341 protein-coding genes, 3 tRNA genes, 9 pseudogenes and 1 riboswitch (2 of these 354 cut by a window edge) are annotated in these 461,373 nt (G+C 67.8%); of the genes and pseudogenes, 138 read left to right on the top strand and 215 right to left on the bottom strand.

The genetic code is table 11. The features are described from left to right. The 3 genes from ACZ50Z_RS07425 to ACZ50Z_RS07415 all read left to right on the top strand — a co-directional run. Positions 1–239, top strand: the 3' portion of a protein-coding gene (locus ACZ50Z_RS07425) for a nuclear transport factor 2 family protein (RefSeq protein ID WP_464482959.1). 196 nt of this gene lie to the left of the window's left edge; only the last 239 of its 435 coding nucleotides appear in the window; its start codon lies beyond the left edge, outside the window; it ends in the stop codon at positions 237–239. 265 nt (positions 240–504) lie between these two features. After that, the gene (locus ACZ50Z_RS07420; RefSeq protein ID WP_464482958.1) at positions 505–1,899 is read left to right on the top strand and encodes a WS/DGAT/MGAT family O-acyltransferase; all 1,395 of its coding nucleotides are present in this window, start codon (positions 505–507) and stop codon (positions 1,897–1,899) included. Between the two features lie 73 nt (positions 1,900–1,972). Continuing rightward, positions 1,973–2,860 carry an alpha/beta fold hydrolase gene (locus ACZ50Z_RS07415; RefSeq protein ID WP_464482957.1) on the top strand — a complete coding sequence of 296 codons (888 nt, stop codon included), beginning with the start codon at positions 1,973–1,975 and terminating at the stop codon, positions 2,858–2,860. Between the two features lie 56 nt (positions 2,861–2,916). Here ACZ50Z_RS07415 and ACZ50Z_RS07410 read toward each other — a convergent pair whose 3' ends face one another. The 13 genes from ACZ50Z_RS07410 to ACZ50Z_RS07350 all read right to left on the bottom strand — a co-directional run bounded on the left by ACZ50Z_RS07410 (position 2,917) and on the right by ACZ50Z_RS07350 (position 15,188). Beyond that, complete coding sequence (locus ACZ50Z_RS07410) at positions 2,917–3,555, bottom strand: twin-arginine translocation pathway signal (protein WP_464482956.1); 639 nt, start codon at positions 3,553–3,555, stop codon at positions 2,917–2,919. Beyond that, positions 3,552–4,367, bottom strand: coding sequence for a hypothetical protein (locus ACZ50Z_RS07405; RefSeq protein WP_464482955.1), 816 nt, complete (start codon positions 4,365–4,367; stop codon positions 3,552–3,554). The genes ACZ50Z_RS07410 and ACZ50Z_RS07405 overlap by 4 nt, the downstream gene beginning before the upstream one ends. Before the next feature lie 152 nt (positions 4,368–4,519). Beyond that, positions 4,520–4,942: a hypothetical protein gene (locus ACZ50Z_RS07400; protein ID WP_464482954.1), complete on the bottom strand. Its 423-nt coding sequence runs from the start codon at positions 4,940–4,942 to the stop codon at positions 4,520–4,522. Positions 4,943–4,960: 18 nt separating this feature from the next. Next, complete coding sequence (locus ACZ50Z_RS07395; protein WP_464486128.1) at positions 4,961–5,326, bottom strand: hypothetical protein; 366 nt, start codon at positions 5,324–5,326, stop codon at positions 4,961–4,963. 83 nt (positions 5,327–5,409) lie between these two features. Then, positions 5,410–5,925 (bottom strand): Rv2253/PknI dimerization domain-containing protein, encoded by a 516-nt coding sequence (locus ACZ50Z_RS07390; RefSeq protein ID WP_464482953.1) that lies wholly within the window; start codon positions 5,923–5,925, stop codon positions 5,410–5,412. Between the two features lie 53 nt (positions 5,926–5,978). Continuing rightward, positions 5,979–7,508 (bottom strand): MCE family protein, encoded by a 1,530-nt coding sequence (locus ACZ50Z_RS07385; RefSeq protein WP_464482952.1) that lies wholly within the window; start codon positions 7,506–7,508, stop codon positions 5,979–5,981. After that, the gene (locus ACZ50Z_RS07380) at positions 7,508–8,734 is read right to left on the bottom strand and encodes an MCE family protein (protein WP_464486127.1); all 1,227 of its coding nucleotides are present in this window, start codon (positions 8,732–8,734) and stop codon (positions 7,508–7,510) included. The genes ACZ50Z_RS07385 and ACZ50Z_RS07380 overlap by 1 nt, the downstream gene beginning before the upstream one ends. A gap of 14 nt (positions 8,735–8,748) precedes the next feature. Next, complete coding sequence (locus ACZ50Z_RS07375) at positions 8,749–10,191, bottom strand: MCE family protein (protein ID WP_464482951.1); 1,443 nt, start codon at positions 10,189–10,191, stop codon at positions 8,749–8,751. A 35-nt stretch (positions 10,192–10,226) separates the two neighbouring features. Beyond that, positions 10,227–11,306: an MCE family protein gene (locus tag ACZ50Z_RS07370; RefSeq protein ID WP_464482950.1), complete on the bottom strand. Its 1,080-nt coding sequence runs from the start codon at positions 11,304–11,306 to the stop codon at positions 10,227–10,229. After that, a complete protein-coding gene (locus ACZ50Z_RS07365) occupies positions 11,306–12,331 on the bottom strand; it encodes an MCE family protein (RefSeq protein WP_464482949.1) in 1,026 nt (341 codons plus the stop codon). Before ACZ50Z_RS07365 ends, ACZ50Z_RS07370 begins: the two co-directional genes overlap by 1 nt. After that, the gene (locus tag ACZ50Z_RS07360; protein ID WP_464482948.1) at positions 12,328–13,515 is read right to left on the bottom strand and encodes an MCE family protein; all 1,188 of its coding nucleotides are present in this window, start codon (positions 13,513–13,515) and stop codon (positions 12,328–12,330) included. Before ACZ50Z_RS07360 ends, ACZ50Z_RS07365 begins: the two co-directional genes overlap by 4 nt. 11 nt (positions 13,516–13,526) lie before the next feature. Beyond that, entirely contained in the window at positions 13,527–14,372 is an 846-nt protein-coding gene (locus tag ACZ50Z_RS07355; protein ID WP_464482947.1) for an ABC transporter permease, read from the bottom strand. A 6-nt stretch (positions 14,373–14,378) separates the two neighbouring features. Beyond that, positions 14,379–15,188: an MlaE family ABC transporter permease gene (locus ACZ50Z_RS07350; RefSeq protein WP_464482946.1), complete on the bottom strand. Its 810-nt coding sequence runs from the start codon at positions 15,186–15,188 to the stop codon at positions 14,379–14,381. A 272-nt stretch (positions 15,189–15,460) separates the two neighbouring features. Between ACZ50Z_RS07350 and ACZ50Z_RS07345 the strand changes: the two genes are divergently transcribed. The 5 genes from ACZ50Z_RS07345 to dmpG all read left to right on the top strand — a co-directional run bounded on the left by ACZ50Z_RS07345 (position 15,461) and on the right by dmpG (position 19,760). Then, a complete protein-coding gene (locus tag ACZ50Z_RS07345; protein ID WP_464482945.1) occupies positions 15,461–15,913 on the top strand; it encodes a hypothetical protein in 453 nt (150 codons plus the stop codon). A gap of 148 nt (positions 15,914–16,061) precedes the next feature. Further along, positions 16,062–16,934 carry an enoyl-CoA hydratase gene (locus tag ACZ50Z_RS07340; RefSeq protein ID WP_464482944.1) on the top strand — a complete coding sequence of 291 codons (873 nt, stop codon included), beginning with the start codon at positions 16,062–16,064 and terminating at the stop codon, positions 16,932–16,934. After that, on the top strand, positions 16,927–17,712 hold the full coding sequence (locus tag ACZ50Z_RS07335) for a 2-keto-4-pentenoate hydratase (protein WP_464482943.1): 786 nt from the start codon (positions 16,927–16,929) through the stop codon (positions 17,710–17,712). The genes ACZ50Z_RS07340 and ACZ50Z_RS07335 overlap by 8 nt, the downstream gene beginning before the upstream one ends. A gap of 11 nt (positions 17,713–17,723) precedes the next feature. After that, a complete protein-coding gene (locus ACZ50Z_RS07330) occupies positions 17,724–18,656 on the top strand; it encodes an acetaldehyde dehydrogenase (acetylating) (RefSeq protein ID WP_464482942.1) in 933 nt (310 codons plus the stop codon). Between the two features lie 48 nt (positions 18,657–18,704). Then, entirely contained in the window at positions 18,705–19,760 is a 1,056-nt protein-coding gene (dmpG, locus tag ACZ50Z_RS07325) for a 4-hydroxy-2-oxovalerate aldolase (protein WP_464482941.1), read from the top strand. 21 nt (positions 19,761–19,781) lie between these two features. On the opposite strand, the gene ACZ50Z_RS07320 is transcribed toward dmpG, so the two are convergent. From ACZ50Z_RS07320 to ACZ50Z_RS07295, 6 genes and pseudogenes are all read right to left on the bottom strand, one after another. After that, positions 19,782–20,420: a PaaI family thioesterase gene (locus ACZ50Z_RS07320; protein ID WP_464482940.1), complete on the bottom strand. Its 639-nt coding sequence runs from the start codon at positions 20,418–20,420 to the stop codon at positions 19,782–19,784. Between the two features lie 45 nt (positions 20,421–20,465). Further along, a complete protein-coding gene (locus tag ACZ50Z_RS07315) occupies positions 20,466–21,245 on the bottom strand; it encodes a hypothetical protein (RefSeq protein ID WP_464482939.1) in 780 nt (259 codons plus the stop codon). Continuing rightward, positions 21,242–21,745: a nuclear transport factor 2 family protein gene (locus ACZ50Z_RS07310; RefSeq protein ID WP_464482938.1), complete on the bottom strand. Its 504-nt coding sequence runs from the start codon at positions 21,743–21,745 to the stop codon at positions 21,242–21,244. Before ACZ50Z_RS07310 ends, ACZ50Z_RS07315 begins: the two co-directional genes overlap by 4 nt. Positions 21,746–21,793: 48 nt before the next feature. Then, a pseudogene (locus tag ACZ50Z_RS07305) lies at positions 21,794–21,972 on the bottom strand (SDR family NAD(P)-dependent oxidoreductase); the annotation flags it as partial. Next, entirely contained in the window at positions 21,973–22,812 is an 840-nt protein-coding gene (locus ACZ50Z_RS07300) for a mycofactocin-coupled SDR family oxidoreductase (protein ID WP_464482937.1), read from the bottom strand. A gap of 6 nt (positions 22,813–22,818) precedes the next feature. Then, positions 22,819–23,121 carry a 2Fe-2S iron-sulfur cluster-binding protein gene (locus ACZ50Z_RS07295; protein WP_464482936.1) on the bottom strand — a complete coding sequence of 101 codons (303 nt, stop codon included), beginning with the start codon at positions 23,119–23,121 and terminating at the stop codon, positions 22,819–22,821. A gap of 130 nt (positions 23,122–23,251) precedes the next feature. Here ACZ50Z_RS07295 and ACZ50Z_RS07290 point away from each other — a divergent pair, with 130 nt between their 5' ends. From ACZ50Z_RS07290 to ACZ50Z_RS07260, 7 genes are all read left to right on the top strand, one after another. Further along, a complete protein-coding gene (locus ACZ50Z_RS07290; protein ID WP_464482935.1) occupies positions 23,252–24,877 on the top strand; it encodes a flavin-containing monooxygenase in 1,626 nt (541 codons plus the stop codon). A gap of 11 nt (positions 24,878–24,888) precedes the next feature. Continuing rightward, positions 24,889–25,701 carry a mycofactocin-coupled SDR family oxidoreductase gene (locus ACZ50Z_RS07285; protein ID WP_464486126.1) on the top strand — a complete coding sequence of 271 codons (813 nt, stop codon included), beginning with the start codon at positions 24,889–24,891 and terminating at the stop codon, positions 25,699–25,701. A gap of 134 nt (positions 25,702–25,835) precedes the next feature. Then, on the top strand, positions 25,836–27,020 hold the full coding sequence (locus ACZ50Z_RS07280; RefSeq protein WP_464482934.1) for an acyl-CoA dehydrogenase family protein: 1,185 nt from the start codon (positions 25,836–25,838) through the stop codon (positions 27,018–27,020). Positions 27,021–27,030: 10 nt separating this feature from the next. Beyond that, on the top strand, positions 27,031–27,939 hold the full coding sequence (bphC, locus tag ACZ50Z_RS07275; RefSeq protein WP_464482933.1) for a biphenyl-2,3-diol 1,2-dioxygenase: 909 nt from the start codon (positions 27,031–27,033) through the stop codon (positions 27,937–27,939). After that, the gene (locus ACZ50Z_RS07270) at positions 27,939–29,402 is read left to right on the top strand and encodes an FAD-dependent oxidoreductase (protein ID WP_464482932.1); all 1,464 of its coding nucleotides are present in this window, start codon (positions 27,939–27,941) and stop codon (positions 29,400–29,402) included. The genes bphC and ACZ50Z_RS07270 overlap by 1 nt, the downstream gene beginning before the upstream one ends. A 164-nt stretch (positions 29,403–29,566) precedes the next feature. Next, complete coding sequence (locus ACZ50Z_RS07265; RefSeq protein WP_464482931.1) at positions 29,567–30,412, top strand: IclR family transcriptional regulator; 846 nt, start codon at positions 29,567–29,569, stop codon at positions 30,410–30,412. Next, positions 30,409–31,332, top strand: a complete 924-nt coding sequence (locus ACZ50Z_RS07260) for an alpha/beta hydrolase (protein ID WP_464482930.1) — start codon at positions 30,409–30,411, stop codon at positions 31,330–31,332. Before ACZ50Z_RS07265 ends, ACZ50Z_RS07260 begins: the two co-directional genes overlap by 4 nt. On the opposite strand, the gene ACZ50Z_RS07255 is transcribed toward ACZ50Z_RS07260, so the two are convergent. Beyond that, complete coding sequence (locus ACZ50Z_RS07255) at positions 31,318–32,547, bottom strand: NADH:flavin oxidoreductase (RefSeq protein ID WP_464482929.1); 1,230 nt, start codon at positions 32,545–32,547, stop codon at positions 31,318–31,320. The genes ACZ50Z_RS07260 and ACZ50Z_RS07255 overlap by 15 nt on opposite strands. Positions 32,548–32,646: 99 nt before the next feature. Here ACZ50Z_RS07255 and ACZ50Z_RS07250 point away from each other — a divergent pair, with 99 nt between their 5' ends. Beyond that, positions 32,647–32,994 carry a hypothetical protein gene (locus ACZ50Z_RS07250; RefSeq protein WP_464482928.1) on the top strand — a complete coding sequence of 116 codons (348 nt, stop codon included), beginning with the start codon at positions 32,647–32,649 and terminating at the stop codon, positions 32,992–32,994. Beyond that, the gene (locus ACZ50Z_RS07245; protein ID WP_464482927.1) at positions 32,987–33,613 is read left to right on the top strand and encodes a Dabb family protein; all 627 of its coding nucleotides are present in this window, start codon (positions 32,987–32,989) and stop codon (positions 33,611–33,613) included. Before ACZ50Z_RS07250 ends, ACZ50Z_RS07245 begins: the two co-directional genes overlap by 8 nt. Here the strand turns inward: ACZ50Z_RS07245 and ACZ50Z_RS07240 are convergent. Next, complete coding sequence (locus ACZ50Z_RS07240; protein WP_464482926.1) at positions 33,610–34,500, bottom strand: SDR family NAD(P)-dependent oxidoreductase; 891 nt, start codon at positions 34,498–34,500, stop codon at positions 33,610–33,612. The genes ACZ50Z_RS07245 and ACZ50Z_RS07240 overlap by 4 nt on opposite strands. Further along, positions 34,497–36,434, bottom strand: coding sequence for a flavin-containing monooxygenase (locus ACZ50Z_RS07235; RefSeq protein WP_464482925.1), 1,938 nt, complete (start codon positions 36,432–36,434; stop codon positions 34,497–34,499). The genes ACZ50Z_RS07240 and ACZ50Z_RS07235 overlap by 4 nt, the downstream gene beginning before the upstream one ends. A 93-nt stretch (positions 36,435–36,527) precedes the next feature. On the opposite strand from ACZ50Z_RS07235, the gene ACZ50Z_RS07230 reads away from it, so the two are divergent. From ACZ50Z_RS07230 to ACZ50Z_RS07175, 12 genes are all read left to right on the top strand, one after another. Further along, positions 36,528–38,126: an acyl-CoA synthetase gene (locus tag ACZ50Z_RS07230; RefSeq protein ID WP_464482924.1), complete on the top strand. Its 1,599-nt coding sequence runs from the start codon at positions 36,528–36,530 to the stop codon at positions 38,124–38,126. 38 nt (positions 38,127–38,164) lie between these two features. Further along, positions 38,165–39,271 (top strand): zinc-binding dehydrogenase, encoded by a 1,107-nt coding sequence (locus ACZ50Z_RS07225; protein WP_464482923.1) that lies wholly within the window; start codon positions 38,165–38,167, stop codon positions 39,269–39,271. A 13-nt stretch (positions 39,272–39,284) separates the two neighbouring features. Beyond that, on the top strand, positions 39,285–40,703 hold the full coding sequence (locus ACZ50Z_RS07220; protein ID WP_464482922.1) for an aldehyde dehydrogenase family protein: 1,419 nt from the start codon (positions 39,285–39,287) through the stop codon (positions 40,701–40,703). Further along, positions 40,700–41,476: a crotonase/enoyl-CoA hydratase family protein gene (locus tag ACZ50Z_RS07215; RefSeq protein WP_464482921.1), complete on the top strand. Its 777-nt coding sequence runs from the start codon at positions 40,700–40,702 to the stop codon at positions 41,474–41,476. The genes ACZ50Z_RS07220 and ACZ50Z_RS07215 overlap by 4 nt, the downstream gene beginning before the upstream one ends. Further along, positions 41,476–42,615 (top strand): acyl-CoA dehydrogenase family protein, encoded by a 1,140-nt coding sequence (locus ACZ50Z_RS07210; RefSeq protein WP_464482920.1) that lies wholly within the window; start codon positions 41,476–41,478, stop codon positions 42,613–42,615. The genes ACZ50Z_RS07215 and ACZ50Z_RS07210 overlap by 1 nt, the downstream gene beginning before the upstream one ends. Beyond that, positions 42,612–43,637 (top strand): acyl-CoA dehydrogenase family protein, encoded by a 1,026-nt coding sequence (locus ACZ50Z_RS07205; RefSeq protein ID WP_464482919.1) that lies wholly within the window; start codon positions 42,612–42,614, stop codon positions 43,635–43,637. Before ACZ50Z_RS07210 ends, ACZ50Z_RS07205 begins: the two co-directional genes overlap by 4 nt. Positions 43,638–43,707: 70 nt before the next feature. Continuing rightward, on the top strand, positions 43,708–44,196 hold the full coding sequence (locus ACZ50Z_RS07200; RefSeq protein WP_464482918.1) for a nuclear transport factor 2 family protein: 489 nt from the start codon (positions 43,708–43,710) through the stop codon (positions 44,194–44,196). 2 nt (positions 44,197–44,198) lie between these two features. Next, positions 44,199–45,071: an SDR family NAD(P)-dependent oxidoreductase gene (locus ACZ50Z_RS07195; protein WP_464482917.1), complete on the top strand. Its 873-nt coding sequence runs from the start codon at positions 44,199–44,201 to the stop codon at positions 45,069–45,071. A gap of 12 nt (positions 45,072–45,083) precedes the next feature. Continuing rightward, positions 45,084–46,067: an alpha/beta hydrolase gene (locus tag ACZ50Z_RS07190; RefSeq protein ID WP_464482916.1), complete on the top strand. Its 984-nt coding sequence runs from the start codon at positions 45,084–45,086 to the stop codon at positions 46,065–46,067. Positions 46,068–46,113: 46 nt separating this feature from the next. Further along, positions 46,114–47,190, top strand: a complete 1,077-nt coding sequence (locus ACZ50Z_RS07185; protein ID WP_464482915.1) for a hypothetical protein — start codon at positions 46,114–46,116, stop codon at positions 47,188–47,190. Positions 47,191–47,207: 17 nt separating this feature from the next. Beyond that, entirely contained in the window at positions 47,208–47,990 is a 783-nt protein-coding gene (locus tag ACZ50Z_RS07180; RefSeq protein WP_464482914.1) for an SDR family NAD(P)-dependent oxidoreductase, read from the top strand. 16 nt (positions 47,991–48,006) lie between these two features. Then, positions 48,007–48,435, top strand: a complete 429-nt coding sequence (locus tag ACZ50Z_RS07175; RefSeq protein WP_464486125.1) for a nuclear transport factor 2 family protein — start codon at positions 48,007–48,009, stop codon at positions 48,433–48,435. Positions 48,436–48,441: 6 nt separating this feature from the next. On the opposite strand, the gene ACZ50Z_RS07170 is transcribed toward ACZ50Z_RS07175, so the two are convergent. From ACZ50Z_RS07170 to ACZ50Z_RS07160, 3 genes are read right to left on the bottom strand one after another with little or no spacing between them, the layout of a single operon-like run. After that, the gene (locus tag ACZ50Z_RS07170; RefSeq protein WP_464482913.1) at positions 48,442–49,254 is read right to left on the bottom strand and encodes an SDR family NAD(P)-dependent oxidoreductase; all 813 of its coding nucleotides are present in this window, start codon (positions 49,252–49,254) and stop codon (positions 48,442–48,444) included. After that, the gene (locus ACZ50Z_RS07165) at positions 49,254–49,541 is read right to left on the bottom strand and encodes a ferredoxin (protein WP_464482912.1); all 288 of its coding nucleotides are present in this window, start codon (positions 49,539–49,541) and stop codon (positions 49,254–49,256) included. Before ACZ50Z_RS07165 ends, ACZ50Z_RS07170 begins: the two co-directional genes overlap by 1 nt. After that, positions 49,541–50,680 (bottom strand): Rieske 2Fe-2S domain-containing protein, encoded by a 1,140-nt coding sequence (locus ACZ50Z_RS07160; protein ID WP_464482911.1) that lies wholly within the window; start codon positions 50,678–50,680, stop codon positions 49,541–49,543. The genes ACZ50Z_RS07165 and ACZ50Z_RS07160 overlap by 1 nt, the downstream gene beginning before the upstream one ends. A gap of 101 nt (positions 50,681–50,781) precedes the next feature. Between ACZ50Z_RS07160 and ACZ50Z_RS07155 the strand changes: the two genes are divergently transcribed. Beyond that, on the top strand, positions 50,782–52,491 hold the full coding sequence (locus ACZ50Z_RS07155; RefSeq protein WP_464482910.1) for a 3-ketosteroid-delta-1-dehydrogenase: 1,710 nt from the start codon (positions 50,782–50,784) through the stop codon (positions 52,489–52,491). A gap of 129 nt (positions 52,492–52,620) precedes the next feature. Here the strand turns inward: ACZ50Z_RS07155 and ACZ50Z_RS07150 are convergent, their stop codons facing one another. Both ACZ50Z_RS07150 and ACZ50Z_RS07145 read right to left on the bottom strand, forming a co-directional pair. Continuing rightward, positions 52,621–54,012, bottom strand: a complete 1,392-nt coding sequence (locus ACZ50Z_RS07150; protein ID WP_464482909.1) for an HNH endonuclease signature motif containing protein — start codon at positions 54,010–54,012, stop codon at positions 52,621–52,623. Positions 54,013–54,178: 166 nt separating this feature from the next. After that, positions 54,179–54,790 carry a PadR family transcriptional regulator gene (locus tag ACZ50Z_RS07145; RefSeq protein WP_464486124.1) on the bottom strand — a complete coding sequence of 204 codons (612 nt, stop codon included), beginning with the start codon at positions 54,788–54,790 and terminating at the stop codon, positions 54,179–54,181. A 189-nt stretch (positions 54,791–54,979) separates the two neighbouring features. On the opposite strand from ACZ50Z_RS07145, the gene ACZ50Z_RS07140 reads away from it, so the two are divergent. Further along, complete coding sequence (locus tag ACZ50Z_RS07140; RefSeq protein WP_464482908.1) at positions 54,980–55,900, top strand: TIGR03619 family F420-dependent LLM class oxidoreductase; 921 nt, start codon at positions 54,980–54,982, stop codon at positions 55,898–55,900. On the opposite strand, the gene ACZ50Z_RS07135 is transcribed toward ACZ50Z_RS07140, so the two are convergent. Next, entirely contained in the window at positions 55,893–56,690 is a 798-nt protein-coding gene (locus ACZ50Z_RS07135) for a hypothetical protein (RefSeq protein ID WP_464486123.1), read from the bottom strand. The genes ACZ50Z_RS07140 and ACZ50Z_RS07135 overlap by 8 nt on opposite strands. A gap of 137 nt (positions 56,691–56,827) precedes the next feature. On the opposite strand from ACZ50Z_RS07135, the gene ACZ50Z_RS07130 reads away from it, so the two are divergent. From ACZ50Z_RS07130 to ACZ50Z_RS07110, 5 genes are all read left to right on the top strand, one after another. Continuing rightward, positions 56,828–57,952: an FAD-dependent oxidoreductase gene (locus ACZ50Z_RS07130; protein ID WP_464482907.1), complete on the top strand. Its 1,125-nt coding sequence runs from the start codon at positions 56,828–56,830 to the stop codon at positions 57,950–57,952. Continuing rightward, complete coding sequence (locus ACZ50Z_RS07125) at positions 57,949–59,229, top strand: APC family permease (RefSeq protein WP_464482906.1); 1,281 nt, start codon at positions 57,949–57,951, stop codon at positions 59,227–59,229. The genes ACZ50Z_RS07130 and ACZ50Z_RS07125 overlap by 4 nt, the downstream gene beginning before the upstream one ends. 94 nt (positions 59,230–59,323) lie before the next feature. Beyond that, complete coding sequence (locus ACZ50Z_RS07120) at positions 59,324–59,821, top strand: flavin reductase family protein (RefSeq protein WP_464482905.1); 498 nt, start codon at positions 59,324–59,326, stop codon at positions 59,819–59,821. Positions 59,822–59,823: 2 nt separating this feature from the next. Beyond that, positions 59,824–60,537, top strand: coding sequence for a pyrimidine reductase family protein (locus tag ACZ50Z_RS07115; RefSeq protein WP_464482904.1), 714 nt, complete (start codon positions 59,824–59,826; stop codon positions 60,535–60,537). Between the two features lie 115 nt (positions 60,538–60,652). After that, complete coding sequence (locus tag ACZ50Z_RS07110; protein ID WP_464482903.1) at positions 60,653–60,970, top strand: hypothetical protein; 318 nt, start codon at positions 60,653–60,655, stop codon at positions 60,968–60,970. Positions 60,971–61,068: 98 nt separating this feature from the next. Here the strand turns inward: ACZ50Z_RS07110 and ACZ50Z_RS07105 are convergent, their stop codons facing one another. From ACZ50Z_RS07105 to ACZ50Z_RS07085, 5 genes are all read right to left on the bottom strand, one after another. Continuing rightward, positions 61,069–62,604, bottom strand: coding sequence for an MFS transporter (locus tag ACZ50Z_RS07105; protein WP_464482902.1), 1,536 nt, complete (start codon positions 62,602–62,604; stop codon positions 61,069–61,071). Between the two features lie 28 nt (positions 62,605–62,632). Next, complete coding sequence (gene ngg, locus ACZ50Z_RS07100; RefSeq protein ID WP_464482901.1) at positions 62,633–64,423, bottom strand: N-acetylglutaminylglutamine synthetase; 1,791 nt, start codon at positions 64,421–64,423, stop codon at positions 62,633–62,635. Next, on the bottom strand, positions 64,420–66,225 hold the full coding sequence (locus ACZ50Z_RS07095; RefSeq protein ID WP_464482900.1) for an N-acetylglutaminylglutamine amidotransferase: 1,806 nt from the start codon (positions 66,223–66,225) through the stop codon (positions 64,420–64,422). Before ACZ50Z_RS07095 ends, ngg begins: the two co-directional genes overlap by 4 nt. 95 nt (positions 66,226–66,320) lie before the next feature. Beyond that, a complete protein-coding gene (locus tag ACZ50Z_RS07090; RefSeq protein ID WP_464482899.1) occupies positions 66,321–97,526 on the bottom strand; it encodes a non-ribosomal peptide synthase/polyketide synthase in 31,206 nt (10,401 codons plus the stop codon). 50 nt (positions 97,527–97,576) lie between these two features. After that, a complete protein-coding gene (locus ACZ50Z_RS07085; protein ID WP_464482898.1) occupies positions 97,577–97,798 on the bottom strand; it encodes an MbtH family protein in 222 nt (73 codons plus the stop codon). 1,046 nt (positions 97,799–98,844) lie between these two features. Here ACZ50Z_RS07085 and ACZ50Z_RS07080 point away from each other — a divergent pair. Then, on the top strand, positions 98,845–99,636 hold the full coding sequence (locus ACZ50Z_RS07080; RefSeq protein ID WP_464482897.1) for a GAP family protein: 792 nt from the start codon (positions 98,845–98,847) through the stop codon (positions 99,634–99,636). Positions 99,637–99,662: 26 nt separating this feature from the next. Here ACZ50Z_RS07080 and ACZ50Z_RS07075 read toward each other — a convergent pair whose 3' ends face one another. After that, complete coding sequence (locus ACZ50Z_RS07075; protein ID WP_464482896.1) at positions 99,663–100,409, bottom strand: ANTAR domain-containing protein; 747 nt, start codon at positions 100,407–100,409, stop codon at positions 99,663–99,665. 122 nt (positions 100,410–100,531) lie between these two features. Between ACZ50Z_RS07075 and ACZ50Z_RS07070 the strand changes: the two genes are divergently transcribed. From ACZ50Z_RS07070 to ACZ50Z_RS07060, 3 genes are all read left to right on the top strand, one after another. Beyond that, positions 100,532–102,088, top strand: a complete 1,557-nt coding sequence (locus tag ACZ50Z_RS07070) for a succinic semialdehyde dehydrogenase (protein ID WP_464482895.1) — start codon at positions 100,532–100,534, stop codon at positions 102,086–102,088. Between the two features lie 83 nt (positions 102,089–102,171). Further along, complete coding sequence (locus ACZ50Z_RS07065) at positions 102,172–102,606, top strand: DUF4383 domain-containing protein (protein ID WP_464482894.1); 435 nt, start codon at positions 102,172–102,174, stop codon at positions 102,604–102,606. A gap of 55 nt (positions 102,607–102,661) precedes the next feature. After that, positions 102,662–102,796 (top strand): hypothetical protein, encoded by a 135-nt coding sequence (locus ACZ50Z_RS07060; protein ID WP_464482893.1) that lies wholly within the window; start codon positions 102,662–102,664, stop codon positions 102,794–102,796. A gap of 24 nt (positions 102,797–102,820) precedes the next feature. Here the strand turns inward: ACZ50Z_RS07060 and ACZ50Z_RS07055 are convergent, their stop codons facing one another. Further along, positions 102,821–103,216, bottom strand: coding sequence for a hypothetical protein (locus ACZ50Z_RS07055; protein ID WP_464482892.1), 396 nt, complete (start codon positions 103,214–103,216; stop codon positions 102,821–102,823). Between the two features lie 557 nt (positions 103,217–103,773). Between ACZ50Z_RS07055 and ACZ50Z_RS07050 the strand changes: the two genes are divergently transcribed. Beyond that, complete coding sequence (locus ACZ50Z_RS07050) at positions 103,774–105,753, top strand: putative alpha/beta hydrolase (RefSeq protein ID WP_464482891.1); 1,980 nt, start codon at positions 103,774–103,776, stop codon at positions 105,751–105,753. Further along, a complete protein-coding gene (locus ACZ50Z_RS07045) occupies positions 105,719–106,318 on the top strand; it encodes a hypothetical protein (protein ID WP_464482890.1) in 600 nt (199 codons plus the stop codon). The genes ACZ50Z_RS07050 and ACZ50Z_RS07045 overlap by 35 nt, the downstream gene beginning before the upstream one ends. Positions 106,319–106,440: 122 nt before the next feature. On the opposite strand, the gene ACZ50Z_RS07040 is transcribed toward ACZ50Z_RS07045, so the two are convergent. Continuing rightward, a tRNA-OTHER gene (locus ACZ50Z_RS07040) sits at positions 106,441–106,555 on the bottom strand. A 357-nt stretch (positions 106,556–106,912) separates the two neighbouring features. Continuing rightward, positions 106,913–107,812, bottom strand: a complete 900-nt coding sequence (locus ACZ50Z_RS07035) for a hypothetical protein (RefSeq protein ID WP_464482889.1) — start codon at positions 107,810–107,812, stop codon at positions 106,913–106,915. 65 nt (positions 107,813–107,877) lie between these two features. On the opposite strand from ACZ50Z_RS07035, the gene ACZ50Z_RS07030 reads away from it, so the two are divergent. Next, positions 107,878–108,303, top strand: a complete 426-nt coding sequence (locus ACZ50Z_RS07030) for a tyrosine-type recombinase/integrase (protein WP_464482888.1) — start codon at positions 107,878–107,880, stop codon at positions 108,301–108,303. On the opposite strand, the gene ACZ50Z_RS07025 is transcribed toward ACZ50Z_RS07030, so the two are convergent. From ACZ50Z_RS07025 to ACZ50Z_RS06975, 11 genes are all read right to left on the bottom strand, one after another. Further along, the gene (locus ACZ50Z_RS07025; protein ID WP_464482887.1) at positions 108,284–108,811 is read right to left on the bottom strand and encodes a hypothetical protein; all 528 of its coding nucleotides are present in this window, start codon (positions 108,809–108,811) and stop codon (positions 108,284–108,286) included. The two genes, ACZ50Z_RS07030 and ACZ50Z_RS07025, sit on opposite strands and share 20 nt — an antisense overlap. A 123-nt stretch (positions 108,812–108,934) precedes the next feature. Then, positions 108,935–109,008: transfer RNA gene (locus ACZ50Z_RS07020), tRNA-Pro, on the bottom strand. Positions 109,009–109,068: 60 nt separating this feature from the next. Beyond that, on the bottom strand, positions 109,069–109,839 hold the full coding sequence (locus ACZ50Z_RS07015) for an IclR family transcriptional regulator (protein WP_464482886.1): 771 nt from the start codon (positions 109,837–109,839) through the stop codon (positions 109,069–109,071). Further along, on the bottom strand, positions 109,836–110,666 hold the full coding sequence (locus ACZ50Z_RS07010) for a cyclase family protein (protein WP_083020001.1): 831 nt from the start codon (positions 110,664–110,666) through the stop codon (positions 109,836–109,838). Before ACZ50Z_RS07010 ends, ACZ50Z_RS07015 begins: the two co-directional genes overlap by 4 nt. A gap of 28 nt (positions 110,667–110,694) precedes the next feature. After that, a complete protein-coding gene (locus tag ACZ50Z_RS07005; protein ID WP_464482885.1) occupies positions 110,695–111,474 on the bottom strand; it encodes an SDR family NAD(P)-dependent oxidoreductase in 780 nt (259 codons plus the stop codon). 189 nt (positions 111,475–111,663) lie between these two features. Further along, positions 111,664–113,064: a ribosome biogenesis GTPase Der gene (gene der / locus ACZ50Z_RS07000; protein WP_464482884.1), complete on the bottom strand. Its 1,401-nt coding sequence runs from the start codon at positions 113,062–113,064 to the stop codon at positions 111,664–111,666. Continuing rightward, entirely contained in the window at positions 113,061–113,744 is a 684-nt protein-coding gene (cmk, locus tag ACZ50Z_RS06995; RefSeq protein ID WP_464482883.1) for a (d)CMP kinase, read from the bottom strand. Before cmk ends, der begins: the two co-directional genes overlap by 4 nt. Beyond that, entirely contained in the window at positions 113,741–114,484 is a 744-nt protein-coding gene (locus ACZ50Z_RS06990) for a pseudouridine synthase (protein ID WP_464482882.1), read from the bottom strand. Before ACZ50Z_RS06990 ends, cmk begins: the two co-directional genes overlap by 4 nt. Then, positions 114,484–115,371, bottom strand: a complete 888-nt coding sequence (gene scpB, locus ACZ50Z_RS06985) for an SMC-Scp complex subunit ScpB (RefSeq protein WP_464482881.1) — start codon at positions 115,369–115,371, stop codon at positions 114,484–114,486. The genes ACZ50Z_RS06990 and scpB overlap by 1 nt, the downstream gene beginning before the upstream one ends. Beyond that, positions 115,371–116,189: a segregation/condensation protein A gene (locus ACZ50Z_RS06980; protein ID WP_464482880.1), complete on the bottom strand. Its 819-nt coding sequence runs from the start codon at positions 116,187–116,189 to the stop codon at positions 115,371–115,373. Before ACZ50Z_RS06980 ends, scpB begins: the two co-directional genes overlap by 1 nt. Continuing rightward, positions 116,186–117,049, bottom strand: a complete 864-nt coding sequence (locus ACZ50Z_RS06975) for a ParA family protein (RefSeq protein ID WP_464482879.1) — start codon at positions 117,047–117,049, stop codon at positions 116,186–116,188. Before ACZ50Z_RS06975 ends, ACZ50Z_RS06980 begins: the two co-directional genes overlap by 4 nt. Before the next feature lie 235 nt (positions 117,050–117,284). Here ACZ50Z_RS06975 and ACZ50Z_RS06970 point away from each other — a divergent pair, with 235 nt between their 5' ends. Beyond that, on the top strand, positions 117,285–118,037 hold the full coding sequence (locus ACZ50Z_RS06970) for an O-methyltransferase (RefSeq protein ID WP_464482878.1): 753 nt from the start codon (positions 117,285–117,287) through the stop codon (positions 118,035–118,037). Between the two features lie 101 nt (positions 118,038–118,138). On the opposite strand, the gene xerD is transcribed toward ACZ50Z_RS06970, so the two are convergent. From xerD to ACZ50Z_RS06900, 14 genes are all read right to left on the bottom strand, one after another. After that, complete coding sequence (gene xerD, locus ACZ50Z_RS06965; RefSeq protein ID WP_464482877.1) at positions 118,139–119,080, bottom strand: site-specific tyrosine recombinase XerD; 942 nt, start codon at positions 119,078–119,080, stop codon at positions 118,139–118,141. Continuing rightward, the gene (locus ACZ50Z_RS06960) at positions 119,077–119,700 is read right to left on the bottom strand and encodes an NUDIX domain-containing protein (protein WP_464482876.1); all 624 of its coding nucleotides are present in this window, start codon (positions 119,698–119,700) and stop codon (positions 119,077–119,079) included. The genes xerD and ACZ50Z_RS06960 overlap by 4 nt, the downstream gene beginning before the upstream one ends. Continuing rightward, entirely contained in the window at positions 119,693–121,444 is a 1,752-nt protein-coding gene (locus ACZ50Z_RS06955; protein WP_464482875.1) for a CTP synthase, read from the bottom strand. The genes ACZ50Z_RS06960 and ACZ50Z_RS06955 overlap by 8 nt, the downstream gene beginning before the upstream one ends. Positions 121,445–121,568: 124 nt before the next feature. Next, positions 121,569–122,513 (bottom strand): copper transporter, encoded by a 945-nt coding sequence (locus ACZ50Z_RS06950; RefSeq protein ID WP_464482874.1) that lies wholly within the window; start codon positions 122,511–122,513, stop codon positions 121,569–121,571. Beyond that, complete coding sequence (gene steA / locus ACZ50Z_RS06945) at positions 122,514–123,695, bottom strand: putative cytokinetic ring protein SteA (RefSeq protein ID WP_464482873.1); 1,182 nt, start codon at positions 123,693–123,695, stop codon at positions 122,514–122,516. It lies immediately after the preceding gene. Between the two features lie 171 nt (positions 123,696–123,866). Next, the gene (gene recN, locus ACZ50Z_RS06940) at positions 123,867–125,639 is read right to left on the bottom strand and encodes a DNA repair protein RecN (protein ID WP_464482872.1); all 1,773 of its coding nucleotides are present in this window, start codon (positions 125,637–125,639) and stop codon (positions 123,867–123,869) included. A gap of 25 nt (positions 125,640–125,664) precedes the next feature. Continuing rightward, complete coding sequence (locus ACZ50Z_RS06935; protein ID WP_464482871.1) at positions 125,665–126,591, bottom strand: NAD kinase; 927 nt, start codon at positions 126,589–126,591, stop codon at positions 125,665–125,667. Then, positions 126,588–127,397, bottom strand: a complete 810-nt coding sequence (locus ACZ50Z_RS06930; RefSeq protein ID WP_464482870.1) for a TlyA family RNA methyltransferase — start codon at positions 127,395–127,397, stop codon at positions 126,588–126,590. Before ACZ50Z_RS06930 ends, ACZ50Z_RS06935 begins: the two co-directional genes overlap by 4 nt. A gap of 8 nt (positions 127,398–127,405) precedes the next feature. Further along, entirely contained in the window at positions 127,406–127,591 is a 186-nt protein-coding gene (locus ACZ50Z_RS06925) for a hypothetical protein (RefSeq protein ID WP_008257585.1), read from the bottom strand. A 23-nt stretch (positions 127,592–127,614) separates the two neighbouring features. Next, the gene (locus ACZ50Z_RS06920; RefSeq protein WP_464482869.1) at positions 127,615–128,646 is read right to left on the bottom strand and encodes an HAD-IIA family hydrolase; all 1,032 of its coding nucleotides are present in this window, start codon (positions 128,644–128,646) and stop codon (positions 127,615–127,617) included. A gap of 18 nt (positions 128,647–128,664) precedes the next feature. After that, positions 128,665–129,465 carry a tetratricopeptide repeat protein gene (locus tag ACZ50Z_RS06915; protein WP_464482868.1) on the bottom strand — a complete coding sequence of 267 codons (801 nt, stop codon included), beginning with the start codon at positions 129,463–129,465 and terminating at the stop codon, positions 128,665–128,667. Between the two features lie 28 nt (positions 129,466–129,493). Beyond that, a complete protein-coding gene (locus ACZ50Z_RS06910) occupies positions 129,494–129,868 on the bottom strand; it encodes a DUF732 domain-containing protein (RefSeq protein WP_464482867.1) in 375 nt (124 codons plus the stop codon). A 98-nt stretch (positions 129,869–129,966) separates the two neighbouring features. After that, a complete protein-coding gene (tyrS, locus tag ACZ50Z_RS06905) occupies positions 129,967–131,229 on the bottom strand; it encodes a tyrosine--tRNA ligase (RefSeq protein ID WP_464482866.1) in 1,263 nt (420 codons plus the stop codon). Between the two features lie 92 nt (positions 131,230–131,321). Further along, positions 131,322–131,966, bottom strand: a complete 645-nt coding sequence (locus ACZ50Z_RS06900) for a DNA-3-methyladenine glycosylase (protein ID WP_464482865.1) — start codon at positions 131,964–131,966, stop codon at positions 131,322–131,324. A 95-nt stretch (positions 131,967–132,061) separates the two neighbouring features. Here ACZ50Z_RS06900 and ACZ50Z_RS06895 point away from each other — a divergent pair, with 95 nt between their 5' ends. The 4 genes from ACZ50Z_RS06895 (at position 132,062) to ACZ50Z_RS06880 (ending at position 135,626) form a co-directional block, all read left to right on the top strand. Further along, entirely contained in the window at positions 132,062–133,342 is a 1,281-nt protein-coding gene (locus tag ACZ50Z_RS06895) for an ammonium transporter (protein ID WP_464482864.1), read from the top strand. Positions 133,343–133,483: 141 nt separating this feature from the next. After that, positions 133,484–134,248 carry an ABC transporter ATP-binding protein gene (locus tag ACZ50Z_RS06890; protein ID WP_464482863.1) on the top strand — a complete coding sequence of 255 codons (765 nt, stop codon included), beginning with the start codon at positions 133,484–133,486 and terminating at the stop codon, positions 134,246–134,248. After that, the gene (locus ACZ50Z_RS06885; RefSeq protein WP_464482862.1) at positions 134,182–135,000 is read left to right on the top strand and encodes an ABC transporter permease; all 819 of its coding nucleotides are present in this window, start codon (positions 134,182–134,184) and stop codon (positions 134,998–135,000) included. The genes ACZ50Z_RS06890 and ACZ50Z_RS06885 overlap by 67 nt, the downstream gene beginning before the upstream one ends. 5 nt (positions 135,001–135,005) lie before the next feature. Continuing rightward, the gene (locus ACZ50Z_RS06880; protein ID WP_464486122.1) at positions 135,006–135,626 is read left to right on the top strand and encodes a TetR/AcrR family transcriptional regulator; all 621 of its coding nucleotides are present in this window, start codon (positions 135,006–135,008) and stop codon (positions 135,624–135,626) included. Here the strand turns inward: ACZ50Z_RS06880 and ACZ50Z_RS06875 are convergent. From ACZ50Z_RS06875 to ACZ50Z_RS06855, 5 genes and pseudogenes are all read right to left on the bottom strand, one after another. Beyond that, positions 135,592–135,807 (bottom strand): Trm112 family protein, encoded by a 216-nt coding sequence (locus ACZ50Z_RS06875; RefSeq protein WP_464482861.1) that lies wholly within the window; start codon positions 135,805–135,807, stop codon positions 135,592–135,594. The two genes, ACZ50Z_RS06880 and ACZ50Z_RS06875, sit on opposite strands and share 35 nt — an antisense overlap. Continuing rightward, positions 135,804–138,851 (bottom strand): acyl-CoA synthetase, encoded by a 3,048-nt coding sequence (locus ACZ50Z_RS06870; RefSeq protein ID WP_464482860.1) that lies wholly within the window; start codon positions 138,849–138,851, stop codon positions 135,804–135,806. Before ACZ50Z_RS06870 ends, ACZ50Z_RS06875 begins: the two co-directional genes overlap by 4 nt. Positions 138,852–138,925: 74 nt before the next feature. Then, positions 138,926–139,357: pseudogene (locus ACZ50Z_RS06865) on the bottom strand (HNH endonuclease signature motif containing protein); the annotation flags it as partial. 57 nt (positions 139,358–139,414) lie between these two features. Further along, positions 139,415–140,647, bottom strand: a complete 1,233-nt coding sequence (locus ACZ50Z_RS06860) for an IS256 family transposase (protein WP_464486090.1) — start codon at positions 140,645–140,647, stop codon at positions 139,415–139,417. Between the two features lie 123 nt (positions 140,648–140,770). Further along, positions 140,771–141,844, bottom strand: a pseudogene (locus ACZ50Z_RS06855) (13E12 repeat family protein); the annotation flags it as partial. 372 nt (positions 141,845–142,216) lie between these two features. Between ACZ50Z_RS06855 and ACZ50Z_RS06850 the strand changes: the two are divergent. The 8 genes from ACZ50Z_RS06850 to ACZ50Z_RS06815 all read left to right on the top strand — a co-directional run bounded on the left by ACZ50Z_RS06850 (position 142,217) and on the right by ACZ50Z_RS06815 (position 151,835). After that, a complete protein-coding gene (locus tag ACZ50Z_RS06850) occupies positions 142,217–142,723 on the top strand; it encodes a hypothetical protein (protein ID WP_464482859.1) in 507 nt (168 codons plus the stop codon). A gap of 18 nt (positions 142,724–142,741) precedes the next feature. Continuing rightward, on the top strand, positions 142,742–143,488 hold the full coding sequence (locus ACZ50Z_RS06845; protein ID WP_464482858.1) for a gluconate 2-dehydrogenase subunit 3 family protein: 747 nt from the start codon (positions 142,742–142,744) through the stop codon (positions 143,486–143,488). Further along, a complete protein-coding gene (locus tag ACZ50Z_RS06840) occupies positions 143,488–145,185 on the top strand; it encodes a GMC family oxidoreductase (protein ID WP_464482857.1) in 1,698 nt (565 codons plus the stop codon). The genes ACZ50Z_RS06845 and ACZ50Z_RS06840 overlap by 1 nt, the downstream gene beginning before the upstream one ends. Next, on the top strand, positions 145,178–146,968 hold the full coding sequence (locus tag ACZ50Z_RS06835) for a glycoside hydrolase family 15 protein (protein ID WP_464482856.1): 1,791 nt from the start codon (positions 145,178–145,180) through the stop codon (positions 146,966–146,968). Before ACZ50Z_RS06840 ends, ACZ50Z_RS06835 begins: the two co-directional genes overlap by 8 nt. 42 nt (positions 146,969–147,010) lie before the next feature. Next, complete coding sequence (locus tag ACZ50Z_RS06830) at positions 147,011–148,027, top strand: SDR family oxidoreductase (RefSeq protein WP_464482855.1); 1,017 nt, start codon at positions 147,011–147,013, stop codon at positions 148,025–148,027. Next, on the top strand, positions 147,988–149,142 hold the full coding sequence (locus ACZ50Z_RS06825) for an enolase C-terminal domain-like protein (protein ID WP_464482854.1): 1,155 nt from the start codon (positions 147,988–147,990) through the stop codon (positions 149,140–149,142). The genes ACZ50Z_RS06830 and ACZ50Z_RS06825 overlap by 40 nt, the downstream gene beginning before the upstream one ends. A 68-nt stretch (positions 149,143–149,210) precedes the next feature. Then, positions 149,211–149,897, top strand: coding sequence for an ANTAR domain-containing protein (locus tag ACZ50Z_RS06820; protein WP_464482853.1), 687 nt, complete (start codon positions 149,211–149,213; stop codon positions 149,895–149,897). Positions 149,898–150,035: 138 nt separating this feature from the next. After that, entirely contained in the window at positions 150,036–151,835 is a 1,800-nt protein-coding gene (locus tag ACZ50Z_RS06815) for an ABC-F family ATP-binding cassette domain-containing protein (protein WP_464482852.1), read from the top strand. Between the two features lie 25 nt (positions 151,836–151,860). On the opposite strand, the gene ACZ50Z_RS06810 is transcribed toward ACZ50Z_RS06815, so the two are convergent. From ACZ50Z_RS06810 to ACZ50Z_RS06730, 17 genes and pseudogenes are all read right to left on the bottom strand, one after another. Then, entirely contained in the window at positions 151,861–152,922 is a 1,062-nt protein-coding gene (locus ACZ50Z_RS06810; protein ID WP_464482851.1) for a type III polyketide synthase, read from the bottom strand. Between the two features lie 160 nt (positions 152,923–153,082). Further along, positions 153,083–156,187 (bottom strand): type I polyketide synthase, encoded by a 3,105-nt coding sequence (locus ACZ50Z_RS06805; RefSeq protein ID WP_464482850.1) that lies wholly within the window; start codon positions 156,185–156,187, stop codon positions 153,083–153,085. A gap of 2 nt (positions 156,188–156,189) precedes the next feature. Continuing rightward, positions 156,190–162,594: an SDR family NAD(P)-dependent oxidoreductase gene (locus tag ACZ50Z_RS06800; protein ID WP_464482849.1), complete on the bottom strand. Its 6,405-nt coding sequence runs from the start codon at positions 162,592–162,594 to the stop codon at positions 156,190–156,192. Continuing rightward, on the bottom strand, positions 162,575–168,961 hold the full coding sequence (locus ACZ50Z_RS06795) for an SDR family NAD(P)-dependent oxidoreductase (protein WP_464482848.1): 6,387 nt from the start codon (positions 168,959–168,961) through the stop codon (positions 162,575–162,577). Before ACZ50Z_RS06795 ends, ACZ50Z_RS06800 begins: the two co-directional genes overlap by 20 nt. A gap of 138 nt (positions 168,962–169,099) precedes the next feature. Continuing rightward, positions 169,100–170,161, bottom strand: a complete 1,062-nt coding sequence (locus tag ACZ50Z_RS06790; RefSeq protein WP_464482847.1) for a type III polyketide synthase — start codon at positions 170,159–170,161, stop codon at positions 169,100–169,102. A gap of 111 nt (positions 170,162–170,272) precedes the next feature. Beyond that, entirely contained in the window at positions 170,273–171,703 is a 1,431-nt protein-coding gene (gene argH / locus ACZ50Z_RS06785; RefSeq protein ID WP_464482846.1) for an argininosuccinate lyase, read from the bottom strand. 82 nt (positions 171,704–171,785) lie between these two features. Continuing rightward, the gene (locus ACZ50Z_RS06780) at positions 171,786–172,982 is read right to left on the bottom strand and encodes an argininosuccinate synthase (protein ID WP_464482845.1); all 1,197 of its coding nucleotides are present in this window, start codon (positions 172,980–172,982) and stop codon (positions 171,786–171,788) included. A 27-nt stretch (positions 172,983–173,009) separates the two neighbouring features. After that, positions 173,010–173,504: an arginine repressor gene (locus ACZ50Z_RS06775; protein WP_083016028.1), complete on the bottom strand. Its 495-nt coding sequence runs from the start codon at positions 173,502–173,504 to the stop codon at positions 173,010–173,012. Then, positions 173,501–174,427 (bottom strand): ornithine carbamoyltransferase, encoded by a 927-nt coding sequence (gene argF, locus ACZ50Z_RS06770; protein ID WP_464482844.1) that lies wholly within the window; start codon positions 174,425–174,427, stop codon positions 173,501–173,503. The genes ACZ50Z_RS06775 and argF overlap by 4 nt, the downstream gene beginning before the upstream one ends. Positions 174,428–174,581: 154 nt before the next feature. After that, a pseudogene (locus ACZ50Z_RS06765) lies at positions 174,582–175,730 on the bottom strand (acetylornithine transaminase); the annotation flags it as partial. Positions 175,731–175,768: 38 nt separating this feature from the next. Further along, positions 175,769–176,656 (bottom strand): acetylglutamate kinase, encoded by an 888-nt coding sequence (gene argB / locus ACZ50Z_RS06760; protein ID WP_464482843.1) that lies wholly within the window; start codon positions 176,654–176,656, stop codon positions 175,769–175,771. Then, positions 176,653–177,867: a bifunctional glutamate N-acetyltransferase/amino-acid acetyltransferase ArgJ gene (gene argJ / locus ACZ50Z_RS06755; RefSeq protein ID WP_464482842.1), complete on the bottom strand. Its 1,215-nt coding sequence runs from the start codon at positions 177,865–177,867 to the stop codon at positions 176,653–176,655. The genes argB and argJ overlap by 4 nt, the downstream gene beginning before the upstream one ends. Continuing rightward, positions 177,864–178,923 (bottom strand): annotated as a pseudogene (gene argC / locus ACZ50Z_RS06750) (N-acetyl-gamma-glutamyl-phosphate reductase). Before argC ends, argJ begins: the two are co-directional and overlap by 4 nt. Before the next feature lie 30 nt (positions 178,924–178,953). Next, positions 178,954–181,440: a phenylalanine--tRNA ligase subunit beta gene (gene pheT / locus ACZ50Z_RS06745; RefSeq protein ID WP_464482841.1), complete on the bottom strand. Its 2,487-nt coding sequence runs from the start codon at positions 181,438–181,440 to the stop codon at positions 178,954–178,956. Further along, positions 181,440–182,483 (bottom strand): phenylalanine--tRNA ligase subunit alpha, encoded by a 1,044-nt coding sequence (gene pheS, locus ACZ50Z_RS06740; RefSeq protein ID WP_464482840.1) that lies wholly within the window; start codon positions 182,481–182,483, stop codon positions 181,440–181,442. The genes pheT and pheS overlap by 1 nt, the downstream gene beginning before the upstream one ends. A 139-nt stretch (positions 182,484–182,622) precedes the next feature. Next, positions 182,623–183,441, bottom strand: a complete 819-nt coding sequence (locus ACZ50Z_RS06735) for a rhomboid-like protein (RefSeq protein WP_464482839.1) — start codon at positions 183,439–183,441, stop codon at positions 182,623–182,625. A gap of 9 nt (positions 183,442–183,450) precedes the next feature. Continuing rightward, positions 183,451–184,371, bottom strand: a complete 921-nt coding sequence (locus ACZ50Z_RS06730; protein WP_464482838.1) for an adenylate/guanylate cyclase domain-containing protein — start codon at positions 184,369–184,371, stop codon at positions 183,451–183,453. 200 nt (positions 184,372–184,571) lie between these two features. Here ACZ50Z_RS06730 and ACZ50Z_RS06725 point away from each other — a divergent pair, with 200 nt between their 5' ends. After that, positions 184,572–185,639: an oxygenase MpaB family protein gene (locus ACZ50Z_RS06725; protein WP_464482837.1), complete on the top strand. Its 1,068-nt coding sequence runs from the start codon at positions 184,572–184,574 to the stop codon at positions 185,637–185,639. Here the strand turns inward: ACZ50Z_RS06725 and ACZ50Z_RS06720 are convergent. The 4 genes from ACZ50Z_RS06720 to infC all read right to left on the bottom strand — a co-directional run bounded on the left by ACZ50Z_RS06720 (position 185,626) and on the right by infC (position 187,761). After that, complete coding sequence (locus tag ACZ50Z_RS06720) at positions 185,626–186,417, bottom strand: TrmH family RNA methyltransferase (protein WP_464486121.1); 792 nt, start codon at positions 186,415–186,417, stop codon at positions 185,626–185,628. The two genes, ACZ50Z_RS06725 and ACZ50Z_RS06720, sit on opposite strands and share 14 nt — an antisense overlap. A 30-nt stretch (positions 186,418–186,447) precedes the next feature. Then, the gene (gene rplT / locus ACZ50Z_RS06715) at positions 186,448–186,843 is read right to left on the bottom strand and encodes a 50S ribosomal protein L20 (protein ID WP_464482836.1); all 396 of its coding nucleotides are present in this window, start codon (positions 186,841–186,843) and stop codon (positions 186,448–186,450) included. An 87-nt stretch (positions 186,844–186,930) separates the two neighbouring features. Further along, the gene (rpmI, locus tag ACZ50Z_RS06710; protein ID WP_014942304.1) at positions 186,931–187,125 is read right to left on the bottom strand and encodes a 50S ribosomal protein L35; all 195 of its coding nucleotides are present in this window, start codon (positions 187,123–187,125) and stop codon (positions 186,931–186,933) included. Positions 187,126–187,161: 36 nt separating this feature from the next. Further along, a complete protein-coding gene (gene infC, locus ACZ50Z_RS06705) occupies positions 187,162–187,761 on the bottom strand; it encodes a translation initiation factor IF-3 (RefSeq protein WP_464486120.1) in 600 nt (199 codons plus the stop codon). 545 nt (positions 187,762–188,306) lie between these two features. On the opposite strand from infC, the gene lysX reads away from it, so the two are divergent. The 6 genes from lysX to ACZ50Z_RS06675 all read left to right on the top strand — a co-directional run bounded on the left by lysX (position 188,307) and on the right by ACZ50Z_RS06675 (position 198,524). Next, positions 188,307–191,570 (top strand): bifunctional lysylphosphatidylglycerol synthetase/lysine--tRNA ligase LysX, encoded by a 3,264-nt coding sequence (lysX, locus tag ACZ50Z_RS06700; protein ID WP_464486119.1) that lies wholly within the window; start codon positions 188,307–188,309, stop codon positions 191,568–191,570. 77 nt (positions 191,571–191,647) lie between these two features. Beyond that, positions 191,648–193,132 carry an alpha/beta hydrolase gene (locus ACZ50Z_RS06695; RefSeq protein WP_464482835.1) on the top strand — a complete coding sequence of 495 codons (1,485 nt, stop codon included), beginning with the start codon at positions 191,648–191,650 and terminating at the stop codon, positions 193,130–193,132. 5 nt (positions 193,133–193,137) lie between these two features. Continuing rightward, positions 193,138–193,557, top strand: a complete 420-nt coding sequence (locus tag ACZ50Z_RS06690; RefSeq protein ID WP_464482834.1) for a DUF6653 family protein — start codon at positions 193,138–193,140, stop codon at positions 193,555–193,557. 111 nt (positions 193,558–193,668) lie between these two features. Next, a complete protein-coding gene (locus ACZ50Z_RS06685) occupies positions 193,669–194,334 on the top strand; it encodes a TetR/AcrR family transcriptional regulator (protein ID WP_464482833.1) in 666 nt (221 codons plus the stop codon). A gap of 85 nt (positions 194,335–194,419) precedes the next feature. Continuing rightward, positions 194,420–196,546, top strand: coding sequence for an Rv1355c family protein (locus ACZ50Z_RS06680; RefSeq protein ID WP_464482832.1), 2,127 nt, complete (start codon positions 194,420–194,422; stop codon positions 196,544–196,546). 109 nt (positions 196,547–196,655) lie between these two features. Then, the gene (locus tag ACZ50Z_RS06675; protein ID WP_464482831.1) at positions 196,656–198,524 is read left to right on the top strand and encodes a putative bifunctional diguanylate cyclase/phosphodiesterase; all 1,869 of its coding nucleotides are present in this window, start codon (positions 196,656–196,658) and stop codon (positions 198,522–198,524) included. Positions 198,525–198,561: 37 nt separating this feature from the next. Here ACZ50Z_RS06675 and ACZ50Z_RS06670 read toward each other — a convergent pair whose 3' ends face one another. The 3 genes from ACZ50Z_RS06670 to ACZ50Z_RS06660 all read right to left on the bottom strand — a co-directional run bounded on the left by ACZ50Z_RS06670 (position 198,562) and on the right by ACZ50Z_RS06660 (position 201,410). After that, positions 198,562–199,161 carry a class I SAM-dependent methyltransferase gene (locus tag ACZ50Z_RS06670; RefSeq protein WP_464482830.1) on the bottom strand — a complete coding sequence of 200 codons (600 nt, stop codon included), beginning with the start codon at positions 199,159–199,161 and terminating at the stop codon, positions 198,562–198,564. Positions 199,162–199,261: 100 nt separating this feature from the next. Further along, positions 199,262–200,632 carry a cytochrome P450 gene (locus ACZ50Z_RS06665; protein ID WP_464482829.1) on the bottom strand — a complete coding sequence of 457 codons (1,371 nt, stop codon included), beginning with the start codon at positions 200,630–200,632 and terminating at the stop codon, positions 199,262–199,264. A 43-nt stretch (positions 200,633–200,675) separates the two neighbouring features. Beyond that, positions 200,676–201,410, bottom strand: a complete 735-nt coding sequence (locus tag ACZ50Z_RS06660; protein ID WP_464482828.1) for a hypothetical protein — start codon at positions 201,408–201,410, stop codon at positions 200,676–200,678. A gap of 371 nt (positions 201,411–201,781) precedes the next feature. Here ACZ50Z_RS06660 and ACZ50Z_RS06655 point away from each other — a divergent pair, with 371 nt between their 5' ends. Beyond that, positions 201,782–202,012 (top strand): hypothetical protein, encoded by a 231-nt coding sequence (locus ACZ50Z_RS06655; RefSeq protein ID WP_464482827.1) that lies wholly within the window; start codon positions 201,782–201,784, stop codon positions 202,010–202,012. A 1-nt stretch (position 202,013) separates the two neighbouring features. On the opposite strand, the gene uvrA is transcribed toward ACZ50Z_RS06655, so the two are convergent. After that, positions 202,014–204,932, bottom strand: coding sequence for an excinuclease ABC subunit UvrA (uvrA, locus tag ACZ50Z_RS06650; RefSeq protein WP_464482826.1), 2,919 nt, complete (start codon positions 204,930–204,932; stop codon positions 202,014–202,016). A gap of 133 nt (positions 204,933–205,065) precedes the next feature. On the opposite strand from uvrA, the gene ACZ50Z_RS06645 reads away from it, so the two are divergent. Beyond that, positions 205,066–205,764 (top strand): MBL fold metallo-hydrolase, encoded by a 699-nt coding sequence (locus ACZ50Z_RS06645; RefSeq protein WP_464482825.1) that lies wholly within the window; start codon positions 205,066–205,068, stop codon positions 205,762–205,764. 7 nt (positions 205,765–205,771) lie between these two features. Here the strand turns inward: ACZ50Z_RS06645 and ACZ50Z_RS06640 are convergent, their stop codons facing one another. Next, positions 205,772–206,215 (bottom strand): universal stress protein, encoded by a 444-nt coding sequence (locus ACZ50Z_RS06640; protein WP_009954226.1) that lies wholly within the window; start codon positions 206,213–206,215, stop codon positions 205,772–205,774. 284 nt (positions 206,216–206,499) lie between these two features. On the opposite strand from ACZ50Z_RS06640, the gene ACZ50Z_RS06635 reads away from it, so the two are divergent. Further along, on the top strand, positions 206,500–208,095 hold the full coding sequence (locus tag ACZ50Z_RS06635) for a mannosyltransferase (RefSeq protein WP_464482824.1): 1,596 nt from the start codon (positions 206,500–206,502) through the stop codon (positions 208,093–208,095). A gap of 11 nt (positions 208,096–208,106) precedes the next feature. Here ACZ50Z_RS06635 and ACZ50Z_RS06630 read toward each other — a convergent pair whose 3' ends face one another. From ACZ50Z_RS06630 to ACZ50Z_RS06620, 3 genes are all read right to left on the bottom strand, one after another. Further along, complete coding sequence (locus ACZ50Z_RS06630) at positions 208,107–209,525, bottom strand: MFS transporter (protein ID WP_464482823.1); 1,419 nt, start codon at positions 209,523–209,525, stop codon at positions 208,107–208,109. 57 nt (positions 209,526–209,582) lie between these two features. Further along, a complete protein-coding gene (gene uvrB, locus ACZ50Z_RS06625) occupies positions 209,583–211,754 on the bottom strand; it encodes an excinuclease ABC subunit UvrB (protein WP_464482822.1) in 2,172 nt (723 codons plus the stop codon). Between the two features lie 198 nt (positions 211,755–211,952). Continuing rightward, complete coding sequence (locus ACZ50Z_RS06620) at positions 211,953–214,001, bottom strand: serine/threonine-protein kinase (RefSeq protein ID WP_464482821.1); 2,049 nt, start codon at positions 213,999–214,001, stop codon at positions 211,953–211,955. Positions 214,002–214,154: 153 nt separating this feature from the next. Here ACZ50Z_RS06620 and ACZ50Z_RS06615 point away from each other — a divergent pair. The 8 genes and pseudogenes from ACZ50Z_RS06615 to ACZ50Z_RS06580 all read left to right on the top strand — a co-directional run. Next, positions 214,155–215,027: pseudogene (locus ACZ50Z_RS06615) on the top strand (FHA domain-containing protein); the annotation flags it as partial. 42 nt (positions 215,028–215,069) lie between these two features. After that, positions 215,070–215,564, top strand: a pseudogene (locus ACZ50Z_RS06610) (ATP-binding cassette domain-containing protein); the annotation flags it as partial. 42 nt (positions 215,565–215,606) lie between these two features. Beyond that, a complete protein-coding gene (locus ACZ50Z_RS06605; protein ID WP_464486118.1) occupies positions 215,607–216,752 on the top strand; it encodes an ABC transporter permease in 1,146 nt (381 codons plus the stop codon). Between the two features lie 94 nt (positions 216,753–216,846). After that, complete coding sequence (locus tag ACZ50Z_RS06600) at positions 216,847–217,287, top strand: ribonuclease FAU-1 family protein (RefSeq protein ID WP_464486117.1); 441 nt, start codon at positions 216,847–216,849, stop codon at positions 217,285–217,287. After that, entirely contained in the window at positions 217,242–217,490 is a 249-nt protein-coding gene (locus ACZ50Z_RS06595; protein WP_464482820.1) for a chemotaxis protein CheB, read from the top strand. The genes ACZ50Z_RS06600 and ACZ50Z_RS06595 overlap by 46 nt, the downstream gene beginning before the upstream one ends. 5 nt (positions 217,491–217,495) lie before the next feature. After that, positions 217,496–218,494: a non-homologous end-joining DNA ligase gene (gene ligD / locus ACZ50Z_RS06590; RefSeq protein ID WP_464482819.1), complete on the top strand. Its 999-nt coding sequence runs from the start codon at positions 217,496–217,498 to the stop codon at positions 218,492–218,494. Positions 218,495–218,526: 32 nt separating this feature from the next. Next, positions 218,527–219,312: an Fpg/Nei family DNA glycosylase gene (locus ACZ50Z_RS06585; RefSeq protein WP_464482818.1), complete on the top strand. Its 786-nt coding sequence runs from the start codon at positions 218,527–218,529 to the stop codon at positions 219,310–219,312. Positions 219,313–219,370: 58 nt separating this feature from the next. Next, positions 219,371–219,787, top strand: a complete 417-nt coding sequence (locus tag ACZ50Z_RS06580) for a hypothetical protein (RefSeq protein WP_464482817.1) — start codon at positions 219,371–219,373, stop codon at positions 219,785–219,787. Here ACZ50Z_RS06580 and coaE read toward each other — a convergent pair. The 3 genes from coaE to polA all read right to left on the bottom strand — a co-directional run bounded on the left by coaE (position 219,784) and on the right by polA (position 225,363). Beyond that, positions 219,784–220,998 (bottom strand): dephospho-CoA kinase, encoded by a 1,215-nt coding sequence (gene coaE / locus ACZ50Z_RS06575; RefSeq protein WP_464482816.1) that lies wholly within the window; start codon positions 220,996–220,998, stop codon positions 219,784–219,786. The genes ACZ50Z_RS06580 and coaE overlap by 4 nt on opposite strands. Before the next feature lie 18 nt (positions 220,999–221,016). Beyond that, positions 221,017–222,459, bottom strand: coding sequence for a 30S ribosomal protein S1 (gene rpsA / locus ACZ50Z_RS06570; RefSeq protein ID WP_464482815.1), 1,443 nt, complete (start codon positions 222,457–222,459; stop codon positions 221,017–221,019). 243 nt (positions 222,460–222,702) lie between these two features. Next, a complete protein-coding gene (gene polA, locus ACZ50Z_RS06565) occupies positions 222,703–225,363 on the bottom strand; it encodes a DNA polymerase I (RefSeq protein ID WP_464486116.1) in 2,661 nt (886 codons plus the stop codon). A gap of 164 nt (positions 225,364–225,527) precedes the next feature. On the opposite strand from polA, the gene ACZ50Z_RS06560 reads away from it, so the two are divergent. Continuing rightward, positions 225,528–225,971, top strand: coding sequence for a Zn-ribbon domain-containing OB-fold protein (locus tag ACZ50Z_RS06560; protein WP_464482814.1), 444 nt, complete (start codon positions 225,528–225,530; stop codon positions 225,969–225,971). After that, complete coding sequence (locus ACZ50Z_RS06555; RefSeq protein WP_464482813.1) at positions 225,968–227,170, top strand: lipid-transfer protein; 1,203 nt, start codon at positions 225,968–225,970, stop codon at positions 227,168–227,170. The genes ACZ50Z_RS06560 and ACZ50Z_RS06555 overlap by 4 nt, the downstream gene beginning before the upstream one ends. A gap of 221 nt (positions 227,171–227,391) precedes the next feature. On the opposite strand, the gene ACZ50Z_RS06550 is transcribed toward ACZ50Z_RS06555, so the two are convergent. Further along, complete coding sequence (locus ACZ50Z_RS06550; RefSeq protein WP_464482812.1) at positions 227,392–228,006, bottom strand: ANTAR domain-containing response regulator; 615 nt, start codon at positions 228,004–228,006, stop codon at positions 227,392–227,394. Positions 228,007–228,118: 112 nt separating this feature from the next. On the opposite strand from ACZ50Z_RS06550, the gene ACZ50Z_RS06545 reads away from it, so the two are divergent. After that, a tRNA-Leu gene (locus ACZ50Z_RS06545) sits at positions 228,119–228,195 on the top strand. 288 nt (positions 228,196–228,483) lie between these two features. Here ACZ50Z_RS06545 and ACZ50Z_RS06540 read toward each other — a convergent pair. Further along, positions 228,484–228,678, bottom strand: a complete 195-nt coding sequence (locus ACZ50Z_RS06540) for a hypothetical protein (protein ID WP_464482811.1) — start codon at positions 228,676–228,678, stop codon at positions 228,484–228,486. A gap of 198 nt (positions 228,679–228,876) precedes the next feature. On the opposite strand from ACZ50Z_RS06540, the gene ACZ50Z_RS06535 reads away from it, so the two are divergent. The 6 genes from ACZ50Z_RS06535 (at position 228,877) to cydC (ending at position 236,833) form a co-directional block, all read left to right on the top strand. Further along, positions 228,877–230,208: an adenylate/guanylate cyclase domain-containing protein gene (locus ACZ50Z_RS06535; protein WP_464482810.1), complete on the top strand. Its 1,332-nt coding sequence runs from the start codon at positions 228,877–228,879 to the stop codon at positions 230,206–230,208. A gap of 45 nt (positions 230,209–230,253) precedes the next feature. Next, on the top strand, positions 230,254–230,841 hold the full coding sequence (locus tag ACZ50Z_RS06530) for an HdeD family acid-resistance protein (protein ID WP_464482809.1): 588 nt from the start codon (positions 230,254–230,256) through the stop codon (positions 230,839–230,841). An 86-nt stretch (positions 230,842–230,927) separates the two neighbouring features. After that, the gene (locus tag ACZ50Z_RS06525) at positions 230,928–232,400 is read left to right on the top strand and encodes a cytochrome ubiquinol oxidase subunit I (protein WP_464482808.1); all 1,473 of its coding nucleotides are present in this window, start codon (positions 230,928–230,930) and stop codon (positions 232,398–232,400) included. A gap of 41 nt (positions 232,401–232,441) precedes the next feature. Further along, positions 232,442–233,482 (top strand): cytochrome d ubiquinol oxidase subunit II, encoded by a 1,041-nt coding sequence (gene cydB, locus ACZ50Z_RS06520; RefSeq protein ID WP_464482807.1) that lies wholly within the window; start codon positions 232,442–232,444, stop codon positions 233,480–233,482. Positions 233,483–233,544: 62 nt separating this feature from the next. Then, positions 233,545–235,158, top strand: coding sequence for a thiol reductant ABC exporter subunit CydD (cydD, locus tag ACZ50Z_RS06515; RefSeq protein WP_464486115.1), 1,614 nt, complete (start codon positions 233,545–233,547; stop codon positions 235,156–235,158). Further along, positions 235,145–236,833 (top strand): thiol reductant ABC exporter subunit CydC, encoded by a 1,689-nt coding sequence (gene cydC / locus ACZ50Z_RS06510; protein ID WP_464482806.1) that lies wholly within the window; start codon positions 235,145–235,147, stop codon positions 236,831–236,833. The genes cydD and cydC overlap by 14 nt, the downstream gene beginning before the upstream one ends. Before the next feature lie 17 nt (positions 236,834–236,850). Here cydC and usfY read toward each other — a convergent pair whose 3' ends face one another. The 11 genes from usfY to ACZ50Z_RS06455 all read right to left on the bottom strand — a co-directional run bounded on the left by usfY (position 236,851) and on the right by ACZ50Z_RS06455 (position 248,627). Continuing rightward, positions 236,851–237,162: a protein UsfY gene (gene usfY, locus ACZ50Z_RS06505; RefSeq protein ID WP_464482805.1), complete on the bottom strand. Its 312-nt coding sequence runs from the start codon at positions 237,160–237,162 to the stop codon at positions 236,851–236,853. A 196-nt stretch (positions 237,163–237,358) separates the two neighbouring features. Continuing rightward, a complete protein-coding gene (locus ACZ50Z_RS06500) occupies positions 237,359–238,756 on the bottom strand; it encodes a bifunctional lysylphosphatidylglycerol flippase/synthetase MprF (RefSeq protein ID WP_464482804.1) in 1,398 nt (465 codons plus the stop codon). Positions 238,757–238,899: 143 nt separating this feature from the next. Beyond that, complete coding sequence (locus ACZ50Z_RS06495) at positions 238,900–239,796, bottom strand: acyl-CoA thioesterase domain-containing protein (RefSeq protein WP_464482803.1); 897 nt, start codon at positions 239,794–239,796, stop codon at positions 238,900–238,902. 73 nt (positions 239,797–239,869) lie between these two features. Further along, a complete protein-coding gene (pyk, locus tag ACZ50Z_RS06490; protein ID WP_464482802.1) occupies positions 239,870–241,288 on the bottom strand; it encodes a pyruvate kinase in 1,419 nt (472 codons plus the stop codon). A 65-nt stretch (positions 241,289–241,353) separates the two neighbouring features. Continuing rightward, the gene (locus ACZ50Z_RS06485) at positions 241,354–241,773 is read right to left on the bottom strand and encodes a DUF2752 domain-containing protein (protein ID WP_464482801.1); all 420 of its coding nucleotides are present in this window, start codon (positions 241,771–241,773) and stop codon (positions 241,354–241,356) included. Between the two features lie 62 nt (positions 241,774–241,835). Beyond that, positions 241,836–243,326 (bottom strand): prolipoprotein diacylglyceryl transferase, encoded by a 1,491-nt coding sequence (locus ACZ50Z_RS06480; protein ID WP_464482800.1) that lies wholly within the window; start codon positions 243,324–243,326, stop codon positions 241,836–241,838. After that, positions 243,323–244,138 (bottom strand): tryptophan synthase subunit alpha, encoded by an 816-nt coding sequence (gene trpA / locus ACZ50Z_RS06475; RefSeq protein ID WP_464482799.1) that lies wholly within the window; start codon positions 244,136–244,138, stop codon positions 243,323–243,325. Before trpA ends, ACZ50Z_RS06480 begins: the two co-directional genes overlap by 4 nt. Beyond that, positions 244,135–245,406, bottom strand: a complete 1,272-nt coding sequence (trpB, locus tag ACZ50Z_RS06470; protein WP_464482798.1) for a tryptophan synthase subunit beta — start codon at positions 245,404–245,406, stop codon at positions 244,135–244,137. Before trpB ends, trpA begins: the two co-directional genes overlap by 4 nt. 71 nt (positions 245,407–245,477) lie before the next feature. Continuing rightward, positions 245,478–246,296: an indole-3-glycerol phosphate synthase TrpC gene (trpC, locus tag ACZ50Z_RS06465; protein WP_464482797.1), complete on the bottom strand. Its 819-nt coding sequence runs from the start codon at positions 246,294–246,296 to the stop codon at positions 245,478–245,480. Positions 246,297–246,409: 113 nt separating this feature from the next. Then, positions 246,410–247,096 (bottom strand): TIGR02234 family membrane protein, encoded by a 687-nt coding sequence (locus tag ACZ50Z_RS06460; protein ID WP_464482796.1) that lies wholly within the window; start codon positions 247,094–247,096, stop codon positions 246,410–246,412. Next, positions 247,089–248,627, bottom strand: coding sequence for an anthranilate synthase component I (locus ACZ50Z_RS06455; protein WP_464482795.1), 1,539 nt, complete (start codon positions 248,625–248,627; stop codon positions 247,089–247,091). The genes ACZ50Z_RS06460 and ACZ50Z_RS06455 overlap by 8 nt, the downstream gene beginning before the upstream one ends. Before the next feature lie 94 nt (positions 248,628–248,721). Between ACZ50Z_RS06455 and ACZ50Z_RS06450 the strand changes: the two genes are divergently transcribed. Further along, positions 248,722–249,180, top strand: coding sequence for a peroxiredoxin (locus tag ACZ50Z_RS06450; protein ID WP_464482794.1), 459 nt, complete (start codon positions 248,722–248,724; stop codon positions 249,178–249,180). Between the two features lie 8 nt (positions 249,181–249,188). On the opposite strand, the gene ACZ50Z_RS06445 is transcribed toward ACZ50Z_RS06450, so the two are convergent. From ACZ50Z_RS06445 to hisD, 9 genes are all read right to left on the bottom strand, one after another. After that, positions 249,189–250,295: a calcium:cation antiporter gene (locus ACZ50Z_RS06445; RefSeq protein ID WP_464482793.1), complete on the bottom strand. Its 1,107-nt coding sequence runs from the start codon at positions 250,293–250,295 to the stop codon at positions 249,189–249,191. Between the two features lie 71 nt (positions 250,296–250,366). Further along, complete coding sequence (gene hisI, locus ACZ50Z_RS06440; protein ID WP_464482792.1) at positions 250,367–250,714, bottom strand: phosphoribosyl-AMP cyclohydrolase; 348 nt, start codon at positions 250,712–250,714, stop codon at positions 250,367–250,369. Next, entirely contained in the window at positions 250,711–251,508 is a 798-nt protein-coding gene (gene hisF, locus ACZ50Z_RS06435; protein WP_464482791.1) for an imidazole glycerol phosphate synthase subunit HisF, read from the bottom strand. The genes hisI and hisF overlap by 4 nt, the downstream gene beginning before the upstream one ends. Position 251,509: 1 nt before the next feature. After that, complete coding sequence (locus ACZ50Z_RS06430; protein ID WP_464482790.1) at positions 251,510–252,310, bottom strand: inositol monophosphatase family protein; 801 nt, start codon at positions 252,308–252,310, stop codon at positions 251,510–251,512. A gap of 7 nt (positions 252,311–252,317) precedes the next feature. After that, positions 252,318–253,049 carry a bifunctional 1-(5-phosphoribosyl)-5-((5-phosphoribosylamino)methylideneamino)imidazole-4-carboxamide isomerase/phosphoribosylanthranilate isomerase PriA gene (gene priA, locus ACZ50Z_RS06425; RefSeq protein ID WP_464482789.1) on the bottom strand — a complete coding sequence of 244 codons (732 nt, stop codon included), beginning with the start codon at positions 253,047–253,049 and terminating at the stop codon, positions 252,318–252,320. A gap of 82 nt (positions 253,050–253,131) precedes the next feature. Further along, on the bottom strand, positions 253,132–253,752 hold the full coding sequence (gene hisH / locus ACZ50Z_RS06420) for an imidazole glycerol phosphate synthase subunit HisH (RefSeq protein ID WP_464482788.1): 621 nt from the start codon (positions 253,750–253,752) through the stop codon (positions 253,132–253,134). Beyond that, positions 253,749–254,369 carry an imidazoleglycerol-phosphate dehydratase HisB gene (gene hisB / locus ACZ50Z_RS06415; protein WP_464482787.1) on the bottom strand — a complete coding sequence of 207 codons (621 nt, stop codon included), beginning with the start codon at positions 254,367–254,369 and terminating at the stop codon, positions 253,749–253,751. Before hisB ends, hisH begins: the two co-directional genes overlap by 4 nt. Continuing rightward, positions 254,366–255,553, bottom strand: coding sequence for a histidinol-phosphate transaminase (locus ACZ50Z_RS06410; protein WP_464482786.1), 1,188 nt, complete (start codon positions 255,551–255,553; stop codon positions 254,366–254,368). The genes hisB and ACZ50Z_RS06410 overlap by 4 nt, the downstream gene beginning before the upstream one ends. Next, complete coding sequence (gene hisD / locus ACZ50Z_RS06405) at positions 255,550–256,896, bottom strand: histidinol dehydrogenase (RefSeq protein WP_464482785.1); 1,347 nt, start codon at positions 256,894–256,896, stop codon at positions 255,550–255,552. The genes ACZ50Z_RS06410 and hisD overlap by 4 nt, the downstream gene beginning before the upstream one ends. Before the next feature lie 73 nt (positions 256,897–256,969). On the opposite strand from hisD, the gene ACZ50Z_RS06400 reads away from it, so the two are divergent. Further along, the gene (locus tag ACZ50Z_RS06400) at positions 256,970–257,392 is read left to right on the top strand and encodes a nitroreductase family deazaflavin-dependent oxidoreductase (protein WP_464482784.1); all 423 of its coding nucleotides are present in this window, start codon (positions 256,970–256,972) and stop codon (positions 257,390–257,392) included. A gap of 154 nt (positions 257,393–257,546) precedes the next feature. On the opposite strand, the gene nadC is transcribed toward ACZ50Z_RS06400, so the two are convergent. The 3 genes from nadC to nadA are packed head-to-tail and all read right to left on the bottom strand — an operon-like array spanning position 257,547 to position 261,030. Beyond that, a complete protein-coding gene (gene nadC, locus ACZ50Z_RS06395) occupies positions 257,547–258,401 on the bottom strand; it encodes a carboxylating nicotinate-nucleotide diphosphorylase (RefSeq protein ID WP_464482783.1) in 855 nt (284 codons plus the stop codon). Between the two features lie 2 nt (positions 258,402–258,403). Next, on the bottom strand, positions 258,404–259,984 hold the full coding sequence (locus tag ACZ50Z_RS06390; RefSeq protein WP_464482782.1) for an L-aspartate oxidase: 1,581 nt from the start codon (positions 259,982–259,984) through the stop codon (positions 258,404–258,406). Continuing rightward, entirely contained in the window at positions 259,981–261,030 is a 1,050-nt protein-coding gene (gene nadA, locus ACZ50Z_RS06385) for a quinolinate synthase NadA (RefSeq protein ID WP_464482781.1), read from the bottom strand. Before nadA ends, ACZ50Z_RS06390 begins: the two co-directional genes overlap by 4 nt. A 45-nt stretch (positions 261,031–261,075) precedes the next feature. Here nadA and ACZ50Z_RS06380 point away from each other — a divergent pair, with 45 nt between their 5' ends. Together ACZ50Z_RS06380 and ACZ50Z_RS06375 are read left to right on the top strand one after the other, a co-directional pair. Next, positions 261,076–261,801: an NUDIX hydrolase gene (locus tag ACZ50Z_RS06380; protein ID WP_464482780.1), complete on the top strand. Its 726-nt coding sequence runs from the start codon at positions 261,076–261,078 to the stop codon at positions 261,799–261,801. 163 nt (positions 261,802–261,964) lie between these two features. Further along, positions 261,965–263,305 carry a lipase family protein gene (locus tag ACZ50Z_RS06375; protein ID WP_464482779.1) on the top strand — a complete coding sequence of 447 codons (1,341 nt, stop codon included), beginning with the start codon at positions 261,965–261,967 and terminating at the stop codon, positions 263,303–263,305. Here ACZ50Z_RS06375 and ACZ50Z_RS06370 read toward each other — a convergent pair. The 3 genes from ACZ50Z_RS06370 to bioB are packed head-to-tail and all read right to left on the bottom strand — an operon-like array spanning position 263,300 to position 265,256. After that, positions 263,300–263,965: a DUF2567 domain-containing protein gene (locus ACZ50Z_RS06370; protein ID WP_464482778.1), complete on the bottom strand. Its 666-nt coding sequence runs from the start codon at positions 263,963–263,965 to the stop codon at positions 263,300–263,302. The genes ACZ50Z_RS06375 and ACZ50Z_RS06370 overlap by 6 nt on opposite strands. Further along, on the bottom strand, positions 263,962–264,189 hold the full coding sequence (gene bsaP / locus ACZ50Z_RS06365) for a biotin synthase auxiliary protein BsaP (protein ID WP_464482777.1): 228 nt from the start codon (positions 264,187–264,189) through the stop codon (positions 263,962–263,964). The genes ACZ50Z_RS06370 and bsaP overlap by 4 nt, the downstream gene beginning before the upstream one ends. Positions 264,190–264,218: 29 nt before the next feature. Beyond that, positions 264,219–265,256 (bottom strand): biotin synthase BioB, encoded by a 1,038-nt coding sequence (gene bioB, locus ACZ50Z_RS06360; RefSeq protein WP_464482776.1) that lies wholly within the window; start codon positions 265,254–265,256, stop codon positions 264,219–264,221. Between the two features lie 131 nt (positions 265,257–265,387). Between bioB and ACZ50Z_RS06355 the strand changes: the two genes are divergently transcribed. The 6 genes from ACZ50Z_RS06355 (at position 265,388) to ACZ50Z_RS06330 (ending at position 272,910) form a co-directional block, all read left to right on the top strand. Next, a complete protein-coding gene (locus tag ACZ50Z_RS06355; RefSeq protein WP_464482775.1) occupies positions 265,388–265,579 on the top strand; it encodes a hypothetical protein in 192 nt (63 codons plus the stop codon). 114 nt (positions 265,580–265,693) lie between these two features. Further along, the gene (locus ACZ50Z_RS06350; protein WP_464482774.1) at positions 265,694–267,526 is read left to right on the top strand and encodes a hypothetical protein; all 1,833 of its coding nucleotides are present in this window, start codon (positions 265,694–265,696) and stop codon (positions 267,524–267,526) included. A gap of 2 nt (positions 267,527–267,528) precedes the next feature. Then, positions 267,529–267,891, top strand: a complete 363-nt coding sequence (locus tag ACZ50Z_RS06345; protein WP_464482773.1) for a hypothetical protein — start codon at positions 267,529–267,531, stop codon at positions 267,889–267,891. Then, complete coding sequence (locus ACZ50Z_RS06340; RefSeq protein ID WP_464482772.1) at positions 267,888–269,252, top strand: hypothetical protein; 1,365 nt, start codon at positions 267,888–267,890, stop codon at positions 269,250–269,252. Before ACZ50Z_RS06345 ends, ACZ50Z_RS06340 begins: the two co-directional genes overlap by 4 nt. A 51-nt stretch (positions 269,253–269,303) precedes the next feature. Next, positions 269,304–271,487, top strand: coding sequence for an adenylate/guanylate cyclase domain-containing protein (locus ACZ50Z_RS06335; RefSeq protein ID WP_464482771.1), 2,184 nt, complete (start codon positions 269,304–269,306; stop codon positions 271,485–271,487). 10 nt (positions 271,488–271,497) lie between these two features. Beyond that, positions 271,498–272,910, top strand: a complete 1,413-nt coding sequence (locus tag ACZ50Z_RS06330; RefSeq protein ID WP_464482770.1) for a mechanosensitive ion channel domain-containing protein — start codon at positions 271,498–271,500, stop codon at positions 272,908–272,910. Between the two features lie 55 nt (positions 272,911–272,965). Here ACZ50Z_RS06330 and ACZ50Z_RS06325 read toward each other — a convergent pair whose 3' ends face one another. Genes ACZ50Z_RS06325 through ACZ50Z_RS06310 form a run of 4 tightly spaced genes read right to left on the bottom strand, consistent with a single transcriptional unit; the run spans position 272,966 to position 276,655 of the window. Continuing rightward, positions 272,966–273,472: a 2'-5' RNA ligase family protein gene (locus ACZ50Z_RS06325; RefSeq protein ID WP_464482769.1), complete on the bottom strand. Its 507-nt coding sequence runs from the start codon at positions 273,470–273,472 to the stop codon at positions 272,966–272,968. Then, a complete protein-coding gene (bioD, locus tag ACZ50Z_RS06320; RefSeq protein ID WP_464482768.1) occupies positions 273,472–274,152 on the bottom strand; it encodes a dethiobiotin synthase in 681 nt (226 codons plus the stop codon). The genes ACZ50Z_RS06325 and bioD overlap by 1 nt, the downstream gene beginning before the upstream one ends. 9 nt (positions 274,153–274,161) lie before the next feature. Further along, positions 274,162–275,319 carry an 8-amino-7-oxononanoate synthase gene (locus ACZ50Z_RS06315; RefSeq protein ID WP_464482767.1) on the bottom strand — a complete coding sequence of 386 codons (1,158 nt, stop codon included), beginning with the start codon at positions 275,317–275,319 and terminating at the stop codon, positions 274,162–274,164. A gap of 25 nt (positions 275,320–275,344) precedes the next feature. Further along, entirely contained in the window at positions 275,345–276,655 is a 1,311-nt protein-coding gene (locus ACZ50Z_RS06310) for an adenosylmethionine--8-amino-7-oxononanoate transaminase (RefSeq protein ID WP_464482766.1), read from the bottom strand. A gap of 62 nt (positions 276,656–276,717) precedes the next feature. Between ACZ50Z_RS06310 and ACZ50Z_RS06305 the strand changes: the two genes are divergently transcribed. From ACZ50Z_RS06305 to ACZ50Z_RS06275, 7 genes and pseudogenes are all read left to right on the top strand, one after another. Beyond that, positions 276,718–277,182, top strand: a complete 465-nt coding sequence (locus tag ACZ50Z_RS06305; protein WP_464482765.1) for a hypothetical protein — start codon at positions 276,718–276,720, stop codon at positions 277,180–277,182. Positions 277,183–277,536: 354 nt separating this feature from the next. Further along, positions 277,537–278,220, top strand: a pseudogene (gene ripD, locus ACZ50Z_RS06300) (NlpC/P60 family peptidoglycan-binding protein RipD); the annotation flags it as partial. 313 nt (positions 278,221–278,533) lie between these two features. Next, positions 278,534–280,720: an acyltransferase family protein gene (locus ACZ50Z_RS06295; protein WP_464482764.1), complete on the top strand. Its 2,187-nt coding sequence runs from the start codon at positions 278,534–278,536 to the stop codon at positions 280,718–280,720. Between the two features lie 59 nt (positions 280,721–280,779). After that, a complete protein-coding gene (gene glgX, locus ACZ50Z_RS06290; protein ID WP_464482763.1) occupies positions 280,780–282,990 on the top strand; it encodes a glycogen debranching protein GlgX in 2,211 nt (736 codons plus the stop codon). A 3-nt stretch (positions 282,991–282,993) separates the two neighbouring features. Continuing rightward, on the top strand, positions 282,994–285,303 hold the full coding sequence (gene treY, locus ACZ50Z_RS06285) for a malto-oligosyltrehalose synthase (protein WP_464482762.1): 2,310 nt from the start codon (positions 282,994–282,996) through the stop codon (positions 285,301–285,303). Beyond that, positions 285,296–287,047 carry a malto-oligosyltrehalose trehalohydrolase gene (gene treZ / locus ACZ50Z_RS06280; protein WP_464482761.1) on the top strand — a complete coding sequence of 584 codons (1,752 nt, stop codon included), beginning with the start codon at positions 285,296–285,298 and terminating at the stop codon, positions 287,045–287,047. The genes treY and treZ overlap by 8 nt, the downstream gene beginning before the upstream one ends. 37 nt (positions 287,048–287,084) lie before the next feature. Next, positions 287,085–287,249: a hypothetical protein gene (locus tag ACZ50Z_RS06275; RefSeq protein WP_464482760.1), complete on the top strand. Its 165-nt coding sequence runs from the start codon at positions 287,085–287,087 to the stop codon at positions 287,247–287,249. Positions 287,250–287,256: 7 nt separating this feature from the next. Here ACZ50Z_RS06275 and ACZ50Z_RS06270 read toward each other — a convergent pair whose 3' ends face one another. Beyond that, positions 287,257–288,585, bottom strand: coding sequence for an aminotransferase class I/II-fold pyridoxal phosphate-dependent enzyme (locus tag ACZ50Z_RS06270; protein ID WP_464482759.1), 1,329 nt, complete (start codon positions 288,583–288,585; stop codon positions 287,257–287,259). A 40-nt stretch (positions 288,586–288,625) separates the two neighbouring features. Between ACZ50Z_RS06270 and ACZ50Z_RS06265 the strand changes: the two genes are divergently transcribed. Then, positions 288,626–289,297 carry a pyridoxamine 5'-phosphate oxidase family protein gene (locus tag ACZ50Z_RS06265; RefSeq protein ID WP_464482758.1) on the top strand — a complete coding sequence of 224 codons (672 nt, stop codon included), beginning with the start codon at positions 288,626–288,628 and terminating at the stop codon, positions 289,295–289,297. Between the two features lie 2 nt (positions 289,298–289,299). On the opposite strand, the gene ACZ50Z_RS06260 is transcribed toward ACZ50Z_RS06265, so the two are convergent. From ACZ50Z_RS06260 to ACZ50Z_RS06225, 8 genes are all read right to left on the bottom strand, one after another. Beyond that, positions 289,300–290,205: a phosphatase PAP2 family protein gene (locus tag ACZ50Z_RS06260; protein ID WP_464482757.1), complete on the bottom strand. Its 906-nt coding sequence runs from the start codon at positions 290,203–290,205 to the stop codon at positions 289,300–289,302. Positions 290,206–290,221: 16 nt separating this feature from the next. Beyond that, positions 290,222–291,514: a threonine ammonia-lyase gene (gene ilvA / locus ACZ50Z_RS06255; protein ID WP_464482756.1), complete on the bottom strand. Its 1,293-nt coding sequence runs from the start codon at positions 291,512–291,514 to the stop codon at positions 290,222–290,224. A gap of 38 nt (positions 291,515–291,552) precedes the next feature. Continuing rightward, positions 291,553–291,990 carry a nitroreductase family deazaflavin-dependent oxidoreductase gene (locus tag ACZ50Z_RS06250; protein WP_464482755.1) on the bottom strand — a complete coding sequence of 146 codons (438 nt, stop codon included), beginning with the start codon at positions 291,988–291,990 and terminating at the stop codon, positions 291,553–291,555. Between the two features lie 150 nt (positions 291,991–292,140). Then, positions 292,141–292,917 carry a DUF6065 family protein gene (locus ACZ50Z_RS06245; protein WP_464482754.1) on the bottom strand — a complete coding sequence of 259 codons (777 nt, stop codon included), beginning with the start codon at positions 292,915–292,917 and terminating at the stop codon, positions 292,141–292,143. 76 nt (positions 292,918–292,993) lie between these two features. Further along, on the bottom strand, positions 292,994–294,898 hold the full coding sequence (locus ACZ50Z_RS06240; protein WP_464482753.1) for a lysophospholipid acyltransferase: 1,905 nt from the start codon (positions 294,896–294,898) through the stop codon (positions 292,994–292,996). Next, positions 294,895–296,721 (bottom strand): fatty acid--CoA ligase FadD11, encoded by a 1,827-nt coding sequence (gene fadD11, locus ACZ50Z_RS06235; protein ID WP_464482752.1) that lies wholly within the window; start codon positions 296,719–296,721, stop codon positions 294,895–294,897. Before fadD11 ends, ACZ50Z_RS06240 begins: the two co-directional genes overlap by 4 nt. A 40-nt stretch (positions 296,722–296,761) precedes the next feature. Then, positions 296,762–297,238, bottom strand: coding sequence for a VOC family protein (locus tag ACZ50Z_RS06230; RefSeq protein WP_464482751.1), 477 nt, complete (start codon positions 297,236–297,238; stop codon positions 296,762–296,764). Beyond that, positions 297,235–297,636 (bottom strand): MerR family transcriptional regulator, encoded by a 402-nt coding sequence (locus ACZ50Z_RS06225; RefSeq protein ID WP_464482750.1) that lies wholly within the window; start codon positions 297,634–297,636, stop codon positions 297,235–297,237. Before ACZ50Z_RS06225 ends, ACZ50Z_RS06230 begins: the two co-directional genes overlap by 4 nt. Positions 297,637–297,694: 58 nt before the next feature. On the opposite strand from ACZ50Z_RS06225, the gene ACZ50Z_RS06220 reads away from it, so the two are divergent. Both ACZ50Z_RS06220 and ACZ50Z_RS06215 read left to right on the top strand, forming a co-directional pair. Further along, entirely contained in the window at positions 297,695–298,159 is a 465-nt protein-coding gene (locus ACZ50Z_RS06220; RefSeq protein WP_464482749.1) for a PPOX class F420-dependent oxidoreductase, read from the top strand. Continuing rightward, positions 298,156–299,130 carry an MBL fold metallo-hydrolase gene (locus tag ACZ50Z_RS06215; protein ID WP_464482748.1) on the top strand — a complete coding sequence of 325 codons (975 nt, stop codon included), beginning with the start codon at positions 298,156–298,158 and terminating at the stop codon, positions 299,128–299,130. Before ACZ50Z_RS06220 ends, ACZ50Z_RS06215 begins: the two co-directional genes overlap by 4 nt. On the opposite strand, the gene dnaE is transcribed toward ACZ50Z_RS06215, so the two are convergent. The 4 genes from dnaE to ACZ50Z_RS06195 form a co-directional block, all read right to left on the bottom strand. Next, on the bottom strand, positions 299,093–302,659 hold the full coding sequence (dnaE, locus tag ACZ50Z_RS06210; protein WP_464482747.1) for a DNA polymerase III subunit alpha: 3,567 nt from the start codon (positions 302,657–302,659) through the stop codon (positions 299,093–299,095). The two genes, ACZ50Z_RS06215 and dnaE, sit on opposite strands and share 38 nt — an antisense overlap. Before the next feature lie 62 nt (positions 302,660–302,721). Continuing rightward, on the bottom strand, positions 302,722–303,144 hold the full coding sequence (locus tag ACZ50Z_RS06205; RefSeq protein ID WP_464486114.1) for a type II toxin-antitoxin system Rv0910 family toxin: 423 nt from the start codon (positions 303,142–303,144) through the stop codon (positions 302,722–302,724). Positions 303,145–303,367: 223 nt separating this feature from the next. Continuing rightward, entirely contained in the window at positions 303,368–304,171 is an 804-nt protein-coding gene (locus ACZ50Z_RS06200) for an SDR family NAD(P)-dependent oxidoreductase (RefSeq protein WP_464482746.1), read from the bottom strand. Positions 304,172–304,174: 3 nt separating this feature from the next. Further along, complete coding sequence (locus tag ACZ50Z_RS06195) at positions 304,175–305,215, bottom strand: SDR family NAD(P)-dependent oxidoreductase (RefSeq protein WP_464482745.1); 1,041 nt, start codon at positions 305,213–305,215, stop codon at positions 304,175–304,177. Positions 305,216–305,441: 226 nt separating this feature from the next. On the opposite strand from ACZ50Z_RS06195, the pseudogene ACZ50Z_RS06190 reads away from it, so the two are divergent. Continuing rightward, positions 305,442–305,855, top strand: a pseudogene (locus ACZ50Z_RS06190) (group I truncated hemoglobin). A 46-nt stretch (positions 305,856–305,901) separates the two neighbouring features. After that, positions 305,902–306,660: a class I SAM-dependent methyltransferase gene (locus ACZ50Z_RS06185; protein WP_464482744.1), complete on the top strand. Its 759-nt coding sequence runs from the start codon at positions 305,902–305,904 to the stop codon at positions 306,658–306,660. A gap of 162 nt (positions 306,661–306,822) precedes the next feature. On the opposite strand, the gene ACZ50Z_RS06180 is transcribed toward ACZ50Z_RS06185, so the two are convergent. Both ACZ50Z_RS06180 and lspA read right to left on the bottom strand, forming a co-directional pair. Next, entirely contained in the window at positions 306,823–307,749 is a 927-nt protein-coding gene (locus tag ACZ50Z_RS06180; protein ID WP_464482743.1) for an RluA family pseudouridine synthase, read from the bottom strand. Then, entirely contained in the window at positions 307,742–308,350 is a 609-nt protein-coding gene (gene lspA, locus ACZ50Z_RS06175) for a signal peptidase II (RefSeq protein ID WP_464482742.1), read from the bottom strand. Before lspA ends, ACZ50Z_RS06180 begins: the two co-directional genes overlap by 8 nt. 52 nt (positions 308,351–308,402) lie before the next feature. Here lspA and ACZ50Z_RS06170 point away from each other — a divergent pair, with 52 nt between their 5' ends. Continuing rightward, positions 308,403–309,359, top strand: coding sequence for an asparaginase (locus ACZ50Z_RS06170; protein WP_464482741.1), 957 nt, complete (start codon positions 308,403–308,405; stop codon positions 309,357–309,359). Here ACZ50Z_RS06170 and ACZ50Z_RS06165 read toward each other — a convergent pair. The 10 genes from ACZ50Z_RS06165 to ACZ50Z_RS06120 all read right to left on the bottom strand — a co-directional run bounded on the left by ACZ50Z_RS06165 (position 309,324) and on the right by ACZ50Z_RS06120 (position 361,431). Then, positions 309,324–310,724 carry a DNA polymerase IV gene (locus tag ACZ50Z_RS06165; RefSeq protein WP_464482740.1) on the bottom strand — a complete coding sequence of 467 codons (1,401 nt, stop codon included), beginning with the start codon at positions 310,722–310,724 and terminating at the stop codon, positions 309,324–309,326. The genes ACZ50Z_RS06170 and ACZ50Z_RS06165 overlap by 36 nt on opposite strands. 102 nt (positions 310,725–310,826) lie before the next feature. After that, on the bottom strand, positions 310,827–311,705 hold the full coding sequence (locus tag ACZ50Z_RS06160) for an endonuclease domain-containing protein (protein WP_464482739.1): 879 nt from the start codon (positions 311,703–311,705) through the stop codon (positions 310,827–310,829). 129 nt (positions 311,706–311,834) lie between these two features. Next, positions 311,835–314,948, bottom strand: coding sequence for an isoleucine--tRNA ligase (gene ileS, locus ACZ50Z_RS06155; protein WP_464482738.1), 3,114 nt, complete (start codon positions 314,946–314,948; stop codon positions 311,835–311,837). Between the two features lie 274 nt (positions 314,949–315,222). Next, positions 315,223–315,468, bottom strand: a complete 246-nt coding sequence (locus tag ACZ50Z_RS06150) for an Rv1535 family protein (RefSeq protein ID WP_464482737.1) — start codon at positions 315,466–315,468, stop codon at positions 315,223–315,225. Positions 315,469–315,755: 287 nt separating this feature from the next. Continuing rightward, positions 315,756–315,941: riboswitch (M-box (ykoK) riboswitch) on the bottom strand. An 82-nt stretch (positions 315,942–316,023) separates the two neighbouring features. Further along, the gene (locus ACZ50Z_RS06145; RefSeq protein ID WP_464482736.1) at positions 316,024–317,148 is read right to left on the bottom strand and encodes an NAD(P)H-dependent flavin oxidoreductase; all 1,125 of its coding nucleotides are present in this window, start codon (positions 317,146–317,148) and stop codon (positions 316,024–316,026) included. A gap of 75 nt (positions 317,149–317,223) precedes the next feature. Beyond that, a complete protein-coding gene (locus ACZ50Z_RS06140) occupies positions 317,224–317,793 on the bottom strand; it encodes a carboxymuconolactone decarboxylase family protein (RefSeq protein ID WP_464482735.1) in 570 nt (189 codons plus the stop codon). An 80-nt stretch (positions 317,794–317,873) separates the two neighbouring features. Further along, positions 317,874–342,644 carry a non-ribosomal peptide synthetase gene (locus ACZ50Z_RS06135; protein WP_464482734.1) on the bottom strand — a complete coding sequence of 8,257 codons (24,771 nt, stop codon included), beginning with the start codon at positions 342,642–342,644 and terminating at the stop codon, positions 317,874–317,876. Positions 342,645–343,250: 606 nt separating this feature from the next. Beyond that, a complete protein-coding gene (locus ACZ50Z_RS06130) occupies positions 343,251–350,900 on the bottom strand; it encodes a non-ribosomal peptide synthetase (protein WP_464482733.1) in 7,650 nt (2,549 codons plus the stop codon). Then, a complete protein-coding gene (locus ACZ50Z_RS06125) occupies positions 350,897–361,156 on the bottom strand; it encodes an amino acid adenylation domain-containing protein (RefSeq protein WP_464482732.1) in 10,260 nt (3,419 codons plus the stop codon). Before ACZ50Z_RS06125 ends, ACZ50Z_RS06130 begins: the two co-directional genes overlap by 4 nt. A 44-nt stretch (positions 361,157–361,200) precedes the next feature. After that, the gene (locus ACZ50Z_RS06120; protein ID WP_003877688.1) at positions 361,201–361,431 is read right to left on the bottom strand and encodes an MbtH family protein; all 231 of its coding nucleotides are present in this window, start codon (positions 361,429–361,431) and stop codon (positions 361,201–361,203) included. Between the two features lie 870 nt (positions 361,432–362,301). Here ACZ50Z_RS06120 and ACZ50Z_RS06115 point away from each other — a divergent pair. The 13 genes from ACZ50Z_RS06115 (at position 362,302) to ACZ50Z_RS06055 (ending at position 378,011) form a co-directional block, all read left to right on the top strand. Next, positions 362,302–362,721: an MmpS family transport accessory protein gene (locus ACZ50Z_RS06115; RefSeq protein ID WP_464486113.1), complete on the top strand. Its 420-nt coding sequence runs from the start codon at positions 362,302–362,304 to the stop codon at positions 362,719–362,721. After that, complete coding sequence (locus ACZ50Z_RS06110) at positions 362,718–365,612, top strand: MMPL/RND family transporter (protein ID WP_464482731.1); 2,895 nt, start codon at positions 362,718–362,720, stop codon at positions 365,610–365,612. Before ACZ50Z_RS06115 ends, ACZ50Z_RS06110 begins: the two co-directional genes overlap by 4 nt. 88 nt (positions 365,613–365,700) lie before the next feature. Beyond that, positions 365,701–368,616: an MMPL/RND family transporter gene (locus ACZ50Z_RS06105; RefSeq protein WP_464482730.1), complete on the top strand. Its 2,916-nt coding sequence runs from the start codon at positions 365,701–365,703 to the stop codon at positions 368,614–368,616. A gap of 223 nt (positions 368,617–368,839) precedes the next feature. Beyond that, a complete protein-coding gene (locus ACZ50Z_RS06100; RefSeq protein WP_464482729.1) occupies positions 368,840–369,787 on the top strand; it encodes an ATP-binding cassette domain-containing protein in 948 nt (315 codons plus the stop codon). After that, complete coding sequence (locus tag ACZ50Z_RS06095) at positions 369,784–370,524, top strand: ABC transporter permease (RefSeq protein ID WP_464482728.1); 741 nt, start codon at positions 369,784–369,786, stop codon at positions 370,522–370,524. Before ACZ50Z_RS06100 ends, ACZ50Z_RS06095 begins: the two co-directional genes overlap by 4 nt. Positions 370,525–370,526: 2 nt before the next feature. Then, complete coding sequence (locus ACZ50Z_RS06090) at positions 370,527–371,315, top strand: ABC transporter permease (RefSeq protein WP_464482727.1); 789 nt, start codon at positions 370,527–370,529, stop codon at positions 371,313–371,315. After that, complete coding sequence (locus ACZ50Z_RS06085) at positions 371,312–372,280, top strand: glycosyltransferase (protein ID WP_464482726.1); 969 nt, start codon at positions 371,312–371,314, stop codon at positions 372,278–372,280. The genes ACZ50Z_RS06090 and ACZ50Z_RS06085 overlap by 4 nt, the downstream gene beginning before the upstream one ends. 3 nt (positions 372,281–372,283) lie before the next feature. Next, the gene (locus ACZ50Z_RS06080; protein ID WP_464482725.1) at positions 372,284–373,264 is read left to right on the top strand and encodes a glycosyltransferase family 2 protein; all 981 of its coding nucleotides are present in this window, start codon (positions 372,284–372,286) and stop codon (positions 373,262–373,264) included. A gap of 161 nt (positions 373,265–373,425) precedes the next feature. Further along, positions 373,426–375,126 (top strand): HAD-IIIC family phosphatase, encoded by a 1,701-nt coding sequence (locus ACZ50Z_RS06075; protein WP_464482724.1) that lies wholly within the window; start codon positions 373,426–373,428, stop codon positions 375,124–375,126. A 10-nt stretch (positions 375,127–375,136) separates the two neighbouring features. Continuing rightward, positions 375,137–375,382: an acyl carrier protein gene (locus ACZ50Z_RS06070; protein WP_464482723.1), complete on the top strand. Its 246-nt coding sequence runs from the start codon at positions 375,137–375,139 to the stop codon at positions 375,380–375,382. Then, entirely contained in the window at positions 375,372–375,932 is a 561-nt protein-coding gene (locus tag ACZ50Z_RS06065; RefSeq protein WP_464482722.1) for a GNAT family N-acetyltransferase, read from the top strand. Before ACZ50Z_RS06070 ends, ACZ50Z_RS06065 begins: the two co-directional genes overlap by 11 nt. Then, complete coding sequence (locus tag ACZ50Z_RS06060) at positions 375,929–376,336, top strand: VOC family protein (RefSeq protein WP_464482721.1); 408 nt, start codon at positions 375,929–375,931, stop codon at positions 376,334–376,336. The genes ACZ50Z_RS06065 and ACZ50Z_RS06060 overlap by 4 nt, the downstream gene beginning before the upstream one ends. A gap of 157 nt (positions 376,337–376,493) precedes the next feature. After that, positions 376,494–378,011, top strand: coding sequence for an SDR family NAD(P)-dependent oxidoreductase (locus ACZ50Z_RS06055; RefSeq protein WP_464482720.1), 1,518 nt, complete (start codon positions 376,494–376,496; stop codon positions 378,009–378,011). Between the two features lie 295 nt (positions 378,012–378,306). On the opposite strand, the gene ACZ50Z_RS06050 is transcribed toward ACZ50Z_RS06055, so the two are convergent. The 5 genes from ACZ50Z_RS06050 to ACZ50Z_RS06030 form a co-directional block, all read right to left on the bottom strand. Next, positions 378,307–379,335, bottom strand: coding sequence for a sulfotransferase family protein (locus ACZ50Z_RS06050; RefSeq protein WP_464482719.1), 1,029 nt, complete (start codon positions 379,333–379,335; stop codon positions 378,307–378,309). Between the two features lie 832 nt (positions 379,336–380,167). After that, a complete protein-coding gene (locus tag ACZ50Z_RS06045; protein ID WP_464482718.1) occupies positions 380,168–381,301 on the bottom strand; it encodes a DegT/DnrJ/EryC1/StrS family aminotransferase in 1,134 nt (377 codons plus the stop codon). Positions 381,302–381,346: 45 nt separating this feature from the next. Beyond that, positions 381,347–381,781 carry a sugar 3,4-ketoisomerase gene (locus ACZ50Z_RS06040; RefSeq protein WP_464482717.1) on the bottom strand — a complete coding sequence of 145 codons (435 nt, stop codon included), beginning with the start codon at positions 381,779–381,781 and terminating at the stop codon, positions 381,347–381,349. Beyond that, positions 381,778–382,218, bottom strand: a complete 441-nt coding sequence (locus ACZ50Z_RS06035; RefSeq protein ID WP_464482716.1) for a sugar 3,4-ketoisomerase — start codon at positions 382,216–382,218, stop codon at positions 381,778–381,780. Before ACZ50Z_RS06035 ends, ACZ50Z_RS06040 begins: the two co-directional genes overlap by 4 nt. A gap of 242 nt (positions 382,219–382,460) precedes the next feature. Next, the gene (locus tag ACZ50Z_RS06030; protein WP_464482715.1) at positions 382,461–383,141 is read right to left on the bottom strand and encodes a hypothetical protein; all 681 of its coding nucleotides are present in this window, start codon (positions 383,139–383,141) and stop codon (positions 382,461–382,463) included. 519 nt (positions 383,142–383,660) lie between these two features. On the opposite strand from ACZ50Z_RS06030, the gene ACZ50Z_RS06025 reads away from it, so the two are divergent. From ACZ50Z_RS06025 to ACZ50Z_RS06015, 3 genes are all read left to right on the top strand, one after another. Continuing rightward, complete coding sequence (locus tag ACZ50Z_RS06025) at positions 383,661–385,886, top strand: acyltransferase family protein (RefSeq protein WP_464482714.1); 2,226 nt, start codon at positions 383,661–383,663, stop codon at positions 385,884–385,886. 113 nt (positions 385,887–385,999) lie between these two features. Continuing rightward, on the top strand, positions 386,000–387,250 hold the full coding sequence (locus ACZ50Z_RS06020) for a glycosyltransferase (RefSeq protein ID WP_464482713.1): 1,251 nt from the start codon (positions 386,000–386,002) through the stop codon (positions 387,248–387,250). Between the two features lie 88 nt (positions 387,251–387,338). Beyond that, positions 387,339–388,595 carry a glycosyltransferase gene (locus ACZ50Z_RS06015; protein ID WP_464482712.1) on the top strand — a complete coding sequence of 419 codons (1,257 nt, stop codon included), beginning with the start codon at positions 387,339–387,341 and terminating at the stop codon, positions 388,593–388,595. A 7-nt stretch (positions 388,596–388,602) separates the two neighbouring features. Here the strand turns inward: ACZ50Z_RS06015 and ACZ50Z_RS06010 are convergent, their stop codons facing one another. The 14 genes from ACZ50Z_RS06010 to mutA all read right to left on the bottom strand — a co-directional run bounded on the left by ACZ50Z_RS06010 (position 388,603) and on the right by mutA (position 407,313). Next, positions 388,603–389,382, bottom strand: a complete 780-nt coding sequence (locus ACZ50Z_RS06010) for an SDR family NAD(P)-dependent oxidoreductase (RefSeq protein ID WP_464482711.1) — start codon at positions 389,380–389,382, stop codon at positions 388,603–388,605. 148 nt (positions 389,383–389,530) lie between these two features. Next, positions 389,531–390,334: a class I SAM-dependent methyltransferase gene (locus tag ACZ50Z_RS06005; protein ID WP_464482710.1), complete on the bottom strand. Its 804-nt coding sequence runs from the start codon at positions 390,332–390,334 to the stop codon at positions 389,531–389,533. A 114-nt stretch (positions 390,335–390,448) separates the two neighbouring features. Continuing rightward, positions 390,449–391,255: a TylF/MycF/NovP-related O-methyltransferase gene (locus ACZ50Z_RS06000; protein WP_464482709.1), complete on the bottom strand. Its 807-nt coding sequence runs from the start codon at positions 391,253–391,255 to the stop codon at positions 390,449–390,451. Between the two features lie 97 nt (positions 391,256–391,352). Then, on the bottom strand, positions 391,353–392,639 hold the full coding sequence (locus tag ACZ50Z_RS05995) for a glycosyltransferase (RefSeq protein ID WP_464482708.1): 1,287 nt from the start codon (positions 392,637–392,639) through the stop codon (positions 391,353–391,355). Between the two features lie 414 nt (positions 392,640–393,053). Then, positions 393,054–394,322 carry a glycosyltransferase gene (locus ACZ50Z_RS05990; RefSeq protein ID WP_464482707.1) on the bottom strand — a complete coding sequence of 423 codons (1,269 nt, stop codon included), beginning with the start codon at positions 394,320–394,322 and terminating at the stop codon, positions 393,054–393,056. A 121-nt stretch (positions 394,323–394,443) separates the two neighbouring features. Continuing rightward, entirely contained in the window at positions 394,444–395,250 is an 807-nt protein-coding gene (locus ACZ50Z_RS05985) for a TylF/MycF/NovP-related O-methyltransferase (RefSeq protein WP_464486112.1), read from the bottom strand. A 152-nt stretch (positions 395,251–395,402) separates the two neighbouring features. Then, positions 395,403–396,512, bottom strand: coding sequence for an NAD-dependent epimerase/dehydratase family protein (locus ACZ50Z_RS05980; protein WP_464486111.1), 1,110 nt, complete (start codon positions 396,510–396,512; stop codon positions 395,403–395,405). Positions 396,513–396,680: 168 nt separating this feature from the next. Then, positions 396,681–397,691 carry a sulfotransferase family protein gene (locus tag ACZ50Z_RS05975; RefSeq protein ID WP_464482706.1) on the bottom strand — a complete coding sequence of 337 codons (1,011 nt, stop codon included), beginning with the start codon at positions 397,689–397,691 and terminating at the stop codon, positions 396,681–396,683. 366 nt (positions 397,692–398,057) lie between these two features. Then, positions 398,058–398,972 (bottom strand): sulfotransferase family protein, encoded by a 915-nt coding sequence (locus tag ACZ50Z_RS05970; RefSeq protein WP_464486110.1) that lies wholly within the window; start codon positions 398,970–398,972, stop codon positions 398,058–398,060. 335 nt (positions 398,973–399,307) lie between these two features. Then, the gene (locus tag ACZ50Z_RS05965; protein ID WP_464482705.1) at positions 399,308–400,417 is read right to left on the bottom strand and encodes an acyltransferase family protein; all 1,110 of its coding nucleotides are present in this window, start codon (positions 400,415–400,417) and stop codon (positions 399,308–399,310) included. Positions 400,418–400,779: 362 nt separating this feature from the next. After that, entirely contained in the window at positions 400,780–402,066 is a 1,287-nt protein-coding gene (lipL, locus tag ACZ50Z_RS05960; protein WP_464482704.1) for an esterase/beta-lactamase LipL, read from the bottom strand. A 63-nt stretch (positions 402,067–402,129) separates the two neighbouring features. Then, positions 402,130–403,101, bottom strand: a complete 972-nt coding sequence (gene meaB, locus ACZ50Z_RS05955) for a methylmalonyl Co-A mutase-associated GTPase MeaB (protein ID WP_036456008.1) — start codon at positions 403,099–403,101, stop codon at positions 402,130–402,132. 76 nt (positions 403,102–403,177) lie between these two features. Next, positions 403,178–405,430, bottom strand: coding sequence for a methylmalonyl-CoA mutase (gene scpA, locus ACZ50Z_RS05950; protein ID WP_464482703.1), 2,253 nt, complete (start codon positions 405,428–405,430; stop codon positions 403,178–403,180). Positions 405,431–405,435: 5 nt separating this feature from the next. Continuing rightward, positions 405,436–407,313, bottom strand: coding sequence for a methylmalonyl-CoA mutase small subunit (gene mutA, locus ACZ50Z_RS05945; RefSeq protein WP_464482702.1), 1,878 nt, complete (start codon positions 407,311–407,313; stop codon positions 405,436–405,438). Between the two features lie 180 nt (positions 407,314–407,493). On the opposite strand from mutA, the gene ACZ50Z_RS05940 reads away from it, so the two are divergent. Together ACZ50Z_RS05940 and ACZ50Z_RS05935 are read left to right on the top strand one after the other, a co-directional pair. Then, positions 407,494–408,261, top strand: a complete 768-nt coding sequence (locus ACZ50Z_RS05940; protein WP_464482701.1) for a TVP38/TMEM64 family protein — start codon at positions 407,494–407,496, stop codon at positions 408,259–408,261. A 49-nt stretch (positions 408,262–408,310) separates the two neighbouring features. Continuing rightward, entirely contained in the window at positions 408,311–409,300 is a 990-nt protein-coding gene (locus ACZ50Z_RS05935; protein ID WP_464482700.1) for a S1 family peptidase, read from the top strand. A gap of 150 nt (positions 409,301–409,450) precedes the next feature. Here ACZ50Z_RS05935 and ACZ50Z_RS05930 read toward each other — a convergent pair whose 3' ends face one another. The 3 genes from ACZ50Z_RS05930 to ACZ50Z_RS05920 are packed head-to-tail and all read right to left on the bottom strand — an operon-like array spanning position 409,451 to position 411,929. Then, positions 409,451–409,690, bottom strand: coding sequence for a hypothetical protein (locus tag ACZ50Z_RS05930; RefSeq protein WP_464482699.1), 240 nt, complete (start codon positions 409,688–409,690; stop codon positions 409,451–409,453). A gap of 47 nt (positions 409,691–409,737) precedes the next feature. Further along, positions 409,738–411,201, bottom strand: coding sequence for a sensor histidine kinase (locus ACZ50Z_RS05925; protein ID WP_464482698.1), 1,464 nt, complete (start codon positions 411,199–411,201; stop codon positions 409,738–409,740). Continuing rightward, positions 411,198–411,929 carry a response regulator transcription factor gene (locus ACZ50Z_RS05920; protein WP_464482697.1) on the bottom strand — a complete coding sequence of 244 codons (732 nt, stop codon included), beginning with the start codon at positions 411,927–411,929 and terminating at the stop codon, positions 411,198–411,200. The genes ACZ50Z_RS05925 and ACZ50Z_RS05920 overlap by 4 nt, the downstream gene beginning before the upstream one ends. A gap of 127 nt (positions 411,930–412,056) precedes the next feature. Here ACZ50Z_RS05920 and ACZ50Z_RS05915 point away from each other — a divergent pair, with 127 nt between their 5' ends. The 5 genes from ACZ50Z_RS05915 (at position 412,057) to ACZ50Z_RS05895 (ending at position 415,145) form a co-directional block, all read left to right on the top strand. Beyond that, entirely contained in the window at positions 412,057–412,422 is a 366-nt protein-coding gene (locus ACZ50Z_RS05915) for a hypothetical protein (RefSeq protein WP_464482696.1), read from the top strand. Positions 412,423–412,531: 109 nt separating this feature from the next. After that, complete coding sequence (locus ACZ50Z_RS05910) at positions 412,532–412,804, top strand: hypothetical protein (RefSeq protein WP_464482695.1); 273 nt, start codon at positions 412,532–412,534, stop codon at positions 412,802–412,804. A 7-nt stretch (positions 412,805–412,811) separates the two neighbouring features. Then, a complete protein-coding gene (locus tag ACZ50Z_RS05905; RefSeq protein ID WP_464482694.1) occupies positions 412,812–413,306 on the top strand; it encodes a nitroreductase family deazaflavin-dependent oxidoreductase in 495 nt (164 codons plus the stop codon). 364 nt (positions 413,307–413,670) lie between these two features. Next, a complete protein-coding gene (locus ACZ50Z_RS05900; protein ID WP_464482693.1) occupies positions 413,671–414,453 on the top strand; it encodes a hypothetical protein in 783 nt (260 codons plus the stop codon). A gap of 53 nt (positions 414,454–414,506) precedes the next feature. Continuing rightward, positions 414,507–415,145, top strand: a complete 639-nt coding sequence (locus ACZ50Z_RS05895) for a sensor domain-containing protein (protein WP_464482692.1) — start codon at positions 414,507–414,509, stop codon at positions 415,143–415,145. A gap of 21 nt (positions 415,146–415,166) precedes the next feature. Here the strand turns inward: ACZ50Z_RS05895 and ACZ50Z_RS05890 are convergent, their stop codons facing one another. Genes ACZ50Z_RS05890 through ACZ50Z_RS05880 form a run of 3 tightly spaced genes read right to left on the bottom strand, consistent with a single transcriptional unit; the run spans position 415,167 to position 417,136 of the window. Next, a complete protein-coding gene (locus ACZ50Z_RS05890) occupies positions 415,167–415,523 on the bottom strand; it encodes a DoxX family protein (protein ID WP_464482691.1) in 357 nt (118 codons plus the stop codon). Positions 415,524–415,532: 9 nt separating this feature from the next. Next, entirely contained in the window at positions 415,533–416,663 is a 1,131-nt protein-coding gene (locus ACZ50Z_RS05885; RefSeq protein WP_464482690.1) for an SPFH domain-containing protein, read from the bottom strand. A gap of 35 nt (positions 416,664–416,698) precedes the next feature. After that, positions 416,699–417,136 (bottom strand): NfeD family protein, encoded by a 438-nt coding sequence (locus ACZ50Z_RS05880; RefSeq protein ID WP_464482689.1) that lies wholly within the window; start codon positions 417,134–417,136, stop codon positions 416,699–416,701. Positions 417,137–417,192: 56 nt separating this feature from the next. Between ACZ50Z_RS05880 and ACZ50Z_RS05875 the strand changes: the two genes are divergently transcribed. After that, positions 417,193–418,137, top strand: a complete 945-nt coding sequence (locus tag ACZ50Z_RS05875) for a hypothetical protein (RefSeq protein WP_464482688.1) — start codon at positions 417,193–417,195, stop codon at positions 418,135–418,137. On the opposite strand, the gene ACZ50Z_RS05870 is transcribed toward ACZ50Z_RS05875, so the two are convergent. Genes ACZ50Z_RS05870 through fabG1 form a run of 3 tightly spaced genes read right to left on the bottom strand, consistent with a single transcriptional unit; the run spans position 418,134 to position 420,774 of the window. After that, positions 418,134–419,156 carry a ferrochelatase gene (locus tag ACZ50Z_RS05870; RefSeq protein WP_464482687.1) on the bottom strand — a complete coding sequence of 341 codons (1,023 nt, stop codon included), beginning with the start codon at positions 419,154–419,156 and terminating at the stop codon, positions 418,134–418,136. The genes ACZ50Z_RS05875 and ACZ50Z_RS05870 overlap by 4 nt on opposite strands. Positions 419,157–419,162: 6 nt before the next feature. Next, a complete protein-coding gene (gene inhA, locus ACZ50Z_RS05865) occupies positions 419,163–419,972 on the bottom strand; it encodes an NADH-dependent enoyl-ACP reductase InhA (RefSeq protein WP_464482686.1) in 810 nt (269 codons plus the stop codon). Between the two features lie 34 nt (positions 419,973–420,006). Continuing rightward, the gene (gene fabG1 / locus ACZ50Z_RS05860) at positions 420,007–420,774 is read right to left on the bottom strand and encodes a 3-oxoacyl-ACP reductase FabG1 (RefSeq protein WP_464482685.1); all 768 of its coding nucleotides are present in this window, start codon (positions 420,772–420,774) and stop codon (positions 420,007–420,009) included. Positions 420,775–420,938: 164 nt separating this feature from the next. On the opposite strand from fabG1, the gene ACZ50Z_RS05855 reads away from it, so the two are divergent. Then, complete coding sequence (locus ACZ50Z_RS05855) at positions 420,939–421,781, top strand: hypothetical protein (RefSeq protein WP_464482684.1); 843 nt, start codon at positions 420,939–420,941, stop codon at positions 421,779–421,781. A gap of 83 nt (positions 421,782–421,864) precedes the next feature. Here the strand turns inward: ACZ50Z_RS05855 and ACZ50Z_RS05850 are convergent, their stop codons facing one another. The 6 genes from ACZ50Z_RS05850 to ACZ50Z_RS05825 form a co-directional block, all read right to left on the bottom strand. Further along, the gene (locus ACZ50Z_RS05850; RefSeq protein ID WP_464482683.1) at positions 421,865–422,872 is read right to left on the bottom strand and encodes a VWA domain-containing protein; all 1,008 of its coding nucleotides are present in this window, start codon (positions 422,870–422,872) and stop codon (positions 421,865–421,867) included. Positions 422,873–422,879: 7 nt separating this feature from the next. Then, positions 422,880–423,833, bottom strand: a complete 954-nt coding sequence (locus ACZ50Z_RS05845) for a DUF58 domain-containing protein (RefSeq protein WP_464482682.1) — start codon at positions 423,831–423,833, stop codon at positions 422,880–422,882. Beyond that, entirely contained in the window at positions 423,830–424,963 is a 1,134-nt protein-coding gene (gene moxR1 / locus ACZ50Z_RS05840) for a chaperone MoxR1 (RefSeq protein ID WP_464482681.1), read from the bottom strand. Before moxR1 ends, ACZ50Z_RS05845 begins: the two co-directional genes overlap by 4 nt. Positions 424,964–425,085: 122 nt before the next feature. Further along, the gene (gene ripB / locus ACZ50Z_RS05835; RefSeq protein ID WP_464482680.1) at positions 425,086–425,820 is read right to left on the bottom strand and encodes an NlpC/P60 family peptidoglycan endopeptidase RipB; all 735 of its coding nucleotides are present in this window, start codon (positions 425,818–425,820) and stop codon (positions 425,086–425,088) included. Between the two features lie 10 nt (positions 425,821–425,830). Further along, a complete protein-coding gene (gene ripA, locus ACZ50Z_RS05830) occupies positions 425,831–427,270 on the bottom strand; it encodes an NlpC/P60 family peptidoglycan endopeptidase RipA (protein ID WP_464482679.1) in 1,440 nt (479 codons plus the stop codon). Between the two features lie 239 nt (positions 427,271–427,509). Beyond that, positions 427,510–428,085, bottom strand: a complete 576-nt coding sequence (locus tag ACZ50Z_RS05825; protein ID WP_464482678.1) for an Rv1476 family membrane protein — start codon at positions 428,083–428,085, stop codon at positions 427,510–427,512. A 231-nt stretch (positions 428,086–428,316) separates the two neighbouring features. Here ACZ50Z_RS05825 and ACZ50Z_RS05820 point away from each other — a divergent pair, with 231 nt between their 5' ends. Together ACZ50Z_RS05820 and ACZ50Z_RS05815 are read left to right on the top strand one after the other, a co-directional pair. After that, the gene (locus ACZ50Z_RS05820; RefSeq protein WP_464482677.1) at positions 428,317–431,142 is read left to right on the top strand and encodes an aconitate hydratase; all 2,826 of its coding nucleotides are present in this window, start codon (positions 428,317–428,319) and stop codon (positions 431,140–431,142) included. A gap of 22 nt (positions 431,143–431,164) precedes the next feature. Next, positions 431,165–431,779, top strand: coding sequence for a TetR/AcrR family transcriptional regulator (locus ACZ50Z_RS05815; protein WP_464482676.1), 615 nt, complete (start codon positions 431,165–431,167; stop codon positions 431,777–431,779). Positions 431,780–431,792: 13 nt separating this feature from the next. On the opposite strand, the gene ACZ50Z_RS05810 is transcribed toward ACZ50Z_RS05815, so the two are convergent. From ACZ50Z_RS05810 to trxA, 4 genes are all read right to left on the bottom strand, one after another. Further along, positions 431,793–432,002, bottom strand: coding sequence for a helix-turn-helix domain-containing protein (locus ACZ50Z_RS05810; RefSeq protein ID WP_464482675.1), 210 nt, complete (start codon positions 432,000–432,002; stop codon positions 431,793–431,795). Between the two features lie 103 nt (positions 432,003–432,105). Next, positions 432,106–433,743, bottom strand: a complete 1,638-nt coding sequence (locus tag ACZ50Z_RS05805) for an ABC-F family ATP-binding cassette domain-containing protein (protein ID WP_464482674.1) — start codon at positions 433,741–433,743, stop codon at positions 432,106–432,108. Positions 433,744–433,770: 27 nt separating this feature from the next. Beyond that, the gene (locus tag ACZ50Z_RS05800) at positions 433,771–434,580 is read right to left on the bottom strand and encodes an enoyl-CoA hydratase (protein WP_464482673.1); all 810 of its coding nucleotides are present in this window, start codon (positions 434,578–434,580) and stop codon (positions 433,771–433,773) included. A gap of 43 nt (positions 434,581–434,623) precedes the next feature. Beyond that, positions 434,624–434,977, bottom strand: a complete 354-nt coding sequence (trxA, locus tag ACZ50Z_RS05795) for a thioredoxin (protein ID WP_104150706.1) — start codon at positions 434,975–434,977, stop codon at positions 434,624–434,626. Between the two features lie 142 nt (positions 434,978–435,119). Between trxA and ACZ50Z_RS05790 the strand changes: the two genes are divergently transcribed. The 3 genes from ACZ50Z_RS05790 (at position 435,120) to ACZ50Z_RS05780 (ending at position 438,673) form a co-directional block, all read left to right on the top strand. Further along, entirely contained in the window at positions 435,120–436,949 is a 1,830-nt protein-coding gene (locus ACZ50Z_RS05790; RefSeq protein WP_464482672.1) for an acyl-CoA dehydrogenase, read from the top strand. Between the two features lie 74 nt (positions 436,950–437,023). Next, a complete protein-coding gene (locus ACZ50Z_RS05785) occupies positions 437,024–437,812 on the top strand; it encodes a DUF5666 domain-containing protein (RefSeq protein ID WP_464482671.1) in 789 nt (262 codons plus the stop codon). 126 nt (positions 437,813–437,938) lie between these two features. Next, positions 437,939–438,673: a DUF5666 domain-containing protein gene (locus ACZ50Z_RS05780; protein WP_464486109.1), complete on the top strand. Its 735-nt coding sequence runs from the start codon at positions 437,939–437,941 to the stop codon at positions 438,671–438,673. Between the two features lie 12 nt (positions 438,674–438,685). Here the strand turns inward: ACZ50Z_RS05780 and ACZ50Z_RS05775 are convergent, their stop codons facing one another. Genes ACZ50Z_RS05775 through ACZ50Z_RS05760 form a run of 4 tightly spaced genes read right to left on the bottom strand, consistent with a single transcriptional unit; the run spans position 438,686 to position 440,882 of the window. Beyond that, positions 438,686–439,096 carry a cupin domain-containing protein gene (locus tag ACZ50Z_RS05775; protein ID WP_464482670.1) on the bottom strand — a complete coding sequence of 137 codons (411 nt, stop codon included), beginning with the start codon at positions 439,094–439,096 and terminating at the stop codon, positions 438,686–438,688. 20 nt (positions 439,097–439,116) lie between these two features. After that, on the bottom strand, positions 439,117–439,869 hold the full coding sequence (locus tag ACZ50Z_RS05770) for an SDR family oxidoreductase (RefSeq protein WP_464482669.1): 753 nt from the start codon (positions 439,867–439,869) through the stop codon (positions 439,117–439,119). A gap of 36 nt (positions 439,870–439,905) precedes the next feature. Then, positions 439,906–440,334 (bottom strand): Rid family hydrolase, encoded by a 429-nt coding sequence (locus ACZ50Z_RS05765; RefSeq protein ID WP_464482668.1) that lies wholly within the window; start codon positions 440,332–440,334, stop codon positions 439,906–439,908. Between the two features lie 17 nt (positions 440,335–440,351). After that, the gene (locus tag ACZ50Z_RS05760; protein ID WP_464482667.1) at positions 440,352–440,882 is read right to left on the bottom strand and encodes a cupin domain-containing protein; all 531 of its coding nucleotides are present in this window, start codon (positions 440,880–440,882) and stop codon (positions 440,352–440,354) included. Positions 440,883–441,464: 582 nt separating this feature from the next. On the opposite strand from ACZ50Z_RS05760, the gene ACZ50Z_RS05755 reads away from it, so the two are divergent. Further along, the gene (locus ACZ50Z_RS05755; protein ID WP_464486108.1) at positions 441,465–442,775 is read left to right on the top strand and encodes an NAD(P)/FAD-dependent oxidoreductase; all 1,311 of its coding nucleotides are present in this window, start codon (positions 441,465–441,467) and stop codon (positions 442,773–442,775) included. A 43-nt stretch (positions 442,776–442,818) separates the two neighbouring features. Here ACZ50Z_RS05755 and ACZ50Z_RS05750 read toward each other — a convergent pair whose 3' ends face one another. The 3 genes from ACZ50Z_RS05750 to ACZ50Z_RS05740 all read right to left on the bottom strand — a co-directional run bounded on the left by ACZ50Z_RS05750 (position 442,819) and on the right by ACZ50Z_RS05740 (position 445,422). Next, on the bottom strand, positions 442,819–443,205 hold the full coding sequence (locus ACZ50Z_RS05750; protein ID WP_464482666.1) for a GNAT family N-acetyltransferase: 387 nt from the start codon (positions 443,203–443,205) through the stop codon (positions 442,819–442,821). Positions 443,206–443,272: 67 nt separating this feature from the next. Then, positions 443,273–444,511, bottom strand: a complete 1,239-nt coding sequence (locus ACZ50Z_RS05745; protein ID WP_464482665.1) for a thiolase family protein — start codon at positions 444,509–444,511, stop codon at positions 443,273–443,275. A gap of 140 nt (positions 444,512–444,651) precedes the next feature. Beyond that, positions 444,652–445,422: an SDR family NAD(P)-dependent oxidoreductase gene (locus tag ACZ50Z_RS05740; RefSeq protein ID WP_464482664.1), complete on the bottom strand. Its 771-nt coding sequence runs from the start codon at positions 445,420–445,422 to the stop codon at positions 444,652–444,654. Between the two features lie 404 nt (positions 445,423–445,826). Between ACZ50Z_RS05740 and ACZ50Z_RS05735 the strand changes: the two genes are divergently transcribed. Next, positions 445,827–446,045 carry a ferric uptake regulation protein gene (locus ACZ50Z_RS05735; protein WP_464482663.1) on the top strand — a complete coding sequence of 73 codons (219 nt, stop codon included), beginning with the start codon at positions 445,827–445,829 and terminating at the stop codon, positions 446,043–446,045. Between the two features lie 20 nt (positions 446,046–446,065). Here the strand turns inward: ACZ50Z_RS05735 and ACZ50Z_RS05730 are convergent, their stop codons facing one another. The 14 genes from ACZ50Z_RS05730 to ACZ50Z_RS05665 form a co-directional block, all read right to left on the bottom strand. After that, a complete protein-coding gene (locus ACZ50Z_RS05730; RefSeq protein WP_464482662.1) occupies positions 446,066–449,011 on the bottom strand; it encodes an MMPL/RND family transporter in 2,946 nt (981 codons plus the stop codon). After that, positions 449,008–449,430: an MmpS family transport accessory protein gene (locus ACZ50Z_RS05725; protein ID WP_464486107.1), complete on the bottom strand. Its 423-nt coding sequence runs from the start codon at positions 449,428–449,430 to the stop codon at positions 449,008–449,010. The genes ACZ50Z_RS05730 and ACZ50Z_RS05725 overlap by 4 nt, the downstream gene beginning before the upstream one ends. 210 nt (positions 449,431–449,640) lie before the next feature. Further along, on the bottom strand, positions 449,641–449,850 hold the full coding sequence (locus ACZ50Z_RS05720) for a hypothetical protein (RefSeq protein ID WP_464482661.1): 210 nt from the start codon (positions 449,848–449,850) through the stop codon (positions 449,641–449,643). Between the two features lie 142 nt (positions 449,851–449,992). After that, positions 449,993–451,462 carry an MFS transporter gene (locus ACZ50Z_RS05715; RefSeq protein WP_464482660.1) on the bottom strand — a complete coding sequence of 490 codons (1,470 nt, stop codon included), beginning with the start codon at positions 451,460–451,462 and terminating at the stop codon, positions 449,993–449,995. A gap of 52 nt (positions 451,463–451,514) precedes the next feature. After that, positions 451,515–452,180, bottom strand: coding sequence for a nitroreductase family protein (locus ACZ50Z_RS05710; RefSeq protein ID WP_464482659.1), 666 nt, complete (start codon positions 452,178–452,180; stop codon positions 451,515–451,517). Further along, positions 452,177–452,566: a RidA family protein gene (locus ACZ50Z_RS05705; protein WP_464482658.1), complete on the bottom strand. Its 390-nt coding sequence runs from the start codon at positions 452,564–452,566 to the stop codon at positions 452,177–452,179. Before ACZ50Z_RS05705 ends, ACZ50Z_RS05710 begins: the two co-directional genes overlap by 4 nt. Before the next feature lie 30 nt (positions 452,567–452,596). Further along, on the bottom strand, positions 452,597–453,559 hold the full coding sequence (locus tag ACZ50Z_RS05700; RefSeq protein ID WP_464482657.1) for an NADP-dependent oxidoreductase: 963 nt from the start codon (positions 453,557–453,559) through the stop codon (positions 452,597–452,599). 65 nt (positions 453,560–453,624) lie between these two features. Further along, a complete protein-coding gene (locus tag ACZ50Z_RS05695) occupies positions 453,625–455,103 on the bottom strand; it encodes a dihydrolipoyl dehydrogenase family protein (RefSeq protein ID WP_464482656.1) in 1,479 nt (492 codons plus the stop codon). 290 nt (positions 455,104–455,393) lie between these two features. Further along, a complete protein-coding gene (locus ACZ50Z_RS05690; protein WP_464482655.1) occupies positions 455,394–455,828 on the bottom strand; it encodes a cupin domain-containing protein in 435 nt (144 codons plus the stop codon). A gap of 61 nt (positions 455,829–455,889) precedes the next feature. Beyond that, complete coding sequence (locus ACZ50Z_RS05685) at positions 455,890–456,810, bottom strand: NADP-dependent oxidoreductase (protein ID WP_464482654.1); 921 nt, start codon at positions 456,808–456,810, stop codon at positions 455,890–455,892. After that, entirely contained in the window at positions 456,810–457,055 is a 246-nt protein-coding gene (locus tag ACZ50Z_RS05680; RefSeq protein ID WP_464482653.1) for a hypothetical protein, read from the bottom strand. Before ACZ50Z_RS05680 ends, ACZ50Z_RS05685 begins: the two co-directional genes overlap by 1 nt. Before the next feature lie 163 nt (positions 457,056–457,218). Next, the gene (locus ACZ50Z_RS05675; protein ID WP_464482652.1) at positions 457,219–458,445 is read right to left on the bottom strand and encodes a PPE family protein; all 1,227 of its coding nucleotides are present in this window, start codon (positions 458,443–458,445) and stop codon (positions 457,219–457,221) included. A 25-nt stretch (positions 458,446–458,470) separates the two neighbouring features. Next, positions 458,471–459,523 carry an alpha/beta hydrolase gene (locus ACZ50Z_RS05670; protein ID WP_464482651.1) on the bottom strand — a complete coding sequence of 351 codons (1,053 nt, stop codon included), beginning with the start codon at positions 459,521–459,523 and terminating at the stop codon, positions 458,471–458,473. A 1,309-nt stretch (positions 459,524–460,832) separates the two neighbouring features. Further along, positions 460,833–461,373, bottom strand: partial view of a sigma-54-dependent Fis family transcriptional regulator gene (locus ACZ50Z_RS05665; RefSeq protein ID WP_464482650.1) — the final stretch only. Its footprint extends 1,244 nt past the window's final position; only the last 541 of its 1,785 coding nucleotides appear in the window; its start codon lies beyond the right edge, outside the window; its stop codon occupies positions 460,833–460,835.

Raw genomic sequence — 461,373 nt, 5'->3', positions numbered from 1 at the left:
TCGCCGTCGACGTCGGCGTCAAACCGATTGTGCGCCATAACGTCGCGAACGTGTTGTTCACCGAACTCGAGCCCGGCCGGGCGCGCGTCAAGTCTTACTTCACCGTGGTCACTCATATCGGGCTCGACCATTGCGGCCGCTACCGCGACACCCTGGTGCCCGACGGTGACACCTGGCTGATCAAGCACCGCCAGGTGTCGACAGACTGGGCCGCGCCCGACTCGGCGATGGCCCGGTAGCGCACCCGGACGTCGTCGCAACCCATCCAATACCGTTGGCCGCGTATGGTTTTCGTGCCGCGCCGGGGCCGCGGCGAGCCGTCCACGCGGCGGCGACTTCGATCCGCGCACCGGCGTGATGTTTGCCGGAAGCCCCTCACCGGCTACAGACAAGTGTCACACCAACAACTTGCGGTCGCCCCGATGGTGCGTTCCCTCGCGAGGCCCGGGATGACCGATGGTCAGGTGACCAGCGGTCAGAGCCGCACACAAGAGACGAGCGGGTATGCAACGACTCAGTGGGCTAGATGCGTTCTTTCTGTACCTCGAATCCCCGACGCAGCCGCTGAACGTTTGCTGCGTGCTGGAGCTCGACCCCACGACCATGCCCGGCGGCTACAGCTTCGCGCGCTTTCGTGAGGCGCTGGCGGCGCGGGTGGACGCCGTGCCCGAATTCCGCCTCAAGCTGGCCGACAACCAACTGAACTTCGACCATCCGGTCTGGGTGGACGACGACCGCTTCGATCTGGCTCGCCACCTTCACCACGTCGCCCTGCCCTCGCCCGGCGGACCCGAAGAATTAGCGGACATCTGCGGCCACGTCGCCGGTCTGGCGCTCGATCGCGATCGCCCGCTGTGGGAAATGTGGGTGATCGAAGGCCTGCGCGGCGGCGACGCGCTGTCCGTCGTGCTCAAGGCCCACCACGCGGTGATCGACGGCGTGGGCGGAGCCAACCTGCTCGCGCAGTTGTGCAGCCCCGCGCCCGACGGCCCGCCGCCGGAGCCTGCCGCCCGCACCGGCGCGGCGAACCCCCTGCAGATCGCGGCCAGCGGGCTGATCGGGGCGGCGCTGCGGCCGTGGCGGCTGGCCCGGGTGGTGCCGGCCACGGCGCTCACGCTGGCGCAAACGGTGCTGCGCGCCCGCGGTGGCGGTCGCACGATGGCCGCGCCGTTCGCGGCGCCGCCCACGGCGTTCAACGGCCGGTTCACCCGGCGCCGCAACGTCGCCCTGGCCAGCGTCGACCTCGACGATGTCAAAACCGTCAAACAACGGTTCGGCGTGACCGTCAACGACGTGGTGACGGCGATGTGCGCGGGGGCGCTCCGCCAGTTCTTCTCCGACCGCGATGCCCTGCCGGACATCCCGGTGGTCGCCAGCGTGCCGGTGTCCGTGCACGGCAAGTCGACTCGACCGGGCCGCAACCAGACGACCTGGATGCTGTGCCGGCTCGAAACCCACATCGCCGACCCCGTCGAACGCCTTACCCGCATTGCCGGCGGAAACGCCGCGGCCAAGGACCACTCCGCCGCGATGGGCCCTACCCTGCTGCATGACTGGACGCAAGTGGCTGGGCAGACCATGTTCGGCGCCGCGATGAAACTGCTCCCCCGCATCCGGTTGCCCGAGAAGCCGCCGCACAACCTGGTGATGTCGAACGTGGCCGGACCGCGAGACCAGCTCTACTTTTTGGGCTGCCGGCTCGACGCGATGTACCCGCTGGGACCGATCATCGCCGGCGCCGGGCTCAACATCACCGTCATGTCGCTGGGCGGCCGGCTCGGCGTCGGCATCATTTCCTGCCCCGACCTCGTGCCCGACCTGTGGGACCTGGCCGACGCGTTCCCCGTCGCCCTCGACGAGCTGATGAATTCGAACGCGCCGGTCCGCGGCCGAACCTGACCCGAACCCTTTGCTGGCCCGTTCAGCGGAACCCCGTCCCCCCTCGGGGCCGTGGCATGGCAGGGTGACATCCGTGGCAGACACTTCTGGACAGACTCTCGCGGAGCAGGACCTGCGTGAAATCAGCACGGAAAAAGGCGCTTTGCGCTACTACGACACTGGGGACAGCGGCGGTGGTGATTCCGCCCCGGTGCTGCTGTTCCTGCACGGGTCCGGGCCCGGCGTCACCGGGTGGCGCAACTTCCGCGGGGTACTGCCGGCCTTCGCCGAGCGGTTCCGCTGCCTGATCCTGGAATTCCCCGGCTTCGGAGTCAGCGACGACTTCGGCGGCCACCCGATGGTCAGCGCGTTCGCCACCGTCTCGCCCTTCTTGGATGCGCTCGGCGTCGCCAAGGTGCACATCGTCGGCAACTCGATGGGCGGCGGCGTGGGCATCAACTTCGCCACCCACAATCCCGAGCGCGTCGAACGGCTGGTGACCATCGGCGGGATCGGCACCAACATCTTCAGCCCCAGCCCCAGCGAGGGCATCCGGCTGCTGCAGGAATTCGTCGAGGATCCGACGCGCCAGCGTCTGGTCGACTGGCTCAAATCGATGGTCTACGACCAGGGGCTGGTCACCGAGCAGCTGATCGAGGAGCGCTGGCAGCTGGCCACCGACCCCGACACCCTGGCCGCGGCGCGCCGCATGTACGGCAAAGCGGCGTTCGCCGGTATGAACGCCGCGCTGGCCGCGTCCGACCGGCCGCTGCCGTGGGCGGTCATGCACAAGCTCACCGCGCCGACCTTGCTGACCTGGGGCCGAGACGACAGAGTGAGCCCACCGGACATGGCGCTGATCCCGATGCGCACCATTCCCAATGCGGAGCTACACATCTTCCCCAACTCCGGGCACTGGGCGATGATCGAGGCCAAGGAGGCCTTCGAAAGCACGGTGCTTGCGTTTCTTTCGCGCGGCTGATTGCAGGGTGGGTCGCCGTGGACGGCCCCCGCGGACAGCCCATTGTTGCGGGCGACCTATACCGGATCGAACGACGAGATGAGCCACGCGCCATGGACTCTGGCCAGGCTGACCATGACACTACTGGCGGTCTGAACGGGCTCGGGCGCGTCCTTGCTGGTCGTCGTCTGATCTAGAAACACCAACACCCTGGCGGTGTCTGCATGCAGTTCGGTGATCGCCGCACGCTGTACCTCGGCCTTGGTGTTGACCGCCTTCTCTTTGGCCGCCGGCGCCAGAATCTGATCGGTGAATTTGCTGTAGTAGGTCAAAAACTCACCCGTCAGATGTGATTTCGCGGCCACCAGGTCGCCCTCCAACTTGTCAGGAGAATACGAGAGAAGCGCGACGGTCCCGTCGGAGGCGGCACGAATTGCCGACCTCGCGGCGGCTTCGTTGATCTGCTCGCCATCCCGATACTGCCCGAAGTACAACGTGGCCGTGGCCGCGGCGGTACCCACCAACAGCAGCCCGACGAGGACCAACGGCCAGCGCGAGATCGCGCGGCGTATCCAGCCGCGACGCGCGGGTACTGACTTCGCCGCGGTGAGCCGGTCGCCGCCGGCAATATCACCGCCGCGACCCACGTTGTCGCCGTTCGCTATTGCGTTGTCAACTGGCGCGGCGTCCAGAACCTCCAGGTGCCCGATGGTCATGGGACGAACTCCATGCTCGACATCTTGATCTGCCCGCCTTCCCTGGCCAGCTTGAGGCTCAGGCGCCAGGACCGTGGCTGTTCCGCGGCGCCAGCCGTATTGGTGAGGGTGGATCTGGCGGCGACGAGCACAACCGCCGTGTCGTCGGTCATCGACTCGACGGCCGTGCCTTGGACGCTGGTCTTGGTGGAGACTTTCGCGTTCTGTGCAACTTTGGCGAAATCGTCTGCTGCGCGCTGGAATTCGTCCCTGAATTGACCCGTCGTGCTGTCGATGATTCGGTGCACGTCATCCTTGGCGCTGGCGCCGTCAATGGACATCAATGTGACGACGACTTGTCGTGCCGCAGCGGTGAACTCCGCGGTGCGTTGTTGCTTGTGCTCAAGGTCTTGCTGGTGTCGCAGCATCATGGTGCTTGCGGCCAGAAGCGCTGCCGTGCTGAGGACGGCGAGGCAGACGGCGACGGTTGTTCGCCTGGGGCGCCGGAGCCTGCGCCACGTTCTTTGAGGCACCACGCTTCCCGCATCGGTCGCGGCGCCATCCGGCGTTGTTGCGGCAGCGGCGTCCACAATTGCCGAAGAGACCGGTTCAACTTTCGGCTCTGCGGCGCTTGAGGCCCCCTCGACGAGGGCGGATTCCGAGGTTTTCGATGGCACATCGTCGCTCGCCTCGACGTGCCGGCGTGACCGCATGGCTCGTACGCGTGCCCTGGCCGCGGCCGCGAGCGCTTCGGCTCGCGCGGCTTCAGCCTCCGCTTCGGCGAGGGTGGCAGGGTCGGCGTCGAGTTCGGAAGGCGAATTCGGGCCAGACATTGCCGTCCTCTCTCGGTATCCGCCGGCTGCCGGAACCGGGCTGGGGTGGGAATGAACGCGGATTGAAGAAGACAATGTAGCCCGGAAAGCGGTTGACTCCGGCCCGGATTCCCGCTCAGTGAGCACTCGGCTCGCCAGGCCGGATCTCCGCCTCACCAATGCCGGACCGAACACAGCGCCCCCTTGGCGCCGCTCTCGGTCATGACGACGGCCCCGTCCACCGCCAGTTCGCAACGTAAGCGCGGGGCCACCGACGCCGATCCACTGGTGACGCTCACCATCGCCCACTGATCGGGGGACGCCAACATGACGTCGCGCGTCCATCGCCCCCCGGGGCCCAGATCGGCCTCGACTTTGGGGCTGAATAGGTATGGGTTGTGGCTGTATTCGGCCCAGTTGGGTGGGTCGGTGTCCCGGAAATAGATGTCGACGCTCACGGGCCGGTCCGCGGTGACGGTGTAGGTGACGTGGTGCAAGACCGGCTCGTCGGCGTCCGCGGCCGCGGTCCCTCCCACAGCGGTCAGGATGAGTTGCGGCATGACCAGCCCGGCCACGCACCGGCGCACCCGGTTCATTTCCGCACGCCGCGCGATTTAGGTGTCACCACGAACCCAGCGCGGTGCCCCGTCGACCGACAGGCAGGTGAGGAACAGACCGTCGGGCGCCTGCGCGACCGAATTCTCGAATCCCGCACAGCTGGAGTTCTCATCCTTGATTCCGCGCATCGACGGCGAGCGAAAGTACCTGGGTTCGTATCGCCGCGGAGATCCGCAATAGACCAACCGCCCCCAGGAGGTCGTGCCGAACACGAAGTGGGTGGTATCCGGGCACGGCGCGCCCAGCACCACAGCGCCGGCGACCCCCGGGGCGCACGACGGGTCATCGCACGATGACGGATTGGCAGTAGCAAGTGGCACGACGGCCGCGGACGCGGTCATCAGCGTCAGCGCTGCCAGCATCGGTCCCACCGCCCTCCTCCAACCGCGTGGGGCGATTCCGGAGACGCAATGTTCTACTGTGCAAGCGGTTTCATCCATACCGGTCACCTCGCCTTGACCAGTTTGAAGGGCATGGAGATGAACAGTGTCTTGCTGACGCCGCAGGTGCCGCTGACGCCGGTCGTCTCGTCGGCACCGGTCAGAATCGGTGATGCGGGATCAACGGAATCACCGTCGGGACTGGTGGGGGCGAACCGGAAGACCTGAAGGCCGGGCCCTGCCGGCCCGTCCGGGCACGGCTGCCAGTTGTCGATGACACGCTTGACGAACCAGACGCCCCCGGTCTGATAGATCGGAGCACGCCAGCCCCAATCGCTGACCACCGTGCCCGTGCACTCGCTGGGATAGCTACAGGTCGTGCTCACGGTCCACGTGCTTCTGATGCTGGCCTCGTTGCGGAAGATTTCGTTGGTCTTCGCCCATTCCCCGTTGGACGTCGCGATATAAGCGCCGTTGAGCCCCCAGTCGTCGGCGGCGCCGGCCGGTGGCGACGCACCGCCCAGGGCGATCGCCGCGGCTGCGACGGTGGAGGTGACCCCCAACGCGGCAAAGGCTCGCATCGTCTGTATCCCACCATGTTTCGCCGTCCGAATCATCCGGATGAGCCGCGTGATCATGTGGGGAAGAGGTCCTTCCACGATCGTGTCCCGGCATGAGCGACCAGATCCGACTGGCGATACACCGAGCCGTCCGGGGTGGCGTAGCGGCCGGTGCGTGGGTCGTAGGTCGCGATGGCAACCGACGGGCCGGGCCCGTGCGGCACATATGCACTCGGGGCGGTGTGGGGAGCGATTCCGCCCGGATCGGGAGGCGGCGGCCCGGGCTCAACGGGCGGCAGCGGCGTCCCCTCCACAGGTCCGAAGATCTGGTCCCCGAAAGTGACGCGATCGTCGGGCGGGATGCCCTGCGCGAGGAGGCTCGGATCGATGGGGTAGGGACCGAGGACGTGCTGCCGGATCGCCAGCGGCTCGAAGGGTTTATCGCTGTTGCAGATTTCGACGGTCGGCGCGCGCTTGCCGGGATGCCCCATACAGGGGTAGTTGCGAGCCCCGCGAACCCCGATGGGTGAATCCTGCGGCAGTTTGCAATACAAGCCATCAGGTGTGTCGATCACCGAAGTGTCCTCGGGTGATCGCCATGACGACGGAGGCAGAAAGCCAACGGTACACGCAGGCGGATCGCCGATTGTCAGTGTGAAATCGCCGAGAGAGAAGCCGGTGGGATTGTTCTTGGGGGCGCCGTAGGACTGGGTGCTGGCGATCGTGGGTGGCAGCAGGACCAACAGTTGCTCGAGCGATGGGTGATATGTGACGCCGACTTGACCGAGGGTAGTGAGGTTCGCCAAGAGCATTGGCAGCGTTGGCTTTACCTGGTCGAACAAGCGCGACGCCTCGTCGGCGGCCCCCGGCGCCGTATGCAACAGTGCACGTGTCTGCGCATCGTCGACGACCAGCTGTCGGCTGATTCCTGCGAGGCCGCGCGCCCAGGTCCGGATGGCGTCGGTGGAGCGCGCCTGGCCGTCCAACAGAGGGCCGCCGTCATCGATGAGCGTGCGCGACCGCTCGGCGTTCGCGTTCACGTCGCCGATCACTCGCGACGACGAGTCCAGCAGCGACCCGAAGTCGAACCCGGATCCGTTGAATGCCCGGAAGGTTTCGTCGAGCAGACCGCCGACCTTCTCCGTTGGGACGCTGTCGATGAGAGAGCTGACCTGATCCAGCATCGGTCCGACAGCCTGTGGAATCGAGCTGTTCGCCGCGGCGATTATCGAGCCATCGTGCAGATAGGGCGCCGCAGCGGTCAGAGGCTGCAAATCCACATATTGTTCGCCGACGGCGGACACACTGAGCACGGCCGCGTGCAGATCCGCGGGAATTTTCGGGGCGGTCTTCAATGACAATGTCGCCTCCGCACCGGTGCGCGTGGGCCGTACATCGGTGACCTTCCCGACCTCCACTCCTCGGTAAGTCACGTTCGAAAACCGGTAGAGCCCACCGGTTCCCGGCAATTCAAGGGTGACCGTGATGCGCCCGACTCCCAGCAGGGTCGGCACTTGCAGATATTCGACGATCATCACGGTCATGCCGATGACAGCCGCGATCGTGAAGATGATCAGCTGGGTTCGGACAAAGCGTGTCAACATCAGCGGTCCCCCACATCCTGCGGCACGAAATCGGTCGGCGCCGGGATTGGTGGCTTCGTCATCGGTGGAGCGGCCACGGGCGCGGGGCCCGGATTCGGCCCGGCGAGCGGAGGCATCGCCACCGCATTCGGTGGTGCGACGAGCGGAGCATTGAGTGGATCTTTGGTGAAGGTGCTGTACCAGGGGTCCCCGGGCGCGGGCACCAACTGGGCGCCTTCCTGCCCCCACCGGGTGCCGAGTAACAGTCCCCTCTTCAGCCGCGGGATCGTGAAATCGAACGTGATGAACTCGTTCAAATAGTCGCCTCTAATCGCGCGATCGATGAAGTTTTGTGGGTAGGGATAGGCCGGCGCGAAGGCGAGCACCGTGTCCAGGCTGGGACCGACGTCGGCAAGCGCGCGCACGGTCGGCTCCAGATTTTTGAGGTTGGCGACCAGATCGGCTTGAGTGGACTTGACCAATCCGGTGGCGGTGTTGCTGAACACCCGGAACTTCTCGAGCGCGGTCGTGATCCGCGGACGTTCTTTGATCAGCACATCCAGTGCGGGCGGGATCCGTTGCAGCGCAGCGGTGACCACCCCCTTTTGCCCCGCCACGGTGCCTGCCAGCGAGTTGAGCGCTGTGATGGATGCGTTGATGTTGTCACGCTGGGTGTCGAGAACGCCGACGAAGTCGTTCAGGTGGGTGAGCAGGTCGCGGATTTTGTCTTCGCGCCCGCCCAGCGCCGCGTTGAATTCATTGACGAGGACGCCGACCTTACCCAAGCCTCCCCCGTTGACGACGACCGACAGTGAGGACAGCGTCTTTTCGGTGGACGGATATGTTGACGAGCGCTGCAGGCCGATGGTCGCACCGGGCTCGAGTCTTCCGGTCGCCGGTTGGCCGGCCGGCGGTTTCAGTGCCAGGTGCATCGAGCCCAACAGGCTGGTTTGGCCGACGCTGGCCACCGCGTTGGCCGGAACCACTGTGTCGGGGCGCACCGAGATCTCGACGTCGGCATGCCAGTTCCGCAGCGTCATCTTCCCGACGCTGCCCACCACGACATCGTTGATCAGCACCGGTGAATTCGACTCGAGCGTACCGACGTTGGCGATTTCGACGTGGTAGGTCGTCGCTCCCGGCCCGCGCCCTGCGGTGCCGGGAAGGGGCAGCGAATTCAGACCGCCGAACGCGCACCCGGTCGCGGTCACCGCCACCCCTAACGCGATCGTCGCGATGCGGCACATCATTCGAGCGCTCGTCATGGCGTCCCCCCGGCTGGCGGCGGTGTTGCGGTCATCGGCGGCCCTTGGGCCGGCAGCAACATGTCCTGCAGATTGGCCGGCGCGGGCGCCGGCTGCTCCGGCCTGGGCACGCCAGGCGGAATGGGAGCACCCCGGAACAACGCCGGCGAGGGATCCGCGGGTAATCCGTTGGGCGCGTACGCCCCCGGCGGACCCGGTGGCGCTCCCCACCCCGCCGGCGGCGGCATGTCATCGGCACCCGTGTAGGCCGACACGGCCGGCGGCTCCGGCGGGAGCGGAGGGACGCCCCCCGGGCCCCCGGGCGCCAGATTCGGGTCGGAGTACACCAGATTCTCCGGGCTCGGCGACTTGGACAGGTAGGCATTGAACGGCATCGGCAAGTAGTTGAAGTTGATCAGCCGCAACGCCGGGCCGAGGTACTGTGCGCACAGCTTGCCGGTTTCGGTGGCGGTGGCGTTCTTGACGGCCCCGAGCGCCGAGCAGATCAAGGTCACCGGGTTGGCGAAGTTCGACATCGCGAAGGCACCGCGGGCGGTTCCGCTGTCGGGGCTGTAAATGTTGTAGCCGTTGGCGATTGCGTTGGGCGCCACGTGCAAAAGGTTCTCCACGCCCATCCGGTTGTCAGTCAGGTTCTTCGTCACGTTCGCCAGTCGCGCGATCTGCTCCGCAGTCTGGTCTCTGCTTCCGGCGATGAATCGCTTCACCTCGCCGACCGCCGACGACAGATTGGTGAGCGCGGCGTCCAGGTCCGACCGGTTGTCATCGACGATGCTGGTCACGGTGGCGAGTCGGTCTTGGAACTGGACTATCTGAACGTTGCTGTCTCGCAATGCGGTAACGAAGATCTGCAGGTTCTTGATGATGTCCGCGATGTTGCCGCTGCCAGCGGCAAGGATGCGGCCCACATCGGACAGTTGGCTGATAGCCTGCCGAAGCTTGTCCCCGTTCCCGGCCATCGCGTTGGCGGCGCTGTCGATGAAGCGGCCGAGGGACGTGGTCGAGACGCCGTTGGCCGGACCGAGGTCCGTCGCCAACCGCATCAGTTGCGTCTTGACTTGATCCCACTCAACGGGCACCGCGGTGCGATCCGCGCCGATCACCGCACCGTCCGCCATGACGGGTCCACCGGACCCGCTGGCCTCGTACGCCGGGGTCAATTGAACGTAGCGTGCGGCGACAAGGTTCTGCGCCACGATCACCGCTTTCGCGTCGGCCGGGACCGGCACGTCGCGGTCGACCGCGAGTGTCATCTTGGCCTGCGTACCCATCGGTTCGATGGACTTGATGGTGCCCACTTTGACACCGACCACTCGGACCTCGTCCCCGGGATAGATCGCCGTTGCCGAGCTGAAATATGCGGTGATCACCTTCGGCCCGAAGAACTCCCGGTGCACCAGAAAGAACGTGCTGGCGACGAGAAGCCCCACCAGGACTGCCATCAGCCCCTTGGTGAGGTGCGGTCTTTTCGCCCCCATCATCGCCCTCCGGGGATAGCGTTGTGCGGCCACGGGAATTCGGCCCGCGGACCGGCGTTATCGGGTGGCTGCCCCGCATTGGCGCCCCGCCGGAACCCGAACGCATAGTCCAGAAACGGCTGCAGGGCTTGCGCCGGCAACAAGTTTCCGACGAATGCGTTGTAGTAGAAGCCGTTGTTAACCGATTCACCCTGTGTTACTTGGTATTTCGCCAGCCCGACAATGGCCTTGGCGATGTTGTCACGATTCTTCTCCAGCATCGCCGTGACCGAGTTGAGTTTCTCCAGCGTCGGCGCGAGGTCTTTTTCGTTGTCTGCCACCATGCCGGACAGCTGCTGAGCGAGCGCCGACGTGTTGGCGAGCAGATTGACCATTGCGTAGCGGCGCTGATTCAACACCCCCATCAGGTCGTTGGCGTTGAGCAACAGGGCGTTGACCTGTTGGCTACGTGCCGACAGGATCGCCGTGACGTCGGTGGCGCTCTTGAGCAAGCCGGCCAACGATTCGTCCCTGCTGTGCAACGAGCGCGACAGCCGGCTCAGGCCGTCAAAAGTCGAGCCCAGGTTCGGTGCGATCCGGTCGATGGTCTCTGCCAGTGTGTCCAGCGACCGATTGAGCGAGGCGGTGTCCGTCTGCGCGGTGTTACCCGCGAAGTCGCTCACGGCGTCGGTCAACGAGTAGGGCGACGACGTCCGCGACACCGGGATGACGTCGGACCCACGCATGACGCCACTACCGGCCGGCTCCACCGCCAGCATCCGCGCACCCAGCATCGTTCCGGTCCTGATGTGCGCTGAGGTGCTCGTCCCGAGGCGCACCTTGGCATCCAGGGTGAAGGTCACCAACGCCTTTCCGCGGCTGAGTGCGACGTCGGAAACCGTACCCAGTTTGACGCCGGACACTCGGACGTCATTGCCGGCCGTGAGGCCACCGGCCTCGGCGAACAGCGCTTGGTATCGGATGGAGGTTGTCATCGACACCAACTGCTGGGGGTGCAGGCCGACGGCGACAATCAGCACGACCAGCACGAAGCCGATGAAGCCGGACCGGATGAGGTGGGGACCACGGTATTTCAGCATCAGGGCTCCGCGCACCTTCCAGTGTTTTGGGTGATCCAGGGGTACACGGCAGTGCGGCCCTCGAGGTCGCTGACCCGGATGGAAATTCCGCAGAGGTATTGGTTGATAAAGCTGCCGTACGCGCCGAGCCGGACAAGTTTGCGGTAATTCTCGGGGGCCCGCTGCAACGAAAGATCCAGCCGCGCTTTGTCGCTGTCGAGCAGCGGGGCCAACCGGTTCAGTTCGTCAACGGTTCCCGCCAACGGCCGACGCGCCTGGGTGAGCAGATCGGCCAACGATGCGGTCCCGTCATCCAGCGCCTTGATGGCGTCACCGATGGGGTCACGTTCTTGGGACAAACCCGTGATGAGTTGTTCCAGACGGTCCACGGTCCCGGAGAACTTGTTGCCGTCCTTGGACACCGTGGTGACCACCTGGTTGAGATTGTCGATCAACTGCGCTACCACCTGGCCGTTGTCCGCCAGCGCAGTCGAGAACGCGGAGGTCCTGGCGAACAGCGACTCCACGTCACCGCTGCTGCCCTGCAGAATCTGCAACAGTGAGTGGGTCAATGCATTGACTGCTTGCGGGTTGAGCCCCTGGATCACCGGTTTCAAGCCCCCCAGCAGCAGGTCCAGGTCCAGCGCCGGCTCGGTGCGGCTTTCGGGGATCTGTGATCCGGGCGGTTGGATCTTGGCGGAGCCGGGCGCGTCGAGCAGATCGAGGTAGCGGTCACCAACCAGGTTGAGATATCGCACCGCGATCCGGGTGCTGGTGGTGAGCATGACTTCGCGGTTGGCGTCGAAGGTCACCAGGACCGAGTTGTCGGGCCGCAGTGACACGCCGTTGACCGTCCCGACGCGAATCCCTGCCGCGCGCACCGAATCACCGCGTTTTAGGCTGGAGGCGTCACTGAACACCGCCGAATAGCCATTCGTCGCACCCGTGCGGTACTGGCCGAGGATCGCGAACAGGGCCGCGGTCAACAGCAGCGTCACCACGGCAAACGCTCCGAACTTGGCGGCGGTCCCCCACGCGCTTCTCATCCGGGCTGCCCAATCTGCGGGGTATTGCGCGGTGGGCCGTCAATCGGGCCGAACAGCATCTGCTTCAGACGGTCAGAGTTCAACAGAATTCCCTGGTTTCCGTACTGCGCCTGATTGGCATCGATGTCGGTGACCAGGTACGGCGGGCGCTGGCCGAAGCCGACCTCGGGCAGGCCCATGCATTGTGGACCGCCTGTCGCTGCGACCTTGGGCAGGTTTTGCGGATAGCGGTAACGCTCGGTGCCCAACAGGAACGAATCCAGCAATAGGACACCGGGCACGGGCAGCGGGGGTCCGGTGGCCAATGGCTTGAGACCGGCCAGAGCGCAGGTGATGGCCTGGTTGTACTTGTTGGTCAGGTCGGTCGTAGGGACCAGCAGATGCATGACGGTCTCGAGCGGCCGCGCGTTTGTTGACACCACGTCATTTCCGATGTCCGCCAACGCGATTGTGCTGACCAAAAGCGCGTCCAGATCACGCTGCCGATCGACGACAGTGTCGCTGATGCGTGTCCCATTCTCTATGGTGCTGACCAGATCGGGTCCCGCATCGGCATACGCGTCGAGCACCCGGGGAGCCACCGCCAATTCGTGGCTCAGGGTACGCAGGCTGGGGTCTATCTTGGTCAGCAGCGCGTCGAGATCGGCGAGTGTGTGGCCGACTTTTTCGCCGCGGCCGCCGAAAGCCTGCGCCAGCGCCCCGAGGGCTTCGTTCAGCTTCTCCGGTTCGATTCTGGACAGCACCGAAACCAGTTGTTGGAACACGGTGTTGATTTCGACGGTGACATGCTCGGAGTCCAGAATCTGGCCGGCTCTCAACGACTGCGGAGACGGCTCGCGCGGCGGGATCAGCTGAACGAACTTCGACCCGAACACCGTCGTCGATTCGATGTCGACCCGCGAATTGGCCGGAATCAAGTGCAGCCACGATGGGTCCATCGCCAAGTGGATGGCGGCCCGCCCGTCGGGCAGGTTCTCGACCGAGGAAACCCTGCCCACTTGCGCGCCGTGCAGCTTCACCTTGGCACCCGGATTCATCACCAGACCCGTGCGCGGCGACAACACCGTTACCGCAACCGATTCCGTGGCACCGCCTCGAAAGAGAAAAATGGTTCCCGCCACGATTGCGCCGATTGCGCCGACGGCGGCCAGACCCAGCAACGGGCGGACAACGGAGTTCGACACCGGATTCTCCCCTAGCCCGAGAGGTTGAAGTTTCCGTTGGCCCCGTAGATGGCCAACGAGACCAGCAGGGTCACCGAGACGACGACGATCAGTGAGGTCCGTACCGCGTTACCCACCGCGACGCCGACACCCGACGGACCTCCGCTTGCGAAATAGCCGTAGTACGTGTGGATCAGGAGGATGGCCAGAGCCATCAGGATCGCTTGCAGAAACGACCAGACCAGGTCCGCAGGATTCAGGAAGGTCGAAAAATAGTGACTGTAGAGTCCGCTCGATTGTCCCAGCACTACTACCGTCGTGAACTTGCTGGCGACGAACGACAAAATCACCGCGATCGAATACAGCGGTGTGATCGCCAGCATCCCCGCGATCAGCCGGGTGCTGACCAAGTACGAAACGGGCCGAATCCCCATGCTTTCGAGCGCGTCGATCTCTTCGTTGATCCGCATGGCGCCAAGCTGCGCAGTTACACCCGCGCCGAACGTGGCCGCCAAGCCGATCCCGGCGACGATCGGCGCCGAGATCCGAACGTTGATGAAGGCCGACAAAAAGCCGGTCAACGCCTCGATACCGATGTTGCCCAACGAGCTGTACCCCTGGATGGCCAACGTGCCGCCCGTGGCCAAGGTGAGAAATCCGACGATCGCGACCGTCCCACCGATCATCGCCAATGTCCCTGCCCCCATACTGATTTCGGCGGACAGGCGGATGATCTCTCGTCGGTAGCGGGTAAGCGCAAACGGTGTCCCGGCGATCGACCTTCCATAAAACTGGACGTGGTCACCGATGGCACCCAGCGCGGTGATGGGTTTGTTGATGTCACGGGCCAGATTCGGGTAGGCCGCTCGCAACGCCATCGTCGCTTACTTCGCTGTCATCTGAATACCGATGGCCGTCACCACGACGTTGATGACGAACAACGAAATGAACGCGTAGACCACCGTCTCGTTCACGGCATTGCCCACCGCCTTCGCGCCGCCGCCACTGATCGTCAGTCCGCGATAGCATGCGACCAACCCGGCGATCAGACCGAAGAGCAGTGCCTTCACCGACGAGATGATGAGTTCTGGGACCCCCGTGAGCAAGGTGATCCCGGCAGCGAATGCCCCAGGGTTGACATCCTGGACGAACACCGAGAAGAAGTAGCCGCCCAGGATGCCGATGATGCAGACGACGCTGTTGAGCAGTAACGCCACCACTCCGGACGCCAGCATGCGTGGCGCCACCAACCGCTGAACCGGATTGATACCCAACACTTCTAGTGCATCGATCTCTTCGCGGATGGTTCGAGAACCCAGGTCCGCACACATTGCCGTGGCGCCCGCGCCGGCCACGATGAGCACAGTGACCAATGGGCCCACCTGCGTGACCGCACCGAAAGCCGCACCTGCCCCGGACAAATCGGCCGCACCCAACTCGCGCAGCAGGATGTTCAGCGTGAAGCTGACCAGCACCGTGAACGGGATGGCTACCAGCAGCGTAGGCATCAGTGATACCCGCGCGACGAACCAGGACTGGTCCAAAAACTCCCGGCCTTGAAAGGGCCTGCGGAACAGGAATTTTGCCGCGTCGGCGGCCATTTTGACCAGACCCCCGACGGCCTGGAAGGGTACAGCCACGTGCCCGCCGAACGCCGGGCGCCCCACGGTCCAGCGGAGCGACGCATTGGCCACCACTCGAACTGACCCCTTCTATCTCACTGCCGCTTCCATAGCACTGCCGCCGCGGTGAGAAAGCTCCAACGCGCCAAGTGGCGCGGGCGGCGAACTGTCCGGCGGAAACCTTCCCCGAAAAGTGAGGCTTGGAACACAGTGCGTCCCGCCTACCGGGAGGACTGAAGGACAGTGTCGGCCAGACGGAACACTATCGCTGAGTGACCTCTGCCCAGCGCCTCATCACATGCTCCGGTGATGGACGAGTCCGCCCTGCAAAGATTGGGCCCCGCATGATTCGGCGCAGTCGGCTGGCTGCCGTGGCGCTCAGCATCTGGTCAGCTCTGTCGGCGATGCTTCTCGCACCGGTCGCGCACGCCGAAATGCGCACCGGCAATTACGAGCTGGCGATCACCGGCAGATACGACTTTCACACCTGGGTTTGGACGATTTCGTCGTGTCCCGGCCAGTGCGTAACCGTGCAGGCGATACCACGGCCTGTCGCAAAGGCTTTCGAGTACCGCGGTTCGGCGCAACTCGTCGACGGTCGCTATACCTTGACCGTTGACGTGCCGGACGGTCTGCGATGTGGCGATGTCTACTACGGCCCCGTCATCCCCACGCGTGACGTCTACTCATGGGATGCCGTGACGTTGGCCGGTTCCCTCGATTCATCGTTCGCCGCGGGATGCAACGGAGGCCCCGGTGGTACCTATACGTATCCCTTTGCCCTGGTGCGGATGTAGCTGGTCGCGTAGCCGCCGAGTGTCCAACGTGCACCGCTCGCCCGGTGTGTGACCGAAATGGCTCCCGATGTGCGGACATCGACCTCCAACTTCTCACCTGGCCGCCTTGATGATGGTCGCGGCAAAGCGTCAGCGGAAGGGGCAACGGATGGACGCAACAGACGAAGAGGAAGTAGTCACTTACGAAGTGGCCGGCGAGGTCGCAGTCGTCACGATGAACCGTCCCCGCTTTCGCAATGCGCAGAATTCGGTGATGACCTATGCCCTCGATGCCGCGTTCCAACGCGCGGTCGATGACGACGAGGTCAAGGTAATCGTCCTGGCGGGTGCCGGCGAGCACTTCAGCGCCGGCCACGACCTTGGGACCCCCGCCCACGACCACCACGTCAGGTACGACAATCGCGCCGTGCTGTGGTGGGACCACATCGGCAAGCCGGGTGGCGATCAGCGCTTCGCCCGCGAAATGGAGGTCTATCTGGGAATGTGCCGACGCTGGCGCGAGATCCCGAAGCCGAGTATCGCCATGGTGCAGGGTGCTTGTATTGCCGGCGGCCTGATGCTGGCCTGGGTATGCGACCTGATCGTGGCAGCCGACGATGCCTTCTTCAGCGACCCCGTTGTGCGGATGGGCATTCCCGGCGTCGAGTACTTCGCCCATCCCTGGGTGCTGGGGCCGCGCTTCGCCAAAGAGATCCTCTTCACCGGCGACAGGTTTGGCGCGCAGCGCGCCTACGAGGTCGGCATGGTCAACCGGGTAGTGCCGCGCCGCGAGCTGCAGCGCGAAACGCTCAGCCTCGCAGCGCGTATCGCCGCAATGCCCCGCTTCGGTCTGGCGTTGACGAAGCGGTCGATCAACCAATGCGAGGACCACATGGGGCTGCGCAGCGGCATCGACGCCGTCTTCGGTCTGCACCACTTCGCCCACGCGCACAACGCGGAACTCGGCGTGGGCTCACTCGGCGGCATGGACATCAAGGCGATGGCCTCGACCGCTGAATTGGAGCCCGAGCGCCATGCTTAGTCATCACGTGCGCGACGAGCTGGCTGCCGAGTTGGCGCAGGCGGAGCGGAGTGGTGAGCCGATCGCCCCGTTGACCGCCGCCTATCCGGAGATCGATGTGGTCGATGCGTATGAGATTCAGCTGATCAATATCCGGCAGCGGGTTGCCGAGGGGGCCCGGGTGTTGGGTCACAAGGTGGGGCTGTCGTCGTTGGCGATCCAGCAGATGATGGGTGTCGACGAGCCGGACTACGGGCATTTGCTCGATGAGATGCAGTTGTTCGAAGACACCCCGGTCAAGGCGAATCGCTACCTGTATCCGCGGGTGGAGGTCGAGGTCGGTTTCGTGTTGAACGCGGACCTGCCGGGCGCGGGGTGCACCGAAGACGATGTGTTGGCCGCGACCGAGGCGCTGGTGCCCTCGATCGAGTTGATCGACACCCGCATCACCGATTGGAAGATCGAGTTGTGCGACACCATCGCCGATAACGCCTCGTCGGCCGGTTTCGTGCTGGGGCGGGCCCGGGTTTGCCCCCGCGAGATCGACGTCAAGGGGATCGATGCGGTGTTGCGCTGCAACGGTGAGGTCGTCGCGCAGGGCCGCACCGACGCGGTTTTGGGCAATCCCGTCACCGCGGTGGCGTGGCTGGCGCGCAAGGTCGACGGGTTCGGGGTGCGGTTGCGCAAGGGTGATGTGGTGCTGCCCGGCTCGTGCACGAAAGCCATCGACGCGCACCCCGGCGACGACTTCATCGCCGACTTCGCGGGCCTGGGCTCGGTCCGGCTGTCTTTCGAGTAGGAGGAATTCACATGCCGTCGAAGGCGAGTGTGGCCATTGTCGGGTCGGGCAATATCAGCACTGACCTGTTGTATAAGTTGTTGCGCTCGGAGTGGCTCGAGCCGCGCTGGATGGTGGGCATCGACCCCGACAGTGAGGGTTTGACGCGGGCCCGCAAGCTGGGTTTGGAGACCACCCATGAGGGGGTGGACTGGTTGTTGGCCCAGTCGGACAAGCCCGATCTGGTGTTCGAGGCGACCAGTGCTTACGTGCACCGCGACGCCGCCCCTAAGTATGAGGCTGCTGGTATTCGGGCTATCGATTTGACGCCGGCGGCGGTGGGTCCGGCGGTGATCCCCCCGGCCAACCTGCGCCAGCATTTGGATGCACCCAATGTCAACATGATCACCTGTGGTGGGCAGGCCACCATCCCGATCGTGTATGCGGTCTCGCGCGCGGTGGCCGACCTTGGTGGGGTGCCGTATGCCGAGATCGTGGCCTCGGTGGCCTCGCTGTCGGCGGGCCCGGGTACGCGGGCCAACATCGATGAGTTCACCAAGACCACCAGCCGCGGTGTGGAGAGCATCGGTGGGGCCGCCCGCGGTAAGGCGATCATCATCTTGAACCCGGCTGATCCGCCGATGATCATGCGCGACACCATCTTTTGCGCGATCCCCGAAGACGCCGACCGCGACGCGATCGCCGCCTCGATCCACGACGTGGTCACCGAGGTGCAGACCTATGTGCCCGGTTACCGGTTGCTCAACGACCCCCAGTTCGACGACCCGTCGATCAACTCCGGCGGCCAGGCCCTGGTCACCACGTTCGTCGAAGTCGAGGGCGCCGGCGACTATCTGCCCCCCTATGCGGGCAACCTGGACATCATGACCGCCGCGGCGACCAAGGTCGGCGAACAGATCGCCAAGGAGTCCTTGAGCGCGACGGCCGGAGGAGCGCAATCATGAGCCGCGCCAACGACGATGCAGAGCGCAGCGATGAGGAGGAGTGGCGCGATGAGTGAAGTTTTTTTCAACCCGGTCTGGGACGTGCGGATGACCGACACCTCGCTGCGCGATGGTTCTCACCACAAGCGCCACCAGTTCAGCGCCGCCGAGGTCGGCGCGATCGTGGCGGCCCTGGATGCCGCGGGGGTGCCCGTCATCGAGGTCACCCACGGCGACGGGCTGGGCGGGTCGAGCTTTAACTACGGGTTTTCCAAGACCCCCGAACAAGAGCTGATCAAGCTGGCCGCCGCGACGGCCAAGGAGGCCAAGATCGCCTTTTTGATGCTGCCCGGGGTGGGCACCAAAGAAGACATCAAAGAGGCCCAAAACAACGGCGGGCAGATCTGCCGCATCGCCACCCACTGCACCGAGGCCGACGTCTCGATCCAGCACTTCGGCCTGGCCCGCGAACTCGGCCTAGAAACCGTCGGCTTTTTGATGATGAGCCACACCATCTCCCCGGAAAAGCTGGCCGCCCAGGCCCGCATCATGGCCGACGCGGGCTGCCAATGCGTCTACGTCGTCGACTCCGCGGGCGCCCTGGTCCTCGAGGACGTGCGCGACCGGGTCGCCGCCCTGGTCGCCGAACTCGGCGAGGACGCCCAGGTGGGCTTTCACGGCCACGAAAACCTCGGCCTGGGGGTGGCCAACAGCGTCGAGGCCGTCCGCGCGGGCGCCAAACAGATCGACGGATCCTGTCGGCGCTTTGGTGCCGGGGCCGGCAACGCCCCCGTCGAGGCCCTGATCGGGGTATTCGACAAAATCGGCGTCAAAACCGGCATCGACTTCTTCGACATCGCCGATGCCGCCGAAGACGTCGTCGCCCCCGCCATGCCCACCGAATGCCTACTCGACCGCAACGCCCTGATCATGGGCTACTCCGGGGTTTACTCCAGCTTCCTCAAACACGCCATCCGCCAAGGCGAACGCTACGGCGTCCCCCCACACGAACTGCTGCACCGCGCCGGCCAACGCAAACTCATCGGCGGCCAAGAAGACCAACTCATCGACATCGCCCTAGAAATCAAACGCGAGCAAGAAAGCGGCGCCATGCCGACAAAGTGACCGCTACCGGATCGGGGGGCGTCACAGGTGATCCCGGACATCCCCACCGCGCACCGGGTCGTCAGCGGCAAGCTTTTTGGGGATGATGAACACGCCCTCGGCCGTGACCGTGGTTCCTTCGCCGTCGGCAATGTGGCCTACCGCGAACGTCTTTGCGCCTTCGACGCGATCGACATGCGCGCTCGCCCGTATCAGCCCCAGCGGCGTTCCCCTCAGGTAGCGCATAGTGAGCGTGCCTGTATAGGCGGGACGCCCCGGCTGATGCGCGGTCGCGCCGAGCACGTGGTCGAGAATCAACGCGCACACCCCGCCGTGCACATGGCCCGGCGGTCCCTCGTAGGCGGCGCCGAGCATGACCTCGGTCCACACCGTGCCGTCGGCATCGTGGTGAATCACCAGCGGCGGCGCGATGGGATTGCGCACGCCGATTGCCACGTTTCCCGATGTCAGCGGTTGACCGTCGACGACCTCACGAAGCCCGAACGAGCCCGGCATGAGAGCCTCACTCAGTTGCTCGACCGCGCGATCCACGTGCGTCTTGGCCCCCGCGGCCGCAGCGTCGTCAACCTCGGTGCGGATGGTGACATCGATGAGCCTGCGTACCGATCCTGCCAGCGGCTCATACGCCGCCGGTGACCGGTCTCCATTGCCATCACTCACCGTTGAACCCCGTTTCACCTCGTCCGGCCCGTCATCGCGGGCGAATCACCAATCTTGCCAAGGGATTATCGTGCGCAGCGGTGTGCTGATCACGACGCCACCGGCGGCCGCCGAGTCCGGTAACCGCAAATCCGTAGCGCTCATGCGATCACGTATGCGGTTCGTGGTGGCCACCGGTTCGTCGTCAAGGTAGAGCAAGCGGATGCGCAGGCCCGCGCCGGCGGCAACCGGGTCACCGGCCCTAAGGCCCAGCCGATTGTCCTGGTGGTGGTCGAGCGAAAACGTCCACGCCCCAGCCACTCCCGCAACGTCCAGCAATCCTGGGATCAACGCGCGGTCCTCCCACCGGTGATGCTCGTGTGTATCAGGCCCCAGCGGATCGGCGAACCTCGTCATGGTCAAGTGCAACCCACGGTTGGGGCGATACGGAATGACCTCCGGCGACACCAGAGACGAAGCCGCGGCATAACCCTTGAGGGGCCGGAAGAACGCCAAGAGCGTTCGCCTCACGCCCGGCATCATGGGTCCGCGCCCCCATTCGAACGAGTCGCGTCCCAGTTGCTCCCACTCACGCACCGATCGGTCGAGCGGCTCCCGGAACCAGTACATGGCGACGTAGTCGGTTGCCGCGTGATCGGAGCTGACAACCGACACGGTGCGGCATTCGGCAGTGCGCGCCCAGCGGTCTCCCCATGCGACGCCGGGCAGCGCCAGGTTCTCCGGACGGTGGTCGAGTTGATGCCACTCGTTGTAAACGCGGTGTGCTTCCGGCGTCGAATCATTCAGCGCGACAAAAGAAAAGAACGCCAGCGGGCAGTCCCTCACGCCTCCCCCGAACCCAACGCCGGCGCCGCCGCCCCATCAAGGCCCGCCGTCAATAAGGCGCGCGGACCGGGATCACCGTTGAGGAGACGGCTCGTACGCTTGGTGATCCGCCAATCACCCTCGATGCGGCGAAGCTCGAAATGATTGGCCGTGCAGCGCCATACGCGATAACTCTCGCCGTCATGGACGAGAACCAGTGATTCGGTGACCGCCACCGCCGAATCTCCCGTAACCGTCACCACTGCCGGCCCGATGAAGTGGCAACAACCATCACCCACCAGCTTCTGGTGGGACGCCGAACTCACCATGGCGTGCACGTCCGCCTGGCTGCGCATGTGCCACCCCTCGACGTCATAACTGCCGTCGGCGGTCCAGAGTCGGGCCGCGGCATCGGCATCCCCGGCGTCCACCGCCGGACCGTAGGACGCAATCAACCGGGCGATGTCGCGTTCGTCCTCAAGGCGGCCCAATCGAGCCACCAGTTCGTCGACGTCGATCATGGTTGCTCCCCTTTCCAATCCGTCAGCCAGATCCCGTCGGTCCCCCCATTAGCTTTGGCCCAGGAGTTTCTGCACCGTCCTGTGCGCGCCGAAAACGATGGCGGCACGGTCCGGTCCGCTGCCCTGGTGCACGGCGCCGCGTTGCCGCCGGCGATGAACACGGGGCCGTTGGCCAGGTTGTCCAGCCCTTCGCGGGCCACATCGCGCGGTTCGGATACCGATCCCCCTTATCTCTGCGTGGCACCCGCGTCGACGGGCAGGGACACGGCGGTGATGTAGCGCGCCTCGTCGGAGGCCAGGAAAAGCGCGGCGTTGGCGACGTCCACAGGGTCGATCCAGGGCACGGGAAGCATATTCATCTCGCGCGCCGCATCGGCAAACTCGGCGCGGGTCGGGGGGCGATCGAGATCCGGCCGAAAAGCGCTGCGCACGTTGTCGTTCTGGATCAGCGGTGTATCAACGTTGGTCGGGTGCACGCAGTTGACCCGCACATTGTGCGGCGCGAGTTCGTGCGCGAGGCTCTGCATCAGACCGACCACGCCGTGTTTGGCGGCGGTGTAGTGCGCGACACCGACCAGACCGCGAAGCCCGGCAATGGAATTCGTCAGAATTACGGCGCCGGAGCCGCGCGCGATCAGATGCGGTGCGCCGGCGCGGCACGTGTGCCACACGCCGGTGAGGTTCACATCGATCATGGTGCGCCAGACGTTTTCGTCCATGTCGACCGTCATCGCGCGCGACGTGACGCCGGCAGTCGCGCAGACCACGTCCAGCCCGCCGAACCGCCGCACACCGCGGTCGGTGGCGGCGCGAACGCCATCGAGGTCACGAACATCGACGAGTTCGGTGTGCACCCGTCCGCCGACCTCGGTCACCAGCGAGGCCGTGTGGTCGAGGTCGCTCGGTGTGCTGTGCGGGACCATCACGGTGTCGACCGGTCCGCATAGGTCGAGCGCCACGATGTCAGCGCCCTCCTGAGCGAACCGCACGGCCTGGGCGCGCCCGATTCCCCGTGCCGCGCCGGTGATCAACGCGACCTTGCCCATCAGCCTTCCGGCGTCACTCATGAGGCGTCAGAAGACGATATGGGCATCGTCGCTCACCGGACGCGCCTGACAGCCCAGGATCAGTCCGTCGGCGCGATCGTCGGGCCCCAGGACGTCGCAACTATCCATGTCCACCTCACCCGAAACCAGCGTCGCCACGCATGAACCGCAGTGGCCCTCACGGCACGAGTGTGGCACGTTGATGCCCGCGTCGAGCATGGTGTCAACCAGGGACTTGTCTCGCGGCCACCGCAGACGATGCACTTCACCGTCCAAATCCACCTTCACGGTGACGGTCTGCACGTCGGTGTGTCCTCCGACTTCTGGCATGCGGCGATTCTGACTGGGCGGGCGAGGGCGCCGACCGCATGTTTCCGATGGCTGGGAGACGACCGTGGCGGCGTCCGTTCACCGGGATACTGCGCCTGAATGCAACCGGTGAGACCTACCGTAGGCAATTGTGAGGATTGGCAGCGATGAGCGCGGAGCCGCGGAAGTAGATGTTGTGGTCGTCGGCGCGGGCTTCGCCGGCCTGTACGCGCTGCACAAACTGCGATCGAACGGACTGACCGTAAAGGTCTTTGAGGCCGGCCCAGATGTCGGCGGCACCTGGTACTTCAACCGGTACCCCGGAGCCCGATGCGACGTCGAGAGCGTGGACTACTGCTACTCGTTCTCCGACGAGCTGCAGCAAGAGTGGGATTGGTCGGAGAAATACGCCACCCAAGCCGAGATCCTGGCCTATATCAACTGGGTCGCGGACCGCCTCGAGCTGCGCCCCCACATCACCCTGAACGCCCGCGTGACATCCACCGTGCTCGACGAACACAACCTGCGCTGGACGGTGACCACCGAGGCAGGCGAGTGCGTCACCGCCCGGTTCTGTTTGATGGCCACCGGCCCGCTGTCGGCGGCGATGACTCCGCCGTTCCCCGGCCTGGACAGCTTCGCCGGGCAGGTCTACCACACTGCGGCCTGGCCGCACGAAGCCGTGGACTTCACCGGCAAGCGGGTCGCCGTCATCGGCACTGGCTCCTCGGGGATCCAATCGATTCCGATCATCGCCCAGGACGCGTCACAGTTGTACGTATTCCAGCGCACACCGAATTACAGTGTCCCGGCCGGCAATCGACCGCTAACCGACGAAGACCGCGCCGAGGTAAAAGCCCATTACGCAGAACGACGACGTACCTCGTGGCGTAGCGGAGGCGGCTCACCGCACGTCGCCCACCCGAAGCTGACGATGGAGGCCACCCCGGAGGAACGGCGCGAAGCGTTCGAAAAGCGCTGGGAACTAGGCGGAGTGTTGTTCTCCAAGACGTTCAGCGACCAGATGATCGACCCGGTCGCCAACGAGCAAGCCCGCAAGTTCTACGAGGAGAAGGTGCGCGCCGTCATCGACGACCCGGGGCTGGCCGACCTGCTCATCCCCAACGACCACCCGATCGGTACGAAGCGAATCTGCACCGACAGCAACTATTTCCAGACATTCAACCGGCCGAACGTGAAGCTGGTCAGCGTGCGTCAAACCCCGATCGAGTCGATCGATGCCGCCGGGATCAACACGACCGACGCCCATTACGACCTCGACGCGATCGTGCTGGCAACCGGATTCGATGCGATGACGGGCGCGTTGGCCAAGATCGATATCGTCGGCCGCGAAGGCAGGCGGTTGAGCGACGACTGGTCCGGCGGCCCGCGCACCTACCTCGGAATCGCGGTCGACGGCTTCCCCAATCTGTTCCTGATCTCGGGTCCCGGAGCCCCCGCGGTACTGGCCAACATGGTGTTGCATGCCGAGGCGAACGTGAACTGGATCGCCGACTGCATCAATTACCTCGACGCTCATGACTACACCGCTGTCGAGGCGACTTCCGACGCGGTCGACGACTGGGGCGCCGAGTGTGCACGCCGGGCCGATGCCACGCTGTTCACCAAGGCCAATTCGTGGTACCTGGGAGCCAACGTGCCCGGAAAGCCCCGCGTATTCATGCTTTTCATCGGCGGCTTCGGTGTCTACCTCGACATCTGCAACGAAGTCGCCGACGCCGGGTACAAGGGATTCTCGCTGATCAAGACGCGATGATGGACCACATGATGTCGGGTCTGCGCGGTCACGTGGTGCTGGTTACCGGCGCCGGGCGCGGCAGCGGCCGCAGCCACTGTGAACGGTTCGCCGACGAAGGCGCCGACGTCATCGCGCTGGATGGGCCCGGAGCGGCGCCCGACCTCGAGGAGACCACCGCCGCGGTGAGACAGCGCGGCGTGCGTGCTGCGACCGGTCTGGCCGACGTCAGCGACCTCGCTTCCTTGACAGCCGCGGTCGACGATGCCCTCGCACAGCTCGGTCGCCTCGACGTGATCGTCGCCAACGCCGGAATCCATCCGTCCGGCGCGCCAGCATGGGAGATCACCCCCGAGAACTGGCAACAGACGCTGGACATCAACCTCACCGGAGTGTGGAACACCGTCAAGGCGGGAGTGCCCCACATGGGCCGGGCGGGGGGCCAGCAAGGCGGCTCCATCGTGATCATCAGCTCCACCAGCGGTATTCGCGGCACGGCCAATAGCGCGCCTTACTCCGCGAGCAAGCACGCGGTGGTGGGCCTGGCGCGCACACTGGCCAACGAACTCGGGCCGCGACGTATTCGCGTCAACACCGTCCACCCCGGCGCGGTCGGAACCGCGATGGTGCTCAACGAGGCGACCTTCCGGCGCCTGCGACCGGATCTGGACAACCCGACAGCCGAGGACGCCGCAAAGGTGCTCACCTCCCGACACCTGCTCCCGATCCCCTGGGTAGAACCGGTCGACATCAGCAATGCCGTCGTGTTCCTGGCTTCGGACCAGGCGCGTTACATCACCGGCACCCAAATCGTGGTCGATGCCGGCTTGCTGGCCAAGGCATAGCGGCGACGACGCATGGGCGTGCGCGGGCGGCCCCGAGTCGGCCGGATTTCGTCCGCTGATTGGGATCATCGGCGAGTCGGAGTACGGATTGCGGTAAACCATTCACTAGGCCCACAAACGTAAGGACGAACAAAATGAGCGAGCGGGTGCTTGACCGGGTAGTGGCGATGGCCGATCAGTTGCGCGACCAGGCCGCGGAAGCCGAGCAACTCGGCCGCCTCACCGACGACACCGTCAAGTTGATGAAAGGCGCCGGGCTGATCCGGCTGCTGCAGACCAAGCAGTACCAGGGCTTCGAGGTCCACCCCCGCGAGTTCGCCGAGACGACGATGGCCACCGCGGCGCTGGACCCGGCGGCCGGCTGGATCGTCGGCGTGGTGGGCGTGCACCCATATCAGTTGGCCTACGCCGACCCGAAGGTCGCCGCCGAGATCTGGGCCGATGACGTCGACACCTGGATGGCCTCGCCGTACGCGCCCCAGGGTGTGGCCAAACCCGTCGACGGCGGCTACCTCTTCAACGGGCGCTGGCAATTCAGTTCGGGCACCGACCATTGCGACTGGATCATCCTGGGCGCCATGCTCGGCGACGACAAAGGTGTCCCGTTGATGCCGCCGCAGATGCTGCACATGATCCTGCCGCGCAAGGACTACGAGATCGTCGAAGATTCGTGGAATGTGGTGGGGCTGCGCGGAACCGGCTCCAAGGACGTCATCGTCAAGGATGCGTTCGTCCCGGCCTACCGGACGATGGATGCGGCCAAGGTGATGGACGGCACCGCCCAGCGCGAGGCCGGCATGACCGAACCGCTGTATTTGATGCCCTGGTCGACGATGTTCCCGCTCGGGATTTCGGCGGCGACCATCGGCATCGCCGAGGGCGCGCTGGCCGCACACCTGGATTACCAGCGGGGCCGGGTGGGGGCCACCGGGACGGCGATCAAGGACGACCCGTATGTCATGCACGCGATCGGCGAGGCCGCGGCCGATATCAACGCCGCGCGTCAGGAACTGCTGGCCAACGCCGACCGCATCTACGACATGGTCGCGGCCGGCAAGGAGGTGTCGTTCGCCGACCGCGCGGCCGGGCGGCGCACGCAGGTTCGCGCGGTGTGGCGCGCGGTCTCGGCCGTCGACGAGATCTTCGCCCGCTCCGGCGGCAACGCGGCGCGCATGGACAAACCGCTGCAACGGTATTGGCGTGACGTGCACGTCGGCCAGATGCACGCCATCCATGTGCCCGGAACCATCTATCACGCGGCGGCGCTGAGTTCGATCGGCATCGACCCACCCGAAGGCCCTCTGCGGGCCCTGATCTGAGGAACGTTCGATGTCTGACCTGAAAAGCCTTGGCTACATCACGGTTTCAACCACCGATATCGAGCGTTGGCGCCATTTCGCGTTTGGTGTGCTGGGATTCGCCGAAGGAAAAGGACCCGACGAATCCGCGCTGTACTTGCGGATGGACGAACGCGCGGCCCGGATCATCGTCGTGCCCGGCGACGTCGACCGGGTGGTCACGGTCGGCTGGGAGGTACGTGACCACCAGGCGCTGCAACGGGTCAAGGCCGCGCTGGATGCCGCCGGTGTCGGTTTCAAGGAATTATCCGTCCAGGAGGCCGACGCCCGCCGCGTCGAAGAGGTGATCACCTTCGAGGATCCGGCCGGCACGACGCTGGAGGTGTTCCACAGCGCGGTGCTCGACCACAGCCCGGTGATCACCCCGTTCGGCGCGAAGTTCGTGACGGGCGATCAGGGTCTGGGCCACGTCGTCGTGCCGGCGACCGATTTCAACGGCGTCGTCGACTTCTACACCGAGGTACTCGGTTTCAGGTCTCGTGGCGCGTTCCGGGTGCCGCTGCCCGCGGAGTTCGGCCCGATCCGGGTGCGGTTCCTCGGCATCAACGCGCGCCATCACAGCCTGGCGATCTGCCCCGCCGCCCAGCAGCGCGACCCCGGGCTGGTCCACGTCATGGTGGAGGTGGACACCCTCGACGCCGTCGGCCAGGCGCTGGACCGCGTCAACGCCGACGGCTTTACCGTCGCGTCCACCCTGGGCCGGCACACCAACGACAAGATGGTGTCCTTCTACGTCCGCGCGCCCGGCGACTGGGACATCGAATTCGGCACCGATGGGATGCGGGTCGACGAAACGTACTACACCGCTGAGGAAATCACCGCCGACAGCTATTGGGGCCACGAGTGGATTCCGGAACCACCCGCGGCCATGCGCATGTGATGAGCGAATCTGACGTGACGCCCGTCGCGGCGTCGTCGATCACGTCCTGGGACGCCGAGGCCGACGTCGTCATCGCCGGCTATGGGATCGCCGGCGCCGCCGCGGCGGTGGAAGCGGCGCGTTGCGGCGCCGATGTTCTGGTGCTGGAGCGCACCGGCTCCTGGGGCGGCGCGGCGTCGATGGCCGGCGGATTCATCTATCTCGGGGGCGGGACGCCCCTGCAAAAGGCTTGTGGCTTCGACGATTCCGTCGACAACATGGCCGCGTTCCTCAACGTGGCGATGGGACCCGGCGCCGATGAGGAGCGGATCGCCGACTACTGCTCGGGCAGCGTCGCCCACTTCGACTGGCTGGTGGGCTGCGACGTGCCGTTCAAGGCGGAGTTCTTCGGTGAACCCGGCTGGGAGCCCATGGGCGATCAGGGCCTGATGTACAGCGGCGGCGAAAACTCCTACCCGTTCAACACGATCGCCTCCCCCGCGCCGCGCGGGCACGTACCGCAGATGCAGAACAAGAAGCAGGGCGAGGCCAGCGCCGGCTACATGCTGATGAAGCCGCTCGTCGACACGGCCACCGCCGCCGGCGCGCGGGCGCTCTACGACGTGCGGGTGCAGCGGCTGATCGTGGAATCCGACGGCCGAGTGGTGGGCATCTGCGCCCGGCAGTACGGGAACGACATGACCATCCGGGCGCGCCGCGGGGTCGTGCTCGCCACCGGCAGTTTCGCCTACAACGACGCGATGGTCGCGCGCTACGCGCCGCGCATCGCGGGACGCCCGGCCGCGTCGATCGAGCAGCATGATGGGCAGGCGATCCGGATGGCGCAGGCGCTGGGCGCCGACCTCGCGCACATGGACGCCACCGAGGTCGCGATCTTCGTCGACCCGCAGCAGCTGGTGCGCGGCATCCTGGTCAACGGGCGCGGCCAGCGCTACGTCGCCGAGGACACCTACCCGGGCCGGATCGGCCAGCTCACGCTCTACCACCAGGACAACGTCGCCTACCTGATCATCGACGGCGACGCGCAGGAGGCGGCGGAGGCCTCGTGGTCGCCAAAGCTGATGCTGCGCCCGGCGACCTGGGTGGCGGACACGGTGGCCGACCTGGAACGCGACATGGGCCTGCCGACCGGTTCGCTACAGGCCACCGTGGCCGCCTACAACGAGGGCGCCGCCCGTGGCGAGGATCCGCTGTTGCACAAGAAGCCGCAGTGGATCAAGCCGATCGGTTCCCCGGTGGGCGCGATCGATTTGCGGGAAAGCACCGGCGGCTTCACCCTCGGCGGGCTCGCCACCACGCTGGACGCCGAGGTGCTGCATGTCAGCGGCGCGCCCATCCCGGGGCTCTTCGCCGCCGGCCGTTGCACCGCCGGCCTGGCCGCGTGGGGTTATGCCAGCGGCGTTTCGCTCGGAGACGGCAGCTTCTATGGCCGCCGCGCAGGCCGCTCGGCCGCCAAAGGCTGATTTCCTTCACGAGCAGACACAAAAGGCCCCGGCACGCACGGCGTGCGGGGGCTTTTGCGTCTGTTCGGCGAGATTGTCGACACGTGCTCGTGAGCGTGTGACAGCGACCACAAGGGTGTGGTAGAACTATATTCCTAATAGGAATATGCCAGCCAGGAGGACTTATGCCGGCGCCCGTCGAAACTCCCACCGCGGTCATCGACCGCATCTCGCTGGTCCTGGACGCGTTCGACGGACCGGGACGGCTGACGCTGGCCCAGGTCGTTCGGCGCACCGGCCTGCCGCGCTCCTCGGCGCACCGGATGCTGGAGCGGCTGGTTCAGCTGCGCTGGCTGCGCCGCAGCGGCCGCGACTACGAGCTCGGGATGCGGCTCGTCGAGCTGGGTTCGCTGGCCGTGCACCAGGATCGGCTGGTGCGCGCGGCCACCCCCCTGTTGGCGGAATTGCATCGCGCCACCGGACTTGTCGTGCATCTCGCGGTCCTGGACGGCTCCGACGTCGTCTACCTCGACAAGGTCGGCGACCGCATGATCGGCGCGATCCCCACCCGGGTCGGAGGCCGCCAGCCGGCACACTGTACCGCCGTCGGCAAGGCGATCTTGGCGTACCGCGACCAGGAGGCCGACATCGATCTGGGAACCCGCCTGACCAAATACTCGATCTCCAGCGCTCCGCAACTGGCGACGGAACTGGCCAAGGTCAGGGCGCACGGCGTCGCGTTCGAGCGCGAAGAATCGCTGCTCGGGTTCGGCTGCGTCGCAGCTCCTATCGGTGGTCCCGGTGAAGCCCAGGAAGCCATAGCCGCCGTATCGGTGTGCGGCCCGTTGAATCGCATGGCGCTTGACCAGCGCCTCGCCGCCCCGGTACGGATGACCGCGATGGGCGTGTGGCGCAACATGGAAGGTGGCCCGCAGCGAGTCGCCCCGACCCTGCAGCCCCTGCGGCCATTGCTCCCCATGCGGCCACAGCACCCTGCCCCGGCGCAGCAACCCGCCCTGCAATACGCGTGAGCCTCGACCCGCAGATCGCTGCGCTCATCGAGCAATTGGATGGCGGGTTTCCACCGGTCCACGAGATGAGCGGCGCCGAGGCCCGGGCGCTCATCCGGTCCAGGCTGGTGCCCCCGGCCCAGCCCGAGCCCGTCGCCGAGGTCGCCGATCGCTCGGTCGAAGGTCAAGGTGGTTCGATTCCGGTCCGCGTATACCGGCCCGAGGCGGACCGTCCGCTCCCCCTCGTCGTGTATGCCCACGGCGGCGGGTTCGTGTTCTGCGACTTGGACAGCCACGACGGGCTCTGCCGTAACGTCGCCAACCTCGTTCCCGCCGTTGTTGTTTCGGTCGACTACCGGTTGGCTCCGGAGAACCCCTGGCCGGCGGCGGCCGAGGACGTGTACGCCGTGACGTGCTGGGCCTACGAGAACGCCGCCACGCTCGGCGCCGACCCCGAGCGTCTGGTCGTGGGCGGCGACAGTGCCGGCGGCAATCTGGCCGCGGTGACCGCGGTCATGGCTCGCGACCGCGGCGGCCCGGAGCCGGCAGCGCAGCTGCTGCTCTACCCGGTGATCGCGGCCGACTTCGGCACCGAGTCCTACCGGCTGTTCGGCCAGGGCTACTACAACCCCACGCCGGCGCTGCAGTGGTACTGGGATTGCTACGTGCCCTCGCGCGACGACCGCGCGCACCCCTACGCCACACCGCGCAACGCCGACCTGCACGAGCTCCCGCCCGCCGTGATGGTGGTCGCCGGCCACGATCCGCTGCGCGACGAGGGCTTGGCGTACGGCGCCGCGCTCGAAGCGGCCGGCGTGCCCACCGTGCAATTGCGTTACGAGGGCGGGATCCACGGGTTCATGACGATGCCGACTCTCGACATCGCGCACCGGGCGCGCAAAGAAGCGACCGCGGCCCTCGCCGATCTATTGCAGCGGTAGTTCGTTGGCGGCCAACGCTTCCGCCGCCCCGTAGCGTTGCCCCGGATCGAGCACGCAATGGGTCCGCCCGAAGACGGTGACCATGCACTTGTTGTTGTGGGTGCAGCGACTTCGGGTGGCCGGATCGGCGATCATCCTGGAGATCAGCTCCGGTTCGCGCAGCAGAGCCCGTCCCATCGCAACGAAATCGAAGCCTTCGCGCATGCCGGTCTCGACGTGCTCGCGATCGGTGATCCCCCCCAACAGGATCAGCTTGGTGTTGCGCATGAGGGGGACGAACTGGCGGGCATTCTCCAGCATGTACAGGTCGTGGTAGGGGTAGTCGCCCATCGCCCACTTTCCGATGAAGCGGATGCCGGTCCGCATCGGCTGGGGCATGACTTGAGCGAACTCCTTGACCGGGACGTCACCACGAAACAAATACATGGGCTTGAAAACCGAAGAGCCCTGCGTCAATTCGATCGCATCCAGCACAGCGTCGGCATCGAGCAGCGCGGCGGTTCGCAACGCCTCGTCGACCCAGATGCTGCCGGGCACGCCGTCGTCCATATCGAGCTTGGCGGTTACCGCGATGCGGTCACCGATCTCGTCGCGCACGCGCCGGGCGATCTGACGGCACAACCGCGACCGGTTGTCGATGTCACCGCCATATTCATCCCTGCGCCGGTTGATCAACGGACTCAAAAACGAGCTTGGCAGGTACAGGTGGCCGAAATGCAGTTCCACGGCATCGAAGCCCGCATCGGCGGCCACCCGGGCAGCGGCGCCGAATTGGTCGATCACCCGGGCGATCTCGGCGCGGGTGATCTCGCGGCAGTAACCCATCGATGCCGGGTTGATGAATCTGCTCGGCGCCATGGGGGTGACGCCGGTCAGTTTCTTCTGCGCGACGACACCCGCGTGCCCGAGTTGGGCCGCGATCGCCGCACCGCCCTGGTGCACCGCGTCGGTCAGCTTCCGCAAACCCGGAAGGGCCGCCTCGCTCATCACGATCTGTCCCGGTGCGCTGGCACCCTCGGGCGCCACACAGCAGTACGCGACGGTCGTCATCCCGACACCGCCCCGGGCGAAGGCGCGGTGGAACTCGATCAGATCATCGGTGACCAAGCCCTGCGGCGATCGGCCTTCCGACGTAGCCGCCTTGATCACCCTGTTACGCAATGTCACCGGCCCCAGCACGGCGGGGGCGAAGGGGTCCGGCGGCACTGCAGTCATACGGCGACACTGACCCCGCATCCGCAGATGGTCAACGGTAGGTTCCCGGTGGCTGGGAGCCGACGACGCCGCGTACCCGGCGTGTCATACGGTCTGCTCATGGCCGACGGCGAAGTCTTCGTGATCGACCGGGTGGTGACCCGGCCCGGGTGTGCTCGCCGATTCGTCGACGCCTACCTCGCCGAATACGCCCCCGGAGCGCGCGAACGGGGCATGACGTTGCGCGACATCCTGGTGAGCCCACCGATCTGGTTTGAGGACGACAGCAACGTGGTCACGGCGACCTGGAGACTGCCCAGCGCCCGGGCCTGGTGGGAGATGACCTGGAAAGGCCGACCGGATCCGACGGTAGGCGAATGGTGGTCGCGGATCGAGGGATTGGTGGCCGAGCGGTCCCGATCCTTCGCCGCGACCGCCGAAGACGTGGACGGACTGTGCGATGTATAGCCTCACGCGGCTGATCGACGTCGGCGAAGCCGATCGCGACCGGATTCTCGGCGAGCTGCGCGGGGCCGTGGGTGCGGCGGCGCCGTTGCGCTCGGTGGTGCAGCCGACGCTGCCCGGCTCTCGCAACGGGGGCGACATCCTGGTGCATCTGCGGTTCGCCACCGAGGACCAATGCGACCGCGCGACAGATGATCTCGCTGCCGTGCTGGCCGATCCCTCGGTGGGTCGGGTCAACGGCGTCGGTTACGGGGGCACGCCCATTCGCTGCGGCGAGAAGCCCGGCACGGTCTACCGAGCGCTCCTGCTGCGCGTGCAGCCTGACACACCCGAGGCCACCCTCGCCCGGTTCGAGCGCGAGCTGTCTTCGATGCCGCGGTATCTACCGACGATCCGTGCCTGGCAACTGAGCCGGGTGTCCGCGGCGGTCGGAACTTCCTCGTGGACACACGTATTCGAGCAGGAATTCGCCGACGTCGAGGCGCTGATGGGTCCCTACCTGATGCACCCTGTCCACTGGGCGGTGGTGGACCGCTGGTTCGACCCGGAGACCACCGACGTGATCATCCGCGACCGGGTGTGCCACAGCTTCTGCGCCATCCCCGACCCGGTGCTGACCTAGACGCCCGCGGGCAGAATGTTGGGATTGGCGGCCGCCGGCGGCTCTAACGGGGGCAGCACTTCGGTGCCGTCGAGGCTGTGCACCGTCAGTTGCTGCGACCACGGATAATGCAGGCTGAAGGCGACCAATCCGGTGCGCTCCGCGGCGGGCACATGACACATTGCCAACACAGTCTCGGCCAAATACTCCACCGGTTCGGTCGGGAGGGTGTCCGGGATCAGTTGCGCGGCACCGGGAGTGCGGACCGCCGTCGACGGGCCGACGCAATTTACCGCGATATTCGCGTCCAGCAACTCGGCGGCCACGCCCTGGGTGAACCGGTGCAAGCCGGCTTTCAGCGACGCGTAGATCACGTCGCCGGAAATCTTGTTGTATTCCCGGTACGGCCGGACCGGGGCCAGGCCCGTGACGGACCCGATGTTGACGATCCAACCGGCTCCCTGGTTACGCATGTGCGGCACAGCTGATTTCGTCAGCACGAACGGGACACGCAGGTAGTGTTCCACGGTTCGGTCGAACGTTTCCACGCTCATGTCCTCGATCAACGAGTAGTCGGCGAAGCCGGCGTTGTTGACCAGGATGTCGATGCGGCCCGCGCGGTCAAGGACCGCCTCGACCAAAGCGTCGCGCTGCTCGGCGTCCTCGAGGTCGGCCGCAATGCCGAACGCCGAACCACCGGCGGCCTGGATCAACTCCACCGTTTCGGCGATGGTGCCGGGCAGCGCGGTCGTCGTCCCCGCCCGCGTCGACAACGACGACGTGTGCGAACGTGCCGTGACCGCCACCGTGGCGCCCTCGGCCGCCAGCCGCTGCGCGACGGCACGCCCGATGCCTCGGCTGCTACCGGTAACCAAAGCCGTTTTGCCGCGGAGCAACCCGCCGCTCATCGAAGCTCGAGATCCTCTTCGACGGGGGCGCGGTGGTCGTGCCAAAAGTCGACGAGGCGGTACGGGAAGGAGATCACGATCCGGCCCCCCGAGCGATAGTAGGTGTGGGCCGACGGCGTGTGGCGCCACACGGTGCCGGCCATGGTCGCATCGATGCGGTCGACGTAGTCTTCGTAGGCGCGCTGCGTCACCTCCAGGGTGGTGGCCTCGCGCAGCGCCATCAGCTGCAGGCATTCCATCACGTAGTGCACCATCACTTCGACGCCGAAGTTGTGCCCCGCGCCGTGACCCGGGCTGTAGTTGGGGGCCGAGGAGATGAACATGTTCGGGAATCCCGGCACCATCCCGCCACGGTAGGCCCGGGGCGCGTCGCCCCATTCGTCGGTCAATTTCTTGCCGTCGCGACCTCGAATATCCACCTTGGAAAGGAAATCCAGGTAATAGCCGGTAGCGTAGACGATGACGTCGAGGTCGATTTGCCTACCGTCATCCGTCACGATTCCGGCCTCGTTGACCCTCGCCGGCTCGCTGGCCTCGACGTCGACGTGCTCGCGGGCCAGCGCCGCGTAGTAGCCGCCGGGATCGCGGATGATCCGCTTGCCGTAGGGGGCGAAGTCGGGCGTGACCTTGCGGGCGAGCTCGCTGCCCGCACCGAACACGCGATCGATGTAGTCGAGGCACATCCGCAGCAACACGTCGTTGGCCGGCGAAATCGACAGGTGCTCGGCCGCCCACTCCTCGTCATGCAGGATAACCGGATAGTTGTTGTCCGATGTCCCCCAATACGACTTGAGTCGAATCCAATTGGCGTAGTACGGCAACCGGGTGCCTAGCCACCGTCGGTAGGCCGGAACATCGTCGGATGCCCGCCGACGCGGCGCGACCCAGTGCGGCTGGCGTTGAAACACCGTCATGTGCGCGACCTGGTCCACGCACGCGTCGACGATCTGGACCGCGGTGCAGCCGGCTCCGATGATCGCAACCCTTTTACCCCTGAGATCCAGCGTCGGATCCCATTGCGCGGAATGGATGGAAGTTCCCGAGAATGTCTCGCGGCCAGCAAGATCCGGCCAACGCGGTCGGTTGAGATACCCGGCGGCCGGGATCACCACATTCGCATAACTGACGTCGCGGGTTCCGTCCGGGCCGACCGAGTGGATCTGCCACTGCCGGCGCCTCTCCTCCCACCACAGCGCTTCGACCGTCGTACCGAACCGCGTGCGCGTGCGGAGGTCGTTCTTGTTGGCCACCGACACCAGGTAGGCCTGATACTCGGCACCCTGCGGATAGTAGCTGGACCAGTCGCCGTTGACGTCGCGCGACAGCGAGTAGTACGCCGAGGGCGTGTCCACCCCGATGCCGGGATAGGTGGTGGTGTACCAGGTGCCGCCGACCTCGTCGTTGCGCTCGATGATCTGATAGTCGATACCGGCGTCCGCGCACGCGAGCGCGGCGGTGATGCCGGCAATGCCCGCGCCGATGATGACAACCCGGAAGCCCGCGGGAAGTTTTGCGGTGCGCGGCAGTACCGGTTGTGAAGGCTGGAAGCCACCCTGTTCGAGGAGCAGTCCGAGGTATTCGGGGGCAATCTCAGCCCCGAGCGCAATCGGGGCGATGCGGGCGAAGAGGTCGAGGTCGTCGGCGGGCATCGCGTCCGCCCGGCGCGGCTCCCGCAGTGCCGTGACGATCTCCTCGATGAGCTGCGCGGCTGTCTCCGGGTCGGTGACGCCCGCCTGCTCCGGCGGGTCGGGCACATAGGTGATTTTCGATGCGAACCGCGCGGCGACGGCCGGATCCCCGGTCAGCTGCGCCAGTACGGCGACGAGGACCCCGGGATCCGCCTGAGCCAGATTGGCTCGCAGTTCGTCGACGTCTTGGGGATTCGCACCCGCCCATCCGGCGGTTGGGGTCGTGACGGGAACGCCAGTGCTCATATCAACGAGTATCGAGGCGATCCGCGCCCATGGGCAGGGTCCTGTCTACTCAGCGGGACGCTTACGTCCCCCGGGCGGGCGTCGGCGCTTACCGTGACGGGCATGCAGCCCGATGAACTCGAAGCCGCGATCGCGCGGGCGCGTCGCCACGGACTCGGCGATATCCCCCGCCGGTCCGCCCGGCGACACCCGGACAAGATCGCAGTCATCGACGGGGCCGTTGCGCTGACCTTCGCCGAGTTCGACCGTCTGGTGGACCGCGCGGCGGCCGCGTTGCACGACAACGGTTTTCGACCTGGTGACCGGCTCGGCCTGCTGTCACGCAACTGCTGGCAGTACGCCGTGCTGGCCTTCGCGACGGCGCGGGCCGGAGTGGTCTTGGTCCCGATCAACTTCATGCTGACCGCCGAGGAGATCGCCTACATCCTCGGCCACAGTCAGGTCAGCGGCGTCGTCGTCGAAGCGGACCTCACTGAAACCGCCGAAGAGGCGATCCGGCAGGGGGGCGTGGTCAAAACCAAAGCCGCCCTGGTGCCGAGGGGACACCAGGGCGCGCGCGGGTGGGCCGATTTCGCCGAGTGGCTGACCACCGAGACACCGGCGCCGAGCCCGCACATCGACGACGACCAACCGGTGCGACTGATGTACACCAGCGGAACCGAATCCCGCCCCAAGGCCGCGATCCACACCAGCCGCAGCCTGATGTGGCAGTACGTCAGCACGATCGCCGCAGGCGAGATGTCGCACGACGACGTCGAGATCCACTCGCTACCGCTGTATCACTGCGCGCAGCTGGACAACTTCCTGGCCACCGACATCTACCTCGGCGCCACGAGCATCATCCTGCCGCGGCCCGAACCCGAAGCGGTGCTGCGCGCCATCGAGAGCCACCGTGTCACCAACTATTTCGCTCCCCCGACGGTGTGGATCTCGCTGCTGCGCTCACCGGTGTTCGACGAAGTAGACCTGTCCAGCCTACGCAAGGGCTATTACGGCGCCTCGGCAATGCCGGTGGAAATCTTGCACGAGATCCGCGAACGGCTGCCCGACCTCCGATTGTGGAACTTCTACGGCCAGACCGAAATGGCACCGCTGGCCTCGGCTCTGGGCCCGGACGAGCAGGACGCGCACGCTGGTTCGGCCGGCAGGCCGGTGGTCAACGTCGAAACCGCCATCCTCGACGACGACGACAACCCCGTCGCCGCCGGCGTGGTCGGCGAGATCGCGCACCGCAGTCCGCATTTGACGCCGGGCTACCTCGACGATCCGGAACGCACCGCGGCCGCCTTCCGAGGCGGTTGGTTCCACTCCGGCGACCTGGGCTACTACGACGAACACGGACTGCTGCACGTCGTCGACCGCAAGAAGGACATGATCAAGACCGGTGGAGAAAACGTGGCCAGCCGGGAGGTCGAGGAAATCCTCTACCGGCACAACGGTGTTCAAGAAGTCGCGGTGTTCGGCCTGCCCCACCCGGTGTGGGTGGAGGCGGTGGTGGCCGCCGTCGTCGCACGCGACGGCACCGTTTTGACCGAGGAAGACCTGTTCGCTCACTGCCGGGCGCACCTGGCCGGATTCAAGACACCCAAACGCGTCTTCTTCGTGGACGCGCTGCCGAAGAACCCCAGCGGAAAAGTGCTCAAACGTTCACTGCGGGAGCGTTTCGGTCTCGATCAGCACGCGTTCAATTGATCGCGAAAACCACTCTGCTTGAAAGGAATTCGTTGCCCATGTACAAAGGCCGCATCGCTCGATTCGACGGGCCGGGCAAACCCTTCGAAATCGAAACGGTCGCTCTGCCCGACGTTGGCCCCGGCGAGATCCTGGTCAAGGTCACTCGGGCCAACATCTGCGGCTCGGACGTACACGCCTGGCATGGCACCTTCGCCACCCGCGGGCTGGGTGGTCAGCTGCCCACCGTTCTGGGTCACGAAATGGTCGGCGCGGTCGAGGCGCTCGGCGACGGTGTCGGCACGGATTCCAGCGGCAAACCGTTGCGGGCCGGCGCCCGGGTGGTGTTCCCCTACTTCTTCTGCTGCCACCGGTGCCGGAATTGCCTGGCCGGCCGGCGCAACGCGTGTGTGAAGCTGAAGATGGCGATGCTCGGCCGCGCCGACGAGCCACCCTACTTCGTCGGTGGATACGCCGACTACTACCTGCTGCCGGCAGGGGCGGTCGTCTACACCGTGCCCGACGGGGTTTCCGACGAGATCGCCGCGGGCGCCAATTGCGCTCTGTCACAGGTGATGTACGGGCTCGAGCGAGCGGGCCAACAACTCGGCGAGACGGTGCTGGTGCAGGGCGCGGGCGCCCTCGGCCTCTATGCGGTCGCGGTCGCCAAGGCGCGCGGGGCGGCACGCGTGATCGCCCTCGATGGCGTGCCCGAGCGCCTGGAACTGGCGCTCGCGTTCGGCGCCGACGACGTCATCGACATCACCGAGGTGCCCGACACGAAGGACCGGGCCAAGCTGATACGCAGACTCACCGAAGGGTACGGCGCCGACGTCGCGGTGGAGGTGGTGGGCCATCCGTCGGCGATCGACGAGGGTCTCAAACTGCTCGGGCAGTTCGGGCGCTACGTCGAGATCGGCAACATCAACATCGGCAAGACCTTCGAGTTCGACCCCTCTCGGTTCGTGTTCGGGAACAAGACGATGATCGGTGTTTCGCTCTACGACCCGGAGGTGTTGTCGCGTGCGCTGACCTTCCTGGAACACAACCAAGACCGGCTGCCACTCGACCGCCTCGCCGCGGCAAGCTATTCGCTCGACGACATCAACGCGGCATTCGCGGCGGCCGAAGGCAAACGCGACATCCGCGCCAGCATCGTCCCCTGATCGAAAGAAGACCATGCACAACTACGAACGCACCACGCTGTTCATCGATGGGAAATGGGTCGAGTCCTACGGGAACGACGCCATCGAGGTCATCGATCCCTCCACCGAGAAGCCGATCGGTTCGGTGCCCGCCGGCACCACGGCCGACGTCGACGCCGCGGTGTCGGCCGCCAAGCGCGCGTTCGACCCGCTGATCAGCGTTTCCGAGCGCCGGGCGCGGATCGCCGCGGTGATCGCGGCGATGGAAAAGCGACTGCCCGACATCGCCGAGACCATCAGCCGCGAGATGGGGGCGCCGCTGCGCATCGCCCAGACCGTGCAGACGCAGGTGCCGCTGGCCGTGGCCCGCGGTTTCGCCGATGTGCTGGATACCTTCGAATTCGAAGAGCCCGTGGGCAATTCGCTGGTCCTGCGGGAGCCCTACGGCGTGGTCGGGGCGATCACGCCGTGGAACTATCCGCTTTACCAGGTCGTCGCCAAGGTCCTGCCGGCCATCGCCGCCGGTTGCACGGTGGTGCTCAAGCCCAGCAACGAGGCACCGCTGTCGGTGTTCGAATTCGTCGAGGCCATCGAGGAGGCGGGGCTGCCCGCCGGGGTGGTGAACCTGGTGTCCGGCGGCGGCGCGGTGATCGGCGAACGGATCGCCGAACATCCCGACGTCGACTTCGTCTCGTTCACGGGCTCCACCGCCGTCGGGGCCCGAGTCGGCGAACTGGCCGGGCGCACGGTGAAGAAGGTGGCCTTGGAACTCGGCGGCAAGTCGGCCAACGTGATCCTCGAAGACGCCGACCTGTCCACCGCGGTCAAGGTCGGCGTCGGTAACGCCTTTCTCAACGGGGGCCAGACCTGCATGGCCTGGACCAGGATGCTGGTGCCGCGGTCCCGCTACGGCGAGGCGCTGGACATCGCACGGTCCGCGGCGTCGAAATTCACCGTCGGGGACCCGTTCGACCCGGACACGCGGATCGGCCCGTCGGCGTCGGCCAAGCAGTTCGACACCGTGCTGGGCTACATCGAGCGCGCCGTACGTGACGGCGCGCGACTGCTCACCGGCGGCGCCGAGAGGGTCCGCGACGTCGGCTACTACGTTGCCCCGACCGTCTTCGCCGACGTCGACCCGCACAGTGAACTGGGCCAGGAAGAAGTGTTCGGGCCGGTCCTCGCGATCATTCCGTTCGACGATGACGCCGACGCGCTGCGGATCGCCAATTGCACCCCGTACGGGCTGTCCGGCGCGGTCTGGGCCGGGGACACCGACCGCGCCGTCGCCTTCGCGCGCGGTGTGCAGACCGGTCAGCTCGACATCAACGGTGGAAAGTACAACCCGATCGCCCCGTTCGGCGGATACAAGAAATCCGGTCTCGGCCGTGAGCTCGGACGCGCGGGCTTCGAGGAGTACTTGCAGACCAAGTCCCTACAGTTACCCGCATGAGCACGCCTCTCGATATCGCCACCTTCGGGCCGACGCAGGTCTGGACGATCAATCAGCCTGAGGTCGGCAACGCGATCACCGGCGAGGATTTCATCGCCGCGTTCGAGCGGGCGGTCGACGCCGCCAACGCCGACGTCTCGATCCGGGCCGTCATCCTGACCGGGGCCGGCAAGATCTTCTCCGCAGGCGGCAACGTCAAGGAGATGGCCGACCGCACCGGCATGTTCGGGCTCGACGCCCTGGACCAGCGGCACGCCTACATCGCCGGAATCCAGCGGATACCGCGGGCATTGCAGCGCTTCGAGGTGCCGCTGATCGCCGCCGTCAACGGCGCCGCCGTCGGCGCCGGTTGCGACCTGGCGCTGATGTGCGACATCCGGATCGCCTCGGAGCGCGCCTCGTTCGCCGAGAGCTTCGTACAGCTCGGCCTGATCCCCGGCGACGGCGGTTCGTGGTTCCTGCCACGCGCGGTGGGCTATGAACGCGCCGCCGAGATGACGTTCACCGGCGATCGCGTGGACGCGACGACCGCCCTGGACTGGGGCATGGTCAGCAGGGTGGTGCCGCACGACGAGCTGTTGCCGCAGTCCCGCGCGCTGGCCGAGCGGATCTCCAAGAACCCCGGCCACGCGCTGCGAATGGCCAAGCGGCTGCTGCGCGAGTCGCGCACGGGCTCACTCGACACGACATTGGGCATGGCCGCGGCCATGCAACCGCTGGCCCACGGCTCCGCCGAGCACGAGCAGCGCATCGAGAAGTGGAAGACGCGCTGATGGCAGTGCCCCGTTTGGTGCCGCCCGCCAGTGTCGACGCCGCGGCCACCGAGGAGTTGCGCAACGAGGTGCGTGATTTTCTCGCCGACCAACTGGCCGCAGGCGCGTTCACTCCTTCGGTCGATGCCTGGCTGACGGGCTGGGACGAGAAATTTACTGCCGCACTCGCGGCCCGCGGTTGGCTGGGCATGACGGTGCCGCCCGAATACGGCGGGCACGGGCGCTCTTTCATCGAGCGATTCGTCGTGACCGAGGAACTGCTCGCCGCGGGGGCGCCGGTCGCCGCGCACTGGATCGCCGACCGCCAGATCGTGCCCTCGCTGCTCAAATACGGCACCGAAGAACAGAAGCGGGAGTTCCTGCCCCGCATCGTGCGCGGAGAATGCTACTTCGGCATCGGGATGAGCGAGCCGGACTCCGGCTCCGATCTGGCCAGCGTGCACACCCGCGCCACCCGCGTCGACGGCGGCTGGTCGCTGACCGGCACCAAAGTCTGGACGTCGGGCGCCCACCTTGCGCACGCGTTCATCGCGCTCGCGCGCACCGCAGCGGTGGACCCGGCGAACCGGCACGGCGGACTGAGCCAGTTCATCGTCGACCTGCGCGGGTCCGGCATCGAGATCCGACCGATCGTGTCGATGAACGGCGCCCACCACTTCAACGAGGTGATCCTGGAGTCGGCGTTCGTCCCCGACGCCATGGTCTTCGGTGAAATCGGCAACGGCTGGCAGCAGGTGACCTCCGAGCTCGCCTTCGAACGCAGCGGACCCGAGCGGTTCCTGTCCACGTTCGTGCTGCTGGCGGCCTGCGCCGATCGCATGGCATCCAACGCCATCCCTCGCGATCCGAATCTGGGCCGCCTGGTCGCGCGCATCGCCGGCCTGCATCAGATGTCCACCGCGGTGGCCGGTGCGCTGGAACGCCACGAACCCGCGGACCTCGCGGCCGCCGTCGTCAAGGTGCTGGGCACCACCACCGAAGGCGACATCGCTGAATTCGCCGACCAGCAGGACTCCCCCGACTCGGCCTTCTCCGACCTGGTGGGTGCGGCCGTGGATCAGCGGCCGGGCTTCACGCTGCGCGGCGGCACCAACGAGGTCCTGCGTGGCGTGCTCGCGCGCGGGCTGGGCATGCGATGAGCACCGGGGGCACCGTTGACGACGCGCTCGTCGAGATGATGGGCGCGGTTTTCTCCGATTACCGCGACAAGCACCCGCCCGCGGCGACGATCGAGCGAGACACCGCCCTCTGGCGGCAACTCGACGAACTCGGCCTGGTGCGCTTGACCGGTGCGGAACAACACGGCGGTAGCGGGGCGACCTGGTACGACGCCGCCGAACTCCTCACCGCAGCCGTCGGCCACGGGGTGCGAATCCCGTTGGCCGAACACGACTTATTGGCCTGCTGGCTGCTGGAGAGCAGCGGACTCACCGCGGACGACGCGGTGCGGACCGTGTGCGTGCTCGACAAGCAGGCGACCGCAACCGAGGTCCCCTGGGCCGCGTCGGCCGACCGGATCGTGGTCGTATGGCGAGGCGAGGGCGGGCGCCAAGTCGCCGATGTCGCCGCCGACCAGCTCACCATCACCCCGGGTAGGAACCTGATCGGCGAGCCACGCGACACGGTGGCCGCCGACCCGGCGAGCCTGCGAGGCGTCCCGGTCACCGCAGCCTCGCTCACCCAGCTGCGGCTGAAGGGCGCCCTGGTCCGCTCCATCCAAGTCAGCGCCGCCCTGGACCGCATCGTGCACATGTGCGTCGAGCACGTGACCGCACGGGTCCAGTTCGGCCGCCCCCTGTCCAAGTTCCAGGCCGTACAGAACCTCGTCTCCGATATCGCCGCGGACGCCGCACTCGCCCGAGCGGCGACGGAGGCCGCGCTGCACGCCGCGGTCGTTGGCGAATGGTCGACGCCCGAGTTGGATTTCCTTGTGGCCGTGGCGCGTTCGTGCGCCGGCCACGCGACGTCGGTGGTGGTGCGCAACGCCCACCAGGTGCACGGTGCGATCGGCACCACCCGCGAGCACCGGTTGCACGAGTTCACCCGCGCGGCGCTCGCGTGGCGCTCGGAGTTCGGCTCGGTGCGGTATTGGGACGAGCGGGTCACCGACGCGGCCATGCACGCGAGCGCTGGAGGCGTGTGGGAGCTGATCACCGGCTGAGTTCCACACCGTGTTCCACTGACCGGGCATCGGCGGTGTTAGCGAGGCCACACCGGAGTTGACTGGCGCCATGAGCAACGACATCACGCTGCCGGAATTGCAGGAGTTCATCGCGTCCTTCTGGTACCACTACGACGAGGCCCACTACGACGAGCTGGCCAACAGTTACGCCGAGGACGTGCACTACCTAACCCGAAGCGATTCCGGCGCAAGCCCTTTCGAAGAACTGATGTCACCGGAGCTCCAAGGTCGCGATGCGGTGATGGAATGGCTGTCCGACCATCGCAAGCAAAGCCCGTACCCGTTGCGCCACCACGCCACCAACGTGCACCGCACCGGCACCGACGGCGAGGTCACCCGCGTCCGCTTCTACATCTTCGTCAACCAGATCGCCAACTTCGTGCCGTTCGCGGTGTCCAGCGGGGTGGTCAACGTCGGCGTTCGACGCGGCGGCGCGGGCACACTAGGCCTGGAGTTCACCGAGATGGACGTCGTCCTCGACGCCACCAATTCAGTGCTGCTCTCGGAACTGCACGCCGAAAGCGGCGCCGGCTCATAGTCATGGACGCTCGGGAAACCTTCGGGGGCGGCGTCGCGGTCATCACCGGCGCCGGGTCGGGTATCGGCGCCGGGCTGGCCCGCCACGCCAGCCGGTTGGGCATGACGGTCGTGCTGGCCGACGTGGACGGGGGCGCCGTCGCGGCGCTGCGCGACGAGTTGTCCACGGCGGGCGGCGCGGCGCACGACGTCGTCTGCGACGTGCGCGATCCCGGCGCCGTGCAGGACCTCGCCGACCGCGCCTACCGCGACGTCGGGCCGGTGCGCCTGCTGGTGAACAACGCGGGCATCGAACAGTTCGGGTACCTGTGGGACACCCCGGTGGCCAACTGGCAACGCATCATGGACATCAACGTCAGCGGTGTGTTCTACGGCGTGCGGGCCTTTCTGCCCAAGATGATCGCCACCGACGAGCAGGCGTGGGTGTGGAACATCGCATCGGTTGGGGCGGTGGTGGCGATGCCGTTGCAGGCGCCCTACATCGTGAGCAAGCACGCGGTGTTGTCGCTGACCGAATGTCTGCACCTCGAGGTGCAGACCGCGGGGCACGCCGATCACATTCATGTCCAGGCCGTGCTGCCCGGGCCGGTGCGCTCCAACATCTTCGAGTCTGCGGGCGGCGTCGACTCCAGCGCGGCCACCGATGCCGTCGCCGCCGAAACTCACCGCTCGACCATGCTCGGCATCAAGGCGGCGTCCATGGATCCGCTGGAAGCCGCCGAACAGATCTTCGGGCAGTCCGCCGAGGGCGGTTTCTACCTGCACACCCACCCGGACAGCGTCGGCGCCGCGATGACCGAGCGTGCCAATGTGCTTGCCACACAACAGCCCCCACACATGCGGACCGAGACGCGGTTCGAATCCGCACCACACTGACGCGATGACGAAATGACTCCTTACGCACTGGATCCCGATGCGGCCGCCCGGATCGCCTCGTTCGGCGAGATCGCTCCGATGCGGCAACGGGGTTTGGCCGCGGTGCGCGCCGGACTGGAATCCGCGCCGCTGCCGGATGACATGCCCGAGATGGCCGGCGTCACCGAGACTTTCATCCCTGGCGCCGACGGCAGCGTCCCCGTCAGGATTTACCGTCCGATTACGGATGCCGACGGGCCGGTGCTGGTCTATTTCCACGGCGGCGGGCTGGTGATGGGATCCAATCGCTCGTTCGAGCCGCTGGCGCGCGAGCTCGCCGCGGCGTCGGCGGCGACCGTCGTGGCCGTGGACTACCGGCTGGCCCCGGAATCGGCGCCGCCCGCGCAGTTCGACGACGCCTATGCGGCCACCGAATGGGTGTCGCGGAACGCCAGCCAATTGGGCGTCGATGCCGAGCGGCTCGCGGTCATCGGCGACAGCGCCGGGGGCGCGCTGGCGGCCGCGGTGGCGCTGGCCGCCCGCGATCGCCAGGGACCGGCCATCTACGCCCAGGTGCTGCTCTACCCCGGCCTGGACCGCGACATGTCCATTGCCTCGATCGCCGCGATGCCCGACGCGCCGCTGCTCACCCGCGACGACATCGACTACATGCACGCGCTGGCCGACGGCGAAGCCGGACCGTCCACGGACCCGTATCTGATCCCGGCGTACGCGGCCGATCTGTCGGGCCTGCCACCGGCGATCGTGGTCACCGGCGGCTGCGACCCGATCCGGGACTGGGGTGAGCGCTACGCCGACCGGCTGCGCGACGCGGACGTGCAGACCACCTTCACCCGCTATCCCGGCGTGTACCACGGCTTTCTGATGCGCTCCGACGCCACCGCGCGGGGCCGATTGGCGATCGCGGAGGTCGGGGCGCTGCTGCGCGCCAAGTTCGCCCACCCGCTTCGATTCGACGTCCCGATCACCGGACAGCCGTCGACCGCGTCGCGTTGATTCTGCGCACAATCAACCAACCTTGAACTAACAAAGGAGACAGCTGATGCTCACCGACGAGCGCCGGATGGAGCTTTCTGACGTGCTGCGGCCGGCCGCCCCGCCCCGCGAAATCGACAACGTCTACTCCGACGACCAGCGCGAGCGCCTGCTCGACGTGGTGCGCACCGAGGGTCCCTGGAAGCTGATCATCGCTCAGCACTTCGCGTCCGCCGACGAGTTGATGGCGACGATGAGCGGCATGTTCCCCGAGGGGTTCAGCCCCTCGCTCGATCTTTTCCTGACCCCGACCTTCCGCGGCTACCTCGCCAACTACGGCGCGGTGCTCTACCCGCAATTGCACGACTGCTTCTACAACGAGCGCTTCCTGCAGATGGCCAAGGACTACTGGAACGCCGAATACGCCAAGCCCGAGTTGATGCTGTTCAACATCAACGGCCCGTGCGCCAACCGCGATCCCGGCCACCTGGATTCGCCGAGCTTCCGCGGTGTGCGGCACGAAAACGCCCCGACCTGGTTGACCAGCGTCATGGGCAAATCCGGCCTGTTCCGCGACTATCTGATCAAGATGGCGCAGGTCATCACCTGGTTCTCACTGGACGCCGGCAGCGGCTTCACCTACTGGCCGCACGGCCCGCTCCAGGCGCCCCAACGCATCCTGCCCCCGATCAACAACCGCGGTGTGGTGGTGCAAAACGAAATGATGGTGCATCGCGGTGAGGCGAATGGCCCACTGGAACAACAAGTTCCGGCGGGGCTGGCGTTTGACACCGTGTTCACGGGAGATCCCACCAGCCGCGAGCATTGGCTGCTGAAAAACGGCGAGGACGTGATTGCCCGCCACCACACCGACGAGCTCCGATTTCTGGTGCACTGGTCAGCCGAGGTGTTCTCCGACTTCGACGAGCTGAAAAAGAACATGGACGGCTCCGATGATCTGACCGTCGACAAAGCCATCGACATCATGGTCGACGACCTCAATGCCAAGGGCATCAACCTCGATATCCCCAGCGAGCCGCTGCACGATCCGGAGTTCATCAGCGCGCTCAACGCGGCCTATGACCTGGGTGGTCCAGCCGCCTACCCGGAGGAGGCACCGCTGAGCGCCTTCCAGCTGGCATGACGGAAAGGTCTGCGCTGATGGATCGTTTTGCCGATCGGCGGGTCATCGTCACCGGAGCCGGCTCCGGAATCGGACAGGCCACCGTGGCCCGGGTGCTCGGCGAGGGCGCCACCGTCGTGGCCTACGACGTGTCTGCGGACGGGTTGGCGCGTACGGCGGCCGCCGCTGACGACGCGGGCACGGGCAAACGCCTGACCACTGCTGTGCTGGATATCTCGGTCGAAGAGGATGTGGTTGCCGCCGTCGATGCGGCGGTAGCCGCCTTGGGCGGCCTCGACGTACTCGTCAATGTCGCTGCCGTGCAGACCTGTTCGCACACCCACGAGACCACCCTGGCCGACTGGAACCGAACGCTGGCGGTCAATCTGACTGGCACTTTCCTCATGACCCGCCAGGCGCTACCGGCGCTGCTGCAATCCGGGCGCGGCGTGGTGGTGAACTTCACCTCCACCGCCGCATCTTTCGCCCACCCCTATATGGCCGCGTATGCCGCCAGCAAGGGCGGCATTTTGAGTTTCACCCATTCGCTCGCGCTGGAGTACTCCAAGCAGGGCCTGCGCGCGGTCAATATCCAACCGGGCGGGATCTCGACGGCATTGGCCAACAGCACGCTGGAGAAGATGCCCGACGGGTACGACCTTGGCTTGTGGGCCAAGCAAACCCCGCTGTTGCATGGCGATGACAGCGAAATACTCGGCGACACAAGCGCGGTCGCCTCGGTGATCGCCATGGTGGCTTCCGACGACGGTGCGTTCATCACCGGAACGGAGATTCGCGTCGACGGTGGGGCACACGCCTGACATGGTTACTGATCGATTGCAGGCGCTGTGCGACGAGCGCGACGTGCAACGCGCGCTGAACCTGTTCGCCCGCGCCATGGACGACCGCGACTGGGCGGCGATGTCCGACATCCTTGCCGAGGACGCACAAGGGGATTTGGGGACCGGGCGGCTGGAGGGCGCAGCGGCAATCATCGACGTGATTCGCGAGTTCCTCGACAAATGCGGTCCCACCCAACACTTCTTGGGCAACGTCGTCGTCGACGTCACCGGAGACACCGCGGTGAGCCGCGCCTACATCCGCGATGTGCACCTGAACTCGACGGCCGACCCGTCGACGCGGTTCTACACCATCGGCGACTATCACGACACGTGGCGGCGCCGCCCCGACGGATCGTGGTGCTTGACGGAGCGGGTCAAAGCCAACCGCGCTTATGTCGGCGCACTCGACGTATTTGGTGGGTGACCGTCGCTAGCGCACCACGACGCTGCTCGGCATCCGGGGCGAGCCGAGCATGTCCCGGTGCGAGGGTGGCCGGCGGCCGCCCTCGTCGGTGATGCCGTAGCGCTGCGCAAGTTCCGCCCCGATGAGCGATTGCCCGCTCAGCTCCGCCAGTCGCGGATCGCCGCACAACGCATCGATCACATACCCGGTGAATTCCGGGGTTTCGGCATGCTCGGCCATCGCGGCCAGCCCGGCCGGGTCCGCACTGAACGCGGCGCGCAGCTTCTCGGTCAGCAGGATGCCCATCCAGATCGACACCGTCGCAACCCCGGTGCCTTGGAAATCCACCGCCATGTCCGCGACCATCTTGTCGACCCCGGCCTTCTGCGCGCCGTAGGCGGGGCCGTGCATGTAACACACCGACCCCGGCGACGACGTGAAGGCGACCAGGCCGCGCTCCCCCGCGATGAGCAACGACGCCGCATACCACGTCGCGACGTAGGACGACCGCAGACCGACATCGAGCACATCGGCGAGCTCGAGTGGCTTCTCCCAGAAGGGCTTTGGGCTGACCAGCGCATCCGAGACGGTCGCGGCGTTGTTGACCAGGAGGTCGAGGCGCCCGCACTCCTCTTGTACGCGGTCGAACAAGCCCTTCACGGCGTCGTCGTCCCCATGGTCGACGCGGACAGCCACGACGCCGGACGGAGTGTCGCTGATGGTGCGGCTTGTCGCATACACCCGCCAGTCGCGGGCTGCCAGCGCGGCCGCGATACCGCGTCCGGCGCCGCGGCTCGCTCCGGTCACGACGGCGACCCGTGCTGCACCATTCACGGTCATCAGATTACGGGGTCGACGACCGCCAATTCCCCTGCGGCCACAGCGGCCTGGATCGAGTCGCGCAGTGCGGCACACGCCAGGAACGGTCCCCGGTGATGGCCGGCGAGACGCTCGGCCTCGCGGCGCTCGATACAGCGCGCCGAGGCTCGCTCATTCCACTGCACACTTGTCTGGTTCCAGCTGCTTTTGCGGACCGACACCCGCGCACCGCACTCGCGGCACGTGATCGGGGCCATGGGCATGTCGACCAGTCGGTTGTCGGTCCTCGCGGACCAGTCGAGTGTCATCACACCGAACCGGCCGAGGCGGGTTGTGCCGCCATGTTCGCCTGGACCTCTTTCATCCATGCTTCGTAGGGCCGGGTCGTGTCGAGCTCGAACTCGAAGCGGTCCACCATGTCCGGTTGCACGTCGGTGGCGTCGACGTAGAACTGCTGATACCAGCGGCGCAGCTGATAGACCGGCCCGTCCTCCTCGACCAGCAAGGGGTTGTCGATCCGCGCCTTGTTACGCCAGATCTGCACGTCCTGCTCGAAACCCATCTTGACGAAATCGCCGAGGGCGATCGCCGTCTGCATGGCCGCATCCTCGGGCAGGGCGTCGGATTTCTTGACGATGATGCCGTATTGCAGCACAAAAGAATTCGCGTCGATCGGGTAGTGGCAATTGATCAGCACAGTTTCGTGGTCGGCATCCTCGTAGTGATACGTCAGGTCGTCGATCATGAATGACGGACCCCAATAGGACGCGACCGAGGTGGTTCCGAGCATCTTGGGGCCCTCGCCGCCGATATCGGGGCGTCCCGCGCTGTTCATGTACTGCGTCGCCACGTGGCCTTCGAAGATGTTCTTGAACTGCGTGGGCAGAGACCCGTGGATGTAGAAGAAGTGCGCCATGTCCACGACGTTGTCGATGATTTCTCGGCAGTTGGTGTTCACGACCGTGGTGTACCAGTGCCAGTCGGTCCACGCATCGCTGGTGGCGCCCTCGATGCGCGGGATCGTCACCTCCTCCGGAGGTGGGTTGCGCTCGGGGTCATTCCAGACGAACAGCATCCCGTCCTGTTGCAGGGTGGTCCATGCCTGGGTGCGGGCCAGCCTCGGAGTGCGCTTGCTATACGGCACCAGCTTGCAGCGTCCGTCGCCGCCCCAGCGCCAGTCGTGAAACGGGCACGCGATCTCGTCGCCCTTGACCTCCCCCTGGGACAGGTCGCCACCCATGTGGCGGCAGTAGCCGTCGAGCACGTTGATTTTGCCGTCGCCGCCGCGGAAGACCACAAGCTTCTGCCCGAAGGCGTTGACCGCGTGGGGTTTTCCGTCACCGAAATCCCGGAGCAGGCCAAGGCAATGCCAGCCGCGGGCAAACCGCGTTGGCGTGGCTCCGGCTTCGATGAGCCGAACAGCGTCGGAGTCTGGTTGCGAGCTCATGGACACATTGAACCCCGCGACCGTTCGATCGGAGGCGACATGTTCCGCTGATCAGGACGACTCTTCCTGGGGCGAGGCCCACACGCCTACTGTTCTGCGGTGTGACCGTGCACAGTACGACGATTCCTGCCGGATTACCGGTGGCAGACATGAGTGTTGACCTGCTGGTGGTCGGCTCCGGAACGGGCATGGCGGCGGCCCTGGCCGCCCATGAGCTCGGTCTGTCGGTGCTGATCATTGAGAAATCGTCGTATGTGGGCGGCTCGACTGCCCGGTCCGGCGGCGCGCTGTGGCTGCCCGCCGGCCCGGTGCTGGCCGAAGGCGGCGCGGGCGACACCGCCGAGCGCGCCGCCGCCTACCTGGACTCGGTGGTCGCCGGGACGGCGCCCGCGCAGCGGTCCGCCGGGTTCCTGGCGCATGTGTCGGCGACGGTCGAGATGCTGCGCCGCACGACACCGCTGCGGCTGTTCTGGGCGCGTGACTATTCCGACTACCACCCCGAGGAGCCCGGTGGCAGCGCGGCCGGCCGCACCTGCGAGTGCCGTCCGCTCAACACTTCCCAGCTGGGCGAATACCGCAGCCGGTTGCGGCCCGGCGTCATGGAGGCCAATGTCCCGGTCCCCACGACTGGCGCCGATTACCGCTGGATGAACCTGATGGCACGGGTGCCGCGCAAAGGCATCCCGACGATCGTCAAGCGGGTGGCCCAGGGCGTTGGCGGGCTGATGGTGGGTCGCCACTACGCGGCCGGCGGCCAGGGCCTGACGGCTGGTCTGTTCGCGGGAGTGCTGCGCGCGGGCATTCCCGTATGGACCGACACCACGCTGCTGCATCTCGCCGGCCACGACGGCCGGGTGAGTGGCGCAGTCCTTGATCACGATGGGCGCGAGGTGACGATCACCGCCCGGCGCGGTGTGGTGCTGGCCACGGGCGGATTCGACCACAGCATGGACCTGCGGTGGAAGTTCCAGTCCGAATCGCTGGGCGCGAACCTGAGTCTGGGCGCCGAGACGAATACCGGTGACGGGATTCGCGCCGCGCAGGAGCTGGGGGCCGACACCGATTTGATGGACCAGGCATGGTGGTTCCCGGCCGTCGCGCCCCTGCCCGGCAAGGCGCCCGTGGTGATGCTGGCTGAACGCTCGCTGCCGGGCTCTCTGATCGTCGACCAGGACGGACGCAGGTTCGCCAACGAGGCGACCGATTACATGACCTTTGGGCAGCGGCTGCTCGAGCTTGAGCGATCCGGCAGCCCGGTCGAGGCGATGTGGATCATTTTCGATCAGCAGTACCGCAACAGTTATGTCTTTGGTGCCGAACTCTTTCCGCGCATGCGCATCCCGCAGGCCTGGTATGACGCCGGCATCGCGGCCCGCGCCGATAACCTCACCGACCTGGGCGCGAGGATCGGCGTGCCGGTCTCGGCATTCTTCGAGACGATGACGCGCTTCAACCACAACGCCGCCGTCGGCGAGGATCCCGACTTCGGCCGCGGCCGCAGCGCTTACGACCGCTATTACGGCGATCCGACGATCACCCCGAACCCGAACCTGCGTCCGTTGGTCAAGGGCCCGTTTTACGCCGTGAAAATGGTGCTGTCCGACCTGGGCACCTGCGGCGGGCTCAAGACCGACGAGCGGGCGCGGGTTCTGCGCGAGGACGGCGGGGCGATCGCCGGGTTGTATGCGATCGGCAATACCGCCGCGAACGCGTTCGGCACGACGTATCCGGGTGCGGGCGCGACGATCGCGCAGGGGTTGGTGTACGGATACATCGCGGCCCAAGACGCGGCGGCCCGCCGCCTGAACTAGCGGCGATCGCGAGCGCGGCGCAGCCGGGCGAAGCGGGTCACCGCCATCAGGACTAGCGGCGATCGCGAGCGCGGCGCAGCCGGGCGACGCGGGTCGCCCCCATCAGGACTAGCGGCGACCTACGAAGTGTCATGCCGCGTCCGGGCTGTGGTCTTCGTCGTCGTCTTCACCGTGGAGAAGTTTTTCGGGGTGGTGGAAGCTGTTGGTGCGCGGTCGACCGCGTTCGAGGTGGGGTGGTGGTTTCCATTCGGTGTCGCCGTGGGCGTTTTTGCGGGTGCTCCAGCCGCCGGGTTGCAGCATGCGGTGATGCGGGCCGCAGGCGAAGGTGAGGTCATTGACGTCGGTGGTGTGGCACTTGCTGTAGTCGGTGACGTGGTGCACCTCGCAGAAGTAGCCCGGCAGGGTGCAACCCGGCGCGGTGCAGCCGCGGTCTTTGGCGTACAAGACAATTCGCTGTCCGGGCGAAGCCAACCGCTTCGTGTGGTAGAGCGCCAGGGCCTTGCCTTTGTCGAAAATCGCCAGGTAGTGATTCGCGTGGCGGCCCAGGCGGATCACGTCGCTCATCGGCACAATGGTGCCGCCGCCGGTCAGCCCGCGCCCGGCGGCGGCTTCCAGCTCGCGCAGCGTCGTGGTAACGATGATGGAGGCCGGTAGGCCGTTGTGCTGACCCAACTCTCCGGAGCCCAGCAGCGCGCGCAGCGCAGCCAGCAGGGCGTCGTGGTTGCGCTGGGCGCTCGAGCGCGGATCGCGGTCGATGGCCTCTTGACTGGGCGTGCCATCCACGCAGGGGACCTCATCGAAGGGGTTGCACATGCCCGGCGCGCCGAGTTTGGCCTCCACGGCTTCCATGGTGGCGCGCAGCTCCGGGGTGATCAGCCCGTGCAGCGCCGACATGCCGTCGGGTTGTTGACGGCCCAGGGTAACGGCGCGTTGGCGGGCCCGGTCTTCGTCGGTGAACGTGCCGTCGGGGTTGAGGCAATCTTCCAGGGTGTGGGCCAAGCCGTCGAGTTCCTCGGGCCGGTGATAGGCGGCATGGCCGGCGAGGTCGGCTTCGACGCGTTCGCGGGTGGCCTGGTCGATCCAACCGGGCAGCCGATGGTAGAACTTGCGGATCACGGCCACCTGGCCGGCTCCCACCGTGCCCCGGCGCTGGGCGGCGGCGGTGGCCGCCAACACCGGGGGCAACGGTTCGCCGGTCAGCCCGTGCCGTGGTCCTAGATCCCGCGCCTCCTTGATGCGCCGGGACGCTTCGCTGCGGCTGATCAATGTGCGGTCGGCCAGCGCGTCCGGCAATGTGCCGCCGAGTTCTTCGACGCTGGCTTGGCGTGCAAGGTGATTGATCAATTGATGCTCGGGGACCGGCAGCCGTCGGCGCACACTTTCGCAGCGCTCCAACAGCGCCAGCCATTCTCGGGGACTCAACGCATCAAAACACAACGCGCCCACGCCCTCGATTGCGTCATCAAGCGCGTCGAAGGCCGCGACGATCGCGTCCCGATCGATGATGCCGCCCGAACTCATAGGAGCGAAACTATCGGTGCCCACCGACAAAAACCCCCGCTTTGTGGCCACTGAAACCACAGTTACACAAGGGATTTCGATATCCGTTTCCGATATCCGAAAACACGACCGCGGGAAGGCCAGGGGGCCGGCCGCTACCGAAAGAACTAGGTCGCAACCGCCAGAACTAGTCGGCGTCGCGCTTCGCCTGGACCTGCTGCTCGATCTCGCGCCAATATCCCGGCGTGGGGCGCGGCTTCCCGAAGCCGCCCTTCGCTGCCTGCTTCAGGACAGCGTCGGCCTCGTCGATGTCCTTCATCAGCTCCAAGGCGAACTCACGCTCGGCGGCGTAGTACTTGGCCGCCCAGCGCAACGCGATAACCGAATACGCCCAAGCGGGTTCGACTTCCGCTCCCTCGGCGTCCTCGACCGCTTTGCGATGTCGAGCTTCGGCATACGCGACGTGCTCCCGTAGCAATTCCTTCAGCCGAGCCGGGTTACTGAGATGGCCGAACGTCACTCGCAGCAGCACACTGTGCTTGAGGACCGGCGGATCCACGGACGCGTTGTTCGTCCAGTCAGTGACAGCGGCCATTCCGGCCGAAGTGATTTTGTAGAGCCGGCGGCTACGGGTGCCCGCGTCGTGCTCCACACGCGATGTGACCAGCGCCAGGCCCTCGAGCTTTTTGAGCTCCGTGTAAATCTGGCTGTACGACGGGCTCCAATAGTAGAGATCGACGCTCCAGTCGATCCACTTTTTGAGGTCGTAGCCGGAGACTTCCTCTTCGTAGGACATCATTCCCAGCAGAGCCCAGCTTGTAGCGGCAAGTGCCGCCTTCGTTGGCTTGTCGCCAGACCCGTCCACGTCGCCAGACTAACAACCCAGCTACGAAGTTCGCGTGCCATGGACCGCTGGCCGGGACGCCGTGCGATGGTTGCAGGGCGGCCGATCGAGATGGCCGCCAGAGAACTCGACAGGAGTCGCCGCGTGAAGTTCGCCTTCCCCGTTCCGCACATGCTGCGCCTCAAGGCGATTTCGCAGCCCTGGGAAGCGACCGTCACAGGCCCCGAACAGCGGCGCATGATGAGATGCGCCGACCAGTGGGGCTACGACATGATCGCGGTGCCCGAACATCTCGTCATCCCCACCGACCATGTGGAGTTGTCCGGGCCGCACTACCTGCATTCGACGGCGGCCCAGGCCTTCATCGCCGGTGCCACCGAACGGATCGCCGTGAATTCCTGCGTCACCATTCTGCCGCTGCAGCATCCGATCGTGCTGGCCAAAGCGCTGGCCACCGCGGACTGGATGAGCGGCGGCCGGATGATGGTCACCTTCGGAGTGGGTTGGCTGGCACGGGAGTTCGAGCTCGTCGGCGTGCCGTTCGGGGAACGCGGGCGCATCGCCGACGAATACCTGGCGGCGATCGTCGAACTGTGGACCAGTGACGCGCCTCGGTTCGAGGGCCGCTACGTGTCGTTCGCCGACATCGCCTTCGAGCCGAAACCCGTTCGCAAACCCCATCTTCCGATCTGGATCGGTGGTGACGCCGACGCCGCGTTGCGCAGGGCCGCCACCTACGCGTCGGGGTGGTGGCCGTTCCTGACACGACCGGAGCAGATCGCCGAAAAGCTCGCCTACATCAAGTCCCAACCTTCCTATGACGGCCGGCCCTTCGAGGTGATGCATGGGCTGGGCACAAACCGGGTGGGCGAAGGACACGTCACCCGTCGCGACGCCAGCGACAGGCCGGGCATGAGCGCGGCGCAGATCGTCGACCGGCTGGGCTGGCTCGCCGAGCAGGGCGTGACGATGACCGCGGTTCCCGTTCCGGCCGTCAGCGGCGTGGACGAGTACCTCGATTACGCGCAGTGGGTGATCGAAGAGATCAAGCCACAGGTCACCTGATCTGCAGGCCGCGCCGGCGCACCCATCCGACGGCGACGACGCTGCACGCGATCCACACACAGATCGCGATGGCAACGTGGACAAGGCTCTTGGTGTCGCGCCCGAACACGGGCCAGATCAGGGCGGGCAGCTGCTGCCACAGCACGCGGTGCTCCACGCCGTTCATCGGGTCGGCCACGTAATACAGCGCGTACGGCAGCGCCAGCGCCAGTAGCCAGCTGCGTGTGCGGCGCAGATCGCCGCGCTGACGCCACCGTCTTACCAGCGGCTCGACGCTGACCGGGTACAGCACCGAGATCAGGTTTCCCACGCCCAGCCACGACACGATGGGCACCGCGACGGTCGGGATCGTAATACCCAGGCGCGCCGGCGTTTCCAGCCACAGCGTCAGCACCGTCGCGGCGGCCAGCGTGGGCGGCCCGACGATCACGAGCAGGGCGAGGTTCTTGATCAACAGGATCCGCCCGAACGGCACACCCGCGGACAGCCCCCGAAGGATGCGGTAATGATCGGCGCCCAGGAAATTGGTGGTGGTGACGTCGGCCAGAACCCACGAGGAGAAGTAGGTGCCCACCAGGATCACCCAATCGTGGTGGCGGCCCACCGGTGTCAGCGGCTGCACGACCAGCCAGGCGGCGGCGATGACCACGTTGGCCACCACGCCCATCAGCCAGGTGCGCGGCGGGGTGAACGCCCACCGGATCTCGGCGACCACCGCCGGGACGAGGCGCTTTTCGAAATCCGTGGCGGCGCGCTGTGCCGCGCCGGGACGGGGGGCCGAGAGCCGCACCAAGGCGCGCAGAAGAGCGCCGACTCGGGGGTGCGCAGAGCCCCCCGGGCCCACCGGGCGACGATGTCCGCCTAAGACGATCAACCGACGTGGCCTCCCCCGCTATCGGATCACCGTACGCAGGGCAGGATAGCGGCATGAATCGAAAGCGCGTCGTCGTCGCGGGACTCGGCGACGCCGGCGTCCTCGCGGCGATCCGGCTGTCCCGGCATGCCGACGTCGTCGGGATCTCGGCCAAACCCGGGCTGGTGAGCGGCCAGGAACTCGGCGTGCGGCTCTCCCGCCCGCACGATTGGGCCCGTGACTACTGGATCCCGTTCGACCGCTTCCGCCGCCTGGACCGCGTCCGCACGGTGCAGGCGACGCTGACCGGAGTGGACCTGTGCGCCCGCGTCGTCTTCGGTCGGGCCGAGGACGGCTCGCCGATCACCGAGGGCTACGACGCGCTGGTCATCTCCACCGGGGTCAGCAACGGGTTTTGGCGCCAGCCGACGTTGCAGTCCGCCACCGAGATCGGCGCCGGGCTGCGCGCCGCGCACGACCGGCTGGTCGCCGCCGAGTCCGTGATCGTGGTGGGCGGCGGCGCGGCGGCGGTCAGCAGCGCCCTGAACATGGCGACCACCTGGCCGGACAAACGGATCGACCTGTACTTCCCCGGCGAGTCCGCCCTGGAGGGCCATCACCCGCGGATCTGGCAGCGGATTCGCACCCGCTTGAGCGCGCTGGGCGTCGGCGTGCACCCAGGCCACCGCGCGGTGATCGAAGAGGGCTTCGCCGGCGACGAACTCACCGGCGAACCGGTGCGCTGGAGCACCGGGCAGCCACCAGCGGACGCCGACGCGGTGCTGTGGGCGATCGGGCGGGTGCGGCCCAACACCGCTTGGCTGCCACCGGAATTGCTCGACGAGCGCGGGTTTGTGCGCGTCACACCGGAGCTGCAGGTGCCCGGACAACGGGGCGTCTTCGCGCTCGGCGACGTCGCGGCCACCGACCCCCTGCGTAGCTCCGCGCGTAACCGCGGCGATGCCTTGGTGGCGCGAAACCTGCTCGCCGAGTTCACGGGCCGCCCGCTGCGCACCTACCGCGCGCCGACGCGGCGGTGGGGTTCGTTGGTCGGCATCCAGCCCAACGGCCTGGAGGTCTTCCTGCCCACCGGTCACGCCTTCCGCTTCCCGTCCTGGTCGGTCGAGCGCGTGGTGATGCCGTGGTTCGTCCGCTGGGGCATGTATCGCGGTGTGCGCCAGAACAATCCACTCGGGTGAGCGCTCGATCCGGGGGCGACGAGCTCCGCCGAAGTTTGGGAGTCTTCGACGCGGTGGTGATCGGGCTCGGGTCCATGATCGGCGCCGGGATTTTCGCCGCACTTGGGCCCGCGGCGCGCGCCGCCGGTTCAGGGCTGCTGCTGGGCCTGGCGCTGGCGGCGGTGGTGGCCTACTGCAATGCCACGTCCTCCGCGCGGCTGGCGGCGCGCTATCCCGCCTCGGGCGGCACCTACGTCTACGGCCAAAAGCGGCTGGGCGATTTCTGGGGATACCTGGCCGGGTGGGGCTTCGTCGTCGGCAAGACCGCCTCATGCGCGGCGATGGCCCTGACCGTCGGCGCTTACGTCTGGCCGGCGCAGGCCCATGCGGTGGCCGTGGCGGCGGTCGTCGCGCTGACCGCGGTGAACTACGCCGGGGTGCAGAAGTCGGCCTGGCTGACCCGCATCATCGTCGCGCTGGTGCTGGCGGTGCTGGCCGCGGTGATCGTCGCCGCGTTCGGCTCGGGACGGGCCGACGCCGATCCGTTCCGCCTGGCGGGCGCGACCGCGGGCGGCGTGGTGCAGGCCGCTGGGCTGTTGTTTTTCGCCTTCGCCGGGTATGCGCGCATCGCGACGCTGGGCGAGGAGGTGCGCGACCCGGCCCGGACCATTCCGCGAGCGATACCGCTGGCGCTGACCATCGCCCTGGCCGTCTATGCCCTGGTGGCCGTCGCGGCGCTGTCGGTGCTGGGGCCGGCCCGCCTGGCCCGCAGCGCCGCGCCGCTGGTCGAAACCGCCCGCGCGGCGGGCGCGCACTGGTTGGTTCCGCTGGTCCAGGCGGGTGCGGCGGTCGCGGCGGTGGGCTCGCTGCTCGCGTTGATTCTCGGCGTCTCGCGCACCACCTTGGCCATGGCCCGCGACCGCCACCTCCCCCACCCGCTGGCCGCGGTGCACCCGCGAACTCAGGTGCCCCACCGCGCCGAACTGGCGATCGGCGTCGTCGTCGCGGTTTTGGCCGCCACCACCGACCTTCGCGACGCGATCGGCTTTTCCTCGTTCGCCGTCTTGATCTACTACGCGGTCGCCAACGCCTCCGCGCTGAGCCTCGGGCGCGACGAGGGCCCCCCGCCCCGGGCCGTCCCGGTGATCGGGCTGCTCGGATGCGTGGTGCTGGCTTTCGCGATGCCAAAGTGGTCGGTGCTGTCCGGGGTCGCGGTGTTGGGGATCGGTATTGCCGCCTACATGGCACGGCGGGTCACTGACCGAATTGCGTTGCGGCGCAACAGGGATCCCTCGTGAGCGAGCCTATCGGCGCGATGGCCGCGCGAGGCCGCTCGTCGTCCGAATCGCGGGAACACGATTCCGCAACGCTCTGACGGGGAAGACTGACCGGATGGCCGACCCCAAAACCGAAGCATTCGACAAGCTGGTGGCGGTGCTGAACTATCCGATGTTCGTCGTTACCACGCAGGCCAACGGCACCCCCGCCGGCTGCCTGGTGGGTTTCGCCAGCCAAGCCAGCATCCATCCGCCCCGATTCCTGGTCGGCCTGTCGCAGCGCAACCACACGTTCCGCACGGCCCGCGACGCCACCCACCTCGCGGTGCACGTGTTCGATCACGACCACCTGGACGTCGCGGAGCTCTTCGGCAGCCAGACCAGCGACAAGATCGACAAATTCGGCCGCTGTTCCTGGCATCCGGGCCCCGACGGGATGCCCATCCTCGACGACGCGGCCGCATGGTTCGTCGGCGAGATCCTCGAACGCTTCCCGCTGGGCGACCACGTCGGGCACCTGCTGGCACCCGTCGGCGGCAGCCCGCCGCGCGAGCTGGAAAGCTGGGTGTCCTTCGGCGACGTCCGCCAACTCGAGCCCGGCCACGAGGCGTGAGGGTGGACCAGTCTCCCCGGGTCAGCACCGTTCCCAGCATCGTCGAACTCGCGCCCTTTTATGCCGATCCCCCGGATGGCCTGCGCGCCAACATGATCTTCAGCGCGGACGGCGCCGCCGCGTTCGGCGGCCGCGCCGGACCCCTGTCATGTCCCACTGATCAACGGCTGCTGAGGATCCTGCGTGGGCTTGCCGACGTCGTCCTGGTCGGGGCGGGCACCGCCCGGGCCGAGAACTACGGCCCGGTGAAGCTCGGCGACGCGGCGCGGGCCAGACGGCACCACGAAGGGCGGTTCGCACCCCCGCCGATCGCCGTCGTCAGCCGCAGCGGCGAACTGCCCGCCCGGCTGTTCAGCAATCCCGAGCAACCACCGATCCTGGTGACGTGCGCGCGGGGTGCGGCCCGCCTCGGCGACGACAACCGGCTACGCCTCCTGATCGCCGGTGAGGACACGGTGGATGTGGCCCTCGCCGTCGCGATGCTGCGCGAACAGGGCATGCATCGCATCCTGTGCGAGGGTGGGCCGACCCTGCTCGACGAACTGGTGGAAGCCGACGCCGTGACCGAACTGTGCGTCACGCTCGCACCCCGACTCGCCGCGAGCCAGCCGGTGGGTTACCGCGTACACCCGGCGCGGCTGACCGCGCCGGTCACCATGCGACTGGCGCACGCGTTGGTCTGCGAGGACTACCTGTTTTTGAAATACAGCCGCTGAGACGCGGTCGTTCGCAAAAGCGCTCGACATGCAGGGGACGGCTCCCCTTCCTATGATGAAAAATGCCCGGCTCATCGCCGCTTTCCGCTGCACACAGAAAAGGATCACCGGCCAGGTGAGCAGTTCAGACCACGACCGTGATTATCGAAACCTGGCGGTGAACCGACTGCGCCCCAGCGAAATTCAATGGGCGCTGAACCACGATGCCGTGCACGGGATCGCGTATGCCTTCAAGAATCCCGTCGCGATCGCCGAGTCCCTCGAAGACCCGGACGACGACCGCAGGACGTATCTGGTCCGGGTCAAGCGCGACGACCTGGCCAACGCGCTGGAGAAGATCAACGAATGGATTTTCGACAATCCCGGCCCGGCCGGCATGCAGGCCTACGGATTCGTCCGGGCGCTGTCTCGCGAGGGGCTCACCGACCGCTGACGTCACCGGCGACCCGGCCACCGTCGAAGACCTGCACACGTGGTGGGACGCGTACGGCTGATCCGCCCGGGTGGGTCACGGCTCTTCAGTCCGGATCTTCAGTCCGGTAGGGGCGCCGAATCCCCTTGGCGTTCGGCGTCTTCGGTGTCGGTGTCTGCGGTGTATGCGGTGTCTTCGGCGTCTGCGGCGTCGTCCACGGTCAACGGCAACGCCAGCTCCTCCAGCGGGCGCCGCTCGGCGGCGACCCCGAGCCACAGTTCGACAAGCCCGGCCGCCGCCATCACCAGCGCCCCGATCAAGAACGACCAGACCACCTCGCTGCGGTGGCCCGAGTTGATGAGCTGACCGAACAACAGCGGGCCGGTGATGCCGCCGATCGCCGTCCCCATCGCGTAGAAGAACGCGATCGCCAGCGCACGCGTCTCCATCGGGAAGATCTCGCTGACGGTCAGGTACGCCGCGCTGGCGCCCGCCGAGGCCAGGAAGAACGCCACGATCAGCACGCCGATGAAGGCCCACACACCGCCGGCCTGGGTGACGAACACCAATGCCAGCACCACCACCGCGACACCGGAACCGATGTAGGTCAGCGTGATCATCGGTTTGCGGCCGACAGTGTCGAACAGATGCCCGAGGATTAGCGGGCCGGCGAAGTTGCTCAGGGCCCACAGCACGAAGAACAGCGGCACCATGCCGGACGGCACGGCGTAGAACTGGCTGAGCAGCGTGCCGAGGTTGAAGGTGACTCCGTTATAGAGGAACGCCTGCCCGATGAACAACGCCAGCCCGAGCACCGCGCGGCGCGGGTAGAGCTTGAACGCCACCGCGGCGATCTCCCGGAACGAAATCGCCGTGCGCTGGCGGATGCGCAGCGGCTTGCCCTGCGGTTCGGGCAGCGGCTCGCCCGTCTCCTGCTCGACGGCCTTTTCGATCTCGCCGACGATGTGCTCGGCCTCGTCCTCGCGGCCGTGAATGAACAGCCAGCGCGGGCTTTCCGGGACGTTGCGCCGCACGAGCAGCACGAAGATGCCGAGGATCGCGCCGATACCGAACGCGAGCCGCCACCCGATGTCGGGCGGGAAGTTAGACGTGTCCAACAGGATCAGCGCGCCGCCGGCGCCGGCCGCCGAACCCAGCCAATAGGTTCCGTTGATCACCAGGTCGACGCGGCCGCGCACCCGCGCCGGGATCAGCTCGTCGATGGCCGAATTGATGGCGGCGTATTCGCCGCCGATGCCGGAGCCGGTGAAGAAGCGGGTCAAAAAGAAATACCAGGGGGCGAACGCGAACGCGGTCGCCACGGTGGCGACCAGATAGATCGCGAGGGTGAGGATGAACAGGTTTCGCCGCCCGAACCGGTCCGTGAGGTGACCGAAGAACAGCGCCCCCGAACACGCCCCGGCGATGTAGATCGCGGCCGCCATGCCGATCTGCGCGGGGTTCAGTGCGATGCCGCTGTTGTGTTCCATGAGCCGGGCCGAGACGTTGCCGACCATGGTGACCTCGAGCCCGTCGAGCACCCACACCCCGCCCAGGCCGACCACGACGCGCCAGTGAAACCGTGACCACGGCAGCCGGTCGAGCCGGGCGGGCACCCGCGTCGCGATGGACTTGGTGCGCGCGCTGGCACTCATGGGCGTCTCCGTTCTGGTTCGAGCGGCGTCAGCCACGATCGGAGCGGGACTCCTCGGGCGTCCAGGCCTGCGGCTGCCCAGGGTGGCCGGGGAAGAGGAAATCGATGAAAGCCGCTGCCGTGGGCTGAGGTTCGTGGTTTGCCAGGCCCGGTCGCTCGTTGGCTTCGATGAACGCGTAGTCGGCGCCGGTGACGTCGGGCACCAGTAGGTCGATACCGGTCACCGGGATGCCGATCGCCTCGGCCGCGGTCACCGCGACCCGGCACAGTTCGGAGTTCACCTGGGCGGTGACGTCGTGGATGGTGCCGCCCTGGTGCAGGTTCGCGGTGCGCCGCACCCGCAACCGGGTGCCCTGGGGCAGCACATCGTCAAGCTCCCAACCGGCTTCGGCGACGGTCGATTCCGTGAGGTCGTCGAGCGGGATGCGGGACTCGCCGCCGGTGGCCGCCGCGCGCCGCCGGCTTTCTGCCGCGATCAGGTCCCGCACGCTGTGCTCCCCCGTGCCGATGATCTCCGGGGGCATCCGCAACGCGGCGGCGACGACACGGCCGTCGATCACCACCAGGCGAAGGTCGTCGCCGGTCACCCGCTGCTCGATGAGCACGTCGGGGTACTGCTTGCGGGCGCGCGCCAGCGCGGCGGACAGATCGTCGGGCCCGTTGTCGGGAAGGACCCCGACCGTGATGCCCTTGCCCTGCTCGCCCCGCGTCGGTTTGACGACGACCTCGCCGACCTCCTTGAGAAAGGCGAAGTCGCTCTCGTCGAAGGTGGCCAGGCGGGCGCGCGGCACGGTGATGCCGGCCTCGGAGACGAGGCGCCGGGTCAACCGCTTGTCGTCGCAGCGGCACATGGCCACCGCCGAGGTGTATTCGGACAGCGACTCACGGGTGATGACGCTGCGGCCGCCGTGGGTGAGCCGCATCTCGCCGGTCTCGGCGTCGAGCACCTCGACCCAGATCCCGCGGCGCAGCGCCTCGTCGGCGATGATCCGGGCATACGGGTTGAGGTCGTCGACGGTCTCCGGCGGCGGGCTGAACAGCGGCTCGTTGATCGCGTTCTTGCGCTTGATCGCCAGCACCGGGACGCGGCGGAAACCCAGTTTCTCGTAGAGGCCGATGGCGGCGGCGTTGTCGTGCGCCACCGACAGGTCCATGTAGGCGCGGCCCGCGTCGCGGAAGTGCTCGGCCAGCGCCCGGGTCAGGGCCGCGCCGACCCCCGGCAGCCCGGCGGCCGGGTCGACGGCCAGGGTCCACAGGCTCGACCCTTCCTCCGGGTCGTTGAACAGCAACTCGTGGTCGACGCCGGTGACGGTGCCGACGACGGCGCCGTCCTCGTCGCGCACGGCGAGCAGATATTTCACCGCCGGCACGTGCTGATGGTTGTCCCAGATGACGTCGACCCCGGCCGGGACCATCCCGCAGCGCACGTACACGCGGTTCATGGCGTCGGCGTCGATCGGATCGTTGAGCGTGCGCACCGTCACGCCCAGCGGAGACGGCGGCGAGTTCTTCTTCTTGCCGGTGAAGCGCAGCCGGTAGGTGTGGCTGGGGTCGATGAAAAGCTCCGTCGGCGCCTCGGCGACCACGACGTGGGATTCGCGGGCGTAGATGCAGATGTCGCGCCGGCCGGGCCCCTCGCGCCGCAGCGCCTCGACCAGCTGCTGGGAGTCGGCGAAGGTCTGCCCGAAAATCAGTCGGCCCCAACCCAGTTCGAGCTCAACATCTTTGGCCATCGCGTCGACCAGCTCCGGCGGCGAAGCGTCGTGCAGGCCGAGCGTGATCGCCTCGGTGTGGTCGCCGGATGGATCGACCACGGTCATGCAACCGGCCCCGTGACGCCGTGCCGCTGCAACCACAGCTCGAGCAGGGCGATCTGCCAGAGCTCGTTGCCGCGCAGCGGGGTCAGTTTGCCGTTGGGATTGGCCAGCAGGCCCTCGACCGCTTCCGCGCGAAACAGGCCGCGCTCCTTGGCAACCGGCGCGTAGAGCGCGTCGCGGACCATATCCAGGTAGGGCCCTTCGAGATGGGTCAGCGCCGGAACCGGGAAGTAGCCCTTGGGCCGGTCGATGACCTCCGACGGAATCACCCGTCGCGCAGCCTGTTTGAGGACGCCCTTGCCTTCGTAGGCGATCTTGAGCTCCGGCGGGCAGGTCGCGGCCAGTTCCACGAGCTCGTGGTCGAGGAACGGAACGCGGCCCTCGAGCCCCCACGCCATCGTCATGTTGTCGACCCGCTTCACCGGGTCGTCGATCAGCATCACCGTCGTGTCGAGCCGCAGCGCGCGGTCGACGCCGGTTTCGGCGCCGGCCTGCGCGAAGTGCTCGGTGACAAAGCGGCCGCTGGGGTCGCCGGGCGCCATGATGCCCCGCCCCAGCAAGCCGGCCATCTCGGCCGAATCGCGGTCGAAGAAGGCACCGCGGTACTCGGCGACCGCACCGTCGAGCGACGCGGCGGCCGGTGAGCCCATCGGCGGGTACCAGTGGTAGCCGGCGAACACCTCGTCGGCGCCCTGGCCGGACTGCACGACCTTCACGTGGCGCGCCACTTCCTGGCTGAGCAGATAGAAGGCGACGCAGTCATGGCTGACCATCGGCTCGCTCATCGCACCGATCGCCCCGTCGAGGGCGGGCAGCATGCGGTCGGTCTCGATCCGAATCTGGTGGTGGTCGGTCTCGAAGCGCTGGGCCACGATGTCGGAGTACTGGAATTCGTCGCCCTTGACCCCACCCGCCGACTCGAATCCGATGGAGAACGTCGACAACCCGTGCTGCCCCGCCTCGGCGAGCAGGCCCACGATCAGGCTGGAGTCCACGCCGCCGGACAGCAGGCAACCGACCGGCACGTCGGCGACCAGGCGGCGCTTGACCGCCAAGCGCAGGGTTGACAGCACGGCGTCTTCCCAGTCGCGCTCCGACCAGTCCGCGCGGTCGGCGTGCCGGGTGAAGTCGGGCGCCCAGTAGGTGGTGACGGTGCGCCTGCCGTCGGGCTCGATCGCGACCAGCGACGCGGGCGGCACCTTGCGGACCCCGCGCAGGATGGTGTTCGGCGCGGGCACCACCGAATGGAAACTCATGTAGTGGTGCAGGGCGACCGGGTCGATGCGGGTGTCGACGCCGCCGCCGGCCAGCAGGGCAGGCAGGGACGAAGCGAACCGGACCCGGTGGCTGTCCTCGGTCAGGTAGAGCGGTTTGATGCCGAGCCGGTCGCGCCCGAGCAACACCCTCCCGCTGTCACGCTCGACAATGGCGAAGGCGTACATGCCGAACAGGTGGCTGACGAAGTCGTCGCCCCACCGGTGGTAGGCCTTGATCAGAACTTCGGTGTCGCTGTGCGAGAAGAAGCGGTAGCCGTACCCGCTGAGTTCGCTGCGCAGTTCCTTGTAGTTGTAGATGCAGCCGTTCCAGGCGATCGATAGGCCCAGTTCGGAGTCGACCATCGGCTGCGAGCCGGCCTCGGTCAGGTCGATGATCTTGAGGCGACGATGACCGAGCGCGACCCGGCCCTGCGACCAGGCGCCGCCACTATCCGGGCCCCTCGGCGTCAGCACGGCGGCCATCGCTGAGACCGCCGCTACATCGGGCGCCCGCCCGTCGAGTCGTACCTCCCCGGTGACTCCGCACACCTCTTTGACCCTACCGGTGCCCGATTCGGCGCGCGCGTGACGTCCGCCAAATGCGCTGCAACGGCCCATCAACGCCCGCGATCAACGTGTGGTGATCACCGTGATCGACGGGATTGTGAGGTGGCTCGCAGCGTCGCGCGCAGAAGGTCGCGGAGCGCTTCGCCGTACATCTCGACCGACGCCGCCGTGAGCATTTCGTGGTGGGTGGAGTCGATCGCGTGCACCCGGATCTCGCCGGACGCGTAGGGCGCCCAGGATCGGGACAGTCGCGCGCCGCGATCGTTGTTTTGTCGCTCCGCGGAAAACACGGTGATGTCACCCTCGAAGCGTCCGGGCTGGTGGTCGCGATAGAGCTCGAGGTTGTCGTTGAGATTTCCCAGCAGCAGCGCGAAAAGCGGTTTGCTGTGCGGGCCACCGTTGTCGCCGTTCCCGTCGGGGCCGATGTCGTTGGCCCGCAACACCTCTTCGAGTACCCGCCGCTCGCCCAGGGCGTGCTCGGGCAGGGCGGTGCCGCCATCGAGGCCCGCATCGATGCCGGGCTGCGCGTCGAGGAGGATAAGGCGGCCGATCACGCATCCGCGCCGCTGGAGCTCGATGGCGATCTCGTGGGCCACCACCCCGCCGAACGACCAGCCCAGGAGGTTGTAGGGGCCGCCGGGATAGGCGTCCTGGATCCGGTCGGCATAGGTTTCAGCCATGGCCCGGATGGACCCGGGGCCGGCGTCGCCGTTGCGCGGGATCTGCTGGATCCCGACGATCGGGCAGTCGAGGTGGCTTCCGAGGACTTGATACGGCCAGCTCACCCCGCCGGCGGGGTGCACGCAGAACAGCGGGACACCGTCGGCGCCCTGCTTCAGGGTCTGCACCGGGACCACCTCGTCGGCGTCCGTGGTGGGTGTGCGCAGCCGCTGACCCAACGCCGTGACCGTGGGCGCGTCGAACAACGTACGCACCGGGAGGTCGGCACCCAGACCGGCGTTGACGGCCGCGATGAGGCGCATCGCGGAAATGCTGTCGCCGCCCAGGTCGAAGAACGAGTCGTCGACGCCGACCCGCTCCACGCCCAGCACGTGGGCGAAGGTCGCGGCCAGCGCCTCCTCGACGGCGTTCGACGGGGCCCGGTACCGGCTGCCGGTGTACTCCGCCGCGGGCAGGGCGCGGGTGTCGAGTTTGCCGTTGGGTGTCAGCGGCAGGGCGTCGAGCGCGACCACGGCCGCCGGCACCATGTAGCCCGGGAGACGCTGGGCCAGCGCGGTGCGCGCCTCGGCCGGGTCGGCGGTTCCGGTGATGTAGCCGACCAGGCGTTTGTCGCCCGGGCGGTCCTCGCGGGCGATCACCACCGCCTGGACGACGTCGTCCAGTGCGGCCAGCGCGGTCTGGACTTCGCCGAGTTCGATGCGGTAGCCGCGGATCTTGACCTGCTCGTCGGCGCGGCCGAAGTACTGCAGCTGCCCGTCAGGGCGCCAGCACACCAGGTCCCCGGTGCGGTACATGCGCTCGCCCGCCTCGCCGAACGGGCACGCCACGAAGCGCGACGCGGTCAGCCCGGACCGGCCGACGTACCCCGCCGCCACCCCGGATCCGGCGACGTACAGCTCCCCCACGACGCCCGCGGGCACGGGACGCAGCCACGCGTCGAGCACGAACAAGGCCGCGCCGTCCACCGGCGAGCCGATCGGCGGGGTCCCCGATCCCGCCATCAGGGGCGCGCTGATCGCCACGCACATGGTCGTCTCGGTCGGGCCGTAGGCGTTGACCATCACCCGTCCCGGCGCCCAGCGGTCTACCACCTCGGGCGGGCAGGCCTCCCCGGCCATCACCAGCGACACCGAGTCCAGCGCCTCGTGCGACAGCATCGCCACCGCCGACGGGGTCTGGGTCAACACGCTGACTTCTTCGGCGGCCAGTAGGGCGTGGAAGTCCTGCGGGGAGCGCGCCACCGACTCGGGCACGACGACCAGCCGCCCGCCGCGCAGCAGCGCGCCGAAGATCTCCCAGACCGAGACGTCGAAGGCATACGAGTGGCTTTGCGTCCACACCCCCGCGCGCGGCAGCCCCGCATCCAGCGGCTCCAGCAGCTGCGTCACGTTGCGATGGGTGATAGCAACGCCCTTGGGGACGCCGGTGGTGCCCGAGGTGTAGATGATGTAGGCGACGCCGTCGGCCGGAGGCGCCGGCAGCGGCGCGCCCGCGCCGGTGTCGATCGGTGCGTCCTCGATGTCGATGACCGTCAGGTCGCATCCGTCGAGCCGCGAGCGCAGGCCCGTGGTGGTGACGGCCGCGACCGGCGCGGAATCCTTGAGCATGAAGCGGATCCGGGTGGCCGGCGCCGCCGCGTCGATCGGCAGGTAGGCCGCCCCGGTCTTGAGCACCGCCAGGATCGCCACGATTGCCTGCGCCGATCGCGAAAACAGCAGCGCCACGGACTGTCCCGGGCCCGCGCCGTGGCCGGCCAGCAGGTGCGCCAGCCGGGTGGCGGCGTCGTCGAGTTCGCGGTATGTCATCGACAGGTCGCCCCAGCGGACCGCGACCGCGTCCGGGGTCTGGGCCGTGTGCGTGTCGAACAACGCCGTGATCGACGGCGGCTCGGGCGCCGGCCGGGCCAACACCGCCCGGTTGCCGACCTCGTCCAGGCGCACGCGTTCGGACGCGTCGAGCAGGTCCACCGACGAGAGCGGCCGGGCCGGGTCGGCGGTCATTGCGGCCAGTACCCGCTCGAGCCGCTCGCCCAGCGCGCCGACGGTCTGCGCGTCGAAGACGCCGGCGTCGTATTCGACCCGGAATCCGATCTCCTCGCCGGACAGCGCGGCTTGCATCGTCAACGGGTAGTGGTTGCGCTCGAACATGTGGACGTCGGTGATGCCCAGCTCGTGGTCGACGGCCATCGCCGAGGTGTCCAGCGGGTAGTTCTCGTAGGCGAACAGGGTGTCGAACAGCTTGTCCTGACCGGTGATTCGGTGGATCTCGTTCAGCGCCAGGTGCTGGTGATCGAGCGTGTCGGTGTGCGCGCTCTGCAGCTGGGTGAGCAGGTCGGCCGTGGTGGTCGCCGCCGTGATGCGCGCGCGCACGGGGACGGTGTTGATCATCAGGCCCACCATGGAGTCGGCGCCGGGCACCTCGGCGGGCCTGCCCGAGACGGTGGTGCCGAAGGCGACGTCGTGCTGGCCGGTCAGCCAGGCCAGCAGTTGCGCCCACGCGGCCTGCAGCACGGTGCTGACCGTCGTGTGGCTCGAGCGGGCCAGGTCGCTGAGCGCGGCCGTGATTTCCGCGGAGACCGCGAACGATTCGACGCCCCGGGCGCCCGGTTCCAGCTGTTGGGGCGGGCCGACGAGCGTCGGGGTGTCGAAACCGGCGAGCACCTCGGCCCAGGCCGCGCGCGCGGCGTCGAGGTCGCGCTCGGCCAGCCAGGCGACGAACCTGCGGTAGGGCGGGGCCGCGGGGAGGCGCTGCGCGGTGTAGCAGGCGAACGTCTCGTTCAGCAGGATCGGGACCGACCAGCCGTCGAGCACGATGTGATGAATGGTGAGCACCAGCCGGTGCCGGTCGGGTGCGGTGCGGATCAGCACCGCCCGGGCGGCGGGTTGCTCGGCCAGGTCGTAGACCGCGGTGCGTTCGGCCGCGCACAGGCGCCGGATCTGCTCCTCGGGCTCGGAGCCGTTCGCGGCGACCTCGAGGTAACGCCAGGCCATCGCCGGGTCGGCCGGGATGATCTGTACCGGCTCGTCGAACTGGTCGCAGAACCGTGCGACGAGGTGCGGGTGCCGGGTGATCACGGTGTGCATCGCCTCGCGCAGCCGGTCACCATCGATCGGACCGGCCAGGCTGAGGTCCAGCTGCACCACGTAGAGGTGATCGCCGGAGCCGCGCGTGGTGTTGGCGTGGAACAGCAGCCCCTCCTGCAGCGGGGTCAGCGGCAGGATGTCGGCGATCCGGTGGTCCCGCTCGAGCTGGTCGATCTGCGGCTGGTGCAACCGGGCCGGCAGCACATCGGTCGGGGTCAATCCGCCGCCGCCGGCGCGCACATGCGCACAGATGCCGGCCAGCGCCTCGAACCACAGGGTGCTGAGCCGGGCCACCTGCTCGCGGTCGAGCGCCGAGGGCGCCCACGTCCAGGCGGCGTGCAGCTGGGGGCCGTCCTCGGTGTCCATGGTGCCGGCGTTGAGGTCCACGGTGTGCATCAGCGGCATGGGGACCGCGGTGCTGGCGGCGGTGGCCGGCGAACCGTCTCGGCTGATCCGCCACAGCTCGTCGGAGAGCTCGGCGGCTCCTCCAGCTTTCAAGCCGCCCAGCCGGCCGAGGTAGTTGAACCCGATCGTCGGGTCGGAGCCGTCCAGGTCGACGCCGTCGTTCAGGTAGCGCAGCAACCCGTAGGTCAGCGGGTCGGGCAGGGCGCGCAGCTGCTCCTTGGCGTCCTTGATCAGCGCGCCCAGGATCGGCGCGCCGGAAACGACGTCGGCCCACGACAGGCCGCCGACGTTGAGGGCCACCGGGTATTTGGTGGTGAACCAGCCCACGGCGCGCGACAGGTCGACCCCGGCGGCCAGGTCCTCGTCGCGGCCATGGCCCTCGACGTCGATGCCGAGCGGCGTGCCGGCAGAAACCTTGGAACCCAAAAACTCAGCCCAGGCCAGCGCGAACCCGACCAGCAGGATGTCGTTGACCCCGGCGTGGAAGGCCGCCGGCGCCGCGCCAAGCAGCGTGCGGGTGGTCTCGACGTCCAGCGTCGCCGACAGGTTCTCCGCGGTCTCGTAGGTGTCCAGCGTGGGGCGCACCGCCGGCAGCGCGGGCGGGGTAGCCGCCACCCGCCGCCAGGCGTCGGCCTGCTCGAGCACCGCCGGCGCGCGTGCGTGGTCGGCCAGCAGCGCGGCCCAACGCGCGAACGAGGTGCCGCCCGCGGGCAGCGCCACCGGCTGGCCGTGGTGGTGCTGGCCCCAGGCGATGTTGAGGTCCTCGAGCAGGACCCGCCAGGACACGCCGTCGACGGCCAGGTGGTGAATGATCAGCACCAGCTGGCCGGTGGGGGCGACCCAGAGCGCGCTGAGCATCACCCCCGCGGCCGGGTTCAACCGCGACCGCGCCTCGATGACCGCCGCGTCGGACAGTTCGTCCACCGAGAGCACCCGGTGGGCGGCGTCCACCGAACCCGGCTCGGGCACCTGAAGCGACCACTCACCCGCGTCGTCGTCGACGCGCAGCCGCAGCATGGCGTGCCGATCCAGCAAGGCCTGCAACACGGTCACGACATCGGTCTCGGTGACCCCGGCGGGCGCCTGCAGCACCATCGTCTGGTTGAACTGATCGATCGGACCGTCCACACTGCGCAGCCAGCGGATGATCGGGGTGGCGGTGATCGCGCCGGTGCCCTCGTCGACCACGCCGTCCTCGCCGTCGGCCACGCCGGCCACCCGCGCCAGCCGGGCGACGGTCTGCTCGGTGAAGATGTCGCGCGTCCGCAGCACCAGGCCGGCGGCCCGCGCCCGGGTCACCACCTGCATCGAGGAGATGCTGTCCCCGCCCAGGTCGAAGAAGGAGTCGTCGGCGCCCACCCGCTCGACGCCCAGAATCTGGGCGTAGATGCCGGCCAGGGTCTCTTCGACCGGCGTCTCCGGGGCGCGATACCGATCGGCGTCGGTGTAGTCGGGTGACGGCAGCGCCCGCGCGTCGAGCTTGCCGTTGGGGGTCAGCGGCAGCGCGTCGAGCGCCACGACGGCCGCCGGGACCATGTAGGCCGGAAGGTGATCGGTGAGCCGGGCGCGCAGCTCGACGGGGTCCGCTCCCCCGGTCACGTAGCCGACCAGACGCAAAGCGCCGGGACGGTCCTCGCGCGCGACGACGGCGGCCTGGTCCACCCCGTCGAGGGCGGCCAGGGCCGAGCGCACCTCGCCGAGCTCGATGCGGTAGCCGCGGACCTTGACCTGGTCGTCGGCGCGGCCCAGGTACTGCAGCTGCCCGTCCGCACCCCAACGCACCAGGTCGCCGGTGCGGTACATCCGCGATCCTGGCGCCCCGAACGGGCAGGCCACGAACCGCGACGCGGTCAGTTCCGCCCGCTTCCAGTAGCCGCAGGCCACGCCGGCGCCGGCCACGTACAGCTCGCCGACGACGCCGTGCGGCACGGGCCGCAGGGATTCGTCGAGCACGAACAGTCCCGCGCCGGGCACCGGGGATCCGATGGGCACGACACCGGTCCCGGCCTCGAGCGGCGCGCTGACGGCCGCGTACACCGTCGCCTCGGTGGGGCCGTAGGCGTTGATCATCGCCCGGCCCGGCGCCCACCGGTCCACCAGCTCCGTCGGGCAGGCCTCGCCGGCGACCACCAAGGTGGCCGACTCCAGGCCCTCGGGCGACAAAACATCCGCCGCCGACGGGGTCTGGCTGATGACGGTCACCTGTTCGTCGACCAGCAGCGCGTGGAAGTCGCCCGGCGACCGGACCACGGAGTCGGGCACGACCACGAGCCGACCGCCCCGCAGCAGGGCGCCGAAGATCTCCCAGACCGAGACGTCGAAGGCCAGCGAATGCCACTGCGACCACACCCCGGCGCGCGGCAGCCCCGAGTCCCCCGACGCCAGCAGCTGGGCGACGTTACGGTGGCTCACCGCAACGCCTTTGGGCACGCCGGTGGTGCCCGAGGTGTAGATCAGGTAGGCGATGTCGTCCGCGCTCGGCGCCGGCAAGGCGGTGCAGGGCTGGGCGTCAACCGCCGGGTCGTTCACGTCGATGACGACGACGTGATGGCCGTGCAGCCGGGTGGCGAGATCGCCGGTGCTGATCGCGGCCATGGGCGCGGCGTCGGAGAGCATGAAGCCGATCCGCTCGGCGGGCAGAGCGGGGTCGATCGGCAGGTACGCCGCGCCAGCCTTGAGCACCGCCAGGATCGCGACGATCGCGTCGGCCGACCGTCCGAACAGCAGGGCCACCCGCTCGCCGGGGCCCACGCCGAAGCCGGCCAGCCGGTGCGCCAGGCGGTTGGCGGCCTCGTCGAGTTCGCGGTAGGTCCACGAGCGGCCTTCGTAGCTCAGCGCCGCCGCATCGGGGGTGCGGGCCGCCTGCGCGGCGAACAGCGCGGGGATCGACGCGTGCGTGGTCGCGGGTGCGGTCAGCACCGCGCGGTTGCCGAGGGCGTCGAGGCGGGCGTGCTCGGCCGCGTCGAGCAGATCCACCGACGACACCGGGCGGGTCGGATCGGCGGTCATCGCCGTCAGGACGCGCTCCAGCCGCCCGATCAGCGCCCGGATGGTGTCCGCGTCGAACACGTCGGTGCGGAACTCCACGCGCCCGCCGATGCCGGCGGGCTCGTCGCCCTCGGTCCAGCGTTCGGCCAGCGAGAACACCAGGTCCATGCGGGCCACCTGGGTGTCCAGCGGGATCGAGGTGACCCGCACGTCGCCCAGGGCCAGCCCGGCGCCGGGGTCGCCGTCCTGGCCGGCGAAGTTCTGCCATGCCAGCATCACCTGCACCAACGGGTGATGCGTCAGGCTACGCGCCGGGTTGACGCGCTCGACCAGCACCTCGAAGGGCACGTCCTGGTGCTCGAACGCCTCGAGGCTGCGGGCCCGCACCCGGGCGAGCAGGTCGGTGAAGCTGGGATCGCCGGCCAGGTCGACCCGCAGCACCAGGGTGTTGACGAAGAAGCCGACCAGCTCGTCGAGCGCGGGGTCGCGGCGTCCGGCGATCGGGAACCCGACGGCCACGTCGGTGCTGGCGCTGATCTTCGACAGCAGCACCGCCAGGGCGGCCTGCACCACCATGAAGCTGGTGGAGTTGTACTCGCGGGCCAGCCCGGCGACCTGCTGCTGCAGGTCGGCCGGCCAGTCCACCTCGACGGCCGCCCCGCGCTGATCGGCGATCTGCGGGTAGGGCCGGTCGGTGGGCAGCTGCAGCCGCTCGGGCATGCCGGCCAGCGCATCCTGCCAGTAGGCGAGCTGCCCGGCTATGCGGCTGCCGGTGTCGGCGAGTTCGCCGAACTGGTCGCGCTGCCACAGGGTGTAGTCGACGTATTGCACCGGCAGCGGCTCCCAGTCGGGGGCCTGCCCGGCGCAACGACTGGCGTAGGCCATGCCCAGGTCGCGCACCAGCGGCCGCAGCGACCAGCCGTCCGCGGCGATGTGGTGCACCACGGCCACCAGCACGTGTTCGTGCTCGGCGACGCGGAAAAGCGAAGCGCGCAACGGGATTTGGGTCGCCAGGTCGAAGGTTTCGGCGGCGGCGATGTCGATGGCCTCGCGTAGCCGGGCGGCCGACCACCGGCGGGCGTCGACCGTGCGCCAGCTGAAGTCGGCCCGCTCGGCCGGGAGCACCACCTGCTGGGGTGAGCCCTCTGGCGCGGCGAACACCGTCCGCAGGCTCTCGTGCCGTGCCACGACGTCGGCCAGCGCCGCGCCGAGCGCCGGCGCGTCGAGCCGCCCGTGCATCCGCAGTGCCGCGGCCATGTTGTAGACCGGGGACGGTCCCTGCAGCTGGTCGAGGAACCACAGCCGGCTCTGGGCGAACGACAGCGGGATCACCGCCGGGCGCGCGCCCGCCACCAGCGGCTCGAGCCGGCCCGTGTCCTCCCCGATGCGCGGCGCCAGCTGGGCGACGGTGGGCGCCTCGAAGATGACGCGCACGGGAACGCCGGTGTCCATGGCGCTGTTGATCGCCGCGATGACGCGCATCGCCGAGATGCTGTCGCCGCCCAGATCGAAGAAGGAGTCGTCGACGCCGACCCGCTCGACGCCGAGCACGTGGGCGTAGATGCCGGCCAGGATCTCTTCGGTGGGGGTGGTCGGCGAGCGATACCCGGCGGCGGAGTATTCCGGCGCGGGCAGGGCCCGGGTGTCGAGCTTGCCGTTGACGGTCATGGGCAGCGCGTCGAGCGCCACCACCGCCACCGGGACCATGTAGGCCGGCAGCTTCTCGGCCAGCTGGGCGCGGGCGTCGGCCGGGTCGGCGGCGCCGGTGAGGTAGCCGACGAGGCGCTTGTCGCCGGGACGGTCCTCGCGGGCGATGACGACGGCCTGGTCCACCCCGTCGAGGGCGGCCAGCGCCGAGCGCACCTCGCCGACCTCGATGCGGTAGCCGCGGATCTTGACCTGCTCGTCAGCGCGGCCCAGGTACTGCAGCTGCCCGTCCGCGCTCCAGCACACCAGGTCGCCGGTGCGATACATCCGCGATCCCGGCTCGCCGAACGGGCAGGCCACGAACCGCGACGCGGTCAAACCGGCGCGGCGCACATACCCGTAGCCCACGCCGCGGCCGGCCACGTACAGCTCGCCGACCACGCCCGCCGGCACCGGGCGCAGCCACCCGTCGAGCACGAACAGCGCGGCCCCGGGGACCGGCGAGCCGATCGGGGGCGCGCCCGAACCCGCGGCCAGCGGCGTGCTCGTCGACGAGAAGATCGTGGCTTCGGTCGGGCCGTAGACGTTGACCATCACCCGCCCGGGCGCCCAGCGGTCCACCAGTTCCGGCGGGCAGGGCTCCGCGCCGATCACCAGCGCCGCGGAATCCAAGCCCTGCGGTGACAGCATCCGCACCGCCGACGGCGTTTGGCTCAAGACGGTGACCTTCTCGGCGACCAGCAGGGCGTGGAAGTCCATCGGCGAGCGGGCCACCGAATCGGGGACCACCACGAGGCGCCCGCCGTGCAGCAGCGCACCCCAGATCTCCCACACCGAGAAGTCGAAGGCATACGAGTGGAACTGGGTCCACACCTGGTCGGCCGACAGCTGGACGCCGACGGTCTGCGCGTCGAACAGCCGGGTCACGTTGTGGTGGCTCACCGCAACGCCTTTGGGCATGCCGGTGGTTCCGGAGGTGTAGATGATGTGCGCGACGTGTTCGGGTGCCGGCGCCGCCAGCGCGGTGGCGGGCTGTCGGGCCACGGCGCGGTCGTGGATGTCGATGACCGCCAGGTCGGGGTGGCCGAGCTTGTCCGCGAGCGTGGCGACGGTGAGCGCGGCCATGGGCGCGGTGTCGCCGAGCATGAATTCGATGCGGGCCGCCGGCAGGGCGGGGTCGATCGGCAGGTAGGCCGCGCCGGTCTTCAGCACCGCCAGGATGGCCACGATCGCGTCGGCCGACTTTCCGAACAGCAGCGCCACGGACTCGCCGGGGCCCGCGCCGCGGTCAATTAACAAGTGCGCCAACCGGTTCGAGCGCTCGTCGAGCTCGCGGTAGGTGATGGACCGCCCCTCGAAGGTCACCGCCGGCGCGTGCGGCGCGCGCGCCGCCTGGGCGGTGAACAACTCCGGGATGGACGCCGGCGTGCTGGGCCGGGTCATGACCGCGCGGTCGCCCCACACGTCCAGGCGGTCGTGTTCGGCGGGCTCGAGCACGTCGATCGATGACAGCGGCCGCGCGGGGTCGGCGGTCATCACGGTCAGCACCCGCTGCAGTCGTTCGATCAGCGTCGCGATCCGTGCCGCGTCGAAGACGTCGGTGTCGTATTCGACTTGCAGCCGCATCTCCTGCCCCGGCTGGGCCTGCACCGTCAGCGGGTAATGGGTGGATTCGCGGCTGGTGATGTCGGTGACGGCGAGTTCGTGGTTGCCCGACAGGGCGCTGGCGTCGATCGGGTAGTTCTCGTAGGCGAACAGCGTGTCGAACAGCGTGTCCTGCCCGGTGATGCGGTGGATCTCGTTGAGCGCCAGGTGCTGGTGGTCGAGCGTGTGGTTGTAGGCGCCCTGCAGCTGGTCCAGCAGATCGGCGGTGGTGGTGGCTGCGGTGATGTTCGCCCGCACCGGCACGGTGTTGATCAGCAGACCCACCATGGTGTCCGCGCCGGCGATTTCGGCGGGCCGGCCCGACACCGTGGTGCCGAAGACGACGTCGCGTTGGCCGGTCAACCCGCACAGCAGTTGCGCGAAGGCGGCCTGCAGCACCGTGTTGACGGTGGTGTGGCAGGAGCGCGCCAGGTCGGCGACGGCCCGGGTGAGATCGGCGGGCAGCGCGAACGTCTCGACGCTTTGCCGCCCGAGCTCCGTGCGGTCCTGGGGCCCGACGAGGGTGGGGGTGTCGAAGCCGGCGAACACCTCGCCCCAGGCCGCGCGGGCGGCGTCGGGGTCGCGTTCGGCCAGCCAGCCGACGAAGCTGCGGTAGGGCGCCGCCGCCGGTAGCCGCTGGCCGTAGTAGGCGGCGAAGATCTCGCCCAGCAGGATCGGCATCGACCAGCCGTCGAGCACGATGTGGTGGTTGGTCAGGACCAGCCGGTAGCGCTCGGATGCGGTGCGCACCAACGCCACTCGGAACGCGGGCTGCTCGGCGAGGTCGCCGCAGACGGCGGCACGCTCGGCGGCGCACAGCCGCTGGATCGCCTCGTCGTTATCGGTGTGGCCGTCGAGTTCGATGTACTGCCAGGCCGGCGCGGGGTCGGCCGGGATGATCTGGACCGGCTCGTCGTAGCGGTCGCAGAAGCGGGCCACCAGGTTCGGATGCCGGGCGATCATGGTGTGCACCGCGTCGCGCAGGCGGTCCGGGTCGAGCGGGCCGGCGATGCTGATGTTCAGCTGTCCCGCATACAGGTCGTCGGTCGCCGGTGCGGTGTTGGCGTGGAACAACAGTCCCTGCTGGACCGGGGTCAACGCCAGCACGTCGGCGATATGGTGTTGCCGCGCAAGCTGATCGAGCTGCTGTTGGCTCAGGCGCGCGGGCGCGATGTCCGACGGTGTCAATCCGCCGCCGCCGGAACTCACGTGGGCGCAGATGCCGACCAGCGCCTCGAACCACAGCCGGCCCAGCCGGGTGACCTGCTCGTCGTCGAGCGCCGACGGTGCCCAGGTCCAGTTGGCGTGCAGCCGTGGGCCGTCCGCGGAGTCGACGGTGACCGCGTTGAGTTCGAGGGTGTGCATCAGCGGCATGGGTATCGAGGTGGCGGCGCGCGTGATCGACCAGCCGTCCGGCTCGGGCCGCCACATGTCCGCGGTGAGCTCGCTCGTGCCGCCCTGGCGCCCCAGGTAGTTGAACCCGATCGGCGGTTCGGCGCCGTCCAGGTCGATCTCGGGGTTGAGGTAGCGCAGCAGCCCGTAGGTCAGCGGGTCCGGCAGCGCCCGGAGTTGTTCTTTGGCGGCTTTGAGCGCGGCGCCGAGCGCGGCGCCGCCGGTGAGGACCTGCCCCCACGAGATTCCGTCCGCATGCAGCGCCGTCGGGTACTTGGTGGTGAACCACCCGACGGTCTGGGAAAGGTCGATGTCGCGGCCCAGTTCCTCGTGCCGGCCGTGGCCTTCGACGTCGATGCCGATGGCCGTGCGGCTGCCGAAGGATTCCGCGCACGCCAGCGCGAACGCGATCAGCAGGATGTCTTGGACGCCGGCATGGAACGCCGCCGGCACCTCGCCGAGCAACATCGCGGTGGTTTCGGCGTCCAGGTCCATCGAGAGGTGTCCGGCCGTGGCGAAGGTGTCCACGTCGGGGCACACCGCGGGCAGGGCCGGCGGGGTCGCCGCGGCCTTGGCCCAGCGCTCCGCCTGATCGACGACGTCGGGGTGGTGTGCACGCTGGGCCAGCTGCGATGACCATCGGGCAAACGAGGTGCCCGCGGCGGGCAACTCGACCGGCCGCCCGCTGTGATGCTGGGCCCAGGCGATGTTCAAGTCCTGCAACAGGATTCGCCACGAAACGCCGTCGACGGCGAGGTGGTGGACGATCACCACGAGCTGGCCGGTGGCGCCGGCCCACAGCGCGCTCAGCATCACCCCGGCGGCCGGGTTCAACCGCGACCGCGCCTCGATGACCGCCGCGTCGGACAATTCGTCCACGACGTGCAGGCACTCGGCGGCATCGATCGAGCCCGCCTCGGGCACCGTCAGCGACCATTCGCCGGAGCCCTCGACGCCGTGGTCATCGACGCGCAGTCGCAGCATGGCGTGGCGATCCAGCAGGGCCTGCAGCACCGTCACCACGTCGGCCTCGGAGACGCCGGCCGGCGCCTGGACCAGCATGGCCTGGTTGAACTGATCGACTTGTCCGCCAACGCTTTGCACACCGTGCAGCCAGCGGATGATCGGGGTGGCGGCCACCGGTCCGACGCCCTCGTCGATCACGGCGGCGTCGGCGTCGATCACCTCGGCCACGCGGGCCAGCCGGGCCACGGTCTGCTCGACGAAGATGTCGCGGGTCTTGCACACCAGGCCGGCGGCACGGGCCCGCGTCACCACCTGCATCGACGAAATGCTGTCGCCGCCAAGGTCGAAGAAGGAGTCGTCGACACCGACCCGCTCGAGCCCGAGCACCTGGGCGTAGATGCCGGCCAGGATTTCTTCCACGGCGGTGTCGGGGGCGCGGTATTGGTCGGCGTCGGAGTATTCCGGCGCGGGCAGCGCGCGGGTGTCGAGCTTGCCGTTGGGGGTCAGCGGCAGCGCCTGCATGACGACCACGGCGGCCGGAATCATGTAGCCGGGCAGCCTTTCTGCCAGCGCGGCGCGGACCGCGGCCGGGTCGGCAGTGCCGGTGACGTAACCGACGAGGCGCTTGTCCCCCGGCCGGTCCTCGCGGGCGACGACGACGGCCTGCTCGACGCCGTCCACCCAGGCCAGCGCGGCCCGCACGTCGCCGAGTTCGATGCGGTAGCCGCGGATCTTGACCTGCTCGTCGATGCGGCCGAGGTAGTCCAGTTGCCCGTCCGCGCGCCAGCGCACCAGGTCGCCGGTGCGGTACATGCGCGATCCGGGCGCCCCGAAGGGGCAGGCCACAAACCGCGACGCGGTCAGGCCGGCCCGCTTCCAGTAACCGCAGGCCACACCGGCGCCCGCGACGTACAGCTCGCCGACGACGCCGGGCGGCACCGGACGCAGCCATTCGTCGAGGACGAACGACGCGCCACCGGGCACCGGGGAGCCGATCGGCACCACCCCGGGTGAGCCTGCTTGTAGCGGCGCACTGATGGCGGCGTAGACCGTGGCCTCGGTGGGGCCGTAGGCGTTGATCATCACCCGGCCGGGCGCCCAGCGGTCCACGAGTTCGGCCGGGCAAGCCTCGCCGGCGACCACCAAGGTGGCCGATTCCAGGCCCGCAGGCGAGAGCGCGCCGGCCGCCGAGGGGGTTTGGCTGAGCACGCTGACCTGTTCGGAAATCAGCAATGCGTGCAGGTCTTCCGGTGACCGCGCCACGGATTCGGGAACCACGACCAGGCGCCCGCCCTGCAACAGGGCGCCGAAGATCTCCCAGACCGAGACGTCGAAGGCCAGCGAATGCCACTGCGACCACACGCCGGTGCGCGGCAGCCCCGAGCCCCCGGACGCCAGCAGCTGGGTCACGTTGCGATGGGTGACGGCAACGCCTTTGGGGACTCCGGTGGTGCCCGAGGTGTAGATCAGGTAGGCGAGCTGGCCCGGTTTTGGGGTCGGCAAGGCGGTTGCGGGCTGGGTGTCGAGGGCCGGGTCGTCGACCTCGATGACCGTGACGTCATGGTCGTCGAGCCGGTCCGCGAGACCGGCGGTGGTGAGCGCGGCGAGCGGTGCGGCGTCGGAGAGCATGAACCCGATCCGCTCGGCCGGCAGCGCCGGATCGATCGGCAGGTAGGCCGCCCCGGACTTGAGCACGGCCAGGATCGCGACGATGGCCTCGGTCGAGCGCGAAAACACAAGCGCCACAGTGTGTCCCGGGCCCGCACCGCGACCGGCCAGCAGGTGCGCCAGCCGGTTCGACGCCTCGTCGAGCTCGCGGTAGGTCATCGAGTGGCCGTCGCACACCAGCGCCACGGCGTCCGGGGTGCGGGCCACCTGCGCGGCGAACAGGGCCGGGATCGAGTCGGTCTCGGTCGCCGGGCCGGTGAGCGCCGCGCGGTTGCCGAGGGCGTCCAGCCGGGCGTGCTCGGTGTCGTCGAGCAGGTCCACCGACGACAACTCCCGCGTGGGGTCGGCGGTCATCGCCAGGAGCGCCCGCTGTAACCGGTCGATGAGCGCCGCGATGCTGTCCGGGTCGAAGACGTCGGTGCGGAATTCCACGGTGCCGCCGATTCCGGCGGGTTCACCTGTGTCGCTCCAGCGTTCGCCCATCGAGAACGTCAAATCCATTCGGGCGGTGTGGGTGTCCACCGGAATGGGGGTGACGTCGACATCGCCGAGGGACAGCCCGGCGGCGGGGCCGCTTTCCTGGCCGGCGAAGTTCTGCCAGGCCAGCATCACCTGAACAAGGGGGTGATGGGTCAGGCTGCGGGCGGGGTTGAGCCGCTCCACCAGCACCTCGAAGGGCACGTCCTGGTGCTCGTAGGCGGCCAGGCTGCGGTGGCGCACCTGGGACAGCAGCTCGGCGAAGGTGGGATCGCCGGCCGCATCGACCCGCAGCACCAGGGTGTTGACGAAGAACCCGACCAGCTCGTCGAGCGCGGGGTCGCGCCGCCCGGCGATCGGGAAGCCCACCGCCACATCCGAACTCGCGCTGACCTTCGACAGCAGCACCATCAGGGCCGTCTGGACCACCATGAAGCTGGTGGCGTGGTGTTGGCGGGCCACGTCGGCGATCCGCTGTTGCAGCTCGGCGGGCCAGTCGATCTCGACCGTGGCGCCGCGCTGGTCGGCGACCATCGGGTAGGGCCGGTCGGTGGGCAGCGGCAACCGCTCCGGCATGCCGGCCAGCGCGTCTTCCCAGTACGCCAATTGGGCTGCGATGCGGCTGTTGGGATCGTCGAGACCGCCGAACTGCGCACGCTGCCAGAGCGTGTAGTCGACGTATTGCACCGACAGCGGCGCCCAGTCGGGGGCGCGCCCGTCGCGCCTTCCGGCATAGGCCAACCCCAGATCACGGACCAGCGGCGCCAGCGACATTCCGTCGGCGGCGATGTGGTGAACCACGGCCACCAGCACGTGTCGGTCGTCGCGGATGTGGAAAAGCTCTGCCCGCAAGGGGATTTGGGCCGAAAGATCGAATGTGTAGCGTGCGGTGGCGCCGATCGCCTCCTCCAGTTGGTCTGTCGACCAGGCGCCGGCGTCGACGACCTCCCACCCGAAGTCTGCCTTGTCGGCGGGGACCACCACCTGCTGCGGCAGTCCCTCGGGGGCGACGAACACCGTCCGCAAACTCTCGTGGCGGGCCACCACGTCGCCCAGGGCGGCGCCCAGCGCGTCGGCGTCGAGCGGCCCGTCCAACCGCAGCGCGGCCGCCATGTTGTAAACCGGTGAGGGACCTTGCAATTGGTCCAGGAACCACAACCGGTTCTGCGCGAACGACAACGGCACCACCGCGGGCCGCTCGGCGGCCGTCAACGGGTCCAGCCCGCTGCCGCCCTCGCCGACTCGGGGCGCCAACTGGGCGATGGTGGGGGCCTCGAACACGACGCGCACGGCAAGGCCGGTGTCCAGGCTGGCGTTGATCGCGGCGACCAGGCGCATCGCGGAGATGCTGTCGCCGCCCAGATCGAAGAAGGAGTCGTCGATCCCGACCCGCTCGACGCCGAGCACCCCGGCGTAGACGCCGGCCAGGATTTCCTCGGTGGGCGTTTCCGGGGCGCGGTACTGACCGGCCGTGTATTCCGGTGTGGGCAGGGCGCGGGTGTCGAGTTTGCCGTTGGGCGTCAACGGAATGGCGTCGAGCCGGACCACCGCGGCGGGCACCATGAAGGCGGGCAGCCGTTCGGTCAGCGCGGCGCGCAGCTGGCCGGGGTCGGCGCTGCCGGTGACGTAGCCGACGAGTCGCTTGTCTGAAGGGCGGTCTTCGCGCGCGACGACGACCGCCTGCGCGACACCGTCGAATCCGGCCAGGGCGGACTGGATTTCGCCGAGTTCGATGCGGTAGCCACGGATCTTGACCTGTTCGTCGGCGCGGCCGAGGCATTGCAGTTGGCCGCTGGTGTCCCAGCGGACCAGGTCGCCGGTGCGATACATGCGGGTTCCGGCGCCGCCGAAGGGGCAGGCGACGAACCGTGACGCGGTCAGGCCGGGCCGGCCGACATATCCTGCGGCCACCCCGGATCCGGCGACGTACAGCTCACCGACGACCCCGGGCGGCACCGGTCGCAACGAGTCGTCGAGCACGAACAGCCCCGCCCCGGGGACCGGGGAGCCGATGGGGACCGGCCCGGTCCCGGCCTCCAGCGGTGCGCTGATGGTCACGCACATCGTGGTCTCGGTGGGTCCGTAGGCGTTGACCATCACCCGTCCGGGCGCCCACTGGTCGACGACCTCGGCGGGGCAGGCCTCACCCGCCATCACCAGTGACACGGAGTCCAGCCCCTCTGGCGAGAGCATGGCCACCGCCGATGGGGTCTGGGTCAACACGCTGACGTCCTTGGCGACCAGGACGTCGTGCAGGTCTTGTGGGGACGCCGTCACGGGCTCGGGGACGACGACGAGCCGCCCGCCGCGCAGCAAGGCACCGAAGATCTCCCACACGGAGACGTCGAACGCCAGCGAGTGGCAGTGCGACCAGACGCCCGCGGCAGGCAGTCCGGCGTCCAGCGATCCCAGCAGCTGGGTGACGTTGCGGTGGGTGATCGCAACACCTTTGGGGACGCCGGTGGTGCCCGAGGTGTAGATCAGGTAGGCGACGCCGTCAGTGCCCGGCGCGGGAAGGCCAGTTTCGGGCAGGGTATCGATGCGGGGGTCGTCGACGTCGATGACCGTCACGCCGCGGCCGTCGAACCGCTCGGCCAGCGCTGCGGTGGTGACCGCGGCGACCGGGGTGGCGTCGCCGAGCATGAATTCGATGCGCGAGTCCGGTGAGGACGGGTCGATCGGCAGGTAGGCCGCGCCGGTTTTGAGCACGGCCAGGATCGACGCGACGGCCTCGGCGGATCGCGAAAACAGTAGTGCCACAGTCTGTCCCGGGCCCGCGCCCGCGGAGGCGAGGCAATGCGCCAACCGGTTGGAGGCCTCGTCCAGTTCCCGGTAGGTCACCGACAGGCTGTCGCACACCAGCGCCACGGACTCCGGTGCCCGGGCCACCTGTGTGGCGAACAATTCCGGCACCGACACCGTCGCTGGTGCCGGCCGGGTCAAAACCGCGTTGTTGCCAAGCTCTTGCAAGCGGGCATGCTCGACGTCGTCGAGCAGGTCCACCGATGACAAGGGGTGGGCGGGGTCGGCGGTCATCGCGGTCAGGACCCGCTGCAAGCGTCCGATCAGCGTCTCGATGGTCGCCGCGTCGAACACGTCGGTGCGGAATTCCACGCGCCCGCCGATGCCGGCGGCCTGGCCGTCCTCGGTCCACCGCTCGGCGAGGGAGAACACCAGGTCCATGCGCGCCGACTGGTCCTCCACGGGTACGGAAGTCACGTCGAGGTCGCCCAGCGCCAGACCGGCGGCGGGGTCATCGTGGCCGGCGAAGTTCTGCCAGGCCAGCATCACCTGCACCAGCGGGTGATGTGTCAGGCTCCGGGTCGGGTTGACGCGCTCGACCAGCACCTCGAAGGGCACGTCCTGATGTTCGAAGGCCGCCAGGCTCTGCGCCTGGACGCGTTCCAGCAGTTCGGTGAAGCTGGGGTCGCCGGCCAGGTCGACGCGGAGCACCAGGGTGTTGACGAAGAAGCCCACCAGTTGATCGAGCGCGGGGTCGCGCCGGCCGGCGATCGGGAAGCCCACCGCGACATCGGAACTCGCGCTGACCTTCGACAGCAGCACCGCCAGCGCGGCCTGCACCACCATGAAGCTGGTCGCATTGTTTTCGCGAGCCACCCGGCGCACCTGCTGCTGCAGCTCGGCCGGCCAGTCGACGACGACGCTGTCGCCGCGCTGATCGGCCACCGGCGGGTAGGGGCGATCGGTGGGCAGCTCGAGCCGCTCGGGCATGCCGGCCAAGGCGCGCTCCCAGTACGCCAGCTGAGCGCCGATGCGGCTGTCGCCGTCCTCGAGGTCACCCAACTGGGTGCGTTGCCAGAGCGTGTAATCGATGTACTGCACCGGCAAGTCGGCCCAGCCGGGGGGACGTCCGGCGCACCGGCTGTTATAGGCCAGGCTCAGGTCGGCGCCCAGCGGCGTCAGCGACATGCCGTCCGCGGCGATGTGGTGTACCACAATCACCAGCAGGTGCTCGTCCTCGGCGACCGTGAAAAGCCGTGCACGAATCGGGATTTCGGCCGCCAAGTCAAAGGTGTGGCGTGTCGCCGCCTTGACGGCGTAATCCAGCTCGCTCGCCGGCCATCCGGTGGCATCGACGACGTCCCAGCCGAATTCGGCGTGCTCGACGGGCACGACGTCCTGCCGGGGCGTGCCTTCGTGCGACGGGAACAAAGTGCGCAGGCTCTCGTGGCGGCTCACCACGTCGGCCAGCGCCGCGCCCAGAGCCTCGGTGTCGAGCTGCCCGCGCAGCCGCAGGGCCGCCGCCATGTTGTACAGCGGTGAGGGACCCTGGAATTGGTCGATGAACCACAATCGGTTCTGCGCGAACGACAACGGGACCGCCGCCGGCCGCTCCCCCGCCACCAGCGGTTCCAGCCGGCCCGAACTCTCCGCGATGCGGGGGGCCAGCTGGGCGACCGTGGGCGCCTCGAAGACGACGCGCACCGCAAGGTCGGTTTCCAGCGCGGTGTTGACCGCGGTGATCAGGCGCATGGTGGACAGCGAGTCGCCGCCGAGGTCGAAGAACGAGTCGTCGACGCCGACCCGCTCGATGCCGAGGACCTGGGCGTAGATGCCGGCCAGGATTTCTTCGACGGCGCTGCTCGGGGCGCGGTAGTGATCGGCGTTGCGGTATTCGGGGGCGGGCAGGGCGCGGGTGTCGAGTTTGCCGTTGACGGTCATCGGCAGCGCGTCGAGCACCACCACCGCCGCGGGGACCATGTAGCCCGGGAGGCGCTCCGCCAAAGCGGCGCGCGCGCGGGCGGGCTCGGCGGTGCCGGTGACATAACCCACCAGGCGCTTGTCGCCGGGACGGTCCTCGCGCGCGACGACGACGGCCTGCTCGACCCCATCGAGCGCGGACAGCGCGGCCTGGATCTCGCCGAGTTCGATGCGGTAGCCGCGGACCTTGACCTGTTCGTCGGCGCGGCCGAGGTAGCGCAGTTGGCCGTCGGCACCCCAGCAGACGAGGTCGCCGGTGCGGTACATGCGGGTGCCGGGTTGCCCGAAGGGGCAGGCCATGAACCGCGACGCCGTGAGTCCGGGGCGCCGCCAATAGCCGACGCCCACGCCTTCGCCGGCCAGGTAGAGCTCGCCGACCACGCCGGCGGGCACCGGGCGCAGCCACTCGTCGAGCACAAAGAACGCCGCCCTGCTCACCGGCGAACCGATGGGCGGGAACCCCGACCCCGCCCGCAGCGGTGCGCTCTTGCACGCCCACATCGTCGTCTCGGTCGGTCCGTAGACGTTGACCATCACCCGACCCGGCGCCCAGCGATCCACCAGCTCGGGCGGGCACGGCTCGGCCCCGATCACCAACGCCGTCGCGTCCAGCCCCTCGGTGGCAAGCAGCCCCACCGCCGACGGGGTCTGGGTCAGCACGCTGACACGTTCGCGCACCAATAGGTCGTGGAACTCCTCGGGCGAGCGAGCCACCGAATCGGGCACCACCACCAGGCGCCCACCGTGCAGCAACGCCCCCCAGATCTCCCACACCGAAAAATCGAACGCATACGAATGGAACTGCGTCCACACCTGCTCATCCGACAACGCGACACCGATGCGCAGGTCATCGAAGAGCTGCGCGACGTTATGCTGAGTCACCGCAACACCTTTGGGCACACCAGTGGTACCCGAGGTGTAGATCAGGTGAGCCAAATCGGTCGGGGCCGGCGCCGGGGGCGGCGTGCAGGGCTGGATGGCCACCGCGGGATCGGCGACGTCAATGACCGTCAGGTCGAACCCGCCCAGCCTGTCGGCCAGCTCCGCGGTGGTGACCGCGGCCACCGGCGCGGCGTCGGCCAGCATGAACTGCACCCGCGCCCCCGGCAGCGCGGGATCAATCGGCAAATACGCCGCCCCCGACTTCAGCACCCCCAGAATCGCCACGATCGCCTCAGCCGAGCGCGAAAACAGCAGCGCCACAAACACACCCGCACCCACACCGTGATCGGCCAACACATGGGCCAACCGATTGGCCGCCTCGTCGAGCTCGCGATACGTCATCGACCCATCCCCAAAGGTCAACGCCACCGCATCCGGAGTGCGCACCACCTGCGCCGCGAACAACTCGACCACCGTCACCGGCTCCATGCGCTCGGTCAGCACCGCCTCGTTGGCCCACCGCGCCAGTCGGGTGTGCTCGGCGGTGTCAAGCAGATCCACCGACGACAGGCGCCGCTCCGGCTCGGCGGTGACCGTGGCCAGCAGCCGCTGCAGTCGGTCGATCATCGCCTCGACGGTGTCCGCGTTGAAGACGTCGGTGCGGTATTCCGCCGTCACCGCGATCCCGGCGCGCTGACCGGATTCGGTGAAGCGTTCGGCCAGCGAGAAGGTCAGATCCATTCGAGCAGTGTTGGTGTGCAACGGCATTGGGGTGACCCGCAGATCTCCCAGCGCCAGTCCGGCGGCGGGGGCGGTGACCTCCCCGGGGAAGTTCTCCCAGCCCAGCAGCACCTGGACGAGCGGATGATGGGCCATGCTCCGGGTCGGGTTGAGCCGCTCCACCAGCAGTTCGAACGGCACGTCTTGGTGCTCGAAGGCGGCCAGGCTGCGCCGGCGCACCTGGGCCAGCAGATCGGCGAAGGTCGGGTCCCCCGCCGTGTCGACCCGCAGCACCAAGGTGTTGACGAAGAAGCCGATCAGCTCGTCGAGGGCGGGTTCGGGACGCCCGGCGATCGGGAAGCCCACGGCCACATCGGTACTGGCGCTGAGCTTGGCCAGCAGCGCGGTGAACGCGGCCTGGATCACCATGAAGCTGGTGGCGTTGTGCTCGCGCGCCACCCGGCGGACCTGTTGCTGTAGCTCGGCCGGCCAATCCACCGCCAACCGGGCGCCGCGGTGGTCGGCGACCTGCGGGTAGGGCCGATCGGTGGGCAGCTGTAGGCGCTCGGGCAGACCGGCCAGGGTGTCCGCCCAGTAGTCCAGCTGGGCGGCGATGCGGCTGTCGCGGTCGTCCACGTCGCCGAGATGGGCACGCTGCCACAGCGTGTAGTCGACGTACTGCACCGCCAGCGGCGCCCAGTCGGGTTCCTGTCCCGCGCAGCGGCTCGCGTAGGCGATGCCGAGGTCACGCGCGAACGGGGTGATCGACCAACCGTCGGCGGCGATGTGGTGCACGGCCACCACCAGCATGTGCTCGTCGTCGCTGACGCTGAAAAGCTCGGTGTGCAGGGGGCTTTCGTTTGACAGGTCGAAGGTGTACCGGGCGGCGACAGCCATGGCCTCCCGCAGCCGGTCCTCCGGCCACCCGCGCGCGTCGATGACGTCGCAGGCGAACCCGATCCGCTCGGCGGGAACCACCACCTGCTGCGGAATTCCGTCGGTCGACGCGAACACCGTGCGCAGGCTTTCGTGGCGGCCCACGACGTCGGCGAGCGCCGCGGCCAGCGCGTCGGCGTCGAGCTGCCCGCGCAGCCGCAGCGCCACGGTGATGTTGTACATCGGCGAGGCGCCCTGGAACTGGTCGATGAACCACAGCCGGGTCTGGGCGAAGGACAGCGGGATCACCGCGGGGCGTTCGCCCGCCACCAGCGGGTCCGGGCGGTCGGCGTCTCCGCTGCTGAGAAGGGCCAACTCGGCCACGGTGGGCGCCTCGAACACGGCGCGCACCCCGAGATCGGAGTTCAGGCTGGTGTTGACCGCGGCGATCAGGCGCATCGCGGACAGCGAATCGCCACCCAGGTCGAAGAACGAGTCGTCGACACCAACCCGTTCCAGGCCGAGCACCTGGGCGAAGATGCCGACCAGGATCTCCTCGACGGCGGTGGCCGGGGCGCGGTACCGATCGGCGTCCTGGTAGTCGGGCGCGGGCAGGGCCTTGCGGTCGAGCTTGCCCGAGGTAGTCATCGGGAATTCTTCAAGCGCCACAATGTGTGTCGGCACCATGTACTCGGGCAGCCAGGCACTCAACCGTTCACGCACCTCACCGACCTTGGTGTTGGTGCGGGGGTCGTTGGCGTAGCTGGTGCGCCGCCGGGCCCCGTCGGGCGCCAGGTAGAGATCGGTCAGCGCCGAGACGGACTGGTCGTCGGGATCGCTGCGGGCGATGAAAACCGCACTGAGAGTTCCGGGTTGGGCGCCCCAGGTGACGGCGACGTAATATCCGGCGCTCTCACCGAGGCGATGCAATTCCTCGGCGACGGTGGCATCGGGGCCGGCGTCGGCCTGGGCCAGCGCGTCGGCCAGGGGCAGCCCCTCGGCCAGCGCGGCCTCGACGCCGACATCGGTGATCAGCCCGGCGCGCGGGATGTCGGTGATGCGGACGCCGGCGGGACGCTGCGAGGTCAGGGTGTCGTGCAGCCCGCGCAGGCCGTCACACTGCGTCCAGGTCAGGGCGGGCTCGTCGGCCACCGAACGCACCGCCGCGGGGGTCTTGTGGATGGCGACGTCGTAGCGGTGCTGGTTCAGTTCGTTGTCGGCCATTCCGCGTTTGACGCGGATGTCGAGCCCGACGGCCTCCGGGCGCGAGCCCGCCCAGGAGGTGAAAAACTCGGGCGCCAGGAGCAATTCGGTCTCGCCCAGCATGGCGTGGCGGACGCGCTGGCGAATCGCGGCCGCGTCGGCGGCGTCTCCACGCGCCAGCGCGATCGCGGTCTGGAATGCGCCCTGCAGGGTGTGGTTACGGATGTCACCGATGAAGACCGCACCCCCGGGGGCCAACAGCTCCATGGCCTTGTCGATGACCTGGGCCAGGTATCCCGCGTTGGGGAAGTACTGGACGACGGAGTTGAGGACGACGGTGTCGAAGTGCCCCCGCGGCAGCCCGTCGGTGACGTGGGCGGGTTGGGTCAGCAGCTCGACGCGGTCGCGCCACGGCAACCGCAGCTGCTCCATCGAGCGGGCCAGGTTGTCGATCGCGACGGCCGAGAAGTCGGTGGCGACATACTGTTCGCACTGTGGGGCGATCTGCGAGAGCAGCAAGCCCGAGCCCGCGCCGATCTCCAGCACCCGCCGCGGCCGCAGGGACATGATGCGATCGACTGTGGCGGAACGCCATTCGACCATCTCCTCGAGCGGGATCGGATCACCGGTGTAGCTGCTGTTCCAGCCGCGGAAGTCCTCGCCGAAGGTGGCCGCGAGGTCGGCGCCATACAGGTCGTCGTAGAGGTGCTGCCATTCCTGGACGTCATCGGCGTCCTGCGCGACGTCCCGGTCGGTGGTGGCGGCGTGATCGAGCGTCACGTAGGCGACCAGGTGTGAGCCGGTCGCGCTGTCTTGCACGGTGACGGCGGCCTGGGTCACCTGCGGGCAGGCCAGCAGGGTGTTCTCGATCTCGCCCAACTCGATGCGCTGCCCGCGCAGTTTGATCTGGTTGTCGGCGCGGCCCAGATAGTCCAAAGTTCCGTCGGGCATCCAGCGCACCACGTCGCCGGTGCGATACATGCGCTCGCCCGCGGCGCCAAAGGGGTTGGCGACGAAGCGTTCTGCGGTCAACTCCATCCGGCCCAGGTAGCCCTGCCCCAGGGCCGGCCCGCTCAGGTACAGCTCGCCCACCACGCCGACCGGGACGGGGTTCAGCCAGGCGTCGAGCACGCGCGCGCACACGCCGGAAATGGGGGCGCCGATGCGCACCGGCTCACCCGCCGACAGCCGCGCACAGGTGACCCAGATGGTGGTCTCGCTCGGGCCGTAGCCGTTGAACATCTGGCGGCCCGGAGCCCAGGCGTCCACCAGCTCGGGCAGGCAGGCCTCCCCGACGGCGACCAGCGTGTCCAGCCGGTCCAGGCGGGCGCGGTCCAGCGTCGAGATCACGGTGGGCGTCAGGATGGCCGCGCTGACCCGCTGGTTGTGCAGCAGCGCGGTCAGTGCCTCCCCCGCGTACACCTGCGGCGGCGCCACGATCAGCGCCGCGCCAGATCCGGCGGCCAGCAACAGTTCTCCGACCGAGGCGTCGAAGGTCGGCGAGGCGACCATCAGCACCCGTGCGTCCGCGCCCAGACCGAAGAGCTCGCGTTGGGCGGCGGCCCAGCCCAGCATGCCGCTGTGGCCGACCGCGACGCCCTTGGGGACGCCGGTCGAGCCTGACGTGAAGATCAGGTATGCGGTGTTGCCGGCGCGCAGCGGCGAGAGCCGGTCGGCGTCGGTGATCTCCTGCGCCGAGTGCCCGGACAAATCGAGATCGTCGATTCGCACGATCGGCCGCGTCCCGGCGCCGGCGACCTCGTCGGTGCCGCACGTCAATACGCACACCGCGTCGACGGCGTCGAGCACCGAGGCGACGCGTTCGACGGGATGGTCGAGATCCACCGGTGCATAGATACCGCCGGCCTTGACGACGGCCCACCAGGCGACCACCAGCTCGGCGCAGCGGTCGATCGCGACGCCGACGGCACGCTCCGGGCCCACGCCGGTATCGATCAGCTTGCGCGCCAACCGCGTTGACCATTCGTCGAGTTCGCGGTACGACAACTCCCGCGCGCCGTCGACCACCGCGGGCGCGTCCGGGTTCTTCGCGACCGCCGCGGCCAGCAGTTGCGGCGCCACGCCGACCGGCGCGCGCACACCGGCGCCGGCCATGGTCGACAGCACCAGTTCGCGCTCGTCGCGGTCCAGCAGGTCGATCGTCGACAGCCGCTGGGCGGGGTCGGCGGTCATCGCCACCAGTACGCGTTGCAGGCGCTCGATGAGCGACGCGATGCCGGCGGGGTCGAACACGTCGGCGTCGAATTCGATGTGCAGGCCGAGTTCGCGGCCGGGCAGCGCTTCCACCGTCAGCGGGTAGTGGTTGTACTCGCGGTTGGTGAACTCGGCGATCGCCAGCCCGTCGTCGCCCAACGTCATGCCGCTGTCGATCGGGTAGTTCTCGTAGACGAAGAGCGTGTCGAAAAGCTGGTCGTGGCCGGTGACACGATGGATCTCGCTGAGCGCCAGGTGCTGGTGCTCGAGCGCGTCGTTGTGACTGCCCTGCAGCTGCGCGAGCAGCTCCGCGGTGGTGGTCGTCGCGGTGATGTTCGCGCGCACCGGCACGGTGTTGATCAGCAGCCCGACCATCGATTCCGCGTCGTCGACCTCCAGCTGGCCGACCCGCGATCGCGGGGTGCCGAAGACGACGTCGTGCTGACCGGTCAGCGAGGTCAGCACCAACGCCCACGCGGCCTGCAGCACGGTGCTCAGCGTGGTGTGGTGCGAGCGTGCCAGCTCGCCGAGCGCGCGGGTGGTCGGCGCGGGCACGCGGGACTTTTCAAATCCCCGGCGCCCCTGCCCCAACCGGTCCTCGGGCGCGACCAGGGTGGGAGTTTCGAAGCCGGACAACAGCTCTCCCCACGCCTCGCGGGAGGCGTCGAGGTCGCGTTCGGCCAACCAGGTGAGGAAGGCCCGGTAGGAGCCGGCGGCGGGCAGCCGCTGCCCGTAATAGCCGGCGAAGATCTCGCGCAACAGGATGGGAAGCGACCAGCCGTCGAGCAGGATGTGGTGGTTGGTCAGCACGAACCGGAAGCGACGGTCCGCGGTGCGGATCAGCGCGGCCCGGAACGCCGGCTGCCCGGCGAGGTCGCACACCGCGGCGCGTTCGGAAGCGCACAGGTGCTCGATCCGCTCGTCGGTGTCACCGGCGCCGTCGACCTCGAGGTACCGCCACTGGACCACGGGATCGGCCGGGATGATCTGCACGGGCTCGTCGAACTGTTCGCAGAACAGGGCCGCCAGGTGGGGGTGCCGGTTGACGACGGTGTGCACCGCGTCGCGCAGACGATCGGGATCGAGCGGTCCGGTGAGGGTGAAATCCAGCTGGACCGCGTACATGTCGTCGCCGCCCTGCGCGGTACTGGAGTGGAACAGCAGACCCTGCTGCAGCGGGGTCAGGGGCAAGATGTCGGCGATGTGGTGTTGCCGCGCCAGCTCGTCGATCTGCTGCTGGCTCAGGCGGGCCGGAGCGATGTCCGACGGGGTCAGACCCCCGCCGCCGGAGCGGACGTGCGCGCAGACTCCGGTCAGGGCCTCGAACCACAGCCGGCTCAACCGGGTGATCTGTGTGGCATCGAGAACCGATGGCGCCCAAGTCCATTCGGCGTGCAGGTGCGGGCCGGCGCCGGTGTCGATGGTGCCGGCGTTGAGTTCGACGGTGTGCATCAGCGGCATGGGCACCGCCGCGGCCGCGCCGATCAACGACAGCCCGTCCTGGCTGATGCTCCAGCCCTCGTTCGCCGAATCAGGCGCTGCGCCTTGACGTCCCAGGTAGTTGAACGCGATCGACGGGTCGGGCCCGGCGAGGTCGACGTCGGTGTTGAGGTAACGCAGCAGCCCGAAGGTCAGCGGCTCCGGCAGCGCGCGCAGCTGCTCCTTGGCGTGTTTGATCACGGGGCCCAGCGCGGTGTCGCCGGAAACCACTTGCGCCCAACGCAGTCCGGCTACCGCCAGGGACACCGGGTACTTGGTGGTGAACCAGCCGACGGTGCGGGACAGGTCGATGTCGGTGCCGAGTTCCTCGTGACGCCCGTGCGCCTCGACGTCGACGCCGATGGGGGCGCCGGTGTCACCCAGGAATTCCGCCCATGCCAGCCCGAAGGCGATCAACAGGATGTCTTGGATCCCGGCGTGGAAAGCGGTCGGTACCTCGCCGAGCAGCATCCCGGTCGTCTCGGCGTCCAGCTCGACCGACAAGCGCCCGGCGCTGGCGTACGTGTCCACGTCGGGGCGCGCCGCGGGCAACGCGGCCGGGGTCGCCGTCACCTTCTTCCAGGCGTTCAGCTGGCTGACCACGTCGGGGTGGCGCGCGTGCTCGTTCAACAGTGTCGCCCAGCGGGCAAACGACGTCCCCGCCGGCGGCAGCTCGACCGGGTGTCCGGCGCTGTGCAGCGCCCACGCAATGTTGAGGTCTTCCAACAGGATCCACCAGGACACCGCGTCAACGGCCAGGTGGTGGATGATCACCGTCAACTGCCCTGTGGACTCGACCCACAACGCGCTGAGCATGGCACCGGTGGACGGATTCAACCGCGCGCGGGCGCCGAGCAGCGCCTCGTCGGACAGCGCATCCACCGACAGCAGGCAGTCGTCGGCCCGTACCGAGCCCGGTTCGGGGATGTGGAACGACCAGCCGTCGGCGTCGTCGCGATCGACGCGCAGCCGAAGCATGGCGTGGCGATCCACCAAGGCCTGCAACATGATTGAGACGTCGGCGGCGGTCACGCCCGCGGGGGCCTGCACCATCACAGTCTGGTTGAACTGATCGACCGGGCCGTCCTTCTCCGCGCCCTGCAGCCACCGCATGATCGGGGTGGAAAGCACCGGCCCGACGCCCTCGTCGGCCACCTCCGCCGCCCCGTCGCTCACTCCGGCCACCCGGGCCAGCCGCGCCACGGTCTGCTCGACGAACACGTCGCGGGGCCGGCAGGTCAGGCCCGCCGCGCGCGCCCGCGCGACCACCTGAAGCGACAGGATGCTGTCGCCGCCCAGCTCGAAGAAGGACTCGTCGACGCCGACGCGCTGCATCCCGAGCACCTCGGCGTAGATGCCGGCCAGGATCTCCTCGACCGCGTTGCCCGGGGCACGGTATTCGCCCGTGCTGTATTCGGGCATCGGAAGCGCGCGGGAGTCGAGTTTGCCGTTGGGTGTCAGCGGCAGCGCGTCGAGCCCGACCACCGCCGCCGGCACCATGTAGCCCGGGAGCCGTTCGGCCAGCGCGGTGCGTGCCTCGGCCGGGTCGGCGATCCCGGTGACGTAACCGACCAGGCGTTTGTCGCCCGGGCGGTCCTCGCGGGCGATCACCACGGCCTGGTCCACGCCGTCCAGCGCGGCCAGCGCCGCCTGGATTTCGCCGAGTTCGATGCGATACCCGCGGATCTTGACCTGCTCGTCGGCGCGGCCGAAGTACTGCAGCTGCCCGTCGTCGCCCCAGCACGCCAAATCGCCGGTGCGGTACATACGCTCGCCCGCCTCGCCGAACGGGCACGCCACGAAGCGCGACGCGGTCACCCCGGTCCGGCCGATGTATCCGTTGGTCACGCCGTCGCCGGCGACATACAACTCGCCGACGACGCCGGGCGGCACCGGACGAAGCCAGCCGTCGAGCACGAACAACGCCGCGCCGTCCACCGGGGAACCGATCGGCGGGGTCCCGGAATCCTTCGTCAGGGGCGCGCTGATCGCCACGCACATGGTCGTCTCGGTCGGGCCGTAGGCGTTGACCATCACCCGTCCCGGCGCCCAGCGGTCCACCACCTCGGGCGGGCAGGCCTCCCCGGCCATCACCAGCGACACCGAGTCCAGCGCCTCGTGCGACAGCATCGCCACCGCCGACGGGGTCTGGGTCAACACGCTGACGTCTTCGGCGGCCAGCAGGGCGTGGAAGTCCTGCGGGGAGCGCGCCACCGACTCGGGCACGACGACCAGCCGCCCGCCGCGCAGCAGCGCGCCGAAGATCTCCCAGACCGAGACGTCGAACGCATACGAGTGGCACTGCGACCACACCCCCGACGGCGGCAGGCCGGCATCCAGAGTTCCCAACAGCTGCGTCACGTTGCGATGAGTGACCGCAACGCCTTTGGGGACGCCGGTGGTGCCCGAGGTGTAGATCAGGTAGGCGACATGGTCCGGACCGGGCGCTGGCAGGGCATCGACGGGCTGGGCGTCGATGCGGGAGTCGTTGACATCGACGACGGTCACGTCGTGGCCGTCGAAGCGGTCGGCCAGGTCGACGGTGCTCAGCGCGGCGACGGGTTTGGCGTCGTCGAGCATGAACCCGATCCGCGACTCGGGCGACGACGCGTCGATCGGCAGGTAGGCCGCGCCGGTTTTGAGCACCGCCAGGATGGACGCGACGGCCTCGGGCGAGCGCGAAAACATCAGCGCCACAGTCTCGCCCGGTCCCGCGCCCAGGCGCGTCAACAAATGCGCCAGCCGGTTCGACGCCTCATCGAGCTCGCGGTACGTCACCGATCGTCCATCGCAGACCAGCGCCACGGCCTCGGGTGTCCGCGTCACCTGGGTGGCGAACATCTCCGGCACCGACACCGGCGTGCTCGGCGGCAGGCGCAAAACCTCTTGGTTACCAAGCTCTTCGAGGCGGGCGCGCTCCGCGGTGCGGAGCACATCCAACGACGACAGGCGCCGGCCCGGGTCGGCGACCATGGTCGCCAGCACGCGCTGCAGCCGTTCGGCCAAATCCGCGACGTCGAAATTCGAGAACGGTTGCCCGGTACCGACCGTGCTCAGGAACTGCTGGTCACCGAATCCGAGGAAGAACAGTCCGAAGTGACCTACCGGGCCGAAGCTCGTGTAGGTCGCGGTCGCCGGGACACCGTCGAGGCTGAGGGTGAGGCGGGCCGGGACGAAGTTGACGACCACCCGATTAGGCGCCTGCCTCGGGCCGTTGAATTCGCCCTCGCCGTCCAGCGTGCGCGTCGGGAATTGCTGATGCCGCAACGCCTCTCGAGAGCGTCGGTCGACATGCCGGCAAAAGTCGGCGAACGTGGTGTCCGGCGAGGCCTCCAGCACCAGGGGCACCACCCCGGCGAGCATGCCCGGGTGTGTCTTGGACTCAGGGTCAACGCGCCGGCTGACCGGAAAGTCGAGCACGACTTCGTTTGAACCGTCGGAACACCAGCCCCGCACCAGCAGCGCGCAGGCCGCGGTGAGTACCGATGATCGACGGATGCCCAGCGTTTTGGACACCTCTTTGACTCTGCCGACCACGGACTGATCCAATTGCACCGGCGCAGAGGGCGAATACGGGTCTCGCCCGTCATCGAGCGCCGGCGCCGGATAGTCCGCCCCGCTGCCCGCGGGACGGTGTCCGGCCCAATACTCTTGATCTTCACGGAATTTGGCGGACGCTTCGTATTCCAGCTCGCCGCTGACGAGGTCCTGCAGGGAGCCGAAGAAGGCGGGGGGAACCGGCTTGCCGGCGGCCAGCGCGGAGTAGACGGCGGCGATCCGTCGACCCGTCAGCGCAATGCCCATGCCGTCGATGGCGATGTGATGGCAGACGGTGAACCAGTAGTACTCGTCGGGACCCGTACGGAACAAAGCGAATTTGATCATCGGGCCGGTGAGCGCCATCGGCGTTCGCTGGATCGATGCCGCGGTCTCCCGGACTTCCCGCTCCGGATCCTGCGATTCGGTCAGGTCGTAGAAGACCAAGTCGACATCGTCGTAGTCGACCGCCTTCTGGAAAACCTGGCCATCGGCCTCGAAGAACGAAGCCCGCAGGCTCTCGGCCTCGTTGACCACGTGTCGCATAGCCTGATGCAACAGACCGGGGTCGATCGCCCCGTCGATGCGGACCAGCACACCAAGCTGCCACGCCACGTCGAAGTGGCCGGTCTGTTGTGCCAGCCAGATATCGAGCTGGCCTCGCGTCACCGGGAGTGCCCGGTCACCACCACGCCCCACTAAACCCCCCAAGCTCTACCGAAGTCCTTCATATGACATCGGTCTAAACATCACAAACCGGCGCGGGTCGGCGTGTCGCGGAGGCTTTTCGCCCGAATGTCGGGCCAGTGTTCTTCGATGTAATGCAGGCATGCGGCGCGGTCGGCTTCTCCAAAAACTACTCTCCAACCGGCGGGAACGGTAGTAAAAGTTGGCCAAAGGCTGTGTTGTTCTTCGTTATTGACTATGACGAAAAAACTTCCACTGTCGTCGTCGAACGGATTGAGCTGCATGATGGACCCCCTAACACCGAAGCGAAAACTCCAAAGCGCGCCGCGCACCGCACGAACTTCCGTGCGGCACTTGATGATTGAGCCGTCAGACTCGGTCGGTATCTCGACCAGCAGATGTGGTCGAAAGCGGCGCCCGTGAGCTTGGACGCGGTGGCGACTGAGCCATGACGGTCATGGCAGGCCCCCTACTGGGTTGGCCCTACGACCGTCAATGTCGCCATTCACGCTCGCGGTGTACCCCGGGCTCCCGTTTCGAAACATCTGAATTACGTTCCTACGTAAGACATTAACAGCGGCCCTTGTTGCACTTGTGTCTCGCTGCCCAGCAAAACAACTTTGAGCACCGCCATCGGCGATATCGCCCCGACACGTGCGCCATGGCACCCTTTTCCACAAGCCACCGTGGTGGATATTGGATTTGCCGGCGGGAGCGATGCGTGCGTCGCTTATGCCTTCGAAAAATATTTGCCTCTCACCGTGTCCGACCGATCGGCCCGAGGCGCCATGGCCGCGGTGTAACCGATTATCCTGCCGCAAGTGCGTTCTAAATCACGCCTCTAACAGCATATTCGCGGCGCAATCGATCCGAGCTTGACGTCGACGCCCGGCAGCCGAGATCGCTTGCCACACCGTGCAAAAACGTACGGACGCTTGCTAAGCCGAGCTTGTCTCCCAGGCGACCGCGATGCCCGGGCCGAGCTCAGCCGTAGCTGTCGTGAGTCGGTTTGCCGCAGCGGCGATTCAGCGACGAGGCGCCGCTACGCTCGGATGTGACGGAGCGCACCTACGACTGGCTACATCCGTCGCGCGATTGCCGCGCCATTTCGGCCGGCGGGGCCGGGCAGCCCGCGCGCGGAAGCCTTGTGATTGATCTCACGGGTGCCCTTACGCGCCGCTCGTCGGTGTCGTCCGAATCCGTTGACCAAGATCAACATTGGTGCACAGCGGGCTCATAGCTTTTGCCCGGCGGCGTTTCACGGCAGCGCCGGGCGCGGACCTGATCCGGCGGCGTTTAGGCGTCGACCGGCGCGGGTAGAGCTGCGGCCATGTGGGGGTCAGTGCTGGGCTTGGGAATTCTGGCTGCGCTCAACCCGGTTCGTCTCGGGCTTGCCCTCCTGATGATTTCGCGGCCACGGCCGGGACCGAGTCTGCTCGCCTACTGGATCGGCGGGCTGACGGTATGCGTGCCCGAACTCTTGCTCCCCGTGATGCTGCTGAACTTCACCCCCGTGTTCGGACATATCGCGCACGGTTCGTCTTCCCCTAGCACGAGTGCGGCCCTCGGGAAGGTTCAAATCGGCCTCGGCGTGATCGGGCTGACGATCGCGGCGGCGATGACGGTGCGCTTCGTGACTCGTCAGCGGGTGGCGCAACCCTCCCCCGACGACCGGTCGGCGGCGCTGTCATCGGCCTCGGGGGCGCCCATCCCCATGCCGCGGCTGCTGACCCGGGTCCAGGATGTCTCGAGCGACGGCGGCTCCCCCTTCCGGCGCGTGCTCGGCCGCGTCCACGACGCGTGGGAAAGCGGGTCGTCGTGGGTCGCGTGGGTGATCGGTCTGATCTCGGTGCCGGTCGACGGTGTCCTGTTCATCGTCGCGATCATCGCGGCGTCGGGCGCGTCGCTCACCGCACAGGTCAGCGCTTCCATCGCGTTCATCGTCCTGATGTATGCCGTCGTCGAGGTGATCCTCGTCGGCTATGTGGCCACGCCGGCAAAGACCGAATCCCTACTGCGAGTGCTGCACGACTGGGTGCGCACCTACCACCGGCAGATCCTGGTCATCCTCTTCACGGTGGTGGGAGTGTCGCAGCTGGCGCAGGGTCTGCACCTCGTCTGAGGTCCTGGCCGCATCGGTCCGCGGATTCAGGCCGAGCGCGGTGGGCGGCTCGTCTCGGCAAGCTTGCGGGCGATCTGCTCGACCCGGGTGTTGGTCTCCTGCGAGAGCCGAGTCAACAGTCCGAACGCGCGATCGGCGTCGATGTTGAAACGTTCCATCAGCACGCCCTTCGCCTGCCCGATCACGTCTCGGGTCGCGACGGCGCGCATCAGTTGTTTGTTCTCGCGAGCCAGCGCCTGCTGGCGTTTCAGGTGAAGGTCGGTTTCCACGGCACTGACGGCCTCGAAGGTGTGCAGCAGGTCAGCCGGCGCCCACGAGTCACCGTGTTCGACGTCGCGCGCCACCTCGGCAAGCAGCTGCTTGCTTCCGGACACTTCCTTCACGCAGTGCACCACACCCACCAGCTCGCCGTGGTCGAGCAGGGGCGAGTTGGTGGGGCTCCACACCTTGGGCAGGAATTCGTCGGGCGCGGCGAGATCGGGGATGTCGTAGCGCTGCAGGCGCATCTTGTGGGAGTGGCCGCTGCTCATCGCGATCTCCAGTGACGATGCGAGCTTCGATGTTCCGTCGGATTGCGGGTCCTTGGGATTGTCCGGGAAGGCATCGAAGAGATATTGCCCCGGTAGCTCGTCGTGTTCTCGGAGCGTGGCCTGCTCGTAGGCCCGGCTTACCGCCCGGATCCGCAGCTCACGGTCAAGGAGCACGCAGCAGACGCCCGAGACTCCGTGGACCATTTCCCGGGCGATCGCTTCGAACTGATCTTGATTGCGCACCGTCGACTGCTCTACCCGTTTACCGTGGTTTCCAACCGGTCGAGCCCAGCGCCCCCGGCCTGACATCGCAAAACCAATAGTCTGGTGTTTTGGACGCCTGCGCTTTTCCGAGAGGTAACGACATGCCCGCACCGTCAGCCGAGGTCTTCGACCGCCTGCGCCAGCTGGCCGCGATCAAAGACGCCGCCGCACGCCAGACCAAAACGATCGACGAGGTCTTCACCGGCAAGCCGCTGACCTCAATCCCCGTGGGTACGGCCGAAGACGTCGAGGCCGCATTCGCCGAGGCGCGCGCGGCCCAGGCCGAGTGGGCGAAGCGTCCGGTCGGCGAGCGCGTCGATGTCGTCAGCCGGTATCGCGACCTGGTCGTCGAGAACCGCGAGTTCCTGATGGATCTGTTGCAGGCCGAGGCGGGCAAGGCCCGGTGGGCCGCGCAGGAGGAGCTCATCGACCTGGTCGCGAACGCGAACTACTACGCCAGCGTTGCCGCGGACCTGCTGAAGCCGCGCACGGTGCAGGCGCTGCTGCCCGGGATCGGCAAGACCACGGTCGGCTATCAGCCCAAGGGCGTGGTCGGGGTGATCTCGCCCTGGAACTATCCGATGACCCTGACGGCATCGGACTCGGTGCCCGCGCTGCTGGCCGGTAACGCGGTGGTGCTCAAGCCGGACAGCCAGACCCCGTACTGCGCGCTCGCGTGCGCCGAGCTTTTGTACAAGGCCGGCCTGCCGCGAGCGCTCTATGCCGTCGTGCCCGGGCCGGGGTCGGTGGTTGGTACCGCGATCATCGACAACTGCGATTACTTGATGTTCACCGGCTCGACCGCCACCGGCCGGCAGCTCGCGGAGCACGCGGGCCGCCGGCTGATCGGTTTTTCCGCCGAGCTCGGGGGCAAGAACGCGATGATCGTCACGCGGGGCGCCAACCTCGACAAGGCCGCCAAGGCGGCCACCCGGGCCTGCTTCTCGAACGCGGGCCAGTTGTGCATCTCCATCGAGCGGATCTACGTCGAGAAAGACATTGCCGACGACTTCATCGGCAAGTTCGGTGCGGCCGTGCGGAAGATGAAGCTGGGCGCCGCGTATGACTTCTCGATCGACATGGGCAGCCTGATCTCGGCCGGTCAGCTCGAAACCGTGACGGATCATGTGGACGACGCGAAAGCCAAGGGCGCCAACGTGCTTGCCGGCGGCAAGCCTCGACCGGACGTCGGCCCGCTGTTCTACGAGCCCACGGTACTGACGGACGTCACGCCGGAGATGGAGTGCGCGGCCAACGAGACGTTCGGGCCGGTCGTCTCGATCTACCCGGTGGCCGACGTCGACGAGGCCGTCGAGAAGGCCAACGCCACCGAGTACGGGCTCAACGCCAGCGTGTTCGCCGGCTCCTCGGCCGAGGGTCAGCAGATCGCCGCCCGGCTGCGATCGGGGACCGTGAACGTCAACGAGGGTTACGCGTTCGCATGGGGCAGCCTGGGCGCACCCATGGGCGGGATGGGCCAGTCCGGCGTCGGGCGCCGCCACGGTCCCGAGGGCCTCTTGAAATACACCGAATCGCAGACCATCGCGACCGCGCGCGTGTTCAATCTCGATCCGCCGCTTGGCATTCCGTCAACCCTCTGGCAGAAGTCGCTGTTGCCCATCGTGCGGACGGTGATGAAGATCCCCGGCCGGAACTGAGGTCGCCATCTTCCGCCCCCATTGCGGGAAGCTACTACAGGACGTAGTATTCGGGCATCTTGCCGCGCACAAGGGGGTGCCATGTGAGGTGGAGTTTCGCCCAGGTCGGGCTGCTGATCATCTGCGTTTTCCACGTGATTCAGGCGGTGGTCGGGTTCATCCTCAATCCCAGCTTCGCGACCGGACCCACCGCGCCGACCGTCCAGCTGCTCGGAATGGACTACAACGGCTGGCACGCGGTCGCCGGTCTCGCCCTGTTCGCTCCGGGCCTGGCGTTCGCGATGCGCAAGTCGTGGTCCGTGTTGTATCTGCTGCTCGCCGCGATAGCCGGTGCGCTGCCGGGCATTTGGGCGTTCTTCTCGCATCAGGTCGCCTATGTCTTCAACTTCCCCAACAACGTCACCGACGCGGTGGTGCACCTGGTGACCGCCGCGATCATGGTGGCGGTGGCGGCCGTGCAGATCCGGCTGGACGGCGGGCTTCGAAACTCACTGGCCGATCTCCGCAAGGCGTCGTAAGGGTCTTCGGATTGCGCCGTTGCGGGTAGTCCTTCGGTCGACGAAGGAGGTTGCGATGGGCAAGCACTCGGAAAAAGATGACGACGAGCCCAAGGGCGGCCGTCCCGGCCCCGCGGATCACGGCCACGAAGGTGGGATGGCGACCCGGGAGAACGCGCCGGAACTGGCCGAGCCCGACCGCGAGGATTGAACCGATCCCCGCCGTCCTGCCCGGCTACTTCGATTCGGTGCGGGCTTCCTCGTAGCGGACGGACGCCACCAAAGCCACGGTGAGCAAGAACAGCAACGGCACGAACAACCATGGGTACGCGGCGACCGCGGCCATGGCGATGAGCGAGGCCGGCACCAACAACGTCAGCGCGGCCGTCGGATGCTTTTCGCTCAGGCTGAGGATCCTCGCGGGCGCCGCGAAGGCTATAGCGGCCTGCTGATACCGATCCGGCCGATCTCCGCGGTACGAGCACCGGGTCTCCAGGCCGCAGCCCACGCAGTTACGCCCATAGGAGTAGCGGGTTTTGAGGCCGCAGCCCATGCAGGTGTGGATGGTCATCGGGGCCATGCTCTCATCGCGTCGAATGGTCGCCGCGGGTGAGGTGTTCTGTGTTCCCATTCGTAGCCTGTGTCGGGCTGACAGGATTTGAACCTGCTACCACTTGACCCCCAGACTTCATTTTGGCGTGTCGGGCGTGTAACGAAATGCATCGATGCACTTCAAACGTCTGGGTGTACACCGGTACACCTACCTGCCGGGACGCCCGGGGCGGGCAATCAGCTCCGTCGCAGGCTGGCGTTCGCTACGGATTTACAGTTCGTCTTTCTCTGCGTTTGGCGCGAGGAGCTGCGTTGGTGACGACGAGATCGAGGCGCTGGACGGGCTGACCCCAGGGGTGAAGGGTTAGCAGCGGGTTCTAGGCATAGGCTCGCACCAGTGCGCGATCTCGATCTAATCGACGGGGAGCTACGACTGGTGACAGGCGCGTGGCGGGCAGCTCGCGAATTGATTCAGCGCACCCCGAGCACCGAGCTGATCGACCAATTATTGGATGAGCGGATGGCGGTCCGGGGGCACCAACGCAATCTCACCCGACACCCTCCGTGCAGCCAGTCGGCGGTAGTAACCTTCACCGACATGGATGACCGCAAGGCCGCAAGGCATCGGGCGTCGCGGTGCAGCTCCTATACCTGAGCCAAGCAGAGCTGATCGCTGCAGCCGGTGGTGACCCGTGGGCGGTCAACCAGAGCTTGCAAGCGGGCAGCCCATTTCAGATCTCTCGGCTGGCGGAGGCCTTTCACGCCGCAGGCCGGTGCACTGCGGAGGCCAACGAGACGTTCGAGCAAGCCCGCAACCGCTTCGACGCTGCCTGGAACCACCAGAATGGCGATCACCCGATCAACGACTCCGCCGAAGTGCAGCGCACCGTCAAATCGCTTGGCGCGCAGTCCTTACAGTTGCCCAAGATCGGCACTGACTTGGAGAACATCGCCGCCGCCCTAGCTGAGGCGCAAAAAGCCGGAGCCCAAGCGATCTCAACGCTGGAACGTCAGTTACAGCTGCTCGACAAAATCATCGGCGCGGCAACGCAGGACCTGCAAGATCCCACGCTCGACGCGAAATCCAGGAGCGGACTGCAATCGTTGATCAACGACGCCAAAGCCGACGCCGCCGACGACACCCGGGATGCTCTCTATCAGTTCAACGCCATCCGTAACGGCTACTCGGCCACCTTGCAGAAGTCGCTGGGCAGTTTGCATGCCGAAGGATTTGACCCCAAGCCTCTGGCGCCGGTGGACGCGCAGGACAAACCCGACCAGCTTCAGATCCCCCCGCCGAACACCAATCCCGAAGATGTCAAGAGGTGGTGGAACTCGCTTAGCCAGGAACAAAGAGAGCAGCTGATCGCGCAACACCCGAAAGAACTTGGCAACCTCAACGGAATCGACGCTATCCCGCGCGATGCGGTCAACCAAGCAGTCATGAACGATGACATCAGCCGGGTCGAGGCCGCCGCCCGGCAACACGGCTTGTCACCGGACAGCCTCAGCAGGGACGCGCGCGGCAACGTCGACAATGACTTGTTCACGAATCCCACGAAGTATGGGCTCACGGCCACCGACGTGACTCGGTATCGGAACGCGGTGAAGACACGCGACGGTCTTGAATACGACCGAGCGCACAATACTGACGGCTCTCGACCGGTGATGTTGTGGGCCTATGACCCGGAGGCCTTCAACGGCTGGGGCAAGGCCGCGATTGCTATTGGCAACCCCGATTACGCCCGCAATACCGCAGTCATCGTGCCGGGCACCGGCAGCAGTGTCTACCAGGGATGGATGTCGGGTCACGATGACGCCATCAACCTGTACGACCAGGCGCTGGCAGCGGATCCTGAACACCACTACACCTCGGTGATCGCCTGGATGGGGTACGAAGCACCGCACGGCTTCCAAGATGTCCAGGGAGTCAGCACACCCGGACTCGCCCGGTCCGGCGGAGACCTCCTCGCCGCCGACGTCAACGGCCTTTCGGTCACCCACAACAGTCTGACTCCCGAGCACATCACCGTCATCGGGCACTCCTACGGCTCGACCACGGTCGCGGACGCCTTCGCTCACAGCCACATGCAGGCCAACGACGCAGTGCTCCTTGGTTGCCCCGGAACAGATCTGGCGCGCAGCGCCGAGGATTTCCATCTCAACGGAGGACACGTCTATGTCGGAGCAGCATCCACCGACCCCGTCAGTTGGCTCGGTGAAGGTACCGGCATGCCCGAAGAATGGCTCAAACAAAAGCTCAACCAACACGGCATACCCGTACCCTTGGATGCCGGCCTGGGGCGAGATCCCGCGGGGGACGGTTACGGCTCAATCCGCTTCCACGCCGAAGTTATGGGCTCTCAAGACATCGACCGGCACGACCATTCCCACTACTACGACATGGGCAGCGAGTCGATGCGCAGCCTCACCGACATCGCCAGCGGCCATTCCGGCCAGCTCCAACAAGACGGATTAGTCGCCGATGGTCGACGCCAGCCCCACGTCGGGCCATTCCGGGTACCCGGTGTCCCTGCTTTCATCGATCCAGAACATGACCGTCCACGCAATACGATTCAAAATGATCACCAATACCTCGGCTATCAACCGCGTTAACCACCGCCACCGACCCTCGTCGGCGCTCCGGGTCCTGGCGACGGTATTGGCCCTGTTCGCCTTGGGAGGATGTTCGAAAATGAGTCCGCGTGGCCACGATGTCGACCATCCCGTTAATCCATTGTCGGATCAACAAACACGTGATCAAGTCATCGAGCCGGCGAAGCAAATCGTTAACTACGCGCAGTTGCAAGATCCCGGTGGACGTTTCGACTACTCGTCCTGCAACGACCAAGGCGATCCCCCATATAGAGGTGTCGTATCAATAAGTTTCACCATGCCGACCGGCCAGTCCGACGGCCAAACCACCGCCGGCCCAAACGCAGTCTTTCAGCGAATCGCTACAACGATGGCCGCACACGGTTGGAACGACGGACCTCCGCCCGATTGGCACTCATACGGCCACGTCCTCAACAAAAACGGCGTCGTCGCCGTCATGACACAGGACCCAGTTAGCGGCAGAGGAAAACTCCAGCTCTATGGCGAGTGCCGCAACATGACGAACCATCGCCTCGACGGCCCGAACACGGGCTTCAGAATCGACGAGCAGCTGAAAGGCGGATAACCCCGGTTGCACGGCAGGACCGGTTGATACGGCCAGTAGCCGACCCTGAGACGACTGGCGGCAAGTCCCCGCCGGAGGGATACGACACGGGGGGAAGTTTTTCCGCTTGCGGCTGACCTGTGTCGGGCTGACAGGATTTGAACCTGCGACCACTTGACCCCCAGGCTAAATCAAGCGTGTTCGCTGGTATTCGTGGAATGCACGTTGCCGCAGCTAGATGCCGGTTCGTACAGCCAGCGAACTTTGCCGGACAGGGGCGGATTCGAGGCTGGTTTGGGTACTGGTTTGGGTACGTAGGAGTGTTGCTGCCTACCTCGACGCAGAAAATATCCCGCTACTGGACGACTCATTTTCGCCTGGCAATCTCAGTCAGTCGGCGCCTCGCGCCACTCCCCGATCTCGACTTCACGCTCAACGACGACGGCGTGTCTCGTCGCAGGGGCACGATTGAACGTGCCCCTTGCACCGATGGCGCTCTCACGACTTGGATAGGTTTGAATCGAACCGTCCGGAAGCCGCAGACCGTACTTCGTAATCTTCATCCTGTGTCCCTTCGCCGCCGATATTGTCGCCTATATCGTCTCGACTGGATGCCTACGACATGTCGCGCATCGGGATACCTCGCTCAGCAAGCGTCGCGCGGAATCTGCGGTCCATATCACCAACCCGGTCAGCGATCGGCGACAGAGGGTTGGTGCTGAAGTACCACACGATGCTCTGCCACTTGATTGGCGACAGCTCGGGTAAGGCGGCCAGACTTGGGAGCCATCTGGCGTTGGTAGCGACCTCTGCAACCAAGATGCCCTCTGACCGGTTCGAAGTCTTGAACATCTTGAAATAGCCGTCGCCTGTCTCACTTTCGCCCACAACGCGAATCGCGACGACGACGGTACGACCAAGCGACCACGACACTTGGGTCAGACCAAGTGCCCGGCCACCGCTTGGCCATATGGGCCCGAGGCCGGCGAAGGTGTGACTATGCTCCGGGACCATCGTGCGCCCGATAAAAATGTGCCAATCGGCTATGTCGCGACCTTCGTATAGCGCGGCGAAGTCTTCGGGTTGTGGCGTCGCAGGGTGTTCGTAGTACGACCGCAGCACGGCTACCTTCGTCGCCCACCTGCGGAAATCCGCCGGGCCGCATGGCGAGCCATCTGCATATGGGTCGAGCAACCAAGGCTCCACCGCAGAATCGAGGTCATTCATCCACCCGTTGTTGCAGAAGTCGCACACCGGCTTGACCACCAGCTCAAACAAAGGCTCGGGCCGAGAGGACTTCGGTTCGAAATCCGTTCCGTACCTTGTAAATTCCCTTTTTCCAATCGGGGCGTTATCGGGAAGGATGCTGACTACCAACTTGTCCTTCCACGACGACCGGAACAGGTGTTCACGAGTTAAGATAACTTTCTGCGACGTTGAGTCCATTGGGTCGACAAGGTCACCTTTCGCCCGACCGCAGAAGATGCACTTGCGTTCGGAGCCCTCACCTCCCATGAATGGGAGGTTAGTCCATGAATGCGCCCGGTCCCGCCAGCCGGAGACCGCTTGCCTCGAAGCGAATGACTGGCGGAACCGGGCCGCGTGCCGGCAGCCCGACCGCGGCGAAGCCGGGCCGCCGTTCTGGGTGTATTGGACCCAGTGACAACGCGCGCCGTGCGGCTGGCGACCAGTGGACGGCCAACGGCCTGGTGTTCACCACCGAATTCGGCGGCCCAGTCGATCCCCGAAACCTATTGCGGGCCATCGAGATCGCTGCTGCGAAGGCAGGCGTCGAGGGTGTCGGTGTGCACACGCTGCGGCACTCGGCCGCCGTGGCATGGCTGGAATCGGGCGTGCATATTAAGGCGGTCGCGGACCTGCTCGGGCATAGCTCGATCAGCATCACCGGAGACATCTACGGGCACACCAGCGACGACACCGCCAGAACGGCGATTGACGGGCTGAGCGGTGCGCTTGGGGCTCTAATCAGAGACTCGGCAGCGTGAGACCGTTCGCCGGCAGCCATGCATCCCAAGCGTCAACTGCATCTTTCGCGACGTCGAGCGCGTTGTACTCATTGCCGCTCGCGCGAGCACGGATCTTCCAATGGTTCGCAGAGAAATGGAATGGAAACGTCATCGGGAACGTGGCGCCTTGCGTGTGCTCGACCACTTCGGCGGGTCCGCCGGGCGTGTAGAACGTAGGGCTGGTCAGGTTCAAGTGCTTGAAGCCGTTGGCAATGTCGGCGCACATCGCCACAGCCAGTGAGGGTGGGTTCGGGTTGCCCTTCGGCAGAAACGCCGACACGGCATTTTTGATCGCCGCGGTCTGACCGTCCGCGTAGAAGATCCAGTCCTTTAGATGGAACACGTCGCAACAGAAGTGATAGACGATGTCGCGGGCACGATTCATCTCGTGAATCTCTTCAAATTGGTTCTGGTCAGCGGTTCGTCTCAGCAGCTCGTACTGCCGGTGCATACGCCGGTACTGGTCTTCCCACGTCTCGCTGAGCATTCGCCGTCACCCCGCCGCATATTTGCTGGTCGATGGCGGCCGAAAGCTGGTTTGGGTACTGCGTTTGGGTATTGCCCATACCGTTGACATCTCAGTAACTCCAAAAACACCCTATGACCTGTGTCGGGCTGACAGGATTTGAACCTGCGACCACTTGACCCCCAGTCAAGTGCGCTACCAAACTGCGCCACAGCCCGCGCGCCAGTGGTTCCACCGGCAGCAGGTCGAAAGCCTACCGTAAGCGCCCCGCCACCCCGCTAATCGACCTTCCCCAACGCGGCGTCCACCCTGTGCACCCAGGCCAGCAGCGCCCGGGCGAGTTCGGCTTCGCGACCGTAGAACCGCTGCGCCGGGACCGGCATGCTGACCGCCACCATCTCCTCGGTCAGCCCACTGACCACGGCGCCCACCGCGCAGATGCCCTCGGTCTGCTCCTCGCGGTCATAGGCGACCCCGTCGCTCTGGACCTGTTCGAGTTCGTCGCGCAGCGCGACCGCGGTGGTGATCGTGTTCGCGGTGAGCGCGGTCAGGCGGCTGGGCAGCGCGCGGTCCCGCTCGGCCGGCGGCAGTGCGGCCAGCATGGCTTTCCCGTTGGCGCAGCAGTGCAACGGGAAAGACTCGCCCACCGCACTGATCGCGCGCAGCCGATGCGGCGAGACCACCTGGTCGACGAACGTCGCGCGGTCTCCGTCCAGGATGGACAGGTCCACGGTCTCCCCCAGCTCGCGCGACAGGTCCTCCAGATACGGGTGCACATCCATCACCAGGCTGACGCGCACGCTGCCGGCCATCCGCGCGATCTCCGGGCCCAGGCGATACCGTCCGCGGGCGCCCCGCGAGGCCACCAGACCCTCGTCGTCCAGCGCGTTGAGGATGCGGCTCACGGTGGAGCGCGCCATGCCCAGCCCGTCGCCGATCTCGGCTTGGCTGAGCCCCCTGGGGTGGGCCTGCAGCAGCCGCAGCATCTCCGCCGCGCGGGCGATGACCTGGATTCCGCCGGCGCGGGCGTCGGGTTCGGTGGTTGTCACGCCGCCCGTCCCGTCTCGATGCGGTAGTCACCGGTCGGGTCGACGATCGCCACCAGCCGCACAATGCACCCGTCGCCGCCGACCCAGCGCCATGGGAAGGCAGCGAACGTGACGCGCTTGCCGGTGACCTTGTCCAGGTCGCCGCCCACGTTCTCGAAGCCGTAGATGCCCTTCGACAGGATCGCCCGGTGGCATGGTTCCCATTCGGGGAAGTCGTCGAGGACGTGGCGGCCGGTCTCCTGCTCGTATTCCTTGACAGCCCAAGGCAATAGGCCGCCGGTGTGCTCGGCCGGACCGTGCGGCCCGATCGAGGTGGCCAGCGGGTGATCCAGCGCCTGGGTGTCGGTCCCGACGGCTTTGACGCCCTTGGCCGCGAACCACTCGCCGGCTTCCTTATAGAAGCCCGGGGAGTAGGCGTAGTACGCGGCGCTGTCGGCGTACTTGTGGTGCCATCCGGTGTTAACGATGACGATGTCACCGGGCCGGATCCGCGGCGTGGCGTTTTCCAGGTCGTCGGCGGTCACGACACCCCACTTGCCCTTGGGGATCGACACGACGACACCGGTGCCGAAGAAGGCGCTCAGCGGGATCTCGTGCAGGAAGGGGGTGCCTTCGATCACGTGCGCGGGCGCGTCGATGTGGGTGCCGGAATGCATGACGGTGGTGATCTTTTGGGTCAGCACCCGGCTTCTGGCCATGTTGTGCAGCCGCTCGATCTTGACGTCCTCGAAGTAGGGCCAGGCCGGCACGCCATGGCCCCACGGGTGCGACAAATCGTAGAACTCCAACCTCGATTCGGCCTCGCCCAGTGGCCAATTCGCGCTCATGCGTGTCAGTTCCTTCCGTCGGGTGTGGTCAGCACGCCGTGTAGCCGCCGTCCAGGTACATCACCTGACCGGTGAAGAAGGCTGATGCGTCGCTGAGCAGATAGATCAGGGCGCCGACGAAGTCGTCGGGTTCGGCGAAGCGGCGCAACGGGATTCGGGCGAACATCGCCTCGCGGGTGGCGCGCCCCTTCTCATCGTCGGCGTACATCCATTCGGTCAGTTCGGACCGGAAAACCGTTGGTGCGAGGGCGTTTACCCGGATGCCGGCCCGACCCCATTCGGCCGCCAGGCTCTTGGCCAGCAGGTCGGTGGCAGCCTTGGACGGACAGTAGGCGGTATAGCCGGCGGGGTGGCCCAGCGCCCCGCGCACCGAGGACACCAGCACGATGCTGCCTCCCGTGCGTTGCTCGAGTAGTACACGCCCGGCGGCCTGGCACACGAGCCAGGCGCCGCGGGGGTTGGCGTTCATCACCCGATCGAAGTCCTCGACGGCCATCTCGGTGATGGGCGCGACGTGATTCATACCTGAGGCGACCAGGACTCCGTCGAGCCGGCCGTGCCGAGTCAGGGCCGCCTGCACGATGGCCTCGGCGTCGGCGGGGGTCTCGGGGCGGCGATTGACCACGGCCGCGGCGTCGATGCCGGCGTCGTCGACGAGCCGCGCGAGTCCGTCAGCGTCGCCGCCGGACAACGTCAGGCGGGCACCGGCTTCGGCCAGCGCCCGCGTCGCGACACCGCCGAGCGCACCCGTCGCACCGGTGACCACGATCGACTTGCCTCGCACGCTGAACCGCGTCGCGGTCTCCACTACTGCCTCCGCTGCTCCCGCAATACGGGTATATCAACCCGTTATGTGGGAGACGCTAGGGCCGTCGACCGTCTAATGTCAACGTCTAATCCCGCAATGCGAATGTGGACTGCCGTATCGCGGGAACGTAGCCGCCATTTCCCACTTGGCCCTGGAGAGATCGGAAGCCGTTCCCTGAACGCCAAGCGCTCAGCGCCGCCGGGCGCCCCGCTTTTCGCGCACCCGCACGTTGATCCGGATCGGCGACCCCTCGAAACCGAAGGCCTCGCGCAGCCGGCGTTCCAGGAAACGCCGGTACCCCGCCTCGAGAAAGCCGGTGGTGAACAGCACGAACGTCGGGGGCCGAGCGGTCGCCTGGGTGGCGAACAGGATGCGTGGCTGCTTGCCGCCGCGCACCGGCGGCGGGGTGGCCGCCACCACCTCCTTGAGCCAGGAATTCAGCGGGCCGGTGGCGATCCGCGCATCCCACGACGCCAGCGACGTCTCCATGGCGGGCACCAGCTTCTGCACGGCGCGGCCGGTCTTGGCGGAGATGTTGACGCGCGGCGCCCACCGCAACTGCACCAGTTCGCGGTCGATCTCGCGCTCGAGTAGCTCGCGGCGGTCCTCGTCGACCAGGTCCCACTTGTTGAAGGCCAGCACCAGGGCCCGGCCGGCTTCGATGACCATCGACAGCACCCGCTGGTCCTGTTCGGTCAGCGGGTCCGACGCGTCGATCAGCACGATCACCACCTCGGCCGCGTCGATGGCCGAGTGCGTGCGTACCGACGCGTAGAACTCATGGCCGCTGGCCTGGCCGACCTTGCGCCGCAGCCCAGCGGTGTCGACGAACCGCCACACCCTGTCGCCCAGCTCGATGAGCGAGTCCACCGGGTCCACCGTCGTCCCCGCGACATCGTGCACCACCGAGCGCTGATCGCCGGCCAACTTGTTCAGCAGCGAGCTCTTACCCACGTTGGGCTTGCCGACCAGTGCCACGCGCCGCGGGCCGCCGGGCTTGGGGCCCACCTCGGACACCGCGGGCAGCGCGGCCAGCACCTCGTCGAGCAGATCGGCCACCCCGCGACCGTGCATCGCGCTGATCGCGTGCGGCTCGCCGAGCCCCAGCGACCACAACATCGCCGCGTCCGCCTCGGCCTTGTCGCTGTCAACCTTGTTGGCGGCCAAGAACACTGGCTTGCCCGACCGCAGCAGAATCCGGGCGGCGGCCTCATCGGCCGTGGTGGCGCCAACGACGGCGTCCACCACCAGGATCACCGCGTCCGCGGTGCGCATGGCCACCGAGGCCTGCTCGGCCACCAGCTGCTGCAGCCCCTTGGCGTCGGGCTCCCATCCGCCGGTGTCCTGCACGACGAACCGGCGGCCGGTCCACAACGCGTCGTAGGACACCCGGTCGCGGGTGACGCCCGGGATGTCCTGCACCACCGCTTCGCGCCGGCCCAGAATCCGGTTCACCAATGTCGACTTGCCGACGTTGGGCCGGCCCACCACCGCCACCACGGGCGCGGGCCCGGCTTCCTCCTGTTCGTCGAGGCCGAATTCGATGGATTCCCAGTCGCTTTCGTCGCTCCACGTGCCGTCCTGAGTCACCGCACCGCCCCGCTTCGCTGCTTGACCAGATCCCGCAGGCGGGAAATCACCTGCGCCTCGGTCATCTCGCTGGTGTCGACGACCACCGCATCGGGGGCCGCCCGCAGCGGCGACACCGCCCGGGTGGAATCCAGATGGTCGCGACGGCGGACGTCGGCGAGCACGGCCTCGTAGTCGTCGGCCAGCCCGGCGGCCACGTTCTGATCGTTGCGCCGGCGCGCCCGCGTTTCGGCCGACGCGGTCAAAAAGATCTTCACCGGGGCGTCGGGCAGGACGACCGTGCCGATGTCGCGGCCCTCGACCACGACACTGCCCATGCCGTCGGCCATTTCGCGCTGCAGGCCGACGAGCCGGGTGCGCACGGCCGGAACCGCCGACACCGCCGACACCGCGGCGGTGACCCGGTCACCGCGGATCTCGGTCGAGACATCCTCTCCGTCAAGGAAATAGCGGTCCCCGTCGGGGTGGTAGTCGACCGACATCGTCACGGCTTCCGCCGTGCGCGCGACGGCCGGGGCGTCGGCGGGGTCGATATCTGCGCGCAGGACCGCCAGCGTCACCATCCGATACATTCCCCCGGTGTCCAGGTAGCGCGCCCCCAGCGCTTTCGCCAATCCCTTTGACACCGAGGATTTTCCGGTCCCGGCCGGGCCGTCGATGGCCACCGCGACGCCACTCACAGGCCCACCGCCTTATAGAGCTGCCCGATCTCGTCGCGGCCCAGCGCCCGGAAGCTGCCCGGGCGCTGCTTGCCCAGCGACACCGGACCGATGTCGGTGCGCACCAACGCTTCCACCGGGAAGCCGGCGGCGGCCAGCAGTCGGCGCACGATACGATTGCGGCCCTCGTGCAACGTCACCCGCACCAGAGTCTTGCCCGGGATGGCGTCCACCACGGCGAAGTCGTCGACCCGCGCGGGCCCGTCGTCCAGCTCGATGCCGGCGCGCAGCGTTTTGCCGACCCCGCGCGGCACCGACCCGGTCACCGTGGCCAGGTACGTCTTGGGCACCTCGTGGGACGGATGCATCAGCCGGTGCGCGAGTTCGCCGTCATTGGTCAGCAGGATCAGCCCTTCGGTGTCGGCGTCCAACCGCCCGACGTGAAACAGGTTCTTGTTGCCGCGAACTCGGCGTTCGATCAAGTCGCCGATGCACGGCCGGCCGCGGTCGTCCGACATGGTCGAGTGCACGCCGCGCGGCTTGTTCAGCGCCAGATACACCTGCGAATCATCGAGGACGATCCGGGCCCCGTCGACGCGGATCACCGAGGCGTCCGGGTCGACGCGGGTGCCCAATTCGGTCACCACCTGCCCGTCCACCTCGACGCGGCCCTCGATGATCAACTTCTCGGCGGCCCGCCTCGACGCAATTCCGGCTTGGGACAACACCTTTTGCAGCCGGATCCCCTCAGCTTCGACCATCAATCCTGGTCCACGTCGAACGTCAGCGCCGGGTCGGCCGCCTGACCACCGGAAAGTTTGATGAAACGTGGCTCGCTGTCCAAGGATTCGCTGAGGTCCTCGATCGTGTCCACGTCGGGCAGCAGCGGCGCGATGTCCGGCAGGTCGGTCAGCGACGTCAGCCCCAGGCGCTCCAAGAACAGTTCGGTGGTCGCGAACGTCGTCGCGCCGCTGTCGTCGTCCATCCCGGCCTCGGTGATCAGGCCGCGCGCCAGCAGCGTGCGCATCACGGCGTCGACGTTGACGCCGCGGACCGCGCTCACCCGCGCGCGGGTCACGGGCTGGCGGTAGGCGACCACGGCCAGCGTCTCGAGCGCGGCCCGGGTGAGCTTGGACCGCGCGCCGTCCAGCAGCAGCTTCTCCACATACGGCGCGAACCGGGCGCGGGTGTACATCCGCCAGCCTTCGCTGTTCTTGCGCAGGTCGATACCGCTGTCTCGGGCGGCCAACTCCTCGGCCATTTCCTGCAGCCTGGTCGCGATCCGGTACACCGGCTGTTGCGTGGCCGACGCCAGCGCCTCCGCGGTGACGGGGGTGTCCACCACCAGCAGCAGCGCCTCCAGCACCGAGCCGAGTTCCTCGGACTCCATGGGCGCGGCCTCGGCGATGTCCGGGATGCCGACGTCGAGGTCGGAATCCAGGTCGACGTCGGGCGCCGCCACGTCGCTGGGTTCGGGATCGGCACCGTTCAAGCGCCGTTCCTCCGAATCGCTGCGCTCTGCGTCGTCACCGGCCGTGCCGTTCAAGCGCCGTTCCTCCGCATCGCTGCGCTCTGCGTCGTCACCGGCCGTGCCGTTCAAGCGCCGTTCCTCGGCATCGCTGCGCTCTGCGTCGTCACCGGCGCCCATCATGATTCGTCCCGCACTTCTACCAAGGCTTCACTGACCGGACGTTCCCCGGTCCACGAAATTTGGAGCACGCCAAGCGGCTCTGACTGGTCGAATGCTACCGCCCGCGACCGATACAGTTCGAGCAGCGCCAGGAACCGCCCGACCACCTCCATCGACGCCTCGCAATCGGACACCAGCTCGGAGAACGTCGCCCACGCCCCGGTCCCCCGCGCCTCCAGGATCGCCAGCAATTTTTTGGCCTGCTCGGGCACCGACACCTGAACCTCGTGCAGGTGCGCCACCGACACCGTCGGGACGGGTCGCGGGCTGAACGCGATCGCCGCGATCTGGGCGAAGCGGTCGGCATCGACGCCGATCATCACCTCGGGCAGCAGCTCGGTGAACCGGTCCTCGAGCGACACCGCGCGCGGATAGCTGCGCAGCGCGGTGGCCTCCAGCTCGGCGAACATCTCGGCGACGTGCTTGAACGCGCGGTACTGCAACAGCCGGGCGAACAGCAGGTCGCGCACCTCCAGCAGCGCCAGGTCTTCGTCGTCGTCGACCTGCCCGGCCGGCAGCAGCCGGGCCGCCTTGAGGTCGAGCAGGGTGGCGGCCACCACCAGGAACGCGGTGGTCTCCTCGAGCTCGAGCTGGGGACCGATCTCGCGGGTGTAGGCGATGAAGTCGTCGGTGACCTGGTGCAGCGCCACCTCGGTCACGTCGAGGCGATGGGCGAAGATCAGCTGCAGCAGCAGATCGAACGGCCCCTCGAAATTGGTCAGGCGGACCTGAAAGCCGTTCTGCTGGGGCGCCTCACCGTTTACGGTCGCGTTCACGCGCCGAATCGGTCGATGAACTCGCGGGCCAGCGCGCGATAGGCGATGGCCCCGGTGGATCGCGGGGCCCACGTCGTGATGGGTTCGCCCGCCACGCTGGTCTCCGGGAATCGGACGGTACGGGTGATGACAGTGTCGAACACCAGGTCGCCGAACCGCTCGACGACCCGGGCCATCACCTCGCGCGCGTTGACCGTGCGGGGGTCGTACCGGGTCAGCAGGATTCCGCTGATTTCGAGCTTCGGGTTGAGCCGATCGCGCACCTTGTCGACGGTGTCGGTCAGCAGCGCCAGGCCGCGCAGCGAAAAGTATTCGCACTCGGTGGGAATCACCACACCGTCCGCGCAGGCCAGGCCGTTGACGGTGAGCAGGCCCAGCGACGGCTGACAGTCGATCAGCACGTAGTCGTAGCGGTCCAGCACCGGGTGCAGCGCGCGGCCGAGCGTCTGCTCGCGTCCGACCTCGTTGACCAACTGGATCTCGGCGGCCGACAGGTCGATGTTGCTGGGCACCAGATCCATGTGCTTGACCCGGGTTTGCAGCAGCACATCGTCGACCGACACCCGCGGCTCCACCAGCACGTTGTGAATGGTCTTGTCCAGCTCGTAGTGGGGCACGCCCAGTCCCGCGGACAGCGCACCCTGCGGATCCATGTCCACCAGCAGCACGCGGCGCCCGTACTCGGCGAGCGCGGCGCCCAAGTTGATGGTCGACGTGGTTTTCCCGACGCCACCCTTCTGGTTGCACATGGCGACGACTTTGGCCGGGCCGTGCGAGGTGCGCGGCTGTGGGTCCGGGATTGCCCGCGGCGGCCGCCCGGTCAGACCGAGCTCGACGCCGTTGTCCGGCTGCTCGGTCATGGCGGGGGTGTTCGGGAGGTGAACATCGACCGAAAGTCTAACGGGTCCGCGCGCCGAAACCCGGCGACCCGCAGGCAATTAACCAGCCAATATGAGAGGAAATCGGTGGTGAAACGCACATCCCGACAGCCTATTCACTCCAGTCACAGCAGCACCAGTTTGGGGGGCGATGTGCCCGTCGAAATCTGCTGCCGCCGGCGCTTGCACTGCCGGCGATCGGCCTATCGTGGCCGCTATGAATCTCAAGCGACGGATACCCCTGCTGCGGTGGTCGGTCTGGCGGATGGCCGTCGGGAATCGCAACATCACCACCACGGGCCAGATCGGCGACGGGCGCGAAGCCGCCGCCGTCGAGTACGTGCTGCGGAACGCCCGGGCCGGCGACATCGACGACGTGCTGGCGACCATCGACAAGTTCGCCTACGAGGAGTCGATGCTGATCAACGTCGGCGACGAGAAGGGGCTGCTGCTCGACGCCGCGGTGCGGCGCGCCGATCCGGCATTGGCGCTCGAGTTGGGTACCTACTGCGGATACGGCGCGCTGCGTATCGCCCGGGCGGCGCCGAACGCCAAGGTGTTCTCGGTCGAACTCGCCGAGGCCAACGCGGCCAACGCCCGTCAGATCTGGGCGCATGCCGGCGTCGCCGACCGTGTGACGTGTGTGGTCGGCACCATCGGCGACGGCGGCCGCACCCTCGATGCGCTGGCCGATCAGCACGGGTTTGCCTCCGGCGCACTCGATTTCGTGTTCCTCGATCACGACAAGGACGCTTACCTGGACGACCTGAAGAGCATCCTGGATCGCGGCTGGCTGCATCCGGGCTCGATCGTGGTCGCCGACAACGTCCGCGTCCCGGGCGCACCGAAGTATCGCGCGTACATGCACCAGCAGCAGGGCAAGACGTGGAACACGGTCGAGCACAAGACGCACCTCGAGTACCAGTCGCTGATGTCCGACCTGGTGCTCGAGTCCGAATACCTGGGGTGAAAACGCGGCGTCGAGCGTCGACTTGTTGTCGGGATTTCGCGGTGATCGGCGCAACGAGTCGACGTTCGGCGGGAAATTACCGGCCGAGAGGCGGGAAAAAGTTACCGCGCCCGCGGGTGGGCTTCGGCCCACACCTCGCGAAGCGCGTGCACCGTCACCATGGTGTAGATCTGCGTCGTCGTCACCGAGGCGTGCCCCAGCAACTCCTGCACGACGCGCACGTCGGCACCGCCCTCGAGCAGGTGGGTGGCGAACGAATGCCGCAGCATGTGCGGCGACACACCCGAGGTGATCCCGGCGCGCTCGGCCGCGTCCTGCAGCACCTGCCACGCGCTCTGGCGCGACAGCCGTCCGCCGCGCACATTGAGGAAGATGGCCGGCGTCCCGCGTCCGCGGCGCGCCAGATCGGAACGTCCGCGCACCAGATAGGCGTCCAGCGCGGCCACGGCGGGCCGTCCGATCGGGACCAGCCGCTGCTTACCGCCCTTGCCGCGCAACAACACTGACCGCGCCTGGGTGTCGACGTCGTCCACGTCGAGGCCGACGGCTTCGGAGATGCGCGCGCCGGTGGAGTACAGGAGTTCCAGCAGCGCACGGTTGCGCAGGGTCAGCGGGCCGTCGGCCGGGCTGTCGCCCCCCGCACCCTCCAGCAGCGCCAGCACCTGGTCGATGGTCAGGCTCTTGGGCAGCCGGCGGCCGGGCGTGGGCGGGCGCACCGCGCGCGCCACGTCGAGTTCGGCCAGCCCCTCGGCGGCGGCGAAGCGGTGCAGGCCGCGCACCGCGATCAACGCGCGCGCCGCCGAGACCGCCGACAGCGCCGCCGCCCCGGTCTCGGGGTCGCCGCGGCGCAGCGCCACCAGGAACTCGCTGACGTCGTCCTCGGCCACCTTGGCCAGATCGTGAATTCCGCGATCCGACAGGTGTTTTGAGTAGCGGCGCAGGTCGCGGCGATACGAGCTCAAAGTGTTCGCCGCGACGCCGCGCTCGATCGTGAGGTGGTCAAGGTAGCCCTGGAGTTGGGTGTCCAACGCCACCGTCGTCACGGCTCGGCCTTCCGCGCCGCGAACGCCGTTGGCCTGTCGATCCAGGGGCTGTCCACCGGCCGGGGCTGCGCGAACCCTTCCGTGACGGCGTGGGCCGCCAAAATCCCGGCGATGGCAATGGAATTCACGACGTCGCCGCTGAAAACCCGGCGGGCGGCCTCCGCGATGGGAACCCAGCTCATCGTCATGTCGGCTTCCTCGTGGTGCGCCTCGGGCCTGCCCACCTCGGTCAGCCCGGTGGCCAGATAGATCCGCACCGATTCGTCGCTGAAGCCCGGCGCGGAGTTGAGGTCGACCAGCACCTGCCACGTGTCCGCCCGCAAGCCGACCTCCTCGTGGAGTTCGCGGGCGGCCGTGTGCTGCGGCGGTTCGCCCGCGACGTCGAGCAGTCCGGCGGGCAGCTCCCAGAGCCGCCGCCCGAACGCGTGCCGGTACTGGTAGACCATCGGGATGTTGTTGTCGGCGTCCAGCGCCGCGATGGCCACCGCCCCGTAGTGCTCGACGACCTCGCGTACCGCGGTGGTATCCCCCGGCATCCGTACCCGGTCGCTGCGCAGCGCGAAAATCTTTCCGGTGTACAGCGTTTCGGAGGACTCCGTGGAGAAGTTGTGTTCAGCCACGGGACGCGGGCTCAGGTATGGGCCGCGCGGCGCTGTCCCGATGCTGGATGCCGTTGGACGACTGCTCGGGGATTTCCACCGGCAACCGTTCGCCGGCCTTGTATTCGAGGGCCGCCCCGACGAACGCGACGAACAACGGGTGCGGCCGGGTGGGCCGGCTCTTGAGCTCCGGATGAGCCTGGGTGCCGACGATGAACGGATGAACGTCCGGTGGGTACTCGACGAACTCCACCAGGTGACCGTCGGGCGAGGTGCCGGAAAACCTGAGGCCGCTTTCGGCGATCTTGTCGCGGTAGGCGTTGTTGACCTCGTAGCGGTGCCGGTGCCGCTCGGACACCTCCGTGGCGCCATACGCTTGGGCCACAATCGAATCCGCTTCTAGCACGGCGGGATAGGCGCCCAGGCGCATGGTGCCGCCGAGGTCGGCCTCGCCGGCGACGATGTCCACCTGGTCGGCCATCGTGGAGATGACGGGATCCGGTGTGTCCGGCTCGAATTCGGCCGAGTTGGCCTCGGTCAGCCCGGCCGAGCGGGCGGCCTCGATCACGATGCATTGCAGCCCGAGGCACAGGCCCAGCACGGGCAGCCCCCGGGTGCGTGCGTGGTGGATGGCGCCGAGCTTGCCCTCGATGCCGCGGATGCCGAACCCGCCGGGGATCAGCACACCCTGCACGTCGCCCAGCGCCGCCGCGGCACCGGCCGCGCTCTCGCAGCCGTCGGACGCCACCCAGACCATCTCCACCTTGGCGTGGTGCTTGAAGCCGCCGGCACGCAGCGCCTCGGTGACCGACAGGTAGGCATCGGAGAGTTCAACGTACTTGCCCACCAAAGCGATTCGCACCGTCTCGTGCGGCTCGTGCACGCGGCGAAGCAGGTCGTCCCATTCGGTCCAGTCGACGTCGCGGAACGGCAGGTTGAGCCGGCGCACCACATAGGCGTCGAGTTCTTCGCGGTGCAGCACCTTCGGGATGTCATAGATCGACGGCGCGTCCGGCGTGGAGATGACACCGTCGATGTCGACGTCACACATCAGCGCGATCTTGTTCTTCAGCGCCTCGGGGACGTCGCGGTCGCAGCGCAGGATCAGCGCGTCCGGGGTGATACCGATGCTGCGCAGTGCGGCCACCGAGTGCTGGGTGGGCTTGGTCTTGAGCTCGCCCGACGGGGCCAGATAGGGCACCAGCGACACGTGCAGGAAGAAAACGTTCTCGCGACCCAAATCGTGACGCACCTGGCGGGCCGCCTCGAGGAAGGGCTGCGATTCGATGTCGCCGACGGTGCCGCCGATTTCGGTGATGACCACGTCGGGGCGATTGCCCTGGGCGTCGGGCTCGGCCATCGCCATGATGCGCCCTTTGATCTCGTCGGTGATGTGCGGAATCACCTGGACGGTGTCGCCGAGATATTCCCCGCGGCGTTCCTTAGCGATGACGGTCGAATACACCTGCCCCGTAGTGACATTCGCCGAGCCGGACAGATCGCGATCCAGAAACCGCTCATAGTGGCCGACGTCGAGGTCGGTCTCGGCGCCGTCCTCGGTGACGAAGACCTCGCCGTGCTGGAACGGGTTCATGGTGCCGGGGTCGACGTTGAGGTACGGATCGAGCTTTTGCATCGTCACGTACAACCCGCGCGCCGTCAGTAACTGACCGAGGCTGCTGGCGGTCAATCCCTTGCCCAACGAGGATGCGACGCCCCCGCTGACGAAGAGGTGCTTGGTAGCGGTTTGCGGGTGCTTTCGCAACAGGCGACCTCCGTGAAGACGGGCAGGGCTTGAAAAATGTTCCTAGCGAACAACTAGATGGGCCTGCCGACCCACGGAAACCCACCCTAACATCCGCGGCGCCGAGCCGCGGCGAACACGCCCGCTACTGAGGAACCGTGATCGACGTCGCCCCGTGACCGGTGCCGTATTGGCCCGCGTGACCGCCGCCCAGCAGGTCGTGCAGGCCGAGCACCGCGGTGATGCGTCCCGGCGCGGCGTCCACGTCGTCGACCGTGCTGATCGCGGAGTTCAGGCCGGCGTCGGCGCGGGCCACCGCGACGGCGGCGCCCCCGGTCGCCGAACCGTCACGCCCGGCGAGCAGCGTGCCCGAGCCGTGCGGGGCCAGCGCGGCGGAGAACCGGGCCACGCTCGCGCCCTGGTTTCCGGCGTCTTGGGGCAGCGCGCCGCCGGTGATGACCAGCGCGCCGTTGGCCGCGCCCATGTGATCGCTCGCCTGGTAGGTGATGAAGCCGGTGTCGCGCAGCGCGGCCAGCACGGTGTTGCGCTGGGTGTCGTCCACGGCGGGGACCGCGGGATCGGGGTTGGCCAGCAGGGCGATGCCCATCAGGTCACCGGCCTGCGAACCCTGGTCGACGAGCTTGGTGCTCAGCTGCTGACCGGCGGGCAGCACCGACGAGTTCACCACCGTCTGCAGCTTCTCCGCCGAGTTGGCCTCGACGAATTCCTGCGTCAACGACACCGTCCCGGTCACCGTCCCGCCGGCCTGCCCGATGAACTTCGACACCGCGGCCACGTCGTCGTCTTTGGCGTCCGGGGTGCGGAACACCACCACCGATTTGCCGGCCAGCGCGTCGTGCACGATCCGGCCGACCAGTTGGGTGTCGAAATTGTTTGCCGCGCTGAGCTTTTCGTTCAACACGTTCTTCTGGTCGTTGAGCCCGCTGATCTGGGTGTTCAGGTCCTTCTTCTCGTCACGCAGGCTGGACAGCAACGTGTCCGACAAAAAGCCGGAGCCGAGCACGACCCCGACGGCCAGCGCCAGGAACACGGCGGCCAGCGACAGGGCATGTTGGCGTAGCGAGATCATTTAGGTGATCCACTTCTGCACCATCACGCAGAAGTGGTTCCAGTAGTCGGTGACCCAGTGCAGCACCACACCGTCGGTGCGGGAGACCCACAGCGCGACGATGACGGCGATCAGCATCGTCAGCGCCAGCAGCGCGATGGCCCCCGCCGAGATGTGGTTGCGGTACAGGGTGGCCACGGCCTTGGCGTCCACCACCTTCTCCCCGACCCGCAGCCGGGTCAGGAAGGTGGACGGGTTGCTGTGCGCGCGGGTGCGGTCGAAGAACGTCTCGATGTTGGCGGTGTGGCCGGCGGTCACGAGCAGCGCGGCGCCATGGTGGTCGGCCAGCAGCAGGGCCAGGTCGATGGCCGAGCCAGCGGCCGGGAAGGTCATCGCGCCGACGCCGAGGTCCTGGATGCGTTCGAGCCCGGGCGCGTGGCCGTCGGCGTCGGCGGGCAGCACGACCTGGGCCCCGCACTTGAGCGCGTCGGTGCTGATCTGGTCGGGGTCACCGACGATCACCTGCGGGCGGTAGCCGGCCTTGCGCAAAACGTCCGCGCCGCTGCCGACACCGATCAGCGCCGGCTGATACTCCTTGATGAACGGCTTGAGCGACTTGAGGTCGTCCTCTGCGCTCGGCTCGTCGGCGACGATCACCACGTGCCGGCGACGCAGGTCGACGTCCACGTCGGGAATGCCGATGCCGTCGATCAGCAGCGGGCTCTCGCTCTTGATGAACTCGATGGTGTTGCCGGCGAACGCCTCCAAATGGGCGGACAGGCCGCTCTTGGCCTCGCGCATCAGGTCGGCGATGTCGTGGTCGGTGCGCTCGGTGCCGCGGACCAGCCGGCGGTCGCCGGCGTAGACACCGCCCTCGTGCAGGCGGATCTTGGCGCCGTCTTTGACCTTCTTGAAGATGTCGGGTCCGGCCTCGTCGATCAGGGTGACCCCGTTGTTGACCAGGACCTCGGGTCCCAGATTGGGGTAGCGGCCCGACACCGACGGCGAGGCGTTGACCACCGCGGCGATGTCCGCCTCCACCAAAGCGTCCGCCGTGATGCGATCCAGATCCAGGATGTCGAGCACGACGATGTCACCGGGGCAGACCCTGCGCAGCAATCGGTCGATGTTCCGGTCAACGCGGGCAGTGCCGACGAGGCCCGGCCGGGCGGGATTACGGGAAAGCAGGCCTGACATCTTCATGGGGGCGATTCTGTCGGTGATGCGCGGACGAGGCGTGGAGGCGCGCCGTAACACCAGCCTCAGAAGTTATCTAGAGTCCCATTAGTAACAGCTCGGTGCCGAACCGGTCACGAACGTCGACCTGATGCGCGAAATCGGGAAAATGGCGACCACAAGTCGACGCTCGCGGCCTTAGATCTCGTCCTTCTGCGCCGCCTCGAGCAGCTCACGGGCGTGCGCGCGGCCGCTGTCGGATTCGCCCAGCCCGGCCAGCATGCGTGCCAGCTCGGCGACCCGCTCGTCGCCACCGAGGCGCCGCACCACGCTGGTTCCCTTGGGTCCGGCCGCATGCACCACCAGGTGCACGTCGGCGTACGCCGCGACCTGCGGCAGATGCGTGACGACGATGACCTGATGGGTGCGGGCCAACCGCGCCAGCCGCCGCCCGATCTGCACCGCCGCCCGGCCACCCACTCCGGCGTCGACCTCGTCGAACACCATGGTGGTGCCCGCGGCCTCTTTGCGGGACGTGGCCAGCACCACCTCCAGGGCGAGCATCACCCGGGACAGCTCGCCGCCGGAGGCGCTCTTGGCCAGCGGCAGCTGATCCATGCCGCGGTGCGCCGCGAAACCGAACTCGACCTGGTCGACGCCGTCGGCGCCGGCACGGACCAGCTCGCCCGACGGAAGCCGCAGCGCGGCCGCGTCGTCGGAGGCCGACGCCGCGTCCGGCGCCGCGTCCAAGGTCACGTCGATGCTGAATTGCGCGTCGGCCATCGCCAGCCCGGACAGCTCGGCGGTGACGTCCTTGGCGAGCCGCTTGGCGGCCTTGCGCCGGGTGCTGCTGAGTTCGACCGCGGCCCGGGCCAATTCGCGGCCGAGCTCGTCGGCCCGGGCGGCCAGCGCCGCCAGACCTTCCTCGGAGACGTCGAGCTGGGCCAGGCGTTGCCGCGACTCCCGGGCCCACCCGATCACCCCGTCGATGTCCGCGGCGTACTTGCGGGTCAGGGTGCGCAGCTCGGCTTGCCGGGCCAGCCTGGACTCCAGCGCGCTGGCATCGACCGGCAGCTCCTCGAGGTAGCCGCCCAGTTCACCGGCCGCGTCGACGAGCACGGTCAGCACCTCGCCGATCTGGCCTGCCAACGCCACCAGCCTCGCGTCGTCGGTGGATTCCAGTGCGGCCCTTGCCTTTCCCAGGCTGTCGGTGGCGCTGAGGCCGGACCCGTCCGTCTCCTCGGAGGACAGCGCCGCGCGGGCGGTGGCCGCGGCCTCGCGCAAGCTGTCCAGTTCGGAGAGCCGCACGATCTCGGCGACCAGTGCGTCGTCCTCGCCGGGTTGTGGTTCCACGGCGTCGATCTCGTTGAGGGCGAACGTCAGCCGGTCGGCCTCGAGCGCCAGTTCGCGCATGCGGTTGCGGCGGTCGAGCAGGTCGCGCCGCGCTGACAGCCAGGCGTCGCGCAGTTTGCCGTACCGCTCGAGGGCGGGCCCGGCCTTGGCGAACCGGTCCAGCGCCGCGCACTGCTCCTCGGGCCGGATGAGGCGCAGCTGGTCGTTCTGCCCGTGCAAGGTCAGCAGCCCGGCGGTGAAGTCGCCCAACGACTTTGCGGGCACGCTGCGACCGCCGAGGTAGGCCCGCGACGGCCCGTCACGGCTGACCGAGCGCAGCGCGATCACACTGCCGTCCTCGTCGCGTTCCGCACCCGACGCATCCAGCATCTCGTCGAGCTTGACGACCATGGCCTCGTCGAGATCGGTTGTGCTGAAACGTCCTTCGACGACCGCGCGCTCGGCCCCCGACCGGACCCGGGTGGCGTCGGCGCGAGCGCCGCCGAGCAGGTGCAACCCGGTGACCACCATGGTCTTCCCGGTTCCGGTCTCCCCCGTCAGTACGGTCAGGCCGCGGTCGAACTCGCCGACCGCCGAGCTGATCGCCCCGAGCGACTCGATACGGATTTCAGTCAGCATTCGGTCAGGATCCTGTGCAGCGCCGTCAGTTTCCGCGCCACCCGGTCACCGGCAGCCGGAACTTGCGCACCAACCGGTCGGTGAACGGGGCGCTGTCCAGCCGGGCCCATTTCACCGCCGTGTCACAACGTTTCACCTCGATGCGGCTGCCGGCGGGGATCAGGATCTCCCGGCGGCCGTCGCAGAACACCAGGGCGTCGTGGCCGTCCGCCTCCACCTCGATCGCGATGGTGGCGTTCGGGCTGGTGACCATGGGGCGGCCGAACAGCGCGTGAGCGTTGTTGGGTACCACCAGGATTGCCTCGAGGTCGGGCCACAGCACCGGACCGCCCGCGGAGAACGCATAGGCGGTGGATCCCGTCGGAGTCGCTACCAGGACGCCGTCGCAGCCGAAGGCGGACACCGGCCGCCCGTCGATCTCGACCACCACCCCGAGCACGCCGAGCCGGGGCCCCTTTTCCAGGCTGACCTCGTTGAGCGCCCAGCCGTGCGCGGAGACCCGGCCGCCCTGGCGCACCACCACATCGAGGGTCAGGCGGTTCTCCACCCGGTAGTCCTGTGCGACAACGTGGTCCAGCACCCGGTCGATGGCCTCGGCCTCGGCCTCGGCCAAAAAGCCGATCCGCCCGAGGTTCACACCCAGCACCGGGATGTCGGCGTTGCGCGCCAACTCGGCGGCGCGCAGGAACGTCCCGTCGCCGCCGAGCACCAGCACCAGTTCGCAGCCCGCCGCCGCCTGCGGGTCGGCATCGACCACGTCGATCTCGACGCCCATCGCCCGCATGTCGTCGGGGGCCAGATGCAGCGGTCCCCGGTCGACCGCCTCGGCCGACAGCACCCGAAGTCCGATTCCGTTGTCGCCCAGCGTTTTCTGCACGCGGCGGGCCGTCTCGGTGGCTTCTTCGCGGCCGGTGTGCACGACCATCAAGACGGTGCGTTCGGCTGGAGTCACTGCGGCCCGCTTTCCACCGCGCGCCGCACCGCCGTCACCAGGGCGTCACCGGCGAGCGGACGATCGGTCCGGGCGCGCAGCCAGAGGAAGTATTCGACGTTGCCCGACGGCCCCGGTAACGGGCTCGCGGTGACGTCGACGGTCTGCCAACCCAGCCCGGCGGCGCGACCCGCGACCGCCGACACGGCGTCGGCGCGCAGGCCGGGGTCGTGCACCACACCGCCCGCACCGACCTGGCCCTTCCCCACCTCAAACTGTGGCTTCACCATGGGAACGATATCCGCGTTGGGTGCGGCGCATCCAGCCAGCGCCGGCAACACGGTGGCCAGCGAGATGAACGACAGGTCGGCCACAACGAGGTCGGCCGCGCCGCCGATCGCCTCGGGCGTCAAATCACGAACGTTGGTCCGCTCGACGACCACGACCCGCGAATCGCTGCGCAGCGACCACGCCAGCTGGCCGTATCCGACATCCACGGCAACCACTTCGGCGGCCCCGCGATCGAGCAGGACTTCGGTGAAGCCGCCCGTCGACGCGCCGGCATCCAGGCAGCGGCGCCCGGCGACGGGAATCCCGAAGGCGTCCAGGGCGCCGATGAGTTTGTGCGCCCCGCGCGAGACCCAGCCGCGTTCGCCGTCCTGCGCCACCGTCAGGGCGGCGGTGACGGCGACGGCGGTGCCGGGCTTGCGCGCGGGCATCCCGTCGATGCTCACCTTGCCGGCGCCGATCAACTCTGCGGCCTGCTGGCGCGACCGGGCCAGGCCGCGCCGCACCAGCTCGGCGTCAACGCGGGCACGTCGAGACATGCGCGCACTCAGCCCTTCTCCGCCGACTCCAGCGCGGCCAGCAGGACGTCGTGGGCCTCGGAGAGTCGGCGCGCGATCTCTTCGAGCTCGTCGAGCGAGGGCGCCTTCTCGGGATCCTCCTGGTCGCCGGGCTGGGGCAGCCGCGCCAGCAGGGCGTCGATCTCGGCGCGAATCTGATCGGGGTCGATACTCATCGCGTCCCTACGCTAGTCACCCGTCAGTCGGTATGCACCAAAGACCAGCGTTGCAGCGCGGCGCGCGCCCGGTCGTCGGCAGCCTCGATCCGCACGGCGTCGGGGTCCGATGCGTCCCACACCGCGCTGGCGACGGCGCGGACGATCGACAGGCCATCGCCATCGCCATCGCCATCGCCATGGTCTGGGCCCGTGCCCTTGCCGCTGACGGTGATCGTGGTGTCCGCGACGTCGATCCGCCAGCCCGGCTGCGGGCCCACCGCGAGCCGCTCGCCGTCGGCGTGCAGCGAGCGCAGATCGGGGCCGATATAGGTGGGGCGCCGGGAGGGCTTGGCGTACACCGCGTCCCGCGCCGAGTTGACCCCGGTGAGCACCATCAGGCTGGGCAGCTCGGCGGCGTTGGCGCCCTCGATGTCGGTGTCGAGGCGGTCGCCGATCACCAGCGGCGCGCGGAAGTCGCCCCGGGCCGCCGCGTCACGCAGCAGCGCGGGCGCCGGCTTGCCCGCGACCTGGGGCTCGGCGTCAGTGGCCGCCCGCAGCGCGGCCACGAACGATCCGTTGCCGGGCAGCAGCCCGCGCTCGGTGGGCAGGGTCAGGTCGACGTTGGACGCCACCCAGAGCGCGCCGGCCCGGATGGCCAGCGCCGCCTCGGCCAGCTCCGGCCATCCGATGGTCTGCGACAGACCCTGCACGACGGCGGCGGGTTGGTCGTCGTAGCTGCGCACCGCACGTAGACCGACGGCGGTGACCTCGTTGGCCAGCGCCTCGGTGCCCACGATCAGCACCGGCGAGTCCGGCGGCAGCTGGTCGGCCAACAGCCGGGCCGCGCTTTGCGCGCTGGTGGCGACGTCGTCGGCGACGGCGGTGAAACCCAGGTCGGTCAGGTGCGCGGCGACCTCGTCGGCGCTGCGCGAGGCATTGTTGGTGACGAAGTACGCGCGACTGCGCACCTCGGCCAGCGCCTGCACCGCGCCGTCGGTCGGCCGGCGACCGCGGAACATCGTGCCGTCCAGGTCGATCAGCAGGCAGTCATATTGCTGCGCAAGACTTCTCACGTCACCGAGTCCGTCGCGTCAGCCGAGTTCATTGACGCGGTCTTCGGCGTCGGTGACACCGTCGACGTCGGCGGCGGCCGAACGCAGAAACCATTGCAGCGCCTCGTCGGAGCGGTCGAGCGCGAGCAGCGTGTCCGCGTAGGCGTAAAAGAGCCGCGCCGCCGTGGAGCCGGTGCGGCTGGGATCCAGTTGCGGCGTGGACAATACGGTCAGCGCTTGCTCCAGCTGGCCGAGGTCGGCGCGCGCCCCGGCGGCGACGATGCGCAGCTCGTCGGCGTCGTCACCAGACAGCTCGGCGGCCTCGGGTCCGCGCGCGAGTTCGATCGCCCGCTCTGGCCGGCCAAGTCCGCGTTCGCAATCGGCGATCAACGCGAGCAACGCGGACTTGCTGCCCATGCGGCGGGCGGCGCGAAACTCCGCCAGCGCCTGCGACCAGTCGCCGCAGTGGTAGGCGGCGATCCCGACCGCCTCCCGGATGGTGGCGATCCGGCTGGAGCGGGCCCGCGCCGCGCGGGCGTGGCGCAAGGCCGCCTCCGGGTCCTCGTCGAGCAGCTCGCCCGCGGCGACGAGGTGGCGCGCCACCGCGTCGGCGGTGGCGCGATCCAGGGTGCTCAGCTCGCGGCGAACGTCGGGTGCCAGCTGCTTGGCTTCCACGCCGGGCGGGATCGGCGGCCCGTCCTGCGGGGCGCGATCGGCCGCGGCGTCCCGTCGCGCGGCGCTCTGCGGCTGAGCCGGCCGTGCACGGCCCGGACCGGACCAGCTGCCGGATGCCGGCCGCGCCCGCCGCTCGCCGCGGTGCCTCTGCCTGTCGTCGACCACGCTGCCGAGAATACGGGCAGCACTACACCTAACTTGGCAGCCGGTTGCCCAGCAGCGGTGCGATCAACGCCGGGCAGTAGGTCGCGATCGCGACGATGGTGAACCTGCCGGCCGTCTCGTACGACATGCCGTTGCCCTCGGCCATCTTGGACGTCACCGCGTCGAAGGACCCGCCGGGCTCGAACAGCATCGGGCACACCGACTGTCCCATCGCCGTGGTGCCGGTCGGTTGGGAGTACGAGATCCCGGCGTTCGTCAGCGCCGACAGGAAAGCGTTGCTGAGCATGTCCGCGCGGATCGGCGCCGACAGCGCCCCCGACAATGCCGCCGCCAGCGCCACCAGGCTCGTGATCACCCCCAGGCTCCGCAGGACGGTCAACCGCACACGCGTCGCGAAAATCACCGTGACAACAGTGGTCCCCGCGGATCACGCCGAGGACACGGTGAGGTAAAGATCTGCGCACGCGCGTGTTTTGCGGGGGCCGATCGGGGCCCGCCCGGCTAGACCTTTTCGACCCCGGCGACGGTGCGCTTGCCGCGGCGCAGCACCAGCCATCGGCCGTGCAGGAAGTCCGACGGTTGCGGAGTCCACTCCTCGCTCTCGATGCGGACGTTGTTGACCGAGACGCCGCCTTCGCCGATGGTGCGCCGCGCGGCCTTCTTGCTCTCGGACAGCCCGCTGGCCACCAGCAGGTCCACGATCCCGTTGGGGCCACCGGGTTTGAGCTCGGCGACCGACGCCTCGCGCAGCGCCGCGGCCAGCGTGGCCTCGTCGAGCCGGTCCAGCTCGCCCTGTCCGAACAACGCCCGGCTGGCGTGCTCGACGGCCTCGGTGGCCGCCTCGCCGTGCACCAGGATGGTGAGTTCGCGCGCCAGGCGCCGCTGGGCGGCGCGTTGTTGGGGGCGCTCGGTCGTGGCCTGTTCCAGCTCGCCCAGCTCGTCGGGCGACAGGAAGGTGAACCACCGCAGGTAGCGGATCACGTCGGCGTCGGCGGTGTTGAAGAAGTACTGGTACCAGGCGTACGGGGTGGTCAGCGCGGGGTCCAGCCACAGGCTGCCGCCGCCGGTGGACTTGCCGAACTTGGTGCCGTCGGCGGCGGTCACCAGCGGCACGGTCAGCGCGTGGACCGAGGCGCCGAGCTGCTGGCGGACCAGCCGGACCCCGGCGATGATGTTGCCCCACTGGTCGGAGCCGCCGATCTGCAGGCGGCAGCCGTAGCGGCGGTGCAGTTCGACGTAGTCGTTGGCCTGCAGCAGCATGTAGCTGAATTCGGTGTAGGAGATGCCGTCGCCGTCCAGGCGGCGCCGGACGGTGTCGCGGTCGAGCATGACGTTGACCGAGAAGTGCTTGCCGATGTCGCGCAGGAACTCGATGGCCGACAGCGGGCGCGTCCAGTCCAGGTTGTTGACGACGACGGCGCCGGTGGGTGAGTCGTCAAAGTCGACGAAGCGTTGCAGCTGTCCGCCGATCCGTTCGGTCCACTCGGCGACGGTGTCGGCCTCGTTGAGCGTGCGCTCGCCGACGTCGCGCGGGTCGCCGATCATGCCGGTGGCGCCGCCGGCCAGCACGATCGGGCGGTGCCCGGCCCGCTGAAACCGGCGCAACGCCAGCAGGGGCACCAGGTGGCCGGCGTGCAGGCTCGGCGCGGTGGGATCGAAGCCGGCGTACACCGTCATCGGCCCGCGCTGGGCTTCGGCCGCCAACGCATCGAGGTCGGTGGACTGCGCGATCAGGCCGCGCCAGCCCAGCTCGTCGAGGATCATGGTGTACGAGTCTTCCAGAGCGCCGCCGCCGAGCGTCGACTTGTGGTGCGGTTTCGGGCGTTCTCGCCCAACGACTCGACGTTGGCCGTCGGCTAGTCGCTGGCGCCCGGCGCCGGCGCGCGGGGGCTGCGGCGATAGGCCGAGACCTCCGGGCGCCCCGGGAGCCACAATCGCCACGGCCGGTCGGCGGCCTGGCTGACACCGACCCGCGGGCCGCACACCGAGCTCAGCGGCTCGTGCAGTTCGAGCGTCACCGGACTGTCGGCATCGAACAGGTTAATTCCGTTGTCGTCCATCGTGATTCCCATGGCCGAGCACAGGTTTCCCGGCCCGCGCGCCAGCGCCGCGGTGTGCACCAGCTCGCCGCGGCGGGCCCGGGCGGCGTCGGTGCCGTCCTCGATGGCGGCGGCCCGCAGCAAGACGGCGGCGGCGGTGCCGTCGGGTCCGCACGAAACGTTGGCGCAGACGTGGATGCCGTGGCTGCGGTAGGTGTAGAGCCGCCCTGGCGGCCCGAACATCACGAAATTGCGGGCGCGCAGGCCCTTGTAGGAATGTGCGGCGGCGTCCGGCCACGGACCGTCGGGCACTCCCCCGTACGCCTCGACCTCGACGACGACGGCCGTCACGCCCCGCGCGGTGAGGGTCGCGCCCAGCAGCCGGCGGGCGGCCTCGACGGGGTCGACCAACAGCGGAGCCGCAGCCGTGCGTGCGCGAGATCGTCGTCCAGCCTCGACCAATTGAAGATCCTGAATCCTCTTTTCAGTAACCCAACGAACCTACCGGCGGCCCGAACGTGGCAGTATCCCGGTGTCCGGGACCCAAAGGAGCCCACATGCACGCGATAGACCCTGCCGCCACGGCGTGGCTGCTGGCCAGCACCGCGCTGGTCCTGCTGATGACCCCCGGCCTGGCGATCTTCTACGGCGGCATGGTCCGCACCACCGGGGTGCTCAACATGATGATGATGAGCTTCATCTCCATCCCGCTGGTGACCGTGGCGTGGCTGCTGGTCGGCTACACCCTCGCGTTCTCTGAGGACGGGATGAGCGGGCTCGTCGGCAACCTCAGGCATTTCGGGATGCTCGGCATCACCCCCGACACCGTGCACGGCACCGCGGTGCCCGAGTTGCTGTTCGCCACCTTCCAGTTGACGTTCGCGATCATCACCGCCGCGCTGGTCAGCGGCGCGATCGCCGACCGCGCCAAGTTCGCCGCCTGGATGGTCTTCGTCCCGGTGTGGACGATCGCCGTGTATTCGGTTGTCGCGCACTGGGTCTGGGGGCCCCGAGGCTGGCTGGCCAGGTTGGGCGTCCTCGACTATGCGGGCGGCCTGGTCGTCGAGATCGTCTCGGGTTCCTCCGCGCTGGCGCTCGCGCTGGTCCTCGGGCCGCGCATCGGCTTCAAGAAGGACGCCATGCGGCCGCACAACCTGCCGTTGCTGTTCGTCGGTGTCGGGCTGCTGTGGTTCGGCTGGTTCGGGTTCAACGCCGGTTCCGCCCTGGCCGCCAACGGAACCGCCGCGGCCATCTTCCTCAACACCCTGGTCGCCGGGTGCCTGGGCATGCTGGGTTGGCTTGCCGTCGAACAGATTCGCGACGGCCGGCCCACGACCTTCGGTGCGGCATCCGGTGTGGTCGCCGGCCTGGTGGCCATCACCCCGTCCTGCGGGACCGTCAACACGCTGGGTGCGACGATCGTCGGCCTGGCGGCGGGCGTCGTGTGCTCGTTCGCGGTGGGCGCGAAATTGCGCTTCAACTATGACGATTCGCTCGACGTGGTGGGCGTGCACTTCGTCGGTGGCGTCGTCGGCGTGTCCTTGATCGGGCTGCTGGCCACGGCGGTCATGACCGCGGGTCCCCGCGGCCTGTTCTACGGGGGCGGCGTCGGGCAGCTGGGCAAGCAGACGCTGGCGATCGTGGTCGTCGCGTCCTACGCGTTCGCCGTGTCATTCGTGCTGGGCAAGGTGATCGACCGGGTGATGGGTTTCCGGCTCAGCACGGAAGACGAGACCACCGGCGCCGACCTCACGCAGCACGCCGAAACCGCCTACGCCGAAGGCGTGCACGGACATCTCCCGCAGCGCCGCCCCGCCATCGGCGAGCGCTTCAACTAAAGGGCGGGCCGCGACGGCCCGGATGCCGCGAGACTGCAACCACCGACGCAGTCCGCGAGTGCGCCCGTCGGCGGTTACCGCCTCGCGGTGTCGACCATGTAGCCCTTGACAGGCCCGCCGCGCACGAGGAATATTCATCACATGATGAGTTCATCCAGTGATGAATTAATCTCGAACCGGAGCGGGGCGGCGGTCAAGATCGATCACCTGCGCGTGATCCGGGGCAAACGCCCGGCGCTACACGACTTCTCCGTGCAGATCGCCACGGGCAGCATCACCGGCCTGCTCGGTCCGTCCGGCTGCGGCAAGACCACGCTGATCCGATGCATCGTCGGCACCCAGATCGTGACCTCGGGCGACGTCCGGGTGCTCGGCAAGCCCGCCGGCAGCGCCGAACTGCGCCGCCGCATTGGCTACCTGCCGCAAGACCCGACCATCTACAACGACCTGCGCATCGTCGACAACGTTCGCTACTTCGCCACGCTGTACGGATTCGACGGCCAAGCCGCCGATGCCGCCATCGAGCGTGTCGGGCTCAGCGATCACCGAACCGCCTTGTGTGGCAACCTCTCCGGCGGTCAACGTACCCGGGTGTCGCTGGCCTGCGCGTTGGTGTGCCAGCCCGATCTGCTGGTGCTCGACGAGCCGACGGTGGGCCTCGATCCCGTACTGCGCGCCGACCTCTGGGACCAGTTCGCCGAACTGGCCCGCGCCGGGACCACACTGCTGGTCTCCAGCCACGTCATGGACGAGGCCGACCACTGCGGCGATCTGCTGCTGATGCGCGAAGGCCGACTGGTCGCCCACACCACCGGAACCCAACTGCGAGAGGACACCGGATGCACGTCACTCGAGGACGCGTTTCTGTCCATCATCAAGCGCAGCGCCATGCGCGAAGCCGGTTAGGGCTCAAGGGATATACGGCGACCACCACGCGGATACTGCGCCAGTTGGCCGCCGATCACCGCAGCGTCGCGATGATTCTGCTGGTGCCGGTCCTGGTGATCACCCTGATGTATTTCATGTTCGAAAACGCCCCGCACCGCCCGGGCGGCCCGACCCCGTTCAACAACGCCTGTCTGATCCTGCTGGGCCTGTTCCCGCTCTTCGTGATGTTCATCATCACGGCGATCACCATGCAGCGCGAGCGGGCGTCGGGAACGCTGGAGCGCATCTTGACCACCCCGTTGCGCCGGCTCGATCTGCTGATCGCCTACGGCACCGCCTTCTCAGCGGCCGCTGCGGCGCAGGCCGTGCTGGCGTGCGCCGTGTCGTTCTGGCTGCTCGGCTTCGACACGGCGGGCAGCCCGTTATGGGTCTTCGTGATCGCGATCGTCAACGCCGTGCTTGGGGTTGGCCTGGGCCTGTTGTGTAGTGCGTTCGCCCGCACCGAGTTTCAGGCCGTGCAATTCATCCCGCTGGTCATGGTGCCGCAGCTGCTGCTGGCCGGCATCATCGTGCCGCGAGCGGTGATGCCACACTGGCTGCAATGGATCAGCAATGTGTTGCCGGCCAGCTACGCGCTCGAGGCCCTGCAACAGGTGGGCACGCACCCGGAACTGACCTTCATCGCGGTGCGCGACATCATCGTGGTGTTGGGCTTCGCCCTGGCGGCGCTGTGCCTGGCGGCGGCGACGCTGCGGCGACGGACGGCCTAGTGGCGATCGCAAGCGCCGGAAGCCGCAGGCGGCGGGGGCGGCCGGCCGGCAACTCCGACACCCGCGATCGGATCCTGAACAGCGCCCGGGAACTGTTTGCGCGCAACGGTATTCGTAACACTTCGATACGCGCGGTGGCCGCCGCGGCGGGGGTGGATTCGGCGCTGGTGCATCACTACTTCGGCACCAAGGAGCAACTGTTCGCCGCGGCCGTGCACATCCCGGTCGACCCGATGGAGGTCATCGGCTCGTTGCGTGAGGTGCCCGTCGAGGAGCTCGGCTACCAGATTCCGTCGACACTGTTGCCGCTGTGGGACTCCGAGATCGGCGCGGCGTTCATCGCGACGCTGCGCTCGATTCTGGCCGGGTCGGAGATCAACCTGTTCCGCACGTTCATTCAGGACGTGATCGCCGTCGAAGTCGGTACCCGCGTGGACAATCCGGAGGGCAGCGGAACGATTCGCATCCAGTTCGTGGCCTCACAACTAGTGGGTGTGGTGATGGCGCGCTACATCCTGCAACTGGAGCCGTTCGCGTCGCTGCCGCCCGAGCAGATCGCTCGGACCATCGCGCCCAACCTGCAGCGCTACCTCACTGGGGATCTGCCGGACGGCCTCGTGCCATGAGCCGGGTGTGCTCGTCGTCGTCGACATCGCGGGCCTCGTCGATGAGCAGCACCGGGATGTCGTCCTCGATGCGGTAGGCACGCCGCAGCCGGGGGTTGTAGAGCAATTCCTGCCCCACCAAGACCAGCGGGCCGCGATCGGCCGGGCACACCAGGATGTTCAACAGCGCGTCGTCGATCATGACTGCGCGCCGCTCAGCTCGGAACGCACCCCGGGCGTCAACCGTCGGTAGTGTTCGGTCTCCGCATCGAAATACCAGACGTGGCGTCCCGCCTTCGGAATCCCCGCGGCCCGCAGCGCGCTGACGGTCGGGCGGTATGTCGCGCTCAACGTCATCTCCGGGACCACACAGACGATGTCGGGCCCCAAACCGATCGGGATCTTGGCGAAGGCCTCGGTCAGGTCAGCCGCGGTGATGGAGGCGCCCGGCAGCAGCGTCACCGCCGACACCGCCACCTCGTGGCCACCCACCGGCACGTTGTAGGTGACCGCGAGGTCGACCCCGTTGACGCAGCCCAGCGCGTCGGTGACCGGCTCGGCGTAGACCAACCCGCGCTGGGTCCGCACCACCGAGCCGCGCCGGCCCGCCAACCAATAGTCGCCGTCGTCGTCGCGGTAGAACAGGTACTCGGTCGAGATCCAGGTGTCGCCGGCGGCGAACACGCCGCGCTTGACCGAGGCGCTCGGGTCGATCGGGCCGTTGGAGGCGGCGAGCAGGACCCCGACCTGTTTGGGTTCGGCGATCTGCACGAAGCCGCGCTCGTTCTCCAGGATCAGGTCGTGTTCGGTGTCGTAGGCGCCCAACTCGATGCGACCGGCACCCGGCAGAGGACGGCCCTTGCTGCCGACCTTGGCGCCCGACACGTTGGCCAGCACCGCCTGCCCGTCGGTGGTGGCGAAGAACTCGACGACGTGGGCGGGCGCGAACGCCTCGACGACCCGCCCCCACAGCCCGGTCGGCATGCCGGATCCGATGAACAGGCGCACGGGGTGGTTGCCGTGCAGGACGAAGGGCGGATCGGCCGGGTTGTCCAGGATCTCGCCGAGCATCGCCCAGGTGTAGGACACCACGGTGACGCCGTACTGGCGCACCTCCTGGATGAACCGGTCCCGGTCCAGGCCGCGCGACAGCGCGATGCGGGTACCGCCGACGACCGCGCCGCCGAGGCTGACCAGCAGTGCCGACTCGTGGTGCAGCGGCGTCAGGCAGTAGACGGTGTCGCGACGGTCGAGGGCGGCCGTCGAGGCCGTGCCGAACGCCGAGACCGCCCAGCGGTAGTTGGTGATCTGCTTGGCCACCAGCTCGCCGCCCGCCGCGCTGAACGCGATGAACGCCAGATCCCGCGCCAGTCCCGGGTTGGGCCGATACCAGCCGGGCAGCTCGACGGCATCCGGATCGATCTGTTCCATGTCGATGACTTGGGGCTGCTCGATGGAGTCCTCGGGTAGGTGCAGATCGCGCGACTCCCCGCCGCCGAGCACCAGCACCTGTCGCAGCAGTTGACCGTCCGACTCCAGCACGGCGTCGAGGTTGGTCGGGTCGGTCAGGATCTCGGTCACTCCCCCGAGCCGCACCGACGCGGCCAGGTCGGCGTCGGGCCGCATCACCACCGCGATGGCGCCCAGGCGAGACAGTGCGGCGATGGCCACCAGCGCGCTGGGCCGCGTCTCCATCAGCACGCCGACGCGGTCACCCTGTCGCACCCCGACCTCGATGAGGCCGCGGACCACGTTGTTGATGCGGCGGTTCACCGCCTCGTAGGTGTGCACGCGCCCGTCGAACAACAGGAATTCGCCCTGCGGGGCGTTGCGGGCCTGCTCCTCGATGATGCGGCCCAGCGAGATCCGGGTGTGGTCGTTGATCTGTCCCAGCCGGACCAGCCGCGGGAGCGTGCGGGCCGTTTCGACGGCCAGGGTGCGCACGGATTTGTTGGCCGCGACGACGGTGTTGGCCGCGCCGCGCGCTATTCCCAGGGCTGCCTCGGAGGCCTCCCCGAGGCCGTGCGCGATCCGGGAGCTGAGTGCCACCCCGCTGTCGGTGTGCTCCGCAGGCTGGTCGGCCATCAGCTCGATGCTGGTGGGTTTTTCGCCACCTGCGGACAGCCACTTCACCCACTCGGCGACGGTCGGCCAACTCTGTTGTGCCGCTTTGGTTCCGACGACCAAACCGAAATGTCCTGTGCGAATGGTGTATTCGTAGACCTCGGCGTACGGCGCCGCCCGCCGGATGCCTCGCACCGACGCGGGCTGCCCGATGTCGTCCACCTCGCCGACGAACGCCAGCACGGGACAGGTGATGTCGGTCAGCGTCACCATCTGGCCGTTGACGGCGAAGCCGCCCGTCATCATCCGGTTGTGGGCAATGAACTGCTTGAGCAGTTCGGAGATCGCCGGGCCCGACCAGGCGATCCAGCCTTCGCGTTCGAGGAAGCGGCGCTGCTGCTCGCGCGGCAGCAGCGCCTCGCGGTCGTGTAGCTGGCGCACGAAGTCGACACGCGCCTTGGCGGTCTTGAGCGGATCGAGCATCTGGAAGCCGGTCCGCGCCATCCAGCTCGGGATGGCCAGCCGGCTGAACACGTGGTCGGCCATGAAGTTGGCGGCGGGCGCCGCGAAGTTTGCCGGGATGCCCATGGGCAGGGCGGCCAGTGTGTCCACCGGCGACCCGAAGGTGACGATGCTGGCCAGGCTCTTCGAGCGCCGGTAGGCGGCGACCTGGTAGCACCACATGCCACCCTGCGAATAGCCCACCAGGTGCACGTCGCTGCCGGTCACATCCTTGACCGTGTCGATCGCCTCGCCCAGCGCGACGATGTGGTCGGCCAGCGTGCGGCGCATGCCGCCCTCGACCTTGTCCGGTTCGCCGAAGTCGATGACCCACGGGTCGAGGCCGTGGGCGTGCAGGATCCCCACGGCGCCCTCGTCGCGCGTGACGTCCCACATGTCGGCCGACATCATCATCGGATGCACCATCAGCACCGGCGGGCCGACGGGCGACTGGCCGGGCCGGCTGTCCGGCGGGAAGTACCGCCGGAGCTTGTACATCGGTACGCTCTCGACGATCTGGGACGGGGACGGCACCGTGCCGGTTTCCAAGCCCCCCAATCGCAAGACTTCCAGCCCGTTCTGCGCGGTGGCGATCAGCCGCTCGACCGGTCGTGTGACCATCGACAAATTGAGATCCACTGCTGCTCCCTGAGTCTTGACAGCTTGGACATCATGGCACATCTGGGCAGCTAGAAGGGCGGTGGTTACACCGATACGGCGCGCAGCGGCCGCCGTGAGAACAGACCCGGGCTCAGTTAGAAAGGTGGCGGATCGTCGTCGGGGCCGTAGGTGGCGGGCCAGGATTTGCTGACCGATGGTGCGCGCCGGGCCAGCCGGGCGTCGCGGTTGTGTTTGCGTTCGGTGGCGATGCGGGTGGCGCGGTCGTGGGCGCGGGTGCGGCGGCGTTGGGGCATCATCGCGGTGCGCTCGCCACACCGCTCAGCGGCCGCGGGCGCAACAACCTCGCCGGTGGGTGCGCACAAGCTGGGGAACAACAACGCGCTGCCCGGGAAGGTCACGTAGGTGCGCGCGGCCGGGGAGGTCCAGATCAGGATGCCATCGGGTAGCTGCTGGTCGCGCCAGCCCCAAAACGTTTTCACCAAATGATGCGTGCGGCATAAACATTTGAGGTTCGAGGCCTGGGTGGGCCCACCGGCGGCATACGGGATCGTATGGTCCACATCGCAGTGGGCTTGTCAAGATAACTGTGTAAGTAGTTGTGGCCGTTGGTGTTTAGTGGGTTGTCATAGTGGGAGTCGGTCGGGGAATTGGATCGCGAAAGCATTGAGCGCTTCGGTCCAGCGGTAGGTTCCTTGTCCTTGGGCTGATCCTCGTTTCTGGTTGATGTTGCGGATGGCCAGATACAGCAGTTTCATCGCCGCGGCGTCAGACGGGAATGAGCCGCGGGCCTTGGTGACTTTGCGCAGCTGGTAGTTCAGCGATTCGATGGCGTTGGTGGTGTAGATGATCTTGCGGATCTCGACGGGGAAGGCCAAAAACGGCACGAACTCCGCCCAGGCCCGGTCCCAGACCGCGACCGCCCCCGGGGATTTGGTCTTCCATTCAGACCGAAACTGCTCCAGGGCGACCGCAGCGGCCTGTTCGGTGGCTGCGGTGTAGATCGGGCGCAGCGCGGCGGCCATCTTCTTGCGGTCGGTATAGGAGGCGTAGCGCATGCTGGCCCGCAACAAGTGCACGACACAGGTTTGGATGACCGCCTGGGGCCAGACGGCGGCGATCGATTCCGGCAGCCCGGTCAGCCCGTCACAGCAGACGAACAACGCATCCCGGCACCCCCGATTGCGCAGCTCGGTGAGCACGCCGTGCCAGAACTTCGCCCCTTCGGTCTGCTGAATCCACACCCCCAAGACCTGCTTGATGCCCTCGACATCGACCCCGATCACCACGTGGGCGGCCTTGTTGGCCACCACGCCGCCATCGCGGATCTTGAGCCGGATCGCGTCGATGTAGAGGATCGGATAGACCGGATCGACCGGCCGGGACTGCCAGGCGGCGATCTCGTCGGCCACCACCTCGGTGACCCGCGAGACCGTGGCCGCTGAGACACTGGCGCCATAGACCTCGGCCAGGTGCTCGGTGATGTCACGGGTGCTCATGCCGCGCGCGTAGAGCGACAAGATCATGTCCTCGACCTGGCCGAGCCGGCGTTTGCGCTTAGGCACAATGACCGGATCGAAGGTGCCATTGCGGTCGCGAGGCACTTCCAGATCCACCGGGCCGGCGGTGGTCAGCACGGTCTTGCGTCCGTGGCCATTGCGCGAATTGCCCGAGCCATTGCCGGCCGGATCGCCGTGCTCATAGCCAAGGTGATCGGCGATCTCGACATCGAGGGCGCGTTCGAGAACACTCTTGGTGATCTGGGACAACAGCCCATCAGGGCCGTCGATAGGCATGCCGGAGGCCTCGGCGTCGGCAAGCAAGGCATCAAGTGCCGCCGGGGGCAGCACCTGCGCCAACTGCTTGGCAGCCTCATCGCGCGATGGATCCGATCGAGACAAAGCGATTCACTCCTGTCCGGTGGCCAGCATGCCTGACCACCATTCAGGCCCAACCACTTACACAGTCAATGAGACACGCCCATCGCAGTCGGTGGCCGGTCGATCACACCCGGGCCAGCGACACGTCAGATCCCGACACCGCACGAAATCAGCCAGCGCCCTCGAGGGCACATACCGGTGCTCGGCAGGGGCATCACCGGGATGGGTCAGCGCCACCAGGCGCGCCGAGGCCGCCAACTCGGCGATGAGTTCGGGTGGGATCAACCCCTCAGCGCCAAACTCGTAGCCGTGGGTCGAACCGGTGCCATCGAGGCCGGTTTGACCGGCGATCACATGGATCACCACCGGGCCCGCCGCCCTACCCCCGGCCGCACAATCCGCGCGCCCACACCGACACCCGAGGCGGTCAGCGCCGGCGGCCAACACCCCCAACGCATCGGCGCGGCGCTGCTCACGGGTACGCGGGTCGTGCGCACACACCGTGGCCGCCAACGCATCCAAGCGCCGGTCCAGCGCGTGGGCATCCGGGCCGGCCAGCGTGCCCTCCAAATGGGCCAGGCCCTCGCCCATGTCGGCGAACCACACCTCCCGACCGGCGATGCGCTCGGTGCGACGGCGCACCGCATCGGCGTCCGCGCGCGCCACCACCTTGTCGACCTGGGCGGCCAGCCGGGTCTGACTCAACGACGGCCACCGGCCCACCGAGGCCGCCAACGCGGCATCCACCGCCGCCAACACCTGCAGGTCATCGATCAAATCCGTGCGGAACACGATCGTCTGAAACACCCGCAAGTCGATATCCCCGGCGCCAAACACCGCCCCCACCTCGGGTAGCCGCTCCCGCAAAGCCCGGGCATAACGCACCCGACTCGCGGCCAACCCCGGGCCGATCCGCAACTGGGCGGCCACCTCCGCAGCCACCGCCGCCTCGGTATCGACCGCCCACGCCTCGGTCTCCGAACACCGCGACAACCGATAGGCAAACAACTCCCCGATCGCCACCAACTGCGCCGCCGCCGCCCGATTCTCCACCCGCCCCACCACACCGATGCAGTCCAGCAGCGCCGCCGACTCCGGCGTCACCGACGGATGACAGCGCTCGATGAGCTCATCAAGGGCCGCGATCCCCGCAAGCCGCCCCGCTTCATCGAACATACATTCGACAATGCCACAGGGGTACGACAAGGCGCGCCCTGGTCCGGCTCACTCCCCCTGGTGACTCGCTGTGAATCGGCTGGGCGCCAGTTTGTGCAGTAGGACACCGGGTACACAGCCGACGCGCTTCGGTCACGACCGTGGTCGAGACCGTTTCGGTTGAAACCCACGGCTGGGCGCTATGAACACCGCCGGACCGTGTTCCTTCCAGCCCGAAGGAGAGGTCACTTCATGACGCGATGGACGTACTCGGCCGGCGCGGTCACGGCATACCCCAGCGCAGTGCCGATGCGCACCCCACGACCCACCCAGGAAACCCGCCCGGGCCGGTAATCGCCGGCCCGGCAATCGCGAGCGAAAGAAAGGACTCACATGTTGTTGCTGGGCAGCGGCGGACGGCGAAAAGGCCACACCGCCGGCAGCGACGGACTGGGCGAGGTCTCGAACCTGGCCGAGCGAGCACTGTACGACGTCGCACACGGTCGTTTCGAACGCTCGCTGTCCGGGTTGACCGCCATTGCGGCACTCGTCACGACCGCCGAAATCTACTTCGAGCACTACAAGGCGAGCTTCGGCAACAAGTGGATGTGGAGCCCGATCGTGGTGACCCCGCCGGTGGTCGTCGCCGGCATCGGCGGCGTGTTCTCGCGGCGCTGGGCCAAGCTCTGGCTGCCGATCACCGCCGGCATTTACACGGCCAACGGGCTGATGGGCGAATACCTGCACGCGCGCGGCGTCGCCCGCAAGCCGGGCGGGTGGAAACACGCGTCGTACAACGTTCCCATGGGACCGCCGATCGCGGCGCCGGGATTGATGTGCATGGTCGGAGGGATGGGGCTGCTGGCGTCGATCCTGCGCCGCGAACGGTTCCGGGATTAGCAGGAGGGGATCACTGAGATGGCCGACACCTCACGCCCCGACCACCTGCCCAACCTGCGCCCCGACGGCAAGCCGCCGCACCCTTCCTGGCTACCCAAGCAGCGCCGCGGCACCACACCGCAGATGATCGGGCGCTACCCCGATTTCGACGTGCTGGCAACCGCCGACACCTGGGACGAAGCCACCAGGAAAGTGGTGCTGGCCCGGCTCGAACCTCCCGGCCCGCTGCGGTTTTTCACCGCCGAGGAAGAGCCGTGCCTGCGCGCGTTCTGTGACACGGTGCTGGCCCAGGACGAGGAGCCGCGCGTGCCGGCGGCGGAATCCATCGACTCCAAACTCGCCGACGGGCGCCTCGATGGCTATCAGTACGCGGATATGCCCGACGACCGCGACACATGGCGCCTGGTGCTGCGCGGGCTCAATGAGATCGCCGCGGCCAAACACGGCGCCTCCTCCTTCGCCGCCGCCGGGCTGAAAACCCGCGAAGAGATCATCGGCCAGTTCTCGCAGGGCGAGTTGGAGGGTGGCGCCTGGGAGAGCCTGAACGTCAAGCGCGCCTGGTCGGTGTGCATGCGAATGACGTTGTCCGGCTTCTACTCCCACCCCTGGGCGTGGAACGAGATCGGTTTCGGCGGCCCCGCCTACCCGCGCGGGTTCATGCGCCTCGGCGGCGCCACCGGCCCCGCGGCCGCGCGCGAACCGTTCGAAACCCCCGGCGCCACCGACGAAGACCCCGTGCAGGTCGTGCAGAACGGTGAGGTGTGATGGGCGACTTCTGGCGAGGCCTGCTCAAAGGAGCCGTCGGACCCAAGGACAACGACTCGCGGTTCCTGCTCGACGTGCACTCGCGCGACCTGCCCGGCGAGAAGACCATGCGCCGCTACCGCGACGACGACGAGGTCGACCTGGTGGTCGTCGGGGCCGGCGCCGGCGGCTCGGTGCTGGCGCAGCGGCTGGCGCGCGCCGGCTGGCGGGTCGTGATCCTCGAGGCCGGCCCGTTCTGGCACCCCGACGAGGACTGGGTGTCCGACGAAGCCGGCTCCCACGCACTGTATTGGACACAGAAGCGCATCATCGGCGGTGACGACCCAATCGAGTTGGGCAAGAACAACTCCGGGCGCGGAGTGGGCGGCTCCATGGTGCACTACGCCGGCTACACCCCCCGGTTCCACCCTAGCGACTTCCAGACGTATACCCTGGACGGGGTCGGCGCCGACTGGCCCCTGCGCTATGAGGACATTCGCCGCCATTACGAACAGATCGAGCTCGAGCTTCCGGTAGCCGGGCAGAACTGGCCCTGGGGCGATCCACATCGTTACCCCTTTGCCCCGCATCCCATTTCGGGAGCGGCCGCCAAAATCTGGGAGGGCGCACTCAAGCTCGGCATCGAGATGCGGGTCGGGCCCGTCGGCATCGTCAACGGCACCTTCGGCAACCGCCCACACTGCATCTACCGCGGCTACTGTCTGCAGGGCTGCAAGGTCAACGCCAAGGCCAGCCCCTACGTCACGCACCTTCCCGATGCGCTGGCCCACGACGTTGAGATCCGCGCCAACTGCATGGCCTCGCGCATCGAACTCGACGAGACCGGCACAGCCCGGGGCGTGGTCTACTACGACGAGGTGGGCGGCAAAGAACGGCTGCAACGCGCCAAAGTTGTTGCTGTGGCCGGATATTCGATCGAAACGCCACGCCTGCTGTTGAACTCGGTCAGCGCCCGCTTCCCGAACGGGTTGGGCAACAACGACGATCAGGTCGGACGCTATGTGATGGTGCAGGGCGCCACACAATCCGCCGGCCGGTGGTCCGAGGAGGTCCGGATGTATAAGGCGCCTCCCCCGGAGGTGACGTCCGAACAGTTCTACGAGACCGACCGCTCTCGGGGGTTCGCCCGCGGCTTCTCCATCCAGACGGTGTCGCCCATGCCCATCGGCTGGGCCGAACACGTGATGGCCGACGGACACTGGGGCCGTGCCCTGCGGGAGTACATGCGCGACTACAACCACTGGGCGACCGTCGGCGTGCTCAATGAGCTGTTGGCGCTGCCGGACAATCGGGTGACGCTGGCGCAGGAGAAGGACCCGTACGGGATCCCGATCGCCCGGTTCGACTACACGCTGTGCGACAACGACAAAGCCAACATGGCTTACTCCACCAAGGTGATCGGCGACATCCTGCACGCCGCCGGCGCTCAGGATGTGCTCACCATCGAGCGTTTCGCCCACTTGATCGGCGGCGCCCGCATGGGCACCGGACCACAGAATTCGGTGGTCGACTCCGACCACCGGGTCTGGGATGTGCCGAACCTGTTTCTCGCCGACGGCTCGGTATGTCCCACCCAGGGCTCCGCTAATCCCGCGCTGACGATCATGGCGTTGGCCTCCCGGCTTGCCGAACGGATGGCCGGGGGCAAGATCGATACCGGCGTGGGGCGGGGGTCGAAGGCGGAAGCCCGTGGCTGAGCTCAAGATCGACACCGCGACCACCTTCGCCCCCCGGGTGCTGCGCGAGTATGCGCTGGTCGCCGACGGCGAGCGAGGCGCACTGATCGGGCCGCAGGGCGACGTGGCCTGGATGTGTGCGCCGCACTGGGATTCCGATGCCGTCTTCTCCAATCTCATTGGTGGCGGCGGGGTTTACGCCGTCACCCCGACCGACGTGCGGCACGTCTGGGGCGGCTACTACGAGCCGGGCAGCCTGATCTGGCGTAACCGCTGGACCACCCGCGACGGCATCGTGGAATGCCGTGACGCGCTGGCTTTTCCGGGCGATCCCGACCGCGTGGTCTTGTTGCGGCGGCTCACCGGCTGCCGCGGGACGGCGCGGGTGCGGGTGCTGCTGGCACCGAGTGCGGGATTCGGCCGGCACGCCGCCGGCAAGCCGAGCGTGGACGACGGGGTGTGGAGCGGTCGCTCGGGGCGGCTGCACTGGCGCTGGCTGGCCAATTGCGACGCGCGCCCCGTGCGCGCCGCACACGAAAAGGGCGAGCTGCTCACCTGTGAGATCACGCTCGACGAGGGCCAGCGCCACGACCTGGTGCTCGAGCTCTCCGAAAATGCCCTGGACGACCAGCCGCCCGACCCCGACATGGCCTGGGACGCCACCGCCGCCGCCTGGCAGCGCAGCGTGCCCGAGCTGAACTGCACCATCGCTGCACGCGACGGGCGTAACTCCTACGCGGTGCTGCGCGGGCTGACCAGCAGCAGCGGCGGCATGGTGGCCGCCGCCACGATGAGCCTGCCCGAACGCGCGCACTCCAACCAGAATTACGACTACCGGTATTCCTGGATCCGCGACCAGGTGTACGCCGGCATGGCCGCCGCCGCCGTCGGCACGACCGAGCTGCTGGACCAGGCGGTGGAGTTCGTCGGCGCCCGGCTGCTCGAGGACGGCCCGAACCTCAAACCCGCCTACACCGTCACCGGCGGCGCCGTGCCCGGCGAAGAAACGCTCGACCTGCCCGGTTACCCCGGCGGCTCCGACAAGATCGGCAACTGGGTCAATCAACAATTCCAGCTCGATGCCTTCGGGGAGGCGTTGCAGTTGCTGGCCAAGGCGGGTGCGGCCGACCGGCTCGACGCCGACGGCTGGCGCGCGGCGCAGACCGCGATCAAGGCGATCGAAAAGCGTTGGCGCGATCCGGATGCCGGCGTTTGGGAAATCGACAATGAACGCTGGACGCAGTCCCGCCTGGCCTGCGTGGGGGGGTTGCGCGCCATCGCGAAGCTGGCCGGCGCCGGTCCCGAGGTGACCGCGTGCGCGTCGCTGGCCGACGCGATCCTCGCCGACACCGCGTCGGAAAGCCTGCACCCACACGGGTATTGGCAACGCAGCCCCCGACTGACCGATGTCGACGCCTCGCTGCTGCTGCCGCCGGTGCGCGGGGCCGTGCCCGCCGACGACCCCCGGACCATCGCCACCCTGGACGCCGTGCGCCGGGAACTCACCGACGACGGGTTCGTCTACCGCTTCCGGCACGACGAGCGCGACCTCGGCGATGCCGAGGGCGCCTTCCTGCTCTGTGGATTCATGATGGCGCTGGCCGAACATCAACTGGGCCATGCGCATTGCGCGATGCGATGGTTCGAACGCAACCGCACCGCGTGCGGGCCCCCGGGACTGTTCTGCGAGGAATACGACGTGCGGCAGCGCCAGCTCCGCGGCAACCTTCCCCAGGCGTTCGCGCACGCGCTGATGCTGGAATGCACGGCCACCCTCACCGACGACGCCGCCCACCATGACTGATCGGGTGGTTGACACCCGGACCGAGCGAAAGGGATTTCTGCGATGACTCAGACAGTGGTGATCACCGGGGCCAGCGCCGGCATCGGCCGCGCCACCGCCCAGCAGTTCGGGCAGCGCGGCGCAAACGTCGCCCTGCTCGCCCGCGGCGCCGCCGGGCTGGAAGGCGCAGCGCGTGACGTCGAGGCCGGCGGCGGCAAGGCGTTGGCCATCCCGACCGACGTGGCCGACCACGCGGCCGTCGCCGCCGCCGCCGACGAGGCCGAAGCCGCGTTCGGTCCCATCGACGTCTGGGTCAACGTCGCCTTCACCTCGGTGTTCGCGCCGTTCAGCGAAATCAGCGCCGAGGAGTTCAAACGCGTGACCGAGGTGGCCTACCTCGGCTACGTGCACGGAACCATGGTGGCGCTGGCCAAGATGCGCCCGCGCGACCGCGGCACCATCGTGCAGGTCGGTTCCGCACTCGGGCAGCGATCCATCCCGCTGCAGTCGGCCTACTGCGGCGCCAAACACGCCATCAACGGGTTCACCGAATCGGTGCGCTGTGAGCTGTTCCACGAGGGCTCGAAGGTGCGGATCACCGTCGTCCAGATGCCCGCGGTCAACACCCCGCAATTCTCCTGGGTGCTGTCGCGGCTGCCCCGCCATCCCCAACCTGTGCCGCCCATCTATCAGCCCGAGGTCGCCGCCCGCGGCGTGCTCTACGCCGCGGATCACCCTGGGCGCAAACAGTATTGGGTCGGCGATTCCACCATGGTGACGCTGTTGGCGCAGAAGTTCGTCGCGCCCTTGCTGGACCGCTACCTCGGACGCACCGGATACGACTCGCAGCAGACCGAGGAGCACGTCAGCGCCGGCCGGCCCCACAACCTGTGGGAGCCGCTCGACCAGCAACCCGGCAGCGACCACGGCGCCCGCGGCGAGTTCGACGACGAGTCGCACGCCCACAGCCCGCAACTGTGGGCGTCGCAGCACCCGGTGGTCAGCGGCACCGGCGCGCTGGGCGCCGCCGGTGTGGGCGCATGGCTGGCGGCGCGGGCGGGCCGCCGGTGGGCGCGATGACGACAGCGGCGCGGATCGACGCGGCCATCGACGAGGTCACCGCGCAGGTCTACAAGATCCCCACCGACGCACCGGAAGCCGACGGGACCCTGGAGTGGTCGTCGACCACGCTGGTCCTGGCCGAGGTATCGGCCGCGGGCCTGCGCGGAATCGGCTACACCTACGGTGACGGCGCTGCGGCCAAGCTGATCACCGGGCCGCTCGCGGGCACGCTCACCGGACACAACGCCGTCGACACCCCCGCCTTGTGGGAGTCGATGGTCAAGGCGATGCGCAACAACGGGCGGCCGGGCTTGGTGTCGTGCGCGATCTCGGCGCTCGACACCGCGCTGTGGGACCTCAAGGGCAAGCTGCTGGGGCTGCCGGTGTGCCGACTGCTCGGCATGGCGCACCCCAAAGTGCCGATCTACGGCAGCGGTGGCTTCACCACCTACGACGAACGCGCCACCCGCGCCCAACTCGAACGCTGGGTCGACGAGTGGAAGATCCCGCGCGTCAAAATCAAGATCGGCGAATCGTGGGGCTCCGACGAGCGTCGCGATCTCGATCGAATTGCACTGGCGCGCAAAGTGATAGGGCCCGACGCTGAACTGTACGTGGACGCCAACGGGGCCTACCAACGCAAGCAGGCGATTCGGGTGGCCCACGCCATGGCCGATCACGACGTCACGTGGTTCGAGGAACCCGTCTCCTCCGACGACCTGGCCGGGCTACGGGAGGTTCGCGACCAGGTGACCCCGGACGTGACCGCCGGCGAGTACGGCTACGACCTCGCCTACTTCCATCGAATGCTGGCCGCCGGCGCGGTCGACTGCCTGCAGATCGACGTCACCCGCTGCGGGGGCATCACCGACTGGCTGCGTGCCGCCGCCGTGGCCGCCGCCTGCAACGTGGACGTCTCCGGGCACTGCGCCCCCAACCTCCACGCCCACGTCGCCACCGCCATCCCGAATCTGCGGCACCTGGAGTACTTCCACGATCATCACCGCATCGAACACATGCTTTTCGAGGGCGCGCTGTCGCCCGAGGGCGGCGCCTTGCGGCCGGATCAGCACCGCCCCGGGTTCGGCCTGGAGTTCAAACACAGCGACGCCGACCAATACCGGGTGGCCTGATCAACCCGGCCGGAAGCGGGAATCGATACGCCAGGATTTTCACGAAAGCGATTGGAGAGCAGGGCCCAATGACAACGAACTCCGACGACGAAGCGGTGAAGCGCCACGAGGCGCTCATGCGTGACGTCGTCGAGGAAACCGACCTCAGTGCGATCGACTCGGTGCTGGGTCTCGGCGATCCGCAGCGCGTCGGCCGGTACCGGTTTTTTCTGGACGGCCATCGCTGGGAATGGTCGGACGCGGTGGCGCGCATGCACGGCTACAAACCGGGACAGGTGCAACCCACCACGGAATTGCTGCTGCAACACAAGCACCCCGATGACCGCGAACGGGTCGCGGCCGTGCTCACGCGGGTGATGAAAGGGAAACCGTTCAGCAGCCGCCACCGCATCATCGACACCGGCGGGCGCACCCACTGCGTCGTCGTCGCCGGCGATCGGATGGTCGATGACACCGGTGCGCTGGCCGGCACGTCCGGCTTCTACATCGACGTCACCGACTCGCTGCACACCGATATCACCAATGTGCTCTCGGCGGTCGCCGACGCCCGGGCCCGCATCGAGCAGGCCAAGGGCGTGCTGATGACCGCCTACGGCATCTCTCCCGAGCGCGCGTTCGACATTCTGGTGTGGCGCTCCCAGGAGGAAAACCTCAAGGTGCGCGACGTCGCGGGCCGATTCCTGGACGCCGTGGCCAGCAAGGCGTCACCGGAAACGCAAAGCCAGGTGGACCAGGCGCTGCTGACCCTCGGCTAGGACCGCGCCAGGGTCGGATGGCGCGGCTCCTCCTCCGGCCCTCAACCGCCCGGCATCGTCGCCCCGCTAGACCGGATGGCGCGGCTCCTCCTCCGGCCGTCAACCGCCCGGCATCGTCGCCCCGCTAGGGTCGGGCCGGTGGCGCACCTACTCGGAGCCGAGGCCGTACACCTCGAATACCCGACCCAGGTGGTGTTCGGGTCGATCACGCTCGGCGTCAACGACGGAGCGCGGATCGGCATCGTCGGGCGCAACGGCGATGGCAAGTCCAGCCTGCTGCGGCTGCTCACCGGCCAGCAACAGCCCGACTCCGGCCGGGTCACCCGACGCAGCGGGCTGCGGGTCGGCGCGCTGAGCCAGGCCGACACCCTGGACCCGGACCACACGGTGGGCTGGTGTCTGGTCGGCGACGCCGCCGAGCACCAGTGGGCCGGTGACCCCCGGGTGCGCGACGTGGTCGCGGGGCTGGTCTCCGATATCGCTTGGGACGCAACGGTTGCCACGCTGTCCGGCGGCCAGCGGCGGCGTGTACAGCTGGCCAGGTTGCTGGTGGGTGAATGGGATGTCATCGCGCTCGACGAGCCCACCAACCATCTGGACATCGAGGGAATCACGTGGCTGGCCGGCCACGTGAAGGCGCGCTGGGCGCGCAACACCGGCGGGCTGCTGCTGGTCACCCACGACCGCTGGTTCCTCGACGAGGTCGCCACCACGACGTGGGAGGTGCACGACGGCATCGTCGAACCCTTCGACGGCGGGTATGCGGCGTACGTGCTGCAGCGCGTCGAGCGGGACCGGATGGCCGCTGTCGCCGAAGCCAAGCGGCAAAACCTGATGCGCAAGGAGCTGGCGTGGCTGCGTCGCGGCGCCCCGGCGCGGACGTCGAAGCCCAAGTTCCGGATCGAGGCCGCCAACCAGCTGATCGCCGACGTGCCGCCGCTGCGCAACACCGTCGAGCTGGCCAAGCTGGCCACCGCGCGGCTCGGCAAGGACGTGATCGACCTGCTCGACGTGTCGGTCGGGTTTGACGGACGGCCGGTGTTGCGCGACATCGAGTGGCGGATCGCCCCGGGCGAGCGCACCGGCATCGTCGGGGCCAACGGCGCCGGGAAATCGACGCTGCTGGGGTTGATCGACGGCACGATCACGCCCGATGCCGGGCGCGTCAAGCGCGGCAAGACGGTACGGCTGGCGGTGCTCGACCAGCAAGGCGATGCGCTAGCGGCGGTCGAGGACGATCGGATCGCCGACGTGCTCGGCGGGCTGCGCGGCGGCTACGAGGTCGACGGCCGTGACGTGACCCCGGCCCAGCTTTTGGAGCGCCTCGGCTTCGGACGCGGCCAGCTGTCCGCTCGCGTGGCGGATCTCTCCGGCGGCGAGCGGCGGCGGCTGCAGCTGATGCTCACCCTGCTGTCCGAGCCCAATGTGTTGCTGCTCGACGAGCCGACCAACGACGTCGACACCGACACCCTGGCCGCCATGGAGGATCTGCTCGACTCCTGGGCGGGCACGCTCATCGTCGTCTCGCACGACCGCTATCTACTCGAGCGGGTCACCGATCAGCAGTACGCGGTGCTTGACGGCCGGTTACGGCACCTGCCCGGCGGCGTCGACGAATACCTGCGGCTGGCCGAGCGGCGAACGGTTAAGGCGACCACCGGAGAACCGCGGCCGCCCCGGACGTCGTGGCCATCGGAGCCGTCGCAGCCGGCGATGTCCGGTGCCCAGCGCCGTGCCGCCGAGAAAGAGCTGGCCGCCGCCGATCGCCAGCTGGTGCGACTGGCCGACCGGATCAAGGACAAACACGACGAACTCGCCGCGCACGACCAGTCCGACCATGTCGGCATCACCCGGCTCACCCAGGAGCTGCGCGCGCTCGAAGACGAGGTCGCCGCCACCGAGGGCCGCTGGCTGGAGCTTTCGGAGCAGCTCGAATAGCCCTGAACGGCACCGGATTACGCGATCAATGCCAGCGCAGCAGTACCAGTTCGGAACCGAAGCCGGGCCCCGTGGCGATCATCAGCCCGGGGCTCCCGGCGGGCGGCGGTTTGGCGATGGTGTCGCGCAGGATGTGCAGCACCGACGCGGACGAGAGGTTGGCGATCTCGCCGAGCGAGCGCCAGGTCAGCTCGTGCGCCTCCGGCGGCAGCTCGAGGCACTTGGCGATGGTGTTGATGACTTTGGGGCCGCCGGGGTGCGTCACCCAGGCGCCGACGTCGTCCTTGGTCAGCTGATGCGCGGCGAGGAACCGGGTCACATCGTCGGCCAGGTACCGCTCGATGACAGTGGGCAGTTCCGGAGACATCACCAGCTGAATCCCGGCCGAGCCGACGTTCCAGCCCATGATGTGCAGCGATTCCGGGTACAGCCGGCTGCGCGAGTCGAGGATGTCGGGTCCGGCCGAACTCAGTTGCTCGGCGCGACGGTCGCCGACGGCGACCACTGCGGCGGCGCCATCGCCGAACATCGCGGTCCCGACCAGGCCCGATACGGTCGGTCCGACCGCGGGGAAGGTCAGCGAGCACAGCTCGACCGACACCAGCGCGGCGACGCCGTCGGGCGCGCCGCGCAGGTAATCGTGCAGCCTGCCCACTCCCGCTGCCCCACCGGCGCAGCCCAGTCCGAACAGCGGCACCCGGCGCACGTCTGGGCGCAGGCCGAGACGACCGACGATCCGGGCGTCCAGCGAGGGCACCGCGATGCCGGTGACGGTCGTGGTGACGATCGTGTCGATGTCCCGCGGGCCCAGCCCCGCCTCGTCGAGGGCGCCCAGCAGGGCGTCGCAGCCCAGTTCCACGGCCTTGTCGATGAAGATTTCGTTGGCCTCGCCGAAGTCGGTCAGCGCGCGGTACCGGTCGAGCGGCAGCACGAAGTGGCGGCTGTTGACCTTGGCGGCGGCGTGCAGGCGCCGGACGATCTCTTCGTGTTCCTTCAACGCGGGCAACTCGACGATCTGGTCGGTGATTTCGCGTTGGGTGTAGCGATGCGGCGGCAAAGCGCCGAACACACCCGCGATGACGCTCATGCTCTACTCTCTTGATTGCCAACCAGCGTGAATAGGATTCCGCGTAATGCCGGAAGTTTATGCGGTTGGGTAAACTCTTGCAAAGGTTTCCGGTATTCGACACATGTCTGATTATGTCCGCGCGGAGTTCGCGTAATCATGTCCGGCAGCGGGGAATTCGTCATTCGTTATCTTCGTCTTCCACCGAATTGAGCGCCATGGCGATTAAGTCGGCCGGGCTCAAAGAGTCGATATCGTCGCCACTGATACCAGGGTCATTTGCGTCACCGGCGGGCGTTTCCGCCAAACCGGCGAGTAATAGGAGTTTGTCGAGCAATCCCGTCCTGCGAAGCTCACCCACGGGAATCTTCCTCAGGGCGGACCACAGCTTTTCGTCGTCGGATTCCTCGCGGTCGTCATGGAACAGTTGGCGGCGGAGATGATCGGCCAGCGCGGCCGGGGTCGGGTAGTCGAAGATCAACGTTCGTGACAACGCCGTCCCGGTACGCGTAGTGAGGCGGTTGCGCAGTTCGACCCCGATCAGCGAGTCGAATCCGAGGTCGCCGAAGGCGCGGTCGTGGTCGATCGCGTGGCCGCCCGGATGCCCCAGGACGGCGGCCGCGTGTTCGCACACCAACTCGACCAGCACGCGCTGCTGTTCGTCGCGCGGCAGGCCGTGCAGCTGGCGGGCCAAGTCGGGTGAGCGCGTGACGGTGGCGGCCGGGCCGCCCACTTCCCCTGACCCGCCCGGCCCGGCGCCGAGCCAGAACCTTTCTCGCGCAAAGCCATACGTCGGCAAATCAACCCGCCGGGCGTTGAGGCCGGCGAAGACGCCCGCCCAGTCGATTCCAAGCCCGCGGGCGAACAGCTGTCCGGCCGCACCCAGGATCGACTCCGCCTCGGGGCGGTCTTTGGGCATGGTGGCCAGCGACACCGCCCGCTCGGTGCTCAGCGACTGGTCCACCGCGGCCGTCAACGCCGCGCCAGGACCGAGCTCCAGGAAGATCGCCGCGCCGTCCGCCTCGGCGGCGCAAACCCCCTCGAAGAAGCGCACCGGCTGGCGCACATGGTCCACCCAGTACTGTGCCGACCCGTAGTCGCCATCGGCCAGCCGCCCGGTCACATTCGATACGAGCGCGACCCGCGGGCGCCGCGGTTCGATACCTGTTGCCGCCGTGGAGAATTCGGCCAGCATGGGTTCCATCAGCGGCGAATGGAACGCGTGCGAGACCGCCAACCGGTGCACGCGCCGCCCGGATTGCGCCAGCCGGTCCGCCAGTGCCCTCACCGGTGTCTGCTCGCCGGACAGCACCACCGATTGCGGGCCGTTGACCGCCGCGATGCTCACCCCGCCGTCCATCAGCGCGGCCACCTCGGCCTCATCGGCGCCGACGGCCATCATCACCCCGCCGGCCGGCAGCCCCGCCATCAACCGGCCTCGCGCCGCCACCAGTCGCGCCGCATCAGGCAGCGGCAGCACCCCGGCCACGCACGCCGCGGCGATCTCCCCCACCGAATGACCCATCACCACATCCGGTGTGACCCCGAAGGATTCCCACAACGCCGCCAGCGCGATCCCCAGCACGAACAACGCCGGCTGGGCAAACTCAGTGCTCTGCAACAACTCCGGGTCCGCGCCCCACATCACCTCGCGCAGCGGCAACCGCACATGCCGATCTACCGCATCGGTGGCCTGATCGAAGGCGCGGGCGAACACCTCGAAGCGGTCATAGAGTTGGCGGCCCATCCCGAGCCACTGCGAGCCCTGGCCCGGAAAGGCGAACACCGTCCTGCCCGGCGATGCGGCCCGGGCCACCGTCACACCCGAATGCGGCTCTCCCGTCGCCAGCGCCGCCAATGCCGTTGCGAGCGCGTCACGATCGCTCCCCACCACGACCGCGCGGTGTTCGAAGGTCGCCCGGGTGCTGACCAACGACCAGGCCACGTCGAGCGGGGCGAGATCCGCCTGCTCGGTCAGGTAGGCCGACAACCGCTGCGCCTGGTTGTTGAGCGCGCGCTCGGATCGGCCCGAAAGTACCCAGGGCACCGCGTGGTCTGAGGCCGCTCGCGCCGCATCGGGTCGGGCGGGCGGCTGTTCCACGACGACGTGCGCGTTGGTCCCGCCCATACCGAACGAGGACACCCCGGCCCGCCGCGGGTGGCCCGTGGACGGCCACGGCATCATCGCGGTATTGACTTGCAGCCCAAGGCTATTCAGATCGATTTCGAGATCCGCGCCGGCGTGGTTGAGGCTTGGCGGGATCTTCGAATGGCGGATCGCCAGGACGGCCTTGAGCAGGCCCGCCACGCCGGCGGCCCCACCGGTATGGCCGATGTTGGTCTTCACCGATCCCACCCGCACCGGATCGTGTGCGCGCCCGCGGAATACCTCGCCCAGCGCCTGCGCTTCGATAGCGTCGCCCACCTTGGTTCCCGTGCCGTGGGCCTCGACGTAGTCGATGTCCGCCGCGTCGAGGCTGGCATCGGCGAGCGCACGGCGGATCACGGCGGCCTCACCGAGTGCCGACGGCACGGTCTGGCCGGGGGTGCTGTGCCCGGCGTTGGCGACGGCGCTGCCCCGAATGACGGCGTGGATGCGGTCGCCGTCGTCCAGGGCCGCGGCCAGGGGCTTGAGCAGCACCAGTCCTGCGCCCTCACCGCGCACGTAACCGTCGGCGCGCCGATCGAAGGCGTAGGTGTGGCCCGATACCGACACGGCACCGAATTCCCGTTCCAGCATGGCGATTTCGTCCGCGAGGTTGAGGTGTACCCCGCCGGCGATGGCCAGCGACGATTGCCCGGTCCGGACGCTTTCGCAGCCGAGGTGCACGGCGACCAGCGACGAGGACTGGCCGGAGTCGACGGTCATGCTGGGTCCCTGCAGCCCGAACGCGTACGAGATCCTGTTGGCGATCATCGTCCGGCTGATGCCGGTGAACGTGTGGTGGTCGAGGTTGTCGGCGAGATCGCGCAGCGTCAGGGCGGCATAGTCATCCGTCATCGCCCCGAGGTACACCGAGACCGGCTCGCCGCGCAGCGTTTCCGGCACGACGAAGGCGTTCTCGAACAGCTCCCAGGTCAGTTCGAGGGCCAGTCGTTGCCGCGGGTCCATCGCGCACGCCTCGCGCGGCGACAGGTTGAAGAAGTCGGCGTCGAATTGCTCCGCTTCTCCGGCGAATTGGGTGTACTCCCGCCCGTCGCTGATGAGCTGCCACAGGGACTCGGGGTTTGGCGCGCCGGGGAATTTGCACGCCAGCCCGATGATCGCTACGTGTGTCGAGGGCACCGTCAGGGACCGACTTCGTCGTCGAGGATCGCGAAGAGCTGGCTCTCGGTGGCGGTGGCGAGGTCGTCGTCGAACGCGTCCTCGGGGTGGTCGGGCAGCGCGGTCGGCGACGGACCGGTCGCCGTCGCCAGCAGGCCTTCGAGCCGGCTGACGAGCTGTGCTCGGTCGGCGGCGCTCAGCCCGGGCGAGCTGAGCAGTGTGTGCAGTTCCCGCGCGATGTCGTCGAACCGGGCCATCCGATCGGGGGGCGTGGCCGGGGCCGCGACGGCATTGGTGGCCAGCTCGGTTCCGAGGTGTTCGGCCAGCGCGGCCGGCGTCGGATGATCGAAGATCAGCGTGGGCGAAAGGGTAAGGCCCGTCGCGATTTTGAGCCGGTTTCGCAGTTCGACGGCGGTCAGCGAATCGAATCCGAGGTCAGCGAAGGCGTCGTCGGCGCCGACATCCGCGCTGGCGTGCCCCAATACCGTGGCCGCGTTGCCGCAGACCAGTTCCACCAATTCGGCTTGTCGCTGTTCAAGACTCATGCCGTCCAGCCTCGCCCGCAGGCCCGTCAGGGAGACCATGTCGGTGTGCTCCAGCACCCGGCGGGTGGGGCGGGTGGCCAACTGGCTGAGCAGCGGCGGCAGCGCGGCGCTGTGGTGCGCCAGCGCGCCCCGGTCCAGCCGGGTGCCCACCACCATGGGCTGCTCGCCGAGCAGCGCGTCATCCAGCAGGTCCAGCGCTTGTCGAGTGGACAAGGCGCTCAGTCCGGCCCGGCTCATCCTGGCCCGGTCGGCCTCGCCGAGGTGGTGTGTCATCGCCGAGGGCTCCTCCCACATCCCCCAGGCCACCGACAGTCCCGGCAGTCCGTGGGCGCGGCGATGGGCCGCCAGCGCGTCGAGGAAGCTGTTGGCAGCGGCATAGTTGCCCTGACCGGGCGCACCCACGATGCCGGCCATGGACGAAAAGGCCACGAACGCGGACAGATCCAGTTCTTTGGTCAGCTCGTGCAGGTTCGATGCGCCGTCGACTTTGGCGCGCAACACCGCATCGACGCGAGCGGGCGTCAGTGAGGCGACCACCGCGTCGTCGATCACCCCGGCGGCGTGAAAGACCGACCGCAGCGGGTATTGGGAGGGCACCTGTGCCAGCAGGGCGGCGACCGCGTCGCGGTCGCCGACATCGCAGGCCACCACTGACACCAAGGCGCCCGCGTCGCGCAATTCGCCGGCCAGTTCGGCCATTCCGGCCGCCCGCTCGCCGCTGCGACTGACCAGCATCACGTGAGGTACCCGATACCGCTCGACGAGGTGACGGGCCAGCGCCGAACCTGCCATGCCGGTGCCGCCGGTGATGAGCGCGGTCCCGCCCGCCAGCGCCGCCGGCCCGCCGGGCATGGTCAGCACGACCTTGCCGATGTGGCGGGCCTGGCTCACGAACCGGTAGGCGTCGGCGGCGCACCGGACATCAAAAGCCTTGACGGGCAACGGCGCCAAGACGCCGCTGGCGAACAGCCCCAGTAATTCGGCGAGCATCTCCGCGAGGCGATCAGGACCGGCCTCCATCAGGTCGAACGCGCGGTACCCCACCCCGGGGTGGGCGTGCGCGACGGCCCCGGGATCGCGCAGGTCGGTCTTGCCCATCTCGATGAAACGGCCACCCGGGCCCAACAGCCGCAGGGACGCGTCGTTGAAGTCGCCGGCCAGGGAGTTGAGTACCACGTCCATGTCGCCGGTGGCGGCGAACTTCCGCTCGAACTCGAGCGTCCGCGAATCGGCGATGTGGGCGTCGTCGAAGCCCATGGCGCGCAGCGTGTCCCATTTGCCGCGGCTGGCCGTCGCGAAGACCTCGGCGCCCCAATGCCGCGCCAGTTGCACCGCGGCCATGCCGACCCCGCCGGTGGCCGCGTGCACCAGCACCCGCTGACCCGCCCGCAACCCGGCCAGCACCGACAGCCCGTAATACGCGGTCAGGAACACCACCGGCACGCCCGCGGCCTGAGTCATCGACCAGCCCGGCGGCACCCGCGTGACCAGTCGGCGATCGACGGCCGCTTCCGAGCCCGCCAACCCGAAGATCCCCATCACCGCGTCACCGACGGCCACATCGGTGACGCCGGAACCGACTTCGGTCACGACGCCGGCGCCCTCGGCGCCCAACTGCGCGGCGCCCGGATACATGCCGAGCGCCACCAGCACATCCCGGAAATTCACGCCCGCCGCGGCCACCCGCACCCGCACCTGACTGGCTTCCAGCTCCGCGGCCGGGTACTCCTGGACCGCCAGATCCTCCAGCGTCCCGGCGTCGCCGGCGGCCAGCCGCCACACCGCTGGTGCCTCGGGCAACCGCAACAGCGGCCGCGCGTCGGCCGGCTTCAATCGGGCGCTGTAGGCGACGCCATCGCGCACCACCAATTGCGGTTCGCCGCAACCGATCACCGTCGCGACGTCCAGCGAGCCATCGGTATCGACCAGCACCGTACGGCCCGGGTGCTCGGCCTGCGCCGAGCGCACCAGCCCCCAGACCGCCGCGCCGGCCAGGTCCGACACGTCCGCACCGGCAACCGCGACCGCCCCGCGGGTCACCACCACCAACGCCCCGGGCCCCTCGCCGGCCAGCCACGACTGCAGGACGCCCAAGGCCTCGTGAGTGGCCGCGTGGACCGAGGCGACCGAAGCCCCGGGCGGTGACTCCCATACCGTGAGGTTCTCGTCAATGTCGTTGCCCGGCGGAGAAACCGGTGGAGGCACCGGCGACCACACCACGTCGAGGAGCTCGCCGCCGCCGGAGCGGGCCGCCACCGCTGCGGTCAATTGGTCGGCCGAGACGGCCCGCGTCACCAGTTCCCGCACCGACAGCACCGGCAGGCCCGACGCGTCGGCCAGGTCGACCGACACGGCGCCGGCGCCGACCGGCGCCAGCCGCACCCGGACCCGCGAAGCCCCGGCGGCATACAGGCTCACGCCCTGCCAGGAGAACGGCAACACGGTCTCGATCCGCTCGTCGGCCACCCCGAGCGCGTGCAACGCTGCGTCCAGCAATACCGGGTGAATGCCGAAGGCACCGGTCGCGACTCCGGCGTGCTGCGGGAGTTCGACCTCGGCGAACGTCTCGTCGCCCCGCCGCCACACGGCCCGCAATCCCCGAAACGCGGGGCCATACCCGTAGCCGCGGGCCGCCAGGTCGTCGTACGCGCCTGCCACGTCCACCGCGTCGGCGCCGAGCGGCGGCCACACCGACAGGTCGGTCACTGGGCTGGCGGCGCCGTCGCTCAGCACGCCTTGCGCGTGCAGCGTCCAATCCGATTCCGCGACACGCGAATACACGGAGACCGCTCGCGTGCCCGTGTCGTCGGCCGCGTCCACCACCACCTGAAGCTGCACGACGCCGCCCGCCGGCACCGACGGAACCACCAGTGGCGCCGACAAAGTGAGCTCTTGGATCACCGAGCAGCCGACCTCGTCACCGGCCCGCAATGCCAGCTCCACGAAGCCCGCCCCCGGAAACAGCACGGTGCCGGCCACCGCGTGGTCGGCCAGCCAGGGTTGAGCGGCCGTCGACAGCCGGCCGGTGAGCACCACGCCGCCGGAATCCGGGCGGTCCACCACCGCCCCCAGCAGCGCGTGCTCGGCCTCGGCCAAACCCAGGCTGGCGATGTTCGCCGACCCCACCGAGTCGCTGGACAACCAAAACCGGCGGCGCACAAAGGCATACGTCGGCAACGCGACCGGCCGGGCGTTCAAGCCGGCGTACGCCGCGGGCCAGTCCACCGCCGAACCGGTCACGAACAGCTGTCCGGCCGCCGACAACAGCGAATCGGGCTCGGGGCGGCCCTTGGCCATCGACACCACCGACATCGCGCGGTCGGTCGTCAGGGATTGGTCGACCGCGGCCGTCAACGCCGCGCCGGGGCCGACCTCCAGGAACACGCCGGCGCCCAGCGATTCAGCGAGCCGCACACCATCGACGAACCGCACCGGCCGGCGCACATGGTCGACCCAGTACGCGACCGTCCCATAGTCGGGACCGGCCAGTTGTCCGGTCAGGTTGGACACCAGCGCAATCCTCGGCTCTCGTGCCGACACGACGGCGGCCCCCGCGGCGAAGTCCCCCATCATGGGTTCCATCAGCGGGGAATGGAACGCGTGCGAGACGGCCAGCTGCCGCACCCGCGCCCCGCCGTCCGCCAGCCGGTCCGCGATCATCTTCACCGCCGACTCCGAACCCGACAGCACCACCGATCGCGGGCCGTTGACCGCCGCGATACCGACGTCGCCATTCAGCAGCGGTGCCACGTCGGCCTCGGTGGCGGTCACGGCCATCATCACCCCGCCGGGTGGCAACTGCGCCATCAACCGGCCCCGAACCGCCACCAGCCGTGCCGCATCGGGTAGCGACAGCGCACCGGCGACGCAGGCCGCGGCGATCTCCCCCACCGAGTGACCGATCACCACGTCCGGTGTGATGCCGAAGGATTCCCACAACGCGGCCAACGCGATCTCCAGCACGAACAGCGCCGGCTGGGCGAATTCGGTGCTCTGCAACAACTCCGCGTCGGCGCCCCACATCACCTCGCGCAACGGCAGCCGGCAGTGGGCGTCCACCGCGGCTGCGGCCTCGTCAAAAGCCTGGGCGAACACCGGAAATCGTGCGTAGAGGGCCGCGCCCATGCCCAGCCACTGCGAGCCCTGACCGGGAAACACGAACGCGCGCTTGCCCACCGACCGGGTACGCCCGGTCATCGCGGCCGGGACCGGCGCCCCGGCGGCCAGCCCCGCCAGGCCCGCCGTCAGGCCCGCGCGGTCGGTGCCGATCAGCACCGCGCGGTGCTCGAACGCCGCCCGGGTGGTCGCCAACGACCAGCCCACGTCCACCGCGGGCACGTCCGGGTCGGCGGCCAGGTGGTCCAGCAGGCGTTGCGCCTGACCGGCCAGCGCCTCGGGGGAACGGGCCGAAACCACCCACGGCACAAGTGGATTCGTGTTGTCGCGCGCGGGTTCGGGGCTCGACTCGGATGGAGCCTGCTCCACGATCACGTGCGCGTTGGTGCCGCTGATCCCGAAGGAGGAGACGCCCGCGCGCCGCGGGCCGCCGTGATCCGGCCACGGCCGCGGCTCGGTCAGCAGCGACACCGCGCCGGACGACCAATCCACGTGCGGCGACGGCACATCCACGTGCAGCGTCTTGGGCATCACCCCGTGCCGCATCGCCTGCACCATCTTGATCACCCCGGCCACCCCCGCGGCGGCCGAGGTGTGGCCGATGTTCGATTTGATCGATCCCAGCCACAGCGGCCGGTCCGCCGGGCGATCCTGGCCATACGTCGCGAGCAGCGCCTGCGCCTCGATGGGATCCCCGAGCACCGTCCCGGTCCCGTGACCCTCCACCACATCCACGTCCGCCGCGGTCAATCCGGCGTTGGCCAATGCCGCCCGGATGACACGCTGCTGCGACGGGCCGTTGGGTGCGGTCAAACCGTTGGACGCGCCGTCCTGGTTCACCGCCGTGCCCCGCAGCAGTGCCAGGACCGGGTGCCCCAGGCGACGGGCGTCGGCCAGCCGCTCGAGCACCAGCACACCCGCGCCTTCCGACCACGAAGTCCCGTCCGCCGCACCGGCATACACCTTGCAACGACCGTCGGGCGCCAGCGCCCGCTGCCGGCTGAATTCGACGAACGCGGCGGGGGTCGCCATGACGGTGACACCCCCGGCCAGCGCCAGGTCGCATTCCCCGGACCGCAGCGACTGCGCGGCCAGGTGCATGGAGACCAGCGAGGACGAGCACGCGGTGTCCACCGACACCGCGGGGCCTTCCAGCCCCAACACGTACGACACGCGGCCCGAAGTGACGCTCAGGGTCGAGCCGGTGAGCCCGTAGCCCTCCAGTTCGCCTTTCACCTCACCGCCGTACCCGGCGTGGATGACACCCGCGAACACACCGGTCGCGGTGCCGCGCAGCGCCAACGGGTCAATTCCCGCGCGCTCCAACGACTCCCAGCAGATCTCCAGCATCAGCCGCTGCTGGGGGTCCATTGCCAGCGCCTCGCTCGGTCCGATGCCGAAGAACCCGGCGTCGAAGTCCCCCGCGTCCCGCAGGAAGCTGCCCTGGCGGGTGTACATCTTGCCTTTCGCGTCCGGGTCCGGGTCGTACAGACCCTCGACGTCCCAGCCGCGGTCGAGCGGAAAGTCCGAGACCGTGTCCCGGCCCCCGACCACCAGCTCCCACAGGGCTTCTGGCGTGTCCACCCCGCCGGCGTAGCGGCAGGCCATGCCCACCACCGCCACCGGTTCGGACAGCTGCCCTTCCAGCTCCTCGACGCGCCGACGCGTCCGCCTGAGGTCCGCCGTGAGGCGTTTCAGGTAGTCGACGTGCTGCGCGGTGCCCGGCATCGGTGCTCCCGGCGGGGGATCAGCGGCCGAGTTCTTCATCGAGGATCGCAAAGAGTTCGCTTTCGGTGGCGGCGGCGAGGTCATCGTCGAGCTGTTCGGAGTCGGCCGGATCGGGCGCGACGGCGCTGAGCAACGTGTGGATGCGGGCCCGCAGCACCGACCGGTCTTCGGCACTCCAGTTCGGCGCGCCCAGCAGCGACTGCAGTTCTCGGGTGATGTCGTTGACGCGGGCCATCAGGTTGGGCTGGACGTCGGCGTCGACCCCCGCCAGTTGCGTGTCCAGGTGTCCGGCCAGCACGGTCGGTGTGGGGTAGTCGAAAATCAGCGTCGGCGAAAGGGTAAGGCCCGTCGCATTTTTGAGGCGGTTGCGCAGTTCGACGGCGGTCAGCGAATCGAAGCCGAGCTCCTGGAACGCGCGCCCGACGTTGATGTCGGCGGGGTTGGGCACCCCCAGCACCATCGCGGCGTTGCCGCGAACCAGGTCGACCAGCTCACGCTGTCGGGCCTCGGGACTCAGCCCGTGAAGGCGTGCGCTGAGACCGGTGCTGGACGCGGCGACGTCGGTGTCGTCAACGACGCGCCGGGTCGGGCCGCCGGCGAGTTCGCGCAGCAGCGGCGGCAGCGCGGCGACGTTGTCCGACAGGGCGGCCCGGTCCAGTGCGGCCGCCACCAACACCGGACGGTCGATAAGCATCGCGGCGTCGAAGGCCGCCAAGGCCTGCCCGGTGGACAGCGGCGCCAGCCCGATCCTGCTCATCCGGGCCTTGTCCCGGTCACCGAGGTGCGCCGTCATCGCCGAGGCCTGCTCCCACAGACCCCAGGCCAGCGACAGGCCCGCGAGGCCGTGGGCGCGCCGATAGGCGGCCAGCCCGTCGAGGAAACTGTTGGCCGCCGCGTAGTTCGCCTGCCCCGGGGTACCGACGATCCCGGCCATCGACGAAAACACCACGAACGCAGACAAATCCAGGCTCCGGGTGAGCTGGTGCAAGTTCCAGGCCCCGTCGACCTTGGCCCGCAGCACGCCGTCCACCCGGTCGGGGGTCAGCGAGGCGATCAACCCGTCATCGAGGATCCCGGCGGCGTGGACGACGCCGCGCAGCGGGTACTGCGCCGGTATCCGGGCCAGCATCGCCGCCACCGCGTCGGGATCCGCGACATCGCAAGCCTCAACCGACACGGCGGCGCCGGCCCGCTGCAGGCCGTCCACCAACTCTTCGACCCCGGCGGCCTCCGCGCCGGCGCGGCTGACCAGCACCACGTGGGCCACCCGGTAGCGGTCGACGACGTGGCGCGCCAGCGCCGAACCGGCCATCCCGGTGCCGCCGGTGATCACCACGCTGGCCCCCGCCAGCCCGCCGCCGCACCCGCTGAGTACCTCGCCGGGCCCCGACGGAACGGTGAGCGCGACCTTGCCGATGTGGCGGGCCTGGCTGACGTACCGGTAGGCCGCCGAGGCGCATCGGACGTCGAACGTCTTCTGCGGCAACGGACTCAAGACCCCATCCGTCAGCAACCCGACGATTTCGGCCAGCATGGCGGCGGTTCTGTCCGGGCCGGCCTCCAACAGATCGAAGGCCCGGTAGTGGGCGCCCCGATACCGGTCGGCGACGATGTGCGGGTCGCGGACATCGGTCTTGCCCATTTCGATGAATCGCCCACCGGGGGCCAGCAGCCGCAGCGAAGCGTCGGTGAATTCGCCGGCCAGGGAGTTGAGCACGACGTCGAAGCCGCGGTCACCGGCCACCGCACGGAACTTTTCCTCGAACTCGAGCGTGCGCGAATCCCCAATGTTGTCCTCGTCGAATCCCATCGCGCGCAAGGTATCCCACTTGCCGCGGCTGGCGGTGACGAAGACCTCAGCGCCCCAGTGCCGCGCCAGTTGCACCGCGGCCATGCCCACTCCCCCGGTGGCGGTGTGCACCAAGACGCGCTCGCCGGCGCGCAGCCCCGCCAGCACCGACAATCCGTACAGCGCCGTGAGGAACACCACCGGCACGCCGGCCGCCGCAACCAGCGACAGCCCAGGGGGTACCGGTGTCAGAAGTCTCTGGTCCACCACGGCCTCGGAGCCGACGACCCCCAGCAACCCCATCACCGGATCACCGGCAGCCAGCCCGGTCACGTCGGCGGCGACCTCGACGACGACTCCGGCGCCTTCGGCGCCCAACTGCCCGCCGCCGGGATACATCCCCAGGGCCACCAGCACATCGCGGAAGTTGACCCCCACCGCGGCCACCGCCACTCGCACCTGTCCGGCGGTCAATTCGGCGCGTGGGCAAGGACTTACGACCAGATCCTCTAGGGTACCCTCGCCGCCGGCGTCCAGCCGCCAGCCACCGGCCGGCAGGGCGATCACGGAGTCCGCCCGCACCGGCCGCAGCCGGGCCGCGTAGGCCACGCCGTTGCGGACCACCACCTGCGGTTCACCGCAAGGGATTACCGCGTGGGCATCCAACGACCCATCGGAGTCGATCAGCATCATGCGGCCCGGCTGCTCGGCCTGCGCCGAGCGCACCAGGCCCCACACCGCGGCGCCGGCCAGGTCCGCAACCTCTTCGCCGGCGAGCGCGACGGCCCCGCGGGTCTGCACGGCCAGCACGCCGGCGCCGTCGGCGCGCAACCAGGATTGCAGCACCTCCAAGGCCTCGGTGGCCGCCGCGTGCACCGACTTCACCACGTCGCCACCATGATCGGCCGGCTCCCACAGCGTGTACTGGGCGCCGTCGTTCTCGCGGCCCAGTGAGATCGGTGACCAGGTCGCGTCGAGCAATCCCTGGACGAGCGGACGCTGCGCGGGGGCCGCCGCGGTCGTCAACTGCCCGGCCGAGATGGGGCGCATGGCCAACGAGCCCACCGACAGCACCGGCAGCCCCGCGGCGTCGGCCAGGTCCACCGAGACCGCGCCGGCGCCGGCCGGCGCGATCCGGACCCGGGCCCGCGTTGCGCCCGACGCGTGCAGCGACACACCCTGCCAGGAGAACGGCAACACGGTCTGATCCTGTGCGCCGGCGGCACCGCTCGCGTGCAGCGCGGCGTCCAACAGCACGGGATGGATTCCGAAGCCGCCCTCCTGCGCGGCGGCTTCGGGTAGGGCGACCTCGGCGAAGATCTCCTCCCCCCGCTGCCACATCGCCCGCAACCCCTGGAATGCCTTGCCGTATTCGTAGCCGCGCGCTGCGAGCCGGGCGTAGGCGCCGGAGACCTCGATCGCGGCCGCCCCGACGGGCGGCCACACCGAGAGGTCCGCAGCCGGCGGCACGGTCCCGGGCCGCAACAGACCCTCGGCATGCAACACCCACTCCGAATCCGGTTGCACCGCAGAGGAATACACCGATATCCGACGCTGTCCCGACTCCGCGGCCGCACCGACCACCAGTTGCACCTGCACAGCGTCACCGGCGGGCAGCACCAACGGCGCCGACAGCGTCAACTCGTCGAGCACGCCGCAGCCGACCTCATCGCCCGCACGGATGGCCAGTTCGACAAACCCGGCGCCCGGGAACAACACCGTCTCGCCCACCGCGTGATCGGCCAACCACGGTTGGGCCGTCGTCGACAACCGGCCCGTCAGCACCACCCCACCGGAGTCGGGCCGCGGCACCACCGCGCCGAGCAGCCCGTGCTCGGCGCCCCCGACCCCCAGGGTGGCGACGTCAGACGATCCCGTCGAGCCGCCCGGAAGCCAGAAGTGTTGCCGCACGAACCCGTACGTCGGCAGGTCGACACGTCGGCCGCCCAGCCCGTCGAACGCGGCACGCCAGTCCACACCCACGCCCGCCGCAAACGCCTGCCCGGCAGAGAGCCAGAAGCGCTCCATGCCGCCGTCATCGCGGCCCAAGGACGGGATGACGCAGCCCTGCTCGGTGTCGGGCATCGTCTCCTCGATGGCGGCGATCAGCACGGGATGCGGGCTGGATTCGACGAACGCCTGATAGCCCGCGTCGCATGCGCTGCGGATCGCCCGCTCGAATTGCACCGTCTGCCGGATGCTGCGGAACCAGTAGTCGGCGTCCAGTCCCGCGGTGTCCATGAGCTCACCGGTCACGGTGGAAAAGAACGCGACCGAAGACGACCGCGGCGCAATGCCTTTCAGCGCCGCGGCGAGAGGCTCCCGGATCGCGTCCACCTGAGCGGAATGCGAGGCGTAGTCGACATCGATGCGGCGGGCGCGGATGTTGTCGGCTTCACACCGTGGCATCAACTCGGTCAGCGCGGCCACGTCGCCGGACACCACCACCGCCGAAACACCGTTCACCGTGGCGATATTCAACCGCTCACCCCACGGCGCGATCAGCTCCTCCGCGCGCGAGCGGCCGCAGCCCAGCGAGACCATGCCACCCCGCCCCGACAACCCGACCAGCAGCCTGCTGCGCAGCGCGACGACCCGCGCCGCGTCTTCCAGCGACAACGCCCCCGCCACACAGGCCGCCGCGATCTCGCCTTGGGAATGACCGATCACCGCATCGGGGGCCACGCCCACCGAACGCCACAACTCGGCCAGCGACACCATGACCGCCCACAGCGTCGGCTGCACCACGTCCACCCGGTCCAGGCCGGGCGCGCCGGGCACGCCGCGAATCACGTCGATCAGCGACCAGTCGACGTGCTCGGCGAGCGCGTGCGCGCACCGGTGCAGCTGCTCGGCGAATACCGCCGAGCTGTCCAGCAATTGGGCGCCCATACCGGCCCACTGCGATCCCTGGCCGGGGAACACGAACACCGTCTTGCCCGGCGACCGCGCCCGCCCCGCCGCAACGCCGGAGCCCTGCTCACCGGCGGCCCATTCGCCCAGCCCGCGCAGCAGCTGCGCGCCGTTGGCACCCACGATCACCGCGCGATGCTCGAAGCGCGACCGCGTCGAGATCAACGACCATCCCACGTCGACCACCCGCAGCGCGGGATGGGCCTTCACGTGCGCCAACAGCCGCGCCGCCTGGCCCGACAGCGCCTCGGCAGACCGGGCCGAGAGCACCCACGGGATCACCACGTCATCGCCTGGGGGCGTGGCTCTTTCGGGCTCTGGTGCGTATTGCTCCACGATGACGTGCGCGTTGGTGCCGCTGATGCCGAACGACGAGACGCCCGCGCGGCGCGGCCGGTCGGCCGTCGGCCAGGGGCGAGGTTCGGTCAGCAGCGACACCGCCCCGGCCGACCAATCAACGTGCGGCGTCGGCTCATCCACGTGCAACGTCTTGGGCATCACGCCGTGGCGGATCGCCTGCACCATCTTGATCACCCCGCCGGCGCCGGCCGCAGCCGAGGTATGACCCATGTTGGACTTGATCGACCCCAACCACAGCGGCCGGTCCGCCGGCCGGTCCTGTCCGTAGGTCGCCAGAAGCGCTTGCGCCTCAATCGGATCCCCGAGCGTGGTGCCGGTTCCGTGCCCCTCCACCAGATCCACGTCCGCGGTGCCCAGCCGCGCGTTGGCCAGCGCCGCCCGGATCACCCGTTGCTGCGACGGCCCATTCGGTGTCGCCAGCCCGTTGGACGCGCCGTCCTGGTTCACCGCGGAGCCGCGCACGACAGCCAGCACCGGATGCCCCAGCCGGCGCGCGTCGGCCAGCCGCTCCAGCACAAGCACGCCGACGCCTTCGGAAAACCCGGTCCCGTCGGCCGCGCCGGCATAAGCCTTGCACCGACCGTCGGCGGCCAGCGCGCGCTGCCGGCTGAATTCGATGAACATCGCCGGTGTGGCCATCACCGTCACGCCGCCGGCCAGCGCCAGATCGCACTCACCGGACCGCAACGACTGCGCCGCCAGATGCAGGGCTACCAGCGACGACGAGCACGCCGTGTCGACCGAGACCGCCGGGCCCTCCAACCCCAACGAGTAGGCCACCCGCCCGGACGCCACACTCAGCGTCGAGCCGCGCAGGCCGTATCGCTCCAAGTGTCCCGGCACCCGGCCCTGCCCCCCGTAGGAGCCGTGGAATATCCCGGCGAAGACGCCGGTTGACGAACCGCGCAGGGTGACGGGGTCAATTCCGGCCCGCTCCAACGCCTCCCACGACACCTCGAGCAGCAGACGTTGCTGCGGGTCCATCGCGAGCGCCTCGCTGGGGGCGATCCCGAAGAAGGCGGCGTCGAAATCCCCGACGTCCGAAAGGAAGCCGCCGCAGCGCGCATACGACTTTCCGACCGCGTCCGGATCCGCGTCGAACAGGCCGGCCAAACTCCAGCCGCGATCCGACGGGAACTCCGAGACCACGTCGCGGCCCTCAACCACCATCTCCCACAATGCGTCGGGCGAATCCACGCCGCCGGGATAGCGGCATCCCATGCCCACCACCGCCACGGGTTCGGTGGTGGCGGCGAGGTATTGGCGGTTCTCGCGCTTGAGCCGCTCGTTGTCCTTCAGCGATTGGCGAAGGGCCCGGACGAGCTCTTCGTTGTTGCCGTTCATCGAACGCGGCCTTTCGTGTCACTCACAGCGCGGCTCCCGCGGTGGGTCAGTCCCGAGTCGACTTGGCCCCACCGCCATGAACGCCGCGGCGCCCAAAAAGGGCGCCTCAGGCCAGGAACGGAGATACACGAGCGACCATCAGTGCCAACGCAACAACACCAGTTCAGAACAGAATCCCGGCCCCATCGCGAGCATCAGGCCGGGGCTGCCGCTCGGCGGCGGCTTGGCGATGGTGTCGCGCAGCACATGCAGCACCGACGCCGACGAAAGATTGCCGATCTCGCCGAGCGAACGCCAGGTCAGCTCCAGCGCCTCCGGCGGCAGGCTGAGGGCCGCGTTGATCGCCTCGATGACCTTGGGGCCGCCGGGGTGGCTGACGAACGCGCCGATGTCGGTCGGGGTCAAGCCATGGGCCCCCAGAAACTGGGTGACGTCGTCCTCGATGTACTGCTCCACGACGGCCGCGACGTCCTTCGACAGCACCAGCTCGAAGCCGCCCGATCGCACGTCGAAACCCATGGTGCGCAGCGAATCGGGGTACAGATGACTGCGCGAATCCACGATGCCGGGTCCGCCGGCCGCAAGCTGTTCGGCGCGCCGGTCGCCCACGGCCACCACCGCCGCGGCTCCGTCGGCGAACAGGGCACTGCCGACCATCCCGGCCAGCGACGGCTTGTAACCGGGATAGGTCAGCGAGCACAGCTCGACCGAGACCAGAGCGGCGACGGCGTCGGGCGCGCCGCGCAGGTAGTCGTTCGCGCGGGCCACCCCGGCCGCCCCGGCCACGCAGCCCAGGCCGAACAGCGGCACCCGTCGCACGTCGTCGCGCAGGCCGAGGCGCGCGGCGATGCGTGCGTCCACCGACGGCACCGCCAGCCCGGTGACGGTCGTCGTGATCAGCACGTCGACGTCCCGGGGCCGCAGTCCCGCCTCGTCGAGCGCGCCGGACAGCGCCTCGCAGCCGAGGTTCACGGCGTGCTCGGTGAAGATCCGGTTCGCCATGCCGAAGTCGGTCAGCGTGGGGTATTGCTCGAGCGGCAGCACCAGGTGACGGCTGTCGACTTTGGCGCTGGCGTGCAGCTGTCGGACGATGTCTTCGTAGCCCGCGAACTCGGGAATGCTGACGAAGAAGTCGGTGAGCTCGCGCTGCGAATATCGGTGCGGCGGTAGCGCACCGAAGACGCCGGCGACGACGCTCATTGGTTTCCCACCCCTTGGTTACGGGGATCCGGCCCGAAACGTTCATCCGGATCGCTTTGAGCCCGCAGTCTAGTCGGCATGACAACGCCGGGTGAGGAAACCGAGCTCATCTCAACGGCCGCCCGGTGCCCGGTCTTCGAGCCGGTCTTTGAGCCGGCCGGCGCTGGCCAGGACATTTTCGATCTGCTCGGCGACCCGGACGGGCGCGGTGCCGCCCCACGCGTCCCGCGAGGCCACGGAGCCCTCGATCGTCAGAACCTCACGAACCTGCGGTGTGAGATCCCCGCTGATGGCGGCCAGCTCGTCGTCGGTGAGCTCGTCGAGTCCGACACCGCGCGCCTCGGCGGCGCGGACGGCGGCGCCGGCGGCCTCGTGCGCGGCTCGGAACGGCACCCCCTGGCGCACCAGCCATTCGGCGATGTCGGTGGCCAGCGTGTACCCGGCCGGCGCGAGGGCGGCCATCCGGTCGACGTCGAACGTCAGGCTGCGCACCAGCCCCGCCATCGCGGGCAGCACCAGCTCCAGCTGGGCCACCGAATCGAACACCGGTTCCTTGTCCTCCTGCAGGTCACGGTTGTAGGCCAGCGGCTGGGCCTTCAGCGTGGCCAGCAACCCGGCCAGGTTTCCGATCAGCCGCCCGGACTTGCCGCGGGCCAGCTCGGCGATGTCCGGGTTCTTCTTCTGCGGCATGATCGAGCTGCCGGTGGACCACGAATCGTGCAGGGTGACGTAGCCGAATTCAGTCGAGCTCCACAGGATGACGTCCTCGGCCAGCCGGGACAGGTCGACGGCGATCATGGCGAACACGAACGCCGCCTCGGCCGCGAAATCCCGCGATGCCGTCGCGTCGATGGAGTTGTCGGCGGCGGCCGCGAAGCCCAGGTCCGCGGCGATCGCGTCGGGGTCCAGCCCCAGCGAGGATCCGGCCAGCGCCCCGGAGCCGTACGGCGAGATCGCGGCCCGCTTGTCGAAGTCGGCGAGGCGGTCGACGTCGCGCAGCAGCGGGTGGGCGTGCGCGAGCAGGTGGTGGGCCAACAGCACCGGCTGGGCGGACTGCAGGTGGGTTTTGCCCGGCATGATGGCGTCCGGGTGGGCGGAAGCCCGGGCGGCCAACGCGGCGACGACGTCCAGCGCCGCGGCGGCGACCCGCCGCACGGCGTCGCGCAGCCACATCCGGAATAGGGTGGCCACTTGGTCGTTGCGGGAGCGGCCGGCCCGCAGCCGCCCGCCCAGGTCGGGCCCGACCCGGTCGATCAGACCGCGTTCCAGCGCCGCGTGCACGTCCTCGTCGGTGACCAGCGGCGCGAAGCTGCCGTCGGCGACGTCGGTGGCGAGCTGGTCCAGGCCGGCCAGCAGCCCGTCGCGCTGTTCTTCGGTCAGCAGCCCGGCCCGGAACAAGATGACGGTGTGGGCCCGCGAGGCGACGATGTCGTAGGGGGCCAGCACCCAGTCGAAGTGGGTGGACTTGCTCAGCGCGGCCAGCGCCTCCGACGGGCCGTCCGCGAACCGCCCGCCCCACAGGGACCCCTCGCGCGTGCTCACGCGTGACCTTCCGCGAGCAGACACAGAATCGCATGGACACGCCGGTCCGAGCGCGATTGTGTGTCTGGTCGCCAGAGAACCGTCATCGCTGGTCGCGGCGGGAGGCGATCTTCGACGAGAGCCCGTGCACGTAGACGAAACCTTTTGCCGCCGACTGGTCGAAGCTGTCGCCCTCGTCGTAGGTGGCCAGGTTGAAGTCGTACAGGGATTCGGCGCTGCGCCGCCCGTTGACGGCAATGTGGCCGCCGTGCAACACCATTCGGACTTCGCCCGTCACGTGCTCCTGGGTCTTGGCGACGAAGCTCTCCAGCGCGTCCTTGAGCGGGGAGTACCACAGCCCGTCATAGACCAGCTCCGCCCACCGCTGGTCGGTGTGCCGCTTGAACCGGCCCAGTTCCCGCTCCAGCGTGACGTGTTCGAGCTCGGTGTGCGCGGTGATGAGGACCATGGCGCCGGGCGCCTCGTAGATCTCGCGGCTCTTGATGCCCACCAGCCGGTCCTCGACGACGTCGAGGCGGCCGACGCCCTGCGCGCCGGCGCGGGTGTTGAGTTCCTCGATGGCGCCCAGTACCGACACTCGCTTGCCGTCGATCGTCACCGGCACGCCGCGCTCGAACCCGACGATCACCTCGTCGGGGGTGCTCCAGTTCAGCGTGGGGTCTTCGGTGTAGGCGTAGACATCCTTGGTGGGTGCGTTCCAAAGGTGTTCCAGGAAGCCGGTTTCCACCGCGCGGCCCCATACGTTCTGGTCGATGGAGAACGGCGAGCGTTTGGTCACGTTGATCGGGATGGCGTTTTCCTCGGCGAACGCGATCGCCTTCTCCCGCGTCCACGCGTAGTCGCGGACCGGCGCCAGCACTTCGAGATCGGGTGCCAGCGAACCGAATCCGACCTCGAACCGGACCTGGTCGTTGCCCTTGCCGGTGCAGCCGTGCGCGACGATGCTGCCGCCGTGCTCGCGGGCCGCCGCCACCAGGTGCTTGACGATCAGCGGCCGGCTGATTGCCGACACCAGCGGGTAGCGGTCCATATAGAGGGCGTTGGACAGGATGGTGGGAAGGCAATAGCCGTCGGCGAACTCGTCGCGGGCGTCGACGACGACGGCCTCCACCGCCCCGCAGTCCAGGGCCCGCTGGCGGATGACCTCCATGTCTTCGCCGCCCTGGCCGAGGTCGATCGCCACCGCTACGACCTCACGGCCGGTCTCCTTGCCGATCCAGCTGATGGCCACCGAGGTGTCCAGACCGCCGGAATACGCCAGGATGACGCGTTCTGACATGAACCAATCTCCTTAGGTTGAAATCGCTTACGTGAGTTTTTCCAGTGTGGTGGCCAGTTCGGCGCCGGTCATCGGCTCTCGAGCGGCCACGAAGACGGTGTCATCGCCGGCGATGGTGCCGACGACGTACGGTAGCGCCGCGCGATCGATCGCGCTGGCCAGATAGTCGGCGGCGCCCGGCGGCGTGCGCAGCACCGCGAGATTCGCGCTGGCGTCGGCCGAGACCAGCAGCTCGCTCAGCAACCGGGACAGCCGCGCGGTGCCGCCGGACACGCCGCGCACCGGGTTGCCGTCCTCGGGAACCATGTAGACGCCGACGCCGCCGTCGGCGCCGCGCAGTTTCACCGCGCCCAGCTCTTCCAGGTCGCGCGACAGCGTGGCCTGCGTGACCTCGATGCCCTCGTCGGCGAGGCGCGCCGCCAGCTCGCTTTGGCTGCGCACCTCGGCCGACGACAGGATCGCCACGATGCGGGCCTGCCGGCCGGCCCGGGTGGTTTCGGGGGTCGTCTTGCTACGAGTCATCGGCGCCGCTCCAAAAGCCATGCCAGCAACGCCTTTTGGGCGTGCAACCGGTTCTCGGCCTCGTCGAAGACCACGCTGGCCGGGCCGTCCATCACCTCGTCGGTGATCTCGTCGCCGCGGTGAGCCGGAAGGCAGTGCAGCACAATGGCTTCCGCGTCGGCCAGGGACAGCAGCTCGGCGTTGATCTGATAGGGCCGGAACGGCTTGACCCGGTCCCGGCCGTCGTCCTCCTGGCCCATCGACGTCCAGGTGTCGGTGACCAGCACGTCGGCGCCGCGCGCGGCCGCCTCGGCGTCGGCGGTGACGGTGACCGAGACGCCGGTCTCCTCGGCGCGGCGGCGGGCCGCGCCCACGAACGCCGGGTCGGGCAGGAAGCCGTCCGGGGCGGCGATCGTGACGTGGATGCCGGCGGTGACCCCGCCGAGCATCAGCGAGTGCGCCATGTTGTTGGCGCCGTCGCCGAGGTACGACATCCGCAGGCCGCGCAGCGACCCCTTGCGTTCGGCGATGGTCTGCAGGTCGGCCAGCACCTGGCAGGGGTGGAACTCGTCGGAGAGCGCGTTGACCACCGGCACCGTCGCGGCCCCGGCCATCGCCTCGAGGCGCTCCTGCCCGAACGTCCGCCAGACGATGGCGTCGACGTAGCGGGACAGCACCCGCGCGGTGTCCTCCAGGGTCTCGTCGCGGCCCAGCTGGGTGCTGCGGGCGTCGACGACGACGGCGTGACCGCCCAGCTGGGCGATGCCCATCTCGAAGGAGAACCGGGTGCGGGTGGAGTTCTTGTCGAACAGGACCGCGACTCCGCGCGGGCCCTCCAGCGGGCGGGTGCTGAACGGATCCTTCTTGAGCTCGGCGGCCAGCTGCAGCACCTCGGCCTGTTCGGAGGGCGACAGGTCGTCGTCGCGCAGGAAGTGCTTAACCATCTGCGCCACTCCTCCTCATCGCTTCGCTCTGCATCGTCGCCGGCGGACCATCTGCGCCACTCCTCCTCATCGCTTCGCTCTGCATCGTCGCCGGCGGACCATCTGCGCCACTCCTCCTCATCGCTTCGCTCTGCATCGTCGCCGGCGGACCATCTGCGCCACCCGCCTCGTCGAGAATGCGCGGCAGCGCGGCGATGAACCCGTCGAGCTGGTCTTCGGTGACGATCAGCGGCGGCGCCAGCCGGATGACGTCGGGGGCGGCGGCGTTCACCAGGAATCCGGCCTCGCGCGCGGCGGCCTCGGCGTCTTTGGCCCGCGCCGCGGTGAGCGCCACCCCGCACAGCAGTCCGCGCCCGCGGACGTGGTCGACGAGTGGGTGGGCGAGCCCCTCGATGCCGTGCCGCAGCGACTTGCCCAGCACCTCGGCGTGGCGGACCAGGTTTTCCGATGCCAGCACCCGCAGCACCGCCAGCGCCGCCGCGGTGCAGACCGGGTTGCCGCCGAAGGTGCTGCCGTGCAGGCCGGGCGTCATCAGCTCGGCGGCGCGCCCGACGGCCAGGCATGCCCCGATGGGCAGGCCACCGCCGAGGCCCTTGGCCAGCGTGACCACGTCGGGGGTGATGCCGTCATGCTGGTGTGCGAAAAACGTTCCGGTGCGGCCCATCCCGGTCTGCACCTCGTCGAGCACCAGCAGGGCGCCGTGCCGCGCCGTGACGTCACGCGCGGCGGCCAGGTATCCCTCGGGCGGGACGACGACGCCGCTCTCCCCCATGATCGGTTCCAGGAACACCGCCGCGGTGTCGTCGTCGACCGCCGCCGCGAGCGCCGCGGCGTCCCCGTACGGTACGTAGGTGACGTTGCCGGGCAGCGGAGCGAACGGCGCCCGCTTGCTGGGCTGACCGGTCAGCGCCAGCGATCCCATCGTCCGGCCGTGAAAACCTTCTTGCGCGGCAACCAGTTTCGTGCGACCCGTGAGGCGCGACAGTTTGAAGGCCACCTCGTTGGCCTCGGTGCCGGAGTTGCAGAAGAACACCCGCGCCGGCGTCTCCTCGGGCGCGCCCAGCAGGGCGACCAGCTCCTCGGCCAGCGCGATGCCCGGTTCGGTGGCATACAGGTTCGACGTATGTCCCAGCGTCGCCATCTGCTGGGTGACGGCCTCGATGATCGCGGGGTGGCGATGGCCGACGACGTTGACCGCGATGCCGCCAAGCAGGTCGAGGTAGCTCTTTCCGTCGACGTCGGTGACCACGGCCCCGTCTCCGCTGGCCAGCGCCATCGCGGGGGTGCCGTAGTTGTTCATCATCACGGCTTCCCACCGCCGCTTGACGTCATCGGTGCGGGTCACGTGCTCACCACCTTGGTGCCGGTGCCCGCGTCGGTGAAAAGCTCGACCAGCACACAGTGTTCGACCCGTCCATCGATGACGTGCGCGCTGGGCACGCCCGCGGTGACCGCCCGCAGACACGCCTCGACCTTGGGAATCATGCCTGCCTCCAGCGTGGGTAGCAGTTGCGACAATGTGGCCGTGTCGATTTCGCTGACCAGTGAATCGCGGTCGGGCCAACTCGTGTACAGGCCTTCGACATCGGTGAGCATCAACAGCTTCTCGGCGTGCAGCGCCTCGGCCAGCGCCGCCGCCGCGGTGTCGGCGTTGATGTTGTGGACCACGCCCTCGGCGTCCGGCGCCAGCGTCGATACCACCGGAATGCGTCGTGCGGCAATAAGATCCAGGACCGCCGCGGTGTTGACCCGCTCGACGTCTCCCACCAGGCCGATGTCGGTGGCCACGCCGTCGACGGTGACGCTGCGCCGCACGGCGGTGAACAGCTGCGCGTCCTCGCCGGTGATGCCGACCGCGTACGGTCCGTGCGCGTTGATCAAGTTGACCAGCTCGCGGCCGACCTGGCCGAACAACACCATCCGCGCCACGTCGAGCACTTCCGGTGTGGTGACACGGAATCCGCCCTTGAAGTCACCCGGGATGCCGAGCCGGCGCAGCATCGCGCTGATCTGCGGGCCGCCGCCGTGCACGACGACGGGGTGCACGCCACAGTTGCGCAGAAACGCCATGTCGGCGGCGAAGGCGTGCCGCAGCGTGTCGTCGGTCATGGCGTTGCCGCCGTACTTGATGACGACGATCTTGCCGTGCAGTTGCTTGAGCCAGGGCAGGGCCTCGGCGAGCACCTGCGCCTTGACCGCGGTGGGTAAGGCTTCGGTTGAGGCGCTCATGAGCTGTAGGCCGAATTCTCTTCGACGTAGCCATGGGACAGGTCAGTGGTGCGGATGGTGGCAGCGCCGTCGCCGAGCCTCAGGTCGACCGTGATGTCGATGTCGGCTCCCGAGAGATCCACCTCGCGCGCGCCCGGCACCGGAACCCCATCGGCGAAGACCGCGAAACCGTTGAACGACACCATGATCCGGTCGACGTCCAGGGCGATCGGCGCGATACCGACGGCGGCGAGCACCCGGCCCCAGTTGGGGTCCGAGCCGAACACCGCGGTCTTGACCAGGCTGTCGCGGGCGATGGTCCGCGCGCCGACCAGGGCGTCGTCCTCGGAGGCGGCGCCGGTGACAGTGACGTTGACCCGCTTGGTGACGCCCTCGGCGTCGGCTTGCAGCTGCGCGCACAGGTCGTCGCAGACGCGCAGCACGGCGTCGTCGAGATCGCCCTGCTCGGGGGTGATCCCGCTGGCCGCCGAGGTCAGCAGCAGCACGGTGTCGTTGGTCGAACATGCGCCGTCGATGTCGAGCCGGTCGAAGGTGCGCGCGGCGGCGCGGCGCAGCGCGCGGTCCAGCGCCGCGGCGTCGACGGCCGCGTCGGTGGTGAGCACGCACAGCATGGTCGCCAGCGACGGCGCGAGCATGCCCGCGCCCTTGGCCATCCCGCCGATCGTCCAGCCGCCCGGGTGGTGCAGCGCAACCTGTTTGGGCACGGTGTCGGTGGTCATGATCGCCTGAGCCGCGTCGTCGCCGCCGGACAACCCGCCGGCCATGTCCTGCACGATCGCGCGCACCCCGGCGAGCACCTTGTCCATCGGCAACCGGTCACCGATCAGGCCGGTGGAGCACACCGCCACTTCGATGGCGCCGGTCTCGGTGCCCCAGTCCGACAGCGCGGCCGCGACGGCCTCGGCCGTGGCGTGGGTGTCCTGGAAGCCGCCCGGTCCGGTGCAAGCGTTGGCGCCGCCGGAGTTGAGGATGACCGCGCGCAGCGCCCCGGTGGTCAGCACCTGCTGGGACCACAGCACCGGCGCGGCCTTGACCCTGTTGCGGGTGAACACCCCGGCGGCCGCGTAGTCGGGCCCTTCGTTGAAGACCAGGGCCAGGTCGCGGTTGCCCGAGGCCTTGATGCCGGCGGCGATACCCGCCGCCCGGAACCCGGCCGGCGCGGTCACGCCCTGCTCGCGCAGCAACCGCGCGTCGGCAGCAGTGGATGTCACGGCGCCACCCCGATCACCGAAAGGCCTTCCGTCTCCGGCCAACCCAGCGCCAGGTTCATCGACTGCACGGCGGCCCCGGCGGTTCCCTTTACCAGGTTGTCGATCGCGGCGATCGCCACGAACGTCTGCGCCGCCTCGTCCACCGCGACGGCGATGTGGGCCGCGTTGCTGCCGATCACCGCACCGGTGCGGGGCAGCTGCCCCTCGGGCAGCAGGTGGATGAAAGGCTCCGCGTCGTAAGCCTTTTCGTAGGCCTCCCGCAGTTGTGGCAACGGCGCGCGGGTGCGGGCCGTGCAGGTGGCCAGGATCCCGCGCGACGTCGGGATCAGCACCGGCGTGAAGGACACCGTGACGTCGCGGCCGGTGACGGCCCCCAGACCCTGCGCGATCTCGGGGGTGTGCCGGTGCGCCCCGGCGATGTTGTAGGCCCGCGCCGATCCGATGACCTCGGCGCCCAGCAGGTCGGTCTTGGCGGCCCGCCCGGCCCCGGAGGTGCCGCTGACGGCGACCACGGTGACGGCGGGCTCGATGAGGTCCTCTGCCACCGCGGGCAGCAACGCCAACAGCGCCGCGGTCGGGTAACACCCGGGGACCGCGATGCGGCGGGCGCCGCGCAGCCGCTCGCGCGCGCCGGGGAGCTCCGGCAGCCCGTAGGGCCAGCTGCCGGCGTGCGGGGAGCCATAGAACCGCTCCCACGCGGCGGCGTCGGTGAGCCGGAAGTCCGCACCGCAGTCGATGATCAGGGTGTCGGGGCCGAGCTGAGAGGCCAGCGCGGCCGAATGTCCGTGCGGCAGGCCCAGGAATACGACGTCGTGGCCGGCGAGCGCGGCGGCGTCGGTCGGCTCGACGACGCGCTGGGCCAGGGGCGTCAGGTGCGGATGGTGCTCGGCGAGCAGGCTGCCGGCGCTGGCCGCGGCGGTCAGCGCGCCGATCGAGAGGCGCCCCGCCGCGTAGGCCGGGTGCCCGAGCAACAGGCGCAGGATCTCCCCGCCCGCATAGCCGCTGGCACCGGCAACTGCCACCTTCATCACGTCGGCCATTTCGACGATTCTGCATGGTTATGCAGTACTTTGCAAATCCATTCCGCTAGGCGCGGAGCTCGGCGCCGACCGCTTCGGCGGCCCGGCGCACCGCGGCGTCGCGCGCCGCGGTGGCGTCGTCCTCGGTCAGCGTGCGATCCGCCGCCCGGAACCGCAGGGCAAAGGTCAGCGACTTGCGGTCCTCGCCGACCTGCGGGCCGGTGAATACGTCGAACAGCTGCAGGTCTTCCAGCAGCTCCCCCGCGCCTTCGCGCACGGCGTCGGCCACGGCGGCGGCCGGTACGTCCGCGGACACCACCAGGCTGACGTCCTGGAAGACGGCCGGGAACGGCGACACCCGGGGCGCGGGCAGCGCCGCGACGAGGGGCATCGCGTCGAGGTTGAGTTCGAGCGCGCAGGTGCCCTTGGGCAGCCCGGAACGCTCGGTCACGGCGGGATGCAGCTGGCCCGCGTAACCCACCGTCGTGTCGCCGACGAGCACCTCGGCGCACCGGCCCGGATGCCACGGCAGCTGCTGCGCCGCACGCAACCGCACGTCGATGCCGGCGGCCCGGGCAATGATGCGCACGGCCTCGAACGCGTCGGCGGCCTCGGCGCGCCGGCCCGGCCCCCAGGGGCCGCGCCGTTCCCGCAGGCCGGTCAGCACGGCCGCGACATGCTGCGGTTGGCGCGGCAATGACGCGTCGAGCGCGGCGATCTCGGCGTCGGTGGGCCGCCGGTGGACGGGAATCAGCGTCACGCCGCGGGTCTCGGCGGTCGGCTGCACCACCTGGGCCAGGGCATAGAGGGAAACGTCGACCAGGCCGCGGGATACGTTGCGCACCAACGCTTCCAGCAACGCCGGCAACAGCGTGGTGGCCAGGTGCGGACGGTCGGACTCCAGCGGGTTGAGCACGCTGGTCGTGACGCGGCGCGGATCGTCGGTCGGCAGGCCCCACAGGTCGAACACGCCCGCGGGCAGGAACGGCGTCGGCAGGATCTCGACGTACCCGGACTGGGCCAGTGACTTGCCGATGGCCCGGCGGCGTTGTTGCACCGCGGACAGACCGCGGCCGGACGGCGCCGCGGGCAGCACGGACGGAATGGCCTCCAGGCCTTCGAGCCGCAGCACCTCCTCGACGAGGTCGGCAGGTTGCAGCAGGTCGGGCCGCCAGCTCGGTGGGGTGACCGTCAGCGTGTCGCCGCGTTCGGCGACGGCGGCACCGATCTGGGACAGCCGCTTGGCGGCCGCGCCCGGGGCGTAGGCCACGCCGGCGATGCGGCCCGGCAGATCGGCGGTGATGTCGATCGGCGGTAGGGACCAGTCGTCGCGCGGGGGGTCGCCTCGCCAGTCGGTCAGCGTGTCGGACACCGTGCCGCCGGCGATCTCGGCGAGCAGCGCGGCGCAGCGGTCCAGCGCGGCCACCGAAATGGCCGGATCCACGCCCCGCTCGTAGCGGCGGGCGGCCTCGCTGGGCAGGTGCAACCTGCGCTGGGTGCGCGACACCGCGGCCGGGTCCCAGACCGCGGCCTCGAGCAGCACGTCGGTGGAATCGGCGCGCACCTCGGTGCTCGCCGCGCCCATCACGCCGCCGATCGCCGTGGTCGCCGTGTCGTCGACGATCAGGACATCGGCCGGTTCGAGTTTGCGTTCGATGTCGTCGAGGGTGACGACGGTCTCGCCGGGCCGGGCGAAGCGCACGTCGAAGCCACCGGTGATGCGGTTGCGGTCGTGGGCGTGCATGGGGTGACCGAGCTCGAGCATCACGTAGTTCGTGACGTCGACCGCCGGTGAGGTCGCGCGGATGCCGGAGAGCAGCAGGCGGCGCTGCAGCCACCACGGCGACACGGCGGCGGGGTCGATGCCGGTGACCGGGCGCAGCGCGAACCGCCGCACGCCGGTGTCGGGCTGCACCGTCAGCGGCCAGGCCTCCCCGTGAGCCGGCAACGGCTTGATGTCCGCCGGGTCGACGAAGTCCAGGTCGTAGGCGCAGGCGATTTCGCGCGCCAGGCCCCGCAGCGACATGCCGTAGCCTCGGTCGGGGGTGATGGCCAGGTGGAAGATCACGTCGTCGAGCCCCAGCACGGCGGCGCCGTCGGCTCCGGGTTCGGCGGTGTCCGGTGGCAGCACCAGGATTCCGGAATGGTCGGCGCCCAAACCGAGTTCGGCCGCCGAGCAGATCATCCCGTCCGAGGTGCGTCCGTAGGTCTTGCGCGTGGCAATGGCGAACCCGCCGGGCAGCGTGGCGCCCGGCAGCGCCACCACTACGAGGTCACCAGCAACGAAATTTGTTGCGCCGCAGACGATCTCGCGGTCCTGGCCCTCGCCGACGTCGACGTGGCAGAACCGGATCGGCTTCTTGAAGCCGGTGAGTTCCTCGATGTCGGTGACGCGGCCCACCGCCAGCGGGCCGTCGACGGGCCCGGGGGTGAGCACCTCTTCGACCTCGTGGCCGATGTCGACCAGCGTCCGCTCCAGCTCGGCGGGGGCCACGTCCCAGTCCGGCGCGCCGGCGTTGACGACCTCGCGCAGCCAGCTGTACGAAACGCGCATCAGGCACCCACCCCGAACGGCAGCGAGAACCGGACGTCACCCTCGACCATGTCACGCATGTCTGGAATCCCGTTGCGGAACTGCAGCGTTCGTTCCAGTCCCATGCCGAACGCGAAGCCGGAGTATTCCTCGGGATCGATTCCGGCCGCCCGCAACACGTTTGGGTGCACCATCCCGCAGCCACCCCACTCCACCCAGCCGGGACCGCCCTTCTTGCCGACGAACCACACGTCGACCTCGGCGGAGGGCTCGGTGAACGGGAAGAAGTGCGGCCGGATGCGGGTCCGCGCCTCGGGGCCGAACTGGGCGCGCGCGAACGCATCCAGCGTGCCCCGCAGGTGCGCCATCGACAGCCCGCGGTCCACCGCCAGGCCCTCGACCTGGTGGAAGACCGGGGTGTGGGTGGCGTCGAGTTCGTCGGTGCGGAACGTGCGGCCGATCGAGATGATGTAGACGGGCAACTCGCGCGCCAGCAGCGTGCGCACCTGCACCGGCGAGGTGTGGGTACGCAGCAGCTGGCGGGAGTCCTCCGGCGCGATGTAGAAGGTGTCCTGCTCGCTGCGCGCGGGGTGATCGGCGGGGAAGTTGAGCGCGTCGAAGTTGAACTGCTCGGTCTCGACCTCCGGGCCGTCGGCCAGTTCCCACCCCATGGCGATGAAGGTGTCGGCGATGTGCTCGGCCAGGATCGTGATCGGGTGCCGCGCGCCGGTAGGCTGGCGCGTCGACGGCAACGTGACGTCGATGCGCTCGGCGACCAGCACCGCGGCGTCGCGTTCGGCGCGCAGAGCCGCGAGGCGCTCGTCGTAACCTTGCTGGGCCTCGCCTCGCGCGGCGTTGACCCGTTTACCCGCGTCGGCGCGTTGGTCTTTGGGAACGCTGCCCAACGCCTGGCGCGCCAGCGCCAGCGGCGAGCGGTCGCCGAGGTGCTCGGTCTTGACGCGCGCCAGCGAGTCGAGGTCGCCGGCCCGGGTGAACGCCTGCCGGGCGGCGTTGACCGCCTCGGTCAACGCCTCGGGCGACAGGTCGACGGGTTGATCACCCACGCGGCGACACTCTCCTTGCTGACGAGGCTGTTAGGGCTGCCCGCATCGATGGTGCTTTCCGCGCGGCACGGGTCGAGTGCTGATCATAGTGATTCGCTGCGCGGCGCCCGGCGGGCGCTGGGCAGTTGCCCGGCGGGGCTCAGCCGGCGACGGCCGGCGCCGGACCGGTCAACGGGTCGTCGCCGTCCAGCGGCGCGACCGGCAGGCCCCGACCGGTGATGAACTTCGCTCCCGCGTAGGCGACCAGGGCGCCGAGAATGCCGAACACCGGCGTCGCCGCCATGGTCCCCCAGTGGTGGGCCAGCATGAGGAAACCGAAGCCCGACGAAGCCGCCAGCATCAGGTACCGGGCCGGTGTCCAGTGGATCGGCTGCCGGAATCGCGCCGACACGAGCACACCCAGAATCACGGCGACGGTATGCCCGGCGTCGGTGAAGTCACCGCCGACGATCGCCGAAGCGATGCCCGCGGCCACCCACCAGCCGACCCAGGCGGCCCGCCAGCGCGACGGGATCACCGCCGTCATCGCGCCGAGCACCGCCAGCGCGCCGTAGCTCATCCCGACATCGCTGGCCCGGGTGATCGACACGGGCAGCCAGCCGAACTCGACCGCCGCGGCCAGGGCGGCGGCCACCAGGAGCGTCGCGCCGATGTGGCCGACGAGGAACGCCACCACCAGCCGGATGGTGCGCAGGTGCAGCTCCGCCAGCGCCAGCAGGCAGGTCAGGAAGGGCAGCCAGAAGTAGAGCGGACCGGCATCGACGACCAGCGCGCTGCCCAGCAGCGTGCCGAGGTGCCCGTGGGCCAGGTTGTGCACGTTGGTGCTGGCGCGCGCGACGATGACGTCATGCGCGTCGGGGCCGAGCACCAGGATGGCGCAGCTGATGGCGAGCAGGAGCGCCGCATACCCCACAGTGAATTGGACCCGGGCGAGCCGGGACACGATGCCCCCGATCATTGGCACCCATTATGACTGCGGATTTGTTTCGGCTGGGTCATCTGAGCCTGACAACTCCCTATAAGTTCTGAGGCGATATATCGCCAAGTCTGCAGGCATACCGGCGGGCTTCGGCCCGAAAACCGGTTTGCGGGTGCGCTTGGCCTCGACGCCCAACGCATCCAACTCGCTTTGCGGTATGAGATCTAACGTTGAACTCGACACCATGATTCCACCTTTGGTGGCCCGTTCCATAACTCGTGCGGCGATATTCACATCCACGCCGAGCCAATCCGAGGCCAACCGCTGCGGACGCCCGGTGTGGATTCCGACGCGCATGCGCGGCGTGTGACCCTCCACCTCGACCGATCGGAGCGCCTCCTTGGCGGCCAGCACGGCTCGCACGGCCACCATCGGGTCGCCGAACACGGCCATGAGCCCGTCGCCCATCCGCTTGACGATGTGCCCGCCGGCGTCGAGCAGCGGCGGCTCGAGGGCCCGCGCCACCTGACGCAGCAGCGCCAGCGCGGCGTCGTCGCCCGCCTGCAAGGACCACGTCGAGAAGCCGACGAGATCGGTGAAGACCAAGGTCACCTCGGGGTTGGCCGGCCGCCGCGACACCCCTTCGGTCAGGGCCTGCCATACCTGCAGCACTCCCAGGCTGACCTCGCGCGACACCGCGTCGCGGTCCCCCAGCAGCCGGTCGGCGGCGCGCGCCGCGGCGCGCGGTCCGCCCTCGCCGGCCGTGGACAGCGGATCGCCGAACTCGGGGTCCCCGGGCAACAGCCGGCGCGCACGCCGGACCAGGGCGACCGCCCCGGGACTGTGATTTCGGCCGTGCAGCCATTGGGTCGCGTTGTGCACCGACAGCGGTGAGCGCCGCGCAGCGGAGTACGCGGCAGGGGATTCGTCGGGCTCGCCCGGCTCCAGATCGCGACGCGCGAGTTCCACCTGGCCAGGTTATTTGGTTTCGTCAGAAGCAGGCAACGACCGTCCTGCCGTGTGTGTCACACCTCGCACCTCACCGCCTGATCACGGTGGTGGCACACCGTTATGGATGCTCGATAACAGCGGCGCCGACACATCGCCGAAGTTGTAGACAACGTCCGTTGTCAAAGTTATCGTGAGGCCAATCGGTGCAGGAGGCCGCGATGACTGCCAGATCGACTACATCCGCTGATCCGCTCGGACCAGATTCCCTGACCTGGAAGTATTTTGGCGATCTGCGCACCGGAATGATGGGCGTATGGATCGGGGCGATCCAGAACATGTACCCCGAACTCGGCGCGGCCGTCGAAGAGCATTCGATTCTGCTGCGCGAGCCGCTGCAGCGGGTGGCCCGGTCGGTCTATCCGATCATGGGCGTGGTCTACGACGGCGACCGCGCGGCCCAGACCGGCCAGCAGATCAAGGGCTACCACCGCACGATCAAGGGAGTCGACGCCGAGGGGCGCCGCTATCACGCGCTCGATCCCGACACCTTCTACTGGGCGCACGCCACGTTTTTCATGTTGATCGTCAAGGTTGCCGAGTATTTCTGCGGCGGCCTGACCGAGACCGAGAAACGGCAGCTGTTCGACGAGCACGTGCAGTGGTACCGGATGTACGGGATGAGCATGCGACCGGTGCCCGGGTCGTGGGACGAATTCCAGGAGTACTGGGAGCGGGTCGGTCGCGAGGAGCTGGAGATCAACCAGGCGGTCCTCGACATCTTCGACATCCGGATTCCCAAACCCCGGTTCGTGCTGATGCCGACCCCGGTCTGGGACCGGATCTTCAAACCCCTGGTGGCCGGGCAGCGCTGGATCGCGGCGGGCCTGTTCGAACCCGCGGTCCGCGAAAAGGCCGGTATGCGTTGGACTCCAGGCGACGAGGTGTTGCTGCGGTTGTTCGGCAAGCTCGTCGAGCTCGCGTTCCTGGCGGTGCCCGACGAGATCCGGCTGCACCCGCGCGCGCTGGCCGCCTACCGCCGCGCCGAGGGGCGGCTGCCCAGCGACGCGCCGCTGGTCGAGGCCCCGCCGTTCATGGCGCCGCCGCGTGACCGTCGCGGGCTGCCGATGCACTACTTTCCCCCACCGCCCAAGTTGCCGTTCGACCCCGCCCTGCAACCCGCGCGGGCGCTGCTGGAACGGGCCGGATCGTTGGTGCATACGACGTTGTCGCTAGCCGGCCTACGCGCCGGGCGGGGCCGCCCGAAGCGAGCGGTCAAGGCCGCGTAGGCAGCTGCAGCGCCCGCGCGCTCTGGTACAGACAGATGGCCGCGGCCGACGCCACGTTCAGGCTCTCGGCGCCGCCGGACATCGGGATGCGCAGCCGGTGGTCGGCCTTCGACGCGATTTCGCTTGGCAGGCCATGGGATTCGGGCCCGAACAGCCACGCCGTCGGCCTGCCGAGGAATTCGCCGGCCTCGTCCAGCCGTCGCTCACCATCCACGGTGGTGGCGAGCGCCTGCAGACCCGCGTCGCGCACCGCATTGATGGCCGCGGCCGTGTCCGGTGCGACGACGACCGGCACCGAGAAGATGCTGCCGGCCGACGCACGCAGACATTTGCCGTTGTAGGGATCGACGCTGTGCCCGCCGAGGATCACGCCGGCTGCGCCCATGGCGTCCGCGAGGCGAATGAGGGTGCCGGCATTGCCCGGCTCGCCGATCTCCACGGCGATCGCGATCAGCTGGGGCGAGCCCGCCAGCACGTCGTCAAGGCGAGTCGCCGGAATCTCGCAGACCGCAACCAGCCCGCCCGGAGTGACGGTGTCGGAGAGGGCCTTCGCGGCGCGCTCGGTGATGGGGTGGACCGGGCAATCCAGGGCCGCCAGCAGCGACGCATGGCGCTGCTGGGCCGCCTCGGTGACAAAGGCGTCGCGGACCAAGCCGCGGCGCGCGGCCGCCTCGACCAGGTTGGGGCCTTCGGCGAGGAAGCGCCCTGCCCGGCGGCGGCCGACGTGGCGATGCAGTTTGACCGCCGCGGCGACCCTGGCTGAACGTTCGGTCAGCACCTGCCGGTCAGGCATGTCCGGTGGGGCCGGTTAGGCGGCTTCTCCCGAATCCGAGGGAGCGTTGACGTCCTCGGGCAGCGCCGCACGGGCGATGTCGACCAGGGCGGTGAAGGCGGCCGGATCCGCGATCGCGATGTCCGCCAGGTTCTTGCGGTCTACCTCCACACCGGCGGCCTTGAGACCCTGGATCAGCCGGTTGTAGGTGATGTCGTTGGCGCGCGCCGCGGCGTTGATGCGCGAGATCCACAGTTTGCGGAACTCGCCCTTGCGCGCACGACGGTCGCGGTACGCGTACTGCAGCGAATGCAGCTGCTGCTCTTTGGCTTTGCGGTAGAGCCGGGATCGCTGGCCGCGATAGCCCTTCGAGGCCTTAAGGATGCTGCGCCTCTTCTTGTGGGCGTTGACCGCCCGCTTCACGCGTGCCATTGGATATTCCTACTCTCGTTCATGCGTCGTGGGTCGTTAAATGGGTTCGCCGTGCCAGCTCGCGCTGCGGGTCTGGCCGGCGTCTGGTCAGCCGTTCAGCAGCCGGTTGATCCGCTGGGTGTCGTTGGCCGCCACCACGGTTCGGCCGTCGAGCCGCCGGGTCCGCTTCGTGGGCTTGTGCTCGAGCAGGTGCCGGCGGTTGGCCTTCTGCCGCACGATTTTGCCGGTTCCGGTCCGCCGGAAGCGCTTTGACGCCCCGCTGTGGGTCTTGGCTTTGGGCATGTTTCCTCTAGTTCTCGCTTGGTTCTCGCTATTAGGTCAGTTCGACGTAGGTTCGGCGTCGGCGTCCGAATCCGGTGCGGCGCCGCCCGCCTCTTCGGGATGCCGCGCCCTGGCACGGGTCTTCGCGCCGCGGTGCGGTGCCAGCACCATCGTCATGTTGCGGCCGTCCTGCTTGGCGGACGTCTCCACGAAACCGTATTCGGCGACGTCCGCGCCCAGGCGCTGCAGCAATCGATAGCCCAGCTCGGGCCGCGACTGCTCACGTCCGCGGAACATGATCGTGACCTTCACCTTCGATCCCGCCTCCAGGAAGCGGATGACGTGGCCCTTTTTGGTCTCGTAGTCGTGATCGTCGATCTTGGGTCGCAGCTTTTGTTCTTTGACGACGGTCTGCTGCTGGTTCCGGCGGGATTCGCGCGCCTTTTGCGCCGCTTCGTATTTGAACTTGCCGTAGTCCATGATCTTGCAGACCGGCGGCCTGGCGTTCGGGGCAACTTCGACAAGGTCGAGATCGGCGTCCGCAGCGACGCGCAGTGCGTCTTCGATGCGCACTATGCCTACCTGCTCTCCCCCTGGGCCGATCAATCGGACTTCAGGTACGCGAATGCGCTCGTTGACGCGGGTCTCAGTGCTGATGGGGCCTCCCTTGTTGGGCTTTATGTATGTCCTGCGGTGACGACCGGTTACCTGGGTTCGTCGGGAAGCAGCGGTGGAAACACCACACCACGAGCAAAAAAGCCCTGCACAAGCAGGGCCCAATGCCGACCGATCGCGGCCGAGGACTACTCGGGCCGCCCGCGCTGCGCGCGGAACAGGCATACACGCTGCCTGTGACCGGACCGCCGAACCTTTGAAGATCCGCACAGGGATCTCGTCGGCTCGCGGTGGGAGTGGGACTCCACTTAACTGTTCCTGGCGTTCGCCGGGATGGTCGCAGGCGTCAGTTTAGCAGCCTTGAGGTGCCTTTTAGCACTTCGGCCGGACGGGGGCACCGTACCGGCCGTCAACCGGGCCCGAAAAGCGCGGCCAAACTCGTGTCCGCCACTCTTAGCGCTTCGGCAAGCTTTTCACGGATTGAGGGCATATCCTCGCGGTCTGTGACACTCGCTTCTCCTCGTTCAGGTCCCCGTTCGGGATCGCGCTTGGGGCCCCGTAGCCGGTCGAACTCGCGGTATCGCTGGGTGCCCGCGGCGGCCGGATGGACCGTGGGTGTCATCGCCACCGTGTCGCTGCTGGGCAGCGTGTCCCCGCTGATCCGCTACCTGATCAAGGTTCCCCGCGAGTTCATCAACGACTATCTGTTCAACTTCCCCGACACCAGCATCGCGTGGTCATTCGTGTTGGCCTTGTTGGCCGCGGCTTTGACCGCGCGCAAGCGGATCGCCTGGCTGCTGTTGCTGGGCAACATGATTCTCGCCGCCGCTTTGAACGCCGCCGATATCGCCGCCGGGGACAACACCGCCGCCGAGATCTTCGGCGAGAACCTCGGGTTCGCGCTGCACATCGTCGCGATCGTCCTGCTGGTGTTGGCCTACCGGGAGTTCTGGGCCAAGGTCCGTAAGGGCGCGCTGGTCAAGGCGGCCGCGGTGCTGGTGGCCGGGGATGTGGTGGGAATCCTGGTGTCCTGGGGCCTGGTCGAGCTCTTCCCCGGAACGTTGGCCCACCAGGACCGCCTGCCCTACGTGGCCAACCGGGTGGTCGGATTCGCGCTCGCGGATCCCGACCTGTTCACCGGCCGGCCGCACGTGTTCCTCAACGCGATCTTCGGTCTGTTCGGCGCGCTCGCACTGATCATGGCGACCATCGTGCTCTTTCAATCCCAGCGCGCGGAGAACGCGCTGACCGGTGAGGACGAATCGGCCATCCGGGGGCTGCTCGAGCTGTACGGCAAGAACGATTCCCTGGGCTACTTCGCCACCCGCCGCGACAAATCGGTGGTTTTCGCCCAGAGCGGGCGCGCCGCCATCACCTACCGGGTCGAGGTCGGCGTCTGCCTGGCCAGCGGCGACCCAATCGGCGATCCCCGGGCATGGTCCCAGGCGGCGGACGCCTGGCTGGGTCTGTGCCAGACCTACGGGTGGGCGCCCGGCGTCATGGGCGCCAGCACGCAGGGCGCACGCACCTATCGTGAGGCCGGGCTGAACGCGCTCGAGCTCGGCGACGAGGCCATCCTGCGCACCGCCGACTTCAAGCTGTCCGGCCCCGATATGCGCGGCGTCCGCCAGGCCGTGACCCGCGCGCGCCGGGCGGGGCTGGCCGTGCGGATCCGCCGGCACCGCGACATCGGCGCCGACGAGATGGCCGACACCATCACCCGCGCCGACGCCTGGCGCGACACCCAAACCGAACGCGGCTTCTCCATGGCGCTGGGTCGCCTCGGCGATCCCGCCGACGGGGACTGCCTGCTGGTCGAGGCGCTGGACCGGGACGGCGCCGTCGTCGCGATGCTGTCGCTGGTCCCGTGGGGAACCACCGGCGTCTCCCTGGACCTGATGCGCCGATCGCCGCAGTCCCCCAACGGCACCATCGAGCTGATGGTCAGCGACCTCGCGCTCAACGCGGAAACCCTTGGCATCACCCGCATCTCACTGAACTTTGCGATGTTCCGGTCGGCATTCGAGCAGGGCGCCCAACTCGGCGCCGGCCCCGTCGCCCGGCTGTGGCGCGGATTTTTGCTGTTCTTCTCGCGGTGGTGGCAGCTGGAAACGCTGTATCGCTCCAACATGAAATACCAACCCGATTGGGTGCCCCGCTATGCCTGCTACGAGGACGCCCGCCTGATCCCGCGGGTCGGGGTCGCCTCGGCCCTCGCCGAGGGCTTCCTTGTCATGCCGTTCGGCCGGCGCAAGCCGCACACCGGTCATCATCCGGCCGTCCCGGCCCGGCTGGCCGAGTCCGGCCTGCTGCATCACGACGGCAGCGCGCCGGACGTCAGCGGGCTGCAGAGGCGCCAGGAGTCGGCCGACGAAGAAGAGGCGAGAGCCCGCCTGCCCGAGCAGGTTCGGGTTCGCCTGGCCAAGCTGAAGGTGTTGCGACGCAACGGTATCGACGCCTATCCGGTGGGCCGCCCGCCCAGCCACACCGTCGTCGCGGCGCTCGATGCGGAAGACCGGGAAACGATCACGGTTTCCGGCCGGATACTGCGGATCCGGGACTACGGCGGAGTGCTGTTCGCCCACCTGCGCGACTGGTCGGGGGAAATGCAAGTGCTGCTGGACAATTCGCAGTTGGAGCGCGGGCGAACGGCCGCCGACTTCACCGCGGCCATCGATCTCGGCGACCTGGTCGAGGTCTCCGGCCACATGGGCTTTTCCAAGAAGGGCACCCGCTCGCTGATCGTCGGCGACTGGCGGATGATCGGTAAGTGCCTGCGGCCGCTGCCCAACAAGTGGAAGGGGCTGACCGACCCGGAGGCCCGGGTGCGGACCCGCTACGTCGACCTGGCGGTCAATCCGGAGTCGCGTGAGTTGATCACGGCGCGCAGCGAGGTGTTGCGCTCGGTCCGCCAGACGCTGTTCGCCAAGGGGTTCATCGAGGTCGAAACCCCGATCCTGCAGCAGATCCACGGCGGCGCCACCGCCCGGCCGTTCGTCACGCACATCAATACGTACGACCTGGACCTGTTCCTGCGGATCGCGCCGGAGCTCTACCTCAAGCGGTTGTGCGTCGGCGGCGTCGAGCGGGTCTTCGAGTTGGGCCGGGCCTTCCGCAACGAGGGGGTCGACTTCAGCCACAACCCGGAGTTCACCCTGCTGGAGGCCTACCAGGCGCACGCCGACTACAAGGTCTGGATCGACGGCTGCCGCGAGCTGATCCAGAACGCCGCCCAGGCCGCCCACGGCGAGCAGACGGTCCTGCGCCCAGGCGGCCAGGGCCGACTCGAACCGGTCGACATCTCCGGGGTGTGGGCGGTCAAGACCGTGTACGACGCCGTCTCCGACGCGCTCGGCGAACACATCGACCCCGCCACGCCGCTGCCCGCCCTGCGCAAGCTGTCCGACGCCGCGCATATCCCGTATCGGGCGCACTGGGACACCGGCGCGGTGGTGCTCGAGCTGTATGAGCATCTGGTCGAGGACCGGACCGAGGAGCCGACGTTCTATATCGACTTTCCGACGTCGGTGTCGCCGTTGACCCGCCCGCATCGCAGCGAACCCGGCGTCGCCGAACGGTGGGACCTCGTGGCGTGGGGTGTCGAGCTGGCCACCGCCTACAGCGAGCTCACCGACCCGGTGGAACAGCGCCGCCGCCTGCAGGAGCAGTCCCTGTTGGCCGCCGGTGGGGATCCCGAGGCGATGGAGCTCGACGAAGACTTCCTGCAGGCGATGGAATACGCGATGCCGCCCACCGGCGGGCTGGGGATGGGCGTCGATCGCCTCGTCATGCTCATAACGGGCCGCAGCATCCGCGAGACGCTGCCGTTCCCGCTGGCCAAGCCCCATTAATCGAGGTCCGCGCCGCGTAGTCCGTCGTCAGCGAACATTAGGTAAATAGGTTCCAGGCCGGTAAACAATAGATCACAATGACTCACGTGACAGCCTCGACGAACGGTGCGCCCGCGCAGTTCCTGGCTCTTAGTCACACCTCGCTGATGCATGGCTGGGTGCCGACGACGATCCAGGTGCTGGCCGCCGTCGTGCTGGCGTTGGCGGTCGGCTGGCGGTCGCGTCGCTGGCGCACGGTCCGGCTGCCGGCGGCGGCGCTGAGCGGCGGAACCGCGGCCTACCTGACGCACTGGTACATCGTCGACCATGGGCTCTCGGAGGAGCCGGCGCCGACGGCGCTTTGGCTCTGGATCGCGCTGACGGGCATGGCGGTGGCGGTGCTGGTCCTCGGATGGGGCACCGCGCGCCGCTGGCGTCGTAGCGCGGCGGTACTGGCGGTGCCGTTGTGCTTGCTGAGCGCGGCGCTGGTGCTCAATCTTTGGGTGGGCTACTTTCCCACCGTCCAGTCCGCGTGGAGCCAGCTGACGTCCGGCCCGCTGCCCGATCAGACCGACCAGGCGACCGTTACGGCGATGGCCGCCAAGGGAACCCGGCCGCCGCACGGCACCGTGGTACCGGTCGCGATCCCCTCGGACGGGTCGCACTTCAAACACCGTGGCGAGCTCGTCTACCTGCCGCCCGAATGGTTCGCCACTTCCCCACCGCCGCCGCTGCCGACCGTGATGATGATCGGCGGGCAGTTCAATACACCGGCGGACTGGACGCGTGCGGGCAACGCGGTCAAGACGATCGACGACTTCGCGGCCGCGCACGGGGGCAAGGCGCCGGTGTTGGTGTTCGTGGATTCCGGCGGCGCCTTCAACAACGACACCGAATGCGTCAACGGGGTTCGGGGCAACGCGGCCGATCACCTCACCAAAGATGTCGTGCCCTATATGGTGTCGGCTTTCGGCGTCAGCCCGCACCGGTCCAACTGGGGCGTGGCGGGCTGGTCGATGGGCGGGACCTGCGCCGTGGATTTGACCGTCATGCATCCCGAGATGTTCAGCGCGTTCGTCGACGTCGCCGGTGACTTCTTCCCGAACGCCGGCAACAAGGCCCAGACCATTGCCCGGCTGTTCGGCGGAAACGCCGACGCCTGGGCGGCTTTCGATCCGTCCACGGTAATCAACCGGCACGGACCGTACCGCGACGTGGCCGGCTGGTTCGCGATTTCGTCGGACGGCCCACCGACGGCACGCCGGGAAATCCAGCTGAGCGACACGGGCGCCATCCGTACGGCCGGACGTGAGGCAGCCGCCAACCCCGCCAATCAGACCGCGGCCGCGTATTCACTGTGCGCGCTCGGCCGGGCCAACGGAATCGACTGCGCCGTCGTTCCGCAGCCCGGCCGGCACGATTGGCCGTTCGCGGACCGGGTGTTCGCGGCCGCGCTGCCCTGGCTGGCCGGAGCGCTGGGCACCCCGGGCATTTCGCGCACGCCGTTGCCCGCCCCCTCCGCGCCGGCCGTCGGCGCCCCGGTGGTCGTCCCGGCGGAACATTCCAACACCGCGATGCGGTAGCGCGGGTGTTATCGGTTGCGCGCGTTCGGCGCGCGGTCTTCGCGCGGCACTGCCATCCATGGAGCGCATGGACCCGGTGGGCGAGCACGCCGTTGATTCTCGTCCCGCCATGGACGCGGCGATGGAACCACGCGGGGTGGATTGCGCTGTGGCTGGCCGTGAACCCGTTCGTCTTCGGCGAGCCCGCGCATCACCGCGCCTGGTCGACCCGGGCGATGCTGGGCGAGGAGCTGTGGATCAGCCGTCGCCCCCGCGATGCGGCGACGTTGGTCAGCGGGGCGACGTCGGTCGCCGCGTTGTGCGCGGTGCTCGCCGCCCGCCGCCACCGGCTGCGGCCGGCGCTGATCGCGGTCGCCGCGCAGATGGCGCTGACCCTGGTGTACTGGCAGCTGATGGTGCGGTACCTCGAGCGGCGGTCGCGGTGACCTTTCGGCGACCTGGTGCCCCTCGAGCGAACGAAAACGCCGGAATCGATACGCAAATACGGTAATCCGATATTTACATACCGAGACGCCGTGCGGGTGTATTGTCCGGCCGTGGGACCCGCCCGACATTTTCCGTATGACCCGCCCCCTCCAGCAGAGCCCCCGCCTAAGGAGCGGATTCGCGACGCCGCACTGAGCTGCTTTGCCGTTCGCGGCATCGCCGCCACGACGCTGCGCGCGATCGCGGAGACCGCGGACGTTTCGATTGGGCTGGTGCAGCACCACTTTCGCACCAAGGAGGCACTCACCGCTGCCGTCAATCAGTACGTGCTGCAGGTGGTTGGCGAGGCATTGGAACCGCCGGCGCTTCCCGAGGCGCCCTCCGACGGGCTCGACGAGGCCGGTCGCCGGCTGACGTCGCTGATGGCCGAACGCCCAGATCTCATGACCTACCTCGGGCGCGCCCTCGCCGAGGGCGGCGCCTTCGGATCTGTCATCTTCAGCGGACTTTTGGGCATCAGTGCGGGCCAACGCGCCGAGTTCACCCAATGGGCCAGGGCCCACCCTGACCTCGATCCCGATTGGGCTGCGCTCAACCCGCTGATCCTGCGCGTCGGTGCGATCATTCTGCATCCGTACATCGAGCTATACCTGCGGGAGTCTTTCTTTACCGAACCGCAATTGCGGCGCTGGGATGCGGCCGTCACCAATCTCATACGGCATGGCCAATTTCTCGACGAAGCGGCGCCCCGCGAATCAAGTCATCCCCGAGTGTGAGATCGCCGACAGCGCCAAGGTTGCCCTGCGGAAACCGGCTCAAACCCGGTCCGACCTGCCGCCCGGGTGCTATACACGAAGCACCATGGATGAGTCCGCCGTATCCGCTTACTCCGCGCAGATTCTCGATGCCGATGCACCCGACGGCGACGCGGCGTTGCGACGCCTCCAGGCCGACCCCAGCGTCGAATTCATCGACCGACGCGACGCACAGGTGGCCTGCCTGGGAAGCCTTCGACCCAGCCCGCACCCTGACCTCCTCGCGGAACCTTGGCGATGGGCCTACTACCCGTGGCGGCGCGCCGTCGTGGCTATCCTGGGCCCGCTCGGCTACCGCGCGGTTCGTCTGGACCGCAACCGCAACAACATCACCCCGGCGGAACAGGATCGGCTAGGCGCACTCCGGATCGGCGTGGCGGGTCTCAGCGTCGGGCATGTCATCGCGCACACCCTTGCCGCCCAGGGATTGTGTGGCCGTCTTCGGCTGGCCGACTTTGATCAGCTCGAGCTATCAAACCTGAATCGGGTGCCGGCCAGCGTATTCGACCTCGGTGTCAATAAAGCGTGTGTGGCGGCGCGCCGGATCGCCGAACTCGACCCGTACCTCCCGGTCGAGGTGTTTGACGCCGGGCTCAGCCCCGCTACCGTCGACACGTTCCTGGAGGGACTCGACATCGTGATCGAAGAATGCGATTCGCTGGACATGAAGGCGGTGTTGCGGGAAGGTGCGCGCGCCCGACGCATTCCGGTGTTGATGGCCACCAGTGACCGTGGACTGATCGACGTGGAGCGCTTCGACCAAGAACCGCAGCGCCCGATTCTGCATGGTCTACTCGGCGACCTGGACGTCGGGCTGCTCCCCGGCATGAGCAGCCGCGAGAAGGTGCCTCACATCCTGCGTCACCTTGAGGCCGAACGCCTTTCACCGCGCACGGCCGCCTCGTTGCTAGAGATCGACCGCACGGTGTCGACCTGGCCGCAGGTGGCTTCCGACGTCATACTTGGCGCGTCAGCCTTGGCCGAGGGCGTGCGCAGGATTGGACTGGGCGAGACGCTGCGTTCGGGCCGTACTCGCATCGATATCGGCTGGGCGCTCGACCAACTTGATGAACCCGACATGGCTCGGGACCAACCCATGCCAATAGACGATCACAAAGCGCCGGAACTACCCGGGATCGCCGGCGTCATCGCCGCGGCGGCGATCCGCGCGCCGTCGGGAGGAAATGTCCAGCCTTGGTGCATCCACGCCGCACCGGCCGCTGTCACAATCGACATTGCCGCACAACACACTTCGACAATGGACGTCGCGTTTCGGGGTAGCGCCGTCGCCGTCGGAGCCGCCCTGATGAACGCCAGAATCGCCGCGGCCGCTCACCACGTGCTGGGACAGGTCAGCCTCGCGCACGATGCCGACGGATCGCCGTTGCGCGCCACCCTGGAATTGAGCGACGGCACCGATCCCGGCCTCGCCGACCTTTATCAACCGATGCTCGAACGCGAAACCAACCGCCACCACGGAAGTGCCCGACCTATCGACACCGCCACCATCGAGACGCTAGACAACGCCGCACAGGGGGAAGGCGCGCGGCTACACCTTGTCACTGAGAGAGACGGCATCTCCCGTGCGGCAACAATTCTGGCTGCGTCCGACCGCATCCGCTACCTGACACCGCACCTGCACCAAGAGATGGTCTCCGAGCTGCGCTGGCCCGGCGATCCCGAACCTGACACCGGCATCGATGTGCGCAGCCTCGAACTCGGTGACGGCGACCTGGCGATGCTCGACATCTTGCGCCGCACCGACGTCATGTCCCGTCTCGCCCAATGGAACGCCGGGAGCGCGCTCGGCGAAGACACCTACGACCGGATATCGGCAAGTTCCGCACTGGCAGTGATCACCGTGCCCGGACGCGATCTTTGCGACTACGCACGGGGCGGAGCGGCCGTCGAGCTGGTCTGGATCGTCGCCCAGCGGCACGGGCTCTCGGTCCAGCCGGTCTCGCCTGTCTTCCTGTACGCCCGCGACCGGACCGAATTCGACGAGCTGTCACCGCAATTCGCCCAGGAGCTCACCCAATTGCAACACGACTTCCACGAATTGGCCGGCATACCGCCCGAGCGATCCGCGGTGCTGATACTCAGATTCACCGCGGGGCCGGCGGCATCGGTACCCAGCCGCCGCAGTTTCGACCGGACCCGGGTACTCAGTTGAGCGCTTCGTTGGTGAGGTCCCCAGGGATTCGGGGTCCGTTTCCCGCCCGGATTTGTGACGTGGAACGCGAAACCAACGCCACACACCGGATGCAGCTACGGTAGGGGCAATGTCGGGCACGTTGGACTATCTCGTCACCGGTGCGGCCGCAGAGTTAATGGCAGCCACCGCGGCTGACTCCGCCGCGATCAGTCAGCGGGTGCTCCGCAACCTGGTGCACGAATTGGGCGTGGACTTCAGCTTTCTGCGCCACAACGATCACACGATCCACGCCACGGTGCTCGTCGCGGAATGGCCGGCACGCAACGCCGATCCCGACCCGATCGGTGTTGTCTATTTCGCCGACGCCGACTCGGTGTTCGCGCAGGCCGAACATCTCAAGGCGCCGCAAGTCGTGCGCCCCGCGCCGGCCAACGCCGACTACCAACGCAATATCGACGAAGGCACCGGTTGGGGCACTGTCACCCTGGCCGCCGTGCCACTGCTGTCTGGCGACGTGACAACCGGGACGCTCGCCTTCGGCAAGGTCGGAGACCGGGAATGGCTACCCGACGAACTCAACGCGCTGCAAGCGATCGCCGCGCTGTTCGCACAGTTGCAGGCCCGTGTCGTCGCCGAGGAGCAAATCCACTACCTGGCCGAGCACGACGAACTCACGGGGTTGCTGAACCGCAGGGCGCTCATCGCGTACCTCGACGAGCGCCTGGCCGAAGGGCAGCCGGGCCCGGTCTCGGTGGTATTCCTCGCCCTGGATCGCTTCAAGGTCATCAATGATCGGCTCGGCCAAAACGCCGGCGATCGATTCATCGAGGCCTTCGCAGCGCTACTCCGTGAGGCGACCGAGGGCATTCCCTCCGTTATCGCCCGCTTTGGCGGTGATGAGTTTGTCTTTGTACCGGCCGCAGCCATGGACGTCCCGGCCGCCGAACCGTTTGCTCAGAAGCTGCACGGCCGAGTTCATAGGCAGATTGCGATCGATGGTGAGATGCTCAGTCGCACCGTGAGTCTCGGCATCGCTACCGGCCTACCCGGGCGGGACAGCACCTCGGACCTGTTGCGCCGCGTCGACCAGGCCACCCGGTCGGCCAAGGGTTCCGGCGGCAACAAGGTCGCAACTTTCAGTCCGCAGATGTCGACAACGGACATGATCCGCAACGACATCGAACTGGCCCTGGAGGGGATGATTGACAGTGGTGGTGGCGCCCTGGTGCTCCATTACCTCCCGGAGTTCGACATGCGGACCGGCGACATCCTTGGTGCCGAGGCCCTGATCCGTTGGCAACATCCGACTCTCGGCTTGTTAATGCCCGATTCGTTCATCCAGGTCGTGGAATCGATCAACTTGGGCGCCAAACTCGGCCGTCTCGTGATGCGTTCGGCGTGTGCGCAATTCGGGCTTTGGCAATCACGCGGCGTCGGACAGGGCGCGGTGCTACGGGTCAATGTATCGCCGGTACAACTTGTCACAGACGGTATCGTTGGTACGGTCGCGGCCACGCTTGACGAGTTTGGTCTCGATCCCAGTACCGTCTGTCTGGAGATCACCGAAAGCGTTGTCGTCCAAGATATCGACGCCACACGCAAAACGCTGTTCGGGTTGAAGGACATCGGAGTACAGATCGCCATCGACGACTTCGGCACCGGCTACAGTGTGCTCACGTATTTGAAATCCCTTCCCGTCGACTCACTCAAGATCGACCAAGGTTTCGTACGCACTGTGGATACCAACCCGGGTGACTTGGCCATCGTGCGCTCTACCATGGCCCTGGCCGACGCCTTCGGACTCGACGTCATCGCCGAAGGAGTCGAAACCGTGGCTGCGGCCAAGACGCTGCTGAGCCTGGGTTGCCATCGCGCACAAGGGTTTCTGCTCTCCCGCCCGCTAGACGGCACGGCAATGGAGTCCCTCCTCGCCCAACGGGTCATACCGATAAACTTCACCGACGCGGGGCCTCCGGGAGACGAGAACACAATCTAGATCCGCGCCAAAGCGGAACCTCGTCACCGATCGGTGCTCAGGCGCGCCGCTGGAACAAGTAGTAATGCGTCGGGGTTTTTTCGTCGAGCTGCCGCTCGTCACCCGTGGACAACAACGCCCAGCTCGGCGTGAACCGTCTTTCAATCTCGGCGTGGTCGATACCTGGGACACCGAACCGCCCGCCGGGCGGGAACGCGACGATGTACAACCGCGCGTCGGGTGCTGCGACGGCCGTGATCTCCCGGACGTAGGCCTCGCGATCGCCGCCACTCATGTTATGGATGCACCCGTTGTCGACGATCAACTGGAAGCCCGTCCCGATCGCGGAGTCGCTCAGGTGCGTGACATCGGCACGGGCAAAATCGACCGCGACATCGGCTTTGCGGGCTTTGGCCCGCGCCTTTTCGAGCGGCTTTTCAACGTAGTCGACCCCGGTGACGTTCCAGCCGTGCTGGGCGAGGTAGATCGCGCAATCCCCAGTGCCGCATCCCACGTCGAGGGCGGACCCGGCAGGCAGCGCCACGGTGTCACCCGTTCCCTCGACCAGATCCCGCAGGCCCTGCCCGATCGGGTGACCTTCCCACGGCGTGAAGCCGACCCGATAGAAGAACCGAAATCGCGCGTGTCGAGAAGCCATAGCCGCAATGATGGCATTCGTCGCGACCTACCCGTCCGAGACCCCGCCTACGGCACCCACCGGCCTCGGCGCGTCGCGCGGGTGTGGAGCCACGGAAAGGTCAGCGACGCAGTCGAACCTTGGCTTTGATCGGAGCGGCCGCGACCATGGTGAACGGCACAGCCAGCGGGAAGTCTCCCGACAGGGAATCGATTTCGACGCGACGAACGATGGTTGCCAAGGCCAGAGTGGCTTCCAGCATTGCGAAGTGGTCCCCGATGCAAGAGCGAGGCCCGCCCCCGAACGGAAGGTACTGCCAACGGTCACGACCGTCGGCGTGTCGGGGACTGAATCGGTCCGGATCGAACCGCAGCGCTTCATCCCACAAGGCCGGATCGGTCTGTACCGCCATCCGTCCGAATGCCAGCATGGTGCCGGCTTTGACGCGATAGCCCGCGACTTCGATATCGCGGGACGCCATCCGGGTTCCGGTCGGCCCCGGCGGACACAATCGCAGCGCCTCCTGGAGCACCTGGACCGTAAAGCCCAGCCGCGCAACGTCGTCGGGAGTGAGCTGGCGGTCGCCGATCGCGGCGGCTTCGGCCGCGACACGTTCCTGCAACTCCGGATGACGACCCAAGGCCCACAGCGCGTAGGTCAGGGTCGTCGCCGTCGTGTCATGGCCCGCGAACAGAAAGATGATCATCTCATCACGGATATCGTTGTCTGACAGCGCTTTCCCGGTTTCCGGGTCGGTGGCTTCGATGAGCGCGTGCACCAGCGGGGCCTCCCTGTCGCGATCGGCACGACACGCTTGCAGAATTTCGTCAGCCAGCTCCCGAATTGCCCCGGCCGCGGCGCGGGCGCGCCGCCGGGCCGGCGTCGGCATCCACCCGGGTGCGCGCAACGGGCGCAGCGCACGCCTTACCGCGTAACTCGTCGCCACGCGCAGCGGCTCGGCGATCGCGTCGGAGCGCGCATCGAGGTCCAAACCCAACACCGAGCGCCCCAACGCCCGCAGTGTCAGCGTGCGGCACTGGGCATCCAGGTCGATCTCGGTATCCTCGCGCCACCTGGCACAGACGATCTCCGCGGCCTCGGCCATGTGCCCACCGAACTGACGGACACGCTGGCGGGTGAACACTGGTTGCAGGGTGCGTCGGCGCGGAAGCCATTCGGAGTGCGGCAAAACGAACAGGTTACCGCCCAGCAGTCGGCGGAGCTCGGTGACCACCGTGCTGGTCTTATCGACCGAACCGTCTCTGACGGTGACGATGTCGCGGATGCCTTGCGGGGATGTCGCCAATACGATCGGCGGGATCAGCCACCTAGGCCCTAAGGTCACCCGGGTGACAGGACCACCCGCGTCGCGCAGCTTGTTCGTGCCGGTATGAAATTCCCTGATGGCCTTAAGTCGTTGGCGATACGGAAGAGGGTTTTTCGGGGCCAACGGCAACGTGGCGACGTCATGCGTGGGCTCAGCGATGGACACGACTCGACCCTAGAGCACTTTCCGGTCAACCGGGACTGCATCGTCAACACGTGATTTCTTCCAATGCCGAAAAGCGGCTGAGGATTTCGGCGTTCTCGGCGCACATCAGCTTGAATTGTCCCGGCTCGGCATGGGTCGAAAGGGTGCGACGATCCCACCACATCACTTTGGTTCGGTAGTTTTCATTCGGATAGGCGGCGGCCGGAACGCGTGAGGCCACGACGCCTCCGGAGGATTGCCACTGCTCCAGCACATGGGCCGCCGCGGTGGCCATCACAAATTGAGCACCCAACAGCGTCATCGTCGGCAGCGCCGTGCGGGCCAATACCCGGGAAAGCGACTGATTGCCATATTCGCGGGAATTGGCCCAGGCGCTTTTCACCTCCACGACGCCAAACGGAAGCCGATTGGCGATCATATGACGCAACAGGGAAAGCCCCGGACTGTCTTTCCACTCCACCAGAGCGTGAGAGTCCTCCGGCGAGCGCAACGGCCCCACGACCCGCGTGCCGCCGACCACACGCCCCTGCGGGTCGAGCGCGGCGAAGAACAGCGCCGTGTCCGCACCGTCCGCAATGGCGTCCACGTCGAGCACCCAATCCAAGCCGTGGCGGCGATAGCTGTGCAGCGCTCCTTCCAGGTATTCATTCCACAGAGCGGGCTCCGCCCTCGGCGTGGACGCGACGACCCAACATCCCGTCGCGTGGTCGCGCCAACCGGACGCAATGTCCGACCGCGGGGCATCAAACACTCTTGCTTCGAGCTGAGCCGCTTCCATGGGTTTGCCTCCACCTATTAACCGTGCGATCCGAACTATTTTCTGAACGCGTCTTGAATCGTTTCTCAATTCGACTCGCGACAAATAACCAAGGAGATTGTGGCATAACTGGCTAATGGCGGCCGCGCAGCGCGGGCGGAAATTTTTGGCGCGCGCTTGTTCAGCGGCGCATGGGATTTGGCGAATACGTCAGCTACCGTTCAGTAACCCACGACCGCGCCGATTTATGGTTAACGCCGGTCGGGGCTAGAGCACGGGAAATGCGACGCACAGCGACGAATCCGCCGCAATCCCGGTACGAAGATATTGGCCCCACCGACCTGACAACGGATGTTTCCTTTTTCGACCGCGGCGCGCAGTACCGTGGCGGCATGCCCGAGGAACCCACCGCCGACGCCGGATACGACGACGCCGGTGTGCCGACATTCGAGTCCGTGCGCGACAAGGTCGAGGCCCGCTACGCGACGGCGCAGGGCTCGGCCGAACTCGATGCCGAGTCACCCGAGGGACGGTCGGCCGAAGCCGAGTACGACGAACGCCGGCGCGCCGCGGCAGATCGGCTGACCCAGATCCGCAAATCGATGCGGCCCGAGCGGGATTGAGTCAGGCGGTGGCTTTGCGGCGCCGGGGCGTCCGGCGCGCGGGAGCGCTGGCCGGTGGCGCGCTGCGCCCGATGACCTCGGCGAGGAACTTGCCGGTGTAGCTCTCCGGCACCGCTGCGACGTCCTCCGGAGTGCCTTCCGCGACAACGGTTCCGCCCTCGGCACCCCCTTCCGGCCCCATGTCGACGATCCAGTCCGAGGTCTTGATGACGTCGAGGTTGTGTTCGATGACGATGACCGTATTACCTTTGTCGACAAGGCCGTTGATGACCTTGAGCAGCTTGCGGATGTCGTCGAAATGTAGACCTGTGGTCGGCTCGTCGAGGATGTAGACGGTGCGTCCGGTGGAGCGCTTCTGCAGTTCGGCGGCCAGTTTGACGCGCTGCGCCTCGCCGCCGGACAGCGTCGGCGCCGGCTGCCCGAGTCGCACGTAGCCCAGCCCGACGTCGACCAGGGTGCGCAGGTAGCGGTGGATGCCGGTGATCGGCTCGAAGAACTCCGCCGCCTCCTCGATGGACATGTCCAGCACCTCCGAGATGGTCTTGCCCTTGTAGTGCACCTCGAGGGTTTCCCGGTTGTAGCGCGCGCCCTGACACACCTCACACGGCACATACACGTCGGGCAAAAAGTTCATTTCGATCTTGATGGTGCCGTCACCGGTGCACGCTTCGCAGCGGCCGCCCTTGACGTTGAACGAGAACCGCCCCGGTTGGTAGCCACGGACTTTGGCCTCGGTGGTGGCGGCGAACAGGGTGCGGATCTTGTCGAACACCCCGGTGTAGGTGGCCGGGTTCGACCGCGGCGTGCGGCCGATCGGCGACTGATCCACCCGCACCAGCTTGTCCAGGTGGTCCAGCCCGGTGACCCGGGTATGACGGCCCGGGACCTGCCGCGCGCCGTTGAGCCGGTTGGCCAGCACGGCCGCGAGAATGTCGTTGACCAGAGTGGACTTTCCGGAACCGGACACGCCGGTCACTGACGTGAGCACGCCGAGCGGGAAGGACACATCGATGCCGCGCAGGTTGTGCTCGCGGGCACCGACGACGGTGAGCTGACGGCGCCGGTCGACGGGCCGCCGGATCGCGGGCATCTCGATGCTTTCCTTGCCCGACAGGTAGGCGCCGGTGATCGACTCCTTGTTGGCCAGCAGGTCGCGATAGGTGCCGCTGTGCACGATCTGGCCACCGTGCTCGCCGGCCCGCGGGCCGATGTCCACGATCCAATCGGCGTGCGCGATGGTGTCCTCGTCGTGCTCGACGACGATCAACGTGTTGCCCAAACCCCTTAGGCGAGTGAGGGTTTCGATGAGGCGACGGTTGTCGCGCTGATGCAGCCCGATGGACGGCTCGTCGAGCACGTAGAGCACGCCCACCAGGCCGGAGCCGATCTGGGTGGCCAGCCGGATGCGTTGCGCCTCACCGCCGGACAGTGTGGCCGCGGCGCGGGACAGCGACAGATATTCCAGCCCGACGTCGAGCAAAAAGCCCAGCCGCGACTGGATTTCCTTGAGCACCTGCCCGGCGATCGCCTGCTCGCGCGGGCCCAGCGTGAGGGTGTTGAGGAAGTCGGCGCAGTCGGAGATCGACAGCTCACAGACCTCGGCGATGGACTTCTTGCCGCGATTGCCCGCGCTCAGCGACACCGCCAGGATCTCCGGCTTGAGCCGGGTGCCCTCGCATACCGGGCACGGGATGTCGCGCATGAAGCCCTCGTAGCGCTCCTTCATCTGCTCGGATTCGGTCTGTTCCATCTTGCGCTGCAAAAACGCCAGCACGCCCTCGAAATCGGCGTAGTAGGACCGAGTCCGGCCGTAGCGGTTGCGGTAGCGCACGTGCACCTGGTGGTCGGATCCCTCGAGGATCGCCTTGCGGGCCTTGGCCGGCAGCTTGCGCCACGGGGTGTCGACGTCGAAGCCAAGCTCGTCACCGAGCCCGGCCATCATCCGGGTGAAGTACTCCGCGGTGTGGCCCGCCGACCACGGCGCCACCGCGCCCTCGGCCAGGGTGCGCTCGGGGTCGGGCACCACCAGGTCGGGGTCGACCTCCTTGCGGATGCCCAGACCGCTGCACTCGGGGCACGCGCCGTACGGCGAGTTGAACGAGAACGAGCGGGGCTCGAGGTCGTCGACGGCCAGCGCGTGCCCGTTCGGGCAGGCCAGCTTCTCGGAAAACCGCTGCTCGCGGTTGTGCGCGTCGTGCTCGTGGTCGACGAACTCCAGCACGACGATGCCGTCGGCCAGGTTCAGCGCGGTCTCCACCGAGTCCGTGAGCCGCTGCTTGGCGCTGGCCTTCACGGTGAGGCGGTCCACCACCACCTCGATGTCGTGCTTCTCCTGCTTCTTCAGCTTCGGCGGATCGGTCAACGGGTGCACGACGCCGTCGACCCGGACCCGGCTGTAGCCCTGCGCGTTCAGCTTCTCGAAGAGGTCGGCGAACTCGCCCTTGCGGGTGCGTACCACCGGCGCAAGCACCTGGAACCGGGTGCCCTCCGGCATCGCCAGCACCTGGTCGACGATTTGCTGGGGTGTTTGGCGGGCGATGCGCTCGCCACACACCGGGCAGTGCGGGGTGCCGGCGCGGGCATAGAGCAGGCGCAGGTAGTCGTAGACCTCGGTGATGGTGCCGACCGTCGATCGTGGGTTGCGGTTGGTGGATTTCTGGTCGATGGACACCGCCGGGGACAGGCCCTCGATGAAGTCCACGTCCGGCTTGTCCATCTGCCCGAGGAACTGGCGCGCGTAGGCCGACAGCGACTCCACGTAGCGCCGCTGCCCCTCGGCGAAAATCGTGTCGAAGGCCAACGACGATTTGCCCGAACCCGAAAGCCCGGTGAAGACGATCAGCGCGTCACGGGGCAGGTCGAGGTCGACGCCGCGCAGGTTGTGCTCGCGGGCGCCCTTGATGATCAGACGGTCAGCCAACGCTGCCCCTCTCAGGAACTATCTGCTACTTCTCCATCGCCACAATGCCGATCCCGGATCGGAGTTGCGCACGGCGCATTCCATGCTATGTGCCCATACCGACAAGCAGCGTGTGACCAGTAACGTGGCCGCTATGACTGCCCAGGACGGCCCCACTGACAAGCTTGTCGACAACTACACGGGACACGTCGACCCTGGTACCGCGGCCCGCCGGACCCTACCCGGCGCCACGATCATAAAGGCGTCGGTGGGCCCCATGGACAACAATGCGTATCTGGTCACGTGTTCCGCCACGGGCGAAACACTGCTCATCGACGCCGCCAACGATGCCGACGACCTGATCGGGCTGATCCGGCAAAACGCACCGAAGGTGTCACTGATCGTGACCAGCCATCAGCACTTCGATCACTGGCAGGCGCTGGACGCGGTGGCCAAGGCGACCGGCGCGCCGACCGCCGCCAACGAAATCGACGCCGAGGCGCTGCCGGTCACACCGGACCGTTTGCTGGCGGGCGGTGACACCGTGCAAATCGGCGAGCTGAACTTCGACGTCATCCACCTGCGGGGGCACACCCCCGGATCGATCGCGCTGGCCTTGGACGGACCCGCGACCGGCGGGGTCACTCAGTTGTTCACCGGCGACTGCCTGTTCCCGGGCGGCGTCGGCAAGACGTGGCAGCCCGGCGATTTCGACCAGCTGCTCGACGACGTCACCACCCGGGTGTTCGACGTGTATGACGACTCGACGGTCATCTACCCCGGCCATGGCGACGACACGGTGCTGGGTGCCGAACGCCCCCACCTGAGCGAGTGGCGCTCGCGGGGCTGGTAGCGGCGGGTTACGTCGTGGTGTGCACGATCAGAACGTCGGTCTTGGCCCGGCGCGAGACGTTGGCCGGCACCGATCCCAGCAGCCGGCCGGCGATGGTGCTCAGACCGACGTTGCCGACCACGAGCAGGTCGGCCTGCTCTTCCTCGGCGAGGTGCACCAGCGCATCGACCGGCGCCCCGACGATCGGGCGCTCGTCGATGTTCTGCGCACCGGCCGCCTGCGCGCGGTCCTTGGCGTCGCGCAGAATGGCGTAAATCGGCGCGGTGCCCGAAACTTTGTAGCTTTCGTCCCGCAGGGCGTCGGCGGCCCGGGCGTCCTCATGTTGGGGCAAGTACGCCGAGGCCACGATCAGCTTGGCGTCCGGCCCGGCGATCTGCGCCGCCTTCTCCACCGCACGCATCGACGAGTCCGAGCCATCGGTTCCCACCACCACAGTCCGATAGGCGCCCATTTACCCTCCCAGTTTCGGTTGGTCAGCCAACCCAAGACAGTATCGCGTTTGCTCGATACAGAGGAGATAGATGCGCGACACAGTGTGGCGCGGCGCACGCGCAATTTGCGGCTTCTTTGTGGGCCAACGGACAATATCGTAAATGGCGGAACAATCGAATGCCCGGGGCGGCAACGGAAAGCATTGCATTGCGCCGCTTTTCGTGAACATCGATGCGACCTGCAAATGCGGCGGGCACTGCTTGTGACCGGTTCGACCGACCGAGCCCTACAGTAACAACCATCATGTCTAATTCCGCGCTCGAGCCCACCCTCGAGCCGATTTTCGAGCCGCGCGCCGGGGATGTTGTCAACAAGCCCGGCGCAGCACACCCCTCCGGCAGGTTGCTCGACCCGTGGGCGATCGCCCTGTTCGCCGCCGTCGTCAGCGCCGCCTGGGCCTGCCGACCTTCGCTGTGGTTCGACGAGGGGGCCACCATCTCGGCCGCGGCGAGCCGGACCCTGCCCGAACTCTGGCGGTTGCTGGGCCACATCGACGCGGTCCACGGGGCGTATTACCTGGTGATGCACGGTTGGTTCGCCCTGTTTCCGCCCACCGAGTTCTTCTCGCGGCTTCCCAGCGCCTTGGCGGTGGGCGCCGCGGCCGCCGGGGTCACGGTGTTCGCCAGGCAGTTCGCGACGCGGCCGACGGCCGTGTGCGCGGGCGTCGTCTTCGCCATCCTGCCCCGCACGACATGGGCCGGCATGGAGGCGCGGTCGTACGGCTTCGTGGCGGCCGCGTCCGTGTGGCTGACGGTCTTGTTCGTGGCCGCCGTCCGGCGCAACCGGCCCCGCTGGTGGGTTGGGTACGCGCTGGGACTGATGTTGTCGATCCTGCTCAACGTCAACCTCGTCCTGCAGGTGCCGGTGTACGGCGCGATCCTGCCCCTGCTGCTGCCCGCGGGGTCCCGCCGATCCCCCGTCCTGTGCTGGGCCGCCAGCTCGGCCGTCGCGGTCGGGGCGATGGTCCCGTTCGCGCTGTTTGCCCATGGCCAGGTGTGGCAGGTCGGCTGGATCTACCCGGTGAGCTGGCATTACGCGTTCGACATCATCCTGCGGCAGTATTTCGACCACAGCGTCGCCTTCGCCGTGCTGAGTGCCGTCGTGATCGTCGCGGCGGCGGCCGCCCGGCTGGCCGGCGCGCCGGCCCCGGCCGGCGACCCGCGCCGATTGTTGATCCTCTGCGCGGCGTGGATGGTCATCCCGACCGCGCTCGTCGTCATCTATTCGGCCGTCAGCGAACCGATCTACTACCCGCGCTACCTGATCTTCACCGCTCCCGCGATGGCCATCGTCCTGGCCGTCTGCATCGTCACGCTGGCCCGCCGGCCCTGGGCCGTCGTCGCCGGGGTGCTGCTGTTCGTCATTGCCGCGGTGCCGAATTACCTGTTCGTCCAGCGCTGGCCGTACGCCAAGGAGGGCTGGGACTACAGCCAGGTCGCCGACCTGATCGGCTCGCACGCCGCCCCCGGCGATTGTCTGATGGTGGACAACACCGTGCCGTGGCGGCCCGGGCCGATCCGGGCCCTGCTGGCCACCCGGCCGGCCGCCTTCCGGTCGCTGATCGACGTCGAGCGCGGCGTGTACGGCCCGACGGTCGGTTCACTGTGGGACGGCCACGTCGCCGTGTGGCTGACCACGGCCAAAATCAACAAATGTTCCACAATTTGGACCATTACCAATAAAGACGCCTCTCTGCCCGATCACCAATCGGGACAATCGCTGCCGCCAGGAAGCGCATTCGGGCGCGCCCCGGCATACCGATTCCCGGGCTATCTCGGGTTCCACATTGTCGAGCGTTGGCAGTTCCATTACTCGCAGGTGGTCAAGTCCAGGCGGTAATCGCCGTCGGCTCAGCCCACGTTGGCAACCGCCCGCGCCTGGCGCGTGGCGCGGGTCGCAGCGTAGGACACCGCCACACCCGCGGCACTGAATGCGGTGAAGACCGTGAACAGCAGATGCGCGGCCATCGCCTCGCCGCCCGTGGCGGTGTTGACGACGACCCCGGCCAGTCCGGCGCCGATCGCCGCGGAGGTCAGCTGCACGGTGTTGATCGCCGCCGAGGCGGCACCGCCCTCGGCCGGGTCGTTGACGCAGGCCATCGCGCGTGCCGACAGGTGCGGCCAGGCCATCCCGATCCCGATGCCGGCAACCAGCAGGGCGACCGCCCACAGCGCGGCGGTCCAGGCGGATTCGTCGCCGTGCCGGGCGACGGCCCCCAGCGCCAGGCCGGACGCGGCGACCAGCGGGGCCACCATCACCACCCGCCCCATCGTTCGCGGGTTTTCCAGCGAGGCGCTGACAATTTCGCTGACCGTCCACCCGAGGGCGAGCGCCGCGCCCAGGAAGCCGGCGGCGATCGGCGTCAAGTGGGCCAACCGCTGCCCGAACAGCGGCACATAGGTGTTCACCATCGCGGCCCCCATCAGGACGCCCATGGTGAGGTAGATCCACTTCAACGGCCCGGGCGAGAACACGCTGGGCGGCAGGATGGCCGCGTGCATGCGCCAGTCGACGATCACGAACAGGCCGACCAGGAGGATGCCGGCCGTGAGCAGCCCGTACGTCGCGATGGTGTTGCGTGGAATCTGCGCGACGCTGACGGCCAAAGCGGCCACACCGATGATCAGCAGCGACCACACGGGCACCTTCATCCGCGGGATTCCGTTCGTCGGGTCGACGCGGGCCAGTGCCACCGGCACTAACAAGGCCATCAAGACGGTCAGAACGGCCATCGCGACGAATGCCCACCGCCAGATCCCGAACTGGGCGAACAGGCCGCCTGTCGTGGGTCCGACCACCGTCGCGACTCCCCACATCGCCGACACCAGCGCCGAGCCCCGCGTCCACAGCCAGCGGGGCAGCGCGGAGTTGATCACCGCGTAGCCCAGCCCGGCCAGCAAGCCCCCGGCCACCCCCTGCATCGCCCGTCCAGCAATCAGAACGTGCATGGTGGGCGCGGCAGCGCAAACCAGGCTGGCGATGCCGAACACGGCGAGTCCCAACAGATACGACGACCGCGCCCCGACGCGCAGCAGCATCGGATTGACCATCGTCGCCGCGACCACCGAGCCGACCAGGTACAGCGTCGTCACCCACGCGTAGAGCCGGCTTCCGCCGATCTCGGCGATGGTGTTGGGCAACAAGCTGGTGGTCAGGAACTCGTTGGTGGCGTAAAGCGCTACCCCTCCGGCCAACAGGATTGACGTCCTCAGATACCGCGCGCCCAGCAGCTCTCGCCAGCCGCCGGTGATAGTCGCCGCGTCGGTCACCCCTCTACCGTATGGGGTGTGGCGGGGTTACCGGCCGGAGATCGGTTGCCAGCAAACTCATTTCAGGCCGGCGGCGTCCATCCCGCGCAGCTCCTTCTTGAGGTCGGCGATCTCGTCCCGGAACCGCGCGGCCAGCTCGAACTGCAAGTCCCGGGCCGCGGCCATCATCTGCGCGGTGAGGTCCTTGATCAGGTCGGCCAGTTCGGCGCGGGGCATGCTGGTCGTGTCGCGGCCCTCGAAGACCCCGGCGCTGACCGCGCGGCCGGGCTCGCCCTGCGCGCGCCGACCGCGGGACGCGTTGCGCCCTGACCCGCCGATCTCCACCGTTTCGCTGTCGTCCGCCTCGCGATAGACCTGGTCGAGGATGTCGGCGATCTTCTTGCGCAGCGGTTGCGGGTCGATCCCGTGCTCCTCGTTGTAGGCGACCTGCTTCGCCCGGCGCCGTTCGGTCTCGTCGATGGCTTCCTTCATCGAATCGGTGATCGTGTCGGCGTACATGTGCACTTCGCCGGAGACGTTGCGGGCCGCGCGGCCGATGGTTTGGATCAGGCTGCGCGAGGACCGCAGGAAACCCTCTTTGTCGGCGTCCAGGATGGCGACGAGCGACACCTCGGGCAGGTCCAGACCCTCGCGCAGCAGGTTGATGCCGACCAGCACGTCGTACTCGCCGAGCCGCAGCTGGCGCAGCAATTCCACCCGGCGCAGCGTGTCGACCTCCGAGTGCAGATAGCGGACCCGGATGCCCATCTCGAGCAGGTAGTCGGTGAGGTCCTCGGCCATCTTCTTGGTGAGCGTGGTGACCAGCACCCGCTGGTCGGCGTCGGTGCGCTTGCGGATCTCGCCGATCAGGTCGTCGATCTGCCCCTTGGTCGGTTTGACCACCACCTTCGGGTCCACCAGGCCCGTGGGCCGGATGACCTGCTCGACGAACTCGCCGCCGGACTGGCTGAGCTCGTAGGGGCCCGGGGTGGCCGACAGATACACCGTCTGCCCGATGCGGTCGGCGAACTCCTCCCACGTCAGTGGGCGGTTATCGCACGCCGACGGCAACCGGAACCCGTACTCGACCAGGTTGCGTTTGCGCGACATGTCGCCCTCGTACATGCCGCCGATCTGTGGCACGGTGACGTGCGACTCGTCGATGACCATCAGGAAGTCTTCCGGGAAGTAGTCGAGCAGCGTCGCGGGCGGCGAGCCCGCCCCCCGGGCGTCGATGTGGCGCGAGTAGTTCTCGATGCCCGAGCAGAACCCGACCTGGCGCATCATCTCGATGTCGTAGTTGGTGCGCATCCGCAGGCGTTGCGCCTCGAGGAGCTTGCCCTGGCCCTCCAGCTCGGCCAGCCGGGCGGCCAGCTCCTCTTCGATCGTCGAGATGGCGTGGGCCATCCGCTCGGGGCCGACGACGTAGTGGGTGGCCGGGAAGATGCGCAGCGAGTCGACCTGGCGGATCACGTCGCCGGTCAGCGGGTGCAGGTAGTACAGCGCCTCGATCTCGTCGCCGAAGAACTCGATGCGCACCGCCAGCTCTTCATAGGACGGGATGATCTCCACGGTGTCGCCGCGCACCCGGAACGAGCCGCGGGTGAAAGACAGGTCGTTGCGGGTGTACTGGACGTCGACCAGCAGCCGCAGCAGCCCGTCCCGGGGCACCTCGTTGCCGACCCGCAGCTCCACCGAGCGGTCCAGGTAGGACTGCGGTGTGCCCAGGCCGTAGATGCAGGACACCGACGCCACCACGACCACGTCGCGCCGCGACAGCAGCGACGATGTCGCGGAGTGCCGCAGCCGCTCGACGTCGTCGTTGATCGAGCTGTCCTTTTCGATGTAGGTGTCGGTCTGCGCGATGTACGCCTCGGGCTGGTAGTAGTCGTAGTACGACACGAAGTACTCAACGGCGTTGTGCGGCAACATCTCCCGCAACTCGTTGGCCAGCTGGGCGGCCAGCGTCTTGTTGGGCGCCATCACCAGGGTGGGCCGCTGCAGCCGCTCGATGAGCCAGGCGGTGGTAGCCGACTTCCCGGTGCCGGTGGCGCCGAGCAGCACCACGTCGCGCTCCCCCGCGTTGATCCGGCGCTCCAGCTCGTCGATGGCCGCCGGCTGGTCACCGGCGGGATCGTGCGGGCTGACCACTTCGAAGCGGCCGCCGACGCGCACCAACCCCGCGACGGCCTCTTCGGCCGGGCGGTACTCCGAATGAGCAACTACCGGATGTTCGGTGGCGAACGCCATGGCACCAGGGTAGAACGAGCCACCGACAAGTGCGTCGGAGCTGGTCTGACCGCCGCGGGCGGATGCCTCGAACCACATCCGTCACCTGCGTATCAGGAGGGAAGGACAGCATGCTTCCCGAACGTGCTAGCGGGTGCGATAGCGGATTCGAAACTCACCTAACTGGTCCCGGAGGCCGGCCCCCCGGCAAAACTCGGGCTACCCCGCGGGACGCGTCCACGTCCGGGTGACCGGGTCGCACTGCAGCAGGTAGCCGTCGCTGGAGGTGCTCATGGCGAACACCGAGGTGCCCGGCCGGTCGCACGAGCTACCGGCCGCGTGCACTCCCATGGTGATGGGGGCCTTGGCCCAGCTGCTGCCTTCGCACACGATCTGCTCGTTGTTGGTCGGGTCGTAGGCGACCTTGCCGACGTCGGCGCACAAGCCGCCGAGTACGGGAGGCGCCGGCGCGGACGCGGTGGTCGAGGTGTTGATGACCTGGGTCGGGTCACCCAGCGTCACCGCGGCCGGCGCCGCGCCGGCCCGGGTGGCCACCACGGGCACCCGCACCACCGCCCCCTGCGCTCCGCACTCGTTGCTGAGCACGGTCTCGGTCTCGGTGCCGCGCAGCGTGCCGTCGGCCTGCGGCGCCAGTGACCAGGCGACGGTTTCCTGCTGGGTGGCCGGGCCGTGACCGTTCGGCTGAGTGCAGCCCACCCGCAGCTGCTCGGGCGCCCCCTGCCAATACCCGCCGACGTAGCGCAGGGTGTCGGCCTGGCCGCCGGTGCTGGCCAGCTTGTGGGTGGTCTCGTCCAGCTGGGTCCCGGCGGCCGCGCAGCCGTTCGTGGTGCAGGCCGAGCGGAACGCCCACCAGTCTGTGGTGGCCCCGCCGTGCCGGACGCCGATGCCGTTGGTGGTCCGCTTGGCCTGGTCGTAGTCCAGCCGGTAGGTCCCGTCCAGCGCCGGTCCCCCCGCGGCTGGCGCGGCGCTCGGGGCGGGCACGGACGGCTTGGACGCGAGCGCGGGGTTCGGCGGCGGCGTGGTGGGCTGAAACGAGTACAGGATCGACCAGGTCGCGGCGACGGCGACGAGCACGGCGCACACCAGCGCCGCGGCCCACCGGCTCGTCGACGAAAACCGGTGGTTCACAGCCGCAAGGGCGCCACCGGGCCCGCGCCGGCGGTGCAGCGTCAACGGGGCGGTGCGAGGCCGGGTTTCGGCCGACTGCTCGCCGACGGCCGTGGCGAACGCGCGGCACCGCGCGAACCTGTCCTCGGGCCGTTTGGCGAGCGCCTGGGAGAACACGTCGTCGAGACTCGCCAGATCCGGACGAAAATCGCTGAGCCGCGGCGGGGCCTCGTGCAGGTGCTGGCTGATCACCGCGATGGGGTTGGAATGCTGAAACGGCGGCGCGCCGGTGAGCAAATGGAAAGCCGTTGCGGCCAAAGCGTATTGGTCCGCACGACCGTCGATGGGAGCACCCGCGAGCTGCTCGGGCGCGGCGTAGGCCACGGTTCCCACCGCGACGTTGGTTTCGGTGATGCCGCTGACGTCGCCCAGGTGACGCGCGACACCGAAGTCCGCCAACAGGATTCGGCGCTCTCCGTCTTCAGGGTGGGTAAGCAGGATGTTGGCGGGCTTGACGTCGCGGTGCAGCAGGCCGCGGTCGTGCGCGTAGTCCAGGGCGCTCGCGACCGCTTGCACGATGGCACCCACCTCCTGGATCGGCATGCCCTCGGGGTGGCTTTCCTTGACCAACCGCGACGCGTCGGTGCCCTCGACATAATCCATCGAGATCCACAGATGCCCGTCGAAAGCGCCGCGGTCGTGGACGCCGACGATGTGGGGATGCCACAGCGTCGCCGCGAGATCGGCCTCCCGATTGAACCTTTCGCGGAACTCGGGATCGGCCGTCACCGCCTCGGCGAGGACTTTGATCACGTCGCGGCGTGGCAGCCGGGGATGCAACGCCAGGTAGACCTCGGCCATGCCACCGGCGCCCAGTTGGCGCAAGATCGTGTAGCCGGCGAATGGCGCGCCGTTTCCCACCGCGAAGCGCGGCGAAACGGACTCGCTGTGTGGTTGTGCCGCTTCGGGTTTCGCGTTCGGCGAAGAATTCACCGGTGGTATCCGGCGGAACAGCTGTCCGATCGGCATGGCGGGCAACGAGTGAACACCCGCGCGCAGCGCCTCACGGGCCTGGCGTGGGTTGCTCAGCAGTCGTCGCCCGGCGCCGATGCGCCGGGTCGGTCGCTTGTGCTCATCCATCAATCCCGTGGCCCCCTCCGTTCGAATAATGCCGCACGCCAGTAGGCGATTCGACTCAGGCGACTATGAAAGCGCTATGAATAGCCGAGTCGAAACAAAGGGAAGTCACAGCCGGATCCCATAGAGGCACGGCCCGCACGCACCGATACTTGAGTGGTGACTCGACCCGCCCCGCCTCTCCTGACCATTCGGCACGACGGGTCCCAACGATCTTTCGCGGCCGGACACGAAGTGGTCGTCGGACGTGACGCACAGGCCGACGTGCGGATCGCCGATCCGCGAATCTCGCGCGCGCACCTGATCCTGCGTTTCGATCAAGGACGCTGGCTGGCAATCGATAACGGCTCGCTCAACGGGACCTATCTCAACGGTTACCGGATGCCGGTCATCGATATCCACGACGGCCAGAGCATTCACGTCGGAAACCCGCGAGGCCCGCACCTGACCTTCGCGATCGGCCCCCGGATGGGCCAGGCCAGCCGGCCGTCCCCCACCCGGCCCAGCCACGATTCCGGGCCGCCGACCCTGGCGTGGTCCGCGCTGGGCGGGCAAACGAATCCGACGCGTCATCGGCCCCCTTCCGTTCGGGGTGGCGGTCCCCGCGGCCCGCGGTCGAAGCCCGCACCACGTCCGTCGCCGCCGCGCGGCGCGCGGCCGGAGGAGTTGACCGTCGTCGATCCGGGCTCACCCGCGAGGTTGCAGGCCGCGCCGGCAACGGAATTCACGGTGATCGACGCCAAAACGGCCGACGTGTCGAACCTGGCGACGCGTTTTGTGAGACTGCTCTCGCCACGGGCGTCGTCGGCCGCGGGCACGACCGGCGCCATGACGATCGGGCGCGCCCCCGAGAACGACATCGTCGTCCCCGACGTGTTGGCGTCGCGTCAGCACGCGACGTTGGTGCCCACGCCGCTGGGCACCGAAATCCGGGATAACAGCGTCAACGGCACGTTCGTCAACGGGACCCGGGTCGGGTCGGCGATCCTGTCCGAGGACGACGTCGTCACCATCGGCAACGTCGACCTGGTGTTCCGTGACGGCACGCTCACCAAGCGCAGCGAAGCTACGATGCGCGGCGGCGGCCTCGAAGTGCGCAACGTCAAGTACGTCGTCGACAACGGCAAACAACTGCTCGACGACATCTCGCTGATCGCGCGGCCCGGAACGCTGACCGCCGTGATCGGCGGGTCCGGAGCCGGAAAGAGCACCCTGGCCAGGCTCATCGCCGGCTACACCACACCGAGTTCGGGCTCAGTGACATTCGAGGGACACAACATTCACGGCGAGTATGCGTCCCTGCGCAGCAGGATCGGCATGGTGCCGCAAGACGACGTGGTGCATCGCCAGCTGACCGTCAACCAGGCGCTGGGCTATGCCGCCGAGCTGCGGCTGCCACCCGACACCGGCAAGGCGGACCGTGCCAGGGTCGTCGCTCAGGTGCTCGAGGAGCTCGACCTGACCAAACACGCCGACACTCGCGTCGACAAGCTGTCCGGCGGGCAGCGCAAACGCGCGTCGGTGGCGCTCGAACTGCTGACCGGCCCGTCGTTGTTGATCCTCGACGAGCCGACGTCGGGCCTGGACCCCGCGCTGGACCTGCAGGTCATGACGATGCTGCGCCAGCTGGCCGATGCCGGTCGTGTCGTACTGGTCGTGACGCACTCGCTGTCCTATTTGGACGTCTGCGACCAGGTACTACTGATGGCGCCCGGCGGCAAGACGGCCTACCGCGGCTCGCCCGAGCAGATCGGCGACGCGATGGGGACCACCAACTGGGCCAAGATCTTCACCCAGGTCGGTGCCGACCCGGAGGAAGCCAACCGCCGTTTTCTGGAACAGAGCAAGGGCCAGAAACGGCCTGCAAAGCCGTTGTCGGACATGGCCGATGAGCCCAGTGGGCTCGGTGAACCGGTGCACACCAGCGTGCGACGCCAGATATCGACCATCGCCCGGCGGCAGTTTCGCCTCGTCGTCGCCGACCGCGCCTACTTCGTCTTCCTGGCGCTGCTGCCTTTCATACTGGGTTCGCTGTCCTTGACCGTCCCGGGCAGCAACGGATTTCATGCGCCGGGACCGAATTCGGGAACGCCCGACGAGGCCGCACAGATCCTTGCCCTGCTCATGCCGGCCGCGGCATTCATGGGAACCGCCTTGACAATTCGCGACCTGGTCGGCGAACGCGCCATCTTCCAGCGGGAGCAGGCGGTCGGCTTGTCGACCACCGCCTACCTGCTCGCCAAGAGCGCGGTGTTCTGCGCCTTCGCCATTCTGCAGTCGGCGATCGTCACCGCGATCGTGGTGGCCGGCAAGGGCGCACCGACGCGCGGGGCAAACCTGTTCGGCCACTCCACGATCGGGGCCACCGTCGAACTGTTCGCCACCGTCGCCGCGACGTGCGTCGCCTCGGCCATCCTGGGCCTGGCCATCTCGTCGCTGGTGCGCTCCAGCGAGCAGATCATGCCACTGTTCGTGGTGACGGTGATGGCGCAGCTGGTGCTGTGCGGCGGCATGGTGCCCGTGACCGGCCGGCTCGGCCTGAACCAGCTGTCGTGGGCGATGCCGGCGCGCTGGGGCTACGCCGCCGCGTCGTCGACGACGGACCTGCGCCACCTGGTGCCCGATTCCCTGCTGCCCCAGGACCGGTTCTGGCAGCACACGCCGAAGACCTGGCTGCTCGACATGGGCATGCTGGCCGCGCTGTCGCTGTGGTATGCCGGATTTGTGCGGTGGAAGATCCGGTTGCGCCGGTAGGGTGAGTTCATTCAGGAGGAGAAGCGCCATTCATCCACCGAAACACGAGACCTTCGACCTAGTGGGCCGCACCAACACCGATCCCAAAGGGATCGTGCGGGCCGTGGACGAGTATGCGGTGCACCCGTGGGGTCTTTACGTGGCTCGCCCCACCCCCGGCCGCGCTCAGTTTCACTATCTCGAGTCGTGGCTGCTGCCGTCGTTGGGGCTGCGCGCCACAGTTTTTCACTTCAACGCCGGCCACGAACGCGACCATGACTACTACCTGGACGTGGGCGAATACACGCCGGGTCCCGAGGTGTGGCGCTCCGAGGATCATTACCTGGACATCGAGGTCCGCACCGGCGCCCACGCGGAACTGACCGACGTCGACGAGTTGCTCGATGCGGTCCGCCACGGCCTGCTGACTCCCGAGATCGCCGAGCTGGCGGTGCGACGCGCCGTGGCGGCCGTGGATGGATTGGCCCGCAACGGCTATGACCTGTCGCGGTGGCTGGCCGGTGGTGGCATGGAGCTGACGTGGCGCGCCCATTGAGGACGCCATCCGTACGCGCGGGCCTGCCCGCCGATTTTGACGTACCCGTCGTCGTGGCCCAGCACCGGCGTCCCACACCCGATGGTGATGATCCGCTGGTCGAAATTCTGTCCCGCGCGAACCGCTTGCCGATTCGAGTCGCCGAGGCCGGGGCTCCGGCCGACAAGCCGATTCCCGTGCCACCGCCGGCCTGCCCCAACTAGGCACCATGACGGACTTCGCTGCTTTGCCCGGTCGAGTGCGCGACGCACTGCACGACGAGGCGGTGCCCGACTGGCGCGCGCCCACTCTGGCCAGCCTCACCGAGGACCGGTTCTCCGATCCGCACTGGATCTTCGAGCGCAAGTTCGACGGCATGCGTTGCCTTGCATTCCGCAACGGTGACCGGGTACTGCTGTTGTCGCGAAATCGACAGCCGCTCAACGGAACCTATCCCGAGTTGGTGGATGCGCTCACCGCCCAGCCCGTCACCCGCTTCGTCCTGGACGGCGAGGTGGTGGCGTTCGAGGGCCGGCGGACCAGCTTTGCCCGGCTGCAGGCGCGGCTCGGCATCACCGACCCCGACGTGGCGCGGGCGTCGCCGGTGCGGGTCTTCTACTACGTTTTCGATCTGCTGCATCTCGACGGCAAATCCACCGTCGATGTACCGCTGCTGTGGCGAAAGAGATTGCTGCGCAACACGATCGAGTTCGCCGATCCGCTGCGCTACGCCCCGCACCGGGTCGGGGACGGGATGGCCGCCTACCGGGCCGCATGCGAGCGCGGCGACGAGGGCGTGATCGCGAAGCTGGCCGACTCCCCCTATGAGGGCCGTCGCTCGAACAAGTGGTTGAAGTTCAAATGCGTACGCGACCAGGAATTTGTGGTCGGCGGCTACACCAGCCCGAAGGGCACGCGCATCGAGTTAGGTGCGCTGCTGTTGGGGTACTACCAGGGCAATGAGTTGCGCTATGCGGGCAAGGTGGGCACCGGCTTCGACGGGGCCACGCTGCGCAGGCTGCACGAGCGGCTGGCGGCGAACGAGCAAGACGCGTCGCCCTTCAGCCGGGGATCGGTGCGCGAGGCCGGCGCGCGCTGGGTGCGCCCGGAGCTGGTGGTCCAGATCGGATTCACCGAGTGGACCCGCGACGGAAAGCTGCGCCACCCCCGCTATCTCGGCATCCGCACCGATACGGACCCGGCCGAGGTGGTGCGGGAGACCCGCTGACGACGACGGGTCGCGTCGATCGGTGAATCCACGTGCCTGAACTACCCGACGTCGAAGGGTTCCGGCGGCAATTGGCCGCCACCTTGCCGCGGCGGCGAATCAGGCACGTGCAGGTGCACGATCCAGGGATTCTGCGTAACACCACCGCAAAAACGCTCGCGCGCAAGCTGACCGGTCATCGCTTCGCCGGCCCGCGCCGGCACGGGAAGTGGCTGGTGCTCCCCACGGACGGCCCGGCGCTGCTGGTCCACAGCGGCATGACCGGCCGCCCCTACTATGCCGCCGACGGGGCCACCCACGACCCCTGCGAGCGGCTGCTGGTGGCGCTGGACAAGGGCGAACTGCGCTACGCCGACTTGCGCAAATTGCGCGGTGTGTGGCTGGCCGACGACGCCGACGACATCGCGCACATCACCGGGCCGCAGGGGCCCGACGCGTTGGGCCTCGGCCTGCGCGAGTTCCGCGCGGTGCTGGCCTCGCGGTCCGCCCGCTCGCGGCAGCTCAAACCCACGCTGATGGACCAGTCGGTGATCGCCGGCCTTGGCAATCTGCTGGTCGACGAAATCTGCTGGCGGGCGAAGATTCGGCCCACCGTGGCGGTGGCGGAACTGGGCGACGAGGAGGTGAAGGCCCTGCACACGGCGATGACGCGGGTGCTGCGCACCGCGGTGCCGCATGGCCGGGTTCCGGGCTTGCCGCGGTGGCTCACCAGGGTGCGTGACGAGCCCGACCCGCGCTGCCCGCGCTGTGGCGCGCGGCTCGAGCGTTCCCGGGTAGGCGGCCGGGCGACGCTGTGGTGTCCGCGCTGCCAGCCGTAGCGCAAACCAGCACAAACCATCTGGTCCGCAAATCACGCTGGTTGTAGTGTCACCGGCTATGAGCTGCAAATTCCGCACGCTGGTGCCGATCGCCGTGGTGGCGGTGATCGCCGCTAGCGCCCAGCTGAATCCGGCGACCGCGAAGGCGGACCTGCACAACATCACGTATCGGGCCAGGATCGACGGCGTCACGACGGGCAGCCAGGCCACGTTCGTGATCAACGGCGGCCAGACGAACACGGCCGGGCTCAGTTCGATGCCCGGCAACGCGTTCGAAGCCGACACGGTGTTGCCCGACCCGCAGCAGGCCGGCATGCGCATCGTGCTCCACTTCCCGTACTCGGCGAATGTGCACTGCGAGATCGACGTGGACGACAACGTTTTCGTGCAGGCCGACCAAATGGTCAGGCCGGTGGCCGGAAACGCCGATCCGGGCAACGGTGCGCTGCAGTGTGGGGCGCCGTTGCCCGGCTAGGGCTTCCAGCCCGTCGAGTCGGCCCACTCCCAGGCCCGCCGGTAGGCGTCGAGAAACCACGGCTCTTTGACGGCGACGTAGGCCGCGGTGTCTTCCCCGCCGTCCCTTTCCGCGGCGCGCTTGATGCCCAGGTACTCGGCGCGCGCGTCGGGGTCGGCGGTCAGCCAGTCGACGAACAGCAGGGCGAACTGCTGATTGGGCCACCCGTCCACCCGGATGTGCACGTTGGTGGGCCGGCCGGGATCCGCCGAGGCGTGAATCCGCTTGGCCCACAACGCCGGATCGTCATCGCCGTCGTAGCGGTCGGCGGTGCTGCGCGCGTCGCTCTTGGCGACATCCTCGAGGATGCGCTCGATGCGCGGGTAACCCGCGGTCAACAACGCGTCGGCGAGATCGTCGGCGACGGCGAGGGATTCGACGGTGATCTGGATGTCGATCAGGTCTTTGGCGGGAAAATCCGGCACGGCCGTCGAACCGATGTGGTCGACGCGCAACGCCCGGTGCCCGCAGGTCGTCTTCAGGCGGTTCACGATTCGCTGCGCCTGGTCCGGCCAGCTCGGGTCCGGCGGCACCAATCGGGCCGGCGCCCGGGCGATCTGACGCGTGCTCAGGTTGTGGGCGAACGGCACGATCCGGTTGTCCCACACGTCCTGGGCCCGTTGCCCCAATTCCGCTGGGCTGCCCGAGTTGTCCAGCCAGATGTCGGCGACCGCGCGGCGCTGGTCGTCGCTGGCCTGGGCGGCGATCCTGGCGCGGGCATCGTCTTCGGCCATGCCGCGCAGGTCGACCAGCCGCCGCAACCGCACCTCGACGTCGGCGTACACGATGACCACGAGCGGGAACAGCGGCGCCATCCCGGACTCCACCAGCAGCGGAATGTCCTCGACCACAACCGAATCCTCGGGCACCGACGCGATGATCTCCGCGCGCCGTTTCCCCACCAACGGGTGCACGATCCCATTCAGCGTCTGGCGGGCCTCGTCATCACGAAAGGCCTTGGCGGCCAAGGCCGGCCGATCCAGCGATCCGTCCGGCAGCAGGATGTCCTGACCGAACGCCTCGACGAGCGCCGCCAGCCCTGCGGTGCCCTGCTGGACCACCTCACGGGCGATGACGTCCCCGTCGACGATGACGGCGCCGCGTTTTTCGAACGCGGTCGACAGCGCCGACTTGCCGGCGCCGATGCCACCGGTCAACCCGATACGCAGCATGGCGTCCTCAGGTGAGGGTCACGCGTTGCCGGCGAGTTTCTCCCGCAGCGCGGCCAATTGGGCGTCGCTGGCCAGCGATCCGCCTGCCTTCTCCGGAGGCGCACCGTTGCCCGGTGACTGCTCGCCGGCGGTGTGGCCGGCGGCCTCGGCCGCGGCGAACTTCTCCATCTGCGCGGTGTGCATCTTGTGCCGGCGCTCGGCCTCGGCGTAGCGCGCCTCCCACTCGGTGCGCTGCTTGTCGAATCCCTCGAGCCATTCGTTGGTCTCGGAGTCGAAGCCCTCGGGGAAGATGTAGTTGCCCTGATCGTCGTAGCTGTCGGCCATGCCGTACTTCGCCGGGTCGAACTCGTCGGTGTAGTCCTCGTTGGCCTGCTTGAGCGACAACGAGATCCGGCGACGCTCCAGGTCGATGTCGATGACCTTGACCATCGCGTCGTCGCCGACGGCGACCACCTGGTCGGGCACCTCGACGTGGCGCTCGGCCAGCTCGGAGATGTGCACCAGGCCCTCGATGCCCTCTTCGACGCGGACGAACGCACCGAACGGAACGAGCTTGGTGACCTTGCCGGGCACGATCTGGCCGATCGCGTGGGTGCGGGCGAAGTGACGCCACGGGTCTTCCTGAGTCGCCTTCAGCGACAACGACACCCGCTCGCGATCCATGTCGACGTCGAGCACCTCGACGGTGACCTCGTCACCGACCTGGACCACCTCGGACGGGTGGTCGATGTGCTTCCAACTCAGCTCGGAGACGTGCACCAGACCGTCCACACCGCCGAGGTCGACGAACGCGCCGAAGTTGACGATGGAGGAGACGACACCCTTGCGGATGGCGCCCTTCTGCAGCTGGTTGAGGAACTCGCTGCGCACCTCGGACTGCGTCTGCTCCAGCCACGCGCGGCGGCTCAGCACCACGTTGTTGCGGTTCTTGTCCAGCTCGATGATCTTGGCCTCGATCTCCTTGCCGATGTACGGCTGCAGATCGCGGACCCGGCGCATCTCGACCAGCGAGGCGGGCAGGAAGCCACGCAACCCGATGTCGAGGATCAGGCCACCCTTGACCACCTCGATGACGGTGCCCTTGACGGCCTCGTCCTTCTCCTTGAGCGCCTCGATGGTGCCCCAGGCGCGCTCGTACTGCGCGCGCTTCTTGGACAGGATCAGGCGGCCCTCTTTGTCCTCCTTGGTGAGAACCAGGGCCTCGACCTCGTCGCCCACGGAAACGACCTCGTTGGGGTCGACGTCGTGCTTGATCGAGAGTTCGCGGGCGGGGATGACCCCTTCGGTCTTGTAGCCGATGTCGAGGAGCACCTCGTCCCGGTCCACTTTGACGATCGTGCCTTCGACGATGTCACCATCGTTGAAGTACTTGATCGTTTTGTCTATTGCGGCGAGAAAGTCCTCGCTGGAGCCAATGTCGTTGACGGCTACTTGGGGCGAGGTGACGGCGGGACTCGGCATATTGTTGGGGTGCTCCGGACAGGTTTGGTCGTAGGGACAATTGGGATTTACCCATCGAGGCTACTCGACTGTGCACACGCTGGCCAAACTCAGCACGGCCGCATCTGGTCGAACGGTTGCGCCGAATGTAACGCCACTGCGAATTTTCAGGCGATTCTTCGCCGTGACGTTACGCTCGACGGCTGATTGAGCAGCAAATATGCGCTCGAAGGCCGGACGTGTGCCGAGACGCTTCGATCCGCGCTAGTGCGCCGCAGCGTCCCAGCTGCGCCCGTAGCCCACCGAAACCTCCAGCGGTACGTCCAACGGATAGGCGCCGCCCATCTTGTCGCGCGCCAGCGCCTCGAGCTGCTCGCGTTCCCCCGGCGCGACCTCGAACAGCAGCTCGTCGTGCACCTGCAGCAGGATCCGCGAGGAAAGCCCGGCGTCCCTGATCGCCTTGTCGGTCTCGATCATCGCCACCTTGATGATGTCGGCCGCGCTGCCCTGGATGGGCGCGTTGAGCGCCGCGCGCTCGGCGGCCTCCCGCACCTGGCGGTTACTGCTGTCGAGTTCGGGCAGGTAGCGCCGCCGGCCGAACACCGTCGACGTGTAGCCGTCCTTGCGGGCCTGCTCCACGACGGCCATCAGGTAGTCGCGCACCCCGCCGAACCGGGCGAAGTACTGCTCCATCTGGTCTTTGGCCTCTTCGGTGGAGATTTTGAGCTGGGCGGACAGCCCATAGGCGCTCAATCCGTAGGCCAGCCCGTAGGACATGGCCTTGACCCGGCGGCGCAGTTCGGCGGTGACCTCCTCGATCGGCACGCCGAAGGCGCGCGAGGCGACGAACGAGTGCAGGTCCTCCCCGGTGTTGAACGCCTCGATGAGCCCCTCGTCCTTGGACAGGTGGGCCATGATCCGCATCTCGATCTGGCTGTAGTCCGCGGTCATCAGCTCGCTGTAGCCGGCGCCGACCACGAACGCGTCGCGGATCCGCCGGCCGGCCTCGGTGCGGATCGGAATGTTCTGCAGGTTCGGCTCGGTCGAGGACAACCTGCCCGTGGCCGCGATGGTCTGGTTGAAGGTGGTGTGGATGCGCCCGTCGGAGGCCACCGAATTCAGCAGCCCGTCGACGGTGACCTTGAGCCGGGTGGCGTCGCGGTGGGCCAGCAGATGCTGCAGGAACGGGTGACCGGTCTTATCGAACAGCGACTGCAGCGCGTCCGCGTCGGTGGTGTAACCGGTCTTGGTGCGCTTGGTCTTCGGCATCTCCAGCTCGTCGAAGAGCACCGCCTGCAACTGCTTGGGCGAACCCAGGTTGATCTGCTTGCCGATCACCGCATAGGCCGCTTCGGCCGCATCCCGGATCAGGTGGGCGAAATCGCTTTGCAGCTCGGTCAGCAACTCCAAATCGACTGCGATACCGGCGTTTTCCATCCCCGCCAGCACCCGCTGCACCGGCAACTCCATGCCGCTGAGCAACGAGGTGGAGTTGATGCGGGCCAACTCCTCGTCGAGGGCGTCGGCCAGATCCAGCACCGCCACGGCACGCAGCAGCAGCGTCTGCACCGCCTGGTCGTCGGTGCCGTCGGTGTCGTCGAGCAACGAAAGCTGTTGCTGCTCAGGGTTTTCGGCCCGCAACTCGCGGCGAAGGTAGCGCAGCGACAGGTCGTCGAGAGAGAAGCTGCGCTGCCCGGGGCGCACCAGGTAGGCCGCCAGCGCGGTGTCGGAGGTGACGCCGGCCAGCGTCCAGCCCCGCCCGAGGAGGTCGTGCATGGCCAGTTTGGCTTCGTGCAGCGCCTTGGGCGGGCCGGGGTCGGCCAGCCACGACGCCAGCGCCGCTTCGTCTTCGGGATCGAGCGCCGCGGTGTCGATGTAGCGGCCCTCGCCGTCGGCGGAGACGATGGCCAGCGCGGTGGCGTCGGCGTCGTAGGCCAAATGGGTGCCGACGACGGCAAGCCCGAAGCGCTTCCCCGAGCTGTGTTCGGCCAACCACACCGCCAGCTCGCCGGCTTCCAGCGCGCCGCCGCGCACATCGAAGCCCTCGTCGACCTCGGGCTCCACCGCGGCCAGCGTCTCGAAGAGCCGGTCCCGCAGCACCCGGAACTCCAGGTCGTCGAAGAGCCGGTGGATCTGGTCGCGGTCCCACGGTTGCAGCCGCAGCGTGTCGGGCGTCTGGGCCAGGGGCACGTCTTTGACCAGGTCGGTGAGCTCGCGGTTACGGATCACGCTGGCCAGATGTTCGCGCAGCGCATCGCCCACCTTGCCGCGCACCGAATCGACGTTGTCGACCAGCGCCTGAAGCGAGCCATACTCGCCGATCCATTTGGAGGCGGTCTTCTCCCCCACGCCGGGAATGCCGGGCAGGTTGTCGCTGGGATCGCCGCGCAGGGCGGCGAAGTCGGGGTACTGCGTGGGCGTCAGCCCGTACTTTTCGACGACGGCGTCGGGCGTGAAGCGGGTCAATTCGCTCACCCCCTTGCGCGGGTAGAGCACCGTCACGTTCTCGCTGACCAACTGCAGTGAATCGCGGTCGCCGGTGACCACCAACACGCGATAGCCCTCGTTCGAGGCCTGGGTGGCCAGGGTGGCGATCAGGTCGTCGGCCTCGAATCCCGGCTCGGCGAGCACCGTGATGCCCAGGGCCGCCAGGACTTCCTTGGTGATGTCGATCTGGCCGTGGAACTCGTCGGGCGTCGCCGACCGGTTGGCCTTGTACTCCGGATAGCGCTCGGAGCGGAAGGTCTGCCGGGAGACGTCGAAGGCCGCCGCGATGTGGGTGGGGGCTTCGTCGCGCAGCAGGTTGATCAGCATCGCGGTGAAGCCGTAGACCGCGTTGGTGGTCAGCCCGCCGCGGGTTTTGAAGTTCTCGGCGGGCAGCGCATAGAACGCCCGAAACGCCAAAGAATTGCCGTCCAGCAGCATGAGCGTCGGCCTGGTTTGTTCCTCGCTGGCCTTGGTGGCGGTTTTCGTGGCGGGCACGGCTTTTACTCTAGGCACCCGGTGCGACGAGTTACGCGCCGCAACCGCACCGCCCGCAGAACTGCAACACGTTTCAGTTTCGGGTTGGGGCTGGGTAGTCTGACCGAGTGCCAGAGGTCACCAGTCAAGAACCCGCGATCGACGGATGGTTCGCCGCCGATGACGCCGGAAACCCGCATCTGATCGGCAGCAAGTGCCCCGAGTGTGGCACCTATGTCTTCCCGCCCCGGGAGAACAACTGCCCCAACCCGGCCTGCACCAGCGACACCCTGGACGCCGTCGCCCTGTCGACCCGGGGAACGCTGTGGAGCTACACCGAGAACCGGTACCCGCCGCCCGCGCCCTACCCGGCGGCCGACCCGTTCGAGCCGTTCGCGATCGCCGCGGTGGAGCTGGCCGACGAGGGCATCATCGTGCTCGGCAAGGTCGTCGAGGGCACGCTGGCGGCCGATTTGAAGGTCGGCATGCAGATGGAACTGACCACCATGCCGCTATTCACCGACGCCGACGGCGTGGAGCGCATCGTGCACGCTTGGAAGGTGGCCTCATGAGTACTCCCGAACCGCTGTACATCCTCGGCGCCGGCATGCACCCCTGGGGCAAGTGGGGCCGCGACTTCACCGAATACGGCGTGGTCGCCGCGCGCGCGGCGCTGGCCGAGGCCGGACTGGACTGGCAACAGATCCAGCTGGTGGCCGGCGCCGACACCATCCGCAACGGCTACCCGGGCTTCATCGCGGGGTCGACGTTCGCGCAGAAGCTGGGCTGGAACGGCGTGCCGGTCAGTTCCAGCTATGCCGCCTGCGCCAGCGGCTCGCAGGCCCTGCAGAGCGCCCGCGCCCACATCCTGGCCGGCTTCTGCGACGTCGCGCTGGTCATCGGCGCCGACACCACACCCAAGGGCGCCTTCGCCCCGGTCGGCGGTGAGCGCAAGAACGACCCCGACTGGCAGCGCTTCCACTTGATCGGCGCGATGAACCCGGTCTACTTCGCGCTGCTCGCGCGCCGCCGCATGGACCTCTACGGCGCGACGTCCGAGGACTTCGCCGCGGTGAAGGTCAAGAACTCCGCGCACGGCCTACAGAACCCGAATGCCCGCTACCGCAAGGAGTCCTCGGTCGAGGACGTGCTGGCCAGTCCGGTGGTGTCCGACCCGCTGCGGCAGCTCGACATCTGCGCCACCTCCGACGGCGCCGCGGCGCTGATCGTGGCCAGCGCCGAGTTCGCCCGCAAGCACCTCGGCTCTCTAGCCGGTGTGCCGTCGGTGCGCGCGGTCAGCACGGTCACCCCGCAGTATCCCCAGCATCTTCCCGAATTGCCGGATATCGCAACGGATTCCACCGCCGCCGTGGCCGCGCCGGAGCGGGTGTTCAAGGATCAGATCCTCGATGCGGCCTACGCCGAGGCGGGCATCGGACCCGAGGACGTGAGCCTGGCCGAGGTCTACGACCTGTCCACCGCGCTGGAACTCGATTGGTACGAGCACCTGGGCCTGTGCCCCAAGGGAGAGGCGGAGTCGCTGCTGCGCAGCGGCGCAACCACGATCGGCGGCAGGGTCCCGGTCAACCCGTCCGGCGGGCTGGCATGCTTCGGCGAGGCCATCCCCGCGCAGGCGATCGCTCAGGTCTGCGAGTTGACGTGGCAGCTGCGCGGTCAGGCCACCGGCCGACAGGTGGAAAACGCCACGGTCGGGGTCACCGCCAACCAGGGGCTGTTCGGGCACGGCTCGTCGGTGATCGTCGCCCGCTAGGGATTACCGCGGCCGTGGGTTGCGGTGTGAAGCCTGGGTTGCGGCGTGAAGCCACGGTTGCTGTGTGAAGCCGCGGCTTTGACTGTGAAGGCTGGGCTTTCGGTGTGAAGCCTGGGCGCGGATCGTCGGCGTGTCGTCGCCGAGGGTTCACACCCAAAGCCAACGATTCACACTCGACGGCACTGGGCTACTCCTTGGGCTGCCCTAAGCCGCTCCCTGGGCTACTCCTTGGGCGGGTCCAGGGTTTCCAGGACGACTTCGGCCACCCGCCGCATCGTGGTCCGCCGGTCCATGGCGGCCCGCTGAATCCACTTGAACGCCTCGGGCTCGGTCATGCCCTGTTCGGTCTGCAGCAGCCCTTTGGCGCGCTCGACAAGCTTGCGGGTCTCGAGCCGATCGGACAGCGTCGCCACCTCGCGTTCCAGCTCGGCGATCTCGCCGAAGCGGCTGACGGCCAATTCGATGGCCGGGATCAGGTCGCTGATGGTGAACGGCTTCACGAGGTAGGCCATCGCCCCGGCATCCCGGGCACGCTCGACCAGGTCGCGCTGACTGAACGCGGTCAATACGACGATCGGGGCGATGCGCTTGCTGGCGATCTCCGAGGCCGCGTCGATGCCGTCGCGGCGCGGCATCTTCACGTCCATGATCACCAGGTCCGGCTGATGGCGCTCGGCCAGCTCGACGGCTTCCTGCCCGTCGCCGGCCTCGCCGACGATCTCGTAACCCTCCTCTCGGAGCATCTCGGCGAGATCCAAACGGATGAGCGCTTCGTCTTCAGCGATCAGGACCCGGCGCGGCACAGCGGCGTCGGTGTCGGTCGTGGGGCCTGTCATGACGGACATTGTGTCGCGAACGCCTCAGACCAGCGTGCGCGGGGGCGGTGTGGCAGGTGAGGACACCAAATCCTCTATGGTGGGAGGCTGCCTCTAAGGTAAGAGGCCGCAAGCCCTCGTATCCCAACTGGCAGAGGAAACGGATTCAAAACCCGTCCAGTGTGAGTTCGAATCTCACCGAGGGCACCACCAGCAACACGGTCGGCGGGCGCCATCGGCGCCGGCTTTCCGGTACCAAAGTGGCGTTTCGGCAGCAGCTGCCAGCCCAGAAGTTTAGATATCGGCCTGATTACATCCCAAAGGTATGAATTTGCCCGTATTTATTAACTGTGCGCATTTATAATTGACTGCATTTCGCACCGGGATATGGCGTTGAAAAAGATCACTTGAATTCATAATCCGGGGCGTGATCGGCGGCCTCCACCGTCGACTCGCTATCGGCCCGGCGATCCCCCGAGAACCGGCGAGTCCGAGAGTTCAGTCGCCGATTGATCGCGTGACACACACCTGGCCCGAGGCCGAAACCTCCGGCCCCGCGGTGTAATTGCCGATCGAATCGCCGGCCACCCGCAGCAGCCAACTCGGATCACTACAGGCGATGCTGCAGCCGTCCATGAGCATGGCGGTGAGGGCAATGAGCGACGCAAGGACGATTCTTTTCAGACCCGCCATCAGGCACCCCTTAGTCGAGGCGAACACGTGTCACACAGTGCGTCCAACACGTGTTGAATAACCGAACCAAATGACTCGTAAACCCGACAAAAACCCGATAACTAAATGGTTATCAGAACGCGCAAACTTACGGGGGCGAAAACGGGATATTGAGGCGGCTCTCGACAAGATTGCCTGTTCGGCGGTTACGCTTGCTGCGTGGCGGCCAAAGATTGTGGTGGCCCACCCCGATGGCCAGACGGCTTGTCTAAGCGCCCGGACTGTGTAGCCGCGGCGCGGGCCCAGTCGCGCGCCCGCAACCAGCACTACGCCGACAGCGCCGCGCGCCAATACAGGGTGCTCGCGATCGCCGCCTGGCTGGCCGTGCTGGTCTGCGTCGACTTCATGGTCTTGCAGTTGGTCACCGGAGTCTGGACCTGGCAGATCATCTCGCTCAACGCCGTCGCCGCGATGATCTTCGCCGCAGTGCCATGGCTGCACCGCTTCGGTGAGCTGATTGCGCCGCTGACCTTCATCGGCGCCGCCTACGTCACGGTCTTCGTCAGCTGCTGGGACGCCGGCACGGGTACGGGCTCACAATTTTTCTTCCTCGTTGGGGCGTGCCTGGTGGTGCTGCTGCTGGGCATCGAGCACACCGTGTTGGCGGCCGTGGTCGCGGCGATCGGGGCCGGCCTGGTGATCGCGCTGGAGTTCCTGGTCCCGCGCGACACCGGATTACAGCCGGCGTGGGCGCAGTCCATGAACTTCGTCGTCACCATCGTGTCCGCCTGCGTGATGGTGTTCGTGGCCGTGTGGTTCGCACTGCGCGACACCCAGCGCGCCGAGGCGGTGATGGAAGCCGAGTACGAACGCTCGGAAGCACTGCTGGCCAACATGTTGCCGGGCAGCATCGCCGAGCGGCTCAAGAGCTCGTCGCGCAGCGTCATCGCCGACAAGTACGACGAGGTCTCCGTTCTGTTCGCCGACATCGTCGGGTTCACCGAACGCGCCAGCACCACCACCCCGGCCGACCTGGTGCGGTTTTTGAACCGGCTCTACGGCGCCTTCGACGAGCTGGTCGATAAACACGGCCTCGAGAAGATCAAAGTCAGCGGCGACTCCTACATGGTCGTCAGCGGGGTCCCGCGCTCTCGGCCGGATCACGCCTTCGCACTTGCCGATTTCGCGCTCGACATGGCCAATGTTGCGGCCGCACTGAAGGATCCGCACGGTGACGCCGTCCCGCTGCGGATGGGTATGGCCTGTGGGCCCGTGGTCGCGGGCGTCGTGGGCTCGCGCCGGTTCTTTTACGACGTGTGGGGCGACGCGGTCAACGTCGCGTCGCGCATGGAGTCCACCGACTCGGTCGGCCGCATCCAGGTGCCCCAAGCGATGTACGAGCGACTCAAGAACGAATTCGTCCTGCAGGAGCGCGGCCGTATCGACGTCAAGGGCAAAGGCGTTATGCGCACCTGGTATCTCATCGGCCGCAAGGCAGGCGAACAGCCTGCCGACCTGCTCACCGAGCGACCACACACCGCCCACGTCTGATCGGACTCCCTATACCGGGGACCGCGTTTGTGTCAGACTTCGGCCATGACTATCTCCCCTGGCTCTCCTGGAACCCATCCCGTTCCAAGCTTGCTGCCGCATCTGTGGAAATCCGCTCTGCTGTCGGGAATTCTGTCGATCGTCCTCGGTGTCCTGGTGCTGGCGTGGCCGGGAATTTCCATCCTGGTCGCCGCCGTCGCCTTCGGCGTGTATCTGCTCATCACCGGTATCGCGCAGGTCGTCTTCGCGTTCTCGCTGCACGTCTCGGCGGGCAGCCGGATCCTGTTGTTCATCAGTGGTGCCGCGTCACTGATCCTGGCGTTGCTCGCGTTCCGCCACTTCGGTCAGGGATACGCAATTCTGCTGCTGGCCATCTGGATTGGCATCGGCTTCATCTTCCGCGGTGTCGCCACGACGATTTCGGCCGTCAGCGACCCGCACCTGCCGGGCCGGGGCTGGAATATCTTCCTCGGATTGCTCAGCCTGCTCGCCGGCATCGTGGTCGTGGCGTCACCGTTCGAATCGATCGTCACCCTGGCGATCGTGGTCGGCGCGTGGTTCGTGGTCATCGGTGTCTTCGAGATCATTTCGTCCTTCGGCATCCGCAAGGCGTCCAACACCCTCGGCGGCTGACGCGGGCGCCGGTAGCGCAGGACCCGACCTATCTACTACACTCTGTCGTAGCCGTTGATCGGGCCTCCGCAGTCGGGAGATGACAGATGAATGTCGTCGATATTTCGCGGTGGCAGTTCGGTATTGTTACCGTCTACCACTTCATCTTTGTGCCGCTCACGATCGGTTTGGCCCCCCTGATCGCCATCATGCAGACGGTGTGGGTGGCCACGGGCAACACCGCGTGGTACCGGCTGACCAAGTTCTTCGGCAAGCTGTTTTTGATCAACTTCGCCATCGGTGTGGCGACCGGCATCGTGCAGGAATTTCAGTTCGGAATGAACTGGAGCGAGTACTCGCGGTTCGTCGGCGACATCTTCGGTGCGCCGTTGGCGATGGAGGGGCTGTTTGCCTTCTTCTTCGAATCCACGTTCATCGGTTTGTGGATCTTCGGATGGAGCCGGCTGCCGAAGCTGCTCCACCTGGCCTGCATCTGGATCGTCGCGATCGGCGTCAACGCCTCGGCGTTCTTCATCATCGCGGCGAACTCGTTCATGCAACACCCGGTCGGCGCGCACTACAACCCGGCGACGCGACGCGCCGAACTGGACAGCATCTTCGCCCTGTTGTCCAATAACACTGCCCAAGCGGCGTTTTCACACACCGTGGCGGGGGCGCTGCTGACCGCCGGCACCTTCGTCGCCGCCGTTAGCACATGGTGGATGGTGCGCTCGCGCCGGCCCGGGTCCACTACCCCCGCCGCCGAAACCGAGGCTCGCACCATGTTTCGCCCCGCGGCACTCCTGGGATGTGGGGTGGTATTGCTCGCCGCGGTCGGCTTGTTCTTCACCGGCGATCGCCAGGGCAAGCTGATGTTCGTCCAGCAGCCGATGAAGATGGCGTCGGCGGAGGCGTTGTGCCACACACAAACTGACCCCGATTTCTCGGTGCTGACCATCGGCACCCACAACAACTGCGGCAGCGTCACCGAGGTGATCAAGGTGCATTACGTGCTGCCGTTCCTGGCCGAGGGCAAGCTCAGCGGCGTGACGCTGCACGGGGTGAACGAGCTGCAGCAGCAGTATCAGCACCGCTTCGGTCCCGACGACTACCGACCGAATCTGTTCGTCACCTACTGGTCCTTCCGGCTGATGATCGGATTCCTGGTGTTCCCGGTGGCGTTCTCCCTCGCCGTGCTGTGGCTGACCCGTGCCGGGCGAACCCCCAAGAGCCGCTGGGTTTCCTGGTTCGCACTACTCACGATTCCCACCCCGTTCCTGGCCAACATCTCGGGATGGGTCTTCACCGAGATGGGTCGCCAGCCGTGGGTGGTGGCTCCGAATCCCACCGGTGACCCGTTGGTCCGGATGACCGTCCGCGAAGGCGTGTCCAACCATGTGCCCGGCATGGTCATCACCTCGCTGGTGACCTTCACCCTCGTCTACGCGGTGCTGGCGGTCCTCTGGTTCTTCCTGCTCAAGCGATACACCGTCGAAGGGCCACTGGAACACGACGCGGAACCCGCTCCCCCGCACGCGCCCAGCGATGACGAGGTGGCGCCGCTGTCGTTCGCCTACTGAGGCGTGCTGGGGTCCATCGAGGCCGGAAGGAGCTGATCGGAGTGGGACTGCAAGAAGTGTGGTTCGTCATCATCGGCGTGTTGTTCTTGGGGTTCTTCATTCTCGAGGGCTTCGACTTCGGCGTGGGGATGCTGATGGAACCGTTCGCGCGGGTGGGAATCGGTGAGGCCGAACCGTTGCGCCGCACGGCACTCAACACCATCGGGCCGGTCTGGGACGGCAACGAGGTGTGGCTGATCGTCGGGGGCGCGGCCATGTTCGCCGCCTTTCCCGGCTGGTACGCGACCGTGTTCTCGACGCTGTATCTGCCGTTGCTGGCGATCCTGTTCGGCATGATCGTGCGTGCCGTGGCGATCGAGTGGCGTGGCAAGATCGACGACACAAAGTGGCGCGGCTGGGCCGATTTCGGCATCGCCGCCGGCTCGTGGCTGCCGGCCGTGTTGTGGGGCGTCGCGTTCGCCGCGCTGGTCCGCGGGCTCCCGGTGGACGCCGCGGGCCACATTCACCTGTCGGTCGCCGACGTGCTGAACGCCTATACCGTCCTGGGCGGTTTGGCGACCGCCGGTCTGTTCCTGTTGTACGGGGCGGTGTTCGTCGCGTTGAAGACGTGCGGCGCCATCCGTGAGGACGCGTACCGGTTCGGCGTGTGGCTCTCGCTTCCGGTGACCGGACTGGTTGCGGGCTTTGGACTTTGGACGCAGTTGGCGTACGGCAAAGGTTGGACCTGGCTGGTGCTGGCCGTCGCGGTGGTCGCGCAACTGGCGGCAGTGCTGCTGGTGTGGCGGCGCGCCTCCGACGGCTGGGCGTTCACCTGCCTCGCGCTGGTGGTGGCGGCCGTGGTGATTCTGCTTTTCGGTTCGCTGTATCCGAACCTGGTGCCCTCGACGCTGAACAAGCAGTGGAGTCTCACCATCTACAACGCCTCCTCGACCCACTACACGCTCAAGGTCATGACGTGGGTGACGGCGTTCATGGCACCGCTGACGGTGGTATACCAAGCATGGACGTATTGGGTTTTCCGGCAACGGATCTCGGCCGACAGGCTACCCGCACCCATCGGCCTGGCAAGGCGCCCGTCCTGAGCGGTAACGACCGCGCGAGCCGGGCGCCACTGGACCCGAGACTGTGGCGGGCCTCGACGGCGCTGCGCCGCTACCTCGTCGTCGCGGTGGCCTGCGGCGTGCTGATCTCCGCCTGCGCGATCGGCTCGGCGATCGTGTTGGCGCGCATCGTCGCCCGCGTGGTCGGTGGCCCGCCCGCGGGCGGCCTGACCGCCTGGTGGGGTCCGCTGTCACTCCTGGTGGCGCTGTGGGTGATTCGCGCGGTGACGCATTGGTTTCAGGCGCGGCTGGGCCAGCGCGGTGCCAGCGCCGCCATCGCCGACCTGTCCGGCCAGGTGCTCGACGCGGTGACCGCCCGGCAGCCCGGTGAGCTTGCGGCGCAACGCGACGCCGCCGCGGTGGTGGTCACCCGCGGGCTGGACGGCCTGCGCCCCTATCTCACCGGATACCTGCCGACGCTGTTGCTCGCCGCGATCCTCACGCCGGCCACCGTCGCCGTGATCGCGGCCTACGACCTGAAATCGACGGCGATCGTGGCCATCACGCTGCCGCTGATACCCATCTTCATGGTGTTGATCGGGCTGGCGACCCGGGACCGCTCGGCGGCCGCCCTGGCCGCCATGACCACCCTGCAGGCTCGGCTGCTGGACCTGATCGCCGGCATCCCCACCCTCCGGGCGCTGGGGCGCGACGCGGGACCCGAACGGCGCATCGCCGAACTCGCTGCCGCCCACCGCCGCTCGGCCATGGCGACGTTGCGGATCGCCTTCCTGTCGGCACTGGTGCTGGAATTGTTGGCCACCCTGGGGGTGGCGCTGATCGCCGTCGGAATCGGCCTTCGCCTGGTCTTCGGCGAGATGACCCTGACCACGGGCTTGACGGTGCTGCTGCTGGCACCAGACGTGTACTGGCCGTTGCGCCGCATCGGCGTGGAATTCCATGCCGCTCAAGACGGCAGAGCCGCCGCCGACGAGGCGTTCGCCCTGATCGGCGAGCGGACCCCGGCCAAGGCCGGGACCCGCACGGTCACCGCGCGCGGCGCGCGGATCCGCCTCGAACACCTCACCGTCGCCGGCCGCGACGGTGAGGCGCCCCGCGATCTGAACGCGCTGCTCGAGCCCGGCGCGGTGACCGTGCTGACCGGGCGAAACGGTGCCGGCAAAAGCACCACCCTGCAGGCGATTGCCGGCATCACCACGCCCTCGTCGGGCCGGGTGACCGTCGCCGGGCTCGATGTCGCCGATCTCGAGCAGACCCGATGGTGGGGACAGCTGTCCTGGCTGCCACAACGGCCGGTACTCGTGCCGGGCACCGTCGACCACAACCTGGCGCTGCTCGGAGAGCTCGATGACCTCGAAACCGCCTGCGCTGCATCGGGATTCGATGCAGTACTCGCGGAGCTTCCCGACGGCGGCGACACCGTGCTGGGACGCGGCGGCGTCGGGCTGTCCCTGGGACAGCGGCAACGGCTGGGTCTCGCGCGGGCGCTCGGATCGGCGGCCGCCGTGCTGTTGCTCGACGAGCCGACCGCGCACCTGGACGCACGCACCGAGGACCGGGTCCTGCGGGCCATCGTCGAGCGGGCTCGCGCCGGCGCGACCGTGATCGTGGTCGGGCACCGCGCGCCGGTGCTCGCCGTCGCCGATCAGGTCGTCGAGGTGATCGCCGACCGTGGGGTGCGTTATGCGCCCGCCTGATTCGACGACGACTCACCCCAGCCCCCTACTGGCGGCCGCCGCCCTGCTGCGTCCCCGGCTGCCTCGCATGCTGGCGGCGATCACGCTGGGGGTCCTCTCGCTGGGCAGCGCGCTGGCACTGGCCGGTGTGGCGGCGTGGCTGATCACCCGCGCGTGGCAGATGCCGCCCGTGCTCGATCTCTCTGTCGCGGCGGTCGCGGTCCGGCTGTTCGCGATCTCGCGGGCCGTGCTGCACTACTGCGAGCGCCTGGTCACCCACGACACGGCCCTGCACGCGGCAGGCACCGCGCGGGTGCAGGTTTATCAACGGCTGGCGCGCGGACCCGCGGCCGCGGCCGTCCGGCTGCACAGCGGTGAGCTGGTCGCCCGGGTGGGCGCCGACGTCGACGAGCTGGCCAATGTCTTGGTGCGCGCCCTGGTACCGATCGGCGTCGCGGCGGTGCTGGCGCTCGCGGCAACCGCGGTGGTCGCCGCCATTTCGCCGGCGGCGGCCGTCGTACTCGCCATCTGCCTGCTGATCGCCGGCTTCGTCGCGCCCCGTCTGGCCGGGCGGGCCGCCGCGACCCAGGAAGACATCGCGCGGCAACATCATTCCGAGCGCGACACCGCGGCGATGGTCGCGCTCGACCATGCGTCCGAGCTTCGCGTCGCCGGCCTGCTCCCCGGCGTCATCACCGAATCGCAACGCCGGCAACGCGCGTGGGGTGACGCCCTGGACGCCGCCGCCAAGCCGGCCGCCATCGCCGAGGCGATGCCGACCGCGGCCGTCGGGGCCAGCGTGCTGGGCGCGGTGGTGGCGGGGATCGGGCTGGCGCACGCGGTCGCGCCCACGACGCTGGCCGTGCTGATGTTACTGCCGTTGTCCGCCTTCGAGGCGATGACGCCGCTGCCGGCCGCGGCCGTGCAGCTGACGCGGTCGCGGATCGCCGCGCGCCGGTTGCTCGAGCTGACCGTGTCCGAGGGCCCGCGCGCGGCCACCGAAAAGAGCATCGAACCGACACGGGCAGCGCCGAGACCGGTCGGCACCGGCCGGTTATCCGCCGACGTGAGTTCCGGTCACGGCGTGGCGCGCTCGATCCGCGTCGCGCTGGACCTGCCCCCGGGCGCGCGCTTGGCCGTCACCGGTCCCAGCGGTTCGGGGAAGACGACATTGTTGATGACGCTCGCCGGATTGCTGCCACCGTTGGGGGGTCAGGTGCTGCTCGACGGCGTCGCCCTGACTCGGTTCGCCGAGGTCGATTTGCGCTGCGCCATTGGCTTTTTCGCGGAGGACGCCCACGTTTTTGCCACCACCATTCGAGACAACCTGCTGGTCGCCCGCGGCGACTGCCGAGACGACGAACTCACCGCGGCGCTGAGCGCCGTCGGGCTGGGCACGTGGCTCGCCGGTCTGCCCGACGGCTTGGCCACGGTGTTGACCGGTGGCGCGCAAGCGCTTTCGGCGGGCCAGCGCAGGCGACTACTGTTGGCCAGGGCGGTCCTGTCGCCTGCGAGGATCGTGCTGCTCGACGAACCCACCGAACACCTTGACGTCACCGACGCCGATGAGATCCTGCGCGACCTGTTGGCCCCGGATTCTCGGTTGCTGTCCCCCGAGCGCACAGTGGTGGTGGCTACCCATCACCTGGCCGCCGAAATCGGCTGCGAGGAACTATGCGTCGACGCCGACGCGTGACCGCTTCCCGCTCACCGTCAGCTGGCCGGGCGCTGCCGATAGGCGTCCGGGTGCTCGTCATACCAGCGGTTCTCGAGCCTGCGGATCCGCCCGCGTTCGACCTTGAGCCACACCAACCCGACCGCGGTCGCCGCGATCGCTATCGCGCCACTGATCAGGCTGCGGCCTTCGTGGCCCGTGCCGAGGGCGACGAGGCACCGAAAGACGGCAATGACGCCCACGACCATGAACAGGTACCCCGGCCAGCTCATCACGTCGATCAGCGACTCGCCCGCATGTGGCCTTGTTGTCCTCGCATGGTCAATGGGGTCGCGAAACGTATCACCCATGACAATTGCCTTTCCCCGTAGTTACCTCAACCGCTTCGTTCGGGGGGCATCCGGATTATGCGTCGATCATCCGATCACGCACATGCGAAAGCCAACCACTGTCTATATCAACGGTAGCGACGAAGAGTGGGAATGTTCTGTCTAGAAACTGGACAGCTGCTGCCAATCAGGCTGTCCCGCACTGCCGGCGGCGGGTTCAGAGATGTCGCCGGCGGGGCATGAATTCGAGCGACAACAGCACGAACAGTAACGGGACGATCTGGGTCATGGAGATCAGCGCGTAGCGCCGCGCGTCGAGCGCGTGCCACTTGCGCACGTACCGGTACAGCGACTCCAGCGCGATCAGCGGGTCCAGGATGTGGATCAGCCGGTAGAAGACGCGCTGGGTCCAGCCGCGGTTCTTGTCGTCGAAAATCTCGGGGAATGCCGCGAACGCAAGCGAAACACGCTGTGCCCCATTCTCTTTGCCAGCCATGATCATGTCGACGCTGAGCCGCTCGTCGAGTCCGTTGGGGGCACTGCGGCGTCGCCACGGGACGTCGAGGGTGATGTCGCTGCCACCGCCGGCCGTGGCGTATCGGTGAAATGCCTGCACCTTGCCCGCGGCGTCCCGGGCCATGATCAGCTGTATCCCGGGGAAACGGCCTTCCAACACGCCGTCGAGATTCATGTGGAATCCGCGGTCGGCACGCGCCCCCTTGGACGATTCCCGCACCACCTCGGTCAGCTCGGCCAGCAGCGCGTCGTCGAGCTCCTGCTCGGCCACGATTTCGGTTGTGACGCCGCAGTTATGGGTCCGCTTCACCGCCTGACGCAGGTTGCGGAACTTGCGGCCGACCATGTCGAAGCCCGACACGTCGACAACTACGTCGCGCCCAATCGGTATGGCCCGCAACGATTGTCCCAATGTCACCGAGTCTTTCCAGAGGCCCAGCCGCCGCTCGCCACATCCCACCACCGCGATGCGCCATCCGTGGGCATGACAGGCGGCGGCGAAATCGGCCACCAGTTCCGGGAAGCGGTTCTCGTCGCCGATGGGGTCCCCGCTGACCACGGCGATTCCCATCCGCGTCCGGTACGCCAGCGCCGCGGTGCCGTCGGCGGTGAAGTGGTAACTCTTGCCGGTCTGCATGGTGAACGGCGCCAGCGCGTCGTCGCCGGTCGCATTGATCAATTGCCACACGCGCGGCAGGTCGGCGGGTCGCGGGTGCGACGCCATCGGCCACATCAACACCATGCCTGAGCTGGCGATGACCACGTCGCCGAGCAGATCGAAGGACAACACGTGCAGGCCCAACCCCACCAGCACGACAAATGCGGCCGCAATGGCGTGCATCGTCGTCACCGGGCGACCCAGGAAGACGCCGCGCGCGATCCATGCCACCGCGACCAGGACGGTGACCGACCAGGCCAGGCGATCGGCGAAGTGCCAGTTGGGTTGGCTGTGGTGACGGAAGAGGATCTCGATCAGCCAGCACGCCGCGCACAGCAGCGCCAGGGCGCCGGTCAGGCGGACCGCCAGTGAATCGGCCGAGACGACAACGCGTTCGCGCGCGCGGGGTTTTGCTGTGACGTCCACTACCGGTCCGTTCACACTCACCTCCCGATGCGCTGACAACAGCTGGGCGGCGTGTCTGCCGCCTCTGCACCGAATACCCGGCTAGGCCAAAGTTACGCCCGATCAGGGCCCTACCGGGAGGGATTCGGGCGGATGTCCTGCAGCTATTGGGTAACGGTTTATCGGCGAGACGACGGAAAGTACTTCAGTACGCCCTCTTGCACCACCGTGGCGAGCGGTTGCCCGGACCGGTCGAAGAAGTGCCCGGTGCCCAGCCCACGCGAATCCGCCGCCACGGGCGACGACGTCGAGTAGAGCACCCAGTCGTTGAAGTTGACCTGCCGGTGAAACCAAATGGAATGGTTGGCCGACGCGGCGAAAATGCGGTCGAATCCCCAGGAAAGACCGTGTGTGGTGATGACCGAGTCCAACACCGTGGTGTCCGAGGAGTACACCATTGTCGCCGTGTGCAATACCGGGTCCTCGGGGACCTCTCCCAGCGCCTTGACCCAGACCCGGTTGTGGGGCAGCCGATCCCCCTTCGTCCGCATCACCCATGCCGGGTCGTTGGTGTAGCGCCATTCGATGGGCTGCAGGGCGTTGACGAAGTGCGGGACGGTCTCTTCGTAGCCGCGCAACAGTTCGCCGATTGTGGGTTGCGTGTGCGGTTCGGCGACCTGCGGCGGCTCGATGCCGTGCTCGAGGCCTCGGCCGCCGGCCATGTAGGAGACCATCGCCGAGCACAGCAACGTACCGTCCTGCATCGCGTCGACGCGCCGGTTGGCGAACCGCCGCTCGTCCCGCAGCCGGGTCACGTGGTATTCGATGTCCTTGTCGGTGTCGCCACCATTGATGAAGTGCACGGATAGCGCGCTCGGCGGCAGGTCGTCGCGCACCAGACTCCGGCTGCTCGCGACGAAAGATTGCGACATGAGCTGGCCGCCGAACGTCCGCATCGGGTTCTTGCTGGGATGCGAACCGACGAACAGATCATCGGAGACGCGGTGAAGGTCGAGTGTCGCCAGCAGTTCCGCGAAGTCGGTGTTCGGCTCCTGAAACTCACCGCCGGCTGGCACAGGCTCTCCTTGGGGCTGGGTGGAGTTGCCCCACTCCTCCTCGGTCCGCTGCACGGACCGCATCGTCGTGGGGCTAGACGTCGTCCTCGCCGATCCGGTGCACGTGGATCAGGTTGGTTGACCCTACTGTGCCAGGTGGCGCGCCGGCGACGATGACCACCAGGTCGCCACGCTTGTAGCGACCGAGTTCCAGCAGCGACTTGTCGACCTGGCGGATCATGCCGTCGGTGGAGGTCATCATCGGGACGATGAACGTTTCGGTGCCCCACGTCATCGCCAGCTGGCTGCGCACCTCGGGCCATGCGGTGAAGGCCAACAGCGGCAACGGGGTGTGCAGGCGCGCGAGCCGCTTGACGGTGTCGCCGGATTGGGTGAAGGCGACCAGGGCCTTGGCGTCGAGCCGCTCCCCGATGTCGCGGGCCGCATACGAGATCACACCGCGTTTGGTGCGCGGCACATGGGTCAGCGGTGGGGCGGCCGTCGAATTGTCCTCGACCGCGCAGATGATGCGCGACATCGTCCGCACGGCCGCCATCGGATACTTGCCCACCGACGTCTCCCCGGACAGCATCACCGCGTCGGCGCCGTCGAGGACGGCGTTGGCGACGTCGGAGGCCTCCGCGCGGGTCGGCCGTGAGTTCTCGATCATCGAATCGAGCATCTGGGTGGCCACGATGACCGGTTTCGCGTTCTCGCGGGCCATCTGGATGGCCCGCTTCTGCACCAGCGGAACCTCTTCCAGGGGCAGCTCGACGCCGAGGTCGCCGCGAGCCACCATGATGGCATCGAAGGCGAGCACGATGGCTTCCAGATTGTCGACGGCTTCGGGTTTTTCCAGCTTGGCGATCACCGGGACCCGCCGCCCGACCCGGTCCATCACCTCGTGCACCAACTCGACGTCGGCCGGCGAACGCACGAAGGACAGCGCCACCAGGTCGACGCCGAGGTCCAGCGCGAAGGTGAGGTCCTCGATGTCCTTCTCCGACAAGGCCGGTGCGGACACGTTCATGCCCGGCAGCGAGATGCCCTTGTTGTTGCTGACCGGGCCGCCCTCGACGACGGTGCAGATGACGTCGTCGCCCTCGATGCCGTCGACCACCAGGCAGACCTTGCCGTCGTCGACGAGAACGCGGTCGCCGACGGCGGCGTCCTGGGCCAGTTTTTTGTACGTGGTGGACACCCGGTCGTGGCTGCCTTCGCAGTCGGCGACGGTGATCCGGACTGTCTCACCGTCGGCCCAGTAGGTGGGCCCGGTGGCGAAGCGTCCCAGCCTGATCTTGGGGCCCTGCAAGTCGGCGAGCACGCCGACGGCGCGGCCGGTGGCGTCGGAGGCGACCCGGACCCGTTCGTAGGCGGCTTTGTGGTCGGCGTAATCACCGTGGCTGAAGTTCAACCGGGCGACGTCCATTCCTGCCTCAACCAGCGCCAGGATCAACTCGTCCGAATTGGTCGCAGGCCCAAGGGTGCAGACGATCTTCCCGCGTCTACTCACGCCGACCCAGCATAGTCGCGTGCAACCCCCACGGCCCGCACATAACGCCGCCGCGCAGTGTGCTTTTACCCACCAAGAACGGCCGGAATCAACGGAAAGGCGGGCAGGTTACGCAGAACCGTCCAGGCGACCGTCGCGACCACGATGGTCAGCAACGCCGTCCGCGGCGCCGATGACGTGCCCCGCACGCGGCGAACCAAGAACCACGCTGCCAGCATCGGGATTCCGACCAGCACGAAAACGTTGTCGTTCAGGGCGGAAGCCAGGTCACCGTGCACCACGTCATACGTCATTCGCAGCCCGCCGCAAAACGGGCAATTCCAGCCGGTGAGCCACTTGAACGGGCACGGCGGATAGATCGACGCGGGATCGTGCGGGTCGGCCAGTGCGATGTAGCCGAGCGCGCCGCCCAGCGCGACGGCGGTGCCGGCCGCGATGTAGCCGCGATGACGCAGGCCCCGCGTGTTGGCCTGAGGTTGCGTCACCGAACGGGTCACAGTCGTCCAGCATGCCAGACTCGGTGCGCCCGGGCGCACCATCGTGGTGGTCAGCGGCCCGACAGCCGGTTCCGCAGTCGCGAGCCCCATCGCCGCCGGGTTTGCGGTTGCGCTGAGGTCTTTTCGGTGACGGGTTCTTCCGTCGCGGCTTGCGCGCTTTCGGCTTCCGATTCCTCGGGTCCGGAGTCCTCGGCGTCCGCTTCGGGTTGGGGCTCTTCGTCTTCCGGCTCGTCGGGCTCGTCGGATTCCGCTTCGGCTTCTTCGGCTACGGCCTCTTCGGATTCACTCTCATCGGGCTCTTCCGGTTGCGGCTCTTGGGCTTTTGCGTCGGCGTCGGGCTCGTCGAGCTCGACCTCTTCGGCCTCGGACTCCCCGACCTCAGCCTCATCGGCAACCGCCTCGGCCTCCGGCTCATCTGATTCCGCTTCGGGTTCTTCGGCCACCGCCTCGACGGCCCCCCCATCTTCGGGCTCTTCCGGTTGCGGCTCTTCGACTTCCGCGTCGGCCCCGGGCTCGCCAAGGTCGAGTTCCTCGGCGTCGGTGTCCGCGACTTCCGCGGTCCCCACCGCGGATTCGGTCGGCACGTCGTCGTAAGCCGCATCCGCAGCTCCCGCCTCGGCCGTCGCCGCCGCAACGGTCGCCGGCTCGAGTTCCGCGGATTCCTCGTCGAGGTATTGATTTCCGCGCAGGCTCTCGGGATCTTCGCGGCCCTTAGGCGCCGCCATGAGGTACACCACGGCCCCGATGAACACGAAAGTCGATGTGAACGAATTGATCCGGATGCCCGCGATGTGGGTGGCGGTGTCGTCGCGCAGTAGCTCCACACAGAAGCGGCCCACGCAGTAGCCGGCCACATAGAGCGCGAACAGCCGGCCGTGCCCCAGCGTGAGTCGCCGGTCCGCATAGATCAGCACGACGAAAATCAGCAGGTTCCAGAGCAATTCATACAGAAACGTCGGCTGCACGACGAGTGCCACCTGGCCGGTCGAGATCCCGTCCAGCGAATGCGGGTCGATGTATCCCGAGGGGTCCCGGCGGTAGAAGATCTCCAGGCCCCACGGCAGTGTGGTCTCGCGGCCGTAGAGTTCCTGGTTGAAGTAGTTACCGAGCCGACCGATGGCCTGCGCCAAAATGATTCCCGGGGCGATCGCGTCGGCGAAGGCCGGCAACGGAATGCCGTGCCGACGACACCCGATCCAGGCGCCGACGGCGCCGAGCGCCACCGCGCCCCAGATGCCCAGCCCGCCGTCCCAGATCCGGATGGCGGCCCCGAGTCCGGCACCGCCCGGGCCCCAATAGGTGCGCCAGTCGGTGGCCAGGTGATAGAGCCGGCCACCGATCAACCCGAACGGCACGGTCCACAGCGCGATGTCATAGATCACGCCGCGCTCGCCGCCACGCGCCTCCCAGCGCCGGTCGCCGATCAGCAGGGCGGCCACGATGCCGGCGATGATGAACAGCGCGTAGGCCCGGATGGGCAGCGGCCCCAGGTGCCAGACGCCCTGCGAGGGACTCGGGAAAGAAGCGAGGAACGTCGTCACGACGCGACCGCCCTTTGGCGTACGCCGGCGGCGAGTTCCTCGGTCAGTGCGCGCAATGCGGTCAATCCCCCGTCTCCGAGCGCCGACACCAGCGCGGAACCGACAATGACACCGTCGGCGTAGCCGCCGATCTGGGCGGCTTGCTCGCGCGAGCGCACCCCCAGCCCGACACCGACGGCGATGTCCGAGATCTCCTTGACCCTGCCGACCAACTCGGGCGCGGCATGCGACACCACGTCGCGCGCCCCGGTCACGCCCATGGTCGACGCCGCGTAGACGAACCCGCGGGACGCCTCGACCGTCATCGCCAGGCGTTGCGGCGTCGAGGACGGCGCCACCAGAAATATCCGGTCCAACCCGTGCTCCTCGGACGCCGCCAGCCACTGCCCGGCTTCGTCGGGAATGAGATCGGGAGTGATCAGGCCGTATCCGCCGGCCGATGCCAAATCACGCGCGAAGGCGTCAATTCCGTAGCGCAACACGGGGTTCCAGTAGGTCATCACCACGGCGTGCCCCCCGGCGGCACTGATCGCCTCGACCGCGGCCAGGGTGTCGCGGACGCGCACTCCGGCGTGCAGCGCGACTTCGGTGGCCTTGGCGATGGTCGGGCCGTCCATGCCGGGATCCGAATAGGGCACCCCGACTTCGACGATGTCGCAACCCGATTCGACCAGCGCGATCATCCCGTCCACCGACGTCCGCACGTCCGGGTATCCGGTGGGCAGGTAGCCGATCAGCGCCGCGCGACCATCGCTACGGCACGCATCGAAGATCGGCCCGAGCCTGCTCGCTTCGCCCTGTTTGACGGTCATCGGTCGCTGGATCCCAACAGCCCGAACCACTGCGCGGCCGTCTCGACGTCCTTGTCCCCGCGCCCGGACAGGTTCACCACGATGATCGCGGCCTTGCCCAATTCGGAGGCCACCTTCAGCGCACCGGCCACCGCGTGCGCGGATTCGATGGCGGGGATGATCCCTTCGGTGCGGCACAGGGCGCGGAATGCCTCCATCGCCTCGGAGTCCGTGATCGGGCGGTACTCGGCGCGCCCCGTCTCGCGCAGATGCGCATGCTCTGGACCCACCCCCGGGTAATCGAGACCCGCTGAGATGGAATGGGATTCGATGGTCTGACCGTCCTCGTCCTGCAGCAGGTAGGAGAACGACCCCTGAAACGCCCCCGGGGAACCGCCGCTGAACGTCGCGGCGTGCCTTCCGGTTTCGACGCCGTCGCCGGCGGCCTCGAATCCGATCAGCCGCACGCCGGGATCGTCGATGAACGGGTGGAAGATGCCGATGGCGTTCGATCCGCCACCGATGCAGGCCACCACCGCGTCGGGCAACCGGCCCGCCTGCGCCTGGATCTGGGCGCGCGTCTCGAGGCCGATGATGCGCTGAAAATCGCGCACCATGGCGGGAAAGGGATGCGGCCCGGCCGCGGTGCCGAAGCAGTAGAAGGTGTTGTCGGCATTGGTGACCCAATCCCGGAACGCTTCATTGATGGCATCCTTGAGCGTCCTCGAACCGCTCTGGACCGAGACGACCGTGGCTCCCAGCAATCGCATCCGTGCCACGTTGAGCGCCTGACGCTCGGTGTCCACGGCGCCCATGTAGATCACACAGTCCAGGCCGAGCAGGGCGCACGCGGTGGCCGTCGCCACGCCGTGCTGGCCGGCCCCGGTCTCGGCGATCACCCGCTTCTTGCCCATGCGCTGCGCGAGCAGCGCCTGACCGAGCACGTTGTTGATCTTGTGAGAACCGGTGTGGTTCAGGTCTTCTCGCTTGAGGAAGATGCGCGCGCCGGCCAGCTCCGAGAGGCGAGGCGCCTCATACAGCGGCGACGGGCGGCCGGCGTAGTGCGACTGCAGATAATCCAGGGTGTCCAAAAAGTCCTGGTTGACACGTTCCTTTTCGTAGGCCGCGGTGACCTCTTCGATCACGGCCATCAGCGCCTCGGCGACGTAGCGGCCGCCGTACACGCCGAAATGGCCACCGGCATCGGGTTCGTGACGGGTGGGTTCGGCGATAGCGGCGCTCGGAAGCGGAAGGTCCGGGCGGGCCTGGGAGGAGAGGTCCACCATCACCAAGGCTCTACGCGGGGATGGCTCATGGGGTTCAACGTATCAGCGCGGGGGCTCTTGACGTGACGTAGCGACTAGCGAGCCGGTTTCGGACAGGACGGATGGGTGCCCGCGGTGACCAGATCGGCGACTGCGGCGCGCGGGTCACCGCTTTTCACCAGACCTTCGCCGACCAACACCGCGTCGGCACCCGCGCCGGCATACGCCAGCAGGTCTCCGGTACCGCGCACGCCGGATTCGGCGATCCTGATCACGTTGCTGGGCAGCCCGGGTGCGATGCGCGCGAAGCAATCCCGATCCACCGTCAGCGTGGCCAGATCGCGGGCGTTGACACCGATGACGTTGGCCCCGGCCTTGAGCGCCCGGTCGGCTTCCTCTTCGGTGTGCACCTCGACAAGTGCCGTCATGCCGAGCGATTCGGTGCGGTCCAGCATCGACACCAACGCCGACTGCTCCAGCGCGGCGACGATGAGCAACAACATGTCGGCGCCGTGCGCCCGCGCTTCGTGGATCTGATACGGCTGCACGACAAAGTCTTTGCGCAGAATCGGGATCGAGACCGCCGCCCGAACCGCGTCGAGGTCGTCGAGCGAACCGTGAAAGCGGCGCTCCTCGGTCAGGACGCTGATGATGCGCGCGCCGCCGTCCTCGTACGCCCTGGCCAGTTTGGCCGGATCGGCAATGGTGGCCAGGGAACCCGCCGACGGGCTGGCACGCTTGACTTCGGCGATGACGCCGATTCCGGGCTCGCGCAGGGCGGCCATCACGTCGCGTGGCGGTGGCGCGGCCGCCGCGGCGGCCTTGATCTCCGACAGGCTGATGAGGGCTTCGCGCGCGGCAACGTCGGCCCGGACTCCTTCGAGGATGGAGTCAAGCACGGTTGCCGGACTCATGCCTGTCGTTTCCCTTCGCCCTGTCGCCCCGCTGTCATCGGACGGCCACTCGCTTGTCCCCAGCCGATTGCGACGACGTCAATGAAGGGTAGCGGCCCGCGGCTCGCGGCCCGTCACCGACCCTCGGTGTCAGACTCGCCCGGCGCATCGGTCGGGTCGCGTCCCTCGTCAAGCGCGTCCCAGATCATCCGCTCCGACATTTCCGGCGTCGTTCGCCCCTCCGGCGTTGCCCCGTCGGCGTCCGTGCGCCGCGCAATCGAGCGGCGCGTCGCGGGCGTCGTGTACTTCGTTGCGCTCGACCGTGCCGACCCGGAGTCCGATGCCGATCGCATCAGCAGGACGGCCGCGATCAGGGCGCACGCGGCGGCGGCCACCGTGACTCCGGCGCCCCAGTACCGCCGGTCGCTGCCGACCAGCGACATCACCGAGACGTGGGCCAGCTCGGCCCCGCGGACCGCCACGTCGGGCAGCGCCCACAGGCCGATTCCCAGGTAACCGACCCCCAGGCTGGCCAGCGCCAGCAGCCCCGCCAGCGCCCGCAGCAGCCAGCCGCGCACGGCGATGGCGGCGACGGCCGCGGCCAGCAGCAGCATCGCCAACGGCAGCAGCGCCGTCGACCACGCCCCGCCGGACAACGTCACCTCCTTGGGCGGCCCCAGCCCGTCGAACGACCGGATCACGACCCAGGGCAGGCGCGAGGCCACCCACAGCGCGCCCGCGGCCACCACCAGCATCGCCTGGGCGATCCGGATCAACCACCGGCCGTTTAGCCGGCGCCGCTCGGTGCGGGCCTCAGCCATCGCGGCCCGCGCCCGGCTCGGTCAGCGTCTCGGCCGCCGCGATCGCGCTGAGCACCGCGCGCGCCTTATTGGTCGCCTCCGTGTATTCGTACGGGCCGTTGGAGTCCGCCACCACCCCACCCCCGGACTGCACGTAGGCGGTGCCGGTACGCATCAGGGCGGTGCGGATCGCGATCGCGAAATCGGCGTTGCCGGCGAAGTCGAGGTAACCGACCACGCCGCCGTACAGGCCGCGGCGCGTCTTCTCCACCTCTTCGATCAACTCCATGGCCCGCACCTTCGGCGCCCCCGACAGCGTGCCGGCCGGGAAGCAGGCCGTCACCGCGTCCAGGGCCGTGCGGCCCTCGCCGAGCAGGCCGGTCACCGTCGACACCAGGTGCATCACGTGGCTATAGCGTTCGATGTGGCTGTAGTCCTCGACGCGGACGGTGCCCGGCGCGCACACGCGGCCGAGATCGTTGCGGCCCAGATCGACCAGCATCAAATGCTCGGCGCGTTCCTTCTCGTCGGCCAACAGCTCCTTTTCCAGCAGCTGATCCTCTTCGTCGGTCTCCCCGCGCCAGCGGGTTCCCGCGATCGGATGGGTCCTCGCGACACCGTCGGCGACGGTGACCAGCGCCTCCGGGCTCGACCCGACGATCGAAAAGTCCGTTCCCCCAGCGTCATTCGGCACGTGCAGCAGATACATGTACGGGCTGGGGTTGGTCACCCGCAGCATGCGGTACACGTCGATCGGGTCGACGTCGGTGTCCATTTCGAACCGCTGGGAGGGCACGACCTGGAAGGCTTCCCCCGCGGCGATCTGCTCGACGAGGTAGTCGACGATCTTCCCGTATTCCTCGACGCTGCGCTGCGCGCGGTAGCGCGGCTCGGGCCGGTCGAAGGTGGCGACGGTCGACGACAGCGGTTGACCCAGCGCCGCGGTCATCACGTCCAGGCGGGCGATCGCGTCGTCGTAGGCCTCGTCGACCCGCCCGTCGGTCCCGTTCCAGTTCACGGCGTTGGCGATCAGCGTGATGGTGCCCTCGTGGTGATCCACCGCCGCCACATCGGTGGCCAGCAGCAACAGCATGTCCGGCAGGCCCAGGTCGTCGACGGCCAGCTCGGGCAGCCGTTCCAGGCGCCGCACCAGGTCGTAGGCGAAGAACCCGACCATGCCGCCCGACAGCGGCGGCAGGCCCGACAGCGGCCCGGTGGCCAGCAGTTCGAGGGTGGCCCGCAGGGCGTGCAGCGGGTCTCCTCCGGTCGGCGCGTCCTGCGGCACCACGCCGAGCCAGATCGCCTCGCCGTCGCGCACGGTCAGCGCCGAGGGCGCTCCGGCGCCGATGAACGACCACCGCGACCAGGAACGGCCGTGCTCGGCCGACTCGAGCAGAAACGTGCCCGGGCGGTTGGCGGCGAGTTTGCGGTAGGCCGACAACGGCGTCTCGCTGTCCGCCAACACCTTGCGGGTCACGGGGACCACGCGGTGCTCGGCGGCCAGCTGGCGGAAATCCTCTCGTGAGGTCGTCGCGGCGAGGTGGGCGTGCACCGACTCATCCTCCCAGATGGGGTTGGTCGGCTCGCGAGCGTAACGTGGCTGCGCTTTCGGACGCTCAGATTCGCAGCGGCGTTACGCTCGCGGGATGAAAACTGGTGACACGGTGACCGACTTCGAACTCCCCGATCAGACCGGGGCCCCCCGCAAGCTCAGCGCCCTGCTCGCCGACGGTCCCGTCGTGCTGTTCTTCTACCCGGCGGCGATGACGCCCGGGTGCACCAAGGAGGCGTGCCATTTCCGCGACCTGGCCTCGGAATTCGCCGCTGTCGGCGCCAACCGGGTGGGGATCAGCGCCGATCCGGTGGAAAAGCAGGCCAAGTTCGCCGACCTGCGGAAATTCGACTACCCGCTGCTGTCGGACACCGACGGCACCGTCGCCGCGCAATTCGGCGTCAAGCGCGGCCTGCTGGGCAAGCTGATGCCGGTCAAGCGCACCACGTTCGTCATCGACACCGACCGCACGGTGCTCGACGTGATCTCCAGTGAGTTCAACATGGACACCCACGCGGACAAGGCGCTGGCGACGCTGCGCGCCCGGTCCTAGCCGGCCCCTCAGGGGCTGATCGCCAGGAAGACGTAGGCGGCCAGCAACACCAGATGCACCTCGCCCTGCAGCCGGGTGGCCCGACCGGGCACGACGGTCAACACGCTGATCACCACGGTCAGCGCGAGCAGCACCAGCTGGATGGGCCCGAGGCCGAGCACCAGCGGTCCTTTGACCCAGATCGACGCGAGCGCGATCGTCGGGATCGTCAGCCCGATGCTGGCCATCGCCGACCCGTACGCCAGGTTCAGGCTGGTCTGGATGCGGCCTTTTCGCGCCGCCCGGGCTGCCGCGAGCGTCTCCGGCAGCAGCACCAGCGCCGCGATGATCACACCCACGAACGACTGCGGCAGGCCCGCCACCATCACCGCGTGCTCGACGGCCGGTGACTCCTCCTCGGCCAGGCCGACCACCGCCACCAGCGCGCACAGCAGCAGCACCAGGCTGCTCAACGCCTGCCGCCTGCTGGGTGGATCCGCGTGGCTCTCGTCCTCGAACACGCGCTTTTGGCCCCGCTGCGCGATCGGCAGAAAGAAGTCGCGGTGCCGCACGGTCTGGGTGAACACGAACAGCAGGTACACCAACAGCGTCGCGATCGCCGCGAAGGTGAGCTGGCTGGGGGTGAACTCCCGGCCCTGATGCCCGGTGGTGAACGCCGGCAATACCAGGCTCAACGTGGCCACCGTGGTGACCGTGGCCAGGGCGGCCCCGGCGCCTTCGGCGTTGAACAGGGTCACGCCGTAGCGCCGGGAGCCGAGCAGCAGCGACAAACCGGCGATCCCGTTGGTGGTGATCATCAGCGCGGCGAACGCGGTGTCCCTGGCCAGCGTCGCGGCCTCGTTCCCGCCGGACATCATCAGGGTGACGATCAGGGCCACCTCGATGGTGGTGACCGCGGCCGCGAGGATCAGCGACCCGAAGGGCTCGCCGACCCGGTGTGCGACCACCTCCGCGTGATGCACCGCGGCGATCACGGCGCCGACGAGAAACAGCGCGGCCACCCCGACCAGCACCGGTCCCAGCTTCTCGCCCCAGATCACTGCCAGCACGACGACGGCAAGCACCGGCACGACCACGTTCCAGGACAAGACGTCCCGGGACAACCATTTCGACATTGCCCGCCATTCTTGTCGAAGTCATGCGCCGTGCACGCCGAAAGTGACGGCGGACACGCCTGGTTCGCCGGCTACCGTTCGGGTTGTAGCAGCGCGTCGGCGTCGAAGCAGCTGTGGTCACCGGTGTGGCAGGCGCCGCCGACCTGGTCGACGGTCAGCAGCACGGTGTCGCCGTCACAGTCGAGCCGCACCGAGTGCACGTATTGGGTGTGGCCGGAGGTCGCGCCCTTCACCCACTGCTCGCGACGCGACCGCGAATAGTAGGTCGCCTCACGCGTTTTTAGGGTGCGGGCCAGCGCCGCGTCGTCCATCCAGGCGACCATCAGCACGTCGCCGCTCCCGCGCTCCTGCACGACGGCGGCGATCAGCCCGTCGGCGTTGCGCTTCAGGCGCGCGGCGATCTGCGGGTCCAGCGTCATCGGGCCATCCTCACCGCGATTCCCGCGTCGGCCATGGCGGCCTTCACCTGCCCGATGGTCAGCTCCCGGAAGTGGAAAACGCTGGCCGCCAACACCGCATCGGCACCTGCCTCGATCGCCGGTGCGAAATGTTCGGCCGCCCCGGCGCCGCCGCTGGCGATGACCGGCACGGTGACCGCCGAGCGCACCGCCTGCAGCATCTCGAGGTCGAACCCCGCCTTGGTGCCGTCGGCGTCCATCGAGTTCAGCAGGATCTCACCCACCCCCAAATCGGCTCCGCGAGAAGCCCATTCGACGGCATCGAGGCCGGTGCCGCGACGCCCGCCGTGGGTGGTCACCTCCCAGCCCGACGGGGTGGGCACCGAACCCGAGGGCACGGTGCGGGCGTCGACGGACAGCACGATGCACTGGGATCCGAACTGCCGTGCCATCTCGGCCAGCAGCTCGGGGCGGGCGATCGCGGCGGTGTTGATCGAGACCTTGTCCGCTCCGGCACGCAGCAACACGTCGACGTCGGCCACGGTGCGGACCCCGCCGCCGACGGTCAGCGGGATGAAGACCTGCTCGGCCGTGCGCCGCACCACGTCCAGCATCGTGGCCCTTCCCGACGACGACGCGGTGACGTCGAGGAAGGTGAGCTCGTCGGCGCCCTCGGCGTCATAGGCGGCCGCGAGCTCCACGGGATCACCTGCGTCCCGGAGGTTTTCGAAGTTGACGCCCTTGACCACCCGCCCGCCGTCGACGTCCAGGCACGGGATGACCCGGACCGCGAGGCCGCTGTGGTTGGCGTGCATGTCAGTAGTCCTCCGGTCGGCCGGTTCTGCGCAACAGGTCGAGGATCTCGGCGTGCGCGGCGCGACCCGCCGCCAGCGCGGAATCCGACGCCGGGCTCCACGGCTCCCCCGCCAGGTCGGTGACGACACCGCCGGCCGCCCGAACCAGCGCGACCCCGGCGGCGTGGTCCCACACGTGGCCACCGAAACTGATTGCCGCACCGAGGATTCCGTCGGCAACGTAGGCGAGGTCGAGGCCGGTGGAACCGTGCATGCGCAACCGCGACGAGACCCTGCTGAGATTCTCCAGGACGGCCATCCGGTAGCGCCCCGGGAATCGGCCACGGGCGTCCGCGCTGAACGATCCCGCGCCGACGAGGGCGTCGGCCAAATCGATCGATGCCAGCGGCGGCTGCGGGACCCCGTTCTTGCGCAACGGTCCGCCCGACACCGCGGTGTAGCGCTGGGCCATGAACGGCAACCAGGTCAGTCCGGCCACCGGGTCACCGTGGTGCAGCAGGCCGAGCAGGATCCCGGCCATCGGTGATCCGGCCGCATAGTTGAACGTGCCGTCGACGGGATCGAGCACCCACACCCAGGGCGAGTCGACGCCCGAGCCGCCGAATTCCTCGCCGTGGACGCCGATTCCGGTGGCTTCGACCAGCGCGGCGACCACCTGACGCTCGATCGCGAGGTCGACGTCGGTGGCGAAGTCGTTGCCCTTCTTGCGCACCGCGGAGTCGGCGCGGTGACCGGCGAGGAACGGTTCCGTCGCCTCGTCGAGGATTGCCGATGCCGTCTCGACCAACGCGTCTACGTCCATGCCGCCGTTACTCTCCGACCGCGGCCAGCGCCTGTGGCAGCGTGAACCGCCCCGCGTAGAGGGCCTTGCCGACGATGGCGCCCTCGACGCCGCGGTCGGTGAGGGTCGCGATGGCGCGCAGGTCGTCGAGGCTGGACACCCCGCCCGACGCGATCACCGGAACGTCGGTGCGCTCGGCGACGGCCGAGAGCAGCTCCAGGTTGGGGCCGCCCAGCGTGCCGTCCTTGGTGACATCGGTGACCACGAACCGTGAACACCCTTCGCTGTCAAGGCGTTCCAGCACTTCCCACAGGTCACCGCCATCGGTTTCCCAGCCACGCCCGCGCAGCCGGTGCTCGCCGTCAACAATCTGGACGTCGAGCCCCACGGCGACCTTGTCACCGTGCTCGCCGATCGCCCGCGCGCACCACTGCGGGTTCTCCAAGGCCGCGGTGCCCAGGTTCACCCGGGTGCAGCCGGTGGCCAGGGCCGCCGCCAACGAGTCGTCGTCGCGGATCCCGCCGGACAGCTCCACCTGCACGTCGAGCTTGCCGACCACCTCGGCGAGCAGCTCGCGGTTGGAGCCTCGCCCGAACGCGGCGTCCAGGTCGACCAGATGGATCCATTCGGCCCCGTCGCGTTGCCAGGCCAGCGCGGCGTCCAGCGCCGAACCGTATTCGGTTTCACTGCCCGCCTTGCCCTGCACCAGGCGTACGGCACGGCCGTCGACCACGTCGACCGCGGGCAACAAGATCAACACACTTTCTCCTTTACGCCGAGACTGCAACCAGCTGCGGGTCTTCTCGGCATTTGCGTTGTGGAATACAGTTTCGCGGAAGCGGTCACAGGGCCTCGACCCAGTTGCTCAACACGGCCGCGCCGGCGTCACCGCTTTTCTCCGGGTGAAACTGCGTGGCCGAGAGCGGTCCTTCCTCGACCGCGGCCAAGAACGGCCCCTCGTGGGTGGCCCAGGTCAGCACCGCCTCGGGTGAGCCCTCCCACTGTTGCGCGGCGTAAGAGTGCACGAAGTAGAACCGGGTGTCGGCGTCGAGCCCGGTGAACAGGACGCTGCCGGGCCCGGAATTGACGACGTTCCAACCCATGTGCGGGATCACCGGCGCCTGCAGCCGGGTCACGTATCCCGGCCACTGCCCGCATCCTTCGGTCTCCACGCTGAATTCGACGCCGCGCGCGAACAGGATCTGCATCCCGACGCACACCCCCAGCACCGGACGCCCGGCGGCGACCCGGTCGGCGATGATGCGGTCCCCGTTGATGGTGCGCAGCCCGGTCATGCACGCCTCGTAGGCGCCGACGCCCGGCACCACCAAGCCGTCGGCACCGGCCGCGGCGGCGGCGTCGGCGGTCACCTCGACCGACGCACCGACCCGTTCGAGCGCGCGCTGAGCCGACCGCAGGTTGCCCGAGCCATAATCAAGGACAACGACCGATTTCTTTGTCACAGAACACCTTTGGTGGACGGCACACCCGACACCCGGGGATCGGGCTCGACCGCCTGACGCAACGCGCGGGCCACCGCCTTGTATTCCGCCTCGGTGATGTGGTGCGGGTCGCGCCCGTACAGGACGCGCACGTGCAGCGCGATGCGCGCGTTGGCGGCCAGCGACTCGAACACGTGCCGGTTGATGACGGTGTGATACGGCACCGAGTTGCCGGCAATGGTGGTGTGCTGCAGGTGATCCGGCTCCCCGCTGTGCACGCAGTAGGGCCGGCCGGACACGTCGACCGCCGCGTGCGCCAACGTCTCGTCCATCGGGATGAAGGCGTCCCCGAACCGGCGGATGCCCCGCTTGTCACCCAGGGCCTGGCCGAGCGCCTGCCCCAGGGCGATGGCGGTGTCCTCGATGGTGTGATGGCCCTCGATCTCGACGTCGCCCTTGGTCCGCACGGTCAGGTCGAAGCTGGCGTGGCTGCCCAGCGCGGTGAGCATGTGGTCGTAGAACGGCACGCCGGTGTCGACGTCGACCTGGCCGGTGCCGTCGAGGTCGAGTTCGATGACGATGTCGGACTCCTTGGTGCGGCGCTCGATGCGCGCACGGCGGGCGGGGGTGGCTGTCATGGCGCTCCTAACACATGGTCGCGACCCGCTGCACCCGGCTCGGCCGCGCTTGCGATCGCTCCTACGTTGACGGGGGCCGGCTCGGTGGCGGCGATCTGGGCGCTGGCCCGCAGGAAGGCGTCGTTCTCCCCGGCCAGGCCTGTGGTAGCCCGCAGGTAGCCGGGGATTCCGACGTCGCGGATCAGCACGCCGGCGTCCAGATAGCGTTGCCAGGTGGCCGGGGCGTCGGCGAACTCCCCGAACAGCACGAAGTTGGCGTCGCTGGGAATCACCCGGAAACCCAGGCGCCTCAACTCTTTTGAGACGCGCTCGCGTTCGGCGATCAGCGCCGCGACGCTGCCCAGCGTGTCGTCGGCGTGCCGCAGCGCGGCCCGCGCGGCGGCTTGAGTGACCGACGACAGGTGATACGGCAGGCGCACCAGCAGCATCGCGTCGATCACCGCCGGCGTGGCGATCAGATAGCCGAGCCGGCCGCCGGCGAAGGCGAACGCCTTGCTCATGGTGCGCGAGACGATGAGCTTGGTCGGATACTGCGCCACCAGCGCCACCGCGCTGGGCTCCGACGAGAATTCGCCGTAGGCCTCGTCGACGATCAGGATGCCCGGCACCGCGTCGAGCAACCGCCGCAGATCCGGCAACGAAACGCTCTGCCCGGACGGATTGTTCGGGCTGGCGACGAACACCACGTCGGGTTTGCGGCCGGCGATCGCGGCCACGGCGGCCTCGACGTCCAGGCTGAAGTCGTCGGCCCGGGCGGCCTGTAACCATTCGGTGCGGGTGCCGTCGGAGATGATCGGGTGCATCGAGTAGGAGGGAACGAACCCGATCGCCGTGCGCCCCGGGCCGCCGAACGCCTGCAGCAACTGCTGCAGAATCTCGTTGGAACCGTTTGCCGCCCAGAGATTTTCGACTCCAAGCCGGACTCCGGTCTGGGCGCTCAAATAGCTGGCGAGGTCGGTCCGCAGCGCGACGGCGTCACGGTCGGGGTAGCGGTGCAGGTCGGCGGCGGCTTCCGCCACCGAGCGCACCACGTCGTCCACCAGCGCCTTGCTGGGGGGGTGCGGGTTCTCGTTGGTGTTCAGCCGCACCGGGACCGCCAATTGCGGTGCGCCATAGGGCGACTTGCCGCGCAGGTCGTCGCGCAGCGGCAGGTCGTCCAGTGTGGGTTCGGATGCTCCGGTCACCGCTCGAACCTCCGCCGTACCGCCTCGCCGTGCGCCGGCAGGTCCTCGGCCTCGGCGAGCGTGATCACGTGCCCGGACACGTCTTTGAGCGCCGCCTCGGTGTAGTCGACGACGTGGATGCCGCGCAGGAAGGTCTGCACGGACAGGCCGCTGGAATGCCGCGCGCAGCCCGCGGTCGGCAGGACGTGATTGGAACCGGCGCAGTAGTCCCCGAGGCTCACCGGCGAGTACGGGCCGACGAAAATGGCTCCCGCCGCGCGGACCCGCCCGGCCACGCTCGCCGCGTCGGCGGTCTGGATCTCCAGGTGTTCGGCGGCGTAGGCGTTGACGACCTTCACGCCGGCGTCCACATCGTCGACCAGGATGATCGCCGATTGGCGACCACCCAGGGCGGCGGTCACCCGCTCACGGTGCGCGGTCGTCTGCAACTGGGCGGCCAGTTCTTTGTCGGTGGCGGCGGCCAGGTCTTCGCTCGGGGTCACCAGCACGCTGCCGGCCATTTCGTCGTGTTCGGCCTGACTGATCATGTCGGCGGCCACATGCGCGGGGTCGGCCGTGTGGTCGGCCAGGATCGCGATCTCCGTCGGCCCGGCCTCGGCGTCGATGCCGACCCGCGAGCGGCACAGCCGCTTGGCGGCGGTGACGTAGATGTTGCCGGGCCCGGTGATCATGTCGACGGGAGCCAGCTCGGCGCCGTCGAGATCGGTGCCGCCATAGGCCAGCAACGCGACCGCCTGTGCGCCGCCGACGGCCCACACCTCGTCGACACCCAGCAGCCGGGCCGCGGCCAAAATCGTCGGGTGCGGCAGGCCGTCAAATTTTGCCTGCGGCGGGCTGGCCACCACCAGCGAGGCGACGCCGGCGGCCTGCGCCGGCACCACATTCATCACCACGCTGGACGGGTACACGGCGTTGCCGCCGGGCACGTACAGGCCCACCCGCTCGACCGGGACCCACCGCTCGGTGACCGTCGCGCCGGGGCCGAGCGTCGTCGTGACGTCGGTGCGGCGCTGGTCGGCGTGCACCGCGCGGGTGCGGTCGATCATCACGCGCAGGGCTTCGGCGACCGCCGGGTCCAGCTCGGCGAGGGCCTGCTCGAGCGCCGCCGCGGGCACCCGGACGGCCGGGGGCCGCACGCCGTCGAAGGAGGCCCCAAACTCGAGGGCGGCTTCGGCGCCGCGCTCCGCGACGGCCTGCACGATCGGGCGCACCTTGGGCAGCACCGCCTCCACGTCGGCACCGCCGCGCGGCAGCTCCGCCCGCAATCGGGCAGCCGTCAATTCCGCGCCCCGCAGGTCGATGCGGGCCAACGGTGACGGTCGGGTGGTGCTCACGGTGTCCATTGTCCCAGAGGAACTCAAATCAATATCCGACCGGTAGTGTGCCGGTAAAGAGGCCATACCGCAGGGAGCCGCGATGTCAGCCAAGGATCACCCCAACTACGCCTCCGGCGTCCCGATGGTCTTTCCGCCCTGGTTCGAGCGCTTCCAGATCAAGTACGTCAACCCGGCGCTCAAGCCCGTGGTGCGCTACCTGCCCGGCACCGCGACGATCAAGCATCGCGGTCGCACGTCCGGCAAGCCCTACGAGACCATCGTGACCACCTACCGCAAGGGCAACACCCTGGCGATCGCGCTGGGCCACGGCAAGACCAACTGGGTGAAGAACGTGTTGGCCGCCGGGCAGGCGGACGTGGAGTTGAGCCGCAACCGCACGCTGCACCTCATCAATCCGCGGATCCTGCCCGCCGGCTTCGACGGCCCCGACGTTCAAGGGCTGCCCGCTTTGGCGCGCATGCAGCTGCGCCGGATCGGGGTTTTCGTCGCCGACATCGCCTGAAATCTTGTCGCGCTTGCGCCGAGTGTGCACTGGCGGCGTCGACAGTTAACTCACGGCGGCGACACGCCGACGAATGCCGCCGAGGATGCACGCCGAAAGCCAAGGATTCACACTCGACGCCGGGGGCGGCGCGACGAAGGGAAGCGAACCCGCGTTACATATCCAGGCCGATGTCGAGCACCCGCACAGAATGCGTCAGCGCGCCGACGGCCAGGTAGTCCACGCCGGTCGCGGCGTAGGCGGCGGCGTTCTCCAAACTCAGCCCGCCGGAAGATTCGAGCAGGACGGCGGGGGCGCGCGCATCCCGGCGCTGCACCGCCATCTGCGTCTGCCACACCGGGAAGTTGTCCAGCAGTACCAGTTCGGGTTTTTCCGGCAACACCTCATCGAGCTGCTCGAGCGAATCCACTTCCACCTCGCACGGCAGGTCCGGCGCCGCGTCGCGCACCGCGCGCAGCGCGTCGACCACCGAGCCCGCGGCCACCACGTGGTTGTCCTTGATCAGCGCCGCGTCGCCGAGCCCGAGGCGATGGTTGACGCCCCCGCCGACGCGCACCGCATATTTCTGCAGCACCCGCAGGCCTGGCAGGGTCTTGCGGGTATCACGCACCTTGGCCTTGGTGCCGTGCACGGCGGCCACCCAGTGCGCCGTCGTGGTGGCGATCCCCGACAGGTGGCAGATCAGATTCAGCATGGTCCGCTCGGCGGTGAGCAGCCCGCGGGTTTCCGCCCGCACGGTCAGCACCGGCTGGCCCGCCTGCAGCTGGGCGCCGTCCTCGACGCGGTCGACGACCTCGTAGCCGCGCGCACCGAGCACCTCGTCGAGCACCAGCAGCGCGATGTCGATGCCGGCGATCACGCCGGGCTGCCGGGGCACCATCGACGCGGTGGCCACCGCCTCGGCGGGCACCGTCGCGAGCGTGGTGACGTCGGGCCCGTAGCGCAGGTCCTCGACCAGGCCGCGCTTGATGGTTTCCCGCGCGGCGGTGAGTTCACAGTCCGACATCATCGTCACACCACCGCCGCCAGCGCCTCCACCAGCACCGAATTCTGGTCGTCGGCGAGCCGCAGCACGTTGCTGCGCGCCTGCTCGGCCACGGTCTGCGGGTGCTCCTCGCGGTGGTGGCAGCCCCGGCTTTCGGTGCGGGCCAGGGCCGCAGCGGTCACCGCGCGGGCGGCGACGGCCAACGCGACATCCTCGAAATCGCGCCGGCCCGCCACGGCGCGCACCGTGGCCTGCGACAGCGTGGTGGACAGCCGGGTCAGCCCGGCGGCGTCGCGCACCACCGATGCGTCGCGGCCCATCGCGCGCTGCAGCTCGCCGCGCTCGGGGGCGGTGTGCACGACGGGCTCGGGTGCGAGCGCCCGCACGGGTCCGGCCGCCGCGGCGTGCGCGGCCGCCGCCTTGCCGGCGCGACCGCCCACCACCAAACCCTCCAAGAGGCTGTTGGACGCCAACCGGTTGGCGCCGTGCAGACCGGTGCGGGCCACCTCGCCCGCGGCGAACAGCCCGGGCAGCTCGGTTTGGCCGCACACGTCGGTGACGATGCCCCCGCAGCTGTAATGCGCCCCGGGCACAACGGGAATGGGTTGGCGGACGGGATCGACGCCGGCGGCCCGGCAGGCGGCCGTCACCGTCGGGAACCGGTTCGCGAAGTCCGCGATGTGGCGCGCGTCGAGGAAGACGCACGCGTCACCGGTAGCCTTCATCCGCGCGTCGATGGCCGCGGCGACCACATCGCGGGGCGCCAGGTCTCCCATCGGATGAACACCGGCCGTTACCGAATCCCCTTGCCGGTCAACCAGTCTCGCGCCTTCGCCGCGGATGGCCTCGGTGACCAACGGCCGCCGGCCGCCGGCGGCACCGGGCGCGAACAGCATCGTCGGGTGGAACTGGATGAACTCGAGATCGCTGACCGCGACGCCGGCCCACAGGCCCAACGCGATTCCGTCGCCGGTGGATCCCTCCGGGTTGGTGGTCGCGCCGTACAGGTGCCCGAGGCCGCCGCTGGCGATGATCACCGATGGCGCGCTGATGATTCCGTATCCCCGCGGGGTGCCCACCAGGACGCCGGTCACGGCCGCCCCGTCGTGCAGCACCTGCAGGGCTACGTGCCCGGTGCGGATGTCCAGCGTGCGCGCGGCGTGGTCGAGTGCGCGCTGCACCTCGGCCCCGGTGGCGTCGCCCCCGGCGTGCACGATCCGCCGCCGTGAGTGCCCGCCTTCGCGCGTCAGCGCCCACCGGCCGGGGGCGGATTCGTCGAATCGCGCTCCGTCACCGACCAATTCGGAGATGGCCGCATACCCGTCGGCGACGATCGAGTAGACCGCCTGGGGATCACACAGGCCCGCCCCGGCGACCACGGTGTCGGCGACGTGCGCCTCGACCGAGTCGTCGTTGTCGGGCAGGACGACCGCGATGCCGCCCTGCGCGTAGTGGGTCGCCGTCGCGCCGCGCGCCTGGTCGGCCTTGCTCAGCACGACGACGCTGCGCCCGGCCCGGTGGGCGGCCAGCGCGGCGGCCAATCCCGCGACGCCGGTGCCGATCACGACGACGTCGGCGGTGTGAGTCCACTGGGGACGGGCGGTCATTCGCCACCGCCCGGTTGGCCGATCTCGATCATTCGCTGCACGCTGCGCCGGCCGGCGGCGGCGATGTCGGGGTCGACGTCAACCTCGTCGGCGCCCTCGACGAGGCAGCGCAGCAGCGCCGCCGGGGTGATCATCTTCATGAACTTGCAGGAGGCGCGGTCGTTGACGGCCTGGAAGTCGACCTGCGGGGCGGCGCGGCGCAGCTGATAAAGCATGCCGACCTCGGTGGCGACCAACACTTTCCGCGCGTTGGTCTGGCCCGCGGCGTCGAGCATGCCGCCGGTGGACAAGATCTTCACCCGGTCCGGCGGGAACGCGCCCTCGCCGGCGAGGTACAAGGCCGAAGTGGCGCAACCACATTCGGGATGCACGAAAAGCTCGGCGTCGGGATTCGCGCGGGCCTGGTCGCCCAGTTCGTCGCCGTTGATCCCCGCGTGCACGTGGCATTCGCCGGCCCACACGTGCAGGTTCTTACGGCCGGTCACCCGGCGCACATGCGCGCCGAGGAACTGGTCCGGGCAGAACAGCACCTCGCGGTCCGGGTCGATGGACTCGACCACCTCGACCGCGTTGGACGACGTGCAGCAGATATCGGTGAGCGCCTTGACCGCCGCGGTGGTGTTGACGTAGGAGACGACGACCGCCCCGGGGTGCTCGTCCTTCCAGGCGCGCAACTCGTCGGCGGTGATGGAATCGGCCAGCGAGCAGCCGGCGCGCTGATCCGGGATGAGCACCGTCTTGTCGGGGCTGAGCATCTTGGCCGTCTCGGCCATGAAGTGCACACCGCAGAACACGATGGTGTCCTCGGCCGCCTCGGCGGCGATCCGCGACAGCGCCAGCGAGTCGCCCACGTGGTCGGCGACGTCCTGGATCTCGGGCAGCTGGTAGTTGTGCGCGAGCACGGTGGCGCCGCGCAACTTCGCCAGGCGGCGAATCTCCGCGGCCCACTGCGCATCAGCGACCACGCCGGCGTAGCCGGTGGGCGAATTCGTGATGTCGGCAACCATGTCTTCGGCGAGCGTGTCCATGCGATTGATCACCGTCATGGGGGCTCCTTTCAGCCAGGAGGTTTTCGACTTATAATCGAAAACATGGCCCATCGTAGCACCGCCCACGAAGTGCTCGCGGTCGTGTTCCAGGTTCGCGAAGTCAGCGACGAGGTGACGAAGGGGCGCCCGACGGCGAAACCGCAGCTGAACGTGCTGTTATGGCAGCGCGCCAAGGACCCGCAACGCGGCACGTGGTCGCTGCCGGGCGGGCAGGTCCGCAACGACGAGGACATGATCACCTCGGTCCGGCGCCAGCTCGCCGAAAAGGTCGACCTCAAGGAGCTGGCCCACCTCGAACAGCTGGCGGTGTTCTCCGACCCGCACCGGGTGCCGGGCGCCCGGGTCATCGCGTCCACCTTCCTGGGCCTGGTGCCCTCCCCCGCCAGCCCCGAGCTACCGCCGGATACTCGTTGGCACCCGGTGAACCGCCTGCCTCCGATGGCCTTCGACCACGCCCCGATGGTGGACCACGCTCGCACTCGGCTGAACGCCAAACTGTCCTACACCAATATCGGGTTCGCCTTGGCGCCAAGGGAATTCGCGCTCTCCACACTGCGCGACATCTACGGGGCCGCCCTGGGCTATCAGGTCGACGCGACGAACCTGCAGCGGGTGCTGGCGCGGCGCGGCGTCATCACCGCGACCGGCACCATCGCGCAATCCGGCCGCAGCGGCGGACGCCCGGCCGCGCTGTACCGGTTCACCGACGCGGCGTTGCGGGTCACCGACGAATTCGCCGCGCTCAGGCCGCCCGGGGTCCCCGGCTAGGCTTATCCGAACCCGTCGTTCGGGCGACGCGCCATCCGGGCGGCACCCGTGACGTGTCTGACCTGCCCGCGGTGAGGAAGAAGTCGCTCACAATGCGGCGACGACGTTTTGGTTACCTGCCGTTCGTGCGCGAGAATGCCGGGTGGCCACGAAGGGAGCCTCAATGGCTGAGCTCGGCAACCTGGCAGGCACGCACGGCGCGGAATGGATCGCCCGGCCGCGCCACGAGGAACTGCAGCGCAAAGTGCGTCCGCTGCTGCCCTCGGACGACCCGTTCTACCAGCCGCCGCTGGGTTTCCAGCACGCCGAGCCCGGGACCGTGCTGCGCTCGCGCGATGTCGAGTTGGCCTTCCTGGGCCTGATCCCGCAGCCCATCAAAGCCGTCCAGCTGCTGTACCGGACCATGGACATGAACGGCGAGCCCGAGGCGACCGCGACGACGGTGATCGCGCCGGCCGACCTCGCCCCGGGGCGCCCCTGCCCGGTCCTGTCGTACCAGTGCGCGATCGACGCCGTGTCGTCGCGGTGCTTCCCCTCCTATGCGCTGCGGCGCCGCGCGAAGGCGTTCGGGGCGATCGGCCAGTTCGAGCTTTTCCTGATCGCCGCCGCCGTCGCCGAGGGCTGGGCCGTCTCGGTGCCCGACCACGAAGGCCTGCGGGGCTTGTGGGGGGCGCCGTATGAGCCCGGCTACCGCGTCCTGGACGGCATCCGGGCCGCGCTGAGTGGGGAGCGTCTCGGGCTGTCCAAGTCGGCCCCGATCGGGCTGTGGGGGTACTCCGGCGGCGGTCTGGCCAGCGCGTGGGCGGCCGAAGTGTGCGCCGAATACGCGCCCGAACTCGACATCGTGGGGGCGGTGCTGGGCTCGCCCGTCGGGGACCTGGGCAACACGTTCCGCCGTCTCAACGGCAGCTTCCTGTCGGGGTTGCCCGCGCTGGTGGTGGCCGCGCTCGCGCACATCTATCCCGACCTGGACCGGGTGATCCGCGAGCACACCAACGAGGAGGGGCGCGCCCTGCTCGACTCGCTCGAGAAGATGACTACCGTGGGGGCCGTCGTCCGCATGGCCGGCAAGAACATGGGCGATTACCTCGACGAACCGCTCGAGAAGATCCTGTCCACCCCGGAAGTCTCGTACGTCTTCGACCACATCAAGCTGGGCGCCGCGGTGCCGACGCCGCCGGTGCTGATCGTGCAGGCCGTTCACGACTACCTGATCGACGTCCACGACATCGACGTGCTGGCCGACGCCTATTCGGCGGGCGGCGCGCGGGTCACTTACCACCGCGACGCGTTCAACGAACACATGATGTTGCACCCGCTGTCGGCGCCGATGACCTTGCGCTGGCTGACGGATCGCTTCGAGGGTCGACCGCTGACCGAGCACCTGGTGCGCACCACCTGGCCGACGATGTTCAACCCGATGACCTACGTCGGCATGGCCCGGCTGGCCAAGATCGCGGCCAAGGTGATCACGGGCCGCAGGATTCGCCGCCGTCCGCTATGACACGGTGGCTTCCGTCGCGCCACCCTTTCCCACCGGCAGCTCATCGGAAGTCCGGCCCTCCGGCGGAAGCGCCCCCAGGTCGTCACGGGCGTCCGCGGCCACCCGGACCGCGTACACCAACGCGGCGATGCCGACCGGCCACAACAAGCTGACCGCGATCTGCAGCGGACGGTCGGAGAAGAACACCGGCGGCGCCTGGATGACGTACGCGACCGACGGGCTTTTGCTCAGCGGCACCGCGTCGAAGTCCAAGGCGCCGTAGCCGAGCCGCACCAGCCCGGCCCCCACCGCGGCGGCCGCCGCGGCGGCGGTCAGCATGCCGACCGACAGGGCGACGACCATTCCCGGGCCGCGGTGCTGTTGCCACTGCCACGCCCACACCGAGGCGACTATCGCCAGCACGGTCAGCAGGCCCAGCATCAGGGCGGGCGCGACGAAGAAATGCTCGGACTCGTTGCCCAGGTAGTCATGCACCCGCTCGCCCGAGCGGGTGAGTGCCACCACGGCGCGGATCGGCGGCGCGATCCACGCCCACAGCGCACCGATCAGCACACCGGTCGCCGCCGAGCCCACGGCGACGAACAGCAGCGCGCGCACCCGTGCCCGGCGGGCTGCGGTGCCGGGCGAGTCCGGGGCGTCGCTTTTGGCCGGCTCGCTCACCGTTGCGCCTCCAGGTCGGCGGAGTCGACCTCACCGTGGCGCGAGCAGCGCGCCCGCCAGCCGTCGGGCCGAACCTGCACCACCATCCGCCGCCCGCACGCCGCGCAGAACCGGGGCGGCTCAAGACCCAACTGAGCCGCTGTCGGCACGACGGTGCCCCCTAATTCCCCGGTGTAGACGTTGTAGACACCGGCGCTGACCGCAGCGCCCAGATCGCCAACCACAAGTGTCCAACCCTAGCCGCGCGCGTCGCTTACAAGCTGGCGTTGAGGCCCTTGAGGGGCATCTGCAGGTCGCCGAGCAGTTCCAGGTCGGATTCGGCCGGCCGGCCCAGCGTGGTCAGGTAGTTGCCGACGATCACGGCGTTGATGCCGCCCAGCATGCCCTTCTTGGCGCCGAGGTCGCCCAGGGTGATCTCGCGGCCCCCGGCGAAGCGCAGCATGACGCGCGGCAGCGCCAGCCGGAACGCGCCGACGGACTTCAGCGCCTCGCTGGCCGGCAGCACCTCCAGGTCACCGAACGGCGTGCCCGGGCGCGGGTTGAAGAAGTTCAGCGGCACCTCGTCGGGCCCGAGCTCGGCGAGCTCGGCGGCGAATTCGGCGCGCTGCTCGAGGGTTTCGCCCATGCCCAGGATGCCGCCGCAGCACACCTCCATGCCGGCGTCGCGCACCATCGACAGGGTCTCCCAGCGCTCCTCCCACGAATGGGTGGTGACGACGTTGGTGAAGTACGAGCGCGCGGTCTCCAGGTTGTGGTTGTAGCGGTGCACGCCCATCGCCGAGAGCTGTTCCACCTGCTCGGACGTCAGCATCCCCAGCGAGCAGGCGATGTTGATCTCGACCTCGTTGCGGATCGCCTCGATGCCGGCCGCGACCTGCGCCATCAGGCGCTCGTCGGGCCCGCGCACCGCGGCGACGATGCAGAACTCGGTGGCGCCGGACTTGGCGGTCTGCTTGGCCGCCTCCACCAGGCTGGGGATGTCCAGCCGGGCGCTGCGCACGGGCGATTCGAACAGCCCCGATTGCGCGCAGAAGTGACAGTCTTCCGGGCAGCCGCCCGTCTTGAGACTGATGATGCCCTCGACCTCAACCTCGGGGCCGCACCAGCGCATCCGCACCTCATGGGCCAGCGCCAGCAGCTCGTCGAGCCGGTCGTCGGGCAGCTGCAGCACCCGCAGGACCTGGTCACGGCTCAAGCCCTGGCCATCCTCCAGCACCTGTTGCCGGGCCACCGCCAGGATGTCCTCGTCGTTGCCGGTTTCGGCCGTCGGTCGGGTTGCCGCTTGAGTCACCAGGTACTCCCTTGCCTCTTTCTGGTGTCCGCGCGTGGGGACACATCTGCCCCGTGGTGGCAGCCTGAATGAAAAGGTGTTCAAAGTAGGGTAACGGCCGAAGGACTCGGCCTACCCCTGGGTATACGACCATGGTGACCCCGCACATCGAATTCCTGGCGCACCACTACCTGCTGTTGGCGGCGCCGGCATTTCTGCCTGCGGTGATCGTCGTCGCCGTGATCCTGTACATCGCGCTGCGCGACCGCCGGGAAGGTCGCAACGCCACGACGTCCACCACCGACGCGGCGAAACCCGACACGCCCGATCGCGAGCGTGATTGACGGGTGCCGGATCGGGGCATTAAACAATCAATCACGAACCTACTTGACAGTAATAACGCGGTTGACATCAATCGGATCCTCCGGGGCGGCCCGGCGCGGTGAGGAGGCACGACGATGCGGTCGGACGAACTGACGATTGTTGCTGAGGCACCAGCCCGCGGTGCGGGGCTGGACCAGGTGATCGGGCTCTCGATCGCCGCGGCGGTGATCACCTTGCTGATGCTGTGGGTGGGCCACGCCCACCGCACGCACCGCATCCGATGGTTGTCCCGGGTCGCGGACAAAGTGGGCGAGAAGTTCCACCGGCCGAGCTGGGTCGCCCTGCCGGTGCTGGTGTTCACCACGTCGATCATCTGCGCGCTGTTCGGGTTCATCTGGGACGTCAGCTGGCATATCGGCAACGGCCGCGACCCCGGTCCGCTGGCCAACCCGGCGCACTACTTCATCATCATCGGACTGTTCGGCATCTTTTTGGGTGGGATGACCGCTGTTGTCTTGCCGTTCGACCAGCCCGGCCCGGCGGCGGTGCGGATCACACGGAACTGGCACGCCCCGGTCGGCGGTGTGCTGATGGCCGGCTGCGGGCTGTACGCGATGATCGGATTCCCGCTCGACGACATCTGGCACCGCATCTTCGGCCAGGATGTAACCCTCTGGGGCCCAACGCATTTGATGATGATCGGCGGCGCCTGCTTTTCGCTGTTCGCGGTGTTGATGCTGGAGCGCGAAGGTGAGGCCAAGCTCGGTGCGGACGTCCTGCACGGCGCGTTCATCACGTTCCTGCGCTACCTGTCGTTCGGCGGCATGTTCATCGGCTTGTCGGTCTATCAGATCGAATACGACTTCGGCGTCGAGCAATTTCGCCTCGTGCTGCAGCCCATGATGATCGCCGCCGCGGCGGCGCTGGCGGCGGTCGCCGCCCGCATCACGATGGGACGGGGGGCGGCCCTGATCGCGGCCGTCTTCGCCATTGCCCTGCGCGGTGGCGTGGCATGGCTGGTCGGGCCGATCCTGGGCGCTCCGATCAACTGGTTCCCCCTCTATCTCGGCCCCGCGCTGGCGGTCGAGTTGATCGCGCTGACCCCGCTTCTCAGGCGCCCCATCGCTTTTGGCGCCGTCGCGGGCCTCGGTGTGGGCACCGTCGGGCTGTGGCTGGAGTCGCGGTGGATCGCGGCGGTCTACCACTATCCGTGGCCGATCGGCATGTGGGGCGAGGCCCTGGCCATGGCGGTGCCCGTCGCGGTGCTGATGGGGATGTGCGGCGCGCTGTTCGGCATGGTGCTCACCGGCCAGCGGCTCCCGGGCCGTGCCGCCGGCATCTCGGTGGTGGTGGTCACGGTGCTGGTGATCGGCGGCGCGGTGGCCAACGGACTGCATATCGTCGTGCCGCGCCAGAACAACGCCACCCTCACCTTGACCGATCTGCCCGCCGCAGCGGGGCGCCGCATGGTGTCGGCCGACATCCAACTCCAACCGGCCGACATGATCAGCCAGCATCCGGAGTGGGTGACGATCCTGTCCTGGCAGGGCCGGATGGAGAACAACCGCGGTCTACAGATCGACGAGCTCGAGAAGGTCGGTCCCGGGCATTACCGGTCGACGAAACCGCTTCCGGTGTGGGGTTCGTGGAAGACGCTGTTGCGGGTTCAGGACGGCTACACGATGACCGCGGTGCCGATCTACGAGCCGGCCGACGAGGCGATCCCGGCGCCCGAGGTGCCGGCCTTGCCGGCGATGAACCGGCCGTTCGTGCAGGAAATCACGATCCTGCAGCGCGAACGCGACCAGAACGCACCGGTGTGGTTGTTCACCGCCGGCTCGATCATGGTGCTGTTCCTGACCCTGATGGTGATCGCCGGCCTGACGTGGGGTGCGGGGCGGCTCGGCAACGCCGTCACCGAGCCGGAACCCGTCGAGGACAAACAGCCGACGCCCCGGGCGGCGTAGGGATGACGATGCGTGGCTCTCTCCTTGCGGCGTGGCTGGCGGCGCTGGTCTGGGGCCTGGTCGCCTGCGGCGGATCCACCAACACCTCGCCGGCGGCGCCCCTGGTCATCGACGTGACCATCGCCAACGGACAGGTGACCCCGACCAACGCCACGCTGCAGGCCAAGGTGCGCCAGAAAATCACCCTGCACGTGACCAGCGATGCCACCGACGAACTGCACGTACATTCGACGCCCGATCACAAGTTCCAGATCGCGGCGGCACCCCACCAGACGTTCGAGTTCGCCGTCGACGTGCCCGGCAATGTCGCGGTGGAACTGCACCATCTCGACCGCACCATCGCCACCATCCAAGTGCAGCCGTGACCTCCGCCCCCGCGGCGGTGGTGCTCGCGCATGGGCTCGGCGGGTCGGGCGACCTCCCGGTGCCGTACGCCTACGCGATGGTCGGCGCGGCATGGGCGCTGACGTTCACGTTCGCCCTGGTCGCCTTCGCATGGCGACAGCCCCGGTTCGATCCACTGAAGCCGGGCAAGTCCTTGCCGGCTGCGCTGACGACATTCGTCGACGCCCGGGCCACTCGCTGGGTGGCGGCGGCGCTGGCGCTGGTGTTTGCGCTGTGGGCGGTGGCGGCCGGGATCTGGGGTCCCGAGTCGGAGTCCAATGCGCTGCTCGGCGCGTTCTATGTGCTGCTGTGGGTCGGGTTGGTGGCGCTGTCGTTGACCCTGGGCCCGGTGTGGCGGGTGATCTCACCCATGCGCACCGTGTATCTGCTGCTGCGGCGCATCACCCCCGGGCGCCTTGGGCGTCCGCGGTTGTCCTACCCGGAGGGCTGGGGCTACCGGCCCGCCGCGGTCGGCCTGTTCGCCTTCGTCTGGATGGAGCTGGCCAGCCCGAACCCGGCGTCGCTGCCGTGGATCAGGACGTGGATCGCGGCCTACGCGGTGCTGATGCTCGCCGGCGCCTGGTTGTGCGGGCAGCGCTGGCTGGCGCGCGCCGACCCGTTCGGCGTGTACAGCATGGCCGTCTCCCGGCTCTCACCGTTTCGCCGCAACCGCGAGACCGGACGAATCGTCGTCGGGAACCCGCTCGACCATCTGCCGTCGCTGCCGGTGCGCCCGGGTGTCGTCATGCTGCTGGCGGTGCTGCTCGGGTCCACGGCGTTCGACAGCTTCTCGTCGTCGCCGACCTGGCGCGGCTTCGCCGATCGGCTCACGCGGGACTTCGGCGCCTCCCCCTCCCTAGCGTCGTCGGTGCTGCGCACCCTCGGGCTCATCGTGTTCGTTTCCGTTGTGGCGGTGACGTTTTCGTTGGCCGCGCGCGCCACCGGCGGCGTGGACCGCGAGCGACGGCGCGCGCTGCCGGGCCAGATGGCGCATTCGTTGATCCCGATCGTGGTCGGCTACATCTTCGCGCACTACCTGTCCTATCTGGTGGAGCGCGGACAGCAGGCGGTGTTCGCGCTGGCCGACCCGTTCGGCCGCGGCTGGAACCTGTTCGGCCTGGCGCACTTACACGTGGCCTACGTGTTGTCCATGCACCCGCCGGTGCTGGCCGCGATCAAGGTGACCTGCGTGGTCACCGGGCACATCGTCGCGGTGATCGCCGCCCACGACAAGGCCTTGCGACTGCTGCCCGCCGGCCATCAGCTCACCGGGCAGCTGACCATGATGCTGGTGATGGTCGGCTACACCTTCACCGGTTTGTATCTGCTCTTCGGTGGGTAGGCGTTGCGGCGTGCGCTCCTACGTAACGCGATCCCTCGCCGAACTCGATTGATGTCGCGGCGCTCGACCGAGCCGGTCTTCCCGGACGAGCAGAACCCGGCCCGAAAGAAGTGGCGTCGCCCGCGAGGGCTGTCCCGAATCAGCATTCAGTCCAAAGTGATGCTGATGCTGCTGGTGTCCAGCCTGGCGTCGCTGGGGGTGATCGGAACGGTCGAGTACGTCGCGGCCCGCAACGCGCTGGTGCCCGCGGCTTCCGAGCGGATGACCCAGATGCGCGCGGCGCAGAAGCGGGCCATCGAGACGCTGTTCTCGGACCTGTCGGATTCGCTGGTCGTCTACAGCCACGGAACCACCGCACTCGACGCGGTGCACGAATTCACCGCCGGCTTCGACCAGTTGGCCAACGCCCCCGTGGACCCCGGGCAGCAACGCGCGCTGGTGGACTTCTACAACGAGAGGCTGATCGCACCGATCGAGCGCGACACCGGCACGAAGCTGGCCCTCGACGCCGTGTTGCCCCGCAACAACTCACAGAAGTACCTGCAGGCGCACTACACCGTGGCGGCGAGTCGGTCCCCGAATCAGATGGGCGCCGCGCCCGACGACGCCGGCGACGGCAGCGCCTGGTCGGCCGCCAACGCGCGGTTCAACGACTACTTTCGCGAAATCGCGACCCGATTCGAATACCGGGATGCGCTGCTGCTGGACACCCGTGGCAACGTGGTCTACAGCGTGCGGAAATCCGCGTCCCTCGGTACCAACGTCCGCACCGGGCCCTATCGCCAATCCAACCTGCGTGACGCCTACGAGAAGGCGATGGCCGCCAACTCGGTGAATTTCGTGTGGATCACCGACTTTGCGCCCTACCAGGCTCAACTCGGTCAGCCCATCGCGTGGTTGACCGCACCCATCGGTCCGCCCGGCAGCGCGGCCGGGGTGCTGGCCCTGCCCCTGCCGATCGCCAAGGTGAATCGGATCATGACCGCCGACAGGCAGTGGAAAGCCGCGGGCATGGGCGACACCGCCGAAACCTATCTCGCCGGACCCGACAACCTGATGCGCTCCGATTCGCGGTTGTTCCTCGAGGACCCGCAGCGCTACAAACGCGAGGCGGTCGCGGCCGGAACCCGGGCCGACGCCGTCGACACGGCGATCAGGTGGGGTGGCACCACGCTGGTACAGCCCGTGGCCACCGCGGCCGTGCGTGCCGCGCAACGCGGCGAGACCGGAACCCTCACCGACACCAGCTATCTGGGCCGGCGCGAACTCGCGGCCTACGCCCCGTTGTCGGTGCCCAATTCCGACCTGCACTGGTCTATCGTCGCCACCCGGGAAACCGCCGAGGCCAACGCCCGGGTCATGTCGCTCACCCGGACGCTCGTGATCACCACCACCGCAATGGTCTTCGTGATCTGTGTGGCGGCACTGCTGGTCGCACAGATCTTCGTGCGGCCCATCCGCAGGTTGCAGGCCGGCGCCCAGGAGATCGGTGCCGGCAACTACGACGTCGCGATCCCCGTCACCTCCCGCGACGAAATCGGTCAACTCACCGCCTCTTTCAACGAGATGAGCCGCAACCTGCAGATCAAGGAAGAGCTACTGGGCGAACAACGCAAGGAAAACGACCGGCTGCTCGGGTCGCTGATGCCCGAACCGGTTGCACGGCGTTACCGCGAGGGCGAACAGACGATCGCCGAGGAGCACCAGGACGTCACCGTCCTCTTCGCCGACCTCGTCGGCCTTGACGAGATCTCAGGCAAGCTTTCCGGGCGCGAACTGGTCGGCATCGTCGACGAGCTGGTCCGAGAACTCGACTCGGCGGCCGAATCCCTTGGTATCGAGCCGATTCGCACACTGCACAACGGCTACCTCGCCAGCTGCGGCCTGAATTTCCCCCGCCTGGACAGCGTCCACCGCACCGTCGAGTTCGCCGTCGAGATGAAGGACATCATCGCGCGCTTCAACGCCAGGACGGGCTACCACCTGGACCTGCGGGCCGGCATCAACACGGGAAACGTGATCAGCGGACTGGTCGGACGATCCAGCATCGTCTACGACATGTGGGGCGCGGCGGTCAACCTGGCTCATCAAACACGCAGCAGCACAACGCAAACGGGGATCTTTGTCACCTCGACGGTGTACGAGGTGCTGCACGACATCCGCCAATTCACGCCGGCGGGCACCGTCACCGTCGCCGGCGTCGAACAGCAGATCTGGAAGTTGTCGGAAGGATAAGGGCAGGGCCGTGACATCCTTGGACTCGCCATCGCTGTACTGGGCCGCCGGTGTGGTCGTCGGCCTGCCGCTGCTGCTGATCGCCCTCACCGAATGGCATCAGAGCCTGGCACGCAAGAACAGCCCGCTGGCCGGGCCCGCGTTCCTGTTGCGCACTTACGTGATCCCGCTGGGCGCCCTGCTGGTACTGCTGGTCAACGTGGCGCGGATGCCGTCCCAGTTGACGTCGGTGCGCGTTCTGGCCACGGTGTTCGGTTTCGTGGTGTTGGTTCTGCTGCTGTCCGGGCTCAACGCGACCATGTTCGAGGGCGCACCGCAAGGGACATGGCGCCAACGGATTCCGGGCATCTTCCTCGACGTCACCCGCTTCGTGCTGATCGGGATCGGGCTGGCGGTCATCTTCTCCTACGTGTGGGGCGTGCGGGTCGGCGGCCTTTTCACCGCGCTGGGTGTCACCTCGGTGGTGATCGGGCTGATGCTGCAGAATTCGGTCGGCCAAATCGTGTCGGGGCTTTTCATGTTGTTCGAACAGCCGTTCCGGATCGGCGACTGGCTGGACACGCCCGCGGCCCGAGGCCGGATCGTGGAGGCGAACTGGCGTTCCGTTCACATCCAGACCGGCCGCGGGCTACAGATCACCCCGAACTCGGTGCTGGCCACCACCTCGTTCACCAATCTCAGCCGCCCGCCCGGCGGCCACCAATTAGCAATCACCACAACGTTTTCCGAGGCCGACCCGCCCGACCGGGTCTGTGCGCTGCTGGAACGGGTGGCCAACGCGCTGCCGCAGCGCAGGCCCAACACGGTGGCCGCTGCGGCGCCCGCAGGCGGCGCCGAGTATCACCTCACCGTCGGATTGAGGTCGCCCGCCGACGATTCCGCCGCGCAAGCGACGTTCCTGCGTTGGCTCTGGTACGCCGCGCGACGCGAGGGCCTGCGCCTCGACGGCGCCGACGACGACATCTCCACGACCGAGCGCATCGAGCGGTCCATCAGGACGGTGGTGGCTCCGGCGTTGCGCCTGAGTCAACCGGATCAGCAGGCCTTGGGAGCGCACGCCAGAATCGTTCGCTACGGGGCGAACGAGATCGTCGAGCACGCCGGCCGGGTTCCCGACAAGATGACGTTCTTGATCGCCGGCGGCGTGCGGTTGACCGCCACCGCCAAGGACGGGACGGCGGTCGCAGTCGGTGGCCTCGACGAAGGCTCGTTCCTGGGAGTGACCGCGCTGACCCGCCAACCCAACCTTTCCGATGCGCAGGCGATCGACGAGGTGACCGCGCTGGAGATCGATCGCGATCACCTTGTCGAACTGGTGACAAGCAAACCCCTGCTACTGCAAGACCTGGGCCGCACCATCGACGAGCGGCGCGCCAGGGTGCACGAGGCCATGGCACCGGAAGGCGTACTGTCGCGCGCCTAGTCAGATGGTGGCGACCCGCTGCACCCGGCTCCGCCGCGCTTGCGATCGCCACCAGTCAGATCAGGTGCTCGACCTTCTTGTTGCCGTCCCAGCGGCGCAAACCCACGAAGCTGCCCTCGATTTGGGCGGGCCGGCCCGCGATGCGCAACGCCCGGCCGAGCTGAGCGCCGCCGACCCGGCGGGCGATCGTCACGTGGGCGGTCCACTGACCCGGCAGGCTGTTGGGCATCGGGCCGGGCGACAAATACGGCCGGCACGCCCCGTGCACCTCGGCGTGCAGGGCCAGCAGCTCACCGGTCGGCACCACGAGCCGCGCGAAAACGGCGCTGGCGCGGCCGAACAACACCGGCGCGCCGACCAGGCAGCCCAGCGGCAGCCGATCGCTCACCGGGGCCAGCAGCGCGTCGACGTCGGCGGCGATGCCTTCGGCGACCGCCAGCGTCACGTGCGGCCGGCTGGCCGGCGCCTGGCTGGGAATTCCCGCCGCCGCCAACGTTTCCCAGATGGTCCGGATCGCGGCCTCGGTGTCGCGATCGAAGATCAGCTCGATGGAGTGGACCATCAGCCGGCCAGCGCGGTGACCCAGTCGCGGTCGAAGGCGTCGACGCACAGCGCCGCGAAGCCGTCCGCGCCCATCGACGCCGCCCCCGCGGGCAGCGCGGCGCGCACCGCGGCCAGCCGGGCCAGCGCGGACCGATTGGACGTCTCCACCACCCCCGGCTGCCGGGGCCAGGAGCCGATCACCAGCCCGGCGCACGAAAGATTATGCGCGGCAAGTGATTCCAGCGTCAACGAGGTGTGATTTAGGGTGCCCAGCGACGGGCTGACCACCACCAGCACCGCGGCGCCCAGCGCGACGGCGAGATCGCGTGCGGTGACGCCGTTTTCGCCGAGTTCGACCAGCAGTCCGCCGGCGCCCTCGACCAGCGTCAGCCGCCCCGGCCGGTCCAACTCCCCGATGAGGGCCAGCAGCTGTTCGCGGGTGGGCAACGGCATCCCAGCCTGCTCGGCCGCCGCGACCGGCGCCAGCGGCTGCGGATACCGGGCGAACCCGGCGAGCTCCGACACCCCCGACAGCCGGCCCACCTCCGCGAGGTCGTCGTCGCCGGAGTCGGTGCCGGTCTGCACCGGTTTGCACACCGCGACGTCGATGCCTGCCTGGCGGGCGTGACACGCCAGCGCCGCGGTGACGACCGTCTTGCCGACGCCGGTGTCGGTGCCGGTGACAACCAGGACCGTCACCGATGTGACCTAACCAAGCCCGGCGAGCACGTCGGTCAGCACCCGGCGCGCGACATCCAGCTCGTCGGCGTCCAACGACGCGCGCGCGGTCAGCCGCAGCCGCGAGGTGCCGGCGGGCACCGTCGGCGGGCGGAAGCATCCGACGCGCACACCGGCGTCCAGGCAGGCGGTCGCGGCGGCCACCGCCACGTCGGGGTCGCCGAGGATCACCGAGACCACCGCCGACTGCGGCACCTCGCGCACCCCGCAGACCTCGGCCAGGATGCCGGCATGGCGCAGCACCGCGTCGGCACGCCACGGCTCTGCCCGCAGCACCGACAGCGCGGCGCGCGCGGCACCCGCCGCCGCCGGGGCCAGGCCGGTGTCGAAGATGAACGTGCGCGCCGCGTCGATCAGGTGGGCGCGCACCGACGCCGGGCCGAGCACCGCGCCGCCCTGGCTGCCCAGCGCCTTGGACAGCGTGGTGGTCATGACCACGTCGGGCGCGCCGGCGAGCCCGACCTCGTGCAGCAGCCCGCGCCCGCCGCCGCGCACCCCGAGGCCGTGCGCCTCATCGACGATGAGCAGGGCACGGTGGCGGCGACACACGTCGTGCAGTTCCCGCAGCGGCGCCAGCGCGCCGTCGGTGGAAAACACCGACTCGGTGATGACGACCGCGCGTTCCTCGTCGCGTGTCCGCAGCGCCGCCTCGACGGCACCGAGGTCGCGGTGCGGCGTCACCGCCACCCGCGCCCGCGACAGCCGGCAGGCGTCGACCAGCGAGGCGTGCGAAAACTCGTCGGAGACCAGCAGTGAACCCCGGCCGGACAGGGCGACGACGGCCCCCAGATTGGCCGCGTATCCCGAGGAGAACAGCAGCCCCGCGGCCGCCCCGACGTAGCCGGCGAGCTCGGATTCGAATTCCTCGTGCAGTTCGGTGTCGCCGGTGACCAGGCGGGACCCGGTCGCCCCGGCGCCCCACATGCGCAGCGCGGCGACCCCGCCGTCGATCACGTCGGGATGTTGGGACAGCCCCAGGTAGTCGTTGGAGGCCAGGTCCAGCTCGGTGGCCACCGCCGGGCGCGGCCGCAGCGCGCGGCGCAACCCGGCCTCGCGGCGCTGCCGTTCCACCGCCTCCAGCCAGGCCAGCGGGGAAACCTCGATCGGTGCCTGCGGGGAGGCGTTCATAGGGGTTCAGCCTAGTGGCGGGTCGTCACTGCTCGCCGACGAGCCGGGCGACCTGCACCATCGCCGAGGTGATCCGGGAGATCTCGTCGGGCGTGCAAATGTAGGGCGGCATCGCGTAGACGAGGTTGCGAAACGGGCGCAGCCAGACGCCGTGGTCCAGCGCCACCGGGGTGGCGATGGCCAGGTCGACGGGCTTGGCGCATTCGATGACGCCGATCGCCCCGCGCACGCGGACGTCGGTCACGCCGGGCAACGCGCGGGCGGGTTCGAGCCCGGCGGCCAGCCCGGCGGCGATCTCGGCGACCCGCGCACGCCAGTCCTGCCCGAGCAGCACCTCGACGCTGGCCACCGACACCGCGCACGCCAGCGCGTTGGCCATGAACGTGGGCCCATGCATCAGCGCGCCGGCCTCGCCGCCACTGATGGCCTGCGCGATGTCGGTGGTGCACAGGGTGGCGGCCAGGCTCAGGTATCCGCCGGTCAACGCCTTGCCGACGCACATGATGTCGGGGCTGACGCCGGCGTGGTCGGCGGCGAAGAACTCACCGGTGCGGCCGAAACCGGTGGCGATCTCGTCGAAGATCAACAGCACGTCGTGGCGGCGGCAGATCTCGCGCAGGTCGCGCAGGTATCGCGGGTCGTGGAAGCGCATGCCGCCGGCGCCCTGCACCACGGGTTCGACGATTACCGCGGCCAGTTCGTCGGCGTGCCGGGCCAGTTGCGCCTCGAAGGCCGCACTGTAGGCGGCGTCGTAGTCACGCGGCACCTGCGGGGCGAACACCTGGCGGACCAGGATGTCGGTCCACAGCGAATGCATGCCACCGTCGGGGTCGCAGACGCTCATCGGGGTGAAGGTGTCGCCGTGGTAGCCGCCGCGCCAGGTCATCAGCCGGTGCTTGCCGGGCCGGTGGAGGCTGCGCCAATACTGCAGCGCCATCTTCGCCGCCACCTCGACCGACACCGACCCGGAGTCGCTGAAGAAAACGGTCTCCAGCCCCGCCGGGGTGATCTCGACCAACAGCTGGGCCAGCCGGGCCGCGGGTTCGTGGGTCAGCCCGCCGAACATGACGTGGTTCATCGCGCCGAGCTGGGCGGACAGGGCCGCGTCCAGGACCGGGTGGCCGTGCCCGTGGATCGCGGTCCACCAGGAACTCATGGCGTCCAGCGCCTCGACGGGCTCGCCGTCGCGGATCAGGGTCAACCGGGCGCCGCGCGCTGCGATGGCGACGACGGGTGCAATGGATTCGGCGCCGATCGTGCTGTATGGATGCCAGAGGTGCTTGGCGTCGATCGCGCTGATCTGCTCGGGCGTCAGCCCGGCCTTGGCCGCGGGCATAGTGATCGAGGGTAAAGCAGCCGATTCGCGCAAAACCGGGCCGTCGGGAAGCATGGGACATCATGGCCACGCCGCACCGGCCCGACAGCGTCGGGCCCGAACCCGCGTCGGAAGCCGGCTGGTCCACGGAAGCCCAGCGTCCGCTGGCGGATTACGACACCGAAGCGCCCCGGGTGATCCGGGTTCGGCTGGCGGTGTGGGACGTCGTCTGCACCGTCACCCTGCTGGTCCTGCTGGCCGTGCTGGCCACGGCGACCACCTGGCCGTCGCGGCTTTTCGGCTTCCTGGCGAATGTCTGCGCGGACGAAACCTGCGGGCCGGTTCCCTTTGGGCTGGATCTCTACATCCACCCGGTGGTGTGGGGCGGGATCGGGGCGGCCCTGACCGCCGCGGTCATCGGGCCGGTCGTGTCCATCCTGAAGGGCTGGTACATGTCGTTCTGGCCGGTTCTGGCCCTGGCGCTGGTGATGGTGAGCTCGGCGGCGGGATCGATGCTGACCCTGTTCAGCGAACGCTATTGGCTCTGACCGGGCCGCCGTCACCGTCCCGTGACGGCGGCGCTGCGGCTGGCCGTCTCAAAGCCGGCTGAGACCGAAATCACAACTGCGCATACGGGATTGGGGCACACCAGTCACCGTCCGGTCACGGTACGACAAAAAATCCCCCGGGGACTGGCGGCTAACACCTTACTGTTGTCAAAGTGGCTGTTGTGACTGATGTGAATACGCTCGTCTGACGGGCCGGTTCACTTCGCAAGTGCCATGAACGGCGCGGCCCCAGCGTGGGGGCCGGCGCGCGGTTCATGAACCGGGGGCGGACGCGCGAGGTCACCGCGTCGAGGCCCCACGAGCGCCTGGAAAGGCCAGGGAAAGGCCAGAAAAATGAAACGCATCTACGCCTTCGCGATCGGTTTGGCCCTGCTCGGGGCGCCGATGGTGGTTCCCACCATCGCAACCGCCGACCCGGGCGCCAGGTCGATGGACTATCAGCAGGCCACCGACGTGGTGATCGCCCGCGGTCTGTCGCAGCGCGGCGTGCCGTTCTCCTGGGCCGGCGGCGGCATCAACGGCCCCACCCGCGGCACCGGTACCGGCATCAACACCGTGGGTTTCGACGCCTCGGGGCTGATGCAGTACGCGTACGCCGGCGCCGGCGTCAAGCTGCCGCGTTCCTCCGGAGCGATCTACCGGGTCGGCCAGAAGGTGCTGCCGCAGCAGGCCCGCAAGGGTGACCTGATCTTCTACGGCCCCGAGGGCACGCAGAGCGTCGCGATGTACCTGGGCAACAACCAGATGCTCGAGGTCGGTGACGTCGTGCAGGTCTCGCCGGTGCGCGCCAACGGCATGACCCCCTACATGGTCCGCATCCTCGGGGCTACGGCGACGATGCCGCAGGCCCCGACGCAGCAACTGCCCACCCAGCAGGCGCCGACGCAGCAAACGCCAGGGCAACAGGCCCCGGCGCAGCAGTCGCCGTTCACCCAAGCACCGCAGCAGCAACTGCCCACCCAGCAGGCGCCGCTTCAGCAGGTTCCGGCCCAGCAGGCCCCGACCCAACAGGCCCCACTGCAGCAGGCCCCGACCCAGCAGACCCCGCTGCAGCAGGTCCCGACCCAGCAGACCCCGCTGCAGCAGGTGCCTACCCAGCGCGCCCCGCTGCAGCTGGCGCCGACGCAGCAAGCGCCGTTGCAGCAGGCCCCCTTGCAGCAGGCGCCCGTGCAGGCGCTGCCCACCCAGCAGGCCCCGTTGCAGCCCGCGGGCGCCGGTCTCACCCGGTAATTCCCCCGGTCGTCCGCTGCCTTCCGACACCCGCCACTTGCTCCCCCGCCGCGCGCGGTCGGGAACGGGTGGCGGGTTTTGGGTAAATTAGCGGTCGATCATGCAGACCCCGATACCTTCTCGCGCACCGGTCGCCGCCGCCGATCCGGGCGGCTCGGGGACGCCCGCTGCGCGATCGTGGGGATCGCAGGGGTTCTATCGCGACGACCTCGACGGCTTGCGCGGCATCGCGATCGCGCTGGTCGCCGTGTTCCACGTCTGGTTCGGCCGGGTCTCCGGCGGCGTCGACGTGTTCCTGGCCCTGTCCGGATTCTTCTTCGGCGGCAAAGTCATTCGCGCCGCGTTGAACCCCGCGGTGACCTTGTCGCCCGTGGCCGAGGTGATCCGGCTCATCCGTCGCCTGGTCCCGGCCCTCGTCGTAGTGCTGGCCGGATGCGCGCTGCTCACCATCTTGGTTCAGCCGGAAACCCGCTGGGAGGCCTTCGCCGACCAAAGCCTCGCCAGCCTCGGCTACTACCAGAACTGGGAGCTGGCCAACACCGCGTCGGACTACCTGCGCGCCGGCGAGGCCGTCAGCCCTCTGCAGCACATCTGGTCGATGTCGGTGCAGGGCCAGTTCTACGTCAGCTTCCTCGTGCTGATCGCCGGACTGGCCTACCTGTTCGGGCGTCCGCTGGGCGCCCGGCTCAAGACCCTGTTCCTGGTGGTGCTGAGCGCGTTGACGGTGGCGTCGTTCGTCTACGCAATCGTCGCGCACCAGGAGAACCAGACGGCCGCCTATTACGACAGCTTCGCCCGCGGCTGGGAGTTGTTGCTGGGCGCGCTGGTCGGAGCGCTGGTGACCCGCATCCGCTGGCCCATGTGGTTGCGCACGCTGTTGGCCACCGTCGCGCTGGCCGCGGTGCTGTCGTGCGGGGCCCTGATCAACGGCGTGCGCGAGTTCCCCGGCCCGTGGGCCCTGGTGCCCGTCGGCGCCGCCATGCTGTTGATCCTCGTCGGCGCCGGGCCGGCGGGCGACGGCGGCGCCGAGGGTAGGTTGCCGCTGCCCAATCGGCTGCTGGCGACGCGCCCGCTCGTCGAGCTGGGTGCAATGGCGTATGCGCTCTACCTCTGGCACTGGCCGCTGCTCATCTTCTGGCTGTCCTACACCGGCCACAAGCACGCCACCTTCCTCGAAGGCGCGGTGCTGCTGGTAGTCTCCGGCGTGCTGGCATACCTGACCAACCGGCTCGTCGAGGACCCGCTGCGTTATCGCGCCTCGTCGAAGGCGACACCCCGGCCGGCCGCGCCGACCACCCGCTGGCTGGCCCGCCTCCGGCGGCCGACGCTGGTGCTGGGGTCGGCGGTGGTGCTGTTGGGCGTGACGCTGACGGCGACGTCGTTTACGTGGCGTCAACACGTCACGGTGTTGCGCTCGGCCGGCAAGGAGCTCAGCGTCCTCAACCCGCAGGACTATCCCGGCGCGCGGGCCCTGACCGAACACGTGCGCGTGCCGAAGCTGCCGATGCGGCCCACCGTCTTGGAGGTCAAACAAGACCTGCCCGCCTCGACCAAGGACGGGTGCATCAGCGACTTCGTCAACCCCGCGGTGGTCAACTGCACCTACGGCGATGCGGCCGCCGCCCGCACGATCGCGCTGGCGGGCGGGTCGCACGCCGAGCACTGGCTGCCCGCGCTGGACATGCTGGGCAAGCTGCATCACTTCAAGGTCGTGACGTACCTCAAGATGGGCTGCCCGCTGTCGACCGCGCAGGTCCCGCTGATCATGGGCAACAACGCCCCCTACCCCCAGTGCCGCCAATGGGTGCAAGAGACGATGACCAAACTGGTCACCGACCGGCCCGACTACGTGTTCACCACCACCACCCGGCCGTGGAATATCAAGTCCGGCGACGTGATGCCCGCCACCTACATCGGCATCTGGCAAACGTTGTCCGACAACAACATTCCCATCCTCGGGATGCGAGACACCCCGTGGCTGGTGAAGAACGGACAGCCGTTCGACCCGGCGGACTGCCTGGCCAAACGGGGCGCCACCGCGCAATCGTGCGCGATCAAGCGGTCCGACCTGCTGTCCGACCGCAACCAGACCCTCGACTTCGTCGCGCAGTTCCCGCAGCTCAAGGTGCTCGACATGTCCGACGCGGTGTGCCGCGCCGACGTCTGCCGCCCTGTCGAGGGCAACATCCTGGTCTACCACGGCGCCCACCACCTGTCCCCCACCTACATGCGGACCATGGCACCCGAACTGGGCCGCCAGATCGCCGACAACACCGGCTGGTGGTGAGCCGCCCCGCGGACCGCCGTACGTTCGTGAGCGCCCCGCCGCGCGGATAAGGTCGAAAGGTGCTCACCGACAACTCCGCTTCAGAATCAGGCGGTCACCAACAACCCAAACTCGCCACCGTCTGGCCGGGAAACCCCTATCCGCTCGGGGCGTCCTACGACGGGGCCGGCACCAACTTCTCCCTGTTCTCCGAAATCGCCGAGAAGGTCGAGCTGTGTCTGATCGACCACCGGGGCGGCGAGTCGCGGATTCCCTTGGAGGAGGTGGACGGATACGTCTGGCACGCCTATCTGCCCAACATCAACCCGGGCCAGCGCTACGGGTTTCGCGTCTACGGCCCGTTCGATCCGGGCGCCGGTCACCGGTGTGACCCGAGCAAGCTGTTGCTCGACCCGTACGGCAAGGCTTTTCACGGCGATTTCACGTTCGGACAGGCGCTGTTCTCCTACGACCTGAAGGCCTTCAAGGAGAGGGACCCCGAGGGACCCAACGCCGACGGGGCCGACCCGGGAACTCCCCCGATGGTCGACTCGCTGGGGCACACCATGACCAGCGTGGTGAGCAACCCGTTCTTCGACTGGGGATCGGACCGCGCCCCGCTGACCCCGTACCACGAAACCGTGATCTACGAGGCGCATGTCAAGGGCATGACCCAGAACCACCCCAGCATCCCCGAGGAGCTGCGGGGCACCTACGCCGGCCTGTCCCACCCGGCGATCATCGACCACCTCAAGTCGCTCAGCGTCACCGCCATCGAGCTGATGCCGGTGCACCAGTTCATGCACGACTCGCGACTGCTGGACCTGGGGTTGCGAAACTATTGGGGCTACAACACCTTCGGGTTCTTCGCCCCGCACAACCAATACGCCGCCAACCGCAACTCGAGCGTCGCGGAGTTCAAGTCCATGGTGCGCAGCTTCCACGAGGCGGGCATCGAGGTGATCCTCGACGTCGTCTACAACCACACCGCCGAGGGCAACCACCTCGGCCCGACCATCAATTTCCGCGGCATCGACAACGCCGCCTACTACCGGCTCGTCGACACCGACCTGCGGTTGTACAAGGACTACACCGGCACCGGCAACAGCCTCAACCCGCGCCACCCGCACGTGCTGCAACTGATCATGGACTCGCTGCGCTACTGGGTCACCGAGATGCACGTCGACGGGTTCCGCTTCGACCTGGCCGCCACGCTGGCCCGCGAACTGCACGACGTCGACCGGTTGAGCGCGTTCTTCGATCTGGTGCAGCAGGATCCGATCGTCAGCCAGGTCAAACTGATCGCCGAGCCATGGGACGTCGGCGAGGGCGGTTATCAAGTCGGAAATTTCCCGGGTTTGTGGACCGAGTGGAACGGGAAGTATCGCGATACTGTGCGCGATTACTGGCGGGGCGAGCCCGCAACCCTGGGTGAGTTCGCCTCCCGGCTGACCGGGTCGTCGGACCTGTACGAGGCGACCGGGCGGCGTCCCAGCGCCAGCATCAACTTCGTCACCGCGCACGACGGCTTCACACTGGGCGACCTGGTGTCCTACAACGAAAAGCACAACATGGCCAACGGGGAGGACAACCGGGACGGCGAAAGCCACAACCGTTCGTGGAACTGCGGTGTCGAAGGCCCCACCGACGATCCCGACATCAACGAGCTCCGCCACCGCCAGATGCGCAACTTCTGGGCCACGCTGATGGTCAGCCAGGGCACGCCGATGATCGCCCACGGTGACGAATTCGGGCGCACCCAGAACGGCAACAACAACGTTTACTGCCAGGACTCCGAATTGTCTTGGATGGACTGGTCTTTGGTCGACAAGAACTCCGACCTGCTGGCATTCGCGCGCAAGGTGACCACCTTGCGCAAGCAGCATGCGGTGTTCCGCCGGCGCCGGTTCTTCGAGGGTGAACCGATCCGAAGCGGCGACGAGGTGCGCGACATCGCCTGGCTGAATCCCAGTAGCCGCGAGATGACACACGAGGATTGGGGCGAAAGTTTTCACAAGTGCGTGGCCGTTTTTCTCAACGGTGACGCCATCTCCGCGCCGAACGCCCGCGGGGAGCGCGTCGTCGACGACTCATTTTTGTTGTGCTTCAACGCCGGCGACGAACCGGTGGAATTCTCGATGCCGGCCGACGACTATGCCCGGGAGTGGACGGTGGAACTGGACACCAACGAACCGACGGGCCTCAAAGAGGGGGTCAACCAGGTGGTGACCGCCGAAGAGAAGGTGTCGCTTCCCTCACGCTCGTTGCTCATCCTGCGTAAGACTCTGTGACGCATGGCTTTACCCATCCTGTCCACCTATCGGCTGCAGCTGCGTGGTGAAGCGAGTGGGTCCGCGTTCACCTTCGCCGACGCGGAAAACCTGCTGGACTACGTCGACGACCTCGGGGTGACGCACCTGTACCTGTCGCCGATCATGACCGCGACCACCGGGTCCAGCCACGGCTACGACGTCACCGACCCCACGACGGTCTCCCCCGAGCTCGGCGGCCGCGACGGGTTGGCGCGCCTGTCGGCGGCGGCCCGGGAGCGTGGCCTCGGCCTGGTCGTCGACATCGTGCCCAACCACGTCGGCATCGATCAGCCCCGGCAGAACCCCTGGTGGTGGGATGTCCTGCAGAACGGCCGTTCTTCGCCCTACGCAACGTTTTTCGACATCGACTGGGACCTGGGCCCCGACGGCCGCATCGTGCTGCCGGTGCTGGGCTCCGACGACGACGCCGACGACCTGACCGTCGACGGTGACCTGTTGCGCCTGGGTGATCTGGCGCTGCCGATAGCGCCCGGCACCGCCGGGGGCACGGGCCCCGAGGTGCACCATCGCCAGCACTACCGGCTGGTGGGCTGGAAAAACGGCGTGTGCGGCTACCGCCGGTTCTTCTCGATCACGTCGCTGGCGGGGCTGCGCCAGGAAGACCGCGCGGTCTTCGACGCCACCCACGCCGAGGTCGGTCGGTGGTTCGCCGAGGGACTCGTCGACGGTGTGCGCATCGATCACCCCGACGGCCTGTCCGATCCGTGCGGTTATCTGGCGTGGTTGCGCGAGTTGGTCGGCCCGTCGGCCTGGATCGTGATCGAGAAGATCCTGGCCGTCGACGAGGCGCTCGAGCCCACCCTGCCGGTCGGCGGCACGACCGGTTACGACGTGCTGCGGGAGATCGGCGGCGTCTTCCTGGATCCGCAGGGCGCCCCGGCGCTCACCGCGCTGGTGGAGTCCTCCGGCGTGGACTACGACGCGTTGCCGGACATGTTGGCCGACCTCAAGATCCGTTCGGCCACCGACACGTTGGCCAGTGAGCTGGCCCGGCTGCGCCGCAGCATCGTGGCCGCCGCCGGCGCAGATCACCCGCTGCTGCCCGAGGCGGTGGCCGCACTGCTCACCCACCTCGGGGTCTACCGCAGCGACTACCCCGGCCTGGTCGCCTTGCTACCCACCGCGCTGGCCGAAACCGAGGCGGCCGCACCGGAATTGGGCCCGGCGCTGCAGGTGCTCACCGCCGCGCTGGCCCGCGGCGGCGAGCCGACCACCCGGCTGCAGCAACTGTGCGGGGCCGTCACCGCCAAGTCTGTCGAGGACTGTCTGTTCTACCGCGACGCCCGGCTGGTGTCGCTGAACGAGGTGGGCGGCGAGCCGCATCGCTTCGGGGTCGGCGCGGCCGAGTTTCATCACAGCGCGGCCACGCGCGCCCGGTTGTGGCCGCAGACCATGACGACGCTGACCACCCATGACACCAAACGCGGCGAGGACGTGCGCGCCCGCATCGGGGTGTTGTCCCAGGTGCCATCGCTGTGGACCGAGTTCGTCGCCCGGTGGGAGATCGACGCGCCCTCCCCCGACCCCGCGACCGGACAGTTTCTGTGGCAGAACATCTTCGGGGTGTGGCCGGTCAGCGGCGAGGTTACCGGCGAGCTGCGCGACCGGCTGCACGGCTACGCGGAGAAGGCCATCCGGGAAGCGGCCTGGCACACCTCGTGGAACGACCCCGATACCACCTTCGAGGGCGCAATACACCGATGGCTGGACACGGTGCTCGACGGCCCGGTGGCCGGTCAGTTGACCGAGCTTGTCGCGCAACTGAACCCGCACGCCGCCAGTGACGCGCTGGGCCAGAAGCTGCTGGCGCTGACCGTGCCAGGGATACCGGACGTCTACCAGGGCACCGAGCTGTGGGACGACAGCCTGGTCGACCCGGACAATCGCCGCCCGGTCGATTACGCGGCCCGGCGCGCCGCCCTGCAGGCGCTTGAGCATCCGAAGATCCGGGTCGTCACCACGGCGCTGCGCGTGCGCCGCGCCCACCCGGACAGCTTCCTGCGCGGGGACTACGTCCCGGTGCTGGCCGACGGCGACGCGGCCGAACACATCCTGGCCTTCCGCCGCGGCTCAGCTGGCGGAGACATCGTGGTCGCGGTGACCCGCTGGACCGTACGGCTGGCCGAAACCGGCTGGGGCAACACCGTGTTGCCGCTGCCCGATGGCACCTGGAAGGACACGCTCACCGGGGCCGTCGCGGACGGGCCGACGTCGGCGGCCCAACTGTTCGCCGACCTGCCCGTCGCGCTGCTGGAGCGCCACCATGACTGAATTCCGCGTTTGGGCCCCCAAGCCCGAACGGGTCCGCCTCGACGTCGACGGCCGGGTGCACGCGATGACGCGGTCGAACGACGGCTGGTGGCACGCCGAGGTCGACACCGCCCCGGACGCCCGCTACGGATACCTGCTCGACGACGACCCCACCGTGCTGCCCGACCCGCGTTCCCCGCGCCAGCCCGACGGCGTGCATGCCCGCTCGCAGCTGTGGGACCCGGCCGCCACGACCTGGACCGACACCGGTTGGGCCGGACGGTCGGTCGAAGGCGCGGTGATCTACGAGCTGCACCTGGGCACGTTCACCGCGGCGGGGACGCTGGACGCCGCGGTCGACAAGCTGGACTATCTGGTGGATCTCGGCGTCGACTTCGTCGAGCTGATGCCGGTGAATTCCTTTGCCGGCAGCCATGGTTGGGGTTATGACGGGGTGCTGTGGTACAGCGTGCACGAACCCTACGGAGGTCCCGACGCGCTGGTGCGCTTCGTCGACGCCTGCCACGCGAAGGGTTTGGGCGTGCTGATCGACGCGGTGTTCAACCACCTCGGCCCGTCTGGCAATTACCTGCCGCGGTTCGGCCCCTACCTGTCCTCGGCGAGCAATCCGTGGGGTGAGGGCATCAACATCGCCGACGCCGACTCGGATGAGGTCCGCCGCTACATCATCGGCTGCGCGTTGCGCTGGATGCGTGATTTTCATGCCGACGGCCTGCGGCTGGACGCCGTCCACGCGCTGGTGGACACCACCGCCATCCACATCCTCGAGGAACTTTCCACCGAAACCGATTGGCTGGCACAGCAGTTGGGCCGGCCCCTGTCGCTGATCGCCGAGAGCGATCTGAACGACCCGCGGCTGATCACCGCGCGCGAGCGCGGCGGCTACGGCCTGACCGCGCAATGGGCCGACGACATTCATCACGCCATCCACACCGCGGTGTCCGGCGAGCGCCAGGGCTACTACGCCGACTTCGGCAGCCTGGCCACCCTCGCGCACACGCTGCGGCAGGGCTTCCTTCACGCCGCGACCTATTCGTCGTTCCGGCATCGCCGCCACGGCCGGCCGCTGGACACCGGAGCTGTTCCGGCCACCCGGCTGGTCGCCTACACCTGCACGCACGATCAGGTCGGCAACCGCGCCCTGGGCGATCGCCCGTCCCAGAACCTGACCGGCGGCCAGCTGGCCGTCAAGGCGGCCTTGACGCTCGGAACACCGTATACCGCAATGCTTTTCATGGGTGAGGAATACGCCGCCTCCACGCCGTTCCAGTTCTTCAGCTCCCATCCCGAGCCGGAGCTGGCCCGGGCCACCGCCGAGGGACGCAAGGCCGAGTTCGCCGAGCACGGCTGGGACGCCTCAAAGAAGGGAGAGATCCCCGACCCCCAGGACCCCGAGACGTTCGCGCGCTCCAAGCTGGACTGGGACGAGGTCGACACCGGCGAACACGCCCGCCTGCGCCGGCTGTATCGCGACCTGATCGCGTTGCGCCGCACCGACCCCGACCTCGCCGACCCCTGGCTGCAGCACCTCACCGTCGACTACGACGAGGACCAAGGCTGGATCGCGCTGTCGCGCGGGCGGTTGCGCATCGTGTGCAACCTGGGCGTCGAGCCGGTGCGCGTGCCGGTCACCGGCGACGTCGTGCTGGCCTGGGATGAGCCGGCCGTCGACGCCGACGGCACTGTGCTGCAAGGTCATTCGTTCGCCATCCTCGCCGGGGCCGCAGCGCCTGTGGATAACTGAGTGGCGGCCGCGCGGGGTCGCCCCCGATGATGCGGCCATGAGTCATTCTGAATTCGGTCACAGACTGCGGCGGATCTGCCCGCACAAGCCAACGCGCCGCGGCCTCACCACTCGGCGCCCCGTGCGCCGCGACACACCGCCCCATCCGACCATCGAGCTGCTGTGGACCGGCCCCGGGCCCGGCGACGACGAGACAGCCTGACCTGCGGCTACACGATCGGCCGGCCGGCGGGGCGGACCGCCTGGGCGACCGCGTCGGCGAGCGGATCGATCTCCTCGGGCGCCAGGTCCGAGATCGTGAGGCGGATGCCCGCCGGCGTCTGCATGCGGAACCGGGCACCCGGCGCCGCCGCCCAGCCCGCGCCGAGCAGGCGTGAGATCGCGACCGCTTCGTCGGGAACCGGAACCCACACGTTGAGCCCGGAACGCCCGTGCGCGTCGAGACCGCGCTCGGCCAGGGCGCCGCACAGCCGCGACCGGCGGTCGGCGTAGTGCCGCTCGGCGCCGGCGACCAGCTCGGATGCCGCGTCGTCGGACCACAGGCCGACGGCCAGCCGCTGCAAAAAGTGGCTCACCCAGCCCGGCCCGAGTCGCAGGCGGCCGTGCACGCGCTCGACGGTCCGGTGGTCGCCTGCCAGGACGGCCACGCGCAGGTCCGGGCCGTAGGCCTTGGACGCCGAGCGCACAAACGCCCAGTGGGTGGTGCACCCGGCCAGGGTGTGTAGCCCGACGCCGGCGATGCCCGCGCAGTGATCGTCCTCGACCAGCAGCAGGTCGTCGGCCCGGCGGGCCAACACCTCGCGCAGTCGATCGGCGCGCTCCGCCGATAGCGCGGCGCCCGTCGGGTTCTGCGCACGGTTGGTCAGGACCAGCGCGCGCACTCCGCGCCCCACCACCCGGGCCAGGTCGGCGGGCAGCGGCCCGTCGTCGTCCACGCGCACGGGCTCGGCCGAAAGCCCTAGGGCTGCAAGAAGGTCGAAAAGGTTGGCCCAGCCCGGGTCCTCGATGGCGACCCGATCTCCGGGACGCAGATGCGCGCTGAGCGCGCGTTCGATGCCGTCCAGCGCGCCGCTGGTCACCGCCAGGTGATCGGCGGGCACACCGTCGGCGGACAACGCGCGGCGGGCGAACTCCTCCAGTGCCGGCGCGATGGCCGGTCCGCCGTAAAGCACCGGCTGAGCGGGCGCCGGGCCCGGTGCGGCCGCGCCCGCGATGGGCAGCAGGGCCGGGTTCGGGTTGCCGGTCGACAGGTCGCGCGCGCCCGCGGGCACCTCGAGCCCGAGCAGTGAACGCGGCGTGGTCGCCGGCCGGTCTCGCACCCGGGTGCCTCGGCGGCCGGCCGTCTCGACGGCCCCGCGATCGCGCAGCAGGCGGTAGGCCGCGGCGGCGGTGTTGGCGTTGACGCCGAGGCGGGTGGCCAGCTCGCGGACCGGCGGCAACGCGTCGCCGGGCGCCAGGGAGCCGGCCGAGATCGCCGCTTCGATGCTGGCGGCTATGGAATCCGCGCCGCTTCCGGTTATGCTGCTTTGTACTGGCACGCAATGCAGTATGTACTAGGACAAACTAAAGGGCAAATCCGTGGACACCGCATACCGACCGACCTCACGCACGACCCCGACCCGTTACCGGGAACGCGCGCGCTACGACCGCCGCACCGTCCACGAGATCCTCGACGAGGCGCTGATCTGCCATCTGGGCTACCTGAGCGCCGGCCGCCCGGTGGTCTTGCCGACGACGCATGCCCGGCGCGACGAGACGCTCTACCTGCACGGTTCGAGCGGCGGCGGCCCGCTGCTGGCGGCGAGAACGGCCGAAGCATCGGGCTCGGGCCTGCCCGTGTGCGTCACCGCCACCCTGATCGACGGGCTGGTGCTGGCGCGCTCGGCGATGCACCACTCGGTGAACTTCCGCTCGGTAATCGTGGTGGGTGATGCGCGCGTGGTCGATGACCCGGTAGAGAAATCGCGGGCGCTGGGCTGCCTGCTCGACCACATCGCACCCGGGCGCGCCGCCGACTGCCGGGCCCCCGATACCCGCGAGCTCGCCGCGACCGGGGTCCTGGCGCTCGACCTCGTCGAGGTCTCGGCCAAGGTGCGCAGCGGCCCCCCGGCCGACGATCCGCAGGATCTTGCGCTGCCCCACTGGGCCGGCGTGGTGCCGCTGAGCCTGACGGCCGGGACGCCGGTGCCGGCGCACGACCTCGATCCCGGCACTCCCGCGCCGCCGTACCTGGGGAAGCGCCGAGGCTGACCTCAGGCCCCCGGTTGCCGGTCGCGTGCGCGGCGGGCGTTGTCCCACCAGGTGCCGACGAGCACGACGGCGCCCGCCCAGGCCATGCCCAGCAGCCAGCCCGAGAGCACGTCGCTGAGGTAATGAACGCCCAGATAGACGCGTGAGTACCCGATCAGGAACGCCGAGCCGATCGCGATGGCCCAGACCGCCACGCGCCCGGTCCACCACGGGATCAGCCAGCGGGTCAGCACCCACGCGGAGATGACCATGATCGCCGCGGTGCCGGTGGCGTGTCCGGAAGGAAACGAATAGCCGTCCGCGTCGACGAGGGCGAACGGCAGGGCCGGGCGGTCTCGTCCCACCAGGGCCTTGGCGGTGAACAGCACCAGCGGAACCCCGGCGCCACACACCAGGGCGAGCACCACCGGCCGCCACGTCCGACACCGCCACCCGGCCACGAGGGAAATCGGCAGCGCGAGCGCGGTCAGAAACAGGGGGCCGCCCGCGACGGTGATCGTCCGCAGGACGGTGGTCAGCCACAGGTCGCGGTGGGTCGCGAGCCACCGGGTCACCGGATGGTCGATCACGGCGATGCCGTCGCCCTCGAGCACGTCGTCGAGCACTTCGGTGAAGCCGACCGCCAGCGTCACGACCACGGTTAGGCCGAGCAGCAAGGCGACGCCGGCGACCTCGCTCGCCGGCAATCGCGCGACCAGCGCCCGCCACCGGTCGCCGAACCGGTCGCGCACCCAGGTCAGCGCCTCGCCGATGACGGCGTTGCTGGACACTCTGTCCCACAGCCCTTGCAACAGGCGTCCGTGCCGGCCGACCCAGATCGCCGCCCACGCGAGCAGCACGAGCGAGGCGATGGTGGCGGCGCTGACCAGTCCGAAACCGGACGTACCCGGTCCATACGGCTCGTGCATGTATCGCGGCCCGGGGTTAGAGCAGCAGGTAGCGGTAGGCGGGCGACCCGGGTTTCAGGGTTTCGACGTGCAGCTCCGTGGCGCGCATCCGGGACAGCAGGCCGTCCAGGTCGGCCGAGGATCCCAGCTGGACGCCCACCAGCGCCTCGCCGGTCTCCCGGTTGTTGCGCTTGACGTACTCGAAGAGCGTGATGTCGTCGTCGGGTCCGAGCACCTCGTCGAGGAACCGGCGCAGGGCGCCGGGCTCCTGCGGGAAGTCGACCAGGAAGTAGTGCTTGAGGCCGAGGTGGACCAGCGAGCGCTCGAGCACTTCGCCGTAGCGCGAGACGTCGTTGTTGCCGCCGGAGATCAGACACACCACGGTCGAGCCGGGCTCGATATCGGCGTCCAGCAATCCCGTCACCGACAGCACGCCCGCGGGTTCGGCGATGATGCCCTCGTTTTGGTAGAGGTCCAGCATCGCGGTGCACACCGCTCCCTCGTCGACCGCGGTGATCGACACCATGTCGCCGGCGGCCGCCAGCGCGGCGTAGGTCAGGTCGCCGGCGCGGCGCACCGCGGCGCCGTCGACGAACTGGTCGACGTGGTCCAGCGTCACCGGCTCGCCGGCGGCCAGGGCGGCCATCATCGCCGCGGCGCCGGCCGGCTCGACGCCGAGCACCGAGGTGTTCTCGGTCCGCTCGGCGAGATAGCTGGTGATGCCGGCGATGCAGCCCCCACCGCCGACCGGGACCACCACCAGATCCGGTTCGGCCTCGAGTTGATCGAGCAGCTCGACCGCGATGGTGCCCTGGCCCGCGATGGTGCGCAGGTCGTCGTAGGGCGGGACCAGGGTGGCGCCGGTGCTTTCCACATCGGCCAGCGCGGCCTCGGCGGCAAGGTCGTAGGTCGTGCCGCCGACGATCAGGTCGATGAACTCGCCGCCGTGGTAGCGGATCCGGTCGCGCTTTTGCATGGGCGTCTTGGCGGGCACGTAGACGCGGCCGTGCACCTGCAACATCCGGCACGCGTAGGCGAACCCCTGGGCGTGGTTGCCCGCCGAGGAGCACACCACTCCGGCGGCCAGCTCCGTCTCCGATAGCTGAACCAGCAGGTTGTAGGCGCCGCGGAGCTTGTAGGAGCGCACGATCTGCAGGTCCTCGCGCTTGAGATAGACCTGCGCGCCGGTGAGGGCGGACAGCCGGTCGCTGAACTGCAACGGGGTCGGCGTCACGACGGCCGCGATCCGCTTGGCCGCGGTGTCGATGTCAGCCCCGGAAAGTAGGCGCAGGGGCGCGACGCTCGGGGGACGGCTCAATTCAGCGGACACTGATTAATGGTGCCATGCCAGCTGGCCAACTCCGGAATTCAGCCGACCGGGGTCAGCACGAACACCGGGATCTGGCGGTCGGTCTTGGTCTGATACTCGGCGTAGTCGGGCCACGCCTCGACAGCCCGCTCCCACCACGTCGCCTTCTCGTCGCCGAACACCTCGCGGGCCTCGTAGTCGCGGGTGACCGACCCGTCCTGCAGCTCGACCCGCGGATTCTTGACGATGTTGTGGTACCAGACCGGGTTTTTCGGTGCCCCGCCGAGCGAGGCGACGACGGCGTACTGGCCGTCATGCTCGACCCGCATCAGCGGTGTCTTGCGGAGTTTGCCGGTCTTGGCGCCGACCGTGGTCAGCAGGATGATCGGCTTGCCCTTCATGTCGGCGGCCTCGGCACCGCCCGAGGCGGCGTACTTGTCAGCTTGCTCGCGAGACCAATCCCAAGGCGATGGTTCGTACTCTCCTGAAAGCGGCATGCCACCAACTTTATGCGGGGGGCGCCGTCGCCGGCGGGCGGCTTGGCCACATTGGTCGCATCCGTCCCTCGGGTCACGGCCACGCAGGCATGCACGCAAGTGCCCGGCGGGGGGCGTGTGCCCGTGGGCGCACCGCGTGCCGATTCCGCGCTAGTCCCGGTTCTCGGGCCGCTGCGCCGCGAACGGACGAAGACGGCGCCGCGTCTGGTGGTCGTCGGCCCCGGACTCGCCGTCGCTGTGCCTGCCCCGGGTGTAGTCGCTCTGCCACGGCACCCGCTCGTCGGCGGCCGCCTCCTGCTCGCGCCCCAGCGCGCCGCGTGAGCCCAGGAAGTACTCGTGCTTGCGGTGCAGTTCTTCGTCGGACTCGATGGGCCGCAGTTCGGGGACGAACTCTTCCAGTTCGCCCCGACGCTGCGGAACGATCATGCAGATCGGCTCGTCGACCTCGAATCGCACCGGCATGAACTCGCGGGTGAATTTCCAGTTCATGCTGAAACTCGAACTGGACCAATCGGTTTCGACGATGCCTTCCAGCGGGGAGATGGCGTCCTTCGGATGGTTCGCCGGCCCGCGCACCAGCAGGTTGTAGCCCGGCGGGGTACGAAACAGCGTCGGCAGATGCCAGGTCAAGATGCCATAGCCGAAATGGCTGGAGGGCAGGAACTGGCCACTCTCGCGGGTGTCGGGGGCGATCATCACGCTGGTGCGGTCATCGCCGCCCATCCAGGTCGCGCTGAAGGCGTTGCGGTTGCGCACTTCCCAGCCGCTCTGATTGGCGATCAGCATCGGCAGGCACCGGTGCGGCCAGCCCTGACGCATCTCCGACATCCACGTGCGACCGATCGGCGCGGGCGTGATCTGCGGCGCGATCTCGTGGGTGATGTACCCGATCAGCGGGCGGGGCTGCCCAGTGGACTCGTCGCTCATCACATCCTCGCTTCACCGATAGGGCCAACGCACTATCGCGACCAAACGTTAATGGTCGGTGAACGCCCGCGCGTGCTCAGCGCGCTCGGGCCAGCTCCGCGATGGTGTTGACGCGCCGGACCGCGGTGGCGATCTCGTCGGCGAACTCGCGCCGGCGCCGGGCGACGTCCGGCTCCTCGACGCTGTCGACCAGCTCGCGGTGCCGGGCCAAACGCAGTGCCGTCTTGAACAACTCCATCGACCGCGACTCCGCGCTGGCGATCCTGCGCTGCAGCTCCCACTGCTTGCCGACCTCGAGGCATTCGGCGAGAAACGCGTCCTCGTCGAACGATTCGTCGTCGTAGGCGGCGAGGCGGTCGGCGACGATGTGGTAGGCGTCGAGGAACGGGCGCAGCACGAGGTGCGCCAGCAGGACGTCGGCTTTTTCCAGCAGGCCGCGCACGTCGGCCGCGTGGGCCGCCTTACGGGTGTCCTCCACCCGCCCGATCAGGCGCACCTCGTCGGCGAGCTCCTTTTCGAACTGCGCGCGCGCCGAGAACAAGAACTCGAACTTCAGCAGCTCGCGCAGGCGCAGCGCCTCGTCGCGCACGGTCGTCGGCTGGACCAAGCCCTCCACCGAGCCCTCCGCGTCCTCGATGGCGGCCAGCAGCGCCGTCTCGGCGATCGCGCGGTCGACGACGATGTGAATCGCGGCGTTGCGGTAGAACGCGGCGACCAGGTGCTGCTCGGCTCCGATCCCCCACACGGGTTCGGTGCCGGCGTCGTACACGCTGACGACGCCGGAGGCGACCAACTGGTGCAGGGTCCAGCGGATGGTGGAGCGATTGGTCAGGTCGGCGGCGCCGGCCACCGTCCAGTTGCGTGCCGCGATGTAGCTCGCCAGCGGCCGCACGGTGGCCAGGACCTCGCTGATGGACAGTGAGCGGTCGGCACCCAGCAGCGCGAGGCTCACCACGGCGGTCGGGGTGACGGGTGTGGCCCGGTTGATCCGGTGCTCGACGTCGAGCGCGATGCGTTCGATCTCGGTGCCGGTGCCGGATTCTGATGTTTTTTGCAAGGCGCGCAGTTCCTCGAGCCGCTTGCGCAGCGGCAGCGGCTCGCCGAAGTCGAGGTAGGCGCGGCCGAGCCGTTCACCCTGCTGGCGCGCCAACCGGATCAGGAAGCGAAAGTCCTCCGGCCGCTTCGTCGCGCCGTAGGCCTCGGTGGTCATGGCCTCCACCTCGTGCAGCTGGTCGTACACGATCGAGGTCGGCACCAAATACACCTCGGGACCGTCGATTTCGTCGACCGCGTCGGCGATGTACCGCAGGATCCCGAACACCGGCGGCCGCAGCTTGCCCGTCCTGGTCCGGCCGCCCTCGATGGACCACGTCATGTTGGCGTGGTTTTGCACCAGCTGCGCGGCATACGCGCGCAGGACGAAGCGGTAGACCGGAATGTCTTTCGTCTGGCGCCGGATGAAGATCGTCCCGGTTCGCTTGGCCCAGGCGCCCATCGGGAAGAAGTTCAGGTTGGCCCCGCCGAACGTGAGCGCCGGCGAGAGCCGGTTGGCCTGAATCACCTCGGGCAGCAGCAGCCCGTCCAGATACGAGCGGTGCGAAAAGGCAAATGCGAGAGTGGCTTTGCGGTCCAACTTGCGCAGTCCGGCGATCTGATCCTCGTCGACGAGCACGTCGTAGGCCCGCATCAGCCAGCAACTGAAGCTGCGCCAGGCCCGCACCGCCCGCTCGTCGAGCGAGGGCGCCATTTCCCGCAGGTAGCATGCGGCCTCGGCGCGCACGGCGGGAAGGTCGCGGCCCAGGTCGTCGGCCAGCTTGCTCAGCCGCTCGTCGTACCATGGCGCGGCCAACAATTGGGAGACCTCGGCCGGGTCCGTCAGGAGCGGCGCTGTGGACTCCTCAACAATTCCAGTGCGCTGCAACAGCTTCCGCATGCCGAGGCGACCGATCTCGCGGGCGCTTTCCGCCGGGCCGCCGATCATGCCGGCTGCACCGTCGCGAGGCCGGAGGGCTCGTGGACCTCCGGATGCGGATCATCCGCGTAGAGCTGCTCGATCTGCTCGGCGTATTTCGTCATGATCGGCTTGCGCTTGAGTTTCATCGTCAGCGTGATCTCGTCGCCGCCGGGCTCCCACAGCGTCGGCAGGATGCGGAACCGTTTGATCTGTTCCACCCGCGACAGTTTGGCGTTGCCCGCCGCCACCCCGGCGGCGATCTGCGCGACGACCTCGGGGTCGGCCGCGAGCGCGGCGGGCGACGCGTCGGGCAGTCCGCGCTGGGCGGCATACGGGCCGACCGAGTCGGCGTCGAACACCATGAGCGCGGTGTTGTAGGGCCGTCCGTCGCCGATGGTGATCATCACCCCGACCATGGGGCATGCGGCCAGGATGGAGTTCTCAATGTTGGCCGGCGACATGTTCTTTCCGGCCGCATTGATGATCAGCTCCTTTTTGCGGTCCACCACCCGCAGATAGCCCTGCGCGTCGGCCTCGAGGATGTCGCCGGTGTGCAACCACCCGTCGGCGTCGATCGCCTCGGCCGTCTTCGCGGGTTCCTTGCGGTAGCCCTTCATCACCAGCGGGCCGCGCACCAGAAACTCGCCGTCGTCAGCGATCTTGCCCTCGAGCCCGGGAAGCAGCTTGCCGACGGAGCCCAGCCGTGCCTCGCGTGGATGGCTCACGGCGGCGACGCAGCTCAGCTCCGACATTCCCCAGACCTCGGCGATCGGAATGCCGATGGCGGCGAAGAAGGCGAGCGTCTCCTTGGGGATCGGGGCCGCACCCGAGACCGCCCAGCGCAGGTCGCCGAAGCCGAGCCGCTCGCGCAGCTTCGACAGCACCAGCTCGTCGGCCTTGGCCCATTCGGCGGCCACGTCATCCGGCATCGCCTCGCCGGCCACCAGGGCGGCGGCGCGTTTGGCGGCCACCGACATCGCCCACTGCAACGCCTGGCGCGTGACGTCGTCCTTTTCGTTGGCGACCGTGAATTCGATTCCGGCCTTGAGCTTTTCCCATACTCGCGGCACCGCTCCCCACACCGTGGGCCGGGCGTCGGACAGCGCGGCGGCGATCGCGCGTGGGTCGGAGACCACCGTCACCCGGGCGCCGAACACCTCCAGGCTGTACAGGCCCATCACCCGGTCGGCGATGTGCGCCGTCGGCAGAAACGACGTGACCCGGTCGGCGTACTGGCTCGGCAGGACGGCGTCGAAGGCATACATCTCGAAGAGCAGGTTGGCGTGGGTCATCTCCACGCCCTTGGGGTTTCCGGTGGTCCCGGAGGTGTAGATGAGGGTGGCGACGTCGCCGGGTTGCACCGCCCGCCAGGTGGATTCGAAATCGAAATCCTCTTGCGCGGCGGCATACAGGTCGTCCACGGAGAGGGTGCCGGGGGGCGAGCCGTCGATGCAGACGATGTGTTCGACGGGTGCGCCACTGGCGCGAATGCGATCCACGTACTGCGCCTCGCAGATGGCGACCTTGGTGCCGGCGTTGTCGAACAGGTACGTCAGCTGTTCGGCCGGCAACGTGTTGTACACCGAAAACGATGTGGCGCCAAGGTGTTGGGCGCCGATCTCGCAGGGGTAGAACTCGATCCGGTTGGCCATCATCAGCGATACCGTGTCGCCCCGGCGCACCCCCAGGCCCGCCAGTCCGGCGGCGACCTTGCGCACCTGCGCGGCGAGCTCTCCCCACGTCAGCGTCTGGGTGTCACCGGGCGTGCGGAGCGCGACGGCGTTCGGGTCGATCGCGGCGGTGCGCGCAAACGCCTCGCACAGGGTGGCCGGATGCTCGGCAGTCGTCATTTTCGTAGCGTACGTCGGTGCCCAGGGCGCGGATACGTTTTCAGGTGCCGGGGCGCCAGAGCTGCACGGTGCTCGTCACGCCGGCGGGCAACTCGAGCAGCTCGATCGGTGTGTCGTCGGGGTCGTAGATGAAGAACATCCGCACTCCCCCGATATCGACGGGCGGATCGGCCCGGACGCCGGGGTGCTGGCGCACCACGGCGTCGTAGGTCGCGTCGAGATCGTCGACCCGGAACGACATGTTGGTGTATCCCAGGTGCGGGCCGCTGGGGCATTCGGGCATCGCGCCCAGCGACAGCAGCTCGACCATCGCGGCCCCGATGAGCCCGCCGATCATGCGGCCCTGCTGGGCGGCGCCGCCGGTCACCGAATCGAGTCCGGCGCCCGCGAGTTCGACATCGAAGACGACGTCCATGCCCAGCACAGCGGTGTAAAAGGCCAGGGACGCCTCGATGTCGGAGACGCCGATGCAGATGTGGGAGAAATTCTGCACGGCGAGGGGGCGCGGTGGGTTCATGGCTGCTCCTTGGCGGGGTGGGGTGGGTGAATGCCGCACGTGCAGGCGTCTATTGACGGGCAGGTGCAGCGCATGCCCCATTCGATGACGGCCCGGGCGCGGGCCAGCGACTCCAGCTGCGCGTCGATCTCGGCGAGCTTTGCCTCGGCGAGCGCGCGGCTGGCCGGCCGGCCCGGCGCGTCGTCGGCGAACAGCAACGCGATCTCGTCGAGCGAGAACCCCGCGGACTTGCAGAGCGCGATGACCTCGAGGCGGGACCGAATCGAGTCGTCGTAGCGGCGCTGACCGCCCCGTCGTGTCGGCTCGGGCACCAGGCCGATCTGCTCGTAGTAGCGCAGGGTCGTTGCGGCGACCCCGGTTTCGCGGGAGATCTCTCCGATGGTGCGGCCACCGGCCATCGCGCCTCCCGAATCCGATGCTTGACTTAGAGCCAACTCTAAGTCCTTGACTGTCGCTATGGCTATCACCTCACGCCCCTTGCGGGCGGAACTGGACGGTTCGCGCTACGCCCTGCTCCGGTCCTTTCGCCGCGACGGCACCGCCGTCGACACCCCGATCTGGTTCGCGTTCGACGACGACGCGTTGCTGTTTCGAACCAAGGTCGGTCCCAAGACGCGGCGACTCGCCGCGCGCAGCGACGTCGAACTGGCGGCCTGCGATTACCGGGGCCGGGTCCGATCGGGCGCGCGGGCGGCGTCCTGGGTACCCGGTCGCGCCGCCGTCCTGTCCGGCGCCGACGCCGAGCGCGCGAACCGCGTGCTGCACCGGAGGTACGGCTGGCAGTGGAATATCGTGCCGCTGATCAAGGTCCCGGGCGTGACCAACGTGCACCAGGATCTGTGCGTGCGCGAGAAGCTACGGCGCGCCCGCGACAGCGGGGTGTGGCCGGACAGCGCCATCGTGCGGGTGGAGCTGCCATGACGCACACAACGGCGGCGGACCCGGTCCGCTCCCCCACGTTGCGCCAATGCTGCGGCGCCGCAGCCGGATTCGTGCGCGGCATGGTGCGCCCGAAACGGCCCGACGAGCGATTCCTGCGCGGCGTCGTCGATGCGGGGCTGCCCGACGCCGCCCGCACCGTGACGGTGCGGGCACTGCCCCAGGTGCCGCGCCCGGTGCCGACCGCCGCCATTGTGGAGGGCATCTTCACGCCGGGCCGCATCGAGAATTCGCTGACGTCGTTTCTGATCGCGCACCCGCAGGCCACGTTCATCGTCGATCCGGCGGTGTGCGTCGACGCCGAACACCGCGCGATCGCCCAGCTGCCCGCCGTGCTGCGGGTGGCGGTGCGCCCGCCGGCCAGCACCATCCCCACCATCGCGGCGCTGGGCCGGCTGCCCGACGCGCCGGCGCTGGATTTCGCGTTGCCGACCCATGCGCACTGGGATCACGTGTCGGGCCTGCTGGACCTGCCGGATCTTCCCGTGCACCTACACCGCCGCGAACACGACTGGATCGGTTCCGGTCCCGTCGCGCCCGTCGGCGGCGTCCGCGATGCGCTGCGCGGGCGACCGATCAGCGACTACGAGCTGGACGGGCCGCCGGTGCTGACGTTCACCGCGAGCCACGACCTCTTCGGCGACCATTCGGTGATCCTGGTGGATCTGGCCGGCCACACCCCGGGCAGCGTCGGGGTGCTCGCCCACACCGCGCGCGGGTGGATCCTGATCGCCGGTGACGCCGCCTGGCACCGGTTGCAGATCGACAAGGTGCGGCAAAAGTCAAGCTACCCGGGCGCTTTGGTAGACGAGGACCGCGAGGAGACCTTCAGGACGCTGCAGCGCCTGCACCTGGCGCGGCACGCGGTCACGATCGTTCCGACCCACGACCACCAGGCGGCGCTGGAATTGCCCGCTAGCCGCCCAGGCAGCCCGGGCCGAGCAACTCCTTGAGGTCCCCCATCAACGCGGGCGACGGCGTCACCCGCAGCGAGGCATCAAGTTCCAATGTGGTGATCCGGTCCCCGCTGATCAGCCGCAGATGCACCTGCGAGGTCCCCGGGTGGCGGGCCAGCACCTGCTTGAGCGCGCTGACCTTGTCGATGGTGCACTGCCGGGTGGGCAGGCTGAGGGCGATCGGCCGGTTCACCTGGGCGGTGGAAAAGTCCGGCACCACAAGCTCGTTGGCGATCAGGCTGATCCGATCGTCGCGGATGGCCACCTTGGCGTTGATCAGCACGACGGTGTCATCGGCGATGTCGGCGCCGTAGCTGGAATACGCGTGCGGGAAGAACATCACCTCGATGCCACCGGTGAGGTCCTCCAATTGCGCTGATGCCCAGGGCATCCCGTTCTTGTTGACCCGCCGGTTGACCGACGCGAGGATGCCACCCACCCGCACCTGCGTCTCGTTGGCCACGTCGCCGTCGAGGATGGCCGGGATCTGGGTGTCGACCTGCGCGGCGAGCAGGTGCGCCACGCCGTTGAGCGGATGCCCGGACACGTAGAGGCCCAGCATCTCCCGCTCCAGCGCGAGCTTGTGCTTGTCCTCCCACTCGTCGTCGGGCACCTTGATGGTGAACACCGCCTCGGTGCACCCGTCGTCCCCGCCGAACAGGTCGAACTGCCCGATCGCCTCGGCCTTCTTGGTGCCCAGCACCGAATCGACCGCATCGGTGTGCACCAGGAACAGGCCCTTGCGGGCGTGACCCAGCGAGTCGAAGGCGCCGGCCTTGATCAGCGACTCGGTGACCTTCTTGTTGCAGGCCGCAATGTCGATCTTGTTCAGGTAGTCCGAGAAATCGGTGAACTTGCCCTTGCCGTTGCGGGTGCCGATCAGCGATCCCACCACGTTGGCGCCGACGTTGCGCACCGCGCCCAGCCCGAAGCGGATGTCCGTTCCGACCGAGGCGAAGTTCACCAGCGACTCGTTGACGTCGGGCGGCAACACCGTGATGCCCAGCTTGCGGCAGTCGGCCAGGTAGACGGCGGCCTTGTCCTTGTCATCACCCACCGAGGTCAGCAGCCCGGCCATGTATTCGGCCGGATAGTTGGCCTTCAGGTAGGCGGTCCAATACGAGACCAGGCCGTAGCCGGCCGCGTGCGACTTGTTGAACGCGTACCCGGCGAACGGAAGGATGGTGTCCCACAACGCCTTCACCGCTTTTTCGGAGAATCCGTTGGCGGTCATGCCCTCGTAGAAACCCTTGTACTCGGCCTCGAGCACCTCGAGCTTCTTCTTGCCCATCGCTTTGCGCAGCGCGTCGGCCTTACCCATCGTATAGGAGGCGACCTTCTGGGCGATCAACATGATCTGCTCTTGGTAGACGATCAAACCGTAAGTCTCGGACAGGATCTCGCGCAGCGGTTCCTCGAGTTCCGGGTGGATCGGCTTGACCGCCTGGCGGGCGTTCTTGCGGTCGGCGTAGTCGTTGTGGGCGTTCATGCCCATCGGCCCGGGGCGGTACAGCGCGAGCACCGCGACGATGTCGTTGAACTCGGTGGGCTGCATGCGGCGCAGCAGGTCGCGCATCGGGCCGCCGTCGAGTTGGAACACGCCCAGGGTGTCGCCGCGGCCCAGCAGCTCGTAGGTGGGTTTGTCGTCCAGCGGCACGGATTCCAGGTCGAGGTCAATTCCCCTGTTGGCCTTGATGTTATCCAGGGCGTCGCCGATGATCGTCAGGTTGCGCAGGCCCAGGAAGTCCATCTTCAGCAGCCCGATGGCCTCACACGACGGGTAGTCCCAGCCGGTGATGATGGCCCCGTCCTGCGGCCGCTTCCACAGCGGAATCGCCTCGGTGAGCGGCTCGCTGCTCATGATCACCGCACACGCGTGCACCCCGGCGTTGCGGATCAAACCTTCCAGGCCGCGGGCCGTCTGGTAGATGGTGCGCACGTCGGGGTCGGTTTCGATCAGGCCGCGGACCTCGGTGGCCTCCTTGTACCGCTCGTGGGCGGGATCGGTGATCCCCGACAGCGGAATGTCCTTGGCCATGATCGGTGGCGGCAGCGCCTTGGTGATTCGGTCGGCGATGGCGAAGCCGGGCTGGCCGTAGTGGATCCGCGCCGAATCCTTCAGAGCCGCTTTGGTTTTGATGGTGCCGAAGGTGATGACCTGCGCGACGCGGTCGGAACCCCACTTGTCGGCGGCGTAGCGCACCATCTCGCCACGGCGACGGTCGTCGAAGTCGATGTCGATGTCGGGCGCCGACGGGCGTTCCGGGTTGAGGAACCGCTCGAACAGCAGGCCGTGCGGAATGGGGTCGATGTTGGTGATGCCCAGCGAGTAGGCCACCAGCGAGCCCGCCGCCGAACCACGTCCCGGGCCCACGCGGATGTCGACCGAGCGGGCGTAGTTGATCAGGTCGGCGACGATCAGGAAGTACGACGGAAAACCCTTGTCGCAGATGACTTTGATCTCGTATTCGGCCCGGTCGATGTAGTCCTGGCCCACGCCGGACGGGAACCGGCGCTGCAGTCCCGCCATCACCTCGTGATGCAGCCAGGTGGCCTGGTCGTGCCCCTCGGGCACCGGGAAGATCGGCATCCGGTCGCGCGGCGCCCACACCTCGTCGTAGGGCTGCACCCGTTCGGCGATCAACAGGGTGGAGTCGCAGGCGCCGGGGACCTCGTCGTCCCAGATCCGGCGCATGTCGGCGGCCGACTTCAGGTAGTAGCCGTCGCCGTCGAACTTGAACCGGTTGGGGTCCGAGAGCGTCTTGCCGGTCTGCACGCACAACAGCGCCTCGTGGTTGTGGGCGGCGTCGCGGGTGACGTAGTGGCAGTCGTTGGTGGCCAGCGGCGGTATGTCCAGCTTGCGGCCGATCTCGAGCAGCCCCTCGCGGACCCGGGTCTCGATGGACAGCCCGTGGTCCATCAGCTCGAGGAAGTAGTTGTCGGCACCGAAGATCTCGCGCCACTTGGCCGCCGACTCCAGCGCCTCCCGGTCGTGGCCCAGGCGCAGGCGGGTCTGCACCTCTCCCGAGGGGCAGCCGGTGGTGGCGATGATGCCCTCGGCGTGTTCGGCGATGATCTCGGCGTCCATCCGCGACCACTTGCCGAGCTGGCCCTCGAAGGACGCCAGCGAGGACAGCTTGAACAGGTTGCGCAGGCCGGTGGCGTTCTCGGCCACCATCGTCATGTGCGTGTAGGAGCCGCTGCCCGAGACGTCGTCGGACTTCTGGCCGGGGTCACCCCACAGGATCCGCCGGGTGTCGAAGCGCGACGCGGGCGCGATGTAGGCCTCGACGCCGATGATCGGCTTGATCCCGGCCTTGGTCGCCGCGTTGTAGAACTCGCTGGCGCCGAACATGTTTCCGTGGTCGGTCATCCCGACCGCGGGCATTTGCAGCCGGTCCACCTCGGCCAGCATCGGCGCGATCTTCGCGGCACCGTCCAACATCGAGTACTCGGTGTGGTTATGCAGGTGCACGAAGGACGACTCGCGACGAGCGCTTGCGGGAGGAGGAAACGAACCGGTCATAGGGACGCCAGTCTATGACTGGGCACCGACACTCGTTGGGCGTGTCGCCGCGTGTGTTGCGATCAGTCGTCGGCGTACAACTCGACGAAATTCTTCAGCGACTTCTGCACGTCGCCTTTGACGGCGCGGGCCGCCGCCGCGCCCACCGGACCGAACAGCGGGCGCCCGCCCAGTTCCAGGCGCAGGCCCAGGGTCGATCCCTCGCCGGTGGGGCGCACGGTGAGCGAAACGGCGTATTTGGCGCCGCCTTTGCCCGAGCCCGACATCGCCACCTCGTGCGGCGGGTCCCACTTGGTCACCGTCCACGTCACCCGGTTGCGGAAGCCCTTGGCCTTGGCCACGCCGACGACCTGGGTGCCTTCGCCCAGCTCGTCGGGCAGTTCGCTGCGCCAGCCCTCATGCATGACCAGCCAGTCGCCCAGGTCCGACAGATCGGACACCTGGTCCCACATCTCCTGGGGGCTCATCGGTACGTCGGCGGTCATATCCACGGCGGCCACGACCTGAGCGTAGCCCGACGCTCGCTTCGCCTTGAGTGTGCGCTCGGGGCTTTGAGTGTGCGCTCAGGGCTTTGGGTGTGCGCTCACGGCGACGACACGCCGAGCAAGCCCGCCGTAGTCGCACACTCAAAGCCGTCGCTGCACACCCGCCGCCCTGGATGCACACTCGCCGAACCGTCAGGCAAAGACGGCCGCGGTAACGCGCGCCTTAGTTCTTCGGCCCCCCGCGGAATCGGTTGCCGATCCGGATGCCCGGCAACAGCAGGCTGCGCGGTGCGAACCGGCCGCCCGTGCTGACCACCTTGGGTACCACGCCGGGCACCACCGTGCGCCGCCCGGACAGCATGCCGCCGATCGCCGCCTCGGCCACGTCGCGCGGCGAGACCTGCGCGAGCGGAATGCTGAACCGCTCGGCGTTGGCGATCTCCGCCCACTCGGTGGGCACCGGCCCCGGGCACAGGCAGGTCACCGACACCCCGGTGTCGTGCAGCTCCTCGTGGACGGCTTCGGAGAACGTCTGCACGAAGGCCTTGGTGGCCGAATAGACGGCCATGTAGGGAACCGGCTGAAACCCCGCGATCGAGGCGATGTTCATCACCGCGCCGGCCCCGCGCTCGACCATGCCGGGCAATGCCGCGTGGGTGAGTTCCATCAACGTCAGGGCGTTGAGGGTGACCTCCTCGCTCTCGCGTTCCACCGGCAAGTCGTAGAAGACCCCGCTGGTGCCGAAGCCGGCGCTGTTGCACAGCCCCGCGATCGGCTCGGTGCGCAGCCGGTTCGCCAGTTTGGCGCGCGCCTGGTCGTCGCTGAGATCCAGCGGCAACACCTCGACGGCGACCGAGTATTCCTGGCCCACCTCGTTGGCCAGCTCGTCGAGGCGCTCGCGGCGCCGCGCCACCAACAGCAGCGGAAAGCCGCGGCGCGCCAGTCCGCGGGCCAGTTCGGCGCCGATGCCCGAGGAGGCCCCGGTGATGACGACGGTGGTCTGGATGTCAGGTTTTGGAAGGCTCATGTCTCACCAATGTATCCCGCGGGTCGCCCGCACAAACGTCTCGCTTCGCCGGTCGAATTCCGTTGTGTCGTTTGCCGATTCACTACCCTTTGCGGCGCTGGAGTCGCTGAACATGGCAAACGCCCGGTTGCGCACCCGGTCCATCACCGCCGGGTTGACCGCATCGGCGACGGCGGCGAACTGCCCGAACGGCGAGCTGGCCCGGCGGGGCCGGTGCACGATCGCGTCGGTGATCACGCCGGCCGCCTGTTCGGGCGTCAGCGCCGGGAATTTGTCGTAGAGCGTGGTCGGGCTGATCATCGGCGTGCGCACCAGTGCCATATGCACGGTGGTGAACCGAACGTCGTCGTTCACGGTCTCGGCCTGCAGCGAGTCGCACAGGCTGTCCAGCGCGGCCTTGCTGGCGATGTAGGCGCCGAAGCGGGGCGCGCGGGTCTGCACGCCCACCGAGGACACGTTGACGATGTGCCCATACCCCCGCTCGCGCATCCCCGGGATGAACTTGAGGATCAGCTGGACGGCGCCCAGGTAGTTGAGCTGCATGGTCCGCTGATAGTCGTGAATGCGGTCGTAGGACAGCTCCAAGGAACGGCGAATCGACCGCCCGGCGTTGTTGATCAGGATGTCGACGCCGCCGAGGTCGCTGAGCACCTGGTCGGCCATGGCCGCGATCGCGTCCATGTCGGACAGGTCGCAGGGGTAGACCTGGGCGGTCCCGCCGGCTCCGCTGATATCAGACGCGACCTTTTCGAGGTTTTCCCGGGTGCGGGCGACCAGCGCCACGGTCCCCCCGGCCTCGGCGATCTTCTTCGCGGCGGCCTCACCGATGCCCGACGATCCCCCGGTGATCAGGATGGTCTTGCCGCGGACGGCCTCCTCGAGCGTGCGGCCCTGCACGGCGTCGAGCAGATTCCTCAGATAGAAGGGCCGATACCGGCCTGCCGAGTTCGGGGTGTTGACAATGTGAGACACCGTTGCCAGCGGCTTTTCCACCAGGTTCCCCAGCGAGTTCTCCACCAAATTCGTCAAGTCGCCAAGGTTCATCGGCATTCGCTCCTGATGGGTGATGTGACGTGCGTCATATCGCCAACCTAGGTCATCGTCCCCCGCCCCGACGCGGATTGCGCTCATGTGCCCCGGGCCGCACCTTCACGGTTTGCCCAGAGTAATCACAATCTGTAGGCAATCCTCTTGTTACACAACGCAATCCGGGCGTGATCGCGCACTAACCGACGGGCAACGCCGCGATGTTCCAATCGGCGATACGAAAATTCTGGCGCGCTTCCGCAAGTCCGGACCGGTCAGCATCTACGACCGGATCGGCGAGCACGAGGCGATCGAGGTCGTGGTCGACGACTTCTATGTCCGGGTGCTTGCCGACGACGAACTGTCCGGGTTCTTCACCGGCACGAACATGAACCGCCTCAAGGGCAAACAGGTCGAGTTCTTCGCCGCCGCCCTAGGCGGCCCCGAGCCCTACACCGGCGCGCCGATGAAGCAGGTGGCGTAGGGGCCTTCAGGAGGAACAAGTATCACCATGCATCACTTCGGTTTGGTGGCCGGACATTTGGCCGACGCCCTGGCCGCCGCCGGCGTGCCGCCCGAGACGGTGACCGAGATCCTCGGGGCGGTCGCGCCGCTGGCTCCCGAGATCGCCACCGGCGACGCCAAGGCGAGGGTCTGAGCCCACGGGCCTGCCATCCGTCGCGAACGGTGCCTAGCATGCTGACATGCGGCGCACATTTGACGACCTGATCGCCGAGGCGGACGCCGCCCCGGTCGACGGCTGGGATTTCTCGTGGCTGGACGGCCGCGCGATCGAAGACCGCCCGTCGTGGGGTTATCAGCGCCTGCTGAGCCAACGGCTGGCGAGCGTGTCGGCCGCGCTGGACATTCACACCGGCGGCGGGGAGGTGCTGTCGGGCGCGGCACCGTTCCCGCCCACGATGGCGGCCATCGAGACGTGGCCGCCCAATGCGGCGCTGGCCACCCAACGCCTGCATCCGCTGGGCGTGGTGGTCGTCGCGACCCGGGATGAGCCCCCGCTGCCGTTTGCCGATGGTGCGTTCGACCTGGTGACCACGCGCCATCCGATCTCGGTCTGGTGGACCGAGATCTTTCGGGTGCTCCGCCCGGGCGGCACCTACTTCGCGCAGCACATCGGCCCCGCCACGATGGCCGAGCTCGTCGAGTACTTCATCGGGCCGCAGCCGCAGAAGTGGGCCGAGTTCCACCCCGACGCTGTGCGCGCGCAGGCCGAGGCCGCCGGGCTGCAGATCGTCGATGTGCGCATGGAGCGCATGCACGCCGAGTTCTTCGACATCGGCGCCATCGTCTACTTCCTGCGCAAGGTGATCTGGACGGTCCCCGACTTCACCGTGCAGCGCTACCGCGACCGGCTACGGGAATTGCACGAGCGCATCGAGTCCGACGGACCGTTTGTCACCGATTCCGTGCGCTTGCTCGTCGAGGCCCGTAAGCCCAGCTGAGCGATCGCAAGCGCGGCGAAGCCGGGCGCAGCGGGTCGCGACCACCAGACTGAGCGATCGCAAGCGCGGCGAAGCCGGGCGCAGCGGGTCGCGACCATCAGACTGAGCGATCGCAAGCGCGGCGAAGCCGGGCGCAGCGGGTCGCGACCATCAGACTGAGCCTCAGCCCTCGTCGCGCAGCACGTCCAGCGCGTGCTGCAGGTCGGGCGGATAGGGGCTGACGATCTCCATCCGCCGCCCGTCGGCCGGGTGGGCGAACGACAGCGAACGGGCGTGCAGCCATTGCCGTTGCAGCCCAAGTGATTTCGCGAGCTTGGGGTCGGCCCCGTAGACCAGGTCACCGCAGCACGGGTGGTGTAGCGCGGAGAAGTGCACCCGAATCTGGTGTGTGCGCCCGGTTTCCAGGTGCACGTCGAGCAGGCTGGCGGCGACGAACGCCTCCACGGTGTCGTAGTGGGTGAGGCTGTGCCGGCCGTCCTTGGTGACCGCGAACTTCCACTCGCCGCCGCGGTGGCGCCCGATCGGCGCGTCGATGGTCCCACTGGACGGATCCGGATGTCCCTGCACCAGCGCGTGGTAGCGCTTGTCGACGGTGCGCTGCTTGAACGCCCGCTTGAGCAGCGTGTAGGCGCGCTCGGAGAGCGCCACCACCATCACCCCGGAGGTGCCGACGTCGAGGCGGTGCACGATGCCCTGCCGCTCGGGCACCCCGGAGGTGGTGATCCGGTAACCGGCGGCGGCCAGGCCGCCGAGCACCGTCGGCCCGCTCCAGCCCACCGACGCGTGCGCGGCCACCGCGGCCGGCTTGTCGACCGCGACGATGTCGTCGTCGGAATACAGGATCGTCATGCCCTCGATGTCGACGGGCGTGTTCTGCAGCGGCGCCGGCGCCTCGGGCAGGCGCACCTGTAGCCAGGCGCCGCCGGTCAGCCGATCGGACTTGCCGGCCTGCACCCCGTCCAGCTCGACGCCGCCGTCTTCGGCCAGGGCCGCCGCCGCGCTGCGCGACAACCCCAGCAGGCGGGCCAGCCCGGCGTCGACGCGCATGCCCGCCAGTCCCTCCGGGACCGGCATCGAGCGGTCACTCACCCGCGCTGTGCCCGGTGTCCCCGTCGGCCTTGCGCCGGCCCACCGAGTCGAAATCGAAGCCGAAGATCGACAACACCACCAGGAGGATGGCACCGCCGACCACCGAGGGGTCGGCGACATTGAACACCGGCCACCACCCGACCGAAAGGAAGTCGACGACGTGGCCGCGCAGCGGGCCGGGGGCCCGGAAGAAGCGGTCGACGAGGTTGCCCATGGCGCCGCCGAGGATCAGTCCCAGGCCCACCGCCCACCAGGGCGACACCAGCCGCCGACCCATCCAGAAGATGCCGACCACCACGCCCGTCGCGATCAGGGTCAGCATCCACGTGTATCCCGTGGCCATCGAGAACGCGGCACCGGAATTGCGCACCAGCGTCCAGGTCACCGTGTCGCCGATGATCGGTACCGGCTGGCCGGGAGGCAACAGCTTGACGGCGAGCACTTTGGTGACGACGTCCAGGGCCAGCACGATCGCCGCGACCGACAGCAACAGGCGCAGCCGCCTCGGAGCAGGTTCATGTGGCCGTTGCGGGTCGGTGGCCGCGACGTCCTTGTCGGGCGAGGTCACCGGCTCAGTCGATCCCGTGGGTTCTTCAGGCACTCTTCCATCATCCCCTACTGCCCCGCGCGGGCGGGCGACGTCCGCGGCGGCGATGCGCAATGATTCGACCATGGCACGCCTCACCGTGATCGCCACCGGGGGCACGATATCGACGGGCACCGGCGCCGACGGGGTGCACCGACCCTCCTACAGCGGCGCGGATTTGACGTCGCCCTTTCGCGGGGAGCACGACGTCGACGTCGTCGACCTGCTGGCGGTCGACAGCTCGGAGCTCACACTGGCCGATTGGGACCGGATTCGCGACGCGGTGACGGCCGCGCTCGACGCCGGGGCCGACGGGGTGGTCGTCCTGCATGGCACCGACACCATGGAGGAGAGCGCGCTGTGGCTCGACCTCACCTATGGCGGCGACGCGCCGGTCGTGTTGACCGGCGCCATGCGCAGCGCCGACGCGCCCGACGCGGACGGCCCGGCGAATGTGCGCGACGCCCTGGCGGTGGCGGCCAGTCCCGCCGCCCGCGGACTGGGCGTGGTGTTGTGTTTCGCGGGCCGCGTGCTGCAGCCGCTGGGCATGTACAAGGTGGCCACCGAGGACCTGAGCGGCTTCACCGGTCAGGTCCTCGGCACCGTCGCCGGCGACGTCGCGTTGACCGACCCGAAGACGCGGCCGTACGTGGGCGAGCTACGGGCGGGCACGGCGCCGCGGGTCGACATCGTCGCGGCCTATCTGGGCAGCGATGCGGTGGCGCTCGATGCCTGCGTGGATGCCGGGGCGCGGGCGGTGGTGCTCGAGGCGTTGGGCGCGGGGAACGCGGCGCCCGCGGTGGTCGACGCGGTGCGCCGGCACTGCGGCGACGGGCTCGTCGTCGCGGTGTCCACCCGGGTGCCCGGCGGGCGGGTCGGCGCGAGCTATGGCCCCGGCCATGACATGGCTGCGGCCGGGGCGGTGACGGTGCCCAGGCTGCGTCCGCCTCAGGCGCGCGTCTTGCTGATCGCCGCGCTGGCCGCCGGGCTACCCGCCGCCGACGTCATCGGCCGGTGGGGCTGACCCCGCGTCGGCCTGCAGCTCGCCCACGTAGTCCGGCCAGTCCAGCGAATCGACCGGATTGGCGCGGGCCAGCTCGCCGCTGTCGGCGGGAAACGTCCGGGCCGGACCCGGCCCGGAGGAGCGGGTTTCGAATCGGGCGGTGACCACGCCGTGGCCGGCACCCTGTACCCAGCCGTGCCCGAGGTCGCGGTGCACGACATCGTCGCCCACCCGCCAGCCGGCCTCGTCGGTTCCCGCGGCGAACATGGCCTCGGTCGTGGTCTCGACGGGCGGCGAATCCGGTTGCTCCTGCGGCAGTTCCAGATCGGGGAACAGCGACTCCTGGCGCACGTCGCTCAACCCCGAAAATCCCACGCCGAGAAGGCGAATGGGCCCGATCTCGCGCGGATCGAGCAACAGGCGCCGGGCCACGCCGACCAGCGCGGCGATCTCGGTGGTGGCATACGGCAGCGTCGCGGACCGGGTCAGCGTGCTCATGTCGGACTTCTTCAGCTTGACCGTGACGGTGCGCGCGCCGCGGCCGTCGCGCAGCAGGCGGTGATGGGCGTGCTCGGCGATCGGTTCGATCGCCTCACGCAGCTGCTCGAGGCTGGTCAGGTCGGCGGCGAAGGTCGACTCGGAACTGATCTGCTTGGCTTCGGCGCGTTCGGCGACGGGACGGTCGTCGACGCCGAGCGCCAGCCGGTGCAGCGCCGGCCCGATCGTGGCGCCCAGGATGTTGGCCGCTTCCGCGTCGGTCAGCGCCGCCAGCTCGCCGATGGTCTCGATGCCGAGCCGATGCAGTTTCTCCTCGGCCACCGGACCGATTCCCCACAGCCGGCGCACCGGCAGCCCGCCGAGCAGCGGGCGTTCTTCGTCGCGGCGGACCACGCGGATCCCGTCGGGCTTGGCCAGACCGGAGGCGATCTTGGCGATCTGCTTGCCCGAGCCCGCGCCGACCGAGGCGATCAGCCCGGTCTGGTCACGGACCCGTCGGCGCAGGTCCTCGCAGAAGGTTTCGACGTCGGCGGCCGACGCGCCGGCCAGCTGCGCGGGTTCGCCGAATCCCTCGTCGAAGGAGAGCTGCTCGACGACGGGGACGACGGCGCGGATGGTGTCGAAGACCCGTCGGCTGGCCACCCCGTACACCACGCCGCGCGGCGGCAGCACCACCGCGCTCACCCCGACCAGCCGGCGGGCCTGATGCATGGGCATGGCCGACCGGGCGCCGAACACGCGCGCCTCATAACTGGCGCCGGCCACCACGCCCCGCCCGCCCAAACCACCGACCAGGACCGGCCGACCCCGCAGGGTCGGCCGGGTGAGCTGCTCGACGGAAGCGAAGAACGCGTCCATGTCCAGGTGCAACACCCAACGCGACTCCACAATTGGAAATGCTAGGGCCGGTTCGTTTTGCCTTCTGCGCCGCGAGACTGTAGTTAACGACGGGTCTTCTCGAGAAACGTGTCGCCAACTACAGTCTCGCGGTCAAAGTGGGCAGCCCGCGGCCGCCAGAGCGCTCCGGGCCCGGTCTACGACGACGTCGGGCCGATGACGTAGCAGGTCGGCGCCGACCCGGACCAGGCGCCATCCCCGCCGCTCCAGTTCGGCTGTGCGCTCGATGTCATTGGCGCGGATGCGCGGATCCGTCCAGTGTTGCGGGCCGTCATATTCCACCCCGACGTGCCACTCTTCCCGGCCCAGGTCGATCCTGGCGAGCACCGCACCCCATTCGTTGCGCACGATGATCTGCGTCTGCGGCCGGGGCAAGCCCGCGTGTACCAGCACGAGTCTTGTCCTGGTCTCCTGTGGAGATTCGGCCCCTGCGTCGATGAGCGGGAGCACGCGGCGCAGCTGCTTCATGCCGCGCGCGCCGCGATGGGTATCCATCAGGGGGTACACGTCGTTGGCGGCAACACCCGTGGCGCGGGCCAGGGCATCGATCCGGATCACCGCCGCCGTCACCCCCGCCGATCGTCGACCGACGTCGAATGCGGTTCGGGCGGGCGACGTCACCGGCACGCCGTCGACCGCCGTCACCTCTTCGGGCCGCAACACGTCGTTGCGAGTGATGAGCAACGACGGCGGGCGGGTGCGATCGCATACCAATTCGGCGGGCGCGTGCGGATCGATCCACTCGGCACCGAGAAGCGCCGCCGCCGAATTGCCGGCCACGACGGCTTCTTTCCCGGACCACAGCCACGCGGCGATCGCGCGATCGCGGGCCGTCAGTTGGCTGCCGCGCCGTTGGTACACGTTGCGATAGATGCGGGTGCAGGAGCGCCGCAGCTCACGGTCCGTCCACGCTCCCGCGCGGACGGCTTGTGTACCGACGACGGTTCTGCACTCACGCCAGCAGGGTGTCACGGCCCCCTGACACGCCGCGGCGCCACGACCCCTGCCACGCCGCGGCGCCACGGCCCCCTGACACGCCGCGAGACTGTAACTAGCGACAGCGCTTCTCGGGAAATGCGTCGTGGAATACAGTTTCGCGGGTCAAATTTTTGAAATGCTCACCCGCACGCCGTCGCCGATGGCGACGGCGTCGCGCGGCTCAGCGAATTCGAAACTAGTAGCGAGTATCTCCCCCGCGATGAGGTCGCGGTGCGCCCGCGCCCAGTCGGCGCGCTCGGCGGGCACCGCCATCACCACGCTGATGCGATCGGAGACCTCTAATCCGGTCGATTTGCGCAGCTCCTGCAACTCGCGGATGCGGTCCTTCGCCCAACCCTCGGCCTCGAGTTCGGGGGTGACCGTGCCGTCCAACACCACCAGGCCCGCGCCGTTTGGCAGGGCCGCGGTGAATTCCGGGTCGGCGGCGACCAGCCGTGAACTGTATTCCTCGAGCCGCAATACCGCCGGGCCGGCGGTCAGGGTGCCGTCGTCGTTGACGACGCCCTCCCCCGCCTTGACCGCCTTGATCGCGGCCTGCACGTCCTTGCCCAGCCGCGGGCCGGCCACCCGCGCATTGACGGTGAGCTCGAAGGAGCCGTAAGTGTCGATCGCATCGGTCAGCTCGACGCTTTTGACGTTGAGCTCGTCGGCGATCAGATCGGCGAAGGGCTCAAGAAGTTGCGGGTTCTCCACGGCCACAGTGAGTTTCGGCAACGGCAACCGCACCCGCAGCTTCTTGGCCTTACGGAGCGAGGACGCGGCCGAGCAGACTTCGCGGACCTGATCCATCGCGGCGACCAAGTCGGGATCGGCGGGCACGTCACCGGCCTGCGGCCAGTCGGTCAGGTGCACCGAGCGCCCACCGGTCAGGCCCCGCCAGACGATCTCGGTCACCGAGGGAAGCAGCGGCGCGGCCAGCCGCGCTGTCACCTCCAGCACGGTGTGCAGCGTGTCGATGGCGTCGGCGTCTTCGGTCCAGAACCGCGAACGCGACCGTCGCACATACCAGTTCGTCAACGCCTCGGTGAACAGGCGCAGCTGCTCGCAGGCCCGTGAGATGTCGCAGCGGTCCATCTCGCGGGTCAGGTCGTCGCGCAGCTCGGCGAGCTTGGCCAGGATGTAGCGGTCCAGCACCTGGGTCGAATCGGTGCGCCAGGTACCGACTTTCGGTGCGTAGAGCGCCAGGAAGCTGTAGGCGTTCCAGAACGGCAGCAGCACCTGGCGCACGCCCTCGCGGATGCCCTGCTCGGTGACGATCAGGTTGCCGCCGCGCAGGATCGGCGAGGCCATCAGGAACCAGCGCATGGCATCGGAGCCGTCGCGGTCGAACACCTCGGACACGTCGGGATAGTTGCGCAGCGACTTGCTCATCTTCTGGCCATCGGAGCCCAGCACGATGCCATGGGCCACACAGGTTTTGAAGGAGGGCCGGTCGAACAGCGCGGTGGCCAGGACGTGCAACGTGTAGAACCAGCCGCGGGTCTGACCGATGTACTCGACGATGAAGTCACCCGGGTAATGCCCGGTGAACCATTCCCTATTCTCGAACGGATAGTGCACCTGGGCGTAGGGCATGGAACCCGAGTCGAACCACACGTCGAGCACATCGGGGATGCGCCGCATCATGCTGCGCCCGGTCGGGTCATCGGGATTCGGCCGGGTCAGCTCGTCGATGAACGGGCGGTGCAGGTTGGTCGGCCGCACCCCGAAGTCGCGCTCCAGCTCGTCGAGGCTGCCGTACACATCGATGCGCGGATAGGCCGGATCGTCGGACTTCCATACCGGAATCGGGGTGCCCCAGTACCGGTTTCGCGAGATCGACCAATCGCGGGCGCCCTGCAACCACTTACCGAACTGGCCGTCCTTGACGTGCTCGGGGTACCAGGTGATCTGCTGGTTGAGTTCGACCATGCGGTCCCGGAAGTCGGTGACCGCGACGAACCACGACGACACCGCCCGGTAGATCAGCGGGTTGCGGCACCGCCAGCAGTGCGGGTAGGGGTGCTCGTAGGTTTCGTGGCGCAGCAGCACCGCCCCGTTGGCCGCGGCGGGGCCGGCGCCGTTCTTCAGGTCGCGGATGATGTGCGGGTTGGCGTCAAAGACGTGCTGCCCCTGGTAATCCGGGACGCTGGCGTCGAAGCGCCCCTTGGAGTCGACCGGGGTGACCGGGGCGATGCCGGCGGCGTCCGCGACGGCCATGTCGTCCTCGCCGTAGGCCGGCGCCATGTGCACGATGCCGGTGCCGTCCTCGGTGGTGACGAACTCGCCCGGCAGGACCTGAAATGCGTTGGGGGCGTCCAGAAAATACGGGAACGGCGGCAGGTAGCGGGTGCCGAGCAGGTCGGCCCCGCGATGGGTGCCCACAACTTCGGGTTGCTCACCCAATTCGCGGGCGTAGGCCGCCAGCCGCGGTTCGGCCAGCACGAAACGCCGATCCCCGGAGCGCACCTCGACGTAGGTCACGTCGGGGTTGACGGCGACGGCAAGGTTGGACGGCAGCGTCCAGGGCGTCGTCGTCCAGATCAGTAGATGAGCCCCGTCGAGCGAGCCGCCCACCACCTTGAAACCCACCGTCAGCGCGGGGTCCTGGCGGCTCTGGTAGACATCGTCGTCCATCCGCAATTCGTGGTTGGACAACGGGGTTTCGTCGCGCCAGCAATAGGGCAACACCCGGTAGCCCTCGTAGGCCAGCCCTTTGTCCCAGAGCTGTTTGAACGCCCAGATCACCGACTCCATGTAGGGCAGGTCGAGGGTCTTGTAGTCGTTGTCGAAATCGACCCAGCGCGCCTGGCGGGTGACGTAGGCCTGCCATTCGTCGGTGTAACGCAGCACCGAGGCGCGGCAGGCGTCGTTGAAGGCGGCGATGCCCATGTCGTCGATCTGCGACTTGTCGGTGATGCCGAGCTGGCGCTCGACCTCGAGTTCGGCCGGCAGCCCATGGGTGTCCCAGCCGAACCGGCGCTCCACCTTATAGCCGCGCATGGTGCGGTAGCGCGGGACGATGTCCTTGACGTAGCCGGTGAGCAGGTGCCCGTAGTGGGGCAGGCCGTTGGCGAACGGCGGACCGTCGTAGAACACGTATTCCGGCGAGCCGTCGCGGCGGGCGATGCTGGCGCGGAAGGTGTCGTCGCCGGCCCAGTAGTCCAGCACCTCGACCTCGAGCGCCGGGAAGTCGGGCGCCCCGCTGGCCAGCTTCGGGTAAGTGTGCTCGGTCAAACGTCGTCTCCTGTGCCAGTCTCAGGCCTGGGGACGACGACGCGCGGGCTGCGCGAGCGCCGCGGTACCACCCCGCTTGCCGCGCTCGCGCGCGACCGCTCATTGAAGGCTGTGACGGGCCTACCCGTTCGGTTCTACTGAGCCGGCCGGCTGTTCTTCCGAAGGCTCCCCGGTGATGGCCGGATCGACGCCAGTAAATCTTACCGCGAGGCGGTAACTACCGACGCAAACGCCGAGTGCACCCGTCGGCGGTTACCGCCTCGCGGTAGGAATGTCAGGCGCGGACCTCGAGCACACCGGCCCGCCACAGCGCCGCGTACACGTGGCGCAGCGGGATGCTCAGCAACCGGCAGGCGCCGTTGACCAGCGGGTCGCCACCCGCGCCGAAGAGCGGGTAGTCGCTGCGGCGCGGCTCTTGGGTCTCGGGCGCGGGAACCTGGATTTCGGTGACATCGCGCACCACCGTGAGCGTGCGGGCGGGCGCGACGGTGACGACTTCGTCGTAGAGAGCTGCGGTCATGATCGCCTCCTAGAGGAGAATTCCAACGGGGACTAGAAAGGACTGACGTGTCCCGTCCCGGGTCGGTTCCGATCTCAGAACGCTTGGCGGATAAGCACTTAGCGTGTGCGACGACTCAGCCGAGCAGGTCGCGCCGGAGAACGGATCGGGACGAAACAGTGTTCGGACTTCGATCCGGACTATCGCTAGAACTCATGTGTCCCTCACCTCCTCGCGGTCACGACGCATGCGGGGTCGCATGCGATCTAGGCGCAGCAAAAGGAGCAGAATCCGACGACCGCCGGAGATCCGCACCCCTCTCGTCAGAGCTTCGGCACCACACGACGTGATCCTGGTCCGGAAAACTATCCGAGCCGGAAGCCACCTGGGCTCAACCCTTAAGCCGGGAGGAGCTGTCCTGACCCGGGGCGTCTTTCGACGTTCGGGGTCAGTGGCCTGTATTCGTGTAGACGCCTCACCTAACGAGGTGCTTACCCGACCGATAATGCACGAGCGGTCTGACGCGGTCAAATCCCTGGACAGCGTGTCCGCGATTCGTTGCCGACCGGCCTGCGATCACTTCTCGATCAGGCCGTCGAGCCGGCCGATCGTGTCGATGAATTCGTCGACCATGTCCAGCACCACCGCGCGCGTGGGGCGGACCCGATCCAGCGAGCCGACCACCTGCCCGACGAAGTACGTCGCCAGCTCACGCGCCTTGGCGCCGTCGTGCGCGGCCGCGGAGTTGATGCGCACCTGCGGCTCGGTGATCAGCGCGGTCTGCAACGGCATGCCCAGCGGGTCCGGGTTCTCGGGCCGGTCCCACTCCTCGGTCCAGGCGGTGCGCAGCATCCGCGCCGGCTTGCCGGTCATCGAGCGCGACCGCACCGTGTCCGAGGAGGTGGCGGCCAGGAATTTTTCCTTGACGACGGGCACGGTCTCGGCTTCCTCGGTGGTCAGCCAGACCGACCCGCACCACACGCCCTCGGCACCCAGCGCCAGCGCCGCCGCGATCTGGCGGCCGCGGGCGATCCCGCCGGCGGCGAGGACGGGCACCGGTGCGACGGCGTCGACCACCTCGGGCACCAGCACCATGGTCGCCACGTCGCCGGTGTGGCCGCCCGCCTCGGTGCCCTGCGCGACGATCAGGTCGACGCCGGCCGCGGCGTGCCGTTGCGCGTGGCGGGTGGTGCCGGCCAGCGCGGCCACCAGCACGTCGCCGTCGTGGGCGCGCTCGACGAGGTCCGCCGGGGGCGGGCCGAGCGCGCTGGCGATCAGCCGGATGTTGTGCGCGAACGCCACGTCGAGCAGCGGCTGGTAACTCTTGGGCGAGATGTTCAAGCCACCCGCGGACGGGCGGAGTTCCCCGGCGGGCGCCGTCACGCCGTAGCGGGCCAGCAGGTCGTCGACGAAGGCGCGGTGCTCGTCGGGCAGCAGGGTTCGGGCCTGGGTGGCGTCGATCCCGCCCTGCTCGGCGCCGACGTATTTGGGCGGCAGCAGCAGGTCGACCCCGTAGGGCTTGCCGCCGGTCTGCTCCTCGATCCAGGTCAGTTCGTTGCGCAGTCGCTCGGGGCTGTGCGCGGTGGCGCCCAGGATGCCGAATCCGCCCGCGTTGGTCACCGCGGCCACCACGTCGCGGCAATGACTGAAGGCGCAAATCGGGAATTCGACACCGAGCATCTCGGCGACCCTGGTTCTCATTGCCCGACGCTAAGAGTTCTCGATTGATAAGTCAATCGCTTACGGCCCTGAGCAATTCATGCCGACGGATTGCCGCTAGGAGCCGGGCCGGTGGCCGTCCGGCGGCCAGCTCGACACACCCTCCTCCAGCGGCACCTCGAGGCTCTGCAGGATGGACGAAACCATGCGCCACGCGCCGATCACCGTGACCAGCTCGACGAGAACCGTTGTGTCGCCGTCGAATTCGCGCTCGCATTCCGCCCAGCTCGTGGCGCTGACCGCGCCGTCGCGCACCACGTCGTCGGTGGCCGCCAGCACGGCCCGCTCGGTGGGCCCAAACCCGGCGTGGTTGCGCCAATCTCGCACGCCGAGCAGGTCCTCGCCCGGGACGCCGAGCCGGGACGCGACGCGCCAGTGCTGTGTCCATTCGTAGTCGCAGGCGGTGAGCCAGCCGATCCGCATGATCGCCAACTCGCGCAACCGCGCGTCGAGGGCGCCGTGCCAGAGCATGGTGGCGAGCAGGTCGTTGATGGCGCGCGCCAGCGGCGGATGGTTGAGCAGCACCTGGAAGATGCTGAGTTCGGCCATGTAGTTGGGGACGGCCGCTTCGTCGGCGGCGGCCCTGGCTTCGTCCAGTGGCAGTTTGGGCAGGCGCGCTGTCGTCATCGTGTCATGGTAGCCAGCACGGTGGACGCCGACGACGAATTCGGCAGCAGGCGGCGAAATCCGCTATCGCACTGTGTGTTTCAGAGCAGGCCGAGCAGCTGTAGGTCGGTCACGTATTTAATGATCACCGCCGCGCTGATGTGCGGGATGTCGTTGTCGGGGCCGATTTTGGCCTCCTGCACCGCGGCCCGGAAGCGCTCGGTCGGTCCCAGGCAGCCGCGCGTCGGGTCCGCCGGCGGCACGTGTTGGGCGTTGCGCAGCTGCAGCAGCTGCAGCACCGACTGGTGACGCTGCCGCTCGGGCAGGGCGTGCAGCGCGGTCTCCATCCGGTGCAGCCACTCCCCGAAGTCCTCGACCCGCTCGATCGGATAGCCGGCCTCGATCACCCAGTCGACGTACTCGTCGAGCCCGACGCCGTCGTCGTGCGGGTTCATCACGTGATAGGTCTCGAAGCCGGTCTCGAATCCGGTCGGAGCGTCCCGTCCCACCTGGGCGCCCAGCGTGGTGATCGACTCGGCGACGAACTCGACCGGCAGGGCGTCGAAGTGCGCACGCTGCCGGTTGCCGTGGGCGTCGAGCTGGTAAAACGAGCGCGGCGCGACGCCGCTGGCCACGACGCTGAACAGCAACCGGGTGAACATGTCCGACAGGTTGAGCTGGCCCGCGTAGGTGGTGTCGGCCAGGATCATGTCGCAGCGGAACACCCCGACCGGCAGCGCGCACAGGTCGTGGGCCTCGCGCAGCAGCACCTCGCCGGCCCATTTGCTGTTGCCGTAGCCGTTGCCGTAGCTGCCGTCGATCGTGCGGATCGGGCCGGCGACGCGGACGTCGGCGTCCTCGGTGAACGCCGCCGGCTCGATCTGGTCGCCGACGTTGGCGGTCGAGACATACGTGTAGGGCTTGAGTTTGGTGGTGAGCGCCAGCCGGATCAGCTCGGCGGTGCCGGCGACGTTGGGGGCGAACAGTTCGCTGTAGGGCAGCACGCCGTTGACCACGGCCGCGCAGTCGACGATCAGGTCGACGGTGTCGGCCAGCCGCTGCCAGGTCGCCTCGTCCAGGCCCAGGTTGGCCTGGCCCTTGTCGCCGGCGATGACCTCGAGGTGATCGGTGGCGAGTTCGTCGAAATACCGCTGCAGGGCGGGGTCGCCGCCATCGAAGGTCCTCTCGAGCCGGCGCCGCGCGTCCTCGTCGGAGGTGGCCCGCACCAGGCAGATCAGCTTCCCGTCGGCCAGCTCCAGCCGTTCGAGCCATTGCAGCACCAGGTAACGGCCCAAAAAGCCGGTGGCCCCGGTCAGCAGGACGGTGCGCACCTCGGCGTTCGGGCCCGGCAGCGCGGGCGCGGCGGCCAGCGTCGGCGCGTCGATGAACTTGTCCAGCGTGAGGTCGCAGGCGTACACCTCGGTGGCGTCGCGGCCGTGCACGGAGGCGAAGTCGGCCGCAAGGCCTTCCGCCGCATCGGGATCGCGGTTGAGCTGCTGGCTCAGGCTGCGCACCGACGGCGCCTCGAAGACGGCGCGCACGGGCAGGTGGATATCGAGGGCGTTGTAGATCGCGGCGACCAGGCGCATGGCGGACAGGGAATCCCCGCCCAGGTCGAAGAACGACTCCTGCACCCCGACCCGCTCGAGTCCCAGCACCTGCGCGTAGAGCCACGCCAGGATCTCCTCGACCGCGGTGGCCGGGGCGAGGTAGTCGTCGCTGCCCTGGTAGTCGGGGGCGGGCAGGGCGCGGGCGTCGAGTTTGCCGCCGGGCGTCAGCGGCAGCGCGTCGAGCACGACCACCGCGGCCGGCACCATGTAGGCGGGCAGGCGCTCGGCCAGCAGGGTGCGCAGCTCGGGTGGGTTGGCCGTCCCGGTGATGTAGGCGACCAGCCGCTTGTCGCCCGGGCGGTCCTCGCGGGCGATCACCAACGCGTGTTCCACCCCGTCCAGGCCGGCCAGGGCGGATTGGATTTCGCCGAGTTCGATGCGGTACCCGCGGATCTTGACCTGCTCGTCGGCGCGCCCGACATAGCGCAACTGGCCGTCGGAGCCCCACCACGCCAGGTCGCCGGTGCGGTACATCCGCGCACCGTGCCCACCGAATGGGCACGCCACGAACCGCGAGGCGGTCAAACCGGGGCGACCGAGGTAGCCCGTCGACACGCCGCCGCCGGCGACATACAACTCGCCGACCACGCCCGCGGGCACCGGCTGCAGGCAGCCGTCGAGCACGAACAACGCGGCGCCGGACACGGGCGAACCGATCGGCGGGGCTTCGGGTCCCGGTGTGAGCGGCGCGCTGACGGCCGCCACGATCGTGATCTCCGTGGGGCCGTAGACGTTGACCATCACCCGGCCGGACGCCCATCGCTCCACCACTTCGACGGGGCACGCTTCGCCCGCGACCGCCAGGACCGACGACTCCAGGCCCTCCGGCGAGAGCATCGCCACCTCGGACGGTGTCTGGGTCAGCATGTCGACCCGTTCGGCAACGAGCAAGGCGTGCAGGTCTTTCGGGGAGCGCACGACCTCGTCCGGTACGACGAGCACCCGCCCGCCGTGTAGCAGGGCGCCGAAGATCTCCCACACCGAGAAGTCGAAGGCCAGGGAATGGCAGTGGCTCCACGCCCGTCCCGGGGCCGCGGGCAGACCGGCGGCGCCCAGGGAGGCGAACAGTTGGGTGGCGTTGTGGTGGGTGACCGCCACGCCCTTGGGGGTTCCGGTGGTGCCCGAGGTGTAGATCGTGTAGGCGACGTGGTGCGGCGCCGGCGTCGGCAACGCCGTAGCGGGCCGGTCCTGGATCGCGGGGTCATCGATGTCGATGATCAGCAGGCCGAAATCGTCGAGGCGCGAGCGGTATTCGGCGGTGGTGAGCACCGCCGCCGGTTCGGCGTCGCCGAGCATGAAGTCGATGCGGGCCGCCGGCAGGCCCGGGTCGATCGGCACGTACGCGGCCCCGGTCTTGAGCACCGCCAGGATGGCGACGACGGCTTGCGCTGAACGCTCGGCGAGCAGCGCCACGCACTGACCCGGCGCCACACCGCGCTCAAGCAGCATGTGCGCCAATCGGTTTGCTGACTCGTCGAGTTCGCGGTAGGTCCACGAGTCCGTGCGGTAGGTCATGGCCACCGCTTCGGGGGTGCGCGCGACGTGGCCGGCGAACACCTCCGGGATCGACACCGGCGGTCGCGACGGGCCATCGAGCACCGCGCGGTTGCCGATCGCGTCGAGGCGGGCGTGCTCGTCGGCGCCGAGCGCGTCGATCGACGACAGCCGCCGGGCGGGGTCGGCGGTCATGGCCATCAGGACGCGATGCAGCCGGGTGATCAGCGCTTCGATGGTGGCGGTGTCGAACACGTCGGTGCGGAACTCCACGGCGCCGCCGATGCCGGCGGGCTGGCCGTCGGCGCTCCAGCGTTCGGCCAGCGACCACGCGAGATCCATGCGGGCGGTGCGGGTGTCGACCGGCAGCGGGGTGACGGCCACGTCGCCGAGGCTCAGGTCGGCGGAGTCGGTGTTCTGCCAGGCCAGCATGACCTGCACGAGTGGATGATGCGCGAGGCTGCGGGTGGGGTTGAGCCGTTCGACAAGGACCTCGAACGGCACGTCCTGATGCTCGTAGGCGGCCAGGCTGCGCGCACGGACGTGGGCCAGCACCTCGGCGATGGTCGGGTCACCGGCCAGGTCGACGCGCAGCACCAGGGTGTTGACGAAGAAGCCCACCACGTCGTCGAGGGCCGGGTCGCGCCGCCCGGCGATCGGGAAGCCCACCGCGACATCGGAACTCGCGCTGACCTTGGCCAACAACACCGCCAGCGCGGCCTGCACCACCATGAAGCTCGTCGCGTTGTGCGCGCCTGCCACCGCGCGCACCCGCTGCTGCAACTCCGCGGGCCAATCCACGGCCACACTGGCGCCACGGAAATCGGCCACCAATGGATACGGCCGGTCCGTGGGCAATTCGAGCCGCTCGGGCATTCCGGCAAGGGTGTGTTCCCAATACCGCACCTGTCCGGCGATCAGGCTGTGCGGATCCTGCAGCTCGCCGAACTGGGCGCGCTGCCAGAGCGTGTAGTCGACGTACTGCACCGGCAGCGGCGCCCAGTCTGGGGCGCACCCGGCCGAGCGGCTGGCGTAGGCCTCGCCCAGGTCGCGCACCAGCGGGGTGAGCGACCACCCGTCGGCGGCAATGTGGTGTACCACGGCCACCAGCAGATGCTCGTTGTCGTCCACGCGGAAAAGCAGTGCCCGCAAAGGGATCTCGGTGGCAAGGTCGAACCGGTGGCCCACCACGGTCTCGACGGCGCTGTGCAGCCGGGTGGCCGACCACCCGCGCGCGTCGCTGATCTGCCAGCCGCAATCGGCGTCGTCCACCTCGACGACGAGCTGCCGCGGTATGCCCTCGCGCGCGGGGAACATCGTGCGGAGGCTTTCGTGGCGCGCCATCACGTCGGCCAGCGCCGCGCCGAACGCCTCCGCGTCCAGGCGCCCGTGCAGCTTCAGAGCGATCGCCATGTTGTGCACCGGTGAGGGCCCGTGCAACTGGCCGATGAACCACAACCGCGACTGGGCGAACGACAGGGGCACCATCTCCGGTCGCTCGCCGGCCACCAGCGGCGCGCGTCCTGCGCCATCGGTGCCCAGGCGCGCCGCCAACCGCCGAATGGTGGGGGCTTCGAACAGGGCCCGCACCCCGAGGTGGACGTCGAGGCCGGCGTTGATCTCCGCGACCAGCCGCATGGCCGACAGCGAATCCCCACCTAGGTCGAAGAAGGAGTCGTCGATCCCGACGCCCTCGACGCCCAGGACGTGGGTGTAGATACCGGCCAGGGCCTGCTCGACGGCCGTGGTCGGGGCGCGGTATTGATCGGAGCCTGCAGACCAGTGCGAGTAGTCGGGCGCGGGCAGCGCGCGAATGTCGAGCTTGCCGTTGGGCGTCAGCGGCCAGGCGTCGACGGCGACCACTGTCGCGGGGACCATGTAGGCCGGCAGCCGCTCGGTCAGCTGGGCACGGATCGCGACCGGATCGGCGGTGCCGGTGAGATAGCCGACGAGCCGCCGGTCCCCGGGCCGGTCCTCGCGGGCGACGACCGCGGCCTGCTCGACGCCGTCCAATTCGGCCAGCACGGACTGGATTTCGCCGAGTTCGATGCGGTAGCCGCGGATCTTGACCTGTTCGTCGGCGCGACCGAGATAGTGCAGCTGCCCGCCCGGGCTCCACCGCACCAGATCGCCGGTGCGATACATGCGCGCGCCGGCCGCGCCGAACGGGCAGGCCACGAACCGCGACGCCGTCAGGCCGGCCCGGCCGACGTACCCCGCGGCGACGCCGGAACCGGCGATGTACAGTTCGCCCGTCACGCCGGCGGGTACCGGCCGCAGCCACGAGTCCAGCACGAAAAATCCGAGGTGCGCCAACGGCATTCCGATGGGGCTGCCATGGGAGTCGAGATCGCCGTCGGCGATCTCCCGGTAAGAGGCGTGCACCGTCGTCTCGGTGATGCCGTACATGTTGATCACGCGCGGGCGTCCGGGATGGTTGTCGAGCCACTTCGCCAGCCGTTGCGGAACCAGCGCCTCGCCACCGAACACGAGGGTCTGGACGTTGAGCCGTGGGCCCGAGTGCGCGCCGTCCGCGCTCTGCAGCGCCGAGAATGCCGACGGGGTTTGGCTCAGCACGCTGACGTTCTCGGCAACCAGCAAGGCGTGCAGGTCTTCCGGCGAGCGCACCACCTCGTCGGGCACGATCAACAGCCGCCCGCCGCCCAGCAGCGCACCGAAGATCTCCCACACCGAGAAGTCGAAGGCCAGCGAATGGCACTGGCTCCACGCGCCGGTCGCCGACATCGGCCGGTCGCGCACGGCGGCGAGCAGTTGGGTGACGTTGTGGTGGGTGACCGCCACGCCCTTGGGGATGCCGGTCGTGCCGGAGGTGTAGATGACGTAGGCGATGTTGTCGTGGGCCGGGGCCGGCAACCCGGTCGCGGGCCGGGTGTGCACGGCGGGGTCGTCGACGTCGATGACCGCTCCGCAGAACCCGTCGAGCCGGTCGCGCAGGTCCGCGGTGGTGATGGCGGCGATCGGTGCGGCGTCGGTCAGCATGAACGCGACCCGGGCGTCCGGCATCGCCGGGTCGATCGGCAGGTAGGCGGCTCCGGTCTTCAGCACCGCCAGGATGGCGACGACGGCTTGCGCTGAACGCTCGGTGAGCAGCGCCACGCACTGTCCCGGCCTCGCACCGCAGTCAATCAACAAGTGCGCCAACCGGTTTGAATCCTCGGCGAGTTCGCGGTAGGTCAGCGAACGGTCCCCTGCGGTCAGCGCCACCGCCTCGGGGCTGCGCGCGGCTTGGGCGGCGAACAGCGCCGGGATACAGGCCCGGGCGTTAGGCGGTTGGGTCAGTACCGCGCGGTTGCCGATCGCGTCGAGGCGCGCGTGCTCCTCGGCGCCGAGCACGTCGATCGACGACAACCGCCGGGCCGGGTCGGCGGTCATGGCCATCAGCACGCGATGGAGCCGCTCGATCAGCGCTTCGATGGTGGCGGTGTCGAAGACGTCGGTGCGGAACTCCACGGCCCCGCCGATGCCGGCTGGCTGGCCGTCGGCACTCCAGCGTTCGGCCAGCGACCACGCCAGATCGGTGCGGGCGGTGCGGGTGTCGACCGGCAGCGCCGTGACGGCCACGTCGCCGAGGCTCAGGTCGGTGGGCTCGTCGTTCTGCCAGGCCAGCATGACCTGCACCAGCGGATGATGCGCGAGGCTGCGGGTGGGGTTGAGCCGTTCGACGAGAACCTCGAACGGCACGTCCTGATGCTCGTAGGCGGCCAGGCTACGTTGGCGCACCCGGGCCAGCAGTTCGGCCGTCGTGGGGTCACCGGCCAGGTCGACGCGCAGCACCAGGGTGTTGACGAAGAAGCCCACCACGTCGTCGAGGGCCGGGTCGCGCCGCCCGGCGATCGGGAAGCCCACCGCCACATCGGAACTCGCGCTGACCTTGCCCAACAGGACCGCCAGGGCGGCCTGCACCACCATGAAGCTCGTCGCGTTGTGTGCGCTCGCCACCGCGCGCACCCGCTGCTGCAACTCCGCCGGCCAGTCCACGGCGACGCTGGCGCCGCGGTAGTCGGCCACCAACGGGTAGGGGCGATCGGTGGGCAGTTCCAGCCGCTCGGGCAGCCCGGCCAGCGCCGTCTCCCAGTAGGCCAGCTGCGCGGCGATCGGGCTGTTCGGGTCTTCCAGATCACCGAATTGACCGCGTTGCCAAAGCGTGTAGTCGATGTATTGCACCGGCAGCGGCGACCAGTCCGGTGCGTCCCCGGCCGACCGACTGGCGTACGCGAGCGCCAGGTCGCGCACCAACGGGGTCAGCGACCACCCGTCGGCGGCGATGTGGTGCACCACGGCCACCAGCACGTGCTCCTCGTCGCCGAGGCGGAAAAGCCGTACCCGCAAGGGGATTTCGGTAGCAAGGTCGAAGGTGTGCCGGGCCGCGTCGCGGACGGCGCCTTCGAGCCGGGCCGGTGACCAGTCGGCGGCGTCAATGGTCTGCCATTTGAGCTCGGCCCGCTCGGCGGGCAGCACCACCTGCTGGGCTATCCCCTCGGTGGCGGCGAACACCGTCCGCAAACTCTCGTGGCGGGTCACCACATCGCCGAGCGCGGCGCCCAGCGCGCCGACGTCCAGGCGTCCGGTCAGGCGCAGCGCCGCCGCCATGTTGTAGACCGGTGACGGTCCGTGCAGTTGATCGATGAACCACAGCCGCGATTGCGCGAAGGACAACGGCACCACCGCCGGCCGCTCGCGCGCCACTACGCCGGCGAGGCGGCCGCCGTTGGCGCTGACACGCGCCGCCAGCTGGCCGATCGTGGGCGCTTCGAACAACATTCGCACACCGAGGTCCGCGTCGAGACCGGTGTTGATCGCGGCGATCACCCGCATCGCCGAGAGCGAATCCCCGCCGAGGTCGAAGAAGGAGTCGTCCACGCCGACCCGTTGGAGCCCGAGCACCTGGGTGTAGATGCCCGCCAGAATTTCCTCGGTGGGCGTGGACGGCGCCCGATACCGGCCGCCGGTGTATTCGGGCGCCGGCAGGGCGCCGATGTCGAGTTTGCCGTTGGGTGTCAGCGGCAATGCCTCGATCGACACCACCGCGGCGGGCACCATGTAGGCCGGCAGCCGGTCGGCCAGCAGGGTGCGGAGCTGGGCCGGGTCGGCGGTGCCGGTGATGTAGCCGACGAGCCGCTTGTCGCCGGGTTGGTCCTCGCGGGCGATCACCGCGGCCTTCCCGACGTTGGCCAATGCGGCCAGCGCCGTGTGGATTTCGCCGAGCTCGATGCGGTGGCCGCGGAGCTTGACCTGGTCATCGGCGCGGGTGACATAGTGCAGCAGGCCGTCGGGTCCCCAGCGCACCAGGTCGCCGGTGCGGTACATGCGTGCGCCGGCCGCGCCGAACGGGCAGGCCACGAACCGCGACGCCGTCAAACCGGGGCGGCGCGGATATCCGACCGCGACCCCGTGGCCCGCCACGTACAGCTCTCCGACCGCGCCGGCGGGCACCGGCCGCAGCCAGTCGTCCAGCACGAACAGCGCCGCCCCGGACACCGGCGACCCCAGCGGCGGCGCTCCGGCGCCCGCGGTCAGCGGGGCGCTCAGCGTCGCGTCGACGGTGGTTTCCGTCGGGCCGTAGGCGTTGATCATCACGCGGCCCGGGGCCCATTGGTCCGCGAGCGCGGCCGGGCAGGGCTCGCCGCCGACGATCAACGCCGAGTGCAGCTTTCGTGGTGAGAGTGCGGTCAGTGCCGACGGGGTGTGGCTCAGCACGCTGACCCGCTCGGCGGCCAGCAGGGCGTGCAGCTCGTCCGGTGCGCGGGTCACCGACTCGGGCACCACCACCAGCCGCCCGCCGCCCGCCAGCGCGCCCCAGATCTCCTGCACCGAGACGTCGAAGCCGTAGGAGTGGCATTGCGACCACACCCCCGCCTCGGGCAGCGGCGCGTGCAGGGATTGCAGCAGTTGGGTGACGTTGCGGTGGGTGACCGCAACGCCTTTGGGGACGCCGGTCGTTCCCGAGGTGTAGAGGATGTAGGCGATGTTCTCGGGCGCGGGTGTCGGCAATGGGCCGGCGCAGCCGGTGGGGGCTTGGCCGCCGTCGAGGATCGCCAGGCCGAATCCGTCCAGCCTGGACCGCAGGGCGGCGGTGGTGACCGCGGCGACCGGCGTGGCGTCGCCGAGCATGAACTCCACGCGCGCCGCGGGCAGTGCCGGATCGATCGGCAGGTAGGCCGCGCCCGTCTTGAGCACCGCGAGGATCGCCACGATCGCCTCGGCCGAGCGGGGGAACAGCAGCGCCACGCACTCGCCCGGCCTCGCGCCGCGCTCGATCAGTGTGTGCGCCAGCCGGTTCGATGCCTCGTCGAGTTCCCGGTACGTCATCGAACGGGCCCCGAAGGTGACCGCTCCGGCCTCGGGAACGCGGGCCGCCTGGGCGGCGAACAGCGCCGGGAGCGATACCGGGGCGTTCTGCGGCTCGGTCAGCACTGCCCGGTTGCCCCACAGCTCTAACCGGGCGTGCTCCGGCGCGTCGAGCACATCGAGTGATCGCAACCGCCGGGTGGGGTCGGCGGGCATGGCCGACAGGAGTCGGTGCAGCCGGTCGATCAGGGCGTCGACGGCGGCCGCGTCGAACACGTCGGTGTCGTATTCGATGCGCAGGTGCAGTTCGTCGCCCGGCACGGCCTGCAGCGACAGCGGGTAGTGGTTGTATTCGTGGCTGCTGAATTCGGTGGCGGTCAGGCCGTCGGTCGCCGAGAGCGCGGCGGCGTTGATCGGATAGTTCTCGTACACCAGCAGCGTGTCGAAAAGCTGGTCGTGTCCGGCGATGCGGTGGATTTCGTTGAGCGCCAGGTGCTGGTGCTCCACGGTGTCGTTGTGGGCGCGTTGGAGCCGGTCCAGGAATTCGGTGAAGGTCGTCGCCGCGGTGGCGTGGGCGCGCACCGGCACGGTGTTGATCAGCAGGCCCACCATGGATTCGGAGCCGGGCACCTCGGCCGGCCGCCCGGACACCGCGGTGCCGAAAACGACGTCGTGGCGGCCGGTCAGCGACATCAGCAGCTGCGCCCAGGCGGCCTGCAGGACGGTGTTGAGGGTGGTGCGGCAGGAGCGGGCGAGTTCGCCGAGCGCGCTGGTGGTTTCGGCGGAGAGCTGGAACGCGACGGCTTGCCGCGGCCCGAGTTCGGTGCGGCCCGGCGGGGCGACCAGGGTGGGGGTGTCGAACCCGTCGAGCGTCTCCCGCCACGCGGCGTGGGCGGCCGCGGCGTCCCGGCCCGCCAGCCAGGTGACGAAGCGGCGATAGGGTGCCACCGCCGGTAACCGCGACCCGTAGTAGCAGGAGAAGATCTCCTGCAACAGGATCGGCAGCGACCAGCCGTCCATCACGATGTGGTGGACGGTGAGCACGAATCGGAATTCGTTGTCCGAGAGGCGAATCAGCACGACCCGCAGGGGCAATTGGTCGTCGAGGTCTCGTACGGCGGTGCGTTCGGCGGTGGATATCCGCCGGAGTTGCTCGTCGAGGACGTCGATGTCACCGCCGCCGAGTTCGATGTCCCGGTAGGCGAGCTCGGGGGCGGCCGGGATGATCTGCACGGGATCGCCGAAGTCGGAACGGAATCGGGCCGCGAGGTTGGGGTGTCGGGCGACGACGGTCTGCACGGCGCGATGGAGCCGCCGCGGGTCGAGGGCGCCGCGCAGCGCGATGTTCAGCTGCACCGCGTACACGTCACCGTCGGGTTGCGTGGTCGAATGGAAGAGCAGTCCCTGTTGTAGCGGGGTGAGCGGCAAGATGTCGGCGACGTCGTACTGCCGCTCGAGTTGGTCGATCTGCCGCTGGTCCAGCCGAGCCGGGGCGATGTCCGACGGGGTCAGCCCGCCGCCACCACGGCGCACGTGCGCGCAGATTCCCCAGAGGGCCTCAAACCACAACTGGCTCAACCGGTTTACCTGTTCGTGGGTCAGCGCCGAGGATGCCCACGACCAGGTGGCGTGCAGGTGCGGGCCGTCCTCGGTGTCCATGGTGGCGGCGTTGAGTTCCACCGTGTGCGGCAGCGGCAGGGCCACCGCCGCGGTCGCCGCACTCAGCGCGTGACTGTTCGGGCTGAGTTGCCATAGCTCGTCGGACAATTCGGCGGGCGCTCCCCCGAGACGGCCCAGGTAGTTGAAACCGATCACCGGGTCCGGACCGCCCAGGCCCACTTCGGGATTCAGGTACCGCAACAGCCCGTAGGTCAGGCCGTCGGGCAGGGCGCGCAGCTGCTCCTTGGCATCCTTGATCGCCGCACCCAGTGCGGCCTCCCCCGCGACCACGCGAGCCCAGTCCAGCCCGTGGACGTCCAGGGCCACCGGGTACTTGGCGGTGAACCACCCGACGGTGCGCGACAGATGCACGTGCGGGCCCAGCTCCTCGCCGCGCCCGTGACCCTCGACGTCGATGCCGACCGGGGTGCCCGTCCCCAGCAATTCGGTGAACGCCATCGCGAAAGCGATCAGCAGGATGTCTTGCACCCCGGCGTGAAACGCGGCGGGCACCTCGCCCAGCAGCTGGCGGGTCGTCTCGGCGTCCAGCGTGGCCGACAACTGCCCGGCCGTCTCATACGTGTCCCACGGCTGGGCGGGCGGTAACGCCGGCGGCGTCTCGGCGATCCGTCGCCAGGCGGCCGCCAGCTCGGTCACCGCCGGATCCTTCGCATGCTCGGACAGCAGCGACGACCAGCGGGCGAACGAGGTGCCGGGGGCGGGCAGCTCGATGGGCTGGCCACGGTGATGCTGGGCCCAGGCGATGTTGAGGTCCTCGATCAGGGTCCGCCAGGACACACCGTCGACGGCCAGGTGATGGACGATCAGCGCCAATTGATTTGTCGCGCCTGCCCATACCGCGCACAGCATCACGCCGGCGCCTGGGTTCAGCCGGGCACGGGCCCGCATCAGCGCCGCCTCGGAGAGCACGTCGACGGTGCGCAGGCAGGCCCGGGCGTCCACCGCACCCGCCTCGGGAACGTGCAGGTTCCAGCCGCCGGCGCCGTCGTCGTCGACGCAGAGCCGCAGCATGGGATGGCGGTCGAGCAGCGCCTGCAGCACGACCGTCACGTCGGCGTGGCTCACCCCGGCGGGGGCCGCCAGCACCATGGTCTGGTTGAACTGCTCGATCGGGCCGTCCATGTCGTGCAGCCACCGCATGATCGGGGTGGTCGCCACCGGCCCGATGCCCTCGTCGACCACGTCGTCCTCGCCGGTGGCCAGCGTGACGACCCGCGCCAACCGGGCCACCGACTGCTCGACGAAAACATCGCGGGGCCGGCACATTACGCCGGCCGCCCGCGCGCGGGCGACCACCTGCATCGACAGGATGCTGTCCCCGCCCAGGTCGAAGAAGGAGTCGTCGACCCCGACCCGGTCGACACCGAGCACCTGGGCGTAGATGCCGGCGAGGATCTCCTCGATCGCGTCCGAGGGCGCTCGGTAGCGGCTCGCAGTGTATTCGGGTGCCGGCAGGGCGCGGGTGTCGAGCTTGCCGTTGGCGGTCAACGGCAACGCGTCCAGCACCACCACCGCAGTGGGCACCATGTAAGACGGCAGCTTTTCGGCGAGCCGCGCCCGGATTTCGGCGGGGTCGGCGGTCCCGGTCACATACCCGACCAGCCGCGCGGCGGGGTGGTCTCCACGGGCGATCACCGCGGCCTGCTCGACGCCGTCCAGTTCGGCGAGCGCGGAACGGATTTCGCCGAGTTCGATGCGGTGGCCGCGGATCTTGACCTGCTCGTCCGCGCGCCCGTGGTACACCAGCTGACCGTCGTGACCCCACCGCACCACGTCCCCGGTGCGATACATCCGTGTTCCGTTGCCGCCAAACGGGCACGCCACGAACCGCGTCGCCGTCAACGCCGCCCGGCCCAGATAACCCGCGGCGACACCGCGGCCGGCGATGTACAGCTCGCCGACCACGCCGGGCGGCACCGGACGCAGCCATTGGTCCAACACGAACAGCGCGGCCCCGGGCACCGGCGAACCGATCGGCACCACAGCGGAGCCCGCGCTCAGCGGCACGGTCATGGCCGCGTACATCGTGGTCTCGGTCGGGCCGTATTGATTGACCATCACCCGTCGCGGCGCCCACCGGTCCATGACCTCGGGCGGGCACGGCTCGCCACCGACGACCAGCGCCACCGACTCCAGTCCGTCCGGCGAGAGTGCCGCGACCGCCGACGGGGTCTGGCTCAGCACGGTGACCCGCTCGGCAATCAGCAAGGCGTGCAGGTCTTCCGGCGAACGGACGACGTCGTCGGGCACGACGACGAGGCGTCCCCCGCGCAGCAGGGCACCGAAGATTTCCCACACCGAGAAGTCGAAGGCCACCGAGTGGCAGTGGCTCCACACCTGACCCAGGCCCAGTTGCGGATCCAGCGAGCGCAACAGCTGGGTGACGTTGTGGTGGGTGACCGCCACACCTTTGGGCGCGCCGGTGGTCCCGGAGGTGTAGATGACGTACGCAACGTCGTCGGGCGACGGGTCCGGCAGCCCGGTGGCGGGCTGGGCGGTCGCGGCGGGGTCGTTGACGTCGATGACGAGATCGGGATCGCGCAAACGGTGGCGGAGTTCGGTCGTGCTGATCGTCGCGATCGGCGCGGCATCGGTGAGCATGAACTCGATGCGGGCGGCGGGTAGCGCCGGGTCGATCGGCACATACGCCGCCCCGGTCTTGAGGACCGCCAGGATCGCGACGATCGCCTCGCCCGACCGGGGGATCACCACCGCCACCCGCTCGCCCGGGCGCGCGCCGCGGCCAACCAGCAAGTGCGCCAGCCGGTTTGTGGCCTCGTACAGTTCGCGGTAGGTCCAGGACCGTTCGCCGCAGGTGATCGCGACCGCCTCGGGGGCCCGCGCCACCTGCGCGGCGAACAACGCCGGAATCGACGCTCGTGCGGTCGCGGGCCGGCTGAGCACGGCGCGGTTGCCGATCGTGTCGAGGTGGGCGCGCTCGGATTCGTCGAGGACGTCGATCGCGGACAGCGGCCGGGCGGGGTCGGCGGTCATGGCGGCCAACACCCGCCGCAGCCGCGTGACGAGGGTCTCGATGGTGGGCGCGTCGAAGACATCGGTGCGGAACTCGACAGTGCCGCCGATGCCGGCGGGCGCGCCGTCCTCGTCCCACCGTTCGGCCAGCGACCACACCAGATCCATGCGGGCGACCTGGGATTCCAGCGGCAGCGCCGTCACCCGCACATCGCCGAGGCTCATGTCGACGGGCTCGTTGTTCTGCCAGGCCAGCATGACCTGGACCAGCGGATGACGAGCTATGTCGCGGGCGGGGTTGAGCCGCTCCACCAGCACCTCGAACGGAACGTCCTGGTTTTCGTAGGCCGCCAGGCTGTCCCGGCGCACCCGGGCCAACAGTTCGGCGACGGTCGGGTCGCCGCTGAGGTCGACCCGCAAGACCAGGGTGTTGACGAAGAACCCGACCACGTCATCGAGGGCGGGGTCGCGCCGCCCGGCGATCGGGAACCCAACGGCCACATCGGAACTCGAGCTCAAGGCGGACAAGAGCACGGCCAGGGCTGCCTGGACGACCATGAAACTCGTTGCGTTGTGTGCCCGCGCGACCTGCGCGATCTGGTGCTGCAATGCGGCCGGCCACTGCACGTCGATGCTGGATCCACGGTGGTCGGCCACCAGCGGATAGGGCCGATCCGTGGGCAGCTCAACGTGTTCGGGTAGCCCGGCCAGGGCCCGATCCCAGTAGTCCAGTTGCGCCGCGATGGGGCTGTCGGGATCGCCGAGGTCGCCGAATTGGGCGCGTTGCCACAGCGTGTAATCGACGTACTGCACCGGCAGCGGCGCCCAATCGGGTGCCCGCCCCGAACAGCGGGCGGCGTAGGCTGCCCCCAAATCGCGCACCAGCGGGCCCACCGACCATCCGTCGGCGGCGATGTGGTGGACCACGGCCACCAACACGTGTTCGTCCTCGCCGGTGTGGAAAAGCCATGCCCGCAAGGGGATTTCGGTGGTCAGGTCGAAGGTGTAGCGCGCCGCATCCAAGGTGGCCTCCGCCAGCCAGGACTCGGGCCACCGCGTCGCGTCGACGACCTGCCAGTTGACGTCGGTCTGGTCGACGGGCATCACCACTTGTTGCGGGGCGCCCTCGGGTGCCACGAAGAGCGTCCGCAGGCTCTCGTGGCGGGCCACCACGTCGTCCAGGGCGGCCCCCATCGCGTCGGTATCCAGGCGCCCGCGCAACCGCAGGGCGACCGCCATGTTGTACACCGGCGACGGGCCCTGCAGCTGGTCGATGAACCAGAGGCGGGACTGGGCGAACGACAAGGGCACCACCACCGGACGTTCGCCGGCCACCAGCCGTCCGGCGCGACCGACCCCGGCCTCGACCCGGGGCGCCAGCTGCGCGACCGTGGGCGCCTCGAACACTGATCGGACCGTCAGCCCGGCGTCCAGGGCGGCGTTGATCGCGGTGATCAGTCGCATCGCGGACAGCGAGTCGCCGCCGAGGTCGAAGAAGGAGTCGTCGGCCCCGACCCGGTCGACACCGAGCACCTGGGCGTAGATGCCCGTCAGGGTCTCCTCGAGGGCGTTGTCCGGTGCCCGGTACCGGCCGCCGTCCCGGTGATCCGGCGCGGGCAGCGCGCGGGTGTCGAGCTTGCCGTTGACCGTCAACGGCAGCGCCTCGAGCACCACCACCGCCGAGGGCACCATGTAGGTGGGGAGCCGCTGACTCAACCGGGCCCGAATGTCGGCGGGGTCAGCGGCTCCGGTCACATAGCCGACGAGGCGCTTGTCGCCGGCACGATCTTCGCGGGCAATCACCGCGGCTTGCTCAATACCCTCCAATTCGGCCAGCGCGGAGCGGATTTCGCCCAACTCGATGCGATAGCCCCGAACCTTGACCTGCTCGTCGGAGCGGCCCACATAATGCAACTGCCCGTCATGTCCCCACCGGACGATGTCGCCGGTGCGATACATGCGCGACCCGTGCTCACCGAACGGGCACGCCACAAAGCGCGACGCCGTCAGGCCCGCCCGCCCCAGGTAACCGGCGCCCACCCCGGCGCCGGCCACGTACAGCTCCCCCACCACTCCGGCGGGCACCGGGCGCAGGCACCCGTCCAGCACGAAGAGCGCGGCCCCGGCCACCGGCGACCCGATTGCCGGTGACCCGGACCCCGCTATCCCTACCTGACCCGGCTCTAATGGCGCGCTGTGCGACACCCACATGGTGGTCTCCGTCGGGCCGTACACGTTGACCATCACCCGACCGGGCGCCCAGCGATCCACCAGCTCAGCCGGACACGGTTCGGCGCCCACCACCAACGTGACCGTCTCCAAGCCCTGCGGTGACAGCATCCCCAGCGCCGACGGCGTCTGCGTCAACACCGTGACGCACTCGCCAATCAGCGTGGCGCGCAACTCCTCCGGCGAACGTGCCGCGGAATCGGGCACCACCACCAGGCGCCCCCCGTGTAGCAGCGCTCCCCAGATTTCCCACACCGAGAAGTCGAACGCCAGCGAATGGCACTGGCTCCATACCTGATCCGGGCCCAGTTCCACTCCGGCGTCCAGTGAACCGAACAGCTGCGTGACGTTCGCGTGACTGACCGCCACCCCTTTGGGCGTACCCGTGGTGCCCGAGGTGTAGATGACGTGCGCGACATCGTCGGCCGCCGGCCCCACCCCTTCCACCGGCGCCGCCGGATGGGCCGCCAGGGCGGGGTCGTCGGTCTCGATGACCGTTCCGTCGAATTCGCCTAGCCGCGAACGCAACCCGGCGCTGGTCAGCACGGCCCGCATACCGGCGTCGGCGACCATGAAGTCGATCCGCGCCGTCGGCAGCGCCGGGTCCATCGGCACGTAGGCCGCCCCGGTCTTCAGCACCCCGAGGATCGCGATCACCGCCTCGGCTGAGCGCTCCAGCAACACGCCCACGTTCTGGCCGCGGCGCACCCCCCGCCCAATCAGCAGATGCGCCAGTCGGTTCGCCTCGGACTCCACGTGTTCATACGTCCACGAGCGCCCCCCGCAGCTGATCGCCACCGCGTGCGGCGCACGGTCCACCCACACCCCGAACAGCGCCGGGACCGACGCCCCCGCTCCGGTCCGGCCCAGCGCGCAGCGATTGCCCCACACGTCGAGCAGGTTGCGCTCGTCCACGTCGAGCACGTCGATCGACGAGAGTTTCCGGCCCGGGTCGGCGGTCATGGCGACCAACACCCGCCGCAACCGTTCGGTCAGCGTGTGGAGGGTCTCCGCGTCGAACAGGTCGGTGCGGAACTCGACGGTGCCGCCGATCCCCGCGGGCCGGCCGTCGCAACTCCAGCGTTCGAACAACGAAAACGTCAAATCCGTGCGCGCGGTGCGGGTCTGCACCGGGACCGCGGTGATCTGCAGCTCACCCAGGCTCAGCTCGGCGGGATCGTTGCCCTGCCAGGCCAACATCACCTGCGTCAGCGGATGATGCGTCAGGGAGCGGGTGGGGTTGAGCCGCTCCACCAGAACCTCGAACGGCACGTCCTGGTTTTCGTAGGCCTCCAGGCTGCGCCGACGCACCCGGGCCAGCACGTCGGCCACGGTGGGATCGCCGGTCAGATCGACCCGCAGCACCAGCGTGTTGACGAAGAAGCCCACCAGCTCGTCCAGCGCGGGGTCGCGACGCCCGGCGATCGGAAAGCCCACCGCCACATCGCAAGTCGCGGTGATCTTGCCCAGCAGCACCGCCAGGGCCGCCTGCACCACCATGAAGCTGGTGGCGTTGTGCGCCCGCGCCACCGCACGGATGTGGTGCTGCACCTCGGCCGGCCAGTCGATGTCCACGCTCGCCCCACGGTAATCGGCCACCGCCGGGTACGGCCGATCCGTCGGCAGCTCGAGGCGTTCGGGAAGCCCCGCCAGGGTCCGCTCCCAATAGGCGAGCTGCTCGACGATCGGGCTCTGCGGGTCGTCGAGGTCACCGAATTGGGCTCGCTGCCACAGCGTGTAGTCCACGTACTGCACCGGCAGCGGCGCCCATTCCGGGGGCCGTCCGGCGCACCGGCCGGCATAGGCAACCGCCAGATCGTGCACCAGAGGATTCAGCGACCAACCATCCGCAGCAATATGATGGACCACCGCCACCAGCACATGCTCGTCTTCGGAGACTCGGAAAAGCTGGGTCTGCAGGGGTATTTCGGCTGACAGATCAAATGCATAACCGGCTGCGCCATCGATTGCCTCCTTTATCTGTGCCGGCGACCAGCCGGCGGCATCTATCACGTCCCACCCGATTTCGACTCCCCCGGCGGGTATCACCACTTGCTGTGGCGTCCCGTCGCACACGGCGAACACCGTGCGCAAACTCTCGTGGCGGCCAACCACGTCGATGAGCGCGTCCCGCAGCGCCTCTGCGTCCAGCGGCCCGCGCAGCCGCAGCGCTGCCGCCATGTTGTACATCGGCGAAGGCCCCTGCAGCTGATCGATGAACCACAGGCGGGACTGCGCGAACGACAGCGGCACCATCGCCGGCCGGTCGGCCGCCACCACCCGCGAAAGCCGTTGTGCGCCAACATCGAGGCGTGGGGCCAGTTGGGCCACCGTGGGCGCTTCGAACAACGCCCGCACCGAAACCCCGGCGTTCAGGCCGGCATTCACGGCTGCGATCAGACGCATCGCCGACAGCGAGTCCCCGCCGAGGTCGAAGAAGGAGTCGTCCACGCCGACGCGCTCCACGCCCAGCACCTGGGCGTAGATGCCGGTCAGGATCTCCTCGATGGCGCCCGCCGGCGCCCGATACCGGTCGACGTCGGAGTATTCCGGCGCCGGCAGGGCGTGAGTGTCGAGCTTGCCGTTGACCGTCAACGGCAACGAATCCAGCGCCACCACCGCCGACGGCACCATGTAGGTGGGGAGCCGCCGACCCAACCGGGCCCGAATCTCGGAAGGGTCGGCGGCTCCGGTCACATAGCCGACGAGACGTTTCTCGCCGGCACGATCCTCGCGGGCGACCACTGCCGCCTGCTCGACGCCCTCGACGTCGGCCAGCGCGGCGCGGATCTCCCCCAATTCGATGCGGTAGCCGCGGATCTTGACCTGCTCGTCCGCGCGCCCGAGGTATTCCAATTGCCCATCTCGGGTCCACCGCACCATGTCCCCGGTGCGATACATCCGTGCGCCGTACCCGCCGTATGGGCAGGCCACGAACCGTGCTGCCGACAGCTCCGGGCGGCCCACGTAGCCGACGGCCAACCCGCCACCGGCGACGTACAACTCGCCCACCACACCGACCGGAACCGGGCGCAGGCAACCGTCGAGCACGAAGAAACCGAGGTTGCCCAGCGGCGCCCCGATCGGGCTGACGTTGCGCCCGACGTCGCCGCCGAGAATCTCTCGGAACGAGGCGTGCACGGTCGTCTCGGTGATGCCGTACATGTTGACCATGCGCGGCGGACCCGGATGACGATGCAACCACGTCGCCAATCGCCGCGGCTCCAGCGCCTCCCCACCGAACACCACCGTCTGCAACTTCAGCTGCTCACCCAGCTCCGGCGCCAACGCGTCGGCGCTCTGCAACGCATAAAACGCCGACGGGGTCTGGCTCAACACGTTGACGTTCTCGGCAACCAGCAAGGCGTGCAAGTCTTCCGGTGATCGGACGACGTCGTCGGGTACGACGACCAGGCGCCCGCCGTGCAGCAGCGCACCGAAGATCTCCCACACCGAGAAGTCGAACGCCAGGGAGTGACACTGGGTCCAGACCTGCCCGACGTCGAGTTGGGCGTCGATGGACTCCAGCAGGTCGGTGACATTGCGGTGGGTGACCGCCACGCCCTTGGGGACGCCGGTCGAACCCGAGGTGTAGATCAGGTAGGCGACGCTGTCGGCCGCGGGCACCGGCAGGCCGGTGGCGGGTTGGGCGCGCACGGCGGGGTCGTCGATGTCGACGATCTGCCCGGCGAACTCGCCAAGCAGCGGCCGCACCTCGGCGGTGGTCACCGCCGCGATCGGCGCGGCATCACCGAGCACGAACTGCAGCCGTGCCGCCGGCACGCTCGGGTCGATCGGCACGTAGGCCGCGCCCGTCTTGAGCACCGCCAGGATCGCCACGATCGCCTCGGCCGACCGCGGCAGCGCGACGGCCACCCGCTGCCCCGGGCCCGCGCCCCGCTCAACGAGCAAGTGCGCCAACCGGTTTGTGGCCTCGTACACGGCCCGGTAGGTGAACGAGCACCCGCCGCAGGTGATCGCCACCGCGCCCGGGGCGCGGGCGACCTGCGCGGCGAACAACGCCGGGATCGACACCAGGGCCATCGACGGCACGGTCAACACCGCTCGGTTGCCGATGTCGTCGAGCCGTTCGTGCTCGGCGGCGTCGAGCAGATCGATCGACGACAGCCGGCGGCCGGGGTCGGCGGTCATGGCCGCGAGCACCCGACGCAGCCGCTCGATCAGCGTCTCGATGCTCTCGGCGTCGAACACGTCGGTGCGGAACTCCACCATGCCGCCGATGCCGGCGGGCCGGCCTTCGTCGTCCCACCGTTCGGCCAGCGACCACACCAGATCCATGCGGGCCACCTGGGTGTCGACCGGCAGCGGGGTGACCCGCACGTCGCCCAGTTCCAGCCCGGCGGCGGGTCCGTCGTGCTGCCAGGGCAGGTTCTGCCAGGCCAACACCACCTGGACCAGCGGATGGTGGGCCAGGTTGCGGGTCGGATGGAGCCGGTCCACCAGGACTTCGAAGGGCACGTCCTGGTGTTCGTAGGCCGCCAGGCTGCGCTGGCGGACCCGGGCCACCAGCTCGGCGACGGTGGGGTCGCCGCTCAGGTCGACGCGGAGCACCAGGGTGTTGACGAAAAAGCCGACGACGTCGTCAAGCGCGGGATCACCGCGTCCGGCGATCGGGAACCCCACCGCCACATCGGAACTCGCGCTCATCTTGGCCAGCAGCACCGCCAGAGCGGCCTGGACGACCATGAAGGTGGTCGCGTTGTGGGCCCGGGCCACCTGCGCGACCTGCTGCTGCAGTTCGGCCGGCCACCCGACGTCGATGCGCGCGCCGCGGTGGTCGGCGACCAGCGGGTAGGGGCGATCGGTCGGCAATTCGAGGCGTTCGGGCATTCCGGCCAGCGCGCCCTGCCAATACCGCAGCTGCGCGGCGATGGGGCTGCCGGGATCGTCGAGGTCGCCGAATTGGGCGCGTTGCCACAGCGTGTAATCGACGTAGTGCACCGGCAGCGGGGCCCAATCGGGGGCCTGGCCGCTGGACCTGCGCACGTAGGCAGCGCCGAGGTCGCGCACCAGCGGGGTCAGCGACCAACCGTCCGCGGCGATGTGGTGGGCCACCGCCACCAATACGTGGTCGTCCTCGGCGATTCGGAAAAGCTTTGCGCGCAAGGGTATTTCGTGGGAAAGATCGAAGCGGTGGCACGCCTCCGCCTCGATGGCCTGGCTCAGCCGGCTGACCGGCCAGCCGGCGGCGTCAAGGACCTGCCAGCCGACCCGCGCGGTGTCGGCCGGGACCACCACCTGTCGGGGCGTCCCCTCGGGTGCGACGAACACCGTGCGCAGGCTTTCGTGGCGGGCCACCACATCGCCCAGGGCGGTGCCCATGGCGCCGGTGTCCAGGTGCCCGCGCAGCCGCAGGGCGACGGCCATGTTGTGCACCGGCGAGGGGCCGTGCAGCTGGTCGAGAAACCAGAGCCGGGATTGCGCGAACGACAACGGCACCACGGCCGGCCGCTCGGCGGCCACCACCCGGGCGAGCTTGCTCCCCCCGCCGCAAACGTGCGGTGCGAGCTCGGCGACGGTGGGCGACTCGAACAGCGCCCGCACCCCGAGGTGGGCGTCGAGTCCGGTGTTGACCGCCGAGACCAGCCGCATCGCCGACAGCGAGTCGCCGCCGAGGTGGAAGAAGGAGTCGTCGACGCCGACGCGGTCGACGCCGAGCACCTGGGCGAAGATGCCGGCCAGGATCTCCTCGATGGCGTTTTCCGGCGCGCGATATCCGTTGCCGCCCTGGTAGTCCGGGGCGGGCAGGGCGCGGGTGTCGAGCTTGCCGTTGACCGTCAACGGCAGCGCGTCGAGCACCACCACCGCCGCCGGGACCATGTAGGTGGGGAGCCGCCGACCCAACCGGGCCCGAATATCGGTCGGGTCAGCGGCTCCTGTCACATAGCCGACGAGACGCTTCTCGTCGGCACGATCTTCACGGACGAGCACCGCCGCGCGTTCAACGCCCTCCACATCGAGCAGCGCGGCGCGGATCTCCCCCAGTTCGATCCGATACCCACGCACCTTAACCTGTTCGTCGGCGCGGCCGAGGTAGCGCAGTTGGCCCTCGTCGGTTCCGGAGTGGCCCCATCGGACGAGGTCGCCGGTGCGGTACATGCGGGTGCCGGGTTGCCCGAAGGGGCAGGCCATGAACCGCGACGCCGTGAGTCCCGGGCGCCGCCAATAGCCGACGCCCACGCCCTCGCCGGCCAGGTAGAGCTCGCCGACCACACCGGCGGGCACCGGGCGCAGCCACTCATCGAGCACGAAGAACGCCGCCCTGCTCACCGGCGAACCGATGGGCGGGAACCCCGACCCCGCCGTCAAAGGTGCGCTCTTGCACGCCCACATCGTCGTCTCGGTCGGGCCGTAGACGTTGACCATCACCCGCCCCGGCGCCCAGCGATCCACCAGCTCGGGCGGGCAGGGCTCGGCACCGATCACCAACGCCGTCCCGTTTAGCCCCTCGGTGGCAAGCAGCCCCACCGCCGACGGGGTTTGGGTCAACACGGTGACGCCCTCGTCGACGAGCAGCGCGTGGAACTCCTCGGGCGAGCGGGCCACCGAATCGGGCACCACCACCAGGCGCCCACCGTGCAGCAGCGCCCCCCAGATCTCCCACACCGAGAAATCAAACGCATACGAATGGAACTGCGTCCACACCTGCTCGGGCGACAACGCGACACCGATGCGCAGGTCATCGAACAGCTGCGCGACGTTATGCTGAGTCACCGCAACACCTTTGGGCACACCGGTGGTGCCCGAGGTGTAGATCAGGTGAGCCAAATCGGTCGGGGCCGGCGCCGGGGGCGGCGTGCAGGGCTGGATGGCCACCGCGGGATCGGCGACGTCAATGACCGTCAGGTCGAACCCGCCCAGCCTGTCGGCCAGCTCCGCGGTGGTGACCGCGGCCACCGGCGCGGCGTCGGTGAGCATGAACTGCACCCGCGCCCCCGGCAGCGCGGGATCGATCGGCAAATACGCCGCCCCCGACTTCAGCACCCCCAGAATCGCCACGATCGCCTCAGCCGAGCGCGAAAACAGCAGCGCCACAAACACACCCGCACCCACACCGTGATCGGCCAACACATGGGCCAACCGGTTGGCGGCCTCGTCGAGCTCGCGATACGTCATCGACCCATCCCGGAAGGTCAACGCCACCGCATCCGGAGTGCGCGCCACCTGCGCCGCGAACAACTCGACCACCGACATCGGCGACGCCGGCCGGCCCAGGGCCGGGCCGTTGCCCCATTCGTCGAGCCTGGCGCACTCGTCGGCGTCGACGGCGCCCAGGGACAGCAGCCGCCGCGTCGGATCGGCCGTCATCGCCACCAAGAGCTGTTGGAGTCGTTCCGCCAAGTCGGTGGCGCCGAGGTGGGCCCACGGTTCCCACATGCCCGCGGTGCTGAGGAACAGGTCGTCGCCGTCGCCGGAAAAGATGAGGCCGAAGCCGTCCGGGTGACCGGAGTTCGTGTACGACGCCGACGCCGTCACGCCCCCGAAGGGCAGCGTGAACGCCGACGGGATGAAGTTGACGCTGACCCGTTCGGGCGGTTGCGCCAGGCCGCGCGCCTTGCGCTCCAGCGCGTGCACCGGAAAGCGCTGGTGCCGGATCGCCTCGTCGATTCGCGCCTCGACGTGTTGACAGAAGGCGGTGACCGTGGACTGCGGCGAGACGCTCAACACCAGCGGCACCACGCCGGCCACCATCCCCGGCAGCGTCTTCTGCTCCGGGCGCACGCGCCGGCTGACCGGGAAGTCGAGCACCACGTCCGAACCGTCGGCGGACCACCCGCGCACCAGCAGCGCGCAGGCGGCGGTGATGACCGACGTCTGGGACACCCCCCACACCTCGGAGAACCGGTTGACCCTGCGCAGCACCCCGGGGTCCAGGGCTGTCGGGGCGGACGGCCACGGGTCGCGCTCGGCGCCGCGCTCGGGCGGGCGGTGGTGGGCCTGGGGCTCCGGCGGCAGGTTCGCCGTCCAGTACGCCTCGTCGTCGCGGTAGTCACCGGAGCGTTCGTACTCCGATTCGCAGTCGATCAGCTCCTGCAACGAGCCGAAGACGGCGGTGGGAATGGGTCCGGCGGACACGATCGCGGAGTAGATCGAGGCGATGCGATGACCGACCAGCCCGACGCCGGTCCCGTCGATGACGATGTGGTGGCAGCAGGCGAACAAGAAGAACTCGTCGCGCCGCGTCCGAAACAGGACGAACCGGAACAGCGGCCCGGTGAGCGGCATGGGCGTCCGCTGGATCGCCAACGCCCGCCGGCGCGCTTCCTGCACGGGATCGTGCGCGTCGCTCAAGTCGTCGAAGGCCAGCTCGACGTCCGGGTAGTCGATTGCCCGCTGGAAAACCTGGCCGTCCACCTCGAAGAAGGCGACTCTGGCCGGCTCGGCTTCGCGCACGGCTTGCCGGATCGCCCACTGCAGGGCATCGCGCTGGACCATGCCGTCGATCCGCACGAACAGCCCGAGCTGCCACTCGGTATCGGAGTGACCGGTTTCGCGCGCCAGCCAGATGTCTAGCTGGCCGCGTGTCAGCGGAAGTGCTTGATGATCAAGCTGCATCCAACTCCCCAACCACAGGGTCTTCCTTTCAACCCCCCGGTTGACTGAAGCCGCTCGCCCAGGAGCCCGGTCCGCTTCTGCTCGATGTAGCCCCGGCACACGGCGCGGCCCCCTTCACGGCGCCCCACCCGGCGATCGGGCGGAGCGTTCGGCAAAGACCGACCGCAACCGTCGTTGCGCTTCGTCGGTGACCGGGAAGACCAGACTGGTGGGTGTCGCTGTCGATCGGACGACGCTCACCGACTCCGGAAATCTCGTAGTCAACACGAGTGCAACAGTGGGAAACGCTAGTAGACGAGAACCCCGGTAGTCCAGGGTTATCCAAACTTAATGTCCTGTGAATTCCCCAAAATCGCCTACTGGACCTACAAAATGCCACTCTTAAGATACTTCTAGTACTGATCCTGGGTAGTCTAGCTACATTCAGTATTGATTGGATCGGCGGGTTCAGTCCTTCCGCCGCCGCCTATCGCGGCGGCGCCGTTATTGGCGCGTGATAGGCAGTGGGCCCCCGGAACGGCCCCCGCTGTTCCGATGTCAGGAATGGCGCATACAGCAGCGCGGCGTGGTCCTGGGGACCACGCCGCGCTGAAGTTCCGCGAGCGGTTAGAGCAGACCGAGCAGTTGCAGGTCGGTGACGTACTTGACGATCACCGGCGCACTCACGTGCGGGATGTCGTTGTCCGAGCCGACCTTCGCTTCCTGCACGGCGGCGCGGAACCGGTCGGTCGGCGCGAAAGCGCCGCGCGCCGGCTCGGCGGGCTGCAGGTTCTTCGGATCGCGCAGCAGCAACAGCAGCATCTGCAGGACCGAGTTCTGCCGCTGGCGTTCCGGCAGGCCGCGCAGGCCGGTCTCGAAGCGCTGCAGCCACTCCCCGAAGTCGCCTACGCGCTCGATCGGGTAGCCGGCCTCGATCAGCCAGTCGACGTACTCGTCGAGCCCGATGCCGTCGTCGTGCGGGTTCATCACGTGGTAGGTCTCGAACCCCTCCATCACCTGGGCGCCCAGCTTGGCGATCGCCTCGGCGACGAACTCGACGGGCAGCCCGTCGAAGTGCGCGCTTTGCCGCTTGCCGTCGGCGTCGAGCTGATAGAACGACTTGGGCGCGCAGCCGGTGGCCACGACGCTCAGGATCATCCGGGTGAAGATGTCCGCGACGTTGAGCTGGCCGGCGTAGCTGGTGTCGGCCAGGATCATGTCGGAGCGGAACACCGAGACCGGCAGGCCACACAGGTCGTGGGCCTCGCGCAGCAGGACCTCGCCCGCCCACTTGCTGTTGCCGTAGCCGTTGGCGTAGCTGCCGTCGATGACGCGGGTGGCGCTGATGACCCGGATGTCGGCGTCCTCGGTGAAGGCCGACGGCTCGATCTGGCGCCCCACGTCCGACGTCGACACGTACGCGTACGGCTTCATCTTCGTGGTGAGCGCCAACCGGATCAGCTCGGCGGTGCCGCCGACGTTGGGCGTGAACAGCTCGTTGTAGGGCAGCACACCGTTGACGACGGCCGCGGAGTCCACGATCAGGTCGACGGTGTCGGCCAGCTGCTGCCAGGTCTCGTCGCTCAGGCCCAGGTTCGCCTGGCCCTTGTCGCCGGCGACCACCTGCAGGTGCTCTTCGGCCAGTTCCTGGAAGTGGCGCAGCAGTTCCGGGTCGCCGCTGTCGAAGGTCTTCTCCAGGCGGCGCCAGGCATCTTCATCCGTGCGGGCCCGCACCAGGCAGACCAGCTTGCCCTCGACCTGTTCCAGCTGCTCGAGCCATTCGAGCACCAGGTAGCGACCGAGGAAACCGGTCGCGCCGGTCAGCAGGACCGTCCGCACCTCGGAGCTGGGCGCGCGCAGCGACGGCACGGTCGACAGCGTCGTGGCGTCGATGAACTTGTCCAGCGTGAGGTCGCGGGCATACACCTCGGTGGCGTCGGCGCCGTGCACCGCCGCGAAGCCGGGGCCCGCGGCGTTCTCGGTGTCGGCGCCGCTGGTGATCCGCTGACTCAGGGCCCGGATGGACTGCGAGTCGAACAGGGTACGCACCGACAGGGCGCCGTCCAGGGCGGTGTTGATCTCGGCGATCACCCGCATCGCCGACAGCGAGTCGCCGCCGAGCTCGAAGAAGGAGTCCTCGACCGAGACCCGCTCCATCCCGAGAACCCGGGCGAAGATACCGGCGACGGTCTCCTCGGTCGGGTTGGACGGGGCGACGTATTCGCCGCCGCGCTTCTGGTATTCCGGCGCGGGCAGGGCTCGCTTGTCGAGCTTGCCGTTGACCGTCAGCGGCAGCGCGTCGAGCACCACCACCGCGGCCGGCACCATGTAGGCCGGCAGCCGGTCGGCCAGCTGGATGCGGATGCCGACCGGGTCCGCGGTGCCGGTGATATAACCCACCAGCCGCTTGTCGCCGGGACGGTCCTCGCGGGCGATCACCGCGGCCTGCTCGACCCCGTCCAGCGCGGCCAGCGCCGCCTGCACCTCGCCGAGTTCGATGCGGTAGCCGCGGATCTTGACCTGCTCGTCGGCGCGGCCCAGGTATTCCAGCTGACCGTCGTGGCCCCACCGGACCAGGTCGCCGGTGCGGTACATGCGCGCGCCCGGGCCGCCGAACGGGCAGGCCACGAACCGCGACGCCGTCAGGCCGGACCGCCGCGAATATCCCGTCGCCACACCGTGACCGGCGATGTACAGCTCGCCGACGACACCCTCGGGCGCCGGGCGCAGCCACCGGTCCAGCACGAACAACGCGGACCGCGGCACCGGCGAACCGATCGGCGCCGACTTGGCCCCGGGCTGCAGCGGCGCGCTCATCGCCGCGTACACGGTGGCCTCCGTCGGGCCGTAGGCGTTGATCATCACGCGCCCCGATGCCCACCGGTCGACGACCTCGAGCGGGCAGGCCTCGCCGGCCACCACCAACGCCGTCGAGTCCAGGCCCTCGGGCGAGAGCATGCCCACCGCCGACGGGGTCTGGCTCAGCACGGTCACCTCTTCGGCGACCAGCAGCGCGTGCAGCTCGTCCGGGGAGGCCGCGACCGATTCGGGCACCACGACCAGGCGGCCGCCGTGCAGCAGCGCGCCCCAGATCTCGTGCACCGACACGTCGAAGACCAGGGAGTGCCACTGGGCCCAGACGCCCGCCTCCGGCAGGTCGGCGTGCAGGGACTCCACCAGCTGGGTGGCGTTGTCGTGGGTGACCGCCACGCCCTTGGGGACGCCGGTCGTGCCCGACGTGTAGATGAGGTAGGCGATGTTGTCCGACGACGGGATCGGCAACGCGGTGCTGGGCTGGGTGTCCAGCGCCGGGTCGTCGACGTCGATGACCGTCGGGCGGCAGCCCTCCAGCCGCGACCGCAGTCCGGTCGCGGTGACCACGGCGACGGGTTCGGCGTCGGTGAGCAGGAACTCGATCCGCGCGGACGGCAGCGCCGGGTCGATCGGCAGGTAGGCCGCCCCGGTCTTGAGGACCGCGAGGATCGAGACGATCGCGTCGGCCGAGCGGGAGAACAGCAGCGCGACCCGCTCGCCCGGACCCGCGCCCTCCTCGATCAGCAAGTGCGCCAACCGGTTTGCGGCCTCGTCGAGCTCCCGATAGGTCATCGAGCGGCCTTCGAAGGTCAGCGCCGCCGCGTCCGGGGTGCGGGCCACTTGCGCGGCGAACATGCCCGGGATGGACTTGCCGGTCGCGGGCTGGCTGAGCACCGCCCGGTTGCCCCACGCGTCGAGCAGCTCGTGTTCGGCCTCGCCGACGACGTCCAGCGCCATCAGCCGTCGGGCGGGATCGATGGTCATCTCCGAGAGCACCCGCTGGAACCGCTCGGTCATCTTCTCGATGCCGGCCGCGTCGAACACGTCGGTGTCGTATTCGACGCGCAGGCCCAGTTCGCGGCCCGGGAGCGCCATCACCGACAGCGGGTAGTGGTTGTACTCGCGGTTGGTGACATCGGTGATGGCCAACTCGTGGAAGCCCAACGGCACGCTGGTGTCGATCGGGTAGTTCTCGTACAGGAACAGGGTGTCGAACAGCGCGTCGTGGCCGGTCACGCGGTGGATCTCGCTGAGCGCCAGATGTTCGTGCTCGAGGGTGTCGTTGTGGTGCTGCTGCAGTTGCTCCAACACGTCGGCGACGGTGGTCTCGGCGTCGATGTTGGCGCGCACCGGGACGGTGTTGATCAGCAAGCCCACCATCGATTCGGCGCCGGCCAGGTCGGCGGGCCGACCGGAGACGGCGGTGCCGAACGCCACGTCGTGGTGGCCGGTGAGCCGCATCAGCAGCTGCGCCCACCCGGCCTGCAGGACGGTGTTGACCGTGGTGTGGCAGGAGCGGGCGAGCTCACCCAGGGCGCGCGTGGTCTCCGCGGACAGACGGTAGGACTCCACGGCCCGACGGCCGAGCCGCATCCGGCCCGCCGGACCCACCAGGGTGGGGGCCTCGAACCCGTCGAGCACCTCGCGCCATGCCGCCTGGGCGGCGGCGCGGTCCTGGCCGGCCAGCCAGGTCAGGTAGCTGCGGTAGGTCGCGGGCGCGGGCAGCTGGTCACCGTAGTAGTTGGCCAGGATCTCGCGCAGCAGGATGGGCAGCGACCAGCCGTCCATCACGATGTGGTGGTTGGTGAGCACGAACCGGTAGCGGTTGTCCGCGGTGCGGATCAGCGCGGCCCGGAACGCCGGGCGGTTGGCCAGGTCGCTGACCGCGGCGCGCTCGGCGGCGCACAGCTCGTCGACACGCTGCTCGGGGTCGGGGTCCTCGGGGCCCAGCTGGATGTAGCGCCACGCCATGACCGGGTCGGCCGGGATCACCTGCACGGGCTCGCCGAACTGCGGGCAGAACCGGGCCGCCAGGTTGGGGTGGCGGTTCACCACGGTGTGCACCGCCTCGTGCAGCCGGTGCGAGTCCAGGGCGCCAGTCACGGTGATGCCCAGCTGCACCGCGTAGACGTCGTCGCCCGGGTCCTGCGCGAAGCTGGCGTGGAAGAGCAGACCCTGCTGCAGCGGGGTCAGCGGCAGGATGTCGGCGATCTGGTGCTGCTTGCTCAGCTCGTCGATCTGCCGCTGGTTCAGGCGCGCCGGCGCGACGTCGGACGGGGTGAGCCCGCCGCCACCACCCTGCACGTGGGCGCAGATGCCGGCCAGGGCCTCGAACCACAGCTGGCTCAGCTGGCTGATCTGCTCGCGGTTCATCGCCGAGGCCGCCCACGTCCAGTTGGCGTGCAGGTGCGGGCCGTCCTCGGTGTCCATGGTGCCGGCGTTGAGGTCGACGGTGTGCATGAGCGGCATCGCCACCGCGGCGGCGGCGCCGCTCAGCGACAGGCTGTCGGGACTCAACCGCCACAACTCGCCGGGCAGGTCCGCGGCCGCGCCGAGCCGTCCCAGGTAGTTGAAGCCGATCAGCGGGTCGGTCCCACCGAGGTCGACGTCGGGGTTCAGGTAGCGCAGCAGGCCGTAGGTCAGGCCGTCGGGCAGGGCGCGCAGCTGTTCCTTGGTGGACTTGACCGCCGCGCCGAGCGCGTCGTCGCCGGCCACCACGCTGGCCCAGTCCAGCCCGTCGATGGTCAGGGCCACCGGGTACTTGGTGGTGAACCAGCCCACGGTGCGTGACAGGTCGACGTGCGGTCCCAGCTCTTCCTGGCGCCCGTGGCCCTCGACGTCGATGCCGATTGGAGTGGCGCTACCCAGGAATTTCGTCCAGGCCATCCCGAACGCGATCAACAGGATGTCCTGCACCCCGGCGTGGAACGCCGCGGGCACCTCACCCAGCAACAGGCGGGTGGTCTCGACATCCAGCGAGACCGACAACTGCTCGGCGGTCTGGTAGGTGTCGACGTCGGGACGCACGGCCGGCAGGACGGCCGGGGTGGAGACCACCTCGCGCCAGGCGTCGGCCTGCTCGACCACCGCCGGGCTCAGCGCGTGCTCGGCCAGCAGCGACGACCACCGGGCGAACGAGGTGCCGCCCACCGGCAGGGCCACCGGCTGGCCGCTGTGGTGCTGCGCCCAGGCGATGTTGAGGTCCTCGATCAGGGTCCGCCACGACACACCGTCAACGGCCACGTGGTGGATGATCAACGCCAATTGGCTTGTCTCGCTTGCCCATACGGCGCTCACCATCACACCGGCGCCGGGGTTCAGCCGCGACCGGGCCTCGACCAGGGTCGCGTCGGTCAGCGTGTCGACGGACTGCAGGCAGTCGCCGGCCTGCACCGAGCCCGGGTCGGGCGCGTGCAGCTTCCAGCCGCCGTCGCCGTCGTCCTCGACGCGCAGCCGCAGCATCGGGTGGCGGTCCAGCAGCGCCTGCAGCACGACGACCACCTCGTCGGTGGTGACGCCCGCGGGGGCCGCCAGCACCATGGTCTGGTTGAAGTCGTCGATCGGGCCTTGCACGGTTTGCAGCCAGCGCATGATCGGCGTGGCCACCACCGGGCCGAGCCCCTCGTCGACCACGTCGTCCTCGTCGTCGCGGTCGGTGGCCACCCGGGCCAGCCGGGCCACCGTCTGCTCGACGAACACGTCGCGCGGGCGGCACATCACGCCGGCGGCGCGGGCGCGGGCCACGACCTGCATCGACAGGATGCTGTCGCCGCCGAGGTCGAAGAAGGAGTCGTCGACGCCGACACGCTCCACACCCAGCACCTGGGCGTAGATGCCGGCCAGGATCTCCTCGGTGTGGTCGGACGGGGCGCGGTACTCGCCGGCGCGCTTGTGGTACTCCGGCGCGGGCAGGGCGCGCTTGTCGAGCTTGCCGTTGACCGTCAGCGGCAGCGCCTCGAGCACAACGACCGCGGCGGGGACCATGTAGGCCGGCAGCCGCTTGCCCAGTTGGGTGCGCAGCACGGCCGGGTCGGCGGTGCCGGTGATGTAGCCGACGAGACGCTTGTCGCCGGGACGGTCCTCGCGGGCGATCACCGCGGCCTGGTCCACCCCGTCGAGCGCGGCCAGCGCCGACTGGATCTCGCCGAGTTCGATGCGGTAGCCGCGGATCTTGACCTGCTCGTCGGCGCGGCCCAGGTACTGCAGCTGGCCGTCGGCGCCCCAGCGCACCAGGTCGCCGGTGCGGTACATCCGCGCCCCCGGTCCGCCGAAGGGGCAGGCCACAAATCGCGACGCCGTCAAACCGGAACGCCGGGCGTACCCGGTGGCCACGCCGCGGCCGGCCACGTACAGCTCACCGACCACGCCCTCGGGCGCGGGCCGCAACCACTTGTCCAGGACGAACAGCGCCGCGCCGGGAACCGGCGAGCCGATCGGCGGCGCGCCGGAGTCCCCCGCCAGCGGCGCGCTCATGGCGGCGTAGACGGTGGCCTCGGTCGGGCCGTAGGCGTTGATCATCACGCGGCCGGGCGCCCAGCGGTCGACGACCTCGGCGGGGCAGGCCTCGCCGGCGACCACCAGCGCGGTGGACTCCAGCCCCTCGGGCGAGAGCATCCCCACCGCGGACGGGGTCTGGCTCAGCACGTTGACCTTCTCGGCGACCAGCAGGGCGTGCAGCTCGTCGGGCGAGCCCGCGACCGATTCGGGGACCACGACCAGGCGCCCGCCGTGCAGCAGCGCGCCCCAGATCTCCCACACGGAGACGTCGAACACCAGCGAGTGCCACTGCGACCACACCTGGCCCGAGCCCGACGGCAGTTTGGCGTGCAAGGTCTTGAGGAATTCGGTCACGTTGCGGTGCGTGACCGCGACGCCCTTGGGCGTTCCCGTCGTGCCCGAGGTGTAGATCATGTAGGCGATGTCCTCGGGCGCCGGGCCGGGCACCGCGCTGCTGGGCTGGCTGTCCGCCGCGGCTTCGTCGACGTCGATGACCGGCAGGTCGAATCCGTCCAGCCGGGTGCGCAGGCTGGCGGTGGTGACCGCGGCGATCGGGGTGGCGTCGCCGAGCATGAATTCCATCCGGGCGGCCGGCAGGGCCGGGTCGATCGGCAGGTAGGCCGCGCCGGTCTTCAACACCGCGAGGATCGAGATGATGGCCTCGGCCGAGCGCGAGAACAGCAGCGCGACGCACTCGCCCGGGGCGGCGCCCTGCTCGGCCAGCAGGTGCGCGAGCCGGTTGGCGGCCTCGTCGAGCTCCAGGTACGTCATCGACCGACCGTCGAAACTCAGCGCCGTCGCCTCAGGGGCGCGCGCCACCTGGACCGCGAACATTTCGGGAATGGACGTCGGGGCCTTGACCGGTTTGGTCAATATCGCCCGATTACCCCACTCGTCGAGTCGGTCGTGCTCGCCGCCATCCAGTAGATCGATCGATAACAATCGCCGTCCCGCACCGACGGTCATGACTGCTCCTCCAAGTCCACGGTCATGGCTTCCAGCACCCGCTTGAAACGCTCAACCAGCTTCTCGATCCTCGCCTCGCCGAACACGTCCGTATCGAACTCGACGCGAAGGCCAATTTCATGGCCCGGCACGGCTTGTACCGAAAGCGGGTAATGGTTGTATTCCCGATTCGTGAATCCCCTAATAGTTAACTCGTCCACGGCCGATAGCGCGGCAGTATCGAGGGGATAGTTCTCATACACGAACATTGTGTCGAAAATTTGGTCGTGTCCCGTTACACGATGGATTTCATTGAGCGCCAGGTGCTGGTGGTCCAGGGTGCTGGTGTAGGTCTGTTGTAGCTGGTCAAGTAGGTCGGCGATGGTGGTTTCGGCACCGATGGTCGCCCGCACCGGCACGGTGTTGATCAGCAGGCCCACCATGGCCTCGGATCCGGCCAAATCGGTCGGTCGGCCCGAAACGGCAGTGCCGAACACCACATCGTGCTGGCCGGTCAGCCACATCAGCAGCTGCGCCCAGGCCGCCTGCAGCACGGTGCTGACGGTCGTGCGGCACGAGCGGGCCAGTTCGCCGAGCAGGCGGCTGGTCTCCGCGGACACGGCGAACTCCGCGACGCCGCGCGGACCCAACCCCATCCCGCCCGACGGGCCCACCAGCGTGGGGGTGTCGAAACCGGCAAGCACCTCGCGCCAGGCCGCCTGCGCGGCGGCGCGGTCCTGCTCGGACAGCCAGGTGATGAAGCTGCGGTAGGGCACCGGCGCGGGCAGCCGCACCCCGAAGTAGCTGGCGAAGATCTCCTGTAACAGGACGGGCTTGGACCAGCCGTCGAGCACGATGTGGTGGTTGGTGAGCACGAACCGGTAGGTGTCGTCCCCGGTGCGGATCAGCGCGCCCCGGAACGGCGGCTTGCCCGCCAGGTCGCACACGGCGACGCGTTCGGCGGCCGACAGCTCCTCGATCTGCTGGTCTTGTTGGTCCGAGTCGCCGCCGCCGTCCAGCTCGACGTACTGCCACGCCAGTTCCGGATCCGCCGACATGACCTGCACCGGCTCGCCGAAGTCCTCGCTGAACCGGGCCACCACATTGGGGTGACGGGTGACGACGGTCTGCACGGCCTCGCGCAGCCGGTCCGGGTCGATGGCGCCGCTCACCGAGATGTCGAGCTGCACGGCGTAGAGATCTTCGGAGCCCTGGCCGCCCTGCGCGGTGCCGGTGTGGAACAGCAGCCCCTGCTGCAGCGGGGTCAACGGCAGCACGTCGGCGACGCGGTACTGCTGCTGCAGTTCGTCGATGTCGCGCTGGGTCAGCCGGGCGGGCGCGATGTCGGACGGGGTCAACCCGCCGCCCCCGTCGCGCACGTGCGCGCAGATCCCGGCCAGCGCGTCGAACCACAGCTCGCTGAGCTTGCCGATCTGCTTCTCGTCCAGCGCCGAGAGCGCCCAGGTCCAGTTGGCCTGCAGATGCGGGCCGTCCGCGGTGTCCATGGTGCCGGCGTTGAGCTCCACCGTGTGCGGCAACGGCAAGGCCACCGCCCCGGCCGCACCGGCCAGCGCGAAGCTGTCCTCGCTCAGCTGCCACAGGTCCGGCGACAGGTCGGCGGCCCCGCCACCGAGCCGGCCCAGGTAGTTGAAGCTGATAGCGGGATCCGAATCACCAAGGTCCACATCGGGATTCAGGTACCGCAGCAGCCCGTAGGTCAGCCCATCGGGCAGGCCGCGCAGTTGCTCCTTGGCGTCCTTGATCACCGGGCCCAGCGCCGCGTCGCCGCCGACCACCTGGCCCCACGACAGACCACCGACCCGCAGGGACACCGGGTACTTGGCGGTGAACCAGCCGACCGTGCGCGACAGGTCCACCTGCGGGCCCAGCTCCTCGCTGCGCCCGTGGCCTTCCACGTCGATGCCGATCGGCGCGCCGGTGCCCACGAACTGTGTCCACGCCAGCCCGAAGGCGATCAGCAGAATGTCTTGCACCCCAGCGTGAAACGCCGCCGGCACCTCCCCCAGCAGCAGGCGCGTCGTCTCGACGTCCAGCGTCGCCGACAGCTGCCCGGCCGTCGCGTAGGTGTCCTCGGGCTGCGCGGCCGGCAACACCGCCGGGGTCGCGGCCACCTGCCGCCATTCCTCGACCCGCTCGACGACCTCGGGGCGGCGCGCGTGCTCGTCGAGCAGCGACGACCACCGGGCGAACGAGGTGCCGCCGACCGGCAGGGCCACCGGCTGGCCGCTGTGGTGCTGCGCCCAGGCGATGTTGAGGTCCTCGATCAGGGTCCGCCACGACACACCGTCGACGGCCAGGTGGTGGATGATCAACGCCAATTGGTTTGTCGCACTTGCCCATACGGCGTTCAGCAGCAGGCCATCGGCGAGGTTCAGCCGTGACCGGGCGTCGACCAGCGCCGCCTCGGACAACTCGTCGACGGTCTCGAGCACGTCGCCGGCTTGCACCGAGCCCGCCTCGGGCACGTCGAACGACCAGCCGCCCAGGCCGTCGTCCTCGACGCGCACCCGCAGCATCGCGTGCCGGTCCAGCAACGCCTGCAGCACCACCGGGATGTCGTCGGCGGTGACGTCGGCGGGGACCGCGAGCACCATCGTTTGGTTGAACTGCTCGACGGGGCCGTCCATGTTCTGCAGCCAGCGCATGATCGGGGTGGCCACCACGGGCCCGGTCCCCTCGTCGACGACGTCGTCGTCGGGGCTGGCGATGGTGGCGACGCGCGCCAAGCGCGCGACCGTCTGTTCGGTGAAGACGTCCCGCGGGCGGCACACCACGCCGGCGGCCCGGGCGCGGGCCACCACCTGCATGGACAGGATGCTGTCGCCGCCCAGGTCGAAGAACGAGTCGTCCACGCCGACGCGCTCTACGCCCAGCACCTGGGCGTAGATGCCGGAGAGGATCTCCTCGATGGCGCTCGCCGGCGCCCGGTACCGGTCGACGTCGGAGTATTCCGGCGCCGGCAGGGCGCGGGTGTCGAGCTTGCCGTTGACCGTCAACGGCAGGGCGTCGAGCACCACCACGGCGGACGGGACCATGTAGGACGGCAGCCGCTCGGTGAGTTGGGCCCGGGCCTCGGCCGGATCGGCGGTGCCGGTCACGTAGCCGACGAGGCGCTTGTCGCCGGGGCGGTCCTCGCGGGCGATCACGGCGGCGTGCTCGACCCCGGCCAGCGAGGCGAGCGCGGCCTGGATTTCGCCGAGTTCGATGCGGTAGCCGCGGATCTTGACCTGTTCGTCGGCGCGGCCCATGTACTGCAGCTGCCCGTCAGCGCTCCAGCGGACGAGGTCGCCGGTGCGATACATGCGCTCCCCGGGGGCCCCGTACGGGCAGGCCACGAACCGTGCGGCTGAGAGTCCCGGGCGGCCCAGGTAGCCGGTGGCCAGACCGCCACCGGCGACGTACAACTCGCCCACCACACCGACGGGCACCGGGCGCAGCCAGCCGTCGAGCACGAAGAAGCCGAGGTTGGCCAGTGGCACCCCGATGGGGCTGACGTTGTTGTCGACGTCGCCGCCGAGGATTTCGCGGAACGAGGCGTGCACCGTGGTCTCGGTGATGCCGTACATGTTGATCATGCGCGGCAAGCCGGGGTGGCGATGCAGCCACGTCGACAGGCGGTGCGGCTCGAGGGCCTCGCCACCGAACACGACCGTCTGCAACTTCAGCTGCTCACCCAGCTCCGGCGCCAACGCGTCGGCGCTCTGCAGCGCGTAGAACGCCGACGGTGTCTGGCTGAGCACGCTGACCTGTTCGCGAACCAGCAAGGCGTGCAGGTCTTCCGCCGAGCGCACGACGGCGTCGGGCACCATCACGAGGCGCCCGCCGTACAGCAGTGACCCGAAGACCTCCCACACCGAGAAGTCAAACGCCAGCGAGTGACATTGCGTCCACACCTGGCCCAACCCCAGCTGAGCATCCAGTGTCTCCAGCAGCAACGTGACGTTGCGGTGCGGGATCGACACGCCTTTGGGCGTTCCCGTCGTGCCCGAGGTGTAGATGATGTAAGCGATGTTCTCGGGCGCGGGCACCGGCAGACCGGTCGCCGGCTGCTCGGCCACAGCGGGGTCGTCGAGGTCGATGATCTGCCCGGCGAACTCGCCCAGCTGCGGCCGCACCTCGGCGGTGGTCACCGCCGCGATCGGGGCGGCATCGCCGAGCACGAATTCGAGGCGTGCCGCGGGCACGCTCGGATCGATCGGCACGTAGGCCGCCCCGGTCTTGAGGACGCCAAAGATCGCGATCACCGCTTCGGCCGAGCGCGGGATCACCACCGCCACCCGCTCGCCCGGGCCCGCGCCCCGCTCAACGAGCAAGTGCGCCAACCGGTTTGCCGTTTCCTCGACCTCGCGGTAGGTGAACGACCGCTCGCCGCAGGTGATCGCGACCGCGTCGGCGGCGCGGGCGACCTGCGCGGCGAACAACGCCGGAATCGACTCCTGTCCAGTGGGCCGCCGGGCCAGCACGCCCCGGTTGCCCCACTCGTCGAGCCGTTCGTGTTCGACGGCCTCGAGCAGGTCGATCGACGAAAGCCGTTGCGCGGGATCGGCGGTCATGGCCGCCATCACGTGGCGCAGCCGCTCGATCAGCGTCTCGATGGCGCCCGCGTCGAAGACCTCGGTGTCGTACTCGACGCGCAGGCTCAGTTCGTGGCCGGGCGTGGCCACGACCGACAGCGGGTAGTGGTTGAATTCGCGGCTGTTGAACTCGGTGACGGCCAGTTCTTGGACACCCAAAAGCGCACCGGCGTCGATCGGATAGTTCTCGTAGAGGAACAACGTGTCGAACAGTTGGTCGTGACCGGTGACGCGGTGAATCTCGCCCAGCGCCAAGTGTTCGTGCTCGAGGGTCTCGGCGTGGGCGCGTTGCAACTGCTCGAGCAGGTCGGCGACGGTAGTCGCGGCAGCGATGTCGGCCCGGACCGGCACGGTGTTGATCAGCAACCCGACCATGGCGTCGGCGCCGGCCAACTCGGTGGGGCGGCCCGAGACCGCGGTGCCGAAGGCGACGTCGTGTTGGCCGGTCAGCCAGGTCAGCAGCTGCGCCCACGCGCCCTGCAGCACGGTGCTGATGGTGGTGCGGCTGGAGCGGGCCAGCTCGCCGAGCGCGCGCGTGGTGTCCGCCGAAACCGTATACGTGGCAACGGCGCGCCGCCCGATCTTGCCCGGCGGCGCCACCAGGGTGGGGGCCTCGAACCCGTCGAGCGCCTCGCGCCACGCCGCTCGGGCGGCGGCATGATCCTGCGCGGCCAGCCACATCAGGTAGCTGCGGTACGACGGGGGCGCGGGCAGCCGCTGCCCGTAGTAGCCGGCGAAGACCTCCCGCAGCAGGACCGGCAGCGACCAGCCGTCGATCACGATGTGGTGGATGGTGAACAGCAGCCGGTGCCGGTCGTCGGCGATGCGGATCAACGCGGCCCGGAAGGCGGGTTGGCCGGCCAGGTCGCACACGGCGGTGCGTTCGTCGGCGGCCAACTGCTCGAGCTGTTGGACCGAGTCGCCGCCGTCCAATTCGACGTAGCGCCAAGCCATTACCGGCTCGGCCGGGATGATCTGCACCGGCTCGCCGAATTCGTCGAAGAAGCGCGCCACTAGGTTGGGGTGGCGGTTGACGGCGGTCTGCACGGCCTCGCGCAGCCGGTGCTGATCCAGGCTGCCGCTGACGGTGATGCCCAGCTGCACCGCGTAGAGGTCTTCGAGCTCGGCCGCGAAACTGGTGTGGAACAACAACCCCTGCTGCACGGGGCTCAGCGGCAGCACGTCGGCGATCTGGTGCTGGCGGCACAGCTCGTCGATCTGCTGCTGGTCCAGGCGGGCCGGCGCGATGTCGGACGGGGTCAGCCCGCCGCCGCCGGCGCGCACATGCGCGCAGATGCCGCCCAGCGCCTCAAACCACAACTGGCTCAACCGGTTTACTTGTTCGTCGGTCAGCGCCGAGGTCGCCCACCTCCAGTTGGCGTGCAGGAGCGGGCCGGCCTCGGTGTCCATGGTGCCGGCGTTGAGTTCCACGGTGTGCGCCAACGGCATCGCCACCGCGGTCGCGACCGCGGCCGACGCCAGGCTGTCCTCGCTGACGCGCCACAAGTCGTCGGAGAGGTCGGCGCCCGCGGCCAACCGGCCCAGGTAGTTGAACCCGATCACGGGGTCGGACCCCGGCAGGTCGATCTCGGTGTTCAGGTAGCGCAACAGCCCGTAGGTCAGGCCGTCGGGCAGGGCCCGCAGTTGTTCCTTGGCGTCTTTGATCACCGCGCCCAGCGCGGCGTCCCCCGCGGTCACCTTCGACCAGTTCAGCCCACCGGTAATCGACAGCGCCGCAGGGTATTTGGTGGTGAACCAGCCCACTGTGCGGGACAGATCGATGCGGGACGCGATCTCTTCGTTGCGGCCGTGGCCTTCGATGTCGATGCCGATCGGTGCGGCGGTCCCCAAAAACTCGGTGAACGCCAACCCGAACGCGATCAACAGAATGTCCTGCACGCCGGCGTGGAACGCCGCCGGCACCTCCCCCAGCAACAGGCGGGTCGTCTCGACATCCAGCGACGCCGACGACTGCCCGGCGTTGGCGTAGGTGTCCTCCGACCCGGCGGCCGGCAGCGCCGCCGGCGTGGCGGACACCTCCCGCCACGCATTTGCCTGCTCGAGGACCGCCGGGTCCTTCGCGTGCTCGGCCAGCAGCGACGACCACCGGGCGAACGAGGTGCCCGGCGCCTGCAGGGCCACCGGTTGGGCGTTGTGGTGCTGGACCCAGGCGATGTTGAGGTCCTCGATCAGGGTCCGCCACGACACACCGTCGACGGCCAGGTGGTGAATGATCAACGCCAATTGGTTTGTCGCACTTGCCCATACCGCGCTCAGCATGACCCCGTCGGCGACGTTGAGCCGGGAGCGCGCGTCGATCAGCTCGGCGTCGGAGAGCGCGTCGACCGTGCGCAGGCAGTCGCCGGCCTGTACCGAGCCGGCCTCGGGCGCCTCGAGCGACCAGCCGCCGGCGCCGTCGTCCTGCACGCGCAGCCGCAGCATGGGATGGCGGTCCAGCAGGGCCTGCAACACCACCGCCACGTCGTCGGCGCTCACACCCGCGGGCGCCGCCAACACCATGGCCTGGTTGAACTCGTCGATCGGGCCGTCAATGGTCTGCAGCCACCGCATGATCGGGGTGGCCACCACGGGGCCGATCCCCTCGTCGGCCGCGCCGAGATCGCCGTCGACCGCAACTTCGGACACCCGCGCCAGCCGCGCCACCGTCTGCTCGACGAAGACATCCCGGGGGCGGCAGATCACGCCGGCCGCCCGTGCCCGGGACACCACCTGCATCGACAGGATGCTGTCGCCGCCGAGGTCGAAGAACGAGTCGTCCGCACCGACGCGCTCGACACCCAGTACCTGGGCGTAGATGTCGGCCAGGATCTCCTCGATCGCGTCGGCCGGGGCCCGGTACTCGCTCGCGGTGTATTCCGGCGAGGGCAGGGCGCGCTTGTCGAGCTTGCCGTTGCCGGTCAACGGCAGGGCGTCGAGCACCATCACCGCGGTCGGCACCATGTACGGCGGAAGCTTCTCGGCCAGCTGGGCGCGCAGGGCCGCGGGGTCGGCGGTTCCGGTGATGTAGCCGACGAGGCGCTTGTCGCCCGGACGGTCCTCGCGGGCGATCACCGCGGCCTGGTCCACCCCGTCGAGGCCGGCCAACACCGCCTGGATCTCGCCGAGTTCGATGCGGTAGCCACGGATCTTGACCTGCTCGTCGGCGCGGCCCAGGTACTGCAGCTGCCCGTCGGGACCCCAGCACACCACGTCGCCGGTGCGGTACATGCGCGCGCCCGGCCCGCCGAAGGGGTTGGCCACAAACCGCGAGGCCGTCAGGCCGGGCCGGCGCACGTAGCCGTGCCCGACGCCGCGGCCCGCCAGGTACAACTCGCCGACCACCCCGGCGGGCACCGGCTGCAGCCACTTGTCGAGGACGAACATCGCCGCCCCGGCTATCGGGGAGCCGATCGGCACCACCGGCGAGCCGGGAGTAAGTGGTGTGCTGATCGACGCACAGACCGTGGTCTCGGTCGGCCCGTAGGCATCGAGCATCACCCGCCCGGGCGCCGCCCACCGGTCGACGACGTCGGTCGGGCAGGCCTCGCCGGCCACCACCAACGCCGTGGACTCGAGGCCCTCGGCCGGCAGCATCGCCACGGCCGACGGGGTCTGGGTCAGGACGCTGACTTTCTCCGCGACCAGCAGGTCGTGGAAGTCCTGCGGGGAGGATGCCACCGATTCGGGCACCACCAGCAGCCGCCTGCCCCGCAGCAGCGCGCCGAAGATCTCCCACACCGAGAAGTCGAAGGACGAGGAATGGCTTTGCGTCCAGACATCTCCGGGCGGCAGGGCGGCGTCAAGCGACTCGGTCAGCCACGTGACGTTGAGATGAGGGATGGCGACGCCTTTGGGGGTCCCGGTGGTTCCAGACGTATAGATGATGTAGGCGACGTTCTCGGGTGCCGGGTTCGGCAGCGCGGTGACGGCTTGGGCGTCGATGGCGGGGTCGTGCACGTCGACGACGAAAACGTCATGGCCGTCGAGCCGCGAGCGCAGCTCCGCCGAGGTGATCACCGCACTGGGAGCCGCGTCGTCGAGCACGAAGTCCATCCGCGACGACGCGTGCGCCGGGTCGATCGGCACGTAGGCCGCCCCGGTCTTGAGCACCGCCAGCATCGAGACGATGGCGTCCGCGCAGCGGGGGAACAACACCGCCACGCAGTCGCCCGGACCCACTCCATGGTCGACGAGCAAGTGCCCCAAGCGGTTCGACGTCTCGTCGAGCTCGGCGTAGGTGAGCGACTGGTCGCCGAATGTCACGGCCACCGCGTCGGGCGCGCGCTGCACGTGTTCGGCGAATGCGGCCGGAATCGACACCGGGGTGGGCGCCGGCTCGGCCAACGCCGGCTGGTTGCTCCACTGGTCGATGAGCGCGGGCTCGTCGGGCGTGAGCAGCTCGATCGAGGACAGCGGCCGTTCCGGGTCGGCGGTCATGGCCGCCAGGATCTGCTGCAGCCGGCCCGCCAGGTCGGCGACGCCGAAGCCCGCGAACGGCTGACCGGGGCCCGCGGTGCTGAGGAAGAGCTGGTCACCGGCGCCGAGGAAGAACAAGCCGAAGTGCCCGACCGGGCCGTGGTTCGTGTACGACGCCGTCGCCGGGGAACCGGCCAGGTCCAGGGTCAGCCGGGACGGGATGAAGTTGATCCCGACGCGGTTCGGCGCCTGCCGCAGCCCGTCGCCCTCGAGGGTGTGCACGGGGAAGCGCTGATGCTTCAGCAGTTCACGGATCCGCTTGTCCACGTGCTTGCAGAAGTCGGCGACCGTCGTCTGCGGCTCCGTCGAAAGGACCAGGGGCACGACGCCGGCCAGCATCGCGGGAAGCGTCTTCGACTCTGGAGTTACCCGCCGGCTGACCGGGAAGTCCAGTGCCACCTCCGAGCCGCTGCCCGACCATCCGCGCACCAGCAGGGCGCACGCGGCGGTGGTGACCGAAAAGCGGCGAATGGCCAGCTTTTTTGACAGTTCCTTGATCCGGTTGGCGACCGAGGGGTCCAACTGGACCGACGCGGACGGCGAGTAGTGGTCTTGCTCGGTGCCGGCATCGGGCAGCCGATCGACCGGCCCGCTCTCCGGTGGGAGATGTTCGCTCCAGTAGGCCTTGTCTTCGAGGTAATCCTCGGAGGCCTCGTACGCGGATTCGAGGTCGACCAGGTCCTGCGCCGAGCCGAAGTAGGCGTCGGGGATTGGTTTTCCCGCCACCATCGCCGAATAAATAGTCGCGACCCGGCGGCAGACCAAGGCCATGCCCAAACCGTCGATCGCAATGTGGTGGCAGCAACCAAACAAATAGAATTCCTCGTGCCCAGTTTGAAAGAGCACGAATTTGAACATTTGGCCGTTCAACGGCATCGGCGTGCGCTGGATGGCCGAAGACATCTCGCGCGCTTCCTGCACCGGATCGGCCAGGACTGTCAGGTCGTGAAATTCGAGTTCGACGTGGGGGTAGTCGATCGGCTTCTGGACCACCTGGCCGTCGACCTCGAAGAACGAGACCCTGCCTGATTCGGCCTCGCCGACCGCTTGGGTGAGTGCCTGCTGAAAAGCGTCGCGATGGACTGGGCCGTCGATCTTGACCAGGAGGCCGAGCTGCCACTGGGTGCCGGCGAACCCGGCTTCTTGGGATAGCCAGATGTCTAGCTGACCCCGTGTCAGTGGCAGCGTCCGATCATCCCTCGCCATCGACTCCCCCAAGTCTCCACCCACCCGCCCCGTACCCCGGCTGGTTACTGGTCAAAACCCCGACCCGTTGCGAGCTTGTCCCGCAGGCTCTTCGGCCTGATGTCGGGCCAATGTTGCTCGATGTACTCCAAACACGCAGCTCGGTCGGCTTCCCCGTGAACCACTCGCCAGCCCGCTGGAACATCGGCGAAGGCCGGCCACAAGCTGTGTTGCTCCTCGTCATTCACCAAGACGAAAAAGCTGCCGTTGTCGTCGTCGAATGGATTGATGCTCACAATTCTCCAGGTAAATAGTGGACATGAGTGGAACAGGTCCAAACCATAGTTGAGCTGCTGGGCGCTCGCCCGTGGTTTGGGGAAAGTTCCTGGTGTGACCTAGAAGGCTCTTGGCGCCATCGAAAGATTGGTGTGCGGAGGGGCCCCGATGCCCCTGAATTCGCTGCAGTGACCTGCATCAATGGCGTTGGGTGCGGAATGTCGCTATTGGGGCAGGCACGTCCTTCAGGCCGATGAAGTTATTGTGCTTGTCGACACACAGCCTAGCCGAACCAGTGGGGGGGCGAAAATCACCCGGAGGCGGGTCCAGGGCGGCTCCCGACGGGACACGTTGAACCATCCGGGCCAGTGACACGTGACGACCGCTGTGCTTAGGTGGTTGGGCGGCGTTGGCGACGAGTCACCGGGCCAGACAGGTCAGCTGAACGCCGTTTACGCAGGTGGTATCCATTACGATCCCGTATCGCGTTGCCAAAGCACTGATACGGAAGCGACGCGCGTGGTTTACTCATCAAGACCTGGTCGCGTTCCCCGGGGGCGGGGCTCGCATGAGGTGACGGAGACACGACTGGTCGGCGACGTACACCGCATTCGAGGCGCCGCAGTCTGGCGTGTTGCTACCGGTCTGTAGTTGCATGTTCGGGTGGCGAAGCCCGCTCGGACATGAAGACGGCTGAAGGGGGTGCAGTGGTCGAATCCGATGTGCGGGCCCGGCCCGACAACACCATTGCGGAAGGACGAGAAATTAGCCAACCGTCTGGCCGGCGACGCGGTTTCTTGGGCTTTGCTCGCCGATCTTCGCCTGAATCCACGCAGCAAACTGGCCGCCGAACGAATCCGCCCCAAAAGGGAGCCGCGGTTTTCGGTTTTCTGAAGCGGGTCTGGATCCCGTTGGTGATCGTGGCCGTGGTCATTGCCGGGGGCATGACCGTTTCGCGGTTGCACGGCGTTTTCGGTTCCGAGCACCGCCCCTCCTACGCCGACACCAGGCAACAGGACACCAAACCGTTCAACCCCAAGCACGTGAAATACGAAGTGTTCGGGCCGGCCGGAACGATGGCCGACATCAGCTACTTCGACGCCAACGGCGAGCCGAACCACATCAATGGCATCGTGCTGCCGTGGTCGTTCGACATCTCGACGACGTTGCCGTCAATCGTGGGAAATGTAGTGGCGCAGGGCAATAGCGACACTCTTGGTTGCCGCATCGTGGTAGACGGCGTTGTCAAATCCGAGAGGATCTCGCACCAATTGAACGCATTCACCTACTGCGTGTTGACGGCCACATGAGCACCGAGCAATTGGAGACGCAGCAACCCGCCCCGCGATCACGGGTGGCGCGGCTGATCCACCGGTTATCGGTGCCCATTATCTTGGGCTGGCTCGGCATTGCGGTCCTCATCAGCGTCGCCGTCCCGTCGCTGGAAAAGGTTTCGGCTGAGCATGCGGTATCGCTGAGCCCGCTGGGGGCGCCGTCGTTCAAGGCAATGGAGCGCCTCGGCGAGGACTTCAAGGAAACCAACACCGGCGCTTTGGCCATGGTCCTGCTGGAGGGCCAGCAGCAACTGGGCGACGACGCGCACACGTATTACACGCGTTTGGTTCGGCTTTTGGAGGCCGACCACACGCACGTGCAGCACGTCCAGGATTTCTGGGGCGATCCACTGACCCGAGGCGCCGCGCAAAGCCAGGACGGCAAGGCCGCCTACGTTCAGGTGAACCTGAACGGAAACGCGGGCGCGGCGGCGGGCGACGAATCCGTGGCCGCAATCAGAAAGATCGTGCAGGAGGCTTCTCCCCCGCCCGGGCTGAAGGTCTATGTGACCGGTCCCGCGGCCATCATCGCCGACATGAACATCGCCGGCGCGAAGACCGTCATGCTGGTTACGCTTGCCAGCCTTTGCGTGATCTTCCTGACGTTGCTCTTTGTTTACCGGTCGATTGTCACCGTCATTCTTTTGCTACTCATCGTCGGCCTGGAATTGCAGATCGCGCGCGGAATGGTCGCGCTGCTCGGCCATCTCGGGCTGGTCGGCCTTACCACTTTTGCCGTCAACCTTCTGGTCGCGGCTGTCATCGCAACGGGAACCGACTACGGCATTTTCTTTGTCGGCCGATATCAAGAGGCTCGGCAGGCCGGCGAAAGCCGGGAAGAGGCGTTCTACACCACGTTTGCCGGCGTCGCCAAGGTCGTGCTCGCGTCCGGTTTGACGATCGCCGGCGCGGTGCTCTGCCTCAGCTTCACCCGACTTCCCTATTTCCAGCCGCTCGGTATCCCCTGTGCGGTCGGCATCTCGGTCGCGGTGCTGGTCGCGCTGACGCTGGGACCGGCGCTGCTGGCCGCCGGCGCGCGGTTCGGCTTGTTCGAGCCGCGGCGCGCGGTCTCGGCCCGCCGGTGGCGGCGGATCGGTACGGCCATCGTCCGGTGGCCGGCGCCTATTCTCGTCGCGTCATTGGCCGTGGCACTGATCGGCCTGTTGGCCCTGCCGAATTACCATCCCAGCTACGACGACCAGAAATTCATTCCGCAGAGCATCCCCGCCAATGTCGGATATGCCGCAGCGGCGCGCCACTTTCCCGGTCAGCGGATGCAGATGCCCGAGATTCTCTTGGTCGAGACCGATCATGATTTGCGCAATCCGACCGACATGTTGGTGATCAATAAACTCGCCAAGGCGGTGCTTGGGGTGCCGGGAATTGCCACGGTGCAAACCGTCACGCGCCCCGAAGGCACTCCTCTGCAGCACACCACGATCCCGTGGATCATCAGCATGAGTCAGGCCAGCCAGATGCAGAACATGGCCTTTCAAAAAGACCGCATGAACGACATGCTCGTCCAAGCTGAAGAGCTCGGAAAAATGATCGGCATCATGCAGCACATGCTGGGCTTGATGAAAGAGCTCGTCGCCACCACGCATCACATGGTCCAGACGACACACGAAATGCAGGACATCACGTCGGACTTGCGCGACAGCATCTCGAATTTCGAGGACTTCTTCCGGCCCCTACGCAGCTACTTCTATTGGGAAAAGCACTGCTACGACATTCCGATCTGTTTCTCGCTGCGATCCATTTTCGACACACTCGACGGCGTGGACTTGATCAGCGACAAGCTGCAAGAGATGGTGAAGAACCTCGATCAACTCGATGTGATCCTGCCGCAGCTGGTCATGCAGATCCCGCCCATGATCGAAACCATGTCGGGTATGCGCACCATGATGCTGACGATGCACAGCACCATGTCCGGCGTCATGGGCCAGATGGATTCGAGCTCCAAGGATCCGAGCATCATGGGGCAGGCTTTTGATGCGTCTAAAAACGACGATTCGTTCTACCTTCCGCCGGGGATCATCAACGGCTCCGAGTCCTTCAAACGGGTCGAAAAGGTGTTCATGTCGCCGGACGGGAAGGACTTCCGTCTGCTCATCTCACAACGGGGGGACCCAGCGACGCCCGAGGGCCTTTCGCGGGTGGAACAGATCAAGACGGCGGCCGAAGAATCGCTCAAGGGGACTCCCCTCGAAAACGCGAAGATCTACCTGACCGGCACGGCGGCGATCACCAAAGACTTGGTGGACGGATCCAAATTCGACCTCTTGATTGCCGGCGTCTCGGCGCTCTGCCTCATTTTCATCATCATGCTGATCATGACGCGAAGTTTCATTGCCGCCATGGTGATCGTCGGTACGGTGTTGCTGTCGCTCGGCGCGTCCTTCGGGCTGTCGGTATTGGTCTGGCAGTACCTCCTCGGCATGCAACTGCACTGGACGGTGCTCTCTACTTCGGTGATCGTGCTGTTGGCGGTCGGCTCCGACTACAACCTGCTATTGGTCTCCCGCATGAAGGAGGAATTAAGCGCCGGCATCCACACGGGCATCATTCGCGCCATGGGCGGCACCGGGAAGGTCGTGACGAACGCCGGCCTGGTATTCGCATTCACCATGGCCTCGATGGTGGTCAGCGATCTGCGCAGCATCGGCCAGGTGGGCACGACGATCGGCCTGGGCCTGCTGTTCGACACGTTGATCGTGCGGGCGTTCATGACGCCGGCCGTCGCCGCGCTCCTCGGGCGTTGGTTCTGGTGGCCACAGCTGGTGCGCCCCCGCCCAGCCAGCACAATGCTGCGGTCCGCGGGGCCTCGTCCGTTGGTGCGTTCGTTGCTGCTGAAGCAGTCGCAGTAAGTGGCGGCTTCCACTTCAGGATGGGAACAGCAACCGTGAGAAGCGTTGTGACACAGGGCCATAGCTTCGCCGGACTGCCGGGGGCCGCATGACGACTCAACCCACTCGGCCTCCCCGCGTCGCCCGGAACATCCGTCGCTTTTCGGCGCTCATCATCATCGGGTGGGTCGCGCTGACCCTGCTGGTGACCTTCGGCGTCCCGCGGCTCGAGATTGTGGGTCAACAGCACTCGGTGCCGCTGGCGCCTCAGGACGCCCCGGCGGTCCAGGCCATGCAGCGCATGGGCAGGGACTTCAAGGAGTCCGATTCGGACAGCTTCGCGATGCTCGTGATCGAGGGTCAGCAGCAGCTGGGCGACCCGGCACACGCCTACTACGACAAATTGGTTCGTGAGCTCAAAGCGGACACCAAGCACATCGAGCACGTGCAGGATTTGTGGGGGGACCGCCTCACCGCGGCGGGCGCCCAGAGCCCTGACGGCAAGGCCGTCTATGTCCAGCTGAATCTGGCGGGTAATCAGGGCACGACCCTGGGCCAGGAATCAGTGGCGGCGATCCGCGACATTATCGCCAAGACGCCACCGCCTCCCGGAATTCAGGCCTACGTCACCGGTCCGGCGGCGCTCTTTTCCGACATGCAGCTCGCGGGTGACCGATCCATTCTGAAGATGACGATGATCGGCGCCCTGATCATTTTCATCGTGTTGCTTCTCGTGTACCGCTCGGTCATCACCGTCATCCTTTTGTTGGTCACGGTGGGAATCGAAGTCTTTGCCGCACGCGGTGTCATCGCCTTTATCGCCGATCACAATCTCATCGCCCTATCGACGTTTGCCGTCAACCTGCTGGTGGCTCTGGCCATGGCCGCCGGGACCGACTACGCGATCTTCTTTTTCGGCCGCTATCAAGAGGCACGCCAGGCCGGCGAGGACCGGGAAACCGCGTTCTTCACCACCTACCGCAGCGTCTCCCCCGTTGTCCTGGGTTCCGGCCTGACGATCGCCGGGGCCATGCTGTGCCTGAGCTTCACCCGCATGCCCATCTTCCAAACCATGGGCCTGCCTTGCTCCTTGGGCATGCTGATTTCGGTCCTGATCGCTCTGACCCTGGTTCCCGCCGTTCTCACCGTCGGCGGCGGTGTCGGATTGTTCGACCCGAAACGCACGATCGGGTTCGGCCGCTGGCGCCGGATCGGCACGGCAATCGTCCGCTGGCCCGCGCCCATCCTGTGCGCGACGATCGCGATCGCCATCGTCGGCCTGGCCACCTTGCCCGGCTATAAAACGAGCTACAACAACCGGCTGTATATGCCCAACAGCGTTCCCGCCAACGTCGGGTACGCGGCCGCCGACCGTCATTTCAATCAATCGCGCATGATGCCCGAAATCGTGATGATCGAGGCCGATCACGACATGCGGAATTCGGCGGACTTCTTGGTGCTGCACAGGCTTGCCAAGGCAATCTTCGGGGTGCACGGGATTTCGCGTGTGCAGGGCATCACGCGGCCGGAGGGAACGCCGATCCAGCACACCTCGATCCCGTTCCTGCTCAGCATGCAACAGGCGATGATGAGTCAGGACATCAAATACATGCAACTGCGCATGGACGACATGCTCGTCCAGGCGGACATGATGGCCAAGCAAATCGAAATCATGAAGCGCATCTATTCATTGCAGAAGCGCATGACCGATATTACGCACGATACGATCATGAAGACCAAAGAAATGGCCGAAGTCGTTCATGACATACGCGACCATATATCTGACTTCGAAGATTTCTACCGACCCCTGCGCAGCTACTTCTATTGGGAAAAACACTGCTACGACATCCCCGTATGCTTTGCGCTCAGAAGCATATTCGACACGCTCGACGGCATCGACACGCTCAGCGACAAACTGGTGGATCTCCTCAAAGATCTCGACAATATGGACAAGCTGATGCCGCAGCTGCTCGAGCAGTACCCGCCGATGATCGCGATGTCGGAGGACATGCGGAACATGATGCTGACGAACCACAGCACCATGTCCGGGATCATCGGCCAGATGGACAGCAACAACAAGGACGCCGTTGCCATGGGAGAGGCGTTCGACGCCTCCAAAAACGATGACTCGTTCTATCTGCCACCCGACATCTTCGAGAATGCGGACTTCAAGAAAGCGATGAGCCAATTCCTGTCGCCGGACGGAAAGGCCGCCCGTTTCATCATTTCGCACCGCGGTGACCCGGCGACGTCGGAAAGCGTGTCCCGCATCGACAAGATCAGGCAGGCGGCCGAAGAAGCGCTCAAGAACACGCCGCTGGAAAGCGCCAAGATCAACATCGCGGGTACCGCGTCGACTTTCAAGGACTTCCGGGACGGCTCGACCTACGACCTCTTGATCGCCGGCGTCGGTGCGCTGTGTCTGATCTTCATCATCATGCTCATCATCACGCGAAGTTTCATCGCCGCCCTGGTCATCGTGGGAACGGTGACCCTTTCACTGGGCGCCTCGTTCGGGTTGTCGGTGCTGATCTGGCAGTACATCTTCGGCATCGAGCTGTACTGGATGGTGCTGCCCATGTCGGTCATCGTCCTGTTGGCGGTCGGGTCGGACTACAACCTGCTGCTGGTGTCCCGCATGAAAGAGGAAATAGCCGCCGGCATCAATACCGGCATCATTCGCGCGATGGGCGGCACCGGGAAAGTCGTGACGAACGCGGGCCTGGTGTTCGCATTCACCATGGCATCGATGGTGGTCAGTGATTTGCGCATCATCGGTCAGGTCGGAACCACAATCGGGCTGGGGCTGATGTTCGACACGTTGATCGTGCGATCCTTCATGACGCCCACCATTGCGGCGCTGCTCGGGCGTTGGTTCTGGTGGCCGCTGCTGGTTCGCCCGCGGCCGGCCAGCCTGCTGCTTCGCTCGGTGGGCACACGCCCGGCGGTGCGCACCCTGCTGCGCGAGGACGACGACGCGGACGCCCCGACCGCCGAGATCCCGATCCCCAGGTCAACCGTCTAGGTGGTTTTCGCGTTTCTCATTGTCCGGGCGACCCGGCACTCAACGCCCTTCGCGAAGAATGTGGTGAGAAAGGTTGGATGCCAATGATTTTGCCCCGCAGTTTCGGAACTCCCCCGCTGCGAATGGATTTGAATCACGACCGAGTGAACGCCTGCTCCATCCGCCATATCGCCATCCACCTATACCGTCACCACGCCGGTACGCGCCGTGAAATACTCGTACCGTGAGTTCACTGGCGATCGAGGTTGTCGGCCTCACAAAGACATTCGGGCGCAACACGCTCGCGCTCAATGGCGTGGACTTCTCGGTTCCGGCCGGGACGGTGTGTGGGCTGCTCGGCCACAATGGCGCCGGTAAGACCACCACGATCAACATTTTGTCCACGTTGATTCGCCCCAGCTCGGGGCGCGCCAGCGTGGCCGGGCATGACATCGCCCGCCAACCCGCCGAGGTACGGGCCAGCATCGGAATGGCCGGGCAGTTCACCGGCATGGACCCCATGTTGACGGGCCGGGAGAACCTGGTGCTGTTCGGCAGGTTGCGCGGGTTGAACCGGCGGCAGGCGAAGGCTCGCGCCGACGAACTCCTCGAGCAGTTCGACCTCGCCGCCGCCGCCGACCGGCGACTATCGACGTACTCCGGAGGCATGTTTCGCCGCGTCGACCTGGCCAGCGCCCTGGTGGTGCTGCCCAAGGTGTTGTTCCTCGACGAGCCGACCACGGGGCTGGACCCCCGCAGCCGGCGCGACGTGTGGGCCTTGGTGAGTTCGCTGACCGTGGAGGGCATCACCGTACTGTTGACCACGCAGTACCTGGAAGAGGCCGACGTGCTGAGCGACTCGATCGTCGTCATCGACCACGGGCAGGTGATCGCCAGCGGCACCGCCGAGGAGCTCAAGCGCGCAGTGGGTTCCAGCTACTGCCAGGTCACCCCGGCCAATCCCGCCGACCTGCCGCAGGTCGCAGGCGCGCTGACCGGACTTGACGGGGTCGATATCGACGCCGACACGAGTTCGGTGTCGGTGTTCGCTCCGAACGGCGTGGCGACGCTGGTCGAGGTATTTCGCCGGGTCGACGCGCTCGGGCTCGAACTCGCCGACATCTCGCTACGCAAGCCCTCGCTCGACGAAGCGTTCCTGCACCTGACCGAGCGGACCGTCGCCCGGCCATGAGCGCCCTTGCCGCCCTCACCGAACGCTCGCTGATGTCGGCGGCACGCGACGGCGAGATGATCTTCGAAATCATCTCCCCCGCAGCGTATTTAGCGGGGTTCAGTGTGGCGCTGCACGGCCTGATCGACACGGGGCCCGTCAGTTACACACAGTATTTCCTGCCCGCGGTGGTCGCTCAATCGATGATTTTCGTCGGGCTGCTCACCGCCGACCGCGCGGCGCGCGACCACCTGTTTGGATTCGGTGAGCGGATGCAGACCCTGCCCGTCCCTGCGGTGGCGACCGTAACAGCCCGCACGGTGGCCACCTTGATGCGCGGCGTCCTCTCCCTGCTGGTCGCGTTGATCGCCGGCTACGCCTTCGGTTTTCGGATAACCGGCGGATTGGGTTACGCGGCGGCTTTCCTGCTCATCTCCATGCTGCTGTGCCTGGCCATAACTCTGGGCGCTGACGCACTGGGATCGAGCGCGAAGAGTGTCCAGGGGGCCAGCCACTTCTTGTTTGTCCCCCAACTGCTGCTGTTCATGCTGTCCACCGGAATCGCGCCCGAAAAGACCTTTCCCGAGTGGCTGCGTCCATACGTTCGCAACCAACCGATTTCACAATTCGCCGAAACCCTCCGCGGACTCTCCACCGGGCATGTATTGCTCAGCAACCTGGCGGCCACCCTGGCCTGGTGTCTGGGCATGGTACTGGTCTTCGGCGCGATCACGTTGCGCATGCAGAGGCGCGGCTAGTGATGCATCGCCTCGCGCCGCACGGTTCCCTGCTGATCCAAAGTTGGGTGCAGGCAGGGCGACTCCTACTCCGGTGGCGGCGTGACCAAGCGGTGCTCATGGGGTCGCTGCTGCTACCTGTCTTCCTCCTCTTCATCTATAAAATTGTGCTCGGAGAACAGGTGCACAAGATCACCGGTGTCGACAGCGTTTACGGTGTGGTGCCGATGTGTGCGGTGATATCCGCGCTCTTTGGATCCCTCGGCAATTCGGTCGGCATCACCATGGACCGCGAGTCACGTTTGCTGAGCCGGATGTGGATCCTGCCCATACACCGGGCGAGCGCGATCACTGGGTGGGTGATCGCCGAGGTCGTCCGCGCATTCATCGGCACCGTCTTGATCACCGTGCTCGGGGTGGCAATGGGGTTGCGTTTCACCCAGGGCTGGCCTGCGGCCCTACTTTTCCTTCTGATCCCGTCGATTGTGGTGACCGGGTTCACCGCTCTCGTGATGGCGATGGCTATCCGCAACAACGGTCGCACCGCGATGACTTGGCTTTTGGGTGTCACGTTCGCATTAGCATTCGTCAATCCCGGCGCCACCCCCATCAAGCTGTTCCCGGATTGGGCTCAGGCATTGATCCGTTTACAGCCGCTATCTCCGCCCATCGAGACCATGCGGTCCCTCTCCCATGGCGGTCCAATTGCTGTGCCCTTCGTGACAACTTTGATTTGGGCGGTCGTGCTGCTCGTCGTGTTCCTTCCAATTGCGGTGCGCGGATACCGGCTGTCCGCGGAGTCCAGCGCGTGACCGGCCCGGCCACTCCGCTGATCTCGGTGTGCGTGCCGATGTACAACAACAGCGCGACCATCGAACGCTGCCTACGCAGCATCCTCGATCAGGATGATGTCGAGTTCGAGATCGTCATTGTCGATGACCAATCGACCGACGACGGCGCCGAAAAAGCCACGAAATTGCTCCGTACCGGAGACCGCTTGATACGCAATGACTCTCGCCTGGGCCTGAACGGAAACCACAACCGGTGTTTGGAGCTGGCGCGCGGCGACTACATCCAATTCCTGCACGGCGACGACTGGTTGCTCCCAGGAGCCCTGCAGACCCTCGCCGGGCGATTCGCCGATCCTGGCGTCGGATTGTCTTTTGCGCCGCGACGGGTGCAGACCGACGACCTCCCGTGGAGCGAGCGAAGGCGAGCACCGGCCAAGCTACATGTCTACTTTGTGAAGCTTCGCGAACACAACCGCGGGGCGTCGTTGGTCCTGCAGATCGTGGCCCTGTGGGGCGCGAGCGCCAACTTGATCGGCGAACCGAGCTGCGTGATGTTCCGGCGCCGACTGGCACTGGACGCGGGAGGATTGCGGGATGACGTCTATCAGACCGTCGACTTGGATTTCTGGTTGCGCCTCATGCTGCGATCAGCGGTTTGCTTTGTGCCACAGGAGCTCTCGGTGCGGCATCACACTGCCAGCACCGAGTCGGCGAACATCACCAAGGCCCATCGACACTGGCTTGACCAGCTACGCATTCTGACGTGGATGATCGTGGATCCCGCATCCACCAGCATTATTCGGGCCGCTGCAATACCCTGGTGGTTCCTCGTATGGCTGGGACTGCTCTTCAAAGTGGCGGTATTTGGACCTCGGCGATCTTCGCGGCTGAAGGCGTTATTTGCAGCTCCTGTCAGGGAATTCGCACGGGCGGGGGCGTTTCGCGATCGATTACCACATGTTCCGCCGAGGCCGAGTGGTGCCTAGAAGATGCTAGCTGAAGAGTTTAGCGCTGAATCGCTATCATTACGACCTCTCATCTCCGTGTGCATACCGATGTACAACAACAGCACCACTATTGAGCGTTGTATACACAGCATCCTGCAGCAAGATGGTGACTACGAGATCCTCATAGTCGACGATGATTCGTCGGACGACTGCGTCGTCATCGCAGCGGGATTGTTGCGAGAGGGAGATCGACTAGTTCGCAACGATGTTCGTCTCGGCGCAGCGCAAAACCATAACAAATGTATGCAACTTGCTCGCGGCAATTGCATTCAATTTGTACACGGTGATGACTATTTACTTCCCGGGGCCCTAAGAGTTCTTGCTAGATGCTTCAACGATCCGGCTGTCGGACTGGCTTTTGCCCCTCGGCGCGTAGTGACTGACGACGAGTTGTGGTTGGAACGATCCGGAACGCTTCATAACCGTTTTCGGAGGCTCGAACCACACAATGAAGGAACCACGTTGGTAAGGCAGATGACGCTGCAAGGGCTGGGCACCAATTGGATAGGCGAGCCTACTAACGTGATGTTGCGCCGCCAGCTGGCAGTCGGCGCCGGAGGGTTTCGCGATGACATCGTTAATCTCTCCGACTTGGATCTATGGCTGCGCTTGATGCTCAGGTCGACAGCTTGCTTTATCCCACAGGAACTTTCGGTTCGTCACCATACGGCATTTACGCTGCAGTCTTTGAAGACGCGTCCGTGGTGGCTCGATCGCTTGCGAATAATCACGTGGCTAGTCGTAGACCCTGTGGCACCCCGCAGCATCCGAATTACTTCAGCACTATGGTGGCTGCCGGTATGGTTGCTTCGGGCGCTAGAAGTCTTGATGTATGGACCAGATCGCAGGTTCCGGCTTAAGGTCCTGGCGTTGGCGCCGTATCGCGAGTTTGCCCGCGCGCGCAGATTCCGGGCCGAGTTGAAACGAATTGAAGCTTCGCCAAAAGTTGACAAGCGTGACTGATGCGGTCGACTCCCGACGACGCAGTTTCCGGCCGACAATCGCGTCGTGCAAGCCTGCTAGGTGCGGAAGAAGTAATTGAACGACGACGTCCTGTTAAGCGTCGCATCGCGTTGGGAAGCTACGTTGCACCGAGATGAACAGACCTGCGTAGGCTCGCGCTCATGAGCGTCACCCAGCGTCAGTACCTCCTCGAGCGACTCCATCGTCAGGAGATCCTCACCGCTCCCCGACCGCGTCGGGCGGATGTCGCAGCGCTCACTGTCGACGAACCCACGAAGATGGCCGGCACTGTAGCAGTGTGGCGCAACCACGCCATAGAGCCGCTCCAGCCTTTGCTCGGCCCTTTCCTACTCACCGCTGGCCTTGACCTTGAGCTAGTGCTTGGAGGGTACGACGACACGTTAGCTCTCGCTCCTTCCGCCGACGCGGATCTCGACCTCATTTGGTATGACCTTGACCGGCTGGCATTGGGCGATGACGAGGCGCTGGAGTGGTTCGTAACGCGAGTCGCCAAGTGTGCTGCATCTGCTGTTGGGCCTGTGCTCGTAGTCCCCATCTCAGCCCGTCGAGAGCGTATTGACGCCGTGGTCGACCGGCTACAGGCCTTGCCGGGAGTGCATTGCGCCGATCCCTGGGAGATCTGCGACGAAGCCAGCGTTGTGCTCATCGACGAGCGTACCGCCGCGCTCGCGGGCAGCCGTCTTTCCCGAGACGCGCAGGTCCAACTTGCACGTGCGCTTAGCGCACGTTGGTTGCCGGCGGCATTGCTTCCACCCGTCAAAATGGTTGCAGTGGACTTGGATGAGACGTTGCACCAAGGCGTTCTCGGTGAGGACGGTATCGAAGGCGTAACCGTTTCCGACCCGCATGTCAGGTTGCACGCCTATCTCAAGGAGCTCGCGGCAGGAGGCGTGCTGCTCGCCCTTATATCGCGAAACGAGCTAGAGGACGTGGACCGCCTCTTCGCGAAGCGAAAAGACGACTACGCACTGGCTCTCGACGACTTCTTTACCGTCGAGGTCTCCTGGGGTTCAAAGGCCGACGCGGTGCGGGGTGCCGCAGCCGCAGCCCGAATAAGTGAAGACGCCGTGGTTTTCGTAGACGACAATCCGGGCGAGCTGTTGACAGTTGGCCTTCAGTGCGCGGGCGTATCGCTGATCCTTGCGCGACCCGACGCAGACCGTACCGTTGATGCACTGCGCTGGCATCCGGGGCTTTGGCGATGGTCGGAAGACACTGCCGGAGCGATCCGCGCCGGTGACCTCCTGGCGAATACCATTCGGGAGCAACTGCTTCAAGAGAACATGGACTTCGATCGGTATCTGGAAGAGCTAGGGGTCCGAGCCGAGATCGGCATCGATCGCGCCGAGGCGTTGACCCGACTGGCCGAGCTAAGCGCCAAGACAAACCAGTTCAACCTCACGGTCGCTCGGCTTAATGAGATAGACCTGCAACGGATGATGCGAGACGACCGCACGTACGTGCTGTCGGTGGCGCTCTCGGACCGACTGTCAGACAGCGGCATTATCGCTCTGCTTCTGGTCAGGCGGGAACAGGAACGTCTTTGCGTCGACGAGCTCGCGATGAGCTGCCGCGCCATGGGAAGGGGACTCGAATCCATTCTGGTGAGCCAGGCGTTACGTGCACTCCCCTGCTGGAACGAAGTGCGGGAAGTGTGCTTCGTTGTGCGAGAGACGGAACGGAACCTCCCGGCACGTCGTTGGCTTGCAGACATCGCTGCTCTCGGAGATGAGGGCGTTCCTGCAGGCGATGTCGTTGTCGATAGGACGCGGTTCGACGAGATTGCGATGCCTGACGCGGTGGCGGTTTCGGTGCTCGGGTCGAACGCAGGCCCCAGTTAGGCTCTTCAGCATGCCGTCATCAGAAGAGGTTCGCGGCGCCGTTGCCGCGGTTATCGCTCGCGTCCTTCGTATCTCCCCCGACGATGCCGCCAAGGCTCGCCGGGGTGACCAGGAGGACTGGAACTCACTGAAGCACATAGAGATCGTTTTTCAAGTCGAAGAAGAATGCGACGTCCAGTTCGAGGAGGACGAGATCGCCGCGTTGTTCGATGTCGAGTCGATCGCCGCGGCGGTCGACCGAGTCCGTGGCCATTAAGGCCGGTCCGGCGGGATTCGGTTATCGCCTCCGGCCCGTCGAGCGGCACGACGCATCCGACATCTTCCAACTCCGCACCGATCCGGAACTCGGCAGATTCCTGAACCCGACAACTGGAGGGGTTGAGGATCAGGAAAACTGGATCGAGGTACAGCGAGAGCGTGATGGTGATCATTACTTTGCGATTGAAACGCTTCGCAACCGTTGGGAAGGAGTTGTCGGTCTCTACGGAATCCAAAACGAGAGCGGTGAATGGGGACGCTGGATTATCCGTCGCGGATCTCTTGCAGCCGTCGCCTCGTTGCTGTTGATTCTGCGCTTTGGGTTCGACAACCTTGGACTCCGGCAGATCTATTGCCGCACGCTCGCGGAAAACACGATGGGTGTTAGCTTTCAGGACTCCTGCGCTTACACGCACCGGTCCGAGTACATCGATCCGGCAGGGCGGGTTTTCGTCCAGCATTCCCTCGACCTTCCGAGCTGGCCCGCATTTCGCGATGCGCTAGCTCCGGTAGCCGAACGCGTCGCACGCCGCGGTGGACGCTTGTGAACCCGATCGGCCGCTTCCATCACATCGGAGTCGCGACGGAATCGATCGCGCGTGACGAGACCGTTTACACTCAGCTCGGCTACCGTCGCGAGCGAGACGAGTTCGTCGATCCGGGTCAAGGAGTTCGTGGCGTGTTTCTAATTGGCCCTGGCCCCCGCCTCGAGTTGCTCGAACCGTATGCAGGAAGCACTACGCTCGAACCGTGGCTTGAGGCAGGCAGCCGCATGTACCACCTGGCATATGAGGTCGCCGACCTCGACGCATCTCTCGATTCGGCACGAAAAGAGCTGCGCGCATACGTTCTTCGTCCCCCGATGCCGTCCCCAGCGTTTAGCGGGCGCCCTGTGTTGTTCTTGGTGCTCCGCAATCGCTCGGTAATTGAGCTCATCCAGGCCGAGGCTTAACAAGCGGCGGTCGTCTCGAACCTTAGTGATGAACGCAACGCTATGTTCTGATTGGGGAGTCACCATCGAATCCCACAGTGTCAGCCGAGACTTGGAGCAACGACACAAGTGAGAAATATTGGGGCGTGCCACTCACCAAAGGGGGCTTAGTAAGCCTATGGGGAAATTCTGCATCACTCCACCTGATATGGCGCTTTTCAGCGCCGCGAGCCATGACATCAATCCACTCCACATGGACTCGGACTATGCTCGCCGCACACCTTTTGGCGAGCCGGTGGTCTTTGGTATCTTGGCCGCTCTTGCGAGCATGGAGCATACGCCGCCGCGATCTCTGCAGGCTCTCAGCAAAGTGACTTTGTTGTTTTCGAACCCAGTGTTCGTCGGGATAAATTACCACGTTTCCGTCGAATCGACCGACACTCAAGACAACGTCGAAGTGCTTGACGGTCGGCGCCGCATGATCGAATGCGAGTTTACTTATCGCGACTGTGCGGATCCCACCACCGACACTTTGCCGCTAACCCCTGCAATAGCTAGCCGCAGCACGCCTGCGGAATGGGAAGAAGCAACTCTCACGGAGACAAAGACCGTCGTCGGAGACTATATGCCTTCACGGCAGCAGCTTAATCAATTGATCTCGCGGTGGCATCTGGACGACAAGGGCATTAAACCAGCGCAAGTAGGCGCGCTCGCTTGGACTAGCTATGTAGTTGGCATGGAGATTCCTGGCAAACAGGCTGCGTACTCCCGCCTCGAAATGAGCCTGGACGCCGCTCAGCCGACGCCAGCGGATCCTTACTCGTACGTCGTCAAACTCGTGCGCAAGGACCGTCGGTTCAACATGCTGCGGTTGGCAGCACAGTTGCGCTTGAGCGAGACAGTAGTGGCAGATGCCCGCATCGCCGCATTTCTACGGAGTGGTTCGCGTGCCTACTCATTGGAAACCCTGGAGAAGTTGCTGACTCCCTCGCACGCATTACAGGGGAAGATAGCGCTGGTGATCGGGGGCAGTAGAGGTCTCGGCGCCGCGGTCGTTGGCGCACTGGCTTCGCAGGGTTGCACTGTGCTGCTCAACTACTCGCGTTCCCAACGCGAAGCAGAAACTCTCCGCGACAGCCTGATAGAAACGAACGGCGATGTACGTCTACTTGCCGGCGACGCCGCCGACTATGACTGGTGCAGACAGCAAAGCGAAAGCATTGCGCAAGAGTTTGGTGGCCTCGACTTTCTAATCTGCAATGCAAGTCCGGCCATTCGTCCCATGGATTTCACGGCAGATACGCTCGAACGATTCCACAAGTTTGTGGACCAGAGCCTCCGACTCGTGACCGTGCCACTGGCGGCATTTTCGGGACCGCTTAACGTTCGTGACGGTCGGTTGGTAGTGATCTCATCGAGCTACGCCAAAACCGCTCCCGCGGACTTTCCGCATTACGTCGCAGCTAAGTCGGCCATAGAGGGACTTGTGCGAACCATCATCTCGCAAGCGGCAACGTCCCGAAGCGTGCTGGTGCGGCCCCCCAAACTCTTGACCGATCAAACGAACACTCCGTTGGGAAAACAAGGCGCCGTCGTGCCGGAGCAAATCGCAGCGAAGGTCGTGTCCGTATTGCTAGGCCACGCGGTAAGCGGAGAGCTGCAGATTATAGAAAATTTTGAGATCGAGGCGGAGTAGGCGTTCGCGACGGCAAGCGAAGGTCCGCAGGTTATCGAAGCGGCGCTCTCCCCGTCTCGCTGGCATGTAGGCCACCCTGACACGGCCGTACTGCATCGGTTCCGTTGCTGCGCGAGATAGTTGACAATTCGAGGTTGGCGGAAACATAGGACTGCAATGAACAGCCTGGGTCAAGCCCGGCCCGCACGTCACCAGCCACACCGAACCGGTCACCGAGGCATGCGGATGCTACGCAATTAACGGATGCTCCATCTTCCAACGCGCGAGCGGATTGACCCATCCGGGGCCCCCACTATCACTGCACATTGCGGCGACGACGTACCTCGATACTCAGACAGCGAACACCGCCTCGACGACGTAGCTCGATGATCACATTACGTCGCGGCAAGAGGCGAAGGAGCACGGCGTTAGGTGGGGGCATTTGGTCGCGGAAATCCTCGCTGAAATCGTTGAAAGCCGTTCGGAAAGCATGCTCGCTCGCCCGATACGCCTCGTAAACACGATTCAGCGCAGACTCTTCCCATGGCTCGTCCCGCGCGGCCGAATGTGCCATTTCATAGACAGTGGAAACCCAGTCCGTACCAAAAGGCTCTATCACTGGGCCATAGTCACGATTGCGATGGAGATCCCTCGTTAGGAAATCGTCGATCGCACTCTCATCCCGGTGAGCCAGGTCGATTCCAAGCGCTGCGGAAATCCGCTTGACTTCGCGGCGCCAATCCTCGAGAAGATTGGCGTATTCGACAAATACGCGCCGCATGCCACGCGTATTTCTCTCTGCCAGCAGGTTGTACTTGAGCCACATGGCACTCGGAAGTGCATGCGGAAGCTCCGGCGATAGCCTACGACTCGCCGCTACCGAAGCGATGACCTCTTGCGGGCGTCGCAAGGCAACCACGACTGCGATATCAAAGCCGGCCTGTCGCGCCGCAGCAAACCACATCTCCGAAAGCGCCGTTATATAGAGGTCCTTGATTACTACGAGTGGCGCATACGGCAGCGTGGTGAGGAAGTCCTTGATCTGGTCGATGAAGGCGGTCTTCTCTTCGACCCCGATTGCACCGTCCTCCTGCAACCGAAGTGACGGGTCTGCGTCAGTGCTGTAGTGGCCGCGCAGCAGACGGCCGTTGAGATGGTGGCTCTCGCGCGGTTCCCAGTACCCACGCGGATTGTGGGAGTCGGCGATCTCGAGGTCAGCCGGCAGCCTGCCACCGCAGAGCGAGAGGACACGCGTGAGCGCCGACGTTCCCGACCGGGGCATGCCCAGCACAAACAGGGCGACCGGTCGGTCTCTGGTCCTCGTCGGTACGGCTGGGACGCTCACGCAAATGTCCTCACGATTGAGAGTGGACGCGACGCAACGCGCGACACCCGACGTTGGGCAGTTCGAAAAGCGCTTCATGGCACCGAGCGATCGGAATGGCACTATCTAGCGAAAACTCCGCTTTTGTGGCCGAATCGATCTGAACTGTCCTTGGATGAAATGGATGAGGCACTGCGGCTCTGGTCGCGGCAGTGCGTCGACGCTTGCTCATCAAAGCAATATGTTACGCGTGCGTCAGAAACGACGGCAATAGGACACGGCCACGCGCAGGAACTTGATCGCAGCGAGATCCGCTGGCTCAGCGGTTTCACCTCGTCCGTCCTGCAGTAGGCCGGGCGGCGTGGTGAGACTCATCGGATCGGCGCGAAAGTCAACCGCGTCCAAACACTTTCGAGGGCAACGTGGTGAAGCCCTGATGTGCTCGGATAGCACGTCGGCGCATATCGAGTACTACGCGCCTGACGCACCGGACATCTACAGCTGCCCGTCATTTTGGCTTGTGGTCGCCGACGACCGACCCGAGCTGACTGGCCGCAGCAACGCTGGGTCTGGGCTTACCTGATTGACACCGATCGACGTAGCCAGTCGGTCACGTCGCAGGCGTTCTGCGACAAATCGAAGGCTCATGTATGGCCGCGAAAGTTTCGCTCCCTCGCCTGACAGCGCCAGTGGGTCAAACCTATTCAAACGCATGGACGTCAGCTACTAACGACGGCGGATCGTCAACGGCCACCGCCGTGAGAAGACGCGCATGTCTTTGGATGGTGCCATATTACGAGGACCATCACGACCGCGCCGCAAGACATTCGAGCAAATTCTGAGGTCCTATTGCCTAGCCATTGTCAGGACGGGATGAAAACGATCGGCAAGCGTCGACCACGCGCGAGATGTGTTCGTCCTGCAGATGAGGTCCGATGGGCAGGCTCAGGTGGGTTCGCGCTGCCTGTTCTGTGATAGGGAAGGCGCCCTCGCCCAGCCCCAGTGAGGCAAACGCGCCAGACCTATGTGGTGGGATCGGGTAATGCACCAGCGTCTGAATTCCCCTGGTAGCGAGATGATTCTGCAATTCGTCGCGTGAGGCATGGTCAACGACGTACAGATGCCACACATGTTCCCGACCGGGTGCGACCGCGGGCAGACGGAGTCCGGACACGTCCGCGAGTTCGGCGGTGTAGCGCTTTGCGATCGCTTGTCGACGTGAATTCCAACTGTCGAGATGCTGCAGCTTGATGCGCAGCACCGCTGCTTGAATCTCGTCGAGCCGTGAGTTCGCCCCGAGCAGGTCATGAACGTATTTCTTGCTGCTGCCGTAGTTGCCGAGTGCCCGGACACGCGAAGCAACACCTTCGTCGTCGGTAGTTACGGCTCCCCCATCACCAAGAGCCCCAAGGTTTTTCCCAGGATAGAAACTCCATGCCACGGCGTCCCCGTGAGCGCCAATGCGTCGGCCACCGTAGCGCGCCCCATGCGCCTGCGCCGCATCCTCTACCACGGCCAACCCATGTTTCTTTGCCACGTCGAGAAGTTCCGCGAGGTCGGCGGGTTGGCCGAAGAGGTGAACCGGAACCAGTGCACGGGTGCGGGGGGTGATTGCCTCAGCTACCAGAGCGGGATCAAGGTTCCACTGGCCAACGACGGGCTCCACACCCACTGGCCGAGCACCGCTGTGCGCCACCGCGATCCAAGTTGCGATGAAAGTATGTGCGGGCACGATAACTTCGTCGCCTGGGCCGATTCCGAGCGCTTTCAATGCGAGAGTAATAGCGTCCAAACCATTGCCAACTCCCACCGCATGGCGGGCGCCAGTGAATGCAGCAAATTCTCGTTCGAACGCCGCTGTCTCTTCGCCGAGTACGTACCAGCCGCTGCGCACGACCCGCTCGACGGCTTCCCGCACAGGTGCATCGAGCTCCTGTGTCGCCGCGCGAACATCGAGAAACGGCACCACCGCAGGAGAATCAGTCATGGCGACTCCCCGCTTCGATGAGTAGGTCAAGAGACAGTAGCCCGCTCAACTTCCGCCGCCCCCGTCGGCAGGGGCGCGGGCCGCGGCTAAGAAGTCCTCATAGTCACGGATGTAGTCGTGTTCGTCGTACGGTAGCGAGGCGAAAACCAGACATATTGCTCCGGTGCAAAAGCCGGTGATCTCTCGCCAGATCATGCTTGGCAGGTAGAGGCCATAGTACGAACGGTCGAGCGAAACAGTTCGTCGGTTCTCCCCGTCGTCGAGGGTGACGGCGAACGACCCTGAGGCCGCGACGATCAATTGTTGCAACTCCCGGTGCGCGTGCCCACCGCGCTCTGCACCGCCGGGGACGTCGTACAGGTAGTAGACCCGCTTGATTGCGAAAGGGACGTGAACCCCGCCATAGAGCGGAGACAGGTTACCGCTGGGACTTTCGATTTTATCCAGATCCACCAGCCGGCATTCGTCTACGCGACTCATTGCTCGTTCCTGAGTCGCAGAAAGTCGCCATAATCGCGTACATAATCGCCAGGCGTGAATGGGACAGAAGCGAGGACGAGCGCAACCGAATTTGTCGAGAAGTTGATCATTTCCCGCCATATTAGATTGGGAACAAAAAGAGCATGGTAGGACCGGTTCAGTACGTAACGCACCTGATGCGAGCCATCGTCCAATGTGACCTCGAAACTGCCTGATAGTGCAAGGATCAACTCCTGACCTGTCCGGTAAGCATGTCCCCCTCGCATCGAGCCGCCGGGGACATCATAAATCCAGAAAGCTCTTTCTACTTCAAATGGCAAATAGTTGCCCGATTCGATAAATGTGAGGTTTCCGCGTGGATCGTGGATTTTGGGTAGATCGATCAACCTGCAAGCATTGATGCTGATCACGGACGCCCCCGCAGCTTCGGATTTCATCGTAATCCGACAGCAAACGCGAGAGTTGGCGGTGAGCAGGGATACTCGCCGCGCGCCAAGTGTGAACTCATAGGATCGACCGCCGCGCCTGTTGCAGCAGAGCTGGCATTAAACTGCGGAGTTTACCGCCGGCCGAAATTTGCATCAACACCTCCCGCAAATTGCGATACATACTCGTTTCGCAGCAGCGCCAGCTCGTTGCGGAGTAGTGGATGGCAGACGCGCTGGACGATCCAATTACGCTATTTACGTGTAAAAATGAAGGCATGGTTGCTGAAATTACGTAGCCGGCCGAAGCGGCCGCAGTCCTCCTTGTGCACCAGCTCAAACCCAAGCTGAGAGACCTTTGCCTCGAGGTCGACATCGGTGATGCCCCATTGCCAAATGCCCGGGAAGTCACGCCACGACCGGTCCATTTCAGGATGCTTCTCGTTGAGCTTGTCGAAAAGGTTTTTATACTCCTGAATTCGGCGGCTGTGCGGAACATTGCGGAAGTATTCTTTCTCGCCTAAATCCAGCAACCGAACGGTTTCTCCTGAACCCGTCCATTGCTGGTTATAAATCAACAGAGAATTCGTCTGCTTTGCGTACATCTCGAGTATTGCATCCCAGTCAGGGGACACTTGGTGCAGCAATACATCGAACAAGAAAACCGCATCCAGGTTCCCGACTTGGTCGGCCGATGCTTGATCACCAAAGTTACCGCTCACAAGGCGAAGTTGGGGATGCGATTCCGCCCGGGCGCGGACGGTCGGTGTCACGTTCAGGTCGACCAATGCGGCGTCTTTTATCTGATACTTCTCCAACGCATGAAATGTATAGGCACCTTCCACTCTCCAGACAGCTCCCAAATCCGCAAACGATTGGATGCCAAGAGAGGTGAATGCCCGATCTATTAGCTCGATTTTGTCTTTGTTAACCACTCGTCGAGCAAGTTGAAACACGGCGTCCCCTCCAAAATGATCGTTTGTTGGTCGACACGCACAATACGTCTCACTGTCCGATTGGCGCATTGCAGCCAGCCACTCGCTCACCTTACAGGCCAGGTCGCGCAATCTGCGGTCTTTGGTTGTTACCAAGTACTATCCGCACCGCGGGGCACTGGATCGGCACATGCTCGACCTTCTCCATGGTCAACCGCGAACGTGCGGTACATCAAACCGTGCGGCGCAGCCGGGCGGTTGCTCACCCGCGAATGTCGTTAGCATCGCCTACCGGCACGACCGGCGGAAGGATTCGTCGTTCAAATTTGCGCTGCCGAGCTATAGAACTCGCGCGATCGCGCGCCCCGCTCGGCCGTGGGGCGCGAACTGCAGCGCCTCGGCCACGCCGAACTGTATGCAGCTTCGCTCCTTGCCCATATTTGCAAGAACGCGTAGACGCTAACGGGCGGCGGCCGGCGCCCCGTGGGGCACAATACTCACACGACCAGAAGGGTGAGCATGACCTCTAGAGATGACGACACCCATGATCAAGCTGCAACGCTGACCCCTGCCGCTCCACCTTCCATCGAATCGACCGCGATTGCTGGCGATGCCGCCGCTGATCAGCGCCAGAAGACGGGATTTCGCGCGGATATCGAGGGTTTGCGTGCTGTCGCGGTTTTGGCCGTTGTTCTTTTTCATTGCAGTGCACCGGGATTGGGTGGCGGCTTCGTCGGTGTGGATGTTTTCTTCGTTATCTCGGGCTTCCTGATTACTGGGATGCTCTGGCGCGAGGCGAGCACGGCCGGGACCGTCCGGCTGCTCCGGTTCTACGGGGCGCGAGCTCGCCGACTGTTACCGGCATCGGCAGCGGTGGGCGTGGTTACCGCGATTGCCTCTGCTGTGCTGTTATCACCGTTGCAGGCCAAAGACGTTATCGGTGACGGCATCGCCAGCGCCCTTTACGTCGGCAACTATCGATTCGCGCTTCAGGGCGTCGACTACTTTCACATCAGCAAGCTTTCGCTCTCGCCCTTCCAGCACTACTGGTCGCTGGGCGTAGAGGAGCAGTTCTACATCCTTTGGCCGGCCCTGATTATCGGTACGGCGTGGTTCATCCGGCACGCGCGCCAGCGCGCTGGAGTCGCGCACGCCGCGTCGTCGGTAACTCCGTACGTGTTCGTCCTCGCCCTGGTTGGCGTCGTCTCGTTTGCGATGTCCTGGGTGACCACCCAGACGGCGCCTCCGGTGGCGTTCTTTTCGTTGCACACCCGCGCGTGGGAGTTGGCCGTAGGCGGCCTGGTCGCCCTCACGGCCACCCACTGGCGCCGGCTCTCGGCATTGCCAACCGCGATAGCGGGATGGGCAGGCCTGGCGTTGATTTTGGTGGCCAGCAACCAATTGGACGCGACCACACCTTTTCCGGGCACCGCCGCGCTGCTGCCGGTGATCGGCACGGCATTGGTGATTGGTGCCGGCTGTGCCGGACCTCCCCGGGGATGTGGCCGCGTCCTGGCTTTGCGACCGATGCGAGCGATCGGCCGGCTGTCGTACTCGTGGTACCTCTGGCACTGGCCGGTGCTGCTGCTCGCGACACCATTGCTGGGCCGTCCGTTGGGCCCGATAGACGGCCTGGCGGCGGTTCTCGTCTCCTTCGGGCTGGCCGTGCTCACACTGCGGCTCATCGAGAACCCGTTCCGGTACTCCGCGATGGTGCGTCAATCCGCCGCCCGCAGTCTCGCGCTCGGTGGCGTCGCCACCGCGGTGGCGGTTTCGGTAGGCGTGGTGCTGCTGGTAGCCCTGCCCGACCCGGTCGGTCGCGGACCGGCGGCTCCGGCGCTGCGGCTAACTGCGGGGCCTCCGCCGACGGGTCGCAACATCGAGCCATATGACGCGGCCGCTCAGCAGGTCTTTGCGCAGGTGCAGGCCGCCGTTGCGGCATCCGTCGACCTGAAGGCCGTACCGTCAAATCTTGATCCGTCGCTCGTTGGCGCGACACACGAAAGCGCGCCGCCCGGCTTAGAGGACTGCCTGCGCAACCTGTTGAAAGTCGACCAACCTGAGTGCGCGACGGGCGACACTGCGTCGAAGACCACCGTGGCACTGGTCGGCGACTCGAACGCCTACAGCTGGAGCCCGGCGTTCCAGGATGTCGCCGCGCAACGGCATTGGCGGCTGGAAGTCCTGACTAAGGGCGCCTGCCCGATGCTGGATCTGCCGATCAAAGTCTTCGGCCAAAGGGACTACACCGAGTGCGAGCAGTGGCGCGGTCGAATCATCACCCGGCTGCAGAGCGAGCACCCACGACTGGTGGTACTGGGCATGCTGCGTCACGGAGGCACAGGCTCCGCGCCTTATGGGTCGGCCTGGACCGAGAGCTTGACGCGCCTAGTTCAGCAGTTGCGCGGCACTGGCGCGAACGTGTTGGTACTCGGGCCAACCCCGGACCTGCACTCGAATGTGCCGGACTGCCTGTCCGTTCACCTCGACGACGCGACGGCCTGCTCGTCGGCAACGTCGACGGCGGTGAATAAATCCGGTATTGCGGCCGAGCGCACCGCGGCCCAAGCCGCCGCTGGGCAATACGCCGATGTCACCGAGTTGTTCTGCACAGCGGACCGCTGCCCGCCCATCGTGGGCAACACCCTCGTGTACGAGGACGAATTCCATCTGACGCCCGAGTACGCCCGGGTGCTCGCACCGGCAATGGCTGCGCTTGCCGACCGAGCGCTGATCTCCGGCTGACGTGATGCGCTTTTGAGCGGTCGGGAGCAACGCCCAATCCGCCCGCGGGGGCGAAACACCAGACATAATGGCCTCTGCCATCGCCTACCCCACGACCACCGGAAGGATTCGTCGTGAAATTTGCCCTGGCGAGCTATGGAACTCGCGGCGATGTCGAGCCCTGCACAGCCGTGGGCCGCGAACTGCAGCGGCGCGGGCACGAGGTTCGCCTGGCGGTCCCGCCCAACCTGGTCGCGCTGGTCGAGTCGGCCGGGCTCACGGCGGCCGCCTACGGGCCCGACCAGCAGGACGGCTTCTGGGACACCGACTTCCTCGGCAAGTTCTGGAATTTCCCGGAGGTGCGAAGGAGGTGGCGCGAAGCCCAGGACATGCTCGTCCAATCCTGGGCGGACATGAGTGCGGCCCTGGCATCGCTGTCTGAGGGGGCCGACCTGGTGTTCACCGGCCCGGGCTTCCCGGGCGTCGCGGCAGACGTGGCCGAACACCTCGACCTTCCGTTGGCCACGATGCATTACTTCCCCATGCGGCCCAACGGACAGCTCTCCCCCGGCTTACCCGCACCGCTGGTCCGCTCCGCCATGACGGCGCTGGACTGGACCCAATGGCGGGTGACAAAAAAGGCCGAGGACGCGCAGCGCCGCGCCTTCGGGCTTTCAAAGGCCAAGAGCCCCGCACCGCAGCGGATGGCCGCCCGCGGCGCGTTGGAGATCCAGGCGTACGACGAGGCGTGCTTTCCCGGCCTGGCCGCCGAGTGGGCGAAATGGAAAGACCAGCGGCCGTTTGTCGGCACGCTGACCATGGAGTTGACGACGGACGCCGACGCCGAGGTCGCCTCGTGGATCACCGCGGGAACACCCCCGATCTGCTTCGGCTTCGGCAGCACTGCGGTCGAGTCGCCGGCCGACACGATCACGATGATCGGCGAGGCCTGCGCCCAATTGGGCGAGCGGGCGCTGGTGTGCTCGGGCAAAACGGATTTCACCGGTGCCCCGCAGTTCGACCACGTCAAAGTGGTGGGAGTGGTGAATTACGCGGCGGCCTTTCCCGCGTGCCGCGCGGTGGTGCATCACAGCGGCGCGGGCACCACGGCCGCAGGTCTGCGCGCAGGAGTACCCACGCTGAGCTTATGGAGCATGAGCGACCAGAAGATCTGGGCCGGCCAGGTCGACCGGCTACGAGTGGGAACCGCCCGGCCGTTTTCGAGCACCACCCGAGAAACGCTGGTCGCGGACCTGCGCCGGATCCTGGCTCCCGACTACGTCGCCCGCGCCCGCGAATTGTCTTGTCGGATGACCAAACCCGCCGAAAGCACCGATCGAGCCGCAGACCTCTTGGAAAAGTTCGCCCTCGCGAGGCGCATTTGACTGAATCTCCCAGTACCCCGATAACCACTATGACCTTCGATACCCTTGACGCCGCCGGTGCACGACGACTGCAAGGCTGGGACCAACAATGAGATTTGCCCTGGCGAGTTACGGAACTCGCGGCGACATCGAGCCCTCCGCCGCGGTGGGCCGCGAACTGGTGCGCCGAGGGCACGACGTTCTCCTGGCCGTCCCGCCGGATCTGGTTGGTTTCGTCGAATCGACCGGGCTGGCGGCGGTTCCCTACGGGCCCACGGTGCAGGAGTTCCTCGACGAGGAGTTCCTGCGGAACATGTGGGCGGACTTCTTCCGCAACCCCGTCAGGTTGGTGCTCAAAGTCTGGGATCCGATCATCAAGCACTGGCAAGAGGTGGGCACGGCGCTGAAATCGCTGGCAGACGGTGCCGACCTGCTCAGCACCGGCCTGAATTTCGAGCAGACCGCCGCCAACGTGGCTGAGTACTACGACATTCCGTTGGCCTCGTTGCACCACTTCCCCATGCGCGCCAACGGCCACCTGGTGCCCAGCTTGCCGTCGCCGTTGGTCCGCTCGACGATGACGGCGATCGAGTGGTTGTTTTGGCGCTCGACGAAGAAGATCGACAACGCGCAGCGCCGAGAACTGGGACTGCCCAAGGCAACACATCGCAGCCAGCGTCGGATCGCCGAACGCGGGTGGCTGGAAATTCAGGCCTATGACGACGTGTGCTTCCCTGGCCTGGCCGCCGAATGGGCGACCTGGGCCGCCCGCCGCCCGTTCGTCGGCGCCCTGACGATGGAGTTGACGACCGACGCCGACGACGACGTAGCCTCGTGGATCGCCGCGGGAACACCGCCCATTTGCTTCGGATCCGGGAGCATACCGGTCGAATCCCCCACCGCCACCGTCGAAATGATCAGCACGGCCTGCGCGCAGCTCGGCGAGCGGGCGCTGATCTGCTTCGGCGGCACGGACTTCAGCGGCGTGCCGCATTTCGACCACGTCAAGGTCGTCGGTCCGGTGAACTACGCGTCCATCTTTCCCGCCTGCCGTGCCGTCGTCCATCACGGCGGCTCGGGCACCACCGCCGCGAGCCTGCGCGCGGGTGTCCCGACACTAGCCTTGTGGAGTTCGGCCGACCAGCCGTACTGGGCGGCACAAATCAAGCGCCTCAAGGTCGGTTCCGCCCGGCGCTTTTCGGCCACCACCCCGGACTCTCTGGTGGCGGATCTGCGCACCATCCTCGCCCCGGACTACGCGACTAGAGCCCGCGAACTCTCCACCCGCATGACCAAGCCCGCCGAAAGCATCGAAACCACCGCCGACCTGTTGGAAGATGCGGCTCGCCGCAAAACGCTTGCCTAGCAGACGTTTAACGCTTGCCCGCGGGCGTGGAATTCACCCTGCTGGCGACCGCCTTGAGCGAATCGGGCAGTAACCGCAGGGCCACACCGACGGTTTTGGTGGTCAGCGAACCGCCGACGACCTTGCGATCGCCGCGCATCATCGCCTCGAAGCCCTGCCTGGCAACCTCGGCCGGGTCGTCCTTCGGCTTTTGCCCCGCGCGCGTCTCGTCCATACCCGCGCGGTTGAAGAAGTTGGTCTCGATGGTGCCGGGCAGCAGCGAGGTGACAGTGATTCCGGTATCACGCAATTCGTCCTGCAAGGCCCCGGCGAAGGACTGAACGAACGACTTGGAGGCATGATAAACCGCCTCGAACGGACCGGGAGCCATCGACGCCAGCGACGACGTGAAAAGCACCTTCCCAGTGTCGCGTCGGGTCATGTTACGCAGCACGAGTTTGGCCAGATGCACGGTTGACTTCACGTTGAGGTCGATGATCGACATATCGTGCGCCAGGTCGCCCTCGACGAAACCTCCGCCGCCGCCGATGCCGGCGTTCAGCGCCGCCGCGTCGAGCGGACGATCACCTTCTGTGGCCTGCTGATAGAGCTCTTCGACGCCTTCCGGGGTGCGCAGGTCGACCTGTACCGGCCGCACATCGACACCCCACCGGGACAGCGTGGTGGCCGCTGGGTAGATTCCGTCGTTTTCGGCGGCCACTACCAGGTCATATCCGCGCTGAGCAAAGAGCTCCGCTAGCTCGAGACCAATTCCACTGGACGCGCCGGTGATCAATGCTAATGCCATAGCGAAAGGCCTACCCGCGTGAAAAACCGTGAAACCCGATCGCCACGAAACCGACGCTGCGCTCTCGCAGTTTCCCCGGAACGGCCGAGGTCACCCAGCGCGCGAAAACCGTTGAGAAAAGACCGATTTCGTTACCGAATACCGGTCTTTAACGCGCCGGCTTGATGAGCAGGCCCTGCCCCGTGGGCAATGTGCAGATTTTCACACCCAGTTCGCCGGCAACCTCGTCCATGGCGGCGCGCTGTTCGTCGCGTCCACGATTCGCGTAGTCGTCCAGGAGCACGAAGGCACCGGGAGTCAGGCGTGGCCAAAAGAACCGCAGCGCAGCGACTTCGGGTGGAGCGCAGTTCATGTCGATATGCAGGTACGCCACGGTCGGCGCATCGACCTGCTCGAGCGTCTCCGGAACCGCGCCGACGATGATGCGCTGGTTCTTCCATTGCGCGAAATTGGCGCGGACGCTGTCCACACCGTTGACGTACATTCCGTTGCGCAGGTGTCCCGCGCTCGTTTCCAGCGCCCCGGCCTGGCGTTCGTTGTCGGTGACGAACCGCGGGTCGAGACCGGCGAAAGTGTCGAGCAGGTAGAACGTCTTGCCCAGCCGATCCCAATCGAGGTACTCCATGATGGCACTGCTCAAGAACCCGTAACTGACGCCGCACTCGACGAAGTCGCCTTCGAGTTGGCTGGCGCTGGCCGCCGCCCACAGACCCACGTGCACGCGCCATTGCCACTGGTACCAATCCTCGTTGCCGAGGGAGCGGGCACCACGCTGATAGGCGCGCTGGAATTCGGGGTCGTCGAGAAACGCGTGAAAATTGTTGAACGTGATCAACGCATCGTTGGCGTAGACGTCAGGCAGCAACGTGCGCGCCAGCCAGTATTCGGTGCGTACCCACCACATCCTGAGGCGGGTGCCGGTTGTCAGCCCTGTTGCCACGGCGGACACCATAACATCGGCGCGTGCCGCTTCCGGCGCAAACGGGAGCGGCCCACCATCTCCGTGTTTCGCCCATCCTGCATCGAAGGGCAAACCGTCTCGTACACCTAGAGTTTCAGCGTTCTCTCAGGACTTACGCCACAGCACGCCGGTGCCGTCGATCTCGACGATCTCGTCGGTCACCCCATGCTTGGTGCGGTAATCCGTCACCGCCTGCGCGCAGGCCTTGATCGCGTGATAGTCGTCGACGATGCAAAAGCCCCCTGGCGACAACCGAGGGTAGAGCGCGTCGAGCGCCTGAATCGTCGACTCGTAAAGGTCGCCGTCGAGCCGCAACACGGAGATGCGATCGATCGGGGCGTCCTGCAGGGTGTCCTTGAACCAGCCCGGAAGGAAACGCACCTGGTCATCGAGCAGCCCGTAGCGTTCGAAATTGGACTTGACTTCCGTTTCCGGCACACCCAGGATTCGCGCGTGGCGATGCAGCCGGATCCCCTTATCCGCCTTGTAATTGACGGTGTCGGGTGGCGGCACTCCGGCGAACGAATCGCACAACCACACGGTGCGCTTCTCGTCTCCATGGGCTGCCAAGACGGCGCGCATCAAGATGGAGGCGCCGCCGCGCCACACGCCGCACTCGACCAGATCACCGGGGACGTCGTCTTCCAGGACCGTCTCCACGCAGTGCTGCAGACTGGTCAGCCGCTGCATCCCGATCATCGTCAGGGCATCCGCCGGCCAGTCCAGACCCAAGTCGCGCGCGTTTTTGTTGAATGGCCGCTTGCGCACGAGCAGCAGATTGCGCGTACTGAACAGGGGACGTCCCAGGCGGTACAACCCCACCGGCACCAACTCGTCGCTGCCATACCTGGTGAGGTCACGCCGGAGCAGATCGAGGTATGCAAACCGCGTGTCGTGATCGGTCACCGCCAAAGCTGCCCCTTACTCCGCGTGCCAGTAGTACCGGTAGAGAGCCTAGACGTCCGTCGACGCCGTCAATGCGTTTCGCAGTGTATCCGTCACCGACTGCTCAGCGACTTCGCTCTGCGGATACGCCGGGAACACACCGCCCCGAGCGGGCGAATTCTTCCAGCAGATCGACGGCGTGCCCTGCACTCTCGGCGGGTTTGCTCATCCGGGTCGCCAACTCACGGGCGCGGGTGAGGTATTCCGGGGCAAGGATTTTCCGCAGGTCTGCCACGACGGTTTCGGGCGTGCTGGCCGAAAACCGTCGGGATGTACCCACCTTCAACTGCTTGATGTGCGAACCCCACAGGGGCTGATCGCCCGCCGTCCAGAGGATCAGCGAGGGAATCCCCGCGCGCAGACCAGCAGCCGTGGTGCCCGAGCCGCCGTGATGAACGACCGCGCGGCAGGCGGGGAAGACCTTCGTGTAATTGACCACGCCCACGACCTTGACGTGATCCAACTGCGGGACGTCGCTGAAATCACTCCAACCGGAGCAGATCAACGCCCGCTCCCCCAATTCCGCGCAGGCAGCGCCAATCATCTTCACCGTATCGGCCGGCGATTCGGCGACCGGCATGCTGCCGAAACCGAAACAGATCGGAGGCGTGCCCTGGGCGATCCACGCCAACACCTCGTCATCGCACTCGGTGGTCAATTCCATGGTCAACGAGCCCACAAACGGCCGCTGGCCACCCCACTTCGCCCACTCCTTGGCCAACCCGGGGAAACAAACGTCGTCGTAGGCCTGGATTTCCAGAGAGCCGCGCTCGGCGATCCGTCGCGGCGAGGCCACCGAGGCGGTGGGCAGGCCGAGCTCACGGCGCTGCCGATCCTCGGCCTTCTTGTTCATCCGCCAGCACATCCAGTCGTACACGGCCATGCCGGTGCGGACCATGGGTCCGGGCATGCCCGGAACGAGCCGGCCGTTAGGGCGCATCGGAATGTAGTGCAGTGTGGCCATCGGGATGCCGTAGTAGTCGGCGACGTTGATCGCCAGATCCTGGTAAAGCTGCCCGCTGAACAGCAAATCGGCCCCGGCCCCCACCGACATCAGCGCCGAGCTCATTTCCTGCCAGTTTTTCAGTACCGGTTCCCAGGCTTCCCGCATCAACTTGACCGGGCCGCGGACGAAGTTCTTGAAGAAGTCGCGAATGAACTCGTCGCTCCAAAAATCATGCATATCCGGCCCGTACGGGATCGCCGGCAGACCGGCCTCCTCGGCCAGATCGACAAGGTTAGGCGGAACGGCCATGCGTACCGAGTGACCTCTGCGCATCAGTTCACGACCGATGGTGAGGCAAGGCTCGATATCGCCACGCGTTCCATAGCTTGCCACAGCAAATTTCATCGCGACTGTTACCTTAATCAATCTCCGACGGCACGGGCAACTTTGACTGCGGCGTTTCCGCTCGGTAATCTGCCGCCCGGCATTGGCGCTGGGGCTTGGTCGGTGTCATTGGTTGTCGTTGTTCCGCAACGGATTTGGCATCCCGGAGCCACGCGGGATGGCAACGGTGCACCGGGATTGCCGAGTGCGACAAAGCCAACCCCATCGGCCATTCCCCCCGACCGTAGAAGTATGACGACCCTTGGGCAGTGTGGCTAAAGCCCAGGTGTCGTCGCCTGATCCTCCCGTAGTCTGCCAGACGATCGACAGCGTGTCCGCGAAAACGGGAAGTCGGCCCGGACCCATCCCCGTATCGAAGCCGATAACAAATTGAACTATTCCCCCAGCACAACGCCCCTAAACCAGTTTGCTGCGTCAGGTGCGGCTTCGTGAGCTGACGAACTTTTCGACGACATCGGCGGCCTTCACGACGCTGTCCGCCGGCTTGGTCATCCGGGCGGCGATCTCGCGGGCGCGCCGGGCGTAATCCGGGGTGAGGATCCGGCTCAGATCCTCCACCAACGATTTGCGATCGGTCGCCGAAAACCGTCGTGTCGTACCGACTTTCAGCCGCTTGAGCTGAGCTCCCCAAATCGTCTGATTGGCATCCATCGACAGGATCAGCGTGGGAACGCCGGCACGCAGGCTGGCCGCAGTGGTTCCCGATCCGCCGTGGTGAACGACGGCACGGCAGACAGGAAAGATCGTCGCGTAATTCACCGGGCCCACCACCCTGACGTGATCGGCCAGCGGGACCCCGGTGAAGTCGCTCCTGCCGGCGCAGATCAACGCCCGCTCGCCCAGCTGCGTGCAGGCGGAACTGATCATTTCGACGGTGTCGGCCGGAGATTCGACGGGCATGCTGCCGAAGCCGAAGCAGATCGGCGGTGTCCCCGCGTGGATCCAGGACATCACGTCGTCGTCGGCCTCCGTGGTCAACTCCATCGTCAGCGTGCCGACAAAGGGTCGCAGGCCGTCCCATTTCGCCCATTCGTCGGCCAGCCCGGGAAAGCAGGCCTCGTCATAGGCCTGGATTTCCAGCGACCCGCGGTCGGCGATCCGCCGCGGCGACGGCGCCGTCGCCTTGGGCAGCCCGAGTTGCCGGCGCTGAGTGTCCTCGACCTTTTTGTTCAGGCGCCAGCAGTACCAGTCGAACGCCGTCATTGCCGAGCGGGCCAACGGCGGCGGCAGTATCGAAACGACCTGGCCGTTGGGCCGCATGGGGACGTGGTGCAAGGTGGCCAGCGGAAGGTCGTAATACTCCGCGACGTTGGCGGCGGTCTCCTGGTAACTCTGCCCGGCGAACAGCAGGTCGGCGCCGTCCGCCAACGTCATGAGTGTCGTGTTCATCTGCGCCCAGCACTGATCACTGAGATCCCACATCTCGCGCCACATGCCGCGCATCTCCTGGATCTTCCAGAAGCCGCGGAAGAAAGAGGTCCAGAAGTTGCGGTACACATCCAGCCAGGCCTGCGAGTCCAGCCCGTAAGGGACCGCAGTCAGCCCCGCCGCCTCGGTGAAGCTCACCGAGTCCGGTGGGACGGCCATGACCATGTCATGGCCCCTGCGCTGCAGTTCGCGGGCGACCACGACGGAAGGCTCGATGTCGCCGCGCGTCCCGTAGCTGGCCAGCACACATTTCATCGCGAATCCAAGCCCTTCGGTTGCGCCATCACGGTGATGCACCGATCACTTTAAAGACCGACGATCTCCCCAGCACCGGTTTGCGCGACTGCGCAGGCTGCGCGATTGGGGCCCAAGATCGTCACGGCTTGCGCCACAGCACGCCGGTGCCGTCGATTTCCTCGATCTGCGCGGTGACGCCGTGTGCCGTGCGGTAATCGGCCACCGCCTGCCGGCATGCGTCGATGGCGTGGTAGTCGTCGATGATGCAAAAACCGCCCGACGACAGCCGCGGGTAGAGGGCATCGAGCGCCTGGATCGTCGATTCGTAAAGGTCACCGTCGAGCCGCAACACCGAAATGCGATCGATCGGGGCATCCTGCAGGGTGTCCTTGAACCACCCCGGAATGAAACGAACCCGGTCATCGAGCAATCCATACCGCTCGAAATTCGATTTGACCTGCGCTTGCGGCACCGCGAGCACGCCCGCGGCGCGATGCAGTTTGATGCCTTTGTCCGCCTCGTAATGCGCGGTGTCCGGGGGCGGGACCCCTTCGAAGGAATCGCACAGCCACACGGACCGCTTCTCGTCCCCGTAGGCCGACAACACGGCGCGCATCAAAATCGACGCCCCGCCACGCCACACGCCGCACTCGACCAGGTCACCGGGGACGTCTTCCGCCAGAACGGTCTCCACGCAGCGCTGCAGGCTGGCCAACCGCTGCATGCCGATCATCGTCAGAGCGTCGGCCGGCCAATCCAGGCCCAACTTCCGGGCGTGCTCGTTGAACGGACGCTTGCGGACCAACATCAGGTTGCGGGTGCTGAAAAGAGGGCGCCCCAAATGGTTCCAGCCCACCGGCACCAGCTCGTCGCTGCCGTAGCGGGTGAGGTTACGTCGCAGCAGGTCAAGGTAAGCGGATCGGGTATCGAGGAACGGAGATCGCATGTCACGATCGGTCACGGTCAAAGCTGCCCCCTGGTTCAAAGTGAAAGACTGGCGGTGGTGACCCGTCCCTGCCCCTACCGGGGAGTAGCAACCATCATAGGCGTTAATAAGCACTGCTTAGGCGACCGCAGGTCACCGCCAGGCCGGACTTCTCAGCGGCGTCCCGCCTGTTCAACGACGGGACGGACCGCTTCGTTCGATCCGGCGGCGGCCTCGGGCCGCTCGCCGATCCAATCGAGGAGCACGCGCAAACCGTCGTCGAGTGTCCACTTCGGATGCCAGTCGAGCTCGTTGATGGCCGGCTCGATGTCGCAGCTCGCGGCGCGGACGTCGCCGTCGCGGAATTTTCCGACGACGGTCGGTGCGGGCGCGTCACACATGGCGGCGATCGTGTTGGCCAGCTCGTGGATGGTGGTGGCGTGGCCGGACCCGATGTCGAGACAGCGAGGCCGGGTTGCCGGGCGCTCGACCGCCGCAAACAGCGCGTCGACGACGGCGTCGATGTAGACGAAATCGCGCACGATGCGGCCGTCTTCGTAGACCTCCAACGCAAGTCCCTGGCGCGCCAACCGCGCGAACAGGGCGACGATTCCGGTGTACGAGTTGGTCAGCGATTGCCCCGGTCCGTAGACGTTCTGCAAACGCAGCACGCTGAGTTTGGTGTCATGCGCGGACGTCCAGGCGGCCATCAAGTGTTCCTGGGCTAACTTGGTCGCCGCATACACGTTGGTGGGTCGCGGTTCGGTTCGGTCGGCGCGGCTCGGCAACGGCACCGCCTGCTCACCCGCAGGACCCTGCGGATCCCAGAGGCCCGCGACGAGTTGCGCGTGACTGCGGGGTCGCGGGTAGAAGATCTGCGAGCCCAATTGCCACGAGCCCTCGCCGTACACCGCCCTCGATGACGCCAGGACGAGTTGTTCGGGCACGAGTCCCGAGCGGCTCAGCGCGTCGAGGAGCTGGGTGGTTCCGACGACGTTCACCGAGCCGTGTCGCGTCGCCTCGGACAGCGATTGCGCGGTTCCCGTCTCGGCGGCCAGGTGCACGACCTGGGTGGGGCGGAACAGCCGCAGCACCGCGTCGAAGTCGGGTGCATGGGTGACGTCGCCGGTGAACAAGCGCACCGACGGCGGCAGCTCGATCGGCCGATCTCCCCCGTGCACCTGGGGATGCAGCACATCCATCACGGCGACGTCGTATCCGGCTTCCAGGAGACGACGTGCGAGCGCCGACCCGATGAATCCCGCCCCGCCGGTGATGAGCACGGACGCTGACACGAATCGACGCCTCCCTTTTTCCGATGCTGAAGGAATATGCGATCGGCGCATTCGCCGTGATCGCGGTCCGGTCGATCATATCGGGGACTTACCGCAGTATCAGGGGATTCCGCCGAGCAGATCGGCGACGGGGCCGCAGCGCATGCGCGAAAGGCGCTACGCCCAAGTGCCCCTGTGCCGGTGGGCCATTGCGAGAACTTCCATTACCGGCCTGGCGATGGCCGGCCGGAAAAGCCGGAACAGCATGCTGTTCGACAAGCCGTGAAAATCCTCGTACGCCTTACGGAAATCGCGCTCGCTTGCCCGGTAAGCCGCGAAAACGCGGTCCAACGTTGACATGTCGATGGGGTCGTCCTGCGCGGCCTCGCGAAGCGATTCGTAGACCGTCGAAATCCAATCGGCGCCGAAAAGATCGGTCACCGGGCCGCAGTGCCGTTGCCGATGCAATCCGGGGGTGAGGAAGCTGTCGATGGCGTCCTCTTCCTGGGTGTGCAATTCGATCGGCAGTTCCGTGGAGATCCGTTTCATTTCCCGACGCCAGTCGTCGAGGAGGTTCGCGTAGTCGACGAAGACCCGCGGCACGCCGCGTGAATTTCGTTCGGCCAGGATGTTGCACTTCAGCCACAAGGCGCTCGCGAGTGCGGGAGAGACGTGCCAGGACTTCACGATCGACGAAATCACCTCTTGCGGATGACGTACCGCGATCACCGAGGCGACGTCGAACCCCGCGCTGCGCGCCGCCTCGAACCACAGGTCGGACAGTGTCGTGATGCGGGGTTCTTTGATCACCACGAGCGGCGCCGCCGGCAGGGTGGACAGATACTCCGTGACTTTGGCGACGCAGGCCTTGTTTTCTTTGGTGGGTGAATCGTCATCCAGGAAGCGAAGCGAGGGGTCGTACCAATTGGTCCCCAGACGGCGCAGGATCGTTTCGTTGAGCGAGATGGCCGCTCGCGGTTCCCAATACCCGAGCGGATTGTTGGCGTCGGCGCCCAGCATCGCGGCGGGCAGCGTGCCACCGCACAGCGAGAGCACCCGGGTGAGCGCCGAGGTACCTGACCGTTGCGGTCCCAGCACGAAAAGGGCCACCGGGCGGTTTCCGGCGCCGAGGGAGTTGGAGGACGTGGCGGCGTTTTCGACGGGCTTGGTCATGCGGGCCAATCTCATCGCGAATCCAAACCTTTCACTGGTCTTGCACCTGAGCGACTTTCGGAGTTTGGTTGATATCCAGGGGTTTCCGATTTGGAGTAGGCGCGTCGATGCGCGCAGCAACTACTCGGAATCGACACCATCGCGCCCACTACGATGTCGGCGAGCTAAATCCCGGCCCGCTCAACAACTTTGGCAAAGAGGAGACGACCTGCCGCACTCCTCATGCAGAGTCAGGCTTGACGTGCGACCGGCAACTTCTGCCCCCCGTGAGAACCATCTAATTATTGCGCCCGCAAAAGACTATAGAAGGCCCAAACGATCCAGGTGCCGTTTTTACGAAACTGTTTTTCTTACTTAACCTTTGGGCGTTCGCGATGAGGATTAGGCCCAGGCGCCCCTGCGCCGGTGCACCATCGCGGCGACCTCGAGGATCCGCTTGACGATAAACGGCCGGAACACCCGGCGGAGCATGCTGTTGGTGCGGGCGTGGAAATCCGTGAAGGCCATCCGGAAATCTCGCTCCCCGGCCTGATACGACTCGAAAACCCGATCCAGGGTCGCTACGTGCAGGGGGTAGTCCTGCGCGGCCCCGCGCAGCGCCTCGTAGACGGCGGAGATCCAGTCCGCACCGAAATGGTCCGCCACCGGGCCGCCGTATCGCTGGCGACGAAGTTCGGGGGTGAGAAATTCCTCGATGGCGCCTTCGTCGGCGGTGTCCAGATCGATTTCCAGCGTGGCGGCGATGCGCTTGATCTCTCGATGCCAGTCGTCGAGGAGGTTGCCGTAGTCGACGAACACGCGCGGGATCCCGCGGGTGTGCCGCTCGGCGAGCAGGTTGTACTTGAGCCACAATGCGCTCGAGAGCTCCGGCGAGGTGTTCACGTACTTCGCCGCCGAGGCGACAACCTCTTGCGGGTGGCGCACCGCAATCGCGGCGGCGACGTCGAAGCCGACCTGGCGCGCCGCCTCGAACCACAGGCTGGTCAGCGCCGTGATCCTCGGCTCCTTGATGACCACCAGCGGCGCCGCAGGCAGCGTGCCCAGATACGCCGCGATCTCCGCGATACAGGACGCCTTCTCCTCGGCGCCGAACGCGCACTCCTCCTGTAGACGCAGCGTCGGGTCGTACCAGTTGCTGTCGTGGCGGCGCAGGATCGTTTCGTTGAGCATGATCGCCGCGCGCGGCTCCCAATAGCCGCGCGGGTTGTTCCCGTCGGCGCCGCACATTCCGGCCGGCAGCGTGCTGCCGCACAGCGACAAGACCCGGGTCAGCGCCGACGTCCCGGACCTCGCCATGCCCAGCACGAACAGCGCAACCGGACGGACGGCGGTTCCGGCACGGGCGGCAGGGTCGGGGAGATTGGCGAGTTGAGTCGTCCGGGGAGCTGTCATCGCGGACCCACACCTTTCCGTTGCGCGTCATGCGCGCGTCATGCGGCCCCCGGGGATCACGGGTCATTATGCATGAGTTTGCAATTTCTGGGGCAAAGTTCAATTACCCGTCGCCGGCAATCCCGTCGCGCACCCATGAGGCCTCTTCAGCAACGTGCATTAGCAGGCCAAAGAGCATCGATCTGCGCGCCTTTTAATATCTCCAGCTAAAGGTGAGATCGAGGTTATGCACCGCGCAATTAGTCGCCCGCGGCGGCGGTGTGCGCGGGCGGTTGCGACTCAGCGGCCGCCACCCCGTCCTCTACACGAACTTTGCGCTTGAAGCGGGATTTGAGCGCAAGCGCCCGCTTTTCCACCAGGAACCAGCTCAGTGCGGCCAGCGGCAGAGTTGCGACGCCGGCGACAACGGTGAACGCGAGGGGATGCAAGAAGCCGAGACCACAGATCACCAACAGCTGCTGCATGGGCCAGGCGTAGATGTACACGCCGTAGGAAAGGTCCGTCCGCAATCTCAGGCGCTGCTGGTGGATCAGCGCTCCAGAAACGACGACAGCATAGGCCAGCGGAATGGCCGCGACTATCCGGTAATTATGAACCAGCAAACCGGCCACCACCACGATGACCGCGCTCGCCGCGACCAGTGACCATCGGGCGGGAATCTTGTCCTGGTACTGATGCAGGAGCGCTCCGGCAGCGAAAACGAGGGCGAACCGCGTGATCATCTGGAAAATATTCTCCAGCGAGCCAATGGGGTACGAAACCACAGCCGCCGCCACCAGGAACACAACGAACACCACCGGAGCCGGCCACCGCCGCTTGAGGAGCCCGGCTACCCCGCACACGGCAATGGCGATGTAGCAGAAGAATTCGAATATGAGGGTCCACAGCACGCCGTCCCACACACCCGGGAAGGGAACATTGCGCGGCGTTCCGTCGATGCCGGCGTAGTACACGTTCAATACGGCGTTGTTCAGCACGTACAAGGCCGGCGAGGGAGACAGCAGCAGCTTGGCGGGCGAACCCCCTTGGATGGCCACGGCGATCGGGGCGATGACGAAAGCCACCACGGCCAGGCAGACCCACAGCCCCGGAAAGATGCGAAGGATCCGGGCGACGAAGTACTCGCGCAGCCGCGGGTTGCGCACCCAGCTCGCCGTGATGAGGAATCCCGAGATGGCGAAGAATCCGTCGACCCACACCTGGGTGAGCAGCTGCTCGATCGGCGGGTAGATCTTGCGGCCGGTGAGCGGCCAGGAGTGCTGCAGGATGACGCCGGACGCCAGCACCAGTCGCCAGGCGTTCAGTGCGTTACTTCGGGTGTCGAAGGCCTGGGCGAGCGTCGGGCTCATCGACCATGGCCGCTTTGGCCCGCGACTGGCAATGGCACTGGCGCCAGAAACTGTCGGATTTGCGCTCATCTGAACGATTCCCGTTGCCCGGCGGGCGGGCACAAATAGCGCGGCTCAGTCATCAGCAAACTCGCAAAGCCGCGATTACCGCTCGGCGTTGTCGGGCAACGCCGCGGGAATGCGCAGGAATGAGCTGAGCAAACATCCGGACAGAGTACATCGCCCGCAAAGAGCTGGACAGCGTCGGTCGAACGCGGTGTGGAATCGGGCGACCGATGTTAAGCGCTCCTGTCAATTACGCGCCCAATTGTGGCGCTCCGTGCAACGCGGACCTCACGCCGCCTGCGCGGGCGCCTTCGGCGTCATCCGGCGACGGCTCCCGGTTCGCAGTACGGCGCCCCGAACTCGGTGACCGGACGGAACCCGCGTTTGCGTGCCTTTTCCGCGGCCCTGCGGATCAGCGCGTAGATCCCGACGAACGCCGCGTGATCGCTCATCACCAGGGGCGTCAGCAGACGATTGTGCACCAACGAGAACGCCACCCCCGAGGCGGGGTCCGCCCATCCGACCGAACCGCCCATCCCGACGTGGCCGAATCCGGGCATCACACCGCCGATCGGCAGGCTGTGATAGCCGAGGTGGAAAGCCAACGGCACGTAGATGTTTCGGTCCGGCCGCAGGCTGCGCTCACCCGTCAGGCTTGCCGTCAGGTCGCGAGAGAGGAATCGGATGCCGTCGACCTCGCCGCCGTTGGCGATGGCGCCGTACATCCGCGCCAGGCCGCGCGCCGTGGCCACCCCGTTGGCCGCCGGGATCTCGGCGTCGAGCAGCGGGGTGTCGCCCTGGACCGCGGCGACCATGCCCGGGAAATAAATCGCCCGGAACCCGCCGGAGAGTTCGTTGGCGACCTTGCGGGAGACGTAGTTGACGACCGAACTGCCCAGCAGGTTCTGCGGCGCGACGATCTCGGCGACCCGCGTCGGGCACCCGGCCGGCGGCCGGCCCAGGTACAGGCCGTCGACGCCCAGCGGTCCGGCGAGCTCCTCGCGAATCAGTGTGCGCATACCTTTGCCGGTCACCGCCCGGCCCAGACCCGACATTAGCCAGCCGAAGGTCAGCGCGTGGTAGGCGGATTTGCCGAGCAGCCGCCCGGGAGCCGCCGCGGCCAGTCGCTCCTCCATCGCAATGTGATCGAGGAGGTCGTCCTTGGTGGCGCCGCGCAGCCCCGAGAGGCCGGCCTGGTGCCGCATCACCTGCCGCACCGTCATGTCGGCCTTGCCGTTGGCGGCGAACTCGGGCCAGTACTCGGCGACGGGGGCGTCGTAGTCGATCAGCCCCCGGTCCGCGAGGCGGTGGATGACCGTCGCGGCCATCCCCTTGGTCGCGGAGAACACCATCGGGGCGGTGTTCTCCGACCACGGCCGCTGGCCGGCTCGGTCGGCAAAACCCGTCCAGACGTCCACGACGGGCTGGCCGTCGACATAGACGGCCAACGCCCCGCCACCGAACCGGCGGGCGGGAAACATGCTGGAAAAGCTACGAACGACGCACCCGAAGTGTGAGTCCGCCGCGCCGGACACACGGTGACCTGCGTCAAGGTCATCGTGGACACGGACCGCGCGGCGATTGACTCGGTTATCCACCGTCACACTTTGAATTTACTTGGATTACACAACCGGCAGGAGCGAAACCCCCGATTATTGACCGAACCGTTAACCCGACGCGGCCGTCAATATTTGCTGGGCCGCCAGGGCCGGGGTTAGCTCCCCCGCCTTGACCTTTCGCTCGACGTCGGCCCGGATTTTGCGCACCGCGGGGTTGGACGCCAGCCGGTCCAGCACGGTGTCGCGCACCATCTGCCAGGTCCAGTCGACCAGCTGGCCGCGGCGGCGCGCCTCGAACTCCCCCGCCTCGCTGAGCACCTGACGGTGACGTTCGACGGTGTCCCACAATTCGTCGAGGCCCGTTCCCTCGGCGGCGCTCATCGTGAGAACGGGTGGCCGCCAAAGGGTTTCGCGCGGATAGATCAACCTGATCGCCCCGGACAGCTCGCGCGCGGCGGTCCGCGCCTCCGGAAGGTGGTTCCCGTCGGCCTTATTCACCACGACGATGTCGGCCAGCTCCAGCACGCCCTTCTTGATGCCCTGCAGCTGGTCGCCACCGCGCGCCAGGGTCAACAACACGAAGGTGTCGACCATGTTGGCCACGGTCACCTCGGACTGCCCGACGCCGACGGTCTCGATCAGGATCACGTCGAAACCGGCGGCCTCCAGCAGCACCGACGTTTCGCGGGTGGCCTTGGCCACCCCGCCCAGGGTTCCCGACGTGGGCGACGGCCGGATGTATGCATCCGGGTGCACGGCCAGGCGCGCCATCCGGGTCTTGTCCCCGAGGATCGAGCCGCCGGTGCGCGTCGACGACGGGTCGACCGCCAACACCGCCACGCGATGGCCCAGCTCGATCAGATGCATGCCGAGGGCCTCGATGGTGGTGGACTTGCCCACCCCGGGAATCCCGGTGATGCCCACCCGGTGCGCGTTGCCCGCGTCCGGCGTCAGCTCCAGCAGCAGCCGCTGCGCCTTCTCCTGATGGTCTTTGCGGGTGGACTCCAGCAAGGTGATGGCGCGCGGCAGCGCCGCGCGGTCACCGTTGCGGACCGCCTCGGCGAGCTGCTTTGGGTTCATCGTTCCGACACCGCGAGACTGTAACTGGCAACGCGTTTCCCGAGTGGGGTCGTCGGTAGTTGCAGTTTCGCGGCCATTAGTCGAGCGTGTAGCCCAGCCGCTCGGCGAGCTTGTGCAGCAAGCCGATTGCGGCGTCGGCGATCACCGTGCCGGGCGGGAAGATGGCGGCGGCCCCCGCCTCGTAGAGCTCGTCGAAGTCGCCGGGCGGGATGACGCCGCCCACCACGATCATGATGTCGGGGCGCCCCACCTCTTTGAGCGCGTCGCGCAGCGCCGGCACCAGCGTCAGGTGACCGGCCGCCAGCGAGGACACCCCGACCACGTGCACGTCGTTGTCGGCGGCCTGGCGGGCCACCTCCTCGGGCGTGGAGAACAGCGACCCGACGTCGACGTCGAAGCCGATGTCGGCGAACGCCGTCGCGATCACCTTCTGGCCCCGGTCGTGGCCGTCCTGGCCCATCTTGGCCACCAGGATCCTGGGGCGGCGGCCGTCGGCCTCGGCGAACTTCTCGACGAGTTCGGTTGCGCTGGCCATGTTTCCGGCCTTTCCAGCTTCGTCGCGGTAGACGCCGGCGATGGTGCGGATCTCCGCCTGGTGACGGCCGTACACCTTCTCCAACGCATCGGAGATCTCGCCGACGGTGGCCTTGTGGCGGGCCGCGTCGATGGCCAGCGCCAGCAGGTTGTTGCCCAGCCCGTCCTCACCCGCACGGCCGTGCGCCGACGCCGCGCGCGACAACTCGGCCAGCGCGGCGTCGACGGCCTGCTGGTCGCGGCTTTCGCGCAGCTCCTTGAGCTTGGCCAGCTGCTCGGCGCGCACCCGGCTGTTCTCGACCTTGAGGACCTCGACCTCCTGGTCCTCTTCGACCTGGTACTTGTTGATGCCGATCACCGGCTGGATCCCGGAGTCGATGCGGGCCTGCGTGCGCGCGGCCGCCTCCTCGATGCGCAGCTTGGGGATCCCGTCGCTGATGGCCTGGGCCATGCCGCCGTGCTCGGCGACCTCGGCGATGTGGGCGCGGGCCTTCTGCGCGAGCTGATGGGTCAGCCATTCCACGTAATACGAGCCCGCCCACGGGTCGATGGGCCGCGTGGTGCCCGACTCCTGCTGCAGCACCAGCTGGGTGTTGCGGGCGATGCGCGCGGAGAAGTCGGTGGGCAAGGCCAACGCCTCGTCCAGGGCGTTGGTGTGCAGCGACTGCGTGTGCCCCTGGGTGGCGGCCATCGCCTCGATGCAGGTGCGGGCGACGTTGTTGAAGGCGTCCTGCGCTGTCAGCGACCAGCCCGAGGTCTGCGAATGTGTGCGCAGCGACAGCGATTTGGCGCTCTTCGGATCGAACTGGGAGACCAGCTCGCTCCACAACAGCCGGCCCGCCCGCAGCTTGGCGACCTCCATGAAGAAGTTCATCCCGATGCCCCAGAAGAACGACAACCGCGGCGCGAACTTGTCGATGTCCAGCTCGGCGTCCAGGCCGGCCTTGATGTAGTCCACCCCGTCGGCAAGGGTGTAGGCCAGCTCCAAATCCGCTGTGGCACCGGCCTCCTGGATGTGGTAGCCGGAGATCGAGATGGAGTTGAACTTCGGCATCTTGGCGCTGGTGTAGGCGAAGATGTCGGAGATGATGCGCATCGACGGCTTGGGCGGATAGATGTAGGTGTTGCGCACCATGAACTCTTTGAGGATGTCGTTCTGGATGGTGCCGGCCAGCTTCTCCGGCGGAACACCCTGCTCCTCGGCGGCCACCACGTACAGCGCCAGGATGGGCAATACGGCGCCGTTCATGGTCATCGAGACCGACACCGTCGACAGGTCGATGCCGTCGAAGAGCTGCCGCATGTCGAGAATGGAATCGATTGCCACACCGGCCATCCCGACGTCACCCTGCACGCGCGGGTGGTCGGAGTCGTAGCCGCGGTGGGTGGCCAGGTCGAAGGCCACCGACAGGCCCTTCTGGCCCGCCGCCAGGTTGCGGCGGTAGAAGGCGTTGGACTCGGCGGCGGTGGAGAACCCGGCGTACTGCCGAATCGTCCACGGCTGGTTGACATACATCGTCGGGTAGGGCCCGCGCACGAACGGCGGCTCGCCGGGGAAACTGTGCAGCGGATAGCCGTCGGCCTCGACGGCGGCGCGGTCGGCGGCGATGTAGACCGGTTTGACGTCGATGTCTTCCGGCGTATGCCACTGCAATTGGTCGGGGGTGTACCAGTGCGCGGCCGCGGCCGCGGCCACGTGTTCTTCGACGGCGGTTTCGGTGGCCGGCGCGATGGTCCGCTCGCTGTGCAGCGGCACGTCGGCGAAGCTGCCGACAGCAGGTGCAGTGGTCGTCATCCTAACTACGCCCCCAGCCTTGTGAGCAGATCCGACAGTGCTTCGACCGCATTGATTTTCGCGGTCAGGAATTGGTCCGGTTGGTGCTCGGACTCGGCCACGGCCTTCTCGGGCCCGGCCAGATAAACCCGGTCGATGCCGGCGCCGCGCGCCGCGTGTACGACGCCGGACGCCTCGTCCTGGTAGCGCTTGTCGGTGCCGCAGATGACCGCCACCGTCGGCGTCCCCGCCTCGGCCACGGCGCCCGCGACGCCCGCGGCGTCGACGGTTCCCGGGTTGATCGCCTCGATGCCCCCGGAGGCCAGCAGGTTCGAGGCGAACGTCGCGCGAATGTTGTTCTCGGCCAAGGGGCCCAACGGCAGCAACAAGGCCTGGGGGCGCGACCCGGTGCGGCCCGCGTAGGCGTCGGAGCGATCGCGCAGGGCTTCGAACTCCGCCGCGTACCGCACCAGCTTGCCGGCGGCCAGCGGCGAATACGACGAGTCGCTTTGCGGCAGCGGCGGTTCGGTGAGGTTGGGGAATTCGTTGACACCCGTGATCGCCGTGCGGCGGTGCGCGATGTCATCGCTGCGGCGGGCCGCGACCTCGCCGATCTGGCCGGCGACGAAGTCGACGGCCTCGGTGAATCCGCCGTGCGCTTCGATGGCCTGGAAATGCTGCCAGGCCTGCTCGGCCAGCCGGGCGGTGAGGTCCTCCACGAACCACGATCCGCCGGCTGGGTCCAGCACGCGGCCCACGTGTGACTCCTCGAGCAGCAGAAGCTGGGTGTTGCGGGCGATGCGGCGCGCGAAACTCGTTGCGATATCCGGGAATCCGCCGTCGATGGCCACGTCGAAGGGATACACCAGCAGGGAGTCGGCGCCACCGACGCCGGCGCCGAAGGCGGCCAGGGTGCAGCGCAGCATGTTCACCCAGGGGTCGCGCTGGGTCATCATCGGCAGCGAGGTCTCCGCGTGGATGACGGCCGCGCCGGAATCCGGCTCGCCGACGACCTCGGCGACCCGCGCCCATAGGTTGCGCGCCGCACGGAACTTGGCGATCGTCATGAACTGGTCGTCATCGGCGGCGAACCGGAAGCTGATCTGCCGCAACGCCTGACCGATCGGCATCCCCGCCTCGGTGAGCACCCGCAAATAACTCACCGCGGCCGCGACGCCGGCGGCCAGCTCCCACGTGGCGTTGGCGCCGAGGTTGTGGAAGGCGGGCCCGTCGACGGTGATCGCGCGCACCCCGGTGTGCTCGGCGGCCCGCTTGGCGACGGCGACCACGTCCTCGATCTTCGGAGCGGCCCGCCCGCTCAGCGCCGCGGTCAGCGGGTCGCCGGCGAGATCGATCGAAACGGTGGCGCGCTGGTCGGGTTCCACCTCGTCGGCCAGGGCCAACGCCACGTCGCTGGCCGCGGCGTACTCGGCGCCGGCTTCGAGGATCAGCAGCGCCATGCTCAGGTAGACACCCTGCAGCGTGTCGGCCAGCTGGTCGGCAGCCACGCCGGACTCCCCGATCCGCAGCACCAGGGCGCTGGCCCCGTTACCGAGCGCGTCGAGCACCGCGGAGTTGACGTCCTTGGCCGCGACGCCCGGCACCGGGGTGGCCGGGAACGCCTCGGCGACCCGCCAGCCGGTCTTGACGTCGCGCAGCGCGTCGCCGCCCCGCACGTAGGGCCACTCGCCGGGCAACGGCGGTTCGGCACGCTCGTCGAGCGCGGTGTAGAGCGCGCGGATCGCAACCCCGTCGTACGTGGGGGTTTCCAGCAGTCGTTCCGGCGCGTCCCCCAACTGCTCGGGGTCCTTCCGGGTGCTCTTGGCCAGCACTCCGGCGACCGCACTGCGCCAACGCCCGCGAACCTGTTCTAGGCCGGCGAGCTCGGGTACATCAATGGACACCGATTGCTCCCTTTTCCCAGCATTTGGGCTACAGCTTTGGGGATACCACTTAGCTATTGAGGCTAATTGATGGGAGCTCTCCGCTAAAAACCGCCAGGTGCCGCGCGCGGACCGGGATCTGGACGAAACGCCAGCCGCGGGCAACGCCCAATTCATCTGCGCCCCGTAACCTTGGATGCCGTGACGGGTTCCGCCACCAGCAAAATCACCGCGACGCTTCGCGATCTCTGCTGCGCCATGGGCGCGGCGGCGCGCAGCGTGTCCCGGTCGCGAATCGTCTGGACAGTGGTGGGCATCACAGCGCTGCTGGTGCTGGCGTCGTGGCTTCCGCTGCCCTCGCCGGTGCAGATGCGCGACTGGGCGCAGTCGCTCGGGCCGTGGTTCCCGCTCGCGTTCTTCGTCGCCCACATCGTCGTGACGGTGGTGCCCATTCCGCGCACCGCGTTCACGCTGGCGGCCGGGCTGCTCTTCGGCCCGCTGCTGGGCGTGGCCATCGCGGTGGTCGCGAGCACCGCGAGCGCGATGATCGCCCTGCTGTTGGTCCGGGCGGCCGGGTGGCGGCTGAATCGCCTGGTGCGCCATCGATCGATCGACACGGTGGAACAACGGCTGCGGCGGCGGGGCTGGCTGGCCATCGTCTCGCTGCGATTGATTCCCGCGGTGCCGTTCTCGGCGCTCAACTACGCCGCCGGTGCCTCGAGCGTGCGGGTGCTGCCGTACGCCTTGGCGACGCTGGCCGGGTTGCTGCCCGGCACCACCGCCGTCGTCGTCCTCGGCGACGCGCTGGCCGGACACCCCAGTTCACTGCTGTACCTGGTGTCGGCGATCACCAGCGCGCTGGGCCTGGCGGGCTTGATCATCGAGATCCGTCACTTCCGTCGGCACCACCGCCGCGCACACGATCGCCTCGACGACGAGGCCTCGCCGGAGCCGGCCACCATCAGCTGATCCACCAACTCTGCTGAGAGCGCCACGCGAGGCGGCAAAGCTCGATCTAATGGGGGGCGTGTACGCGCTGGAGTTCACCAGCTGGGGGGCGCCATACTCACCGGCGCGTACCGTCGCGCTCCCGCTCAGTGCCCTGGTGTTGGCGGTGCTCGCCGTGTTGGGCTTCCTGCCGAGCCGGGCCCAGCGGCGACGCAGGCCCAAGGCCCGCGCGTTCGCCGACGTATGGGCGCAGCGCGCCAAACTGCACACCACGCTGCTCATCGTCGCGGCGGTCTGCAGCACCGCCGCCCTGGTGGCGGCCGTCTGCCTGTCCCCCAAGGCCGCCAGGCCGGCGCAGCAGCCTCCCCCACCGCCACCGCCCACTTTGGCGCCGATCGATCTGCCCGCAGCCAGCGCCATCGGTCCGGGTGCGGGAATCTACGTCGACTATGCCGACGGATCCGGTGGAATGGGTTGCACCGCAGGGTTTTTGGTGCATACGAGCGGCGGTCAGCGCGGGATCCTCACGGCCGGTCATTGCAATCGTCCCGGTCAGCCGAGCAAGGTGACGATGAACCTGGGCGGGGTCCTCCCCTACACCACCCTGGGCACGTTCACCCGGACGATCAGCGAGGGGGTCCACGACGAACAGCACGACGTCGGCCTGATCACGCTGGACGGCGACAATGTTCCGCAGTCCTCGGCGGTCGCCGCGTCGGTGCCGGTCACCGGCGTCGCCACCAATCTTCAAGTCGGACAACAGTTGTGCAAATTCGGCATGGGTTCGGGCACTGACGCCTGCGGACAGATCGTGGAGATCACCGCCAGCAAGGTCGTGTTCCTGGCGAGCGGCCAATGCGGCGATTCGGGCGGCCCGGTGTACCTGTATGAGCGCGACGGCACCGTCAGCGCCGTCGGCATCCTCATCCGCGGCGGCGACCCCTACACCCCCAAAGCCGGGTGCGCGTCCCGCGCCAAATTCTCCGTCGCCGAGTTGGTGCGGCCGTGGCTGGACACGTGGCGCCTGACCGCGATCACGGCGCCGTCGTCCCCGCGCTGACGCGACCGTCCTTCTTCAGGTCAGCTTCAGGCTGACTTCTTACGGTCGCAGCGTGCAGGTAACCGAGAGGAGAGATGGGCCGAGTGCAGATACGACGAATGATCGCTGGATCGCTGCTCGCGGGCGCCCTTGGGATTGGCGCGGCGGGCTTCAGTGCGGCGGTGGCGAATGCGGATCCTCCCCCGCCGCCGCCAGGTCCGGGGCAGCCCTGGGGACCGGGGCCGGGCGGGCCGGGTGGGCCACCGCCACCGCCGGGGGGACCCATTGGGCCACCGCCCCCAGGGGGGCCCGGTGGACCATTCCACCCGCCACCGCCGGGGTTCTGATGCCGGCTGTGCGGTAACTGCGCCAAGCGGTGGCCGTCTCGATCGCACCGATCGGGACGGCCACCGACTCCTTTCGCCGCACCCTGGCTAGACAGCCTTCGGAGCGTGCCGCTACGAATCGCAACTGATGGGTAAGCAGAGTCGGAACCTGGCGCCTCCCTCGTGCGGCAAGCACGCCAGCTCCCCGCCGTGGGCGCGGGCCAGCGCCCGCGCGATCGCCAGGCCCAGCCCGGCGCCGCCGTGGTCGCGAGCGCGCCCGGCGTCCAAACGCACCAGCCGCTCGAAAACGCGATCCCGCTCCTCCTTCGGGATGCCCGGACCGGTATCGGTGATGGTGACCTCCGCGACGTCATCGTCGGCGCGAAGGTCGACCGTGATGGCGCCGCCCGCCGGCGTGTACCGGCGGGCGTTGTCGAGCAGGTTGGACACGATCTGCGACAGGCGGGTCGCGTCAACGTGAAGCGTCAGCGACGGTAATCCGGTGCGGCGCACCGTGATCTGCGGTGCCAGCATGGCGGCTCTGTCGACTTCGCCGTCGAGCACCGCGGCCACGTCGACATCGTCGCGCTCGAGTGCGAGCCCGGCGTCGATGCGGCTGAGGTCCAGCATGTCGGCCACGAGCCGTCCGGCCCGGCGCGCATCCGAGAACAACAGCGTCGCCCGGTGATACTGGCCGTCGTCGTGGTGTTCGGAGGCGCTGTTGGCGAGTTGTTCGGCGGCCACCTGTATGCCGGCGATCGGGGTGCGCAGCTCGTGGGCCGCGTCGACGAGGAATCGCCGGGTCGCCGTCTCCGCGCGCTGTGCGGTGTCGGCGGCGCGCTGGGCCCGGCGCTCGGACGTCTCCAACGCATCCAGCATCCTGTCGAAAGCGCTTGCGGCGCGGCCGAGTTCGGTGTCGGTGCGCTCGGGATGCAAGCGACGTCCTCGGTCTCCGGTAGTGATGGCGGTGGCCAGTGCCGTGAGCCGATCCAGCGGTCGCAGCGCCGCCCGGCTCACCGCGATCAGCAGCAGCGCCGCGATCAGCAGGGTCACCAGGCCGGCGGCGATCAACAGCCAACGCAGTTGGTGGGCGACCTGCGTCGTCTGCGTGGTGTCGGCGACCAGGATCACCCGGGAACCGTCGGGCATCGGGTGCACCACGGCCGTCGCCGTGGCATCCGGCGGAGGGCCCGGGGGTGGCGGTGGAAACGCATAAGGCGGGGGCGGATAGGGCGGGGGTGGATAGGGCGGGGGTGGCGGATAAAACGGTGGCGGCTCGACGGGCCCGGCGGTCAGCTCGGGACTGATCCCGCGGTCTCCATAGGCGGTGCCGTCGGCCGTGACGACGAGCGCGCGAATCCCGCCGCCGTTGAGTTCGGCCGCGATCCGATCGGGTGAGGTGTGCGCCGCGCTCAGCGCGTCGCTACGCGATGTCGCGGCGAGCAGCCTGTCGTGCAGATTGTGGCGGGTGAGGACACCCATCGTGACGTCGATGGTCACCCCGAGCACCATGAGCAGGACGGCCAGCAGCGCCAGCACCACCAGCGTCACGCGCCGTTGCAGCGACGGAGTCGGCGTCGTCGACGCGCCCGTCATGGCCGCTCGGGCTGGAGCCGGTAGCCGATGCCGCGAACGGTGTGCAGGATCCGCGGCCCGTGCGCCTCGAGCTTGCGCCGCAATCCGCTGACATGCACCTGCACCAGGTTGGGGTCGTAGGCGTCGTAGCCCCACACCCCGTTCAAGATCTGGGCGGCGCTGACGATCCGGCCCCGCTGCTCCACGAGAAACGCGAGCACGCGCAGCTCGGTGGCGGTCAGGTCCAGCGGGTGACCGTCGCGCGCCGCGACGCCGGCGCCGAGGTCCAGCGCGACATCGCCCACCTGAACCACCTGTGGCAGCCGGCCGCGCCGGCGCAACACCGCGCCGACCCGCGACACCAGCTCGGCCAGCTCGAACGGCTTGATGACGTAGTCGTCGGCCCCGCCGTCGAGGCCGCGCAGCCGGTCCGGCAGCCCGTCGCGAGCCGTGATCAGGACGATCCCGATGTCACCCCATTCGCGGATGACGTCGATGAGCGCGAACCCGTCGCGGCCGGGCAGCATCACGTCGAGCACCACCAGGTCGGGCCGCATCCCCTCGAGGTCCTCTTCCAGCCCGTCGCCGTCGCAGCGGGCGTCGGTGTGGTAGCCGACATCGGCGAGCGCCTCGCTGACCATCTCCCGGATGGTGTCGGAGTCTTCGACGACCAGCACCCGCGGTGTGCCGACGCTGAAGTGGCCGCCGCGCCCGGCGGCCGGGCGCAGGCAATCCGTCATGCCCACCATTGTCGGCGTCGCTGCTGAAACCAACCTGAAGGACCGGGTCGTTGTCACGCGGAGGTGGGCACAACATCGCTTCCGGGCTGCTGGTTTCTTCAGACCCACTTCAGATCCGGCTCCTACCGTCCGTGTCATGACCACAAACGACGACATCGATACCACTCCGCCGCCCGCCCACCAACCACCCGAGCGACGCCGACACTCCACCGGCGTGGTGATCGGCGCTGGGGTGGCGGGCGCGCTGGTGGGCGCGGTCGGCACCGTCGCGGCCATCGCCTTCGCCTGGATCATCAGCGTCGGGCCGCCCGGCCCGCCGCCGCCCCCCGGGCCCCCGCCGATGCTGTTCCACGGCCCACCGCCGATGGCCGGTCCGGGCGGTTTCGGATTCGCGCCGCCGCCCGGCCCGCCGGGACCGCCGCACGGCGCCTGGCCCGCCCCGCCGCACGAGGAGTTCCCGACGCCGCCCCCGCCGCCATCTCCCGCGGCGCCACGTCCCTAGCCCAACGTCAGCCAGCCTGCCGCCGTCGCGATGCCCGAAATCGTGACGGCGGCAGCCGTCGGGCCAGTACCGTCTCGGTTATTCACCGCCGACGACCGTGGAGACCCCCATGACATCGGAGAACACCGGGACGCGCCGCTTTCCCGCCGGCGTCGCCGTCCTCGCCGGAGTGGCCGGCCTGATCCTGGGCGCGCTGGCCACCTTCGCCGTCACCGGTCTCGTTTGGACGGTGCGCGTCGAGCTGCCCCCGCCGCCGTATCCGCCACCGTTGGCGCAGACGCCGGGGCCCGGGTGTGTGTACTCACCGCCACCATCGCCGTCGCCCGCGCAGGCACCCGCGCCCAGCGTCATGCCGCCCCTGCCGCCGCCCCCGCATCCCTGAGTGCAGGATGGGGAGGGTGTCACGAGATAATTCGTCCCCGCTTCCCGCTAAGGTCGCCGCGCGGCTGCTGCGGTCGCGCCCTCTGATGCGCGCACCGATCTGGATCTACAAAGCCCGTGCGGGCGCGCTGTTCGGTTCGCGCATCCTGTTGCTCGAGCACATCGGCCGCAAGTCCGGGGCGCCGCGCTACGCGGTGCTCGAGGTCATCGAGCATCCGTCGCGCGACGTCTACGTCGTCGCCTCCGGATTTGGCCGAAAAGCCCAGTGGTTCCGCAACATTCAGGCCAACCCTCGCGTGCGGGTCTACGCCGGCAGCCACGGGCCCAGACCCGGCGCAGCGCGTGTCCTCGACCAGCACGAGGCCGACCGCACGATGGCCGACTATCGGACCCGTCATCCCAAAACGTGGGAGCGGATGCGTCCGGTCCTCGAAGACACGCTCGGCGAGCCGATCACCGACACTGACACCCCGCTGCCGCTGGTCGAGTTGAAGCTGGACTAACCCCGGTCCGGACGGCCGGCCGGTTGGCTGCATACGGGAAGTTCGAGCACGACATAAGCTTCCCTTTATGGACAGGCTCGAGGTGCCAAGTGCCGAACTGCGGATGCTATCGGGCAAATGGCATTCGCAGACAGCCCAACTGCGCGTCACCCCACCGCCGAAGTCGGGGCTGTCGTGCCAACCGAGCGCGGCCGCAGTAAACGGCGGACATGCCGCCGTCGAGTTAGCTGCGGCAGGGCTGATCGACCGTATGACCGACGTTGCCACGAGAGTCGCCGCGGCGGATGCGGGTTATTCGGCCAGGGAGGCTATTTCGGCGGAAGCATTTTCAACGGTAGGCAGCCGAGGGGCGAACCGGTAGGCCATGTGCGCCGCTATCGCAGTACCAGACCTGTCTGAGCTCTTAGCCTGGCCGACTGAGCATCTGACGGAAGCAGCCGACCATTGGACACGAACGAGTGGCCAATGGTACGAGGTGTTCACCCAAACGTGGAAAGACAGCGTCAACATCGATTGGCACGGTGCCGGCGCCGATGCACTGCGCACCCGGACACATGTCGACAAACTCAAGGTGAGCAACATGGTCGACCAGTTGCAGGAGGCTGCCAGGAGGGCACGCGCTGGGGCCACTGATGTTTTTGCAGCCCGATCGCGCGTTCGCAATGCGGTCGCCGACGCCCACGAAGCAGGCTTCTTTGTCGACGAAGACCTATCAGTCATCGACGTATCGACCGGCGGCTCGTCGGCCTATCGGGCCATCCGCCAAGTACAGGCCGAAGCTCACGCAGCCGATATCTACCAACGCGCCGCACATTTGATCGGGACCGACGCGCAGGTCGCCAGCAGGATCAGCAACGCGATGGCTGGCATAAACGGCCCGTTACCCAAAAGCCCCTCGACCCCTACGCCACAACCATCTGAGTGCGCCGATCCGACTGAGTTGCTTCACGATTGGAGCGAGCTGATCAACGAAATAAACGAACACAACGAAAGAAGATATGACCCGTACGACCCAGTCGAAGTGGCCGCGTACGAAGAAGAATATCTGAATTTGAACGCGAAGTTACTGAAGCTTTCCAGCGAGCTGCTGGACTGCGGTATACCAACAACAATCACCCCGGCCCCGACGCCCACAGCCCCTCGGTAACGCACTTGAATACCAAACCTCAGTCTTGTGGCTTCGCGCCGAAGTGCGGCTCCTTGATCGCTCTGGGCAGGGCCATTCTGATCATCTGCGCCCTGCTCGTGCCCGCGTGCGGTCACGCGACCACGCCCGCCAAGACAAGCGCTACGGGCACAACTACTCGGAACGCCGAATCGTTGCTCGTCAACCTCGACGACGTACGCCACATCTCAGGCGCCGAAAGCCTGAACTCCGGCCCGGGCTCAACGGTTCAACAACCGCGTCGCTCCCATTCAAACCCACCGGGACCATGCCGGCCCGTCTTCGACCAAGAAGCGATTTTCGACGGCAAGTGGACCCAATTTCGTTCCGTGACGTACAACGGCGATGTCTACAGTGGCGCGGGGCAAGTTCAAGTTCGCGGCGTCGCCGATGTGGTCCAAGCCGTGGGCATTTACCCGGACCCAGAAACGGCGCGTGCCATCTTTGACCAGCTCCTCCCATCACTGACGGCCTGCGCCGCATTGCATGACAAGAACTACGAGTTCACCGTGGGCCGGCCCGATCCCGACACCGTGACCATGAATTCCAAGCTGTGGAAATTGATCTATCGCGTGAAGTCCTCGGTGCTGATAAACGTTGGAGCGCTTGGTCTCCCGCAATCAGAACAAACCGCTCAAACGATCCTTCAGACCATTACTGTTCGCGTGACATAAGGCGTTACCTTTGTCGACGGACTAACCCCGGTCCGGGCCCTTGACCGTCATCGCGGCGAACAGGGCCAAAAACAGCGCGGCGGGAAGACCATTGACGACTTTGTCGCGCACCCGGACGTGGGCGCCGACGGCCAGCACGAAGTACAGCGTCAGCATCGCAGTCGTCAACCTCGCCAGGACGGGGAAACGGGCGACCGACAGCAGGCCGACCGCGGCGGCCGCCTTCACCACGGGCAGCACGGGCCGCACGTTTTCCGGGACGCCGACGTCGTCGAGCGTCTTCCGGATCGGAGCCACCTGCACGCCGCACGCCACCGCGTCGACGGCGTGGAACGCGGCCAGGGCCGCATAGGTCTTCGGTGAAGTCAACGCACTCATGCGGCAATCCTATTGCGTCAGCTCGCCCGGGCCGTCCGCCGGCTGACGGGCGATCGCCTCCGCCTTGGCCACCGCCTGGGCGATCGCGGGGTCGGTCTCGGTGGAGAACCAGTCCGCGACATCGGCGTCGTCGTCGGCGCTGCGCTTGGGTGTGTCCTCGACGGGCGAGGGCTGGAAGCGGAACACCCCGTCCTGGCCCGGGGTGCCCAGCAGTTTGGTGAATCCCTGCAGCGCCGCGTTGAAGTCGCTGGGCACCACCCACACCTTGTTGGCGTCGCCGCGGGCCATCTCCGGAAGCGTCTGCAGGTACTGGTAGGCCAGCATCTCCGGGGTGGGTCGGCCCGCCTTGATCGCGGCGAAGGTCTTCTCGATGGCCTTGGCCTGACCCTGCGCCTGCAGGTAGGCGGCGGCGCGTTCACCCTGGGCGCGCAGCATCCGGGACTGCCGGTCGGCCTCGGCGCCCAGGATCGCCGCCTGCTTGGCGCCTTCGGCGGCCAGGATCTGCGCCTGCTTCTGGCCCTCGGCCTCCTTGATCGCCGCCTCGCGCATACCTTCGGCGGTCAGGATCATCGCCCGCTTCTCGCGGTCGGCCTTCATCTGCTTTTCCATCGACGCCTGGATCGACGGCGGCGGGTCGATGCTGCGCAACTCGACGCGGGCGACTCGCAGACCCCAGCGGTTGGTGGCCTCGTCGAGCACGCCGCGCAGCTGCCCGTTGATCTGGTCACGCGACGTCAGCGTCTGCTCCAGCGTCATGCCGCCGACCACGTTGCGCAGCGTGGTGGTGGTGAGCTGCTCGACGCCGACGATGTAGTTGCTGATCTCGTAGACGGCCGCCTGGGGAACCGTGACCTGGAAGTAGACGACGGTGTCGATGTTGAGCGTCAGGTTGTCCTCGGTGATCACCGGCTGCGGCGGGAACGACACCACCCGCTCCCGCAAATCCACCCGCGCCCGGATCCGGTCGATGAACGGCACCAACAACGTCAGCTGCCCGCTGACCGTGCGGCTGTAGCGGCCCAGCCGTTCGATCACCGCGGCCTCCGCCTGCGGAATCAGCGCCACCGACTTGGCCACCACGACGATGGCGAAAATCACCAGCACCGCCAGCAGCACCAGACCAGCAACCGCACCTTGCATCGGAGTTCCTTTCTTTCGCAGCCGTTCTCACGGCCCTACAGGCCGGCCTTGAAGACCACTGCGGTGGCGCCGTCGATCTGCATCACGGTGACGGGCTCGCCCGGTTCGTAGACGTCGTTCTCGTCGAGCGGACGCGCCGTCCATACCTGGCCGTCGAGCTTCACCTGACCGTTGTCCCGGGCGACGCGCTCGAGCACCAGCGCGGTTTTGCCCTCCAGCGCCTCGATTCCCAAGCGCGGCACGTTCGCCGGCGTCAGCCGTCGCCGCAGCGGCGGACGAACCACCACCAGCAGCAGAATCGAGACGACCAGGAACACCGCGCCGTCCACCCACACCGGCGAATCCAGCAACCAACTGGTGAGCGCCGCGGCCAGCGCGCCCCCGCCGAGCATCACCAAAAACAGATGACCGGTGAGCGCCTCCGCACCGGCCAGCACCAGCGCGAATATTAGCCAAAGCAGCGCGGCGTGCATGCGGCAAGGATACGCGTGATCCGCCTTTGCGGGGCAAAACAACTACACTGCGTCTCGTGTGGTGTCCCAGTGTTTCGCTGTCCCTGTGGGCCAATGCCTGGCTCGCGGGAAAGGCTGCGCCCGACGACGTCCTGGATGCGTTATCTGTCTGGGCGCCAAAGCAATCGGTGACCGCGTATGATGCCGTCGCGGCGGGTCATACCGGGCTGCCGTGGCCCGATGTCAACGACGCCGGGACGGTCACGCTGCTACAGACTCTGCGCGCCGCGGTGGGACGCCCCACGTCGGCGCCGGGGGCGCCTCCCCCGATGCGCGGGACCATCAACATGGTTTTGCCGGTACCCGGCGATGTGCGCGGGCTGGCCCCGGGGACACAGTTCGAGCGGGACGCGCTGGCCGCCGGCGAGGCGATCGTCATCGCCAACCCCCACAACCCCGCTACCGCGGTCGGCCTGGTCCCCGAATTCTCCTACCAGGACGACGACGACACGCCCGACGATTACGAGACGGGCCTGGCGGAACTGTGCGCGCTGACGTGGACGGTGTACTCGCTGCCCGGCGCGCCGATACTCGACCACTACGAGCTCGGCGACGCCGAGTACACCCTGCGGTCCGCGGTGCGCTCGGCCGCCGACGCGCTCGGCGCCATCGGGCTGGGATCGGCCGCGGCCGACATCGACGACCCGCGTGGACTGGTCGAGCAATTGCTGGAATCCGCACGGCAACACCGCATTCCGGATCACGCACCGTCGCGCGCGTTGCGGGTGCTGGAGAACGCGGCACACGTCGACGCCATCATCGCGGTCAGCGCGGGGCTGAGCCGGTCGGACTCACCGGACCGCTTCGCCGCGCCCATCGCAGCCGGCCCCGAACCGCTGGGCACGCAATCGTCGTCGGAGGCGCGTATCGCCGGCGACGCGCTGCGACCGCTGACCGCGGTGGTGCGTTCGGCGCGGATGGCTGCCGTGACCGCGATCCTGCATTCGGCCTGGGCCGACTAGTTCTGAGGGCGGGCCGCGCAGTGTGGCGGCAAGCACGGCGTGCCGTCGACGCTGGCAAGGCACCCGGGTACCGGGTCGGGACCACTGACCCGTTGCGGCGAACGGCCGTAGCGCAATTCGTCGATCAGGTCGACGGCCATCTGCGCAAAACGCGGGTGGGCGTTGGGTGTTGACGCCCGCGCCATTCTGATTCCCACCGTCTCGGCCTGCGACGCCAACTCGTGGTCGAGGTCCCACACCACCTCGATGTGATCGGCCACAAACCCGATCGGGCACACGACGACGGCCGTGGTGCCCGCCTCCGCCAGCGCCGCCAGGTGGTCGGCGACGTCGGGCTCCAGCCACGGAACCTGCGGCGGCCCTGACCGCGACTGCCACGCCAGGTCGTAATCGGCGTATCCGGCGGCGGCCGCCACAAGGCTTGCGGCGTAGGCAACTTGGCGGCTGTACAGCCGCGGACCCAGCCGCTCGTCGGCGACGACCGGGATCGAATGAGCGGTGAACACCAGACGTGCGCCCGGAACGGTTTCAGCCACGTCGGCGATCGCGCCGGCGAACATGTCGACGAAAAGGGGATGGTCGAAGTAGGGCCGCAGCTTGACCAATTCGGGCGCATCGGGCCCGGCGGCCCGGCGGCCCCGCGCGATGTCCTCGACGTATTGGGTGCAGCTGGAATAGCCGCTCCATGCCGAGGTGGTGAACACCGCCGCCCGGCGAATCCCGTTGTCGCGCATGGTCGCGACGGTGTCTTCGACGTAAGGCTCCCAGTTGCGGTTGCCGAAATAGACGGGGACCTCCAGGCCCCGGCCGGCCAGTTCGGTGCGCAGCTGCTCGATCAGCGCCCGGTTGATCCGGTTGATCGGTGACACGCCGCCGAAATGCAGATAGTGCTCGGCGACGTCGTCGAGACGTTCCGGGGGCACGTTGCGCCCCCGGGTCACGTTCTCCAAGAACGGCCGAACCTGCTCGGGGCCCTCCGGCCCACCGAAGGACAGCAGCAGGACGGCGTCGAATTCCATTAGTGCTTACAGCAATTGGGTGCTTGCGCCACCGTCGGCGTAGATGATGGTGCCCGTCGTCGCCGGCAGCCAGTCCGACAGCAGCGCGCACACCGTCTTGGCGACCGGTGTCGGGTCCTTCATGTTCCAGCCGATCGGGGCGCGCTGGTCCCAGCCCTCCTCGAGCAGCTGCATCTGGGCGCCGGCCTCGTCGCCGAGTGCGCCGCCGACGATCGCACTCATGGCCAGGGTCCGGATCGGGCCCGCGGCAACGAGATTGGAGCGGACGCCGAACTTGCCCGCCTCACGCGCCACGAACCGGTTGACTGATTCCAGCGCGCTCTTGGCGACCGTCATCCAGTTGTAAGCCGGCATCGCGCGGCTCGGGTCGAAGTCCATGCCGACGATGGAACCGCCGGGGTTCATGATCGGCAGCGTCGCTTTGGCCAGCGAGGCGTACGAATACGCCGAGATGTGAATGCCTTTGGAGACGTCCTCGTACGGCGCGTCGAAGAACGGGTTGATGCCCATCCCCGTCTGGGGCATGAAGCCGATCGAGTGCACCACGCCGTCGAGCTTGTTGCCCTCACCGATCTCGGCCGTCACGCGCTCGGCGAGCGAGTCCAAATGCTTCTCGTCCTGCACGTCGAGTTCGATCAGCGGCGCCTTCTCCGGCAGCCGGTCGGCGATGCGCTGAATCAGGCGCAACCGGTCAAACCCGGTCAGCACCAACTGCGCCCCGGCTTCCTGGGCAGCCTTGGCGATGTGAAACGCAATCGACGAGTCGGTGATGATCCCGGAGATCAGGATCCGTTTGCCGTCGAGCAGTCCAGCCATGTCCGTCCTTAAAGTCGTTGTGTCGTCGTTGAACTCAGTGGCCCATGCCCATGCCGCCGTCGACCGGGATGACCGCGCCGGCGATGTAGCTCGCGTCCTCGGATGCCAGGAAGCTGACCACCCCGGCGACCTCGGCGGCGGTGCCGACCCGCTTTGCCGGGATGAAATCGAGTGCGCCCGCCTGGATCCGCTCATCCAAGGCGCGGGTCATCTCGGTGTCGATGTAACCGGGGGCCACCACATTCGCGGTCACCCCGGCCTTGGACAGCTCCCGGGAGATCGAGCGGGCCATGCCGATCAGGCCGGCCTTGGCGGCGGCGTAGTTGGACTGGTTGCCGATGCCCCAGCTGCCGGAGACCGAGCCGATGTAGATGATCCGGCCGAACCGCTTCTTCTGCATGCTGCGCGCGGCTCGCTGGGTCACCCGGAACGCCCCAGTGAGGTTGGCGTTGATGACCTGCTCGAACCGCTCCTCTGTCATCCGGATGAGGAAGGCGTCCTTGGAGATGCCGGCGTTGGACACCAGCACCTCGACCGCACCCTGATGCTCCTCGACCTCTTTGAAGGCGCGGTCGACGGCGTCGTTGTCGGTGACGTCGCACTCGACGCCGAAGAGCCCCTCGGGCGCCCCGGATCCGCGGTGCGTGACGGCTACCTTGTGGCCGTCGGCGGCCAGCCGCTGTGCGATCGCCAGACCGATCCCCCGGTTTCCCCCGGTAACCAGGACCGAACGGGATACGAATGCGGGTCTGCCGAAGTCGGCAGCACTTTCGGCGGTGTTCTGGGTGGCCGTGTCAGTCACCCCGTCAACCTATCGCTTCGGCTCACGCTGGCCGAAACCGGCTGACCCCGATTTCTCTTTTATTCACGCCGCGAATGTAACCAGGCTGCGATTTTTGGGCCGAATTTTCGCAGTGCGGTTACGGTCGCGGGGTTTTGTCGGTGTGACTCAGCACACTTTCGGCCATGACGGATCCATTCCTGGGCAGCGAAGCCCTGGCAGTCGGCGCAGTGACGCCCTATGAGCTGCGCAGTCGCTATGTGCGGTTGCACAAGGACGTGTACCTGCCCAGCGACGTCGAGCTGACCGCGGTCGTGCGCGCGAAGGCGTGTTGGCTGAGGTCTCGCCGCCGCGGCGTGCTGGCCGGCCTGTCCGCGTCGGCGCTGTACGGCGCAAGGTGGATCGACCCGGCGTTGCCCGCGTCGATCATCGACTGCAATCGTCGCCCCGATCCCGGAGTGCAGGTTTGGCAAGAACGCATCGAAGCCGACGAGATCGCCAGCATTGACGGGATGCGTGTGACGTCCCCGGCACGGACGGCGCTCGACCTGGCGAGGCGATACCCCAAGCACAGCGCGGTCGCCGCCATCGATGCGCTTGCCCAGGTCGTCGAGCTCAAACCCGCCGACATCGATGTCGTCGCGGAGCGCTATGTGGGGCGTCGCGGCATCAAGACCGCGAGAGCCGTGCTCGAACTGATCGATGCCGGCGCTCAGTCGCCGAAGGAAACCTGGCTACGTCTGCTGTTGATGGATGCCGGCTTCCCGCGGCCGCAGACCCAGATCGCCGTGCGCAACGAATGGGGTTGGGCCGAGGCGTTTTTGGACATGGGGTGGGAGGACATCAAGGTCGCCGTCGAGTATGACGGCGACCATCATCGGTCTCTCCGCTCGCAATTCGCCAAGGACATCGGCCGACTGGAAATGCTCGCGCAGCGCCACGGCTGGATCGTGATTCGGGTGGTCGCCGAGCACCGTCCCGCGGACATCATTCGCCGCGTGGGTGAGGCGCGAGCTTCGCGAGCGTAACCGCACTGCGAAAAAGCCGGCCGAAAATCGCAGCCAGGTTACGCTCGCGCGCACGAGAGGGGCGTTACGAGCGCGGGAAGAGATTAAGTAGGCAAGCGCCGGTTGATGAGCAGCGCGGCCAACGCCGCCAACGCCAACACCAGCGCGCCCAGCCGCACCCAGCCCACGCTCGCATCGCCCTTGATCGTCTCGTAGCCGATCTGCTGCTGCAGCGTCGCGTAGACGGACTTCAGCTCCTGCAAAGACGCTGCGTTGTAGGCGTTCCCGCCCGAGAGCTGGGCCACCTTCTTGAGCGTCTCGTCATCGACCGGCACCGGCTGTCGCTGGTCGTTGATCTCGACGAAGCCGTACGGGGTGCCGAACGAGATCGTCGAGATCGGCACGCCCTGGTCCTTGGCGGTACGCGCGGCGGTGAAAGCGCCCTTCGGGTTGTCCGGATTGGTCGGCATCGTCTCCTTGCCGTCGGAGAACAACACGATGCGCGCCGGCGGCGGCTTGTCGCCGCCGCCGATCACCGCGCCGACCGTGGCGATGGCCTGCAGGGCGGTGAAGATGCCCTCCCCGGTGGCCGTACGGTCGGCGAACTGCAGCTTGTCCAGCGCGTTCTTCGTCGAGTCCCGGTTGGTCGTCGGCGACACCAACACCGTCGCGGTCCCCGCATAGGCGATCAGCCCCAGGTTAATGCCGGGGGTCAGCTCGTCGGCGAACTGCTTGGCGGCTTCCTGGGCGGCCGCCATCCGGTTGGGGGCGACGTCGGTGGCTCGCATCGACTGCGACACGTCGATCACCAGCATCACCACCGCGCGGTTGCGGGGAATGCGGACGTCGTTGGTCGGGCCCGCCATCGCGATGGTGAACAGCACCAGCGACGCGACGAGCAGGATCGCCGGCACATGCCGCCATGTCGAAGGTCGTTTGGGCGCAACACTTTCCAGCAGCTCCATGTTGGCGAACCGCAGCATGCGCCGCTGGCGCGCCAACTGCATCAGGATGTAGAGCGCGGCCAGCCCGAAGACGACGAGCAGGAACAGGAAGAACCACGAATGTTCGAAGCCCGACAGCGACATCGGGCCGAGGAGCGGCAAGCTCATATCCGAGTCACTGCCGCCCCGCCAATGCCCCGCGCCGGCGGGATTCCACGAATCGCACGATGTCGGCGATCCAGTCGCGGTCGGTGCGCAGCGTCAGGATCGGCGCCCCGCAGCTGCGGATGGTGCGCGCCACGTCGGCGCGGTGTGCGGCGGCGGCCTTGGCGAAGTCGTCGCGCAGCTGGGCATCGATGGTGAACTCGCGGGTGACCCCGGTTTCGGCGTCCTGCAGCACCACGTCGCCGATGTCGGGCAGTTCGACGTCGCGGGGGTCGAGCACCTCGATGGCCAGCACTTCGTGCCGTGCCGAGATGGCGCGCAGCGGACGCATCCAGTTGATCGGTCCGAGGAAATCGCTGATGATCACCGCCATGCCGCGCCGGCGTTCGGGGCGGCGCAGGGAGTCGATCGCCGTCGCCAGGTCGCCGCGCACGCCGACCGGCGCGCGCGGCGTGGTCGCGATGGTGCGCAACAGGGTCTGCTCGTGCTGGCGCCCGGAGCGGGCGGGCACCCGGGTGATGTTCGCGCCGGTGGAGACGATCGCGCCGAGCCGGTTGCCACCGCCGCTGTTGAGGAAGGTGATCGCGGCCGCGGCCGCCACGGCCAAGTCCCGCTTCTCGCACACGGTGGTGCCGAAGTCCAGGCTGGCCGACATGTCCACCACCAACCAGGTTTCCAGCTCGCGGTCGGCGATCATCTGCCGAACGTGGGGGTGGGTGGTCCGCGCGGTGACGGCCCAGTCCATGCGGCGGACGTCGTCGCCGGGCTGATACTCGCGTGACTCCCCCGGCTCGGAGCCCGGCCCCGGGATCAGGCCGAGGTGATCGCCGTGCAGCACACCGTCGAGCTTGCGTTTGACGGTGAGCTCGAGGGTGCGCAGCGCCGCCGACAGCTTCGGGTCATCGATCTGCCCGCGCTGCATCGAGGGCGGATGAACCACCGCGGGCCTCTTGGGATCGGTCACCGACCGCTGGCCGCGCCGGCGGGTTGCATCACCGGGGGTACCGAATGCCCTTGCTGCGGAACGGCATTCACCTGAGGCAGGGCAACCGTCTGCAGCACCCGGTTGATGACGATCTCCGGCGAGATCTCGTCGGCGAGCGCGTCGTAAGTGAGCACCAGCCGGTGGCGCAGCACGTCGGGAATGACGTCCACGACGTCTTGCGGGATCACGTAGTCGCGGCCGCGGACCAGCGCCAGCGACCGGGAGGCGGCGATGATGCCCAGCGAGGCGCGCGGCGACGCACCGAACGAGATCCACGTCTTGACGTCGTTCATGCCCAGCTGCTCGGGATGACGGGTGGCGGTCACCACGCGGACCACGTAGTCCACCAGCGCGTGGTGCACGAAGACGTTGGCCGCGATGTCCTGCAGCCGCAACAGGTCGCCGGTGTTGAGGATCTGCTTGGGCTCCGGCGGGCGCACGCCCATCCGGTAGATGATCTCGCGCTCCTCCTCCGGCGACGGGTAGCCGACGTTGATCTTGAACAGGAAGCGGTCGCGCTGCGCTTCGGGCAGCGGGTAGACACCCTCGTGCTCGATCGGGTTCTGGGTTGCCATCACCAGGAACGGGTTGGGCAGCGGGAAGGTCTTGCCGCCGATCGACACGTGGCGTTCCTGCATGACCTCCAGCAGCGCCGACTGCACCTTGGCGGGCGCGCGGTTGATCTCGTCGGCGAGCAGGAAGTTGACCACCACCGGGCCGAGCTCGGTGTCGAACTCTTCCTTGCCCTGCCGGTAGATGCGGGTACCGATGATGTCGGTGGGCACCAGGTCAGGGGTGAACTGGATGCGCGCGAACGTTCCGCCGACCACCCGGGCGAACGTCTCGACGGCCAGCGTCTTGGCGACGCCGGGCACACCCTCGAGCAGGACGTGGCCCTTGGACAACAAGCCGACCAGCATCCGCTCCACCAGCTGGTCCTGGCCGACGATGATGCGTTTGACCTCGAAGATGGCCCGCTCCAGGGTCTGGACCTCGGCGGCCAGACCGTTACCGCCACCCGTCGGCGCTTCGTGAGCCGGCGAACCTGATTGCCCGCCCGGGCCCGAGTAACCACTGGCGCCTGGCGGCGGCCCACCTGCTGCTGTCATCAAGAACCCTCCACGCTCATTCGGACACGACTGCCGGGCAGCGACGTGCCCTCGTCCAACTATTCCAGGCCTGCCGGTCCCCGTCGACGCTCGCCCGGCTGACGGGGGCACCGGCCCCGCGATCAGTACTCGATGATCCGGGTCAAAAACGGCGTCATACCGGGCTTACGAACCGGACTGACCGTGACCTTCCCGGCGCTGCCGGAGGCCTCCAGCATCTGGCCGTTGCCCAGGTACATGGTGACGTGCTGGCCGCCGTTCGGGCCATAGAAGATCAGGTCGCCGCGCCGGGCCTGATCCGGCGGGATGTGGCGCCCGGCGTTGTACTGGTCACCCGAGAACCGCGGGATCAGCACGCCCACCCCGGCGAAGCCGTAGCGCATCAACCCCGAGCAGTCGAAGCCGTTGATGTTGGCGCCGTCGCCGACGCCCTTGCTGGGGCCGTCCAGCGAACCACCGCCCCACGAATAGGGCACGCCCATCTGCGATCCCATGCGCTTGATCACGTACTCGATGGCCTGCCGGCCGTAGACCCGTGGGATCTTGCCGCCGGGGTTGGACGGGGTCGCCGCGCTGGGAGCGGGATCGCCGCCGATGTTGATGCCGAGTCCGCCCAGGAACTGCTTGCCCAGGTTGAACGTGGTCTGCGTGGCCTGGGCGGTGGCCTGCAGCGAGGCGTTGGCGACGGCCAGCGGATCCCCCGGGGCGCCGGCGCTGATCTGGGCCGGCAGGGTGGGGTCCCATCCGCCGGGGTCGGCCGCGGCCACCGGAGCCGTTGCGGCCACAGAAAGCATCAGCCCGGTCACCACGGTGGTGATCCAGGCGAAGTTGTTGAAACGAAACCGGCTGCGGCGCATGGCTCCCCGTTCAGTATTCGATATAGCGGATGACGTAGGGGGTCATGCCGCTGGTGCGCACCGGGGCGACGCGGACCTTCAACCCGATGTCGGGAGCCTCGAGCATTTGTCCGTTACCGAGGTAGATCGTCACGTGCTGGCTGCCGCCCGGGCCGTAGAAGATGACGTCGCCGCGGCGCATCTGCGAGGACGGGATCTTGCGGCCCAGGTTGTACTGCGAGCCCGAATAGTGCGGCAGCTTGATGCCCACCCCGGCGAACGAATACAGGACCAGACCCGAACAGTCGAAGCCGGTGATGCCGGCCCCGGAGTCGATCCCCTTGCTCAGACCGGCCGCGTTGCCGCCACCCCAGGAGTAGGGCACGCCGATCTGCGACATGCCGCGCCGGATCACGTACTCGGACGCCTGCCGCCCGTAGACCCGGGGAATGCGCCCCCCGGCCCCACCCGGCCCCGCGTTGGTGATGCCGGTGTCGTCGGGCTTGAGGATGCCGATCTGTTGCAGGAAGTTGCGGCCGAGACCGGCGGTGACCTGCGTCGAGGTGGCCGAGATGCCCAGCACCTGGTTGATCACCGCGATCGGGTCGCCGGGGATGTTGGCGCTCGGGATCATCGGCAGGGTGGGGTCCCAGGCGCCGTCCCACTGGCGGGCGCCGGCCGACGGGGCCGCCCCGCCGGGCGTTCCCGTCTCCCACCGGTCGCCCGACCCCGAGGACCCGCCGGCCGGCCCTTGCCGGGCGGCGGCCTCACGCTTGGCGGCCTCGAGCTTGGCCTGCGCCTGGTTTCGCTCGGCGGCCAGCCGCATCATGTCCTCGCGCTGCTCGTCGAACTTCTGCCGCGAGTTGGTCAGCGCCGCCACGGCGGCGTCCTGGCTGGACTTGGCGTCGGCGGCGGCCTTATCGGCGTTCTGCTTGGCCAGCCGCGCCGCCGATTCCTTGTTCACCTGCTCGGTGCGGGCCTGCTGCAGTTTGGCCATCACGGTCTGCGAACTGGCGGTCAGGCTCTTGGCGGCCGCTTCGGTGGCGATGATGTCGTCGGGGCTGGTGGCGGTCAGGTAGCTGCTCGACGGGCCGTTCATGTAGGCGGCCGCGGCGAACGTGTCGAAGCGCCGCTGCGCCCCGGCGATCGTCGCGTTGGCGTCCTTGACCGCCTGCTGGCTGGTGTCCAGGTCGTGTTGTGCGGTGGCGACATTGTCGCGGGCGGTCTCCACGTCGACCAGGGCTTTGTTGACGCTCTCCTGCTCGGTCTGAATTTCCGCGCTCAAATTTTGCAGGCGCTGGTTGGCCTTGGCGACGTTCGCGATCAACGCGGCCAGATTGTCGGCGGCGGGGTCGGCTTCCGCCAGCCCCGGGGTGCACACGAGGAGGGCCACGCTCAACACCGATGGCACGACGGGCCGCACCAGCCGTGCGGCCGGCCGCGCGGAAGACCCCCAGCGTGTGCGTCTCATTCGACTCAGGTCTCCTACGGCTCGACGCGACGGGTGGCGCCGGCCACAGCATTCTCGTAAGGCGCCAAAGACAACACCAGCATCATTTGCACCGTACGTCACAGGGATGGGCGTGCAAACGCTCCACCGAAATCGCACTCTCTACGTGCGTTTAATGTGACCGAACGGTGACCTGCCACGTTTGCCGTGGTAGCGGCGCGAGATCCGGCAACAGGGCCGGAAAGAACGAAGACGAGTTGTCAGGACCCGGTATTGGCCTCGACATCCTCAGCGGTCGCCGTGTCGTCCGAGGTTGCTGCGCGCTTGCCGCGCACCTGCAGCAACCGGGTGCCGACGGCCGCGGCAAAGACCCCGATCAGCAGGAAGATCGTCAGGCCGGTCCAGGGAAACTCGGGCGTGTCGAGCTCGTGCAGGAAGTGCTGCGCCGAGACCACCGGGTTGCCCGTCTTGGCGATGTCCTCGCCGGCCTCGAGGGTGACGCGCGGAAACTTCGTGCTGTAGCTGCCGACGTAACTCTGGCTCAGCGTCAAAACGGTCGCGTCGTGATAGTCGGCGCCGACCACCGTCGAGATGTCGCGCAGCGGGGTGTCGTTCGGGGGGTTGTGGTCGAGCAGGACGATCTTGAGGTTGATGCCCTCGGCGTGCGCCTGGTTGACCACCTCGAGCAGCCCGGGCATGGCCGCCGGTGGCGCGCTGACGCCGGTGGCGGCGACCTGGGCCTTGATCATCGTCATGTCGACGTCCACCGGAATGTAGGCGGGGAGGACCGGAACCGTTTGCGGCAGCGGTCCGACGAAAGAATCTTGCCCGGTCATTTCGCGGTCCCTCCTGCTGTGCGGTCACGCTTGCGTGACGCTCGGCCACGGCGGTCACTCTAGCGTGACGGTCGGCGCAGATTGGGGATCGCGCGGAGGTTTAAACCGGTGGCCACCGCGATAAGACTGCAAGCACGGCTGCCGTCGTAATGCAGGACAAGCGTACTGTTAGGGTGGCAGCGCACGCCGACACGGCCCGTCGGCGGGAGAACTAAATCCTTGGGAGTTGAAGTGACTGATTCTGTGAACTCGTTCGGAGCCCGCAACACCCTCGAGGTCGGCGACAAGAGTTACCAGATCTATCGCCTCGACGCCGTCCCCAATACGGAGAAGCTGCCCTACAGCCTCAAAGTGCTCGCCGAGAACCTGCTGCGCAACGAGGACGGCAGCAACATCACCAAAGAGCACATCGAGGCCATCGCGAACTGGGATCCCAAGGCGGAGCCCAGCATTGAGATCCAGTACACCCCGGCCCGCGTCGTGATGCAGGACTTCACCGGCGTGCCGTGCATCGTCGACCTGGCCACCATGCGTGAGGCGATCGGCGAACTCGGCGGCAACCCGGAGAAGGTCAACCCGCTCGCACCGGCCGACCTGGTGATCGACCACTCGGTGATCGCCGACCTGTTCGGCACCGCCGACTCGTTCGAGCGCAACGTCGAGATCGAGTACCAGCGCAACGGGGAGCGCTACCAGTTCCTGCGCTGGGGGCAGGGCGCATTCCAGGACTTCAAGGTGGTGCCCCCGGGCACCGGCATCGTGCACCAGGTCAATATCGAATATTTGGCCAGCGTCGTGATGGACCGCGACGGCGTGGCATACCCCGACACCTGTGTGGGCACCGACTCGCACACCACGATGGTCAACGGCCTCGGCGTGCTCGGCTGGGGCGTGGGCGGCATCGAGGCCGAGGCCGCGATGCTCGGCCAGCCGGTGTCGATGCTGATCCCACGCGTGGTCGGCTTCAAGCTCACCGGCGAGATCCAGGCCGGCGTGACGGCGACCGACGTCGTGCTGACCGTGACCGAGATGCTGCGCAAGCACGGAGTCGTCGGCAAGTTCGTCGAGTTCTACGGCGAGGGCGTGGCCGAGGTGCCGCTGGCCAACCGCGCCACCCTGGGCAATATGAGCCCCGAATTCGGTTCCACCGCAGCCATTTTCCCGGTCGACGAGGAGACCATCTCCTACCTGCGCTTCACCGGCCGCAAGGAAGAGCAGCTGGCGCTGGTCGAGGCCTACGCCAAGGAACAGGGCATGTGGCACGACCCGAAGCACGAGCCCGAGTTCTCGGAATACATCGAACTCGACCTCTCCGAGGTGGTGCCGTCGATCGCCGGGCCAAAGCGTCCGCAGGACCGAATTGTGTTGTCGGAGGCCAAGTCCACGTTCCGCGAGCAGATCCCCAACTATGTCGGCGACCAGGACGGCCAGCAGGGCTACTCGAAGCTGGACGAGGCGGTCGAGGAGACCTTTCCGGCCAGCGATCCCGGCGCGGTGTCGAACGGACATGCCGACGACGTCCCCGAGGTGCACTCGGCGGCCGCGCATGCCAAGGGCCGCCCGAGCAACCCGGTGACGGTGAAGTCCGACGAGTTCGGCGAGTTCGTGCTCGACCACGGCGCGGTCGTCATCGCCGCGGTCACGTCGTGCACCAACACCTCCAACCCCGAGGTGATGCTGGGTGCCGCGCTGCTGGCGCGCAACGCCGTCGAAAAGGGGCTGGCGTCCAAGCCGTGGGTGAAGACCACCATGGCGCCCGGCTCCCAGGTGGTCAACGACTACTACGACAAGGCCGGCCTGTGGCCGTATTTGGAGAAGCTCGGCTTCTATCTCGTCGGCTACGGCTGCACCACCTGCATCGGTAACTCCGGTCCGCTGCCCGACGAAATCTCGAAAGCCATCAACGACAACGACCTTTCGGTGACCGCGGTGCTCTCGGGTAACCGCAACTTCGAGGGCCGCATCAACCCGGACGTCAAGATGAACTACCTGGCGTCACCGCCGCTGGTGGTGGCCTACGCGCTGGCCGGCACCATGGACTTCGACTTCGACGAACAGCCGCTGGGCCAGGACAAGGAAGGCAATGACGTCTTCCTGAAGGACATCTGGCCGTCGCAGCAGGACGTCTCCGACACCATCGCCTCGGCGATCAACCAGGAGATGTTCACCAAGAACTACGCCGACGTGTTCAAGGGTGACGAGCGGTGGCGCAACCTGCCCACGCCGAGCGGCAACACCTTTGAGTGGAACTCCGATTCGACGTACGTGCGCAAGCCTCCCTACTTCGAGGGCATGCCCGCCGAGCCCGAGCCGGTCGCCGACATCACCGGCGCGCGGGTGTTGGCGCTGCTGGGCGATTCGGTGACCACCGACCACATCTCCCCCGCCAGCAGCATCAAACCGGGCACCCCGGCGGCGCAGTACCTCGAGGACCACGGCGTGGAGCGCAAGGACTTCAACTCCTTCGGCTCGCGACGCGGCAACCACGAGGTGATGATCCGTGGCACGTTCGCCAACATCAGGCTTCGTAACCTGCTGCTCGACGACGTGTCCGGCGGCTACACCCGGGACTTCACCCAGGATGACGCGCCGCAGGCGTTCATCTACGACGCGGCGCAAAACTATGCGGAGCAAGACATTCCGCTGGTGGTACTGGGCGGCAAGGAGTACGGGTCGGGCTCGTCGCGTGACTGGGCGGCCAAGGGGACCCGGCTGCTCGGTGTGCGCGCGGTGATCGCCGAGTCGTTCGAGCGGATTCACCGGTCCAACCTGATCGGCATGGGCGTGATCCCGCTGCAGTTCCCGGACGGCAAGTCGGCCAAGGATCTGGGCCTCGACGGCACCGAGGTGTTCGACATCACCGGTATCGAGGCGCTCAACGACGGCAAGACGCCGAAGACGGTGAAGGTCAAGGCGAGTAAGGAATCCGGCGGGGACGCCGGAAAAGCAGTGGAGTTCGACGCGGTGGTGCGCATCGACACCCCCGGCGAGGCCGACTACTACCGCAACGGCGGCATCCTGCAGTACGTGCTGCGCAACATGCTGAAGTCGGACTAAGCGCGAGCCGGCCCCGCCACTCGTGCCCAAGGTCAGCGAGGACCATCTGGCGGCGCGCCGCCGCCAGATCCTCGACGGCGCCCGCCGCTGTTTTGCCGAATTCGGCTATGACAAGGCGACCGTGCGCCGGCTGGAGAAGGCGATCGGGATGTCGCGGGGCGCGATCTTCCACCATTTCCGGGACAAGGACGCGCTGTTTTTCGCCCTCGCCCACGAGGACGCCGAGCGGATGGCCGATGTGGCCTCCCGCGCCGGACTGATCCAGGTGATGCGGGACATGCTGGCCGCACCCGACCAGTTCGACTGGCTGGCCACCAGATTGGAGATCGCCCGCAAGCTGCGCAACGATCCCGCGTTCAGCCGCGGCTGGGCGGAGCGTTCAGCCGAGCTGGCGGCGGCGACCACCGACCGGTTGCGCAGGCAGACGGAGGCACACCGGGTGCGCGACGACGTGCCCGGCGATGTGCTGCGGTGCTATCTGGAGTTGGTGCTCGACGGCCTGGTGGCCCGGTTGGCGTCCGGCGAGGATCCGCAACGCCTGGCCTCGGTGCTCGACCTGGTGGAAAATTCGGTGCGGCGCAGTGATTTTGGAGGTTCTCGACGCGAGCGTAGCGACACTGCGAGCAAGGGGACGTGATTTCGCAGTGCCGCTACGCTCGCGCGGCCTTAGCGGTCCGGTTGGGGCCGCCGCGGCTGCGCATCGTGGTACCCGACTCCCGCAGCAGGCTGTGGATCGACCCGTACGACCTGCCGGTCGTGGCAACCAGACTGCGGATGCTGGCCCCGCCTTCGTAGGCGTGGCGTAGCTCGTCCAACAACTGGTCGCGCGCCTTGGCCGACCTGTGCACTGTTCTTCTCATGGCTCCTCCGACGCCGGGACACGACCGCAAGCACCTAGAGTAAGAAGCCGTTGTCGGCCGCGGGCCGCTTTCGCCAAATCGCCTGCGGCCGCGGATCGCAAAATCAGGCGAGCTCGATGAGATCCCGGTATTCCTCGGACCAGTAGTCCTCGGTGCCGTCGGGCAGCAGCACCACCCGTTGCGGGTCGAGGGCCTCGGCGGCGCCGGGGTCGTGCGTCACCAGCACCACCGCCCCGTGGTAACTGCGCAGCGCGTCGAGCACCTGTTCGCGCGATGCCGGGTCGAGGTTGTTGGTCGGTTCGTCGAGCAACAGGACGTTGGCGGTCGAGGCCACCAGACCGGCCAGCGCGAGCCGCGTTTTCTCACCGCCGGACAGGGTCCCCGCCAGTTGGTCGAGCTGCGGACCGCTGAACATGAACGCGCCCAACAGGCCGCGCAGGTCCTGCTCGCCCGAATCCGGTGCGGCGTGGCGGATGTTCTCCCAGACGCTCGCGTCGTTGTCGAGGGTGTCATGCTCCTGCGCGAAGTAGCCGATCCGTAGGCCGTGCCCGGGCTCGAGCCCCCCGGTGTCAGGGGCTTCGGTGCCCGCCAGCAGTCTCAGCAGTGTGGTCTTGCCGGCGCCGTTGAGCCCCAGCACCACCACCCGCGAGCCCCGGTCGATCGCGAGATCGACACCGGTGAACACCTCCAGCGACCCGTACGACTTGCTCAACCCCTTGGCCACCAGCGGGGTGCGCCCGCACGCGGCTGGCGTCGGGAACTTGATGCGGGCCACCTTGTCGGCGACGCGCTCCTCGTCGAGCGCCGCCATCATCCGGTCGGCACGACGCAACATGTTCTGGGCGGCAACGGCTTTGGTGGCCTTGGCGCCGAGCTTCGCGGCCTGGCTCCGCAGCGCGGCGGCCTTGCGTTCGGCGTTCGTGCGCTCCCGGCGGCGACGCTGCTCGTCGGTCGCGCGGGCATCGAGATACTTCTGCCACCCCATGTTGTAGACGTCGGCCTCGCCGCGCACGGCGTCCAAAAACCACACCCGGTTGACGACGTCGGCGAGCAATTCGACGTTGTGGCTGATGATCACCAGCCCTCCGGTGTGGGCGCGCAGGAAATCGCGCAACCAGCCGATGGAGTCCGCGTCCAGGTGGTTGGTGGGCTCATCGAGGAGCAGCGTGGTCTCCGAGCCCGACGTCCCGGCGCCGCCCTCGGAGGCGGCGAACAGGATGCGTGCCAATTCCACCCGCCGGCGCTGCCCGCCGGACAGAGTGCGCAGCTGCTGCGTCAGCACCCGTTCCGGCAGACCGAGACTGGCGCAGATGCGGCTGGCTTCGCTCTCCGCGCCGTAGCCGCCCAGGGCCACGAAACGCTCCTCGAGCTGCCCGTACCGACGAATCGCACGGTCGCGGGCGTCGTCGTCGGCGACCTCGGCCATCAACGCCTGCTGCTTTTCCAGGTCGGTGAGCAAGACATCCAGCCCGCGGGCCGACAGGACCCGGTCGCGGGCCAGCACATCGAGATCACCCTCTTTGGGATCCTGTGGCAGATAACCGATTTCGCCGGTGCGGGTGATCGCCCCGGCATACGGCTCGGTCTCCCCCGCCAGGATGCGCAGCGTGGTGGTCTTGCCCGCGCCGTTGCGGCCGACCAGGCCGATGCGGTCACCGGGCTGGACCCGCAGGTCGGGGCCGTCGGGTGAGAGCAGGATGCGCGCACCAGCGCGGACCTCCAGGTCCGTGGCCGTGATCACGATCGCTCTCCTGAGTTGAAAAGACGCCTATTTGTCGTCGGTGAATACCGCTGGTCGTCGTTCTGCGCGCGCGGCAACCGCTTCTTCGAAGTTGGCGGTGAGCAGGCGGACGAAAAGCTGTCCCAAGCCTTCGGCTTGCATGTGCCCTTCCAGGCTACCGGCGTCCAGTCCACTCCACAGCGTGCGCTTGGTCAACTCGACGCCTGGCCGCGAGAACGCCGCGATCCGCGCGGCGATGGCGTAGCAGGTGTCCAGCAGCTGCTTCTCGGGCACCTGGCAGGACACCAGCCCGATGCGCTCGGCCTCCTCCGCGGTGATGTCGCGGCCGGTGAGCATGATCTCGAACGCCCGCGACGACCCGATGGCCCGCGGCAGCAAATAAGACAGCCCCAGTTCGCTGGCCGTCAGCCCGTTGTTGATGCCGGCGGCGCGGAAGTAGGCGCTGGTGGAGGCCACACGAATGTCGGCGGCCAGCGCCAGGCACAGCCCACCGCCGATGGCGGGGCCGTTGACCGCGGCGATCACCGGTTGGTGCAGCCGGCGCAAACCCAGGATGACCTCGTCGAGGATCTCCATCGAGCGCAGCGCGTAGGTCGGGCGGGTCAGCCCCTCGACGTGGGGCACCGAGCCCGCGGACTTGTGGTCGGCGCCCGAGGAAAAGCCCCGGCCGGCCCCGGTCAGGACCACCACGCGCACCGCGTTGTCGTACCTGACCTTCTCCAGGGCTTCCTTGAGAGGCACCATGACGTCGAACGCCATGGAGTTCATCCGCTCGGGCCGGTTGAGGGTTATCAGCGCGACGCCCGGCCGCGGGTGGTCTACCAGTACCAAACTCACCCATGCAACCTAGCGCGTGGCCGGCAGCGGCGCGGTGCCGCGCTTATTCGGCCTGCCCGGCCTCGGCCGCGTCGATGTCGAAGGCACGGACCTGCGCGACGAGGTCCTCCAGGGCCGCCGGCGGCAGCGCCCCGGGCTGGTTGAACAGCAGTTTGCCCTTCTTGAAGGCCATCAACGTAGGAATGGACCGGATCTGGGCGGCCGCGGCCAGCTGCTGCTCCGCCTCGGTGTCGACCTTGGCGTGCACGATGTCGGGATGTTTCTCCGACGACGCCTGGAAAGTGGGGCCGAACTGGCGGCACGGACCACACCAGGACGCCCAGAAGTCGACGAGGACGATGTCGTTGCCCTCGATGGTTTCGTTGAACTTCTCAGCGGTGAGATCAAGTGTTGTCACATTTGCCGTAACGCCCGGCGCCGACGTGGTGTTCCCGCCCCGCCGCACCGCACCCCCCTGGTTACGGTTGCGTACGTTTTCCCGCGTCCGACAGACTGTGCCTGACCATCCGCCGCCTCGATGAACCAGTGGGGGAATCGCGTTGGGCCACTACATCGCAAACGTCCGTGACCTCGAGTTCAACTTCTTCGAAGTCCTCGACATCGGCGCCGTCCTGGGCACCGGAGACTACGGCGAACTCGACGAGGAGACGGTCCGCACAATATTGGCCGAGGCCGCCCGGCTCGCCGAGGGCCCGGTCGCGGAATCCTTCGCCTTCGCCGACCGCAACCCACCGGAATTCGACCCGGCCGAGCACACCATCAGCGTGCCCGAGGAGCTGGCCAAGACGGTGCAGGCGATCAAGGAGGCCGGCTGGTGGCGGCTGATGCTGGCCGAGGAGATCGGCGGCATGGCGGCTCCCCCGCCGCTGGCGTGGGGGGTCAACGAGATGATCATCTGCGCCAACCCGTCGGCGAACTTCTTCTGCCTCGGCCCGTTGATGTCGCAGGCCCTTTACATCGAGGGCAACGAGCAGCAGCGGCATTGGGCCGCCGAGGGCGTCGAGCGCGGCTGGGCGGCCACCATGGTGCTCACCGAACCCGACGCGGGTTCCGACGTCGGCGCCGGGCGCGCCAAGGCCTTCGAACAACCCGACGGCACGTGGCACATCGAGGGCGTCAAGCGCTTCATCTCCGGCGGCGACGTCGGCGACACCGCCGAGAACATCTTCCACCTGGTGCTGGCCCGCCCCGAGGGCGCCGGCCCGGGCACCAAGGGCCTGAGCCTGTTCTACGTGCCCAACTATCTGTTCGACCCGGACACGTTCGAACTCGGCGCACGCAACGGGGTTTTCGTCACCGGCCTGGAACACAAGATGGGCATCAAGTCCTCCCCCACGTGCGAATTGACCTTCGGCGCAACCGATGTGCCCGCCGTCGGCTACTTGGTCGGCGACGTACACCGGGGTATCGCGCAGATGTTCACCGTGATCGAGCACGCGCGGATGACGATTGGTGTCAAGGCCGCCGGCACGCTGTCCACTGGTTATCTGAACGCGCTGGCCTTCGCCAAAGAGCGGGTGCAAGGAGCGGACCTGACGCAGATGTCCGACAAGACCGCCCCGCGGGTCACCATCATCCACCACCCCGACGTGCGCCGCAGCCTGATGACCCAGAAGGCCTACGCCGAGGGCCTGCGGGCGCTCTACATGTACGCCGCAGCGCACCAGGATGACGCAGTGGCCCAACGGGTTTCGGGCGCCGATCATGACATGGCGCACCGGATCGACGACCTGCTGCTGCCCATCGTCAAGGGGGTGAGCTCGGAGCGCGCCTATGAGGTGCTGACCGAATCGCTGCAGACGCTGGGCGGCTCGGGCTTCCTGGCCGACTACCCGCTCGAGCAGTACATCCGTGACTCCAAGATCGACTCGCTCTACGAGGGCACCACCGCCATCCAGGCGCTCGACTTCTTCTTCCGCAAGATCGTGCGTGATCGGGGCGAGGCCCTGCAGTTCCTGACGACTCAGATCACCGCGACCATCGACGACTGCGACGAGGCCCTCAAGCCGGTCGCCCAACTCCTGCAGACCGCCTACGACGACGTGACCGCGATGACGGGCGCGCTGACCGGGTACCTGATGTCGGCGGCCCAGCAGCCCACCGACATCTACAAGGTGGGGCTGGCGTCGGTGCGTTTCCTGCTCGCGGTGGGCGATCTGCTGATCGGCTGGCGATTGCTGGTGCAAGCGGGCGTCGCGCACCGCGCGCTGAACGAGGGCGCAGCGGGACAGGACGAACCGTTCTATCAGGGCAAGGTCGCGACCGCGACGTTCTTCGCCAAAAACATGTTGCCGAAGCTGACCGCCCTGCGCGCCGTCGTCGAGGGCATCGACGACGAGATCATGAAGGTACCCGAAGACGCCTTCTGACGGCTCACAGGTTAGCCACAGCTCGAATGGGTAAACCATGACGTTCGCTCTCACCGACGAATGGAGAAACGTTGATGTCTGCCAGCTGTGCCGTGCCCCGGCTCACACGCCTCGCGGTATTCGCGGTCGCGGGGGCCACCGCCCTGTCCCTGTCCGCCTGCGGCTCGTCGAACAAATCCAGCTCCACCTCGACGTCGACGTCCACCTCGACGTCCACCGTCACCTCGGCGGCCCCCTCCTCCACACCCAACGCCGAGGCTAAGGTCAGCGGCCTGATCGCGTCGGTGGCGGGCAACTCCATCCAGGTCACCAAGGAAGACAACGCCACCGCCGCGGTGAACTTCACCTCGACCACCAAGATCACCGAGGCCGTTCCGGCCGGCCTGCCCGACGTCACTCAGGGCAGCTGCGTCGCCGTGAAGCCGGTGGAGGGATCGGCGCCCGGGCAGCAGGTCACGGCCGCGAAGGTCAAGATCAGCGAGTCCGTCAACGGCGTCTGCCCCAAACCGCACGAGTCCACGCCGGGCGGGGCCAGCAGCACGCCGCCTCCCGGCTCACCATCGCCGGCGCCCGCCAAGCCGGCCTGGGTGCGGGGCTCGGTGGCGTCGGTCTCGGGCAACACCATCAACCTGACCGGCACGGACGCCAGCGGGAACACCACGCAGACGACCGTGACGGTCGACGACAAGACCAAATACAGCAAGCAGACGACCGCGAACACCGAGGCGATCGCGCCGGGCAAGTGCCTGTCGGCGCGCGGAACCACGGACAACGGCGGCGCGCTGCAGGCGACGAGCATCAAGCTACGACAAGCCGTCGACGGCAAATGCGGCAAGCCCAAACAGCCCGGCCAGGGTGGATGACCTCGGCTCGAGCTATCTGAGATTGCCGTCGCCCCCGACGGGCGCGGGTGAAAACCGCGCTCGGCGGGGGTGATTGGCCACGACGGCGAAACATGCGATGGAGAAGAGTTTGTGCGTGCCGCTTCGCTGAAACCCCGGCCGACGCAGATCGCGATCGGCGCGGTGATCGCGTTCATCGCGCTGTGCGTGGCCATGTGCGGCACCTCGCGCGACACGTCGAGCACCAGCTCGCCGCCCTCCGTCACGGCCGTTCCGCCCAGCACCGCGCCGAGCGCGATGCCGCCGCCCGCGCCACCCCCGCCGCCACCGGTCGGCAAGGATTACGTCGAGGGCATGGTCCAGTCGGTGTCGGGTGGCACGATCGCGCTGCGGACGCGAACCGGCTCCGCGAGTGTGGATTACACGCCGGAAACGCGGGTCGTGCAGGTCACCCCGGCCAAGCTGGCCGACGTGATGCCCGGCAGCTGCGTGAATGTCCGCGCCACCCCGCAGAGCGCGCCGACCCCCGGGGCGATCACCGCGCAATCGGTGACGGTCACCGCGTCCGCTGACGGCAAGTGCCCTCCGCCGGCGGGGTTCTACGGGACGGTTGCTTCGGTGTCGGGCAACACCATTGCCGTCACCGGGCTGGGCCCCGGCGGCCCGGGCGCAGCCACCACCGTGACCGTCACCGACTCGACCTCATACCAACGGCAGACGCCGTCGGATGCCCAAGCGATCACCAACGGTAAGTGCCTGGGGGCCAACGGAACTCAAGACGGCGGTGTGCTGCACGCGGCGATGATCAGCTTGGAGACGTGCCCACCGATGGGGCACCCGCACCACCACCTGCATCTGCCCCACCTCCACTTCCACCTTTAGCGGTAGAGCCGGTCAACCGTTGACGCGCAGTCCCTTTCGTGCCTCAAGCTCCTTTTCGGAAACCCATTCACGCAACGGTTGACCGGGCGCACACAACAGAGTGAGGACGAAGCTGCAAGGAATGTCAGTGCAGTTGTTCGCGTCCTGATAGTGGATGACGTCACCGCCGGGCCCCCAGAACGCGTCTCCCGCGCGCAGGACGCGTGGCGCTTCACCCTCGAGCTCGAACAGCATCTCACCGCTGATCATGTAACCGAACCCCGGACCGCCGGGAAGGCGATGTGGCGGATATCCAGGGGCACCCGGCGGATGGTTGATGAGGACGGTCATCACCTGGGCGCCGGCAGGGATCGACGGTGACCGTACTTCCTGCAGCACCCTTATTGTTGATTCCGATTCGGAGCCGTTCGTATTCAGCGACATTCGATATTCCGCCTGCGGCGTTACGAAACGGAACCTGCGTTGAGCCAGTCCGAGTACCGGGTATTGAAGATGGTGGCATTCTCGGCGGGCGCAAGGGTGTGATCGTCGATCACCGCACCGAAATATGGGGCCTGGGCGTCGGTCACGACCCGTCGTTGATCGCCCTTGGCGGCAAGGCCCGTGCGGACGAAGTCGTCCATGCCCATTGCTTCGGGTCCGGCGATCTCCGTTATCCCATTGATAGGGGGCCCGACCGCCGCGCGGGCCACGGCGTTGGCGACATCGTCGGCGGCGATCGGACGGAACAACGCGTGCGGCAACCTGACGATGTCTTCCTCTGTCGCGGAATCGGCCAAGCCAACCACGAATTCGTAGAACGGAGTTGCCCGCACGATCGAATAGGGCCGCCGCGAATCCCTGATCAGGTTCTCCTGAGCTGCTTTAGCGGTGTTGTAGCCGCTATCCGGCATGCTCTGCGCCCCCACCACGGACAACGCGACATGGTGTTTGACTCCCGCCTCCCGTTCCGCGGAGAGGAGATTCGCTGTCGCGGTGGTGAAGAAGCGCATCACAGGTTCATCGTCGAACAAAGGCGAATCGGCGACGTCGACCAGGACGTCCGCACCGCTGACGGCGTCGGCGAGGCCTGCGCCGGTGAGTGCATCGACGCCCGATCGGCGCGAGGCGACGATCACGTCGTGTCCTTGTGCGCTGAGCTTGCTCGCGACCTTCGAGCCGATAAGCCCACGACCGCCAATGACCACGATCTTCATGATGGACCTTTCAGAGTTGCGCTCGACCGGCCGCGTCTACTTGCTGCCAAATCCGGCGATGGCGACGACCTCGATTTCCACACGCTGGCCGGGCAGTGCGAGCGCCTCGACGCCCAGCGCGGTCCACAGCGGCTGCCGTTCACCGAACCGCTTGCGGAACTGCTCTACCATCACCGACATGTGTTGAGTGCCAATGGAATCATCGGCGGTGGGGACATGATAGGAGCGGACGTTGACGACGTCGCGCCAGGTGGCGCCCGCCTCAGCGAGGGTCATTTCGATGTTGTCGCACGCCTTGTCGATCTCGTCCTCTAGGGATGTGGTCGCCAACGCGAAATTCGTGTCCCAGCCGCCCTGGCCGGAGATCTCGATGCGATCGCCGATCCGCAAAGCCTGGTGGTAGTGGTTGCGGGTGCGGGCGATCTCGCCATACCCGGGCGTATCGAAGAATTTGGGCTTGGACATGCGGGGGCTCCCTCTCATCAAATTTGCGCACCGGGAAATTTCACACCGAAGCGTTTGCAGAGTTCAGGGACACTGTCGACATCCATCTCCAGCTCGTAGCGCGCACAGAGTTCGTCTAGGCTCTCTGTCGATATCTTGTCCACACCGCCGAGGTCGGTCAGCTCGTCGAAAAACTGCTCAAATCCTGCGGGGGAAATGATCTCGAGGATGCGGGCGGGCTCATCGCCCGCATTCCAGAACGTGTGCCATTGGCCTCGCGGCTTGAAGATGAAGTCGGCGGGCCCGCCGTAGAGCACTTCGTCGCCGAGCAGAGCGCCGACACGTCCCTCGATGATCCAGCTGTACTCGTCCTCGTTGTGGTGGCGATGAAGGGGTGCGCCCAGCGCTCGCGGTGACATCGGATGCTCGAGGACGGAGAAGCGCCCTTCCGCATCAAGGTGGTCGAGGATGTGCCGGACACCGATCGTGCCCTGGAACACCGACTTGCCTTCGGTGCGCCCGACAGACCTGGCGGGCGGCCCGCCCGGCCTCAAGATGTCAGTTGCCACTGCAGTTTCTCCCTATCGACGGCGCTTAACAAGCTCAGCTCGGCCGCCCCCGACGCGGGGGACGATCCTGCCCGGTCCTGCTCTTAGTGAAACTGCAACCACGCCGGGTGAGCTGTCATCACCCCGACCACCAATTCACCCGGGTGAGTGGTGCGCCGCAGTGGAACCGAGCGTGGATAAAAGAGCCCTAGTTGCCGTGGACTCATCACCCATGCCGTGGCATCGCATCTTTCAAAAACCCAACGCGCACAGCAGGGTACACACGATTCCCGTCTCCGGAATGGCTGGTTGAGTGACGGCGACCTGCAGGACGGTGTTCAAGTCGCTGCGACACAACGCGGCCACCGGGGTCGGCCAGCTTGTCACCCGGGTGAATATGCGCTGAAGGTGACGACAGTTCACCCGGTCGGGCGGCATCGTTTGTGGCCGAAGCGTATCGACCTCATCTGCATGTCACGAAAACCGTGGCCGGACCACAACCATGGCCGACGACTGGAAGGCCAGTCCGCGATCACCTTCGGGGTGCCACGCAGCCACTGAACCGGGAGGCAAGAAGTGACATCACAAAATTCGCACGGGCCGGTGGCCTCTGTTGTGATCGTGGGAAGCGGATTCACCGGATTCAGCTGCGCCCGGCGCCTGGCTCGGATCCTGCGCCGGCGGCACGCTCGCGTGAACATCACCATTATTTCTCCGGTCGACTACATGCTCTACACACCGTTGTTGCCTGACGTGGCCGGCGGAGTACTCGACGCCCGTTTTGTCGCTGTGCCACTGGCCAATTCGCTACGGGGCGTGCACGCGGTGCGCGGCCGCGTGGACAGTGTGGATTTCGCGCGACGCACGCTGACATATTGCGATCCCGAAGAACGCAGCCATGGCATGTCTTGGGACCGGCTGGTACTGACTCCGGGATCGGTGACAAGGCTGTTCGACGTCCCCGGCCTCGCCACCTACGCGCGCGGGTTGAAGACCACCGCGGAGGCCCTCTACCTGCGTGACCACTTTGTCGAGCAGCTGGAGCTGGCCAACATCGAGGATGACGCGCGAGTGGCCGCGGCCCGGCGCACGGTGGTAGTGGTGGGCGCCTCGTATTCAGGCACCGAACTGGTGGTGCAGCTGCGGGCACTCGCCGACGCGGCGGCCAAACAAATGGACTTCGATCCGGCAGAAGTGCGCTTCCTGCTTCTGGACCTGGCCGAACAGGTGATGCCCGAAGTGGGCGAGAAACTCGGCAAGGCCGCGCTCAACGTGCTGCACAAGCGCGGCATCGACGTCCGACTCGGCATCACGCTGAAGGAAGCCCACGCCGATCACGTTGTGCTCAGCGATGATTCGCGTGTCGACGCGCGCACGATCGCCTGGGTGACGGGCGTGACCGGCGCCCCTGTGGTCGGACACCTGGGACTACCCACCGAGAAGGGCAGGATCACGGTGCAGCCCGATCTGCAGGTGGCAGACCACTCTGGCGTGTTCGCGGCCGGTGATGCGGCCGCGGTACCCGACCTGACCCAGCCCGGCAAGATCACGCCGCCCACCGCCCAACACGCCACCCGGCAGGGCAAAGTGCTGGCCCGTAACGTCGCCGCAAGCCTCGGCTACGGCAGGCCCAAGCCCTACAAGCACCGCAACCTGGGTCTGGTGGTCGATCTCGGGCCGCGGTATGCGGTGGCCAATCCGCTCAACATCCGGTTGTCGGGGCTGCTCGCCAAAGCCGTCACCCGCGCCTATCACTTGTATTCGATTCCCCGGGGCGTCAACCGGTGGGCGGTGTCGCTGGCTTACCTGACCGACGCCTTTTTCACCCGCTCGGTGGTCTCGATCGGGTTATCGTCCGAGGCGGATGCACAATTCGCCGCCAGCGAGGGCATTCCGATGCCGAAGACCGGCTGACGGGCAGCCGGCTACAGCACAACCCGCACCTCGCGCCGGTCGATTAGGGACTGTCCGGCGCGGGTCGCGATACCGGGCGGAGCAATCCCTGATATTGGTCGGCCACCAGGTCCCGATATTCGGGATGGCGCAGGATGTAGTCGGCCGTGATCTTGCACCGTGGAATAACCGTGTGCCCGGCCCCTCGGATCAGAGTGAGCGCACCACTGATCATTGCCGAGGAGACGCCCCGATCACGCCATTGCGCATCGACTTCGGTAGCCATCAATACGATGTGCGCGCGGTAGCGGCGGTAGGGCTGCCGACCGATTACCTGGCCATCGACAGCGGCCTCGAACCGATTGTCTTGAGCGTTGTCGGTGATGGTTGTCTGTAGTCCATTGTGCGCACTGCGTTTGATACTGCCCATCGACGTTGCCGATTCACTCACAATCAGCTATCCCTTCCATGTCATCACAGGTGGCACCCCGCACTGCGCTGTACGAGGGCGCCGAAAGCTACACGGCATCAGGGTTTTCCACCACTACCGCCACCCCTTGGCCCGAGCCGATGCACACCCCGATCACGCCGTAGCGTGCGCCACGTTCTCGTAGCTCAATGGACAACGTCAACAAATACCGCGCGCCGGTCGCGCCAAACGGATGACCGATCGCCACCGCCCCACCATTGGGTGTGAGCTTGTCGTCGGGCACGAGAAAGCCGTCGAGTTGATTGGGTAACTCCCGCAGCACCCCCAAGGCTTGCGCGCTGAACGCCTCGTGGATCTCCCAGACGTCGATTTGTTGCGGGGTCAGGCCGGCGCGTCGGATCGCTGCCGGCATCGCCCACGCCGGAGCTATCCCCATGATCAACGGATCTATCCCATAGACGGCGCTAGACACCATCCTGGCCAACGGCTGGACACCCAAGTCGGCCGCGCGCTCCTTCGAACCGATGAGTACCGCGCTCGCACCATCGCTCAGGGGCGAGGAGTTGGCCGCCGTCATCTGTGTGGTGCCCGGCTGGGCCGGAAGTGCCGCCAACGCCTCCGCCGTGGTGTCGTCACGGATGAACTCATCGTGCTCAACCACGCGCGCCGCCGTCTTCTTCGAAGCGGCGATGGGCACCGTCATGATCTCTTTGGCCAGCCTCCCTCGGTCGCGAGCGGCTTTGGCATGGCGCTGCGAGCGTAGCGCAAACGCATCAATCTCCCGACGGCTCAGCGAATAGCGATCCGCGACATTCTGCGCCGTCTCGATCATGCTGAGGTAGGCGTTGCGGGCCAGCAACGCTGGATTCGGCGGCCCGCCTGCGCCACTCCACATGGTGTCGAGCATCAACACCGGACCACGGGGGCTGAAGGCCGCGTCGCCCTTCATCAGCGCCCAGCCCGAGCGCGACATCGATTCGACGCCGCACGCGATGCCCAGGCCGAGATCGCCGGCTCTGATCGCGTGGCTGATACTCACCGCCGCACTCAATGACGAACCGCAGAAGCGATTCACGGTCACGCCCGCGACGCTGTCGGGAAATCCAGCGGCAAGCGCGGCCCATCGCGCAATGTCACCCATCCCCTCGTGGGCGGGGTTGACGCACCCGGCGTGGACATCTTCGACGGCCCCCAGAGGAACGCCCACCCGTTCGCATGCGCCCTTGAGCGTGATTCCCAACAGGTCGTCGGCACGGATCGCCGATAGCGCGCCCCCGTAGCGGGCAAACGGCGTACGCACGCCGCCGAGGACATATGCCTCACTCATCGGGGTCCCTCTCCGCCAAGGCCGACATTTGTGATTCCCCTTCCCCGGTCGCGTTCGTCGGCTGAGTCGGCCGTAAGTAAGGTCTGCGGCGCGAAGCGATTGAGCGACACCGGATCGGCTTGTCGGTAGTACGCGTTCGATCAGTTGCGGCCGGCCATGACGCCGCCGTCGATGTTGAGGATTGCGCCGGTGACCCAGCTGGCCTGGTCGGAGAGCAGATACGTGATGGCGTTGGCGACGTCGGCGGGCGTGCCGACTCGACCCAATGGATGAAACGGCGCGAAGCTGTCGAGCGTGGCGTCGATCTCGTCCTTCGGGACCCACCGCTGAAGGGCGGGCGTCTTCACGGCAGCAGGTGCCACCGCGTTGACGCGAATCTTGTACTGGGCAAGCTCGATAGCCAGATTGTGGGTGAGCGCGTGCAGCCCCGCCTTTTGCATGGAGTGCCCAGCCGATGGGGTCCGGCCGATCGCCTGATGTGCCCACATGCTGCCGATGTTGACGATGGCCCCACCCTCGCCGCGGGAGATCATGCCCGCAACGACCGTCTGCGTCAGGAAGAACAGGGCGTAGTTGAGTTCCATGTAGGAGTCGTAGAACTGCGCGTCATACTCGAGAAATGGCTTCGGGATGAAGAATCCGGCCGCGTTGACGAGAAGTGTCGCGTCGCTGTGCTGTTCGGACAGCGCGCGCTGCACCTCCGTGACGGCAGCACGATCCGTCAGGTCGGCGGCGATGCCCCACGCCTGTCCACGCCGGCTCGTCAGCTCAGCGATGGTCTCATCGACCCGGACTTGCGACTGTCCGACGATTACCGCACTGCCGCCATGGTCGACAACGTCAAGCGCAGCCTGGCGACCCATACCGGCACTGCCGCCGACGACGACGACCTTCTTGGCCTCGAAATGCATATTCGGCGTCCCTTCCAAGTTCTCCGACGGCTTCTACGGGACCGTCGGCACCCGGGTCGACGATGTGTGACGCACGAAGATCGAACGCCTCGATGACGGGTGGCAATCCCCCGTTCTGCTGCTCGCACCGAGACTGAGACTGCAGCCAGGAGGGGCGAGCTGTCATCACCCCAACCACCTATTCACCCGGGTGAGTAATGCGCCGCCGCAAACCGATCCGTGAATGGATAGGCGCCTGCGGGCAGAGTGTCAATCGTTTGCGCGCCGCGTCGATCGCGTCCGCTGGCCGCCGCCGCATAAAGGCGAGCTTGAATTGCGCGCCACCTGTTTCGCGAAACGTAGATCGTGCGCCGTCGAGGTGAAACCAGCACCGATTTAAGACCATGGCGCGTACCCTGACCAGTATGGTCAAGACCAAGACCTGTGTGCACTGCGGCCACACGTTCGATCCGAACGCCCGGCCGCGTGATCTGTCCGATCCGGACTGGCTGCCGGCCGCATCGATCTATTGTTCGCATGAATGCAGTGACCGCTTCCATTGCGATATGGGGCATTGCTGCTCCGCCCACGCGAAAGAGAAGGCGCGGCGCGAAGCGGCCATGGCGGCGCAGCGCGCGACGTAGACCGATCGCCGCGCCGGATGCTAGGTCCGCGGATCCGGCGCGACGGCGTGCCGGGGCTGGTGCAACAGCGCACGGACCAGCGGGCGGGGCCCCACGGACCGCAGCATCAGGCTGGCCGGCCGGACCCGCACCCGCTTCGGCCACCAGAACCAGCGTCCCATCACCGTCATGATCGACGGCGTGATGAGCGATCGGACGACGAAAGTATCGAACAACAGCCCGATGCCGATCGTCGTGCCGAATTGGCCGATCGCCCGGAGATCGCTGGTGATCATCGTTCCCATGGTGACGGCGAACACCACACCGGCGGCTGTCACCACCGGGCCGGTCACACCCATGCCACGGATGAGTCCGGTTTTCAGGCCGGCTCCGATCTCCTCTTCGATGCGGGACACCAGCATCAGGTTGTAATCGGAGCCCACTGCCAAAAGCACGATCAACGCGAATTCGGTTGCCACCCAGTGTAACTGGAAGTTACCGAGGTGCTGCCAGATCAGTGTGGAGAACCCGAAGGCGGCGCCGAGCGACATCACGATGGTGCCGACAATGACGCCCGCTGCGACCAAAGCGCGGGTGACGATCACCATGATGATGAAGATGAGCACGATCGAGGCCACGCCGGCGATCATCAGGTCGTACTTGGCGCCGTTCGCGATGTCGTAAAACGTTGCGGCCGTGCCGCCGAGGTAGATGTCGGCGTTCTCCAGCGAGGTGAGTTTCAGCGCCTCCTTGGCCGCTTGGCGCTCCTGATCGACGGACGCGATTCCCTTTGAAGTCGCCGGGTCCACAGCGTGGGTGATGATGAAGCGAGCGGCCTTGCCGTCCGGCGACACCATCAAGCTCAAGCCCAGCTGAAAATCGGGGTTCTGGAAGATTTCGGGTGGCAGGTAGAACAGGCTCTCCACCTGAGAGTCGTTGAACGACTTGCCCATCACGGCATTGGTGTCGGTCAGCCGGTCGAACTGATCGATCAGGCTATCGAACGAGCTGTAGATGGTCAGCGTCGTATCCCGGATCGACTTCGAGACAGCGATGTTCTCGGGGATGATCGCCAGCAGCTCGCGCGTGGCCTTGGCGGTGTCGGTGAGATCGGTGGTGAGGGCGTGGAACTTCTCGGCCAGCTGATCGAACCCGTCCAGGGCGCTGAACAGGCTTCGCAGCGACCAGCAGATCGGGATGTCGTAGCAGTGCTTTTCCCAGTAAAAATAACTGCGGATCGGTCTCCAGAAATCGTCGAAATCCGCTATGTGGTCCCGGATCTCGTCCGTGATCGCCGCCGTCTCACCCGTCGTCTTCGAGCTGTCGTCCGCGGCGTTCGCGAGCCTCTGGGTCACCGCGTACTGGCGCTCCAAGAGGGCAATCTGAGTGTCGAGGAAACCGGTGATCTTCTTGATGTCGCCGACACGGTCCTTCAGGTAGTTCAGGTTGCTGCGGATCGGCGCGCTTTGCACACTGAGCTGGAACGGAATGGATCCGTCCTGAATCGGCGGGCCGAGAGGTCTGGTGATGCTCTGCACCCGTTCGATGCCGGGCACCCGGAAGATGGCGCCGGCGATCTTGTCCAGGACCAGCATGTCTCTGGGATTGCGCAGATCGTGGTCTGATTCGATCATCAGCAGGTCAGGGTTCAAGCGAGCCTGGGTGAAGTGTTGATCGGCCGCGGTGTAGGCCTTCACCGAAGAAGCGCTCTGCGGCAGGTAATACAAATCGTTGTAGCGCGGGGTGAAGCCCATCAAGCCAATTGCGCCGACGATCGCCAAGATCACGGAGGTGGCGAGGATCGGCGCCGGCCACCGCACGATGGCCGTCGCCAGACGGCGCCACCGGGTGTAGTTGAATTCGCGCTTCGGGTCGAACAGGCCGAAGCCGCTTGCGAACGCGATCAGTGCCGGCGTCAGGGTGACCCCGGCGGCCACCACCACCAGCAGACCCACCGCGCACGGAAACGCCAGCGAACTGAAGTACGGCAGCCGGGTGAACTTCAGGCAGGCCAGCGCCCCGACGATCGTCAAACCTGAACCCAGCACCACCTTCGTGACACCGGCGAAGGTGTCGTAGTAGGCGGCCTCGCGGTCCAGCCCCCGTTCTCGGCCCTCCTGGTAGCGGCCGACCATGAATATCGCGTAATCGGTGCCAGCCGCGATGGCCAGCGCCGTCAACAAGTTGACGGCGAACGTCGACAGCCCCATGATCCCGGTTTCGCCCAGCAGCGCTACCACGCCGCGGCCGGTGGCCAGCCCGACGAACAAGATGACCATCGTCAACAGCACCGTGCCGATGGATCGATAGACGAACATCAGCATGATCGCGATGATGATGATGGTGATGATCGTCATCTTGGCCAGGCTCGCGTCGCCGACCACGATCGTGTCGGCGGTCAGGGCTCCCTGACCGGCGACGTAGGCCTTCACCCCCGCTGGCGGCTTCGCGTCCGCGACGATTTTGCGAACCGCCGCAACCGATTTGTCGCCGACGGCTCCGCCCTGGTCACCGCGCAGGTTGACCTGTACATAGGCGGCCTTGTGGTCGTAGCTCTCCACACCCGAGGACGTGAATCGCTGTCCCCAGAAATTCAGCGCATGCTCGACGTGCTCGTGGTCCTGCTGCAGCTTTTTGACCAGATCGTCGTAAAAGCGATGAGCGTCCTCGCCGAGCGGTTTGTCACCGACCAGGGTCACCAGGACGAGGTTGTCGGAGTCGTACTCCTTGAACTTCTCCCCGATGTGCTTCATCCCGGTCACCGAAGGCGCGTCGGACGGCGAGAGCGGCACCGAGACTTCCTCGGCAACCTTCTCCAACTGTGGGACGAAGACGTTGACGGCGACCGCGATCAGCAGCCACACAATGATGATCGGCAACGCCACGACGCGGATGGTGCGGGCCAGACGTGGTTTGCGCTCGACCGAGGTGTGCGGCGCGACGGGGATTTCATCCGTGTCGCCAGCGTCGCTGCTATCGCTGCTCACGCGGACTTGTCCAAGCAGGAAACCTGCGCGTTGCGGTTGTTGGCCTGTTGTTGATCGACCAACTTGCCGTCGACGGTGATGCGGCAGCCGATGTAGGGGCTGTCACCTTGGGCGACGACGTAGGCGAAGATGCCGGGCATCTCGGCGACGATCGTCGTCGACCACGGCAATGTGGTGAAGCTGGCCTTCTGCGGTAGTGACTCCGCATCCATCCAGTTGACGACGCCGGTCGTCCCGGGCGGTCCGAGGATTTCGTAGATGGCGGTCTTGGCGGCATAGGGCGGGGTCGCGTCCCGGGGATCAGGCTTGGGCAGGCCAGGTCCTGGGAAAACGCCGTTGAGCCGGATCACGGCAACACCGCCGACGATCAGTGCCACGACCACAACCAGCGGAACCCATGCCCGCTTGAGAAGCCTCAACACCGCGCCCCCCGATCAGGAATGCCGGACGGCCTGATATTAAGGCATCTCTTCGCGTGTGCCACGGCTAGCCGAACGCCATAGGCGTCGAGTTGATTCCCGGGGCGGGCCCCCTTGTTGTGATGGTGAAGGTTGCAGCGCCTTTCACTGATCGCCGCAACGATGTCCTGTCCGTTGCGCGTTCGCAGACGCCTGTGGCGGATGCCGTGTTCACATCCCTACGGTTTCTATGACGGCGAACTGCCCAGCCTGGCCGACGGTCGTGCGGCGAAGTCCGGTGGTGGCGAAGAGCGCGTCGGACTCGGCGAGGTCACGCTTCTTGCCATCTCCGCGTGGCGTCCGGATCGATGCATTCCTCCGCGCGATCGCTTCAGCCGTGTCGGAACCTGATGCGAGATGATCAGCCAAGTCGAAAGTCACTGCAGCACACACGGCCTGGGTGATCCAAAACCAGTCAGCATGGTCATCATGCGCTCGTGGTCTTTGGGCTCCGGACACTACGGGTAGTGCTGACATCTTTCCTCCGACTTGTCGCTGCCACGTTGAAGTACCCCGTGCGGGATCACCGCGGAGGGGATGCCTCGGTCGCGGCCGACGGGTTGCTAGCGACAGCGGGTTGCACACCGGGTCGGTCACGGCACAGGGCCGCGATGTCGCACGGGACGGGTTGGTATCCGGTAGGAGGATTGGTTATCAACAGCGCGGCGCACAACGCGCCCAGCCCGAACAGTACGGCGCTCACCTGAAACACGTGGGCGAATCCGGCGGCGCTCGCCATGCCGGCGGTGATCAGGCCCATCGACCCGATCGACATCAGCGCGGCGAGCCGCGAGACGGCGTTGTTGATCGCCGACGCCAGGCCGCTGTGTTGGGTGGGCACCGAGGCCAGTGTCACCGACGTCAGCGGTGTGACCGTCGCGACCAGTCCGAAGGCTAGGACGGTCATCCCGGGGACGAGGTCGGTAACCGCATGGAATTCAGCAGGTTTCGGGCGGATCAGTAGCAGCCCGACCCCCGCCAAGGCGGGGCCCCCAATCAGGAACGCGCGTGGCCCCACCCGCTCGGCAATGCGACCGACATGACGGGCGAACACGAACGACAGGGCCGGGATCGGCAAGGTGGCCAGTCCGGCCGCAGTGGCCGAGTACCCCCCGATCTCTTGGGTGTAGAGGGCTACGGCCAGCGATCCCAGCGTCAGTGCGCCGTACACGAAGGCGGTGACGACGTTCGCCGCAGCGAAGTTGCTAAAGGTGAACAGCGGCAACGGAAGCATCGGGCACTTGCTGCGGCGCTGCCAGCTCACGAAGCCGGCCAGGGCCGCGATCCCGATCACCAAAGGTGTCATTACCACCGGGTCGGTCCAGCCGTCGCGCTGCGCTTCGATCAGCGCATACACCGTCGCGGCAAGCCCAGCCGACGACAAGCCCACCCCAGCGATATCGATACGGGCGCCCTCGACCCGCCCCGACACTGGGCAAAGCCAGAAGGTCAGCGCATAGCCGACCGCCATGGGGATCGCGGACAACACGAAAATCCAACGCCAGCCGAATAAATCGACGCACAGTCCCCCTAGCAGGGGGCCCAGCGCGAACGCGGTTCCCGTCCACCCGGTCCAGACGCCGATCGCCGCGGACCGGTGTGCTTTGTCGAACACCGTGTTGATCAACGCCAGCGAGCCCGGCACGAGGAACGCCGCACCCAAACCTTGGAATAGGCGCGCGGTGATCAACATCGCCGGTGAGGTGGCAACCGCCGCCAAGACCGAGCCCGCCCCGAAAGCCAACAGCCCGAACCGCATCACCGGAACGCGTCCGACCAGATCCGAGATGGACCCGCCGGGCAGAATCGCAGCCGCCATCGCCAACAGGTAGCCGTCAATGATCCACTGCTGCGACGCCAGGCCACCGCCGAGGTCGTGCTCGACGGCCGGCAACGCCAGGTTGATCACGGTGGAGTCGAGGAACGCGACTATCGACACCGTCACCGCAACCACCATCGCGCGGCTGGTCGGTGCCGCTTCACGCAACGTCACTGCGGAGTCCGTTCGGCACGTGACCGCGACTGGGCGCCAAACCTATTGCGGCTCACCATCGGTCGAAATGCATCACGTCATCCAGTGGAACCCGTCGGGCTCGGCGGAAGGTAGTGCCGGTGTAGTAGGCGGTGGGGATGGTCGTGGCGTGGTACACGTTGTCGGGCAGGCCGAGGATGGCCCGCATCTCGTCGGCGGCCATGATGGTCACTCCAGTCCACGTGGTTCCCAGGCCCCGAGAGCGCGCCGCGAGCATGTAGCTCCAGGTGGCGGGCATGATCGAACTCCAATACTGGTTGGCGTTTTCGCCCGTCAGCGTGCCGTCACCGTCGATCACCTCGACGCACGGGATCATCAAGACGGGGACCTCGCTGAAATGCTCTGCGAGGTACGCCGCGCTGTCGGACACTTTGCGTTGCTCGCGATTGCGCGCGGGGTCCCCCTTGAACCGGTGGGCGACCGCGAAGGGGGACGCGGCGATCCGGTCCCATGTGCGGCGGTACACATCGGCGATCGCGCGGCGCTGTTCGGCCTCGGTGACCACGATGAAGCTCCAGTTCTGCACGTTGGCCGACGTCGGTGCCTGCACTGCGATCTCCAGGCATTCCCGGATCAGGGCGAGGGGAACGGGTCTGGTCAGATCGAGTCGTCTACGCACCGAGCGGGTCGTGGTCAGCAGTTCATCGGTGGACAAGTCGACTTTCGCGTAATCGCTCATGCCGGCAGGATGGCGATCACTTCGACTTCGACGCGGATGTCCGGCCATACCAGCCCGTCGATGAGGCTGAACATACCGCCGGGTCGATGGCGGATGAACTCTTTACTCACCGCCAGGTAGGCGGACGCGTTGTCGCGACTGGTGACCCACTGGCGCATGTAGACAACGTCGGTGAGCTTGGCGCCGGCCTTGCCGAGCGCGTTTTCGACATTGGTCCAGCACTGACGCGCCTCCTCGGTGAAGTCCTCGGGCAGAGTGCCGTCTTCGCGCACCCCGGGCGTTCCGGAGACGAAAATTGTTGTGCCGCCGCCGGATACGCTGACAGCGTCGGCGTAGTGTCCGATGTGATCGGCGACTCCGGTGAGGATCGGGGTAATGGTGGTCATCTGCTGGCTCCTTTGGTAGTGGGGTTTGCGCTAACTTCCTGAGGTTTGTTCCGTGATCACTACTCCGCCGGGCTCGTGGCCTGCGACGACGTGAGCGAGGGCGGCGGCGGCCTGATCAAGGCCGCAGGAGCGTGGGGTCGGCATGCTCAATTGACCGGAGGCGAGTAGCGCGGTGAGGCGCTTGAGTTGAGCCCCGTCGGAACGGACGTAAACCGCTGTCACGCTGATTCCGCGGGTCGAGGTGGGTGGATCCGGGGTGATGGTGGCCAGCCGGCCGCCGTCGACGAGCGCGGTCATCGCCACAGCAGCACCCCCCGGCGCCGCGTTGGCGACGGCGCCGATGGAGTCGTTCGTCAACGCCCTTGCATGTCGGGGCCACAGCGGATCGCGGTAGTCGATTACTTCGCGGGCACCATGGCCGCGAAGCCGGTCGGCGCTGCGCGGGCTGGCGGTGGCGAGCACATCGGCCCCGCGCAGGGCGGCCAACTGGACGATGAGCCCGCCGGTGATTCCGCCCGCGCCATGAACGAGCAACGTCTCTTCACCGCGCAGGGCCAACGCCTCGCCGACCACCTGCTCGGCGGTCAATGCCGGTACCGGAAAGATCGCTGCGATCTCCCACGGAATTTCGGGCGGCTTGTGGGCGAGCGACGCGACGGGTGCGATCACGGCCGGCGCCCACGTGCCCTGGTCGCGTAGCGGCACGGGGTGGCACAGCACCTCGTCGTCCACACTGAATCCGCCCGGCTGGACACCGACGGCTTGGATGACCCCGGCGGCCTCGACGCCGAGCGCCAGCGGCGGCGTCGTGCCCACATCCCAGCCGCCATAACGAATGATGTTGTCCCAGTTGCCAACCCCGGCACCACGAACGTCGATGAGGACCTCGTCGGCCACCAACGGACGGGGGCCGTCCAGTTCCAGCATCTCCACTTTGCCGCCGAGCGTGCGGACCCCCGCTACCAGCATGGTCACGGCGAGACGACCGGCCACTCGTGGGTCATCGTGGTTCCTTTCGAGGATTGAGGTCTGGCGGGTTTGATGGATAACTCGAATCGCTAAGCGCTCTTCTGTGCTTCGAACGCCTCGTCGTTCAGTGACGGGGCAAGGTCGGACTCGTGGGCGACGAGCAGATCCCAGACCTGGTTGACCGTCGGGTGTGGCGCGACAACGTGGCGTAGGAGACTCACCGGGACCTTCGCAACGATGGCCAGGGTGGCTGCTTGAACCAGTTCCGAGAACTCCGGGCCGACGAACGTCGCTCCGAGCACGGTGTTGGTCTCGGCATTGATGACCAGTTTCGCCCATCCTTGGAAGCCCTCCCTGAAAAGGGACAGGAATGACAGTGCGCCGGGGTAACAGGCCGTTCGCGTCCGTACCGCGAACCCTTCCGCGCGGGCTCGACTTTCCGTGCGCCCGACCCACGCCACTTGAGGCTCAGTGAAGATGACCTGTGCAACGCTGCCGACATCATGGGCAGTCAGCTCGTTCTCGGACAGTTCTCGCCCGGCGGCCCTGGCGGCGATGATGTCGGCCACGAGGCGGCCATGGTAGGTGGAGATATGAGACAGCCGAGCCCGCCCGGTGGTATCTCCCAGGGCGTAGAGCCAGTCGCCTGCGACATCGACCGCCTGGAGATGGTCGTTCACGGCAACGATCCCGCCGCTGGGCAGGCCGAGTGTTTCCAGTCCGATGTTGTCGGTATTGGTGCGCCGTCCGGCGGCCAGGACGATCTGGTCTACCTCGATGGCCTGGCGGTGGAAAGTTGCAGTGACGGGCCCACCGGCCGCGGGACGCGCTACCCCCGATAGCTCTGTCTCAAAGTGAATCGTGACGCCATTGCTTCGCAGCGCCTGCGCAACCAGGTCGCGAGCTTCAGGTTCGCAGCTGGGAAGAAGCGTGCTCCCCCGCACCAGAAGCGTTACCGCCGAGCCCAATCCGGTCAGGATGGTCGCGAACTCGACACCCACGGGGCCGCCACCCACCACCAGCGCGCGTTCTGGCACCTGTGTCATGGTCGTCACGTCCCGATTGGTCCACGGGTGCGCCTGCGCCAAACCGCGTATCTCCGGCACGTTAGGACGGGTGCCGGTGGCCAGCACGACCGCGTGGCGTGCAGTCAAGACCGCTTCGGTGGTATCTCCCGGGGCGTAGGCCACCCGGACTGTTCGTTCGCCGCTCAACCGGCCGAACCCATGAAACACCGCTACACCGGCTTCGCGCAGTGACGCTGTTCGGTCCTGGTCCGAGAGATTCTCAATAATGGCGTCGCGCTTCGCGAAAACCGCCGCAACGTCCAATCCGCTACCCGAAATAGACTCTCGCACACCAGGGACCGCCTTCGCGAGGTTGAACACTTCGATCGGGCGAAGCAGCGTTTTGCTCGGGTTGCAGCCCCAGTAATGACACTCCCCACCGACCAGGCGATCCTCAACGAGCGCCACCGAAAGGCCCACGGACGCAAGCTTTCGCACTGCGGCCACACCTCCCACCCCGCCACCCACGACGATCACGTCGAAGTCTTTACCGGCTTTCATCTACCCTCTATCCGAGGCTCGGTTCGCCCAGCCGTGGTTGGGCGCGAGACTCAACCGTCACAACGAGCCGGCGCACGACGGCTGGAAGTTTCTCGACTGAATCAGAGCCCGCGGTGCCTGACGACGATGGCGTTCCGAATATCGCGTAAGCCGCGGCGAGCGAGAATCGCAATGCCATCCGGACGATTCGGGTCGGATCAGGGGTACGCATGGACTTCTCCCGGAAATCGGAATGTCGTCAGATTGTGTATGTCGAACGGTGCGAACATTGTTCGTCGTTGTGCGCTGCCTCATCTTCTCGCGTTGTCGTCCGTGGTGAGTGGTCCGTCTCCGGTATCGAGCAGGAAGACCGCCAGCAATTCAGCGGGTTCGGTGGCGCTGGCATTTTCACTGATGGTGTGGTGGGCGCCGGGGGCTTCACTCCACGTCTCGCCGGGGTGATAGACCCGCGCCGGCTCACCTTCGACTTGACTGCGGATCGCTCCGGAGATCACGTAGGCCATGATGAACGCCGATTTCGCGTGGTGGTGAGCTCCGCTCTTGGCTCCGGGGGGATAGCTGACGGTCACTGCCTCAAGTGATTTGCCCGGAACGTTGGTCGGCTGATTGAACACTGGCCGGACCACCGGCTCGTGATCCGAATTCTCTGGTGTCGGCTCAGCGTGTGCCACAGGCGCAAGCAGCACCGCAGCCGTCAGTGCGGCGAGTGGTACCTTTAGGGCCATTTTTCGGCCGCCTTCCGTTGGATGCCGGAGACCAGCTGACGGGATCGCCTTGCCGGTTTTTTCAGTCCTCGACGACCCGCAGGATCGTCTTGCCGGGGATGCGCTTACCGGGGGCGAACGCAGTGGCAGCTTCGGCGAGCGGCAGCACGGCACCCACTACCGGCTTGAGGCGTCCATCCCGCACTCGCGCCGCGAGGTCGGCGAGCTGAGCGCGATCGGCTTCCACGAGGAAGAAAACCGCCCGTCCGTCGTGCGGCTGGGCCTTTGGCGGCTCGGCGATTGTGACGAGCGTCCCGCCAGCGCGTACCAGAGCAGCCGATCGGGCGAGAACTTCCCCGCCGATCACGTCAAACACCACATCGACTTCGCCTGCGTCCTCGAGCTTTTCGGTCTCCAGGTCGAGGAAGGTGTGTACGCCGAGCTCCCCCGCCCGGTCTCGGTCTGCGGTCCGGCCGGTACCGATAACGCGCGCACCGACTTCACGGGCGAGCTGCACCGCGATCGAGCCGACCCCACCGGCAGCGCCGTGGATCAGAACCGTCTGTCCCGCCGCGAGGCGGCCGTGGTCGAACAGGCCCTGCCAGGCGGCCAATCCAGAGATCGGGAGCGCCGCGGCCACGGTGTGGTCGATGTCCATCGGCAACGGTGCGAGATTACGGGCTTCCACCGCGGTGTACTCGGCCAGCGAGCCGTTACGGGCCCAGTCGGCGAGCCCGAACACCCGTTGACCGACACTCAAAAGTGTTGTGCCGTAACCTAACTCAACTACGACGCCTGATAACTCGTGGCCGGGTACGCTCGGCGTGCGGTCATGACCCGAGCGGTCGATCCAGGTGTGCGGCCAGTCAAGCTCGCCGGGGGTGAAACCGGCGGCGTGTACCCGCACGACGACGTCGTTGTCGGCCGCCTCAGGGTAGGGCAGGTCCGTCAGCGACAGGCCAGCGATACCGGCGTCACGGTCTGAAACAGTGATGGCTCGCATTACAGGTCCTTCCTGATGTGGGTTGGTGTCTCCGGGTCAGCCGTGAGCTGCGGTTGCACGCTGACGAGCTCAAGACCTAGGTCACGGACCCGGTCGAGGAGCCCGTAAAGCTGTGACTGGTCGCGGATTTCACCGGTGAACACGGTGTCGTTCGCACCGGCCTCGAGGCGCATACCTTCAAGTGCACACCCGAGCCGCTCGGTCACGCGGCCCCGAATGCAGATCTGATACATCGTCGACTGCACTTGCCCTCCGCTCGCCGGCTGTTGGGCCAGCATTCATCGACGCGGGGTGAGTCGTCATCACCCGGCGGGCAAATTCACCCGGGTGAGCGCAAAGCCATGAATGGGCGAATTGAAAGGCATTCCAGGGCAGGCGGTCGATCCGGGCCACTCCGCCGGCGCGGAGTCAACGCCCGTTTTCGCTATCCGGTGGGTGCTGCGTGACGGTGATGGTGATTTTCGGCCGGCCTCGAGGGGCATTACCGGCGATGCCGCGTACCGCCATGCCCGCTAAAAGCATTTCGTTGAGCAGGTTTTCTGGGATCGCTGCCAGGACCGTCGGAACAGTCCCGGTGAGCGTGTCCGGTCCCGCTACCGAGATGCGCCTGATCGGCGGGGCGGCTGCGGCCCAACTCGGCGGCACCGACAGCGCGCCAACCGAACAGGCCCGGCCCAAACCCGCCGACGATTCAGGCGCCGCGTTGCCGCCCGGCCCTAGTTCTGCCGAGCCCAATGACATTGATGCGCCTGGCCCGGAGGCTTCCGGAGCCGCCCCCAAACGCTGCAGTATGGCATCCATTTTGCTGGCGCCGTCTGCATCGTAGTGCGCCGCAAATCCCAAGCCGGCGTACGAACCGGCCGTCCCTGTCGATGTGATGGCTGTCGCCGCCGACGAGACGGCCAGATTCACCGGGCTCAGTAAGCTCAGCAATTCCAAAAACGATGGAAGGGGTGCCGCGGTCGATAGCGGCAAGCTAAGTCCCTGAAGCGCATTGGGCATTGCGGAGAGCAGCCGCGAGCCCGTCGACATGATGGTCTGGGTCGCCGTGGCCGCTGACGTGGCGCCGGCGTTCGCTGCCGCCGCCTTCTGGGCGACAACGCCCGCGGGATTCGAGGTGGGCGCGGCCGAGGTGAACGGCGGTAACGCCGAAGCTGCAGCGCACAAGCCGGCATATCCGTACATTGCGCCGGCGTCTTGGGCCCACATTTCGCCGTACTCGGCTTCGGTGGCCGCGATCGCCGGAGTGTTTTGCCCGAGGATATTTGTCGCGATCAGCAACATCAGCTGCGCGCGGTTGGCCGCAACCACCGGTGGAGGCACCGTCATCGCAAATGCGGCCTCGTAGGCGGCTGCGACGACCCTGGCCCCGGCAGCAGCCTGCTCACACAGGGCACCCGTCGTCGTCAGCCACAAGACGTAGGGTGCGGCGGCGGCCGCCATCGCCACCGACGCGGGACCCCGCCATGCTGCGCTGGTCAGGTCCGAGATCACCACCCCATAGGAGACCGCTGCCGAATGCAGGTCGGCCGCCAGCCCGTCCCAGGCCGCCGAGGCAGCCAGCATCGACCCGCAGCCGGGACCGGCGTACATCCGGCCGGAGTTGATTTCTGGTGGCAGCGCCCCGAAATCCATCGTCGAAAACCTCAGGTTCCTCGGGCTATCCCGTCGCCTCGCGGATGTAGTGGCCGATCTGGCGCAACGAGCGGGTGGCTTCGGGGATCATCGGCGCGGCGAGTTGGAACACGTGGATTTGGCCCGGCCACACCTGCACTTCGACCGGCACGCCGGCGGCGGCCAGTCGTTGAGCCGCCAGCTGCGCGTCGTGGAGCAACACCTCGCAACCGGACACGTGGATCAACATGGGCGGCAAGCCGGGTCGGATGTGGTCGAGTGGCTCGTAGAGCGCGCCAAAATCCCCGTCGGCGGCGGGGTGTGCTGCGGCACGAGTGATCAAGGCGTGGAAGGCGTCGAAGGCTCCGGGCGGAAACATCGCGTCCGAGCGAATGTTGGGGTGAGTCGTTTTGGGTTGTGTGGCCAGTTGCAGCAGCGGCGACATGGCCACCATCGCTGCCGGCTGCTCACCGCACGCGAGGAGGCGTTCGGCCAGCGCTAGTGCCAGATAGCCGCCGGCGGAATCGCCGGCCAACACGATCTGGTCCGGCTCGTATCCCCGTCGGCGCAACCACCGATACCCGTCGTAGCAATCCTCGATCGCCTCGCCGATGGAATGATTGGGAATCTTGCGGTAATTGGGCACCAGTACAGGGCTGTCGGCGAAGCTGGACAGCATGCTGACCAGCCGACCGTGCGAGTGGGCGCCGCAGGTGAGGAAGGCTCCGCCGTGCAGGTACAGGACGGCCCGGTGGGTGCCGTCGGCCGGTAGCACTCCGGCGGCGCGGACCAGCTGCGCGGTGCAGTGCGCCAGAGCGACGCCCGTGCGCACCGTGCCCGGCGGCGGCGTGATGGCGCGAGCGGCGATCTCGACGACACCCCATGGCCACGGTGCCGAGGGCAGGTGGCTGCCGACGCTCAAGGCGGGCCGGATCATCAGTCGGGCACTCAACGAGGCGATCCGACCAGCCATGCTCGGACCGTCCTGGATAACATCGACGACGACGTCCGCGCGGAACGGGGACCGTCGAGCTCCTCGTGGCCTGGGGGCTCCTAGGCCGGGGCGCGGGGCACCCGGCACGGCGGCGGGCGCGTTCATGTCAACGCTTCCGCGCCAGGTTCATCGGTTGCCCTACGCCCCCAACCGATTTCACGGGGCGTCTGCGCCGACAGCGGCCGCGGGCTCGTGGTGTCGCCCGCCTGCTGATCACGACGCTCCCAAACAGCCGCACGTCCCCGCGCAACCGCTTGGCGGCGTCGCCTGCTGGCGTAGGCGATCAGGCCCGCCGCGGCCAAGGACCCTGCGCAGATGCCGGCGGTGACGCCGAAATCGATTAGTCGACCATTGATCAACACGAGGAGCGCGTAGTCACCGGCCACCACAGCCACAAACAGGGAGGCAACGCGTAGCCGGGTCATCATGATCTTCCCTCGGGCCCGATCGCGCGCACAGCGAAGACACTGCGCAGGTATCCAGTGGAACGCCCACATGTCGCGCACGCCGGGCGGGTGCCGCAGCGCGACGCCATCTCGCGTTTGTCGCCCACGTACGTCGCCATTGCCCATCGCACAGTGGCCAGGCACTCTTGACAGAGCGTTTCGACGAGGTCGCCGTCCGGGCTTAGCCCCATTTGGTCGCATCCGTCGATGGCGTGTATCTCGGCGACCGCCACCGCCGGCGCACCGCACGTGGTGCCTGTCGACAGCTGCTGGGCACTGCAGATGGGCTGCAACGCGTGAAGTTGGTCCTCGATCGCCGGGATGACGTCCAGGCCGGCGACTCCGTTCCGGCGCGCCCAATGCCGGGCAGATGCAGCGGCGTCCCGTAATCGATGCAGCAGCCATGGTGTTCGCGCGGCACCGGAGCCGTAACCGGAAGGCGATCGTTGAAATTGACGAGGCTTCATCTGTCTTTCTCCACTTCGTGGCGATGGCGTTCCGCGGTGATCGATACATCCGGGTTGTCCACCTTCATCGCGACCCGTTGCTCGCTCATGCGGCCCGAACAGCGATCCCAGAAAGCGTGGTGGGCTCGGCCTACCGTCCGCTCGCCAGTTGTTAGGCCAGCATTAACCGACGTGGGATGAGTGGTCATCGCCCAGCGAACTGATTCACCCGGGTGATTTGCCACATATTGCGAGCGCCACGAGCTGCCAGGGGAAACGTCGCTGTGAGGTCGGTATTCGCGACCTCACCCCGCCATGCATGGGCGAGCAACCCGGTACCCAAAAGATGCGCGATGGACTCGGGCGGCCGTCAGCCGCTCATCGCGTTGCCGCAGCGGGTTCCGGCGCCCGCGGCGCACCCCCGCTTCGGCGACCGGAACTTGGGCGAGCCACGGCGAGGGACGCGGGGCTTCCCGACGATGATTGTGGGCCAATGCTTTTCGGCCGACATGCGCGAGGATGTCAGGCGATGCCGTAGTCGTTTATTTTGCGGTAGATGGTCGCGCGGGACATGCCCAGGGCGCGTGCCGCCTCTTGTTTGTTGCCGCCGTTGTCCTGAAGGCTGCGGACGATCGCATCGCGCTCCAGAGCTTCCATCGGAGTCAGCTTGCGACGTGTGACAGACCGGCACTCCGGTGGCAACTTGTCGACGCTGATGATGCCGGATCGTTGGCGGGCAACGGTGTCCGTCAGGACCCGACGCAGCTGCGAGACGTTGCCCGGCCACGGCAACCTGCTCAGTTGCCGCATGGCCTCGGGCGCCAGTACCACATCGGCGCCCCGGGTGATCTCGCGCAGCAGTAGCGGCACGAGTTCCTCGAGGTCGTCAATCCTGTGTCGCAACGCGGGCACTGTGACGGTATGGGTGAACAGCGGCAGTAGGTGTTTGATCGGTGCGGAAACAGCCGCGGAACTCGTGGTGGCCGCGATCCACCCCTTACCTGCGCGCGCAGCGAGCATCGACGCGATCGCTTCGAGTATGTCCCGGTCGATGTCATCCACG

Source organism: Mycobacterium sp. NTMscope_MAC_269, from assembly GCF_976985695.1.
This window is presented reverse-complemented; position numbering and strand designations above follow the sequence as displayed.

Bases quoted from the DNA above. Each gene is read 5' to 3' on its own strand.
- ACZ50Z_RS07420 (WP_464482958.1), top strand. From the start codon at position 505: ATGCAACGACTCAGTGGGCTAGATGCGTTCTTTCTGTACCTCGAATCC.
- ACZ50Z_RS07410 (WP_464482956.1), bottom strand. From the start codon at position 3,555: ATGACCATCGGGCACCTGGAGGTTCTGGACGCCGCGCCAGTTGACAAC.
- ACZ50Z_RS07405 (WP_464482955.1), bottom strand. From the start codon at position 4,367: ATGTCTGGCCCGAATTCGCCTTCCGAACTCGACGCCGACCCTGCCACC.
- ACZ50Z_RS07400 (WP_464482954.1), bottom strand. From the start codon at position 4,942: ATGAACCGGGTGCGCCGGTGCGTGGCCGGGCTGGTCATGCCGCAACTC.
- ACZ50Z_RS07395 (WP_464486128.1), bottom strand. From the start codon at position 5,326: ATGCTGGCAGCGCTGACGCTGATGACCGCGTCCGCGGCCGTCGTGCCA.
- ACZ50Z_RS07390 (WP_464482953.1), bottom strand. From the start codon at position 5,925: ATGCGAGCCTTTGCCGCGTTGGGGGTCACCTCCACCGTCGCAGCCGCG.
- ACZ50Z_RS07385 (WP_464482952.1), bottom strand. From the start codon at position 7,508: ATGTTGACACGCTTTGTCCGAACCCAGCTGATCATCTTCACGATCGCG.
- ACZ50Z_RS07380 (WP_464486127.1), bottom strand. From the start codon at position 8,734: ATGTGCCGCATCGCGACGATCGCGTTAGGGGTGGCGGTGACCGCGACC.
- ACZ50Z_RS07375 (WP_464482951.1), bottom strand. From the start codon at position 10,191: ATGGCAGTCCTGGTGGGGCTTCTCGTCGCCAGCACGTTCTTTCTGGTG.
- ACZ50Z_RS07370 (WP_464482950.1), bottom strand. From the start codon at position 11,306: ATGCTGAAATACCGTGGTCCCCACCTCATCCGGTCCGGCTTCATCGGC.
- ACZ50Z_RS07365 (WP_464482949.1), bottom strand. From the start codon at position 12,331: ATGAGAAGCGCGTGGGGGACCGCCGCCAAGTTCGGAGCGTTTGCCGTG.
- ACZ50Z_RS07355 (WP_464482947.1), bottom strand. From the start codon at position 14,372: ATGGCGTTGCGAGCGGCCTACCCGAATCTGGCCCGTGACATCAACAAA.
- ACZ50Z_RS07345 (WP_464482945.1), top strand. From the start codon at position 15,461: ATGATTCGGCGCAGTCGGCTGGCTGCCGTGGCGCTCAGCATCTGGTCA.
- ACZ50Z_RS07340 (WP_464482944.1), top strand. From the start codon at position 16,062: ATGGACGCAACAGACGAAGAGGAAGTAGTCACTTACGAAGTGGCCGGC.
- ACZ50Z_RS07335 (WP_464482943.1), top strand. From the start codon at position 16,927: ATGCTTAGTCATCACGTGCGCGACGAGCTGGCTGCCGAGTTGGCGCAG.
- ACZ50Z_RS07330 (WP_464482942.1), top strand. From the start codon at position 17,724: ATGCCGTCGAAGGCGAGTGTGGCCATTGTCGGGTCGGGCAATATCAGC.
- dmpG (WP_464482941.1), top strand. From the start codon at position 18,705: ATGAGTGAAGTTTTTTTCAACCCGGTCTGGGACGTGCGGATGACCGAC.
- ACZ50Z_RS07310 (WP_464482938.1), bottom strand. From the start codon at position 21,745: ATGATCGACGTCGACGAACTGGTGGCTCGATTGGGCCGCCTTGAGGAC.
- ACZ50Z_RS07300 (WP_464482937.1), bottom strand. From the start codon at position 22,812: ATGAGTGACGCCGGAAGGCTGATGGGCAAGGTCGCGTTGATCACCGGC.
- ACZ50Z_RS07295 (WP_464482936.1), bottom strand. From the start codon at position 23,121: ATGCCAGAAGTCGGAGGACACACCGACGTGCAGACCGTCACCGTGAAG.
- ACZ50Z_RS07285 (WP_464486126.1), top strand. From the start codon at position 24,889: ATGTCGGGTCTGCGCGGTCACGTGGTGCTGGTTACCGGCGCCGGGCGC.
- ACZ50Z_RS07280 (WP_464482934.1), top strand. From the start codon at position 25,836: ATGAGCGAGCGGGTGCTTGACCGGGTAGTGGCGATGGCCGATCAGTTG.
- bphC (WP_464482933.1), top strand. From the start codon at position 27,031: ATGTCTGACCTGAAAAGCCTTGGCTACATCACGGTTTCAACCACCGAT.
- ACZ50Z_RS07270 (WP_464482932.1), top strand. From the start codon at position 27,939: ATGAGCGAATCTGACGTGACGCCCGTCGCGGCGTCGTCGATCACGTCC.
- ACZ50Z_RS07265 (WP_464482931.1), top strand. From the start codon at position 29,567: ATGCCGGCGCCCGTCGAAACTCCCACCGCGGTCATCGACCGCATCTCG.
- ACZ50Z_RS07255 (WP_464482929.1), bottom strand. From the start codon at position 32,547: ATGACTGCAGTGCCGCCGGACCCCTTCGCCCCCGCCGTGCTGGGGCCG.
- ACZ50Z_RS07250 (WP_464482928.1), top strand. From the start codon at position 32,647: ATGGCCGACGGCGAAGTCTTCGTGATCGACCGGGTGGTGACCCGGCCC.
- ACZ50Z_RS07245 (WP_464482927.1), top strand. From the start codon at position 32,987: ATGTATAGCCTCACGCGGCTGATCGACGTCGGCGAAGCCGATCGCGAC.
- ACZ50Z_RS07240 (WP_464482926.1), bottom strand. From the start codon at position 34,500: ATGAGCGGCGGGTTGCTCCGCGGCAAAACGGCTTTGGTTACCGGTAGC.
- ACZ50Z_RS07235 (WP_464482925.1), bottom strand. From the start codon at position 36,434: ATGAGCACTGGCGTTCCCGTCACGACCCCAACCGCCGGATGGGCGGGT.
- ACZ50Z_RS07225 (WP_464482923.1), top strand. From the start codon at position 38,165: ATGTACAAAGGCCGCATCGCTCGATTCGACGGGCCGGGCAAACCCTTC.
- ACZ50Z_RS07220 (WP_464482922.1), top strand. From the start codon at position 39,285: ATGCACAACTACGAACGCACCACGCTGTTCATCGATGGGAAATGGGTC.
- ACZ50Z_RS07215 (WP_464482921.1), top strand. From the start codon at position 40,700: ATGAGCACGCCTCTCGATATCGCCACCTTCGGGCCGACGCAGGTCTGG.
- ACZ50Z_RS07210 (WP_464482920.1), top strand. From the start codon at position 41,476: ATGGCAGTGCCCCGTTTGGTGCCGCCCGCCAGTGTCGACGCCGCGGCC.
- ACZ50Z_RS07205 (WP_464482919.1), top strand. From the start codon at position 42,612: ATGAGCACCGGGGGCACCGTTGACGACGCGCTCGTCGAGATGATGGGC.
- ACZ50Z_RS07200 (WP_464482918.1), top strand. From the start codon at position 43,708: ATGAGCAACGACATCACGCTGCCGGAATTGCAGGAGTTCATCGCGTCC.
- ACZ50Z_RS07195 (WP_464482917.1), top strand. From the start codon at position 44,199: ATGGACGCTCGGGAAACCTTCGGGGGCGGCGTCGCGGTCATCACCGGC.
- ACZ50Z_RS07190 (WP_464482916.1), top strand. From the start codon at position 45,084: ATGACTCCTTACGCACTGGATCCCGATGCGGCCGCCCGGATCGCCTCG.
- ACZ50Z_RS07185 (WP_464482915.1), top strand. From the start codon at position 46,114: ATGCTCACCGACGAGCGCCGGATGGAGCTTTCTGACGTGCTGCGGCCG.
- ACZ50Z_RS07180 (WP_464482914.1), top strand. From the start codon at position 47,208: ATGGATCGTTTTGCCGATCGGCGGGTCATCGTCACCGGAGCCGGCTCC.
- ACZ50Z_RS07170 (WP_464482913.1), bottom strand. From the start codon at position 49,254: ATGACCGTGAATGGTGCAGCACGGGTCGCCGTCGTGACCGGAGCGAGC.
- ACZ50Z_RS07165 (WP_464482912.1), bottom strand. From the start codon at position 49,541: ATGACACTCGACTGGTCCGCGAGGACCGACAACCGACTGGTCGACATG.
- ACZ50Z_RS07160 (WP_464482911.1), bottom strand. From the start codon at position 50,680: ATGAGCTCGCAACCAGACTCCGACGCTGTTCGGCTCATCGAAGCCGGA.
- ACZ50Z_RS07150 (WP_464482909.1), bottom strand. From the start codon at position 54,012: ATGAGTTCGGGCGGCATCATCGATCGGGACGCGATCGTCGCGGCCTTC.
- ACZ50Z_RS07145 (WP_464486124.1), bottom strand. From the start codon at position 54,790: ATGATGTCCTACGAAGAGGAAGTCTCCGGCTACGACCTCAAAAAGTGG.
- ACZ50Z_RS07130 (WP_464482907.1), top strand. From the start codon at position 56,828: ATGAATCGAAAGCGCGTCGTCGTCGCGGGACTCGGCGACGCCGGCGTC.
- ACZ50Z_RS07120 (WP_464482905.1), top strand. From the start codon at position 59,324: ATGGCCGACCCCAAAACCGAAGCATTCGACAAGCTGGTGGCGGTGCTG.
- ACZ50Z_RS07105 (WP_464482902.1), bottom strand. From the start codon at position 62,604: ATGAGTGCCAGCGCGCGCACCAAGTCCATCGCGACGCGGGTGCCCGCC.
- ngg (WP_464482901.1), bottom strand. From the start codon at position 64,423: ATGACCGTGGTCGATCCATCCGGCGACCACACCGAGGCGATCACGCTC.
- ACZ50Z_RS07085 (WP_464482898.1), bottom strand. From the start codon at position 97,798: ATGCAGCTCAATCCGTTCGACGACGACAGTGGAAGTTTTTTCGTCATA.
- ACZ50Z_RS07080 (WP_464482897.1), top strand. From the start codon at position 98,845: ATGTGGGGGTCAGTGCTGGGCTTGGGAATTCTGGCTGCGCTCAACCCG.
- ACZ50Z_RS07070 (WP_464482895.1), top strand. From the start codon at position 100,532: ATGCCCGCACCGTCAGCCGAGGTCTTCGACCGCCTGCGCCAGCTGGCC.
- ACZ50Z_RS07060 (WP_464482893.1), top strand. From the start codon at position 102,662: ATGGGCAAGCACTCGGAAAAAGATGACGACGAGCCCAAGGGCGGCCGT.
- ACZ50Z_RS07055 (WP_464482892.1), bottom strand. From the start codon at position 103,216: ATGGGAACACAGAACACCTCACCCGCGGCGACCATTCGACGCGATGAG.
- ACZ50Z_RS07045 (WP_464482890.1), top strand. From the start codon at position 105,719: ATGATCACCAATACCTCGGCTATCAACCGCGTTAACCACCGCCACCGA.
- ACZ50Z_RS07035 (WP_464482889.1), bottom strand. From the start codon at position 107,812: ATGGGAGGTGAGGGCTCCGAACGCAAGTGCATCTTCTGCGGTCGGGCG.
- ACZ50Z_RS07030 (WP_464482888.1), top strand. From the start codon at position 107,878: ATGACTGGCGGAACCGGGCCGCGTGCCGGCAGCCCGACCGCGGCGAAG.
- ACZ50Z_RS07025 (WP_464482887.1), bottom strand. From the start codon at position 108,811: ATGCTCAGCGAGACGTGGGAAGACCAGTACCGGCGTATGCACCGGCAG.
- ACZ50Z_RS07010 (WP_083020001.1), bottom strand. From the start codon at position 110,666: ATGAGCGCGAATTGGCCACTGGGCGAGGCCGAATCGAGGTTGGAGTTC.
- ACZ50Z_RS06990 (WP_464482882.1), bottom strand. From the start codon at position 114,484: ATGGTCGAAGCTGAGGGGATCCGGCTGCAAAAGGTGTTGTCCCAAGCC.
- scpB (WP_464482881.1), bottom strand. From the start codon at position 115,371: ATGGGCGCCGGTGACGACGCAGAGCGCAGCGATGCCGAGGAACGGCGC.
- ACZ50Z_RS06975 (WP_464482879.1), bottom strand. From the start codon at position 117,049: ATGACCGAGCAGCCGGACAACGGCGTCGAGCTCGGTCTGACCGGGCGG.
- ACZ50Z_RS06970 (WP_464482878.1), top strand. From the start codon at position 117,285: ATGAATCTCAAGCGACGGATACCCCTGCTGCGGTGGTCGGTCTGGCGG.
- ACZ50Z_RS06950 (WP_464482874.1), bottom strand. From the start codon at position 122,513: ATGATCTCGCTACGCCAACATGCCCTGTCGCTGGCCGCCGTGTTCCTG.
- steA (WP_464482873.1), bottom strand. From the start codon at position 123,695: ATGAAGATGTCAGGCCTGCTTTCCCGTAATCCCGCCCGGCCGGGCCTC.
- recN (WP_464482872.1), bottom strand. From the start codon at position 125,639: ATGCTGACTGAAATCCGTATCGAGTCGCTCGGGGCGATCAGCTCGGCG.
- ACZ50Z_RS06930 (WP_464482870.1), bottom strand. From the start codon at position 127,397: ATGTCTCGACGTGCCCGCGTTGACGCCGAGCTGGTGCGGCGCGGCCTG.
- ACZ50Z_RS06925 (WP_008257585.1), bottom strand. From the start codon at position 127,591: ATGAGTATCGACCCCGATCAGATTCGCGCCGAGATCGACGCCCTGCTG.
- tyrS (WP_464482866.1), bottom strand. From the start codon at position 131,229: ATGATCCTCGACGAGCTGGGCTGGCGCGGCCTGATCGCGCAGTCCACC.
- ACZ50Z_RS06895 (WP_464482864.1), top strand. From the start codon at position 132,062: ATGCACGCGATAGACCCTGCCGCCACGGCGTGGCTGCTGGCCAGCACC.
- ACZ50Z_RS06890 (WP_464482863.1), top strand. From the start codon at position 133,484: ATGATGAGTTCATCCAGTGATGAATTAATCTCGAACCGGAGCGGGGCG.
- ACZ50Z_RS06885 (WP_464482862.1), top strand. From the start codon at position 134,182: ATGCACGTCACTCGAGGACGCGTTTCTGTCCATCATCAAGCGCAGCGC.
- ACZ50Z_RS06875 (WP_464482861.1), bottom strand. From the start codon at position 135,807: ATGATCGACGACGCGCTGTTGAACATCCTGGTGTGCCCGGCCGATCGC.
- ACZ50Z_RS06870 (WP_464482860.1), bottom strand. From the start codon at position 138,851: ATGTGCCATGATGTCCAAGCTGTCAAGACTCAGGGAGCAGCAGTGGAT.
- ACZ50Z_RS06850 (WP_464482859.1), top strand. From the start codon at position 142,217: ATGTTGTTGCTGGGCAGCGGCGGACGGCGAAAAGGCCACACCGCCGGC.
- ACZ50Z_RS06845 (WP_464482858.1), top strand. From the start codon at position 142,742: ATGGCCGACACCTCACGCCCCGACCACCTGCCCAACCTGCGCCCCGAC.
- ACZ50Z_RS06840 (WP_464482857.1), top strand. From the start codon at position 143,488: ATGGGCGACTTCTGGCGAGGCCTGCTCAAAGGAGCCGTCGGACCCAAG.
- ACZ50Z_RS06830 (WP_464482855.1), top strand. From the start codon at position 147,011: ATGACTCAGACAGTGGTGATCACCGGGGCCAGCGCCGGCATCGGCCGC.
- ACZ50Z_RS06825 (WP_464482854.1), top strand. From the start codon at position 147,988: ATGGCTGGCGGCGCGGGCGGGCCGCCGGTGGGCGCGATGACGACAGCG.
- ACZ50Z_RS06820 (WP_464482853.1), top strand. From the start codon at position 149,211: ATGACAACGAACTCCGACGACGAAGCGGTGAAGCGCCACGAGGCGCTC.
- ACZ50Z_RS06810 (WP_464482851.1), bottom strand. From the start codon at position 152,922: ATGAGCGTCATCGCGGGTGTGTTCGGCGCTTTGCCGCCGCATCGCTAC.
- ACZ50Z_RS06800 (WP_464482849.1), bottom strand. From the start codon at position 162,594: ATGAAGAACTCGGCCGCTGATCCCCCGCCGGGAGCACCGATGCCGGGC.
- ACZ50Z_RS06795 (WP_464482848.1), bottom strand. From the start codon at position 168,961: ATGAACGGCAACAACGAAGAGCTCGTCCGGGCCCTTCGCCAATCGCTG.
- ACZ50Z_RS06790 (WP_464482847.1), bottom strand. From the start codon at position 170,161: ATGAGCGTCGTCGCCGGCGTCTTCGGTGCGCTACCGCCGCACCGATAT.
- ACZ50Z_RS06780 (WP_464482845.1), bottom strand. From the start codon at position 172,982: ATGTCAGAACGCGTCATCCTGGCGTATTCCGGCGGTCTGGACACCTCG.
- ACZ50Z_RS06775 (WP_083016028.1), bottom strand. From the start codon at position 173,504: ATGACTCGTAGCAAGACGACCCCCGAAACCACCCGGGCCGGCCGGCAG.
- argF (WP_464482844.1), bottom strand. From the start codon at position 174,427: ATGGTTAAGCACTTCCTGCGCGACGACGACCTGTCGCCCTCCGAACAG.
- argB (WP_464482843.1), bottom strand. From the start codon at position 176,656: ATGAGCGCCTCAACCGAAGCCTTACCCACCGCGGTCAAGGCGCAGGTG.
- pheT (WP_464482841.1), bottom strand. From the start codon at position 181,440: ATGCGCGTTTCGTACAGCTGGCTGCGCGAGGTCGTCAACGCCGGCGCG.
- ACZ50Z_RS06735 (WP_464482839.1), bottom strand. From the start codon at position 183,441: ATGATCGGGGGCATCGTGTCCCGGCTCGCCCGGGTCCAATTCACTGTG.
- ACZ50Z_RS06725 (WP_464482837.1), top strand. From the start codon at position 184,572: ATGACTGCCAGATCGACTACATCCGCTGATCCGCTCGGACCAGATTCC.
- rplT (WP_464482836.1), bottom strand. From the start codon at position 186,843: ATGGCACGCGTGAAGCGGGCGGTCAACGCCCACAAGAAGAGGCGCAGC.
- rpmI (WP_014942304.1), bottom strand. From the start codon at position 187,125: ATGCCCAAAGCCAAGACCCACAGCGGGGCGTCAAAGCGCTTCCGGCGG.
- ACZ50Z_RS06695 (WP_464482835.1), top strand. From the start codon at position 191,648: ATGACTCACGTGACAGCCTCGACGAACGGTGCGCCCGCGCAGTTCCTG.
- ACZ50Z_RS06680 (WP_464482832.1), top strand. From the start codon at position 194,420: ATGGATGAGTCCGCCGTATCCGCTTACTCCGCGCAGATTCTCGATGCC.
- ACZ50Z_RS06675 (WP_464482831.1), top strand. From the start codon at position 196,656: ATGTCGGGCACGTTGGACTATCTCGTCACCGGTGCGGCCGCAGAGTTA.
- ACZ50Z_RS06670 (WP_464482830.1), bottom strand. From the start codon at position 199,161: ATGGCTTCTCGACACGCGCGATTTCGGTTCTTCTATCGGGTCGGCTTC.
- ACZ50Z_RS06660 (WP_464482828.1), bottom strand. From the start codon at position 201,410: ATGGAAGCGGCTCAGCTCGAAGCAAGAGTGTTTGATGCCCCGCGGTCG.
- ACZ50Z_RS06655 (WP_464482827.1), top strand. From the start codon at position 201,782: ATGCCCGAGGAACCCACCGCCGACGCCGGATACGACGACGCCGGTGTG.
- ACZ50Z_RS06645 (WP_464482825.1), top strand. From the start codon at position 205,066: ATGACTGCCCAGGACGGCCCCACTGACAAGCTTGTCGACAACTACACG.
- ACZ50Z_RS06640 (WP_009954226.1), bottom strand. From the start codon at position 206,215: ATGGGCGCCTATCGGACTGTGGTGGTGGGAACCGATGGCTCGGACTCG.
- ACZ50Z_RS06635 (WP_464482824.1), top strand. From the start codon at position 206,500: ATGTCTAATTCCGCGCTCGAGCCCACCCTCGAGCCGATTTTCGAGCCG.
- uvrB (WP_464482822.1), bottom strand. From the start codon at position 211,754: ATGGCGTTCGCCACCGAACATCCGGTAGTTGCTCATTCGGAGTACCGC.
- ACZ50Z_RS06620 (WP_464482821.1), bottom strand. From the start codon at position 214,001: ATGGATGAGCACAAGCGACCGACCCGGCGCATCGGCGCCGGGCGACGA.
- ACZ50Z_RS06605 (WP_464486118.1), top strand. From the start codon at position 215,607: ATGACGATGCTGCGCCAGCTGGCCGATGCCGGTCGTGTCGTACTGGTC.
- ligD (WP_464482819.1), top strand. From the start codon at position 217,496: ATGACGGACTTCGCTGCTTTGCCCGGTCGAGTGCGCGACGCACTGCAC.
- ACZ50Z_RS06580 (WP_464482817.1), top strand. From the start codon at position 219,371: ATGAGCTGCAAATTCCGCACGCTGGTGCCGATCGCCGTGGTGGCGGTG.
- coaE (WP_464482816.1), bottom strand. From the start codon at position 220,998: ATGCTGCGTATCGGGTTGACCGGTGGCATCGGCGCCGGCAAGTCGGCG.
- rpsA (WP_464482815.1), bottom strand. From the start codon at position 222,459: ATGCCGAGTCCCGCCGTCACCTCGCCCCAAGTAGCCGTCAACGACATT.
- polA (WP_464486116.1), bottom strand. From the start codon at position 225,363: ATGCTGCTGGACGGCAATTCTTTGGCGTTTCGGGCGTTCTATGCGCTG.
- ACZ50Z_RS06555 (WP_464482813.1), top strand. From the start codon at position 225,968: ATGAGTACTCCCGAACCGCTGTACATCCTCGGCGCCGGCATGCACCCC.
- ACZ50Z_RS06550 (WP_464482812.1), bottom strand. From the start codon at position 228,006: ATGACAGGCCCCACGACCGACACCGACGCCGCTGTGCCGCGCCGGGTC.
- ACZ50Z_RS06540 (WP_464482811.1), bottom strand. From the start codon at position 228,678: ATGGCGGGTCTGAAAAGAATCGTCCTTGCGTCGCTCATTGCCCTCACC.
- ACZ50Z_RS06530 (WP_464482809.1), top strand. From the start codon at position 230,254: ATGACTATCTCCCCTGGCTCTCCTGGAACCCATCCCGTTCCAAGCTTG.
- ACZ50Z_RS06525 (WP_464482808.1), top strand. From the start codon at position 230,928: ATGAATGTCGTCGATATTTCGCGGTGGCAGTTCGGTATTGTTACCGTC.
- cydC (WP_464482806.1), top strand. From the start codon at position 235,145: ATGCGCCCGCCTGATTCGACGACGACTCACCCCAGCCCCCTACTGGCG.
- usfY (WP_464482805.1), bottom strand. From the start codon at position 237,162: ATGGGTGATACGTTTCGCGACCCCATTGACCATGCGAGGACAACAAGG.
- trpA (WP_464482799.1), bottom strand. From the start codon at position 244,138: ATGACCGTCAAACAGGGCGAAGCGAGCAGGCTCGGGCCGATCTTCGAT.
- trpC (WP_464482797.1), bottom strand. From the start codon at position 246,296: ATGAGTCCGGCAACCGTGCTTGACTCCATCCTCGAAGGAGTCCGGGCC.
- ACZ50Z_RS06460 (WP_464482796.1), bottom strand. From the start codon at position 247,096: ATGGCTGAGGCCCGCACCGAGCGGCGCCGGCTAAACGGCCGGTGGTTG.
- ACZ50Z_RS06450 (WP_464482794.1), top strand. From the start codon at position 248,722: ATGAAAACTGGTGACACGGTGACCGACTTCGAACTCCCCGATCAGACC.
- ACZ50Z_RS06445 (WP_464482793.1), bottom strand. From the start codon at position 250,295: ATGTCGAAATGGTTGTCCCGGGACGTCTTGTCCTGGAACGTGGTCGTG.
- hisI (WP_464482792.1), bottom strand. From the start codon at position 250,714: ATGACGCTGGACCCGCAGATCGCCGCGCGCCTGAAGCGCAACGCCGAC.
- hisF (WP_464482791.1), bottom strand. From the start codon at position 251,508: ATGCACGCCAACCACAGCGGCCTCGCGGTCCGGGTCATCCCGTGCCTG.
- ACZ50Z_RS06430 (WP_464482790.1), bottom strand. From the start codon at position 252,310: ATGGACGTAGACGCGTTGGTCGAGACGGCATCGGCAATCCTCGACGAG.
- hisB (WP_464482787.1), bottom strand. From the start codon at position 254,369: ATGACAGCCACCCCCGCCCGCCGTGCGCGCATCGAGCGCCGCACCAAG.
- hisD (WP_464482785.1), bottom strand. From the start codon at position 256,896: ATGGACACCGTGAGCACCACCCGACCGTCACCGTTGGCCCGCATCGAC.
- ACZ50Z_RS06400 (WP_464482784.1), top strand. From the start codon at position 256,970: ATGTCAGCCAAGGATCACCCCAACTACGCCTCCGGCGTCCCGATGGTC.
- nadC (WP_464482783.1), bottom strand. From the start codon at position 258,401: ATGATGTCGGACTGTGAACTCACCGCCGCGCGGGAAACCATCAAGCGC.
- ACZ50Z_RS06390 (WP_464482782.1), bottom strand. From the start codon at position 259,984: ATGACCGCCCGTCCCCAGTGGACTCACACCGCCGACGTCGTCGTGATC.
- nadA (WP_464482781.1), bottom strand. From the start codon at position 261,030: ATGACGGTGATCAATCGCATGGACACGCTCGCCGAAGACATGGTTGCC.
- ACZ50Z_RS06380 (WP_464482780.1), top strand. From the start codon at position 261,076: ATGGCCCATCGTAGCACCGCCCACGAAGTGCTCGCGGTCGTGTTCCAG.
- ACZ50Z_RS06375 (WP_464482779.1), top strand. From the start codon at position 261,965: ATGGCTGAGCTCGGCAACCTGGCAGGCACGCACGGCGCGGAATGGATC.
- ACZ50Z_RS06355 (WP_464482775.1), top strand. From the start codon at position 265,388: ATGGTGACCCCGCACATCGAATTCCTGGCGCACCACTACCTGCTGTTG.
- ACZ50Z_RS06350 (WP_464482774.1), top strand. From the start codon at position 265,694: ATGCGGTCGGACGAACTGACGATTGTTGCTGAGGCACCAGCCCGCGGT.
- ACZ50Z_RS06345 (WP_464482773.1), top strand. From the start codon at position 267,529: ATGACGATGCGTGGCTCTCTCCTTGCGGCGTGGCTGGCGGCGCTGGTC.
- ACZ50Z_RS06335 (WP_464482771.1), top strand. From the start codon at position 269,304: ATGTCGCGGCGCTCGACCGAGCCGGTCTTCCCGGACGAGCAGAACCCG.
- ACZ50Z_RS06325 (WP_464482769.1), bottom strand. From the start codon at position 273,472: ATGGTCCACTCCATCGAGCTGATCTTCGATCGCGACACCGAGGCCGCG.
- ACZ50Z_RS06315 (WP_464482767.1), bottom strand. From the start codon at position 275,319: ATGAACGCCTCCCCGCAGGCACCGATCGAGGTTTCCCCGCTGGCCTGG.
- ACZ50Z_RS06310 (WP_464482766.1), bottom strand. From the start codon at position 276,655: ATGCCCGCGGCCAAGGCCGGGCTGACGCCCGAGCAGATCAGCGCGATC.
- ACZ50Z_RS06305 (WP_464482765.1), top strand. From the start codon at position 276,718: ATGGCCACGCCGCACCGGCCCGACAGCGTCGGGCCCGAACCCGCGTCG.
- ACZ50Z_RS06295 (WP_464482764.1), top strand. From the start codon at position 278,534: ATGCAGACCCCGATACCTTCTCGCGCACCGGTCGCCGCCGCCGATCCG.
- treY (WP_464482762.1), top strand. From the start codon at position 282,994: ATGGCTTTACCCATCCTGTCCACCTATCGGCTGCAGCTGCGTGGTGAA.
- treZ (WP_464482761.1), top strand. From the start codon at position 285,296: ATGACTGAATTCCGCGTTTGGGCCCCCAAGCCCGAACGGGTCCGCCTC.
- ACZ50Z_RS06275 (WP_464482760.1), top strand. From the start codon at position 287,085: ATGAGTCATTCTGAATTCGGTCACAGACTGCGGCGGATCTGCCCGCAC.
- ACZ50Z_RS06260 (WP_464482757.1), bottom strand. From the start codon at position 290,205: ATGCACGAGCCGTATGGACCGGGTACGTCCGGTTTCGGACTGGTCAGC.
- ACZ50Z_RS06250 (WP_464482755.1), bottom strand. From the start codon at position 291,990: ATGCCGCTTTCAGGAGAGTACGAACCATCGCCTTGGGATTGGTCTCGC.
- ACZ50Z_RS06245 (WP_464482754.1), bottom strand. From the start codon at position 292,917: ATGAGCGACGAGTCCACTGGGCAGCCCCGCCCGCTGATCGGGTACATC.
- ACZ50Z_RS06240 (WP_464482753.1), bottom strand. From the start codon at position 294,898: ATGATCGGCGGCCCGGCGGAAAGCGCCCGCGAGATCGGTCGCCTCGGC.
- fadD11 (WP_464482752.1), bottom strand. From the start codon at position 296,721: ATGACGACTGCCGAGCATCCGGCCACCCTGTGCGAGGCGTTTGCGCGC.
- ACZ50Z_RS06230 (WP_464482751.1), bottom strand. From the start codon at position 297,238: ATGAACCCACCGCGCCCCCTCGCCGTGCAGAATTTCTCCCACATCTGC.
- ACZ50Z_RS06225 (WP_464482750.1), bottom strand. From the start codon at position 297,636: ATGGCCGGTGGCCGCACCATCGGAGAGATCTCCCGCGAAACCGGGGTC.
- ACZ50Z_RS06220 (WP_464482749.1), top strand. From the start codon at position 297,695: ATGGCTATCACCTCACGCCCCTTGCGGGCGGAACTGGACGGTTCGCGC.
- ACZ50Z_RS06215 (WP_464482748.1), top strand. From the start codon at position 298,156: ATGACGCACACAACGGCGGCGGACCCGGTCCGCTCCCCCACGTTGCGC.
- dnaE (WP_464482747.1), bottom strand. From the start codon at position 302,659: ATGACCGGTTCGTTTCCTCCTCCCGCAAGCGCTCGTCGCGAGTCGTCC.
- ACZ50Z_RS06205 (WP_464486114.1), bottom strand. From the start codon at position 303,144: ATGACCGCCGACGTACCGATGAGCCCCCAGGAGATGTGGGACCAGGTG.
- ACZ50Z_RS06200 (WP_464482746.1), bottom strand. From the start codon at position 304,171: ATGAGCCTTCCAAAACCTGACATCCAGACCACCGTCGTCATCACCGGG.
- ACZ50Z_RS06195 (WP_464482745.1), bottom strand. From the start codon at position 305,215: ATGAACCTTGGCGACTTGACGAATTTGGTGGAGAACTCGCTGGGGAAC.
- ACZ50Z_RS06185 (WP_464482744.1), top strand. From the start codon at position 305,902: ATGCGGCGCACATTTGACGACCTGATCGCCGAGGCGGACGCCGCCCCG.
- ACZ50Z_RS06170 (WP_464482741.1), top strand. From the start codon at position 308,403: ATGCGCAATGATTCGACCATGGCACGCCTCACCGTGATCGCCACCGGG.
- ACZ50Z_RS06150 (WP_464482737.1), bottom strand. From the start codon at position 315,468: ATGACCGCAGCTCTCTACGACGAAGTCGTCACCGTCGCGCCCGCCCGC.
- ACZ50Z_RS06145 (WP_464482736.1), bottom strand. From the start codon at position 317,148: ATGAGAACCAGGGTCGCCGAGATGCTCGGTGTCGAATTCCCGATTTGC.
- ACZ50Z_RS06140 (WP_464482735.1), bottom strand. From the start codon at position 317,793: ATGACGACAGCGCGCCTGCCCAAACTGCCACTGGACGAAGCCAGGGCC.
- ACZ50Z_RS06135 (WP_464482734.1), bottom strand. From the start codon at position 342,644: ATGCAGCTTGATCATCAAGCACTTCCGCTGACACGCGGCCAGCTAGAC.
- ACZ50Z_RS06130 (WP_464482733.1), bottom strand. From the start codon at position 350,900: ATGACCGTCGGTGCGGGACGGCGATTGTTATCGATCGATCTACTGGAT.
- ACZ50Z_RS06125 (WP_464482732.1), bottom strand. From the start codon at position 361,156: ATGGCGAGGGATGATCGGACGCTGCCACTGACACGGGGTCAGCTAGAC.
- ACZ50Z_RS06110 (WP_464482731.1), top strand. From the start codon at position 362,718: ATGAGCACCGAGCAATTGGAGACGCAGCAACCCGCCCCGCGATCACGG.
- ACZ50Z_RS06105 (WP_464482730.1), top strand. From the start codon at position 365,701: ATGACGACTCAACCCACTCGGCCTCCCCGCGTCGCCCGGAACATCCGT.
- ACZ50Z_RS06095 (WP_464482728.1), top strand. From the start codon at position 369,784: ATGAGCGCCCTTGCCGCCCTCACCGAACGCTCGCTGATGTCGGCGGCA.
- ACZ50Z_RS06090 (WP_464482727.1), top strand. From the start codon at position 370,527: ATGCATCGCCTCGCGCCGCACGGTTCCCTGCTGATCCAAAGTTGGGTG.
- ACZ50Z_RS06080 (WP_464482725.1), top strand. From the start codon at position 372,284: ATGCTAGCTGAAGAGTTTAGCGCTGAATCGCTATCATTACGACCTCTC.
- ACZ50Z_RS06075 (WP_464482724.1), top strand. From the start codon at position 373,426: ATGAGCGTCACCCAGCGTCAGTACCTCCTCGAGCGACTCCATCGTCAG.
- ACZ50Z_RS06070 (WP_464482723.1), top strand. From the start codon at position 375,137: ATGCCGTCATCAGAAGAGGTTCGCGGCGCCGTTGCCGCGGTTATCGCT.
- ACZ50Z_RS06055 (WP_464482720.1), top strand. From the start codon at position 376,494: ATGGGGAAATTCTGCATCACTCCACCTGATATGGCGCTTTTCAGCGCC.
- ACZ50Z_RS06045 (WP_464482718.1), bottom strand. From the start codon at position 381,301: ATGACTGATTCTCCTGCGGTGGTGCCGTTTCTCGATGTTCGCGCGGCG.
- ACZ50Z_RS06040 (WP_464482717.1), bottom strand. From the start codon at position 381,781: ATGAGTCGCGTAGACGAATGCCGGCTGGTGGATCTGGATAAAATCGAA.
- ACZ50Z_RS06035 (WP_464482716.1), bottom strand. From the start codon at position 382,218: ATGAAATCCGAAGCTGCGGGGGCGTCCGTGATCAGCATCAATGCTTGC.
- ACZ50Z_RS06025 (WP_464482714.1), top strand. From the start codon at position 383,661: ATGACCTCTAGAGATGACGACACCCATGATCAAGCTGCAACGCTGACC.
- ACZ50Z_RS06015 (WP_464482712.1), top strand. From the start codon at position 387,339: ATGAGATTTGCCCTGGCGAGTTACGGAACTCGCGGCGACATCGAGCCC.
- ACZ50Z_RS06010 (WP_464482711.1), bottom strand. From the start codon at position 389,382: ATGGCATTAGCATTGATCACCGGCGCGTCCAGTGGAATTGGTCTCGAG.
- ACZ50Z_RS06005 (WP_464482710.1), bottom strand. From the start codon at position 390,334: ATGGTGTCCGCCGTGGCAACAGGGCTGACAACCGGCACCCGCCTCAGG.
- ACZ50Z_RS05995 (WP_464482708.1), bottom strand. From the start codon at position 392,639: ATGAAATTTGCTGTGGCAAGCTATGGAACGCGTGGCGATATCGAGCCT.
- ACZ50Z_RS05990 (WP_464482707.1), bottom strand. From the start codon at position 394,322: ATGAAATGTGTGCTGGCCAGCTACGGGACGCGCGGCGACATCGAGCCT.
- ACZ50Z_RS05985 (WP_464486112.1), bottom strand. From the start codon at position 395,250: ATGCGATCTCCGTTCCTCGATACCCGATCCGCTTACCTTGACCTGCTG.
- ACZ50Z_RS05975 (WP_464482706.1), bottom strand. From the start codon at position 397,691: ATGAGATTGGCCCGCATGACCAAGCCCGTCGAAAACGCCGCCACGTCC.
- ACZ50Z_RS05970 (WP_464486110.1), bottom strand. From the start codon at position 398,972: ATGGCGAGGTCCGGGACGTCGGCGCTGACCCGGGTCTTGTCGCTGTGC.
- ACZ50Z_RS05965 (WP_464482705.1), bottom strand. From the start codon at position 400,417: ATGAGCCCGACGCTCGCCCAGGCCTTCGACACCCGAAGTAACGCACTG.
- meaB (WP_036456008.1), bottom strand. From the start codon at position 403,101: ATGAACCCAAAGCAGCTCGCCGAGGCGGTCCGCAACGGTGACCGCGCG.
- scpA (WP_464482703.1), bottom strand. From the start codon at position 405,430: ATGACGACCACTGCACCTGCTGTCGGCAGCTTCGCCGACGTGCCGCTG.
- ACZ50Z_RS05935 (WP_464482700.1), top strand. From the start codon at position 408,311: ATGGGGGGCGTGTACGCGCTGGAGTTCACCAGCTGGGGGGCGCCATAC.
- ACZ50Z_RS05925 (WP_464482698.1), bottom strand. From the start codon at position 411,201: ATGACGGGCGCGTCGACGACGCCGACTCCGTCGCTGCAACGGCGCGTG.
- ACZ50Z_RS05920 (WP_464482697.1), bottom strand. From the start codon at position 411,929: ATGGTGGGCATGACGGATTGCCTGCGCCCGGCCGCCGGGCGCGGCGGC.
- ACZ50Z_RS05915 (WP_464482696.1), top strand. From the start codon at position 412,057: ATGACCACAAACGACGACATCGATACCACTCCGCCGCCCGCCCACCAA.
- ACZ50Z_RS05910 (WP_464482695.1), top strand. From the start codon at position 412,532: ATGACATCGGAGAACACCGGGACGCGCCGCTTTCCCGCCGGCGTCGCC.
- ACZ50Z_RS05905 (WP_464482694.1), top strand. From the start codon at position 412,812: ATGGGGAGGGTGTCACGAGATAATTCGTCCCCGCTTCCCGCTAAGGTC.
- ACZ50Z_RS05900 (WP_464482693.1), top strand. From the start codon at position 413,671: ATGTGCGCCGCTATCGCAGTACCAGACCTGTCTGAGCTCTTAGCCTGG.
- ACZ50Z_RS05890 (WP_464482691.1), bottom strand. From the start codon at position 415,523: ATGAGTGCGTTGACTTCACCGAAGACCTATGCGGCCCTGGCCGCGTTC.
- ACZ50Z_RS05885 (WP_464482690.1), bottom strand. From the start codon at position 416,663: ATGCAAGGTGCGGTTGCTGGTCTGGTGCTGCTGGCGGTGCTGGTGATT.
- ACZ50Z_RS05880 (WP_464482689.1), bottom strand. From the start codon at position 417,136: ATGCACGCCGCGCTGCTTTGGCTAATATTCGCGCTGGTGCTGGCCGGT.
- ACZ50Z_RS05870 (WP_464482687.1), bottom strand. From the start codon at position 419,156: ATGGAATTCGACGCCGTCCTGCTGCTGTCCTTCGGTGGGCCGGAGGGC.
- inhA (WP_464482686.1), bottom strand. From the start codon at position 419,972: ATGGCTGGACTGCTCGACGGCAAACGGATCCTGATCTCCGGGATCATC.
- ACZ50Z_RS05855 (WP_464482684.1), top strand. From the start codon at position 420,939: ATGACGGATCCATTCCTGGGCAGCGAAGCCCTGGCAGTCGGCGCAGTG.
- ACZ50Z_RS05850 (WP_464482683.1), bottom strand. From the start codon at position 422,872: ATGAGCTTGCCGCTCCTCGGCCCGATGTCGCTGTCGGGCTTCGAACAT.
- moxR1 (WP_464482681.1), bottom strand. From the start codon at position 424,963: ATGACAGCAGCAGGTGGGCCGCCGCCAGGCGCCAGTGGTTACTCGGGC.
- ripB (WP_464482680.1), bottom strand. From the start codon at position 425,820: ATGCGCCGCAGCCGGTTTCGTTTCAACAACTTCGCCTGGATCACCACC.
- ripA (WP_464482679.1), bottom strand. From the start codon at position 427,270: ATGAGACGCACACGCTGGGGGTCTTCCGCGCGGCCGGCCGCACGGCTG.
- ACZ50Z_RS05825 (WP_464482678.1), bottom strand. From the start codon at position 428,085: ATGACCGGGCAAGATTCTTTCGTCGGACCGCTGCCGCAAACGGTTCCG.
- ACZ50Z_RS05810 (WP_464482675.1), bottom strand. From the start codon at position 432,002: ATGAGAAGAACAGTGCACAGGTCGGCCAAGGCGCGCGACCAGTTGTTG.
- ACZ50Z_RS05785 (WP_464482671.1), top strand. From the start codon at position 437,024: ATGTCTGCCAGCTGTGCCGTGCCCCGGCTCACACGCCTCGCGGTATTC.
- ACZ50Z_RS05775 (WP_464482670.1), bottom strand. From the start codon at position 439,096: ATGTCGCTGAATACGAACGGCTCCGAATCGGAATCAACAATAAGGGTG.
- ACZ50Z_RS05770 (WP_464482669.1), bottom strand. From the start codon at position 439,869: ATGAAGATCGTGGTCATTGGCGGTCGTGGGCTTATCGGCTCGAAGGTC.
- ACZ50Z_RS05765 (WP_464482668.1), bottom strand. From the start codon at position 440,334: ATGTCCAAGCCCAAATTCTTCGATACGCCCGGGTATGGCGAGATCGCC.
- ACZ50Z_RS05745 (WP_464482665.1), bottom strand. From the start codon at position 444,511: ATGAGTGAGGCATATGTCCTCGGCGGCGTGCGTACGCCGTTTGCCCGC.
- ACZ50Z_RS05740 (WP_464482664.1), bottom strand. From the start codon at position 445,422: ATGCATTTCGAGGCCAAGAAGGTCGTCGTCGTCGGCGGCAGTGCCGGT.
- ACZ50Z_RS05735 (WP_464482663.1), top strand. From the start codon at position 445,827: ATGGTCAAGACCAAGACCTGTGTGCACTGCGGCCACACGTTCGATCCG.
- ACZ50Z_RS05710 (WP_464482659.1), bottom strand. From the start codon at position 452,180: ATGAGCGATTACGCGAAAGTCGACTTGTCCACCGATGAACTGCTGACC.
- ACZ50Z_RS05705 (WP_464482658.1), bottom strand. From the start codon at position 452,566: ATGACCACCATTACCCCGATCCTCACCGGAGTCGCCGATCACATCGGA.
- ACZ50Z_RS05695 (WP_464482656.1), bottom strand. From the start codon at position 455,103: ATGAAAGCCGGTAAAGACTTCGACGTGATCGTCGTGGGTGGCGGGGTG.
- ACZ50Z_RS05690 (WP_464482655.1), bottom strand. From the start codon at position 455,828: ATGGCCCTAAAGGTACCACTCGCCGCACTGACGGCTGCGGTGCTGCTT.
- ACZ50Z_RS05685 (WP_464482654.1), bottom strand. From the start codon at position 456,810: ATGCGAGCCATCACTGTTTCAGACCGTGACGCCGGTATCGCTGGCCTG.
- ACZ50Z_RS05675 (WP_464482652.1), bottom strand. From the start codon at position 458,445: ATGGATTTCGGGGCGCTGCCACCAGAAATCAACTCCGGCCGGATGTAC.
- ACZ50Z_RS05670 (WP_464482651.1), bottom strand. From the start codon at position 459,523: ATGAACGCGCCCGCCGCCGTGCCGGGTGCCCCGCGCCCCGGCCTAGGA.